Raw genomic sequence first — 445,963 nt, 5'->3', positions numbered from 1 at the left:
GCCCTCGGGAGGGACGGGAGGGAGCGCAAAGGAAGCCGATCGATCCGCCCCGGGAGCGAGATAGAGAGTCTGGCTCCTGCCGCCTGCGTCGCCGATGAGGAGGGAAGTGAAGGAACCGAACTCACCGGCAAGCTGAGTGGAAGAGGGAGGGGACGAGGGAGCAGAAGCGGAACCCGAATGGATAACAAGCTGGCCGTCCGAATTGACTTTGACCCAGTAGCCCTTGCCGGGTTGGAGTGTCGTGATCGAGCCGTAACTTCCACCGTACCCGAAGAAGGGCGTGATCACGATTCCCGGCGGAATCTGAACGACGCTGCTGACTGCAAACCCTCTCGAGAGAGCTCCGATGAGATTCCATCCCGTATGGACCTGTATCGTATCCGCCGCCAGAGAATCTCCCGCGTAGGGGGTAAGCTGCGCCCCGCTGAACTTCATCCAGAACCCCTCTCCCGGATTGAGCGAGTCCCGGACCACGTAGCTCGACGCATAGGCAAAAGCGGGGGTGGTCGCCGTCGGAAAGAGTATCGATTTTCTGTTGTTCAGCGGACGGAGACGCAGGGAGGAGAGGTTCCAACCGTCGGTCACGTCGGGAGTAAGGGTGATCGTAAACGAGCTCGTGCTCGAAGCGGCCGGGCTCCCCGAGCCGCTCTGGCTGATGCGCACGCGGGCGTGGGTTGTCGCGATCGAAGGGAGGGTCCATGCATACTGTCCCGATGCTCCCGGGACATTGTCCGCGACCAGGTACCACGTCCCTCCGTCGTCTGTCGAGTATTCGATTTTCAGGAGAGACACCAGTAGTTCAGACCACCGGATGAGCGCAGGCTGGCCTCCGAGCCACACCTCTCCCCCCACCGGAGCAGCAAGCGCGATCGACGCCACACGGGCGAGCTTGCGCTCGAACACGCCGTTGCCGAACGTCGCCGCCCGGAGCGCGGCGTTGGAGCGCGAAACGGTCATGTCGAGCACCATCGCAGGCATCATTCCGCTGCTGAAATCCTCCCAGAGCGTTCCCCCGTCGGAAGAATGGTAGACCCCGAGATCGGTGCCGACGTAAATATTTGATGGTTGCGCCGGATCGACGACGACGCTCTGGTGCGGGATGTCGGGGAGATTGGAGGTGATGTTCGTCCAGCTCTGTCCGACGTTCGTCGATCTGTAAAGATGCCCAGTTCCATAGCCGGAAAAGGTCATATAGACCGTTGAGCTGGTGTTGGGATCGAATTCAATGTCTGTCGGATAGCGGTTCGGAAGCGTCCCTGTCACGTTCGTCCACGATTGTCCCCCGTTGGTCGACGCGAACACCTGGAACGTCGGCGAGCCTGTCGCCGCCATGAGGGTGTCCGAGCTCGTGTAGGAGATACCGATGGATGCGACCCTTGTCCCGTTGAGATTCGCCCCTCCGTTCGGTGCGTACCACGAATCGCCTCCGTTGGTGGTTTTATAGACATTCTTATTTCCGGCATAGAGAACAGTTGCATCGGAAGGGGAAATCCCGAACGGAGCGATAAAGTTGGACACCGCGCCGCCGGTTGGCAGGCCGTTCGTGATCGGGTTGAACCCTCCGCCGTTGACCGACTTCTTCAGCGAGAGAAACACATACTCGTCATACAGAATGCCCGCGTTCGTCGGATCGATCGCACACCAGCCGCCGTCGCCTCCGTCCACTTTATTCCATGTCGTGCTCCCTTCGTACTTGACCACTCCGTTGTCCTGCAGTCCGCCGAGAGCCACCTGGGAATCCGCGACCGCGTTCGCAAATCCGTTATAGAACTGCGTGGTCACGTAACCGCCGTTGCATCCGAAAAAGGTGTCTCCTCCGTCGGTGGTTTTAAACACCCCGCCGTCGCAGCCGAAATAGATCGTGTCGGGATGAGAGGGGTCGAAAGTGATCGCATGGTGGTCGGCGTGAGCGTAGCTGGAAGGTCCTTCGGGGCCCCCGGGCGGCACAGGTCCGAACGCTCCCTGGAACCAATAGGACCCCTGGATGGGGGAATCGCCGCCGGTTGTCGACCGATAGATGTCGAGGCCCGAGGTAAACACCGTAAAGCGATCGGTCGGTTTTACGCCGACCGCGATGTCATACCACCCCTGCGCCGATGTAAAATTTGAATCCGATACCTGCGCCCAGAATCCGCCGTCATCGTCGGACCGGAAGAGTCCGAACGCCGCCCCGGTCGTCGCGTTTGCGACCGCGAGGTAGACGGTCGAAGGATGGCTGGTGCAGATCGAGATCGCCGCCCTTCCAAAATCGGTCCCCGGAAGACCGTTCGCAAGCGGAAACCATTCTCCTCCGGCATCGAGGGTCTGGTAGAGTCCTGCCAGGGCCGTCGAGTTGAGGTTGCCGTGTGTCGCGTAGACTATGGCTGTGTCGGAGGGATTGATCGCGATGTCCATCGCCATCAGCGTCGCGTCGGTGAGAGTCCAATTCGCGCCCGCATCCACGGATTTATAGACGCCCTCGCTCGTCGCCGCATAGAGGGTCTTCGAGTTGCGCGGGTTGATGGCGATCTTCTCGACCGCCGTGATCTGCGAGAAGGTCCACGTCAGCGAAGTCTGGGCCCAGCTCGCGCCTCCGTTCGTCGATTTGAGGATTCCCATTCCGTACGAAGAACGGGCACCCGGCGTCCCGACCACCGCGCCGCGGTAAGGGCCGATCTCCCCCGTTCCGATGTAGATGACATTTGTATTGCCGGGGTCGATGGCGATTGCGCTGACGGAGAGGGTCGGATAGCCGGTCGGGACATAACTCCATGCGGTTGCGCCTTCCCCGCCCGTCGTCGATTTCCAGAGCCCGCCGCTCGCGGAACCGGCCCAGACGACATTCGAATGGACGGGATCGACCGCGATCGAGAGCGTGCGGCCGCCGACGTTGTTGGGCCCGATCGAAACCCAGGGCGGGGTCGCCGTCCCGGAAAAGGGGCCTTTTGCCTCGCGCCGCATCTTTGTTTTCGCATAGGAGGCGGCCTTCTGGAAAGCCCCCTGCGGGATCAGATCGTAGGGAAACGCCCGCTGGTTGTACCACCATTCGAACATTTCGCGCGCATTATCTTCCCGTTCATCCGGAGTTTTATGCGAAGGAGCCGGGCGATGTGCGGTGGAGAGGAGAAACGTGAGGGAGAAGGCAAGCCCTGCCACGAACAGGGTCGCCAGCTTTTTTTTCATAAGAGATGGTGGACGAGAATTAACATGAGTCATACTAATATATCCCTTCAGTGGTCTAAAGTCAATGGATGATCATTGCAAAAGTGGGCGTTTTTTCCTACTATTGTGTCTGACAGCTGTGTTTTTCTCGATTGTACATAGTGCGGAGAGTAATCCTCTATCCGGTTCGGAGGAGGAGCTGGGGATTGAAGGTGCCATCCAGGAGCCTGCGAAAGTGATTCTTTACAATGACGAGGTTCACACCTTCGAAGAGGTGATCGGACAGATCATCAAGGCGACCGGATGCGACTTCCCCCGCGCTGAAGCCCTCACCTGGGAGGTCCACACACGAGGAAAGGCGATGGTCTACGTCGGCGAGATGAAGCGGTGTGTCGAAGTAAGCGGAATCCTCGAAGAAATTGAACTGATGACCCAGATCGAAGTATAGGGCGCGCCCCGGTAATACTATGATGACTGCCAACGAAATACGAAGTGGTTTTCTGAAGTTCTTTAAAGAGCGGGATCATGCGATCGTCCCAAGCTCACCCGTTATACCATACGAAGATCCGACGCTTTTGTTCACCAACGCCGGAATGAACCAATTTAAGGACGTTTTCCTCGGGACGGGGAGACGGGGCTACCGAAGGGCCGTAGATTCGCAAAAATGCATCCGGGTGAGCGGAAAGCACAACGATTTGGAGGAGGTCGGCCGGGACACCTACCACCACACCTTCTTCGAGATGCTCGGCAATTGGTCGTTCGGCGACTATTATAAGCGCGAAGCCATAGAGTGGGCCTGGGAGCTTCTGACCGCCGTGTGGGGGATTGAGAAAAAGCGCCTTTTTGCGACGGTCTATGAGACCGACCATGAGGCGGAAGAACTATGGAAAGGGGTCACCGATATCGATCCCTCGCACGTGCTCCGGTTCGGGAAGAAAGACAACTTCTGGGAGATGGGTGAGACCGGGCCCTGCGGGCCCTGCTCGGAGATCCACATCGACCTGACATCCGATTATTCCGGAGGACACCTCGTGAACGCGGGCGATCCCCGCGTGATGGAGATCTGGAACCTCGTCTTCATTCAGTACGACCGGGACGCACAAGGGACTCTCACTCCGCTCCCGGCGAAGCATGTCGACACGGGGATGGGATTCGAGCGCATCTGTGCCGTGCTACAGGGAAAGAAATCGAATTACGATACGGACGTCTTCATGCCGGTCATCTCGCGAATCGCCTCGATTACGGACAAGCGATATTCGGGATCACCGGATGATCCGCAATCGGAAGTCGACGTCGCCTTCCGCGTGATCGCGGATCACGTGCGCATGCTCTCGTTCGCGATCGCGGACGGTGGGATTCCATCGAACGAGGGGCGCGGGTATGTCATGCGCAGAATTCTCCGGCGCGCCGCCCGCTTCGGCAGGACCCTCGGGATGCACGAACCGTTCATCTACAAGGTGGTTGATGCTGTTGCGAGCTCGATGGGGGATCAGTATCCCGAGATCAGGGAGAAACAATCGCTGATCGAGCGGATGATCAAGGGGGAGGAAGAGAGCTTCAATACGACACTGGACCGCGGGCTGGAGATATTCGAGTCTGTGGTCGGGCGAGTCGGTCCTTCAAAGACATTTCCGGGAGATGAAGCATTCAAGTTGTACGACACCTTCGGGTTTCCGCCCGACCTCACCGGGCTGATTGCGCAGGAACGCGGCCTCACGGTTGATATGAGCCGATTTGCCGAACTCATGAATGCGCAAAAGAGCCAGTCCAAAGTTGTCGCAGGGACATCTGTTGCGGCGTCTGCGGGCGGCGGCAGCGCCGCGACCGCGTCTGTCATTCCGGGCAAGGGGGCGGCTTTGGAATTCACGAAAGACATGGATGCCAAAACCCTCCGGTTTGTGGGGTACGACACCCTGGAGGCCTCCGGCAGTGTCGTGAAATCCGATCGAAACGAACTTGTTGTTGACCCGACTCCGTTCTATGGCGAGTCCGGCGGACAGGTCGGAGACGAAGGAATGATCATCGTCGACGGCAGGAAGCTCGCCGTGATCGCCACCCTCAAGGCCAACGACGCGATGGTCCATGTGCTCGCGGAAGAGATGAAGCTGGCCAGGGGCACGCTCGTCGCGCTGAAGGTCGGTCCGGTCCGCCGCCGCAATGTAGAACGCAACCACACCGCCACACACCTTGTCCATGAGGCGCTCCGCAGGGTGCTCGGGACGCACGCGCACCAGCAGGGTTCGCTGGTGGCGCCGGATCACCTGCGTTTCGATTTTAATCATTTTGAGAGGATCACTCCCGATCAACTGAACGCGATCGAGGATATTGTCAACGAAAAGATCGCTCAATCGGTCAAAGTCGTCGCGCTGAATGACCCGAAGGAATGGCTCACCATCGAGGAGGCGAAGAGGCGGTATCCGAACGTCAAAATGTTTTTCGGCGAAAAATATGGAGACCGCGTGCGTGTCGTTGAGATCGACCCGGCATTCTCGGTCGAGCTCTGCGGCGGGACCCACGTCAAAAGCACGACCGACATCGGGCTGTTCAAGATCGTCGCCGAGTCGGGCATCGCGAGCGGCATCCGGCGGATCGAAGCTGTCACGGGGGAGGGGCTCGAGAAATACATTCAGGGCCGGATTGAGAAAGCCGGCGATCTTGATCACCAGATTGAACGGCTCCTGCGGGAGAAGGAGGATCTTGAGAGGCAGCTCCGCCAGCACACCGTGCACGAACCCTCGCCGGGGCCTTCGCCCGGAGCGATTTCTCTTCCGCCCGGCATGAATTCCCGGGACCGGCTCGCGGCGGTCGACCAGGCGGCCCGCGAGCGGCAGGACGCGCTCGAACAGCTCTCCAAATCGACCCACGACCTCCGGAAGGAGCTGAGCAAATACCGGGTGAAGGAGGCGACCTCGGGCCTCGAGGTGATTATTTCGCGGGGAGTGCCTGTGAACGGATTCAAAGTGGTCTCCGCCCGGATCGAAGCCGGAACTGCGGACGAACTGAAGAGCCTCGCAGATACTCTGAGAGAGAAACTCCCCTCCGGCGTGGGCGTGCTCGGCGCCGTCATCGACCAGAAGGTGGCGCTTGTCTGCGTCGTTACCGACGACCTGATCAAAGAGAAAAAACTTCAGGCGGGAAAAATCGTGGGGGAGCTCGCCAAACGGGTCGGGGGCGGCGGCGGCGGGAGACCCCACCTTGCGACCGCAGGGGGCAAGGACATTTCCAAACTCGACGAGACCCTGGAGCAGGTCTCCGGCATCATCCAGTCGATGCTTTCGGGGTAGTGCGACCGACCCTCCACACGTTCATTTGAGAGTGACCTGACGAATGCCGAAGAACTCCACCACCACCGAAGCCCGGAACCGTTACATCCGGCGGCAGCTCGAGGAGAGCGCCGAAACAAAACAGAACATGTTCGACGCCTGCGCGGCCGGGATCCGGGATGCGCTGAACGCGATCCTCCTTTCGTACAGGAAGGGGGGGAAGGTTCTCCTCTGCGGCAACGGGGGCAGCGCCGCCGATTCGCAGCACATTGCGACGGAGCTCGTCATCCGCATGAGCAAACCCGACAGGCCCGCCCTCGCGGCGATCGCCCTGACGACCGACAGTTCGATGCTCACCGCAGGCGGGAACGACCTCGGGTTTGAGAACATCTTCGCCCGGCAGGTGGAAGGGCTGGGGAAGAAGGGGGATGTGCTGATCGCGATCAGCACGAGCGGAGCGTCGGAGAACGTGAACCGCGCAATCGTCAACGCAACAAAGCAAGGCATGACCGTGATCGGGTTCCTCGGAAAAGGAGGGGGGAAAGCGAAAAAGCTGGTCGATATCCCCATCGTCATCCCTTCGGCCGATACGCAGCGCATCCAGGAGGGGCACATTACCGTCGCGCACATCCTCTGCGGACTCCTGGAACACGAGATGTTCGGATAACCGGCCGGCATGGGGCTCCCTCGCCGAAACGATGTTCTCATTCCGGCCCTCGGGGTGTTGTTCGACGCCGTGGCGGTCGAGTCCGCGTTTCTGATATCCTACTGGCTCCGCTTCGACACATCGCTGCTGAAACTTTTGACGGTCGGGGGGGAGAAGCCCCCGTTCGCGGCGTATCTCTACGGGTCGATCGCCGTCATCGCCGTCTGGCTGATCCTGTTTCAATCCCGCCGCATGTACGGAGCCCGGCGGAACGTTTCCCTGCCGGGTGAGTTCCTCGACGTGGTAAAGCTCGTCTCCATCGGAATGCTGATCGTGATGAGCGGAGCTTTTTTCTACCGGGAATTCTCCTACTCGCGCCTCGTCTTCGGCCTCCTCTGGATCACGTCGGTTGTTCTCATCTGCTCGGGAAGGGCGGTCCTCCATCTCATCGAAAAAAGTCTTTACCGGAGCGGCCGCGATCTCTGCAAGGCGGTCATCATCGGAAGCAGCGACGCGGCACAGAGGATTTTTGAGTCGCTCCATAACCATCCTCTTCTGGGATACCGGCTGGTGGGATGTTTCGCGCCCTCCGCACCGGCGGCCGGAACACCCCTCGCCTCCGTGGCGTATCTCGGCGCGTACAACGAAGTAGCCCCAAGGATTTCGGAAGAGAAGGTCGAGCTGGCCCTGATAGCCCTCCCGCAGGAAGACCACCTGGAACTGTTCCGTATGATGCAGGAATGCGAGGGGCTCAATGTCGAGTTCCTCCTCGTCCCGGACATCGTCGAATTGCTCGCCAGCCGGATGACGGTGAAGGAGATTGAGGGGATTCCCTTTATCAAGGTGAAGGGGATGCCGATGACGTCGTGGGGAAGGATCTCGAAACGCGCGTTCGACCTTGCCCTGACGATCCCCCTTCTGATTCTCTTTTCGCCGCTCTTCCTCCTCCTCGCTCTCTTCATCAGGCTGGATTCGAGGGGACCGGTGTTCTTCCGGCAGGAACGCGTGGGGCTCGACGGAAGGCCGTTCCGTATGCTGAAGTTCCGCTCGATGAATCAGATGGCTGAGTCGTCGACCGGCCCGGTCTGGGCGCGTGATGACGATCCCCGCAGGACCGCCGTGGGAAAATTTCTCCGCGCCTCGAGCCTGGACGAGTTGCCGCAGCTGTTCAACGTGCTGAGAGGGGAGATGAGCCTCGTCGGGCCCCGTCCGGAACGGCCCTTTTTTGTCGAGCAGTTTTCCAGGAAAGACGACCCCGGCAAGACGCCGATCCCGAAATACCTCGACCGGCACCGGATGAAGACAGGAATGACGGGGTGGGCGCAGATCAACGGCTTGCGGGGAAATACCTCGCTCGAAGAACGGGTCCGGTACGACATCTACTACATAGAGAACTGGTCGCTCGGTTTCGACCTCAAGATACTGTTCAGGACCATCGGCGCGCTCTTTTCATCGAATCACGCCGCCTGACGCCACCCCCCGCGCATGATCACGCTCTTCATTTTCTACCTCCACACGATTGCCGCGGTCACGTTCTATACGAAGCGCTGGCAGGAGGCGAACTGGAAGGAGGGGCTGCTGGCGGTCGGCTTTTTTGTCCTGATCTTCTCGGTGGGCTGGACGATGTCGACGTTTCTCGTCGGGCTGATCATTGCAGAAAAAGGATTCGGCCTTTGGCTGGACCGCGACACCCTCTCGCTGGCGCTCCTCACGGTGATGGAGTCGGCGTTCTATTATACCCAGTTGAAGAAAAAACGAAAGCGTCATCGCGCGGCGGAGCTCTCAGCCGCGCCCGTTACTCCCCGTGACGCCGGCTCCGATAGTCGACTTCCGCTCTGACGGCCTCGGTGTAGGGGCCGTCCCACCCCTTGAGAAAAATCCGACGGAGAAGTTTCGAGATTCTTCCGTTCTGCACGCTCACGCCCACGTTCCGGGTCGAGTAAAAATAACTCTTCTCCCAGTTTGCCGTTCCGATCCAGCAGCTCGCGCTGTCCACCACCAGGTACTTGAGATGCTCGACGCGGGCGAAGGAAACATACCCCTTCGACCAGTCGGGGATGACGCTGTATTTCACCTGGATGTTCGGGATCTGTGCGAGGCTCTTGAGGTAATCCTCCACCGGATGCTCCTTCGACCAGTCTGAGACGATCATCTTTACCTTGACTCCGCGCGCGGCGGCCCGGCGCAGGGCATTCTCGAGCACCGGATAGTAACTCTTGTCCCTCCCCACCGGCGAGTAGGTGAGGAACTGGCACATGACCCCGGAGGTCGCCCCGTCGATGAGACGCACGATCTGGGTTTCGTCCCAGAGGGCGGTGTCGGGGATCAGCCCCCTCGGACTGCACGTCGGAGAAAAAACGATGGTATCATTCCCCGGCTCGACAAGTTGAAACGGGGTGGAATAGTGCCCCGGAATCATCACGCGGGCGTCGATGATGACCTGCCGCTCCGCCGCCGTTTGAGCGCCCCTGCTCAGCTTTGAGAGGTCCCAATCAAGATTAAAAATATCTTCATAGACGCGGACCGCCTGCGGATGCCGCATGCGCACGCCCAGCTCGTGAATGTGCTTCAGCGCTCGCCAGTCGAAATTCTGGCTCCCGAAAAAAACCTCCGTGTTGTCGACGATGAAGTATTTGGCGTGCTGCACCCCGCCGGCGATCTGCCCGTAATCGATCACCCGCATCTCGATGTTCTTCTGTTTCCCGAACAGGTCTGCGCTTTCGGGATAGGTCTTATACATCCGCGAATCGACGAGGACCCGCACGGTTACTCCGCGTTCCGCCGCGCGGATGATCGCCCGGAGCACCTCATCGAGCGGTTCGCCGGCCTGGTTGGAAATGTAAAACTGCTCGATATCGAGCGATCTCGTCGCGCGGTTGATCATCTCCAGCCAGACTTCCCCGGTGTTCCGCACGTCGGGGTTGTCGAGAACGGTCTCAACGGGGATGCTCTCGACGATTTCGAAGTCGGGGTAACTCCCGCCCTGAGCCCGGGCCGATAACACGGCGCATGCCGCGACGGCAAGGATTGAGACGGCTCTCCTGATCATCCTCACGTTCCCCTCCATTCTGGCTTCCGCTTATCGACGAACGCTTTCATCCCTTCTTTCTGATCGTCTGATGCGAAGAGGAGGTAAAAATTCTTCCGCTCAAACTCCAGGCCCCCTTCGATGGTCGTGTCGAACGACTTGAGCACGGCCTCCTTCGCCAGCCGCACCGCGACGGGGGGTTTCGAGGCGATCTCCCGGGCGAGAGATTTCGCCTCCTCGAGATACGATTCGACGGGGACGACCTTGTTGACCAGGCCCATACGGACCGCTTCCCCGGCGCCGATCATCCTCCCGGTGAGGATCATTTCCATCGCCCTGGCTTTACCGACAGCGCGCGTGAGCCGCTGCGTTCCGCCCGCGCCGGGCATGACCCCGATGTTGATCTCGGGCTGGCCGAATTTCGCGCTTTCGGAGGCGATGATCATGTCGCAGCTCATTGAGAGTTCGCATCCTCCCCCCAGGGCAAATCCGCTCACGGCCGCAATGATCGGTTTCTTGATTTTGCGGATTCGATCCCAGCGGGCGAACTGATCGCGCAGGAGCATATCGACCGCGCCGGCGCCGGCCATTTCCTTGATGTCGGCGCCCGCCGCGAACGCTTTTTCATTTCCCGTGAGGATGATGACGTTGACGTCGGGGTCTCCGTCGAGTTGCTCAAGGGCCGCCACCAGTTCCTCCATCAATTTCATATTCAGTGCGTTCAGCACCTCGGGCCTGTTGAACTGTATGAGGGCGCATTGATTCTCCTTCGTGACAAGCAGCGTGGAATAGGTCATGGCTGGGGAGTAGGTAGTTGAGGATTCTGCTTACCTGATGAGTACCATTTTTTTCTGATCGATGAAGGGCTGTCCGGGCCGCGCCCCGGTACCCCTGGCGACAAGCCTGTACAGATAGATTCCGCTCGGGACCGATCCTGCGTGCCAATCAACCGAATGGACTCCGGCATTCCTCGGCCCGTTGACCAGCGTCGCGATTTCCCGTCCCACCGGATCATAGATTTTCAACGTTACGAAGGAAGCCCTTCCGAGAGAGAAGGAGAGTCTGGTTGCCGGATTGAACGGGTTGGGGAAGTTCTGGAGGAGGGCGAACCTGTCGGGCTTCCTGATTCCGTCGCGCACACTTTCGATGGAGTCTCTTACGACCGCCGATCCGCTGCCCATGAGGACCGGCGACGATTTGCCGCGGTTCTGCCACGATTGATGGAGCTTCCCGCCCCAGTTGTTCCAATCGTAGGCGTTGCCCGAATTTTCGTCCCGCAGGAAGTCGGCGTATTCCTTGCTCATCGTTTGATAATAGAGCGAAGCGCTCACCGTGGCGGCGGAGCCGGGGAGAACATAACGGACGCGGTCCCAGTACTGGCTGTCGGCGTAGGCCGCCCCGACCGGTTCCGCTCTTCGGAGCAGGAACCCCAGGTTGGTAAATCCTCTCGGCGGGATCCTGTTGTCGAAGAGGATCGTATCGTTCAGGAAGAAATGGAACGAGGGGCCCGCCTCGAGCCCCAGAGAGGATGCCGTAGAGGCCGTGAGGCCGTGGATCGCCTCGTAGATTTTGATTTGAGGATCATGTGCCAGGATCGCTGAATCGGGGTCATAGGAGCCCGACTCGAAGACGGTATCCCCCTGGGAATTCCGGGCGATGAGGTTGATCCACATCCTTCGCCCGTCGGGATAGCCGGTGGGCAGCTTGTGACCGCTGAGGTTCGTAATATTGACGAAGGCGATCGCGCTGTCGCCCGAATGGATCGCGCTGACATTCAATTCGGCGGCCCGCCGTAGCGTCGCCGCGGCCCGTTCAACTCCCTCGGAGAGCGCGGAGGTGTCGACCCCCGTGTAGAAATCCGGTATGATTTTTGGGGCGAATGTGTTGCCGCCGGTCAGGTCATGCTGTGCGATGTCCGTCCGGTACGGCACCGTCGGGTAGATACAGACATACCCGGAGGTGTCGGCCATATGGCACGACTGGCATGTCCCCGAGTCGCCCTGGGTTGCGTACCAGCTCATGAGCCACTCGCTGTACGTGCGCTCCAGGGGCCCGTACTCGTGAGGCGGCTGCGTCGCGCGATCCACCGCATACCTGGGATTGCTGACGTCATGGCAGACGCCGCAGAGCTCGCTCGATTTCTGGAACGCATCATACCGGGTCTGGTGGGGGGCCGCGACGCTGTCATACGGGCCCCTCTTGGGAATCGTCAGCTGTTGCACGGCATGCATGCCGTTGCCGTAACCCGGGACCGGCGTCGTGAAGGGGGAGACGGTGCTGTCGGGGTTGAGGGGGTCGACGGAACGGTGGCAGTAGTCGCACTGAACGCCGTCAAAATCCGTCCCGGAGAGGGCCTGCCCGGTGAAATCCTCGGAGTGCCCGGCGAGCCAGCCCATCGGTGAATGGCAGCGAATGCAGAATTCACCGTCACCCGTCCGGTACTTGTTTGTCGCGGCAAGAGCTGCGAAGAAAATGGGATCGCGGGCCGCTTGTGCCATCATGCTGCCGCTCCACTTCCGGTGGATCGTGATGGGACGGATGTCGGAGGTGGAATTATGGCACTGCGCGCAGGTGGAGGCCGAATTCGCCGAGTCGACCGTTCCGACCTGGGTTCCGGGGAGGGAGAGGAAGATCGACCGCGCGTGACGCACGCCGCCCGCACCGAGAAGTGCGAGCAGGAGGCAGAGGAATACAATCCGGCGGACAGGCCCCACGTTCACATGGCCTCCTCGTTACCTTCTACGATGTCCTGAGCCTTTTCTCCGGCGCAATTTCCGGTAGGCGACAGGACGTTTCTCGACGAATGCCCGGATACCCTCGCGGACTTCTTCCGAACCGGCATGAACCGTCAACCAATCCTTCAAATGGCCGATCGTCATGCTCCACGAGAAATCCCTCCAGAAATTGAGCTGTTGCTTCGCGTACCGGGTGCATTCGGGGAGCTTGTCGATGAGCGCCAGCGCCATTTCGTCGACTGCGGCGTCGAGGTCCTTTCTCGGGACGACGCGGTTCAGCAGCCCCCACTCGAGCGCTTTCTTCGCGGGGACCGGTTCGCAGAGCAGAATCATCTCGCGGGCCCGCCGTTCGCCGATGATAATCGGAAGCCATTGTGTGGCGCCGGCCGCCGGGACGCTCCCCCGGGCCACGCCGACATGGCGGATCGAGATATCCTCCGCCGCGATCGCGAGGTCGCACGAAATCTGGAGCTCGTTCCCGCCTCCGACCACCATTCCGTTGATCCGCGCGATTGTCGGTTTCCCGATCGTGCGAAGACGCTCGTAGGTTTCGATAAACACCCCCATCCACTTGTAGAAATCGGACGGCCGCCGCGTGAAATCACGATCCCACTCCTTGATGTCGGCCCCCGTGCAGAACGCCTTCGTCCCCGAACCGGTGACGATAACGACGGCAACCTGATCGTCCCAGCCCGCGTCCTCCAGCGCGGTCCCAAGCTCGATGAGCGTCTTGAGGTTCAGGGCGTTGTGGACTTCGGGCCGGTTGATCGTGATCGTGGCGCGCCCGCGCCGTTTTTCGTAGAGGATATTGCGGAAGCGGAAAGAGCGGGGGGGCTTGCCGGAATACACGCTCACTCCTGGATCTCCCCGAAAAAGACCGTGACGATCTTTGCGGCGAACGACATCAAATCCTTCGCCGCGGCCCGCCCTTCGGGGGAGGCGTTTGCGGAGTTCATCGCCTCCATGGAGTCGTAGTACATCTCCGCCATCAGAACATAGCTCGATTGGCCGATCGGCGTGCCGGTGATGTTCGTAATTTCCACCCGCCGGAGGCCGGGGGTTTTCCGGAGGAGAGGGAGATGGACGCGCTGATAGTGGTCGTCGAAGGCGGCCCTGTCGGGAGGCGGACCGTAGAGCGCGATAATTTTGACCATGGCGGCATGTCGAGGTTGCGGGAGGAAAGTTTTGCCTAATATACCGAGAGGTGCGCCGAGAGTCAAGCAGAACAAGTGCTTGCTGCCCGCTGAAGTGGATTTTGCCTCCGGGATTTGGTAACTTCTTTCCGCGATTTTCTTCTCATGACAAACCCCAAACCGCCCATCGATCGCCATGTTCCTCGTCTCCCCGGCTAGACGGCTCGAATATTTCGCGGCGGGGGTGATTTCACTTGCGGCTCTCGCCGTGTACATCCTCACGCTCTGCCCGACGACCGATTTCATCGACGCCGGCGAGCTGACGACCGTGGCAGCCACGCTGGGGATCGCCCATCCGACCGGATATCCGCTCTTCTCGATCGCAGGCTGGTTGTTCGCCCATCTTCCGCTCCCGTTCAGGACGGTCTACAGGCTCAACCTGATGGCCGCCTTCTTCTGCGCAGCCGGACTGTTCGTCTACTTCCGGTTCTTCGTGCACTTTCTCTCGACGATGTCGGTCAAAATCTCCCCTTCTCAGGCGGGGCGGGGGAGGGAGGGAGCTGTTCCGGACCGCGTCCGGGAAAAAGCCGGGCCCCGGACGATCCTTCAGGTCTACATCCCGGCCGCGGCGGGGACCCTCTGCCTCGGTTTCTCCGAAACATACTGGTCACAGGCCGTGGCCGTCGAAGTCTACTCGCTGCACCTGTTCCTGGTCGCGGCGGTACTGTATCTCTTCACGAAGGCGATCGCCTCTCAGGCTGAGTCGCCCGACGCGGGGCAGGGCCGCGCCGGGCCGCGCGGCATCTGGTATGCGTTCGCGTTCGTGCTCGGGCTCTCCTTCACGAACCACATGACGACGATTCTCCTCGCTCCGGGATTCCTCTACCTCTATTTTTCAACCTGCGGAGCAGGGCGCGGCTCCTGGAAGCGGCTGGCCTCTCTGGTCGTCCCCTTCCTGGCGGGGTTTTCCCTCTACCTCTATCTTCCGATCCGCGCCGCCCAGCATCCGCTGATGAACTGGGGGAATCCGGTCGATCTCGAGCGATTCCTGTGGCACTTCTCGGGGAAGCAGTACCGGGTGTGGATCTTTTCCTCCACCGAGACCGCGGGGCGCCAGTTCCGGTATTTCTTCGACAGCGTGCTGCCCGAGTTCGGTTACGCCCCCCTTGTTCTCGCGGCGGCGGGAGTCTCGGTTCTCTTTCTCCGGAAGAGGCGGGCGGCGATCTTCAGCGTTCTCCTCTTCCTCACCTGCGTCCTCTACTCGATCAATTATGATATCCACGACATCGACGCCTACTTTCTCCTCGCCTACATCACCATCGCCCTCTGGATCGTCCAGGGCGCGGCCTGGCTGATCGCGATGGCGGGGAGTCCGCAGCCGGCACGGTCGGTCGCCGCGCTCGTTCTTGCCGTCGCGCTCGTCCCCCTCTTCGTAAATTTCGGCAGGGTGAACGAGAGCAGCTCCTCTCTCGTGGAGAAGTATACGACCGACATGTTCAACTCGGTCGAGCCGGGCGGAATCATCATCACCTATGAGTGGGATTATTTTGTCTCGGCCGCGTATTACTTCCAGATCGTGGAGCAGGTCCGCCCCGACGTGGTTGTGGTCGACAAGGAACTCCTCCGGCGCAGCTGGTATTTCAAGCATCTGGAGCAAAGGTATCCCTGGCTGATCGAGCGGTCCCGCAAAGAACTCGACGCCTATCTCGCCGAGCTGAGGAAATTCGAGCACGATCTTCCCTACGACAACAGGACGATCGAGCGCAGGTATAACGACCTCATCCACAGTTTCATTCTCCACAACTACGGATCGCGGCCGGTCTACGCGACTTCTGAACTGGAGGCGCAATACACCTCCGGATACGCGCGGGTCCCGTCGGGCCTGGCGTTCCGCCTCTTTGCAGACACGCTCTACCACGCGATCACGTCTCCGCCCTACACGGTCCGGCCGCCGGAGCAACCGCGAAAGTACGAGGAGAATATCCTCTCCCTCTATGCAAGATCCTACCTGAACCGCGCCATCTACCAGAGCATCCACGGCGAGACTGCCGGGGCCCTCGCAAATGCGGATTCAGCCCTCCGGATCGAGCCGGGAATGACCGAGGCTCTCTCTTTGAAGGAAAAAATCGCAGGAATTGGCAAATTCTAAGGGTTTTCAAGGAGTTTTCCCTGACGTGGCACATTAATTGTTTGACATTTTGCCAATAATTGTTATATTACTGTGCTGAAATTGAAAAAATACCTCCCTTGCATCACACTACGACGCCCGGTATCTCGGACTCTTCGAGTTTGGTTGAAGGGGCGGGGAAGTATTTTTTTTTCGTTCTGGACCGGTGGTTCGGAACGCGCGGTGTGGTTCATGAGTCTGCGTTTCCGGGATCGCGGGTGCGGGTGGAATTGCCCGGCAAGCACCGCATCCTTGATGCTGGCGTAGCTCAGTTGGTAGAGCAGCTGACTTGTAATCAGCAGGTCGTTGGTTCAAATCCGACCGCCAGCTCAGCAGCGTTGGTCGGATTCGATGAGACGTGCGGCGATATGGACGGATGACGTCCGGGGTAAGGATGCCCAAAGGTTGCGGGCAGGTAGCGAAGTGGTCAAACGCAACAGACTGTAAATCTGTCGGCTTCGGCCTTCGGAGGTTCAAATCCTTCCCTGCCCACAAGAGATGGTAACGTGTCGTCCGGCGGGATCGATCGCGGGAGTAACTCAGTTGGTAGAGTCACAGCCTTCCAAGCTGTTGGTCGCGGGTTCGAGTCCCGTCTCCCGCTCTGTACGGTGATTCATCCCGGAGCCGGGGCCGGGTGGGACACCGGTACCATGAACAACGTCGGTACGCTTGCGTAGCTCAGTTGGTAGAGCACATCCTTGGTAAGGATGAGGTCATCGGTTCAATCCCGATCGCAAGCTCGCAGGCTCGCTGGCTCGCAGCCTCGGTAGAACGTCAACGCGTCGTAATAAGGAAACCCTTTCATGCGCGATATCATAACATTGGAATGCACGGACTGCAAGCGCCGCAATTACACCACCACGAAGAACAAGAAGAAGCAAAGCGGACGCGTGGAGTACAAGAAATACTGCCCCTGGTGCAATAAGCACACACAACACAAGGAAACCAAGTAAGGGTTCCTACGTCAGTAGCTCAATTGGCTAGAGCAGCGGTCTCCAAAACCGCAGGTTGGGGGTTCGATTCCCTCCTGACGTGCATGGTTTCAGACCGTCATTAAGAGAAGGATCGTTCATGAAGGAAAAAATCATTGCGTTCTTCACCGACGTCGCCAAGGAGATGAAGAAGGTAACCTGGCCCCGCCCGGAGGAACTGCGCGAGTCGACGATCATCGTGCTCGCCGTGTGCGGGGTGATCGCGGCGTTTGTCTTCGGCGTCGACTGGGTGGTGAGCAATGTGTTGAAGGTGATCTTGTAAGGATGATGGAGTGAGCGATCAAGTGCAGCAGAAGCGATGGTATGCGGTCAGGACCTATTCCGGGCATGAGAACAAGGTCAAGGCGCACCTCGAAAACGAAGTGAAGCTGGCGAATCTCGAGGAGAGGATTTCCTCGGTCCTCGTTCCGGCCGACAAGATTTTTGAAGTAAAGGACGGCAAGAAGAAAAGCAAGACGAAGACGTTCTTCCCGGGTTATATCCTGATCGAAGCGGTGCTGGACAAGGAGACGAAGTACCTGATCCTCAACACCCCGTCGATCATCAGCTTCGTCGGCCCCAGGAACGAGCCGACTCCCCTCCATGTGGAGGAAGTCCGGCGTCTTCTCGGCAGGATGGAGGAACGGAAGGATGTCGAGGTCGTGGAAGTGCCCTTCCATGTCGGAGAACCGGTGAAAGTGGTCGACGGCCCGTTCAATAATTTCACCGGGTATGTTCAGGATGTCAACGAAGAGAAAATGAAGTTGAAGGTCATGGTAAGCATCTTCGGGCGCAAGACGCCCGTCGAATTGGATTTCAACCAGGTGGAACTCGAAAGCTAACCACATTCCGGAACGGATGATCGATTCATGAAAAAGATAGTCGGGTTCATCAAGCTGCAGATTTCGGCAGGCCAGGCAAGTCCCGCCCCGCCGATCGGCCCCGCCCTCGGTCAGAAGGGCGTGAACATCATGGAGTTCTGCAAGCAGTTTAACGCGAAGACACAGGACAAACAGGGCCTCATCATACCGGTCGTGATCACGGTCTTCTCGGACAAATCGTTTACGTTCATTACGAAGACCCCTCCGGCCTCCGTGCTCCTCGCCAAGGCCGCAAAAGTGGAAAAGGGATCGGGAGAGCCGAACCGGAACAAGGTGGGGACGGTGACGAAGTCGCAGGTCCGCGAGATCGCCGAGATGAAAATGCCGGACCTGAACGCAAACGATCTTGAAGCCGCGATGAACATGATCGCGGGAACCGCCCGGAGCATGGGGATCACCGTCGAGGGATAAGCCGGTCTCCCGTTTCTCCCGGCCCTCGAATTACTTCGTAAGGATGAAGGCATGAAAAAGAGCAAGAGGTACCAGGCTGCGGCCAAGAAAGTGGATCAGAAGAAGATCTACACCGTTGCGGAAGCCGTGCAGCTCGTGAAGGAGATGGCGAGCGCGAAATTCAACGAGGCCGTCGATATCGCGGTCCGGCTCGGGGTCGACCCGAAAAAAGCGGACCAGGCGGTTCGCGGGACCGTCGCGCTTCCCCACGGAATCGGAAAGTCGGTTCGCGTTCTCGTTCTCGCCAAGCCCCCCAAAGACGAGGAAGCGCGCGAAGCCGGAGCCGACCATGTCGGCTTCCAGGATTACATCCAGAAGATCACCGCGGGCTGGGCGGATATCGATGTGATCATCGCAACGCCCGACACGATGGGGGAGGTCGGAAAGCTCGGAAAGGTGCTCGGGCCCCGGGGTCTCATGCCGAACCCCAAAAGCGGGACCGTCACGATGGATGTCGGGAAGGCCGTGAAAGAAGTGAAGGCCGGCAAGATCGAGTTCCGGGTCGACAAGGCGGGGATCCTCCATGCGACCGTGGGAAAGTCGGGCTTCGAACAGGAAAAACTCGTCGAGAACGTGCAGGCGTTCCTGAACACCGTCATCCGCATCAAACCGTCGAGCTCCAAGGGACAGTATGTGAAGAGCATCGCTCTTTCCAGCACCATGGGTCCGAGCGTCCGGATCGACAGGGCGGTCGTCGGGGCCCATTAAGAATTTGAAGTTTACGCACTCACTACCAGACAACCGTTTCCTGCTCCGCCCTGAAGGGCGGGGGCTTCTCAGGAGACACGCTTGAAGACCACGAGGAATTCATGAAACGTTCCGAAAAAGAGCAGATTATCTCCGCGATGAAGGAGCGGATCGTGAGGGCGAATAGTTTGTTCTTCGCAGACTTCACCGGCGTCACCGTCGAACAGGTCAACGAGTTGAGACGGGAGTTCCGGAAGTCGAATATCGACTATGAGGTCGTGAAGAACACGCTCGCACGCAAAGCGCTCGAGGGGGTCGGCGGCTACGACTCGGTCCTCGACAGGCTGGAGAGACCCACTGCCATCGCGTTCGCGTACGGCGACCCCGTCGCGCCCGCGAAGATCATCAAGAAGTTCACCGAGAAGCATTCGAAATTGACCGTCAAGGTCTGCGTCATCGAGAAGCAGGTGTTCGACGGCAAGGAACTGGACAAGCTTGCAAAGCTCCCCTCGCGGAACGAGTTGATCGCGGGCATCCTGGGGAGCATTCAGGCCCCGATGGCGGGACTCGCCGGCGCCGTTGGCGCGGTGGCGAGGGATCTTGTCTACCTCATCGATGCCATCGAAAAGAAAAAGGCAGCATAAGAATCCATTCACCATTTAATCGAACAAGGAGAAGCACCCATGTCAGGCATTCAGGAAATCGTTGAACGGATCGAAAAACTCACGCTCCTCGAAGCATCGGAGCTGAAAAAGGCGCTGGAAGAGAAGTTCGGCGTCACCGCGGCCGCACCCGTCATGATGGGCGGGGGCATGGCCGGCGGCGCCGCCGCCCCGGCCGCAGTCGAGGCGCAGACCGAGTTCACCGTCGTCCTCAAGGCGGCGGGAGCTCAGAAGATCAACGTCATCAAGGTCGTGCGGGCCGCGACGGGGCTCGGGCTGAAGGAAGCCAAGGATCTGGTCGACGGAGCGCCCAAGAACGTGAAGGAATCGATCTCGAAGGATGAGGCGGAGAAATTGAAGAAGGAGCTGGAAGAGGCGGGCGCGCAAGTCGAGCTGAAGTAGCCCCCCGGCCGGCGGCCCGAAGGCCGCCGTGCCAGTCCGTAGAACCATTTTTCACAACGAATTGTTCAAGGAGCGGTGAGTACATATTGTTGCCCGAACATAGCACCGATAATCAGTTTTAGGATTGGTTATCGGTGCCCTGTTTTCTCCCGCTTTCTCAACTCAACACCGTAAAAGGGTATGCCCGTGAAAACTCATTCCAATCACGTTGACGGCAGGATCACCTTCGCGAAGATTCCCGACATCGTCGGGTATCCGGATTTGCTCGATGTTCAGCTGGAGTCGTGGGACTATTTTCTCCAGGCAGGCGCTCCCCCGGACAAGCGGCACGACCGGGGACTGCAGCAGATCTTCAGGATGAACTTTCCCGTGACCGACGCCCGGGAAAATTATCTCCTGGAATTCGTCGAGTATTACGTCGAGAAGGCGAAATACTCCGTCATCGAATGCCAGGAGCGGGGCCTCACGTTCGCCGTCCCCCTGAAGGCGAAGCTGCGGCTCTCCACCAAGAGCGATGACGGAAAAAGCTACGTCGACACGATCGAACAGGAAGTGTACCTCGGGAACCTCCCCGTGATGACGCACCGCGGCACGTTCATCATCAACGGGGCCGAGCGCGTGGTGGTGAACCAGCTGCACCGCTCTCCCGGCGTCTTCTTCGACGAGTCCGTCCATCCGAACGGGCTTTCCATCTACTCCGCACGGATCATCCCCTTCCGGGGATCGTGGGTGGAATTCACGACCGACATCGCCAATGTGATGTACGTCTATATCGACCGGAAGAAGAAATTCCCGGTGACGACGCTCCTCCGCGCGCTGGGCTACTCCTCCGACGACGAGATCCTCCAGCTCTTCAACCTGGTTGAGGAGGTGGATCCCCACAAGGTCACCCTGAAAGAGTACATCGGCCGGATCGTCTGCAGCGACGTCGTGGACAAGAAAACCGGCGAGATCTTCATCAACAAAGACACGATGTTCACCGAGGAGCTGTTGAAGAAGGTCAAGAAATCGGACATCAAAAAAATCCGCTTCCTGAAGCAGGAGGGGGTGGGCGAGAGCTCCGTCATCGCCAACACCATCCTGAAGGACATCGCCCGTTCGAACGAGGAGGCCCTGAACGCGATCTACCAGCAGCTCCGGTCCGGCGAAGCGCCCGACCTCGACACGGCGAAGAATCTCCTGGAACGCCTCTTCTTCAACGCGAAGCGCTATGATCTCGGCGACGTGGGGCGCTACCGGATGAACGCCAAGCTCGGCCTGACCATCCCGGTGACGACCACGACCCTGACGAAGGAAGACATCATCGCGATCATCAACTACCTGATCGATCTCCAGCAGGGGAAGAAGACGGTCGACGACATCGATCACCTCGGGAACCGGCGCGTCCGGACCGTGGGCGAACAGATCGGCCAGCAGTTTAACATCGGACTCGCGCGCATGGCGCGGACCATCCGCGAGCGTCTCAGCCTCCGCGACCAGGAAAAAATCACCCCGCAGGATCTCGTCAACGCGCGGACGATCACGAGCGTGATCAACGCATTTTTCGGCACCAACCAGCTGTCGCAGTTCATGGACCAGACGAACCCCCTTGCGGAGATCACGCACAAGCGCAGGATGTCGGCTCTCGGACCCGGCGGTTTGACCAGGGAGCGGGCGGGTTTCGAGGTGAGAGACGTCCATTATACCCATTACGGCCGGCTCTGCCCCATCGAGACTCCCGAGGGACCGAACATCGGACTCATTTCGTCCCTCTGCGTTCATGCCCATGTCAATGAATTCGGGTTCATCGAGACTCCCTACCGGAAGGTGAAGAGCGGAAGGGTGAGCGACGAGATCGAATACATGACGGCGGAAATGGAGGACCGGTACACCATCGCCCAGGCGAACGCGGCGCTGGATGAGAAGGGAAAATTCGTGACCGAGCGCGTGAAGGCGCGGTTGCAGAGCGATTACCCGCTGGTGAAGCCGGAGGAGCTGCAGTACATGGATGTCGCTCCGAATCAGATCGCGAGCGCCGCTGCCGCGCTGATCCCGTTCCTCGAACACGACGACGCGAACCGCGCCCTCATGGGCTCGAACATGCAGCGCCAGGCGGTTCCGCTCCTCCGCCCCGAAGCTCCGACGGTGGGCACGGGACTGGAAGGGAAGATCGCCCGGGACGCCCGGACGATGATCGTCGCGGAGATGAACGGCGTGGTGGAGTATGTCGATTCGAATTCGATCGTGGTGAATTACGACATCGACGAGACGAACCCCGAAGCGCTCGTCAGTTTCGACGACAAGAAGAGGGTCGAGTATCACCTCATCAAGTTTTTCCGGACCAATCAGGACACCGCCATCAATCAGCGGGCGAACGTGAAACCCGGACAGTCCGTCCGGAAGGGGGACATCCTCGCGGACGGTTGTGCGACCGAGCACGGCGAGCTGGCCCTCGGGCGGAACGTCCTCGTGGCGTTCATGCCGTGGCTCGGCTATAATTTTGAGGACGCGATCGTCGTGAACGAGAAGGCGGTCTCCGAAGACACCTTCACCTCCCTGCATATCGAGGAGTTTGAGCTGCAGGTGCGCGATACGAAGCGCGGCGAAGAGGAGTTGACCCGCGAGATTCCCAACGTGAGCGAGGACGCGGTGAAGGACCTGGATGAAAACGGCGTCATCCGCGTCGGCGCGGAGGTCCTGGAAGGCGACATCCTCATCGGAAAGATCACCCCCAAGGGCGAGACGGAATCGACTCCGGAAGAAAAACTGTTGAAGGCGATCTTCGGCGAAAAAGCCGGCGACGTCAAGGACGCTTCGCTCAAGGCGCCCCCCGGAATGAAGGGGATCGTGATCGCGACCAAGCTCTTCAGCCGCAAGAAGAAGGACTCCGAGTCGAAGAAGGAAGACAAGCGCCTGGGCGAGCAACTCGACCGGGCCTACAAAAAGGCGATCAAAGGGAACGTCGAGAAGCTCGGACGGAAGCTGGGGTTGCTCCTGGCGGGCGAGAAGTCGGCCGGCATCCGGGATACCGGCGGCGAAATCGTCATCCGCGGCGGGACACAGCTCAAGGAGGAGACGTTCGTCAACCTCGAGGTGATCGAATCCCTCGACGCCTCCTCGGACTGGGTGGAGGACAAGAAGAAGAACGCGCTGGTCGCGAAGATTTATCAGAATTTCGTCCAGAAGCAAAAGGATGTCGAGGAGTACTACAAGCACGAGAAGACAAAAATCATGCTGGGCGACGAACTCCCCTCCGGAATCGTGCAGCTTGCAAAGGTGTATGTCGCCAAGAAGCGGAAACTCTCGGTGGGCGACAAGATGGCGGGCCGGCACGGCAACAAGGGAGTCGTCGCGAAGGTGGTGCCTCCCGAGGACATGCCGTTCATGGAAGACGGCACGCCGGTCGACATCGTCCTCAACCCGCTCGGCGTTCCCTCCCGGATGAACCTGGGCCAGCTCTTCGAGACGGCCCTGGGATGGGCCGGAAAGAAGCTCGGCCTGAAATACGCCTCCCCGATTTTTGACGGGGCGAGCTGGGAGGATGTCCAGGCGGAGCTTGCCAAGGCGAACCTCAACCCGAATTCCAAGGCGATCCTGTTCGACGGGCGGACGGGGGAGCAGTTCGACCAGGACGTGACCGTCGGCTTTATCTACATGATGAAGCTCTCGCACCTCGTCGACGACAAGATCCATGCGCGTTCCATCGGTCCCTACTCCCTCATCACGCAGCAGCCGCTCGGCGGAAAGGCCCAGTTCGGCGGCCAGAGGTTCGGAGAGATGGAGGTCTGGGCGCTTGAAGCGTACGGCGCGGCCAACATCCTCCAGGAAATCCTGACGGTCAAGAGCGACGACGTCTACGGGCGAGCCAAGCTGTACGAATGCATCGTCAAGGGAGACAATCTTCCGGAGCCGAACGTTCCGGAATCCTTCAACGTGCTGGTCCGCGAGTTGATGGGCCTTGGCCTGGATCTCAAAATAGAATAACGAACTCGGAGAGTCTGACAATGGCATTCACGCACGAAAATATCATCAAGAAGAATTTCTCGAAGATCACGATCACGCTCGCGTCGTCCGACCTGATCCTCTCGCGGTCCCACGGCGAGGTGACGAAGCCCGAGACGATCAACTACCGGTCGTTCCGGCCCGAGAAGGACGGATTGTTCTGCGAAAAGATTTTCGGCCCGGTTCGCGATTGGGAATGCCACTGCGGCAAATACAAACGCATCCGGTACAAGGGGATCATCTGCGACCGCTGCGGCGTGGAAGTGACCCAGAAGAGCGTCCGGCGGGAACGGATGGGGCATATTTCGCTCGCCGTGCCGATCGTCCATATCTGGTACTTCCGCTCGTCGCCCTCGAAGATCGGCAACATTCTGGGGCTGAGCGGCAAGGATCTCGAGCGGATCATCTACTACGAGTCCTATGTCGTCGTGCAGCCCGGGACCACCGGGCTCCATCAGATGGACCTCCTCTCCGAGGAACAATACTACGACGTGCTCGCCTCGCTGCCGGACAAGAATCAGGATCTCGAAGACACGGACGACAAGAAATTCATCGCGAAAATCGGCGGCGACGCGATCAAGGCGCTCCTGAAGCGGGTCGCCATCGAGGGGCTCGCGGCCGAGCTCCGGAGCGGTTCGAAGGATGAAACCGCGATTCAGAAGAAGCAGGAGCTGTTGAAACGGCTCCGCGTCGTCGAGGCGTTCCGGGAGCGGGAAAACGGCCCGGCCAACAAGCCCGAGTGGATGGTCCTGGACGTCATCCCGGTCATTCCTCCCGAACTCCGGCCGCTGGTGCCTCTCGAAGGGGGGCGGTTCGCGACGTCCGATTTGAACGACCTCTATCGCCGCGTCATCATCCGGAACAACCGCCTGAAGAGGCTCATCGAGATCAAGGCGCCGGAGGTGATCCTCCGCAACGAAAAGCGGATGCTGCAGGAGGCGGTCGATTCCCTCTTCGACAATTCGCGCCGGGTCAACGCGGTCCGGTCCGACAACAACCGCGCGCTCAAGTCGCTCTCCGATATGCTGAAAGGGAAGCAGGGGAGATTCCGCCAGAACCTGCTGGGGAAGCGCGTCGATTACTCCGGCCGTTCCGTGATCGTCGTGGGACCGGAGCTGAAACTGCATGAGTGCGGCCTTCCGAAAGACATGGCGGTCGAGCTGTTCAAACCGTTCATCATCCGGAAGCTGATCGAGCGCGGCCTTGTGAAGACCGTCAAGAGCGCCAAGAAGATGGTGGACAAGAAGGGCCAGGAGGTCTGGGAAATTCTCGAGAATATCATCGACGGGCATCCGGTCCTTCTGAATCGCGCCCCGACGCTTCACCGTCTCGGCATCCAGGCGTTCCAGCCGGTTCTCGTGGAGGGGAAAGCCATCCGGATTCACCCGATGGTCTGCACGGCGTTCAACGCCGACTTCGACGGCGATCAGATGGCCGTACACGTGCCGCTTTCGTTTGACGCCCAGCTCGAGGCGAGAATCCTGATGCTTTCAAGCCACAATATTCTCTCCCCGTCAAACGGCGCCCCGATCGTCCACCCGACCCAGGACCAGGTGCTGGGATGCTACTACCTCACGAAGTCCAAGGCCGGAGACCTCGGCGAAGGGAAGCTCTTCTCCTCGCCCCGCGAGGTGATCATCGCCCATAACCTCAACAGGCTGGGACTCCATGCCCGCATCAAGGTGCGGATAGACGGAAAGATGATCGAGACGACGACCGGCAGGGTGATTTTCAACCAGATCGTGCCCAAAGAGCTCGGGTTCATCAACGAGCTGCTCAACAAGAAGCGCCTGACGCAGATCGTGCAGACGGCGTTCCGCGGCTCGGGCAACCTCCGCACGGCGGAATTCCTGGATAATCTCAAGGACCTCGGGTTCGCCTACGCGACCAAGGGGGGATTGTCCGTGAGCGTCGGAGACGTGATCATACCGAAGGAAAAAGAGGAAGTCATCGGAAAATCGACGCGGGACGTCGAAAACGTGCAGAACCAGTACTATCGCGGGTTCATCACGAACGGCGAGAGGTACAATAAGGTCATCGATATCTGGACGCGAACGACGAACAGGGTGGCCGAGAGGCTCTTCGACGCCCTCCAGCACGCGCGCGACGGGTTCAACTCCCTCTATATGATGGTTGATTCAGGCGCGAGAGGCTCGAAGGAGCAGGTGCGCCAGCTCGCGGGAATGCGCGGACTGATGGCGAAGCCGCAGAAGAGCATGTCGGGAGCCACGGGGGAATTGATCGAAAACCCGATCATTGCCAACTTCCGCGAGGGGTTGTCGATCCTCGAGTACTTCATCTCGACCCACGGAGCGCGAAAGGGGCTCGCCGACACCGCGTTGAAGACGGCGGATGCCGGTTATCTCACCCGCCGGCTTGTCGACGTGGCGCAGGACGCGATCATCGCGGCGGAGGATTGCGGCACGATCCGCGGCGTCGTCACCGGACCGCTGAAGGAAGGCGAAGACGTGAAGGAGCCGCTCTCCGAGCGTATCCTCGGGCGCGTCGCCGTGCATGACGTGATCGACCCCCTGACCCGCAAGACGCTTGTGAAGGCCGGCGAGGAGATCGACGAGAAGAAGGCCGCTGCGATCGCGGACACGTCGATCGAGACGGTCGAAATCCGCTCCGTGCTTGCCTGCGAGGCGAAGCGGGGAGTCTGCGCGAAATGCTACGGGCGGAACCTCACCACTTCGAAGATCGTCGAGCCGGGCGAACCCGTGGGCATCATCGCCGCGCAGTCCATCGGCGAGCCGGGCACCCAGTTGACGCTCAGAACGTTCCACACCGGCGGCACCGCGAGCCTGATCGCGACACAGTCGCAGATCGTTTCGAAATTCGACGGAAGGGCCAAGTACGACGGCATCAAGTTCCTGAAGCAGGCGGACGCGGACGGGAGACTCATCGTGCTCGGCCGCAGCGGTGTGATCAACATCCTCGACACCGACAACCGCGTGCTCACCAAATACGACGTCCCCTACGGCGCGACCCTGCTCGTCACAGACGGGGCCCCCGTCAAACGGAGCGAGATCATCTACGAATGGGATCCGTATAATGCTGTCATCATTTCCGAGCATCGCGGCGTCGTCAAGTATCAGGACCTGAAGGAAAACATCACCTACCGCGAAGAACCGGACGAACAGACGGGACACATTCAGAAGGTCGTCATCGATTCGCGCGACCGGACGCTGAGCCCCACCATCAACGTCGCGAACGACAAGGGACAGAAAGTCGGAAGCTATATCATCCCGACCAGGGCCCACATGATCGTGAACGACGGCGAGGAGGTGCAGTCGGGGACGGTGCTCGTCAAGATTCCGCGCGACAGCGGAAAGACGCGCGACATCACCGGAGGCCTTCCCCGCGTGACGGAGTTGTTCGAGGCGAGAAGCCCCGCCGATCCCGCCATCGTCTCCGAAATCGACGGCGTTGTCAAGTTCGGCGCCCAGAAGAGGGGATCGCGCGAGATCAAGGTCATGAGCCACGACGGCCTGGACGAGCGCCATTATCTGATCCCCATGGGCAAACATATTCTCGCGCAGGAGAACGACGTCATCCGCGCCGGGGAGCGCCTCTCCGACGGGGCGATCGACCCGCACGACATCCTCCGGATCAAGGGTGTGGGGGCGGTCGAGGAGTACCTCGTCAACGAAATCCAGGAAGTCTACCGGATGCAGGGCGTGAAGATCAACGACAAGCACATCGAGGTGATCGTGCGCCAGATGATGCAGAAGGTCCGCGTCGTCGATCCGGGCGATACCCGGTTCCTCGAGGACGACCATGTCGACATCATCCCGGTGAACCTCGAGAACGAGAGCCTGAAGGATCAGGTGATCATCACCAAGAAGGGCGACGCGAAACTCAAGGAAGGCCAGTTGATCTCGAAGAAGAAAGTGCGCGAGGCGAACACCGACCTCCGGAAAAAGAGCAAGAAGATCGCGGAGTTCCGTGACGCGATGCCGGCCACCTCGGAGCCGATCCTGCTCGGGATCACGCAGGCGGCGCTCTCCACGGACAGCTTCATCTCCGCGGCGTCGTTCCAGGAAACAACGAAGGTGCTGACCGATGCCGCGATCGAGGGGAAGGTCGACCTGCTGCTCGGCCTCAAGGAAAATGTGATCATGGGCCACCTCATTCCCGCCGGCACCGGTCTGAAAAAATTCCGGAATGTGATCGTGCTGCCGAGAGAGGAAGCGCCCGCGCCGGAAGTGTCGCTGGTGCCCGAAGAAATGGTGCTCGAAAAGAAGAAAGTCCGGAAGAGGGAGAAGGCGGCGACCTGACCCCGGCGGGCCCGGCCGCGCCGCTCAAACCGCCCCAAACGGCGCCCCGGGGGCGTTCCCCGGGTTTCGGGCTTTGTTGATGAATCTAATTGACAATATCATGGAAATTGCGTATCTTTATAGGCTTTGACGAAATTCAGGAGATAATCATCTGCCCACGATAAATCAACTTGTCCGGTTAAGCCGGGAGCAAGTGACCTTTAAAAGCAAGGCGCCTGCGTTGCAGGGGTCCCCGCAAAAACGGGGAGTTTGCACGAGAGTCTACACGACCACGCCGAAAAAGCCGAATTCGGCCCTCCGGAAGGTGGCCCGTGTACGGCTTACGAACAGCCTGGAAGTGACCGCGTATATCCCCGGCGAGGGGCATAATTTGCAGGAGCACTCCATTGTCCTGATCCGCGGGGGCAGGGTGAAGGATCTTCCGGGCGTCCGCTACCATATCGTGCGGGGAACGCTCGACACGGCCGGAGTCACCGACCGCAAACAGGGGCGATCAAAGTACGGAGCCAAGAGGCCTAAGTAGAGAGTATGAGAAAGAAGACCGCAGCCAGAAGAATTACACCGCCGGACCCGAAATTCAACGACGTGTTGGTTTCCAAGTTTATCAACAGCGTCCTGAAGGAAGGGAAGAAACACCTCGCGCGCCGCATCGTCTACAATGCATTTACGATCGCCGAGCAGAGGGGAAAAGGCACAGGGCTCGAGATATTCAAGAAGGCCGTCAGCAACGTGAAGCCGGTCCTCGAAATCCGGGCGCGGAGAGTCGGAGGCGCGACCTACCAGATCCCGACCGAAGTGCGGCCGGACCGGAGTATCGCGCTGGCGATCCGCTGGTTGATCAACTACGCGGGCGAGAGGAAAGACAAATCGATGTCGTTGAAGCTCGCCGCCGAATTCCTCGCCGCGGCGAATAACGAAGGAAGCGCGGTAAAGAAAAAAGAAGACACCCATAAGATGGCAGAAGCCAACAAGGCGTTCGCGCACTTCAAGTGGTGAGCGGATCAGCCCCGCGGCCGACGATGAACCGAAGGTACACGATCAGTGAGAATTTGAAACTATGCCCAGAGTATATCCCTTAGAACGAACAAGAAATATCGGCATCATGGCCCACATCGATGCCGGTAAGACGACCACGACGGAACGCATCCTGTTCTATACCGGTGTCCTGCACCGGATGGGAGAGGTGCACGACGGCGCGGCGACGATGGACTGGATGGAGCAGGAGAAGGAGCGCGGGATCACGATCACGAGCGCGGCCACGACCTGCTTCTGGAACAACCACCGGATCAACATCATCGACACGCCCGGCCACGTCGATTTCACGGTTGAAGTCGAACGCTCGCTGAGGGTCCTCGACGGTGCGGTCGCGTTGTTCTGCGCGGTCGGCGGAGTGGAGCCCCAGTCGGAAACCGTGTGGCGCCAGGCGGACAAGTACGGCGTCCCCCGGCTCGCATTCGTCAACAAGATGGACCGCGTCGGCGCCGATTATTTCAACTGCATCTCGATGATGAAGACCCGGTTGGGCGCGAACGCAGTTCCGATCCAGATCCCCGTCGGCGAAGGGGATATTTTCACCGGAATCATCGATCTGATCACGATGAAGGCGCGGATCTTCCACGAGAGCACCGCCGGATCGACCTGGGACGACCTGGAAATCCCGCACGACCTTCAAAAGCTCGCGCAGGAATGCCGGACCAAGATGCTGGAAGCCGTTTCGGACGAAGACGACACGCTGCTCGAAAAATACCTGGAAGGGAAGGAAATTTCCCCCTCGGAGATCAGAGCCGTCCTCCGTCGCGCGTGCCTGAAAGTGAGCATCGTGCCGGTGCTCTGCGGTTCGTCCTTCAAGAACAAGGGCGTGCAGAGCCTCCTGGACGCCGTGGTCGATTTCCTCCCCTCCCCTCTCGATGTGGCGGGGGCCGAAATCATCGGCCACCATGCGAACATGAAGGACCACGTCAGCCGGAAAGTGAGCGACAAGGAGACGTTTACCGCGCTCGCGTTCAAGATCATGACCGATCCGTTTGTCGGAAAACTCACGTTCTTCCGCGTCTATTCCGGAAGCGTGGAAACCGGATCGTACGTGTACAACCCCGTCTCCGAGCGAAAAGAGCGGATCGGGCGGCTCCTCCGGATGCATGCGAACCACCGCGAGGATGTCGATGAAGCGTTCACCGGGGATATCGTCGCCGTTGTCGGCCTGAAGCACACCCGGACGGGTGATACGCTCTGTGACGAGAAGGATCCGATCATTCTTGAAAAGATGATCTTCCCCGATCCCGTCATCTCGGTCGCCATCGAGCCGAAGACGAAAGTCGACCAGGAGAAGATGGGGGAGGCTCTCTCGAAGCTCGCAGAGGAGGATCCGACGTTCAGGGTTTCCACAAACGAGGAAACAGGGCAGACGATCATCAGCGGCATGGGCGAGCTGCACCTGGAGATCATCATCGACCGCATGAAGCGGGAATTCAAGGTCGAGGCCAACGTCGGGAAACCCCAGGTCGCCTACAAGGAGACCATCAGGAAGAAAGTCGAGCAGGAAGGGAAGTTCGTCCGGCAGTCGGGCGGGCGCGGACAGTTCGGCCACGTCTGGATTACCGTCGAGCCGAACGAGAAGGGGAAGGGATACGAGTTCGAGAACGCGATTGTCGGAGGAACCGTCCCGAAGGAATACATCAATTCGGTCTCCGAGGGCATCGTGGAAGCGATGCGCAACGGCGTCCTTGCCGGCTACCCGGTCGAGGATGTGAAGGTCAGCCTGTTCGACGGCTCCTACCACGACGTCGACTCTTCGGAGATGGCGTTTAAGATCGCGGGCTCGATCGCATTCAAGGCGGCGGCGAAGAAGGCGAACCCGGCCCTGCTGGAACCGGTGATGGATGTCGAGGTCGTGACGCCGGAGGAATACATGGGAGACGTGATGGGCGATTTGAGCTCGAGGCGCGGAAAGATCGAAGGGTTGACCGCCCGGAAGGACGCCCAGGTCATCAAGTCGAAGGTTCCCCTGTCGGAAATGTTCGGTTACTCGACCCAGCTCCGGTCGATGACGCAGGGGAGAGCGATCTACACGATGCAATTCTCGCACTACGAGGAAGTTCCCCGGAATATTTCGGACCAGATCATCGAAAAAGTTAAAGGCAAGGAAGCAGTCCTCGCATAACACAGAGAATCGTTCAACAGCTCAGCACTAAAGGAGATCTCAAGCATGGCAAAGGAAAAATTCAACAGAGACAAACCGCACGTCAACGTCGGAACGATCGGTCATATCGATCACGGGAAAACAACCCTGACCGCGGCTATCACCATGTGCCTGAGCAAGAAGGGCCTGGCCTCGGTCCGGACGTTCGACAGCATCGATAACGCCCCCGAGGAGCGGGAGCGCGGCATCACGATCGCCGTCGCGCACGTCGAGTATTCCACCTCCAAGCGCCATTACGCTCACGTCGATTGCCCCGGCCATGCCGACTATATCAAAAACATGATCACCGGCGCGGCGCAGATGGACGGCGCCATCCTCGTCGTCGCGGCCAACGACGGCCCGATGCCGCAGACCCGCGAGCACATCCTTCTCGCGCGCCAGGTCGGCGTTCCCCGGATCGTCGTGTTCCTGAACAAGATCGACATGGTCGACGACCCCGAGTTGATCGAGCTGGTCGAAATGGAGTTGCGCGACCTGCTGAAAAAGTATGATTTCCCCGGCGACGAGATCCCCATCATCCGCGGGAGCGCGCTGAAGGCGATGGAACGCGCGCTGGCGGCCGACGCGAAACCGGATGACGCCGCATTCAAGCCCATCTTCGAGCTGATGGACGCCGTCGACAGCTACATCCCGCTTCCGAAGCGCGACATCGACAAGCCGTTCCTGATGCCGATTGAAGACGTGTTCTCGATCACGGGACGCGGCACCGTCGGAACCGGCCGCGTCGAACGCGGCAAGGCGAAGGTCGGCGATGAAGTCGAGGTCGTCGGTCTGGGCTCCCACAAGAAGACCGTCATCACCGGCGCGGAGATGTTCCGCAAGGAGCTCGACGAAGTCCAGGCGGGCGACAACGCCGGCCTGCTGCTCCGCGGCGTGGAAAAAGCGGAGCTCGAGCGCGGGATGGTCATTTCCAAGCCCGGTTCGATCACGCCGCATAAGAAATTCACGGCCCAGGTCTACGTGCTCAAGAAGGAGGAGGGCGGACGCCACACCCCCTTCTTCAGCGGATACCGTCCCCAGTTCTATTTCCGGACGACCGACGTGACGGGGGTTGCAACGCTTCCCTCCGGCACCGAAATGGTGATGCCGGGCGACAACGTCGATAACATGTCGGTCGAGCTGATTACGACGATCGCGATGGAAGACGGTTTGCGATTTGCCATACGCGAGGGCGGACACACCGTCGGAGCGGGCGTCGTCACAAAGATTCTCGAATAGCACTACAGGAAAACGCCCCACGTGGCCGGACAAAAAATACGCATCAAACTGAAATCGTACGATCACGCGTTGATCGACAAGTCGGCGGAGAAGATCATCAAGACGGTGAAATCGACCGGCGCGGTGGTCTCGGGACCGATCCCGCTGCCGACCAAGCGCACGCTCTATACCGTGCTGCGTTCGCCGAACGTCGACAAGAAATCGCGCGAGCAATTCGAAATGCGATCCCATAAGCGCCTCATTGACATCCTCAATTCGTCCAACAAGACAGTTGATTCGTTGATGAAGCTTGAGCTCCCCGCAGGCGTCGATGTGGAGATCAAAGTTTAACACAGACTCGGGTTTGTAGCTCCGACAGCGGGCCTCTCCCTTGTTTCCCGTGCGCCGGTCAAACGGGCCACGTTCATTGTTCAATATCCTCTTATGTCAGGAATTCTAGGTAAAAAAATCGGGATGACGAGTGTCTTCGACGAAACAGGCGAAGCCATTCCCTGTACGGTCATCGAAGCGGGGCCCTGTTTCGTGGCCCAGATCAAGACGAAGGAAGCCGACGGTTACGAAGCGGTCCAGCTCGGGTTTGGCGACGCCAAAGTCCGGCTCGTGAACAAGCCCGCCGCCGGACACTTCAAGAAGGCGGGCATCCCCGCGAAGCAGATGCTTCGCGAGTTCAAGGGCTTCGATACGGCCAGGTTCCCGCTCGGCGCGGAGATCAAGGTCGACGCGCTCTTCACCAAGGGCGAACTTGTTTCCGTCGCCGGGACGTCGAAGGGACGGGGTTTTCAGGGCGTCGTCAAACGCCATCATTTCGGCGGAGGGTTCCGGACGCACGGACAGAGCGACCGCGAACGCGCTCCCGGTTCGATCGGTTCAAGCTCGTACCCGTCGAGGGTGTTCAAGGGGATGCGCATGGCCGGCCGCATGGGCGGCGAGCGCGTGACCGTGAAGCATCTCCGGGTGGTTCAGGTGATCCCGGAATCGAATTTGCTGCTCATCCGGGGATCCATCCCGGGGCACATCAACAGTTACGTTGAGATTCTCAAAGAAGGATAGGACGTCTCCCGACAAGGCCATGGAACTGCACATCTATAAAAAGGACGGGACGGAAAGCGGCGAGCGCATCGAGCTTTCTCCCGCCGTCTTCGAAATCGAGCCGAACGATCATGCGATCTACCAGGCGGTGACGGTGCATCTCGCAAACCGGCGCCAGGGGACCGCAAAAACGAAAACCTACGGCGAGGTGAGCGGCAGCGGAAAGAAACTCTGGAAGCAGAAGCACACGGGCCGTGCGAGAATCGGCGCCGCCCGGTCGCCGCTGTGGAAGGGGGGCGGGACGATCTTCGGACCGATGCCCCGCGACTACTCCAATAAACTGCCGAAGCAGATCCGGCAGCTCGCGCGGAAATCCGCGCTGAGCTACAAGGCGAAAAGCGCGTCGATCAAAATCGTCGAAGATTTTTCGCTCGGGGAGATCAAGACGAAGAATCTTGCGGCCATCCTGAAGGCGCTGGAGCTCTCGGGCAGGAAGACGCTTCTGGTGGTGCCGCAGCGGGACGAAGCGATCTGGAAGTCCGGCCGCAACATGCCCCTGCTCCACGTCATCGAAGCGGCCAAGGCGTCCACCTACGAAATTCTCGACAATCAGATCCTGCTGATCCAAAAGAGCGCGGTCCAATTGTTGGAAAAAACGTTTCATGAAGGGCAATCATGATCGGCATCCTTTACCGTCCCATCGTGACGGAAAAAATGACAAACATGCAGGAAAAAGGGCTGTACGCGTTCGAGGTTGATCCGGCCGCGAACAAAATCGACATCGCCCGCGCCGTCGAAAAGAAGTTCGGCGTGAAGGTGACGAACGTGCGCACCATGAATTACAAGGGCAAGTCCAAGGCGCAAATGACCCGGAGGGGGTCCTTCCGCGGAAAGACGGCACATTTTAAGAAGGCGCTCGTCACCCTCAAAGAGGGCGACAAGATCAACCTGTTCGAGAACATTTAACACCCGGAGAGAGAAGAAAAGACACATGGGTATCCGAATCCTGAAGCCGAACACCCCGGGCACGCGATGGATGACAATTCCGACCTTCGAGGAGATCACGAAGTCGAAGCCCGAGAAGTCGCTCCTCGAACCGCTGAAGAGTTCCGGCGGCAGGAACACCAACGGCCATATCACGTCCCGGCACCGGGGCGGCGGGCACAAGCGTTTCTACCGGATCATCGATTTCAAACGGGACAAGAAGGGCGTGAACGCCAAGGTCGTCGCCATCGAATACGATCCCAACCGCTCCGCGAGGATCGCCCTGGTGATGTATACCGGCGGAGAGAGACGGTATATCCTCGCGCCCGACGGCCTGAAGGTGGGCGAGGTGATCGCCTCCGGGCCCGACGTGGACATCAAAGTGGGCAACTCGATGCCGCTCGCGAACATCCCGGTCGGCACCTTCATCCATAACGTCGAGCTGCGGCCCGGTAAGGGCGGGCAGATCGCCAGGAGCGCCGGCTGCTCGATCCACATGATGGCGAAAGAGGGAAAGTACGCGCAACTCCGGATGCCTTCGGGCGAGATCCGGAACGTCCCCCAGGAATGCTACGCGACGATCGGCGTCGTCGGCAACATCGACCACGAGAACATCAGCATCGGCAAAGCGGGCCGGTCGAGATGGCTCGGCATTCGCCCGCAGTCGAGGGGCGTGGTGCAGAACCCCGTCGATCACCCCCACGGCGGAGGCGAGGGGAAGTCGCCGCAGGGGAACCCCCACCCCGTATCGCCCTGGGGCTGGCACACGAAGGGGAAGAAGACCAGGCATCACAAGCTGCAATCGAACAAGTATATCGTTAAGCGCCGCAAATAATCGCAGGATCGGAATTACCGCATGACTCGATCGCTCAAAAAAGGACCGTACGTAGACCCGGGGCTTCTCGCCAAGATAGAGGCGATGGCGGCTTCCGGCCAGAAGAAGGTCATCAAGACCTGGTGCCGGTCCTCCACGATCACCCCCGATTTTGTCGGGCTCACGCTCGCGGTGCACAACGGAAACAAGTTTATTCCCGTCTATGTCCATGAGGGAATGGTGGGACACAAGCTCGGAGAATTCGCCCCGACCCGTATTTTCAGGGGGCATCCCGGTTTGAGGACTGAAACGACGACCACCACAGAGGGTTAACAAGATGCTCGAAGCACGCGCCATCAACCGGTATATCAACTCTTCCCCGCGGAAGATGCGTCTGGTGATCGATCTCATCCGCGGCCGCTCCGTTCCGGAAGCGCTGAGTATCCTTCACTTCACCGCGAAGTCCGCGGCGAAGGTCGCCGAGAAAGTCGTCCGGTCGGCGGTTTCCAATTTGCAGAATAAAGACGAGGCGGGCCGGGTCGATCCGGAATCTCTCTACATCAAGGAGGTCTTCGTCGACGGCGGCCCGGGCATGAAACGCATGCTGCCGGCGCCGATGGGCCGGGCCTACCGGATCGTCAAGCGGTCGAACCATCTCACGATTGTCGTCGCACAGAAGAAGATCAAGGCGAAGGCCGCTCATAAAACGCGGGCGAAGGAAGCTTCCCACAAGGAAGGCTCGCCCAAGGAAGTTTCGGCCAAATCAACATCACGCAAGCAGACTTCACCAACAGAAGAGAAAGAGTAGCGTCCACTTGGGCCAAAAAGTACATCCGGTCGGTTTTCGCCTCGGCATCCTGCGGTCGTGGGATTCAAACTGGTACGACGACAAGGATTTTGCCGGGAAACTTCAGGAAGACTCCAAAGTCCGGAGTTACGTCCACAATCGTCTGAAGAAGGCCGGAATATCGCGAATCCTGATCGACCGGACCCCCAAGAAGGCGGTGATCACGATCCATACCTCGCGCCCCGGCATCGTCATCGGCCGGAGCGGGAAAGAAATCACCCAACTGGAAGAGGAGTTGAAGCAGATCACCAATAAAGAGGTGAAGATTCTCATTCACGAGATCAAGAGACCGGAGCTGGACAGCTTCCTGCTGGCCGAGAATATCGCGGGTCAGCTCGAAGGAAGAATGTCGTTCCGGCGCGCGATGAAGATGGCGATCACCTCCGCGATGCGGATGGGCGCCGAAGGGGTTCGCGTGATGTGCGGCGGGCGGCTCGGCGGAGCGGAAATCGCCAGGTCGGAGCAATACAAAGAGGGCCGCATTCCCCTTCACACGCTTCGCGCCGATATCGACTATGCCCAGGCGACCGCCATGACGATCTATGGGACCATCGGCGTAAAAGTCTGGATCTGCCGCGGCGAAGTGCTCGACAGAGTGACCAAGTAACAAACGGAAGATTGTTGAGGAAAAATGTTACTCCCAAAAAGAGTTAAATACCGAAAGGCCCAGCGGGGCCGGATGCGCGGGAAAGCCACCCGCGGAGCGAGCGTCGCGTTCGGGGATTTCGGCCTGAAAGCGCTCGAGCCGGGATGGATTACGCAGAGGCAGATCGAGGCGGCGCGCGTGGCGCTGACCCGCCTGATGAAGCGCGAGGGAAAGGTCTGGATCAGGATCTTCCCGAGCAAGCCCGTGACAAAGAAGCCGGCCGAGACGCGTATGGGAAGCGGCAAGGGCGTGCCGGAATTCTGGGTGGCGGTGGTAAAGCCCGGCACGATCATGTTTGAACTGGGCGGGATCAAGAAAAACGTGGCTTCGGAAGCGATGGACCTGGCCTCCCACAAGCTTCCGATCAAGACGCGCATGGTCACACGTCCCTCGTACCAGGCCGGTTGACAAGCAGGAGGAATGAAACGTGAAGATATTTGAAGTTCGGGAACTGCCGGAGCTGGAACTGGCGAAACGGATGAAGGACGAGGAGGAGAATCTCGTTCACCTGAAGTTTCAGAAGGCGACCAGCCAGCTGGAGAATCCGATGCAAATCCGGAAATGCCGCCGCGACATCGCGAAGATGAAGACCGTTCTCCGGGAACGGCAGCTTCGCGCCGCTGCGGCCACAGTGAAGAATCCTCCCAAAGGGAACTGAACATGGAATCCGCAGGCGCCTCGATTGTACGGCCGACCCAGCGCAAAATGCGCATCGGGAAAGTCGTGAGCAACAAGATGCAGAAGAGCATTGTCGTCGCGATCGAGCGGCGCGTGCCCCACGGCCTCTATAAGAAGTACTTCAAACGGACTTCAAAGCTGATGGCGCACGACGAAAAACAGGAAGCGCGCATCGGCGATGTGGTCAAGATCATGGAAGTTCGCCCTCTGAGCAGCCGGAAGCGGTGGCGGCTCATCGAAATCGTGGAAAAAGCAAAATAAGCGCAGGGACTGCAAGCCGATGATCCAGGAAGAAACAAATCTCGTCGTGGCGGATAATTCAGGGGCCAAGAAGGTCCGTTGCATCCGGGTGCTCGGCGGGCACGACCGACGCTACGCCGGAGTGGGCGACCTGATCGTCGTCTCGGTGAAGAGCGCGATCCCCGGCGCCGCGATCAAGAAGGGCGAGATGTCCCGGGCGGTGATCGTGCGGACGAAGAAGGAGACCCGCCGCAAGGATGGTTCCTTCATCCGGTTCGACGAGAACGCCGCCGTGCTGCTGAACCCCCAGGGCGAACCCCGCGGGACGCGGATCTTCGGGCCGGTTGCCCGCGAATTGCGCGAAAAAAACTATATGAAAATCATCTCTCTTGCGCCGGAAGTCCTTTGAAAATCCACAAGAATGATACTGTGAAAGTCGTCGCGGGGAATTCCCGCGGAAAGACCGGAAAAGTGCTCAAAGTGTTCCGGGACAACGGAAGGGTGATCATCGAGGGCGTGAACATCATCCGCCGCCATTCGAGGCCCTCGCAGAAGAATCCGCAGGGCGGGATCGTCCAGAAAGAGGCCCCGATTAACGCACCGAACGTGATGGTGGTCTGCCCGAAGTGCAATACTCCTTCGAGGCTCGGACACAAACCCGTCACAGACGCAACGACCGGCAGAAAGCACATGATGCGCGTTTGCCGGAATTGCGAAGAGATGTTTTAGAAAAGAACTCGTATGGGAAAAGAACAAGCACCGAAGACACCGAAGACACCGAAGCCGGATAAAACTGAAAAGGGCGCCAAAAAGGCCCCCTCCGCGCAGCCTGCGGGAACGCAGGAGGCGGGAGTGGCGCCGCGCCTGCACGAGCTGTTTACCAAACAGCTGGTCCAGGATCTGGTGAAGCGCTTCAACTATTCGAACGTCATGCAGGTCCCCCGGCTCGAAAAAATCGCGATCAATGTCGGCGTCGGGCAGGCGACGCAGGATCCGAAGCTCCTGGACGTCGTCGTCAAGGACCTCGAGACGATCGTCGGCCAGAAGGTCGTGACCACGAAGGCGAAAAAGGCGGTTTCGAACTTCAAGCTGCGGGAAGGGCTCGCGATCGGCGCGAAGGTCACGCTGCGAAAGCACCGGATGTATGAATTCATGGACAGGTTCATCAGCGTCGCCGTGCCCCGGATCCGCGACTTCCGCGGGTTCTCCGATAAGTCCTTCGACGGGCGCGGGAACTATACCATCGGGGTGAAGGAGCATATCATCTTCCCCGAAATCGACGTCGATAAAGTGACGAAGGTCTTCGGAATGGACGTCTGCTTCGTGACGACCGCAAAGACGGACCAGGAAGCGTACGAACTTCTCAAGGGGTTCGGCATGCCGTTCGTACGGCGAGAGGAACCGGTCAAGGAAAAGACCGCTTCGGAACAACAGTAAGGAGAGACGACGTGGCACGTTTGGCGATGATGGAAAAGTCGAAGAAGACGCCCCGGTACCCGGTGCGAAAACACAACCGGTGCAACAACTGCGGCCGGCCGCGCGGCTTCCTCCGCAAATTCGGCATTTGCCGGATCTGCTTCAGGAAGATGGCCCTCGAGGGAAAAATTCCCGGCGTCGTAAAAGCGAGCTGGTAGGAGCAAAACAACCTTATGAACACTACAGACCCCATCGCAGATTATCTCACCCGGTTGCGGAACGCAATCCGGGCGCGCCACAAGCGCGTCGATATCCCCTCGTCATATTTGAAGCGGGAGATCACCAAGCTCCTGCTCGAGGAGCGGTTCATCGGAAGCTTTACGGAAATCCCCGACAACAAGCAGGGGACGCTGAGGATCGTGCTGCGCTCCTCCGACGGAGTCAACGCGATCACGGGACTCAAGCGGATCAGCAAGCCCGGCCTCCGGAAGTATGCCTCGGCCCGGGAACTGCCCCGCGTCCTGAACGGGCTTGGGATTGGGATCCTTTCGACGTCCAGGGGCGTGCTCACCGAAAAGAGCGCGGGCACGATGAACGTCGGCGGAGAAGTTCTCTGCCAGATCTGGTAACACCTCTTTTTTAGGAGAAGACAGTGTCGCGCATCGGAAGAAAACTGATACCCATCGCCAAGGGAGTGAAGGTGGAGCTCGCCGACGGACGGATTAAAGTCACCGGACCGAAGGGAGAGCTCTCCGCCGCGATTCCCAAAAGCATCGGGATCGACGTCAAGGAGAACGAAATCAGCGTGACGCGCTCGTCCGACGTCAAGGCGCAGGTGGCTCTCCACGGCACCTGGCGCGCGCTCATCAATAACATGGTGAAAGGCGTGTCCGAGGGCTTTGTGCGGAAGCTGGAGATCGTCGGAGTGGGGTACAAGGCGGAAGTGAAGGGAAAGAAAATTCAGTTCGCGCTCGGCTACTCGCACCCGATCCTCTTCGAGGCTCCCGCCGGCATCAAGATCGAAGTCCCGGTGCCCACAAACGTCACCATCTCAGGAATCGACAAACAACTGGTCGGCCAGGTTGCCGCTAAACTTCGCTCCTTCCGGCCCCCCGAGCCCTACAAGGGGAAAGGCGTGAAGTACGAAGGAGAATACATACGGCGCAAGGCAGGCAAGGCGGCGGCGACTGCAGGCGCGAAGGCAGGATAAGAGAGCATGATCAAAAAATCAAGAATTCTACGGCGGATGGAAATCAAGCGGCGCGTCCGCCTCAAGATCCAGGGGACCACGGAACGGCCGCGGCTGACGGTGTACCGGAGCCTGCATCATCTGTACGCCCAGCTCGTCGACGACTCGATCGGAAAGACGCTCGTCTCGACCTCGACCCTCTCGAAGGATCTCCGGGAAGAGCTGAAGGGCGTCAAGGCCAGGAAAGAGATCGCAAAGCGCGTGGGTATGAACGTGGGGAAGAAGGCAGTCGAGCAGAAGGTGAAGAGAGTCGTCTTCGACAGGAACGGCTACCTCTATCATGGAATCGTGAAGGCCCTGGCGGACGGTGCGCGCGAGGCGGGATTGGAATTCTGAGCCCCCGGGCCGGCTCGGGCGATCGATCGGACACTCGTTGCCGGGTCGTCTAATGGCAGGACAGCGGCCTTTGGAGCCGTCAGTGGAGGTTCGACTCCTCCCCCGGCAGCACGGACTCAACAGGACAACTACTTGGAGTACATGAACGTGGCGAGAATCAGAGCAGGCGAACTAGAGTTAAAAGACCGGTTGGTTCATATCAACCGGGTTGCGAAAGTCGTGAAGGGCGGCAGGCGCTTCAGCTTCAGCGCGATCGTCGTCGTCGGAGACGGGAACGGGCATGTCGGCATCGGGCTCGGCAAGGCGAACGAAGTCCAGGACGCGATCTCCAAGGGAATCGACGACGCGAAGAAGAATATCGTGACGGTGCCGGTGGTGAACGGAACGATCCCCCATGCCATCACCGCGAAGTTCGGAGCGTCGAAAGTTCTGCTGAAACCGGCTTCTCCCGGAACCGGCCTCATTGCCGGCGGCGGCGTGCGCGCGGTTCTCGAATCCGCCGGTATCAAGGATATTCTGACGAAATCGATCGGATCTTCCAACCCTCATAACGTGGTGAAGGCCACCCTCCAGGGACTCCTCTCGCTGATCGACGCGCGAACCATGGCGCAACGGCGCGGAATGTCTCTCGGGGAACTGTTCAGGACCCCGGCCAAAACCACCGAAGCCGTGAATTGATTATGACTCGAAAACTCAAAATTACACAGGTCGTCAGCCAGATCGATTGCCTCAAATCGCACAAACGCACGATCGAGGCTCTCGGATTGGGCAGGCCGAACTACTCCGTGATCAAGACCGATTCTCCCCAGATTCGCGGGATGATCAACAAGGTCAAGTATCTGGTCAAGGTCGAGGAGGTGGGCTAGAACGATGACCGACTCGATGCTGAGCAATCTCCATCCCGCCAAGGGCTCCCGGAAGCGCGTGAAGCGGATCGGGCGCGGCCAGGGATCCGGACACGGCGGGACCGCCACACGCGGCCACAAGGGCGAAGGCGCCCGCTCGGGCAGGCACGACCGCCCGTGGTTCGAGGGGGGACAAATGCCGCTCGTCCGGCGCGTCCCGAAATTCGGATTCACGAGCCCGTTCAAGGTGGAGTTTCAGACCGTGAACGTGGCGACCCTCGAGCGCCTCACCGCAGCCGGCAAGATCGCGGAAGGGAAAGTCGACCCCGCGATCCTGTACAAGCTCGGAGTTCTCTCGAAGAAGCACGTGCCGGTGAAGATCCTGGGCGACGGCGAATTGAAGTCGACCCTGGAGGTCTCCGCGCAGGCGTTCAGCAAGAGCGCGGTGCTGAAAATCGAGAGTGCCGGCGGCAAGGCGCTGACAGTCAAGCGGTCCGGAACTTAGTGCATGGCGAAGTTAAGCGAGAGCTTTCGGAACATCTTCAAGATTCAGGAACTACGCCAGCGAATCCTGTTTACAGCCGGGCTCCTGGTCGTCGTCCGGTTCGGGGCGCACGTGACGATTCCGGGCGTCGACGCGAAGGTCCTGTCGGAGGTCATGCGCAACCAGACCTCCAACACCCTGTTCGGCCTCTACGACCTCTTTGTCGGGGGAGCGTTCAGCAACGCGGCGATCTTCGCGCTGGGCATCATGCCCTACATCAGCGCGTCGATCATCATCCAGCTCCTCGGCGCCGTCATTCCGTACTTCCAGAAGCTCTCGAAGGAAGGCGAAGAGGGCCGCAAGAAGATCACCCAGCTGACCCGCTACGGGACGGTCTTCATCTCCCTGCTGCAGGCGTGGGGCGTCAGCGTCCAGATCGCGAGCATGTCCCCCGCGGGAACGCCGATCGTTCCGGCGGGAGTGCAGGGTTTCGGGTTCCATGTCTCGACGATGATCATCCTGACCGCGGGAACGGTGTTCATGATGTGGCTCGGAGAGCAGATCACCGAACGCGGAATCGGCAACGGCATCTCCCTCATCATCTTTATCGGGATTATCGCCCGGTTCCCGCACGCGATCCTGGACGAGTACCAGCTCGTGAGCCAGGGGGCGCGCGGCGCGATCATCGAATTGATCATCATCGGGCTGATGGTCTTCATCGTCGCGGGAATCGTGCTTGTCACCCAGGCGACGAGAAGGATTCCCGTGCAGTACGCGAAGCGGGTCGTCGGCCGCAAGATCTACGGCGGTGTGACGCAGTATATTCCGATGCGCGTCAACACCGCGGGCGTCATGCCGATTATATTCGCGCAGGCGATCATGTTCATACCGAACACGATCCTGACGTTCTTCCCCGATAGCGAGCTCCTGCAGGGGATGGCGGGATACCTGAACTACACGTCGGTCACGTACTCGGTCGCCTACGGCCTGATGATTATTTTCTTCACCTATTTTTATACGGCGGTCGCGTTCAATCCGAAGGATGTCGCCGAAACGATGCAGAAGCAGGGCGGGTTTATTCCCGGCATCCGTCCCGGGAAGAACACCTCCGATTTCATCGACAACATCCTGACGAAAATCACGCTTCCGGGGTCCATCTTTCTGGCGATCGTCGCGATCCTGCCGGCGTTCATGATCCGGATGGGAGTGACCGCGAACTTCGCGAGCTTCTTCGGCGGAACGAGTTTGCTGATTGTCGTCGGCGTCGGCCTGGATACCCTCCAGCAGATCGAATCCCATCTGCTCATGCGGCACTACGACGGATTCATGAAGAGCGGCAAGATCAAAGGCAGAAGGATGTAATGCCGGGCGCGGGCCGCGTTGCGTGGTAGGAGATCATTAGGAAGCATGGCGAAGGCAACGATCAAGTCGCCGCAGGAAATCGAACTGATGCGAGAGTGTTGTTGGATTGTGGCGGAAGTATTGCGGATTTTGAAAAAATTCATTCAACCGGGTATCACCACCAAAGAGCTCGACGCGATGGCCGAGGAGTACATACGATCCCAGAAGGGGGAGCCCGCGTTTAAGGGCTACGGAGCGGACCCGGAGAACCGGTTCCCGGCGAGCCTCTGCACCTCCATCGACGACGAGGTGGTGCACGGGATACCGGGTTCGAGAGCGTTGCGCGAGGGGGAAATCGTCTCGCTCGACGTCGGAGTCAAGAAGAATCAGTTTTTCGGCGACGGCGCATGGACCTTCGAGGTCGGGAAGATCTCGGAGGAGAAATCCCGCCTGCTGAAACGGGCGGAAGAGTCGCTCTACAAGGGGATCGCCCAGGCCAGGGCCGGAAACAGGGTCCACGACATTTCGGCGGCCGTCCAGAGCCACGTCGAAGGCGGCGGTTTTTCGGTCGTACGGGATCTGGTGGGCCACGGCGTGGGCCGCCATCTCCACGAGGATCCGGCGATTCCCAATTACGGCCAGGCCGGTACCGGTACCGTGCTTCAGCGGGGCATGACGCTTGCGATCGAGCCGATGGTCAATCTCGGGCGGTACCCGGTGCGCGTCGATCGCGACGGATGGACGATCCGCACGGCCGACGGCCAGCCCTCGGCCCATTTTGAGCATACGATCCTGGTGACCGACACCGAACCAGAAATTCTCACCGTCTAGTCCGGTTGATGGCGAAACAGGGTCCGATCACCATGGATGGAATCATTACCGAGACGCTTCCGAACGCGATGTTCCGGGTGCGGCTCGATAATGGACATGAGATTCTGGCGGTGATTTCCGGTAAAATGCGCATGCATTATATCAAAATTCTGGTGGGCGACAAGGTGACGGTTGAGATGTCACCGTATGACCTCAGCAAGGGCAGAATCACCTACCGGTACAAATAGAAGGGGTTGCGATGAAGGTACGATCATCGGTGAAGCGCTTATGTGAAAATTGCAAGATTATCCGACGCAAGGGCGTCGTGCGCGTGATCTGCAAGAACCCGAAGCACAAGCAACGTCAGGGATAATAACTCGAAAGGATTGTAAAGCGTGGCGCGTATAGCTGGAATCGACTTACCGAAGAACAAGCGTGCGGAGATCGGGCTGACCTATATTTTCGGCCTCGGCAGAACGAGCGCCCTGAAGATCCTTGAGCAGGCGGGAATCGAACCCGGGAAGCGCGTGGCCGAGTTGAACGACGAGGAAGTGGCCAGGATCCGCTCGATCATCACCTCCGACTACAAGGTGGAGGGAGCCCTGCGCAGCGAAGTCCAGATGAACATCAAGCGATTGATGGACATCAACTCCTACAGGGGATTACGCCACCGCAAGGGCCTGCCCGTCCGCGGCCAGCGAACCCGCACGAATGCCCGCTCCAGGAAGGGCAAGCGAAAGACAGTTGCAGGAAAGAAGAAGGTACTGGCCAAGAAGTAATCAACCAAGCGAGCAACCCAATGGCAAAACCAACAACGCCGTCCGGCCAGCAGTCCGGCGCGGCCAAGAAAAAAAAGAAGATCCAGGTCGACGTCACCGGCAAGGCGTACATCAAGGCGACGTTCAACAACGTGATGGTGACGATCACCGATGTCTACGGCAACGTCATCAGCTGGTCTTCCGCCGGCCGCAACGGCTTCAAAGGGTCACGGAAGAACACGCCGTTCGCCGCGCAGGTGACTGCGGAAGCCGCGGCCAAGGAAGCGTTCAGCCTCGGATTGCGCAAAGTCGACGTCTACGTCAAGGGGCCCGGGTCCGGGCGCGAGGCCGGAATCCGGTCCCTCCAGATGGTCGGGATCGAAGTTCTGAGCATCCGTGACATCACCCCGATACCGCATAACGGCTGCCGGCCGCCGAAGCGCCGCCGCGTCTAGCACCCCGGCGCACACACTGTTGCAGAAGCGCACCACTTCCTTCCGGGCGACCGGGAGGTTGTTCATCCAAGCAGAAGGAGATCATGGGCAGATATATCGAAGCAAGTTGCAGACTTTGTAGACGAGAGAGGCAGAAGCTATTTCTCAAGGGCACGAAGTGTTTCACGGAGAAGTGCCCCGTGGAGCGGCGCGCGTACCCCCCGGGCCAGCACGGCCAGAACCGGCGGCAGAAGATCTCCGAATACGGCGTCCAGCTCCGTGAAAAACAGAAGATCCGGCGGATGTACGGCCTGATGGAGGAGCAGTTCCGCAATTACTTCGAAAAGGCGCTCCGGAAAACGGGACGGACCGGCGAAACGCTCGTCAAGATGCTCGAGTGCCGCCTCGATAATGTCGTCTACCGGCTCGGGTTCGCCCCCTCGCGGAAAGCCGGGCGGCAGTTGATCGTCCACGGCCACCTGATGGTGAACAATAAGGTCGTGAACGTCCCCTCGTACCTGCTCCGGGCGGGCGATATCGTCCAGATCCGCGAGAAGAGCAAAAAGCTCGACGTCATCCATTCGTCGATGAAGCGGATGAAGGACAGCGCGATGCTTCCGTGGCTGAGTCTCGACAAAGCCGCAATGTCCGGCACCTTCCTGAGCATCCCGGAACGGGCGGACATCCCGCTGAACTTCAATGAACAGCTTATCGTCGAGCTCTATTCCAAGTAACGCGATCCGAATGAACGATAGTCGTGATTCGTATTCGATTGTTGATGAATTTGCAACTCGGGAGAAATTGATATGGTAGGAACAAATTTTCAGATGCCGGAGAAGGTTCAGCTCGACGAGACGTCGTACTCGAACACGTTCGGGCGGTTTGTCCTTCAGCCGCTCGAGAAGGGGTTCGGAGTGACGATCGGAAACGCCTTCCGCCGCGTCCTGCTTTCGTCCCTTCCCGGCACGGCGTTTACCGCCATCCGGATCGAGGGTGTGCTCCATGAATTTTCGAGCATCCCGGGGGCCGTCGAGGACGTCGCCGAGATTATTCTGAACCTCAAATCCGTGCGGATGAAGCTGCTCAACAAGAAGCTGGCAAAGGTCGTCGTGGATTTGAAGGGGGCGAAGGATGTGACCGCCGCCGACATCCAGAAGGCGAACCCGGAAATCGAAATCCTCAATCCGAACCAGCATATCGTCACCCTGAACGCGGGCGCCGCGTTCGAAATGGAGCTCCGCGTCGGCCGCGGCAAGGGCTACGTGCCGGCGGAGGAGAACAAGCTCCCCGATCAGACCACCGGCGTGATCACGATCGACTCGATCTTCACTCCGATCCGGAACGTGAAGTTTCACGTGGAGACGACCCGGGTGGGGCAGCAGACGGATTACGAAAAACTCGTTCTCGAAGTCGAGACGGACGGATCGATCGCACCCGACGATGCGCTTGCGCAGGGCGCGAACATCCTCAAAGACCACATCCAGCTCTTCCTCAGCTTCGACATCGAAACCGAGGCGGCTGAGGAGATGCTCGAGAAGGATTCCGAATTCGCAAGGATCCGGAAGATCCTTCAGATGAACGTCGATGAACTCGAACTCTCGGTCCGCTCCCACAACTGCCTCCGGGCCGCGAACATCAAGACGATCGCCGACCTTGTCAGGCGCGGCGAACCGGAGCTGCTGAAGTTCCGGAACTTCGGGCGCAAGTCCCTCGCGGAGCTCTCGGAGATCATCGAACAGTTCGGGCTCAGCTTCGGGATGGATGTCGAGAAGTACCTTCACGATGCCAACAACTAGGACGGCCGCACCATGCGACATCGAAAATCTGGAAGAAAACTAAAGCGGACCGCCAGCCACAGAAAGGCGACTCTGAACGCCCTCTGTACCGCGCTGTTCCGGCATAAGAAGATCCGCACAACGCTGGCCAAGGCGAAGGAAACGCGGATGGTCGCGGAGAAGCTCCTCACCCGGGCCAAGAATGCGGCGGCCGAAGGGAGCATCGCCAACAATGTCCACGCGCGCCGGCAGGTTGCCCGGTTCATCAAGGACCGTGAGGTGGTAAAGGAGTTGTTCGGCGAGATCGCCACGAAGATCGGGAACCGGCCGGGAGGATATACCCGTGTGGTGAAGCTGGGCCGGCGCTTCGGCGACGGCGGCGAGGTCGCGATCATCGAGCTCGTCGATTTCAATACCGGCGAGGCTCCCGCGAAGAAAGCCAAGGCCGCGAAGGAATCGAAGAAGGGCGCCCAGAAGGAAGCCAAAAAGGAGGCGGACAAGGAAGTGAAGAAGGAACGCAGGAAGGGGAAGACGGAAGAAGCGGCCGCGGAGAAGGAATCGAAACCGGCCTGATTTCCAGGTGTTCCAGGAGTGGCAGCGGCGAGGGTTCCGGATCATACGGAGCCCTCTTTCATTTCTATCCCCTCTCCCCAAATTGATTCTCCATCACGAAATCCGTATGTTAATCCAACCAGAATCCCGAAAAAAGGCGTAGATGACGTATCCGTTCGGTGAAATAGAGAGGAGGTGGCAGCAGAAATGGGAGGAAGAGCGCACGTTCGCCACTCCGGACGATTCTTCAAAACGGAAACTCTACATCCTCGACATGTTCCCCTATCCGTCGGGGGCCGGCCTCCACGTCGGCCATCCCGAAGGGTATACGGCCACGGATATCTATTGCCGCTACAAGCGAATGAAGGGGTTCAACGTGATGCATCCCATGGGCTGGGATGCGTTCGGCCTTCCGGCGGAGCGATATGCGATGCAGACGGGGATTCCTCCCGGCACCACCACCCAGCAGAATATCTCGACATTCAGGCGGCAGATCAAGATGCTGGGCCTCTCCTATGACTGGTCGAGGGAAATCAACACGACCGACCCCTCCTATTACAAATGGACCCAGTGGATCTTCCTCAAGCTCTTCAACGCGTGGTACGACCCGGAAACGGGCAGGGCACGGTCCATCGACGAACTCCCTCTCCCCCCCGGGTTATCCGAAACCGGGAGGTACGAATATATGGCCGCGAGGCGGCTTGCCTACCGGGCCGAACTCCCTGTAAACTGGTGTGAGGCGCTGGGGACCGTTCTCGCAAACGAGGAAGTCGCCGAATGGGTGGAGAAGGGCTATACGGTCGAGCGGCGGCTCATGCGTCAATGGGTGCTCCGGATAACCGCCTTCGCTGACCGCCTGGAGCATGACCTTGAGGGCCTGGATTGGCCCCCCGGGATTATCGAGATGCAGAGGAATTGGATCGGGAGGTCGGAAGGGGCGGAAATCGACTTTCCCGTCTGTAATTCAGAATTTTCACTCAGAGTCTATACGACTCGCGCCGACACGATATTCGGAGCATCCTACGTTGTGCTTGCCCCGGAGCACGAGTTGGTCGACCGGGTGACAACTCCGGAGCACCGGAGCATGGTTGACGAATATCGGGGGTCTACCCGGTTGAAAAGCGATCTCGAAAGGACGGCTACCGGAAAGGAAAAATCGGGTGTCTTCACGGGCGGATTTGCGCTCAATCCCGCGACAAACGCTCCGGTTCCGATCTGGATCGCCGATTATGTACTCCTGAGCTATGGAACGGGAGCGATCATGGCAGTTCCGGGGCACGATGATCGCGATTTTGAGTTCGCCGAAAAGTACAAGCTCCCGATCCTGAAAGTGGTGGAGGGGGGCGCTCCGACATCGGTCCCCTACTGCGGCGACGGCGTCGCCGTAAATTCCACAAGCGAACGGATCTCTCTGAACGGGCTGACGACGGCGGATGCGAAGAAGCGGATGCTCGCGTGGCTTGAGGCGGGGGGGTACGGGAGACGGGCCGTCAAGTACCGTCTCCGCGACTGGCTCTTCTCCCGGCAGCGCTACTGGGGTGAACCGTTCCCCCTGATTTACCTTGAGGACGGGACCGTCCGGGCTCTCCCGGAATCGTCCCTCCCGGTGGTCCTCCCGGAACTGGGCTCCTCCGTGAGCGTCAAGGACGGGAGGTCGCCCCTGGAGTCGATCGAATCGTGGGTGCGAACGACCGACCCGGCGACCGGAAAGCCCGCCCGGCGGGAGACGCACACCATGCCCCAATGGGCCGGCTCGTGCTGGTACTACCTGCGGTACCTCGATCCGCATAACGACAAGGAGTTCGTCTCACGCGAGAAGGAACGGTACTGGATGCCGGTCGACCTCTACGTCGGGGGCGCGGAACACGCGGTGCTTCACCTGCTGTATGCCCGGTTCTGGCACAAAGCGCTCCATGATCTCGGGTACCTGGCGACGAACGAGCCGTTCGCGAGGCTGATCAACCAGGGGACGATCCTGGGTGAGAACGGCGTCAAGATGTCCAAGTCGCTCAATAATGTCGTGAACCCGGACGAGGTGGTCGGGGAGTACGGAGCGGACTCCCTCCGCCTGTTCGAGATGTTCATGGGACCGCTTGTCGATTCGAAACCCTGGTCGACCCGGGGCGTCGAAGGGGTGCACCGTTTTCTGAACCGCGCCTACCGGATGATCCTTGATGAAGAGGGGAAGCTGCTTCCTTCCGTCCGGGATGCGGCCCCGAACCCCGCGCAGGAGAGGCTTCTTCACGAGACCGTCAAAAAGGTGACGGGGGATATCGAAGGGCTGAACTTCAACACGGCGATTTCCCAGATGATGATTTTTGTGAACGAGTTCCTGAACGCCGATCCGAAGCCCCGCGCGGCGATGGAGACCTTCGTTCTCCTCCTTTCCCCGTTCGCCCCGCATCTGGCGGAAGAACTCTGGAAGGAGCTCGGGCACGGGAACTCCCTGGCGTACGAGGCCTGGCCGTCGTTCGACGAATCGAAAATTGCGGTCGATTCGGTGGAAATCATCATCCAGATCAACGGAAAAGTCCGGTCGAAGTTCCGCGCACCGGTCGATTCCGGCGAGGAGGCTCTCAAGAAGCTGGTCCACGGAGACGCGAACGTTCAGCGGCACCTGCAAGGCCGGACAATCGTCAAAACGGTGATCGTAAAGAACAAGCTCGTCAGCCTGGTGACCGGATAGCGGCATGGAGAGGCTTTCGGTGGTCGTCATCACGTTCAACGAGGAAAAGAACATCGAACGGTGCCTCCGGAGCGTGCGATGGGCCGACGAGGTTCTGCTGGTCGATTCGTTCAGTTCTGACCGGACGGTGGAGCTGGCGAGGAAACATGCGGATACCGTCATTCAACATGAATTCGACGGCGACATCCCGCAGCGGGAGAGAGGGTTTGCCGCCGCCACCGGGTCGTGGTTTCTCTACGTCGATGCGGACGAAGAGGCGACCCCGGAACTCGAGGCGGAGATTCGCGCCGTTCTGGCTTCTCCCGATGCCGCGGCCGGCTATGAGATCCCGCGAAAGGTGTTCATTTTCGGCGCGCGGATTGCCCACGGAGGCTGGCAACCCGATTACGCGTTCCGCTTGTTCCGCCGCGGCCTGTACCGGGCGGAGGCAGCGGAAGTACACGGCGGTTTCACCGTGGACGGACCGCGGGGAAGGCTCTCCGGCTTCCTGAACCACTACACCTACGAAACGATCGGCCAGTATGTCGCCAAGATGAATGACTACACCTCCCTCCAGGTTTCGAACAAGCTGAAGGAGGGGACGCCCTCCCGCGTGGGCGCCGGCCGGTTGTTCCTGAGTCCCTGTTCGCACTTCCTGAGGAAATATTTCTCAAACGGAGGATATCGCGACGGCTTTTACGGTTTCCTCCTCGCGGTGCTGGGAGCGATCTACACGCTCGCGCTCTACGCGAAGTTGTGGGAGTATCAGGGGCGCGAACGGGAGGGAAAAGGTTTCTTACCCCCGATCACCAACGTCGAACTCCGGCGGCTCAAGCGCCCGTGAGACCGTCAGAACCGGGGACCCTCCCCTGAAAAACTCCCTCACCCTGGTGATCGCCGTCTACAACCAGACGCGGTACCTCGAATATATCTTCGCGGCGCTCCGCCGCCAGACGATGCGCGGGTTCGAAGTCCTCATCGCGGACGACGGCTCGGGACCGGAGATGGCCGAGCTTATCGAACGCACCCGTCCCGGCCTCCCGTTTCCGGTCCGGCACCTCTGGCAGGAAGACAAGGGATTTCGCAAGAATGTCATGCTCAACAAGGCGATCTCCGCGTCGGAGACCGGATACCTGGTCTTCATCGACGGCGATTGTGTTCCGCACCACCGGTTTCTTCAGGACCATCAGGAGAACAGGGTGCCACGGTCCGTCCTCTGCGGCCGGAGAGTGAATCTCAGCCGGCAGATCACCGACCGGTTGACGCCCGAAGACGCCGCGTCCGGCGCGATCGGGAAGATCTCCCCCCGACTTCTCCTCGACGGCCTGATGGCGCGCAGCAGCAACCTGGAGGACGGCCTCAGGATAGAGAACCCGGTTCTCCGCCGCCTTCTCCACCGGAACAAGGCGCGGATCCTGGGCTGCAATTTCTCCGTGGAACGGAGCCTCCTCGAACAGATCAACGGCTTCGACGAGTCGTACCGGGCGCCCGGCCTCGGCGAGGATACGGATGTCGCGTTTCGTCTCGAATTGCTCGGGACGAGGTTCGTGACGCTCCGCTACCTCGCGGTCCTCTACCACCTCTACCATCCGCCCACAAGCGTCGGCCCCGAAAACCTCCGTATCTACGAACAGGCGGTGAAGGAGAGGAACCCCGTCTGTGCGCACGGGCTCCGGCAGATCTTCCGGGTCCCGGTCCGGTGAGGAATTTCCGGACATACCTCCGCATCGTCCATTATGCGAGGCCGTACTGGAAGCACATCTCTCTCTCCATCTTCTGCACGGTTCTCTATTCGATCCTGAGCGGCGTTTCGATTTACCTTTTCATCCCGCTCCTCAATATCCTGTTCGGTTCGCCGGCGTCAGGCCAGGCGCCAACCCAGACGACCCCTGTCCCGTTCGGGCTTTCGGATCTGCTCGGGGGGATCAAGGAATCGTTTCTCCACTTCATGCTCGCCGGAACACAGATGGAAGCGCTCTTCCGGATCTGCGCGATCATCATCGTGGCATTTCTCCTCAAGAATTTCTTCGGCTACATGCAGTCGTATCTGATGAACTTCGCGGAAGAAGGGGTGATCAAGGACCTGAGGAACGCGCTCTACCGGCACCTGCACGACCTCCCGCTCGCGTACTTCACGAACGAGCGGACCGGGGAGTTGATCTCGCGCATGACAAACGACGTCTCCATCCTGAACGGGGGAATCAGCGCCCTCTTCGTCACGCTCATCCGGGAGCCGCTCCTGATCATCGTCTTTCTGGGGCTCGCGTTCGCGTTGAGCTGGAAGCTCACGCTCATTTCGCTCGTGGTCTTCCCCTTTTCGCTTTCTGTTATCAGCTGGATCGGCATCCGCCTGCACCGAGAACGCGGGGTTTCACAGGAGCGGTTGGCGGACATCTCGTCGGTCCTTCAGGAGACGATCTCGGGCGTGAAGGTGGTGAAGGCGTTCGCGATGGAGGATTTTGAGAACGCGAAATTCAACAGGTTCACGCAAAAGTATTTTGCCGCGCTCATCAAGATCACGCGGATCAGGGACCTCGCCTCGCCGATGACCGAAATCCTCAGCGTCGCGGCGGGGACGGTCATCATCTGGTACGGGGGAAGGCAGATCCTGATCGAGCACACGCTCGACGCCGGGGCATTCCTCAGCTTCCTCTTCATCATCTTTCAGGTCATGCCCCCGGTCAAGGAACTGACGAACGTCAACAACCGCATTCAGGAAGCCAGCGCGGCGGGCGAGCGGATCTTCGAGATCCTGGACCGCCGCCCTTCGATCGCCAACGCGCCTGATCCGGTGCGGCTGGAGAAATTCACGACGGGGATCGAATACAGGAACGTCTCCTTCTCCTACGACGGAGACGACCGGGTCCTGACGGGGATCAACCTCACGATCCGGAAAGGCGAAGTCGTCGCCATCGTCGGTCCGAGCGGCACCGGAAAAACCACGCTCGTCGATCTTCTGCCCCGGTTCTACGATCCCACCGCCGGGGGAATCGCGATCGACGGGATCGACCTGCGGAAGCTCGATTTGCGCTCTCTGCGCGAAAACATCGGGATCGTCACGCAGGAAACGGTCCTCTTCAACGACACCGTGCGGAATAACATCGCGTACGGGCTGGAGCAGTGCCCTCTGGAGGACGTCATCACGGCCGCGAAGACGTCGAACTCGCACGAGTTCATCATGGCCATGCCGCTCCAGTACGAAAGCGTGATCGGGGAGAGGGGGGTAAAGCTCTCCGGCGGCGAGCGCCAGCGCCTCTCGCTGGCCCGCGCCATTCTCAAGAATCCCCCCATCCTGATTCTCGACGAGGCGACATCGGCGCTCGACACCGAGTCCGAACAACTCGTCCAGGACGCGATCGACCGTCTGATGTCCGGCAGGACCTCCGTCGTCATCGCCCACCGCCTCTCGACGGTGCAGCATGCGGACCGGATCATCGTCCTCGACAGGGGCCGGGTGGTCGAAATGGGCAAGCACGGCGAGCTGGTCGCAAACCCGTCCGGGCTCTACAGAAAGCTGTACGACCTCCAGTTTCGCGCGTAATGCCGGATTCCCTTCCGACACCCCCCGGCAAAGCGAACATCCCCGAAGCCGCCCGCCGCGTTCTCTTCGGGCTGACGATTCTCGCCGTCACGTCGGTCTCCTTCTCGGTGTTTCTCTCTTCGGTGGCGATGGGCTCCGCCATTCTCATCTGGTTGTGGCTGCTCGTCACGGCGAAATGGGATGCGTTTCCCCGGACGGAACTCGACCTCCTGTTTCTCCTCTATCTTGCCGCCGAGCTCCTTGCCACCGCGTTCTCGGGGGATCCACTGGCTTCGTTCGTCAACACCAAGCGCTTTTTTCTCATCTCATTCGTCTACCTGATCCTGCTCGGCACGGCGGGCCGGCGGGGGCTCGCGATCGCGGTGGCCGTTCCGGTCTGCGCCGCGTCCCTCTTTTCGTTTGTCGAACTCCTCTCGCTCACCTCCGTCGGCGGACACTACGCCCGTCTTTCGCTCTTCCAGTACTTCCTCACGGAAGGGGGGATTAAGATGATCCTCCTGCTCGTCATCACTCCGTTTGTCATCCACCCGGCCACGCCCCGCCGGTGGAGGCTGGCGGCGATCATCGGCTCGGTCCCGCTGGCTGCCGGGCTTGTCCTCACGCAGAGCCGGAGCGCGTGGCTCGGGCTTGTCGCCGGCCTTCTGGCGATCGGAATCCTTCAGAATAAGAAGCTGATCCTTGTCCTGATTCTTCTCATCGCGCTTTTTCTCGTCGCGGCTCCGGCGGATTTCCAGGCGAGAGCCCGGAGCATTTTCGATCCGTCGATGTCTTCAAATCTCAGCCGGATCCATATGGTCACGACGGGTTGGAGGATGTTCCTGGACCGGCCCTTCTCCGGCACGGGGGACATCGATCTCAAGCGGCTGTACGTTACGTATACGAAGCCGATCGAAGAGGGGGAGGGGGGTCACCTCCACAACAACGCGATGATGCTCCTCGTGACGCTCGGGATCCCGGGGGCGCTGGCGACCCTCGCCCTCTTTACAAAAATTTTTCTCCTGGAGCTTCGCGCGGTCAGGGAAACGGGCAGAGACTGGCTGCTCGGGAGCCTCGCGGTCGGCTGCCTTGCGGCCTACATCGGTTTTCAGGTGAACGGCCTGTTCGAATGGAATTTCGGCGACCATGAGATCGCGGTGCTTCTCTGGTTCACCGTCGGAGTGGCGCTTCTCTGCAGGAAGATGGCGGAAGCCGGCGGAAACCCGCTGCTCCCCATGAAAGGAAACGCCCCGTGAGGCAGGGTACGTTTCCGCTCTCCGTCATCGTCATTGCGCGGAACGAAGAGAGGAACATCGCCGAGTGTCTCAAGAGTGTCGACTGGGCGGACGATCTCGTGGTCGTCGACGCCGAGAGTTCCGACCGGACCGCGGAGCTCGCGCGCCGGTTTACCGGGAAGGTGTTCGTCACACCCTGGAGAGGGTTCTCGGAGGCGAAAGAGCTCGCGCTCCGGCACGCGTCAAACGAGTGGGTTCTCTGGCTCGACGCGGATGAGCGGGTTCCGGCCGGACTTCAGGCCGAGATCAGGGAGTCGTTGAAAGACGGCGCACCGGCATTCGCCGGATTCACCGTCGCCCGGAGGGCCTACTTCCTCGGCAAGTGGATCCGGCATTGCGGATGGTATCCCGGATTGGTCCTGCGGCTCTTCCGGAAAGAGGCGGGCGCGTTCAGCCGGTCGCGGGTGCACGAGCGGCTGGAGCTCCGGGGGCCGGCCGGAAGGTTGAAGCACGACCTCCTCCATTTCACCGACGAGACGCTCTATCATTACTTCTCGAAATTCAATTCATACACGTCGCTTGCCGCGGCGGATGCGCACGAAGCCGGGAAGAGCTGCTCGGCGTACGACCTCCTGGTGAGGCCGCCCTACCTGTTTTTCAAGATGTACGTTCTCCGCCGGGGGTTCCTGGACGGGATGCACGGCCTGGTTCTCTCGCTCTGCTCCGCGTCGTATGTCTTCGTCAAGTACGCGAAGCTGAAAGAGCTCGCGGCGGGTTCCCCCGCAAGGGCGGGAAGCTCTCCGGAGAAGGCGGGCTGATGGCGGGCGGAAGCGGGCTCCTGTCACGGGGCCGGGACAGCGCCGCAGAGGCCGGCATGCGGGTGCTGGAGCGACTCTTCGGGCAGGAGGTTCTTCCGCCGGAGGCAGTCGATCGAAATTCGATCCGGTCGATCCTGGTCGTCCGGCAGCACGACCAGCTCGGTGACTTCCTCCTCTCCACCCCCGTGGTGCGGGCTCTCCGCGGGCATTTTCCTGCGGCCCGGATCGGGCTTCTGGTGCGCGGATACTTTCAGGGGATCGCGCGCCTCGTTCCCTCGGTCGACGAGGTCCTGGTCTACCGCGAGCGTATACCGGACTGGTCCTGGAAGAACGGCGGCTCGTTCCTTCGAGCGCTCCGCGGCCGGTGGGACCTCGCGGTCGTGCCGACGACCGTCAGCCATTCCCTGACCAGCGACTTCCTGGCCCACTATTCCGGCGCCAGGTATCTGCTCGGTTCGGAGGCGCGGGTGTTCCGGGGGGCAACGAGGAATTTTTTTTATAATCTGGTCGCGAGGGCCTGCGATGAAGGCCGCCACCAGACACAATGTAATCTCGACATCGTCCGGCACATCGGGGTCGATACCGCCGATCCGTCTCCGAGGCTCGTCATATCCGAATCAGAGCGACATGCCGCCCTCCGCGGCCTCGCGGAGCTGGGGTTCAGGAGCGGCCTCCCGGCGGTCGCGATGCATCTCGGCGCGGGGAAGAAGCCGAACCGCTGGCCGGTGGCTCATTTTGCCGAGCTGGCACGCAGAGTTTCGGGGCCCGGCGGCGCGCAGGTGATCCTCTTCTGGGGTCCGGGAGAAGAGGAATTGCGCAGCAGGTTCGCGGAGTCAGCCGGCGTTCAAACCATCGATGCGGGGCACCCGGAGCTGGCGAGGCTGGGCGCAATCTGTGCGGAGTGCACGGCCCTCGTCTGCAACGATACGGGGATCATGCACCTGGGAGCGGCGGCTGGCGCGCCCGTTGTCGCGATTTTCGGTCCGACCGACCCGGAGATATGGAAACCTCTCGGCGCCGGAGTCATCGCTCTTCGCGCCCTTTCGCATCGAACGGAGGATGTCCCCGTCGCCGGCGCCATGAGCGCGCTCCGCTCGCTGGTGGGTGACAGGATTCCGCTTCTGCCGTAGGGGGGAACTCCTTCGTTTTGTTTCGAAACTGTTTTTGGTTACCTTTCAACGAATTTCCCACGAATCGTACGACCAATGGCGAACGAAGAAAAAAACCGGCTTCTTCTTACGCAACTCATCCTGATGTTCGAGACTGCCGCGCTCCAGCACATGGGGAAATTGAAAAACCCCTTCAGCGACAAGATCGAGCGGGACCTCCCCCAGGCTCAAATTTCGATCGATATGCTGGAGATGCTCCATTCCAAGATGAAAGGGAATCTCATCCCCGAAGATGACAGGATGTTTTCAAACGTGTTGAGAGACCTCCGGCTGAACTACGTCGAGGAAGCCGGCAAAGCGCCGCCCGAAGCGGCCCGTCCCGCGGCGCCCCCGCCGGAACCGGAGAAACCCGCGGACGCGAAATGAAGTTCGGCATCGTCGGAAATACCAACAAGCCGGTCATTACCGAGGTCACCGCGACACTCGTGCGCCACCTCCGGCTCAAGGGCTTTCCCTTTGTCGTCCAACAGGAGCTCGCCGAGATGTACAACCGGCACGACGGCGCGGTTCCGCTCGCCGCGGCCCAGGTGGGCACCCGGGAGGAGATCCCCCTGCAATGCGACCTGATGATCGCGCTGGGGGGGGACGGAACCATGCTGACCGCCGCCCGCGTGGCGGGTCCGCGGGGAGTCCCGATTCTGGGGGTGAATCTCGGCAAGATGGGGTTTCTTGCGGAGCTTTCCGTCGAAGAAATGGCGGCCTCTCTCGAGGAGATCGCCGGCGGGGCCTATCTTCTCGAAGAGCGAACGGTGCTGCAAACCAGGAACTCGAAGGACGGAACCTGCAGCTCCTCCCTGAATGAGGTCGTTGTCGACCGCGGAATCTCCCCGCGGGTCATCCAGCTCGAAACGCATGTCGATGACCAGTACCTCGTGACGTACGCCGCGGACGGGATCATCGTGAGCACTCCGACGGGCTCGACCGGCTACTCTCTCGCCAGCGGCGGGCCGATCGTCGAACCGAGCAGCCGGGTCCTCATCGTGACGCCGGTTTCCCCCCACACCCTGACAGCCCGCGCCATCATCGTTCCGGATGGGAGCCTGATCAGGATTTCGGTGAAGTCGGCCTCGACGCCCGTGCACCTCACCGCGGACGGACAAACGGAGGGGTTTTATGATACTCCGGCGGTCTTCACGATCCAGCGGGCTCCTTACACCGTGAAACTCGTCAAGCGATTGAATCGAAGTTATTTCAACCTCCTTCGCGCGAAACTCTCCTGGGGGCGCGACCTGAGAATCGATCCGAAGGAGTAGCGCGACTGGCCAAGGCGATCCCCCTTTCGAAGTTCGTGTGCCAGTCGTGCGCCTACGAATCTCCCCGCTGGACCGGCAAGTGCCCGAACTGCGGCGCATGGAATTCCTTTCTGGAGGAGCTCGCAAAAAAGTCCTCTCCCGGAAGGAAGGCCGGGCGCTCCTCCGCCCGCGCGCTCCGGCTCGGGGAGGTGGAGCTCGTCGATGAGGAACGCATTGCCACACAAAGCCCGGAGGTCGACAGGGTCCTGGGAGGGGGGATCGTCGCTGGCTCCGTCATCCTGCTCGGAGGCGACCCGGGGATAGGAAAGTCCACGCTCATGATGCAACTTGCTTCCCGCATCCGGGGCCGCTGCGTCCTCTACATCTCCGGAGAAGAATCTGCGAAACAGATCAAGCTCCGCTCCCTGCGTTTGGGTACCGCCGAAAGCGAGTCGTTCCTGATTCTGACCGAGACCGACCTGAACGCCATCTCGGAACTCATCGACCGGAACCCGCCTGATGTGATCATTGTCGACTCCGTGCAGACGATGGTCCGGCCGGAGCTTGAGGCGACGGCCGGCAGCGTTTCCCAGGTCCGCGAGTCGACCGCGTTCTTCACCAGGATCGCGAAAGAGAAGACGATCCCCGTCTTTCTGATCGGCCATGTCACCAAGGACGGCGTGATCGCCGGCCCGAAGGTGATCGAGCATATGGTGGATGCGGTGCTTCAGTTCGAAGGAGATCAGCATCACGCCTACCGCATTCTCCGCGCGGTGAAGAACCGGTTCGGATCCACCGACGAAATCGGTGTGTTCGAAATGCGCGACACCGGACTCCGGGAAGTCGGCAACCCCTCGGAAGTCTTCCTCTCCCAGAGGTCGCTCGGATCATCCGGATCGATGGTCGCGGCGACCATCGAGGGGACACGGCCCATCCTTGTCGAAGTGCAGGCCCTCGTCACGACCTCGAGCCGTACCGTCCCCGAGCGCAACACCACCGGCGTCGATTACCGGAGGCTCGGGCTGCTCCTTGCGGTGCTTGAGAAGCGGCTCGGAATGACGCTCGGCAGGCAGGACGTGTTCGTGAACATCGCCGGGGGAATCCGGATCGACGAGCCCGCGGTGGACCTCAGTATCGCCCTTGCGATCGTAAGCAGCATGCGCGATCGCGCAATTGATGCGGGATCGGTCGCAATCGGAGAGATCGGTTTGAGCGGCGAGGTGAGGACGGTCGGCCAGATCGAGAAGCGGCTCCAGGAGGCGGCGAAGCTGGGCTTTCAGCGGGTTCTGATCCCCGCCCTCAGTCTCAAAGGCCTTCAACCCCCGAAGGGAATCGACGTCATCGGCATCGGGCGCATCGACGAGGCCGTCGGCATTCTCTTCACCTGACCGGCCCACCCGAAGGCGATCTTCCATGCATCCGATTCTTCTCGCCACGAAAAACCCCGGAAAAGTCAGGGAAATTACTTCCATCCTTTCCGGATTGCCGGTGAGGATCACGAGCCTGACCGAGCTTCCGGACTCGCCCGATGTCGTCGAGGACGGGGAGACGCTCGAAGCGAACGCTTTGAAAAAAGCCTCCGAAATTTATGCGAGGTTCCGACTGCCGACGATCGCAGATGATTCGGGGCTGGAGGTGTTCGCGCTGGGGATGAGACCGGGGGTTCTCTCGGCCCGGTATGCCGGGGAGCATGTGAGCTACGATGAGAACAACCTCAAGCTCCTCAGGGAGCTATCGAACGTTCCGCCGGGGGCCAGGAAGGCTCGCTTCCGGTGCGTCGCGGCCTTTGTCGCCGCGGGCGTTGTGAGAACGGCCGAGGGGATCTGCGCGGGATCGATACCGGAGAGGCCGGAGGGGGAGGGGGGGTTCGGATATGATCCGCTCTTTATCCCCGACGGCTATGACCGTACGTTCGCGCAGCTTTCGGCCGGCATCAAGAACCGGATTAGCCACCGGGCTATCGCGTTTCTGCAGATGAAAGAGATTTTGCGAGAATACGTAAATAATTTTCCATAATTCTGAGTTCGCAAGATTTTTGATGTTGTAAAAAATCTTGCTATTAAATTACGAGATGATTATCTTATTCGAGAATTATCACGATGTCGCTGACTGGATGGCTGAAGCGATCCGCACGAAGTAAACATCTGGCCCCCGCCTGGGAATTTCAGGTCCGTGGGATTATTTGGAGGTTGCTACCGTCGGGAAAAGGACAATTTGTCGGGGAAGAGCGGAATATCGGAGAGAAGCGAGTCTCGTTCTTCTGCATAGACGCGGAGAACGGAGCGCAACTCTGGAGAGATCTCCGTTTGGCGGAACCGTGGTGGATCGGTATTGAGGCACTCCACGACGACCTCGTCCTTCTCCACGAATACGCGATGCCCGATTTTCCCGATCACAAGAAGATCCATGCCCTTGATCTGTTCTCGGGAAAATTGCGTTGGTCCAACGAGGAGGTCACCTATCTCTTTTCGCAAGGAAACGGCATCTACGCCGCCAGGGATCAGAGCGACGGACGGACCTACCTGGAGCTCGATCCTATGACCGGCGGGGAAACGCGTGAGCTGGAGGGAGAGGCTCTGAACGCTCTCCGGAAGTCTGTCCGCTACGAGGAGAGGATCGATTTTCCCGTTCCGTTTGTGCATCCAGGCAGCGAAGGGGAGGACGTCGCCGGCACGATCGCAAAACTGGTCTCCGGCGCGGGGAGGGTACACTTCATCGAATATCTTCGCAAAAAAGATCTCCTCGGCGTCGCCTATTATGCCGCGACCGGAAACGATCCGGTCGAACCGCTCCTGGATCACCATTTTCTCATCGCGGAAGAAAAGAGCGGCCGGATTCTCTACCGCGACATCCTCAATTCGCGCGCCGCTGCCGCTGTGCCCGACGCATTCTTCGGGCTGGGCGACCGTTTTTATTCGATTTCGGAGAAAAGAATCCTGAGAGCGTTCGACGCGCAGACGGGATCGGGACCGCATGGCTAGGATCCGGGTCAAGCACGTCGATGCGTTCACCACCGTGGCCCATACCGGGAACCCTGCCGGCGTGGTGCTCGACGGCAAAGATTTGAGCGACCGCGACATGCAGGGAGTCGCGAGGGAAATGAATTTGTCGGAGACCGCATTCCTCCTCCCCTCCTCGAGCGCGGAGGCGGATGCCCGGATCAGGTGGTTCACCCCCACAACGGAAGTGCCCCTCTGCGGCCATGCGACCATCGCGGGGTTCCACGTTCTGGCGGAGGAGAACCGGATGAACATGACCAAGGAGGGAAAGTACCAGTTCCGGCTTGAGACAGGATCGGGAATTCTCCCGGTCGACGTGACCAAGAAAAACGGACTGATCTCAATCATGTTCGGCATGAAGATTCCCGCGCTCGAACGAGCGCTCCCCTACAAGATCGACCTCGTCCGCGTCCTGAACGTTTCCATGAGCGAATTCGACAACCAGCTTCAAATCGTCCGAAGCGACTATCTCCTCGTCCCGCTGAAACGTCTCCACACGCTGTTCTCCATCAAGCCGAATTTTCTGGCGATGGCGAACTTTCTGGATTCCCGGAACCTGCGGGGCCTCTGCGCGTTCACCACTGAGACAGTCGACAGGGAGTCCGTCGTCCATTCCCGCTTCTTCGCTCCGAATACCGGCATCAACGAAGATCCGGTGACCGGCTCGTCGCACGCTCCGCTTGCGGTGCATCTGTTCGAAAGCGGAGTCCTCGACCTCAAGAACGGCCGGTGCGTCTTCCAGGGGGAGCAAGGCGACGCCATCGGGAGGCGCGGGAGGGTGACCGTCGAGCTTGAGGTGGCCGACACCAGGCCGGTCTCCGTCAAGATAGGCGGGAACGCCGTGACGGTTCTCGAAGGCGACATGCTCCTGCACGACTGAACGAACGCCCCCGACTCCCGGCACACGCATGACGCTTCAGACCGGATTGTTCCTCGTTCTCCTTCTCGCTTCGATTTCCTTCTTCGTCCTGAACGCACGGCGGCTGATCCGCACCCTCGCGATCGGGAAGGCCGACAACCGGACGGACAGGCCGCTCGACCGCCTCAAGAATGTCCTGATCGTGGCGTTCGGGCAGTCGAAACTTCTGAGGGAACCCGTCGCCGGAGTGATGCATTTCTTCATTTTCTGGGGATTCGTGATCCTCCTTCTCGCGATTCTGGAGACCGTGGGGGAGGGCTTCTCGACCGGATTCACCTTCTCGTTTCTCGGCCCGCTCTATCCGCCGCTGGTATTCCTCCAGGAGCTCCTCGGGCTGCTCGTGGCCTGCTCCGTCCTCTTCGCGCTGTTCCGCCGCTATGTCCTCAAGCCGAAGCGGCTTGAGGCGGGGGGCCACGCGCGGCTGGATGCGACGGTCATTCTTCTCCTCATTCTCCTGATCATGTCGGCGATGTTCGGGCAGAACGCGGCGAATCTTGCGCCCGGCGGAGAGCCTGCGGCCGCGTCCCGCTTTGTCTCCCGGGCGGTCGCCGCGATCTGCTTCCCCGGCTGGCAGCCCGGTGAGGTCGCCGGGTGGTTCGCCTTCTTCTGGTGGGCCCATATCCTTCTGGTGCTCGGGTTTCTGAACTACCTTCCGTACTCCAAGCACCTTCATATCCTTTCGTCCATCCCGAACGTCTATCTCGCAAAACTCGGGGCGAGGGGGACCCTCAAACCCCTGAATCTCCAGGATGAGCAGGCCGTGAAGTTCGGAGTTTCGGATGTCGAGGACCTGACATGGAAACAGCTGCTGGACGGGTATACCTGCACGGAATGCGGCCGCTGCACCGCAGCCTGCCCGGCTGCGCTCACCGGGAAGCCCCTTTCTCCGAAAAAGATCATCGTCGACATACGGAGAAGGCTTGTGGAGAAGGCTTCAGCCGGCGCGGAAGCGAAGCCGGAAGAAGCCGGCAAGCCGCTTCTCGACGGTTACATATCCGAAGAGGAGCTCTGGGCGTGCACGACCTGCATGGCGTGCGTTCAGGAGTGCCCCGTACAGATCGAGCACGTTGACGCGATCGTGGACATGCGGAGGTACCTCGTCCTTTCCGAATCGAGATTTCCGAAGGAGTTGCAGGCGACGTTTCAGAACCTCGAGAGGAATTTCACCCCGTGGGGGTTCAGCCACTCCACGAGGGCCGATTGGGCGAGGGGCCTCGACATTCCCCTCGTTTCGGAATCACCCGAAGCGGAGATCCTCTTCTGGGTCGGATGCGCGGGGGCGTACGACGTCCGGTACAAGAATGTGTCGATGGCCTTCGCAAAACTGATGAAGATCGCCGGAGTCAAGTTTGCGATCCTGGGAGGCGAGGAAAAATGCAACGGGGATCCCGCCCGCAGATGCGGCAACGAGTACCTGGCGCAGATGCTCATGACCGAGAACGTTGCGACGCTGAACAAGCATGGGGTGAAAACCATCGTCACCACCTGCCCGCACTGTTTTAATATCTTCAGGAACGAATATCCCCAGTTCGGCGGAACGTACAGCGTCGTCCACCACACCGACTTCATTATCGGACTCATCGATTCGGGGCGCATCAAGCTCTCGAAGGAGAAAAAGGCCACGATCACCTACCACGATTCTTGTTACCTCGGTCGGTACAACCAGGTCTACGATCAGCCGCGGGACGCGCTGAAGGCGATACCGGGGATCCGGATCGAGGAGATGACCCGGTCGCGCGACCGGGGATTCTGCTGCGGCGCCGGGGGAGCCAGGATGTTCATGGAGGAATCGACGGGGAAGCGGGTGAACATCGAGCGGACGGAGGAAGCCCTTGCGTTGAAGCCCGACGTGATCGGGACCGCCTGCCCCTTCTGCATGACGATGATGACGGACGGCGTCAAGGCGAAGGAAGCCGCCGAGACGGTGCAGGTAAAGGATATCGCCGAACTGGTGCTGGAAGCCGCGGAGGGGTGACCCCCGGTTACCGGCCGATCGATTCGATGGGGTTCCTGCGGATGAGCATGAGGATCGCGGATTGCGGAACGATCAGGTACTTCTTTTCCTCGTACTCCATTTCGATCGCCTGCTCGCGCAGAAAGATCGCGTAGTCGCCTTCTTCCGCCTGGAGAGGAATATATTTCACCGGATCCCTCGGGGTCGGCGACCACGACTCCTGATCGATAAAGTTGGGGTTCGGCACCGGGTAGCCCGGACCCACCTTGATGATATAGCCGCTCTGCACCCGTTCCCGCTCCTTCACATTGGGGGGAAGATAGAGCCCGTGCTCGGTTCTGTCCCGGTCGCTGTCGGGGATGACCAGCACCTTGTCTCCCACCACGATCATCTCTTTTCTGCCTGAATGTTCCATAGCGCCTCTATTGGGAAAGGAATTTCTTCAATTCGTCGAAGGTGCCGAACGTCCTGGTGACGCACCCGAGGATCCAGCCCGGGATCTCCGGAAGCGGATACGAGGTGACGAGATAGATCGGCTTTCCGAAGAACCGCGCGATGGTCAGCTCCCCCTTGGTGCCGGCGCCTTTCGCCGCGCCTTCATCCCAGTAACAGATGACGTAATCGGACCGCTCGGCGATTTCACGGCAATCCTGTTCGACGAGCCGCCCTGCTATCTGCCGGTAGAGCGAAACGTCGTCGCGTTTCAGCGCGCGAAAATCGACACCCGGATGATGGGCGCTGAAAAAGCGGTCGCTCTCGACGTTCGGGTTGAAGACTTCGTGTTTCAGGCTCTGCTCGAGCCACTGTTGCAGGTCACGCCGCCAGTGGACCCCCTCGCCGGCCGCATATTCCATCCCTCCCGATAAGTAAGCCCGCATCCCGGTTATCCGAACCTGTGAATATCCATGAGAGGGAAGAAGAGGGTATACCCGGCCCAGAGAACGGCGCCCACGGAGAGCGGGATGGAAAGATTATCGTCGATGTCGACGGGAAGGGCCTCGACGATCGCCCCCGCAAGAGCGGCGGTCGCGCCGATCGCATACTCTCCGGCCCTATACTCGATCTTCGGAAGAATCGCGACCACCAGAAGGGCGCTTCCGAAGAAGGCGGCGCTTCCCTCCAGGCTCTTTCCGAAGAAGGGGTGCTTGCCGAAGCGCTTCCCGACCAGCGCGGCGGTGAGATCGGAGATGATGAGGATCATGAAGCTCGTGACGGCGATGATCTTCGGGAAGATCAACACGGCGAGGGTGGCAGCAATCAGGACGCAGGTCGCTCCGGTCAGCCGTTTCTTTTCGACGCTGGTCTCCCGCACCCGCAGAAGCCGTCCGAACGTCCTGAGAATCCAGGACTCCAGGGGCTCGTGGTAATAGCGCGCGACATCGACCGCCACGAACGCGACGGTCACGGGGACGAGCGCCGCCAGGGCCACGGAGCGGGGGAGGTAGAAATAAAGGACGGGAATCAGGATCGAACAGAAGTGGATCGATTTACGGATCAGCTCGATGCGATAGCTATCGACATCGGAGAGCTGGTCAGGGCTTCTGTAAATCTCCGATGTTGTCCGGTCGGGAGCGTTCGTCACTGGTGGCTTTCGGGCCTTGTTCTTGTCCGTTCGTGCGGCGATCGACCGGCGGCAGAGTCTCGCCCCGGATCACTTTGTCGATTTCGTCGCCGTCAAGGATTTCGCGTTCGAGAAGCGCAAGGGCGAGACGATGGAGGGCGTCGACATTCTCGCGAAGGATATTCTCCGCGCGGTCCATCCCGGCGGTGATGATCTTCTTCACCTCTTCGTCGATCGCGATGGCGGTGCTCTCGGAGTAATTCTTCGACCTCGTAATCTCCCTTCCCAGGAAAATCTCCTCTTCCTTCGCGCCGTAGGCGAGAGGGCCGAGCCGCTCGCTCATCCCCCACTCGCAGACCATCTTGTGGGCCAGATTTGTGGCCCGTTCGATGTCGTTTCCCGCGCCGGTCGTGAATTGGTCGAAGATGAGCTTTTCGGCCGCGCGGCCGCCGAGCGCGTACGAAATCATGGCTTCGAGGTATTGCTTGGAGTAGGTGTGTTTCTCGTCGATCGGCAAATAGGTCGTCACCCCCAGGGCGCGGCCGCGCGGGATGATCGTGACCTTGTGGACCGGGTCGGCCTCCGGGATCTTCCGCGCCACGAGAACGTGCCCGGATTCATGATAGGCGGTGATCTTTTTCTCCTGATCGGAGATGATGAGGCTCTTCCGCTCGATGCCCATCATGACCTTGTCTTTCGCCTCTTCGAAGTGCCGCATCGTGACGGCCTTCTGGTTCTGGCGGGCCGCGAGAAGGGCGGCCTCGTTCACGAGGTTCGCGAGATCGGCCCCGGCGAGTCCCGGTGTCCCCTTCGCCAGGACGTCGAGCTTCACGGTGTCGTCGAGGGGAATGTTGCGGGTGTGGACCTTCAGGATCCCCTCGCGCCCCCTCACATCGGGCCGGTCGACGACGACCTGCCGGTCAAACCGCCCCGGCCGCAGAAGCGCCGGATCGAGAACGTCGGGCCTGTTTGTGGCGGCGATGATGATGACCCCGCTGTTCTGTTCGAACCCGTCCATCTCCACAAGGAGCTGGTTGAGCGTCTGTTCCCGCTCGTCGTGCCCTCCGCCGAGCCCGGCTCCGCGATGGCGCCCGACGGCGTCGATTTCGTCTATGAAAATGATGGCGGGCGCGTTCTTCTTCCCCGTTTCGAACAGATCGCGCACGCGGCTGGCCCCGACCCCCACGAACATTTCAACGAATTCGGCGCCGGAGATGGAGAAGAAGGGCACACCCGCCTCGCCGGCCACCGCCCGCGCGAGGAGTGTCTTACCGGTTCCGGGAGGCCCGAGGAGCAGGACGCCCCGCGGAATTTTTCCCCCGAGCCGCTGGAACTTGGTCGGTTCCTTGAGGAACTCGATGATCTCCTGGAGCTCGACTTTCGCTTCGTCGGCGCCGGCGACATCCTGAAACGTCACTTTCGCCGCGCCCTCGTTGATGCTTTTCGCGCGGCTCTTCCCGAAGGAAAAGATCCCCTTGGTCCCCATTCCCTGCATCCGCCGCATGATGATCAGCCAGACGACGAACAGCAGGACCCACGGGAGGACGCTGAGGAGGGCGTTCATCCAGGTGTTGTCCTCCTTGGTGATCGTGAACCGGATTTCCTTGTCGTTCCAGTCCTTCACGACGCTCGCGTCGATGTAGGGGAGGGTGACCACGAATCGCTGGACGGGGAGGGTCCTGCCGGTGGAGGTCGCGACGTCCACCGATTTTTTCAGGATCCCGTGAAAATCGTAGTTGTTGAGATCCGATTTCTTGATCGTCGCGTTGTTGATCAACCCCTCCTTGAGGAGCGATTGGTACTGGGTATAGTCGAGTTCGTACTCCGTCCCCTCCTGGGAGCGGAAGAGGGTCATCACGATGAACACGCCGAGGATGATCGCGGACCAGCTCAAAACGACCTTGAGCACTTTTCCCCAGTTGAAGTCGTCGTCTCCGCGGAACTGGTTCTTCGAAGGGCGGTTTCTCCGCGGCCGGGGCAGCTTTCTTCGCAACTGCTTGTCGTTCATACGCTTGAGGTCTTGCGGATCGTTTTCCATGTCTAGATGTCTAACGTTTTTCTGCTTTGTTTAGTTAGTCGCTCAGGCGGTAAATTCCGCGCAGGTTCCGCACCTTCTGAGCGTAGTCGAGCCCGTACCCGATCACGAAGTAATTCGGGATGACGAAGCCGACATAGTTGATGGGGACGCGGATCTTTGCGGCGTCCTTTTTATAGAGCAGCGTCACCACCTTGAACGACCGGGGGTTATGCTGCGAAATCAGCCGGATCATGAAGTCCACCGATAACCCCGAATCCACGATGTCTTCCACGATAATGATGTCCCGTCCCTCGACCTGGCAATTCAGCTCCTTGAGAAGGGTGACGTTCCCGGAGCTGATCTTGGCGTCCCCGTAGCTGGAGAGCTTCATGAAATCGATCTCGCAATCGATATCCACGTGCCTGATGAGATCCGCCATGAACACGAACGCGCCGTTCAGGATCCCGATAAAGATGGGAACCCGCCCCTTGTAGTCCCTGCTCACCTTCCTGCCGAGCGCCTTCACGCGCGCCTGAATCTTCTTTTCCGTCAGATAAAGTACGAAGCGGTCGTCGTGTACCGTGATGTATTTACTCATTCATCCGGGCTGCTTCGGGGCGCATAGTCCAGCTTCATCACTCGTGTTGTGGTCGGTCTGATTTTATGCCTGTCGTCGAGCCGTTTCCCGCATACCCACACGATTTCGCCGTCCGAGACGAAAACGGGAATGGCCAGCTTTTCAAATAACGGTATTTTTTCGTCAATAAAAAAATCGCTCAGTTTCTTCTTTTCCCGCATCCCGAGGGGAACAAACCAGTCGCCTTCCTTCCAGCTTCGCAGGACGCATTCCTCGCCGAGCGTGTCCGCGTCGACGAATTCGGTGTTCGGGTCCGCCGACAGGTTGATCTCGCCGCCCAGCGCCGATCCGAACCCGAACCGGTCGAATTCATATCTCCTGTTCAGCTCGATCCGGTGCCGGTACGGAGCCAGCCGCTTCACGCGCGAAAAGACCAGCTGCCCGCGGTTCCGGTAAAAGACGGCGTCGCCGCCGATCGAGCAGGAACTTCCCGTTTCGCCCTCCGCCACGCGGAGCATGGTCTTCACCGTTCCGAAGTCGACTTCCCTCGACGTGAACCTCCGGCCAAAATGAAGCAGAAGGTGCTCGCGGAGAAACGCGGGCTGATCCAGAAGCGCCTTCAAATCGATCCGGATGGTCCGGGGAGTTTCGCGGACCAGCACCGACGGGAGGACGCCCTGTGTCACAGCTCCGAGGTATTCTTCAAGCTGATTGAACAGCTCGCCCGTCCGCCGGAGGGTTACGATCAGGTTCGGATTGACATTCCTCCGCACGAGGGGGATCACTTCATGCCGGAGAAAATTCCGTGTGTATTCGTTCCCGGCGTTCGTCGAATCGTCGCGGTACCGGACCTCGCGCTCGGACGCGTATTTCATGATCAGTTCTTTGGTGGCGAACAGGAGGGGGCGAACGACGCACTGGTCGTCCCGTTTGACCGGAATGCCCGAAAGCCCCCGGACGCCGGCACCCCTGAAGAGGTTAAAGAGGATCGTTTCCGCGTTATCGTCCGCCTGGTGAGCTGTCGCAACCCGCTGGAAGCCGAGGGAGGACCGGAGTTTCCTGAAGAATTCATAGCGCAACTCCCTGGCCGTCTCTTCGATCGATTGCCTGCGCGCATCGGCGATGTCGCGCGTATCGGCCCGTTCCACGTAGCATTCCAACCCCCGCGCGCCCGCCGCCGAGCGGACGAACGACTCATCCTGATCCGACTCTTCTCCGCGCAACCGGTGGTTGAAATGCGCGAGCGCCAGAGTCAGCTGATAATCGTCCTTGAGACGCTCGAACGCATCCAGGAGGACCATCGAATCCGACCCTCCGCTCACGGCCAGAATAATCTTCTCCCCGCGTTCGATCAGTCTGAAACGCTGGAGGAATTCCCGGAGCCTGCCGAGGAGAGATTCTGACGCGTTCATGCCTCATCTTCACCCGATAAAAAAAATTCCTTTCAGACACCCGCATCCGAAAGGGTTCGTGCGCCGTAGCGGAGGAGGGAGTCGAACCCCCGACACACGGATTATGATTCCGTTGCTCTAACCAACTGAGCTACTCCGCCGTAACTAACCGAAAATATACTACAAAAACGCAAGATATGCAAGGAGTTACGCCGCCCGGTAGTGACTCACTTTGTGTTTGTCATCCTGAGCGCAGCGAAGGATCTCCGTGCTCTATGGAGAGGAGATCCTTCGGTCGCTCCGCTCCCTCAGGATGACAAATGGCGGGAAAGTGAGGCACGACGTACAGTCCCGGACGAGTTGCGAATGGATACGATAATCCCTACTTTTCCAATCAAGCGTCGCGTCCCGGACGGCAACCGGGAAGAAAAAAATGGAGAATCTCACCACATCATACAGCATGCCGGCCCGCTTCGCAGGGGGTTCCGTCACGGCCTCGTGGGAGCCCGCGGGGGAGGGCTCCGGTGAATCCCGCGTCTCCCCCGTTTCCCCCGTTTCAATTGACGAGGCGTTCCGCTATTGTGCCAGGGTCGCAACGGCGCACTACGAAAACTTTCCCGTCGCATCGCTCTTTTTGCCTGCCGACAAGCGCCCCTACATTCAGGCCATTTATGCGTTCAGCCGCGTCGCGGATGACTTTGCCGACGAACAGGACCGTCTTCCCGCCGAGCGGCTCGCCAATCTCGACGATTGGGAGAGGATGCTCCGGGAGTGTTACCAGGGGAAGGCGGAGCACCCGGTGTTCATCGCACTCGGCGAGACCGTCAGGCAGAACCGGATCCCGATCGAACCCCTTCTGGACCTCCTTGCGGCATTCCGGCGGGACGTGACACAGTCGCGGTACGAGTCGTTCGATGACCTGCTCGGCTATTGCCGCTGCTCGGCGAACCCCGTCGGCAGGCTCGTGCTGATGATCTTCGGGCACAGGGAGGAGGCGCTCTTCGCTCTCTCGGACCGGATCTGCACCGCCCTGCAGCTTGCGAACTTCTGGCAGGATGTCTTCGTCGATGCCGCCAGGAACCGTTTGTACATTCCTCTCGAGGACATGCGCCGCTTCGGGTACGCCGAGGCGAGCTGGCTCGGCCGGGTGCCCGGGAAGGGCTACAAAGAGCTGATGAAGTTCGAGATCGAGCGGACGAAAGGGATGTTTTATGAAGGGGCGGAACTCCCCCGCCTGGTCGAGAAGGAACTCCAGGTCGAGCTGAAGATGGTCTGGCTCGGGGGGATGTCGATACTCCGCCTGCTCGAGAAGCGCGGCCTCGACACCGGCAGGAGGCCCTCGCTGGGAACGCTCCGGAAGATCATGATCCTGGTTCGCGCGCTTCTTGTCGACGACCTGAGCCGGTACGGCAGAAAGAAGAAACAGTGGGATCTGACCTAGCCTTCTTTCCGGGCGGAGCAGGGACCGTCCCGGGGAAATCGAGCTTCGACTACTCTCTCGCGTTTCTTCCGAGGGACAAGCGCGAGGCGTTGAAAACAGTCTATGCCTTTTGCCGGACGACCGACGATATCGTCGACGGCCCGGAGATCTCGGGAGTCAACGGGAAAATTGAACTTCTCCGGAAGTGGCGGGCGGAACTCGAGCACGCGTTCGAAGGCCGGTCGGAATATCCCGTCCTCAACCGCCTGAGCGCAATCGCCAGGCGCTTCAATATTCCCGTGATGCACTTCACCGAGCTGGTCCGGGGCGTGGAGATGGATCTGGTCAAGAACCGGTATGAAGATTTTGAAGAGTTGAAACAATACTGCATGCTTGTCGCCTCTTCGGTCGGGCTGATGACGCTCGAAATCTTCGGGCCGAGAAACCGGGGGACGCGGGAGTATGCGGTCAACCTGGGCATCGCTCTGCAGCTTACCAACATCCTCCGCGACGTCGCCATCGACGCCTCGTACGGCAGAATCTACCTTCCGCAGGAAGATCTCCGGCGGTTCGGCTACACGGAATCGGATCTCCTCGCGGGCAAGTACACGCCTCAGTTCCGCGAGTTGATGGAATTTGAGACCGGGCGCGCGGAGGAATACTACCGCCGGGCCAAGGATTCGCTGCCGAACGAGGACCGCCGCGCGATGTTCGCCCCGAAGATCATGGAACGGATCTACTTTCACACGCTCCTCCGCATCAAGGATGCCGGGTACAACGTGTTCGACCACCGCGTCCGGCTCCCTCGCTTCCTCCAGTTCCTGATCGCGGTGAAATACTGGGTGAAGCAGCGGCTCTTCGGCCGATGAGCCGCACCGCCCCACGCATCAAGGTACACAAGTCCCCTGGGTACTTCCACGCCGCCGCGCGTTGACGCTCTCATCATAGGGGGCGGATTGAGCGGGCTCGCCGCGGCTGTGCGCCTGGCCTCCCGGGGCGCCGAAATCGTCATGTGCGAACAGGCGCCGAGACTCGGCGGGAGATGCTACTCCTTTACCGACCCGGCCACGGGAGATGTCGTCGACAACGGCCAGCACATTCTCCTGGGCGCCTACCACAATCTCCTTGCCTATCTCGACACGATCGGCAGCAGGGAATTCCTCAAGGTCCGCTCCCTGACTCTTCCGCTGCACCATCCGCAGAAGGGCTTCGCATCGTTCGCCGTGCCCCCGGTCCCGCGGCCGTTTCACCTCCCCGCGGGCATGCTCAAATTCAAGTTGCTCACTCTTGCCGAGCGAAGGAGGCTTCTCAAGGTCGGTCTCGCCCTCAGCCGCCGGAACAAGAGCGCCGACGAGAAGCTCGCGGGGATCACGGTCGATCAATGGTTGACCGGTCTCGGACAATCGCGGCGCGCGATGGAGTGCCTCTGGAATCCGATTGCAATCGCTGTGATGAACGAATCGCCCGGGAAGGCATCCGCTCTCCTGTTCGCGAAGACGCTTCGTGCCGCGTTCCTCGGGAAGAAATCCGACTCTGCCATCCTTCTTCCCACCGTCGGCCAGACGGAGCTCTATGTCTCCGGGGCGCTCCGCTACCTCGCTGCGAGAAAGGCCAGGCTCCTCGTGAACACGGAGGTTGCGTCGCTGGAGATCCGGCATTCGGCGGTCTCAGGCGTCGTGCTGAAGGACGGCCGACGGCTGAACGCCGCTCATGTTATCGCCGCGGTCCCCTACCACTCGTTGAAACGATTGGTCCCTCCGGATCTTCAGGAGGAAAAACCGTTTGCGGGGTTGCACCATCTCAAAAGCTCGCCCATCGTCTCGCTCCATCTCTGGTTCGAAGAGGAGGTCATGAATGAAGAATTCGTGGGGTTGATCGGACGGAGGATTCAATGGGTGTTCAACCGGAGGAGGATCACGGGGGGCGGCGGGAAGAAATCGGGCTACCTCTCGGCCGTCATCAGCGCCGCCCACGAATACGCCCATCTCTCCCGTCAGGAGTTGCTTTCGATCGCACTCGAGGACCTCCGCGGAGTCTATCCGGCTCTGGGCAAACTCGTCTCATCGGTCGTCATCAAGGAAAAACGGGCCACTTTTTCTCCCACGTGCGAGGCCGAGCAATGGCGCCCCGGGGCGGTAACTCCCGTCTCCAATCTCTTCCTGGCGGGTGACTGGACCGACACGGGATTGCCGGCGACGATTGAAGGAGCGGTCCTGAGCGGAAACAGGGCTGCCGATCTGATCGGCTAGGACGTGCGGGGGCTACAACAGGACGGTGGCGAATAGTCTCGAGAGGAGCGGTTGGACGGGAATGAAGACCGCCAGCATTCCGAGCGCGACAAGCCATTTCCAGGGGACCGACCGCGATTCATGAATGACGGTGATGCTCATGAACAGGAGGAGCAGCGAAAAAAAACAGAGAATCACCAGTCCCGCGGTGGGATTGTGAAGGTGGAGGAGCGCCAGGAGCGAACCCTCCTCGGTTTCGGCGGGCGTGTTTCGTCTGAAGAAGAGTTGTGCGCAGAACAGGAGGGTCTGCGGGAGCCGCGCGGTCGCGTTGACGAACGCCATCGCCGAGAAAAAGAGGTTTTCCGGAACGCGCACGAACAGCGCAAAGGATCCCACGGCGAGAAGAAACGTTCCGAACGGTCCGGCGAGCTCCTCCAGCGGAGAATGTTGTGCCGGATTTCCGGCCTCCAGGCCCGCGTGCGTTTGCACGGGTGCGGCGGAGGCGAGCAGGCGTCGGGCGATCAGGTGGGAAGACTCGTGGACAAGAATCGAGAGAAGGATGGCAGCCAGAAATGCCGGAAGCCCCACGGCAAAGAGGCGCGCCGGCGGGAGCTTCGGTTCATCGCCGGGGCGGTGAACGCTTTTCCATTTTACCTGATCGTCCATGATAATTTTGGGTGCGAAAGGTACGTGTTTTTTCATTGAGTTTCAACTTCTGGGCGATGTCTCAATTTGGCCGAACGTCTCTCCACCTCGTCATGCTGACATGCTCCTGGTCAGCATCTTTCAACTCTTTTATAAAGATCCCGATCTAAAACATGTCGGGATGACGAGAGAAGGTGAAACTGCGGCACTACCAAGTTCTGCATTCGGGCGCGAGTTCCCGAATTCTTGTTTTTTCCTCGCTAAAGGGGTACCTTGTCACCAGATGATCGAGAGCATTCGAATATGAGCAACTCAAAGCCCGGCTTCTACGAAGAATTATCGTGGAGGGGTTTCATCCATACCTCGACGGAGGGGGCGGCAAAGGTCTTTTCGCCGGATGAAGTGACCGGATACATCGGTTTTGACCCGACCGCATCGAGCCTCCACGTCGGATCGCTTCTCCCGATCATGGGCCTCGTCCACCTGCAGCGGTTCGGGCATCATCCGATCGCGATCGCGGGGGGCGGGACGGGAATGATCGGCGATCCCAGCGGAAAAACACTCGAACGCAGGCTTCTTTCGGCGGACGACATCGGACTCAATCTCGAGGGAATCAAACGCCAGCTCTCCCAGTTTCTCGATTTCCGCGCGGCAAAGAACCCGGCCCGGATCGTGAACAACGCCGACTGGCTGGGTACGATTTCGATGCTGGAATTCCTTCGCGGGGTCGGCAAGTATTTCTCGGTGAACGAGATGCTCGCGAAAGACTCGGTGAAGTCGAGAATCGACCAGGAGCAGGGAATGTCCTTCACGGAGTTCAGCTACTCCCTTCTCCAATCCTACGATTACCTGCAGCTGTTCGACAGGTACGGATGCACCCTGCAAATGGGAGGGAGCGACCAGTGGGGGAATATCGTCTCGGGCGTCGCCCTCATCCGGCGCATGCGCTCCGCGGACGTGCACGGCATCGTCTTCCCGCTTCTGGCGACCTCGACCGGGGAGAAGTTCGGAAAATCCGAAAGCGGCACCGTCTGGCTCGATGCGGGGCGGACTTCGCCCTACAGATTCTACCAGTTCTGGTATAACACCGACGACCGCGATGTTCTCCGCTATCTCCGGCTCTTTACGCTCCTGCCGCGGGAGAAGATTGCGGAGCTCGAGTCGGAGCTGGAGGCCGCCCCCCAGAAGCGGTCCGCCCAGGCGGCGCTCGCCTCCGAAGTGACCCGGACTGTGCACGGGGAGTCGTCGTTGTCACAGGCCGTGCGCGCCTCCCGGATATTCTTCGGAGGTGAACTCTCGGGAGCGGGCGACGCGGAGCTGCTCGATATTTTCAGCGACGTTCCATCCGTTGAAATCGCAAGGGACCGCCTCGGAGGGTCCGGGATGCCGCTTCTCGAACTCCTCTCCGCCGCGGGCGTGGCGGGTTCGAAGGGAGAGGGCCGCCGGTCCATCCAGGGAGGGGGGATCTACCTCAATAATAAGCGCGTCTCCGACCCGGAGAAGGCGGTCACCCTGGAGGAGGCTGTCAGGGGAAAGTTCATCGTGCTGAGGAAAGGCGCGAGAAACTATTTCCTGGTGAAGGTGATCTGATGGGGGCGAAGTGACGGAGACCTTCTGAATGTCGCTCCTTGGCAGGTTCTTTGCGGCCGGACCCGCGAAACCCCGCCGCGACGGCAAGTCTCCGCTGACTCTGAAGGAACGGTTCAAAGCGTTCTCGAACCTGCCTCAACTCCTCCGGCTGATCTGGGGGACGAGCAAGCCCCTGACGGTCGCCGATTTCCTCTTGCGCGTCGTGAAGGCAGCCGCCCCGCTCGCCCTCCTCTACGTCGGCAAGCTCATCATCAACGAGATTGTGCGTCTCATCGGTTCGCCCGAACCCCGGGATTTCGCCCATCTCTGGTTCCTCGTGGCGGCCGAATTCGGGATCGCTGTCCTCTCGGACCTTCTCGGGCGGGGCATCGCGCTGATCGACAGCCTCCTCGGAGACCTCTTCACCAACCGGACCTCGCTCCGGATCATGGAGCATGCCGCCCGGCTCGATCTGTACCACTTCGAGGATTCCAATTTCTACGATAAGCTCGAGCGGGCCCGGCAGCAGACCACCGGCCGCACCACCCTGATGACGCAGATGTTCAGCCAGCTCCAGGATCTCATTACGATGGCGATCCTTGCCGCCGGGCTGATCGCGTTCAACCCCTGGCTGATCGTGTTGTTGTTCGTCGCGCTCGTCCCGGCCTTTCTCGGGGAGGCGCACTTCAACGCGAGGACCTATTCGTTCATGCGGAAGTGGACTCCCGAGCGCCGGGAGCTCGATGCATTGCGGTACGCGGGCGCGAGCGACGAAACCGCGAAAGAGGTGAAGATCTTCGACCTTTCGGAGTTTCTGACCGCCAGGTACCGGACGTTGTCGGATCGCTTTTTTGAAACCAACAAATCCCTCTCCGTGAAGCGGTCCGTCTGGGGGAGTTTTCTGGCGATCATCGGCGGGTCCGGATACTATGTCGCGTACGTCTTCATCATTCTTCGCACCGTCCGGGGGGAGGCCTCCCTCGGGGACCTGACCTTCCTGGCCGGATCGTTCAGGCAATTGCAGAATCTCCTCCAGACGATTCTGAGCCGGTTCTCCGGTATGGCCGACGGCGCGCTCTATCTGCGCGATCTCTTTGAGTTCTTCGATCTCGCACCGACCGTGCGCTCGCCGGAACATCCCCGGCCCTTCCCCCGGCCCGTCCAACAGGGGTTCACATTCGAGAATGTCGGCTTCATCTATCCGAATTCGACACGGTGGGCCAACAGGCACCTGTCGTTCACGCTCCGGGCGGGGGAAAAGCTCGCTCTCGTCGGGGAGAACGGCGCCGGAAAGACGACCCTCGTGAAGCTGCTCGCGCGCCTCTACGATCCGAGCGAAGGGAGGATCCTGCTGGACGGGTACGATCTCCGGGAATACGACCTGAACGACCTCCGCAGGGAGATCGGCGTGATCTTTCAGGATTTTGTGCAGTACCAGATGACGGCCGGAGAGAATATCGCCATCGGGAGAATCGAGGCGCGAAGCGACCTTCCCCGCATTCAGACGGCGGCCGAACGGAGCCTCGCAGACCTGGTGATCGACAAGCTTCCGGGCCGGTACGATCAGATTTTGGGCAAGCGGTTCGACACGGGGGTCGATCTCTCCGTGGGCGAGTGGCAGAAAATCGCGCTCGCACGGGCCTATATGCGCGACGCGCAGTTGCTGATTCTGGATGAGCCGACGGCCTCGCTTGACGCGCGGGCGGAACATGAAGTCTTCCAGCGTTTCGCCGACCTGACCCGGGGGAAGTCCGCAGTCCTGATCTCCCACCGGTTTTCGACCGTGCGGATGGCGGGCCGGATCATCGTCCTGGAAAACGGGGAAATCCTCGAGTCCGGCACGCATGAGGAGCTCCTCGACCGGAACGGCAAATATGCGGAGCTGTTCAACCTCCAGGCGATCGGGTACCGGTGACCTGATCGCAGAGCCGCGGAACGGGAGGAGCTTCCCGCGTGTTTAATCCGGCAGAAGGAAGGAACGCATCCATGAGATTCATGATTGTTTTTCTGGCGATGTTTGGCGTTCTTTGGGTTCCGGCGTGCGGATCCCGGGGCGCAGGCGGCGACGCCGCATCGCGGGGCCAGGAACGAGGCGACTCAACAGGACAGAAAGGGAGTTCGATGGGTTTTAAGGTGACGAAGACCGACTCGGAGTGGAGGAAACAGCTCACCCCCGAGGAATATGAAGTCACGCGGAACAAGGGGACGGAACGCGCGTTCTCGGGAAAGTACTGGGACAATCACGACACCGGGACATACTATTGCATCGATTGCGGCGAACTGCTCTTCAGTTCCGAAACGAAATTTGAATCCGGGACCGGCTGGCCGAGCTTCTGGGCTCCGCCCCAGGAGGCGAAGGTGCTGACCGAATCCGATACGACATTCGGAATGGTCCGGACCGAAGTCATGTGCGGCACGTGCGGGGCCCACCTCGGGCACGTCTTCGAGGACGGGCCGGCTCCCACGGGATTGCGCTACTGCATCAATTCCGTTGCGCTGAGATTCGTCAAGAAGAAGTAGCGGTCTTTGCCCCGAGCCTGCCGTAGTACAATAGCGTGAGATACTCGAAGGCAACGCTTCCGTTCCGTTCGTTCGCGCGGAAGATCCTGCCGAGAGATGCGAGCATCGGCTCGTAGGATGCATGGCCCGGTCCGGGCATGTAGGAGGAGGACAAGAGTCTGCTCTCCGCGCCGGCGAGATCGAAGAGCTGGCTCTGATGGAACGTGCCTGACCCGATCTCCTCCCCTCCGAAGAATTCCTTGAGAACCGGCCGGTCGATTTTCCGGTGGTCCACTTCCGCGTAGTCCGTGGCGTAGCGCTTCACCAGCTCCTCATACTCCCTCAGAAAGGGAGCCGGGCCGGTGAGCCGCTCATTCCAGAGTAAGACCACCCATCCGTCCGGTTTCAATATCCGCGAGAACTCCTCGCGGGCACGGTCCCGGTCGAACCAATGAAACGCCTGGCCGGCGGCCACAAAGTTGACGCTGCGAGCGGGGAGTGTGGTCGATTCCGCCCGCCCGTCGACGCTCCGGAAGAGGGGGTAGGCGTGCAGGAGGCGTTCCGCCGCCTCTCTCATCTCGCGGTTCGGCTCCACGCCGAAGACCCGGTTGCCGTTCTTGAGGAATTCCTCCGTCAGAATCCCCGTCCCCGAGCCTATGTCGGCGACGACGGATTCCTTCGTGAGGCCGCAGTGCTCTTCCAGGGTGCGGATAAATTCGGGAGGGTAATGGGGCCGTGACTTGACGTACTGCTCGACCCGGGAGGAGAATCGCTGAGCGGGGTCGATCAATCGAACCGGATCAACTCCGCCACGGCATCCGGGGGAGCTTGCCGAGGTATGCGGAGTACCTCCGCCGGTCAAATTCCCGTTCGTTCTTCAGCACGTCATAAATCTCCGCAGACAACGCGCAGCCGATGAGGCGCTTGGCCTCGGTTTGCGAGTGGCCTTCTTTGAGGAGACGGTCGAATGTCTTGCGGGTTTCGGGAGGAAGGTTGTCGCGCATCTGATTGTCGACGACCTCGAGAATATTCTCCAGGAGACGGCTTCCTTTGTATCGTGAGGACATGATGATCACCCATCTGAATTGGCAGCAGGTCTGAATTTACACCCCAGCCGTAGGCTCACGAGATGCGACGCATTTCAAAGTAGGCATTCCAGTCCAGAGTGTCAAGTCAACTAATCCCGCCGGTCCCGGCAGGCGGGATCCAAGACTACCCCCTTCCGGATCCGGACTTGCGTGCCATCACACGGAGTGGCCGTCGTGCGGCAATTTCCCCAATTTGAGCTCACGTTTTGGAGATAAAAGGCCAGTCTCGTTTCCTCCACGACCGGACGAGGAACAGAATGAACCCAAGCAGGACAAGGATCACGGCATACCGGATTTCTTTCTGGAAGTTTTTCCGCCCCACGAGGACGTAGAAGAATCCTGCGAACGCAACGAGAGCCGGAAGGGGATAGAGCCACATCCGGAACGGACGCATAAGACCGGGCCGGCGGACGCGGAGGATGATCACGCCCGCGATCTGTGAGAGGAACTGGATCAGGATCCGGATGACGACCAGCGCGGCGATGACGTCGGCAAGCCTGAGAAGGCAAAACAGGATTGCGACGCCCCCGAGCACGAGGAGGGAGACATCGGGGAAACGGTGGCGCGGATGAAGGTGGGAAAAAGACCGGAAAAAATCGCCTCCCACTGCGGCCGCATAGGGGACGCGCGAATAGCCGAGGAGAAGGGAGAAGACGGATGCGAAGGCCGTCCACATGATGAGCACGGTGGCGAGGATCCCCGCCCAGTCGCCATAGACTCTCTGCATGAAACTCGAGACGATGAACTTTCGCGCATCGGATGCCGCGCTCTCCTGGAGTTCCTGCCACGGGATGACCCCGAGGATGCTGACGTTCATGACGAGATAGATGATTCCCACCAGGAGAATCGAAATGAGGATCGCCCTCGGAATGTTTTTTCCGGGCTCCTTGATTTCGCCGCCGAGAAAACAGACGTTGTAGTAGCCCCAGTAATCGTACACCGCCACGAGCATTCCGCTCCCCAGGCCGGTGAAGAAATTTGAAGAGAGCGTGAATGCGCCGGGGGGAAAGCTGAAGGCGCGCTCCGGGTTGAAGTGCGTCACACCCGCCACGATCACCCAACCGATCGTGGCCATGACGCCCACCCAGAGGAATTTCGCGATCGCGCCGATCATGGTGATCCTCCGGTAGAGGAGGATCACGGCCACGGCGCAGCATCCCATTGCGACAAGAGTGCCCCGGGTGAAGAGCAGGCTCGCCTCAACGGGTCCGATCAGGGGCAGCATGAAGTGGAAATTTTGTTGCGCCACCGGAACTCCGAGGCCGGGCACGAGGTATTCCGAATACTGCGCCAGTCCGATGCATCCGGAGGCGATCGAAAGCGGGGCGCTGAAGGTCAACTGCCATATAAACAAAAACGCCATCAGTTTTCCCGCAGAATCCGGGTTATAGATTTCCTTGAGGTACCCGTAGGATCCCCCCGAGCCGGGCATCGCCGCGCCCAGCTCGGCCCAGACCAGCCCGTCGCAGATCACGAGGAGAGCTCCGCAGACCCATCCGAGCATCGCCTGAGGACCGCCCATCGCGGCGACGATGAGTGGAATGGTGATGAAGGGGCCGACGCCGATCATGTCGATCATGTTCAGCGCGGTCGCGCCGGAGAGCCCGATGCCGCGTATCAGATCCGGAGATGAGGGGTTCTTCTCCGGGGCGAGCGGGGAAGCCATTCAGTTTCTTGGCTGCGAAGCCAGGTTGAGGAAGAGACGTACCGCGCCTTCCTGCAGGATCCTGAGTTGCCTGTAGAGCGCCAGGGAGACGTAGGTGTAGGATCCGTGCCCATACCGGGCCCAGAGGAGGGAGGTCGGGGGCTGGTGCTGGTCCTGATCGCTCATGCCGAGGATCCGGTCGTACTTTGCCGAAGTCTGCTGCGTATCTGCCGCAGGGAGATAGATGCTCCTTTCCTGGACCCATCCGTCCCAGTCTCCGGGGCCGATGCGGTTCGGCCGGTTGAGAAGAGGATGGCCCGGAAAGAGGATCTGGACCGGAGCATCTTCTTCGGTGACCCGGTCGCCGGTCAACTGGATCGGATAGGGAGAAAAATGCTTTCCGTTCCAATCGCCTGTTTTGTGGTAGAGGCAGATGAGGTTACCTCCATTCCGGACATACTCAAGGAGGCGATCGTTATGGGATGCCGCATCGGGCCTGTACTCGTACGCCCTGAGGTCGAGCAGGATCGCCGAATATCGATCGAGGGCACCGCCTGCCAACTCCGACGAATCGATCAGCCGGTACGGAACTGAAAACGATCCCAGGGTTTCCTCGTCGGTGTTGTCGTAGGTATTCACCAGGCCGACAAACGTGCGGGGAGAGACCGTGGCGGAAACCGACCTCTTCGCAACTCTGAATTCGGAGGAAATCGAGTCAGCGTCTCTTACCGCGGTTGCGCGGAAGAGGAGAATGCTGTCGGCGCCCCCGGCATCACTATCAATTTCGAGATGGACCGTGTCCGGTGGCGCGGATGCGCGATACTCTTTGATCAAGACTCGCCTTCCGCCGTTGAACACGGAGAGCTTACATTGGAAAAACCGGGGATTCCTTCGATCGATGAAAGTGACGACGAATTTGCCCGGGCCCGTCCGGGGCACGTATTCCGGGGAAACTTTGATTGAAAATTGGGCGAGTTCACCCGTGGGCTTTGCGAGAGGATGCTGGAGCCTTGCCGCCGGTTCAATCCCCGAAAAGAGGTTCCGTGGATCGTAGGGGTATTCACGGTCGCTTCGAATGAGTACGAATCTGTGCCGGCTGAAGAAATCAGGGACCGAAGAGCGGGTCAGTTTGTCGAGCCCCTGCGAGCGATGCTGCTGGAGGGCGGAGAGGGAGAGCTCTCCGACGGAAGGGCCCTCCGGAGTTCGCGCCGAGACGTCGATTTCCACGACGCTCCCGGTTTTTGCCAGGCTGCTGTCCCTGTTCCGGAAGAAAACGTAGAGTTTCTTGACCTGCCAGACTCCGACGCTATCCGAGAGCTGCTCCGGATGGAAGGCGGGGTCGGCGGCTTTGGCAAACGCCTCGTAGGCCGAGATCCCCACCGCCTGGTGATTTCCATGCTGGCGGTTCGGTTCCGTCGTGATGGTATCATGGTGGGTGATGATGACATCCGGTTTTAGAGCCCGGATATAATACACGAGACGCGAGAGGACGCTGTCCCGGCCTCCCCATTTCGCAAACGTTTCTCTTGCGGTCTTGGAGAAGCCGAAGTCGGGGTACCCGAGAAAATAGGGTTCGGTTCCCAGGATCTTTGCGGCCTCGAGTGTTTCTTTCGTGCGGAGAACCCCCAGATCATCGTAGAGTTCTGATCCAATTTCGTTCTGACCCCCTTCACCCCGGGTGAAGAAGATGCTGTACGTCCTGATCCCTTTGATCCTGGAGTAGTAGGCGAGCGCGCCGCCATCCTCGTCATCCGGATGGGCCGAGAGGCACATCAGGACAAGTGTGGGAGACCCCGCGGGGCCCGGCGGCTCTGAAGGGACGCCCGGGGCGCCCGAGAACATTCCGCTCGGGAACAGAAGGAACGTGCCGAGAATGCAGATCATGGAAGGTAGCCGAAGCCGCGCCGTTGAAGTCATGTTCGATCGAAACCTGATTTGATGTCCCACCAAAGTAACCGGATTTGAATAAAAAGGCAATTCTCTCCCGGAGAAACCCCTCGTTCCCACGCTCTGCGTGGGAACGCATATCCGCGGCGCTCTGCGCCGCGAAATGGTTGCGGCGCGAAATGGTTGACTTTCGCCGTTCTCTTCCGTATACTTCAGTCATGAATTCAGGACGCCTCAGCTACCCCCGTTTTTATTATTGCCCCGCGGGCAAGACAGCAGAGGCGCATCCGCTTTAAACCAAGACCGTTAAGCGAGAAATGACGAAACCCTGCTGAGAAGACCGGCGGGGTTTTTTGTTTCACGCCGTCGTAAGCCGGCGGCCACGGCAGGCGCGACCTTCAGGTCGCGCGGAATTCGACAACATCAAAAAAAAACAGACGGAGCGAGCTCATGATCATCGTCATGAAATCAAAGGCGACCGATGCCGACGTGCGGCATGTGGTCGCACGGATCGAGGAACTCGGCCTGCAGGCCCACCTCTCGAAAGGTGTCGAGAGGACCATTATCGGGGTGATCGGGGACGAGCGTGTCATCAAGAAGGAACAATTCTCGCTCTTGCCCGAGGTCGAGAATGTCATCCCGATCCTCAAGCCGTACAAACTCGCAAGCAGGGATTTCAAGCAAACCGGAAGCGTGATCGAGGTGGCGGGGGTGAAGTTCGGGGGTAAACAGATCTCGGTGATCGCAGGGCCCTGCTCGGTGGAAAGCGAGGAGCAGCTCATGACGACGGCCCGGGCCGTGAAGGCGTCGGGCGCATCCCTCCTGAGAGGGGGCGCCTATAAGCCGCGGACAAGCCCGTACGCATTCCAGGGGCTCGGCGAAGACGGATTGAAGCTTCTGGCGAAAGCACGGGAGGAGACGGGGCTGGGCATCGTCACCGAGGTGATGGAATCGGCGGAGGCCGAGCTCGTCGCCGAGTATGCGGACATGCTTCAGGTGGGGGCGAGAAACATGCAAAATACGAAGCTCCTCAGAAAACTCTCCCAGCTCCGCAAGCCGGTCCTCCTGAAGAGGAATTTTGCGGCGACGTTGAACGAGTTCCTGATGAGCGCGGAATACCTCCTTGCGGGGGGCAACGACCAGGTGGTGCTGTGCGAGAGGGGGATCAGGACGTTTGTCGAGTACACGCGCAACACGCTCGACCTGAACGTCGTCCCGGCGGTGAAACTGCTTTCCCATCTTCCCATCCTCGTCGATCCGAGTCACGGAACCGGGCGGCAGGACCTGATTCTCCCGATGAGCCGGGCGGCCATCGCGGCGGGGGCCGACGGACTGATCATCGAAGTCCACCCCCGGCCCGAAGCGGCCTTCTCGGACGGGGATCAATCGCTCACGCCTCCCGCATTCGATCAGGTCATGAAAGAAGTCCGGTCGATCGCCCAGGCGATGGGGCGCGGCATGCCTTGATTTTCCGTCCTGATTTCGTTACGTTGGCTTTCAGACCATGCCCAGTCCCGCGGCCGTCAGGAAGCTGAAGGAAATTGTAGGTCCGGAGAATTTCCTCGATTCTCAGGAGTCGCTCATCGCCTATTCCTACGACGCGACGGCGATTGAACCCCAGCTTCCCGCCGCGATCGTCTCTCCCTCCAACGCTGAGCAGGTTTGCAGGATCATCCGCCTCGCGAACGAAGAGCGATTCCCGGTCGTACCGCGGGGATCGGGGACCGGCCTGAGCGGCGGCGCCCTTCCCGTCCCCGGCTCGATCGTGCTCCTCACCAACCACTGGAACCGTATTCTTGAAATTGACCGGGAGAACATGACCGTCACGGTTCAACCCGGAGTGATCACCGCCCACCTCCACCAGGCGGTCGAACGTTTGGGCTATCTCTATCCCCCCGACCCGGGAAGCTCCAGCATCTGCACGCTCGGCGGAAATGTCGCCGAGAACTCGGGAGGCCTTCGCGGCCTCAAGTACGGGGTGACGAAAAACTATGTGATGGGAATCGAAGCCGTGCTGCCGACGGGCGAAATCCTCAATACCGGCGGAAAATCGGTGAAGGACGTCGCTGGATACAATCTGAAAGATGTCTTCATCGGCTCCGAGGGGACGCTCGGGGTCTTCACGAAGCTTCTTCTGAAGATTATTCCCCAGCCTCAATCTCACCGGACGATGGTGGCGTTCTACTCGTCGATGGACGATGCGGCGCGGACCGTCTCGGCGATCATCGCGGAGAAGATCACCCCGGCAATGCTGGAATTTCTCGACCAGGTGACGATCCGATGCGTCGAGGAGTACACGCATCTGGGGCTGCCGGTCGACTCCGAGGCGATGCTTCTGATAGAGGTGGACGGCAGGCGGACTGTCGTCGAGGAGGATGCCGCCCTCATCAGCGAAATCTGCCGCAAGCACGGCGCGACCGCAATCAAGATTGCGAAGGACGACCCGGAATCGCTGCGCCTCAAGACCGCGCGCCGGGCGGCCTTCACTTCCCTGGCGCGCGTCAAACCGACGACGATCATGGAAGATGTCGCGGTTCCGAGGGCGGACCTGGCGCGACTGGTGGCCCGCATCAGCGAACTGGGCCGCAAGAACGGCGTGATGATCGGAAATTTCGGGCATGCGGGCGACGGAAACCTTCACCCGAATTATATGACCGACGAACGCGACCCCGAGCAGTTTCGCCGCGCGGAAAAAACGGTCTTCGAAGTCGAGGAAGCCGCGATCGAGCTCGGAGGGACCATCACCGGCGAGCACGGGGTGGGATTGTACAAGAAGCGCCTCCTCGAGAAGATGGTCGGATCCCCCTCCCTGAACATGATGCGGACCTTGAAGCAGATGATGGATCCCAACAACGTACTGAACCCTGGAAAAGTATTCGACCTCAAGCCGAAGTGTGAAGGAGCTCTCCCGCGGGATCGCGAACAGATCAAAAAATTTCAGGACGTCGCATGGATGTAGAGATCAGGGGCCTCCATCATCTTACGGCAATCTGTTCCGACGCCCAGCGCACTGTCGATTTCTATACGAAAGTTCTTGGCCTGAAGCTCGTGAAGAAAACGGTCAACTTTGACGATCCCGGCGCCTACCACCTCTACTTCGGCGATCCGCAGGGGAGTCCGGGCACGCTCGTTACTTTTTTCGAATGGGCGGGCATGCCGAAGGGACGCTGGGGGATCGGGACCACGCACCATCTCGCATTTATTGTGGAGTCGAAGGAAGCGCAGCTGCGCTGGAAACGGCGGCTGACGGACAGCGGGATCGGTGTGACGGGGCCGTACGACAGGACCTACTTCACCTCGATTTACTTCGAGGATCCCGACGGCCTCATCCTTGAGATCGCGACGAGAGGTCCGGGGTGGACCGCGGACGAGCCCGCCGACCGGCTGGGCTCGCGTCTCATCGAGCCCCCCGCGGAACTCACACGGGAGGGGAGAGACGAGGCCGCGATCGCGCGCCTCTCGTGGCCCGAACCGGCCGGGACGATCACCGCAGAAATGGGGCTCAGGGGCCTTCACCATATCACCGCGATCTCGTCCGATATCGAAAAGACGGAGAAGTTCTACACGCAGACTCTGGGGCTTCGCCTGGTCAAGCGGACGGTCAATTTCGACGATCCCTCCGCTCCCCATCTCTATTTCGCGGCAGGCGACGCCGGCCCCGGCACGATCGTCACCTATTTTGCCTATCCCGCCGGCAGGATGCGTCCGGGAACGATCGGAACCGGCCTCACGCATCATTTTGCATTTGCAGTGGAAAATGATGAGATTCAGCGTGAGTGGCGAATAAAGCTGCTCAAAGCGGGTGTTCCGGTCACGCAGGTGTTGGATCGAGTCTATTTCAAGTCTATCTACTTTGAAGACCCGGACGGACACATACTGGAAATCGCGACGTCGGGGCCCGGGTTTCTCGTCGACGAGGAGAGGAAGAACCTGGGCCGCGAGCTCAAGTTACCCCCCTGGCTTGAGGGGAGCCGGTCCCGGATCGAAGGAGCGCTCTCCCCGATACGGGAGTGAGGCCCGATGAATCCCGTTCACACATCCCTGATCCACAAGATTCTCGAGCCGCAGCGCAAGAGTAATTCGAAGTATCCGACCTTGATGCTCCTTCACGGCAGGGGGGCCAACGAAGACGACCTCCTGGGGCTTGCCGAGTACCTGGACGACCGGTTGCTGATCGTCAGCGCACGAGCGCCCTTTCCGTTCGCTCTCGGAGGCGGGTTCACCTGGTATGAGATCGAGGAGGTCGGAAAACCCGAGCCGAAAATGTTCGCAGAGAGCTACCGGAAGCTCTCCCAGTTTATCGACGACGTCGTCAAGGGGTATCCTGTCGATCCCTCGAAGCTCCTCCTCTGCGGATTCAGCATGGGATCGGTAATGTCGTATTCGATGGCGCTTACCAGGCCCCAGGCCGTCGCCGGAGTCGCGGCGAACAGCGGTTACATCGCTGAGGATTCCGGCCTGAATATCGAATGGACCGGCGTGAAGGGGAAGCCGTTCTTCATCTCGCACGGGATGTACGATCCGGTCATACCGGTCGCGTTCGCCCGGAGGGCGAAGGAACTTCTGGAACCCCGCGGGGCGGCGATCACCTACCGGGAGTACGACATGGGCCATCAGATCATCGAAGACAGCTTGAACGACATGATGCGGTGGCTGACCCAACAGATCTGAACCGGTCGCCGGCGGCGGCAGGACGTGCGCGTCCCTTCGCCCGGAACCGAGACTCTCTGCACGCGACCATGATGTTCCCTCTGACAGCAAACCGGCCGGACGATGATTCCTCTGCGCGATAGCGTTCCCTCGAACACGACGCCGTTCGTCAACTACCTCCTCATCGCGACAAATACCGTCGTATTTCTTTACGAGGCCTCGCTCGGCAGGCATCTCGACGCGTTCATCTTCCGCTACGGGTTGGTGCCGGCAGATCTCCTCGGCGCTCTTCACTCCGGTCACGTTCACGCGGCTCTCTTTCTCCCGATGTTCACCTCGATGTTTCTCCATGGCGGCTGGCTGCACCTCCTTGGAAACATGCTCTTCCTCTACATCTTCGGGGATAACGTCGAAGACAGGTTCGGCCACGGGGGATACCTGTTGTTCTACTTCGTCGCAGGGCTTGCGGCCGCGGCGACCCAGACGGTGTTCAGCCCGGGGTCCGGAGTCCCGATGGTCGGGGCGAGCGGCGCCATCGCGGGCGTGTTGGGGGCGTACGTCTTCATGTTCCCCGCCGCAAGAGTGACCACGCTCATCCCCATCTTTATTTTTTTCCAGATCGTGGAACTCCCGGCGTTCCTCTTCCTTGGCATCTGGTTTCTGCTGCAGGCGATCAGCGGCCTTCTCTCGCTCGGCATCGGCGCGGATGCCGGGGGAGTCGCCTGGTGGGCGCACATCGGCGGCTTCGCGGCGGGCGCGCTGCTGTTTCCGTTCCTCCGGAAACCGGGCTGGTCGTGAGCGGGAAAGAACATCGCCCGCTGGACGAGATCGTCCATAACTGCATCCACTGCGGCATGTGCCTCCCGGTCTGCCCGACTTATGCGCTGACGTTCCGGGAGGAGTCGTCTCCGAGGGGCCGGATCCGTCTCATCCGCTCGGTGCATGAAGAGAAACTGGCCCTGACGCCGGAATTCGTGCATGAAATGAATTTTTGCCTCGATTGCCAGGCGTGCGAGACCGCATGCCCTGCGGGCGTGGCGTACGGCTCTCTCGTGGAAGATGCCCGCCGTCTCATCCATGAGCGGAAAAAGGATCCCGCACGCCTTCGTCTCCTGAAATGGGTGCTGCTCAGGGTGATACTCGCTTCGGCGGGCCGGACAAAACTTGCGGCCCGTTTGCTCCGGCTCTACCGTAAGACCGGCCTCATGGGTTGGGTCCAGAAGTCGGGACTCCTCGGGCGATTTTCACCCCGCCTCGCCCGGACGCACGGCCTGCTGCCCCAGCTCCGGGAAGAGTTTTTCGACGAGAGCGTTCCGGAAACGTTACGGCCCGACGGACCGGTGCGCGGGCGGGTCGCGCTTTTGACGGGTTGCGTCATGAACATCCTCCATGCGCGGACGCACAGGGATACGGTCGAGGTCCTGCTCAGGAACGGGTTCGAGGTCCTCATTCCGCGGCCCCAGGAATGCTGCGGCTCTCTCCACGGACACAACGGCGACCTCCGGATGGCGCGCAGCCTCGCGCGGAGGAACGTCGATCTTTTCGGGTCGCTTGAGATCGATGCCCTGGTTGTCGACTCGGCGGGTTGCGGCGCGTTCATCAAGGAGTACGGCAGGGTGCTGGAGGGGGATCCTGACTATTCCGGGCGGGCGGCATCCCTGTCGGCCAGGACGAAGGACGTCACCGAGTTTTTGGTCGAGGCGGGTTTCGACAAACCCGCCTGGCCCGTTCGCAAGCGGGTGACCTATCATGAAGCGTGCCACCTTGTCCACACTCAGAAGATCTCGACCCAGCCGAGGTCCGTCATCCACTCCATACCCGGGATCGAATTTGTGGAACTGCCGGAAGCCACCTGGTGCTGCGGGAGCGCGGGGATCTATACGGTGACACAATTTGACGACTCGATGGCCCTCCTGGAACGGAAGATGAAGAATATCGCTTCGACCGGAGCCGAAATCGTTCTCACCGCGAATCCCGGGTGCCATCTTCAGCTCGAACTCGGGATCAGGAATTCCGGCCTTTCGATGGAGGTCATGCACCCGGTGAGCCTCCTCAGGCGTGCGTACGGATTGCCGGAACGGGAAAAAAACGCAGCGTGAAGACTGCGGCTACCGGGTCCGAGGGATCGGTAGGCGCGACCTTCAGGTCGCGTAGCGTGGGGACGAAGAAGTCGGCGGGTTCCGGGCCAGCGCGATTCTTGACACTGGTTTCGAATTGGACTATATTTGCCACAAATCAGCCCCCTCGTCTCTCGTTTGGTTTCAAGCACTTTCGGAAGGTCACCCATGCAAGCGCTTCTTCGCCTCACGTACCGGTGTTTGATCCTCGCGTCGATCCTGCCCCGGACTCTCGTCGGGCAGGATAACCTGCGGAACGAGCTCTTCGGCGAGGCGGACAGGGTCCTGGCACAGGCGAGGGCGAAGAATGCGCCTCTCTACGCCCCGGTGAGTTATCAAAAGGGGAGCCAGTACTATAAAGAGGGGGAAGACCTCTACCAGAAGGGCCGGGATCTCGAGCAGATCCGCGAAAAACTCAAGAATGCCGCGGCGTATTTCGCGAAGGCGCTCGACGAGAGCAAGACGGGTGAAGCGACATTCAGCGGAGTCCTGGCTGCGCGAAATGACGCCGACAGCGCGGGGGCCGGGAAGTCCGCTCCCGAACTCTGGCGCAGGGCGGAGGCGCAATTTAACAAGGCGGCTCGCGAGCTCGAAGACGGGGAGACGGAGGCCGCCACCCGGGGCGCGGCCGAGGCCCAGGCCGCCTACCGCGCAGCCGAGCTCGAGGCGGTCAAATCCAATTATCTCTCCCCCGCGCGGGTACTTCTCGCAAAGGACGACGAGGAAGGGGTGAGGGACGAGGCTCCAAAGACTCTCGCGAAGGCGCATGGCCTCGCCGTGCAGGTGGAGGCGTTGTTCAAGCAGAATCGCTACGATGCGGACGAGGCCAGGCAGCTTGCCCAGCAGGCAAGGTACGAGGCCGCCCACGCCGCCTACCTCTCCCGGACGATCAGAAGCATGAAGAAGGAGGAGAAGACGTTCGAGGACGCGTTGCTCGCGGCGGAGGATCAGTTTCAGCGGATCGCGGTGATCCTCGGAGTCCAGCCCCGCTTCGAGAACGGTCTCGAAGGCCCTGTTTCCGACGCGATCGCCGCTCTCAAAGAGCGCGACGCAAAGGCGTTGAAGGACGCGGAACAGCTCCGCCGGGCGGGAGAGACGATCGCGGAAAAGGATGTCGAAATCGAAAACCTGCGGAAGCAGGTCTCCTCGATGGAGGGGAGAGTCGGATCGCTCACCGAGTCGGAAAAGGACCTGCAGCGCACGCTCGGGATCAAGCATCAGGAGGAAGAAACGATCCGGCAGGTTTCCTCCATGTTTTCTCCCGAGGAAGGGAACGTCCTGCGCGACGGGGAGAATATCATCATCCGCTTGTACGGCCTGACATTCCCTGTCGGCAAGAATACGATTGAGCCGGAGTATTACAGCCTCCTCACCAAAGTTCAGGAAGCGATCAAGAAATTTCCAAAGTGCAAAATTACCATCGAAGGCCACACCGATTCCCAGGGGAGCGACGAACAGAACCAGGCCCTCTCCGAGAGCAGGGCCAAGGCGGTCGCGGAATACCTCATGGCGAACATGGGGGTGGAATTCGCCGTGGATCACCAGGGGTACGGCGAGAGCAGGCCCGTCGCCAGCAACGATTCGCCCGAGGGAAGGGCGAAGAACAGGCGTATCGACGTCGTCATCACACCGGAGGCGCCAGCGCCGGGCAAGTGAGCTTCCCGCCCGGGGGGGTACGCCCCTGTTCGGGGATTGTCAATCAAATTCAGGCAGAGTCAGGCACTTATCACCATTGAGGAGCCGCGCATGAACTCATCGATTCAACTTCCGCCCGGGCGTCCGGGTTTCAGCGACGACGGTTTCGACCGCCGTCGGTTCCTTTCGATGGTGGGAAAGGGATTCGGTCTGGCCACCCTGAGCACGCCATCGCTCGCCGGGCTGCTCGGCGACCTTCATGCGGCGGTGAAGCGCGTCGATACCCTCGCGCCGGAGCAGGCGGCCTCGGACGAGGATTTCTGGCTCGAGATCCAGCGGAGTTTTTCCGTGACGCGCGGCATCACAAACCTGAACAACGGCGGCGTTTCCCCCTCGCCGCGACTCGTCACCGACGCGCTGGTGCGGTACACCTGGGAACAGGAGGATGCGACCGCCTACACGATGTGGCAGATTCTGGAGCCTCAATCCGAGACGATCAGGACCGGCCTTGCGGAGATGTTCGGGTGCGACCGCGAAGAGATTGCGATCACCCGGAACGCCTCGGAGTCGCTCGAGATTCTTCTCTCCGGCATGAACCTCAAATCGGGCGATGAGATCCTGACGACCACGCAGGACTATCCGCGGATGCTCACCACCCTGCGCCAGCGGGAGGTGAGGGAGGGACTCGTGTTGAAACTGATCCAGGTCCCGATAGCACCGAAAAACCTCAACGCGATCGTCGATGCGTTCGAGAAGGGGGTGACGGGCAGGACCCGGCTGATCCTGATCTCCCATGTCATCAACATCACCGGCCAGATTACGCCGGTGAAGGCGGTCTGTGAGATGGCGCGTTCCAGGGGAATCGAGGTGATCGTGGATGGGGCCCACTCGTTCGGCCACTTCGCGTTCAAGCAGAAGGATTTGGGATGCGACTATTTCGGAACGAGCCTGCACAAATGGCTCTATGCGCCGAAGGGAACCGGCCTGCTCTACGTGAGGAAAGAGAAGATTGAGCAGATCTGGCCCCTGATGGCGGCAGACAAAAAGCAGTCGGCTGACATACGGAAGTACGAAGAGATCGGGACGCATTCCGCCGCGCCCAAACTCGCCATCGGCGAGGCTCTTCTGTTCAGCAACGGCATCGGCGCCAGGCGCAAGGAAGCCCGTCTCCGGTTCCTGTCGAGGTACTGGATGAACAAATTGAGCCATCTGCCGAATGTCCGCTTCCACACCTCGCTCGACGCCAACCAGTCGTGCGGCATCGCAAACGTTGAAATCGAGGGCATTGATCCGGCGGCGATCGGAGGATACCTGATGGACAAACACAAGATTTTCACCACGCCGATCCTGCATGACGAGTTCAAGGGGATCCGCATCACTCCAAACCTCTACACGACCCTGGGAGAACTCGACCGGTTTGTGGAGGTGATGGAGACGGTCGCAAAAACCGGGTTGCCGAAGGGATAATTATTGAGAAAATCGGTTGACTTTTACCGGAATTTGCGTTACTTAGACAAAGGGAGGAGGGGGCGCACCACACGACAACGGTCTTACTAGGGAGGTCCGGACGAATTGAATGTGACAGGGCCAGGTGTGACGTCGCCCAACGCGTTTATGAGGCCGACTCAGCGCGAAGGAGCCAGAGATGAATAAACTCATTGCTACCGTTTGTTGCCTGCTTCTCTATTCCTTGTTGCAAACTGAGGTTGGAGCATCCCCGCTCTTGTTCGCCGGGGGATCGCAGGCGGATGGAGGCTCGCCCGGGCGACTCTTCAGCGTTTCGCTCTTTACCGACACGATCAGCGGGACCGTGTTTAACGACATCGGCGGGAATGCGGCGAGGGATCTGTCGGACCCGGGCCTGCAAAACTGGCGCATCCGGTTGTTCGAGGCTTCGCTGGAAGTCGACAGCACGCTGACCGATGCCGGAGGCGGTTTCCGGTTCACAAATATCGCCCCGGGCAGCTACACCGTCTCCCAGGCAGTGCAGCCGGGATGGTCGCAGACGCTCCCGGTTTCGGGCGGGTCGTACGCGCTTACCCTTCTCGCCGGGCAGCATCTTGCCGGGAACGATTTCGGCGATTTTCAGAATGCGGCGATCAGCGGCTCCAAGGTTAATGACCTGAACGGCAACGGCGTCAGGGACCTGAGCGATCCCGGCCTCTCCGGCTGGCGAATCCATCTCTTCCGGAACAGCCTCCACGTCGACAGCACCCTCACTTCCGGAGGCGGAACGTATTCATTCACAAATCTCGGACCGGGCACCTACCAGGTGAGCGAGGGGGTTCAGGCCGGATGGACGCAGACGCTCCCGGCTTCACCCTCCTCATACACCGTGGTTCCCCAGAGCGGGCAGACAGTTACCGGGCGGGACTTCGGAAACTTCCAGCGCATCTCCATCAGCGGCAGCAAATTCGAGGACGTGAACGCCAACGGAGTCAAGGATGGGGGCGATCCCCTTCTTCCGGGCTGGCGCATCCAGCTTTACCTCGGGGCACTCCATGTCGACAGCACCCTGACCGACGGGAGCGGCAACTATGTCTTTAACGGCGTCGGGCCCGGGACATACACGCTCTCGGAGCAATCCCAGGCGGGCTGGACCCAGACGCTCCCCGCCTCCGGGGCTCCCTATCTCCTGGCGGCACAGAGCGGGCAAAACGCCACCGGAAAAAACTTCGGAAATTTCCATAACGGGACGATCAGCGGAATGAAATTCCGCGATCTCGACGCCGACGGTGTCAAAGACGGCGGAGAACCGGGGCTGTCGGGCTGGCGGATCCGCTTATTCCTCGGCGCTCTCCATGTCGATAGCACTCTTACCAATGTCAGCGGGAACTATACGTTCTCGAATGTCGGACCGGGAACGTATACGGTCTCGGAGCAACTTCAGACCGGATGGACGCAGACGATGCCGCCGACAGGCACCTATTCCGTAACGCTCCAGAGCGGGCAAAGCGTGACCGGGAGGGACTTCGGGAACGCCCGGAACATCTCGGTCCGGGGAATGGTATTCTACGACCGGAATGCGAACGGAAGCAAACAAGCGGGCGAAGGCGGATTGACCGGCTGGACCGTCAATGCCACCGCGGCGCTGCCCCAGAACAGCCGGACGACTGTGACGCAAGCCGGCGGGCTCTACGAAATATCGACGCTCCTGCCCGGCACCTACACGATCAGCATGGTCGTGAAGCCCAACTGGACCCAGTCGTACCCCCCCTCGTCGACCTATGTCCTGGTGGTTTCCACGGAGACCGACACTTCGGGCTTTGATTTTGGCGCCTCGACGGTCGGCGACTCTTCGAAATTCAGATCGTTCCCGCTCGAGAGTCTCTACGTCAAGAAGTCGGTTCCGCGGCGGAGAGTCGAATCGAGATGGTGCTTTGATTTTACGAACGGCGTTTCGCAGACTCCCGTGAACGGCCTGCATGTGGTCTTCAGCCGGACCGTCGACTCGATCACGAACCAGGGTCCGTTCCCCACCGCGACCCGGCTCGGTCCCAGGGAATTTGATTTCTCGGGCATCACAATTGCGCCGGCCCAGATGGTCGAACTGTGCGGCGACGGATCGAGGTACGGGATGGGTGTCAGGAGATGGTGGTGGTCGTTCAACGGCGCGCTGGTGGGGATCAAGCAGGGTTCGACGAGCCCCGCCTCGCAGCAATTCCTCCTCGCGATGCCCAACACGGCGAACGTGCGCGAAGAGTCCTTCCTCCAATTTTTCACTTCGGGAATGACGGTCGGCATCCCGCGGCCCGACGCCAGGAACCTGTACGGCTGGGTGGTGCTGCCGAGAAGCCTCTCGATGTACAACTCGTTGATCAGCCGCGGTGTCAAGCACGCCTCGCCGCCGGGCGGATTCGTCTCGTACCACGGGAGAAGCTTCCTCGGCAAGAAGACGACGCTGACGCCGGTCTATCACAACAACCTGTTGTTCGCGGACCTCGTCGCGTTGAAGCTCAATATCGCCTCGAGCCTGCTCGGTCATACGCCGCCGGGTTTTGGGGATCTGATTTACGAGGAGCCGAACAACCCGCTGAGCGGACTCACGCTGAACCAGATCACCGGGAGGGCGGATTCGAACCTGACCTTCTGGACCGGCGTGCCCCAGGGGGTGTACATCAATCTCGATACCGTCATCCGGAAGATCAATGCCGCCTTTAGCGCGCCGATGGACACGATATCGTTCCAGAGTTTCCTGCGACTCGACGGCGTCGCTTCGGTGAAGCAAATCCCGTTCCTCCGGCCGAGCCCGGAAACACCCCCCACAATCGTTGCGCCCAGGAGCGGCCTCACCGAGGAACCGCCCCCGGCGTACACGCTCCGCCAGAATTACCCGAATCCGTTCAATCCGACGACCACGATCGAGTTCGAGCTTGCGAGGCCGTCGATTGTGACGCTGAAAGTCTACAACCTCCTGGGTCAGGAGGTCGCGACGCTCCTCGACCGGGAGTACATGGAAGACGGCCCGGGCGGAGTCGACTTCGATGGGAGCGGTTTCGCTTCCGGGGTCTATTTCTACAGGCTTATCTCGGAGGGCTTGCCCGAAGAGGAGGGAGGAGTGAGTCCCGGCGTTTCCGTGATCGTGAAAAAGATGCTGTTGTTGAAATGAGGAACTTGATGCCAGCTCTCCGGAACGCCGTGCAGCATCGTGGGCACGGCGTTCTCTCTTTATAGGACTTCCGTGAAGGACGCTCCTCCCAATAACGCCCCCCGCCCCGAACCGAGAATCTTCGAGACGTTGAAGAAAGACCTCCGGCGCTGCGGACGATCTGTCGATCGCGATCCTGAAGCGTTTGTAACTCAGCCACCCCTTTCATAAATTCAGTTCATGAGAGGTGTGAATTGAAACCGTTCATCGGGATCGCCGCCGTCGCGGCGTTAGTCTTGACGATTGCGCTGCACGCGAGAGGACAGGAACAGGTCTACAAACCCGCCGACTCCGTCCTTGCGGGCCCTCTGATTTCGGCGCGGACCGGGATGGAAACCGCGTGGGACCTCCCGAAGAACCCGCTGATCGATGCGCTTCCCTCCGACACCGCTCACGCGGCCCGGATTGCCCGGGGGTACCGGATCTTCGTCAATACCCCGCGCGAAGCTCCCGGATTTACCCGGAATTCTCTCTCCTGCAACAATTGCCATCTGAACGCGGGGCAGAGGGAAAAAGCGATGCCGCTTGTCGGCGTCGCGGGAGTGTTCCCGGAGTATAGCAAACGGGCCGGCCGTCCGATTTCTCTGGAGGACCGGATCGTCGGTTGTTTCCTCCGGAGCGAGAATGCGACGGGAGCGCCGACGGCCGGCGGATCCAGGGCCGTCGAGGCGATCGTGCCCGTCGATGCGCCGGAGGTCGCAGCGCTCGCCTCCTATATCTCCTGGCTCTCCGCGGGATATGCCGCCGGGTCAAGATTAACATGGAGGGGGGAAAACACGATTCCGGCCGACAAACTGATTCCGCTCGAAAAGCTGAATCCGGGGCGGGGCAGGAAACTGTTCCGGGAGAAATGCACATCCTGCCACGGAGAGAACGGCCAGGGGGTGGAAATCGGCAACAAAAAAGCAGGCCCTTTGTGGGGGCCTGCTTCATGGAACGACGGGGCGGGCGCGGCGCGAATCTACACGCTCGCCGGAATGATCCTCTACATGATGCCCTACCTCGACCTCGGAAGTCTGACGCCCGAGGATGCCCAGCATATCTCGGCGTACATCAATTCCAAGCCCCGTCCGGTGTTTCCCTATAAAGACAGGGACTACGCGACCGAGCGCGTCCCCCCCGATGCAGTCTATTACAAGGGAAATGCGGTAACCCCGCCTCTACAAAAGAAGTAGGCCCGGGGGGACCGGGCCCACACTCTCACTTCCGAACGATTGTCAGCCCGCGAAGCAGTATGTGCATCCCGCTTCCTGTGTGCGGTTCACCGCAAAGACACCCGACGGGACTATCTGAATTCCCGGGAGCACCCCGGCGACCCACTCTTTCTTTACTTCGGCGGCATCCATGTTCATGGTTTTTGCGACACCCTTGCTGTAAAAGGTCAACGCCAGGTCGCAGGCTCCGATGAGAACGCCGCTCGCCTGGAGATCTTCGATCGTAATATTCGGCAAGGGCTGCTCGCTCTCCTTCATCTGGAAGAACGGATTTCGCACAGCCGCCGCCTTCGTCGCCGGGTCGGTCACTTTGAACAACTCGCCGAATTTGTACTTCGCCCAGAGATCGTGGCCCATGGCAGTGCCGATCGCCTCGTGCCGCAGGATGACGACCGACGTCACGTCGCCGTCCGCAACACCCTGCTGCTTGTTGGTCATCAGGAACACGCGCGCCCAGATGAACGGGAAGCCGTGATTCGCGTCCGGCGCGTCGAAGACCTGCTTGTGCTTTCCCTTGATCTTTCCGATCCATGCCTCGAACGACGCATCGCCCGTTCCGGCCTGCAGGAGCGACGGCGACATCAAACCGCGCGGTGCGGATTTCGCGAGTGATGCGAGTCCCAGAAGCGAGACTCCGCCTGCAGCGACTGTTCCCAGGAATCCGCGCCGCCGAGTCAGTCTTGTAAGGTTTTCCATTGAGCGACCCTCCTTATGATTTGAATGAACAGTGGATGTGATGGGACGAAATGATTGGAAATGTAATGAATGGAGACAATCTATGCAACAGGCGCGTGGGACGCAAGCGTTCCGGCGATTGCTTTTCCCTCCCGGAAACTCTATCTTGAAGTATGCATCCCGTCATCATCCTCCACCATCATGAAATTATCCTGAAGGGCGAGAATCGCAGGTATTTCGAGCGCCAGCTCATGAAAAATGTGCGAATCTCCCTCCGGGGTGTGGTGGCGCCCGGGGCGATTCGGGGAGGATATGGCAGGTCGATCATCGACCTCGCTCCCGGTTCGACTCCGGGGGAGGCCGAACAGCGCCTCACCGGAGTCTTCGGGCTCTCCAATATTTGCACCGGCCTGCGAATCGAGCAGGAGGCCGATTCCATCTGCAGGGCGGCCGGAGAGATCCTGGAGGGAAGGGAATTCAAGACCATCCGTGTCGAAACCCGCAGGGTGGACAAAAATTTCCCGGTTTCTTCGATGGCCCTCAACGCGCGCGTGGGAGAATACCTCTGCACGCGCTTTTCGGTCCGGGCGAACCTCTCCAGGCCGGATGAGACGATTTACATCGAACTCGTCGACGGAGCGGCGTACGTCTATCGCTCGAAATTGAAGGGCCCGGGGGGACTCCCCGTCGGCGTAAGCGGCCGGGTGGCCGCACTCCTCTCGGCCGGCTTCGATTCGCCCGTCGCCGCCTGGCAAATGATGAAGCGCGGCGCATCGGTGATCTTCGTCCACTTTCACAGCATGCCTTACACGAGCGTCCGGTCCGTCGAGCAGGTCCGCCAGATTGTGGCGGCGCTGACGCGCTACCAGTTTCAGTCGAAGCTCTTTCTCGTGCCGTTCGCCGAAAGCCAGAACGAAATCATCCTCCGGACGCCGCAACCGTTGCGGGTGATCCTCTACCGCAGGATGATGATCCGCATCGCCGAGGCGGTCGCCCGGCGCGAACGGGCCGAGGCGCTCGCGACCGGCGAGAGCATCGGGCAGGTGGCGTCGCAGACCCTCCGGAACATCCGTGTGATCAACGACGCGGCGTCGCTCCCGGTGTTGAGGCCGCTCTCGGGAAGCGACAAGGAGGATATCATGAGCCTCGCACGCACGATCGGCACGCACGATCTTTCGAAAGAACAGAACGACGACTGCTGCTCGTATCTTGCGCCCCGCAACCCGGCCACCTGGGCGGATCCTTCCGAAGTCAGGGAGGCCGAGACAACTCTCGACATTCCCGGATTGGTGGAGAAGGCGCTCGGCGCCACGACCTCGGAGCGCTTTTCATCTCCCGCGGCCGCGGACGATGAGGAAGTCGAACGTCACGCCGTGGAAGAGCCGGCGGGCGATCCAACAATAAACTGAAGAGGAAACCCCACAATGCCCGCCAGAATCATCGTCAAGAACAACGGGAGCCTCCGCATCGAGGGAGAGTTCGAGATCGTCGACCAGAGCGGCAACAAGTTCGATCTCGCGGGCCGCACGTCGGTCTCGCTCTGCCGGTGCGGCGAGAGCCAGAGAAAACCTTTTTGCGACAGCTCGCACAAAACCAACGGGTGGCACTGCGAGATCACCGCCTTTGCGCTCCCTCCGCCTGCGCCCCCGCCCGCTCAAAAGATTTGACGCGCGGGGTCGCCGCGGAGCACTTCTTCCGCTGCCCGGCTGATTTGGAAAAGAGAGCGTACTTTCGGAACTTACTCCTCTGAACAACTCTTGATGAAAGGATTTCGTATGCGTAGAGCCATGGCGGTCGCCCTTCTGCTGTTTCTCTTCCGGGCGCTCCCCGCCCTCGCTCAGTTTGAGGGAATCATCGATATGAAAATGACGCGGCATGTCGAGGGGGCCCCGCGCTCGGTGTCGTACTCCATGTCGGTGAAAGGTGAGATGCTGGCTGCGCAGGCGGGCGAAGGGGAAGGGAGTGAGGCGAAAGGAAAATTCATTTTTCGCGGCGACCGGAAGGTCATGTGGGTCGTCGATGATCAGGCCAAAACCTACCTCGAGATTTCCCTCACCGGCGACGCGGGCGGGAAGAAGAAGGGGGGATCCGGTCCCCGCCGGGGCGATTCGAACGTGAAGCTGCGCAAAGCCGGACGGACCGAATCGATCCTCGGCTATCCGTGCGAGGAGTGGGTGGCCGAAGACACCGGCACGGTAACGCACATCTGGGGAACGCCGAAGTTGGGGAACGTCTACGAGGGATTGATGAAATCGTTCGAGAAGATGAATCCCAGTCTCGCCGAGTCGCAGATGAGCGGATGGGAGGGAGAGCTTGCGAAGATGAAGGTGTTCCCCCTGAGGATTCTCTCAATGGACAGGGGGGAAAAGGGGGAAAGCGGCGATACGACCGAGAGCCAGGAAGTGACGAGGATCGATTCACGGCATCTGGAGGCGGCGCTGTTCGATCCGCCCCCGGGGTACAAGAAACAATCGCTCGACGTCGACATGGGGAAGATGATGGACCAGCTTCAGGAGCAAATGAAGTCGAGGCACGGCCGGGGAGGAGACAGTTCTCTGAACAGGGAGAATCTGGAAAAACTCATGAAGGAAATGCAGGAACAGGGCGGGAAGGAGGAGAAGGATCCCGCCGACAGCTCCAACGGTCATCAGTAACACATCCCTCCGGAACAACCAATACCAAAGGATCATAGAGATGGAGAAGAAGAACCGGCGCGAATTCCTCGCGGATCTCGGAATCACTCTCGGTGCGATTACGATCGGGAGGAACTTCGTAGAGGCGATGCCTCCCGGGGGGGGCGGAAAGCCGGGTTCCGCTTCCGCGCAGAAGGCGGCCGGCGTGAAACAGGAAATCGATTTTCGCTACGCCCCCGCGCGCTGGCAGTCGACGTATTGCTTTCCCGACGATCCCCATAAGAGCCTGGTCGGGAAGCACGGTGAATTGCTGATCGGCCATCCGGGGATCGGAGCCGACTTCAGCTACTTTCCCCATGTGGTGTCGGTCGGCCTTCAAGGCAGGCCTGCGGGGGAGTATGCCGGGCAAAAGCTGGAGGCGCCGGGAATTCCGATCGTTTCAACGAAGCTTTCCTGGACCGGCCTCAACGCATCGCTCACCTCGTTTGCGACGAACGAGCCCGGAGAGGGGCGGGTCGACAACCTTCTGGTCGAATTTCAACCTGACGGGAAGACAGATGCGGAATGCTCTCCCGAGATCGTCCTCACTTCCAAGAGCGCGTTCACGCCGGAGGTCGTCGACGACTCTTCCTCCCGCAGGCGCAGGCTCGGAGTCGTCCGGCTCGAGGGCTCGCAAGGGCCTTTTTTTGTCGTCGATTCGCCCGTCGAATCCGGATCGGGAGAAGGGGTCCACCGGTTCAAGCTCGAATCGCGGTCATTGAAGAGCGGCGAAAAAGCGGCGTTCTTCATCCGGTTCCCCCAGGAGGGCCAACCGCTCGACAAACTCACGAGGGGGTTCGGCCGGGTTGACGATCTGATCGCGGGCGCCCGGGCCTTCTGGCAGAAATGGAAACCGTTCGAGGGGAAGGTCGACTGGAAACTGACGGGCGGGTACCAGGACTTTCTTGTCGCTTCCGCCCGGAATATCGTGGAGGCGAAGGAACTCAAGAAGGGCAAGGAAGTTTTCCAGGTCGGACCGACGGTCTGTCGCGGATTGTGGGTCGTCGACGGCGCGTTCATGATCGAAGCCGCACGGTATCTCGGCAACGATAAGGAAGCACAGGAAGGCCTCGAGGCGATCTGGGACATACAGGATGCGAGCGGCGGGTTCACCGCCGGCGCGGGAGAGGCCCATTGGAAAGACACCGCCGTGGCGGTGTATGCCCTCGTCCGCCAGGCCGAATTGTCGCAGAACTGGGATTACTTTCACGCGACCTATCCGGACGCGCACAAGGCGATGATGTACCTGAGAGGTCTGGTGGCCAAGGCCGAAAAGGACGGCACGGCAAACGGGAAGTACGGGCTCCTGCCGAAAGGGTTTGGGGACAGCGGCATCGGAGGGATCCGGTCCGAATTCACAAACTCCATCTGGCTCTGGGTGGGGCTGAAGAAACTCGACGAAGCAGCCCAGCGGTTTTTCCTCCCCAAACGCCAGGAGATCCGTGAATTCCTGACCGCCATGACCCTTAGGATTCCGGCGGCGGCTCGTGAGGAGATGCGCCAGCATCCGAAGGGATTCTCCTACCTGCCGATGCTGATGAAAGATGACCCCCAGTGGTCCGATCCCGATGAACGGAAACAGCCGCGGCCTCAGGCGGCCCAGATTTATCTTTCCCAGGCGATCTATCCGGGACTCATCCTTCCTCCGGAAAATGCGATCGTCAAAGGCCACATCGAGCTCATGAAAGCGGTGACCGCCGAGGATATTCCAGCGGAGACAGGCTGGCTCGCGAACGAGAGTGTCTGGCCGTACAACGCCCCGATCGCCGCGCAGGTCTACCTCTGGGCGGGTCTCAGGGATCTTGCGAGAAAGACATTTATCGGATTTCTCAACCACGCATCGCCCCTCTACGCATGGCGCGAAGAACAATCCCTGAAGTCGGCCGGGACCGAACGGTACGTCGGTGACATGCCCCATAACTGGGCGAGCGCGGAGTGTATCCGGTATCTCCGGCATATGCTTGTTCTGGAAGACGGCGACAGCCTTCGGCTGTTTACCGGCCTCGGGGCGGCCGACTTTGCCTCGAAGGAACCGATCTCGCTGACCTACACTCCCACCCGGTTCGGTCGGGTGACGGTGAGGCATGAACCGATCGAGAACAAGCGCTGGCGAACCACGTTTAAACGCGAAGATTTCGATTCCAGGACCATGCCGCCGATGAGCGACGTGATCCTCCCGAGAAAACTTCCGCCGAATATCCAGTTCGACTCGGTGACGGGAACGCATGCCCTCAAGAACGGGCCCGAGGTGTTCATCAAAGGAGATGCGACGTCCTGGGAAGCGATCTGGATAGATTTCAGCAAGTGAACCCGGCGGGCTGCCCGCCGGAGAGGGGGGTGAGAATTACGCGGAGGTAAGGAGCGGAGTCCCTAGAACGTCAATCCGCTTTCGTTGTAGACGGCGACTCCATTATCCGTACCGATCCAGATGTTCTGATTGAAGTCGAAGGCGACTGCGTTCACCGTGTCGCTGGGGAGAGGGCTGTTCGCCGTGGTGAAGATCGTCCAGGTCGTGTCCGCCAGGCGCGCGGCTCCGGCGTCGGTTCCAAACCATCTGATATTCTGGTGGTTCGTCGTCACGGAATTCACGGGCCCGTGGCGCAACCGGACTCCCGCCGAATCGATCACTCTCCAGTCAGAGGTCTGCACATTGAAGCTTGCCGCGCCATTCTCGTTTCCGAACCAGACGGTATTCTGAAGGTCGAAGGCCATCGAATTGATCCTTGAATCGACGGGAAGCGAGTATTGTGTCCAGTTCAGTCCCGCAAGACCATACTCGACCGAGACCGCGCCGCCCGTTTGAGTTCCGAACCAGAGGGTGTTGTCGTCAAGCTTCGTCATGGACGACCAGACCTGGTTCGAGGGAATCTGCCCCGTGTTGTCATGCGTATAGAAATGCCATGTCCCGGTTTCATTCGCGGCGCCGACGAAACGGCTGATCCCGATCGCCGAAGTAAACCACACCTCTCCGTACGCGCTCTGGTTCGAAATGTCCGCGGTCCCGGAAAGGACCAGGTCGGACACAAGTCCGCCAAAGGTTGATTGCACGGTGTAGCGCGTCCAGACCGCGATGGTCGAAATCGGATTATAGCGTTGGACGCCGCCGCCGGTGAGACCGAACCACATACTCCGGTCCTTCGCCTGGACGATGCAAGTCACCCTGTGATTCGGCGGACCGCCATGGCCATCCGGAGAGGTCAATGAATCCCTGATCGTTGCCCAAGCTCCATTATCAAAGTACGAAGCGCCGTTATTTGTTGCGAACCAAACCCTCCGGGCATTGTCCATGAAAATCGCGTTCACGTGGTTGTCCGCCAGCGAGCTCGCGGACGCCTTGAACACCTGCCACGTCGCTTTCGGAAGAACCGGCGGCGGGTCGCTCGGACTCGTGCAGCCTCCGAAAACCCCCAACAAAGACACGGTTAGAGACAAAAGAGCTGCGCGAAGGATCACGGATCGATTGAGGGAAGGGTGAAGGGATGCGGGCTGAAGGATCTGACTGTCGCTCATGAACCTCTCAAAGTACAAAATATTCGCGAATAAACAAAACTTCTTGCTGTCCGGGACGAAGGTTTCCGCGAAGTCATTCGAGAAGATCGAGAGGGAGGGATCCGATCGGGAAGGAGATCGCACGCGCTGAGACCGGCCTGCCGGGGTTCTGCGACACGTCAAGCTTTAACACAGAAATGAGAGAAATAGTGCCCCAAACTTGACTGTCACACATATTTTTCCTATACTCCAAAAATACCCGGTTCACCCCGGCTCGTCATCCGCCCAATGTCGCATCATCCAGCTACCTCCATGAAACGTAAATACGTTCCATTTGTTTCATTCATTCTTTTTCCCGTTTCAATTCTGCTCTTGAGTGTGAGCTGTCAGTATGATTACAGTTCACCCCTTCCCGGCCTGGTCGACATTCGGCTCCACACGATTTCAGATTCGGGCCGAATCGCGTTCAGCGCTCTGAACAATTTCGTCCTCAAGATCACCCAGGTGACGGCGCTTCGCTCAGACCACACGCAGGCCCAGGTGTACGGGGATGTCCACGCGATCAAGAGCACGACAGGCATTTATAACACGCTCGATTTCCATGCCGAGGATTCTTCGCTCGTCGTCGGTCAGGCTGATATCCCCCCCGGCGATTACCTTGGCGTGTTGATGCTCATCCAGCCGGGTCCCAGCGTCATCCTGGACGGGTACCGGAACATTTCCGTCAGCACCCTGCCCGATTTTGACCCCACGCTTTCATTCATCAAGTCCTTCAAGATCAACGAGCAGAAAACGACCCGCATCGTCCTCACCATCAACCTGGACTCGTCTCTCGTCAAACGAGCCGACACGTTTCTGTTCAAGCCTTATTATTATATCTCATCGATCCACTACGAGTAAGACTCATGCATAATGCTACTGTCCGGTGGCTTGCCGCGGCGTCCGCCGCCCTGACCATCATTGTCGTCGGCTGGAGCTGCAAAGGGACCGATGTACCCCTCGGCAATGTCGCCCCGATCACGAGGCTTTCCAACGTGCCCCCCACCGACACGTTCATCGTCACCAAGAATCCCCTCCTGACGCTCAACTGGGTCGGTGACGACCCGGACGGGTTTGTGGTCGCGTTCAGGTACCGATGGACGTTTCGCCTCAACGCCCAGAGCCCCTTCGTCTACAAGCCCTACAGCACGGTGCTGAACATCATCGTCTCAAACTTCGCGCTGATGACCGACGCGGGCCCGAACAATGTCGCGAACGTGTATCATTATTTTTCGACGCTCCCTCCCGAAGGGTTAAACGGTGACAGCGCGAACGCCCTTGATTCGGGACGCGTGTTGAGCATCGCAGGTTCGCGCGTCTGGGCATCGAACCCGAAAGTGATCCGGTTTCCCGTCCATAGGAATCCCAACAGCGGGACCTTTATCTTCGATTCCCAGGATTCCCTGAATCCGCACACGTTTGAAGTCTCCGCGATCGATAACGAGGGGCTGGTCGGGGCCCCCGCGTCGGTGTCGTTCGGGACTCCGCGGGTGCCTCCCCCGCAGACCCAGATCACCGGTTCGCCCTCCGATACGGTATTGGTTCTGGATCAAATAACGGATACGTTCACAGGAGCGACATTCACATTCCAGGGATTCGATCCGAACAGCCGGACGATCGACTATTCCTGGGTGGTCGACAAGGACCAATGGCCTCAGGATAACATCCCCTGGTCTCCCTTCAGCTCGGCGACGACCGCCAGCGTCACGGCTTCGGATTTCCCGGACAAATATCAGACTTCGCATACGTTCTATGTGCGGGGACGGAACGAATTCGGGAGCATCGATACGCTCGGATACTACGTCCATACGACGTTTGACGGAAACAACAATCCGACGGGATTCGATACGATTTATTCGAGAGCCAAGTTTAACACCCTTTATCCGATTTTTCGCCGTCCCGGATACCAGCAGCGGATTCTGATCCTGAATGATTGCTACAAGTGGCCCGATCCCGGAACGGTGGCCCGGCCGACCGTCGCACAGGTCGATGCCTATTATTCGGCCATGTTCGATGCGCTCGGGAAGAGCGGCAAGTACGATATTTTCGACGTGATAGATGACTCCAGGGCGGGAATCCACATTTTCCCGGGCCGCGGACAACTGGGGCAGTACAGTTCCATCGTGTTTCTTCAGGATGTGCTCGACGACCTTCACACCGCGGGCCCCACTCACGGCATCGGCGGCAGCCGCGAGAAGATTCTGAGGGATTATTGTTATGTCGGGGGGAAGCTCATCATCACCGCGTGGGCGCTTCCCTTCGCGCTGAACGGGAGCCAGGATTTTGTGCAGAATATCGGTCATATGCAGGCCGGCCTGACCGATCTCACACGGGCAAATTTCATCGGGGCGCGCGGCGACAAAGGGTACCCCGATATCTCCGTCGACATCAGCAGGATCGACACCGCATCCTCGGGCCCGGGCTTGACCTTCCTCTGGGCGGGAAGACCCTACGGGTTTGGAGAGATCATCTATCGGTATGACGCGGCGAATAATTTCCTGCCCTATGAGGGAGCTTCGATCGGAGTGAGATACATCGGTATTACCTATAGCGTCGTGTATCTCGGATTTCCGCTCTATTACATGAATCCCGCGAGCGCCACCGAGACGATGAGAGCGGCGATGAACGACATCAGGGAGTTGAACCCGTGATCTCTTGGAAGGAGACTGGTTTATGACATCAAGGTTACACGTTGCGCGGCGGTCGTTCACGACCGCGTGTCTGGCTTTTCTTCTCGCCGCGATCGGGCAGGCCGGGAACACGGGAAAAATTGTGGGGACGGTCACCGATGCCCAGAGCGGTGAGCCGATCCCGTTTGTCAACATCCTGGTGGTGGGCACCCAGCGCGGCGCTTCGACGGACGACAAGGGAAAGTTTTCCATCATCGCGGTTCCGAGCGGCGCGGTGAGCATCAGGGCCAGCATTCTCGGCTACCAGACGGTGGTCATCAAGGACATCGAAATCGGGGCGGATGCGACCACGCCCGTGAATATCAAGATGACCTCGAGCGCCGTGGAAATCAACGAGCAGGTCATCACCGCCACGAAAATGGTCAACAACATGGTGACGACGGGGACCCCGACCGTCGACGCGAAGACGATTTCGGAAATTCCCAATGTCAAGACGGTGGAAGACGTCCTCCGGCTGCAGACCGGGGTCGTGAAGCAGGGAAACAACCTCTTCTTGCGGGGCGGACGCGCCAACGAAGTCCAGTACCTCGTGGACGGTATTCCGACGAACAGCATTCTCGGCAATTCCGGCTCTCTCACGACGGCGGGAACCAACGAAGAACTCCAGAAAGTGTATGCGGGCGTGCAATCCGGGACGATCGGCGGCGGCGCGACGGGTCTCGCGGTCTCGGCGAACGCCATCCAATCGGTCAGCGTCCAGACCAGCGGGTTCGATGCGGATTACGGAAACGCTCAATCCGGGGTGATCAACATCGTCACGAAATCCGGAGCCGACCATTATTCGGCCTCGGCGCAGTATCGCACGGACAGGATCGCGTCGACGAACCAGAATGAAAACTACAGCTCCTTTACGCTCGGCGGCCCCGACCCGCTCACGAAGTACCTCATGCCGAATCTGGGCTTTAAGATCCCGGGGGCGCTCACTTTCTTCATCAGCGCGGACGCCGACCGGAGCGACGGCCCCTATAACTACGTGCATAATGAGTTTTACCATCCGCTGGAGCGCCGGATCGAACTGAACGGTTTCCTGGGCGGCATTCTGAACGGGCTGGGTTACCGGTTCGCCGACGACCAGAGGAACGCCTTTACGTTCAACTCGAAGTTGCGCTACGACATGAGCGGCTCCGACCAGTTCTCCTACGGCTATCGCGCGAGCCTGGGCACGAACCACGACTACAATAATTTTTACAAGTACCGCGCCGACTCGTCCTTGCTCAGAGCCACGCTCGCCATTCAGCACGTGTTTGCCTGGACTCACTTCTTCACCACGAATTCGTTCGTACGGCTCTACCTCGGCAAGCTTGAGAGCCATGCGGGCAATGATGTCGCCGGCGTCAAGCCCTCGGATTATTCCTCGGCATACCAATCGCAGGATCCGAACCTCGACGGCTTCGCCGAGCTCGGGACCGACCAGACGTGGGTGAAGTCGCTCACGGACGTCTGGACGACCCGGATCGATTTCAACAGCCAGGTTCACCCGCTCCATCTCTTGAAGGCGGGGTTCGAGTTTAATTACGAAGAAATAAATTCGACCGAGATCCAGTATCCGACCGTCGCACACGTGGTGAACGGAGTGACGGTGAACCCCCCGGTGGACGATCCGAGATATGCCCACGGTGAATATCCGGGATATGGCCTTTACCGTTGGAATCTTAACAACTATCCGAATCGAGGGGGGTTGTACGTCCAGGACAACATCGAGTTTTCGGGCTTGAACCTTCACGTGGGAGCCCGGTACGATTACCTGGACATCGGGCGGCAGGTGTTCTATGACGAGTTCCGGAGGGATTGGGAGATCGCCTTGAACGGCGGTCTGAATTCCAACGATCCCGGGTATCTCCCCGCACAGTGGGTGAACGACGTCGGTTATGATTCCACCGTCAACTCCTCCGGTCAGACGGTGAAGGTCGCCAAGGGGCTGACGGACAGCAAACGGTTCCTCTACTATTTCACGCACGGTTACGTGAGTCCGCGCCTTTCGATCGGCTATCCCGTGACGGACCGGATCGTCTTCTATTTTAATTACGGACACTTCATCCAGTTTCCGGACAGGGAGAATTACTACCGCGATCCGACCATCCTGGGCGCCTCGGGGAATCTGATCGGGAATCCGAGCCTCAAACCCCAGCGTACGATCCAGTACGAGGCGGGATTCGAGGACCAGGTCTCGGAAGACATGGCCTTCACGCTCCACGCCTTCTACAAGGACATTTTCGACTATGCCGACAACTTCGCCCGGTCCGGCAATAACTTCCCCCGCAACTTCGATTATGCGAGCTCGCGCGGGTTCGAGGTTTCGGTCAACCAGGCCCTGGGGTCGAACTTTACGGCGAGCGTGACCTACTCGTACCAGCTCGCGAAGGGGCGTTCGTCGAACCCCCTGGCGAATATTTTCCAGCCCCAGTTCGAACTCCCCCGGGAAAGCCGGCTCGACTGGGATCAGAACCACACGGCGAACGTCTTCGCAACCTACAGGGTGAGTCCGAGGGAGCAGGGGAAATTTTTCGGCCTTCCGTTTGTCAATAACTACGGGATTTCACTCACGTGGAGCCTCGGAAGCGGATTCCCGTTCACCCCGTACCAGGGAAAGGTCACCGCACGAAACGTCTACCTTCTGAACAACGAGACGAAGCCGTACAGTTCGACGGTAAACCTCTCGATGTACAAGGGAATCCTGCTGACAGGCGGACTGAACCTCCTGGTGACGCTCGATGTCACGAACCTTTTCAACCGCAGGAACGTCAACTCGATTTACAACCAGACGGGGCAGCCTGCCCAGTTCGGAGACGCCGATGCCAGCACAGGGTTTATCCTTCCCTGGAGTCAGGCGGACAGCCGGCTTGATCCTGCCGCGTTCGGCGACCAGCGGCAGATCATCCTCGGCATGAAGATCAATTGGGACTAGGGCTTTGTCAATTTCAAAGGAAATCATGGGTATGAAACGGCGCCTCTTGTATCTGTTTCTTTTTCTCCTTCTCGCCGGTGCGGCAGTTCCGAAAGACAGGAAGGGCATCACCGGTATCAAGGGAACCCGCTCCATCGATGAGACGGAGGCGGGGGTCAGCTGGGCGAAACACGTGCTCCAGGGATTCAACATGCGTATCTGGCTCACGAACCAGATCGCGTTCGGGCTTGAGGCGTGGGACCCCGGAGTGTCGAACGCGTCGCAGGTTCCTCCCGGCGATTGCGGCGACGTCGGTATCGGGCTCGAGTATCCTGTGGGCGGTTGCGTCGAGCATATGTTCGGAGGCGGTCCGTGGATCGGGGGGTTGGTGGACGGCGTCCGGAGGGTGGATGAATCGTACAACGGCGACGACGCCCGGCACGAATTCATGCCGGAGCGGACGGACACCGCCCGCGACAGGATCTGGTACACCCATGCAGGCTCCGAGGATTTCTATTTTAAGAACAGGGATGTCAACGGATACAACGGATACTATTACAACCACGCCATCCAGGTAAACCGCCGGGGTTGCGACGACGACGGAGACGGCAAGGTCGACGAAGACGAGCTGGACGGCCAGGATAACGACGGCGACTGGAACCCTCTGACCGATGACCTCGGATCGGACGGCCTCCCCGACAGCCTGGAAGCCGGTTGCGACCAAAAGGTGTACGATCCCGTGACCAACCCGGATCCCGCGTATGACAATTACGACCCGTTCAGCGTCGACAAGTGTCACACGGACGCGAACGGCAATTATGTCCGGAAAAACAGCAAGGCCAGCTACACGCAGAACAACGGGATTCCCGATCACGGCGAACCGCACGTCGATGAGGATTACGCGGGGATCTCCGAGAGCGATTATTACGCCGGCGCGACCGACACATTCAAGACCGCCACCCAACCCGGCCACGTCCCGATGGGAATTAAGTGCTTCATGAAGTCGTACGCCTGGGCGGAGGATTTTGCGGACGGGGTTCTTCCGTTCGATTATCTGTTCGTCAACATCGGGCAGAAGACGATCAAGCAGGTCTATGTCGCGTTCTTCTGCGATATGGATGTCGGTCCGACCAATGTCAGCGGGTATTTCAGCCACGATTACGCGTGCTATATTCCCGATCTTCGGACCGCCTACATCCATAACGCGGTCGACAGAGGTTCGACTCCGATGGGCCTGACGGTGTTGCACACGCCGCGGCCTCTCGACTCTCTTCAATATATTTTTCAATGGCACGGATTTTCGGAACCGGGAACCCTCGATTCGACGATTTATTGCTGGATGAGCGGCCAGTGCTTCAACGATAAGATCAAGCCGTGCCAGTCGCCCTCGTCTCCCACCGACACGCGGTTCTTCTTCTCGTTCGGACCTTTCGACGAGATGAAACCGGGGGACACGCTCAAGATCTCCGTGGCGCTCGTGGGCGGTTACGGCGTGGAAGGCGGACCTCACAATCTCCGGGAAAATGCCGAGAACGCTCTCAAATTGTACAAGCGCGGCTATCTTCCCCCGTTGACGCTCCCTCAGCCGCCGTTGAAGGTGACCGAGGGATTCAAGAAAGTCAGAGTAGAGTGGGGAAGACACATCGATCCCACGCTGGATAATCCTCTCGACCTCTGGGACGACTCCAGCAAGATCGCTCAGTCGTATCCCGACACGAGTTTCCGCCGGCGCGACCCGCCCTGCCAGACGGTCGTGGGCACCTGCTCGAACGGCCACCGGTGCATCGACGGGTATCTGACCGGCGGGCGTATCTTCGAGGGCTACCGCCTCTATCGATCGGAGGATCCGAGCAATACCCCCGGGGACCAGAGCTGGACCCTCCTGAAGCAATATGACATCCCTGACGACAATTTCGAATATAACGTGGGCATCGACAGCGTCTTCATCGATTCAAATCTGACCCGGGGCAAGCGGTACTGGTATTCCGTGACCTCCTTCGGGATCCCCGATCTGACGATCATCGAAACGGTCGACAGCAGCGGGAATGTGCGGTTCGACTCGCTCTACGCCCAAAACACCGAGTCGGCAAAAATACGGAAGGCGAGGGTCGATCTCTCGTTCTCGGTGGCGGACACGCTGGGGAAGGTGCTGGTGGTGCCGAACCCCTACCGGGTCGATCAGGATTACACCTACGAGAACGGAGGGTGGGAGGGACGGTCGAGCAACTGGACTGAAAATAACCGCCTCGTGAAGTTTATCCATCTTCCGACAAAATGCACGATCCGGATCTTCACGCTCACAGGCGATCAGGTGGCTACGCTTGACCATAACGACGAGGTCCATGGCGAGCTTGAATGGGATCTCCTGAGCCAGAGCGGCAGGGCGATCGCCAGCGGCGTCTACATCTTTTCGGTTGAATCGGATCTGGGCAAGCAAATCGGCAAGTTCGTTCTGATACGCTGATCGGTGAAGGAGACCCTGAACATGAATCGGACCATGAATCGAATGAAACCGTTTTTTTCATCCTCGCTCCTCTTCCTGGCGCTGCTGGCCGTCTGTTCGACGGGCCGTGCGGGCGACAGATCGGGGACTGTGTCGGAGCTGTTTTTGAAAATCGGGACCAGCGCCCGCTCGATCAGCATGGGCGGAGCCCAGGTCGCAATCGCCGAGGGAGTCAGTTCCATGGCGTATAACCCCGCCGGAATCATGTCGGTCGCCAACTACGGATTCGGCGCGACGTACACGGCGTGGCTGGCGGATATGCAGCATTCGTACGCCGGTATTGTAAAGAATGTTCCGGGCCTCGGGGCGATCGGTGTGAGCGTCACGCTCCTGACGACGGACGATATTCCGGAAACGACCCCTTCGGCGCCCGAGGGGACCGGCAGCACATTCCGCGCGAGCGATTACGCGTTCAGCGTGGCATTCGCCCGGCAGGTGACCGAACAGTTCCGCGTCGGGATCAACGGCAAGATCATCCAGTCGTACCTGTTGAACAAGCAACTGGGAGCTTCTTCGTTCGCGTTCGACATCGGCACGCTGTACGACATACCGATTCTGCAAAGCCATATCGGGGTCTCGCTGACCAACATCGGAAAAGACGTCAAGTTCATCAACGAGACATATTCGCTCCCGACCGCTTTGCGCTTCGGCGTGCTGGTCGACGTGATGAAGAACGAGTCGAATTCTTTCGTGACCACGCTTCAGATCGCGCGCGTGAACGACGCCGACGAACAGTACAACTTCGGGACCGAATACGTGTTCGGCAACATGGTCGCCCTGCGGGGGGGATATAAATTCGCATACGATCAGGAGAACGTGACCGCCGGGTTCGGCGTACGCCTGAATTCGCTCGGCTTCAACAGCACGCTCGATTACGGGTTTAACAACTTCAAATATCTGCCCGGTACGCACTCGTTTACGTTTGAAATGCAGTTCTGATCTGTCTGACCGTCCCCTTTTAGGAATCCTCCGGAGAATGGAATGAAGTCGTTGTCTTCTGCCTCAATGATTGTTCTGCTTGCCTCGTTGTCCCTGGTGGCGGGCTGCACGCTCGAGACCCCCGCTACCGTCGATAAGAGGGTGCAGGGGGGCAAGGATCTCATCATCAACGAAGTGTTTACGATCTCGCCAGACAAGTACTACTCGTACTCCTGGATCGAGCTCTACAATCCCACGACCAAGAAGATCAAGTGGTTCGACGAGACGAAGCCGGCTGCGGGGTTCGCCGTGGGGTCGAGCGGGGCAATCATTCATACGAGCAATGACGGAGGGGCATGGAGCGACTCGCTGAGCGCCGCGCAAAACGGAAGCTTGAATGCGATCAGCATGTCGAACGCGGATACGGGATATGCCGTGGGGAACAATGGGAAAATCCTCAAGGTCACCAAGAACTCGGTCCAGGCCCTGATAAGCGGCACGCTGGCTAATCTGAACGGGATCTCGGCCGCCGCCGACCAGCAAAGCCGGACGGCCTATGCGGTGGGCGATAACGGCACGATTCTCCGGACCGTCAACAGAGGCGCGACCTGGCTTCCTCCGCTCGTCCCGCCCACGACGAACAACCTCCGGTCCGTTTTCTTCGTTTCATTCCAGAATATCTACGCCTGCGGGGATAACGGGACCATCATCAAGTCGACCAACGCCGGTACCGGGTGGTCTTCCAAGATCGTGCCGGAGCCCTACAGGCCGCTCAGTTTCTATTCGGTCAATTTTAACGCGGATACGGGGTGGGTCACGGGAGATGACGGCACGATCCTGGTCTCCACGAACGGCGGCGGCCAGTGGGTGCCGGAAACCTCGCACGTCCACGCGGCGCTGAGGGGCGGATTTTTCCCGCCCAGCCGCGACCCCTTCCGGCGCGCCACGGGGTGGGTTGTGGGAGACAGCGGTGTGATCCTGCGGACGAGCGACAACGGGGGGACATGGACCCGTGCGACCACAGGAACATCGGGACGATTGAATTCCGTCACGTTCGCGGACAGTCTCCGGGGATGGGCCTTCGGCGACGGCGGCCTCATCCTCTCCACGGCGAACGCCGGGCGAACCTGGCATCAGCAGCCGGGCCCGACGGGGGCCAACCTCCACGGGTCGGCCTTCATTCCTCTGATCGTCCGTGTGGTGAGCCAGTATCTTCTCGAGATGGTGGCGCAACGGAGGGCGTTCTTTTTCGACCCGGCGACGGGGACGATTAACTTCGATTATTTCACCAAGATCGACTCGGGAACGATGCTCTTCGATCCCCAAATCCTGGTCAATTTCGGCCTGTCGCCCCCTTCCGACATCAACCCCGGGGCATTCGCGGTGATTACCAGCGACAGCGACAAATTCAAGGACCACACGAATCTCGGCCCCGGCGACGGCACGGTCATCCCGAACAGTATCGGATACTACGCCGACCCGACTTCACCGTTCGGCGCGCGGCCGGTCCTCTGGACTCTCCTTCCTTCGGGAGAGATCCGCCTGGTCAAACGCTTCCTGACGCAGGTGATTGCGACGCAGCAGTTCCTCGGGCTCGATTCGGTGGTGATTGACGTCGTCCGGTACGGGAATTTCAGGCCGACCCCCGATCCCTGGCCGAACAACCAGCCGGCGGGGTTTATCCCCGAGTGGTATTCTCTCGCGAGGTTTAGCGACGATTATGGAGATATACCCTCCCGGGAAAATACGAACTATTCATTCTACATGGCGAAAGACCCGATTCCGCGCTGGTACAGCCAGTTGAGCCACACCTCGAAGTAGTACTCTCGGACGAGGCCGGTCCTTGCGGGCCGGCCCTCGCTCCTGTTGCCCCCGCCGATACCGGTTCTATCCAGGTTGCCCCCCCGCATGTTGAAGTGTCCCGGGACGCCGGTTTTTGTTGCGTCCGCCCGAAGGTACCTCCATGTACATTGCCTTTCCCGGCCGTACCAGCCGGTGGGAGGCAAAGGAAGCATTGCTAATGGCGGAGTCGTGGAGATGGGAAAAGGGGAGAGAGTGCCGGAGGAGGGACTCGAACCCTCATGGCCTTGCGACCATCGGTTTTTGAGACCGACTTGTCTACCAATTTCAACACTCCGGCGTGGGCGGGGGTGACGGCGCGGCAGCGATGCGGCGATGCGGCATCGCTCTGCAAATATACAAAAATGGCCGCAATTTAACCACCGCCACACGAGCCCTTGCATGTTTGTCGATTTTTTTAAACATTAAAGTTCGTTTGTAACAGGAGCGGCGAATACTTACGGGGATCGATGATCCAGTTAAGAGAGCTCACGAAAACATTTGGCGACGTGCATGCGGTCGACCACCTCTCGCTGCAGATCAAGAGCGGCGAGTTCTTCGGCTTCCTGGGCCCGAATGGGGCGGGAAAGACGACCACGATCAAGATGATGACGGGGCTCTTCGCGCCGAGCTCGGGGTCGATTTCGATCAACGGGTTCGACGTTCAACGCCACCCCGTCGAGGCAAAAATGGCGACGGGGTATGTTCCCGATCAGCCGTTCGTCTACGAAAAGCTCACCGGCCGGGAATTCCTTCACTTCAGCGCCGGGCTCTACAAAATGAACCACCGCCAATCGACGGAGGTCATCGGGGAGCTTGCCGACCTCTTTGAAATCGGCTCCTGGATCGACCGGCGGGCGGAGAACTACTCGCAGGGGATGCGGCAACGGCTCGTGATCGTCGCGGCGCTTCTGCACAGACCGAAAGTGCTCATTATCGACGAGCCGATGGTGGGGCTCGACCCGCGGAGCACGCTGACCGTCAAGCGGGTCCTCAAGCAACAGTCGGCGGAGGGTTCCGCCGTCTTCATGTCGACGCACAGTCTCCCCGTCGCGGAGGAGCTGTGCGACCGTGTCGGGATCATCAAGAACGGCCGGCTGGTGTTCGAGGATTCCGTCGAGCGCTTTCATCACTTCAAGCAAAAGTACGACGGACGATTCGAATCCGCGTTTCTCGAACTGACGAAATGAGGGCCGCGCACGGCCGCCGCCTGCCGCATGGTTGATATCCTCCACATCCTCCGGTTCAAGACGCGGAGTATCCTCATGCGCTCGACGGAACTGAACTCCGCAAACGTCGTCCGCACGGTCGGCACCCTCATCGTGTTCGGCGGGTTCGTCATCGGCGCCTACTATTCCTCCAGGATCGCCACCGATTACCTCCTCGATACGGCCCGGCTGGGGCTTTTTCTGCTTCACCGTTTCCTTTCGATGCTCCTCTTCGTCTTTTTCCTCTCCATCAACGTCGGGAATATCATCGTCTCCTACGCGACGTTTTACCGCTCCCCGGAGATGGAGTATTATCTGACCAAGCCGATCTCGCACACGAACCTGTTTCTCATCAAGTTCCTCGACAATTTCTTTTACAGCTCGACCGTCTTTTTCGTCCTGGCGCTTGCGGTCCTGCTCGGCTACGGTTCTCATTTTCAAATGGGATGGGTCTTTTACGTCAAGACGATGGTGTTCATGCTGCTCCCTTTCATGCTCCTCGCGGGCTGCAGCGCCGTGATGATGCTCATGCTCCTGATGCGGTTCGCCCGCGTGATCGGGGTCAGGAAAGTAATTGTGGTGCTGGTCGCGCTCTACCTCGGTTTGCTCTCCGGCTATTTCAGCATGACAAATCCCGTCAAGCTTCAGGCGGCCGTGATGGAACATTTTCCCCACGTCGACGAGTATTTCGGCTACCTCGACGCGCCGGCGGTAAAGTACCTCCCCAACCACTGGATAGCGGAATCGCTCTACTGGACAATGCGGGGGGACACCTCCTTCGCGCTCTCCTACACCACGATGCTCGTCTTCGCCACGATCGCCCTCTTCGGCCTCATGGTGTACACCGCGAGGCGGGTCTTCTACAGAAGCTGGCTGGCTTCGCTCGAGCTCCGGCCCGCGGGCGAGTCGCCGAAGATGCTCATGTCGATGTTCTCGCTGACCGGGCCGGGCAGGTTCGACCCCCAGTCGACCGTCCTGTTCCGGAAGGAGTTCTGGCAGTTTTTCCGGGAGCCGAGCCAGTGGATCCATCTCACGATCATCTCTGCGCTCGTGATGACGTTCATCGCGAGCATCGCGCAAATCAATCTCAGGCAGACGCTGCCGTTCCTGCAGACGATCTCCTATATGGTGGTGCTCGTCTTCAACCTCTTCCTTGTCTCCTCGATCGCCCTGCGGTTCGTCTATCCGAGCATGAGCACCGAGGGAATGAATTTCTGGAAGATACTCAGCGCCCCGGTGGCGCGGGAAAAGGTCTTCTGGCTCAAATTCACCCTCTACCTGATCCCGATCATTCTGATCAGCGAGGCGCTGGTCGTCTTCTCGCACCGGTCGCTCCTCGAGTTCCCGGTCCTGCTCCAGCTCAACCTGTGCATCATGCTCTTCGCCTCGGCGGCCCTGACCGCGCTGAACCTGGGGGCGGGAAGTTTCTTCTCGAATTACCGCGAGAAGAACCCGATCCGCGTCGCTTCCTCGCAGGCCGCGACCCTGACGTTCCTGATCTGCATCGTCTATCTCACCTTCGTGATCGCATCCGTGTTTGTTCCCTTCAATGATTACTTCGCCTTCAAGCTGCGGGGCGTCCCTTTCAATCCGGATACGATGTACCTCGCGACCCTCCTTGTTCTCGCCATTTCGGGCATGATGGCGGCGGCATCCCTGGCGGTGGGCCTGCGCGCCCTCGGGCGGGACTTTTGAGACCCACATGATCCGGATCGTGTCACACGTGCAGAGGCTTCTCCTTTCGGTGGTTTTCTTTTTTGCGGCCGCATTCTCCGTCGGGAATGCGCAGCAGGAGTTGACCTTCAATTCCGGCGCGGAAAAGTCGTTTCTCGACGCGACGCAGCTCTTCAAGAACGGCAAGTTCAGTGATGCCGCCTCCGGCTTCGACGAGTTGCGCCGCCTGAAACCGTGGCACCAGCGGACGACGGGCGCGTATGTGATGCTCGCAAAAGCATGGTTCGAACTCAAGAAGTATGAGGAGTCCGCTCTTCTGCTCCAGGAGTTTCTCGGCATGTTCCCGGCTTCGACGTATCGGGACGACGCCACGTATACGCTCGCGCTCGACCACCTGATGGCCGCGAAGTTCGACGTTGCCGCCGCCGAATTCCTTCAAGCCCTCGAGAGCGCCGGCGATCCGTCCCTGGCGAGGCGGGCGGAGACGCTGTTCGAGTACGTGGCCGAGGAGCGGTTGCCGCTCCCGTCGCTCGAGAGAATCCTCCAGTCGACGGCCGGCGAGCGTTCGAAAGAGCTCGTGCGGCTGAAACTCGCCGAACGGTATGCGGCGGGAGGCGACCCCGCGCGCGCGAAACAGATCGTGTACGGCCTTTTGGGAGGGGAGAAAGGGAATCCGTACCGGGAGCGCGCACGCCAGTTGCTCGACAGGCTCGAGCGGCAGGCGGGAGTGAAGATCGCCGTCGTCCTTCCCCTGATGCAGGAGCTGGGCGCGAACGCCGTCAAGAACCTTGCCGGAGAGCTCCTCGAAGGGATCTCGCTCGCGATCAGGGAACACTCGGCCCGTCCGGGCGCGGGGACCGCAGTCTCGATCGAGGTCAGGGATTCGAAGCGTGATTCGGCGGTCGCCCTCCGGGCGGTCCGCGAGGTCGCTTCCTCCCCCGACGTCATCGGAATCATCGGGCCCGTGTTCAGCAACGACGTCGCGGCGTGCGCCCCCGTCGCGCAGTCGGCCGGCATCCCCATGATCTCCCCGACCGCGACCGCCAACGGTCTCGCGTCGATGGGATCGCATCTCTTCCAGCTCCACCCGGACTGGTCGACAAGGGGAAAAGCGATGGCCCGGTATGCCGTGAGCTCCCTCGGCCTGACCTCGCTTGCCGTGCTCTCCTCGAACGATGCCCCCGAATCCCTGTCGGCGCGCAGTTTCGCCGAGGAGGCCCGGCGCCTGGGCGCCACCGTCGTCGCGGCCGAGACCTTTCCGCAGGGCGCGAGCGATCTCCGGGATCAATTCCTGCGCATCCGCAAAGCCGCCTCTCCGCTGGACCCGGAGTTTTCGTTTGCCGGAAAAACGAGGGCGGACGCGGCTCCGATTCTCGGCGCCGGCGCCGATACCGCGCTGGTCGATTCGCTCCTCGCGCGGCGGGAATCGATCGGGGTCACGAAGCTCTTCGGGCCCCGCGGACGGGTGGTGGCCGACTCGCTCCATCTCGCGCTCGTCGAAACAGACACTGTCTCGGGAAACACCGATATCCCCGTGACAGCCGTGCAGGGGATCTTCGTGGCGGTCGACAACGCCGAGGAGATCGGCATCATCGGGTCGCAACTCTCGTACTTCAATATCAAGGCCCAGATCCTCGGCAACGATGAATGGTACGATCCCGCCCAGCTCGACGTCCACCGGCAGTATGTCAACGGGGCCGTGTTCACATCGGACTTTTACGCGGACACCCGCGATTCCGGCTACTCCCGGTTCGACGGCGCGTTCTCTTCCGCTACCGGCCGCCATCCCACGAAGTACGCGCTCATCGGCTATGACGCGATGAGCATGCTCCTGGCGCGGATCGACGGGGGGGCGACGACCCGGGAAAAACTGACGGCCTCCCTCTCGGGTCTGGAGAGATTTCCCGGGGTCCATGCTACGGTGACATTCACGCACGGCCGGGTCAATTCCAATGTCCATATACTGCGGTACTCGAACGGCGAGGTAAAGCGGATCATCGAACTACCGGTCAATTAGCGCACATCGGGGGAGGCGGACATGTCAAATCAGAAAGTGGGGGAACCTCCGTTCGGCCATTCCAGGATCACGGATTGGCCGGTGGAAGAGCGGCCGCGCGAAAAGCTGATGCTGCACGGGGCGGGCTCTCTCTCCGACGCGGAGCTCCTGGCAATTCTTCTACAGACAGGGGTCGGGAAGGCGACCGCGGTCGACGTCGCCAAGAGCCTTCTCCGGGAATTCCGTTCCCTGGAGCGGATGACTTCGAGGTCCTTCCGCGACTTGCGCAGGTTGAAGGGGGTGGGGAACGCGAAATCGATCGCCCTCGTCGCGGCGTTCGAGCTCGGCAGGCGTGCCTCCTCCAGGAGAGACCCGCAGCGCGCCCCGATTTGCTCTCCCGAGGACGTCGTTCAGCACTATCAGCCGCTTCTTCGGGACCTCCAGCAGGAGGTGTTCAAGGTTTTGCTCCTCGACAGCGCAAATCACCTTCTCGCGGACGAAACGATCTCCGTGGGAATCCTCAACGGATCGCTGGTGCATCCCCGGGAGGTTTTCAGGCGGGCGATCCTGGAACCGGCGGCGAGCATCATCCTCCTGCACAATCACCCGAGCGGCAATCCCGAGCCGAGTTCCGAGGATATCCAGGTCACCAGGCAACTCTGCGAAGCCGGGAAGATTATGGGGATTCCGGTGCACGACCACATCATCCTCGCCCTCCATTCCTACTCGAGTTTTGCCGAGCGCGGACTGTTGTAGGTTCCCCCCGGAGAGGGGAAAACCGCTGAAATTTGACTTGACAAAATCGGTTTTATTTGCTATGTTCGTCAGTAACTATGGTTTGAATTGGATCTGTTCGCAAACAATTGAGGAGACCTTCCATGGTGAAGATTCTAAAACCTCTGCTCATTGCCGCCTTGTTCTGCGGGGGTTTAGCGCTTACGAGCTGTTCCAGTTCGCCCTCTGAGGAGGAGCTGAGGCAATTGAGCGAGTTGCAGAAGCAAGCCGAGCAGCTCCGGATTGCCGTGGACGCGAAGAAAGGTGAAATTGGAGACCTGCAGAAGAAAATTGCTGACAAGAACGCGGCCCTCCAGCAGTGTCAATCGGACCAAGAGGCCGTGAAGAAAGCGTTGGGTGGAAAATGAAGACGACCCTCCTGATGTATCTTCTCGTTTCGCTCTTCTTCCTGGTCGCCGCTTCCCCCGCCATCGGGCAGGAGCAGAAGATGACCAAGGACGAATGGCAATCTCAGATGAGTACCGCCACCCAGCGGATCACAGACCTGAAGGCCCAGAGCGCCGCGCTCGACAGCCAGAAAGCCCTTCTCCAGGCGCAGTCCGCAAAGCTTGACGCGGATGTGAAGGCGTGCGAAGATGCGCTCTACGCGATGCTCGGAGTGACAAGGGCCGACGTCGAAGCGTACGACAAGGAACTCTCCGACATGGAAAAGCGGGTCGGCGATCTCCAGCGCATGACCGATGCCGAACTTCTCGGCTACAAGGATGAGATCGGACGGATGAACGACCGGTTGAAGGAAATGGCCGCCAGCAAGATCGCCCTGATTCCCCGGTACGGGGAACGCGTCCACTCGCTCCAGGACAAGGTGACTGCGCTCATGCAGAGTTTGTCGAAGGAGAAAACGTATACCGTCGGCACGTGGGCCAGGGACCGGGATTGCCTCTGGAACATCGCACGGAAAAAAGATATCTACGACAACGCGTGGATGTGGCCCAAGATCTGGCAGGGCAACCGGGACATGATCAAGGATCCGGACATCATCAAGCCCCGGTGGGTTCTCAAGATTCCGGCCGGCAAGGAATTATCACGCGAGGAAAAATCGGCCGCGAGCCGCTACTATCGCAAGAAAGCTGCGGCACCGGCCTCGCAGTAACCGTTTGTCGCGAAGGAGACGCTCTTTGGGTCTACCCTGTTGGTAACACGCGGCACCACATATCAAGAAGCCCCACTCGCCCCGGTAAACCGGCGGATGAACGGGGCTTCTTGTGCTTATAAACGATTCCGGCATACCGGAGAGGAATCCGGCTTCATTGGCTGAACGGAAGATCAAGGCGCAGGGCGTCGACATGCTCAGGCTTCTCGGCCTGAACGACGCAAATCTACAGGTCGTCGAGGACCGCTTCGACGCGAGCATCACCGTCCGGGGCGATCAGATCACGTTCCGGGGGGAAGCCAAGGAGGTCGACCAGCTCGAGAAAATCTTCAAGGAACTGATCTACGTCCTGGGCAAGAGCGGCGCGATCACCACGAACGACGTCGAGACCATCATCGATCTTGTCGCGGTCAACGGCGATCCGGCTCTCCCGACAAACGTGACGAGCAGGATGGGGACCGATGAGCTCGAGGCCGTCGTCCTGTTTACGAGGAACGGGATCATCCGGGCAAAGACGCCCGGCCAGAAAGAGTACATCCACCAGATCAAGAAGAACGATATCGTCTTCGCGATCGGACCGGCCGGGACCGGAAAGACCTACCTGGCCGTCGCGATGGCGGTGGCCGGCCTCAGGAACCGTGAGGTGATGAAAATCATTCTCGCGCGTCCCGCCGTCGAAGCCGGTGAGAGCCTCGGATTTCTTCCCGGAGACCTCCGGGAGAAGGTCGATCCCTACCTGAGGCCCCTCTACGATGCGCTGGACGACATGATCCCCCCCGAGAAGCTCAAGACGTACATCGAACGGAGGGTGATCGAGGTGGTTCCGCTCGCGTATATGCGGGGCCGGACCCTGAACAACGCCTACGTCATCCTCGACGAGGCCCAAAACGCCTCGAGCATGCAGATGAAGATGTTTCTCACCCGGATCGGCCCGAACTCAAAAGCCATCATCAACGGCGACATCACGCAAATCGACCTGCCGTCGAAAACGGTTTCCGGACTCGTCCAGATTCAGGAAATTCTCCGCGAGATCGAGGGGGTGCAGTTCTGTTATTTCGACAGGAACGACGTCGTCCGGCACCGGCTCGTCAAGGATATCATCGACGCCTACGACACATTTCATGCCGGCGGGGGAATCGGGGTGGAGGAAGCGGAGCGGCCCGCCCGCAGGAAAAAATGACCTCCTCGCGTCAGACCTGTTTCGCTTCCCTCCACAACGCATCCATCTCCCCGAGGGTGGAGGAGTGCACGTCCTTTCCCGTTTCCTTCAATCGCCGTTCGATGTACTGAAAGCGCGCGATAAATTTCTCGATCGTCCCTCTGAGGGCAATCTCCGGGTTGACGTGAAGGAAGCGCGCATAATTGACGAGAGCGAAGAGGAGATCGCCGAACTCCATCTCCATACGCTCCCGGTTCGCTTCGCCTGATGTGTGCCCCGCTTCCGGCCCGGCCTGATCCCCGACTTCCCGGTGCAGTTCGCCCAGCTCCTCCTCGACTTTCTTCCAGACGTCTTCGCGCTTCTCCCAGTCGAAACCGGCCTTGGATGCCTTGTCCTGCAGCCGGTGCGCCCGCAGGAGCGCGGGCAACTCCTTCGGGACCCCGTCCATGAGGGAGGTCCTTCCTTCCTGCATCTTCAACTTCTCCCAATTCTGCTTGACTTCGTGCGCATTCCCCACTTTCACGTCTCCGAACACGTGCGGGTGCCGGAAGATCAGCTTCTCCGTGAGGCCCGTGATCACCTCTTCGAGCGTGAATTCGTGCCGCTCCTCCGCGATGTTCGAGTGGAAGAGGACATGGAGCAACAAATCGCCCAATTCCTTTCTCAGGTCGTCGTGGGCCCTGCCGTCGATTGCTTCGACGACCTCGTAGGCCTCCTCGATCAGGCTCATCCGGATCGACTCGTGCGTCTGCTCCCGGTCCCACGGGCATTCCGCGCGCAGCCGTTTTGTAATTTCGACAAGTTTGAGAAACGCATCATTCACCATCGGGGAGAACCTCTGAGTTGTGGTTTAAAAACGTAGATAAATCCGGAATCAGATGCAACGGCGCGTTATTTTGTCATCCTGAGCGAAGCGAAGGATCTCGCAGGTCGGAAAGACGAGATCCTTCGGTCGCTTTGCTCCCTCAGGATGACACATTGGGTACATGTGAGACACGAGCCCCCGGGCGCCTTCATTGGAAATCGTGCCGGAAATTTCTATATTCACCCGCACTTGAATGCCTCCATGCGATCACATCGGACAATCGGACCCGGATGAATCGGAAAACGGCGGGAGCGATCCTCGCCCTCTTCGCCACAGCCATGTTTCTCACCGTCATAAGCTCCACCAGGCATAAGGCGGACATGCTGCTGGTGAACGGGACCGTCCTCACGCTCGACGCGCAGAACACGGTCGCCGGGGCGGTCGCCATCCGGGGGAACAGGATCGCGGCCGTCGGGACGTCCGCCGACCTGCGGAGCCGGTTCGACTCCGACACGGTGATCGACCTGGAGGGAAAGACAGTCGTGCCGGGATTTATCGACGCGCACGCCCACATAAGCGGGCTGGGACAGCTGATGCAATCGGTGATCCTGGTCGGGACCTCATCGCCGGAGGAGATCGTGGGGCTTGTCCGGGCCCGGACGCGCGAGGTTGCCCCCGGTGCATGGATTCACGGGCGCGGATGGGATCAGAACCGGTGGGAGAACAAGGAGTTTCCCTCCGCATCGCAACTGGACGCCGTTTCCCCGGATCATCCTGTTGTTCTCATCCGGATTGACGGCCACGCAATCTGGGTGAACACCCGGGCGCTCGAGCTCGCGCAAGTCAGCCGGTCCACACAGGACCCCCCGGGGGGAAGGATTATCCGGACCCGTTCGGGCGAACCGACCGGAGTGTTCCTGGACGAGGCCCGCGCTCTCATCGAGAGGTTTGTCCCTTCCGAAACGCCGGAGGAGATCGAACGCGACATTCTCACCGCCGCGGCCGCCTGCGCGAAGAGCGGCCTCACCGAGGTCCACGATATGGGAATCGATTCTCTCCGGATCGGGATTTACCGGCGGCTTGCCGGGGAGAAGAGGCTCCCCGTCCGGATCTATGCCGCGATCAGCGCTCCCGGCCCCGCGTGGAATTTCTGGAAGGAACAAGGGCCCCTGATCGGGGCCGGCGGCGGGATGCTGACCATCCGGTCGATGAAATTGTATATGGACGGGGCGCTCGGCTCCCGCGGAGCGGCGCTGGTGGAACAGTATTCGGACGATCCGGGAAACAGGGGGCTGACGATGCTCGGCGCGGCGGAGCTTGAGTCCCTCGTCCGCGATGCGATCGCGCACGGATTTCAGCCCTGCGTCCATGCGATCGGGGACCGCGCCAATCATGCGGTGCTCGACGCGTATGAACACGTGCTGAACGCGCTCCCCGCCGGCGACTACCGGCCCCGCATCGAACATGCCCAGGTGATCCTCCCCGAAGATATTTCCCGTTTCAAGAGGCTCGGCGTTCTGCCGAGCATGCAGCCGATCCATGCCACGTCCGATATGTACTGGGCCGAGGCGAGGCTGGGCCCGTCCCGCATCCATGAAGCCTACGCATGGCGATCACTGCTCGAAACCGGTTCGATTATCCCCGGTGGATCCGATTTTCCCAACGACGGAATGGAACCGCTCTGGGGCTTCTATGCGGCGTTCACCAGGGCCGACCGGAGCGGCTACCCGCAGGATGGGTGGTATCGGGACCAGCGGATGACCCGGGAGGAGGCGATCAGGTGCTTTACCGCCTGGGGCGCCTACGCCGGATTTGAGGAGGGCGCCAAGGGCTCGATCGAGCCGGGTAAACTGGCGGACCTCACGCTCCTCTCAAGAAATATCATGCAGGTATCTCCCCCGGAGGTTCTCACAACGAACGTCGAGATGACAATCGTGGATGGGCGTGTTACGTACCGGAAGCCCGCCGGAGGAGGGGCTCCGTGACGCGGAGAGGCACAACAAGCCGGCCGCAATTTTCACCCTTTGAGAGGCCCTATGTTTAAACCGCGGCTTTTCACCCCCGGTCCGACTCCCGTTCCCGAGCGTGTGATGATGAGGATGGCGGAGCCCATCATCCATCACCGGAGCCCCGAGTTCGGTGAGATCTTCGCGAGGGTGAACGAAAATCTGAAGTATGTCTTCCAGACCTCGCAGCCGGTTCTGACGCTCGCCTGCTCGGGGACAGGGGGAATGGAAGCGACGTTTGTGGGCCTCTTCTCCGCCGGAGAGAAAATCATCTCCGTCAACGCGGGGAAATTCGGCGAGCGCTGGGTGGAGATGCCGAGGGCGTTCGGGTTGGAAGTCGTCGAGCTCAAACTCGAGTGGGGAGAGGCGCCCTCCCCGGACCAGGTTCTCCGCCTCCTCAAGGAGCATCCGGACGCGAAAGCGGTCTACCTGACACACAGCGAAACGTCCACCGGGACGGCAACCGACGTGCAGGCGATTTCCCGTGTTGCCCGGGAGAATTCCGGCGCGCTCGTTTGCGTCGACGGCATTACCGCCATCGGCGCGCACGAGTTCCGGTTCGACCGGTGGGGAATCGACGCGTGCGTCACGGGCTCGCAGAAAGGGTTGATGATACCGCCCGGACTCACGTTCGTCGCCCTGAGCGAGCGCGCGATCGCGGCGGCGAAGAGGTCGACCCTCCCGAAATTTTATCTGGACCTCCGCAAAGCCCTCGAGTCATACGCAAGCGACGATACTCCATGGACCCCGGCCGCCTCCCTGATCATCGGAGTCGACACCGCGCTCACGATGATCCGGGAAGAGGGAATTGAAGCGGTCTGGAGACGCCACAGACGCATGGCTCACGCCGCGAGGGCGGGCTTGCAGGCGCTCGGCATGAAGTTGTTCTCGCCCCACCCCTCGTTCGCGGTCACCGCCGTCTGGGTGCCGGAGGAGATCGGGTGGAAAGCGTTCAACAAGGCGTTGAAGTCGACATATGGCGTCACCGTCGCGGGAGGACAGGACCGGTACAGCGGCAAAATACTCCGGATCTCCCATCTCGGGTATTATGACGAGCTCGATATCGTTGCGGTCGTCGCCGCGGTGGAGCGCGCGCTCGGCGATTGCGGGTGGAAATTTGAGCCGGGATGCGGCGTCCAGGCCGTGCAGCGGTACTTTCAATCGAAGGAGTGAAGGGCCTCGACGTGACAATCCTGATCACAGACGATGTCGACCGGCAATGCGTCGACATACTCGAGGCGGAAGGATTTCGCGTTGAGTACCATCCGGCGCTCGGCCCCGCGGAGATCCTGAAAGCCGTGGAGCCGGTCGAAGGCCTGATCGTCAGGAGCCGGAGCCGGGTCACCTCTCACGTTCTCGAAGCGGGGAAGAAGCTCAAAGTCGTGGGCCGGGCGGGGGCGGGGGTCGACAATATCGACGTCGCCGCCGCGACCCGCCACGGGATCATCGTCATGAACACGCCGGGGGGTAACACGATTTCGACCGCGGAACATACCCTCTCGATGATGCTCGCCCTCGCCAGAAACATTCCTCAGGCGAACCAGAGCCTCCGGGAGGGAAAGTGGGAGAGAAGCGCCTTCGTGGGGACGGAACTCTACGGGAAGACTCTCGGCGTGATCGGACTCGGGAAAGTCGGATCGGAGGTTTCCCGGCGCGCCTCGGCGTTCGGTATGAAGATCGTGGCGTTCGATCCCGCCCAGTCGGAGGAGATGGCGGGGAAGGTGAACGCGCAGCTTGTCGGCCTCCCCGATCTCCTGCGCCAGTCTGATTTCATCACCCTTCACTCCCCGTTGATTCCTGAAACCAAGGGGTTGATCGGAAAAGAATCGCTCGCCCTCTGCAAACACGGAGTCAGAATCATCAATTGCGCCCGGGGAGGGATCGTCGACGAAGCCGCGCTTCTCGGGGCGCTGGAGAGCGGGGCGGTGGCGGGCGCGGCTCTCGATGTCTTCGAACAGGAGCCCCCTTCGAATACGCCGTTAATCCGGCATCCGAACGTCGTCGTCACCCCCCATCTCGCCGCCTCGACGGAGGAAGCCCAGGAAAAAGTGGCGATTCAGATCGCCCGGCAGGTGGCGGACTTTCTGAAGGGGCGCGGCGTGTCGGGATCGGTCAACGCCGACAGCATCTCCCTGGGTCTCAAGGATGAGCTTCGCCCCTTCCTTCTTCTGGGCGAAAAGCTTGGCCGGCTGGTGGCGCAGCTGAAGGATGGCAAGCTGAAATCGGTCACGGTTTCGGCGAGCGGCGAACCGCTCGGGGAGTTTCTTCCGGCGCTGGGCGCCGCGGTCCTGAAAGGAGCCTTCGAGGGAGTGCTGGATGAACCGGTCAACTATCTCAACGCGCCGGTGATCGCCCGCGAGAGGGGGATCGGTGTCCAGCTGGTCCGGGAGTCAGCCCTTCTCCGCTACGCGCAGGTTCTTTCGGTCCGGTATCAGACGGAAAAGGAATCCCGGCACTTTTCAGGCACCCTTTTCGGCGAAAAAGACCTGCGTATTGTCGGCATCGACGGCTTCCACTTCGAAATGAATCCGGACGGGCACCTGATCCTCTATTCTAATATAGACCGCCCGGGGATGCTCGCGGCAGTGAGTTCGCTTCTTGCGCGGGCGCATATCAATATCGCCGGACTCTCCCTCGGCCGATTTGAGTCCGGCAGCAGGGCCCTCACGGTGATCTCGATCGACACTCCGGCACCGGAGGCCGTCCTCAAAGAGATCGCGCTTCTCGACGGCGTCTCGGATGTCAAGATGATCACCCTTTAGCGCCGGGATGATGGCGTTCGGGAGGCGGCGAAAGTCCAGTCCAGGCAAGTATTTAGGGGGCCGGACCGGTGGAAGTCTCAAAATCGGGTAAAACTTGACAAGCATCTGTTGATTTGCTATATTCTCGCAACGATGGTTTTGAGGTATCACTGACGAGGGAAAGTGAGGCTCAGCTGAGACAAATTGTTACCACCCATCCTCCGAACTTCCGCCCCATCTTTTCTCATCGCGTGTTCTCCCGACGATCCTGCATCCGCCTTCGTGTACCCCGACGAGGAGGGGAAAGCTGTTGTTGCGCGCATGGTACCAGGCTCCACCCACGAGCGATCTGAGCATTAACACACCTGGAGGTTTAATTTATGACCACGAGAAGCATCTGTTTCCTTCTGATCATCGGCATACTCGCATTCGCTGTCTCGAGCTGTGTTGATACCCCCAGCAGCGGCCAGGCGACGCCGGACTATCATGCTCTCGCCCGGATCGTCGATGTGACCGCCGACCAGACGGGAGGGGCCGTTACGATAGACGGCAATCAGGTTGCCAATCTCTCGTTCGGCGCCAGCAGCGCCTATATCGACATTCTGGCGGGGGGCCGCGACCTGGGATTCGGATCGACGGTCCAACACGTGAATTTCCGTTCGAATAGTCAGAACACGGTGCTTCTCTACGCCTTGACGGGCTCCAACAAGTTCCTGGCCGTCGACGAAGGCTACAGTTTCACGAACAACGGCGGCGGCGACCCGGCTCTCACGCAGGTGAAGTTTGTGCATGTCGCCACCGGGTCCGCGCCCGCGATCTCTTTTTACGACAGTTCCGCGAGCGGAACTCCCCTCGCGGCCGATGTCGGGTATCCGACGTCCACCGGGTATGTCAACCTGACCGCCGGGTCGCATCAGGTCTATGCCGTGTCGAACGGCGGTTACACCGCCAATATCAGCGGAAGCCAGGTGACCCCGACACCCGTCACGACGAATACGACGGGGACCGCCTCCCTCGATCTGACTCCGGCAGACAGCGCTTTGTTCACGGTCACCGTGCACTCAGATTACCGTGACAGTCTCTATACAGCCGCGCATTTTCACGTCGGCCTCCCCGGGGTGAACGGCCCCGTCATCCAGCCGGTTGACATCACGGGACAGGTGATCACGTTCCCCGACGTGACGTTGAACGGATCGAACGAGAGTTCGCCGGATCCGTCGGTCACCTCCACGGCAGTCGGGACGTTCAGTTTCAGCCGGGACGGGTTGAGCTATTCGATCGTCCTCCATCCGAGCGGCCTGGATTCACCATTCGTTGCCGGACACTTCCACGAGGGTGCTGCCGGCGTCGCCGGCCCGGTGGTGCGGAACATTACGACGACTCCCGTGGGCGATACGACATTGACCGGGACCTGGACGAGCGATGAGGTAGGACAACCCCTGACTCCGGCGCTCATTTCCTCGCTCCTCGCCGGCAATATCTACGTGAATTTTCATTCCGCGGCCCACCCCGGCGGCGCAATCCGCGGGCAGCTCGTTCCGGATTCGGTCAGCACGAATGTCTTTACCGGCACATGGTACGGGCTCACCGACGCGATCAAGGATACGATCGTGGCGGATTACATCTATATTAATTTCCACACCTCCGCTTACCCGAGCAGCATCGTAAGAGGCCAGCTCGACGTGGATCCGGCCAGAGGTCAATATGGCGTCGCGTCGCTTCCGGCTTCCGATTATGCGGGCGCGCGTATGTATACGGTCGTGGCTTCGGGTTCGGGGAAATCCCTCAACCTGCTTCAATTGTCCGACCGGCAGGCCGGCGTCGCAAAGGTTGCAGCGGGAAAAGAGCCCGCGAAGTTGATCCAGAGTTCAATCGGAAAAAAATAAGTTCACAGAATTAGGGAAGAGAACCATGTTCCTCTCGCAGAAGATTGGAGGAGTTATGAAAGTCGCATTAGTGATCACCGCACTCCTGCTTGTTCCCGGACTCCTGTTCGGCGGAACGACGGGCAAGATCAGGGGAAAGGTTACGTTCAAGGATACGCACGAAGGGGCGGCCGGTGCGATCGTGGTGCTCGAGGGGACGCCGTACGGTGTCGCAGCGGATCCTGACGGAAGTTTCATAATCCTCAACATCCCCGCCGGGGTCTATACGGTGAAGGCGAGCCTCGTGGGGTATCATGCCCCATCGGTTACGAACGTCCGGGTGAACCCGGACCTGACGACCGAGCTGAATGTTGAGCTCGTTGCCCAGGACATCAACCTCCCGACGGTCGAGATCATGGCCCAGAGGCCGCTTGTCAACAAGTCGGCCACGAACGCCGTCCGGATTTTGAACGCGGACGACTTGAGCGCGATCCCGGTCCGCGGACTGACCGGTGTCTTCGCCCTGCAGCCGGGGGTTGTCCTGCAGGACAACAACATTTATATCCGGGGCGGCAGGGAAGACGAGGTCGGATACTACGTCGAGGGCGCCAGCGCCAGGAACGTCATGAACGGCAGGAACGCGGTGCTCCTCATCCCCGAGGCGGTCGAAGAAGTCCAGATCCAGGCGGGCGGGTACAACGCCGAATACGGCGGAGCGAATGCGGGAATCATCCGTCAGCAGCTCCGGTCGGGAACGGGGGGGATTAAGCTGAGCTACTCCGGTGAGACCGACCGGTTCGCGCAGGTCGGCTCCAAATCACTTGATTCCTATTCCTACGGATACTGGGACCACGTGCTTACTCTCAGCGGTCCGATTATCGGCGACAAACTGAAGATTTTCGCAGCCGGAGAGAATCAATTCCAGCGTGATCCGATCCCGACCTTCTGGACGGGGTTTGAATTCCCCAACGCCGATTTTCCGGCCGCACTTGTCGACGGTCCCGGCGGCGGGCGTCCCGGAGATACGCTCTATGCGGGATCAGGCGTCCCGGCATCGTCGATTAATTCACGATACGGGGCCATCAAGGTTCCCGAAGGCGTGATCCCCGGCCGGATGTCGAACCGGTGGAACCTGAACGGGACAATCAGCCTCGACCTCAGCCCCGTCACCGTACGATTCGGCTCGGCGATGTCGTGGCAGCAACGGAGGATCAACGACCTGCCGGTCCAGAACATCCTCGATCTTTCCCGTCTGCCGATGCGAGATAACAGCGATGACCTCTTCAACCTGAAGATCACACACCTGCTCGATCCGAAGACATTTTACGAGATTAACCTCAATTACTTCGACAGCCGGAACAGGCAGTACGATCCGAATCTCCAGGATAACATTCTTTCCTACGGCGACAGCATCGAGGCCGCGAAACTCGGCTACAATTTCTACAGCTATATGAACGGCGCGCTGGGCCTCTCCCCGACGGAGTTCCGGTTTTACGGTTTCCCGTACGCGCGGCCCGGCGAGTTGATCGTGGGCGGGTCTTCGATCTCCGGGTTGGGGGCTTCCACGAATTACATCAAGGGGAAGCAGACCTACATCGGCGGATCGGCGGATCTGACGACTCAATACGGGAAGCACGAGCTCAAGCTCGGATCGTCGTACCAGAGATATACGGTCCGGCTCTACTCGGTCGGCAGGCTGGAGAACGTGTTCCTCCAGATGATCTCCCAGCCCGACTCGGTACGCAACGCCGACTCGAGGACGCGACTGATGCAGTCCGCCGGTATTCCCGACAACGTCGGATATGACGTGTTCGGCAACGAAGTGAACGACGGGTTCGACGGGCCGAAACACCCCACGTTCTTCTCCGGATACCTCCAGGACAAGGTCGAGTTGAACGACCTGATCATCAATGCCGGCATCCGGTACGATTACTTCGACACGGACGACAGGGAGTTCATCGACGCGGAGAACCCTTCGTTCATCAACGGAAACATCTTCGCGCTGGATCCGACGACCGTCCGGAAGAAAGATCCCTTCCATGCGATCAGCCCGCGTCTCGGGTTATCGTTCCCCGTCACGGACCGGACGATCTTCCATATGCAGTTCGGCAAGTTCATCCAGGCGCCCCAGCTGAACAATATCTATATCGGGGGTCCGTTGCTCTCCCTCTATGTTTCGGGAAGAAACTTCATCCCCGCGCCGGTCGGACTCGGGCTCGATCCGGAGCGCACCACGCAGTACGAGATCGGGTTCACGGAGCAGATTACGAACTTTGCCGCGTTTGATCTGACCGGCTTCTATAAAGACATCAAGGGCCAGATCCAGGTGGGCCGTATCACGACAGAAAGCGGCGCTCTCGCGAAGTCGTACGATATTCTCCAGAACGGAGATTTTGCGACGACGAAGGGGTTGGAAGTCACGCTGACCCTGCGCCGGGTCGACCGGCTCCAGGCGCGCGTGAATTACACGCTCCAGGATGCCCAGGGCACGGGTTCGAACACGACGTCCGCGATCTCATCCGTCGAGAACGGGACGCTCCGGCCGACGATTATTTCCCCTCTGACCTTCAACCAGGCGCACCGCGGAAGCCTGAATCTCGATTATCACTTTGCTCCCAACGACGGGGGGCCGATCCTTGAACGTCTCGGGGCGAACATCCTCTTCTCGTTCAACAGCGGCCACAATTACACGAAGGTGACCGGCGGGCTGGGCCAGACCGGGCCGGAAGACGGCGGTATCCTGTATGACGGCGATCCGCGAAACCGGAGGCCGGTCGAGGCGATCAACGCGTCGACGACTCCCTGGAATTTCAGCCTGGATGCGCGTCTCGACAAGTCGTTCACGCTGTCGGGTTCGTTCGACCTGAACGTGTATCTCTACGTCCAGAACCTTCTCAACACGGAGAACGTCGTCAATGTGTACGGGCGGACGGGCAATGCCGATGACGACGGGTTCCTGACGAATCCCGCGCTGAGCTCCGAAGTGATCAGCGCTCCGGGCCGCGGGGCTGCCTATGTGCAGATGTACCGCGACGCGAACCTCGCCGACCGCCAGAACTACTGGAGGAATCAGGGCGGGGATCTCCTGGGTACGCCGCGGCAGATCCGGTTCGGTGTCCGGCTCGACTATTGATCACGCTTGAGGTGTCGGAATCTTGTCTATAAACCAGAGGTGAGACAACTATGAAAAAACTTCATCTGTTCCTCGGCGCGGCGCTCCTCCTTTCGGGCGGGCTCCATCAGGCGTATTCCGCGGAGGGGAAAAAATCCCTTCTGCGGACGGCGCAACAAATGACGGGAACGGGTCCCTTCTCGACGCTGATGAACATTAACAACCTCTCGATGTGGATCGAATACGACGGATCCTCGGCGAGAAATCCGAGCACAGGCAACTCGGGCGTGACGTTTCCGCGCGGAACGTCAACACCCATCTTTGCGGACGGCCTGATCTGGGGCGGCCAGGTTCACGACGGCGGCGCGCAACTGCTCCGTGTGAACGGACAGACGTACCAGCCCGGGACGGTCGGCGGAAAGATCATCTCCAAGGGGGTGGCCGAATCTGCGGGAGACCAGAGCGTGCGCATCTACCGTGTGCGGCGCGACTGGCAGACCGCAGACCTGAGGCAGGACGCGGCCGAGCTCTTCTCGAAGGGGCTCTCCGCCGTGTCGCAATCGGATATCGACCAGGTTCGCGAACAATACCGGAAAGACTGGGTCGAGTGGCCGGCGGATAAGGGAGCTCCCTATTATGACCGGGACGGCGTCCCGGGATACAACCCCGATCCGAACGCCACCGCCGGCCCGTCGACGGACGAGCCGGGGATCGCGGATGCGGACCAGGTGGTCTGGTTTGTGATGAACGACCTGAATGCGGCCCAGAGCCAGTCGTTCCTGGGCTCCGACCCGATAGGGCTGGAGGTCCAGTCGACCCTCTGGGGGTATGCAAGGACCGATCCTCTCGGTAATGTGATCTTCAAAAAATTCCGGTTCATTTACAAGGGCACCGCGAGCGGAGCGTCCGATTCCCGCATCGACAACATGTATATCGGTCAGTGGGCGGATCCCGACCTCGGCGATTATAGCGACGATTTCGAGGCGTGCGATACGACCCTGAGCCTCGGCTATGTCTATAATTCATCGGCGGTGGATGCGAGTTATAAGGTCTTCGGGGTTCCTCCACCGGCGGTCGGGTACGATTTCTTCGCAGGACCGAAGGTGGTGTCACCCGGTGACTCGGCGGTATTCGATCTGAAGAGGATATACGGGTATCGAAACCTCCCCATGACATCCTGGATTTATTTCGCGGCCGGCGGCACCTACTCCGATCCCCCGTTCAGTTACGTCGGCGCCGGTCAATGGTATAATTTGCTTCGCGGATTGACTCCGATCACCGGCGCGCCGTTCGTCTACCCGGGCGGAGCTGAAACAAAATTCTGGCTGAGCGGAAATCCCCAGGCCGGCACGGGGTACCTGGACGGAACGATCGACAACCCGGGCGACCGGCGCCAGATGCTGAGCACGGGACCGTTTACGATGGTGCTGGGCGACACGCAGGAAGTGGTTGTCGCACTGGTCGCGGGGCTCGGCGGGGATAATATCTCGAGCATCGGCGTGCTCAAGGCGAACGACAAGGCGGCGCAGAGCGCGTATGACAATCTGTTCAATCTCCCGAAACCGCCCCCTTCCCCGAAGCTCAGGATCGCGGCCCTGAATCAAAAGGTCGTGCTCGACTGGGGATGGGACTCGGCCGCGGTTGCGGCGACAGAGTCGTTCAACCGCCTCGGCGTGAGGTTTGAGGGATACAACGTCTATCAGCTACCCACCTCCTCGGCGGATTTTTCGAAGGCGGTGCGCCTGGCCACGTTTGACCTTCAGAACGGAATCAGAACGATCGTCGATACGGTCTTCGATATCGAGCTTGGGCTGAACGTTCAGGCGATCCGGCAGCGCGGCACCGACAACGGGATCGTCCGGTTCCTCGAACGGACCAGCGATACGTTGCGCGGTGGACTCCCCCTCGCGAACGGGCAGCGGTATTACTATGCCGTTACCGCGTACGGATATTCGGATACCTCGACCGCTCTTTCCCACGCCTCCGAGACGACGCTGCAGATCATCACGGTCATCCCGCAAACGACGAACCCGGGCGTGCGGATCGGAGCCGACTTCGGGGATGCTGTCACGGTCGTCCATGATTCCGGAAAGAGCGACGGAAAGGCCGTGATCACGGTGGTGAACCCGCCTGTCTTGACGGGAAAAACGTATCAGGTGCATTTCAAGAATGTTCAGACCGCGTTCGCCTACGGGCCCGATGCGACCGACACGCGCGACACGGTGGTCGTGCCGATCCTGCACTGGTACCTTATCTCCGGCAACGACACCCTCTATAATGGAGTCAACCAGGGGACGGCGGTCGTCATCGATCCGGGCGACGGAAATCTCGACCCTTCGCCTCCTCCGAAGTTTGGCGATGATTTCACCTATCCGACGGTTGACGGCTTCTATATCACCGTAAAAGGTCCGCCTCCGCTTCTCAATGCCGACCGGTCGGGACACACAGGGACGGAGTGGTGGACGGGGGGATTTGCCGCCGCGAGGTTTGTCGTCGGTGGTCCGGGCGCGGCCGTATTGAATTATATGGCTTCGACAGCCGCCGATATGTCGAATTATCTCGGCGCCGTGAGCACGACGCTCGATCCTTCCCAGTACGACGACATCGAGTTTCGCTTTGCGGACGGGGGCACGTTGACCCAAAATGCCTACCGGTACAGACGGAGCGGAACCTATAAGTACCAGGACTATGTCCCCGTGCCGTTCCAGGTCTGGGACGTTGCGGATCCCAATAATCCGCGCCAGTTGAATTGCGGGTGGAGGGACCAGAACGCCAACGGGGCATGGGATCCGAACGGCGGAGTCGAAGTCATCTTCGTCGCCAAATCGACGTACGACGGCGCTTCGCCCAGCACCTACGGTACCACGGTCGGCTCCGACGCCAATAATCTCGTCAATGCGGATGTCATGTTTGTCGCCGAGTGGATCAGCGACAACGGAGTGCAGTCCGACATCAAGACGAGCGTCATCCATGTGTCGCCGAATTATGTAAACTCCGCGAACGACGTCTTTACATTCAAGACTCCGGAGGGTGCGACGTTCAAAGGTGACGCGGTCGCCAAGAACGACGTCACGAAGATCAACGTCTTCCCGAACCCGTATTACGGGTTCAACCGCGCCGAGACGAGCAGGTTTGCACGGTTCGTCACGTTCGATCACCTGCCTCCGGGCGATTGGAGAATTCGAATCATCAGTCTCGCGGGCGTGCTGGTGAGGTATTTCGACCCCACTTCCACCGGCGAGAACTCCGTCGATCAATTCGCGACGTGGGATCTCAACAATCAAAACGGCCTGCCCGTGGCGAGCGGAATCTACATCGCATACATCGAACTGCCGAAACTCGGGGTGACGAAAACGTTGAAGCTCGTGATTATACAGGAACAGCAAGTCCTTGATTTTTATTGATATCGGACGGGTGTCATGATTGCACCAATGCGGATTGAAAGGAGATTATCATGAATAGCTCAACCGTGCAAAGAGCCCTCGGACTCTTCGTACTGATTCTTGTCGTCGCATCGCTCGGGTACGCAGGCGGAACGAACCGGGCCGGGACCAACGCCGCGCCGGAACTCCTGATTCCCGTGGGCGCCCGCGATATCGCGATGGGGGGCGCTTCAATCGCGACGACTTCCGGAATCGATGCGATTTATTGGAATCCGGCGGGCCTTGCCAGATCCACCTTCGGAACGACGGCGATGTTTTCGCATATGACCTACATTGCCGACATCCCGGTGAATTATGTCGCCCTCGGAGCATCCTTTGCGGGTTTCGGCACGCTGGGTTTCAGCCTGAAATCTCTCGGGATCGGAGACATCCCGGTGACGAACGAGGACTATCCGGACGGAACAGGCGAGATTATTTCACCGACCTATGTTACGATCGGGCTCACCTACTCCAGGCAGCTCGCCGACAACATCGGAATCGGCGTCACCGCCAACCTGATCAGTGAACGGATCGATCGCGTGAGCGCCTCCGGATTCGGTTTCAACGCCGGCGTGCAGTACTCCGGCCTGGGAAACATACCGGGCCTGAACATCGGGGTCGCGGTGAAAAACATCGGGCCGCAGATGAAGTTCGACGGGACGGCATTGGTTCTGCCCGGTGAGGTGGGCGACGGAAGACAGGGATTCTACAGCGTGAACGCGGGCTCGTTTGAACTCCCTTCGACGATCGAAATAGGCGCTTCCTATACGACACGGCTCTCCGAGGATAACGCGCTCACGTTTGTTTCGCTCTTCGAGAACAACAATTTTTCCGCCGATGAATACAAGGTCGGGGCGGAGTATGCGTTCCGCGACAATTTCTTCATCCGGGCCGGCTGGGACCTGGCGGGGGATCAGACCAATGAGAGCCTGACAGCTCTCTCCGGGGTGGATAAGGCGACCTATCTGTTTGGAGGGACCGCGGGCGCAGGCATCCATTCCCAGGTGGGTGATCTCGATCTCACGGTTGATTATGCGTACCGGGCCGTCAAGTTTCTAACCGGCAACCACGCTATCACGCTCAAGCTCGGATTTTAGCCGGTGTGGAAGCTCCGGTTCGGACGGCGCCGGAGGCTTGTTCAGAATGCCGCCGCATGTGTTGCCGGTGCGACACTTCTTGGCGCGGTCGCCGCGGGGGGTGACGGAGGGACGGGGGGTTCCGCAAGCGGGGACCTGTTCGAGCACGCCAGGGCGTGTTCTGTCGATCCTTCCGGCAACGTGTATGTGATAGACGGCGGCAACAGCAGGATCGTAAAGCTTTCGCCACAATGGGAGGTGCTTCAAACGGCCGGCGGGTACGGCTGGACCGATCAGGCGTTCGATCATCCCGCGGATGTGACTGCCCCCAATGGACTGGATGTCTACGTCGCCGACTACGGCAACCACCGAATCCAGCGGTTGGACCGGGATCTGAGCCTCCTCTCGTCGTTTTCAACGCGGGACGATGCGGACGCTTCGGTGCGGTTTGGCTACCCCCAGGGAGTGGCTCAATCACGATTCGGATCGATCTTCATCGCGGACGGCGAGAACCGGCGAATCCTGAAAGTCAATACGTCGGGCTCCGTCGAGCAGGAATTCGGGGATCTTGGCGCGGGGGAAGGGCGGCTCTCTTCCCCCTCGAGGATTCGGATCGGAGGAGACGACCGGGTCTTCGTTCTGGACAGCAACCGGATTGTCGTCTTCGATATCTTCGGCAATTTCATCGAGACTTTGGGAAAAGGGTACTTCAACCACCTCCGGAGCTTCACCGTCGAGGGGAAGATCCTTTTCGCCCTTGATAGTTGTACTCTGTACGCGTTGAACCGGGAGGGAGGGCGCGTTCGTCCGCCCGTACCGGTGGTGTTGTCGGCCGGCCCCGCCCTGTGCGAGGCCGTCGACATCGATGTGCAGGACGACCGGCTCTACCTTTTGACGGAGCATCGCGTTTCGGTCGAACGGATCGATGTTGACCGCCTCCGGCAGGAAGATGCGGACAAATAGTACGGTAGGCGCAGCGCCGTATGCGGCAAGTAAAGTCTGCGGGATGCAGGATCACACTAATCGATAGGAGGGTGTATGGCCGGAAAGAGTCTTAATAAAGTCACGCTCATCGGCAATCTGGGCAAGGATCCGGAGGTGAGTTACACGGCGTCCGGAGTGGCGGTGGCGAAATTCTCCGTGGCGACAAACGAGCGGTGGAAGGACGCCGAAGGCAATCCCCAGGAGAGGACCGAGTGGCACAACATCGTCGCATGGCGGAAGCTTGCCGAGATCTGCGGCCAGTATCTCAAGAAGGGAAGCAAGGTTTACCTCGAAGGGAAGCTCCAGACGCGATCGTGGGACGACAAGAATACAGGCGTCAAGCGCTACACGACGGAAATCATCGCAGACGATATGATCATGCTCGACGGCAGGCAGGCAGGGGGAACGACGGATGCTCAGCCCGCCCCGGAGGAACAGGGAGCGGCGGAAAAGGACGATCTCCCATTCTAGCGAAGCAGCTCCGACTCATCCATCACGGCTGACCCTCCCGGCCCGCTGAATCGCCATCGGATCCTGAATATGAAACTGCCCCTCTGTCGGGTCTCGCTCTGCTTTGTGCTCCTGGTCGCCGGTTCTGCCCCCTCCGCAACCCCCATTCCGGTTCGATCAAGGCATGCGATGGTTGTCACAGCGCACAGGCTGGCGTCCCAGGTGGGTGTCGACATCCTGCGGAGAGGGGGGAATGCGGTCGACGCAGCCGTCGCGGTCGGGTTGGCGCTCGCGGTCGTCTATCCGGAGGCGGGAAATATCGGCGGCGGCGGATTCATGCTCGTCCGCAAGCGGGACGGGTCCGCCGCAGTCATCGATTTTCGCGAGAAGGCTCCCCGAGCCTCGAGCGGCACGATGTATCTTGACAGCGCGGGAAACGTCACCGACAAAAGCTTCGACGGCGCGCTTGCTGCAGGGGTGCCTGGCAGCGTATCCGGACTCCTCGAAGCCTTGCGACTCTATGGCTCGATGAGCATTCGTGACCTAGCCCGGCCCGCCGTCGGCCTGGCGGAGAACGGATTTATTGTGGATCGGCATCTCGAAGCCTCCCTCGACAGCAGTTGGGGCAAATTATCAGAATTTCCGGCGGCGATGGCCCTGTTTTCGAGACATGGTGCTCCCCTTCGGGAAGGAGATACCCTGCGTCAGCCCGAGCTGGCCCGGACGCTCGGAAGGATTCAGCAATTCGGCGCCGACGGGTTTTATCGCGGCGAAACCGCGCGCCTGCTGGAAGAGGAGATGCGCCGGGGGGGAGGGATTGTCACCCGGCGGGACCTGGAAGAGTATCATCCTGTCCTCCGGACTCCCCTGAGGGGTTCGTACCGCGGGTACGAGATTCTCACGACCCCGCCCCCCTCCTCGGGAGGGTTGTGTCTCCTGGAGATGTTGAACATATCCGAAGGGTATGACCTTGGCTCGATGGGGTTTCATTCTTCGAACGCTGTACATTTCGTCGCAGAAGCGATGAAACGGGTGTATGCCGACCGGGCGGAGCTGATGGGCGATCCGGCTTTTGTCGAAATCCCGGGGGAAGTGCTTGCGTCAAAGAGCTATGCAAACGGGAGGCGGGCTGAGATCGATTCGCTCCGCGCCACAGAGAACATGCGCGTTCGATCCGGCATCGAGAATCCCCATGAAGGACGGCACACCACGCACTATTGCGTCGTGGACGAGCAAGGCACCATCGTTTCGACCACCACCACGCTGAACGACCTCTTCGGATGCAAGGTCGTTGTCGCCGGGGCGGGGTTCTTTCTCAACGACGAAATGGACGATTTCAGCGCCAAGCCCGGGGTGCCGAATGCGTACGGGCTTATCGGGGGAAGGGCGAATGAGATCGCTCCGTCCAAACGCCCCCTGAGCTCGATGGTTCCCACCATCCTGCTCAAGGACGGGAAACCCTGCCTGGTACTCGGAGCGAGGGGGGGATCAAAAATCATCACCGCGGTCGCGCAAGTCATCAGCAACATCGCCGACTTCGGAATGAATCTGGAAGAGGCCGTGGAGGCCCCCCGGTTTCACCACCAGTGGCGGCCGGACTCCCTGGTCTACGAGCGGTTTGCCCTGGCGCGGGATGTGGTGCAAAAGCTGGAGGAGAGGGGGTACCATCTGAGGGAAACAGATTCCCCCCTCGGTGAACTCGAAGCGCTCTGGCTGGATGCCGCCGGCGGGTGGATCTATGGGGTCCCGGATTCAAGGGAAGGCGGAGTTGCGCTCGGTTATTGAGGAAGTCGATTCGCACTTGACTTCTTATTCCGGGCGTCGTATATTGCCGTTGAATCAAGTTCTTTTCCATACTTCGTGCCGGTGAAGGGAATTCCGTGCCTCCCGGTCCGCGCTCAGCGTGGGACCATGGAGAATTCGGAAGCTGCCCCGCAACTGTAATCCCGATTCCGTCCGGTCATTCCGGCGGAATTGAGCTTCGGGCTCGTAAGTCACTGTTCGGTTCCGGTTCAGATCGGATCCGGATGGGAAGACCGCCCGGGGTCGGGAAAAGCCAGGAGACCGACCGGCATGATCACCCAGAATACCTTCGCGGGAAGGTGGGTTGGTGCAACGTTCTTGTACCCCAACACTTCTTTCCGCCGGTTGGGGTTTTTTTATATATGAACGTCTGCAGTAAAATCATCGGTCCGGGAATCCTCTGCATGCTGCTCATGTGCGGGGCGCCGGCCGGGGCCGAAGCGCGCGATGGGCAGGATACGGCCCGGACCTATCCGATGGCGGAAGTGGTGGTAACCGCGACGCGGAGCCCGCTCTCGAGCTCCCGCTCTCCCTCGAGGATCTCGCTCCTTTCGCGCGAATCGATAGAACAGGCGAACGGCACAAGCCTGGGGGCGCTGATCCGGAACACGCCCGGCGTCTTTCTCAGGGAATACGGCGTGGGAGGAGCTCTTCAAACCGCATCCTTCAGGGGAATGGCGGGTGAGCAGACGCTCGTCCTGATCGACGGCGTGCCGGTGAATAACCTCCAGCTCGGACTGGCCGACCTTCGTATGATTCCCACGGACGAGATCGAGCGCATCGAGCTCGCCCGCGGCGGGGGCTCCGCCCTTTACGGCGCGAATGCGTTGGGGGGCGTCATCAACATTCTCACCGACCGGTCGTTTCACGGTTCAAGCAGTTCACTCGAGGGTTCGGCGGGCTCATTCGGCACGAGCAGGTTCTCATTCCGCTCATCGATCTTACCCGGCGACGAGTGGAGCCTGACCGCCGGCGGGGCGACTGAAACGGGCTCGGGCAACTTCCCGTTTCTTCTCCGTCAGGGGCCGATCCAGAAAGAGGAGGTTCGGACCAATTCCGACCACCGCGGATACGATCTTTTCCTGAAATCCGATTGGTACCCGCATGCAGGCCCGCGGACGAAATTCCTCCTGAGCTACGCGTCTCTCGATCGCGGAACGCCCGGACCTTTTGTCCCCGCGGGATCGCAGGGGTCGGCGCGTCAGGCGGACGATCAATTGCAGGCGATCGGCTCCGTCTCCGCGGGCCTCGGCGACCGGATCCAGCTTCTGGTCTCGGGGGATTTCCAGAGCGCCTACGAACATTACGCGGAATTCCTCTCGCTCTTCCCCGCGGATAACTACTACCGGAATGTCAGCTACGGTCTTCGCCCGCAATTCCGGTACGAACTAAACCCCTCCGGCGCCCTTCTGCTCGAATTGGAACTGGGGCGCGCGGTCGCAGACGGGAATGCCCTCGCGGAGGAGAAGTCGCAGGCCCACTCGGCAATGTTGCTTTCCTCTGAATATCGCACCGATTCTGCCGGCCACGGTCCCGCACTTTCGGTGTTTCCCTCCCTCCGCTTTGACCATTCGTCCGGCGTCGAGGGCTCCTGGAGTCCGAGGCTCGGACTCAATGTGCGGACATCCGCTTCAAGCGGCGCGGGGGCGTCTCTGACACTCCACTCCACGGCCGGCCGGGATTTTCGGCCTCCGACCTTCAATGAGCTTTACTATGCCGGAGCGGGGGGGCGCGGAAACCCCGCGCTCCTGCCCGAACGTTCGCTCAGCTTCGACGCCGGGCTGACGCTCGATGCCCCGCTGGCGGGCGATCAGGAGCTTGACGCGACGTATTATTCGATCACCACCGAGAACCGCATTTTCTGGCTCCCCGCGGGGTCGCAATTCGTCTGGAGCCCCGTGAATATCGGCCGGACGCAATCGACCGGCTTTGAGTTCGACTACCGGTGGGTTCTTCCCGGCCGCTCGGTGGAGCTGACGGGAAATTATTCATGGCTGAACGCCCGGAAAAAATTCAGTTCGGGACCGGGCGATCCGACCTACGATAAACAGCTTATCTACGTCCCCCTCGAGACCGGCGGACTCGGAGCGCTGGTCAGGATTCCGGTCCGGGGTGCGGCGGTCAGGGGATTGACCCTGCGACTCGCGGGAGAATATGTCGGCGACCGGTACACGGTGGAAGATAATTCGATCGCTCTCCCGGGTTATTTCCTTCTCAGCGGGAATGCCGGCGTCGAGCTTGAGCTGCGCAGCGACCTGCTCCTCCGGGTGAAGTATGAACTGAATAATGCCGGCAACGTTTCGTACCAGGCGCTTCCGGCCTATCCGATGCCCTTGCGGAATCACAACATTTCCATTTCCCTCACAAGAACAGAATAAGGAACATGACCATGAAGAAAGCCCGTTGGCCGGCACTCATCGCACTGGCGCTGACATTCGCTTCCTGCCGGGAGGCGAGTACCGTGTCGGTAAACCCTCCCCCGGCATCGGCTGCAGGGGCGTATGTGGTGAATGAGGGGACTTTTACAGCAGGGGGGTCGTTGTCGTATTATGACGCCCAGCGCGATACGATGTTTAACGACGTGATCGCGTCTGATTGGATATTCCCGAACGATCTGAAAGTCGTCGCCGGCAAGGGGTATCTCGCCGTCAACGGGTCGGACCGGGTCGATGTGATCGACCTGGGCACGAATCACATCGGAAAGTCGATTCATACGCCGCAATTCAGCGGGCCGGGATACCTTGCCGGCGCTGGTTCGGAACTCGTGGTCGCGAATTATGACGGTACGCTCTCGCTGATCACGACCGCAGACGACTCCCTCAGGGGAACAAGCGGCCCCGTAGTCGCCTTTCCGGGAGGAATAGCGGTTCTCAACGGAAGGGCGTTCGTATCGGACTACGGAACATACGTCAACAACCAGTTCGTCCCGGGTCATGAGCTCAAGGTCGTGAACCCAGCGACCCTGCAGGTGACGGATTCGGTCAGATTGAGCGACGCTCCGGGATCGATGACAGTGCTGAACGGAAAATTATTCGTCGTCTGCGCCGGCACCCAGAGCGTTCAACCGCGCCTTTACCAGGTTGACCCGGTCACACATCTCGCCGAGGATTCCCTCCTGATCACCGGGGCGGTTTCGGATATTGCGACCGACGGGCATTCGCTCTTCGTCTTGGAGGCCAACGGAGTCGGGAAATTCGACGTACAACCGTTGCGCACGGTCGCAAGCCCGTTCATTACGCGCGCCGGCGGGATCTTTTATTACGCCCTCGCCGCCGACGCCGCAAGCGGAGATATCTACGTGACAAACGTGGTGAGCTCGGGAGGGTCGGGACGGCTGGAGATCTACACCTACCGGGGCCTCCTGAAGCGGACGCATCAGCAGGTGGGGATATTTCCGGGGGCGATGGCGTTCAAATGACCCGGATCAGGCTTGACTGGAACGGGGGAAATGTGTATAATCTGAGTGTCCGCCTGGCACTTCATTTGAGAAAACGTCTTTACCAAAACCTGTATGTACCCTTCACGGAAGGAGATGGTATGATTCGCCGCATTGTTGTAGTTTCGCTGATCCTGCTCGCAGCGCTTTCCCGGCTTGTTCCCCATATGCCGAACGTCTCTCCGATCACCGCGCTGGCGTTGTTCGGCGGTGTCTACCTCGACAAAAAGTACGCGTTTCTGATCCCGATCGGAGCCCTGCTGATCAGCGACTTCCTTCTCGGCTTCTACCCGGGAATCGAATGGGTCTACGGAAGCTTTCTCGCGACCGGCTTGATTGGATTGTGGTTAAGGGGCCATCGCGGCGCGCTCCAGACGGTGGGCGCAACGCTCGCCGGCTCCCTGCTCTTCTTTGTGGTGACGAACTTTGGCGTCTGGACCTTAATCCCCGGGATGTACCCGCATACCCTGGAGGGACTGGGGGCCTGTTACACGGCGGCAATTCCGTTCTTCCGGAACACGCTTATCGGCGACCTCGCGTATGTCGGCTCGATGTTCGGCCTCTTCGAGCTGGTGCGGAGGTACGTCCCGGCACTCGGCGGCACTCCGGACGCGAACAGGATCTGATCCGCGCGCCGGGCGATGAGAGCGAAACTCGTACTGGAAAACGGGATCCTCTTCGAGGGGGAGTCGTTCGGTTTCGAGGGTGAAGCCGGGGGTGAGATGGTATTTAACACGAGCCTGAGCGGCTACCAGGAGATTCTTACGGACCCCTCGTATTGCGGACAGATCGTTACGATGACCTCTCCGATGATCGGGAACTATGGGGTCAACACGGAGGACATGGAATCGGGAGCGCCGCAGGTACGCGGACTGGTGGTAAAAGAATACTCCGAGCATTTCAGCAACTATCGCGCCGCGGAGAGCCTCGCTTCCTGGCTTCGGAAGCACAGCGTGGTGGCCATCCAGGGGATCGATACCCGCATGCTGACCAGGATCATCCGGGAGGAGGGTGCGATGCGGGCAGTAATCTCGACGTCGGACTGCGATGCCCCGACTTTAATTGACCGGGCAAGATCCTTGCCCCCGATGAACGGATTGGATCTGGCGAGCAAGGTCTCGACGAAGAGCGTCTACCGGTGGGAGGAACCTCATCCGCCTTCGTTCCCGCTCCCGCCGGGTTTCGAATTCGAAGCCGGGGCCGGCCAGCAGTTTCATGTCGTGGTATACGATTACGGGGTCAAACGGAACATTCTCCGCCGTCTGGCAGTCTATGGCTCGAGGGTTACTGTCGTGCCTTCCCATTACTCCGCCGAAGAAGTCCTGGCGCTGAACCCCGACGGAGTCTTTCTCTCCAACGGACCGGGAGACCCGGCTGCGGTCGGGTATGCCGTGGAGAACCTGAAACGGCTCATCGAGAAAACGCCCATCTTCGGCATCTGCCTCGGCCACCAGCTCCTTGCGATCGCACTGGGGGGGAAGACGTTCAAGATGAAATTCGGCCACCGGGGGGCAAACCACCCCGTCAAGAACCTCCTGACGAACAAGATCGAGATTACATCGCAAAACCATGGCTTCGCGGTGGATCCGGGATCGCTCGATAAGACATCCGTCGAAATCACTCACACCAATCTGAACGACGGCACCAATGAGGGATTCCGTCACCGCAAACTCCCCATCTTTTCCGTTCAGTATCATCCAGAGGCCTCTCCGGGACCGCATGACAGCGATTATCTCTTCTACCGCTTCTTCGAAGCGATGAAGGAATCGTCGGGGGTGGCTGTCTAGGCCTGATTCCCCGCTTCATCCCTTTCAGGTTCGAAGACTTCGATTTGGTTTCCCTACCCTAAGAAAGAACCTCCCAATTTCCCTACCTGCTTGATCTCATTAAGTATCTGGGTGTAAGTTATTGAAGGAAAGGCACTTACACGGTTGATCTGGAGTTGAATAACAGGAGAGTTGCTACTGGAGAGGCGTGGTGGGCGAACTAGCGACTCGTTCCCCGGGAGAGAGACTTGGGCGGCATGCTGATTCCTGCCCTGGCAGCGGCCCGCTTGAAGATCTTCCCGGCATACGCCTGAGAGAGGTGGCTAGCCCCGTTGTGACCCTCAAAGAGCCATTTCGTCGGCTTGAATTCTTTGAAGTAGAACTGAAGTTCCTCCAGCGCCTGGTTCGGAAGGGGGGCAACGTGCTCCTGTTTTCCGTTCGTGCTCCGGATATGAATCAGGTGCCTGTTCGCATCGATGTCCCCCGGTTTCAGCGCCACTGCTTCTCCGAGACGGAGGCCCGCCGAGTAAATGAGCGTCAGGAGGGCCCGATGCTTTACATTTTCAATCGAGCTTATGAGCGCCATCAGGTCGCTTTTGTCCCGGAGCACGGAAGGTGTCCGGCCGGGCCTTGAATGCGGAATTACGGTAATGCGGAAGGGGATGCCATAGACCTCCGCATAGAGAAATCGGAGCGCGCCGAGGACCGTAGCCCCCTGGTCCGGCGTCAGGGGCTTGGACCGCTGGAGGTAAAGGAGGTAGCCGCGGATATCGGTCTCGGTCAGCTGCCGGGGGTGGCAGGGGTGAAAATAGGTGGCAAACGACTCCAGCACGTGAAGGTACGCGCTCACCTTGACGGAATCATATTTTTGCCGCCGAAGCTCCCGTTTGAGGAGAGCAGAAAATGGTTCGCTCATGGAAAAAGGGTTCGCTTCCGGTGTGCTACGGGGATCAACTCTGAGTTTTAACATACTAAAAAACAGGCGGCTTGTCAAGCATTTTCCGGAGATGGTAGCGTCTGAGGCTTGGCCCCTCCTCGATTCACGCGACCTAAAGGTCGCGCCTACCGATGCCTCGGGCTTGATTTATATTCAGAAATGCTTATCTTGGTGCATCATTACCCGTTCTTCATCCTTTCACGCATCGGCAGAGACCTTGGCCCGCGCCCTCCGGCAGCTCAAAATCAGGATCACGAGGGTGAACCCCGGTGAGAATGATATCCCTCTTCCGTCATATGCGACTCCAGGCTCATCGGGAATGGACATTCATGCCGGCATCTCCGGCCTTCTCTCTGTGAAGCCGGGGGAAGCAGCGCTCGTACCCACCGGATTCTCCATCGAAATTCCGCCGGGGTACGAAGCCCAGGTTCGCCCCCGGAGCGGACTGGCCGCAAAGCACGGGATCGGCATTCTCAATTCGCCGGGCACGATCGATTCGGATTACAGGGGAGAGGTGAAGGTCATCCTCAGCAATTTCGGAAAGCAGGAATTCCTCATCCACAGAGGCGACCGGATCGCCCAGCTCGTGATCATGCCGGTCATCCGGGCCTCGTGGGAGGAGGTTTCAAGCATCGACCGGACCCCGAGGGGCTCCGGCGGATTCGGGCATACGGGGAGGTAAGGCGCCGTGAGCGGGAAGACGGATGTCGCAGAGGCCGGGGGAGCGGTGAAATTACCGGAAGCTCTCCTTCTCATCACGGGAATTTCCCTGTTTCTGTTCCTCGCCTACAGCCTGCTCGCGATCTTGTCGCCCGTTGTTCTCCTTGCCTCGATCGCTTTCTTGCTCTTCCCTCTCCGTCGGATTCCGGTTGTCCGGAGAATCCTCTGGTTGTCGCTTCTGCTCTTCCTTCTCTGGCTCTTTGCCAACCTTCTCGGGACTCTTTCCCCCTTTATCATCGCCTTTCTTCTGGCCTACGTCTTTAACCCCCTGGTCACGTTCCTGGAGAAAAGGGGGATGCGGCGATGGATCACCTCGCTTCTGCTTATCGTCATCGTTCTCGGGTCGATGGCGGCGTTCTTCATCCTGGCGATCCCCGCGATTCTGAATCAATCCGGGAGCATCGTCGCCGAGGTGTCCATATTCATGCGGGGAATCCTGACGTTTCTGAACGACAACCAGGCGGCCGATTTCCTCGCCCGCCTCGGGCTGCCGGCCGAGCAGATCCAGAGCTACCTCTCGAAGGATGTTCCCTCCCACCTCGGGGAGCTGTTGAAGTCGGTGCTCGTTGCCGCCTTCGGATTTCTTTCCAACGCCTCGACGATGATCTCGCAGGTGTTCAATTTCGTCCTGGTCCCGTTCATTACCTTTTATCTTCTCAAGGATCTTCCCCTGATCTGGAAGAACTGCTCCTCGCTTATTCCGGAAGAATCTTCCGGGTGGATCCGGGAGTACATCGCCCGCGTGGACGACGTCCTCGGGTCCTATCTGAGGGGGACGCTCATCGTCGCCGCGATCCAGGGCGTGCTGACCACCGCCGGATTGCTCCTGCTGGGCATTCAATATGCGGTCGTCCTGGGAATGCTCACCGGAATCCTGAACCTGATTCCCTATGTCGGGTTTTACACCAGCCTTGTGTTCGCGATCATCGCGGCGTTTTTGACCGGCGAGCCGGTGGTCCTGAGGGTCTTGAGTGTCGTGCTTCTCTACGTCGCGGTGAATTTTATCGAGACGACGGTCTGGTCTCCGAAGATCGTGGGATCCAAAATCGGCCTTCACCCGGTCGTGATGATTCTCTCGTTCGTCGTCTTCGGATACTTCCTCGGGTTCGTCGGGCTGATCGTCGCCATCCCCGCCACCGCCTTGCTGGTTCTGTCGGTCCGGATGTGGAGAGAGAAGCATCCACAGGAACCAACCGCCCTCCCCGCCTGATGACCGGCGGGATTCTCTATCTTGTCGCGACTCCCATCGGAAACTACGATGATATCACGTTCCGCGCCCTGAATGTCCTCAAGGCCGCCGACGTGGTGGTGTACGAGGAGCGGAGGGAGGGCCAACGCCTCCTGTCCCACTACGGGATCCCCGAGAAACTCATCGAGAGCCTCAATGAGCATACGGAAGCCGCGGCGTCGTTTCACATCCTGGAGCATCTGAAGGCGGGGAAGTCCGTCGCGCTCATTTCGGATGCCGGGACGCCCGTCTTTTCCGATCCCGGCCAGCTCCTGGTGCGCAAGGCGATCGAGAACGGCATACGGATCGTGCCGATCCCGGGGGCATCATCCCTACTGCCGGCCCTCACGGTCTGCGGGTTTCCGATCGACCAGTTTCTCTTCTACGGGTTCCTCTCGGCGAAAAGCAACAGAAGAGTGTCGGAACTGCGCCAGTTGCAAGGCGAGCAGCGCACGATGGTCTTCATGGACACTCCTTACCGCCTCGTCCCCCTCCTCAAAGACCTCTCGGAAATGTTCGGCGCCGGGCGGCGGCTCTGCGTGGCGTTCAATCTGACAATGCCCGACGAAGAGGTCTTCCGGGGGAACGCGCTCGACCTCTACCGCCTCTTCGAGAAGAAAAAGATGAAGGGCGAGTTTGTGATCGTTGTGGAGGGGGCCGGCTCCAGGCGGAAATAGTTGCTTCTCCCCTCCATTTTCGGTATCTTTTCTGGAGCGGGACCGCGCAACCAACCAAAAGGAGCAGGATGGACGTCATTCGGCAGGAATTTCGGGTACCGGAAATCTACGGGGCGTTCTGGTTCAATTCCGATCCGATCCCTCTCGGCGCGCTCAGGGGCTTTGCAATTCTCGTCGATTTCTGGGACTATGCGTGCCAGAATTGCCTGCGATCCCTCCCCTATGTGCAGGAGTGGCACCGGCGTTACGCCGACAAGGGCCTTGTCGTCATCGGTGTCCACACCCCGCAGTTTCCGTTCGGAAACGACCCCCTCAACGTCCGCAGCGCGCTCGAGAAGCTGAACATCAGGCACCCTGTGGTCATGGATAACGATTTTCTCATCTGGAACGGGTTCCGGAACACCGTGTGGCCCACCCGCTACCTGGTCGACAGGAACGGTTTCATTCGCGTGGTGCAGGAAGGGGAAGGATCGTACGAGAATTTCGAGCACTCGATCCAATCCCTGATCACCGAGGCCGGATACCACGACGACCTACCGCTGGTGATGGAACCGATCCGGGAGAGCGACCGGGCAGGCACGGTCTGTTACCGGGCCACCCGCGAGGTGCTGACCGGCTGGCAACGGGGCACCATCGGCAACGTCGAGGGCTATGCACCGGAGTCGACGCTCCGCTATGAAGATCCCGGATACTATCTCGACGGCCGTCTCTATCTGCACGGCGCCTGGTTGAACGACCGGACATCGGTGAAGCTCGACGGGACGGACGGGGAAGAGGCGCACGTCGTCATCGTCTATCAGGCGAGAGAGGTCAACGCTGTCGTCAAGCCCGAGGGTGAAACGAATTTCCAGGTTTTCGTCAGGCAGGACGACGAGTATCTCGTTCCCTCCAACAGGGGATCCGACGTGAGGATCGACGAGGAGGGAAGAAGCTATATCCTCGTCGACCAGGCGAGGATGTATAATCTGGTCCGGAACGCGGAGTACGGCGGCCACAAGCTGAAACTGGTCACACGGTCGAACGGGTTTGCCCTCTATTCCGTTTCATTCGTTTCCTCTGCAGTCCAGGAGATGATTCCAAACAATTAAGCGACTATCGATTCGGCGTCTTGTACGGCGGTTCAATCCCCTCCATCCCAGGGTGGAAGCGGATGCAAACCGCCGTTTTGTTATTTGTCGAACGGCTGTATTCCATGCGTAGACCGGTGAACTGATGGCAGAATCATTCCTCGACATCGTGAAGGAGAAGGTCGTCGTTCTCGACGGGGCGATGGGGACATCCATCCAGGATCAGAATCTCAATCCCGAGGATTTCGGGGGGGAACGGTATCATGGATGCAACGAGAATCTCGTCGTCACGAAGCCGCCGGCGGTCGAAGCGGTCCATGCGGGGTTCCTCGAAGCAGGGTGCGACGTGATCGAAACGGATACCTTCGGCGGCCACCCGGTGGTGCTGGCCGAATACGAGCTTGCCGACCGGGCCTATATCCTGAATCTCGAAGCCGCCAAACTCGCGAAGAAGGTCGCGCGCGACTACTCCTCGGCGGGGAGGCCCCGATTTGTCGCGGGGTCGATGGGTCCGACCACGAAGCTGCCGTCCCTGGGCCACATCAGCTTCAAGGAGATGGAGAAGGGGTACTATACCCAGGCGAAGGGGCTGGTCGACGGAGGGGCCGACCTCCTGATCGTCGAAACATGCCAGGACCTGCTGCAGGCGAAGGCCGCGCTGGGAGGAATCTTTGGCTACTTCCAGGAACGGCGGTCGCGGATACCCGTGATCGCATCGGTCACGGTCGAGACGATGGGCACGATGCTCCTCGGGACCGAGATTGCGGCCGCCCTGATGGCGCTCGAACCCTTCGACGTCGATTTGATCGGGATGAATTGCGCCACCGGACCGAAGGAAATGTCCGAAAGCGTGCGCTACCTCTGCGAGAACAGCCCGAAGCCGGTGTTCGTCATGCCGAATGCGGGACTGCCTGAGAATGTCGGGGGCCTGGCCCACTATAAACTCACGCCGGAAGAATTTGTCCGCTACCTTTCACACTTCGTGACGGACCTGGGCGTCAGCGTCGTCGGCGGTTGTTGCGGGACGACCCCGGAACATCTGAGGCAGCTCGTCGCCTCCGTCGGTTCCCTCTCCCCGAAGAAACGCGACGCCAGATTTACGCCCGGCTGCTCGAGCCTCTACCAGACCGCGCCCCTGCATATCGATCCTCCCCCCGTCCTCATCGGCGAGCGGACGAACGCCAACGGCAGCAAACAGTTTCGCGAGCTCCTGGTCAAACAGGACCTGGAGGGGATGGTCGCGATGGGCAAGACTCAAACCAAAGAGGGAGCTCATATCCTCGACGTGTGCGTCGCCTACGTCGGGCGCGACGAGGCGTCCGACATGCGCGAATTGATCACCCGGTTCAACACGCAAATGACGGCGCCTCTCATGATCGACTCCACGGAGGCGCCGGTGATCGAAGAGGCGCTCCAGCGTATCGCCGGGAGAGCGATCGTAAACTCGGTCAATCTGGAAGACGGCGAGGAGCGGCTGGCGGCCGTCCTGCCGCTGTGCAGAAAATACGGGGCCGCGGTGGTGGCCCTGACGATCGACGAACAGGGAATGGCCAAGACCGTCTCCCGCAAACTCGAGATCGCGCGGCGCATCCATGACCGTGCGACCCGCGGGTACGGGATGAGGGATCAGGACCTTATTTTCGATGCTCTCACCTTCACGCTCGGGTCGGGAGACGAGGAATTCCGGAAGTCGGGGGTCGAGACGCTGGAGGCCGTCCGGGCGATCAAGAAGGAGTTCCCGCATGTCCATACGAGCCTCGGGTTGAGCAACGTGTCGTTCGGCCTCTCGCCCCATGCGAGGCATGTCCTCAACAGCGTATTTCTCCATTACGCAATCGAGTACGGGCTCGACATGGCGATCGTGCACGCTTCGAAAATCGTCCCGCTCTATACGATCTCCGAACAGGAGAGGGAATTCTGCCGGAGGCTGATTTTCGACGAACGCGCCGGGGGGAACGATCCCCTCAAAGATCTGCTCGCCTTTTACGCCGGCAGGAAAGGGGAAACCCGGAAGAAAGCCGAGAGGCCCCGGGCCGTCGAGGAGCGGTTGAAACAACGGATCATCGACGGGGATCTGGTGGGGTTGAACGACGATCTGGACGAAGCGCTCCGCACCCATCCCGCCCTCGAAATCATCAACACCATCCTCCTCGACGGCATGAAGGTCGTGGGGGACCTGTTCGGAAGCGGGCAGATGCAGCTTCCGTTCGTCCTCCAATCCGCGACCGCGATGAAGAGCGCGGTCGGATATCTTGAACAATTCATGGACAAGGCCGACTCGGTTTCGAAAGGGACGATGGTGATCGCCACCGTGAAGGGGGATGTCCACGACATCGGAAAGAACCTCGTCGATATCATCCTGACGAACAACGGGTACCGGGTCTTCAACCTCGGGATCCAATGTCCTCTCGAACGGATGCTCAGTGCGGCCGAGGAGCACAAGGCGGATGCGATCGGCATGTCGGGGCTCCTGGTCAAATCGACCCTCATCATGAAGCAGAATCTCGAGGTCATGCACGAACGCGGCCTGAGGGTTCCTGTCGTCCTGGGCGGGGCCGCCCTCACGAGACGCTACGTCGAACAGGATCTCCGGCAGGTGTATTCGGGTCCGGTCCTGTACGCGAACGACGCCTTCGATGGATTGCATTACATGGAGCGAATCGCATCGGGGGGCGATCCGGCAGCCGGAATGGCACGGTCTTCTCCCGCCCCGGCGGTCGAGCCGGCGAACGGCGAGGATCTTTCGGGCCTCGAAGCGAAGATCGCGCTCGCTTCCCCCGGGACGCACCTGGTCGAGCGGAGCGTCGCGCCGGCCGACATCCCGCGGGCGCCGTTCTGGGGATCGAAGGTCGTTGAGAAGATCGCCCTCAACGATCTGTTTCCCTATATCAACGAGACAGCGTTGATCCGAGGCCAGTGGCAGATCCGGAAGAAGAACACGACCGATGCCGAGTACCGGACCCTGCTCGAAGAAACGATCTATCCTGAGTTCGAGGCGCTGAAGCGGAAAGTCCGGGATGAGCGGCTCCTCGAGCCGAAAGTGGTCTACGGGTATTTCCCCTGCGCCTCGCAAGGCGACGACCTGATACTCTACCGGCCCGCGGGCCTGGACGATCCGGTCTCGCTCTGGTTGCCGGAGTCGGTTCCCCCGGCGGGCGCGCCGAGGACGCCGGACCTCGTCGAATGGATGCGATTCACATTCCCGCGTCAGAGCAAAGGCCGGTTTTTTTGCATTTCGGATTTCTTCGCTTCGGTCGATTCCGGAAAGACGGATGTGGCCGCATTTCACCTCGTGACGATGGGAGCCGTGGCGTCGGACCAGAGCCGCCGTCTCTTCGAGGAAGGGAAGTTCAAGGAATACCTTTATTTCCACGGGCTCGGCGTCGAGTCCGCCGAAGCGCTCGCGGAGTTATGGCACAAAGAGATACGGGCCGAACTCGGAATCGACGGGGCAGACAGTCCCGAGATTAGGAAGCTGTTCAGCCAGCACTACAGGGGCTCCCGCTACAGCTTCGGCTACCCGGCCTGCCCGAGCCTGGAGGATCAAACAAAACTCTTCGAACTCCTCCGTCCCGAACGGATCGGCGTGGAACTGACGGAGCAGTACCAGCTCGTCCCCGAGCAATCCACTTCCGCCCTGATCGTCCACCACCCCGAGGCGCGGTATTTTAATATCTGAGCGGTACTGACTGAGTTTCGCTGGCTATTCGGTACGCGACCTGAAGGTCGCGCCTACCGATGCCTCGGGTTTGGTAGGCGCAGGCTTCAGCCTGCGTTTGTTCGGTTCGGCTGTCGAAATTCACCCACCACCCAATCTGACCCGTCTCCGTTGGAAATCCACCGATTTTTTTCGTATACTCACGCATATGGACGATGGGCAATTTCTGCGCGGTGTCGAAGAATTTAACCGCGGATTCTTCTTCGAGTGCCATGATACGCTGGAAGATCTCTGGCACGAAACGCGGGGCCGTGACCGGCTCTTCCTGCAGGGACTGATACAGATCGCGGTCGGATTCCACCATTTTTTCAATCAGAACTTTAAGGGGGCAACGAGCCAGTTGACAAAGGGACTCGGGAAAATCGACGTCTATCGGCCCTCCCACCGCGGGATCGAGCTCGAGCAGTTTTCGCGGGAGGTCGTCCATTGGCTTGCGATGGCGGAGCGGGCGCTCGTGGGAGAGCAGCCCGAGGTCGATGAAGCGATGGCCCCGAAGCTGCAACGGGCTCGGCTGCACCACCTGGAGGAGAATTAACATGGCGACGATGATAACCGAGGAGTGCATTAATTGCGGGGCGTGCGAGCCCGAGTGTCCCAATGTGGCTATCTATGCCGGCGGCGTTCCCTGGGAGCTGAACGGCGAGAAGCATGAAGCCCTCTCAAACGATTTTTACTATATCGTTCCCGAGAAGTGCACCGAATGCGTCGGACACTTCGAACGCGAGCAGTGCGCGGCAGTCTGCCCCGTCGATTGCTGCGTCCCCGATCCGAACCGGGTGGAGACCGAAGAAGAATTACTGAACCGCGCGAAGGCGCTCCATCCCGGAAAGGAATTCCCGGAGTTGAGCCCCGCCACTTCTCACTTTCGCAACTAACGCGCGGACGGGCGGTGTCGCAGTCCTTTCCTTCCTCGCCATCCCGGCATGTCCTGGGCCGGGATCCGGATCGGGCCTCCCTCGGGAGGAACCCGGTCGGGAGAGTCCCGGCATGACGCGTCCATGACCCTCGCCGGTTATGAGGTGCATCCCATCGAAACCGGAAGGTTCCGCCTCGACGGAGGAGCGATGTTCGGAGTCGTCCCGAAAGCCCTCTGGTCCGGAACAAATCCGCCCGACGAGCGAAACCGGATCGAGCTTGCGGCGCGGGCTTTGCTGATCTCGGGCCGGGGAAGAACAATCCTGGTCGATAACGGCAACGGTTCGAAGTTCACGGAAAGGCAGACCGATATCTACCGGCTCGATACGAGCGGCACGGAGCTCACCCGCTCGCTCCGCGCTCACGGCCTCGACCCCTCCGATATCACGGACGTGATCCTGACGCACCTTCATTTCGATCACGCGGGGGGATCGACCCTTCGCGAGAATGGCGCTCTCAGGCCGGCCTTTCCGAAGGCGCGCTACTACGTCCAGAGGGCCCACTGGAACCATGCGCTGGCCCCCTCGGAAAAAGACCGGGGGAGCTTCATGCCGGACGATTTCATGCCGCTCAAGGATCACGGCGTGCTCGATTTCGTCGACGGGGAATGCGAACTCTTCCCCGGCATTTCGCTGGTGGTGATCAACGGCCATACCACCTCGCTCCAGTTGCCGTTCATTTCGGACGGGTCGGCGTCGTTGCTCTTTTGCTGTGACTTGTTCCCCACCACTTCCCATATTCCGCTCCCGTACATCATGGCCTACGATCTGAGGCCGCTCGTGACCCTCGAAGAAAAGAAGAAGATCCTCCCCCGCGCGTCGGAAGAGGGCTGGCTGCTGTTTTTTGAGCATGACCCCAGGGTGATCGCAGGTCGCGTCAAACGGACGGAAAAGGGTTTTCAGCTTGATTCGTCCGCAGGGTGGGAGTGATCGGGGAACCTTCCAATGTTGTATAAGGCGGGGAATCCCATGATGGAATTTGTGAAGATTGCCTCCCTTGCAGAGCTGAAGGGCGCCGGCGGAAAGATGGTGCATGTCCGGGGGCTTGACATCGCTATATTTCGCTGCGAGGGTGAAGTCATCGCCCTGAATAATGTCTGTTCACACCAGCATTTCTCCATGCTCCATAAAGGCCTGGTCGAGGATTGCACGGTGACCTGTCCTATGCATGGGTGGGTGTACGACCTCCGCACCGGAAAAGCGATGACAGGGGAGGGTCGGGTCGCCAGGTATGCCGTGCGTGAGGAAGGCGGGGACCTGCTGGTCGAACTACCGGCTGAATCCGCATGAAGGGACTGACCGCGGAGATTAAGGAGAGGGCACTGGAGCTCGGCTTTCACAAAATCGGCATCGCCAGAGCGGGACGGCTTGAGGAAGAATCGAGGGGGCTTGACGAGTGGCTCTCGCGGGGATACCAGGGAACCATGGCGTGGATGGCGGCCGCGAGGGAGAGGCGAACCGACCCGCGGGAGATTGTGCCCGGCGCGAGGTCGTTGATCTCCGTCGCCATAAATTACTTCAGCCCCGCCGAACACCCGGCTCAACCGTCGGCCGGCAAGGTCTCCCGCTACGCATGGGGCGACGACTATCACGCGCTTGTTGAATCCCGGCTGAACGGCCTTCTTGACTTCATCAAGAGCAGGAGGCCCGATGTGGCGGCGAGGGTCTATGTCGATACGGGGCCGGTGATGGAGAAGGCCTGGGCGCAGCGCGCCGGCGTCGGGTGGCTCGGAAAGCACACGAATATCATTACGGAAGATTACGGGTCATGGGTCTTCCTGGGCGAGATCATCCTCGACCTCGAGCTCGAGTACGATCTGCCGGCGGTCGACCGTTGCGGCAGCTGCACGCTCTGCATCGAGGCCTGCCCGACACAGGCGATCGTGGAGCCCTATGTGGTCGATTCAAATCTCTGCATTTCTTATCTTACGATCGAACACCGCGGCCCCATTCCCTCCGATCTCGGGAACAAATTTGAGGGTTGGATCTACGGCTGCGACATATGCCAGGATGTCTGTCCCTGGAATACGAAGTTTTCAAAGCCCGCCGGCCTGAAGGAGTTTTACCCGAGGGAGTCGAACCTCGCCCCGGATCTGAAGGAGATCTCAGCCCTCACACAGGAGGAATTCAGCGCCCGGTTCAGGAAAAGCCCCATGAAGAGGACGAAACGGGACGGGCTCGTCAGAAATGCGAGAATCGTGATGGAGGCTCTCGCCGGCGATGAACAGCACGACAGGACGGGCGATGGAAAATCATCATAAGCTTATTATCATCGGGTCAGGCCCGGCGGGCCTGACCGCAGCCCTTTACGCCGGGCGCGCAAATCTTAAACCGCTTGTGTTCGAGGGGATCCAGCCCGGGGGCCAGCTCACGATCACGACCGAGGTGGAGAACTATCCCGGCTTTCCCCAGGGAATACTCGGCCCCGAGCTGATGGAGCTTTTCCGCAAACAGGCGCAGCGGTTCGATGTCACGACCCTCTTTCAGGATGTGACGAAAGTGGATTTTTCGGGGAGACCGTTCCGGATCCATTGCAGCCAGAGGGAGTACACCGCGGACTCCGTGATCATAGCGACGGGGGCATCGGCAAAGTGGCTGGGCCTTCCGTCGGAAAAAGAATACATGGGCTATGGCGTCTCGGCGTGCGCCACCTGTGACGCCTTCTTTTTCCGCGGACTCGAGGTGGTGGTCGTCGGGGGGGGCGACACGGCGATGGAAGAGTCGAATTTTCTCACAAAATTCGCCTCGAAGGTGACGATCGTGCACCGGCGGGATACGCTGCGCGCCTCAAAGATCATGCAGGAGAGGGCACAGAGGAACCCGAAGATCTCTTTCCTCTGGAACGCCCAGATCGAGGAGGTGCTCGGCCGGCAGGAGGAAGGGCGAAAGAAGGTCACGGCGGTCAGAGTCCGAAATCTCAAGACGGGCGAGGTTTCCGACCTCCCGACACACGGCCTGTTCATGGGAATCGGCCACGTTCCGAATACGGAAATCTTCAAGGGTCAGCTCCCCATGACGCCGGGCGGATATCTCCTTGTCGAGAACGGTTCCACACAGACGAGCGTTCCGGGAGTCTTCGCTGCGGGAGATGTCGCAGACTCCAAATACCGCCAGGCGGTAACGGCGGCAGGGACAGGCTGCATGGCAGCCATGGATGCAGAAAAGTATCTGGAGAGCCTGCATCATCAGTAAGGGGGCATGCCCCGCCCTGTGTCCGGCTTGCTTGACAAATTGTCTCACCCCTGACGTTCCGCCCTCCTCCGGGCTGTCAAAATGTCCGCGCAAGGACTCCCTCCTCCCACCCTCCGTTTAAAATGCGCCCCTTCCCAAGGATTTTTCGGGGAATCCGTTGGCACAGTAGTTGAAACTCTTTTCTCTGAAATGAGATATGTACCAATAAATTCATTCGAAAGGAGATAACTACAATGACACTAATCAGATGGGCGCCCTTGAATCAAATTGCCCCCTGGCATCCCATGGATGACCTGGGACTCGAGTTCACGAACATGCAGCGCGAGATAGACCGGATATTCGATCGTGTCCGGACCGGAGCCAGCAGCGACGACCGGTCCTCATTCTGGATTCCCGCGGTGGATATTATCGAGCGGGAGAAAGATTACTTCGTGAAGGTGGAACTTCCCGGAGTGAGCAAGGACGACGTTAAGATCACGGCAAAAAACGACGTGCTTACGGTCAGGGGTGAGAAGAAAATGGAGCTTGAGAAGAAGGAGGATAACTTCCATCGCATCGAGCGTTCCTACGGGACGTTCCAGCGATCCTTTACGCTTCCTTCCTCAGTCATAAGCGACAAGATCGAAGCGTCCTACGATAACGGAATCCTCACGATCACGCTCCCGAAGATCGAGGAAACGAAGCCGAAGGAGATCGAGGTTAAGGTCAAGTAACGAACGGCCTTAGACCCCGAATGAGCCCGCTCTCAGGGCTTTTTCGATGACAGCTGTCAAGACGGATAACCTGCGCCCGGGCGAGCCCGGGAGGTTATCCGTTTTGCATTAATGGGGGGGTGTTGACTTTTATTCTCTGGTTTCGTATAATATGCTGAAAAATCAATGAGTTATGGTTGTTTTTTTGCATAATAACATGAGGGAATCGTCGGAGAGATGAAGAATTCGACGAAATGGTTTCTCGTGATCCTTGGCGGTCTCGTCGCGGTCGGAATGGGAATGACCCTCTTGTTCCTGCTTCTCCTCAAGATGGGGAGCTCTGAGACCGAGGAGATTCGTGGAAACGGCGAGAAGATTGCAATCGTTGAATTGCAAGGCGAGATATTCAGCTCCGAGGAACCGGTAAAGCTGTTCAAAAAGTACAGGGACGACAGTTCGATCAAGGCGATCCTGTTTCGCGTCGACTCACCGGGCGGCGGGGTCGTCGCAAGCCAGGAGATCTATGAGGAAGTAAGAAAAACGAGGGATCACGGCAAGCCGGTCGTGGTCTCGATGGGCGCCCTGGCCGCGAGCGGGGGCTACTATGTTTCCTGCGCGGCGAATAGAATCGTCGCGAACCCGGGAACCCTCACCGGGAGCATCGGAGTCATTTCCCAGTTCATGAGATTCGATCCGCTGTTGACCAAAATCGGCATCGAAGAGAACACGATCAAGAGCGGAAGATACAAGGATTCCGGAAGCCCGTTCCGAAAAATGACACGCGAGGATAAATCCTATTTTCAAGCCCTCATGAATGAGGTCCATCGACAGTTTATCGCGGTTGTCGAAGACGAGCGTGGTCTGGACCACGACTCCGTCGTCGGGTTTGCCGACGGGAGGGTTTTTACCGGCGAGGAGGCCGTTTCGATGGGACTGGTCGATACGCTCGGGACGTACGAGGACGCCATCGCGATCGCGGCGAAGCTCGCGGGAATACGGGGAGAACCGACGGTCGTCAAAGAACGGCGGCGGGGGTTATCCCTCTTCGAGCGCGTGTTCGGCGAAACAAAAATCCCGGACTTTCTCGGCCTGAAGGACGAGTTGCTCAACAAACCGATTTTGCAATACCGGATGTCGCACGGGTTCTAGCCACGCCCCCGCCACGACGGCGCGGGCAATGTCCAATTTCACAAAGGAGACTTGCTTTGACGAAAGCAGATATTGTCGATCATATCGCATCGGGGACCGGTCTGACGAAAGTCGAGACCGAGGCCGTGGTCGACGGGTTCATCCAGACCGTGATCGAGGCGCTGAAGGAAGGGAAAAACATCGAGATCCGCGGCTTCGGCAGCTTCAAGACGAAGAAACGCAAGGGACGCATGGCCCGCAATCCCCGGACCGGCGCCCAGGTTCAGGTTGACGAACACTTCGTCCCTTTTTTCAAGGTCTCGAAGGAGCTCAGGACATCCGTCAACGAAAACTTGAAGAAAATTCAACCCTCCCCGATGTGAGCCCGCGCCGGATAGCACAATGATTCCGAAGATCGTTTGCGGGAACTGCGGTAACGAAATCGCAGGCTCGGACAAGTATTGCGGCTCATGCGGGACCCCGGTTGAATCCGCGGGGTTGCCGCCCGCACCCCCCCGGGCCGGAGAGTCGATGCCCGGGAACGCCGCTCCCCTCAATTGTCCACTCTGCGGTCAGAAAAACGAAACGGAAGCCGCCTATTGCGAATCGTGCGGAGCCGCGCTCCGGCCGGGCGCAGCTCCCGGGCGGCATCGGTCCTCCGAGAAGGGCTCGCCGGCTTCCAGGCTCCCTCCGCTCAAGGCTCTTCAGAGCTGGAAGCTGACCCTCGGCCTGGCCATCGCGCTCATCGCCACTCTCGTGATTGTGAAGTCCTCCCGGAACAGTTCCAGCCTCTCCCAGGAAGGCGCCTCCCCGCATGCCTCGGCCGCCGCGCAGGAAATCCGGTCGCTCCAGCAGACAGTCGACGCGAATCCCGGCGACGCTGCATCGACTCTCCGGCTTGCGAACCTCTACCACGACGTCCGCCTCTTTCCGAAGGCGATTACCATGTACGAACGGTACCTCGAACTTGACCCTTCCAACCCGGATGCAAGAGTAGACCTCGGGACATCGTATTTTGAATTGTCGTTCGAGGATACGACACGGAAGAGCGAATACCTGGGCGCGGCCCGCGATGCCATGGAAAAGGCTCTCACGGTCGCGCCGCGGCACCAGATGGCGCTGTTTAACCTCGGCATCATCCGTTTCCACACAGGCGACTTTGAACAAGCCCTCGAGTCTTTCAGGAAATGCGTGGCGGTCGACTCGACATCGGACGTGGGCCGCAAGGCCAAACAATTCGTCACGCAACATTCTTCCATCGAATCATCATCATAGGAGCGACCAATGCCAAGCGGCAAAAAACGTTTGCGCCGGAAAATGGCGACCCACAAGCGAAAAAAGCGATTGCGTAAGATGCGTCACAAGAAGAAAAACCGATAGGTACAGAGCGCCGTTATCCTCCCGGCCGAGGCTCTCGCTCCGGCCGGGAGGGGCGGTCAAGCGTTGCGTCCGGTGTGCCCCCCGGCGCCCTCAGCGGGCGGGGGGGAGAGTCATTATTTCCAACCAACCTCGATTCTCTTTATGAACCGCAAGAATTTCCGTTCGATTTCCTCCCGGCGTTCCGGGCTCGCCCGGAGCGCGGGCGTCCCTCGCCTCCTGTTTTGCCTCGCGCTCCTCTTCCAGGCGTGCGTCCACACGCAGCCGAAGTCGCTCACCATTCTGCACACCAACGACATCCACGCGGCGTACCTCCCGCACGAGGCGTTCTGGATCCGGTCGGACGTCAAGCCGATGGTGGGGGGATTCTACGAGCTCTGGTGGACCGTCGACAGCATCCGGCGCGCGAAGGGACCCCTGCTTCTCCTCGACGGGGGCGACATCATGACCGGGACGCCCATTTCGGAGCTCGACTACAAAGGGGTGACCGGCGGCGCGCTGTTTGAAATGATGAACCTGACGGGATATGATGCGTGGACGATCGGCAACCATGACCTCGATATTTCGCAGGAGAACCTCCGGCAGCTGATCGGGATCCAGAAGTTCCCGACCGTCAGCGCCAACCTCACCGATACCCTGGGGGCGTTCCCGTTCGGAAACAAGGAGTATGTCATCGTGGAGAAGAGCGGCCTGCGGGTGGGGATTATCGGCCTGATGGCGCATGACCTTTTTCAACTGACGAACACCAACAACCTGAAGGGATTGAAGGTCCTTCCGCCCGCCGAGGTGACGCAGCGGATCATCGACAAGATCACCGGTCAAACCGACCTGATCGTGGCGCTCTCCCACGAAGGGGTCGACGAGGATTCGATCCTGGCGGTTTCGACGCACGGCCTCAATGTCATCATCGGGGGCCACAGCCATACCCGCTTGAAGACCCCCAAGCAAATCAACGGCGTCCTGATCTGCCAGACGGGTTCGAGCTGTGAGAATCTGGGCGAGCTCACCCTCACGGTCGAACACCACGCGGTGACTTCCTACGACGGGAAACTAATACCCCTCTGGGCGAGGCATCCGAAGGCGGAGAACGCAATGGCCTCGCTCATCGACGAATCCAAAACGAAGATCGACAAGGACTACGCCCAGCAGATCGGGACGCTCGCGACCGACTGGAAGAGAAGCGGGAGCAGCGAAAGCAATATCGGCGATTTCATCGCCGACGCGATGAAAGAATCGGCCGGGGCCCAGGTGGGGGTGACCAACAGCAGCGGGATCCGGAGCGATCTCCGGGCCGGCCCGATCACGAAGCTCGGCATCTTTGAAATCCTGCCGTTCCGCAACACCCTCTGCACCTTCAAGATCTCGGGGTCGGAACTGCGCGCGTTCGCTCAACGCTATCTCCAGTCGCTTGTCGACCTCAAGTCGGGTATTCAATTATCGGGCCTCGCCTGCTCCTGGAAAAGCGTCGACGGGAAACCGGTCATCCAGCAGCTGAAAATCGGCGGGGAGGAGGTCGCCGACGGAAAAGAATACCTCTGTGCGACGAGCGATTTTGTCATCAACCAGGCCGATAAGTATCTGGGCTTGACGCCGGCGAAAGTAACCTACCTCCAGCAGACCGTCTTCCAGGCGCTCGTGGCGAAAGTCGAAAAGGAGAAGGTCGTTAATTCCCAGGTCGAGAATCGTTTTTCAGAAACCCACTAACGGGAGGCGTGCCAATGAACCAACACCATCTTGATGTCATCATCCTCATCGGCAGGCCCGCCGCGGGAAAATCCGAAGTGATCGATTTTCTCAAGAAAACTGCGCTTCAGGAACGGCTCCGGCGTTTCCACGTCTCGGAGTTCGAGGAGTTCGACGACTTTGTCTACGTCTGGGAGACCTTCGAGGTCGACGACATTCTTGCGCGCCACTCAAAGCCGCGCCTCTGGACGGATGAGAACTATTGGTTTAAGGATGAGTTTATCTGGAACCTCTATATCGAACGGATCAACCTCGCCTACCGGAAGAAGCTCGCCGCGCACCCGGACTATCACGCCGGGTCCACCGCGATTATCGAGTTCGCGCGGGGGGGAGAAAAGGGCTTCGGCGAGGCCTTCTCATTTTTGCACGAGGAAATTCTCAAGCGGGCCGGCATCATCTATATCAACGTCGCGTACGAGGAATCGGTGAGAAAAAACCGGCGGCGCGCGCGCCCCGGAATGGAGGACTCCATCCTGTACCACTCTCTCCCCGACAACAAAATGGAATTCTATTACAAGTCGAACGATTGGGCTCAGCTGACGGCGCAGGACCCCGGGTTCATCACGATCAAGGGCTTTAAGGTGCCGTACGCAGTATTCGAAAATCAGCCCGAGAAAACTGATAATCCCGAAACGCTGGGACAGGAACTGGAGCGGGCGACATCCCGTCTCTGGAGTTTGAAAAGCTCGGGCGGATAGGCTCTCAACCTCGCCTCATTGTCATCCTGAGCGAAGCGAAGGATCTCCATCCTTTTCGAGGCAGAAAAGCCAGATCCTTCGGTCGCTCCGCGACCTCAGGATGACAAGCTCAGCCCAAACTCACTTGATTTTTTGGCATGCAATCGCTACTTTATTATCAAACCCACGAGTAGTGCAACAGACCAATCACGATGGTGGAGATTCCCATGGCTGAAGAGAAAAGCGGTCTTGCGAAAGGTCTCTTCATCGGCTTTATCGCCGGTGGAGTAGTCGGGGCGATCACTGCGCTGCTGTACGCACCCAAGAGTGGAAAGGAGCTCCGCTCCGATATCAAGCGAAAGGCAGGCGACCTCGCCGAGGACGCGTCGGAATACGTCAAGTCCGCCCGCGCGAAGACGATCGACGTGATCAACGAGGGAAAGCATCGGTCCGATCAGCTCGTTTCGGACGCGAAGGAGAAGGCCGAGCACATTCTCGGCAACGCCGAAAAGGTGCTTACCGGGATCCGCGAACGGGCGGGGGAGGAAACCGGGCGCGTGAAATCCGCGTTTCGCTCCGGAGTCGATGCGTACAAAAACGAGAAAGACCGGACGCGCGGCTCAGGCGCGTGACTGAACACCCACGGAGGAGTCGTCCATGGACTGGCAACTCATGCTTGTGCTCTTTGAGATCATCGCCCTCGCGGCGCTTTCGGTGCTCTGCGTCTACCTGATCACGGTCATCGTCAGGATCCGGAATATCCTGACGGTGGTGGAACAGGATGTCCGCGAACTCACCTCCAAGGCTCTTCCCGTGTTTGAAAATCTGGAGGTCATCACCGACAAGGTCAAGAACATCACGGAAAGCATCGATGAGCAGGTGGAGGTGGTCCGGCACTCGATCAATTCCATCAGGGAAGTGGCCGACAATGTCGTGGATTTCGAACGCCGGGTCCAGGAGCGGCTCGAAGAGCCCGTGCTGGAAACGATCGGCACCATCGCCGCGGTGTTCAAGGGTGTGCGGGCGTTCGTAACGCGCATGCGCGCATAACCCCCGGAGGGGGCTTCGGCCCGCGGGGCGGTGTCGTCCGATCGAAGCTCCAGGAGCGCCGGGGTTTCCTCTCCGCCCGGAGAAGGATCAACGCGCTTCGACACTGAACAACGCCCGGCGGCGATCATCCGTCCGCGCAATAACGATCAACCCGAGGAGAGTATCTTACGATGAAAGAATACCCCGTTGAATCGATCCGGAATCTGGCCCTCGTAGGCCACGGAGGGTCGGGCAAGACGACCTTTGCCGAGGCATGCCTGTTCTCCGCCGGCGCAACCACCCGTCTCGGCAGAGTCGAAGAGGGGAACACGGTCTCCGACTACCACGCGGACGAGGTGGAACGGCAGATATCCATCAACGCATCCCTCATGCATTGCGAGTGGAAGGGGGCCAAGCTGAACATCCTGGACACGCCAGGATACACCGATTTTACGGGCGAGGTGAAGTGCTGCCTCCGGGTCGCCGACACCGCCCTGGTCCTGCTCAAGGCCGTTGAGGGCGCGGAAGTGGGCACGGAAATCGTCTGGCAGCATACGAAGGAATTCAAGAACGCCGCGGTGTTCATCGTAAACAAACTCGATAACGAGAATGCCGATTATGAGAAGGTCGTCGGGGAGGCGACGAGCCGGTTTTCCCACGACGTCCTCCCGATCCAGTTTCCCGTCCACCAGGGGTTGCAATTTGAAGCGGTCATCGACGTGCTTCGCATGAAGATGCTGCAGTTCGGAAGGGACGGCAAGGGGAAATACACCGAGGCCGAAATCCCGGCCGAATACAAGTCGAAGGCCGAGGAGCGGCGGGAGCAGCTCATCGAGCAGGTTGCGGAAAGCGACGAAACCGTGCTCAACCTGTTCATTGAAAACGGAACTCTCTCGGACCCGCAGCTCAAGCAGGCGCTGAAAACCGGAATCGCCTCCCGGAAGATCTTTCCCCTCCTTTGCTCCGCGGCTTCGCACAACATGGGCGTCGCTTCGATCATGGATTTTGTGGTGGAGTATTGCCCGAACCCGGCCGAAATGGGCGCGGTGGAGGGAGTCGCGGCGGGATCCAACCACGACGGCGCCAAAGCCGTTGCTGTCGCCCCCAACCCGCACGGACAGGCGGCGATGTTCGTCTTCAAGACGGTGTCCGAGCCCCATGTGGGGGAACTCTCATTCTTCCGTGTCTACTCCGGAACCCTTTCTCCGGGAATGGACCTCGTGAACGAAACGAACAACAAGGTCGAGCGCCTTGCGCAATTGTTCGTCATGAACGGGAAGGAGAGGAAGGAGGCGGGCAAGATAGCGGCGGGAGACATCGGGACCGTCGTCAAGCTGAAGGACACGCACACCAACAACACGCTCACCGGGAAGTCGTTCCCCGTCATCCTGCCCCCGATCAAGTTCCCCGAACCGGTGATCAGCATGGCAATTCACGCGAAGTCGAAGGGGGATGAAGACAAGATCGCCACCGGCCTCCACTCGCTGCATGAAGAAGATCCGACGTTTGTGATAGCGGTCGATTCGGAGCTGCACCAGACGGTGATCAGCGGCCAGGGCGAGCTTCACCTCGGGGTGATCGTCCGCCGGCTGAAAGCAAAATACGGCGTCGAGGTCGATATGGTGGAACCCAAGATTCCCTACCGGGAGACCATCAAGGGGCGCGCGAACGAGGTCGAATACAAACACAAGAAACAGACTGGAGGCCGCGGCCAGTTCGGGCATGTCTGGATCAAAGTGGAGCCGTTGCCCCGCGGGAAGGGCTTTGAATTTGAGGACGCGGTCGTGGGCGGTGTCGTCCCCACCCGCTTCGTCCCCGCCGTGGAGAAGGGGATCATCGAAGCGCTGGTCAGCGGAGTGGTCGCGGGATACAAAGTCGTGGATGTGAAAGTCACGCTGTTCGACGGATCCTATCACGACGTCGACTCCGACGACCATTCGTTCAAAGTGGCGGGAAGGATGGCGTTCAAGAAGGGGTTCAAGGAGGCGAGGCCGATTCTCCTGGAGCCGATTTATGAAATTGAGGTGATTGTGCCCGACGAGTTCATGGGAGACGTCATGGGGGACATCTCCAGCCGGCGGGGTAAAATCCTCGGGATGGATTCGGACGGATCTCATCAAATCATCAGGGGGCTCGTTCCCCTGAAGGAGCTCTTCCGGTATTCCACCAATCTCCGATCGATGACGCAGGGGAGGGGTATCCACCGCCAGAAGTTCGATCACTATGAAGAGATGCCCAGGGAGATCGCTGAAAAGATCGTCATCGAGCACGCGAAGGTGAAGGTGGAGGAGGAGGCCTGAGCGGCCCTGCCGTCCGTCGATCATGCAACGGCTCTTCTCACCCTGGCGTTCCAAATATATCGAGAGCTTCTCGCAACCCGTGGAGGCCGGCGGGGAGTGTATTCTCTGCAAGGCACATCAGGATCAGAAGGACGACGACCATTCGATCGTCACCAGGGGGGATCACTGCTACGTCATCATGAATCTCTTCCCCTATAACAGCGGCCACGCTCTCGTCGTCCCCTACCGCCATATCGCCGAGCTCTCCGATCTGAACGCGGAGGAGTCGGCGGAGACCATGTCTCTCCTCAAGCGCATGACCGTCGCCCTCAAATCGGTATCCCGGCCGGACGGGTTCAACATCGGCTCGAATATCGGGCGGACTGCCGGCGCCGGAATCGACAAGCATATTCACTTCCACATCGTCCCGCGCTGGAACGGAGACACGAATTTCATGCCCGTTCTCGCCGATACGAAGATGATTTCAGAGGATATGAACGACACGCTTCTGAAACTCCGAAAGGCCCTCAGCCGATCGGCGTAACCGCGGTCACACCCCGTGATTCCCGCTTGAATTCATTAAACTTTTTGAATTTCACTTCATCTAACAGGTGAACGGGTCGTGATGGCTCCGAAAACCGACCTGGACCTTGTCGAATCGTTTCGAAACGGCGATATTTCAGGGTTCAACGAGCTGGTGGGGCGGTACCAGGAGAAAGTCTACTGGATTGCGCGGAGGGTGGTCGGGAGCCACGAGGACGCCGACGATGTCGTTCAGGATGTCTTCGTCCGGATGTTCAAGGCCCTGGGCGGGTTTCGAGGGGAATCCGGGTTTTATACCTGGCTCTACCGCATCACGATGAATGTTTCGTTGAACGCAGTCCGCTCAAGGCGGATCAAGGATTTTCTCCGGTACGACGAGACAACGGAAACCGGATCGGAGGAGGTGGAGCTCCCGGATGCAGCCGTCTTGCGCGATGAATACAGGACAATCCTGGAGCGGGCGATCCAGCGGCTGCCCGCAAAGCAGAAAATGGTCTTTATCATGCGCTACTATGATGAAATGCCGTACGAGGAGATTGCAAAGGTCTTGAGGAAGTCCGTGGGCGGGTTGAAGGCGAACTATTTTCACGCGCTGAAAAAGATACAGGAATATGTCAGGAAGGAGATGACTTCGTGAGGTGTCGCGAGATCCGGCATGACCTGCCCGGGTTTGTCCGGGGGGAATTGGATTCCGCCGGGGCGGCCAGAATCGCGGAACATCTGGCTGGCTGCCGTGCCTGCAGCGAGGAGGCGCGGGGGCTGGAGAACGTATTCGGGGTGATCGAGTCGAAGCCGTGGGCCCCTTCCCCGCATTACTGGTCCTCGATCCTGCCGCGCGTGCACGACCGGCTGGAGGAACAAACCCGGTTCCCTCAATGGACCACGAGATTCGCTCTGCCGCTCGCTGCAGCGCTCATCCTGGCAGTGGGATTTTTCAAGATCGCCCCGAGGCCCGGCGAGGAACTCCCCGAGAATTTTGCCGCCATCCTCAATCAACTCTCTTCGGACGAGTTGGAGGAGGTGGCCGATCAGCAGGCTGTTGCCGAAATGATCCACCCCGATCTTGCCGCCGTGGATCAGCAGGTCTCGGCGGACGAGGAAGTCGCAAGCGTGAAAGCCATCCTCCAGGAGGAAGGGAGCGGGACCGCGGATGTGGACGCAGGAGTCGCCACCGGGATGGACGATACGGGCGCGCGCGAAGCCGACTCGCCGGCTGCCGCCTCTCCGCAACCCGATTCACTCAATTAGAATTTACTATTCACAACCAGCACGAGGTATTCCATGATCTACCGAAGTATTCTGTTAGTGGCTGCATGCATGCTCATCGGTTCGGCCGCGGGCATCGCACAACGGCGCGGTATGCCGCCGGCACCCGGGATGCGCGACCAGGGACGGCTGGAGAAGTTCAAGACCATGAGGCTGATCGACATGCTCAAGCTGAGCGAGGAGGACGCGGTCCGCTTTTACGCGAAGAGCAGCGCCCATGAGGAGAAGGTGCGCGATCTCGTGAAGCTGCGCAACTCCCAGTTGGATGAGGTCGAGAAGATGTCCCGCGAGAAGAAGGAGGGCCGGGATTTCCAGGCGCCCACCGACAAGATTCTCGATACGGACCAGCAGATCTTCGCCGAGCGGGTCCGCTACCAGGCCGAGATGAGAAAATTTCTTACGCCCGAACAGTTCGGCAGATTTCTGGTGTACGAGAGAAACTTCGGCAGGCGGGTGAGAAGCGCCATGGAGGAGATGCACCGCGAGCGCGGCGGTGCAGACCGGGAGAGGGACGACGACGGGGAGAAAAACGAGGACTGAGGTTCCACCCTGATTGTGTTCGGGGGAGAAGCCCTTGCGGAGCGATCTGCAAGGGCTTTTTTTTGCACCTCACCCCAGGCCGGGTTCGGCTTCGGTAGGCGCGACCTTCAGGTCGCGTGCTGGTCCACGCAGCCTCAAGCCCGCGGCTGCCAGAGTTGTGGAACTGCGGAAACCGTCGTATATTTCAAGCATGCAAACGACTGTCCGGAGAGTCTATCTCGATCATACCGCCACCACTCCGCTCGATCCCGGAGTCTTCGAGGCAATGAAACCGTTTTTTAGCGGCCGTTTCGGAAACGCCTCGTCGATTCATCATTTCGGGAGGGAAGCGCGGGCGGCGCTCGACGAGAGCCGCGATACGCTCGCTCGCCTGATCGGGGCGCAATCGGGCGAGGTCTTCTTTGTCAGCGGCGGAACAGAGGCGAATAATTTCGCGCTCAAGGGCGCGGGCCGGGCCCTGATGGCACGGGGCAGGAACCACATCATCACGGACAAATCCGAGCATCATGCGGTCCTCGAGCCCTGCGCGGGGCTTGAACAGACCGGGTTCGAAGTGACCTATCTGGATGTCGATGGATCGGGCCGTGTAAAGCTGGAAGATCTCCGCGCTGCGATCCGGCCTCAAACGGGCCTTATCTCTGTGATGCACGCAAATAACGAGGTGGGCACAATCAATCCTGTTGCCGGCGTGGCCCGCATCGCGAAAGCTCAGGGCATTCTCGTTCATTCAGACGCCGTGCAAAGCTTCGGCAAGATACCGGTCAATGTCGACCTGCTCGGCGTCGATCTCCTTTCACTCTCGGCTCATAAGATCTACGGTCCCAAGGGAATCGGGGCCCTCTATGTCCGGAAGGGGATTGAAATCGAGCGTTATCTCCACGGGGGAGGTCAGGAACGGGGCAGGCGGGCGGGAACCGAAAATGTTCCTGGCGCGGTAGGTTTTGCGGAAGCCGCAGCCGCGATGCAGCGCCAAATGGAAGCCGAGCGGCAGCGGCTCGTCGAGTTGAAGGACCGGCTCCGCTCATCGCTCCGCGAGCGTCATCCGTGGCTCCTGTTCAACGGAGACCAGACACCCTCCGGAGCACTTTCTCACATACTCAGCGTTTCGTTCGACAGCGAAAGGATCCGGATCGACGGGGAAGCTCTCCTCTTCAATCTCGACCTTGCCGGAATCGCGGTCACAAGCGGCTCGGCATGCACTTCGGGGAGCATGGAACCCTCGCACGTCCTTCTCGCCATGGGGAGAGACCCGGCTACCGCAAAGGCCGCCATCCGCTTCTCGATGGGACGTTCGACGACAGAGGAGGATATCGACTACACGGCAGGAGTTCTGACCGATATCGTGGAGCGGATCGGGCAGAAAGTGTCATCCTGAGGGAGCGAAGCGGCCGGATGCTGTCATCCTGAGGGAGCAAAGCGACCGAAGGATCTCATCTTAGCGTATTTCGCTTCTTCCATTCCCTGATCGCCAGACCGTACCGCAGTCCCCGGTCGCTGGCGATAACTTCCTCGAACCGGAAGCGGATCATGAATTCAAGGAGTATGAGGGACCCGGCCACCAGTATGTCGGCCCGCCCCTGGGCAGCCTCGGTAAGGGCCTCGATTTCCGCAGACCTCATTTCAGAGAGCCTCCTGAACCATCTTTCAACGTGCTCCCGGGGTAACGTATAACCCCCCACGAGGTTCGCGTCAAACTCGGTTAATCCCTGGTCAAGGCATGCGAGCGTGGTGACGGTTCCGGCCACGCCGATAAGCGAATAGTCTCCGCCTGACAAATCTTGGATCGACTCCCATCCCTCCTGGACAATCCGGCGGGCCTTGGAGAGTTCCTCGCTCGTGGGAGGATTGTGGTTCAGGTACCGCTCTGTAAGTCTAACTGCCCCAAGCTGAAAGCTAAGATAACTTAAGGAATTTCCGATGGACGGAATCCGGTCTTTTACCGGATACGAGACCTCGGTGCTTCCTCCCCCGATGTCGATAACCGCAGCCGGCCGGGAGGTCGAATCGAAACCGCTCAAGGCCCCATCGTAGGCCAGCCGTGCCTCCTCCTCGCCGCTCAGAATTTCAACTTCCACCCCCGCCGTGCTCCGGAGGTAGGCGAGGAACTCATCGCGGTTTGCAGCATCCCGGAGCGCGCTTGTCGCGCAGGCGGTGATCAGGTCCGACTTGAACTGGATCGAGAGATTCTTGTATTCGTTCAGGACCCAGGCGATCCGGTCAAAGGCAGGAGGGCGGATCATCCGCATCTTGTCAACGTCGCGGCCGAGGCGGGGAAACCGGAGTTCGTTATGGACAGGCTGAATCGACCCGTTGGGGTCGATATCGGCGATGAGAAGGAGGACGGTATTCGTCCCGATATCGATCGCCGCTATTCTCATTCAGGCTTTTCCCGCTGCCAGCGCCGACCAACCGTGTTCGTTCAGCCCGCCGCGCTCCGGCATACTGAGCGCAGCGAGACTCTCACGGAGCGCGGGAAGGTCCGGTTCGAGGAACCCGGAAAGGATCACAATCCCATCGGGTTCCAGTAAATCGCGGAGCCGCTCGAGGGAGCCGGTAATCATCTTGAGCGTGAGATTCGCGAGAATACAATCAAAACGGCGCACCTGTGAATCCCCGGCGGAAAAATCCTCGATGGCAATCCGCACGATGCGGACTGCTTCCCCAACCCGGTTCGCCTTCACATTTTCGAGAGCATTCTCGATCGACCAGTCATCGATGTCGATGCCGACAGCCGATCCGGCTCCCAATTTGATGGCAGCGATGGCGAGCAGGCCGGTGCCGGTGCCCACATCGAGCACGCGGTCTCCCGGTTTCAGATATCGCTCAAGTAGTCCGAGGCAGAGCCGGGTCGTCTCGTGATGCCCGGTGCCGAACGACATTTTGGGATCGATCTCGATGATGATTTTTCCGGCCTGCTCAGGCATGGCGTGCCAGGAAGGAGTGATAACGATTCGGTTTCCGATCCCGACGGGAGTAATGCTCCTCTCCCAATTCAGATTCCAGTTTTCCTCGGCTATCTCCCGCACGTCGAACGCTTCGCCGGCATCCAGGGAGCGAAGAATGGCGGTGAGGCGATTCCGAAGGGCCTCGATTTGGGCGGGCGTCAGCGCCCCCTTATCGAGGTAGGCGAGGAGGGAAGGATCTGTTTCCTGAAACCCGGAACATCCGAGTTCGAGCAGAAAGGGGATGAGCAATTCCTGCATGGCATGAGCGGCGGGGATTGAGATTTCCAAGTATGTTCTGGTCACTTCGGGACTCTAACCCCCGGCGAGGCAGGTTCGTCTCAGGCGGGTTGGCGGTAGATCACGGAGAGGAGGACCTTTCCGACAGCCTCCAGACTTTCCTGACTGCATTTGTCCGGCGTATCTTCCGTCGTATGCCAGAACCGGTTTGTGGCGTCGGGATAGTTGAAATCGATCAGATCGATCGTCTTGATCCCGGCCTCGTTCAGTGGAAGATGGTCGTCAAGAACGGCTCGCTGCATTTCATCGGTAAACTGGTAGACTCCGAGGTCTTTCGCGGCGGACCAGACAAGGTCCACGATGTCGGGCGCGTACCGCACCGAGTAGGGCTCTCTCTGGAGCTCGAGCTCCTTGTCGCCCACCATATCAAGCAAGATGCCGAAGGAGGGGCGGATACCGGGCGGGAGGTTCTTCGCAAAATGCCGCGTACCCAGGAGATAGTTCTGCGTATCTCCTTCCTTCCCGTAATCTTCGCCGTCATCGAAGAGGATATCAACGCCGACCTGCGGAGGCTGTTCCTTCAGGTGGCGGGCAATCTCCATCAATACCGCGACTCCGCTCGCGGCGTCATTCGCGCCTAAAATGGGATTATTCTTCTTTGCCGGGTCCCGGTCCTGATCCGCCCGGGGCCGGGTGTCCCAATGGGCTAGCAGGAGGATACGGGTTGATGCCTTCAGGTTGAAGGAAGAGACGATGTTGGTGAAATGCAGGTCCGCTCCGTCGTACCCCTTCATGGTGAACGCCTGGAGAAGCACCCTGTCGGCATATTGCGCCATCTGATTTCTGAGGTACTCCAAGCAGGCCTGATGGCCCGCCGAGCCGGCGTTCCGCGGGCCGAAAGCGGTCTGCGCCAGGAGGTAGCCGAAGGCATTCTTGCCGTCAAACGAGGGAACCGCCTGCGTTGTCTTAACCGGTTTCACCGCCGGGTCTTCCTTCCTCGGCGATTCGCTCGAGCACTTGAAGAAAAAGAGGGCCAGAAGTAAAAAAAGGGGGGTCCGGAACATGTGTCGGGGGTGGCATCGCATTATTGATCCAATCTACCAAAAAAGGGTTTCATCTGCAACGATTGTAACCTTTTCAGGGAAACTACGTCTAACTTGTAGATCCCGTTTGTCCCGAACTTTATCGAGGAGGGTGCTGTGAGCAAATCGTTGTCGCTCGGTTCAAAAATCGCGGTGTTCCTGGCACTGGCATTAATTTTCGGGGCGACGATGGTGGCGCTTGCCCTCCGCGAACCTTCCCACCGGGAATCCGATTCCTACATTTCGGCGAATGAGAAGAGGGTCGACAAGACCTTCCAGGTCGGGTCGGGCGGCAAGCTCGTGATCAAGGCGGACGAAGGAAGTATCTCCGTGACCGGGACCCCGCGGAACGAAGTGACAGTCCACGTCCGCGCCCGCGGAGCGGAATCGCGGCTCAATAAGCTTGATATTTCGGTCGAACAATCCGGGAATGTCGTCAGGGCGATTTCAGAGTACAAGCGCAGGTTTATGAACTGGTTTGGAGACGACAACATCGAGGTCGAATTCGAAGTGGAAGTGCCCCAGAATTTCGATCTCCAACTGAACACAGCCGGAGGGGATATCACGATCCTGAATGTCAAAGGGACAATCGGAGGTGAGACCTCCGGGGGCGATCTGGATCTCTCGAACCTCGACGGCCTCGTCCGGCTCGGGACGTCCGGAGGAAACGTTGCCGTGAAGGATTCGAAAGGAGATTTCACCATCAGCACTTCGGGGGGAAACATGCGCGTGGAATCGATCGTCGGGGCGATGGATTTTGAGTCATCCGGCGGTAATATCGAAGTCCGGGACAGCGACGGAAAACTCCGCGCCTCTACCTCCGGGGGGGACGTGCACGCCGCGCTCAAGGACAATAAGGGGATCGATCTGGAGACCTCCGGCGGAAACCTGGTCGTCCAGTTGCCGAAGTCGATCTCAGCCGAAATCAGCGCGGAGACGACCGGCGGTGACGTGAATTGCGATTTTCAGTTTTCGGGCAAATTGAGGGAAGGGAGCCTCAGGGGCAAGATCAACGGAGGCGGCAATTTCATAAAACTTGAGACCTCGGGAGGGGATATCATCATTAATTCGGTCGGAGGGTAGACTCGCGTTTTGAAATAGGGGACTGGGGTGATAGGCACACTCCTCAGAAGAGCTCGTCCTGTGTGTGGGGCGGGCTTTTTTATTCTGCCCCTGCCCGCGACCCCGCCAGGAGTTCGACGATTTTGTCCTGGACTTCCCGCAGTATCGAGATCCGCCCGGGGAAATGATTGCAAAGAATGCTGAACGCCAGGAGCTTCCCGTCCGCCGACGTCACATACCCGGAGAGCGAGCTTGCTCCGGTGAGACTCCCCGTTTTTGCATGCACATTGCCCGATGCCGGTGTCCCTTTCATCCTGTTCTTGAGCGTCCCATCGACCCCTCCGACGGGCAGGCTTTCGTAGTATCGTTCGAAGCGGTCCCGGTCCTCGTAGACGCTTTTCAGGAGCTGGACGATTGCCGCGGGGGAGATCGCGTTGTACCACGAAACTCCGGATCCGTCGGCCAGAATCATCTTTGCGGTGTCAATCCCCATCGTCGCCAGAGCAGACTTCATGATGGAAAGACCGTGCGCGGACGACCCGGCCTCATGGCTCTCCTCGGCGGCCATCGTCTTGAGGAGGTTCTCCGCGCCAAGATTGTCGCTGAGCTTGTTGATCTGATGAAGGACGGAGTCGATCGGGTGGGAGAACTCGGCCAGTTGGACGCCTCCGGCGCCGATGTCGATCCGCACCGGTCCCCTGAGGCTCACCCCGTGTTCGGAGAGCTTTTCCCTGAACAATTCGAGAAAATGGAATTCAGGCTTCCAGACGCTGAGATCAAAATGCGCCTCCGCGGAATGGGGCTCGATCCTTCCCTCCACGAGGATCGTGTTATCTCCCCTTCGCCTCGTGACCTGAAGCGGAGGGATGAGCGTGTCGGGAGATGTGATGCTGGAATTCCTTACCCGGAGGGTCGCCGTCGGCGGTTCGAGTGTGAACCCGGCCGGTTCGCCGGATCGCCTCCCCGGTCGGACGAGAACCTCGATCGCGTTGGAATTGACCGTGAGAGGTGTGAAAAACGCTTCGTCCGCATCCGGTTCATCATCCCACATCCATCCCGCTCCCCAGGAGAGCGTGTCGAAGTACGAGACGTCGCCGACAAGGTTTCCGGTGATAGAGTCGATCCCGCATTCCCGGACAAGGCTTGCGAGCGAGTCGAGGTCTGAACTCCTCAGGAGCGGGTCGCCCGAGCCGCGGATGACGAGGTCTCCCGCGAGGATCCCGTTGTGGATGGGAGAAGGCGACAGCACCGATGTTCGAAATTTGTACCCCGGGCCGAGCAATCTGAGCGCAACGGCTGTCGTGAGGAGCTTCATATTCGAGGCCGGATGAAACAGGTTACCCGTGTTATGCCGGTAGAGGGTTTTTCCGTTCTCGAGGGAACGTATTTCGACCCCGATCAGACAGGGTGCTAGAAGGGTATCGCCCAGAAGAGCGTCAAGTTGGCTCTGGAGGGTACGCGCCGGAGGCAGCTTCACCGGGACCGGAGGCTCCTCCCGGGCCGGGGGAACAGAGGAGCAGGAAGAGAGGATCAGGCCGCTCAGCACCGCGGCGACAAGGTTTCTCAACGGCATTGGATTCGAATAATGGATAATATCCAACTTCGTGAACGAGGAGTATATTAGCGAATTAAAATCCAAAAGCAACTGAACGCGGGCTGAAGCCCGCGCCTACCGACCACGCGAGTGAACTGGTAGCCGAGTCGGTAGGCGCAACCTTCAGGTTGCGTGCCGCTCTGCGGCCGGACGCGCCGGTAGCCGCAACCTTCAGGTTGCGTAATGGTTTGACTAAGGTTCCAAAATTGGTTAGATTTGACGTACTGAATTTCAATTTTCCTCCAAAACACGCAGAATGCTGAAGTTAATCTCGAAAATATTTCCGAGCAAGTCTGAAAAAGACATCAGGCGGATCATTCCGATCGTGGAACAGATCAACGCCTCTTGCGCGGAGTTCGAACACCTCTCTGATGAAGAGCTCAAGGGAAAAACAGTTGAGTTCCGGCAGCGAATCAAGGATGCAATTCAGGAGGTCGAAGAGCAGATAACTGAGCTCCGCGAGCAGCTCAAGGACCCCGATAGCCTGTCCCTCGAGGAGCGGGAAGCGATCTATCTTGAGATTGAAGAGAAACAGAAGGAGATCGACGCCCGTACGAAAGAGGTTTTGGCGGAGACTCTCCCGGAGGCCTATGCAGTGGTGAAGGAGGCGTGCAGGAGGCTCGTCGGCACATCGTGGGACGTCACGGGCAGGAAGGTTGAATGGGACATGGTCCCGTTCGATGTGCAGTTGATCGGGGCCGTAGTCCTCCACGAGGGGAAAATCGCCGAAATGGCCACAGGAGAGGGAAAAACCCTTGTGGCGACGATGCCGCTCTACCTGAACGCGCTTCCCGGCCGCGGGGTTCACCTCGTCACGGTGAACGACTACCTTGCGCTTCGCGACAGCCAATGGATGGGCAGGGTCTTCGAGTTTCTGGGCCTGACTGTGGGCTGCATCCAGTCGCAGATGGATCCCCTCCAGCGGCGCAAGGAATATGCCGCCGACATTACCTATGGGACCAACAACGAGTTCGGATTCGATTACCTGAGAGATAACATGGTCATATCGCCCGACGAGCTGGTGCACCGGGGGTACCAGTATGCGATCGTCGACGAGGTCGATTCCGTGCTGATCGACGAGGCCAGAACTCCTTTGATCATCAGCGGCCCGGTGAAAACAGAAGATCACAAATTCGCGGAGATGAAGCCCCGGGTCGAGCGGCTGGTCAATGCCCAGCGCAATCTTGTCACCAAGATCGTTGCCGAAGCCGAGCAATTCCTTGCGCAGGGGAAGGAGGAAGAGGCCGGCGTCCAGCTTCTAAGGGCATTCCGCGGATTGCCGAAGCATAAGCGGCTGATGAAGCTCCTCGCGGAGCAGGGCAACAAGAAGCTGATGCAAAAAACTGAAATGGAGTATCTGCGCGATTCAGGAAGCCGCCTGCACGAAATCGACGACGAACTCTACTATGCGATCGACGAGAAAGATCATTCGATCAATCCGAGCGAGAAGGGTAGGGAATTGCTCGCCGGTGGATCGCAGGACAAGGACTTTTTCATCATCCCTGATGTCGGCTCGGAAGTCGCCCACATCGAGAACGACGCATCATTGACCCCCGAGCAGAAGCAGGTCAAGAAGGACGAATTGAATCTCCTCTATGCGGAGAGGAGCGACCGCATCCATACCGTGACACAGCTCCTGCGCGCGTACTCCCTCTATGAGCTGGACGACGAATATGTCGTTTCGGATGACGGTAAAGTCATGATCGTCGACGAATTCACCGGACGTCTGCTGCCGGGCCGGCGGTATTCCGACGGCCTCCACCAGGCGATCGAGGCGAAGGAGGGAGTGAAAGTCGAGCGGGACATGCAGACGCTCGCGACGATCACCCTGCAGAACTACTTCCGTTTGTACAAGAAGCTCGCGGGGATGACCGGAACCGCGGAGACGGAGGCAGCCGAGTTTTTCGAAATCTATAAACTCGACGTCGTGGTGGTTCCGACCAACCAGCCGATGATCAGGGAGGACATGGACGACGTCATTTACCGGACGAAGAGGGAGAAGTATAATTCACTCATTCAGGAAATCGAGGGGCTCCGGAAGGAGAATCGCCCGGTCCTGGTGGGTACGACTTCCGTCGAGGTTTCCGAGACCCTGAGCCGCATGCTCAAGCGGCAGGGGATTCCGCATAATGTCCTCAACGCCAAGCAGCACCAGCGGGAGGCGGAAATCGTGGCTCATGCCGGACTTCCCGGAGCGATCACGATCGCGACGAACATGGCGGGACGCGGCACCGACATCAAGCTCGGTCCCGGAGTCCCCGAGGCCGGCGGTCTCCACATCGTCGGGACGGAAAGGCACGAGGCCCGGCGCATCGACCGGCAGCTGCGCGGAAGAGCGGGCCGCCAGGGCGACCCCGGCTCGTCGAAATTTTACCTTTCCCTCGAAGACGATCTCATGCGTCTGTTCGGGAGCGACCGGATCGCGGGGATCATGGACCGGCTCGGATTGAAAGAGGGAGACGTGATCCAGCACCCGATGATCACGCGCTCGGTTCAGCGGGCCCAGAAAAAAGTGGAAGAAAATAATTTTGCGATTCGCAAGCGGCTGCTCGAGTACGACAACGTCATGAACCAGCAGCGGGAGGTCATCTACTCGCGGCGGAGGCATGCGCTCCTGGGGGAGAGGTTGCGCGAGGACATTTTCGAGATGCTGGATGATTTTGCCGAAAAGCTCGTCGAGAAGCATTACGAGCAGGGCGAAATAGAGCTCCTCCGGGAATCGCTGAGGACCAGCTTCCTCATCGATTTTCACATTCCTCCCGAACAATGGCAAAAGATCGGGAAGGACGGAGTGAAGGGGGAAGTCATCAAGGCGGCGAGGGAATTCTACAAGCGCAAGGAGGAACGGATTGGCGCGGAGAGCATGGCCCTGCTGGAAAAGATGGTCGCCTTGCAGGTCATCGACGAAAAGTGGAAGGATCACCTGCGCGAGATGGACGATCTGAAGGAAGGAATCCATCTGCGGGCGTATGGCCAGAAGGATCCGATTCTTGAATACAAGTCCGAGGCGTTCAACATGTTTGTCGAGTTGATCGACATGATCAACGTCGAGACCCTGAATCTCGTATTCAAACTCTTCCCGCAGACCGAGCAGCAGCTGCCCGTCCGCAGGCTTCCACAAATCGCGCCCCCCCGGAATGTCACCCTGACGCACGAATCTTCGACGGGGATGGGATTCGAGGCGAACCGCGCCCCTGTGACCGGCGGAGAGGCCGCCCAGCAACAGCAGCAACAGCGGGCGGCGCCTGCGGCCAAGCCCCAGCCGATTCATGTCGGCGAGAAGGTCGGAAGAAACGACCCGTGTCCCTGCGGGAGCGGCAAAAAGTACAAGCAGTGTCACGGGAAGTGACTGGCCGGCCCGCTCGCGACGCCGGGTGCGCTCCCGCCTAAGATGTTCCGAAGTAACAGGGACGATCCCGCGCTTCCGCCAACAGGCTCACCACCCGAAAGGAGAGAGTAATGTCCCGTACCGCAGGCCCCCGGTTCCTTCTGTTCGGATTTGCCGCCTCTTTTCTGCTGGGCGCGTTACTCCTCCCCGATACCCCGAATCCGATCACGGGTGAAATCGTCTCCTCGGCCGGTCAGCTTATCGGACTGAGCTTTGCGGACGCCAAACGTGATTCGATGCGCGACGGCCTGAAGGACCAACTCGAGAATTACAAAAACCTCCGGAAAGTCGCGCTCGCCAACAGTGTCCCCCCTGCAGTTCTCTTCAACCCCATTCCCGTCGGGATGAAGCTCGCGACCGTCCGCAAGCCCTTTGAGGCAACTCCCCCCGGGGTTGTCCCGATGCCCGCCCGGCTCGAGGACGCCGCATTCTATTCCGTGGGCCAGCTCGCTGAACTGATCAAGACCCGCAAGGTCACCTCGGAAGCGCTTACCCGGATGTATCTGGGCCGCCTGAAAAGGTACGGGCCGGTGCTCCGGTGTGTGGTGACGCTGACGGAAGACGAGGCTCTCGCGGATGCGAAGAAAGCCGATGAAGAGATCGCGGCAGGGCATTACCGGGGACCGCTTCACGGCATCCCCTTCGGTGCGAAAGATTTGCTGGCGGTCAGGGGGATCCGGACCACATGGGGTTCGGTGCCGTACAAGGATCAGGTGTTCGATGAAGACGCCACCGTCATCCGGCGCCTCAGGGAGGCGGGCGCAGTTCTTGTTGCCAAACTGAGCATGGGTGAGCTCGCCTGGGGCGATGTCTGGTTCGGCGGGACCACGAAGAATCCCTGGGATACCTCCCAGGGATCGAGCGGTTCCTCCGCAGGTTCGGCCTCGGCGACATCGGCAGGCCTGGTGGGGTTTTCGATCGGAACCGAAACCTGGGGGTCGATTGTCTCCCCCTCGACGCGCTGCGGAGTCACCGGACTGCGGCCGACGTACGGGCGAGTGAGCAGGACCGGCGCGATGGCCCTGAGCTGGTCGATGGACAAGATCGGACCAATCTGCAGGACTGTAGAGGATTGCGCGCTCGTTTTTAACGCCATCTACGGGCCCGACGACCGCGACCAGACGCTCTACGACGCGCCGTTTAACTACGGTCCGGGGATCGATCTCAGGAATCTTCGCGTCGGCTATTTGAAAAGCGACTTCGACAGCGTGAAGGAGAACAAGGCGAACAACGACTCGGCCCTTGCAATCATGGGGTCTCTGGGAGCCAAACTCATCCCGGTACGCCTGCCGGAGTACCCGGTGAACGATTGCTCCATCATCCTGAGTGCCGAGGCGGGAGCCGCCTTCGACGAGCTCACCCGGAGCGGGAAAGAGGATCTTCTGGTGCGGCAGATCAAAGACGCCTGGCCGAATGTCTTCCGGGCCTCCCGGTTCATACCCGCGGTGGAATATATCCAGGCGAACAGGGTCCGGTATCTGATCATACAGGAAATGGAAAAGATCATGGGCCAGGTCGATCTCTACGTGGCTCCTTCGTTCCAGGGAGACAACCTCCTGCTGACCAACCTTACCGGACACCCCTGTGTGGTGCTTCCGAACGGGTTCTCGGCCAAAGGGACTCCGACGAGCATCACGATCATCGGCAGGCTCTTTGACGAGGAAACGTTGCTCGCGTTTGCGAAACGATATCAGGACGCGACCGGTTATCACCTCAGACATCCGAAACTACCGGGTTGACCGGTCCGGTGCCTCTGCCAGGATCCGAGCAGGAAGCGCGCTCACCCGCCACGTTCCGCTGCGGCTACGTTGCCATCATCGGAAAGCCGAACGTGGGGAAATCGACGCTCATGAACGCCCTGATCGGTCAGAAGATTTCCATCGTGACCCCGAAGCCGCAGACCACCCGTCACAGAATTCTCGGAATACGAACGAGGGAGCTCGACCAGATCATCTTCCTCGACACGCCGGGATTGATGAAACCGGAGTATCCCCTCCATGACGCCATGATGGAGGCTGCCCGATCCGCCATCTCCGATGCGGACGTCGCTGTCCTGATGATCGATGCAATGTCGCCCGGAAGCGGGGAGGAGATAGACATGGAACCCGCCTATGCGCTCCTGCGGGGATGCCGCGCTCCGGTCTACCTGGTGATTAACAAGATGGACCTTGTGAAACCGGAACGAATCTTGCCGGTCATCGCATCGTACGCGGAGAAACAGATGTTCAAGGAGATTTATCCGGTGTCCGCCCTCAAACAGATCGGAACCGAAGACCTGTTGAACGGACTCTCGGCAGAGCTCCCTGTCCATCCTCCCTATTATCCGGCGGAGATCGTCAGCGAACACTCCGAGCGGTTTTTCGTGGCGGAACTGATCCGGGAAAAGATTTTCGAGAAGTTCCGGGACGAGATTCCCTATTCGACGGCGGTTCAGATCGCAGATTTCAAGGAGATCGAGGGAAGGAAGGACCTGATTCAGGCGGAGATCATCGTCGAGCGGGACTCGCAAAAAGGGATCATGATCGGGAAGGACGGAACCGCCCTCAAGGAAGTCGGGGAGCTTGCCCGGAAGGAGATCGAGGCGTTCCTCCAGCGTCCGGTCTATCTTGAGCTCTACGTCAAGGTGAAGGAACAGTGGAGGAAAAAGGACGAGTGGTTAAAAAGGTTCGGATACAGGTAGACCATGCCCGAGATCAAGCCGTTCCGAGCAATCATGTACAACCCTGCGCGCGTGGAGATCGGGGAGGTGGTCGCGCCGCCGTACGATGTCATTTCACCGGAGCAGCGGGAGGAGCTCTACAATCAGGGACCGTACAACATCGTTCGGCTGATCCTCGGGCGGGAAGAAAACCCGTATGCCTCGGCTGCCCGTTTGTTCGAAGAATGGACGAACGGAGGGATCCTCGATCGGGAAGCCGAACCGGCAATCTATCTCCTCTCGCAGCGCTTTTCAGGCCCGGATGGCCGCGAGGTCGACCGGCGGGGTTTCATCGCGGCCTGCCGCCTCGAGGAATTCGGCCGAGGTTCGATCTACCCGCATGAACTGACCCATCCGGGTCCGAAGGCCGACAGGCTCCGGTTGCTCGAAGCCACCAACGCGATGTTCAGCCAGATTTTTGCGCTCTATTCCGATCCGAAACACGCCCTGGACCGGCAGTTGGACGCTCAATCGGGCCGGACGCCCGATGTCGACGTGGAATTTGACGGCGTCCGCAATAGAGTCTGGCGGATCGGCGACCGCGCCACGGTTCTCGCTCTTGAGAGTTTTCTTAAAGGGCAGCGGGTGCTGATCGCCGACGGGCATCACCGGTACGAGACCGCGGTCGGGTATTCGAACGCGCGCCGGTTCAAAAATCCCCGCCATACGGGGACCGAACCGTACAATTTTGTTCCGATCTACTTCACGAACCTGAACGATCCGGGACTTGTGATCCTGCCCACGCACCGTGTGATTCATGGCCTGTCCGGGTTCCGCCGGGACCGGCTCCTCGGAGAGTTGAGGAATTCCTTTGAGGTGCGGGAGGAGGCGTCGGGAGAAAGCCTCCTCGCGTCATTGACGGAACGAGGCGAGGGTTCATTCGGTTTGATCCTCGGAGGGGATCCCGGGTATTTGCTTCTCTCTTACCGGAAGCGGGCTGTCCCGGGTATGGGAGAGATTCCGGGAATCCTGGCACGCCTCGATGTGACGGTTCTTCATACCGTTATCCTCAAAGGGCTCCTGAACCTCTCCGACGAAGATCAGGCGCGGAAACTTCATCTCGAATACGAACAGAGCGCCGAAAAGGCCGTCAAGACCGTGCGGGAGGGAAATGCGCAGGCCGCGTTCCTTCTGAACCCCGCTCGCGTGGAACTTGTGCGGGCGATTGCCGAGGGAGGCTATACGATGCCCCAGAAGTCGACCTACTTTTATCCAAAACTTCTCTCCGGCCTTGTCATCTACTCGTTCGACTGAAGTTGACCCCCGGATGGAAATTTCTTCCGCCGAATATCATCCAATAGCGAGGTCGCTCCCGTGAAAAGACTTACCCATGTTGGAATCGCCGTCAAGAGTCTCGAGAGCTCCGTCGATCTGTTTTCACGCTTGCTCCAGGTCGGGAAGGCGGGGGAAGAAGCCGTGGCATCCCAGAGGGTGAAGCTGGCATTTCTGCACGTGGGAGAAACCTCGATCGAGTTGACCGAAGCGACCGATCCGGAATCACCGATTGCGAAATTCATCGAGAAGCGCGGAGAAGGCGTTCATCACCTCTCATTTGAGGTCGACGATATCGTGGCGGAACTTGCGCGGTTGCGCAAAGAAGGGTTCGATCTCATCGACGAGAAGCCGCGAGCCGGCGCAGGGGGGCACCTTATCGCGTTCCTCCATCCGAAATCCACAAACGGGGTGCTCGTGGAGATTTGCCAGAGGAGGACCCCCGGGGATACCCCGAACACATGATCGAAGATCAGGAAGGTCAGGCACCAAAAGCCCCCATCTCAGCCGGGACTGAGCCGGCTCTCGCCGAAAAACTTCAAAATCTTCCCCAGAAGCCCGGAGTGTATCAGTTTAAGAGTTCCACAGGGGAGGTACTCTACGTGGGGAAGGCGGTCAACCTCCGGAACCGGGTGAGGCAGTATTTTCAGAAATCCCACGGCAGGGAACCCCGCCTCAGGGCGCTGGCGTCCCGGATCCGCGATGTCGAACTGATCGTCACGGATTCCGAGGTAGAAGCTCTCATCCTCGAGACCTCGATGATCCAGCAATTGAAACCCCGGTACAATATCGATCTGAAGGACGATAAGAGTTACCCCTACATCGTGGTGACGCATGAACCCTATCCCCGCGTCTTCGCCACGCGGCGGGTGATCCGGGACGGCTCAAAGTATTTCGGCCCCTACACGGATGTGAAGAACATGCACAGCTCTCTCAAGATGATCAGGGAGATCTACAAAGTCCGGAGCTGCAATTACTTCATCGATGAGGAATCGATTCTCAAGAAGAAAATCAAGATTTGCCTCGATTACCACATCAAGAAATGCGACGGGCCCTGCGAAGGCCTGGTGTCGCGAGAGAACTACAACGGAATGATCGGCGAGGTGATCCAAATCCTAAGGGGAAAGACCTCGACGCTGGTGAAATCGCTTGCGGATCAAATGGAACGCGCATCAGGTGAAATGCGATATGAAGAGGCAGCCGTGTTGCGGGACAAGATACGCCAGCTCACCGTCTACGACGAGCGGCAGAAGGTGGTCGATTCCGAGATGATCGACCGCGATCTCTTTGCCGCCGCCGCGGAGGGGAACGACGCGTGCGGGATCGTCTTCAGGGTCCGGGACGGCAAGATCATCGGGCGCCAGCACGCCTACATGAACGGTGTGGAGGGAAGCACGGAGGCAGAGATCATCGGGCAATTTCTTCAGCGGTACTACCTCCATGCGGAAGACATCCCTTCCGAGATATTTCTTCCGGTTGAACTGGAGGATTCCGCAGCTGTCGAGAGCTGGCTCGGGGGGCGTCGAAACGACAGGGTGCGGATCACCGTCCCCAAGATCGGCGACAAGGCGAAACTGATGGCGATGTGCAAGAGAAACGCCCAGTTCATGCTCGAGACGCTGCGACTGCAGAAAGACAAGCTGAAGGAGCAGGCTCCCCACCCCGTCAAGGCCCTCCAGAAGGATCTGGGCCTGGCGAACGCGCCGCGCAAGATCGAATGCTTCGACATTTCGAACACACAGGGATCCGACAGCGTGGCGTCTATGGTGGTCTTCCAGGACGGCAGGCCGAGAAAGTCCGAGTATCGCAAGTTCAAAGTCCGGTCGGTTGACGGACCCGACGATTTTGCGAGCATGCGCGAAGTGATCGAGCGGAGATACGCCCGGCTGCTTTCCGAGCAGGGGGAACTCCCCGACCTGATCATGGTGGATGGCGGAAAGGGGCAGCTGTCAAGCGCGGTCGAAGTCCTCGAGCGCCTCGGCGTTAAAACGACCCCCGTTATCGGCCTTGCAAAGAGGTTGGAGGAGGTGTTCGTGCCGGGATCCCCCGAACCCCAGTCGATCCCGAAAAGCTCATCGGGGCTCAAACTCCTCCAGCGCATCCGGAACGAGGCGCACCGATTCGCAATTACCTATCATCGCTCGCTCCGCGAAAAGCGGACGCTTCGGACCGAGCTCGACCTGATTGAGGGAATCGGGAAGAAGAGGGCGAAAGAATTACTTGAAGCGTTTGGTTCGGTTCAGGGGGTCAAGTTCGCGACCGAGGAGCAGTTAGCCGAAGTCGTTGGCGAAAAGGTTGGGTCGAAGATCAAGGAGTACTTTGCGGAGGATGAAGTCCTTCCGTCCTGACGGGAGCCTACAAAAGCAACGGGGTGAGCGGAGACTCACCCCGCGCCGTGCAAACGATGCAGCTTGCCCTCTTGTATTAGGGAACAGTCGTGGGGACCTGGTAGAACCGCAACTGGAGCAGCCTCAAACCGTTGTTCGTATAACCCCAGTAATAATCCTGCAAACTCGAATCGAAGAGGGGGATCCGGGTAAGCGTCCCGTTAATCAATGCGTAGATGTAGAGCAGCTCCTTGCTTACGTTCGTAAAGGAGCCCTTTCCCTTGTTTCGGACGAATACGGCGGTATCGGTCGAGCAATACGTCGTTCCCAGAGAATCCGTCCCGCAGGTGGTACTGAAGGCGCTTCCACCCGGCTTTCCGAGCGCTCTTGCGAACACCGAGTAGGTCGTTGTGCCGGTGTTACCCGAGTCCGGATTCGGCAACTGGAACGAAGCGGAACCGTCGGTTCCGTTGCGGTCAAGCACCTGGAAATCGCCGGGACTCAGCATGATCTTTGTGTTTCCGTCGAGCGCTACAAAGATGGTGTGGCCGTCGGAGTTGGTCATATCGGCCGTCTTTCCCTTCGGAACACCGATGATATTCAGGTTGTAATGCGCCCCGCTCGGTGCGCCATTTCCCGCTCCGGCAACGAGTCTCACGGGTTCGGACACGCTGGAGCTGGAGACCGGACCATCCTGGGTCTTCGAACAGCCTGAAAGAAGCCAGGCAATCGCCCCGAATACCAGCACCATAGCGATGATGACGCGGGGTTGTGTTTTGAGTTTGTTCACCATAGATCTCTCCTTTTGATGAATTGCGGATTGGATTTGCCGTAAAGCTGTGTATAAATTACCTAGTCCCTTTGTGCTGTTCCACATGTCAGTGATGCGCATCACTGACATGATACATCCTGCAATAAGATAGGTTCAGAATGAGGGTCAGACAATAAGGAATACACCTAGCGGGGGAGGATGAATACCCTATTTCATCCGAAATTATCACACGATTGTGAAAAATCTTCACACCGAATCGGATTTATCGCGAGCCTTTCCATGATTTCACACCGGCGGCAGTCAACAGTGGAATCCGTTCATGAAAAAATATTAATGTGCTGATCATTTCATCGTCCGACTGTCATACGTGCCTGCTCAGTTTCGTTGCCCCTCGTTTCGCGACCTGAGGGTTGCGGCCACCGATGCCTCGGGTTTGGTAGGCGCAGGCTTTAGCCTGCGTTAAACTCCACGCGACCTGAAGGTCGCGCCTACCGATGCCTTGGTCTTGTCCGCGGCTTCTGATGTTTCGGGTTCGGTAGCCGCAGGCTTTAGCCTGCGGTTTATCCGTTGGGCGGAGAAATCGGCAACCCCCCTCCGCCGCTTGATAAGCGACTCTAACTTCCGTATATTAAGGCCGCGATTCCCGTCTGAATCGAGTCTCAATTGATCATCAAGGGCGCTTAGCTCAGCTGGTTCAGAGCGTACGCCTCACACGCGTAAGGTCACTGGTTCGATCCCAGTAGCGCCCACAGTTCCACGGGGAGGCCCCGCCCACGACGTGGGGTTGAATTGTATCTGAAATAGAAAAGCGGTATATTTCACACGAAGTCGAGTCGAGCCGGTTCAACCCTTTAATCCCGATCCCGCGAGGTCGGAAAGGAGTTGCAGATGTATCGATCCAATGGATTCTATGAAAACCTCCACCCCATGCGGGTATGGAGGTTTTTTCGTTTGAGGCGGTTGTGCGGATAAAAACCCGGGTGATGGACGAATCTGCTTTCAAGCGCTCCCTCAACCGTCTGGCGCATGAAATTCTTGAGCGGAATAAGGGCGCGGAAACGATCGCGGTCGTCGGAATCCGGACCCGGGGCGAGTACCTTGCCCGCCGGCTGGTCGAAAAAATCCAGCGAATGGAACACCGGGAGCTGCAATTTGGCTTCCTGGACATCACCCTCTACCGCGACGACCTCCGGACGAGGCTGGAACAGCCTCTCCTGAAGGGCACCGTCGTCTCCTTCGACGTGACGGGGAAGAACATCATCCTTGTCGACGATGTGCTCTATACGGGGCGGACGGTTCGCGCCGCGCTTGATGAACTGGTCGATCTGGGAAGGCCCGCCACGATTCAGCTCGCCGTGATGGTCGACAGGGGGCATCGGGAGCTCCCGATCAAGGCGGATTACGTGGGGAAGAACATCCCCACCTCGACGGAGGAGGAGGTACGGGTCATGATGAAGGAGATCGACGGGGAGGACGGAGTAGTCGTCGTCGATCGCCAGCAAGGGAGGGCCTGATGGCGCTTGCCGCGCGTCATCTGCTCGGTTTGCAGGGGATGTCGAAAGGCGACATCGGACTCATTCTGGATACCGCATCCTCTTTCCGGGAAGTGCTCGAACGGCCGATTAAGAAAGTCCCCTCTCTCCAGGGGAGGACGATCGTCAATCTCTTTTTCGAGAATTCCACGCGGACGAGAATCTCGTTCGAGCTCGCCGAAAGGCGGCTCTCGGCCGATGTGGTGAATTTTTCAGCGGAGGGCAGCAGCGTCCGGAAAGGGGAGTCCCTCAAAGACACCGCGCGCAATATCGAGGTAATGAAGGTCGATATGGTCGTCATCCGGCATGGGTCCCCGGGAGCTGCCGATTTTTTGAGCAAGGTGGTCCGCGCAAACGTCGTCAACGCGGGGGACGGCGCCCACGAACACCCGACGCAGGGGCTTCTCGACATGTATACCGTTCGGGAGAAGCACGGGAGTCTGGAAGGGTTGCATGTGTGCGTGGTCGGGGATATCTCCCACAGCAGGGTCGCGCTTTCGAGCATATATGGTTTTCAGGCGATGGGGGCGCATGTGTCGGTATGCGGGCCGCGCACGCTGATTCCCAGGTCGGTTGAGTCGCTCGGAGTCCGTGTGTACCATCGGATCGACGACGCAATCCACGATGCCGACGTTCTCAACGTGCTGCGTCTCCAGCTGGAACGCCAGGAAGCGATTCTTCTCCCCAGCCTCCGCGAATATCATCAATACTTCGGAATCACGCGCAGGCGCCTGGAGAGCTCGGGTAGAAAGATATCGATACTCCATCCGGGCCCGATCAATCGGGATGTCGAGATCTCCGCCGACGTGGCCGACGGGGAGCATTCCCTGATACTCACACAGGTTCTGAACGGGGTGGCAATTCGGATGGCGGTGCTCTATCTTCTCGGCACGAGCCCATGACCGCAGCCGGCCGGAAGAAAGGGTCCGAATGAACTTACTACTCAAAAATGGCAGGCTCGTCGATCCGTTGACGGGGAGGGATGAGACCGTCGACCTTCTCATCCAGAAGGGACTTATCGAAAAAATCGGGGCTCGACTCAACGGCTCGAAGGGTGTCGAGGAAAGAAATCTGGGCGGAGCGCTGATCCTTCCCGGTTTCATCGACATGCATGTTCACCTCCGCGAACCCGGATACGAATACAAGGAAACAATCGAGTCAGGCACCCGTGCAGCCGCGGCGGGAGGCTTCACAGGCGTCTGCTGCATGCCGAATACGAACCCGGCAATTGACGACGCATCCGTGGTGCGCCTCATCAAAGAGCGCGCAGCCGGATCGAACGGTGGAATCGTCGATGTCCATCCGGTCGCCGCAGTGACCATCGGGCGGCAGGGAAAGCAACTCACCCCCATGATGGAGCTCGCGGAGTCGGGGGCGGTGGGGTTTTCAGACGACGGCGACCCGGTCCGGGACTCGGAAGTGATGCGTCGGGCCCTCGAGTATGCGGCGATGGCCGGGAAACCGGTGATCCAGCACGCGGAGGAATCGACGCTCACCAGGGGAGGAGCGATGAATGAAGGAGCCGTTTCAACGTCTCTCGGCATGCCGGCGATGCCCGCCGTCGCGGAAGATATCATGGTCTCCCGGGACCTCCAACTCCTCTCGTACACCGGGGGCCAGTACCACCTGGCGCACGTGAGCACCGGGGCTGCGGTGGCCAAAATCGCGGCTGGGAAGAAGAGGGGTCTCAGTGTGACGTGCGAGGTGTCGCCTCATCACTTCACGCTCACGGATGAGGTTGTCCGGTCATTCAGCACCAACACGAAAATGAACCCTCCCCTTCGGTCCCGCGAAGATGTGGAGTCGATGATTGAAGGGTTGCGCGACGGGACAATCGACGCGATTGCATCTGATCATGCGCCCCATTCCTACGACGACAAAGAAGTGGAGTTCCTTCAGGCGCCGTTCGGGATTGTCGGCCTTGAAACGGCTGTCGGGCTGGCGTTCACGATGCTTCTTGTACCGAAAATCCTGAATCTCGTCTCTCTGATCGAAAAATTTTCGACGAACCCTCGAAGGATTCTCCATCTCCCCGAGGTTCGGCTCGCCGAGGGTGAGGCGGCAAATCTGACGCTGATCGATCCCGAGGCCAGGTGGACCGTCTCCGTGCGGGAGTTTAAATCCAAATCGAAAAATTCGCCCTTCGACGGATGGAAGTTGCAGGGCAGGGCGATCGGCGTCATCAATAACGATCATGCGTTCTGGTTGGCACCATGATACCTGTTTGTCCTAAATATGAAACACATTATGCCGATTTCGAGCAAATTCTCACCCATACACGAGGCGTTTGTCTCTCAAATCGACCCGTTGAGAAGCGGCCGAATCCTCCATACCTGGCATGGTAATTGACTTAAGGGTAGGTGACAGCTGGAGCTTAGAAAAAAATGAATAAATACATAGTACCGGTTATCCTGGTGGTTCTGTTGTCGGTTTGGGGATGCCAGGCGGTGGTCGTCGTTCCGGATCTTACTCCTCCTTCGCGCCCCAGGGGATTATCCACCGAGACGGGAGACAGGCTCCTGGAAATATTTTGGCTCGCGAATCTCGAACCCGACCTGGCAGGTTATAAAGTCTACTCGAGTCTTGCCGTGAACGGCCCGTTTAACTACATCGGATCGACGCGCCAGCCCCACTTCATCGATTCCGGGATTCTGAACGGTGTGACGTACTTCTATGCGGTGAGCGCGTATGATCTCGACGGGAATGAAAGCTCCCTCAGCACAGATATCGCCTACGACACGCCACGCCCCGAGGGTTATAATGTGACGCTCGCAAATTACCGGACATCCCCCGCGTCGGCCGGCTACGAGTTCTCGAGTTACTCGATCGGTCCGTATGACGACCAGTATACGGATGTCTTTTTCGAGTATTACGACGTCAACCATACCTTTTATCTCGACGTGTGGGACGATACGGATATCAGGGATATGGGCTACACGGCGTCCCTCTACGATATCACCTACGCACCGACGGGCGGCTGGGCCACGACGAAGGATGCGGTGGTGATTCCGGGGCACACATACTGCATTCGTACCCGGGACAATCATTTCGCGAAGGTCCGCGTGACGGACGTCTCTTCGTCGGGAGTCAGGTTCGACTGGGCCTACCAGCTTCAGCAGGGAAACCCCCGCCTCAAACAGGCTGCGCCCAACCGGCCACCGCTCTCCGCGGGCCCCGGGCTCCTCAGTCGAAGGGGCGGATCGCAGTGAAGCCGGGTGCGCGGATGGTTTTGACTTTGAGGGACCGATGAACTATTTTTGTCCTGGTACCGAATGACATTGAGAATCTCAACGATCCTGATTCTTGCCATCCTTCCGGTGGCCGGGTCGTCATGCGCGTCGGCCCAGGAACTCTATGCCGTCCCTGAACGGGAACGGAAGAACCCTGTTGCCTCCTCGATATTCACCGACCTCCAGAGCGGAATTCTTGCCGGAGACGTTGCCGCCTTCTCGGATCGCCTCGCGAAACAGGTCTATCTCAACCTGTCCGACCGGGAGAGCGGTTTTTTCAGCCAGAATCAGGCCCTGTATATCCTGAAGGACTATTTCAAGACGCACCGGATCCTCAGCTTCAAATTCACCACGATCAGCCAGGTGGAGGGCACGCCGTTTGCCACGGGCGGCGGGACATATCTGCGGCGCGGGAACCCCGAGATTCTGCAGGTGTATGTCGCATTGAAAAAATCCGGAGACGGATGGGTCATCTCCCAATTCAGCGTGTTTTGATGTTGAATGCTGTTTGACAGGAAGCCGTTCATCGCACCATTCCGCGCTTCAACGCCCACGATTGTCGTTATCGTCCTTCTTGCGGCCGTCCTTTGCATCACGCTTGCGTACGACCGGTTTTACCCCGCATACCTGAGTAATAATTGGCAATCGATCTCCGGCGGCGAGCAGCAGAGCCTGACCGCCGAGGTCCAATCCCTCTTCAGGAAATACCAGCAGGAGTCTGCGGACGCCACGAGGCGCGTCGCCTCCCTGCCTGAAGTGCGCGCCCAGTTGTTGAAGCGGGACTCTCTTTCACAGGCGGCCCTCTTCGCGCTTTTGCTGGAGCCGTCCGGGCAAGACGTCTCGATTCAGATTTTCGATGGGGAGAAGCGGTTGCTGGCCTGGGCCGGACCCCGGGGGCTCGATCTCACCCCTGATCAAATTGCGGGGCGGGATTCCTCGTTTGTTCAGGATGGACCGCTCTACTCGTATCTGATCGTCTCGTTCCCTCTCGCCGGACGGAATTCGATCGATGGTTTTGTGATCGGCAAGCGCCTGATTGACGTGACGTATCCGATCAATAACAGGTTTATCAACAACGAAGCGTTCACCTCCACCTTTTCCTCCCGTTTTCAAATTGTTCCGAAATTCGATTTTTCCGGCTCCCCACAGAAGGCCGACAGCGGCTTGCTCGCAATCAGCCTCCAGGGCATTAGCGGATCGACGATAGGAGTGGCGTACCTTCCCAGGCCGGGGCTCGCTTCGAGGCTGGAAGAATCTCACGACCTGGCGCACCACATTCTCGAGCTTGAGCTTCTTGCGGCAGTGCTCCTCCTGGGCGGCGCCGTCTATCGATGGAGGGGGACTGGAGCGCGGGGAAGCCTCGTCGCGAAGCTTGCAATACCATGGATCGTGCGTTACGTCCTCATTTGGATCAATTTTCCATCCGGCTTGTTCAAGTGGAGCATCTTCGATCCGATCTATTTTGCATCGCCATTCGGAGGGGGCCTTGCCAAATCGATAGGCGACCTTTGCCTCACATCCGTCTGCCTTCTCTGGAGCGTCTATCTGTTCGATTCTTGGCTTGTACGGAGCCGCTCCCGCATGGAAAAGGCAACCAATCCGGCGAACCTGGGAATGCGACTCCTCCGCATCATCGCAGTGCCTCTTCTGGGTCTTGTCGTCTGTTTGTTCCTGAGAGGGTTCGCAGCCCTGGTCCAGAGCGCCATGTTCGATTCGAATCTTGAGTATAACGATCCGGCTTTCCTCCTCCCCTCGATTGAACTCTCCTGCATGCTGGTGGGGCTGCTGCTGGCGGGAGCAGCCTTCGTCCTCGCCGGAGCGGGCGTGATTTCTCTTTCAGCCCGTTTTGTGGAAGGATCGGCGGGGTGGCGGCGACCGAAGCTGGCAGGGTGGCTGGCGGCCGGCATAAGCCTCCTGACTGTGGGAGTACTCTTCGGCATGTATCTGCAAAACTCATTGATGGGCCAGTTTGAGAGAATGGTCTATCTTCTCGGCCTGACAGGGTTTGCGGTGCTGAGTTCACGGAGAGTTGATGGCAAAACGCTCACCCAGAATGTGCAGTTCCTGGCTTTGACGGCTGCCGCAGCGGGTCTGGTCTTGCTGCCACGCCTCGACCGTGGTGCGCACGAATTGGACAGAAACCACGTCGAGCTGCTTGCGAGCGAGATCTCCCGCCCTGTCGACAATTGGCTCACCCTTGTGGCGAATCAGGCGCTCGACGAACTTTCGGACCGGGAAGCCGCGGGAGTGCTTGCTTCCGCTGATTCGGACGACATCGAGAAACTCGGTTTCACCAAGTGGGCGAAGAGCATTCTGAGCAGGGAGGGGTACAACTGTACGGTCACCTACTTTGATCAAAAGGGTTCCGTTTTGAGCGAATTTCACATCGGTACGCCGCCGCATCCGATTCGTGCCCGGAGAGCGGGAGCGGCTTGGTCAGGCCGGTCGATCCATGTCGAAGAAAAGAGTGCGGACGGGGCCGTCGTGCGGTGGTATATGGCATTCACTCCCGTGAAGTCGGATAGCGGCGAGTTGCTCGGAGGGGTGAGGGTCGAACTTTCGGGCGCGAAGCAGGCGATTCTCCGGGGGGAGGCCCCGGAGTTTCTCCGGAGTCAATCGAGAACGAACCTCGAACGTCAGTTCCGCACTCTCGTCCTGTCCGAGTATATTCAGGGCAAGCTTGTATCAGCCTCCGGGGAGACGATCCCATTGGATCGCACTCTTCCGGAAGTTGTGCGGTCCGGCGGCTCGGAGGGGACAGGTATCTGGCTTGACGAGGAGATCGAAGGCACGAAGTACGAGACCTATTTCCTGCGCGAACAACAGGCCGGATCTGCCGATGCCTGGATCGCACTAAGCCTCGAGCGGCTCGGGCTTCGCTGGCACCTGTATAGTTTTCTCAGATATGTGTTGTTCGTCGGCCTCCTTGTCGCCGGCTCGCTCCTGCTGCTTTTGACCGCGCGGCTGGCGGCCGGATGGCGGTTTACCTTCACCTTCAGATCCAAACTGCTTGCGGCATTTGCGGTCGTCTCGCTGATTCCGGTCATCATTCTTGCGTATTACAATCGTGAGTACACATCGGAGCGGATGAGGGAAAACGCGATCAAATGGGTGAACAATCAAAGTTCCATCTTTCTGGCCGAGCTCCAGCGACAGCTCGGAATGAGCATCCCCGTCGTACTCTCACAGCTCACGGACGAGCGGTGTTCGGACATCGCCGGAGATCTGAATGCTGATTTTGTCGTCTATCGCGGGGCCGCTCTTCAGGCAAGCAGCAAGCCGGAGATGTTTGCCGCCGAACTTCTCGATCGGCATCTGAGCGCAAAGGCCTATTTGAACAGCGTCCTGAAAAAGAGAAGCTTCTACGCGGAGGACCAGATCATCGGAAAACTTCCCTACGTCGTCGGATACAGGCCTATTGTCGCCGAGAACGGTTCCATCATCGGAGTCGTCGCCGTCCCAACGCTCTACCGGCAGGCGGAGGTGAATGCCGAGCTCTCCAGGCGGGATGTCTATCTCTATGGGGCCTACGCCGTCGCGTTGGCCTTCGCGCTTGTGGCCGGTACCGCGTTCGCCGGCCAGATCTCCGCGCCGATCCGCCGGTTGAAGCGGGCGACGCAGCAGGTCGCCCGGGGGACCCTCGATGTGGATCTGGAAGGCGAGGGGCGGGATGAGATGGGAGATCTCGAACAGGCATTCGGCGAAATGGTGCGGGATCTCAAACTGGCGCAGGCACAGATGATCAAAGCGCAGCGCGAGCTTGCCTGGAGAGAGATGGCGAAGCAAATCGCCCATGAAATCAAGAACCCGCTAACGCCGATGAAGCTTTCCATCCAGCACCTCCGGCAGGCCTACAGGGACGGTGCGAAAGACTTTTCCAGGCTTCTGGAATCGATCTCCGACACGCTGCTGGTCCAGATCGAGACGTTGAGCAGGATCGCCACCGAATTTTCCACCTTTGCACGCATGCCGGAGCGAAAGCTCGAGGTTTGCGATATCCACGAAATCCTCGGCGAGGCCAGAGACCTCTACGAACAGGACGGAAAAATCAAGTTCGTCACGGACTTTGGGCCCGGCCATCCCAGGGTGAACGCCGACCGCGAAGAGTTGCGCCGTGTCTTCATCAACATTCTCCGGAATGCCGTTCAGGCGATGGAGCACGGCGGTACCGTCGCCATGAGCACGCGCCGGAGCGGAGAAAGCATTCTCATCCGCATCAAGGATGACGGACCGGGAATCCCGGCGGAGGTGCGCGCCCGGTTATTTGAGCCGAACTTCTCCACCAAGACCGACGGAATGGGTTTGGGATTGGCGATCGTCAAGAAAATCATCGATGACCTGGGTGGATCGATCACCCTGGAGAGTAGCGTGGGAAACGGAACCGCGGCGATCATCCTGCTGCCCCTGGTAGGAGGAACGGAGTCCGTGGAAACCGCTAATGACCGCCAACCCTGAAATGCAGAACTCTGACCGGTCCGGCCCCGGAATTCCCCCGAACCCGTCGAAGGGGGGGCCTCCCGGAGAGGTGGTCGTCCTTCGATCTCACCTGCTTTCCCGCTTTCCGCAACTGGTCTCCGGATTAGGCACACGCAAAGGGGGAGTGAGCCCCGAGCCGTTCGGCATGAATACAAGCTTCAAAGTTGGCGACGATCCGGCGTGCGTCCGGACCAACCGCGAGCGGTTCCTCGCGGCACTGGGGCTCGTCGAGGGCCAGTTGTCGGTTCCAGCGCAAATACATGGCGCCGTAGTGCGCCTCGTCTCGGAGCCCGGCCGTTATGAGGCATGTGACGGTCTTCTCACCCGGAACCCCGGGCTTTATCTCAGCGTTTCAATTGCTGATTGTCTTCCCATTTTTCTCTTCGATCCGGTGGCCGGGATTATGGGGCTTGTGCACGCAGGCTGGAAGGGGACGCGCCTGGGAATTTTATCCCATGCGTTGGAACTGCTTGCCCGGGAGTCGGCGAGGCCCGAGGACCTGGTCGCCTGGATCGGTCCCGGTGCAGGAGTTTGTTGCTACGAAGTAGGGGAGGAGGTCGCCGCGCAGTTCGACACGGCGCACGTCGAGCGGGTGCAAGGGAGATCGCCTCATCTTAACCTGAAGGAAGCCAACCGTTCTCAACTGTTGGCATGGGGAGCACGCGACGAGAACATCGAGGTATCCCCGTATTGCACGATCTGCAGTCCGGAACTCCTTCACTCATTCCGGAGAGATGGCAAACACTCCGGAAGGATGACCGGCGTGATCGGCATCCGATGACCGGAATCATTGTAATTGGACGGGGAAATCCCTACATTTTTTGTATGAATATGACGTTTTTTCGAGATAGGATACGATCATGTGCGGCATAGTCGGCTATATCGGACCGAAGAATTGTCTCCCGATTATTCTTGAGGGGCTCCAGAGGCTTGAGTACCGCGGTTACGACTCCGCCGGAGTCGCCCTCGTGAACGGCAAGGAACTGACCGTCTTCAAAAAAGCCGGAAAGGTCGCGGAGTTGGTGAATCTGATCGGCGGGAACGGCTACCGGTCGAATCTCGGTATCGGGCACACCCGCTGGGCGACGCATGGCGAGCCGACGGACGGGAACGCGCATCCCCATTGGGACTGCAAACGCGAAATCGCCATCATCCATAACGGCATTATCGAGAACTATCTCACGCTGAAGCGGAAACTCGAGGCGGACGGTCATGTTATCCGTACCGTGACGGATACCGAAGTCCTTGTTCACCTTATCGAGGAGATGTACAAGCACTCGAGCGATCTCTTTACGGCTGTGCGCAAGGCATTGCTCGAGGTGGAGGGGGCGTACGGAATCCTCGTCGTTTCGACGAAGGAACCCGACAAGATTATCGCCGCACGGAAGGGGAGCCCGCTCGTCATCGGAGTGGGTGAGGCCGAGAATCTCATCGCGTCGGACGCCGCCGCGCTGGTCGACCACACCCGCCAGGTCGTGTACCTTGAGGACGGGGAGGTCGCGTGCATTACGGCCGATTCTTTCTCCACGAAAACGATCCATGATGAGGAAATCATCAAGGAGGTGGAGGAAATCACGTTCGATCTCGAGCAGATCGAAAAGGGCGGTTTAGAGCATTTCATGCTCAAGGAGATCCACGAGCAGCCCGAATCGATCCACAACGCTCTTCGCGGCCGGCTTCTGGTCAACGAGGGAACCGCGAAGCTGGGAGGGCTGGAGCCTGTTCTCGAGAAGCTACTGAATGCGAGGAGGATCATTATCACGGCGTGCGGCACCTCGTGGCACGCGGCCCTGGCCGGAAAGTATATGCTCGAACAGCTCGCCCGGATTCCGGTGGAGGTGGACTACGCTTCCGAGTTCCGGTATCGAAATCCGATTGTCAGCCCTGATGACGTGATGTTCATGATCAGCCAGAGCGGTGAAACCGCAGATACCCTTGCAGCGTTGCGCGAGGGCCGGGCGAAGGGAGCCACCGTCCTCGGCATCGTCAATGTCGTCGGGAGCACTATCGCGCGGGAAACGGAGGCAGGAGTATACATTCACGCGGGGCCCGAGATCGGAGTGGCTTCCACGAAGGCGTTTACTTCGCAGATTGCCGTGCTCTCGCTCATCACACTGCTGCTGGCCCGTCACCGCGGCCTTTCGGCGGAACAGGGCCGCCTTCTCGCTACGGATCTGATGTCCATTCCCGCGAAAGTGTCGAAGGTCCTCGAAAACTCCGGGCACATTCGCTTGATCGCAGAAGAGTTCAAGAACGTGCGGAACTTCCTGTATCTGGGAAGAGGGAGTAATTTCCCCACGGCCCTGGAGGGGGCGCTCAAGCTGAAAGAGATCTCTTACATCCACGCCGAAGGTTATCCGGCCGCGGAAATGAAGCACGGGCCGATCGCTCTGATCGACAACGATATGCCCGTGGTGTTTATCGTGCCGAAGGATGCGATCTACGACAAGGTCGTGAGCAACATGCAGGAGGTTCGGGCGCGAAAGGGGCGTATTATCGCCATCGCCAATGAAGACGATACCGAGATCGACTCCCTTGCGGAGTACGTGATCCGTGTCCCCAGGACCTATAACTTCTTCGGGCCGATCGTGAACAGCATACCCCTCCAACTCCTTGCGTACTATATTGCACTCGCCCGGGGGACGGATGTGGATCAACCGCGCAACCTGGCCAAGAGCGTCACCGTCGAGTAGAGTTGTTTTTCAGGCCGAAAATTCCCATCTTGGGCGCATCCTAACCTGGTCTCTCATCACCGTTCAGAAGGAATAGCCGTGCCGCAAACCGCGCAGTTCAGCAAGCATCATTGGGCGCTCATCCTCGGCGCGTCGAGCGGATTTGGAGGCGCGGCTGCGTTAGAGCTGGCCCGGCGGGGCATGAACGTGTTCGGCGTTCACTTCGACAGGGCCTCGACGATGCCTAACGTGGAGCGGATCACCGGTGAGATACGCGCGGCCGGATCGAAAGCGGTCTTCTTCAATGTCAACGCTTCGAGCGCGGAGAAACGCGCGGAGACCATCGAGGCGATCCGGAAGGAATTCAGTTCGTCGCCGGAAGCCACCATACGCACGCTGGTTCATTCGCTGGCGTTCGGCACGCTGAGGCCCTACATCGCGAAAAAGGCCGACGACATCCTCTCGCAGGCCCAGATGGAAATGACGCTCGACGTCATGGCGAATTCGATCGTCTACTGGACGCAGGCCGTGTTCGTGAACGGATTTATGAAGTCAGGCGGCAGGGTCTTTGCCATGACGAGTTCCGGGGGGCACCACGTGCTCCCCAACTATGGGGCCGTTTCTGCCGCAAAGGCAGCCCTGGAATCGCATATCCGCCAGCTGGCGATGGAACTCGGCCCCCACGGGATCACGGCAAATTCCATACTGGCGGGAGTGACAGACACACCGGCGCTCCGAAAGATACCCGGAGCGGCGAGCATGCTGAAAATCGCCCGCGGGAAGAATCCGCAAATGCGGGTGACCACCCCCGAGGACGTCGCGCGAGCGATTGCGCTCCTTTCACTCGACGACGCGTCGTTTATATCGGGAAATGTCATCGGGGTGGATGGGGGAGAAGATATCGTAAGTTACGTCGGGCAAAAGAGCCCGACGGAGTTCGAGTAACCCCCTCGGGCCACCGGTAGCCGCAGCCTTCAGGCTTCGTTCCTTTGGTTCCCAATCTCTGCTTGAGATCGGAGACCGCGGGAGCGAGGCTCATGACCGACAAAAAGGGCGTAAAAGGGGGCGGGGAGGTTGATTTTTCGGCGCATCTTTCGTATATTTCGAGCCGTTAATCGTCTGTCTTCACCATGTTTCTTAATCCTCTTACTCACGGCGGCCTCGCAGCCGGGCGGCAAGAGCATATCCGGGAAGGAAAACCAATGGCACAGAAAGCAAAGAAGAAACCGGCGCCCGCAACGCGTCAAAGCGCATCGCGAACCGAGCCGAAACAGTTTTCAGTGGCGGACCTTGTACGAGAGCTCAACTCGTTCAACGTCGACAATTACTGGGACCTCGGCAGGTTCCTTGTCGAAAAGGTGATGCCGGTCGCCCGCAAGGCGGGGATGTTCGAGGATCATGTCCTGAAGATGGTGACATCGCACCCCGGGATCAAATTTCCCTATTCGATGCTGAAGCAGTGCCAGCAATACTACTCGTACTACCCCGACGTCAAGAAACGTCAACTGCCGGAGGTATTTTACTTCGATCTCGCGACAAAAGTCGACGAGACCCGGAAGCGGGACCAGTACGAGAAGATGGCTCTCGATTACCACTGGACAATCTCGGATCTTCGCAAGAAGATTCATGACGACGATGTCGCCAAGAGAATCGACGAGCGTACGAAATACGGGTTCGACCTGCGCGAGCGCAATGTCTGGACATTCGAGACGCCGGACCCCCGCTTCGGAAAGCCGAGCTTCAAGGGAAGACTGCCGGGCCACATTGTGGCGAACGCGCTCTACTACTACTCGAAGCCGGACGACTACATTATCGACCCGTTCGCAGGAAGCGGAACGCTGGGAGACATCATCGATGTGCTGCCGCATTTCAGCAACCGGAAATACAAGATGTACGATATCAATCCGATCGACGACCGCATTGCACGGAACAACATCCTCCTGACCGGGATTCCGGAGCAGTCCGGATCGGTTGATTACATCTTCCTTGATCCGCCGTCCGATTTCACACAGAAGGATTCGGCGACCGATTTCGAAGTGAGCATGGACGCCTCGAAAGCCGAATTCATCCTGAAATTCAAGGGTATCGTGCGGGAGTGCACCAGGATTCTCAAGTCGGGAGGAAAAGTATCGATCGTGGTCGAGCCGGCCTTCACCGTAACGGATTTCATCGACTTTCCGAACGAAATAACGGTTCTCTTCCGGGATGCGGGATTCAAGCCGACGGGAAAGGTCTATCTGCCGCGCCGGGTGGGGGAATCGATGGCCAAGTCGGCGCAGGGCCTCTCCGAAGTGAAGGGACTGCGCGTCCTCAGCTCAGATTGCCGCGAGCTTCTGACATTCCAGAAACCATAAGCCCGGTCTCAAATACCGGGGCTCTCATCGCGTAACAGACCAGCGTTGGACAGGTAGCTCAGTTGGTAGAGCAACGGCCTGAAAAGCCGTGTGTCGGCGGTTCAATTCCGCCCCTGTCCACTTTTCCTTTTGTAGCGGTTAGAGGAGGACTATTTAGGGTGGGGAATAATGTCGAGGAGATAATATGTCCCTCCCTCGATCGTGAAGTAGAATCTCCAATTGTCGTTAATCCGCGCCTGCCAGATATCTCTTGATTCGTCTTACTTCTTTGCTCTGAGCGAAGGGTGGCGCAGGCCACCTACCAACAGTGCCACCTTTCGATCGAAGGCCCGCTGAACTTTGAGCGGAGCCTCCTCATAGCTCTTCCGAAAGCGCTCAGTGTAGTAGAGATCCATCACCTCTTCTTGGATTTCTTACCCTTGCGGAGCGAGCGGACCATGTCCTTGGTAGAATGGAATGGACCATGGATCCGACCTCTCTTGATGTCTTCCAAACCCTCTTTGAGACGATCCTTGATTTGTTTGTCAACGAGGGTCTTTGGGGTCAAGACAACCTTTCCATCGTGGAGTTCGACCTCCAGGTAATCACCGGGCGTGAGTCCGATTTCATCATGAATCTTTTTTGGAATTACCACCTGTCGACTGGTACCGATTTTTACGGCGGGCATGCCATCCTCAGGTTATGATTGTATATTCATATTATCATATTCTACAAACTCAATATACACACTCAGAGGCAGCAAGTCAATTAGGTAGCTTCCAAGGACGGACAAATCACCGTCTGGCATCGTTCTCATTCACAGCGCTCCCCCGCCTGCCTGTTGCGTTTTTCCTTGGTGATTGCTACCTTCCCATCCGTACCTTGGGTGCTCCTATCCAAGAACACGTGATCCCTAAATCCAACAACCCATCATCTATGGAGGCATCCCCGTGAGACACGTCGTGATGTTGCTCAGTTTCGTTGTTCTTCTCTCTCCGAACCTGTTTTCCCAGACAAAAACGCCGAAAGTGGTCGGCGATTCCGCCAGTGTCAAAGAGGTGATGGAGAGGATCGCCACCTACCGCGTGGCACTGATACAAAAAGATGTGAAGAAACTGGATTCGATTTGGGGCGACGAATACCTGTTCACGAATGCGAGCGGAGTCCTCGTGACCAAGGCGGAGCGGATTGCGAATCTGAAATCGGGCGCGACGGCGCTGGATTCCATCGTCCCGAATGAAGACCAAGTTCACGTGCGGGTTTATGGAAATGTGGCGGTCGTCAAAAGTCATGTCTTTCTGAAGGGCCAATACAGCGGCCAGTCGACCGCCGACAATTTTCGGAGCATGCATGTGTGGGTGAAGCGCAAGGGAAGCTGGCAACTGGTTGCCAATCAATTGACGCGCGTCGCGAAGCCCTGATCGTTTTCCTGCACGTTCTTCCCAAAGACTTCACAGGCCTTCCTGATGTCTCCCAGTCGGAGGAGGTGACGGGGTCCTTCTAAAAGCGTTGAAAGATGCTGACCAAGAGCATGTCAGCATGACGAGATTAAGGAAGGAGGACCTAACTGAGTCGCTTGATGCCGGCGGGGAGTTTCTTATTTTGTCATCCTGAGCGAAGCGAAGGATCTCGCGGATCGGAAAGACGAGATCCTTCGGTCGCTACGCTCCCTCAGGATGACATGTTCGGTGAAATTGGGACTCTACCTGCCCACGAGCCGCGCCGCGTTGACAATCTCGTCATCATTCATTACCTTCCTCCTGCAGCAATATCCAATCCCGGGGGTTTTTAGCTCATCTAGGTTTCTTCTTACGACCAGTCGCGGATCCGCATTCAACTACCACGGGTTGAGGTGCGTGGATCCCTTGGCTCATCCTGGCTTCACTTGTCGCGGTGCTCAGACATTTCAATTGACACGTCAAACTCCGGCATGATTGGTCAGACAATATCCCACTATAAGATTCTTGAGAAACTCGGCGAAGGCGGCATGGGAGTGGTCTATAAAGCCGAGGATGTGAATCTACGCCGGACCGTGGTGCTCAAGTTTCTGACGCGGCACGCGAAGGACGACCCACGATCGACTCCCCGTTTCGCGCTCGAAGCGCGGGCGGCGGCCCGGATACAACATCCGAATGTCGCCGCTGTGTACGAATACGCCGAGGCTTCAGAACCCTCGGGGGAGGGGTCCCAATCGTTCATTGCGATGGAGTACGTCGAAGGTGAGACCCTGAAAGCCCGCATCGGCCGGGGACCTCTCCCCGTTGCCGAAGCCCTTCGCGTCTTTCAGCAGCTTCTGCATGGGCTTCAGGCAGCCCACGCCAAGGGAATCGTGCACCGAGACATCAAGCCGGCCAATGTAATTTTGATGCGGGACGGCACCGTAAAGATTCTGGACTTTGGCGTTTCGAAGTTGTCCGGCGAGCCCACAATTACGGCGACCAATGCCGTGGTCGGAAGCATCGCATACATGTCCCCCGAACAGCTATCGGGGGGGACAGTCGACCAGCGCTGCGACATCTGGGCTGCGGGCATTGTTCTCGGCGAAATGCTGGCCCAACAGCTTCCGTTCCCGGGAGACTATTCCGAGGCGATCATGTACAAGATTTTGCATGAGCCGCCCCTGGACCTCCGAACTGTGCGAGGCGATATTCCCGATCTGTGTCAAGCGGTGTATCTCCGGTGTCTCGAGAAAAACGCGGCGCAGCGTTTCCAGTCTGCCGATGAAGTGCTAAACGCGCTGGGTGCCACGTCGCCCGGTCCCTCCCGGAAAAGGGTAGCACTGACACAGAAGCGCCGGGTGCAGCTGGTACTTGCCATCCTTCTGGTCGCGGCTGGAGCGCTCTGGCGCTTCGTTCAAAACAATCCGGATGGTTCACACGGGCGCCCCGGCGCGCTCCGTGTCGGCATCGTACCTTACCGCAATCTGGCGGTGCCGAATGATCCGAATCAGTGGGCCTACGCTCTGCAAGGTCTTCTTGTGCAACGGCTGACGGGGACAGGCGGGCTCGGCATCATCGACCCGATGAGCTTGAACGGTCTCATTGAGAGCTCCTTCGGCGGATCGAATTCCCAACACACGACCGGGCAGTTGTTCGACGCGGCCCGGTCTGTCGGACTGAGCGATATCATCGATGGCACAATTTCTTTGGTGTCCGGATCAGGCGCAAAACCTTATGTTATCCACACCCAGGTCGTGGAAGCGAGCAGTCGCAGCGTGGTTTATTCGACCGATGCCGCCTTTTCCGGGGAGCCGGATATGGCAGCTGCGGCAGATTCCATCGCCTCCGGCATCCGGAGCTATTTTCAGGTTCACCAGCTTGAAGCGGGCCGGGAAACTGAACTCAACGTGTGGTATCAACATGGGGTTCGCAACGTCGAGGCCCTGAAGGCTTTTCTCCAGGCGAGCCGTTATATTTTCCGGATAGAACCGGGCGGCGAGCCCTATCTCAGACGGGCCATCGCCCTCGACTCGGAATTCGTGTCTCCCCGCATCTGGCTCGTCTCAACATTGGTGGGGCACAGGAAGGTTGATGAGGCGCGGCAGGAGATCGCTGTCCTGAAGAGACTCGAACCCTCCGCCAGCCCTTTCGACCAAGCGATGATCGGCTGGGCGGAGGCGTACGCGTCCGGCGACCTCGCGGGGCAGATACGGGCACTTCAGCACGCGCTGGAATTTTCCCCGGACAATAATATCCTGCTCTTCAATCTTGCCATCGATCATTACATCCTAAAAAATTATGATGCGGCAATCGCGGATCTGAAACCGGTGATGCAAATGCGTTGGCAGTATTCCGCCGCTTATTATCTTCTCGCCGGATGCTACGAAAGTCTCCACGACCTCAAGCGCGCAAGAGAGGTCCTCGAATCGTCCCTTTCCATTAAGCCGGTTTACAAGGGTAATTACGGTTTACTTGCCGCCGTTACAACGCGCCTGGGTGACACCGTTAACGCCTTGAAGTACGAAGTATCGTACCTTCAACGCTGCGCGGAACTGGGAGATTCTGCAGCGGAGGGGTTCGCCGGACTCGCAAAGATGTATGCCGACGACGAGCTCTTCGGGAAAGGGGAGGAGTTCTACCGTCAAGCGATCGCTCTGAAGTTGAATGATCCTTCATACCATCGTCACCTGGCCGATTGTCTCTCAAAATTGGGAAAAGTCGATTCAGCGAAGGACGAATACCGTGCTGCGCTTAAATTGAATCCCGGGCTTTCTGAGATCTACCCAATTCTGGGGAAGCTTTATGAGCAAAGTGGAGATACCCAAACAGCTTTGAAATTTTTTAAGCAATTTCGGGCAAAGGATTCTCTGAGTGATCAGGCAAAAAGATAGCAGAACGCATTTCACCAACTAATCAATATCCAAAATGTGACCAATAATATAAGGAGAAACGAAATGGCAGGTAAACCTGTTTCGGCAACCCTACAAGATGTGACGAACTTTTTTTATGGAACGGTCGATCAAAACGGAGTCCCCCTGACACAAGCCAAGTTGGATAAGCTGGGTGCCGCGCTCTATGATATGAACCAGGGCACGGGTCCGGTCGCCGCCATGAATAAAGTCCTTCTCCCCGACTGGATAATCGATAAATCCCAAGTAATAAATGAGATCGAAAAAATGTTCGACGTAGCTCCACCCAAAGGTTGGACAGGCAAAATCCAAGTACGAGAAACATTGGTCTATTTTACGGCAAAACTGGGTGATTACCACTCGAAGGGGGAGGTGACGTTGGACCAGAAACCTCCTGATCCGTGGGGGGGCCTTTGATATCCATTCTACCCATGAAAGAGATTTCAGGTATCCTCCGCCCCTTTACTCCAAAGCTCTCCGCAACCGAGCAAAGTGCGTTTGTCGAGTATTGGCAAGGATATCGCTCTCGGCGAAAGGCGGGAGATCCATCGCAACTCCCGCCCTTGGAGCTGCCCTACTGGATGCTCCTACCGGAGTGGCTATTGCGAAGAAGCAACGATAGAAAGGGAGCCGCACATCTCACCGAAATCATTGAAGCACAGTACCTGCTATTCGTTGCTTTCCGTCTCTACGATGATCTGCTGGACGAGCCGGAAAGGCATCCACGGATCCTGAGATCCGTTCCCGACGCGCTCTTCAAGGAGGCTGGGCGAAGATTTGAGCGATTGTTCCCCCGACCCTCGATATTCTGGAAAAGGTATCCCGGATTGATCGAGGGAACCAGGGATGCGATCGAGGAGGCGGATCTTCTTCAGCGTACGCCGGCTTCGAGGCCGGAACACCTGCTTGATGAGTATGCCCGTATCAATTCGGTGTTTCTTACCGGATCGTGGGCGGTCTGTGTTCTCACGGGGAAGTACTGCGAGTTTGAAGCCGTGGAATCGTTTGCAAATAAACTATCACGCGGAGCGCAAGTGCTCGACGACTTCTTCGACGTGGCAGAAGACCTGAAACGGGACCGCTACAACTACGTCATAAACGTGCTGATCCGGTCCTCAAACAGAATGTATCCAGAAACCCCGCGCAAGGAATCGCCGTTTCCCCCAAGACCATTGGAAAGTATTCTCCGGCTTGTCGAGAACTACTACCGGACGGCATATGAGCAACTCCGGAAACTCCAGATTCCCGAGTCATCCCGGTTCGCCCTGGAGTACGTCGCACGAATTGAATCGATACGAATTAACCTTTCTTCTCACCAACACGGAGTCGTAGGGGCATGAAATTGAAAACAATGATCGTTATGCTTACCCTTGTTGTCCCAATCGCCGCCAACGGCGGCGATGAAAAGGGGGCTGAGCAGCCCGCCGGGGGGAGAATTGTGGTGGGGTACTATTTCAATTCCGGGAACGGGTACGACGTTTCACGGATAAAATACGAGAACATCACGCATGTTTCTCATGCATTTGCGATCCCCAACCCCGATGGAACACTCAACATAGACGATATCCGTTCTGAAATAGATGGCTTCGCGCGCACAGTGCATCAGAACAACAGGAAGGCAGTGATCTCGGTTGGAGGTTGGGGCGGAAGTTCAAACTTTTCCGGAATCGCCTCCGATTCGAACAAACGGCGTGTCTTTGTCTCTGCGCTCAAGTCGTTTTGCGTCTCCAACAAGTACGACGGCGTCGACATCGATTGGGAGTATCCCACACTCGATGAGCGTCCGATCGTAACGAAGCTCATTCGAGAGATCAGCGGTGCCCTGAGATCGGGCAATACATATTATACACTCAGCATGGCGATTCCACCTTCAGTGGGTGAGAGGGGATATGCATTGGCCGAACTGGACCCCTATCTTGATTGGATCGGTGTCATGACGTATGACTATTCAACGTGTGTTTCATTGACGGCAGACGATAATGCGCCGCTTTCGATAGCTCAGAGCGACATCGAGCTCCTTCTTCGCACTGTTTCCCCCAAGAAACTCCTCTTTGGTTTCCCGTTTTATGGGAGGCAATATCACTGTCCATTAGGGGCCGGACTCGGGGCCCGCACCGATAGCTGTGTCGAGGTGACGTTTGCGACGCTTCCGGATTTTTCCCATGGCAGTTGGCAGAGAAGATGGGATACCACCAACAGTGTCCCCTATCTACTCAACCAATCGACCAGAAGGGTGATATCCTACGACGACCAAGAGTCGATCCGGCTAAAGTGCCAATGGCTGAAGGGAAAGAACCTCGGAGGGGCAATCATCTGGGCGCTCGGCCAGGATGGATCGGATTCAGTCGAGCCATTACTATCCATTATTGGCAAGGAATTGCTCGGGCCTTGATTCACGGCATCGCCCGGAAATGATTCACTTCGACCCTTCCTCCCAAAGGGGGGGAACCAACAACTGCCCGGCTTACTCTTCCTTTTCCTCTCCCACCATCACCCATGCGCCGTGGCGCGGAGCGGGAACGGGAGCATTGGCGCCCTTGATCGAGCGCCAGAGTATTTCATTCAATAACGCCTCGTTGATCTCGTCCGGCCTGGAGAAGTCCATCGCTTCGCTCTCCTTCGCGCCGTAGGCGGACGCGAGGTTTTGTTCCTTGAGGTCGATGGTTGCAGGGATGTAATGGTACTGTGCGAAATCGCCATCGGCAGTGAACGAGTTCACCATCGGCGTTGCCGCTGCGTCGTACTGCGTCATCGGCGGCAGGCCGAATATGCGCTCGATGGTGCCGACGAGGCCGCTCGTGGAGTACATCGTGTGATCGACATACCGGTGTTTCGTGTACGGACTGATAACGAAGGCGGTCGTGCGGTGCGCGTCCACGTGGTCTGAGCCGCTCTGCGCATCGTCTTCGACGATGAACACGGCGGATTCCTTCCAGTACTTGCTCTTCGAAAGCCTGTCGATAAATTTGCCCACCGCCAGATCGTTCTGTGCGGCGAACGAGCGCGGCGTTCCCTTGCCTTTTGCAGTGCCGTTCGTGTGGTCGTTGGGGAAATAAACAAGATTGAACTGCGGCAGCCCGCCGTCACGCTCGAAGGCGTCGAATTCCTTCTCCCATACCGCCTCGCGGTCAAGATCGGAGTAGTCCATGTCAAACCCGCGGTAGTCCGGGCAGACGTGGCCTTCAAGGCCGGCAGTCATGGCGGTGTTCGGGTCGCCAACCTTTTCCGGCACATTCACCGCCTCGCCATAATCGCGGTACGTGACATTGTGTGCCTTGCAGTTATCCCAGATGTACCCGCTCGATGGCGAGGAAATCCTGGCCCCCGGTCCGAAGTCAAAATCGCCGCCGCGATCGCCGTACATCGTAGGCCAGGTCTTTTCTACATAGTCTGTGGCGTATGCCGCCATCGACCAATTGTGGCCGTCGGCGCTGACCTCGGCATCGACGTAGAAGTTATCGAGCAGGACGAACTGGCGCGCGAGCGCGTGAAGATTGGGCGTCACCAGTTCGCCGAAGAACGTCAGGCTGGTATCGCCGTTGCCCTCCGGCATGTCGCCGAGTACCTGGTCGTAGGTGCGGTTTTCCTTTATGACATAGAAGACATGCTTGATCGGAGAAAGAAGTCTGGCGATCTCCTTTTGATTTGCAACGGTATCACGCCGGTACGGCGAGTTGGTATATACTTGCGCAGAGTACGCGCGGAGTTCTTCGGGTGGCGGCTTCTTCACGATCTCCAGCGTCCCTTTCATCAGCGAGCCGATGTACTGCACATGCGGGACCTTATGCCCCGGCATCGGACCATGAGGATTGGGAAACGACGAATTGCCCTTTGCGTTTGCAATAATAATATCGCCGTTCGCCTGGTTGACCCGAACGCATGAAGGGTACCATCCGGAAGGGATAAACCCAAGCGACCTGCTTCCGTCTTGTGATGACACATCCATCACCGCGATATAGTTATTATCCGCGTTTGCGATATAGAGCGTATTGCCGTCAGAAGTCAGAGCAACAGAGTTCGGCGTCGATCCCGGGAGCGCATCAGGAAAGAGCGATGAAACGATGGTCTCTGTGACTTTCATGGAACCAATATCGATAACCGAAACGGAGTTCTCGTTCGCATTAGCAACATAGAGCCGTTTGCCATCGGGAGACTCCGCCATGTCGTTGGGATGCGGACCGACGGCGATGGTGCCGAGCGTGGCATTCAACCCGCCATCGAGCACCAGCACCGATGAACTGCTCCAGAGCGAGAGGTATACCTGCGGATGCCTCTTTGAAACGAGACAGGTGTAGGGCATGCCGGGCAGCTTGACTTTCTTGCGGAGTCCTTTTGTTGCGAGATCGAAGCAATAGAACGTGCTGTCGTATTTTCCCGTGATGTAGAGAAGATGCGCGGTTTCATCGATATCGATGCCGCCCATCCAGATTCCCTCATCGGGCCACGGTTTGCCGACGACGATACTATCAGCCAGAACCGCCTTTCCCCGGTCGAAAGAATAGAGCAATATGCGGTTATCGTTACCTCCGGAGAGCGCGAAGTTCTTTCCGCTATTATAGAACTTAATGCCGAGCCATGATCTTCGAACAGGAATGGATTGCGTCGCCACGCCGGATTTCACATCGACGACGCATACCGTTTGATCGCCTTCCCCGTTGTTTGATACGATCGCATAATTGCCGTCCGGGTCGATATCGAAGTTCAGCGGCCCATCGCCCACTTCGATCTGTTTTCCCGCAGGGGTAATATACCACCCATTGGGTAAACGCATACGCCCTTCAGCAGTTTTACCCGGGAGAACGACATGCGCTCCCGAGCAGGACAATCCCAACGTGCCCAGGATATGTAGTGAAATAATTACAAGCTTGTAAAAATCAGGCTTCATTGCGGTCTTTCAATAATTCGAGGAGCTAACGGTGATATCCGAACGGCATTAACATTATCAACGAGATTGTTATCATTTAGTTACAAACCAGACCGATAAAAACAAATAGTCCCTCTTTGGAAGGCCGTGACCTTAGGGACATTCGGGCTTCGCGTCAAGGAGATAAGACAATTCCTCAAGATTGCGGCCACCAAGAAACAACTGCCGAGGGAGGGATAGCGGTTGTCTATGGGTCGCGGGGAGTCCATGAAAATGAATTAATCATACAATACAGCCTGAAATAGGCAATTCCGGTAGTCGTCCTTTTACCACCCCGAAACATCCTCCGAACGCTAAAGAATCAATAAATAACTTGACAAATCCGAGAAAATGTACTACCTTCTCGTTAATTGGTTTCAACAACCAACTAATGTTTTATACCTCCTCCGGTCTTTAAAGGCCATTATTTTCAGTTTCTTCCCGCCGCCCCGGACGGCAAGCATGAGAAAATTATCGTTCGATGAAATCGAATCGCAAACAAGCGCATGCCCAGGTCACGACCTTCAATTCGAAGGTTGTCAGAAATCTCAATCGTTCCGTGATACTTAACCTGATACGAGAGGCCGGGCCGATCTCGCGGGTCAGGATTGCGGAGCTCACCAATCTCAACAAGAGCACCGTCTCCAATATTGTCGCGGGCCTGCTTGAAGAACAACTCCTGCTCGAGGAGGTTGCGAAAGACGGGTCGGTCGGCCGGAACCCGATCAACTTGCATCTCAGGACGGGGAATCACATCTTCGGTGCGATCTATTTCGATTCGGTGACTACCAAAATCGCGATCGTCGACATCGACGGCACCATAAAACAAAGCGTCGACCTCGAAACAGAAACTGCATGGCCGGATCGGTTTGTCAAGCTGTGTCTCGAGCGGCTCGACGCGCTCAGAAAGCAGTTTCATTTTCCCGAGTTCACCGGGATCGGGGTCTCGGTGGCGGGGATTGTCGACTCCGCGCTTTCGAAAGTCGTCTTTGCGCCGAATCTGGGGTGGGATGATCTGGACCTGGCTCAGATCGTGCGTGATTGCTGTCCGGGAGTGGAGATCGTCGCCCTCGAGAACGACGCGAAGGCGTCGGCCGTGGCCGAGCTCTGGTTCGGCAAGCACAACCTGGATCTCTCGAGCTTCGTGTTTTTGCTTGTCGACCGCGGAATCGGTGCGGGGATCGTCGTCGACAAGAGAGTGCTGTACGGCGAATCGCACGCGGCCGGAGAGTTCGGCCACATGACGCTGATCGAAGACGGGGACCCCTGCTCCTGCGGGAACGCCGGATGCTGGGAAGTGTACGCTTCCGACCGGGCGACGGTTCAGCGATACATTACGGCGAAGAAGATCGACCCGGCGCGCACTCCCCGCGTCTCGATGGACGACATCATCGAGCAGTCGAGGGATCACGACGAGATCCCCAGGAAGGTTCTGGTGGAATCTGCCTACTATATCGGGCTGGGGGTCGCCAACATCATCAAATCGGTGGATCCGCAGGCGATCATCATCGGCGGAAAAATCACCCAGGCCTGGGATATCATGTATCCGGAGATCATGAAGACGCTGAACAAACGGGCCTTCTTCGGAAAGCAAGGGGAGACCAGGATACTCCCCGCTTCGTTGCCCACGCCTCCCCTCCTGGGTGCGGCAGCGTTATCGATAAGAAAATTTTTCACCGATTACAGGGTGACACTCTGATGAAATCGCCGAGCATGAGATCGATCGTTCTGTCCCTGGTGGCCCTCTGGCTAATTGCAGGTTCGGCTCAGGCCGGGCCCGCGGGCAAGATCGCCGGAAAAGTCGTGGATAACACGACGAATGAACCGCTTCCGGGCGTGAATGTATTCATCGAAGGAACGTCTCTTGGGGCTTCGACAGACGTGTACGGCAACTTCTCGATTTCCCTGGTCCCCGCGGGAACACACCGCGTCAAGGCCTCCTGCATCGGCTACAGGCCCGAACTGGACAGCACAGTTCAGGTGAGCGACGGTCAGACCACGTCGCTTACGTTCGGGCTGGAAGCCGTCGCGCTGGAGACCAAAGGTGTGGTCGTGACGGCACAGGCGGCCGGACAAGACCGGGCCATTAACCAGCAGCTTTCTGCGGCACAAATCACGAACGTCGTTTCGGCTGCCCGGATCCAGGAGCTGCCAGACGCGAATGCCGCCGAATCGGTCGGAAGGCTGCCGGGGGTTTCGCTCCTCAGAGTCGGCGGCGAGGGAACGCAGGTGGTGATCCGCGGGCTTGAACCGAAATACAATGCGATCACCGTCGACGGCGTCCGGATGGCAAGCTCCGCTTCAAATGACCGTAGCGCCGACCTCAGCATGATTTCGCCCTACTCGCTCGATAATATCGAGGTGATCAAGAGCAATACGCCCGATCTGGATCCCGATGTGCTGGGCGGGACGGTGAATTTCAAGATGCGGGTCGCCAGAGGGGAACGGCCGGGGCTCGGGTTCGGACTTCTGGCCCAGGGGGGATACACCGGATTATCGGATGCGTACAACAAGTACAATAACTACAAGTATGTGGGGAGCGTCGACGGCAGATTCTTTGACGGCCGGTTTGGCGTCTTCGCTCAGGGTGACGTCGAACGGAGGAATCTCTCTTCCAACGAATTCGGGGGCTCGTACGACAAATTGAACAATAATCAGGTCGATTACCTGGTCCTCAAGCTGAACCTCAACGACGTGCTCAGGGACCGGAGGCGGGCCAACGCCACGCTCGTGACGGACTACACGCTGCCGGAGGGGAAAATCATCTTCTCGAATTTCTTCAGTTCCGGGGTGACCGACGTCTACAACAGAGGGGAATCGTTCAGTCCCGGGCCGAACCTTCATAACTATTCTCTCGGGTATGCGAACGCCACCTTGAATAATATCACGAACGTGCTCAGCGTCGAACAGCAGCTGCCCCTCGTCCATGTGAACGCGCGATTCTCGCACAGCTATGCCGAAACGAAGGCCCCCGGGGATTGGACCGTCACGTTCCAGCACCTCGATCAAAATCTCGGCCAGTTTAATAATGCCGCGAACGTCGATCCGCGTTCGATCCCGCCGGCCGCGCGCAATGTCCCCGATTCCACCTATCTCAACGCTCTCGTAAACAATAACAGTTTCTCGAAGGAGCGCGCCTGGTCCGCATCGCTGGACCTCGATGTGCCGGTGAGCCTGATGGAATCGATCACGGGAGCGATAAAAGTCGGAGGGAAATACCGCCATCAGACACGCTCGTACGTTTACGATCAGACAGGCGGCCAGGGTTTGGGCCTCGTGAGCGCCCGGTTTGCCGATAGTTTGATCGCTTCGCATTTCGGGCTGGGAACGCAGTACGGAACGAGCATTCCGCTCACTCCGTTCATGGACCCGGACTTCAGCTACGGAACGTTTCTCAACGGCGACTACCCGATGGCGTTGCCGCTCAACTCCGGGATGATGGCGGACATGGTTGATTTCATGAAGAGCAACGCCGCGCTCTTTGCGCAGCGGGGCGATCTTGCCTATTTTCACGACGACTTCAACTCCACGACGAACAATTACAACGGGAGCGAGAATCAGGGGGCGTTCTACGGGATGGCGACTGCCAATCTCGGAGAGGTACTCACGATCATCGGTGGAGTCCGGTTTCAGGATTTCCGCACCACATACACGGCCTCACGCGGTTTGCAAAATACCTCATCGCTGCTCGGAGGGCCCTACTTTCATTATGACACAACGATCACGGTGGACCACTCGTACTGGCTGCCCGATGTGATCCTCCGATATAAGCCCCTGTCATGGTTCGACGTGCGACTCTCGTATGCGAACACGCTGGCGTATCCCGACTACCGGGCCATCATACCGAGGATCGATGTATCGACCGGCAACGCCATCGCGTGGAACAACACGCAGCTCAACCCGACGCGCTCCGCCAATTACGACGGGTACGTGTCTTTCTATGATAACGCGATCGGATTGTTTACCGTCGGCGGGTTCCTGAAAAGGATCGACGGTTTGATCTATCCAACGACGTTTAACGTGCAGGACTCCGCAGCCAGACCCTACTATCCGCCCGGGTTGTTGGGGAGCACGCCCCCGCGGGGTCAATATACGATCAGCACCTACATCAACAGCCCCGTGCGGATCGATAATTACGGCGTGGAACTTGATTGGCAGACGCATTTTTGGTACCTGCCCCACCCCCTGGACGGGTTGGTCCTGAACGTCAACTACACGCATGTCTTCTCGACTTCCGAATACCCGTACGTCATTTATATCAAGCCGACGCCCCGGTCGGTACCGGTGCCGGTGGATACATCCTACCATGCCCCGCTTCTCTATCAGCCGAACAAGATTCTCAACCTCTCGGTCGGGTACGATTATCTCGGCTTTTCGATTCGCGTATCGATGCTGTACCAGGCGGACATCTTCACGGGGATCCCTTCGGGTGTTTCGCCGGTTTGGCTGCAACTCTACACTTCCACCACGTCCAATACCCGGTGGGACGTCTCCGTCAAACAGGATCTTCCGGCGCCGCTGCGCGGCGTCCAGTTGTACGGCGACATTAATAATCTCAGCAAGGTCACAGATGTGAGCGTCATCCACGCCCTTACCGGAGTCCCGGCATCTCAACAGTTGTACGGGCTGGCGGGCGATGTGGGGGTGCGCTGGAGATTTTAATTCATACATTAATCAACTGAGTCCAAGATGAGTGAAATACCTATCAGGTCGACGCCTGGAACTCGAAAGGGAGGTGATACCGGAAGAGTGTAAGGACGACCGTATCCCATTGCGCAAGGCGCGCGATCCGTTTCAACACCAGGCACCAACAGTATGACGGGGATGCGGAATGAACCGAACGAGCAACAACCACCACGATCAATAATAGGAGGGAGAGTAGTCATGCGTTACTTCGTTATCATTATGCTCGCAGGCGCGATGATGGGATTCATCATGGCGCCCGGCCGGGTACTCGCCCAGGGCGATACCCTCGTCATTTATGCAAATAATGCGCTGACCCTTGACCAGGTCATCAACGGCGATACAGTCGCGGGAGGGGCGAAAATCCACCATGTGTACAAGCTCGTTTCCCTCGATACGACGTATATCTTCGACGGGACGGTCACCACGAACGAGAATATCACCGTGCTGGGAGTTCCGCACCCCTCGTCGGGAAAGCTTCCGTGCATCCAGCCGGACGTTCTGCTGGACAATTCGATACCGGGGCTCCTGTTCACCCTCGACGGGGCGAAAACGACCGGCGTCTTCAAGAACCTCTATCTGCTCGGGATCGCGATCAATAACAGCGTGAATTACGGCAGCGGCCAGGCGATACAACTGTCGGCTGACAGCATACGGCTCGAAGCGGACAACTGCGTCTTCGAACAATGGTCCCAATTCGCAATCGGATACGCCGGAAACTGGGACAAGTTCTTCATTACGAACTGCAAGTTCAGAAATATGACCACGCTGCCGAACCAGTGGTATGTCGGAGAGCTCCTCCGCAACGAGAATTATATCGGCGCGTTTAAGACCGACACCATCATGATCAAGTACAACACGATGTTGTGCGTCAGCGGGTACGCCACCGCCGCCACCGGTGGGTTCGTATCGTATTACGAATTTTCTCACAACAATGTCATCTACACATTCAAGAATCCCTTCTTCCTCGACAGAATGGTGAACGCCGTATTCAACAATAACATCTTTTATAACGTTTACGCGGGCGGACAAAACAAGACGGAGTATAACGGAGGGTGGGATTCGTTCACCGCAGGCACGGTTGCCTCGATCATCACGATGGGCCCGCTCGACTCGACGACGGCTGCGCTTCTCCTGGGGCATGCTTCGACCGGCGCGGGAGACCCCGCAGCTGAGCTGCTAAGGAAAATCGAGGTCAAGAACAATGTCTATTTCTGGTCCTCGGGTCTGACGAATTACTGGACGGCATGGAACGACACGGCACACGTTGATTCTATCTACACCCCCGAGTTCATGAACGCCCAATCGCTCAATATGTTCAACACTCCGGCGCAGTGGCCCCTTCTCGTCGCATCGGGTAATCAGAACGTCGATCCCGGATTCGGCGCATCGATTGACGGTGTTTTGAACTCATCAGGCGGGGCCAACGGTGTCGGTCTTTTGAGCTGGTTCGCCGCCGTTCGGACGGGGACAGGTACCACCGAGACCTACGGCTATAATTTCACGCAGGTGGGTACCGGCGCCTGGACGCCCCCATGGCCTCTTCCCGAATCCGCGGATATGCAGTATACCAGCGCCCCGGTCAAGAATAGCAGCACCGACGGCCGCCCTGAGGGCGATCCGTACTGGTGGACCGGAACGCCGACGGGTGTCAAGACGACGAACCCGGCGGCGACGCCCGCGAAATTTGAATTATGGGCGGCGTACCCGAATCCGTTCAACCCGAGCACGAACATCCGGTACACCCTGAACGCTTCGGGCGCGACCAGCCTGAAAGTATACAACGTGCTGGGCCAGCTCGTCAAGACGGTCGTCGACAACGTCAATCAGAACCCGGCGCGCTATAACGTCAATGTCGACATGTCCGGTCTCAACAGCGGCGTCTACGTGTATGTCCTCGAACAGGGGAACCGCCGGCTGTCGCAGAAAATGATGCTGTTGAAGTAGTGTCAGATCCCTTCAAAACGAATGTGGAGAATCCTGCGCAAGCAGGGTTCTCCGCATTTTTTTATCTCCGGGTACGGAGCGGGGGACGGTGACGCCGTGAAGAAATCCGACGGAACGTCCTCGGTCGAATCGCTCGAGCTGAAGCGAAGCGGACGGAAGTCCATCTATCCGCCGACCGAAAAAATCCGGGTCCTCGAGGTGGACAATTTTCCGCTCCTGGGGAAAATCACGGCGCTCCGGTTTATCGAATGGGTCCTGAAGAACCCCGGCGGGGTGATTTCCCTTCCGACGGGCAAGACGCCGGAATATTTCATCAAGTGGGTGACGCGGATCCTCGAACGCTGGGAGACGCCTGAAATCCGATCCCTCCTCGAGGAGTATGAAATCGACTCCTCGAAGCCGCCGGATATGAAAAGCCTGACCTTTGTGCAGGTCGACGAGTTTTATCCGATGGACGCGCGGCAGCACAACAGCTTTTATTATTATGTCAACGAGTTCTACATCAAGCAGTTCGGCCTCGTGAGGGAGAAGGCGTTGCTCATCAACGGCACATCGCTCGGCTTGCCCCGGGGGAGATCGATGCAGGAGCTCTTTCCGGAGAATGTCGTCGATCTTTCGCTCCGGGTCCGGCAAACAAGAACCGACCTTGAGCGGTTGCAGAAGAAAGTGATCAACCAGGTCGACGTCTTCTGCATGGAGTACGAGTCAAAAATCCGTTCCATGGGAGGAATCGGATTTTTTCTCGGCGGCATCGGCCCCGACGGGCACATCGCGTTTAACGTCCGGGGTTCGAGTTTCTATTCGGTCACGCGGCTGACGGGGACGAACTACGAGACACAGGCTGCGGCGGCGACAGATCTCGGGGGGATAGAGATTTCGAGGAGCCGCCTCGTCATCACGATCGGCCTCGAAACGATCACCTACAACCCCGCCGTGACGGCGATTATCATGGCGGCAGGCGATGCGAAGGCCTCCATCGTCCGGCAGGCGATCGAAGAGAAGAAAGACCCGCAGTATCCGGCCTCCGCGCTCCAGGGACTGGCAAACGGGAGATTCTACCTTACCAAGGGGGCGGCGAGCCTCCTGACCGAGCGGCAGTTTGAGGAGTTCTCCGGGCTCAGGGAGATGGGATTCGATCAGGCCGACGACATCGTGATCACACTCGCGCTCTCGCGGGAAAAGGCCCTTCACGAGCTGACAGCGGAAGATTTCAAGAGCGACCGGTTTGGCGCCGGGCTCCTGAAAAAAACGGGGAGGAATCACGGCGATCTGGCGGACTCCGCCCGGAAGCGGATCATCGAAAAACTCGAGAAGGGGCTTCATCAGGTCTCCCGGACGACGTACCTCCATACCGAGCCGCATCATGACGATATCATGCTCGGCTATCTCCCGTATCTCTATCATCTCGTGCGCGACCCCACCAACCAGCACTATTTTGCGAACCTCACGTCGGGCTTCACAGCCGTCTCCAATCAGTACCTCCTGAGCATCGTCCGAAAGCTGGAGCGTCATCTTGAGGGGGAGACGTTCCGGTCGCTTCTCGAAGCAGGCTATTTCGACCCGGAAGACTCCAGCAAGCGGATGGAGGATGTCTATCTCTTCCTCGACGGCACCGCGGCTCACGGTCAGGAACGAAAGGACGAGGCGGAAGCGCGCAGGCTGTTCCGGAACCTGATCGGGGTCTATGGCACGAAGGAGATGAAGATGCTCCAGCTCCGGGTGAAGGAAATCGACGAATACGTCCGAACACAGTATCCGGGAGCCAAGGACCCGCCCGACATCCAGACGCTGAAAGGGACGATCCGCGAGTGGGAAGTCGAACTCCTCTGGGCGCACTTCGGAATCGAGAACTCCGCCATCCACCCGCTGCGCCTCGGATTCTACCAGGGAGATATTTTCTCGGAAGAGCCGAAAGTAAACAGGGACGTTCCCCCGATCCTCGCCCTTTTGAAGAGCGTCAAGCCGGACGTGGTCTCCGTTGCCTTCGACCCGGAGGGGAGCGGGCCCGACACCCATTACAAGGCGCTCCAGGCTGTCGCCGAGGCCCTCCGGACGTACGAAAAAGAAAGCGGAAATTCCTCGATCCGCGTGCTCGGGTACAGGAATATCTGGTATCGCTTCCGGCCCGCAGAAGCCGATATTCTCGTCCCGGTTTCGCTGAACACACTCTCTCTCATGCATACATCCTTCATGAATTGTTTCGGCTCCCAGAGCTCGGCTTCGTTCCCGAGTTACGAGCACGACGGACCGTTCTCGGAGCTCGCGCAGAACATCCAGGTGGATCAATATGCGGCGGTGAAGACCTGCCTGGGCAAAGACTTCTTTCTGAAGCATTCCCATCCCCGGATGCGCGCGGCGCGCGGGCTCATTTTCATGAAGGAAATGGATCTCCCGTACTTTTACAATAGGGTTCGCGAGTTGCGGAAATCCACCGAAGCAAAGGAGTAACCCGCACTTTTCCAGCCTTACCCCTGTCTCCGTTCGTACGATCCCCTCGCAAAAACTTTCGGATTTCCCCGAATCACCGGCCGGATGAAAAATTTTTAATCCTTAAAAAGGATTAACTTGACTTCACCCCGTGTTTGTATTACTATCACGTTGTAGCGCTTCGTACTATCTAACGTATTCACTAACGCCAGAGGGAAACGAAAGTGAACTACCAGATAAGGAAGCCGGGTTCGGGAATAACTTCATTTCCACGGGCCGCCCACCGCAGACCACACAGGGAGGAGACGCGCAGACCCCCCACGAAGGCGAACGAGAGAGCACCACACCCCGATTTTCTTCACCAGATATTTGAACGGCAGGCGGACGCGCGGCCGGGAGCAGTCGCCGTGCTCGCCGACCTGGAGAAGACAACGTACTCGATGCTCGAGTTCAACGCCAATCGGCTTGCGCGTCACCTACGCTCGAGGGGAGTGAAGCGGGGATCACGAGTAGCGGTTCTGCTGCCCTGCTCGACCGACGCCTACGCGGCGATCCTGGCAATTCTGAAAGCGGGCGCCGCATACGTGCCTCTCGACGTCGAATACCCAAGGGACCGTATCTCATATATTCTGAACGAATCAGGCGCGGAAGTACTCCTGACCACGAGCGATCGCACAAGGCAGTTCAGCGGGTTTCGAGGCACCGTCATCCATCTCGATTCCGACCGTATTGAGATCGATGCCGAGAGCTCTCTCCGTCTGGCCCCGGCGGAAGTCGGTGCGAGTCCCCGCGACCTTTGTTACATCATGTATAAATCGGGATCAATGGGCCCTCCGAATGGAGTGATGGTCCAACACCGGCAGGCGTCGCATCTGGTGTACGCCGAAGGCGAAACCTTCCACTTCAGACCGGAAGACTGCGTCCACCAGGGCGCTTCCCTCTCTTTCGATAATTCGATCGAAGAGATGTGGCTTGCCTTCGAATCGGGGGCGCTGCTCATCTCCCCGAACTTGCAGGTGGCCCATACAGGACCCGATCTTTCGCGTTGAACAGCCCCGCCCGCATCCCTCGGGGACGGCTCGCCCATCCCGGTCATAACGGGGGGTGAACCGCCCCAGCGAGCGGGGGTTGTGTATATTCGCGGGGTGTGACAGGGCATGGAGCGCAGGGGGGCGTACAGAGAAGGAGTGAATGACATGCAATCGCTTGTTGAGAGTGTGGAGGTTCAAGTTCACGGCCCCTCGGACGATCCGATGAAGGGGAAGTGCGGCGCCCACGTCTGGCTTTGCGACCTCGATGACGCCCGCACCTATGAGGTGAGTGGCGCAACAGAATTGCTCCCTGAGGAGTATGCCCGCGCGCAACGGATCAGGAATCTGATAGAGCGCCGCCGGTTTATCGTGCGATCGATTTTCGTGAGGGATGTGCTCGGCAAACTCCTCGGTGTAGCGCCGGGATCTCTCGAATTCGCAACGGGGCCGAGGGGGAAACCCCGTTTGCTGCGCCCATACGGAGGAAGGAGTTGGCCGGCGTCCGGTTTCGGGTTTAACATTTCCCATTCCGAAAATGTGCTTGCCCTCGGGGTGGCGGCCGGTTGGCAGGTCGGTATTGACATCGAAGTTGTTCACCCCCTGCTTGATATGCTCACGATCGTGGACACCCAGTTTGGCCCGTTGGAGTTCGAACGCCTCGCCGCGCTTCCCGCCCCCGATCGCACACTCGAATTCTATCGGTTGTGGACGGAGAGAGAGGCGGCCGCAAAGCTGGAAGGGAACGGGATCGCGTTGGAGCCGCTCCGCGGGACGCCAGTTTATTCACACCGGACCATCCATCCGCTGACCTTGACGTTCGCGGGAAAAGAAGTTGTCGGGAATATGGCGCTCGGCCGGGAACCTCGTGCGGACAAGCGCCCGTTTCCGCTGTCTCGGGGGATATCCGCACGCCGACTGTTCCGCGCTCTTGTCGAATAAAGAGGAGACACCCGCGTCCCAATTGAACCCACCTTACCTGCGAACCGTCGGCAAGCGCGGCAGGATCACGATCTGGGTGGTCGACGGTGCGTATGTGCGGACTCATCTGGATAAAGAATTCACAAATTACGGCCAGCATTACGTCTTCGAGTGTATTCCCGAGGACGAATTCTGGCTCGACGATGAGGCGATGCACGATGAGCAATCCTTCTTTATCGACCACCTGCTGGTCGAGCATCACCTGATGGCCAAAGGGCTTCCGTACGATGCCGCGCTTACCGCGGCCGATCATACGGAGAGGGCGGAACGAAAACGGGCCGGCGATGTAAGGAAGGTTGCCGATCGAGGAAGCATCCCCGATCCGACGAAGGTGCATGTGAGGTTGTGGAAAGCGCTCGAATCGGGGGTATCCGTGTGGATCGTAGATGGAAGGCTGGTGCGGAGTGTCTTTGACGTCGATTTTACGGAAGGGGGGCACGATCATGTCTACGAGTTCGTGCCGGAGAATGAAGTCTGGATCGACAATGATTTGACGGAAGCCGAGCGTCCGTACGTGCTTCTTCACGAGTTATACGAACGGAACCTCATGGCAAAGGGATCCACCTACACAGACGCCCACGAGGAGGCAAGCAAGATCGAACACCATACCAGGCATCACCCCGAGGAACTCCACACCGCACTTTCCGACCAGGGGTGGGAGGCCGGCTAGCTCCCGCCTCCGTTGATATCTCCCTCAAATTTCGTACATTCACTTCACCAGACCGGGGTATCCCGCCTGCCGCGTCACACACTACCATGAGGCATCATGCTCCCTGAGATTTTGGCCAGAAACCTGCGCGTTGTCTTTGTCGGAACAATCATTTCGGAACTCTCGGATGAACTGGGTTTTTATCATCTCGGGGCAAACGACCGGTTTTGGGAGCTTTTGGAGTACGCGGGTTTCACTCCCTCGGCGGTCATACCCCCCTCCGAACGCAAAATCCTCCTGGACGTCAATCAGTCCGGTGCGCTCAATGAAATTTACAAGAAGTTCTTTTTCGAGAAAAAGGAATCAGCGCTGTTGAAACAAAGGGTCGGCTTAACCGTTCTTAACCGGAGACGGGTCGCCGGAAGGGAAGACGATCCGGGAGCGGAGCCCACAATCGACGATGTGAAGAAGTTCGTGCAGAAGATGGAAAAGTTCAAACCGATGATCATCGCCTTTGTCTCCAGGGAGGAAAGCTTCAGCCGGAGTTGGAATCCCCTCTATCCTTCGGCGAGCCGGCAGAAGGGGAAACAGGATTTCTCCATAGGCGCTTCCGAAATCTGGCTCCTGGGGAGCACCATCGCCCGCGGCAAGGAGAACGATGCCATGGAGCAGCTCTTTGACGACCTCGCCGACCGCCTGAAAGTACTGGAGAGTCAGATCACGCAGACCCCCGGCCCCTCCTGAACCACCTCCACCGATCCTGATCATGCCCGGGCATCCCTGGTTGCGCACCGTCGACCTCTGCCGGGCCTACAAACGCGGTCCTCAGGAGGTCCGGGCCCTCGACGGCGTTTCGCTTGACATCGGGCGCGGCGAATTCGTCGGCATCGTCGGATCTTCGGGTTCGGGCAAATCGACGCTTCTGAATCTCCTCGCGGGATTGGATACTCCCAGTTCGGGAACCGTTGAGTTCGAACGTTCCGCGCTTTCGAGTTTGTCGAGGAAACAGCTCTCTGCCTACCGCGCCTACAAAGTCGGCATGATCTTCCAGTCGTTCAATCTGATCAGCCACTATACCGCGCTACAGAATGTCGAAACGGGGCTCTTCTTCAATCAGACCCCACCTGCGGAACGCCGCAGGCTTGCGACGGAGGCCCTCGGACAACTCGGCCTGTCGGACCGGATCACCCACAGGCCTTCAGACCTCTCGGGCGGAGAACAGCAGCGTGTGGCGGTCGCCCGGGCGATCGTCAAGAAACCCGAGATCCTGCTTGCCGATGAGCCGACGGGCAACCTCGACCACGATAACGCCGGCCAGATCGCGCAACTTCTCTCCGAACTGAACGGGGCGGGACTGACCATCGTGATGGTCACGCACAATATCGAGATGGCGCAGCATAGTTCGCACCGCCTGATCCGCATGCAGTATGGAAAGATCGTATCGACCGAGGGGGGAAGGTTGGCGGGGAGGGAGACCGAGTGACCGCCCGCGACCTGCTTGCGATCTCGGCCGGAAACCTCTGGAGGATGAAATTACGAACCGGCCTGACAATCGCCGGGATCGTCATCGCCATCGCCGCATTCGTCTCGATGGTTTCGTTCGGAGCAGGCACCAAGGAGAATATCGACAGGCAGTTCAGAGAGCTCGGGCTTCTCACGACGATCCAGGTCTATCCCCAGCGGAGGCCGAACGAGCCTGAGGGCCTCAATGCGGCGTTGAACTCTGCCCGGCTCGACGCGGCGGCGACCGAACGGATCGGGAAGATCCCCGGAGTTCTTCTGGTCTATCCGTACGACCTCTTTTCGGTGAAGCTCCGGCTCGGGGATTCGCTCATCGATGCGCGCGCGCAAGCGCTCTCCCGGGCGGCGCTTCAGACGAAGCTCTTTTCGAGGCTGCGCGCGGGGAAAATCTTCGACGCCGACACCTCGCGGCAGGTGGTCCTCTCCGCGAACCTTCTCAAGCGATTGGGAACCACGTTCCCCGATTCGCTTGTCGGCCTGCACTGCATCGTCTCGGTGCAGGTCTCGACGATCGACAGCGCGTTCGGGCACGTCCTCGCCGACGGGGGTGTGACCGCGCTCGACAGGCTCCGGCGCATTCATGTTGATTCGCTCCTCTTCAACCTGGCCTACCGGAGCCGGGTGATTCGAGCCGAGGCAAACGAGGCGGTGCGTCGGTTCGTGGCTGGATTCCTAAACGCACGCCGGACTGTGAGCGATACGCTGACGGTTTCCGGGGTCATGGAAACGGAGCAGGTGGGGAGGGTCCGGATGGAGCCGGTGATCATCCCGTTCAGGACGGGGGAGCGATTTACGCGGAGCGGCATGAGCGGAAATCCGACCGACCTGTTCGCCGCAATGAGCTCCGGAAACCTCTTTTCCTCCGCGGATGACCCGTCGGGGAAGACTTTTTCCCAGCTCACGGTCAACTTCGATCCCCACGTCCTCTATACATCGGTGAAGGATTCGATCGAAGCGATGGGGTACAGGACCTTCAGCTTTGCCGAGGCGTTCGAGGAAATCCAGAAAACGTTTGTCTATTTCAATACGGCTCTGGGCCTGGTGGGGTTGCTCGCGCTCGTGACGGCGTCTCTCGGGATCGTCAACACGATGGTCATGTCGATCCTCGAGCGGAAACGGGAGATCGGGATCTTCAAGTCGCTCGGAGCCGATGACAGGGAGATCAGAGCGCTCTTCCTCGCGGAATCGGGGGCGATGGGATTCATCGGCTCCTCCATCGGCATCCTGTTCGGCTGGGTGATCACACGGATTGTCTCTGTCGTCGCCCATATCTATATGCGAAGGGAAGGCATTCCGGAGCTCGAGCTCTTCGCCCTGCCGCTCTGGTTGATCCTGATCGCCCTGGCGATCGGCATCGGCGTGGCCGTCGTGGCGGGCCTCTATCCCGCTTCCCGGGCCGCGAGGATAGATCCGGTGGAAGCGTTGAGGAACGATTAAGGATTAGCGCTTATGTGGTGTCGCAATTTCATTTTTTGCTCGTCATCCCGACATGTTTTAGGTCGGGATCTTTACAAGAGAGTTGAAAGATGCTGACCAGGAGCATGTCAGCATGACGAGGTGGAGAGACCTTCGGCCAAATTGAGACACCACCGGCGCTCGGGGGTCAATTGACATTTCGACTCAATTTCAGTAAACTACCTCGTTCCACTCCCGGTGTACTCAATATCCACTGCTCAGATGGAGGAATACCATATGCGTCGATTCGCACTTCAAGCGGCACTCTTTGCGTTTCTGGTCAGCCCCGCCCCCGCTCAGACTGCTGACGAAATCCTTGCCAAGTACCTCAAGACCGTCGGCGGCATGGAGAAGATTCAGGCGGTGAAAACGCTTCGCCGCACGGGAAAATTCACGGGCGGCGGCGGTTTCGAGGCGACGGTCGGGCAGGAGAACAAGCGCCCCAACCTCGTCCGGCGCGAGTTCTCGATCCAGGGCCTCACCGGGATCAACGCCTACAACGGCAAGTCAGGGTGGAAGATACAGCCCTGGGGCGGAAAGAAAGACCCCGAATCGCTCGGCGAGGAGGAGATGAAACAGATCCTCGAAGACGCCGATTTCGACGGTCCGATGATCGACTATCGTGCGAAGGGGAACAAGGTGGAATTTGTCGGCATGGAGCCCGTTGAGGGAACCGACGCACTCAAGCTGAAGGTGACGCTCGCGAACGGGGATATCCGGTACTACTACATGGACACCGACTATTATGTTCCGATCAAGATCGATATCAAACGGGTGGTGCGTGGCGCGGAACGCGAGTACGAGACGATTCTGGGCGACTATAAGGAGGTGGACGGCTGGTACCTCCCCTTCTCGGTTGAGACCGGCTCAAAGGGCGACCAGCAAAAGGGGAAAATAACGTACGAGAAGATTGAGGCGAACGTGCCCATCGACGAGAGCCGCTTCGAGAAACCGGTCGTTGCCGGCACCCCGGCGAGCGGCAAATAATGAATTTAATCATCGCACTCAAGGAATCAGCAGCTATGAAAATCAGATTGCTAGAAATGTCTCACGCAGTAGCCCTCGCACTGGTGTTCCTCATCGCCTTCTTGACGGGCGGGCACGCTCAAACTTCTCCAGTAAAGATCGATGCAGAAACAATCTCCGGACTCGGGGCGCGAAACATCGGCTCCGCCGCAATGAGCGGCAGAGTCGCCGCGATCGATGCGGTCCATGAAGGGCAACGCCTCACCGTCTATATCGGGGCCGCGAGCGGCGGCGTCTGGAAATCGGTGAACGGCGGAACCACCTACAAACCGGTGTTCGACAAACAGCCGGTACAATCGATCGGCGCCATCACGATCGACCCCAAAAATCCCAAGACTGTCTGGGTCGGTTCCGGGGAACCCTGGACACGCAACAGCGTTTCCATCGGCGATGGGATCTACAAATCGACCGACGCCGGTGAGAATTGGACGAACATGGGACTCAAAGAATCGGAGCGCATTTCGAGAATTCTTGTCGATTCGTCGAACACCTCAATCGTCTACGCCGCGGTGCCGGGCCGTCTCTGGAGCGACGGCGAGGAGAGGGGACTCTACAAGACCACCGACGGCGGAAAGAGCTGGTCGAACATCCTCAAAGGCGCGAATTCATCGACCGGTTGCTCCTCCATCTCGATGGCGCCGCAGCATCCGAAAACGATCTATGCGGGACTCTGGGATTTCAGGAGAAAGGGGTGGACGTTCCGCTCGGGTGGCGATAGCTCGGGAGTGCCGAGCGGGAGCGGGCTTTTCAAGACAACCGACGGCGGATCGAGCTGGACAGAGCTTACTCAAAAGAGCGCCGCGGGCCTTCCGGCGAAGCCCTGGGGGCGAGTCGCGGTGGCTGTGGCACCCTCCAAGCCGAATGTCGTCTATGCCTTCATCGAGGCCCAGCCGCCGAGCAACGGCCTCTATCGCTCGGACGACGGAGGAATGACCTGGCGGGCGCTTGACCGCAGCCAGGCCATGATCTGGCGCCCCTTTTACTTTGCCAATCTGATCGTCGACCCGAAAAATGAGGATAAGATATTCAAACCGGACGGCTCGCTGATCGTCAGCGCTGACGGGGGAAAGAGCTTCAGCAATATCTCCGGCGGGGCGCACGGGGACTTTCACGACATCTGGATCGATCCCGAGAACACCGACCATCTGATCGTCGGGGATGACGGCGGAGTCTGGTATTCCTACGACGGCGCGAACAACTGGTGGAAAGCCGCAAATCTTCCGATCTCACAATTCTATCACGTCAGTGTCGACATGGACCGGCCTTACCATGTGTACGGCGGGTTGCAGGATAACAGCTCCTGGGTGGGAGAGTCCCAGTATCCCGGCGGAATTACGAACGCCCAGTGGGAAAACATGTACGGCGGCGACGGCTTCTGGATGTTTGTTGATCCCTCCGACCCCGACTATCTGTACGCCGAGGCGCAGGGTGGTGAAATCGGCCGGGTGAACCGCAAGACGCATGAGATCCGCAACATCAAGCCGCTCCCCCATTACAAGGAAGGAAAGCTTCGCTTCAACTGGAACACGCCGATCCATGTGAGTCCGACCGAGAAAGGGACGATCTACATCGGGGCCCAATTCTTGTTCCGCTCGCGCGACCACGGGCAGACGTGGGACCGGATCTCGCCCGATCTGAGCACGAACGACCCCTCCAAACAGGAGCAGGAGAAGTCGGGCGGCGTGACGGTGGACAATTCCGCGGCGGAGATGCACACGACAATTTACGCCATCTGTGAATCGCCCAGGAATCCAAAGGTCGTCTGGGCAGGCACCGACGACGGAAATCTGCAGGTGACCCGGGACGGCGGAAAAAGCTGGAAGAACACGGTCCATAATATCACCGGCCTTCCCTCCAACGCGTGGGTCTCCTCGATCGATGCCGGCCATTTCGCGGAGGGGACAGCCTATGCCACGTTCGACCTCCACACATTCGGAGATATGCGGCCGTACGTCTACAGGACGACCGACTTCGGCGCGACCTGGTCTCCGGTGGTCGCGGAAGGGAGTGGCGTCCGCGGCTATGCGCACGTCGTCAAAGAAGACCTCGTCGATAAGGATCTCCTCTTTGTCGGCACCGAGTTCGGGTTGTGGGTTTCCCTCGACGGCGGCCGGCAGTGGGCGCAGTACAAAGGCGGCGACCTTCCGGATGTCGCAGTCCGCGATCTTGCGATCCATCCCCGGGATCACGATCTCGTCATAGCCACACACGGCCGCGGAATCTGGATCGTGGACGATATCACACCCCTCCGGTCCCTGACCCCGGAGAACCTTTCGAAGAATGTCATAATCATCAAGGCGAATCCCCCGGTGCAGAAGCTTTCAGCGTCCGGGGGGTGGGCCGACGGCGACGCCACCTACACGGGCCCGAACCCGCCCGGCGACGCGAGTATCACGTATTACCAGAAGAAGAGACACATTTTCGGCGACCTGAAGATCGACGTCCTGGACGGAAAGGGGAAGGTTGTCGGCACGATCCCCAGCAGCAAGCGGCGCGGCCTGAGCCGAGTCATGTGGTCGATGCGGATGAAGCCGCCGAGAGTTCCGGCGGCGGCGACCGCCGCATTCAGCGCGGGTTCCGGGCCGCGTGTCCTGCCGGGGACATACACGGTGAGGATGATCAAAGACAAAGATACCTATACCACGGCGCTGACCGTCCTGGCTGACCCGCGGTCGAAGCATACCCTGAAAGAGAGGACGGAGCAGTTTGACCTGTCGATGAAACTCTACAATCTTCTCGAAGAGATGGATCTCTCCGTCGTCCGGATGAATAAGCTCCGCCGGGATCTCGACGACCGGGCCTCGAAACTGGGGGCTGACGACGTATTGGCCCGGGCACTCCGCTCGGCGTCGGCGCAGACCGATACCTACAGAAAAAAAATTGTCGCGACGAAAGAAGGGGGAATGATCACCGGAGAAGAGCGGTTGCGAGAGTATCTGGCCGATCTGTACGGCAGTGTGGTTGACTATGAGGGACGCCCGTCGAAGACCCAGGTGGAGAGGACCGACGCGCTGGGCCGTGAGCTGGCGGATGTGACCCATGAGTTCGAAGGGTGGATGACAAAGGAGCTCGCGGACGAAAACCCCAAACTGACGGGGATGAAGCTCGACCCGATCACAGCCCTGACGCGCGAAGAATGGGAGAGGAACACCGCAAAGAGATAGGGAAGCCGGACCAGGCCCACACCGCTCCTGCCGTGGACCGCTACATCCTCTGGCGCCTCCCCGGAGAGCGCGGGCAGGAGAGATCCGCACCCGAAGCGCTCGTCATTTCAATGGGTGAACATGGCGCGATGGTGGTGACCCCGGCAACGCGGGAGGAGCTTCAGCCCGGGGTGATTTCGGCCGGGGGCCGGATCGACCCGGTACAACATAATCTCGCGGAAAAAGCCCGCGCGAGGGAGGAAGGCATGAAATGGGAGAGGAGATTGAGCAGGTCTCCGCTCGGGAAGACGCAGCAGGACTTCGTCGCGTACTACTCCGAAGTGGTTGCCCTTTTCACCGAATGGTGCGCGTCCCACGGAGAGACGCTTCCCTCCCCCTGAATAGTCCATGATCCACCGATCCGAATGAAACAGAAATCCAAACCCGAAAAGGACGTGCGGATCGCGTCGAAGATCCTCATCGTCGACGACGAGGACTCGTCGCGTGAGATGAGTTCCCGCGTCCTGAACAAGCTTGCGGTCCAGATTCAGGAAGCCGTTGACGGCGCCGCGGCCATCAACAGCCTCAACAAAACATCCTTCGATCTCGTGCTCCTCGACCTGGGGCTGCCGCGGGTCAGCGGCATGGAGGTGCTCGAGTACGTCACATCGCACGCCCGCCTGACCCCGGTGATCATCCTTACCGGTTCGAACGACGTGCGGAATGCCGTGGAGGCGATGAAGCGGGGAGCGTACGATTATCTGAAAAAACCGTTCAACAACGACGAATTGCTTGTCGTCGTCCGGCGCGCGCTGGAATTTCGCTCGTTGAAGGTCTCCGCCGACATCGCCGGGCGATCGGAGGGCTTTTCCAATGCCAGCGAACGAATGGCCGGGGTTTCGAGGGCATGGCTCGAAACGTTGGAGAAGGCCCGACGTTTCGCCGCCAGCGACTTTCTGATTTTTCTTTATGGCGAAACCGGTTCAGGGAAAGAGGTGCTGGCAAGATTCATTCACGAGAATAGCGCCCGCAGCGACAGGCCCTTTGTGGGAGTCGATTGCGGGATCATCCCCGAAAACCTGGTCGAATCGGAGTTGTTCGGGCATGTGAAGGGGGCATTCACTGGAGCAGACACTACGAAGGAGGGACTGGTTGAGCTCGCGCGGGGCGGGACGCTCTTCGTCGATGAGATCGGCCATATCGATCTCAAATTCCAGCAGAAACTATTGAAGTTTATCGAGACCAAGACCTTTCGCCGGGTGGGCGACACGGCGGAGAGGACGGCGGATGTCCGGATCGTCACGGCGACAAATAAGAATCTTCCGGACGAGGTGGAAGCCGGGAGTTTTCGCGCCGACCTCTGGTATCGGCTGAATGTCATGAAGCTTGACATCCCGCCGCTTCGCGACCGGCCGGGGGATGTCCGGGCGATCGCCCAGCTCTTCCTGCGGAAGCACTCGCAAAAATATCCCGGGAAATTCTTCGCCGTTGACGCGCTGCGGACCCTGGAATCGTATCCATGGCCCGGGAATATCAGGGAGTTGCAGTCGGCCGTTCAGCGGGGTGTGGTCGTCTCGAAAGCGGACAGGATCGAGGCGGAGGATCTCGGAATCGATCCCGCGCGGCCTCCCGGCCGCAGCGCACGGTCTTCATCGGGGGATTCTCTCCTTTCGATGAAAGAGGCCGAAAAGCTCCACCTCTCCAATGTCCTGAGGGCAACGGGCTGGAACATCACGAGAGCCGCAACCGTCCTGAAAATCGGGCGGACGACCCTCCACGCAAAGCTGAAAGAGTACGGTCTCAAGCCGCAAACGTAGGCGGTCGAATAGGAGGAAAGTGCCATGAAGCGTTCCCTCGCGTTTCTCCTTGCGTCTCTTTTCTGTATTACCACTCACCCGCTCATCAGCCGGCAGGCGGCAAAGACCAAACCCGCCTTCAGGAAATCGCTCTCCGGAGCCCCTTCCGCGACGCAGATGAACATCAAACACTTCTTCGCAAGTGAGGGAGATGCTGTTGATCAGGTGAAAGGCGGCATTGCGATACTTCCTCTTGGTAACGAGTGAACCTCAACAGCCGAGCCGAAAACCCGCAGCCTAAAGGCTGCGGCTACCGACTCTGCCGGAGGCATCGGTAGGCGCGACCTTCAGGTCGCGTAATAAGAAGCATACGAAACTCTGCGATTACCAGATTCTTGGATATTACAGCGGCAATTGCTACATTAAACCGCATTCGAAATTCTTATCCGTTTTACCCCACAATGTTCAGAAAATTAATATTCAGTCTTGCGTTTGCCGCACTGGCCGGTTCGACCGGGGCCGTGTACGGCCAGACGACGACGTTGAATCCAGACAGCGTCCTCCAGGTAATACTCGCCGGAATCGAGGGAACCCACCTTCCCCTGAAAGATGCGATCCGCCAGGGCCTCGCCAACGCGACATCGGTCCGGAGGGCAGAGGCCGCGTTTCAGGCCGCCCAGGGAACAGTCAGGAGGGAGAGCGGCGTATTCGATCCCGAACTGTTCCTCAACGTGTACTACGAGGACGACAATATTCCGACCTCCTCGTTCTTTGCCGGCGCCAATGTCTTGATGAACGAGCAAACAACCTCTCAGGGCGGGCTGAGGTGGACTCTCCCGATAGGCACGCGCCTTGAAGCATCGCTCAGCACCGTGCGGCTGAACACCAATTCGACATTTGCCTTCCTGAACCCGCAGTATACCGCGTTCGGGAGCATCAACCTCCGGCAACCCCTTCTGGGGGGATTCAGCGCTTCGGGCCGCAAACAGCTTTCGAAGGCGGAACAGGAGATGCAGGCGGCGCAGGGCCGGCGCGATCAGCAGGTGCTTGGATTGAGTTCCGACGTGGAGCGGATGTATTGGGATCTCTACGCGGCCGAGCGGGATTACGCAGTCCGCAAGCTCACCCGCGATCAGGGGGAGGTATTCTTGCAGGAAACGCAGCTCCGCGCGAAGGCGGGTCTCATCGGTCCAAACCAGGTGGCAAACGCCCGCACGTTCCTGGCGGAGCAGAAGATCCTGCTTCTCGACCAGGAGGAGCAGCTTGACCGGCTCTCCGACCAGCTTGCCTCAAAAATCGGAGCGAGGCCCGATGCGGGGACGCTACGCTTCGTCACCAGCGATGAACCGCCGGCTGATTTCCAGGTCGATTCCGTCGACGCACTGGTTGAGCGCGCCCGGCAGAATAACCTCGACCTGCAGGCGGCGAAGGCCGACGTTGAAGCGAATCGCTCTCTGGCGGACGCCGCCGGATGGGAATTCCTCCCGAAGGTTGATCTGGTCGGCTCGCTCGGGGGAAACGGGCTTGCCGGAACGGCCCAGGATGTCATATTTAACGGTGATACATTGCGCACGACTGTGGGAGGAGGATTCGGAGACGCGGTCAGTCAGGCCACCGGCCGTGATTTCAAAACGTGGAGCGTAGGCGTGGAAGTCAGGATCCCCATCGGGTTTCGAAGCGGGCTCGGTGAGAAGGACCGCCTCCAGGCGGAGGTGAGCGTCTCGGAGCAGCGGTACATTGAAGTCTCCCGGTCGCTTGAGGAGCAGGTGCGCATGAGCTACAGGGAGCTCATTCATGGAAAGGACCGCCTTTCGGCTGCGAAGGACGGTGTCGATGCCGCTGGGGAGCAGGCACGGATCGGCCTGATCGAATTCCGTAACGGGCGGTCGACAGCCTTCGAGCTGGTTCGTCTGGGCGCCGATTTCGCCGCGGCCCAGCAACGCTACTCTGCGGCTATGGTCCGGACCGCGAAGGCCGCCACGACTCTAAGGCAATTAACATCCGGATCGTACACGGGGACAACCACCAAGTGAACTTGTTATGAGAATCCATCAGATGAATAAGCCCAACCTAATGATTTATAAGCTATATATTCCCATTTGTTCAATCGCATTCTTGCTCCTGGTTTCCGGGTGCTCGAAGCAGGGCGGTGCCGGCGGAGGCTTCTCCATGCCGCCAATGCCGGTGGAGGTGTCTCCGGTGAATGTTCAGAAGGTTGAGGACCGCTTCGAAGCGGTCGGTACGATCGAGGCCAGCGAAGCAATCAGTGTCGTTTCCGAGATTGACGGGGCCGTGCTCAGTATCCCGTTTCATGAAGGCGAGGTCATCGCGAAGGGAGGCCTGATTGTCCGTCTGGATGATGCTCAACTTGCCGCGGAACTATCCCGCGCCGAAGCACTGCGATCGCAGGCCCAGGCGAGCTATGACCGTGTTAAGGCGGTGGTCGAACAAAAGGCGGGAGCACCCCAGGATTTGGACGATGCCGCGGCGAGCCTGAAAGTCGCCGAGGCCAATCTCTCTCTTGCCAGGGCCAGATTTGCGAAGACCAGGATCACTGCACCGTTCGACGGAATAATTGGAGCTCGCAAGGTGAGCGTAGGCACCTTCCTGAGGGCCGGTCAGACGATCACGGACCTGGCAAATATTGACCGGATCCGGATAAATTTTTCCTCTCCGGAACGGTTTGTTTCGACGCTAACCCGCGGGGCCGAAGTCACCGTTTCGACGATCGCTTTCGCCGGGTACGCCTTAAAGGGGAAGATCATTGTCGTCGAACCCGTCCTCGAGGCAGGCACTCGGAGCGCCCGGATTGTGGCCGAGGTCGCGAATCCCGGCAGAAAGTTCCGACCCGGCATGTCCGCCAACGTCTCTGTGGTCCTGAGCTCGCGGCCCGGCGCAGTGACGATACCGAGCGAAGCGGTCTTCGGGAGCGGGGATCAATCGTTCGTTTTTGTTGTTAAGTCCGATAGCAGTGTCGCCCGGGTCGCCCTCAAGCTCGGGACCCGTCTCACGAACGTGGTGGAGGTCCTCGACGGGCTCAAACCGGGGATGACTGTTGTCCGGGCGGGCCACCAGAAACTGTTCGAAGGGGCCAGGGTCATGCCCGTCAGCACCGCCGGTCCCGACACTTCCAAATCAAGTCCCGCAAAAAGCCAGGGATAGACTGTATGAAACTTAGCACGATGTCCATACAACGCCCGGTGTTCGCAACCGTCATGAGCGTGACGATCCTGCTCTTCGGCATCATCGGTTTTATCCGCCTGCCTGTCAGGGAATACCCCGACATCGATCCGCCTATTATCTCGGTTGTCACCCTTTACCGGGGAGCCAGCCCGAATGTCGTCGAGACACAAATTACGAACGTGCTGGAGGAACAGTTCGCGACGCTTGAAGGAGTGAAGACGCTGACATCCTCAAGCCGGGAGCAGGGTTCGGTTATCACAATTGAGTTTGAGCTGAACCGGAAGGTGGATGAAGCCGCGAATGATGTCCGCGACCGTGTTTCGCGCGTGCGTGGCAACCTTCCGCGTGAAATCGACGACCCGATTATTTCGAAGGTGGATGCCAACGCGCAAGCCATCGTCTGGCTGGCGCTCTTCAGTGACACCCATAACGGCCTGGAGTTGACCGACGTTGCGGACCGCGTTCTGAAGGAAAAAATCCAGCGGTTTGCGGGAGTCGGTTCGGTGATCATCGGGGGTGAACGGCGGTATGCAATGCGCGTTTGGCTGGATCCGTTGAGATTGGCGTCGCACGGCCTCACGACCCAGGATGTCGAAGCGGCGATCAGGGGAGAGAACGCGGAAATCCCCGGGGGAAGAGTGGAGGGGAATGAGCGGGAATTTGCAGTCCGCACCCGGGGAGAGCTTACCACACCCGAGGAATTCGGTGCGATCATCGTTTCGCAGAAGGCAAACGACCTGGTGCGGTTGCGCGATGTGGCTGAGGTGACGGTCGGCGCCGCCGACGAGCGAACCGTGGCCCGATACAACGGGAAATCGGCCGTCGGCCTCGGGATCGTCAAACAGTCGAAGGCGAGCACGGTGGATGTTGCGGCGACCGTGCGGGCATCCCTGCCCGAACTGGCAAAGCTCCTCCCGGATGGCATGCAACTCGACGTTGCCTACGACTCATCCACCTTCATCAATGAATCCATCGATGAAGTGCAACAGACACTCGGCATCGCCTTGTGTCTCGTGGTCCTTGTCGTGCTGACATTCCTGAAGAGTCTGAGGGCGACCACGATCCCGACGCTGGCAATTCCCATCTCCATCATCGGCGCCCTCGCTGTCGCATACTTCGCGGGGTTTACGATCAATATTCTGACCCTTCTGGCGCTGGTGCTCGCGATCGGGTTGGTGGTTGACGATGCGATCGTGGTACTCGAAAACATTTACCGCCATATGGAATTGGGGAAGAGCCGTATGCAGGCGGCGTTCGACGGCAGCAATGAGATCGGATTTGCCGTCGTGGCGACCACCATTTCGCTCGTTGCCGTCTTCGTGCCCCTCGCGTTTCTGACGGGTTCGGTCGGACGTCTCTTCAACGAGTTTGGCATTTCCCTTGCCGTGGCGGTGCTCATCTCCGGATTTGTCGCGTTGACCCTTACCCCGATGCTCAGCTCCAAACTCCTGAAACCTCTTCACGGCACGGGTACAGGATGGGCATCCCGTTCGTTCGACAGATTTTTTGAAGGGTTGAACCGGGTCTACGACCGTCTCTTGAGGGGGGCGATCCGGCATCCGGGCATGATGCTGGTTGTCGCCGCGGTTGCAGTCGTTGCGAGTTTATTCCTCTTCAGGATGCTCCCCAGCGAGCTGGTACCGACCGAGGACCGCGGAGCCGCGTTCGGAGTCGTTATCGCCCCGGAAGGAGCAACACTCGAATATACCGATCGTTACATGAAGGAAGTGGAGCGTCGCCTGCTCGCCGTTCCCGAGCATCGTGCGCTCTTCACTGCTATCGGGCTTGGATTTGGCGGGCCCGGTAACGTGACAAATGGATTTCTCTTCCTTCCCCTGAAACCCCGAAACGAACGGGGAAAATCCCAGCAGCAAATAGTCCAGGAGCTCTTTCCCGCACTCATCTCCATCCCCGGAGTCCTGGCGTTTGTCATAAACCCACCCAGCATCGCCGCTTCATTCAGTTCGACCCCGATAGAGTATGTGCTGCAGGCGGATAGTTATGACGAATTGAACAAGGCTGTCGGCGTGATGATGGGGGAAGCGTCAAAGCTCGGGTACCTGGTGAATGTGAACACTGATTTGCATCTCAACAAGCCCCAGTTGGATGTGAATATCGACCGCGAGCGCGCCTCCGGGCTTGGGGCATCCGTTGCGGATATAGGTTCCACCCTGGAGACTCTGCTGGGCGGACGCGTCGTCACGAATTTCAAGCGGGGGACCAAGCAATACGACGTGATACTTCAAATGAAGGCCTCCGCGCGATCCAGACCCGACGTCATAAACGATCTCTACATCCGCGGCGCGGGAGGGTTGGTGCAGCTCGCAAATGTCGTGAAGGTGGATGAAACCCTCGCACCGAAGGAATTAAACCACTACAACCGCATCAGATCTGCAACCATCACCGCGAGCCTGCTCCCGGGCAAAACCATCGGGGAGGGGCTCGACGACCTGGACCGGATCGCGCGCGAGAAACTCCCGGGCACGATTAAACGGGAATACTCGGGAGAGTCTCTGGAATTCAAGTCCTCCAGCTCCGGCCTGTACCTCATGTTCCTTCTCGCGGTGGTCTTCATTTATCTTGTCCTCTCCGCCCAGTTCGAGAGTTTTGTTCATCCCTTCACCATCCTCCTTTCCGTCCCGTTGGCGGTGTTCGGAGCGCTTCTGACTCTCTTTCTCTTCGGCCAGAGTTTGAATATCTATTCACAAATCGGCCTGATCATGCTGGTCGGATTGGTTACAAAGAACTCCATCCTGATTGTCGAGTTCTCGAATCAATTGCGCGCCGGGGGAAAATCAGCCGTTGACGCAGTGATTGAGGCTTCGACGATCCGTCTCAGGCCGATTCTGATGACCTCCTTTGCCACGATCTTCGGTGTGCTTCCGATCGCGATCGGCCTCGGCGCCGGTGCGGAGTCGCGCCGTCCGCTGGGCCTGGCCGTCGTCGGCGGGCTCTTCTTCTCGACCTTCCTGACGCTTGTCCTCGTGCCTGTCGTCTATACGCTCCTGGCAAAATTCGCCAAAGTTTCCAACGCAGAAGGAGCAGAAGACCAGGCGCCGGTCGAAGAACACGCGAAATCGCCGGAGCTCGTGTAGGCCCTTCGGGAGGATCGGCCCCGGATAAGGCGACAATTTGACTCTCCTCGAGGGAATGGGTACATTCCACCCATCAGCGTTCCCCCCGGCGACGTTCTTCCCATCGGCACGATAGAGTCCACGATCCGTCGGGTTGTGCATTTTAGGCATGGAGGATATGCCCCATGAAGTTCCCTGTGAATTCGCTTCATCATCTTCGCGAGAAAAAGTTCCTCTATCCCCTCATCGGCCTCCCGCTGTTCCTGATCATCGCGGCGGTCTTCTCTCCCAAATCAGCCGCCGTTGCCACCTCCGATGTGAAAACGGGGGAATTCCTCGTCTCGATCACGGTCAGCGGCGAAATCAAGGCGGCAAAATCCGTCACGCTCTCCAGTCCGGGCGTCTGGTACGGAAGCGACCTCCAGATCGTCTGGCTGATCCCGGAGGGGACGACCGTCAAGGAGGGGGACGTGATCGCGCGCCTTGACACCGCGAACGTCGTGAAATTCCTGAACGACCAGCAATCGCAGTTGAATATCAGCCTTTCCGACCTCGCGAAGTTCGAGGCGGATCACCGGGCCAACATGGACCAGCTCGGGGCGGAACAGAAGAACGCCGAGTTTCAGTTCGAACTTTCGAAGCTGAGCGTCGAGCGTGTCCGCTTCGAAGCCGAGGTGCAGCGTAAGGAAAAGGAGCTGCAACTCAAGCGGGACAGCATCGCGGTGGAGCAGGTGAAACTGAAACTCATGACGCAGACGGAAATCAACAAATCCGAGATCAACAAGGTGAACGTTCAGATTGCGAAGGCGCGCTCCGACGTCGAGAAGGCGAAGCACGATCTCCGGATGTTTACGCTCCGGGCCCCGATGCCGGGGCTCGTGGTCTACGAGATGAACTGGAGGACGAGCAAGAAGGTCGCGATCTCCGATCAGATCTGGCCGGGGATGTCCGTCATCAGCCTTCCGGACCTTTCGAAGATGCAGGTGACGGGGAATGTGAACGAGGTCGATGTCAGCAAGGTGAAGAAGGGACAGAAAGTCAACATCAAACTCGACGCGTTCCCCGACCGCTCCTTCCACGGGACCGTCGCCTCGGTGGGGACCATCGGGCAGCAGATCGACCGCTCGTCGAGTATCAAGACGTTCGAGGTGGTCGTGGACATCGGCGAGTCCGACCCGGTCCTTAAGCCGGGAATGACCACCAGCCTCGAGGTTGTCGTGGAGACAATCCCCCGGGCGGTGTACGTTCCTCTCGAATCGGTCTTCACCAAGAACGGGAAAACCGTCGTCTACCTGGGCGACCGCTCGAGTCCGAAGGAAGCGGAGGTGGAAACCGGGGTCAGGAACGGCAACTTCGTCACGATCCTGAAGGGCTTGAAAGGGGACGAAAAAGTCACGCTCCGCGACCCCACTCTCAAGGATGAGCCTGCGGGGAATGAAACGGCGGCCAAGGAGACCAAATTGTGAACTTCAGGGAGAGCGCCGAGGTCGGCCTCACCGGGCTCCTGACTCACAAGCTTCGCTCCCTCCTCACCGCACTCGGAATCATCTTCGGGGTGGCGGCGGTCATCGCAATGCTTTCGATCGGGGAGGGCGCCCGCCGCGAGGCGCTGGAGCAGATCCGCCTGATGGGTGTCAATAATGTCATCATCCGGGCGAAGGATCCGACGCAGCAAAGCTTCTCCAAGGCGAAGGCAAATTTCTCCCCCGGGCTTACGATGCTGGACGGAGAGGCGATCCGGGAGATCTGTCCGATGATCGAGTCCATCGTTCCGCAATGGGAGAAGACGGTGGCCGCCCAGTACCGGAGCGAACGGAAAGACATCAAGATCATCGCCACCACACCCGAATTCCTTCCCGTGTTCAATTATGCTCTCAACGAGGGGGTCTTCCTGGCCGGGTCGAATCTGGAGCGGCAGGACAATGTGTGTGTCATCGGGAACGGCGTCAAGGACAAGCTCTTCCATTTCGAAGATCCGCTCGGCAAACAGATCAAGCTCGACAACCAGTGGTTCCTCGTCGTCGGCGTCATGGAGAAACAGCTCAGCCAGACCAAAAAGATCGAGAACCTCCAGCTCCGGAACCTGAACATGGACGTCTACCTTCCTCTTACGACGGCGCAATATAAAATGGAGAGACTCAAGGGCTCGACCGGCGGCAGTGCCGTCTTTTTCGGAGGCGGGGCCCGGTTTACGAGCGGGAGCAGCACCCGCGTTCCGCGGCAGCAGCTCGACCAGCTGGTGGTGAAGGTCGCGGGTGAGCGAGCGCTCGACGAGGTGATTCCCGTGATCAACCATATCCTCGCGCGGCGGCACTACGGGATCGATGATTACGAGGTGATCGTCCCCGACGCCCTGGTCGACCAAAGCCAGAAAACCCAGCGGATCTTCAATGTGGTCATGGGAGCGATTGCGGGGATCTCGCTACTGGTGGGGGGGATCGGAATCATGAATATCATGCTCGCCTCCGTGCTCGAACGGACGCGGGAGATCGGGGTCCGGCGCGCGATGGGAGCGCGGAGGTCGGACGTACTCGCGCAGTTCCTCACCGAGGCGATCGTTCTCAGCGTCGCGGGCGGCCTCGCGGGAATCGTCGTCGGATACGCCCTCACGGAGATCATCACTCTCTATGCGGAGTGGCGCACGATCATTTCGCTGCCGGCCGTCGCCCTGGCCTTCATCGTGTCGGTGGGGGTGGGGATTGCGTTCGGATACTACCCGGCCCGGAAGGCGGCGTTCCAGAACCCGATTGAGTCGCTTCGTTACGAGTAACGGTACTGTTCCCGTCCCCGATCCACCCTCCGGAGGAATTTTCATGAAGTCTCTCTGTCTTCTACTGTTGGCCGCCTCGGCACTGGCGGCGACGGCGCGAGCCCAGGAACCGGCCGAGCTGACCCTCGAGGGCTGCATCGCTCTTGCGTTCCATCAAAGCTACGCGATGCAGAGCGCGACCCAGCGCTACGTCTCGGCGAAAAAGAGCTTCGAGGCGCAATCCCTGATCACCGGGACGACCGTCGACCTCAGCCTGCGGCTCCCCGATTACAACGAATCGCTGACAAACCAGTTCAACCCGCTTTCCCAGCGGTACGAGTTCTATCAGCTCCAAACGACCTACCTGAGGAGCGATCTCTCGGTCAACCAGCCGATCGTGCTGAGCGGGGGGACCCTCTCTCTCTCGGGGGATTTTTTCAAGCGGAACCAGATCACCGGGTCCGCGGGCACGTCCGACGAGCTGAAGGACTACTTTAGTAATTTCCAGGTTCAGCTCCAGCAGCCTCTCCTTTCCGCCAACACGCTGAGGATTGGCAGGGATCAGGCGCGGCTGCGCGAAAGCCAGTCCTCTTCAAGTTTCCGGAAGGACCAGCTCGACGTCGTGTTCAGTGTCACCGACGCATTCTATGCCGCGTACCGCTCTTCCCAGGAGGAGCAGATCTCGCAGGAGCAGGTCAAGCAGAATGAAGAGTCCTATGAAACCGCGAGGGGCAAGTATGCCGCCGGCCTGATCCCGGAGGTGGAATTCCTGCAGTCCGACGTCGACCTTGTCATGAGCAAGAACCAGCTGTTGAACAACCGCCGCGAAGCCTCGCGAGCGAAGAACGCGCTGAAACTTCTCCTCGGCCTTCGCCTCGAAAGCGCGATTACGTTGAAAGCCGACCTCCGCTTCACGCCCATCGCGGTCGACCAGGAAACGGCGATCCGCAAGGCGACCGAGAACCGGGCGGAGTTATTGAACGCCCTCACCTCGCGGGAAATCTCCCGTATGGAAGTCGACATCGCGTCGTCCCGCCGAAGAGTGCGCCTCGATCTGACCGCCAGTTACGGCCTGAACCGGAGCGACACGCAGCTCGAATCGGTCTTCCGGGACTACGGGAGAAACCGGAGCGTCGCGCTGCAGGTGTCGGTCCCGCTGTTCGACTGGGGACGCCATGCTCTCGAGGTCGAGGCGGCGGAAGCGGAGATGAAGAGCGCGGAATTGACCTACGCGAACACCGAACAGCAGATCAGGCAGGAAATTATCGATCTGTTGTCCCGGATATCGGTCGCAGAATCCCGCATCGAGGTGCTCGCGAAGAGCGTCGAGGTGGCCCAGAAGGGCTATGAGATCAGCCTCGAGCGGTTCCGCTCCGGAACCATCACGAGCAATGATATCGCCCAGGCGCAACAGCGATTGACCAACTCAAAGCTCAATAATCTGGTGGCTCTCATCGATTACCGGCTCGGGGTGGCGGACCTGACAAGGAAGACTCTCTGGGATTTCGAGGGAAACAGGCCTGTCGACCTCCCGGCCCCCCTGGAATAGCCGGGACCGGCTTGACTTTGTCCCGGATTTTTTACTATCTGGAACCGGGCGGTTCGGGGATTTCAGCGCGGGCCGCCGCCCCGCATCGGGCGGGACCATCAACTCAACGGAGAGGAGGAACTGTTCATGAACATTCTTATCATCGAAGACGATGCCGCGAGCCGCATGCTCCTGGAAAAGCTCTTGAATTCCATGGGGCACCAGGTCAAGTCCACCGGCGCCGTTCTTCCGGCCTTCGAGATGATCAGAAAGGGGGACCTCGATCTCATTCTGATGGATATCAGGCTGCCCGGGTTGAGCGGAATCTCGTTTACCCGCAAATTGAAGACCTACCCGGAATTTCGCGACATCCCGATCATCGCGATGACCGGATACACGAAGGATTCTCCCGAACACCACGCGATCAGGTCCGGATGCGACGCCTACCTCGAGAAACCGATCGATTCTCGATCCCTGGAGACCGCGATCGCGACTGTGATGTCCGATAGAAAAGCCGGGAAGAATGGAACGTCGCCTCCGGCAGACGGCTGACCTTCGCGCCCCACGATCGCCTGCGGGCCCTTGATTCGCTCTGGAACTTTTGAGGAGATCTCTTCTTTGACTCGTCGCACCCTTCGCCTACTGATTCTTACGGTCCTCCTGCTGGAACTCGCCTGCAATCTCGCGGGACAGGAGCGTGATTTATTCCGCGAATTCCACTGGAGGATGATCGGACCCTATCGCGGGGGCCGAACAGTCGGCGTCGCCGGCATTCCCGGCCAGCCGAACGTGTTCTATATCGGAGTCAACAACGGCGGTGTTTGGAGGACCGACGATTATGGCCAGACCTGGAGCCCGATCTTCGACGACCAACCCACCGGCTCTATCGGGGCGATTGCAATCGCCCCGTCGGATCCGTCGGTTCTCTATGTCGGAAGCGGCGAGGGGTTGCAGCGGCCTGACCTCTCGGTCGGGGACGGAATGTTCAAGAGCACCGACCGGGGCGCAAGCTGGAGGCATCTCGGGCTCGCCGATGCCCGGCAGATCGGTGACGTGATTGTGGATCCGCGCGATCCGAACCGGCTGTTTGTCGCCGTCCTCGGGCATCCGTACGGACCGAACGAGCAGCGGGGCGTCTTCCGGTCGACTGACGGCGGCGGGAAATGGGAAAAAATTCTTTACAAGGATGAGAACACGGGAGCGATCGCTCTCGCCTTCGATCCCGGGAATCCCGCGATCATCTACGCCGACCTCTGGTCGTCGAGGCTGGGCCCCTGGGAAAACGGAGGGTGGGAGGGGAAAACAAGCGGGCTGTACAAGTCGACCGATGGAGGCGCATCATGGAGGCCGCTTACCCAGGGGCTGCCCACCGCCGAACAGGGCCTGGGGCGGATCGGCTTCGCCATCGCACCGACCGATCCGTCGCGTCTCTACGCGATTGTCGAGTCGCCCTCCCGGGGCGGGGTCTACCGGTCCGGGGATGGCGGCGAGCACTGGATCAGGGTCAACAGTGAGGAACGAGTGTTCGGCCGGGGGAGCGATTTTGCGGAGGTGCAGGTCGATCCGCGGGACAAGGAGGTCATCTTCGTCGCGAACACCTCAGTCTATCGCTCCGTTGACGGAGGATCGACCTTTACCGCGATCAAGGGTTCTCCCGGAGGGGATGATTACCACACGATCTGGATCAACCCGCTGAATCCGGACATCATGCTTCTCGCGGCGGACCAGGGAGCAGTCGTCACGGTCAATGGTGGGAAAACGTGGAGCTCGTGGTACAACCAGCCGACCGCCCAGTTCTACCATGTCATCACCGATCATCAGTTCCCTTACTCCGTCTACGGAGGGCAGCAGGAGAGCGGCAGCGCCGGGGTCGCGAGCCGGGGAAACGACGGAAGGATCACGTTCCGCGACTGGCATCCCGTCGGCGCGGATGAGTGGGCCTATGTCGCTCCCGATCCCCTTCATCCGGACACCATCTACGGCGGGAAAGTCACCCGCTTCAGGAAATCGACGGGCCAGGTGCAGAACATCGCTCCCGAAGCGATCCGCTCGGGCAGGTACAGAACGCTGCGCACGGCGCCCCTCGTTTTTTCGCCGGCCGAACCGCACACACTCTATTTCGCCGCGAACGTCGTCTTCAAAACCACGACCGGCGGGGAGAGCTGGGATATCGTCAGCCCCGATCTTTCGAGGGAGCTTCCGGAAGTTCCGTCGAACATCGGGATCTTCCGGACTCCGGAAATGGCAACTCAACCCCGCCGCGGCACCATCTATGCGCTCTCGCCGTCGCCCCTGAAGGAAGGGACCCTCTGGGCAGGAACGGATGACGGCTATGTCCACCTGACCACCGACGGCGGTTCGTCCTGGAAGAACGTCACGCCTCCGGCGCTGACCCCGTGGAGCAAAGTCGCCGGTATCGAGGGGGGTCATTTCGATCCCGCGACCGCCTACATGGCGGTCAACCGGATCCGGCTCGACGACATGCGGCCGCACATCTACCGGACACACGACGGCGGAAAGTCGTGGAACGAAATTGTGAAGGGCCTCCCGGCCGACGGGCCTGTCAACGTGGTCCGTGAGGACCCCGTTCGGGCGGGACTGCTTGTCGCGGGGACGGAGCGGGCTGTCTATGTGTCGTTCGACGACGGCCTCAACTGGAGATCCCTCCGTCAAAATATGCCTGCCACCTCGATCCGGGATCTCGTTATTTACGATGACGACATCGTGGTGGGGACTCACGGGCGCTCCTTCTGGATCCTTGACAATATTACGCCGCTACGACAGCTTGACCGGAGCGGCCGTCCGGTGCATACTCAGTTGTTCGCGCCGGCGACCGCCTTCAGGGTGAGGTGGAACCTCAACACCGACACCCCGCTTCCTCCGGATGAACCCACGGGCGAAAATCCCCCGGACGGTGCGCTCGTCGACTATTTTCTTGAGCGTGACGCGGATAGCGTGAGGCTCGACATCGTCGATCAGGGGGGAAACCTGGTTCGGACCTTTTCAAGCACCGATCGTGCCGATTCCGTCAACGAACAGGACCTCCGGATCACCACCGACTGGCTCCTGCGTACGGCGATCCTTTCTTCCGGAGCGGGGATGCACCGATTCGTATGGGATCTGCGCTTCGCGCCTCCGCCAGGGTTCCGAAGGTGGTATCCGATCTCGGCGACGCCCCGTCACACCGCTCCGGAGCCCCACGGACCGTGGGTCCAGCCAGGCACCTATACGGTGAAGCTCCGCACGGGCGGGAAAACCTACACCCAACCGATCACGATCAAAATGGATCCCCGCGCCGGCACTCCGCCGGTGAAGCTCGAGGAACAATTCTCACTCTCGATGGAGTGCTACAGGGGCCTCGAGCGTGTCCACCACGCGGTCCAGCAGGTCCATCACCTCCGGGACGAGATACACACTCTCTCGGCCACGATCAATAACCCCGCATGGAACGACTCACTCGCTTCCCTCGAGAAGAAGCTTGGCAAACTCGAGGGCTCGGAAATCACCGACGGTGTGGATATCGTCTATTTCAGCGTGGGCGGGGTGAGGGCCGCGGACGAGACGTTCAGCGGTGTGAAGACAAAGCTTCTCTATCTCATGATGCTCCTTCAGGGAGCCGACGCGCCGGCGACAAGAACGCAGATCGCCGAAGTGGGGGACCAGAAGCAGGTGGTGGAGAGCCTCTTGCAACGGTGGGAGACGGTCAGGGAGGGGGACCTTCCCGTTCTGAACAATCATCTTGTCAAACTCGGGGTCGCTCCGTTGAAGGCGGAGTGACGCCCGCCCATTCAGCGTCTTCCATTCCGTTTGGAATTCCTCAATCTTTTGCCTACTTTCATCGTCCATGCATGAAGACGGCATCGAGATCGGGGCGGGATTCACAATGCAACTCGTTTTTTGAATGAACGGCAAACTGGTCCACCGCGGTATCGGTGCCCTTGTCTTCCTCATTTCGGCGGTTCAGTTTCTCTCCACCGTGCAGCCGTCGGTCTCATTCTGGGACCCCGGCGAAATCTCGGCCGCCGCGTACCTGCTGCTGGTCCCCCATCCCCCGGGCGGACCCCTCTTTTCGATCGTCGGGCGGGTACTCTTCCTGCTTCCGATCCCCGGGAACATCGGGCTTCGCATCAACCTTCTCTCCGTCTTCTCGAGCGCCTTTTCCGTCCTTCTCCTCTATCTCATTGCGGTAAAGCTCATCGAGGGGATGCGGAACCGTCCCGCCGGGCAGCCATGGGATCATGCCGGAACACGGATCTCCGCCGCGACGGGCGCGCTCGCCCTCTCGTTCTGCGATACCTTCTGGTTTAACGGCACGGAATCCAACTACTTCGCCGGTAGCACGCTGCTCTATTCGCTGATCGTCTGGTTGATGCTGACCTGGAACGAAAACGCCGAAAAGCCGCGAAGCACCCGCTACCTCGTGATGGCGGCCTTCCTCGTCGGCCTGTCGGCGGGGGTCCACCTGATGAGCGTCCTGGCGATCTCGGCGGTGGTCATGGTGGTCGTCCTGAGGCGTTCTGTGACCGACGACGACGCGTGCCGGAAGAGCGCGTACGTATTCTTGATTCACGTAGTCGTGATTCTGCTCGTGGCGGCCGGAATGTGGGCGAACCTCACCTCCGCCCAGGCTCCCACGCCCGACGAGTACCACCAGTATGATTCGAACTTCAAGCTGATCATGGCGGCGGTCAGCGCGCTGTTCGTCGCGCTCTTCTGGAAGCGCGTGTTCCACCGGAATTCGTTCTACCTCGCAGTCGCGGCCGGAGGCGTCGCCATGGGGATCGCCTATCCGGGCGTCGTGAAAGTTCTTCCGGCCCTCCTCCGGGAAATAGCCGGGAACGACAGCACGATCGGCGTCCTCGCGCTGGCGGCAATTCTCGCGGCTCTCGGCGCCCTCGCGTACTGGTTACAGAGGCAGCAGAAGGTGATGCTGCATACGGCGGTGCTCGGAATCATGGTCGCGATCATCGGCTTTACCACGTACACGCTCATCATCATCAGGGCCAATCAGGATCCGCCGATGAACGAGGACGACCCGAAGACATTCTCGGGACTCGTGACCTATCTGAACCGGGAGCAATACGGTGAATTTCCGATCTTCAAGAGGAGATGGTCGGGAGAGCCGCAGCATCAAACGACGTTCAGCAATTACTCCAGCGACCTGGATTTCTTCTGGCGATACCAGATCGATCACATGTTCAACCGCTACGTCTTCTGGAATTTTATCGGGAGGGAGTCGACCGTCCAGGATACGGGGGTGAACTGGGGCCAGCTCTTCGGGATTCCCTTCTTCGTCGCGCTCTTCGGGCTCTACTACCATTTCAAGAACGACTGGAAGATGGCCTCGGTGTTCCTGATGCTGTTTGTCCTGATGGGGTATCTCATCACGTTCTACCAGAACCAGCAGGAGTCCCAGCCGCGCGAGCGCGACTATTTTTATTCCGGGGCCTATTTTATCATGGCAGTCTGGATCGCCCTGGGGTTGCGGGGACTCCTCGACCTCGTGGCGGGGAGCCTCCGCCGCAGCACTCTGCTCAAACCCGCGTTCGCGGGGACGCTCCTCCTCGGAATCGTCATGATCCCCGGGAGAATGTTTCAGACGAACCACTTCACGCACGACCGGTCGGGGGACTGGATTCCGTGGGATACCGCCTACAATCTGCTCCAGAGCTGCCTGCCCGACGCGGTCCTCTTTACGAACGGCGATAACGACACGTTCCCGCTCTGGTACCTCCAGGACGTGGAGGGGGTCCGCCAGGACATCCGGGTCGTGAACCTGAGCCTCGTCAACACGAACTGGTACATCAAACAGCTGAAGCATCTCGAGCCCTTCGGCGCAAAGAAGGTGGCGATCGGCATGAGCGATGCCACGATCGACCGGCTTCAGCCGATCCAGTGGAAGCCGCGGGTGCTGACAATCCCGGTTCCGAAGCAAACGTTCCAGGAGTTCGGGGTGACCGACACCTCGCTCATCAACCGCGGTTCGATCTCGTTTACGATGCCGGCCACGCTCAATTTCGGCGATGTCCAGGCCATCCGGGTTCAGGATATCATGGTGAGGGAAATCATCGAGCAAAACGCGTGGAAGCGGCCCATCTCGTTCGCCATGACCTGTTCGGAGGATACGAAAATCGGAGCGGGGCAGTATATGCGGCTGGAGGGATTTGCGTATCGCTTGCTCCCCCAGAAGAGGAACCCCGACGCGAACGTGGAGTTTCTGAACGAGCCGGTGTTGAGGAAATGCCTATTCGACTCGTCCGCCGGGTACAGCACGACCTACAAACCCGGGTTCAGATTCCGCGGGCTCAACGACCCGACGGTGTTTAAGGACGACAACCAGGTCCATTACATCCAGAACTACCGGTATGTCTTCGCCAGGCTGGCGTCCTATTACATCACCGTGACGCATGAGAATGCGAAGGCGGTGGAGACCCTGGACCGGATGCAGCGGCTGATCCCTCCCGGCGTCATCGAGATGGACTTCCGCTTCCTCTACAGCATCGCAAACCTCTACTCGAGCGCCGGCGCCGACCAGCGATTCCGCGCACTCGCCGACACGATCGAGCAATTGGCCATGAATCAAACCAGGATCACCCCGATGGACTTCGAGGGGTTTTACTCCCCCTACAGGATTCTCCTCGATCTGTACGACAAGAAGGGGGAGTATCTCAAGGCCGCTGGGATTCTGGAGCGGGTCGACAGCCTCAGCCCCGGCAACGCCCAGATCCGGAAGGAGATCGAGCGCTACAAGGCACTCGCCGCGTCGCCGAAGACCGCAGATTCGGCAGCCCTGAGGAAATAGGCGGGGGAGGTCACTTTCCCTTCCGGATGTAAATGTCCCCGTTGAAGTTCTTGAACTGAATCTCGGACCCTCCGCCGTTGACCGCCCCGGTCATCATTTTCTCCAGAGTAACCCTGTACTTGCCGCGCCCCCCTCGTCCGTTGTCCTCCACTTTCGCCGGAGAGTTATCCATCCTGATGTCGAAATCGCTGTAGATTTCACCCTGGTCGGTTTTCATCCGCACCGTCGCCTTCAGGGAAGGGGGGAAGGTGACATCGATCGTTCCGTTCAGGGAGCTGAAGGACATTGATTTTTCCGGATTCACCGCCGCGAAGGAAACGGTGATATCTCCGTTGAGGGCGTCGAGGACGGCGGAGCCGCTCACATCGGTGACCGAGATCGACCCGTTCGTGTTGCTGATTTCCAAATCCCCCTTGACATGGGAGACATTGATATCGCCGTCATTGATCGAGCTCAGTTTCATCGAAGTATTCGCCGGCACCTGGATCGTCAGGTCGGTGGTCCGGCTTCCGCCCATCATGCCCATCCCGACCGTGACAACATTGTCGTCCTCTTCGACCGAGATGCCCGAGCTCGTGTTCGGGATCCGGTGGAGCCCCCGCACTTTTTCCCTCTTCTCGGAGTCGGATTGCTCATCATCCTCGTCGCGATTTTTTCCCTCGACGATGATTTCCTTTCCGGAGTACCCCGTGACCTTGATTCCGCCCGAAATGAGGCCCACTTTGAGAAACGCCGGCCGCGATGGATCGGACAGAGGGACTGAAAGGCGGTCCGCGGACTTTGTCTGGGCGACGAGCGCGGAATGCAAGAGAAACGCCGCGATGACGGCGATGGAACGGAGGGTGAAATGGTTCATAAGAAAGGCTCCTGGCTCTGTGTAATGTGGTCGGATCCGGATCTGCGATCCGAGTTGGGTTATTGATTCTTGACGATGTAGATATTCCCGTTGAGCGTGTCGAACGTCAGGTCGGGCCCGCCGCTCCCCACCCTGACTTTGAAGGAATCAGACGTGCGATACACCCGCTTTCGTTCGTGCTCCGGCCTGGCGGGGGGAGCCGGAGGGAGGCTTGCGACCTGAAAATCGGTGTAGACCTGTCCGTTGAATGTCTTCAGCCGGAGGTCCGCCGAGAGATCGTCCTGGAAACTGACGTCGACCTTGCCGTTGATGGTACGGAACGAGGAGGCAGCGGCCGGGTTCTTGGCGAAGCGGACCTCGATATTGCCGTTGACCGTCGAGATCGTTCCCGAGCCGTTGAGCCCCGACGCGACGATTCCCCCGTTGACATTCTCGATCCGGAACGACCCCTCGGCATTTTTGACGGAGATCTCGCCCCCGTTCACGGTCTTGAGAAAGAGATCGGTCCTGGCCGGAACGGCGATCTCGAAGTCGAACGTGGCGTCGTAACCGTAGTAGTCCCAGCCGTTTCCATGACCGCGGGAGGAGAGGGAGCCGTCCGCGCAACGCCACGGCGCATCGACATACAACATGATTCGGTCGGGTTCCGACGAGACGTCGAGCCGGATCTTCTCCTGCGCGACGGAGAGCCGCTCCTCTGATTCGGCGCGAAAGGTCTCACGAGCGACCAGCGTGGCTTCTGTCCCGTTCGTGCCGACGACATGGATGGAGCCGTTGATGTTGTCGACGACAAGGCGCCTCGCCGTGCCCGGTGGGGAGGAAAACGTAAGGGTCTTTCGGATTTCCTCCCTGTGGACTATATCTCCTGCCCGGGCGGAAGGCACGATCGCACACGAAATTGCCAGACTCCAGATGAAAACTCTTGCGTGGTTCATAGCTCAAGCCCTTGTAAGTTCCTGGATTCCCTGTTCGATTTTCTTCTTCACGGACGGATCGAGATTCGGGTCGCGGACCATCTGCTTGAATATGTCGATGGAGCCCTTCTCGTGAAACTGGATCATGAGGTCGACGATGGCCGCCTGCACGAGGGGAGAGGATTGCTTCGGAAGGGAGCGGATCAAGTCCTGCCTCAGCCCTGATTGGTTCGGGTTCCGGGAGAGCGCGTCGAGCGCGGCGAGACGGACGTTCATGTTGGGATCATATCGGAGTGTCTCGAGGAGCGCGGCTGTGATTTCCGCGTCGGGCTCCCCTGTGCGATAGCTCCAGCTCACTCCGCGGAGGCGCTCGCTGGCCGACTCCTGCTGCAGAAGCGAGAACGTGAGCAGCCTGCTGATCCCGCGGACTTCATTGTGCAACTGGGCGAGCTCCGTGTCCCCCGCGGGCTCCCCCTTCATCCGCGTGCCGATCAGGATTCCAACCGCGAGCCCGGCGAGGGCGAGAGCAAACTGGACTGCCGGCCGGCCCGGAAAGAGATTCTTGAGCCAGCTTCCCCTCGCACGGGAAGCCGGGGCGATTCTCCGGAAATCACTCCGCTCGTAACGATCCAGCATTTCATAGAAGCGGACCCGGACCGCCTCGTCCGGCTCCTCCTCCGGGAGGGAGCCGAGCGCGTCCCAGAGACCCTTCATCGAACGGAATTCCACCCGGCAGGGATCGCAGAGCTCGAGATGTGAGCGGATCTTCTGCATTTGTTGTTCCGCCAGGTCCCCGCTCAGGAAGGCGGCCAGATCGTCAATGACGTGATCGTTGATCATGGTTGTGGTTCTCCCGATAATTGTAAAAAGACTCTCCGAAGGTCCTGAACAGCCCGGTGAACCCGGACCTTCACCGCCTCAACCGAGCATCCGAGGAGTTCGGCGATCGCCGCATACTTCAGATTCTGGTACCTGCTCATCAGGATGATCTCCCTCTTCTCCTCCGGCAATTGTGCCAATGCCGCTTCGAGTATCGATACGTTCTGCCTGAACTCGGCCGAATCCCGCTGGGGCGGGTCATCGGGGCAGGAATGCACTTCTTCATCAAAGCTCGTCTCCTGGGCCCGCCGGCGCGCGGCGTCGATCCGCACGTTGCGGGCGATGTGATAGAGCCAGGTCCTGAATTGACCGTCGCCCCGGTAGGTATGCCGGTATTTGAGGATCCGGTAAAAAACCTCCTGAACCAGATCCTCGGCCAGCTCGCGGTCGCGCGTCAGGCGGACATAATGGTTATAGAGCATCACATGGTGTCGTTCAAAGAGCGGGGCGAGGTTTTGCAGCTCACCCTCGCGCACACTCTGCATCAACTGCGTATCCGTCGGTGAATTCACGCCTGCCTTACTGAGAGGATCCTTTAATGATACTAACCTGGTTTGGAAGGAAAGGTTACACGAAATATTGCAATTCGCCTAACGCGATCCAAATCAGCACCCGGCGGGGTGGCCTCCCAATTTGTCATCCTGAGCGAAGCGAAGGATCTCAAGACTAGTTAGACGGAGATCCTTCGCTCCACTTTGTGTCGCTCAGGATGACATTTCCTTTGAAAGTGAGCCACCAGCGCGAAAATTGATTAATACCACAGGATTTCATACCTTATGCCTGATTCTTTCCAAACGATACCGCCTACTGACCCGATAAGCCTTTGTCCACGACCGATCTTTACAACGCCGCCCCGCTCGTCTCAGTGTCATTCCTCGTTTTCCTGGTCATACTCCTCGAATCACTCGTGAAGCGGGCCGAGAACCTCAGTTACTGGGTAAGCGCGGCCGGACTCGCCGTCTGTGCGCTCGTTTCGATGTCGACGATCGGGAGCTCCGGAACCGCGTTCAACGGCATGCTGGTGGTGGGGGGGTACGCCGGTTTATTCGCTTCCCTCTTCATTCTCTCCGCGCTTGTCACAATTCTTCTCTCCCGGGAATACCTCAGGCGGCAGCATTCGCATGTCGGGGAATACTATCTTCTGGTGCTGTTCGCGACGCTCGGGATGATGTTCATGGCGGCCGCAGGCGACCTGATCATCATCTTTCTCGGGCTGGAGCTCATGTCGATCAGTCTCTATGTCCTGGCAGGATTTAACCGGAAGCGATTGATATCGAACGAGTCTTCCCTCAAGTACTTCCTGCTGGGTGCGTTCGCAACGGGCTTCCTGCTTTATGGGATCGCGTTTCTCTACGGAGCCGCCGGCACGACGAACATTCCCGGAATCGTCGGACAGTTCCCCGGGATTGCCGCTTCCGATTATTTCTGGGTGGGTCTCGGGCTGCTGATGGTCGGGTTGGCGTTTAAGGTGGGGGCGGTCCCGTTCCACATGTGGATTCCTGACGTCTACCAGGGGTCGCCGACGACGGTATCGGGTTTCATGTCTACCGGCGCAAAGGCGGCCGCATTCTCCGCGTTCGTCCTCGTCTTCGCGCATTCCGGGTTCGGCGCGTACCCGCGCCTCCGGATGGTCCTGGCGATTCTTTCCGCCGCCTCGATGGTTCTGGGAAACATCGTGGCGGTGGCGCAATCGAACATCAAGAGGATGCTCGCCTATTCGAGCATCGCTCACGCAGGCTACATGATCATCGGGCTGGCGGCATTCAACCAGCTCGGAAGGGATGGAATTCTCTATTATCTGACAGCCTATACGTTCATGAATCTCGGGGCGTTCGGGATCATTTCCGTCCTCGAAGTTGAGGAAGACCGGAACCTGTCGTTCGAGGATTACTCGGGACTGGCGGCGAAAAGGCCGTTTCTCGCAGCACTCATGTCGTTGTTCATGCTCTCGCTCGCCGGAATTCCCCCCCTCGCCGGTTTCTTCGGCAAATACTATCTCTTCGTGGCCGCGGTACAGGCCGATCTCACCTGGCTTGCGATCGTGGGCGTTCTGATGAGCGTCGTCTCGGCCTACTACTACCTGCGACTGATCATGGTGATGTATTTTCGCGCCGATACGGGCGCTGAACCGGTCATGCCTTCAGGGGTGTGCCTTGCCACGCTTGCCATCGCCGCGCTCCTGGTAATAGGTCTTGGGATCTACCCTTCCTCGGTACTGGCCGTCATCAGCAGCCTTCGCTGACCGGTGGAACCGCTCGTCACTGCACGCGAGATGCAAGAATTCGACCGGTCTGCAATCAAGCGGCTCGGGATACCGGGTGTCGTTCTGATGGAAAATGCCGGCTCAGGCGCGGTCGCGGTCATCGAAAAGCGCTTCGGACCTCTTGCGGGGCGCTCATTTACCGTCTTCTCGGGAAAAGGCAACAACGGGGGGGACGGTTTTGTCGTTTCCAGGCACCTCCTCAGTTGCGGGGCGAACGTGCTCGTCGCGCTCGTCGGCCGGAAAGCCGATCTGCGGCGCGATTCACGAACCAACTTCAACGCACTCCTCAAGCTCTCACGGGAACACCGGAGGGTGGCCCGGACCGGCGTGCTCCAGGTGAAAGAACTTCGATCAATTCGCGCCCTCAAGCTGCTCCCGAGGAGCGAGTTCGTAGTCGATGCGCTTTTCGGCACGGGGTTCTCCGGGAGTGTTCGCGGGTTTTCACGCAGAGTGATTGAATGGATCAATTCTTCCCGGGGAACGAACGTGAGCCTGGATCTACCCTCCGGCATCGATGCCGATAATGGAGAGATTGGGAATATCGCCGTCAAGGCTCAACTGACTGTTACAATGGGTTTGAAGAAGATCGGCTTACTGACAGGAGATGGAAGAAGTTATGCCGGATCTATTGAAGTCGCGAACATAGGCGTTCCGCCGGGCTGTCTGACCACTCCCGGTATTCGCACCTTTCTCCTGGGTCCCGAAGACGTGAGGCGAGCGTTGCCCGTACGCGCCTTCAACGCCCACAAACACAGTGTAGGGAAGGTCGTCGTTCTGGCGGGTTCCCGGGGCATGACAGGGGCTGCGGCCATGGCCTCCGCCTCTGCTCTCCGCTCGGGAGCAGGCGTGGTTGTTCTCGGCACACCGGCCTCTGTTTATCCGGTCCTCGCAAGGAAGCTCACGGAGGTGATGGTGGAACCGCTGCCGGAAACCTCCGAGGGATCGCTGAGCATGGCCGCCGGAAAGGCGATGCAGGAGCACCTCGATTGGGCCGACGTTCTGATCATCGGGCCCGGCCTCTCCCGAAACGAAGAGACGAGACGCCTCGTCAGAGAGATAATCGCCGGTTTCAGGAAACGTATCGTCGTCGACGCGGACGGCCTGAACGCCCTGGCGGGAAAGTTATCGGTCTTGAAGAGGGGGGGAAAGAGGGAGCTCATTCTCACTCCCCACACGGGCGAGCTCGCCCGGCTGACGGGACTCTCAGCCGTTGAGATCGAGCGGAACCGGGTGCAGGTTGCGCGGAAGGCGGCGAAGCGTTTCGGGGTCACGCTCGTCTTGAAGGGAGCGCCGACCGTGACAGTCTCCGGGAAGGGGGACCTTTTTGTGAACTCCACGGGCAACCCGGGGATGGCGACCGCAGGCTCGGGGGACGTCCTCTCCGGAATCATCGGCGCACTCTGGGCGCAGGGGCTGGGGAGCGCGGAGGCCGCCTACAGCGGCGTCTATCTGCACGGAAGGGCCGGCGATCTGGCCGGAGCCATGGTGGGAGAGAAGGGGCTCATGGCGATGGATATTTATGACAATCTCCCCCGCGCATTCCTCGGGATCGAGGGGAGATGAGTCCCCGGACCCGACATTTTCTCCGGTATCAGCTTCCCGCGATCGTTTGGGCGCTCGTCATTTTTGCCGCATCTTCGATACCTGCGTCCAAACTTCCCCGAATTGTCCTCAAGATAAGCGACAAAATCATCCATGCCTCGGTTTTTCTGGTGTTCGGACTCCTGGTCTACCGGGCGCTCGAGATACGGATCCAGAGGAGTTCATTCGACTGGCGGAGGGCTCTCCTCACCGTCTGCGCCGTGACTGCGTACGGGGTTCTCGATGAGCTCCATCAATCGTTCGTCCCGGGCCGCACGACCGATGTTTGGGACGCGACCGCCGATGCGACGGGAGGCTTGCTATCGGCGCTCATCCTCTACCTCGTCTACAGGCGAAGAAAGGTTGAGACGTCGCCCTAAGGTAGTGTCTTATTTTGTCATCCTGAGCACATTCGCTTCGCTCAGTGTAAACTCCGCGAAGGATCTCGAAGGTTGGAAAGACGAGATCCTTCGGTCCCTACGCTCCCTCAGGATGACATGTTTGGTGAAATTGAGATGCTACCCGCGATAATCCGGCGTTGCTTTTGGAACCGGAAATCTGTAACTTCTTACATAAATGGAATTTAGCGTCGAATGTCGGGATCACGGTGCCCGCGCGGGAACGATCACAACTGCCCACGGCAAGATCGAAACCCCCTGCTTCATGCCGGTGGGAACACAGGGAAGCGTCAAGTCGGTCTCTCCCCGCGAACTGGTTGAGCTCGGAGCTTCCACGATCCTCTGTAACACGTATCATCTCTATCTCAGGCCGGGCACGGAGGTGATCGATCTGTCGGGCGGGCTCCATCGGTTCATCGGCTGGGACCGTCCGATTCTCACCGACAGCGGCGGCTACCAGGTGTTCAGCCTTTCGGATTTGAGAAAGATCGGCGAGGAAGGGGTGCAATTCCGCTCGCAGGTGGACGGATCGGCGCATTCCTTCACCCCCGAGAGCGTCGTGGACATCCAGCGCCACCTCGGGACGGATTTGATGATGGTTCTGGACGAATGTACCCCGTTTCCCTGCCCGCCGGAATATGCGAAAAAGTCGAACGATCTCACCTTGCGGTGGGCGGCGAGGAGCCGTTCGCATTTTGAAAAGGCACCGTCAGTCCACGGGCATGAGCAGACTCTCTTTGCAATCGTTCAGGGAAGCGTCTACCCCGCGATCCGCGAGTATTCCGCCCGCGAGTTGGTCGGGATGGATTTCAAAGGATACGCGATCGGAGGCCTGGCGGTGGGCGAGCCGGCGGATGTGATGTACGAAATCGTTTCCTGTTGCACTCAGATATTGCCGGAGGAGAAGCCCCGGTATCTCATGGGGGTGGGAACTCCGGAGAACCTGCTCGAAGCGATCGAGCGGGGCGTCGACATGTTCGACTGCGTCCTTCCGACGCGCAACGGCCGGAACTCGATGCTCTTCACAGCGCACGGCGGGATGAATATCACGAACGCGCGGTACCGTCTCGACTGCGGGCCCGTCGATCCCGAATGCGGATGTTACACGTGCGGCCATTTCACGCGGGCGTACCTGCGCCATCTCTTCCAGGTGAAGGAGATTCTTGGACTGAGACTCGCGACGCTGCACAATCTCTTTTTCTACCAGTGGCTGATGCGCAACGCACGGTCGGCGATCCGGGAGGGTAAATTCGGATCGTGGAAACAGGAGCGGCTGGAGCTCCTGCGGCAGGAAGTGCCAATGTACTCATGAATACTCATCACTAACCGGAGGGTGGATTGAACGCGTCTCAAATATTCTTGATGGCTCCCCAGGGCGGCAGCGGCGGGGGAGGAATGTTCAGCACGGTCATCATGTTTTCGCTGATCATCCTGATTTTCTATTTTCTGATTCTCCGGCCGCAGCAGAAGCGGCAGAAGGAGCGGCAAAAACTGCTCGAGAGCGTGCAGAAAGGGGACAAGATCGTGACCGTCGGCGGAATGCATGGAACCGTGGTGGGCCTGGAAGAGAAAACGGTTCTCGTGCAGGTGGCGGAAAATGTGAAACTGAAATTCGAGCGGACCGCCGTGTCGAGCGTGACGCGGGCCTCCGATTCGACAGGGCAGGATATCGCAAAGCGCTAGCGAGGGAGAAGGGAAGAGGTTGATGGAAAAGACGAAAGGGTCGTTCAGCACGATTGACGACGCCGTCAGCGAGATCAAGGCGGGGAAGATCGTCATCGTCGTCGACGACGAGGACAGGGAGAACGAGGGCGATTTCGTCATCGCGGCGGAGCATTGCACCGCCGAGACGATCAATTTCATGGCCATGCACGGGCGGGGAATTATCTGCGCCGCCCTGACCCCCGAGCGGGCGAATGAGCTGAGGCTGGAGATGATGGTGGACAGCAACACCTCGCTCCACGAGACACCCTTCACCGTGTCTGTGGACTATATCCACGGCACCCGGACCGGGGTTTCCGCGTTTGACCGCGCGGCGACCGTCAGAGCACTGATCGACCCGAAGACCAAACCAAGCGACCTGGCAAGGCCCGGCCATATCTTTCCCCTTCGGGCTATGGACGGCGGCGTTTTGCGGCGCGCGGGGCACACGGAGGCGATCGTCGACCTCTGCCGCCTTGCGGGGCTGACACCTGCCGGAGTCCTGTGCGAAATCATGAACGAAGACGGGTCGATGGCGAGGGTGCCGCAGCTGCTCGAGGTCGTGCACCGGTTCGGCATGCGCCTGATCACGGTGAAGGATCTGATTCAATACCGCATGGAGCGCGAGAAGCTCGTCCACCGGGTCGTCAGCACGACGATGCCGACTCAGAACGGCACCTTTGAGATTCACCTCTACCGGAGCGAAACCGACAGCAAGGAGCACGTCGCGCTCGTCAAGGGATCCGTCACGGGGGATACTCCGGTGCTGGTGAGAGTCCACTCCGAATGCCTGACCGGCGACGTGTTCGGTTCATTACGGTGTGACTGCAACGAACAGCTGAATGCTGCGCTGAGATTGGTGGAGCAGGAGGGCCGCGGTGTCGTCCTGTATATGCGTCAGGAAGGGAGGGGAATCGGCCTGGCAAACAAGCTTAAGGCGTACCGGTTGCAGGATGGGGGGATGGATACTGTCGAAGCGAACGAAAAACTGGGCTTCCGCCCCGACCTGCGGGACTATGGGATAGGAGCACAAATCCTGCGTGACCTCGGGATAACGAAGATGAGGCTGATGACGAACAACCCGAAGAAGGTGGTCGGGTTGCACGGGTATGGGCTTGAAATCGTCGAACGTGTGCCCCTTGAAGCAGAAGTTCATGATTTGAATGAGAAGTACCTTAAAACGAAGAGGGATAAGCTTGGCCACCTCATACTGATCGACAGGAAAAGAAAATGAGAATTTCTCTTGCTTTTCTAAAATCAGAGTGGTAGATTGAAATAGTTAATGGCCTTCAGCCACCGTTCCGCTCTTCCCGGAATGATGGCTTTTCTTTTTATCACAGCCGAAGCGGCAATTTACTCCTTTAATGATGTAAGAGCATGGGAGATACGAACAAGAATAACGGGATCGTGTATCTCACACGGGAGCGATTGGTCGAATTGGAGCGAGAGTTGCACGAAATGAAGCTGCACGGAAGAGCCGAAATGGCGCGAAAAATCGCCGAGGCGCGTGCCCACGGCGACCTTTCCGAGAATGCGGAATATGACGCGGCCAAGGAGGAACAGCAGCATTTTGAATTGCGGGTCGCCAAGCTCGAGCACACTCTCTCCCGAGCGAGAATCATAGAAAGCAAAGAACTTCCTAACGATAAGGTCTATATACTGTCGAGAGTTAAGCTAAAGGACCTCAAGACAAATGAGATCGTCGATTATACCCTGGTCTCACCTGAGGAGGCTGATTTCGAGAAAGACAAGATCTCCGTTACTTCGCCGCTGGGGAGGGGCTTGATGGGCAAGACCGAGGGGGAAATCACAAAGATTCCCGTCCCCGCAGGAACCCTCGAATATGAGATCCTCGAGATCTCAAGATAGCGGGACCCCTTCTGAACTGCCCCATGCCCGATGGGGGATATGTTGATTTTCCCTGCTTTCCTGCTCCCTCCAGAATTAGAGAATTCGCGTCAGATCGGCATCTGACCGTTTGCACAGATTTAAAAATTTCAGTATATTGACCTGCTTTGTGCGCGGGAATAGCTCAGTTGGTAGAGCGTCACCTTGCCAAGGTGAATGTCGCGGGTCCGAATCCCGTTTCCCGCTCAAGCTTTTCCGGAAGAGGCATCCCTTCATCCCGCGGCATGGGAGAGGGGTAGTGACCTCGTCTTTGAGCTGCCCCGCCGCCCCCATCGCACCAGGTGGCGGGGCTTTGTTGTAGTTAGACCGGCGCCGTACCCAAGTGGTAAGGGAGAGGTCTGCAAAACCTTTATGCGGCGGTTCGAGTCCGCCCGGCGCCTCAGTTCGGTGCGAAGCCGGCAGTCCGCCTCTCCGCGTCTCCGGCAGTACGCCGGAATATTTGAGGCATCGGCCGGGAAGCTCCGCCCCCAGGGGCGGGGAAACTCTCGAGCAGTAGAAGCAGTGAGCCGGGGTGGCGAAACTGGTAGACGCACAGGACTTAAAATCCTGTTCTCCGCAAGGGGAGTACCGGTTCAATTCCGGTCCCCGGCACCCTCGGCTGACTTCAACGGGCTCTTAGCTCAGTTGGTTAGAGCGCTACCTTGACATGGTAGAGGTCACAGGTTCGACTCCTGTAGAGCCCACGGGATTGGAGCGTGAGAAGGGTTCAGGCGAAACGGCCCGACTCGGAGTTACGATACTCTGCGATGATCATGGAGAAAATCAAACTGACATTTCCCGATAAGAGCGTGCGGGAATTCGACCGGGGTGTCACGGGCCTGGAGATTGCGAAGGGAATCAGCAACTCCCTCGCCCGCGAGGCGCTTGCGATCGAGTTCAAGGGCGAGGTGCGGGATCTCTCGCGCAGGATTGAAGAGGACGGACCGATCAATATCCTGAAGTGGAAGGATGCCGGCGGAAAGTACGCCTTCTGGCACAGTTCGGCGCACGTGATGGCGGAATCGATCGAGTCTCTCTTCCCCGGCACAAAATTCGGAATCGGACCCCCCATCGACGAGGGGTTTTATTACGACATCGATATGGGGGATCATTCGCTCTCGCCGGAAGACCTCGAGAAGATCGAAAACCGGATGTACGAGTTCGCGAGCCGCGACGTTCCCTTCCAGCGTGAGGAAAAATCGTGGGAAGAGGCGGCGGAATATTTCAGGAAGAAGGGCGATCCGTATAAGCTTGAATTGCTCGAGGGCCTGAAGGGGGAGACGATCAGCTTTTACCGGCAGGGGAATTTTGTCGATCTCTGCTATGGGCCGCATATCCCGTCGACGGGCAGGATCAAGGCGATCAAGCTGTTGAACGTTGCCGGCGCCTACTGGCGGGGCGACGTCAAGCGGAAGATGCTGCAGCGGATCTACGGCGTGACATTTCCGAGCAAGCAGGAGCTCGACGCGCACCTCTTCCGGCTGGAGGAGGCCAGGCGGCGGGATCACCGCAAAGTCGGCAAGGAGCTCGACCTCTTCGTCTTCCACGATATCGCCCCGGGAGCCCCGTTCTGGCTGCCGAAGGGGATGATCGTGTTCCGCGAGCTCGAAGCATTCTTACGGTCGGAGCTCGACAAGCGCGGTTACCAGGAAATCAGCACGCCGATCATGGTCAAGAAGGACTTGTGGGAGCAATCGGGTCACTGGACCCACTACCGGGAAAACATGTTCACGCTCGAGAATGAAGAGACGACGTTCAGCCTCAAGCCGATGAACTGCCCGGAGAGCACTTACGTCTTCCGCCATAAGATCAGGAGCTACAAGGACCTGCCGCTGAGATTCTCCGAAATCGGACGCCTTCACCGGAACGAGTTGTCGGGCGCCCTGGGGGGGATGTTTCGCGTCCGGCAAATCACGATGGACGACGCGCATATCTACTGCCGGCCGGACCAGATCCTGCAGGAGATCGACGGATTGATCGACCTGGTGTCGCATTTTTATTCGGTGTTCGGCTTGAAGCCCTCCTACAACCTCTCCACCCGCCCCGACAACGCGATGGGGGACGAGACGTTGTGGAGCCAGGCGGAAGCGAGCCTGGAGCAAGCGCTCAAGAACAGGCAGATCGCATTCAACCTCAAGCCGAAGGACGGCGCTTTTTACGGGCCGAAAATCGACGTGCAGATTGAAGATGCGATCGGGCGTCAGTGGCAGGTCGCGACGATCCAGCTCGATTTCGTGATGCTCCCGGAGCGGTTCGCCCTCGAGTACGTGGCCGAAGACGGCTCGCGCCAGCGGCCGGTTGCGATCCACAGGGCGATATTCGGATCATTCGAGCGGTTCATCGGCATCATCACCGAACACTTTTTCGGGGCGTTTCCGGCGTGGCTGGCCCCGGTTCAGGCGGTCGTCCTGCCGATCACGGACGCGCAGCTTGACTATGCCTCGAAGGTTTGCGATCTTCTCAAGTCGGACGGCGTGCGCGCCGAGGTCGACACCCGGAACGAAAAAATCGGATTCAAAATTCGCGAGTGGGAATTGAAAAAAGCGCCGTACATGCTCGTCGTGGGGGAAAAAGAGAAAGCCTCGGGCGAGGTGGCGGTCCGGCAGCATACGAAAGGCAACGTGGGGAATGTCGCCGCGAGCGCATTCCTCGAAACGATCAGGCAGGAAATCCGCCAGAAGCTCATCACCTCATAGGAGAGACATCATCAAGGGATCAGACCGTATACGCGTGAACGATGAAATCCGGGTGCCCAAGGTCCGGATCATCGACGATGCAGGACAGCTTGGGATCATGACACCCGCCGAGGGTATCAAACTGGCCCAGCAGCGGGGGCTGGATCTCATCGAAATAGTCCCGAATGCGACGCCTCCCGTCTGCAAGATCATGGACTTCGGGAAGTTCAAGTACGAGCAGACGAAAAAGGACAAGATCCAGCGCAAGCACCAGCACGTCACACAGCTGAAAGAGCTGAGGTTTCATCCGAACACGGACGACCACGATTTTGAATTCAAGACCCGGCATGCGAAGCGGTTCCTTGCCGAAGGCCATAAGGTGAAGGCGACCGTCGTGTTCAAGGGACGGGAAATCACCTACAAAGAACACGGGGAGGACATCCTCCGGCGCCTGGCGGAACAATTGACCGACGTGGCGAAGGTGGATCAGACGGCGAAATTGGAGGGAAGAAGCATGGCGATGATTTTTGCTCCCGACCGGGGGCCGAAGAAGAAGGCTGAAGAGAAACCGAAAACAGAACCGAAATCATAACAGGAAGCGCATCATGCCGAAAATGAAGTCAAATTCAGGAGCGAAGAAACGATTCAAGCGGACCGCCTCCGGGAAGTTCAAGCGTCACAAGGCGTTCCGGAGCCACATGCTGTCCTCGAAATCGAGCAGGCGGAAACGCCACCTTCGCAAATCGACTCTCGTGTCGTTCACGGAGGACAAGAAAATCGATACGATGATCCAGTCGTAACGATCACTCTCCGGACCGTACCGGGTCCGGCGGGCATTCAAACAGCTATCAGACCAAGGAGAAGAAAGAGCCATGCCGCGTTCGCAGAATAAGGTAGCCTCGCATCGTCGCCGGAAGCGCTTGCTTGCAAGGGCGAAGGGATACTGGGGTGCAAGGAGCAAAGTTCTTACAGTCGCAAAGCATCACCTCGACAAAGCCGGCCAGCACGCCTATCGCGATCGGCGGTTAAAGAAGCGTGAATTCCGCACGCTCTGGATCGCACGGATCAACGCCGCGGCCCGCATCCATGGGACCACCTACTCGCGGCTGATTGCCGCGCTGGACAAGAAGGAAGTCCAGATCAACCGGAAAGTCCTTTCCGACCTCGCATCACGGAGTCCTGAAGCATTTGCCGAGATAGTGAAGTTCTCGGGCGCCTCGCGCTGATCGCGTTCCGATGCGCGGCAATTCCGATCGCTCCCCCGGTTCCCGGCGCGGAGTGACACAAGATGATTGCAGTCCCACGCCCTCCTAGAGTGCGTGGCGCATGGATCATCCGATACCACAAGACCTCAGGGAACAGATCGACCGGGTTCAACGGGACGCTCTCCTGGAAATCGGCTCTGCTGAGAACCTTCCTGCCCTGGAATCCCTCCGGATCAAGTACCTCTCCCGCAAGGGAATAGTCGCCCATCATTTCGAGTTGCTGGGGGGCGCCCCGCCCGAACTGCGGCCCGGACTGGGCAAGCGTCTGAACGAGATGCGGTCCTCCGTCCAGGCGGTCTTTCAGGAGAAAGAGCTCTCTCTCGGGGCCCACAAAGGACCGCCGCGGAAGGCGCCCGACCTCACCCTGCCCGGCCGCAAGCGCTGGATCGGCTCCACGCACCCCCTCTCCCAGACACTCGACGAGATCAAGAGAATTTTTTTCGGAATGGGCTTCGGGGTCGCAGTCGGGCCTGAGATCGAGGACGACTACCACAATTTTGAGGCATTAAACTTCCCGCCCGACCACCCCGCGCGCGACATGCAGGACACTTTTTTCATTTCGGGCAAGTACCTGATGCGCACGCACACCTCTCCCGCGCAGATCCGTGTGATGGAAAAACAGAAACCCCCGGTCCGGATCATCGTGCCTGGAAGGGTCTACCGGAACGAGGCGATAAGTTCCCGGAGTTACTGCCTCTTTCATCAGGTGGAGGGCCTCTACGTCGACCGGGGCGTCACATTCAGCGACCTGAAGGGAACCCTGGTTTCCTTTGCCCGGCAGTTTTACGGGAGCACGACCAGGTACCGGTTCAGGCCCAGCTATTTTCCCTTCACAGAGCCGAGCGCTGAAATGGACATCAGCTGCGTCCTTTGCGCCGGGAAAGGGTGCAAGGTCTGCAAGTTCACCGGCTGGCTTGAAATCCTCGGGTGCGGCATGGTAGACCCGAATGTCTACGGGTTTGTGGGGTACGATCCCGAGATCTACACCGGTTATGCGTTCGGGATCGGAGTCGACCGGATGACGATGCTCAGATACGGAATCGACGACATCAGGCTGCTGTTTGAAAATGACGTCCGATTCTTGAATCAATTTCGATAAACCCTTAAAGAATGAAGCTTTCTCTCAATTGGCTCAAGGAGTATGTAGGAATCAGCGCTCCGGTGAGCGAACTCGCCGAACGCCTGACCATGCTCGGACTTGAGGTTGAGGATGTCCACGACCTCGGCGAACGGTACAAGGGGTTCATCATCGGGGCAGTTCTTGACGTGAGAAAACACCCGGGCGCCGATAAACTCGTTCTCTGCAGGGTGAACACCGGGGCGGAGATTTTGGAGATCGTTTGCGGCGCCCCGAACGTCGGATCGGGACAACGCGTTGTGGTCGCCCTTCCGGGAGCAGTGGTTCCGCATGACCAGCATGATCCTCAAGGGAAGCCGTTCAAGGTCACCCGCGCTAAGATTCGGGGAGAGGTCTCCAACGGCATGATCTGCTCCGAGTACGAGCTCGATTTGGGCGGAGACCGGGACGGCATTCTGATTCTTGGGGACGGGGCGAAACCCGGGCAGGCGCTGGCCGATTACCTGGGCCTGGATGACATTGTGCTCGAAATCGGCGTCACCCCGAACAGACCCGATGCGTTGAGCCATATCGGGATCGCGCGTGAAATTGCGCTCCTCTATACGGGAAAACTCACAATTCCTTCCGCGAGAATCAAAGAAGCCAAGAAAAAGGCTTCGGGCGCCGCCCGGGTAAGGATAGAAGACCGGATCAACTGTCCGCGCTACACCGCCCGCGTCGTGGAAGGTGTGACAATCGCAGATTCCCCGGAATGGATCAAGAAGCGTTTGACAGCGGTTGGTATTCGACCTGTGAATAATGTGGTCGACATAACCAACTATGTTCTCATGGAGATCGGACAACCGCTTCATGCTTTCGATTATGATAAAATAGCGGGGAAGGAGATCATCGTCAGGCAGTCGGCGAAGGGGGAATCGTTCACCACTCTTGACGGCAAGGCACGGCTCCTTCAGGGGTCCGAACTGATGATATGTGATCGCAGCGGGGCGATCGCACTGGCCGGAGTCATGGGAGGAGCAAACAGTGAAATTTCCGCCTCCACCAGGAATGTCTTCATTGAAAGCGCCTATTTTAACCCCAGGAGCATCAGGAGAACATCGAAGGCGCTCGGCCTCAGCACCGACGCCTCGCAGCGGTTCGAGCGGGGGATGGATCCGAACGGTACGGTCTGGGCTGCCGATCGGGCCGCTTCATTGATTCAATCCGAGTGCGGAGGGGAGATACTCAAAGGGAGGATCGATGTTTACCCCCGAAAGGTAACGCCCCGAAGGATTCCCCTGAGGGTTGAGAAAGTGAATGACCTGCTTGGCATAACGCTAACAGCGAAAGAGATTTCTCAGCTTCTCAAGAGACTCTGGATCTTCCCGGCGCAGAAGAAAACCTCGAAGCTGGCGTCTGCGCAACTTACCTTTGAGGCTCCGACATGGAGGCCTGATCTCGAACGGGAAATCGATTTGATTGAAGAGGTCGCCCGGGTCTATGGCTACGATAGAATAGACGCGAAGTCCGGCGCGGAAGTGCGCTATGCGGAAACGACTCATTCAGATGATTTCGAGGGATACCTTCGCCAGTTGCTGTCCGGTTCCGGTTTCAACGAGATGGTCACAAATAGCATGCAGGAGAGATCGGTCGCAGGCCTGACCTCAGAACATGTTGTCGAGATCGCCAATCCGATCAGCAAGGATATGGCCGCCCTCAGGACCAGCCTGATACCGAGTCTCCTCAGCGTCGTTGGCAACAACATCTCCCACGGTTCGCGGGATATTCGTCTATTTGAGATTGGAAAGGCATATTTTAGGGAAGATACGCCGCCGAATCAGGGGAGCACACCCGAGTTCAGAGAAGAAACCCGGCTCGTACTGGGGCTATCGGGCTCGGCCCTTCCCAGGAGCTGGGATCGCAAGCCCCGCCAATTTGACATGAGCGACTTGAAGGGAGAGGTGGAGGCTTTATTCAACAAGATTTTTCTTGACAAATTTAAATTTATTCCTTATTCTACTACCAAAGCTTTAACTGAGGTAGGGCTAAGTATTGAAATCAATGGACGTGATGCCGGCATGATGGGCCGGATCCGTGCGGATGTCCTGAAGAAGTTTGAGGTTGAGCAAGACCTCTTCGTCGCCGAGTTATCCATTGATGCCCTGGAGAGCAGTCGCTCCGGGGTACGATCGTATCGACCGCTTCCGAGGTATCCTTCCGTCGTGCGTGATCTGGCTCTCACAGTCGACCAGGCCGTCGAGACGGGGAGAATCGAGGAAGAGATTAGATCTGCCGGGGGCCAGCTCCTCACAAAAGTCGAACTATTCGATATCTTTTCCGGCGAGCAAATCGAAGCGGGGAAAAAGAGTTGCGCTTTTGCTTTAGAGTTCATGTCTGAAGACCATACCCTGGTACAGGAAGAAGTAGATAAGATCATGGAGAAGATTATCCAGCGGGTGGCATCGCGCCTACAAGCAACTTTGAGATCCTAGGAGAATAACTGTGAATGAATCGCCCGCCGAAGTGGAGATGACCATGGTGAATGAAAACCGCCTGCTGGAAGGCGTCTTTAAAGTAGTTTGGGAGAAGACGCGGGCCACCGCGGAGCTGATCCGTCAGCTCCGGGAAGAGAAAAGGGGACTTCTGCAGCGTGTCGCGGAACTCGAGAGTGAAGCTGAGAAGCTCCTTGGGGCCGCAGTGAAGCAGGAACAGGAGCTGAAAAGGTTGAGGGCGGAGCACGCCGCGATGGTAAGCTCCGCGGACGGCAATGTTCTTTCGGCAGACGAGAAAGAGCGTTTAAAGGGGAAGATACGCGACCTCATCGCGAAAATTAATTCGTACCTGTAGTTTTTTGTAGATTGCAGATGTATTTTTTGGTATGTTTGACTGGGAATAGATCGGTTTACTATCTGACGAAAACAGGGCTCAAAACAACATGACAACGGACGGTAAGAGCATCAAGGTAAAAATCTTCGGTTCGGAGTACCCCCTGCGCGGAGAGAGCGAAGAAATGACGAAGAAAGTGGCGGGGTATGTGGATGAAATGATCAGCACCATTTACGAAAAGATCCCCGAACAACCGCCGTTGACCGTTGCTGTCCTATCTGCATTGAACATCACGGAAGACCTATTCAAAGAGAGAGAACGGAACAGGGAGCTTACGGATCTTGTTGAGCAAGAAGTAGAGAAGATCAGTGAGCACCTGGATCAATGCCTTAGGGCTCAAGCGTAGTAGACGTTCTTTTCCTGTTCTTTACATAAAAGATGGTGCGTTGATCAAACCGCACTGTCAGCCTAAGACCGGATTGAAATAATCCGGTTGGTGAGTCAAACATATTAAAGAATCTGACAAGTAACTTTAATAGGGAACTCGACTCATGGGCGTCTTATTACGGGCCTCGATCCCGCCCCGGTGAAAGCCGGGCGGGGTTCTGCTCCGGTTCCGCTCACCGCGGGCCGGGCGGACAGTGGAAGTAAGAAACGCTCAGGGGAGTACCCACCGTGTCTTGAAAGAGATTCTTCAATACACATTGACTTCCAGGCTGCGTGCGGTTTTTTTTATGCCCTTGATCGTGCGGAGTTGTGGGGATTCACCTTGGAGGGAGCATGACGTTTGAACTCATCATCATAATTCCGGCTCTCCTGGCCATCTCGGGGGGATTTTTCGCCCTGGGGTGGTATTACAACATCAGGAGCGGCAGGAACAAGGTCGAAAGCGCGCAGTCCCGCGCCGAAAAGATCATTTCCGAAGCGGAAAAAGACGCCGGCAATCTCAAGAAGGAGAAGCTTCTTGAGGTAAAGGACGAATGGTACAAGAAGAAACAACAGTTCGAACAGGAAGCGACCGCGAAGCGAAGCAAACATCAGGCCTTCGAGAAGCAGCTCGCCGACCGGGAGGAGAACCTTGAACGCAAGGTTGAAATGTTCAATAAGAAAGAAAAGGATATCGGCGCGCTTAAAGTGACGCTTGAAGAGCGTCTGAAGAGCATCGATGAAAAAAATGCCACGCTCGCCCGGGTCCTCGTCGAGGAAAACCAGAGGCTGGAGCGATCCTCCGGACTATCCCGCGAGGAGGCGAAGAGGATCCTGATCGAGAACCTTACGAACGAAACGAAGTCGGAAGCTTCCCAGATGCTGAAAGAAATTCGCGACACTGCCAGGGGCGAGGCGAAGAAGGAAGCTCAGAAAATCATCATCCAGGCGATCCAGCGTACCGCGGCCGATCATTGTGTCGAGACCACCGTCAGCGTGCTCCATATCCAGAGCGATGAGATGAAGGGCCGGATCATAGGGAAAGAGGGGAGGAACATCAAGGCGTTCGAGGCTGCCACCGGGGTCGATGTCATTGTGGACGATACGCCCGAGGCGGTGATCCTCTCCGGTTTCGACCCCCTTCGCCGAGAGGTGGCCCGCATCGCCCTCGAGCGGTTGATCGCCGACGGGCGGATCCATCCGGCAAGGATCGAGGAGGTGGTGGAAAAGGTGAGACAGGAGCTTGATGAGGAACTTCTCCATGTGGGGGAAAACGCCATCCTGGAGAGCGGGTTGCACGGAGGACATCAAGACTTGCTTCGGTTCATCGGTCGAATGAAATACCGTTCCAGTTACGGCCAAAACCTTCTCTCGCACAGTCTCGAGGTGGCCCACCTGACCGGGCTGATGGCGGCGGAATTCGGATTTGATGCGCACATCGCGAAACGCGCCGGCTTGCTCCATGATATCGGCAAAACCGTCGACCGGAATGTCGAGGGGCCCCACGCGCTTGTCGGGTATGACCTGGTCAAGAAATTCGGGGAGCATCCGATTGTCGTCAATGCAGTCGGATCGCATCACGAGGATATTCCCATGGAGCATCCGATAGCGGCCCTCGTGCAGGCCGCAGATGCCATCAGCGGGGCGAGACCGGGTGCGAGGCGGGAATCGGTCGAGGCGTACGCGAAACGGCTCGAACGCCTCGAAAGCATGGCAAAATCTTTTGACGGGGTCTCCAACACGTACGCGATTCAGGCGGGACGGGAAATCCGTGTCATTGTGGAGCATGAGAAAATCGACGACGCGAGGGCGGATCAGCTCGCCCACGACATCGCGAAGAAAATCCAGGCGGAAATGGGGTATCCCGGGCAGATTAAGATCACGGTGATTCGTGAAACCCGTGCAATCGCCTACGCCCGGTAGCCGCGACCTTCAGGTCGTGTGCAGTTTAACGCAGGCTAAAGCCTGCGCCTACCAAACCCAGGGAATCGGTAGGCGCGACCTTCAGGTCGCGTTCTCATGAGGATAAACCTGAAGCAGAGAGCCACACCACTCTCCATAGGGATTACAGGGGGAATCGGAAGCGGTAAGACGGCCGCCGCGAAGATCTTCGGCACGCTCGGCGCGAAAGTCCTTTTCGCGGACGAGATTGCCTCCCGGCTGATCGACGGAGAGCGTGAAACACGGAACCGGATCAAGCGGGCGCTCGGTCCGGGCGCGCTTCTGCCCGACGGATCGCTCGACAGAAAGGCGGTGGCAAAGCTGGTTTTCAACGACGACCGTTTGAAAGCCAGGCTCGACGAAATTGTCCACCCCGCCGTCCTGGCGGCAATCGGCGGCGAGATTACAAGGTTCAGGCGCTCCGGCAAGGAGCCGATGCTTATGGTCGAGGCGGCCATCCTCTACGAGGCCCACGCCGAGGATCTGTTCGATTACGTAATCGTCATCGATGCCCCCGAAAAAGACCGCATCGAGCGCGTCATGACAAGGGACCACTCGAGCCGCGCAGAGGTGCTCCAGCGTATGCGGGCGCAACTCCCCGCGGCGGCCAAGGTTGCGAGGGCGGATTTCGTCGTGCGGAACTCCGGGGATCTCCGAACCCTGGCTCAACATTGCAGGTTCGTCCACCGGATCCTCACCGGCCTCGCCTCATCGGGTCACCCGCCGTCCGCATAGCCCTCCTCCTTCATGAAAATCCAATCTGATGTCCTGATCATCGGGAGCGGGATCGCGGGCCTCTCGTTCGCCCTCAAGGCTGCGGCCCACGGTTCGGTTTCTCTTATCACGAAGAAGCAGAAGGCCGAATCCAACACGAACTATGCCCAGGGCGGCATCGCGGCCGTCGTCGCGCCGGACGATTCCTTCGATCTGCATATCCGGGATACGCTGGATGCGGGCGTCGGCCTCTGCCACCGCGATGCCGTCGAGCTGCTCGTGGAGGAAGGCCCGGAACGCCTCAGGGAGCTGATGCAGATGGGCGTCGATTTTACCAAGGACGAAGGAGGACTCGATCTCGGCCGCGAAGGGGGCCATTCGCGGAACCGTATCGCGCACGCGCACGACCGGAGCGGCTGGGAAATCGAACGCGCCCTCCTCCAGCAAATCAGTTCCCACCCCCGGATTTCCGTCTTCGAGAATCACCTCGCGATCGATCTGATCACGGAGCACAACCTCGGAGTTCCGATTTCGAGATCGACGCCGATTCATTGCTGGGGGGCGTATGCGCTCGACGTCAAGGACAATATCGTGAAGTCTTTTCTGGCGCCGCTCACGATTCTCTGCAGCGGCGGAGCGGGCCAGGCGTACCTCCACACGACAAATCCTCCCATCGCCACCGGGGACGGAATCGCCATGGCATACCGTGCCGGAGCGACGATCGCAAACATGGAGTTCATACAGTTCCACCCCACGACGCTCCATCATTCCGGCTCACCGGCGTTCCTGATCTCCGAGGCGATCCGGGGATTCGGGGCTGTTCTCCGGACCGCTTCCGGAGAAGAGTTCATGCAGCGCTACGATCAGAGAGGATCCCTGGCGCCCCGCGACATCGTCGCGAGGGCCATCGACACCGAACTGAAGCGGAGGGGAGACCCCTACGTGCTTCTCGACCTGCGCCATCTCGATCCGGCGCAGGTCCGTGAACGCTTTCCCAATATTTACGAGACCTGCCTCATGAAATACCGTCTCGATATCACGAGGGAACCGGTGCCGGTCGTCCCCGCGGCCCATTATTCGTGCGGCGGGGTCCTCACGGACCTGAACGGCCGGACATCGATCGGGCAATTGTACGCGTGCGGCGAAGTGGCGATGACGGGCGTCCACGGTGCAAACCGGCTTGCCAGCAATTCCCTGCTGGAGGCGGTTGTCTTCTCGCATCGGGCGTATCTCGACGCCCGGGAGCAGCTGAAAAAGCGAGCGTCCGGCCTTCCTTCCGTTCCGGACTGGGATGAGAGCGGGACCTTCGACGCGGAGGAATGGGTCCTGATCGAACACGACCGGACCGAGATTCAACAGATCATGTGGGATTACGTCGGGATTGTCCGCTCCGACCGCCGGCTCGAGCGCGCGCGAAGGCGCCTTCGGTTGATTACGGATGAAATCGAGGAGTTCTACAAGCGGACCAAGGTCGTGGAAGGGCTCATCGAACTGAGAAACCTCGCGACGGTCGCGACGCTCATCGTCCGGTGCGCGATCACCCGCAAGGAGAGCCGCGGACTCCACTTCACCACCGATTATCCCGGACGGGACGACGAGCACTGGTGCAGGGATACGCTTCTCTCGCTCTGGGACGAGCCCGAAACCTTGAGTCCCGGCTGATTTTTCCCTATATTCCTCCATGAACAAAGACCCCCGGGAACGCGGGCCGGCCCCCGCACCCGATAAGCCGCGCGATCACTGCGGCGTCTTCGGCGTGTACGGACATCCGCAGGCCGCCCTCCTCACCTACTACGGCCTCCTCGCCCTCCAGCATCGCGGACAGGAGGGATCGGGCATCGTCACCTCCACCTTCGACGAGAAGCAACGAAAGAAACGCTTCTGCGTCCACAAGGACTTTGGCCTGGTGAACGACGTCTTCCGCGACGGGGAGCTCCTGACGAACGTCCTCCGGGGCAGCGTGGCGATCGGGCATAACCGGTATTCCACGGCGGGCTCGGCGGACAACAAGTTGAATATCCAGCCGCTCATCGTCAATTACCGCGACGGCAACATCGCGGTCTCCCATAACGGCAACCTCACGAATTTCAACAAGATCCGGAGCGCCCTCCAGGACCAGGGGACGATTTTTCAGACCACGTCCGACACGGAGATCATCCTGCATCTGATCGCCCGGAGCCGGGAGACGGATCAAATCAAGCAGATTATCGACGCGTTGAACCAGGTCGAGGGGGCATACTCGCTCGTGATCCTCACCGACAACGCGCTGATCGCGGCGCGTGATCCTCACGGATGGCGGCCCCTTGCCGTCGGGAAACTGGATCAGGGGTATGTGATCGCCTCCGAAACGTGCGCGTTCGACACGATCAACGCGGAGTATATCGGGGAGGTCGAGCCCGGCGAGGTCGTGGTGATCGACGAGGAAGCGGTCCGGACGGGGCGCATTAAGTCGTTCCATCTCCGCAAGTCGAACACAAGGCCGCATTATTGCATCTTCGAATATATCTACTTCTCCCGGCCCGACAGCCGGGTATTCGGCGAGAGCGTCGACACCGTCCGCCGCCAGCTCGGCAAAGCCCTCGCGCAGGAGCACCCGGTTCGCGGCGACGGGCCGCAAGACAGGCTCGTGGTCATCAACGTGCCCGACTCGAGCAACACCGCGACGCTCGGCTACGTGAGCGAGAACAACAAGCTCGGAAATGAAAGCAAGTTTGAGATGGGCCTCATCCGGAGCCATTACGTCGGAAGGACCTTCATCCAGCCCGGACGCGACTCGCGTGAGACGAAGGTCCGCACGAAATTCAACACCGTGAAGAGCGTGCTGAAGGGAAAGAAAGTCGTCATTATCGACGACTCGATCGTGCGGGGCACGACCGCGAGGCAGCTTGTCAAGCTCGTACGGGGGGCGGGGGCGAAGGAGATCCATGTCCGCGTCACCGCGCCGCCGATCCGTTTCCCGTGCCATTATGGAATGGATTTCCCGAGCGAGGAGGAACTGATCGCAAACAGGTGCGGCGGCGACACCGGGCGGGTCGGGGAGGAGCTCGGAGTCGACACGCTGGGATACCTTTCGCTCGGAAAGCTCCTCGCCTCGGTCCCGCAGAACAGGGGCGCTTCGTACTGTACCGCCTGCTTCAGCGGGGAATATCCGACCCCCATCGACTCCGGGAGTTCCAAGGATGAGCACGAGACCTGATCGCGGATGCCGGATTCCATCTGGACTGTCTCCAACCTGCTGACGATCTTACGGGTCCTCCTCGTCATTCCCATCGCATACCTGCTTCTGCTCGGCGATCCCTTTTCGCGGATGCTCGCGGTCCTCTTGATCGCCGCCGCCACGGCGACCGATTTTCTCGACGGGCTGATCGCGCGGAAACTCCATCAGGTCACGGAGTTCGGGAAGATCCTCGACCCGGTCGCGGATAAGATTGCGGTGGGTGTAGTGGCCTGGATTCTGACCCAACAGGGGAAATTGCCGGTCTGGTTCCTGGTCACGGTCCTCCTGCGGGACGGCGCGATATTTTTCGCCGGGGTCTATCTCCGCCGCGCGCGGGGAATCGTCCTGCAGTCGAACCAGGCGGGCAAATGGGCGGTGACGGCGATCGCCGCATTGATCCTGTTGAGCGTCCTGGACCCGCCGGGGACGGAGTGGCTGCACCTTCTCCTCCTGACGGCAAGTACCGTGTTGCTGGCGATTTCATCCCTGCTTTACCTGAGGCGGTTTCTGGCGGTCCGCAGCGGGAGTGAAGCGGGCCTATCGTAATGGAGAGACTTGATGGGATTTCTTGACGCCTTCCGGCTCTCGCGGCTCAAGGAGGGGCTTGCGAAGACGCGCGAGAACCTGGCGGGAAAAATTCACAGAATCCTCGCGGGCAAGACGAAGATCGACGACGAGCTGATCGGCCGGCTCGAGGAGGCCCTCATCGGAGGAGATGTCGGGGTCGCGACGGCCACGAAGATCATCGATTCGCTCAAAGAAAAGGTCAGGAAGGAGCGCTTCGAGAGCCCGGCGGAACTTGATACCCTCCTGAGGGGCGAGGCGCGCCGGCTTCTTGCGGGGGCGCCCGGAGGGGAAACCGACCCGTTCGCCCTGCCTCTTGCGGGAGGTCCGCATGTGATCATGATCGTGGGGGTCAACGGTGTCGGGAAGACCACTACGATCGGGAAACTCGCCTACAACTACCGGAAGGCGGGGAGAACTGTGCTGATCGCGGCGGCGGACACCTTCCGGGCGGCCGCAAACGAACAGCTGGAGATCTGGGCGAAGCGGGCCGGAGTCGAGATCATTCAGCAAACCCACGGGGCGGATCCCGCGGCCGTTTCGTTCGACGCGCTGAAATCAGCCCAGGCCCGCGGGATCGACCTTCTGATCATCGATACCGCCGGCCGGCTTCACACGAAGCTCCACCTGATGGAAGAATTGAAGAAAATAAGGCACGTGCTCCAGAAACTCGTTCCGGATGCGCCGCACGAGGTCCTGCTCGTCCTTGACGCGTCCACGGGCCAGAACGCGATACAGCAGGCGAAGCATTTTACGGCGGCAGTCGGGGTAAGCGGCCTGATTGTGTCGAAGCTTGACGGCACCGCCAGGGGGGGTGTCGTCCTTGCGATTGCCGACGAGCTCGGCATTCCCGTCCGTTATATCGGCGTCGGCGAGCAGCTCGACGACCTGCAGCCGTTCGACCCGAACGCGTTCATCGACGCCCTCTTTGAGACCTCCCCTTGAAACTCTCCTATCGCCATATCAAGCTCCGCCTGGCGCATCCCTTCACGATCTCCCGGAGCTCCGATACCGTGAGGGACTCCGTCGTCGTCAGGCTCGAGCACGGCGGCATTTCCGGCACGGGGGAAGCGGCCCCTTCCCCGCGTTACGGCGAGTCGGCTTCCACCGTGGCTTCGTTCCTCAGGAAGCTCGATCTCGGGAAGTTCGAAGACCCTCTCCGTCTGGAGGAGATCCTCTCCCATGTGTCGGAGGCCGCGGAAGGGAATAGTTCCGCGAAAGCGGCCGTGGATATCGCGCTGCATGACTGGGCAGGCAAGAAGCTCGGACTTCCCCTCTGGAAGCTCTGGGGCCTGACGAAAGAGGAGACCCCCATGACTTCGTTCACGATCGGGATCGCTCCCGACCAGGAGCTCGAGCAAAAGGTGCTTGAAGCCGCGCCCTACCCGATGCTGAAAGTGAAAGTGGGCGCCGGGGGAGATAAGCATCTCGTTTCCTTCATACGCTCGATCACCGACAAGAGGATGAGCGTCGATGCGAACGAAGGATGGAGGTCGAAAGAGGAGGCGCGCGACCTGATTCTCTGGCTTGAAGAGAAGGGGGTTGAATTTGTCGAGCAGCCGCTCCCCGCGCGGGACCTCGACGGCACCGCCTGGCTGAGGGGACAAGTTCGTCTTCCCCTCTTCGCCGACGAGAATGCGGTTGCGCCGTCCGATCTTCCCCTGCTGCGGGGGATCTTCGACGGAATCAACATCAAGCTCATGAAATGCGGGGGTTTGCGGGAAGCCCTGAAGATGATCCACACTGCGAGGGCCATGGGGATGAAAATCCTGATTGGATGCATGATCGAGAGTTCGGTGGCGATTTCGGCCGCGGCGCATCTCTCTCCCCTCGCCGACTATGCCGACCTTGACGGAAACCTTCTGATCACCAACGATCCCTTCACGGGCGTCGGCGTCCGCCATGGGAAGTTACTCCTCAATGAACGCCCGGGGCTCGGCGTGCGGCGAAGAGCGGCGGGACGGGGATAGGGAGGGGGCAAACCATGGCGCAGACCATCAGAGTCCTCCCGGAGCATCTGGCGAACAAGATCGCCGCGGGGGAAGTGGTACAACGTCCCGCATCCGCGGTCAAGGAGCTCCTGGAGAACTCCATCGATGCGGGCGCCCGGTCAATCACGATCGTGATCGCGCACGGCGGCAAATCGATGATCCGGATCGTGGACGACGGGGGAGGGCTGGGCCCGGAAGACGCCAGGCTCGCGTTCGAACGGCATGCCACGAGCAAGATCTCCTCGTACGAAGATATCGAAAACATCAGGACGCTGGGCTTCCGGGGCGAAGCGCTCGCCTCGATCGCCGCGGTCGCGCAGGTGGAGATGCGAACCCGGAGGCCGGAGGACGAAGTCGGGACGAAGATTCGCATCGAGGGAGGTGTCATGGCCGAGCCTCTTCCCGAGGCCTCACCTCCCGGAACCTCCCTCACGGTCCGGAACCTGTTTTACAATACCCCCGCCAGGCGCAACTTCCTGAAAAACGACGCGGCCGAATACAAGCAGGTGTATGATGTGGTTCAGCGAATCGCATTGTCTCATCCCTCGATCGCCATCACGCTCATGAGCGGGGATGAGATGATCCTCGATCTTCCGGCCTCGACTCCCGCCGGGCGTGTCGAGTCCGTGTTCGGAGCGGCGGCGGCGAAGTCGATCATCCCGTTTGAGGAGAGATCCGAACCGCTGGGCATCAGGGGATTCCTCGGGAAACCCGGTTTCGCCCGGAAAACTCGCGCCGAACAGTATCTCTTCCTGAACCAACGGTTCATCCTCAACCGCTCTGTCAACCACGCGGTCTTCAAAGCCTACGAGCACCTCCTTGAGAAGGGTAGCTTTCCCTTCTTTCTCCTCTTTCTCTCGATCGACCCCCGCCGGGTCGATGTCAACGTCCATCCCTCAAAAATGGAAGTGAAGTTTGCCGATGAGAGTATGATCTACCGGATCGTTCACTCGGCTGTCCGGAAGGCGCTCTCGGCCAACGATCTCATCCCGACGGCGGAACTGAGGGAGGGGACGCCGGAGCGGGGCTCGGGGCTCGTCTTCAGGCAGGAAGGGGAGCATGCCGGCCTGCGGGTTGCCGACTGGAAGGAGCTCATCCGGACGCCGTCACCTCCCCGTGAAGGGCCTCAGGCGCCTGTCTCCCTCCCCGGGGGTGCCGGGAGCGAGGGGGAGGCCGTCCGTAGCGCCCCTTCTCCGACGGCGCCGATCTGGCAGGTGCATAATAAATACATCATGACGCCTGTCGAAAACGGAGTGCTCGTGATCGATCAGCATGCCGCCCACGAACGGGTTATCTATGAGCGAACGATCGAGCGCTTCAACGAATCGGTCCCGAATGCGCAGCAACTTCTCTTCCCGCACACCTTTGAGCTCACCCCCGGAGATGCCGCGCTCGTTCGGGAACTCTTGCCGCTCCTTGAACGGCTCGGGTTCAACCTGAAGATGTTCGGAAAAACGACCGCGGTCATCGACGGCGTCCCGGCCGATATCAGGCCGGGGAGTGAAAAAACGATCCTGCGGGAGATTGTCGATCTGTTCAAAGAGGATTCGCAGAACGTGGAGCTTGAACCCCGGGAGAAGCTCGCCAAGAGCTTCTCCTGCCGGGCGGCGGTGAAGTCGGGCGATCCGTTGAACGTCGCGGAGATGCATTCGCTTTTGGACCAGCTTTTTGTCACCAGGATTCCTTACTCCTGCCCGCACGGCCGCCCCGTCATGATCCGGCTCTCGTTGACCGAACTCGACCGGAAGTTCGGCAGGACATCCTGAAGGGAGGAGATACGGCGCTCATTTCAATACTGGTTCTCAGTCTCAACCTCTCATTCGCGACGTGGGCGATGGGGGGCGTGCCGGGGGGCGGAGGAGGCAGACCCGGCCTGAGGAATATCTCGCCGCGGGATACCATTCGCCCGTCCGGCGGCTCGACCGCCGGGCACACCCCGTTCCGCCAGCGGTTCACGGGATGGACGGCGTCAGGACGGGCCCCCGGCAACCTCCGGATCGAGCCCCCGAACCATTCCCGCGCCGCACGACCTGCAGCCTCAGCGGGGACGATAACGCGGGGATCGGCGGATAGCTCGGGCAACAGCTTCCGGGAAGAGTGGGTCAAGACTGTTTCTTCCGAAGGTGACGCGTCGAATGACGTCGCGAACTGCGTCGCGGTCGATCGTGAAGGAAACGTCTACGTGGCGGGCGTAAGCGATGTCACTTACAGCGGGGGGGACTTCCTGCTGATCAAATACACGCCGGACGGAGCGACCGTCTGGACCGCGCGATTTGAGAACTCGCCGAACTCCTACAACGAACCGACAGCGCTCGCCGTGGATTCCGCAGAAAACGTCTACGTCACCGGGTACGGGTCCGGTTCAGAGGACAATGCCGAATACATCACGGTCAAGTATGACAGAAACGGGCTGCGGCAGTGGGTCGCGACGCATGACGGTTCCCCCGACAGCACGGACGTGGCGACCTCGATCGCGCTCGATTCCCATGGAAACGTCTACGTGACCGGTTATGGCTACGGGGCCTCCACGGATCTGGACTATGTGACGGTCAAGTACAACAGCGCGGGCGCGGAGGAATGGGCTCTCCGCTATGACGGGACAGCTCACGGTATCGATATCGCAACCGGCGTCGCGGTCGATCCCGCCGGAAATGTCACCGTGACGGGTTTCAGCGCGGGAGCGGGCTCAGGCTTCGACTACGCCACGGTCGGCTACACCCCGGGTGGAGTGATACGCTGGGTGAACCGGTACAACTCGCCGTCGAACGGAGACGATTTCGCGATCGGGATGGTTGTGGACGACTCTGCCCGTGTGATCGTAACGGGGAGTTCCTCTGCCCCGGGCTCCGGTTATGACTATGTCACCCTCGTCTACACCTCTCCCGGCCAACCCCTCTGGAGCGCGAGGTACAACGGAGCGGCGAACGGAGACGATCTGGCTACCGGAGTGGGCTGCGACGCGTCCGGAAATGTTTACGTGACAGGCACCAGCATCGGGGCCGGAACGCTCCAGGATTTTGCGACGATCAAGTACAACCGCGGAGGGAGCCAGAAATGGGAGGCACGCTTCAACGACCGGGAAAACGGACCGGATATCGCGGCCGGGCTTGCGGTCGGGCGGAGCGGAAGAGTGTTCGTAACCGGCAATACCAGGTACGCTTCCGGATTGCACTCCGATTATTCGACCGCGATCTACGACTCGGCCGGCACGCTTATCACTTCATCCCTCTATAACGGCACGGGCAGCGGAGAGGATATCCCGGCGGCGATCGCGCTCGATTCCGACGACAACGCCTACGTCACGGGCGCGAGCAACGGAAATGCATCCGACTTTGCGACCATAAAGTACGTCTCGGGGAAGATCGAGGGATGGCCGGGGAGTTACTCGAGCGGTCTCGGAGGCGACAGGCCTGCGGCAATGAGCACCGACCGTTCCGGGAACGTCTATGTGACAGGCGCGAATTCGACCGATCTGAGGAGCGTCAAGTTCGATTCAACCGGGGTTCTGCAGTGGGTGGCCGTCTTCAGGGAGCTTCGCAATCCGGTCGCCGCCGGATTGGCGGTCGACAGGGACAGAAACGTCTACGTGACCGGGTATGGCGCCAATTCTTTTGGGGAACTCGATATTGTGACGATCGCCTACGACCCGGGCGGAACCCGGTTGTGGGCCGCAATCTACGCCGGCCCTTCGGCCACGGACGACCGGGCGGTGGCGATCGCACTGGACGATCAGCGCAACGTCTACGTGACGGGCTCGAGCCACAGTTCCGCCACGGGCGATGATTTCCTCACCATCAAGTTCGACTCACACGGAACGCTCCGCTGGGCGGCCGTGTATGACGGGCCCGCGCATACCACCGACGATCCGTCGGCGCTCGCGGTCGACAAGTCGGGAAACGTTTATGTGACCGGGTCAAGCGTCCGCTTCAACACTTCAAACGACTATGCGACGATCAAATATGATCCGTCAGGAGTCCGGCAATGGGTCGCCTACTACGACGGGCCGGGAGACGGTTCCGACTACGCGACCGCCCTCGCGCTCGGGGGAAGCGGCGCGGTCTATGTCACCGGCAGGAGCTACGGGAGGAACACTTCCACAGATTATGCCACGGTCAAATACAGTCCGCTCGGAATCCGGCAATGGGTTGCGCGCCTGAACGGGCCGGGCAACGGAGTGGATGCTGCGACCGCGATTGCCATCGATCCGGCGGAACATGTGATCGTGACCGGTTATTCCTACAACTCCGTGACGAGCTTCGATTATCTGACCGCCCGGTACGACTCCGGGGGCGCCTACCAGTGGAGCCGCACGTACATCGGGACCGGCGGGGGAATCGACCGGCCGGTGGGCCTGGTGCTTGACCGGACCGGAAATATCTTCGTCACCGGCACCAGCCTGGGCGCGGGCTCCGGCAACGACTTTGCCACGATCGAGTACGATGCCGCCGGATTCGAGCAAGTCCCGAAAATTTACAACGACCAGTCGAACTACGACGACGAAGCCGTGGCCATCGCCGTCGATTCCTCCGGGGGGATCTTCGTCGCAGGAGCCATTCCCGCCGATTCGGTGGACAGTTATTTCGTCATCAAGTATAATTCGAACGAAGCCCCCGAATGGCCGAAACGGTATGACGGCTCCGGGGTCAGTTTCGACGTGGTGGACGCCATGGTGCTCGATAACGCCGGGAATGTCTACATCACCGGAGGGAGCTTTAGCGCGGCCAGCTCGATGGATCTCATGACCGCAAAGTACGACCCGGCGGGTCTCCTGCTCTGGTCCGCCCGCTATGGGGGAATCGGCGAGTCGTACGAAGAGGGGCGGGGGATCGCCATCGACAGGGAAGGAAATGTCTGCGTGACGGGGCTGGGCTTCAACTTGCGGGGCCTCACCGACTATGTCACGGTGAAATATACTCCCGGGGGGGTCCAACAGTGGGCGGCCGTGTTTAACCGCCTCGGCAACGGCTATAATTTTCCGCGGGCGATCGCCGTCGATAACAACCTGGATATCTATGTCGCAGGGACCGCCTACAACGGGACCAATTTTGACATCACCGTCATTAAGTACGACGCTGCCGGCGTCGCCCAGTGGGCTCCCACCTATAACGTCAGCTACGACGGGGGGAGCGACGACGCGGCCGTGGCGATGGCGATCGACAAGAAGAACAACTACTATGTGACGGGATACAGCTATGGCAGCGCGTTAGATTACGTCACGATCAAGAACGGGGGGGCGTGGGTTGCGCGATACGACGGCCCCGCGGGAGGGGATGACCGGCGGGCCGGGATCGCAATCGACTCCGCAGGGAATGTCTACGTTACCGGATCGAGCCTTGATACCTCGTACGGATATAATGACATCGCGACCGTCGCCTATGCTCCTTCAGGAAAGCAAAAATGGGTCGTGAGGGACAGCACGGGATTCCGGAGCTCGGCCGAAGCAGCCGGAATCGCGGCGGACCGGTACGGGAACGTCTACGTGGCGGGCGACCGGTACGACTCGACCTATACGTTTTCCGATTTTCTGACAGTCAGGATCGATTCATCGGGGGGAGAACATTGGAAGGCGCTCTACGACGGCACCGGGCATGCCGACGACCTGGCATCGGTCCTTAAACTCGACAGGCAGGGGAATATCTATGTGGGAGGGGAGAGCATGGGCCCGGGCCGCACGTATGACTATGCGGTGGTGAAGTACAGGCCCGACGGGACGAGCGATTGGGACGCGAGGCACAAGGCGCTCGCTAATTCGACCGATGCAGTCCGCGCTCTGGGCCTCGACACGGCAGGAAACGTCTATGTGTCGGGAACAAGTTCGTCGTACCGCTGGCAGGTTGTCAACACGGTCAAATATTCACAGGGTGTTTCATCCGTGGATCCCCCTCACGCCGGCGCGCCCTCGGCGTTCAGGGTCGATCAGAATTATCCGAATCCCTTCAACCCCCGGACAACGATCCGGTACATCCTGTCGCACAGGGAGCACGTCCGGGTGACGGTTTATGACATGCTCGGTCGCGAGATTTCGACCATAGTTGACCGGATGGAGGATCCTGGAACACACGCGGTGCAATTCGACGCCGGAACTCTCTCCACCGGCGTGTACTTCTATCGCGTCTGGACCTCCGGAGGCGACGTCACCTCGATGAAGATGGTCGTGATCAGGTGATCTATCCGGCAATCCGCACATCCTCAAGTTGCAGATTCGATGAATTTTGCGTAACTTTGTGATGGCGTCTATGGCCTGCAGGAAGTTTCCACACCTCATCATCGTTCTCCTTCTGACGGCGAGCTATTGCGCGACGGTCCCGTTGCTCTCCGTCGTGCATACTCACCATGCTCTTAACGGTCCTCGAGCGGCAGCGTTCGCGCCGGAAGCAAAGGACAACGCCGGCAAGGAAAATCCCCTCTTCTGTGCGGTGTGCTTCCGCCTGAACTCGACGCAGACAGTCTCCGCCCATACCCCCGGTCTCCCCGCGGTTCACCCGGGGTATGAAATCTTCTCGGAACAGCCCGAAACCGCAATCTGTCCCTTTCTCGCCTTCACCTCTCAGGGTCGCGCTCCTCCTTTCCAGATTCTCTGAATTGGGTGCAACTTCCCAGGCCTGGGAAGTAACTAAGCTGTTCGCACAACAATCGGTGGGCGCATGGAGTGTGCGCTCACGAAGGAGGATTCATGAAGTTTACCCTTGTATTTCTATTCGTCCTGATTTGTCTGATCGTCCGGGTTGCCCCGGCGCAGGACGCCGATAAGCCTGCGGAGCAGCAGCTCACTGAGTTGCGGCGGGAAGTGGCCCAGCTTCGCCAGGACCTCGCCGGCCTGCAGGCGCGGCTTCCACAGGAAGATTCGACTCAAACGGGCGATCTCGATCAACTCGAAGAGCGTCTTGAGCGCCGGGCACAGGAGCTTGAGAACAAAATTGATGCAGTTTCACGGAGCATCGCGCCGATCGCATTCAATCCGAAAATGGTGACTGCGGTAAATCTCGCTGCCCGCTCCGATAACAAGGACGTCCTCGACCCCTCCCCGGAGCATAATGTGATCAGCAATCGTCCCTTCCTGAGGACCGTCGAGGTCGAATTGAGTTCCGCCGTTGACCCCTACGCGTCGGCATTCGCGGTCATTTCGCTGGAAAACGAGGCGGGCAAAGAATTCGGGATCGACGCAGAGGAGGCGTATGGACTTATTAAGCGGCTCCCGCTCATCGAGTCGGCCCCCCTGGGGTTGAAAATGAAGATTGGAAAATACCGCGCTTCCATGGGGGTGGACAACAGGATTCACATCCATGACCTCCCGTGGACCACGCGCCCCCTGATCGTTTCGCGCTACCTGGGCACCGAACATGGAGAGTTTTTCGAGTCCGGATTCAACCCCGTCGGCATGGATCTGGATTTTTACCTTCCAAACCCGTTTCCGGCAACCACGCTCGAAATGAACCTGGATGTCGTCCGCGCGGGCGATATCGCCCTGTCGTACGCGAACCTTCCGCAATCAACTCTGGTCCCGGGGGGCCTCAGGCAGCCGGCCTACATCGGCCATTTGAACCTTTCCAAGGATTGGGAAAACGTGCACTTGCTGACGCTTGGGGCGAGCGCATACGACGAGGAAGGCGATTATCCTGCGCGCGCTTACGGGGCCGACGTCACCTACAAGTGGGCGCCTTCGGAGGAACGCGAGTCACACTCGATCGTCGCAGGGGGCGAGGCGCTTGTCGTGGATCACTTCGATCCTCTGCTCCAACGGATCCATCCCTACGGGTGGTTCGGCTACCTTCAGTATCAGACTTCCTACTGGCTCTATCTGGGCGCACGATATGACTGGATCGAGGATCCGGCCGATGTGAGCACGGTGACAAGAAATATCGGGATTTACGCAAGCTACTACACGACTGAATTTCTGAGGTTCCGGCTGGGGTATGAGCACCGGTGGAGCGACGCCGCCGCCGATGATAACCTCAATACGCTTATCTTCGATCTTAACCTGGTCTTCGGATCTCATCCGACCGAGCCGTACTGGGTAAACCGATAGACGGCATCATGACACATTTTCAGAGGGATTAGAACATGAAGAATATTCGGATCATCATTGCTTTCGGACTCGCATTCCTGGCCGTTCTGCAGTCGCCGGGCCAGGATAAGAAACTGAAAGTCATTACGACACTCAATTACCTCAGGTACGTCGCCCAGCAAGTCGGCGGCGAGAAGGTCGAGGCCCTTGCTCTCGCGAACCCCAAGCAGGACCCCCACTACGTCACGCCGACCCCGCGGATGAACCAGGTCGCAAGCGACGCCGACCTCTTCATCGAGAATGGGCTCTCGCTCGATCTCTGGGCAAAAAATGTTGTCGACGCATCGGGAAATCCGGCGATTCAAACCGGTAGTCCGGGGCATTTGGTGGCCACCACCAACGTGCCTGTGAAGGAATTGCCGACGGAAGTATCCCGTTCGTGGGGAGACATCCACCCTCAGGGAAATCCGCACTGTTGGGTCGATCCCTTCAACGTGAGGATCATCGCCGAGAACATCGCCCTCCGCCTGAGCCAGTTGGATCCAAACAACGGGCCATATTATGAAAAGCGTCTTGAAGAGTATAAGAACAAACTCGACGCTGCGATGTTCGGGGATGAACTTCTGAAGGCCGTCGGTAAGTCCGGCGGGGATATCCTGACCCGCAAAGCGAAGAGCGGCGATCTGCAGGGCTGGCTCAAGTCGAGAAAACTTGATTCGAAGCTCGGGGGTTGGATGAAAAAGGCGCAGCCGCTGAAAGGGCTCAAACTGCTTTCGTATCATAAGACGTACATCTATTTTGCGGACCGCTTCGGGTTTCAGATTATGGGCGAGCTCGAAGAGAAACCCGGGATTCCGCCGCCCCCGCAGCACCGTGATGCCGTCGTCGAGCAGATCAAGCGCGACGGGATCAAGGTGATCCTGAACGACAACTTCTACTCGCGCGAGGCAGCCGACTACGTCGCGAGTAAGACCGGCGCGAAGGTACTCATCACGTACCTCGATGTCGGCGCGGTCGAATCTGTCGATACGTATGAGAAGCTGATCACGTATCTGATTGAAGAAATCGGACAAGCGGCAAGTTAACAAACGGGCAGAGCCAACGAATCTTATGGAACAACTTTTTTATCTCCCTCCCACGATGATCTGGCCTCTGGCGGCCTGTCTCGTTCTGACCGGCATCCACGTTTATCTTGGAGTCCACGTCATCGCGCGTAAAGTGATCTTTGTCGATCTCGCCCTTGCCCAGATTGCCGCTCTGGGGACGGTGATCGGGGTTCTCCTGGGGTATGAGGTCGGAAACGATGCGAACGCGCTTTACCTCTACTCACTTGCCTTTACAATATTCGGCGCGTTCATCTTCTCCATGACCCGCATGCGCGGGGAAAAGGTGCCCCATGAGGCGATTATCGGAATCGTCTATGCGGTGACGTTTGCGGCAACGATCCTTGTCCTTTCCAGGAGCGCCCTGGGCCCCCAGGAGCTCGATCACATCATCAAAGGCGAACTTCTCTGGGTCCAGTCGCATGTCGTCATCAAGACGGCCATCATTTATGCGATTGTAGGCATGTTTCACTTCATCTTCAGGAAGAAATTCATGGCGATATCGTTCAATGTCCAGGAGGCTGAAGCTTCGGGCATGAACGTGCGATTTTGGGATTTCCTCTTCTACATGTCGTTCGGATTTGTCATCACGAGCTCGGTTTCGATTGCGGGCGTGTTTCTGGTGTTCAGCTATCTGGTGATCCCCTCGGTCGGAGCAATGCTTCTCTCCGACAAGTTGAGCACGAGGCTCGCGACCGGGTGGGTGGCGGGATCGATTATCAGCTTCATCGGCGTCAAGATGTCATACAACACGGGTCTGCCGACCAGTCCCGTGATCGTGGTGGTGCTGGCAGCCGCCTTGATCGTCAGCGGGATCGTTCGATATATGCGCCATTCCGAACGAAAACTGATCGCCATCCGGAATCTCGCGGGGGCAGCCGCGATCGTTTTTCTCTTCGTGGCCGGGGTGCTCTTCTTCGGGAAACCCGAGGAGGATCCGCTCAAGCATACGATGCATATGCTGAAGAGTCCGCTCAGCACCGACCGACAGGCAGCGCTGGTAAACCTGGAATCCTCACAAGCCAGCAAGGACCAGTGGCTCGCCACCGTCGTCGGATTGCTGCACGATCAGGACGCGGAGGTGAGAAAAGGGGCGGCCGCCTTGCTCGCCCACACCCGGGAGAAAATGGCGCTGCCCGAAATACTCGACCTCCTGAGAGATCCTTCCGACGATGTGCGGACGTCCGCGATTGAAGCGGTACAAGCTCTCGGCGACAGCGCCTCGGCGGAAAAGCTGATCTCCAGGGGAAGAGAGGAACAGGACCCGGAGATGAAACTCAGACTCATGCGGACGGCCCTCGAACTGGGAAACCCGGATGCAATTCCCCAACTGGTGCGGATCATGAAGGAGGGGGGGCTGTTTGCCGACGATGCCTATGACGCCCTCCACGGGCACCTGCCGATCGTCTTCAGCCGCAACGAACCCGAAAAGGTCGGGCGCTGGTGGAGCGAGAACCGGACCAGGCTTAAGTGGAATGAGAAAACGAAAACATATTCCACCGGGGGACAATCGGGGTGATACGGATACGCCGTCACCCTCCGGGGTTATCCGGCCGCCTCACAGGTGATCCCGCAACTTGCTCCATCAAGAACCTCACGAACCCCCGGTTTTCGATACACAACCGGGGGTGTTCAGGCCCTTTCGCAGCATCTCCATTCGCATGCAGCCGCAGCTCTTTGTATTCCCGCTCCTGAGATTTCCCGCCTTTACGATCGTCGTGTTTCCGCAGGTGCATTGGCAGAGCCAATAAGTCGCCTGGCCCTTCCGTTCGACCTTTCGGATGGCCGCGAGACGACCGAATCTTCCACCCGCGAGGTCCACGCGCAAACGCGAGGCTCCGTTCAGTCCGTTATCCATGATCGATCCTTTCCCATGAATTTCGTTGACTTCTCAGTGTCGCAGACCGGTAACGCCTAGATATGCAGGGCGAGCTTGAAGACGACATTGCGCCGCTCCTCATAGCTCGCGCCGCTGAAGAATACCCCCTTGATCAGGTGGTCGTGATCGAGGATGTTGCCGAGATAGAGCGAGGGTTCAAGCGTCGTTCCGCCGCCAAGCTGAACCGTGTATCCCGCACTGAGATCGAAGATCCAGGAAGGCGCGGTATGGGTTGACGTGTTGAAATCGAACAGGCCGGTCTGGTAGGAGTCCCCGTTGGGGTTGCCGTTCGCCAGACCGGAGCCATAGATGCCGGTGAGATTGATGAAGTAACCTCTCGGTTGATAGTTGATCGACCCCACGATGGAAAGACGCTGGTCGTGATCGAGATCGGTGCCCGGCCCGGCGTCGTCGAAATCCAGGAATCCGCCTGAGATCGTGCCGATTCCGTAGGCGTGGATAACGGAGGTGTTCAGATACCCCGAGAAGGGAGTCGCCGGATCGGAATATGACAGCCCGAGCTCAACCCCGGTGGTTTTCACTTCGGCGATATTGACGGGAGTCTTAATCGCGCTCGAACCGATCGTCTGATCGTCGACGCCCGGGTTTGCATCCTTGTAGTACACGGCAAACTTGGTCCTCAGTCCGAAGCCGAGGCTGCGCGTGTAGACGCCCTCGTAAAAGTCGTCGCGCTCGGGCAACGTCGGCACCGCCGTGTTACTCACGTTGGCCGCAATGGTGCGAAGCCCTTCGATATTGTTCGGCATGAAAATCTTTCCGTAATAGAGGTACGCCGAATTCAGCTCATCGAAGAAGATATTGCAGCGAATGCGCGGGGCCCACTGGCTCTGAAGGGGGGCATCAGGCGCGATATGCTGGTCGTACCGCACACCAAGGTCAAACCTCACCCATTCGGCGGGATGAATCTGAGCCTGGGCGAAGGCCCCGAAATCCGAACCCTTAAAATCGGTGAGGATGGAAGGGCCCGCAGCCCCGGTGCTGTCCTGGGATGTGAAATTCTCCGATCCGCTTACGGTGTTGAAGTTGAGGCCGAGTGCGAACTGGAACTCGTGTTCCAGGCTGGCGTCGTATTTTACTCTCGTGCCGACTGAGGTAAATGACCGGTCTTCGGACAGCAGGTAATTGACCGGGTCACCCGCAAATTGGAAACCCGGCGGATCGTTCAATCCCGGCGAGTAAGTCAACCCGCCCTCGCGAGCGTATCCGCCGATGAACAAGTTGCTCTCCTTATTCTTCTCGGAGGAGAGAACATGATAATAGGACAACGTCTGGAAGGCGTTTTTGGTATTCTGAATGTCCTCAGCAATCCCCTCGGCGGAATCGTACGGCACCTGCGTGTTGGTCTTGCCATAATTCAGGTTGAGCGTGATATAATCGACGTCGCTCATTTCATAGTCAGCTTTGGCGTAGAGAAAATAATCCAATCCATGATCGTGGAAGAGTCTCGCCACCGGGGGATCGATCCGGCGGTCTGTCTCCTGACGCGAGCCCGAAAGGAAAAAACCGAACTTATCCACATGACTGCTCATGGAGAGGCCCTGGCCGTTGGAGTTCAAGGAGCGGAACGAGCCGACCCTGTCGCCCAGGCTGTCGCCGGCCCCGGGGACCAGATAGGTGCCTCCAAAAGTCGATGCGTCGAGATGAAACTGGCCCGTCGGAACCCGGTTTTGAACGTCTATGACCGCCGCAATTTGTCCCCCGTATTCAGCCGGGAATCCCCCGGTCATAAAGACCGCCCGGTCGATCACTTTGGGGTCCACGACCTCGTTCAAGCCTCCGAACACTCCGAGGGGGACCGGGACGCCGTCCACATAATAAACATACTCACCGTGCTGTCCGCGGATATGAACCTCTCCGGTCGGCGCCCGCGCCGCGCCCATAAGATTCTGTTGGACGAGGGCCGTCATGCGGGCGGTAGGGGGAGCATGAAAAGTCTCCGATTCGAATACCTGATCCCCGCTTTTGAGATCGAAAGAGGTGACTCCCACTTCATGTTCCCCGGAAACCACAACCTCGCTTTGGCTCCCGGCGTGCAGAAACACCGAATCGGATGCGCGCTGATCGTCAACGAACACCGAATCGAAAAAATCCTGGTAACCGACAAAATGCACCGAGAGCCTGTACGAGCCCCCCTCAATATCGATGAACTGCGCCATCCCGGAAGGATTGGTAACCTGGCTTCCGACGATCGCCTTATCGCGGCGCAGAATGACCCTCGCGAGCTCGATCGGCATCCTGGTCCCCGCATCCAGGACGTAGACCTTAAAGTGAATATCCCCCCCCGAAGCTCCTGTTACTCCGGCATTTCCGCCTCCGGCCATCGGTTGGGCCATGAGTGCGGCGTGAAAAAAAGTTACGAATGATAAGAAAAAATATAACCTTGCCGTCTGAAAATAATTCATCGTGGTGTCCCTCTCAAAAAGTCAGTGAAAGTGATTGACAGCCTTCGTTTCAACTATCCTGGCTCATAACAGCATATCGCCGCAAGACCGGTCAACGGATCGATCCCGCGACGTAGCTTGGCTCTGAGAGATTCCTCTCAGAGGTGAGACAGTGTCAGGATGGTATCAGGAAAACGAAGGAGGGGGACCGCGGGGCGACTCGGAATGGAGACAAACAGCGGAGGTGCAAACTTCCTGGGTGTGACCGACCAGGCCCGCGCGATACGTCGCGGGCACAAATGTGGGAGAAGAAACTCTCGCGGTGAAATTTGCGGCGCGATAACAGGCAAGGCAGAAATGGCCCGGGCCCCAGTCGCTCTGCAGACCTTTCGCGCCCGCGCCGTTGCTCGCCAGAGCCTGGACGGGGTTCGGCGTGCCGAATACGAAATCGGTATGCCCGAAGTCGGCAAAGAGGACTGTGAAGAGCTGGGCCGCAATGATAGCGACGGCCAGTATTTTTCCGGAAAGCTTCATCGATCGTGATAAGATAGGCAGATCGCCTGACTAATGCAAGCCGGTCACCCGGGAATGTATTGACTCTCAGAGCCCAAAGTCCTATATTCCGTTCGCAATGGGACTAAATGGCTCGACAACGATCATAACGGGAGGCACCGGGGCGCTCGGCCAGGTTGTCGCCCGGCGCTTCCTTGAACAAGGTTCCAATGTCGCCAGTTCCTACCTCGTCGAGGACGAACTGAAGCGGCTCTCAGAGGAGTTCAAACAAAAGGTGTTCATCGTCAGGGCCGACGTATCCAAGGACGAGGAAGTGACGGCGCTCTTTCAAAAGGTTATTGCCCGTTTCGGCCGCGTCGACATTCTCATCAATATCGTGGGAGGCTTTCTGCCGGGCCGCAATGTCAGGGAGTTGAAGACCAGCGATTGGGATCTGATGATGGGGATGAACCTCAAAACGGTGTTTCTCTGCACCCGTGAATTTCTTCAAAAACTGGGGGATGCGACATACGGACGTATTATCAGCATGGCTGCGATGGCCGCCTTGCGCCCCAGCGCAGGACGGGCGCCCTACGCGGTCTCAAAAGGGGGTGTCGTCACGCTGACGCAGACCCTCGCCGAGGAGTTGAAGGGGACCGGGATTACCGCAAATGCCATAGCCCCAAGCATCATCAAGACGCAAGCCAATTCCGAAAGCATGCCGGACGCCGATTCCTCCAGGTGGGTCACACCGGAAGAAATCGCCGAACTGATGCTGACGCTCTGCTCGGAGAGCGGGCGGTCTGTCAACGGCGCCTGCATTCCCGTCTTCGGAGGCGTCTGAGCGGATGGCTCTTCTCGAGAAGATTGCCGATGATATGAAGTCCGCGATGAAATCGCGGGATCAGCTGCGGCTTGAAACCCTGCGAATGATCAGGGCGGGCTTGCTCGAAAAGCAGGTTGAGAAGCGTCCCTCAGGCGGCATGACGGCGGAAGACGAAGTCGCGGTGCTGAATTCCGCCGCAAAGAAACGGAAGGAAGCGATGAGCGTGTACCGGGAGAAGGGGAGGGAGGATCTCGCATCCGTGGAGGAAAAGGAACTCGGCATCATACAGGAGTATCTCCCGAAGCAGCTTTCGGCGGGTGAGATCGAGGAGGTTGTCAAGAGGATAATAGGCGCATCGGGGGCATCGACCGCCGCAGATTTTGGCAAGGTGATGCCGCTGGTGATGAAAGAACTCAAGGGCAAGGCTGACGGGCGCTCGATCCAGGAGACCGTCAAGAGATTGCTCGGAAACTGAGGGACTGATGAACTTTACCGATATTCTGATCCTGCTGGGAATCGCGGTGTACATGGTTCTCGGCTTCCGCGACGGATTCCTGAAGAAAGTCTTCGCCATACTCGGATTGTGGGGCGGCCTCGTCATTGCCACCAAATACATGGCGCCGGTTGGCGATTTGTTCCTCGGCTGGTTCGGCTGGTCGGATGAAGTCTCTGTCGTCATTGCGTTCTGCTGCCTCTTCCTCGCGGTGACGGTTGTCGTAAATCTCTTCTACCGCTGGTTCGGCAAGAGCGACACCGAATCGTTGAAATTCACCTCAAGGATCGCGGGTGCGCTTCTCGGGGCCGGGCAGGGAGCCGTCGCGATCAGCCTGCTGCTCCTGATGTTCAACGTCTTCGATGTGCCATCCCCCGATTCTCAAAATGAATCCCTGCTCTACAAGGAGTGGATCGGGATCGCTCCCACCGTCTTCGACGCCACCACCACCTGGATTCCCGATTCCAAGGCCTTCTTCGACGAAGTCGAGGTAAAATTGCAAAAATTGAAGGGCGCTCACTGACGCTGCATGCGCGAGTTTCTACACTCCTTCTCCCGGCTGGAACTCGATAAGGTAAAGCAGCGAATTCAGAATTATACCCTCTCGCCTCTCGGGCGGGAGCACGTGGAGAACCTCGCCCCGTCCGCCGATCTCGAGGAGGTCCGGCACAGCCTCGCCGGCGTCTCCGAGATGAAGCGGTTGCTCGAGACGGACGATTACCCCCCGCTCGAGAACGTCTTCGATATCAGAACCAGCCTGAGCCGGGCGTCGATCGAAAATTACATCCTTTCGTCTGCGGAACTGCACCAGATCGCGCTGGTGCTATCCACCTCCGAAAAAATCCGGTCCTATTTCGCTCGAAGGCAACAGCTCTATCCTGTGATGTGGAGGATAGTTAATGCCATTCAGCCGGACAAAGTTCTCGGCTATAATATCGGCAAGGCGATTGACGACGAAGGGAATGTCAAGGATTCAGCCAGCAAGGTTCTCTCTTCGATCCGCGCACAGATCGTCGACAAGAAGCACAGCCTGAGGAGGAATCTCGAGTCGATTCTGAAATCGATCGCCGAGAAGGAGTGGGCCCAGGAGGAGATCATCACCACCCGGGAGGGACGAATGGTGATCCCGGTAAAGTCGGAGCATAGGAACCGCATCCCCGGGTTCATCCATAGTTCGTCTTCGAGCGGCGCGACGGTGTTCGTCGAGCCGACGGTGACGCTGGAGCTCAATAACGAGATCCGGACGCTGGAATTCGAAGAGCGAAGGGAAGTCGACAAGATCCTCAAGGAATTGACCGACCAGGTCAGGGCCTCCAGGGAGCTTCTCCGCCAGGACGCGCAGGGATTGGGCGAACTCGATTTTATCCATGCGAAAGCGAAGTATTCGATCGAAATACTCGGCGTGGAGCCGAGGATTTCTGCGGGGGGAGTCGTGAAGCTCATCGATGCCTACCATCCGGTCCTGTTGCAGAGGCATAAAAGAAGCGAGATCGTGCCGCTGACTCTCGAGTTCGGAGCTTCTGTCCGGACGATCATAATTACGGGCCCCAACTCCGGGGGGAAGACGGTCGCCCTGAAGACAATCGGTATTTTGAGCCTCCTTGCCCAGTCCGGCTGCCATGTCCCCGCATCAGGCGATACGGAGATGCGGCTCTTCGGTGAGGTGTTCGTCGAAATCGGCGACCAACAATCGATCGAGAACGATCTGAGCAGTTTTAGCTCCCACCTGTCAAGCCTGGGTGAAATCCTCAAACATGCGGATGACTCGACGCTCGTGCTGATCGACGAGATTTGCTCGAATACCGACCCGTCTGAGGGAGCATCACTAGCGGCGGCGATCATCGAGGAGTTGACCCGCCGTGGATGCCTCTCCGTCATCACGACGCATCACGGGAGTCTCAAGGCCTTCGCGGTTGAGAACAGCTTCATCGAAAACGGAGCGATGGAGTTTGATCAGGAGACCCTGCGCCCATCCTACCGGTTTCTCCCGGGAATTCCGGGTAGCAGCTACGCGATCGAAATGGCCAAGCGTATCGAGCTCCCGCTCCCGGTCATCGCCCGCTCGATGGAGCTCAAGGGAAACGAGGCGAATAAACTCGAACAACTTATTATGGAGCTTGAAACAACGGCCCAGGAACTAAAGCATAATCTGGATTCGGTCAGCCGGGAGAAACGTGAACTCGTGGAGATGAATGACTCGTACCGTTTGCGGACCAAGCGGCTCGAGAGTGAGATCAAGGCGATGAAAGCGATCGCACTGGAGGAAGCCACCCAAATCGTCGAAAAAGCGAGCTCGACGATAGAACGGGTTGTCCGCGACATCAGAGAACGTTCCGCGGAGAGTCCCGCGATCGCCTCGGCAAAAAAGGATGTCGGCGAGCTGAAGCGCGAGCTGAAGCAGCTCGAAAAAGAGCTCGAGATTGAGCCTGGTAACATTCTGGAATATAAGGTCGGGTCGCACGTTCGGCTCAAGGGGAGCGATACAGTGGGAGAGATCCTTTCCGCGCTCGACCGCGGCATGTATCTCGTGCTCGCCGGAGGACTCAAGATCAAAGTCCCCGGAGACGAGCTGAGGCCGGCTCCCCCGGCATCGGGGGCAGTCCGGCGAGTCCCGGGAGTCGAGCTGCAAATCGAAGCAAAGAATGAGATCGATCTCCGGGGCATGTACGGAGATGAAGCAATTTCAGCCGTCGAAAAGTTCATAAGCGACGCCCTTGTCACGGGGCTGCACAGGGTTGATATCATACACGGAAAAGGGACTGGAGCCCTCCGAAAACGAATCACCGCTTTTCTGAAATCCAATAGCGCGATAAAGTCGTTCAGGCTGGGGGAATGGAATGAAGGGGGCGCAGGCGTAACCGTGGTGGAGCTCAATTGAGATCGAAAAAGTTGCGAAAGATTCTTATTGCGAATAGGGGAGAAATTGCGATTCGCGTGATCCGCACTTGTAAGGAGCAGGGAATCAGAACGGTCGCTGTTTATTCGGAGATTGACGAAGGATCGCCCCATGTACGCCTCGCCGACGAAGCGATCCCGATCGGGCCCCCGCCCGCGGTGGAAAGCTACCTCAGCATCCCGAAGGTTCTCGCCGCGGCCCGGCAATCTCAGGCCGATGGTGTGCATCCGGGGTACGGCTTTCTTTCTGAAAACCCGGAGTTTGTAAAGGGAGTCCTCCGTCAGGGAATCATATTTATTGGGCCTTCCGCGCGGGCGATGCGGTTGCTGGGAGACAAGGTGGCGGCACGAAGCCTGGCCCGGTCTCTCGACATCCCGGTCGTCCCCGGATCCCGGGAGCCGCTCCGTACTCCCTCGGAGGCGGCCAGGCTGGCAAAGAAGGTCGGCTATCCCGTTCTGATCAAGGCGGCAGGAGGTGGGGGTGGCAAGGGGATGCGGATAGTCCGTTCGGAGCAGGAGCTCGGGGAAGCGATCAGAGCCGCCCGGAACGAAGCCCGAATCGCCTTCGGGGACGGAAGGCTCTTCCTGGAAAAGTATATACAGAAACCTCGCCACATCGAGGTCCAGGTGCTCGCGGATCACCACGGAAATGCCATCCATCTCGGTGAGCGGGAATGTTCGATCCAACGGAGGCACCAGAAAGTAATCGAAGAGTCGCCTTCAACCGCCGTGGATTCAAAGCTCAGGAACAGACTTACTGAAGCGGCACTCAAACTCATTTTGAAGGCCGGTTACACGAACGCGGGGACGGTCGAATTTATCGTGGACGCCAGGGGCGATTTTTATTTCCTGGAGGTGAACACCCGACTCCAGGTGGAACACCCCGTCACGGAGATGCGCACCGGGCAAGACATCGTCTGGGAGCAGATCAGGATCGCCTCCGGCTTCCCCCTCGAACTACGGCAAGAGAAGGTCGATTTCAGAGGCCATTCCATCGAGGCGCGTATCTACGCAGAGGATCCCGCAAACCAATTCTATCCGACAAGCGGGCGGATCGTTTCCCTGAAACCGGCCTCAGGATTTGGAATCAGGGATGAACGGGGAGTGGAGGAGGGGAGCTACGTGTCAACCTATTACGATCCGATGCTGTCGAAACTCATCTCCTGGGGAAGAACGAGGCAAGAGGCCATCAGACGTCTCGCCATGGCTCTCGAGGATTATCAGATCCATGGTGTTAAGACGAACATTCCATTGTGCTTATGGGTTCTTTACCATCCTCTTTTTCAGGCGGGCAGGTATGATACTCATTTCCTGGACGATCGATTCTCGCCCGCTGTCATGGAACCGCCCGAGAATTACCTGGTAGCCGCGGCCGTCAGTGCGGTTTTGATGGATCAACGCGTGTCAGGGAGCAGGTTGAATGGCGTGGCGCGAGATGCAAATGGAGAATGGCGGAAGCAATTGGCAGATTTCATGCGTTGATGGCCGGCCACCGTGTAAAATATGTCCTCGCCGTCAACGGTAAGCCGGTTCTTGTAGAAATCGATCCTCACGGGAGCCTCCTGCTGAACGGAAAAAAGGTGGATGCCGAATTGCTCAGTCAGGCCGGACCCACTGATCTTGTCAGGATGGGGAAGAAACGGCATCAAATCTACTTGAGGAAAGTTGAGGGACATACCTATGAGGTATGGATAAATCACTATGTGATTAGTGTAAATCTTTCGGATGAAAGGGATCAATTACTCGCCCGGTACCGGAAGGGAAAGTCGGCGGAAAAGTCTCTTCTGACAATTCGGGCGCCGATGCCGGGGATCGTCACGAAGCTCCACGCGGCGGCGGGGGAGATTGTGGAGTCCGGCGACGGGCTTGTCATATTGGAGGCAATGAAAATGGAGAATGAAATTCGCTCTCCCCACGCCGGGAGAGTGAAGTCTGTCATGGTAAAGGAGAAAACGACCGTGGAAAAAGATCAGCCCCTTCTTTCAATCGAGCCCGTCTGAATGGGGCCGGCCCGCCAGAAACCTGAGCCATCGGTCGATCTCAAACGGGCGCGCGAACTCGGCCTGGAAGAAAGAGAGTACGAGAAAATTCTTGAACTCCTCGGCCGAACCCCCACCTATACGGAGCTTGGGATCTACAGCGTCATGTGGAGCGAGCACTGTTCGTACAAACATTCGATTCTTGAATTGAAGAAGCTCCCCCGCACCGGCGCCCGGCTCCTCGTGGGAGGCGGGGAGGAAAATGCGGGGTTGGTGGACATCGGGGATGGCCTTGCGATCGCATTCAAGATCGAGAGCCACAATCACCCTTCGGCGGTAGAACCCTACCAGGGAGCAGCCACCGGTGTCGGCGGGATCATGAGAGACATCTTCACGATGGGGGCGAGACCCGTGGCGGCCCTGAACTCGCTCCGTTTTGGGGACCCCGGAAATCCGAGGACGCGCTACCTTGCGAGGGGGATCGTCCGCGGGATCGGCAATTATGGGAATAGCTTCGGCATTCCGACTGTCGCCGGCGACACCTATTTCGAGGAATGCTTCGGCGATAACCCGCTCGTGAATGCAATGGCGGTGGGGGTCGTGCGCCACCGTGATTTCGTCCGGGCCCGGGCGAGCGGCGCCGGGAACCTTGTGATGATCGTCGGGTCGTCGACCGGGAGGGACGGCATTCATGGAGCCACGTTCGCCTCCGAGGAGATCTCCGCCGCTTCCGAGGTCAAGCGGCCGTCGGTGCAGGTGGGAGACCCGTTCACAGAGAAACTCCTCCTTGAAGCGACACTAGAAGCAATTCAGGCGGGGTGCATTGTCGGGATACAGGATATGGGCGCCGCCGGAATTACCTGTTCAACATCGGAGATGAGCGCAAAGGGGGGAGTCGGCATGACGATCGACCTCGACAGCGTGCCGGTAAGAGAAGAGGGGATGAGCGCGTACGAGATCATGCTCTCCGAATCGCAGGAGCGGATGTTGATTGTGACGAAGCCCGGCGACGAGGAGCGTGCCAGGTCCATCTTCCGCAAGTGGGATCTGGAGTGCCGGGTGATCGGTCAGGTGACGGGTGAACCGCGACTCCGGATCAGCCACGGGGGGAAACTGGTTGCAGACGTGCCTCCGGTGAGTCTCGTTCTGGGCGGCGGTGCTCCCGTCTATGAGCCCGAGAGCAGGCAACCTGCCTACGTCGGCGAGTTGCGAAAAGTCGATCTTGCCGTACTTCCCGAACCCCGGGACTATAACCGGTCACTCCTGGAACTCCTCTCCAGCCCCAACATCGCCTCAAGACGCTGGATCTCGACACAGTACGACTCGATGGTCGGCAACGACACGATTGTGTCAGGCGGTGCAGATGCCGCGGTCGTCAGAATCGACGGAAGCCGCCGGGCGATCGCGCTCAAGACCGATTGCAATCCACGGTATGTCTTTCTTAATCCCTATGTAGGGGCACAAATCGCAGTAGCCGAATGTGCGAGAAACGTTGCCTGCGTGGGGGCGAGACCGATTGCAATAACAAATTGCTTGAACTTCGGTAATCCAAAAAAGCCGGAGATGTTCTGGCAATTCAAGGAAGCGGTCAGAGGGATCGGCGATGCTTGCACGGCGTTGGAGACTCCGGTGACCGGCGGGAACGTCAGCTTTTACAATGAGAGTCCCGATGGGCCGATCTATCCGAGTCCGGTCATCGGAATGCTGGGCCTCATCGAAGACGCCCGCCTGGTCGTCCGGGGCGGGTTTCAGCATCAGGGAGACCAGATACTACTTCTGGGGCATACCGTTGGCCATATCGGGGGGAGCGAATATCTTAAAGTAATCCACTCCCTCGTCGCCGGCGACGCCCCTCCCATCGATCTTGGGGAAGAAAAGAGGCTCGAGGAAGCTCTTCTCGCCCTCTGTCGCGCGGGACTCCTCCAATCGGCACACGACCTGAGCGAAGGCGGAATTGCGATCGCACTGGCGGAGTCGTGCCTGTTTGCGACGGATCCCGGGAGCATGCAGGGAGCACGGATCAACCTGGAGAGAGGGTCACGGGATGATTACACGCTCTTTGGAGAAGATCAATCAAGGGTTTTGATTTCGGTTGCACCCGCGGCGCTCGACGAGGTTCAATCCGTTCTCGCAAAATTCCGTGTGAAATCGACGCGTGTCGGATCAGTAGGCGGACCTGATCTGGTGATCAATGACCGGATCAGGGTGAGCGTTTCGGAGATGGGGGAGGTATATGAATCCGCACTCGAAAAACGGCTAGGGATTGAGGCCGGTGCGTAGCAATGGAATCGCCTTCTGATAACTTTACATAAGATATATTATAGGACAATCTGTTCCGGGCCCCGAAGGGGGGTTCGCTGGCGCAAATCTCACTCCAAGGGATCCGAATCCAACCCTGCCTTCTGATCTGCCTCCTTCATCTTCGCGTATAAAAGCAAAGAAGTCACGGCAAGCGCGAATACGACGATGACAAGGAGAATGATCCGCGTCCCCCAATCCGGTATGCCGGTTCCCGCCGCAACCTGCTGTGTCAGCGAATCTCTCATGTCAGATATGCGAGCGTGATTGTCAAAGACATATAGAGGATTGCGATGATGCCGATCGCCGGAAAAAGCTTGCCGCTCCGTTCCATCGCTGCCGCACGGTCCAGGAAAGGAACTGCGAAAAGGCCCAGCGCGACCAGGCCGACCCCGACGTTCACGATCATTTCGCTGTCGAATCCGAACAGGGTGCCCGGCATGAGTCGCAAAGTCTCAAAAAGGGTCAAAAAGTACCATTCGGGGTGAATGCCGGTCGGAGCAGATGAAAATGGATCCGCTTTGCCCCCAAGCTGGACAGGAAAGAGAAGCACGAGCGAAAAGAGGAAGATGGTTCCGAACGTCCACGTCAGGGCGTCCCTGTAGAGATAGTTCGCCAGGAAAGGGATCCCTCTTTTCTGGGGAACGATTCCGATCGGAGTGCTCGAACCCTGCAGTTGATTCAGAGTGACATGGAACCCGATAACCAGCAGGGATATCAGGGGTAAGATCACGACATGTAATGCGAATAATCGCTTCAGGCTTTCCTCTGCGATATACTCGCCCCCCCGAAGAAGAGTGACGATCGCCGGTCCGGCCAGGGGAATGGACCTCGGTATTTCCGTCCCGATCTGTGTCGCAAAATAGGCCGTCGTGTCCCACGGGAGCAAATACCCCGTAAACCCGAACCCCAGCACGAGGAACAACATCACGACGCCGCTTACCCACATCAGCTCCCTTGGTTTCCTGTAAGCCCTCATAAAGTAGGTGCTGAAGAGGTGGACGAAGACACATCCGATCATGAGGTTTGACGACCAGGAGTGAATGGATCGTATCAACCACCCTGAAGGGACTTGCGCGAGGATAAACCGAACGCTCTCATTTGCGGTTTGAGGGGTCGGGCTATAATAGATGAGGAGCAGGACGCCTGTAATGAGCTGTATGAGAAAGAAAAAGAGAGAAAGTCCGCCGAAGATATACCAGAAAGAGTGCCGGTGCCTCGGGACCTCCTTCTTCGAGAGGAAATCGATCAGGCCGCGAGCGCGGAGTCTCTCTTCCAGAAACAGGCCGAGGCTTCTCAGCATACCGGGGACCGGAGGAAGGTATTCGCGCCGGTGCAGCGAGTATTCACATTAAGCCTGGGAGACAAGGATGTTGTCATCTTTGAGTTCCACTCTGAACGGCTTAAGCGGTGTCGGGGCTGGTCCTGCGATGTTTTTTCCCGTCAGATCGAACTGGCTCCCGTGACAGTTGCACTTGAAGATCTTCTCATCCGGCTTGAACTCCACGATGCAGCCGAGATGCGTGCAGACCGCCGAGAACGCCTTGACCTGCTCCTGCTCGGTGCGGACGAGGATGATGGCTTTCTTGTTAAACCGGACGATCTTTGCGCTATTGAACGGAATATCTGTGAATTTTCCCGCATTGATGACTTCAACCACCTTGTCGAGAATATTGGGGGGTACCAGATATTTCACGACGGAGTAAAGCACCGGGAGGCAGGTGAGAAATAGCCAGCCGGCGAGCGCCTCCGTCACGAAATTCCTCCTTGAGAGCTTCTGTTCAGGTGCCATGTTTTCCCCGCCCGGCTGATGGTGAATACTCCAACTCCCCCTTGTAAACCATTGTGACAGGCCCCTCAAGCTCGACATCTTTAATCTCTTTTCCGGCGAGCTTGAAGTCTACGCGGAGAATCTCATCGCTCCACGTTTTCACTTTGACCGGGGGAGCGATCCCCTTGGTGAGCGCGGCGATGGCCGCACTCGCCACAGCCCCGGTGCCGCAGGCAAGGGTCTCCCCTTCCACGCCCCGCTCGTACGACCTCATGGCGATACCTCCACCGGGAATTAACTCGACGAAGTCGACATTCGTTCCACCCGGCTCAAATTCGCTATGATGGCGTATGGAGCGGCCAAGCCCGGTGATCCCCTCCGACCCGATCTTACTCCGGAGTTGATCCGGGAGCTCGGAAGTGAAAAGGACCGCGTGCGGAGCACCGGTGTCGATAAATTGAACTGAGATGAGACCCTCAGGTGTCTGTAGCGGTATCGTTCGGAACTTCACCGGATCCTTCATGCGGAGGGATATGCCCGACCCCGCGACCCGGGCAATGTAGAGGTCGCCAAGGGCCTCGAAACGGGTCTCCCGGCGCGCCCCGGTGGAAATATAATAATAGGCCGAGCACCGGCCTCCGTTTCCGCACATGCCTCCAAAACTCCCGTCGGCGTTATAGTATTCCATGGTAAAGTCCGCCCTGACGCTGGGAGCAAGGACGAGGAGACCATCTGCACCGATCCCGTACCGCCGGTCGCATAGATCGGGAGCAAGCCGGGCCCAGTCGGTGGCCGAGCGATTCTTCAGCTCGTCCACGAGCACGAAGTCATTCCCCGCGCCGGTCATTTTGACAAAAGAGATTTTTTGTCGCTCTTCGCCCATTGCCAACCAAAATCAGGTTTTTGGATGAAACATGCAAGCCGGATTTAATGCGACCGGTAAGGGTAAGCCGCGCGGGGAAAGTGGCCGCCCTTGCGGGCGGCCGGGAGTGGAGATGCGGGGAATCGAACCCCGGTCCGAAGAGAAAACCATCAAGACATCTACGTCCGTAGTCTGCTCTTGTGAGCTCTTCCGTGGTGACCGGAGCAAACGCGGTACACACGGCCTACCTCAGTACATTTTCGCCCTGTAGGCCCGAGGATACTCCAGAGCTAGCCCGGCTAAGTCGACACCCTGTTGCAGCCCGTCGGGCGGAGCTGCAGAGGATGGGTTGCTTTAATTAAGCAGCCAGTGCGTAGTTGTAGTCTGCACTTATTGGTTTTCCGCTTTTTTTGCGTGCAACGCGGAGAGCACGGGATGCAGTCCTGACCATTCTCGTCCCCGTCGAATCCATGTCATCCCCATGGTTAAATATACGACATCTTACCCTGTTAGGCAAATACCCTACAAACGGTGTGCCATTACGGGGATTGACGAAATCAGACCAGATCTCGCTGACAGCGCCGTGGTGCTGTCCCAGGTGTGCCACATGATCCCTGTTTTAGGTTTTCCGATCTGTCAGTCGTCCCGGGCTTAATTCAGGCCGCGATCACTTAACGCTTTCTTCTAACTCTTGTGTGGTTCTGCTCCTTGTAGGTCTCCGTTAAAGCCTTCTTGAGGAAGGAAAATGCCTCTTCAGGAGTGTCGGCGAATCGAAAGAGCTGCCTGTCTTTGTGGCTGATCGTGTTGTGTTTCTCGAGAGCGGCGAAATTCAACACTTCGTTCCAGTACTCCGGCCCATAGAGGATGACCGGCATCGGTTTCACGACTTTCTGGGTTTGGACGAGCGTCAGGACCTCGAAAAGCTCATCAAAAGTGCCGAACCCGCCCGGAAACATCACAAGGGCTTTCGCAAGGTACACAAACCAGAATTTCCTCATGAAGAAATAATGAAACTCGAAGCTAAGCTCCTTCGAGACATACCTGTTCGATTTCTGTTCGAATGGGAGCGTGATGTTCAGTCCGATCGACTTTCCACCCGCCAGGTAGGCCCCTTTATTTGCCGCCTCCATGATCCCCGGTCCGCCTCCGGAACAGATGACGAATTGTCTTTCCTGCCTGAGCGTCTCAGACCAGCGGGTGAGCATCGAAGTGAGCTGAACCGCATCCTCATAATACCTTGACATCTCAGCACTATGCAACGCCTTCTCAAGTTTTTCTTCCAGCCTTTTTCCCTTCAGCCCCTTTCTCGCGACTTCCGCCTGGACGAGACGGAGGTTCTTTTTCGCGACGGCCATCGAATGGATCCTGGCGGATCCGAACACAACGATCGTATTACGGATCCCCTGCCGGCGGAACCGGGTGGCCGGTTCAAGAAATTCCGAGAGGATACGGATCTCACGCGCTGCGGGGCTGTTCAGAAATTCTGCGTTCTTATAGGCTTTCATCGGGTCCTGTTCGACTGGTAAGGAATCAGGGAATTGAGCGGCCGCCGTCGACGACGAAGACCTGGCCTGTCATGTATGAGGCCTTACTTGCAAGAAAAATGACGAGGTCGGTCACGTCCGACGGTTTGCCATAACGTCTTAGGGGGATTGTCGAAACCGGGACATGTTCCTGGGAAGGATCCTCTTCCTCTCCCATCAGGATCGTCCCCGGAGCGATGGCGTTCACCTGGACGTTGGGAGCAAGGGTTCGCGCGAGGATTCGGGTAAGCATGATTACCCCCGCCTTCGAAACGCTATAGGGAAGATGCCTGGACCAGGCCTGAATTCCCCCCAGGGAAGCAATGTTGATGATCCTGCCTCCTTCGCGCTTGAGCATTTCAGGGGCAACCGCTTGAGAGCACAGGAATGTTCCCTTCAGGTTAACGTCGATCGTCGCATCCCATACCGCCTCGGTTGTCCGGCCCAGGGGACTCTCCAGAAAGAGCGCCGAATTATTCACGAGAAGATCCACTCTCCCGAAGATCTGGATCGTACGGCGGACCAGCCGGAGGACGTCCTTCTTTTTCGTAATATCTGCCCGGATCGCACGGGCTTCTCCCCCCTCCTTAAGCACTCTTGAGACAGTCTCAGATGCTCCCGAAGCCGAATCGTGGTAATTGACGATGACCCTGTACGAATTTCTCCCCAGGGCAAGAGCGATTTGGCGGCCCAGCCTCTTCCCCGCCCCGGTCACGATGGCTACCGGTTTCTCCGGATTCGAACTATTCCCGCGACTTCTCCTCTTCACAGACCGGGAAAGTCGAATGGAAGGTCGACAACGCTCAACGCAACTTCCCTCTCTGTACCGTTGGCCACGAACGTCACGGCGACAGGCTCCGGAAACAGCTTTAGATATCCGAGCGCAATCTGCTTCCCCGCTTTAAAGGAATGGGCATGACTTGTAGTCCATCCTGATTCAATTCCATCGACAAACAGGCGTCCCGGAGTCTCATTCTCATATCCCTCAGGAAAGATAAACCCTCTCAATCTACGTTGCAGTTTCTTGTACGTGTCTAGACGGGCAATCACTTCCTGCCCGATATAGCATCCTTTTGAGAAGCTCACGAACCGCACCAGGCCGGCCTCCAGCGGATTGACCCTCTCTTCGATTTCTCTTCCGGTTCTTGGGACTCCCAATTCCACCCTGAGAGGTTCCATCGCACCGGAAGCCGCTTCTCCCCCATTGAGCTCAAAAACGCCAATTTCTTTGAGGCGACCCCCCGCCTTCACGATTTCGTCCGGACTTCCGACGATATCATACGCTTCGATCGGCCATTCCGGGTTCCTGTAGAGAAATGCTCCGGCCGCTTCGCCCAATTCGAATATCGATTCTCCCGGCGAGGATAGGTCCTTGTGGCAGAGTTGTGAGGCGATAGAAGCGGCTTGTGGCCCGATAATGGAAATCCTTTGATAGCTTGAGGTTACATCGGTAACGGTGATGTCTTCCATGATGATGTATTTTTCCAGCCAGGACTTTACGGGTCCCTCATTCCCCTCACCCACGATCAGCAATACCCGGTCCCCCAGATTGAGAGCCAGGACAAGGTCGATCATTCTCCCCTTCTCCGAGGTGAGGATGGTCGGCCGGACGAGAGACTCCTTCAAGTTCTTTAGATCATTGGTTGACAACCTATTGAGAAGGTCTATCGATTCAGAACCCTCCAGGGTGAGAAAACCTGCCTTGTTCTCGAAAGAACCGGCGGAGGTCCGGAGCACGCTTTGCGCATGTTCGAGGGAGGATGCGGTCTGGAGGTTCATTCTGCAAACAATCTACAGAATAGGGGGCTGAAATTCAATCGCCCGTTTCTTTTGGATTCGAATTTCGGAGGTCCGCAAATCTTTTGAAGAGCTCCAGTTCCTCCTTGTTGAGCTTGGCGGGAACCCGGATGGTGACCCTTGCGAAAAGGTCTCCGAACTTGTTCTTTTCGCCGTAATGCGGCATGCCGAGGCCTTTGAGCCGAAGGGTCTTCCCGCTCGAAGTGCCCGCGGGGATATCGACTTTCACCGTCCCCTTGAATGTGTTCACTTCCGCCTTTCCGCCGAGGACGGCCACCGTGACGTCCACCGGGATGTCGCAATAAAGGTCGTCCCCTTTCCTCTCAAAATCGGGATGTTTTGAAACCCTTACGGTGAGATAGAAGTCGCCTCTGGGGCCGCCGTTTCTGCCCGGTCCCCCCTTCCCCGCGAGCCGGAGAACCTGCTGGTCCTTGATCCCGGGTCCGATCTTGATTCTCAACGTTTCTCCACCCATCTTGATCAGACGATCAGACCCATTGTACGCCTCAGGGAGGGGTATGGCCGTCTCTCCCGAGTAATCGTCGCCTTTTGCCGGTCCCGACCTTGTTCCTCCTCCCCCGGCAAACCGTTCCCCGAAGAGGATTTCAAAGAGATCGCGCGGATCCTGGTCGCCGAACGAGCCTCCAAAACTTTCTCCTCCCTGGCGCCGCCCTGCATCGTATTTTGACCAATCAAAACTTCCGTCTCCGGCCCCTCTCTCCTGGTACTGCTTCCACTCCGCCCCGAACTGGTCATACTTCTTTCGCTTCTCGGGGTTACTGAGGACCTCATTCGCTTCGTTGATTTCTTTGAACTTCTCCTCCGATGTCTTGTTCCCCGGGTTTTTGTCGGGATGAAACTTGCGCGCGAGGTGGCGGTAGGCCTTCTTGATCTCCTCGGTGGAGGCGGATCTCTCCACGCCGAGAATTTTGTAATAGTCCTTATACATCGATGTTTTTTATACGGGGGGTGGGGTACATGCGGGAGGGTTCCCGTCCCAGGAACGGAATGGTGCCGCGGGCGTGATCATGGGGTCCGGCCGGAGGATTTGGAAGTGCGCCCACCAGGACTCGAACCTGGAACCCGCTGATTAAGAGTCAGCTGCTCTACCAATTGAGCCATGAGCGCAGCGGAAAATGCCAACGGAAGCGGAGAGGTCCGCGCCCTACTTCTTCGGAGGTTGAGCGGCGGGTTGCTGGGTCGGCTGCTGCTTCGGGGCAGCCTGTTGTCCGGCAGATTGCTGCTGTCCCGCAGGCGGCTGTTGCCCGGCAGGCTGCTGCTGGGCCGGCGCGGCTCGCGGCGGGGTCGGCCGCGGAACGGATGTCGGGTTCATTCCGCGCTGGATGATGCTCTCGCGGCTATCCTTCGATCCCGGCAGGAAGAAAATATTGGTGACAAGGCAGAGGCCGATGAAGACGGAGGCCAGAATGGTCGTCGCCTGACTCAGGAAATCGGCGGTTCGCCGCACGCCGAACACGGTGCCCATGGAACCGCCCCCAAATGATCCGGCGAGTCCGCCCCCCTTGCTCGATTGCATCAGGATGACGATGATCAGGAGGATGCTGACAATCATTTCTATGGATACCATGAGACCGAACATGACCTGATTCCTTCAAAAGTAGTCATTATGATACAAAAAAAACGGCTCAATTACAAGTGAAACAGCTCCCCGGAGTCAGGATGCAGGATCTCGAACGACGCCACCTTCTTGTTCAGGTCGAATCCCTGGATGTCGTCCCCGTTGATATCGTAATTATTCTCAAACCCGAGCCAATTCCAGTCTTTCAGGATTCCGTGCTGCTCATCGGCAGGCAGATCATTGAAATCCGCAATCGTCGTTTGGTAGAACGGAAATCGATCGTACTTTGCCGCGTCGACGATTGCAAACACATGCCGGTTCCCGACCATCATCTCGTAGAGGGACCGTCGGGAGCTGTCCTGAAGAGGAAGGAGCACCCTCCCGTTCCTGAAGATGACCTTCTTCGGCTTGACGAACTCTCCCTCGTCCTGCAGGGTGATGGAGATCTCGCGGGCGATGCCGGAAGCTTTCAACAGGAACTCGCAGACAAGATAGGCGTTGAATTCATTGGCCGCGACGCGCGTGAATCCGCTCGCAAGGCAATGGTCGAAGTAACCCCCCTTTTTAGCGATGACCAGCCCTTCCATCTCGAGCTGCAGAATGATCTGGTTCTCGGAAGCGCCGGCCTGCCTGAGCTCCCTCTTGCGGCGGAGGATTCTCTGCCAGAGCTCCTCTTCGTTGTGGAAGCGGGCATCGATATTCGGAAAGACGGCGAACATCTTGAAGGCAAGCCGCCCGGCGGTCCAGATGAACTCGGAATTATACCAATGCTGGAGCCGAAGGATATCTTCCCACTCCGGTTCGGATACTCTGTTCTGCCCGTCGTCCGCCACCGTATAGTAGAGTTTGCGCGCCATCGCCTGTCAGAACCCGTGCTCGCGGAGCCGTTCTTCCGCGGGAAAACGCGTCCCGGAGTGCCGGCCGTTGAAGCCATCCGCCTCCGAGCCGTCCGGAGCTCCGCTTCCGGGGACGGACGGGCGCAGCATTCGTTCCACGTACTTCCCCACGAGATCGAACTCAAGGTTGACCTGATCGAAGAGCTTGTACTGCTGAAAGAGAGTATGCTCGAGGGTATGAGGAATAATGGATACCCCGACCCGCTCGCCTGCGAGCCTCGCGATCGTCAGACTCACGCCGTCGACGGCGATCGACCCCGTGGGTACGCAGTAGCGCCCGAATTCGGGCGGGACGCGCAGCGTGAAGAGCCGGCTGGTCTCGAGGATCTCAATGTCGATGATTTCGCCGACCGCGTCCACGTGCCCCGTCACCAGGTGCCCGTCGAGACGTCCGTCGATGCGCATCGGAAGCTCCAGATTCAGACGATCGCCGGCCGCACACAACCCGAGCGCCGTCTTCCTGAGCGTTTCCTCGACCGCTTCGAGCTCAAATGAGGAGCCCTCCCGCGCTACGACAGTCAGGCATGTACCGTTGACCGCGATGCTCCCTCCGACAGCGAGCTCTCGAGCGCTTCCGGGCGCCCGGACCCTCAGCCGGACGCCTGCACCGATCGGTGTTCGCGCCTCGACCGTTCCGAGTTCCTGAATGATCCCCGTGAACATAATAATAGATACGACTTCCGGCCGATTAATGCAAGTGTCCGGTGGCAGCTGAATCTCGACTGCCGAACCAAACAAACGCAGCCTAAAGGCTGCGGCTACCGAGCCTTTACCAAGTACCCCTGGAGGAGCGTATCCTCTCCCATCTGAATCAGGGAGACGGTTCGAATACGGGCGGGCCTCCGGCGGGATCGGGGAGCAAGCCCCCGGAAGGCGTCGAGCCCCGTCCCGAAAATGGACGGCGCGATGAACAACAGCAGCTTATCCGCCTTCGATTCAGACACGAACCCGCTGAAGAGGGACGCTCCCCCCTCCACAAGGAGGGAGGAAATCCCCTGCGATCCGAGAAGCCGGAGGACTCTTCCCAGCGGGACTCTTCCGTTGCGGCGGCCGGGGATTCCGATCACCCGCACGCCTTTTCGCCTGAAGAGATCCGCCTTGGAAGAATGCCTCACGAGCGAGTTCCGTTCCACCAGGAGAACGGCCATTCCGCCCCGGGCGTTACGGAAGACCGCCGCTTCCGGCTTGAGGCGAAATTTCCCGTCCAGGACAATCCGTATGGGATCCCTCCCCCTTCCATTCCGGACTGTCAGCCGGGGGTTATCGGCCAGTACGGTGCCTGCACCGACCATGACCGCGTCGTAGTGCGACCGGAGGGTATGCACGTAGCTCCTCGATCGCGGGCCGGTGATCCACCGCGGGGAGCCGTTCGGGCCGGTGATCTTGCCGTCGAGCGTCTGCGCCACCTTGAGCGTGACAAACGGCATCCGGGTCCTGATGTACTTGAAGAAAAATTCGTTGAGCCGGACAGACTCATCTTCCAGGAGACCGACGGTCACGCTCACCCCGGCCCGGCGGAGGCGGCGGATCCCTTCCCCGGAGACGAGGGGGTTCTGATCGATCGTCCCGATCACCACTCTCGCGACTTTCGAACGGATGATCAAGTCGGTGCACGGAGGCGTCTTTCCGTGGTGACTGCACGGCTCGAGGTTGACGTAGAGGGTGGCACCGCGTACAGAAGCGCCCGCGGAGCGGATGGCGTTCACCTCCGCGTGAGGCCCTCCGAACCGGCGATGATACCCCCTGCCGATCACGGTCCCCTTCTTCACGATGACGCAACCGACCATCGGGTTCGGGCTCACGCTGCCGGCGCCTCTCCGGGCGAGCGCGAGGCATTCGAGCATGTAGAATTCGTCCACGGCCTCGGGGTTCATTCGCCTCCTACGGGACACTCAGGGTGAGTTTCCCGCCGATCCGGGCGCGCAGGACCCGGGCGGCGCTTCCGTTCCGCACCGAGACCTCGAGGAGCCCCGTGCTGCCGATGATCGCGGCGGGCGTTCTCTCCGGGGCTTGCATATACGTGCGTACGAACCTCCGCACCATGCGGCGCCCCATCTTCAGTGCCAGAGATCGCGCAAGGGCAGGCTTCATCTGAAAATTCGTGACGATATTCCCGAAATGATCGATGTGAAGGATCGCGCCGTCATAATTCCGGCCCCGCCTCCTCACCGGCATGAGGAGCGGCTCTCCCCCTCCCGAGGGTGTGGTCCGGGGTCCCAGCCGGCCGGCCGGAACGCCGTTTGACAGGTGCGCGGCGACCGGGGCAAACTGGTCCCGTCCCTGGAATGTCGGGCTGATGTGCTTCAAAAAGTACCGGTTGTTCTCCACGCTCACGATCTTCGCATCGCGCGTCGATTCGAGCGCCATCTCGAGGAGACCGTTGTCGGGCGCGAGGAACCGGTAGCCGCCCGCTTCGAGGCAAAGGATCTTTCTTCGTGTCCCCACGCCGGGGTCGACGACAGCGACGAAGATAGTTCCCGGCGGAAAATACCTGTAACAACTCCAGAGGAGATATGCGGCCTGCCGGACATGCTGGGGGAGAACTTCGTGGGAGAGATCGACGACCCGTGTTGCGGGGGCGATGGTTCCAATCACGCCCTTCATCGAAGCGACGTACTGGTCGCTCAGCCCGAAATCAGTCAGGAGCGCGATGAGGGGCCGTCTATTCATTCCGTGGGATGCCGACCATCCGGGCGCGTCTACTTGAGGACGATCTCTTTGCCTTTCTGAGCGGATTGATAGATGGCCTCCACCACTTTCATCCGCTGGACCGCCTCCTCCCCGGTGGAGATCACCTGATGGAGCCCCCGCGCCGCGCCGACGAAGTGCTTCAGCTCGTTCTCATAACTTCGCTTGTACAAATTCGCCGGGGTCTCCAGCTTCGCGGGAGTGACGTTCACGAGGTTCCCGTGCAACTGTTTGTGGATGCGGAGAGGGTTGATTTTTGCGCTCCCGTCGGATCCGAAGAAATCACAGAAGAAATAATCTTCCGCCGCCTGGAACGACCAGCTCACCTCCAGCATGATCGAGGTTCCGTACTTCATCTCGAGGAAGACCACGCACGAATCCTCCACGCTCTTCGTCTTGTGCATGTACATTTTCGCGGTGACCCGCTCGACCGGCGGGAAGCCGAGCATCCAGAGGACCAGGTCGAGCATGACGATGCCCAGATCCAGGAAGACTCCCCCTCCCGACTTGTCTTTCTGTGTGATCCAGGGATTTCCGGTCGAGAGCTTGCGGAGCCATCCCGCCTTGGCGTAAAAGATCTTGCCCAGCTCGCCCTTCTCGACGAAGCTCTTGAGGATCATCGTATCGGGCCTGAACCGGTTGTTCATCCCGACCATCAGGCTCCGCTTGGAAAGTTTTGCGGCTTCCGCCATCTGGACGGCCTCGCTGTAGCGCCGGGCGATCGGCTTCTCGACGAACACATCCTTTCCGGCCTGCAGAGCTGCCAGCGTGATGGGGAGATGGGCGTCGGTGCTGGTGCAGACGTCGATCGCCGCGAGATCCTCCTTCTCGAGCATTTGCTGGTAATCGTTGTAGTGCCGCGTGTACCCGAAGCGCTCGGCAATCATCCGGGCTCGCGATTTGTCCCTGTCGCAGACCGCGACGATTTCAACGTCTTCGAACTTGGAGAGGATCGGGAGGTGGAAGACCTGCGAGACCCAGCCTAATCCGACGATGCCGACACGTAGTTTTTCCATAGGAACCTGGGAAGCCTGGGGTTCGTGCTTTTGTTATGCGATGGTTTGGGCTGTGGTCTTCGGCGAAGAGGTTCTGAAAAAATCCTTCACGACGCTTGCGATGCCGGGGGCGTCGAGTTTGAGCATGGCATGGAGTTCCGCCGGAGTCCCGTGCTCGATGAATTCCCCCGGCACGCCGTGGATCATCACGTGCAGATCCCGGTGGTTCCCCCCGGCGATCGTCTCGAGGACCGCGCTGCCGAATCCTCCCTGGACGACATGGTCTTCCACCGTCAGGACGTAGGTGAACCGCCGGCAGATGTCGGCCAGAAGCGACGCGTCGATCGGTTTCACGAAGCGCATGTTGACGACCTCGGCGCTGATCCCGTCGTTTGCCAGGAGCTCGGCGGCCTTGATTGAGGGGGCGACCATATTTCCGATCGCGAGAATCGCGACGTCGCGCCCCGGCCTGACGACCTCGCCTTTTCCTATTTCCATCCTGTCGAAACCCGGTTTGAGGGGGATTCCGGTGCCGTTCCCCCGGGGATAGCGGATCGCGATGGGCCCTCCCGTGTACTGGACCGCCGTGAAGAGCATGTCCCGAAGCTCGCTTTCGTCCTTTGGCGACATCACAACCATGTCCTGGACGCACCGAAGGTACGCCAGGTCGAGAAGCCCGTGGTGGGTCGGTCCGTCCGATCCGACGAGTCCGGCACGATCGAGGCAAAAAACGACATGCAGATGCTGGATGGCCACGTCGTGGACGATCTGGTCGTAGGCCCGCTGCAGGAAGGTCGAATAAATCGCGACGATCGGGACGAACCCCTGCGTGGCGAGTCCGGCGGAAAACGTGACCGCGTGCTGCTCCGCGATTCCCACGTCGAAGAAACGGTCGGGCTGGGATTTCTGAAGCTGATCGAGCCCGGTGCCGTCTGGCATCGCAGCCGTCACGCCGACGATCTTCGGGTGCTGTGCCGCGAGCTCAACGACGGCGGAGCCGAACACTTTCGTGTAGCTCGGGGCGGTCTCGGGTTTCTTCGGGGAGATTCCGGTGATCTTGTCGAACGGCGTGACTCCGTGAAGGGCCTGCACGTCGTTCTCCGCCGGTTTGTAGCCCTTCCCTTTTCGCGTGATCGCATGGAGGAGAATCGGGCCCGGGAGATCCTTCAGATCCTGAAGGATTTTTACGAGCTGGACGATGTTGTGACCGTTGACGGGACCGAAGTATCTGAACCCAAGGGCTTCAAACAACATTCCGGGTGTGATGACGACTTTGATCCCCTCCTCGACGCGCGAGGCGATTTTCCGGAGCCGGTCGCCGATCGTATCGAGTTTTCCCGTCAGGTCCCAGACATTTGCCTTGAACCGGTTGTAGGAAGGATTGGCGATCAGTTCCGTAAAGTAATTGGAGAGCGCCCAGACATTCGGGGCGATCGACATGTTATTATCGTTCAGGATCACGATCATGTTCCGTTTCTGCAGCCCGGCGTTGTTCATCGCCTCATACGCCATGCCTCCGGTCATCGCTCCGTCGCCGACGACGGCAACCACCCTGAATTTTTCCTTCGCCAGGTCCCGGGCGACGGCGATTCCAAGCGCGGCCGACATGGCAGTGCTTGCGTGGCCCGCGCCGAACGTGTCGTAGACACTCTCGGATCTCCTCAGAAAACCGCTGATTCCGTCGAGCTGCCTGATCGTATGGAAGGCTTTCCTGCGGCCGGTGAGGATCTTGTGCGGATACGCCTGGTGCCCCACGTCCCAGAGAAGTTTGTCGTCGGGCGTGTTGAAGACGTAATGAAGCGCGACCGCGAGCTCGACTGCGCCGAGGCCTGCTCCCAGGTGGCCGCCCAGCTTCGAAATCTCGTCCACAAGGAACTCTCTCAGCTCGGAGCACAGCGCCTTCAGCTCGACCACTGTAAGGGTTCTCAGGTCGGCCGGCGATTCGATGCGGGACAGGTACTTGTAGGCGGGTTCCGGCAAGGGGCTTATTCTTCCAGTTTCTGGTCTGTCAGTTTGAACGTTCCGTCGATTTCTTTACCCAACCTCTTGAGCTTCACTTCAACCTGCTGAAGCTGCTCGAGGCACTTCCTGGAGAGGTCCACCCCCTCCTCGTACATCTTCATGACATCCTCGAGGTTTACCGAGCCCTCCTCAAGTGTTTCAACGATTTGCTGAAGGCGTTTGAGGGAATGCTCAAACGAAGGGGTCTTGCTCAAGTCTGCCCCATGGAATGTTCCTGGACTACGGCCGGGACCCGGCCGTCGTGGAAGGATAGGTCGATGACATCCGATTTCTTCAACTTCCGCACGCTGCCGATAATCTCTCCTCCCCGCCGGACGATCGCGTATCCCCGCCGGAGAATCAGATCGGGGTTCACGGAGCTGATCCGCTTGTCGAAGGAAGACCACTGCTCCCGTGAGAGGGTCAACCGATTCGTCACGACTCTGCTCAGCGTGCGCCTCAATTCGTCCGTCTGCTGGGAATACTGGCGGAGAAGGTCGAGAGGCCTGTTGAATGCATAGCTCCGCAAGATGCCCGTGATTTTTTCTCGCTCCGATCCAACGCGGTCAATCGCGTTCTGATTGATAGTATAGCAATAATTGCGCACAATTTCAACCATTTCGGTCCTCGTGGGGACGACAAGTTCGGCTGCTGCGGAGGGTGTCGGCGCGCGAAGATCGGCGACAAAATCGGCGATGGAGAAGTCGATCTCGTGCCCTACGGCGCTGATAACCGGAATCCTGGAATGATAAATGGCGTCCGCCACCGCCTCTTCGTTGAAGGCCCAGAGATCCTCCAGAGAGCCCCCTCCCCTCCCGACAATCAGCACATCGGCCCCTCCCCACTCGTTGAACGCCCGTATCGCCCCGGCGATCTCACCCGCCGCACCCGCTCCCTGCACACTTACAGGGTACAGGATCAATTCTGCGGAAGGCCATCGCCTTGATATGATCTTGACGATATCCTTGACCGCCGCGCCTCCCGGAGAAGTGACGAGGCCGATCCGCGCGGGAAAGCGGGGAATCGGTTTCTTCCTCCCCGGCTCAAAATACCCTTTTGCAGAGAGTTTCTGCTTCAATCTCTCGAACGCCATCTGGAGCTCGCCGGTTCCGAGCGGGAGCAGCTCCGCCACGTCGAGCTGGTAGACTCCCCGCACCTCGTAGACGGTGATCCTTCCGCGCGCAACGATTTTCATGCCGTCCCCGGGTGTGAACCTCAGGCTGCCGGCGCGGCTCCTCCAGAGAACCGCCTGGATTTGGGCATGCTCATCCTTGATCGTGAAATAGAGATGCCCGGAGGAATGGTGCTTGTAGTTGGAGATCTCCCCTTCCACGGCTGCGACGGGAAACCCCTGTTCGAGCGTACTCTTGATCTGACGGGTGAGCTCGCTCACCGTCACGATTTTTCTCTCGGCTTTCATGCGCCGGGAATATATTCAAATACAAGCCATGAATCAACTGGGTGCATTTCATTTTGTCATCCTGAGCGAAGCGAAGGATCTCGTTGGTCCGACTGACGAGATCCTTCGGTCGCTGCGCTCCCTCAGGATGACATATGTGGTGAAAGTGATGCACCACGAGGCGGTTGCCTTTCTTTCACTCTTTCTCTATATTCACGAGACTTTTCAAACTGGAACCCGGAGCTGATTATGCAACTGGATCTTCTCGCGATCGGAGCGCATCCCGATGACATTGAACTTTGCTGCGGCGGCACGGTGGCAAAGATGGCCAAGGCGGGTTATAAGGTCGGGATCGTCGACTTGACCGAGGGGGAGCTGGGGACGCGCGGCACCAGGTCGATCAGAGCCCGGGAGGCCCGCGCGGCGGCGAAGATCCTCGGTTGCGTCAGGGAAAACCTGCGCCTCCCCGACGGCAATATTGAGCTCACCGATGCCAACAGGTTAAAGCTCATCGGGCTCTACCGGAAGTACAGGCCGTCCATTCTTCTGATCCCCCACTTTGCCGAGCGGCATCCGGATCACGTCCGGTCTCACCATCTCTGCCGCGAGGCCTGGTTTTACGCCGGACTGCGGAAGATCGAGACGAGGATGGATGGCGTGAAGCAGGAGGCCTGGCGCCCGAACAATTATTTTCAGTACATGCAGTGGCAGGAGTTCGAGCCCTCATTCGCAGTCGACATCTCGGAAGTCTACGGTCAGCGGCTAAGAGCGATTAAGGCGCACAAATCCCAGTTCCATGATCCAAAATCGAAAGACCCTCAGACGATCCTGAGCCAGAAGGGCTTCCTCGAGATGCTCGAAGCCAGGGCGACCTACTATGGCTATCGAATCGGGACGAAATACGCGGAACCGTTTTACTCCGTCGAACTGATCGGAGTGGGCGACCCGTTCGGATTGAAGATGTTTAAAGGATAGTGAAGCTCGCTCCCACGGTCTCCCTTAGGCTCGCTCCCACGGTCTCCGTGGGAGCGTATATTGGGACGCTCCGCGTCACCGGCCGCGGAGCGGCCGAAATAAGCGTTCCCACGCAGAGCGTGGGAACGAGAATCGAGAGGCGGTCCAGATCACATCCGGAAAGGCGCTATTGACAATCGGCCTAGAATACGCTACCTTCAATTGACGCTATTGTTGCAGAAATGGAATCATTACTGGAGTAACTGCGTTAGAGTATCAGTGATTAAAATTCCGACATACAGGTTTTGCTCGCTCGTTCTGGCGGTCGTATTCTGCCTGTTTAACGTCGGACTTCCCGTCGTCTTCGCCGCGTGCCCGATGATGGGGCGGCTCTCTGAAATCCCCTCGTGCTGCGCTCAAAACCATGGGGCTGGTTCGACGACCGGCGGCGCCGCCCTCTCGACCAACTGCTGCAAGACGGTCTTCGCCGGCGAGCGGAACCGCACGGAATTTCTCGGCGAACGGCATGTGGCGCATCAATATGCCGCGGTCGCGTCAACGGTTGCGTCCCTCTTCATCCCGGCTTCACGGCTCGATCTGAGCCCGCCGGTCAGGTCTCTTGATCCCTCTCCTCCCTCGGAAGATATTCCCATCTTCACCGCTTCACTCCTGATCTAAGTTCCTCGCCCTGCCGCGCGGCAGGCTGTTCTCGACCGGGCCTTTCGCTTGTGCGGAATCCCCGAGCTCTTGTCGCCCCGTCATGGTCGTTATCGGGGCGGGTTGAAGACCATTTAGCGAGGAACGATGATGCGATACGCGCTTATTTTCATGACCCTGCTGGCGCCCGCCGGGGCGTTCGGCCAGGTGGATTCCGTGGTACTCGGAGATTCGTCCGTCCTCAATCTCTCGTTTCTGGTCGCCGAGGCGATGCTCAGAAACCCGGAGATCCAGGAGGCCCTCTCTCAGTGGGATGCGACCGAAGCGAAGGTACCCCAGGCCGGCGCCCTCCCCGATCCCGAGCTGAAATTCATGCAGGAAGAAATGCCCGGGTTCGTCTTCAACGAGGCGATGTATTCCCATCTCGAGCTCATGCAGAAGGTCCCCTTTCCGTCCAAGCTCTCCGCCAGGAGCGAGATCGCCTCGAAACTCGCCGAACATGCGCATCACGACCATCTTGAAAAAGTCAATGAGATCATCGCGAGGCTGAAGAAGGCGTACGATGAGCTCTGGTTCGTTCAACAGAGCATGGTCCTTGACCGGGAGCGCGGGCGCCTGACCGGCCAGATGAAATCGATCGCCCAGGTGCGGTACGGGGTCGGCGAGGCCTCGCAACAGGACGTCCTGAAGGCGCAGGTCGAGCAGACCATGATTTCGAACGAACTGATCACATTGAGGCAACAGGAGTTGAGCGCCAAGTCGATGCTGATGTCGATCCTCGATCGGAGCGAGGGCGACACGCTGGGCTTTGCGGTCATCCCGGAGGAATTCACTTTCGATGCGAATCTCGATTCCCTGATCGCACTCGCCATGCAAACGAGGCCGATGATCCTTCACGAGTCGCTCAAGGTCGACGAGCAGAACGTTCGCCTCAGCCTCGCACGGAGGGAATACCTCCCCGACTTTACATTCGGGTTGGACCGCGTCACTTCCCCCTCCTCGGGATTCAGGGGGTGGAGCGTGAGCGCGGGGATCACGCTTCCCTTCGTGCCGTGGACCCTCTCCAGGGTGAGCGCCGGAGTCGACGAGGCGGCGGCGATGGTCGACGGGTCGAAGGCGTCGTATCATGCGGCCCGTCTCATGGTGATCAACAATATCAAGAATCTCTACTACAAGGCGGAGAGTTACAAACGGCAGCTCGACCTCTACCGGCAGGCGGTGCTGCCGCAGGCGAGGCAATCGCTCGACCTCGGCCTTTCGTCGTACCAGACGGGAAAAACCGACTTCCTGATGCTGATCGATCAGTACAGGAGCTACGCGCAGTACACAAAAGAATATTTCATGATTCGAATGAACTTTGAGCAGACCCTCGCCGACCTTGAATTCGAGGCCGGGTCGGAATCGCTCCCGGGTTCAAAATAAGGAGCTTGCGATATGCGAACAAAACTGAGTCTTGCCCTGATGATCCTGCTCCTGGCCGGTGCCGCCGGTTGGTTTCTCTACCCCAAAATCTTTCCCGCGAAGCAGGACCGCGTTCCGGCCTCTGAGAGCGACAGCACCGGGTTCTCCTCCACGCAGAAAATCCGCCGGGATGAATACTACTGTCCCATGCACCCGCAAGTCGTCCGCGACAAGCCGGGCGCATGCGATATCTGCGGCATGACGCTCGTGAAGAGGGTCGTGGAGAGCTCTACGGGGCGCGAAAGCGCCACGGGAGTCAATCGGGTCGTCGTTTCGCCCTCCCGGCAGGTCCTGGCGCAGGTCGCCACGACGGTCGCGCGCCGGAAGCCGGGCCTGAAAACAATCCGGGCGGTGGGACGGATCGAGTATGCGGAGACCGGGTTCAGGCAGATCAGCGCCCGATTTCCGGGCAGAGTGGAGAAACTCTATGTGAGCTTCATAGGCGGGCAAATCCGCAAGGGCGATCCCGTCGCGGAGATGTACAGCCCTGAGGCGATCTCCGCTCAACAGGAGTATCTTCTCGCCTCGGATTCCTACGTCGAGGTGAAGGACGCGCCGGAGATGATCTCCGGCGGCGCGAAATCTCTTGCCGATCAGTCCCGCGAGAAGCTTGTCCAGTGGGGCTTTACGGAAGCGCAGATCGCCCGGCTCGAGAGCACAAAGTCGGTTCAGAATGTCGTCACGATCTACTCCCCCATCGGCGGGACGGTCATTAAGAAAAATACCGATCCCCAGCACTATGCGGCGGCGGGAGAGGACCTTTTCGATGTGGCCGATCTCTCCAGGGTCTGGATGGAAGCCGATTTCTATGAAGTTGAAATGAAGTGGCTCAAAGTCGGACAGGCGGTGACGGCTGCGAGCGACGCGTTCCCGGGGAGGGGATTCTCGGGGAAGGTGAGTTTTATCAGTCCGGTGGTCGACCCGGCCACCCGGACCGTCGCGGTTCGCGTCGAACTCGCTAATCCGGGAGAGCTGCTCAAGCCCGGGATGTATCTGAATGCCCGGGCAACCGTGCCGCTCTCTCCAGCCCTCCTTGTCCCAGCGACCGCGGTTCTCTCGACAGGGAATCGCACCGTCGTATGGGTTCAAACGGCGCCTGACCTCTTCGAGGCAAGGGAGGTCCGCCGGGGAGAACGGGTTGGCGATGACGTCCAGATTCTGGAAGGTCTCGAAGAAGGAGACCGGGTTGTGATTTCCGGGGGGTATCTCCTCGATTCGGAAAGCCAGTTGCAGGAAGCGACGCCGGCTTCATGAAGGCCGATTCCCTGACACACAAGGAGAAGAAAAAGCGATGAGGTACCGGACATGGTAAAGGATCCCGTTTGCGGGATGAATGTGGACGAGACGAAGGCGAAATACTCCTCCGTTTCGCCCGGCAAAACAGACTACTTCTGCTCCGCCGGCTGCAAGTCGCGATTCGAGGCAGATCCTTCAAGGTTCACCCGATCAGGGGCAGAATCGCCTCATGCGGGCCACGGTTCGGGCGCCGCCGCGCTCGAAACGGGCGGGTCGGGGTTCTTCTGTCCGATGCATCCTCACGTCAGATCCGGCGGTCCGGGAACATGCCCGGAGTGCGGAATGCGGCTTGAACCGGCCGGCGGGCGCGGCGGAGATTCCCATGCCGTGCGCGACTTCAGGAAACGTTTCTTCTTCTCGACCGGCCTGACCATCCCGCTCCTGCTCCTCTCCCCCATGATCCAGGATTGGCTGGGGCTGGGAGAGATCCTGCGGTTCGGGGGCGACTCCTACGTCCTGTTCGCGCTTTCGACGATCGTTTTCTTTTATGGCGGCATGCCGTTTCTCCAGGGACTTTACTACGAAGTGAAGGGAAAAAGGCCCGGGATGATGGCGTTGATCGGCCTGGCAATCGGTGTGGCGTACTGCTATAGCTCGTTCGTCGTCTTCGGCTTACACGGCTCCCTCTTTTTCTGGGAGCTCGCAACCCTGATCGATCTCATGCTCCTTGGACACTGGATCGAGATGAGATCGGTCATGGGCGCCTCCGGCGCCCTGGAGGAGCTGGCGAAGCTGATCCCCGCCCTGGCGCACAAAATCCTGCCCGATCGTTCGATCGTCGATGTGCCGACGGGCGAACTCTCGGCCGGAGACCGGGTGCTGGTGAGGTCCGGCGAGAAGATTCCGGCCGACGGAAAAGTGCTCGAAGGGGAAACCCTGGTGAACGAATCCCTCCTCACCGGCGAGTCGGCGCCGGTTCTGAGGAGAGAGGGATCCGAGGTGATCGGAGGGTCGCTGACGGGGGAAGGCTCGATCTCCGTCACGATTACGAAAACGGGCGAGGATTCATTTATCTCGCAGGTGATGCGGCTCGTCGACAGCGCACAGCAGAGCAAGTCGCGCACGCAGGACCTTGCCGACCGGGCGGCGCTCTGGCTTACATTCATCGCCGTCGGATCGGGCGCCGCGACGATGGCGGCGTGGCTGGGGCTCGAGGGAAGCGACTTTGCGTTCGCGCTCGAGAGGACGGTGACGGTCATGGTCATCACCTGCCCCCACGCTCTCGGGCTTGCGATCCCGCTCGTGGTTGCGGTCTCGACCGCCCTCTCGGCACGCAGGGGGTTGCTCCTGCGGAACAGGACGGCGTTCGAGAAGGCGCGAAACATCCAGGCCGTCATCTTCGACAAAACCGGGACGTTGACGGCGGGATCGTTCGGGATCACCGATGTGGTGCTCATCGACCCGGGCGCCGTGAAACAGGACCTGCTCGACGCCGCCGCGGCGGTCGAGTCCCGGTCGGAACACCCCATAGCGCGGGCGATCGCCGCCTCGGGCGCCGCGCGCCTCACGTCGAGCGGTTTTCGATCGACACCGGGCGAGGGGGCCGAAGCCCTGGTGAACGGACGCAGGGTACAGGTGGTCAGTTCCGCCTTCGTCAGATCGCACCACCCTTCCTCCACCGACGGGCGCGCGGAGAAGTTTCAGGCGGAAGGGAAGACAGTGGTCTATGTGCTGATCGATGGGAAGCCTGCGGCCGCCATCGCCCTCGCGGATATGGTTCGTCCCGAGTCCCGGCAGGCTGTTGCCGCCCTTCGCGGGCTCGGGATCCGGTGCCTGATGCTCACCGGAGACAACAAGCTTGTCGCCGAGAGGGTGGCCCGGGAAGTCGGAATCGAAGAGTATTTTGCCGAAGTACCCCCCCAGCGGAAGGCCTCCATCGTGAAGGAAGTCCAATCCCGCGGGCTCGTGGTCGCGATGGTGGGCGACGGGGTCAACGACGCTCCCGCCCTTGCGCAGGCGGATGTCGGCATGGCGATCGGAGCCGGGACCGGCATCGCCATCGAAACGGCGGACATCGTCCTGGTGAAGAGCAATCCTCTCGATGTCGCCGTTGTGGTGGTGCTGGCCCGGGCGACCTACAGGAAGATGGTGCAAAACCTGATCTGGGCCACGGGATATAATGCGCTGGCCATACCGCTTGCCGCGGGAGTCCTCTCTTCGTACGGGATCCTGCTCAGTCCCGCCCTCGGGGCGGTCCTGATGTCGGTGAGCACAGTCGTCGTCGCGCTGAATGCGAAGACCCTGGGAAGAAACCTGCCTCCTGTTGCCGGAAACATCCCGCGCATGCCGGCTGCGGAAGGGTCGCATCAACACGCATCCATGGGGAAAGTGAGCTAACATGATCGAAAAAATCATCGATTGGTCGGCCCGCAACAAATTTGCAGTCATACTGTTCTACTGCATATTGATCGGGTGGGGCGTCTGGTCGGTCTACCATACTCCCGTCGATGCGATCCCCGATCTCTCCGATAACCAGGTGATCGTCTTCACGCAATGGATGGGCCGGTCGCCGAAGATCATCGAAGACCAGATCACCTACCCCCTGGTGAGCAACCTGCAGGGACTTCCGAGCGTGAAGGCCGTCAGGGCGCAATCGATGTTCGGGATGTCGTTCATCTATATCATCTTCGAGGACAACACCGACATCTACTGGGCCCGGAGCCGCGTGCTCGAAAAGCTCAGCTATGCCGCCTCCTCCCTTCCCGCCGGCGTGATCCCGACGCTGGGGCCGGACGGCACGGGCGTGGGGCACGTCTTATGGTACACGGTCGAGGGAAAAGAGTCCGATCTTGGCGAGCTCCGCGCAATCCAGGACTGGTATGTGCGCTATCAGTTGAATTCCGTCCCGGGAGTTGCGGAGATCGCAAGCGTGGGGGGATTTGTCAAGCAGTACCAGGTCGACCTCGATCCGAACAAGCTGGTGGCAGCCGACGTCGACGTGAAGATGGTCGTTGAGGCGATCACGAACTCCAACCGGGATGTCGGCGGAAAAATCATCGAATCGAACGAGAGCCAGATGTACGTCCGGGGTCTCGGGTACATCCGTTCGGTCAAGGAGATCGAAACGATCCCGGTGGGTACCGGCCCGGGGGGCGTGCCGGTGACGATCGGAAGCCTCGGGACGGTCCAGATGGGAAATGACCTTCGGCTCGGCCTCCTGGACAAAAACGGGGAGGGAGAGACCGTCGGGGGGATTGTCGTGATGCGCTACGGGGAGAACGCGAAGGACGTCATCGACCGCGTCAAAGTCAAGATCGCCGAGATTCAGAAAGGCCTCCCTTCCGGAGTCGAGATCAAGACCGCGTACGACCGGTCGGACCTCATCGACCAATCGATCGACACCCTCCGGCACGCGCTCGTCGAGGAAGCCCTGATCGTGAGCCTCATCGTCATGATTTTCATTTTTCACGTCCGGAGCGCGCTCAGGATCCTCATCGAAATGCCGGTGTCTGTCCTGATCGCCTTCATCCTCATGAAGCAGTTCGGGATCACCTCGAACATCATGAGCCTGGGCGGCCTGGCGATCGCTATCGGCGTGCTCGTCGATTCGTCGATCGTGCTTGTCGAAAACGCCTACCGGAATATCGCCCAGGCGCAGTCGCAGGGGGGCCCCGTGGACTACACCGAGGTCTCGATACGTTCGGCGCAGCAGGTCGGACGGGCCATCTTCTTTTCGCTCGCGATCATCGTCGTTTCTTTCCTGCCCGTTTTCATGCTGGAAGGACAGGAAGGGAAGCTCTTCCACCCCCTCGCGTGGACGAAGACCTTTGCCCTCGCCGCCTCGGCGATCATTTCGATCACGCTCGTTCCCATGCTGATGACGATGCTGATGCGGGGAAAATTCCGCCCCGAAGAACAGAACCCGGTCTCCCGGATCCTGATGCGCCTGTACGAACCGGTGCTCAGGAAGGCGCTCAAGTACCGGAAAACGACGCTCGCCGTCAACGCGATCGCGCTTCTGATCGCAATCCCGATGCTCCTGAGCATCGGCTCCGAGTTTATGCCCCCTCTCGACGAGGGAAGCCTCCTCTTCATGCCGGTCGCCCTCCCGAACGTTTCGATTACCGAAGCGAAACGGATCCTCCAGGTACAGGATAAGATCATCGCGGGCTTCCCCGAAGTGAAACAGGTCCTCGGCAAGGTGGGCCGCGCGGAGACCTCCACCGACCCCGCCCCGGTCAACATGATCGAGACGATCATCCTGCTCAAGCCGAGGGCCGAGTGGCGCAAAGGGTTGACCAAGAACGACATCATCGAGCAGCTCGACAGCCAGCTCCAGATTCCCGGCGTGCGGAACGGGTGGACACAACCGATCATCAACCGCATCAACATGCTCTCCACCGGTGTGAGGACCGATCTCGGCGTGAAAGTCTTCGGAGACAATCTCGACACGCTGGAGCGCCTGGCCATCGAGGCCGAGCGCGTCCTGAAGGAAGTGTCCGGAGCGGCGGATCTGTACGCCGAGCGTGTCACCGGGGGCGAGTTCCTCGATATCGACGTCAAACCCGGGGCAGTGGCGCGCTACGGCATCAACGCCGGCGCCGTTCTCGACTTCATCGAGGGCGCGATCGGCGGGGAGAATATCTCCACCACAGTGGAGGGAAGGCGCCGGTTCCCGATCCGGGTCCGCTTTGCGAAGGACTTTCGCGATAACCCGGACGCGCTGGGAAAATTGCTCGTGCCGGTCCCGCGGCCGGGGAGCGGGATGGCTGGAGCGTCTGCCGGCGAAAGCCTTCGAAAATACGCCTACGTTCCCCTCGCGCAGCTTGCCGACATCCGACAGATGCCGGGACCCCCGATGATCAACAGTGAAAACAGCCTGCTCCGGTCAATCGTTTATCTCAATGTCAGGGGAAGGGATATGGGAGGGTTCGTTTCCGACGCGAAAACCGCGCTCGAACAAAAGATGAAGCTCCCGCCTGGCTACTATCTCTCCTGGAGCGGACAGTATGAAAATCAAATCAGGGCGAAGAGACGCATAGAACTTGTGCTGCCCATCGTCTTTATCGTGATCTTTCTCATGCTTTACTTCACGTTCAGGTCGTTCCTGGAGGCCTCGATGGTCATGCTCTCGGTCCCCTTTGCGCTCATCGGAGGAGTCTATCTGATCTACTTTCTTGGATATAACCTGAGTGTGGCGGTCTGGATAGGATTCATCGCGCTCTATGGCGTGGCGGTGGAAACGGGGGTCGTGATGGTCATTTATCTCCACGAGGCGCTCGACCGGCGGTTGGCAACCGGCATGCTCCGGCATGAAGATATCATTCAGGCGACGGTTGACGGGGCCGTTCTGAGACTCCGGCCGAAGCTCATGACCGTCGCGACGAATATCCTGGGATTGATGCCGATCATGTGGAGCACCGGAGCCGGATCCGACGTGATGAAGCCGATTGCAGCCCCCATGGTTGGAGGAATCCTTACTTCGGCGATCCATGTTCTCCTTGTCACGCCGGTAATTTTTTCTCTCATGAAGGAAGCGGCTTTGAGGAGAGGAACGCTGAAGAGTTCCGCCATAGACCGCGTTAATGCCGCCGGATAACCGGTAGGCGCGGCCTTTAGGCCGCGTTGATGTCGTCAGCTAATCGGTAGGCGCGGCCTTTAGGCCGCGTTCATCAGCCAAATAGACGGTAGCCGCGGCCTTTAGGCCGCGGTCTTTAATCTTCCATAACAACAGGAGTTACCATGATGAGATACATCCCTTTTATCGCCGTTTTATTACTGATGGGAACCACCCCCCTCCCGCAGATTCAGAAATCTCCCTACGCCGGGCAGGAGATGAGGCCAATCAAATCTCTCTCCCAGGACGAAATTCAATCGTACGAGAATGGCGAGGGGATGGGTCTTGCCAAAGCGGCAGAGCTGAACAGGTACCCCGGGCCGAAACATGTACTTGATATGGCAGCGGAGTTGAATTTAAATCAGGAGCAGAAAGCGATGACACAGAAAGCATTTGAAGAGATGCACAAGAAGGCGGTTCGAGTAGGAAGAGAGCTCGTCGAAACCGAGCGCGAGCTGGACAAGGAATTTGCATCCGGGACCATCAATACAAACCGGCTCGACTCACTGACGGCCCATATCGGCGAACTCCAGGGGAGGCTTCGCGCGACTCACCTCAGGGCACATCTTGCGGAAAAAGAGATCCTCACCGCAGGGCAGGTCAATAAGTACATCGATCTCCGGGGTTATGGAACGCCGGAGCACCCCCACGAACACATGCATCATTGATCCCCCGAATGCCATCCTGAGGGAGCTTGGCGACCGGTTTCAGTCTGAGCGTAACGCTTGGAAGGAGCAGACGAATTCGATCTTCTTATTTCAGTCCGCGAGTAATTAATGAAGCTTTTTGATTTACGTCCCAGTCGACAGATGCGACATTTTTTACGAACGGTCTGCTCACAACTGCTTTTACAAGTTCAGAATGCATGAAGTCTTCCATTGCAGTCTTGTTTTCCCACAAATAGAAGCCGCCAAACGTATTCTTATCTATGTCTGCCAACCAAACCTTTGAGATAAGACCTTTCACATTTGCTAAAACGGGAGCGTCCGGTTCAACCATTTGTTTCAAATATTCCGCCTGGGTGATATCGCTTAATTGATAGGTGATCAGTTGTGCGCGCATAATCATATCATAATAGTGAATAATGCTGGAAAAGTAAGTTTTTCGGACAAAATAAGCAAACGCAGTGGCCGGATCATGACGGTGTTCGCGTGGCCCGACGAAGATCACAATGGCATGGCCCTCGAACAGAATCGATAGAATCAAAGGAAAGCGGGTAAACCGTGCCCTTCCGGCGGGTACCCCCTACCGGGGATCACACACAAAAAAAAATCCTTGCTTTTGTAACTAATTCCTGTAAATTCTTGTTATAGAACGTATCAGCATTCATCCATTAACCATTCACTACGTGTAAGGGTCTCAGCCATGAATTATCGCGTGATAGTCGGTTGTTGTGTGGCCGTTCTCCTCTCCCTCTCGCTTGCTTTCGGGCGCGGCGACGACGGTAAGAAGTGTCCGGCCGGTTCGACCGCATCGTGCTGCGCACACGGCACCAAGGCATCGTTATCTACCGCTTCAAAGAGCGATAAAGATGCTGTCATCGTCCCCGTGAGCGACAAGGGTGTCGCACAGGCTTCCGGGAAAGAATGCGCGATGAAGGGCGTGAAGGATGCCGCAAACTGCACCGCGGCCGAGAAGGCCAATTGCGATATGTCGAAGGCGAGCATGACGAAGGCCGGAACGAAGGCCGATTGCTGCGCGGGCAAGGCGAAGGGCGCGAAAGCGAGCAACTCCGTGAAGAAGACGGGCGCCAAGATCGTCGAAGCAAAGGGAACGAACTAAGCACGATCGAGATTCAGCGAAGCCGTCCCCGCTTTTCCGGGACGGCTTTTTTATTTCACCGATGAGGATTGAATGATCCCTCCCTCAGCTGCCGCCCCACACACCGCATGAGCGGCCTCCAATTCTGCCCGAATTGCGGTTCCAGGTTGAAGGACGCAGCTCAGTTTTGCTCCTCGTGCGGAAGGAAACTATCCCCCGGGGCCCCGTCCGCGGACGCGCCGGCGCCTGCCGGACAGCCTGCTCCCCCTCCCGCCAAAAAAGTAATGACCCGGAAGGCAAGGGTCCTTTACTCGGTGCTTGCCCTTCTCCTCTTTGCGTTCTTCCTGTTGACGTTCGCAAAGCACCTCCCCGGAGGTGAACATCCGGTGATTGCGGCGCAGCCCGAGGTGGAGATGGCCTCTGCAAAGCCGGACCAGGTGCTCAAGCCCGAGCCGATCACCCCCGAGATCGGAAACGGGAAGATCAGTTTTCCGGTTTCTCTTCTGCTCGAAAAAAGAATGGTCGGGTTCGAATACGAAGCGGCCGGGGTGACTCTCCCGCTGATCGCCTTCATCACGGGCGAAGGGAAAGTCGTTACCGCCGTCGCGATCTGCGAGCCGTGCAACTCTCACACCTTCCGTATCGAGGGGGATGAACTTGCCTGCGGGAACTGCGAAACCCGGTGGAAGCTGAATAACCTCGAAGGGATCCAGGGCTCATGCCAGAAATATCCGCCGGCGCCGGTCGCGAGCGCCATTGTCGGCAACCAGGTTCAGATCGAAGAGAAGTTGCTCAAAAACTGGAAACTGAGAATCTAACGAATCCGTTTAAAGAGGGATGACACCATGAAACACCACCTGCTATTCCTTGTCGCGCTCAGTCTTGTCTTCTCCGCGTGCCGTCCGAAACAGCCGCTGGAAACCGCCACGATCAAAGCAAATTCGATGGTGTGCGGGACTTGCGCAAAAACAATCGAGAAGGCGGTCTACGCCGTGGAGGGAGTGAAAGAAGTGAACGTGGACGTCAAGGAGAAGATGGTGGAGGTGAAATTCGTGGCTCTGCAGACGAATGTCCAAACGATCGAATCGGCGATCTCCGAAGCGGGGTACGACGCCAACGGCCGGAAAAGAAATCCGGACGCATACGAGAAACTGCCGGCATGCTGTAAAATCGACGGCTGACAGGTTCCAAGAAATAATTTGGGATGACGCCGCCCCACCCCGCGTCAGCTCTTCTCCCTTGCCTCCTCCACCCTTCTGATGATCGTGAGGACGAAGCCCACGATGAGAGTCACCGTCCCCATCCAGACCAGGTTGATGAACGGCTTTACGCTCGCCTCGATGATGAGTGTCTCGGCCTGATCCTTTTTCTTCGACGCCCCCCGGTCGTTCACCCCGATCTCCACGCTCGATTGCGACGGGTCCTCCCGGTTCGGTTGGAGCTTTACGATCGTGAACCCGACGGACGTTCCGGCCGGAGTGGCGGGGATGTAGGAAATCGAGCCCCCTGAATTCTTCATCAGCGGTTTGAGCGTCTCCGTCTTTTCCCCGCGCGTCACCTCGAGAATCACCCCGATCGTGAACTCCCCCCCGGTGACCATCTTTCCCTTCTCCATCGAGCTGAAGTCGAAATCGACGAACCTGACCTTCATTCCGGCCACGTCGCGGGCCTCTCCCTTTTTAAATAGAACGGTCTGCTCCTTCCCGCTTCCGCCCGCCTCGATGGAGAGCGGGGAAAGGTAGAGGTCGCGTGTGTACATGTTCAGGATATCGGGATTGCGCATCATGCTGTTGGTGAAGGAACTGTACCTGATCACGGGCGTCACGGTGTAGGTCTGGTCGCCCCGGTCCACCTGCACGGTGAATCCATAGCGTTCCGCATCCAGAGGGTGGTTTCCGAGGTACGTCAGCTTGTATCCACCCAGCACATCCACCGGTTTTCCCTGCTCGAGAGAGACCGTCTGTTTATCGTCGTACCTCGAGCTTGCCACAAATCCGAGGAAGAGCAGCGCCAGTCCGATGTGCGCGATCGCCCCGCCCGCATATTTCGGGTTTCCCCGGAAGATGCGGTAGCCGACAAACAGGTTCACGAAGAGGGCAAAGGCCGAGGCGAACGAGAAGAGAAGGAACGGCGGGTCGTGCATTCCCGCGAACCAGAGGACGATCCCGAAGACGACGGCGGAAAGGAGCGGATAGAGGAGGCCTGCGAGAAGCGTCTTGAGGCTGGAGTTCCTCCACCAGAGCAGCTGGCCGATCCCCGCCAGGAGCGCGACCACGATCCCGAGGGGAAGAATCGTCTTCACGTAGAACGACGTGTCCACGGCGGCCGGCCTCCCCTTGATAATCCCCGTGATGATCGGGGAAGATGTTCCGATCGTGATGAAGATGGCGGCGAAACAGATCGTGAACGCGCCGAGGTAGAGCGCGAACTCCCTGGAGAAGATGCTGTGCTCGACCGGCACCTTCGGCATCTCTTTCATGCGCCTCACGAGGAGCCCGAATCCGAAGATTCCGAAGAGGAAAATGACCCCCAGGAGCATCCAGTAGGCCCACATGCCGGCATCCACGAAGGAGTGAACCGAGGTTTCGCCCAGGACCCCGCTCCGGGTGAGAAATGTGCTGTAGAGAACCATGACGAAGCAGAGAATGGCGAGCGCAAAGTTGGTCCGTACGAATGTCCCGGAGCGCCTCTGGGCCATCATCGTGTGGATCGAAGCGATCGCAACGAGCCACGGAATGAGAGACGAGTTCTCGACAGGGTCCCAGCCCCAGTATCCCCCCCAGCCCAGGGTTTCGTACGCCCAATACCCGCCCAGGATGATTCCGGTTCCGAGAACCGCCGCGCCGAATACGATCCAGGGCTTCGCAATCCGGATCCAGGTCTGGTAGTCCCTCCGGAGGAGCCCGGCGACCGCGAATGTGAACGGGACCGCCATCGTCGAGAATCCGGTGAACAGAATCTGGGGATGGATCACCATCCAGTAGTTTTGGAGCAGCGGGTTCAACCCTCTCCCCTCCACCGGGAATTGCGCCCAGAGCCCCTTCGCCCTGTCGAGCCACACGAAATTGGCGGCGTCGGCGGGGACCGGTCCCGTATGAACCAGGTCCTTCGGAAAATTCTCCCAGATCATCGCGAACGGGTTCTTCACGATCAGCATGAGCAGGAGGAACGACACGATCATCGTCCACACGAACATCACCTCCGGCTCATAATTCTTCCGCGAGGTGTATTGCATGAGAATCACACCGATAATCGACACGTAAAGGGTCCAGAGAGAGAAACTCCCCTCCTGGCCCGCATAGAACGTCGAGATCAGGAGCGGGGTCGGAAGGTCGGTGGAGCTGTAGTTCCAGACATACGCGTATTGGAACTGGTGGGTAAGAATGAAATAGATGAGGAGCGCGCAGAAGCTCATGACGACAAGCACCGCCGCGTGATAGGCATAGCGCGCGACCTGGAGGGCGCGCTGGTCATGGCGCCGCATCGTGAGATAGTACGAAACGAGCGAAAGGAGCATCGAGAGGAAGGCGGCTTTGACCAGAAGGCTCCCGATCACGACCCGATTCCTTCGCCGAACAATCTCCCCGCAGCCAGGCCCGGCGTCACAGCGTCTTTTTCACGGTTGCCGCATCCCCCTCGTACTTCGACGGGCACTTGGTGAGGATGTCGCTCGCGTGAAAGACCCCTTCTTCGTACCGCCCTTTCACCACAATGGCGTTCGCAATCTCGAAGTTATTGGGCTTCGCGCCGTCATAGACGACCGGCATTTCCTTTCCCTGATCGTCCTTCATGGAGAAAAGGAACTTCCCGGTGGAGGCGTCGAAGGTCGATTCCTTTTCCTTCAGCCACTCCCCCTTTACCTGCACCTTCTTGTGGGAAGAGACAGCCGACTGGAAGTCGGTGTACTCCACGTTCGTCTCGACGAAGGAGATTGCCCCGAAGACGAGCGCCCCCACGATCACGATCGATCCGATCAAGATTTTTATTTTCATGCTCTAACCCCGCTTGTTGGTGCGCTGCTCAAGGGCCGACAGCTTCCTGTCCAGCCTGAGAAGATAGAGGAAAATGCCCAACCAGCAAATCAGGACGATGGTCAGGACGATGTACAACGAGTTCTGTTGCAGAAAATCGTACAATCAGGTACCCTCGCTTTCGGAAAGAGAGTCAAGCCGCGCCGCCCGCACCCGCATCCCCATCATCCAGAAAAACAGGACGGTAAACCCCGCCAGAGAACAGAGGAAGACCGCCAGCATCGAGGCGTTCATATGTATTTTTCCCTCGGCGTTCACGATCGGTTCGGGGTGCAGGCTGGCGACGATTCTCGGCATGATGAAAATAAAAAACGGGGCGACGGCGCCGGCGATAATCGCGTAGGCGGCCGAAAGGGTGGCCCGCTTCTCCTCGGCGTCGATCGCCGACCGGAGCGCAAAGTAGGCGCCGTAAATCAACAGGAGGACGAAGATCGAAGTCTCGCGCGGGTCCCAGTTCCAGAAAGAGCCCCAGTTGAACTTCGCCCAGAGCGAGCCCGTCACGGTGGCAAGAATGCAAAAAAGGAGCCCGAGGCCCGCGGAGGAGGCTGACTTCAAATCGTCGTCGGGGTTCCGGCGGACAAGGTATTTGATGCCGTAGAGGAGCGAGACCACGAATCCGATCACCGCCGTCCACGACATCGGCACGTGGAAGAAGAGAATTCTGGCCTTGTCTTCGAGCCCGGGAATAATGGGGAATTCGTACCACCGCTCCGGATGCGGAACGATCGGGAACGCGAGCGCGGTGACGATCACAGCGGTGAGCCAGACCCCGAGAAACAACTTTAAGAACATCGACCTCACAAGTTGGCCGTTAAAAGGATAACCATCATTCCGGTGGACGAAAGATACGCAAAATCCTTCTGGCAATCAATATTTCCGCTCTCATAGCACTGACTCATGTCCAACTCTATCCGTCATCCCCAAATCCTTCAGGTCATGGCAGGTCGTTTCCGTAGGGGCGACGCATGCGTCGCCCGGAATGATCGACGTACCCGAAAGGCCGGGCGGGGCATGCCCCGCCCCTACTCTTTCCAGACGACGTCGAAGAGCAGGTACGAGACGACAGAGATCACGACGAAGTAGGAGAGCAACACCTGGAGGTCTCCGAGCGCCTCGGAGAACGGAACGCCTTCAGCGGCCTTTTTCGTCGCATTGATCACGCTCAGAAGGAGCGGGAGAAGGATCGGAAACGAGAGGACCGGATAGAGCGTCCCCCTGGTGTTGGCCTTCGAGATGATTGCGGCGATGATGGTAGAGGCGCTTGCAAGGCCGAGGGTTCCAAGGGCAAATGAAGCGATAAAAATGGCGTAATTCTGGATCGCGAAGTTGGTGATCACCGCCAGATAGAGCAGGGCCGTGAGTGTATTGAGAACCGCGAGGAGCGCCAGATTGAAGAAAAACTTTCCGGCATAGACCGAGAGAGGCCGCGCCACAAGATGGAGCGTCATGACCGTGCCCCTTTCCTCCTCGGCAATGAAGGTCCGGGAGAGGCCGGACATCGCTGAGAAAAAAACGATGATCCAGAAGACCCCCGAGAGGATTTCGGGCGACGGGGTTTCATTCCCGATGGCAAAAAGGACGATCGCAATCGTGGTGATGACAAACATCAGCAATGCATTCAGCGCATACCTCGTCCTGATCTCCGACCGGAGATCTTTCGAGAAAATCGACGCCGCAGCGGAGAATTCCGAGGGATGGGTCATGCCGTCAGGGGAGAATCGGGCCGCAGGGTGTCCGGCCCCGGAGAATCCAGCCCCAACGAGTCCAGATTCAGAAGCCGGTCGCAATGCGGGAAATCTTCCGCGTTGTTGGTCGCCACGATCACGATCCCCCCTTTTTTCTGCTCTTCGATGATCCCGTAGACGATCTCGATCCCGGCGGAGTCGAGGTTTGAAGTCGGCTCATCCAGCAGGAGCACCGGCGGATCATGGAGGAGGGCAAACGCATATTTCACCCGCTGCTTCATCCCCGACGAGTAGGTCCTGAGCGGATCGTTCTTCCTCTCCCCCAGGCCGAAGCGTTCCAGAAGCTCCCCGTGCGGGCGGCCATTGCGGAGACCGCGGGCCTTCTGAAAAAAATCAAGGTTTTCGACGGCGCTGAACTCATCGTAGAGCTGAAGGTAAGGAGCAACGAAACCGATGTAACGGTATCGCCAGTCGGATGTTATCGCCTCCGAATCGAGGGAAAAATAAATACTCCCGCGTGTCGGCGCCAGGACTCCGGCGATGATTTTCAGGAGCGTCGATTTTCCGGAGCCGTTGCGGCCTGTGACAGCGAGGGAGTCCCGTTCTTCCATCTCAAACCCCACGCCGGAAAAGACTGTCCGGCGGTTGAACACGCGCTTGAGCCCCGAGACCTTTAGCCGGATATGCTCCATTCAGTTTCTGATGGCGGAAAATTTTCCGATAAATTCCTTGTCGTCGACGCTGATCACGAAGAAATAGACGCCGGTCGCGATCGCCTCCCCCGCATCGGTCCGTCCGTCCCAGGAGAGCGCCGGTTCCTGCGGCCTGAACGCCAATACGGGGAGTTCGCCTGAGAAGACCCTCCGCATGCCCGAGGAGAAGACCGACAACATCGCCCGGGTGGCTTGCGGCGGAGAGGGCAATCGAAACCAGAGGAGCCTCCCTTCCCTCGCCTGGTACGGGTTCGGGAAGACCATAATCTCGGCAATCACCGAGGGGGAGGTCTCCTGGGTGCTCCAAAATTCGGGATCGGGGACCGCGAGACTCGCGTAGAGCCCGTTATTCAGGAGTCTTGCACCCCCTGCGGCCGATGCGCTCAGCGTGTAGGTGAACGGGTAGGTCTGATCGAAGTACCCAAGAGCCACATTGACGTTCGAAACGATGACGAACATGGAATTCCGGCTTCCGCAGGTATCTCCCGGCGAAGCCAGGATGCAGATCCGGTGATAGGTCGAGCTGATCGCCTGTATGCTGTCGACGACAGAGGACTCCGGGGGCAGATAATCGTCGGTGGAGGAAATGCGCATTGCCGGATAGTTCCTCCCTTCCGAGTAATAGCGCGAGGTATCGGCGGCCGGCCCGGTGTTGAGATTCCAGTAGGCGTATTCGAGGGCGGCCGAACGGAGCGAAGCGCCGGACTCGGCGAGCGCGCGATCGAGCGATTCCAGAGTGCGATATTGTCTCATCCATTCCCATGTCCGCCGCATCGCGGCGCGGGAGAAGCGTTTCTCCAGGAATTTTCCCCACACAGCCCTGCTGTACTCGATCGACTGATCCGACTTCGTGAACCGGACGTCGGGCGTTGAAAACTGCGAGGTCTGGAACTGGTTGTTCGACAGATACTGGTAGTAATCGTTTACGCCCGTGTACACGACATCCTCCATCCAGGTGGAGGTGATCTCGTAAAAGTAGCGCTCCTGGTCGCCCCAAAACCCGTAGCCCCCGAGCTGGATGGCGTGATGAAACTCATGGGCAAGTGTCACTTCGAGTCCGGAGATTCCCCTGCTGAAATATTGGGGTTCCTGAAAATCGTTGTCAACTTCGATATGGGTGCCGAAGCGGGGCGGCGGCCCCGGAGAGATCGGTACCGGATCCGGGATCGTCTGTCCGTACAGCCCCGGAGAGAGGTTCAAAATCCAGACCGGGTAGGCGCTGTCGGCTCCCAACGGAGGAGCAGAGTATCCGAGGTTGTCGATCTCGAACGACCATACATGGTTCAGGATCCGTCCGACCGAATCGACGTAGGCTTCGGCCGTTCCCGGAAGGCGGTGGCCCCCCGCGTCGAGAAGAGCCGGGGCATCGGAGCCGGTCGTGTCATAGTAGATGTGCACCCGGCCGATCGTGCGGTCTGTCTGCGTCGAGGGGGCGGTCATCAACGCCCGGAGCGGCCCCTTCTCGTTCTCGGGAAGGCTGTTCCAGCTTTCGAGTATCTGAAAGGCAAGCGCGAGCCCGCACTTCCCCTTCCGCGGCGGGGCGGTTTCAGAGCGGTTCTCCGCCCTCGTCCCGCGCAACTGCCCGATCATCCCGCGGGGATCGCCCGTGTCCATCCCGGCGCGCCGTTCCCGGGCACCGGCAGGGCCGGCGGATCCGGGCCCGGCCGTTACGGCCATGAGAATCGCCATCGCGAAGATCCGGCTCTTCACCGTTCCTCCTCCAGGGAAAGAATCTTCATCACGCACGATTCGGAATCCAAAATAATAAGCTCCGGGGTCCCGTCCCGGTTGACGTCGCCGAGGGCGAATCCGGAGATCCCTCTTGTGCTGACGAGATGCGGACCGGGATCGAAAGTCCCGTCGCCAAGCCCCGGAAACACTTCGATCGACCGGTCGACCTCATTCTTCACGACGAGGTCCGGAATTCCGTCGCGGTTGAAATCGAGGACCTTGAGGTTCTCCCTCGAGGCCACGCGAACGGGCGTCTTAAGGAGATAGTAGGCGGCCGAGAATGTCGAGTCCCTTTGGCCGAGTGAAACCCCGAGGAGATTGTCGGGCTCCTGAAAATTGACGATCAGGTCGGTGCGGCCGTCCCTGTTGACGTCGGTGGCCCAGAGCAGAGCGCCGGCCTGCCGGACTTCTTGCATCGTCAGCGCCAGGCGGGGAGGGCGAAACGATTCTCCCGAATCTCCCTCGAGGAGGTAGAACAATTGTCTCTCGCCCCGTTCGCCATAGACGAGGGCGACGATGTCGGGCACGCCCTTCCGGATGCAATCGCACATCGCCGCGCCGGCGATGGAAGCGCCCAGGTGCGTGGGGATCGAGCGTTCGATGAATCGCGCAGGGCCGATTTGCTCATACTCGATGAATTCGCCCCCTCCCTGGATCCTCTCGTGTTCGAAGACCGTCAGATGGAGGAACCCGCTGCCGCCGTCGATCCGGCCGGAGAGTATGGTCTGCGCTCCCTGCGTGGGGAGGCTGACGGCCGTGCTGGAATAGCTCCGGGTGTTGAGCTCGATGATCGACGTCGTCGTCGTGTCCGAGCCTGCCCCGAGGAGGATCGCGATGCTGTCATTCTTGGGGCGATATTCGATCGAGCTGAGGCCGCGCGTCGTCCGGACCGGGATCTGACCCCCGAACCCGCCCCTGCCGTCATTCAAGAAAAGGGAGATATTCTGAGACCGGCTGTCGGCGACGGCGATATCTTCCCAGCCGTCATGGTTGATGTCCGCAGTCAGGACGCTCCCCGGATGAAGCCCCAGCGCGTACATGTTCTTCGGTACGCCGGAATCACCGCTCATCGCATTGCAGAACACCCTGATACGGGATGCCGCGGAATCGAGCACGACCGCATCCGTCAGAGCCGTGTGCCCGTGCCTCACGAATGAAAAATCGGTGGGGAACTCTCCCGCGGCATAGACGACCGAATCCGAAAGGCGTTCTCCGTTATTCAGATCGATCATCAGGCTCCGTTCGGCTGCGCTCAGCAACCCGATATCGTCTTTCCCGTCCCCGTTCACATCCGCGACGCCGAGCCTGACCGGGGGGCTATTGAGAGCCACGTTCTGAAACGGGTGGAACTCACCCAGCCCGTCGCCGAGAAAGAGCGCGCAACGCTCTTCCTCCGGGAAACAGACGACCAGGTCTCTGTTTCGATCCGAGTCGAGGCTCGCGGTGGAGAACAAACGGGGCTCGGTCGTGAACTGAAGGACGGAAGGGTCGCTGAAATGCATCGTTCCGAACCCTGTGAAAATCATCAGCTGGTTTGCAACCCAATCGGCCGCGATCATGTCGTTGAGACCGTCCTTGTTGATGTCTTCGATGGAAAGGGCCCCGATGGAGGATTCGGGCAGGAGGGTCACACCCGGCCGGAACGAGCCGTCCCCCCTCCCCCGCATGACAAGCATGCCGAGCTGCCTTTTGCCGAAGAGCACGAGGTCCTGCTTTCCGTCGTTGTCCACGTCGGCGAGAAGGACGTTACCGTAGAGCGTGGGGATCCCGGATCTCCACGCGAGGGTGGAGCGTTCACCCGGTTTGGAACAATAGACAAGAAGTTCGGGAGGATCATCCGTCACGAGCACGAGGTCTGCGAGCCGGTCCCGGTTGCAGCGACCGGAAGCGGCGGCAACGATCGGTTTTCCCACGGCGAGGGAACCCTGTTTCCAGCCGGCCCCTCCGGCCAGCTGATACTGGAAGGAGACCTGCCGCTCGCCGGGGATGGCGATGTCGGTCAAACCGTCTCCGTTATAATCGCCGGTGACGATGGCATGCGCGCCGGGCCCGGCGGGAAGATCGGCGACGGTTCCGAGAGTCGTGAGGTAGCGCTGTGCGACGGCAGCCGGGCACCAGCCGCAGCAGGCGAGAGCGAGAGAGACGAGGAAGCGCCGGGCGAGAGAACGCGGGAGAAAGGATCCTGTCGACATCCGTAAATCATGGAGGCTACCGATGGGAGGCACGCAGCCGCTTCAGCCGCTCGGTGCGGCGGACAAGAGCCTCCTCGTAACGCCGTTTTTCCGCTTCAGTTTCGGGAACCGCCGCAGGGATTGCGGTCGGTTGCCGGCGATCGTCGACCGCGACGAACGTGAGATACGCGGTATTTGCGGTTTTCCTCCTGCCCGTCAGCTGATTTTCGGCGGTGACCACGACTCCGACCTCCATGGAACTTGAAAACGCGCGATTGACGGAAGCCCGGAGCGTCACCACTTCGCCGAGCCTGATGGGCTGATGGAACGCAAGCTCGTCGACACCCGCGGTCACGCAAATGCGATTCGAGTGGCGTTGGGCGCAGATGGCTGCGGCGATGTCCATCCATTCCATCAATCTTCCCCCGAGGAGATTTCCGAGCTGATTCGTGTCGTTCGGCAGGACAAGCTGGGTCATTTCCACCTGCGAATCGCCGACGGAACGGCGCGCCGTCGCGCGCCGGCTTGTCGATTTGCGCGCTTTCATGCAGTGGGGGCGAGTTTCAACGCGTCTCCGGGAAATGTGGCCTCGGATTTGGTCTTGACATGGTCCCTGATCTCCCGCTGAAGACCCTCTGCCTCGCCTTTGTGCTCGCTGGAGGGATAGCGGGTGAGAAACTTTTCTATCTCAGGCATCGCCTCGTCATACTTGCGCCTCGAGATCAACGCCTTCACCTTCCCGAGGAGCGCAGGCTCGGCGTAGGGCGTGTCATGATACTTCTCGATGACATAGTCGAAGTAATTCGTCGCGGCCTTGTAATACCCCATCTTCATGTACAGGGTGGCGGACTCGAACAATTTCCTGGCGAGGCGGCCGTTCAGCTCCTTGATCTTTGTCTCGGCGTCCGGGACGAGCTCGTGTTTCGGGTTGTATTCGATGAAGGTCTGAAATTCGTCGATGGCGCGGTTCGTGTAGGTCTGGTCGAGCGGGGTCTTGGGCGAGAGAGAGTAGTAACAGAGCCCAACCTTGTACTGGGCCATCGGGACCAGGGGGCTCGCGGGCATGTTCCGCTTCAGCGCCTGGTACTCCTCGGCGGCGAGGAGGTATTCGTCCATCCTGAAATGAGATTCACCGAGCTGATACTGGGCGCTGTCGGCGACTTTGCTGCCGGGAAACTGCAGCCTGATGATTTCGAAATCGTTGATCGCCTCGAGGTAATCCCCGCGGTCGAATTTCATTCTTCCCTGCTGGAACCGCAGCTCCGCGGAAAGGTTTTGTTGGGGGGCGGAGGAGCTGCAACCGCAGAAGAGCGCTGCGATGAATCCCGGCAGGACGGCGCAACAGAGCCATCGACGTGTGAACGGCATCGTCATGAAAGTCCTAACTGCGCACGTGAAAGAAAAGGTAGATTGAGACACCCGTGGCTCCGATGATCACCACAGGCTCGAGGACCCTGTCGAGGAAGCTTTCCGAGGGAAGCTCCCCATGCGTGGTCTTCGCGGCGGCGAGCTCGAGGCCCTGGACCTCGTCGACCGCAACCGTGTCCGCGGATTGCGCCGAAGGCGAGCCCGTATAGACGAGTTCTCCGGTTTCCGGACGGAGGAGTTCGCACGTGACGGCGGCGGAGACCGTACGCCTGACTTTGCGGGTGCCGAGGAATCCGTCGTGATACATGTCCTCATACATCACGCGCAGCTCGGCCGAATGCACCAGAAGGGAAGGGCCCCCCTGCCGGACCGAGTCTCTCCGGAGAAAGACCGGATATCCCGACGAAGCAAGGCTCGCAGTCAGAGCGTTCTGCACGATCCAGCCGTCCTCCGCCGCACCCATCCGGAACAGGATCGTGTCGCCGGCATGCAGCCGGGAGTGACCGAGGAGCTCCTGTGTGATGCGTCCGAGGAGAGATTGCATGACTTCGAGATTCGATTTCGAATGCGGCGCCTCCCCCATCCCGGTTGCGCTTGCCGGCCGGACGGACGCGAGGGTCAGGCAGGCCGAAACCAGGAAGAGAAGCGCAAGGGACGAGCGTAGGGTCACCGGATTCCGGCGTTCATGCGTAGATGCCGCGGATTCTCAGGGTCTTGGCGACTTTGTCGATGGCGAGGATGTAGGCGCCGATTCTCAGCGTGACATTGTGCTGCGCCGCCGAATCGTACACCGCGTCGAACGATTGCCTCATCATCCGCTCCAGGCGCCGATTGACGCGGTCGAGCGTCCAGAAATAGCCGGCACGATCCTGGGCCCATTCGAAATAAGAGACGGTCACCCCTCCCGCATTGGCAAGGATGTCGGGAATCACCAGGATCCCTTTTTCCTGCAAGATCGGGTCGGCGCTTGCGTCGGTCGGGCCGTTGGCCCCTTCGGTGATAATCTTCGCCTGAATGCGTCCCGCGTTCGCGTCGGTGATTTGTTCCTCCTTGGCCGCGGGGATCAGAACGTCGCACGGGAGTTCGAGCAGCTCCTCCTGCGAGATGACGTCTCCCCCCTTGAACCCCTGAAGAAGCTTGTGAGTCCCCACCCAGGCGATGGCCTTCGCAATGTCGATCCCCTTCGGATTGTGCATCGCGGTGCTCACATCGGAGATTCCGACGATCTTGCACCCCTGCTCGGCGAGCAGAAGCGCCGTCACCGATCCGACATTCCCAAACCCCTGGACCGCCACCGTCGCCCCCCTCGGCTTGATCCCGAGTTTCTCCATCGCCTGGAGCGTGACGATCATACACCCTCTCCCCGTCGCTTCCCGCCTGCCGAGCGACCCGCCGAGAATCAGGGGCTTTCCGGTCACTACCGCGGTATCGGTTCTCCGCATGTGCATGCTGTACGTGTCCATGATCCAGGCCATGGTCTGCTCGTTGGTATTCATGTCGGGAGCAGGGATGTCGCGGTCGGCGCCGAAGATATCGAGAAGATTCGAGGTATAGCGGCGCGTAATTTTCTCGATCTCCACGGGGGTTAACCGGGTGACGTCGCATCGCACGGCGCCCTTGGCGCCGCCGAAAGGAATATTCAGGACCGCGCATTTCCAGGTCATCCACGCGGCGAGGGCCTTCACTTCGTCGAGCGTCACGTCCGGAGAATAGCGGATCCCCCCCTTGGAGGGGCCGAGGATGTCGTTGTGGATGACACGATACCCCTCGAAGATCTCGATCTTTCCGTCGTCCATCTGGATGGGGATCGAGATAATAACCTGTCTGACGGGAGTCTTGAGGTAGTTGTAAATCCCCGGTTCAAGTCCCAGAATCTCCGCCGCCCTGTCGAACCGGGCCATCATCGATTCGAGCGGGTTCGCCTTATCCGGAATGGGTGTCGGTTCGTGGTACGCAGCGGGCTTTTCCAGGACACGATCCAAGGAATCCTCCAATCAATTCGTGGGAGAAATATTGGCCTTTGAGCGACTTGGCGGTAAAATGTATCTAAAATCCTCATCATTATCAAGAACGGCGCCGACGAAGGCATATCCTACTAACGTCATGCTGACATGCTGTTGGTCAGCATCTTTCAAGGGGTTTAGAAAGATCCCGACCTAAAACATGTCGGGATGACGAGATAAGACGAATATGCGGAACGACTGCCCATCCAGACACCCGTCAAGTATCACCCGTTTGCAGTTTTTCAATCTCGAGCGTCAGGGCGTTCCAGGCATAGTACGCGTCATTAAGCTTGCCCTGGATGTCCTTGTATTCCTGCGAGATCCTTCGGGCTTCATTCCCGTTCTTGTAAAAGCCGGGTTCCGCCATCAGCGTTTCGATTTCCCGTTTGCGGGCCTCCATCGTCTCCATCTCCTTTTCGATCCTGCCGAGCTTCTCCTGCGAGGGCTTCAACTTCTTTGAAACCTCCCGGCGCTGCTGGGCCTCCAGGCGCTTCCGTTCCTTGCCCGAGGTCGACGGAAGCGGCGGCAAGGATCCCGGGGCGGTTCCCGGGCCCGATTCCGGCGTTGTCGCGGCCTTTCGCTCCGACTTCAGTTTATCAAGGTATTCTGACACGTTGCCCGGAAACGTCCTTGCGCCCCCCTGCCGGAGTTCGAGAACTTTATTGACGATCGGATCGAGAAATGCGCGATCGTGCGAGACGATGACAAACGTCCCCGTGAACTTCGCCAGGGCCTCCTGAAGCACGTTCTTGGAGCGCATGTCCAGGTGGTTCGTCGGCTCATCCATGATCAGGAAATTCGAGGGTTGGAGCAGCATCTTGGCAAGCGCGAGCCGGCTCTTCTCGCCCCCGGAGAGGACGGACACCTGTTTGAAGACGTCGTCGCCATGAAACAAAAACGAACCGAGAATAGCCCTCAGCTTTTTCCTGACCTCCCCGACCGCCGCGTCGTCCAGGATCTCGAGCGCCTCTTTCCCGGGATCGAGCTCCTCCGCCTGGTGCTGCGCGAAATAGGAAAGAATCACGTTGTACCCCATCGCGCGCTCACCCCCGTCGAGCGGTTCGACTCCAGCGAGGATGCGCACGAGTGTCGACTTGCCGGCGCCGTTCACTCCCACGACGGCGATCTTGTCGCCCCGCTCGATATCGTAGCTCAAGCCCTCGAAGACCCTTTTCTTGCCGTAACTCTTGGAGATGTTCTTCAATTCCATCACCGTCCTGCCGCTCGGCTGAGGAGTGGGAAAATCAAAATGAATCTCTTCTTCCTCGTCTTCGATCTCGATGAGGTCCATCTTTTCCATCTGCTTGATGCGGCTCTGGACCTGGCGCGCCTTGGTCGCTTTATAGCGGAAGCGGTCGATGAACTCGCGGGTCTGCTTCAGTTGTTGCTGCTGGTTCTTGAACGCGTTCGAGGCCAATTCCTTTCGGACCGCTTTTTCCTTGAGATAAAAGGAATAGTTTCCCGCATAGACTTCCATCCTCCCCATGCTCAGGGCGAGCGTTCCGGTCGTCAGGTTGTCGAGGAACCGCCGGTCGTGGGAGACGAGGACGACCGTCCCGTCGTAATTCGAAAGGTATTGCTCGAACCACTGGAGAGACTCGATGTCAAGATGGTTCGTCGGTTCGTCGAGCAGGAGCACCGAGGGTTCCTTCAGGAGAAGCTTGGCGAGCGCGATCCTCATCTGCCACCCGCCGCTGAACTCGCCTGTCTCCCGCTGGAAATCTTCCACCGAGAAGCCGAGGCCCATCAGCACGCGCTCGATCTTGGATTGCATCCTGTAGGCGTCGAGGTCCTCGAGCCGGTGGTGAAGCTCGCCGTAAACACCCAGCGTCTCAGCGTACTCTTCGCTCTCCGGAGGAAGGGAAACAAGGCGCTCCTGGGCCTCCTCGAGTTTCTGACGGACCTCCAGGACGTCCTCGAACGCCATCTCGACCTCCTTGTAGAGGGAGCTTCCCCGGGCGATGACTCCATCCTGCGGCAGGTATCCGACCGTGACATAGTGCGCCTTCCCGAGGACTCCCTCGTCCGGCGCGATGATTCCGGCGATGACTTTCAGAAGGGTTGATTTTCCCGCGCCGTTCGATCCCACCAGTCCGATCCGGTCGTGCGGGCCGAGCACGAGCGAGAGGTCGTCGAAGAGCGAGCGGCCTCCGTATTGCATCGAGATGTGATCGAGGGAAAGCAAGGATCAGTTACTCTTCCTCGCTCGCACGAAGCTTCTCCAGGACCGAAAAATCCTCCAGGGTGGTGGTGTCGCCGCTCACCGCGCCGCTGGTGGCGATCTCGCGCAACAATCTCCGCATGATTTTCCCACTGCGCGTTTTCGGAAGCGCGTCGCTGAACCGGATCTCATCGGGTTTCGCCATCGGGCCGATCTCCTTCGCGACGTGCAGCCGGAGTTCGTCCTTGAGCTCCGGGGAGGGGACGCGGCTTCCCTCGAGTGTCACGAACGCGCAGATGGCCGACCCCTTGATCTCGTCGGGTTTCCCCACGACCGCGGCTTCCGCGACGAACGGATGGCTCACGAGGGCGCTCTCGATCTCGGCGGTGCCGAGACGGTGCCCCGAGACGTTGATCACGTCGTCGACCCGCCCCATGATCCAGTAATACCCGTCCTCATCCCGGCGGGCCCCGTCGCCCGTGAAATAGACGCCCGGTATCTCGCTCCAGTACTGCGCCCGGTACCGGTCGGGGTCCCTGTAGATCGTGCGGAGCATCGAGGGCCAGGGTTTGGAGATGACGAGGTACCCCCCCTGATTCTTTCCCACGGGTTTCCCCTGCCTGTCCAGAATATCCGCGGCGATACCGGGGAACGGCATCGTGGCCGAGCCCGGTTTGGTCGGTGTGGCCCCGGGAAGCGGAGTGATCATGATCGCCCCGGTCTCCGTCTGCCACCAGGTGTCCACGATCGGACAGCGTCCCCCTCCGATGATCTTGTGGTACCACATCCAGGCCTCGGGGTTGATCGGCTCGCCGACCGTTCCGAGTAACCGGAGCGAAGTGAGGTCGTGCTTCATCGGCCATTGCTCCCCCCACCTGGTGAACGCGCGTATGGCGGTGGGGGCGGTATAAAAAATGTTGACGCGGTAGCGCTCGATGATCTTCCAGAAACGGTCGGGCTCGGGCCAGTTGGGAGCTCCCTCGTACATGAGAGTCGTCGCCCCGTTAGAGAGGGGCCCATAGACGACATAGGAGTGTCCGGTGACCCACCCGATATCGGCGGTGCACCAAAACGTATCCTCGTCCCTGAGGTCGAAGACCCATTTGCTCGTCAGATGGGCGCCGGTGAGATACCCGCCGGTGGTATGAACCACCCCCTTCGGCTTCCCTGTGGTTCCGCTTGTGTAGAGTATGAAGAGCGGATGCTCGGCGTCAAGCGCTTCCGCTTCGCACTCCCCCGGGACGGCCGCCATCATCTCTTCCCACCAGTAATCCCTCCCGGGTTCCATCGGAATATCCATGCCGACGCGTTTCAGGACGACCACCGCCTCGACCGTGGGGGTTCGGGGAAGCGCGTCATCGACGTTTTTTTTCAACGGTATCACTGTTCCCCGCCGGTACCCGGCGTCCGCGGTGATGATCAACTTGGCCTGCGCATCCTGAATCCGGTCGACGATCGCCTGCGAGCTGAACCCGCCGAAGATCACCGAGTGAGTCGCGCCGATCCGGGAGCAGGCCAGCATCGCGATCGCCAGCTCGGGGACCAGGGGCATGTAGATCGCGACCCGGTCTCCCTTCCGCGCCCCGAGTTTTTTCAGCACGTTCGCGAACCGGCACACCTCGCCGTGAAGCGCCTGATAGGTGAGGGTTCGGCTCTCCCCCGGCTCGCCCTCCCAGATAATGGCCGCCTTATTCTTTCTCCAGGTGTCCAGATGCCGGTCGAGGCAATTATACGACACGTTCAACTTTCCGCCGAGGAACCACTTCGCGAACGGATACTTCCACTGCAGAACGGTATGCCATTTCTTGAACCAGTGGAGCTCGTTGGCGGCCCTGGCCCAGAACTTTTCAGGGTCCTTCAATGACGACCGGTAGAGCTTCTTATACTCCGCCAGGGAGTGAAAATGGGCAAGTTTCGAGAAATTCTTTCCCGGCAGGAATGTGCGTTTTTCATGAAGGATTGTGGTAAGATGCGAGGCAACCACAGGGGGGGATGATTTCATCGGAACCAGGCGTTCGACTAATTGTGATTGGTAAACATGCAATAAATCGGTGAAAAAATCAAGAATCGCGGCCACGGATATCCCGGGCTTGGTAACAGCAGCCTTCAGGCTGCATCGATCATTCGGGGAGGGTAGCCGCAGCCTTTAGGCTGCGGTCTTTTTCCCGCCATGGCACAACTCCTCGAGGAAAAACCCGCAAGCTGAAGCTTGCGGCTACCTATACCCCGGTTCTCGTTCCGCCGCTCCGCGGCGGAATGCATATCGGGATGCCCCGGGCTTGGTAGGCGCAGGCTTTAGCCTGCGTTTGTTCGGTTTGGCGGCTGAAATTCATCCAGCACACTCAGGTGATCGATTGACACCTTGTCAGCAAGGTTCTGAAGAAGTGGCTCCCGTGACTGCCAACGAGTCGCATCATCGCCTCACATCGCAGGAGCACGACAGGCCCCGGTCTCGAATCCGGCCTCATTCAGGCCTTTTCACTCATGGCACGATGTTTGACCCATTTCCCTCCGGCGGTGAAGGATGGCCCGCCCATTTTTATTTGATCCGTACCCGAACGTGCGCGCCAGAACAACGGCGCGAAATACCCGAACCGAAATTCATGGAGGCATGAAAGGATATCACGATGGCAAGCCAAAAGAAACCGCTCGACCGTATAGTCCAGATTCCCGAAACCTACGTCGTTTTGCCCCTGCGCAACGCGGTCTTTTTCCCGCGCCAGGTGCTCCCCCTCTCAGTCGGCCGGGAAAGCAGCCTCCGTGTGCTCGAGGAGGCGCAGCGGGACAACCTTCCCATTCTTCTCCTGACCCAACGGGACGGGGCGGTGACGGCACCGGCAGCCGCCGATCTCCATACGCTCGGGACTCTGGGGAAAATCCTGAAAGTCTTTACGCTTCCCGACGGAACGAAGAGCATTCTCGTGCAGGGACTCGCCCGGGCGCGGGTCCTGTCGTTCCTCCAGGTCGAGCCGTATATCAAAGTCGTCGCTCACCAGATTGAGGATGAAGCGGCGGCGGGGATCGAGATCGAGGCGCTCGCATCGGCGATCAAGAGCGTGTTTCATAAGATCGTCGAGCTCTCGCCGGAACTGAACGAAGAACAACTCTCCGTCGTGCTCAATCTCGGCGAGCCCGGCGCCCTCGCCGATATTGCGATCTCCATGCTCAGCGGGGGGCTGGAGGAAAAACAGGCGATCCTCGAAACGCTCGGAGTAAAGGAGCGGTTGCAGCGCGCACACCGGTTCCTCATCACGACGCTTCAGGGGCTCGAACTCGGAAACAAGATTCAGTCCGATGTGCAGGAGGAAATCACCAAGACACAACGGGAGTTTTATCTCCGCGAGCAGCTGAAGGCGATCAACAAGGAGCTCGGCGACGATGCCGATTCTGCGGAAACGAAGGAATTGCGGCAGCGGGCGGCAGAGGCCAAACTGCCGGATGAGGTCCGGAAAACCGTTGAGAAGGAGCTTCAACGCCTTGCCCGGATGCACTCCTCGTCGGCGGAATCGACTGTCGCGCGAACGTACATCGAGTGGTTGCTCGACCTTCCCTGGCTCGTCTCCACACCGGACAATATCGACATTCCAAAGGCACGTCAGGTCCTGGAGTCCGACCATTATGGGCTCGAGAAGGTGAAGAACCGGATCCTCGAGTATCTTGCGGTCCGCAAGCTGAAGAACGACATGCGGGGGCCGATCCTCTGTTTCGTGGGGCCGCCGGGCGTGGGAAAGACGTCCCTCGGCAAATCGATCGCGAACGCGCTCGGAAGGAAATTCATACGGATCTCGCTCGGAGGAGTTCACGACGAGGCGGAGATCAGGGGCCACCGGCGGACCTATATCGGCGCCCTCCCGGGGAGAATCATCCAGGGCCTCAAGAAGGCGGGATCCAACAACCCGGTCTTCATGCTCGACGAGGTCGACAAGCTCGGGATGGATTTTCACGGAGATCCCTCATCGGCGCTCCTGGAGGTTCTCGATCCGGAACAGAATAATTCGTTCAACGACCATTACATCGACCAGCCGTTCGATCTCTCGCAGGTGCTCTTCATCGCAACCGCCAACATGCTCGATCCGATTCTCCCTCCCTTGCGGGACAGGATGGAAATCGTCGAGATCCCGAGCTACGTGGAAGAAGAGAAACTCCATATCGCCAAGAGATTCCTGATTCCCAAGCAGGTGAAGGAGCACGGGTTACAGGAGGAGAGCGTCCTCTTCGAGGATGACGCGATCAGGCAGATCATACACGGTTATACGCGCGAGGCGGGCGTAAGGTCGCTCGAACGACGGATCGCCGAAGTATCGCGCGGCGTCGCCCGGGGAGTCGCCGAGGGAAAGACGGGACAGCAGGTGGTTCGCCCCGGAGACCTCACCGGGTTCATGGGCAAACAGAGGTTCTACCCGGAGGTTGCCGAGAGGATCGACAGGCCCGGAATCGCCACCGGCCTCGCCTGGACTCCGGTCGGGGGAGACATCCTCTTCGTCGAAGCCACCAAAATGAAGGGTCGGGGAAACCTGGTGCTTACGGGGCAACTCGGTGACGTCATGAAAGAATCGGCGCTCGCCGCGCTCAGCTATATCGCGTCAAACGCGGGCAGCCTGAACGTCGAGGACCGGTTTCGACTGCAAAACGACATTCATATCCACGTCCCCGCCGGGGCGACGCCGAAAGACGGACCCTCCGCCGGCGTTACGATCTTTTCGGCGTTGGTATCGCTCCTGACGGGACGTCTGGTGCGGAAGGATCTTGCCATGACGGGAGAGATCACTCTTCGAGGGGCCGTACTCCCGGTAGGCGGGATACGGGAAAAGGTGCTCGCCGCCCATCGTGCGGGGATCAAGGTCATCATCCTGCCGGAACGCAATAAGAACGACATTGACGAGTTGCCCGCCGGCATTGCGGCAAGCCTCGAGTTTCATTTCGTGAAAGAAATGGCGGAGGTCCTGAGATGGGCCCTGACACCGCAGGTGGGGTTGACCAAAGCGGATGACGCGCGGGAAGTCGCCCGTGTCGTGGTGAATTGAGGCCCGTTTCCTCCTATCGGAGGAGTGAGCGCAATACGAATTGCAGGATTCCGTCGTTCCGGTAGTAATCGACCTCCATCGGGGTGTCGATCCGGCAGAGGGTCGTGAAGGAGTGCACCTTTCCCCCCTCTGCCGTGGCTGCGACGCGAAGCTTCTTGCCGGGATGGAGGTTCTGGTCTATCCCTTCGATATCGTAGCTCTCGAATCCGCTGAGCCCGAGCGAACGGGGGTTTTCTCCCTCTGCGAACTGCAGAGGTAGTATTCCCATTCCGATCAGGTTGCTCCGGTGGATCCGCTCAAAGCTTTCGGCGATGACCGCTCTTACGCCGAGCAGCCGCGGGCCCTTCGCCGCCCAGTCCCGGGACGAACCCGATCCGTACTCTTTTCCGGCGATGACGATCAGTGGAACTCCCTCTCCTTTGAACTTCTCCGAGGCCTCAAAAATCGAAACCGGTTCTTTCGACGAAGGGTGAAGTGTCCATCCCCCCTCGGTTCCCGGCGCCAGCAGGTTTCTCAACCGGATGTTCGCGAAGGTGCCGCGCATCATGACCTCATGGTTGCCCCTCCGCGAGCCGTAGGAGTTGAAGTCCTTCGCCTCGATTCCGCGGTCGATCAGGTAGGCTCCCGCGGGGCTCTTTGCGGGAATGTTCCCCGCGGGAGAAATGTGATCGGTCGTCACCGAATCGCCCACCATCACGAGCACCCGGGCGCCCCTGATATCGGCAAGGGGCTTTGGCGTGAGAGGCATCTCCTCGAAGAACGGGGCCGCTTTGATGTACGTCGACTGCGGGTCCCACGCGTACCGGTCGCCGGTCGGCACACTCAGCGCCTTCCACTGTTCGTCCCCCTGAAATACATCAGCATACTCCTTCCGGAACATGTCGGATCGCACCGATGAGAGGATTGTCTCCTCGATGTCCCGTGGAGACGGCCAGATTTCCCTGAGGTACACGGGCCGGCCCTCGCCGTCCGTCCCGAGGGGTTCGTTCTGAATGTCGATGTCCATCGTTCCCGCGATCGCGTACGCCACGACCAGAGGCGGCGATGCGAGATAATTCGCCCTTACCAGCGCGTTGATACGCCCCTCGAAATTCCGGTTTCCCGAAAGGACCGCGACGGCGACGAGGTCCTTTTCCTTCACCGCGGAGGCGACATGCTCGGGGAGAGGACCGCTGTTTCCGATGCACGTCGTGCACCCGTATCCGACCAGATAAAATCCGAGCGCCTCCAAGGGTTCCGAGAGCCCCGCGGCCTGAAGATAATCGGTCACGACTTTCGAGCCGGGAGCCAGGCTGGTTTTCACCCACGGTTTTGTACGAAGACCCCGCTTGACGGCGTTCCTTGCGAGCAAACCGGCGGCGATCATCACCGAAGGATTCGACGTATTCGTGCAGCTTGTGATGGCGGCAATGGTGACCGAACCGTGTCCGATCTGGTATTCCGTGCCGTCGTTCTGCACGGTCGCTTTCCCGAGGAGGTGGGAAAACGGAGCCGGAGCATGCGGAGCTCCCGTCTTTGCCACATCGTTGCTCCCCCCTTCCCCGAGCCAGCCTGCGACCTCGTCGCGATCCAGTTTCTTCCCCCTGCTCTCGAGCATATCGACGAGCGCTTTCCGGAACGAACCCTTTGCCTCGGAGAGAGCGACGCGGTCCTGCGGCCGCTTCGGCCCGGCCAGGCTCGGCTCGACGCTGGCGAGATCGAGCTCGATCGTGTCGGTGAAGGAGGGCTCGGGCGAGGCTTCCGAATGGAAGAGTCCCTGCTCGACGGAATAAGCCTTCACGAGAGCCACCTGCTCCTCGGACCGGCCGGTGAACCGGAGATAGTTCAAGGTCTCCTCGTCCACGGGAAAGAACCCCATCGTGGCGCCATATTCAGGCGACATGTTCGCGATCGTCGCGCGGTCGGCCACGGTGAGAGATCCCAGGCCCGAACCGAAAAACTCGACAAATTTTCCGACGACCCCCTTTTTCCGGAGCATCTGAGTCACCGTGAGAACAAGATCGGTCGCGGTCGCGCCGGTGCGCAGCGAGCCCGATAATCTGAAACCGACAACCTGCGGGATCAGCATCGAGATCGGCTGGCCGAGCATGGCCGCCTCCGCCTCGATCCCGCCGACCCCCCACCCCAGCACCCCGAGGCCGTTGATCATCGTCGTGTGCGAATCGGTGCCGACGAGGGTGTCGGGATACGCGATGGTGTCCCCCCCGGCCAGGCCGCTGAAGACCACCTGCGCAAGATATTCAAGGTTCACCTGGTGCACGATCCCGGTATCCGGGGGGACGACCCGGAAGTTGTTGAACGCCTGCTGAGACCATCGGAGAAACGCATAACGCTCCCTATTCCGCTCCAACTCCTTCTCCGAATTGAGCCGGAACGCGCCGGCACCACCGAACTGATCGACCTGGACCGAATGATCGATCACAAGGTCCACGGGCTGGAGAGGGTTGATCCTCCTGGGATCGCCCCCCATCCGGACTATCGCGTCGCGCATGATCGCCAGATCGACCGCGCAGGGGACGCCGGTAAAATCCTGAAGGAGCACCCTCGCCGGCATGAACGATATTTCCTTCACCGGTACTGCCTTCGGCACCCAATGAACGAGGGCGTCGATATCCGCCCGGCGGACCGCCTTTCCGTCTTCATGGCGGAGGAGGTTTTCAAGGAGGATCTTCAGACAGACAGGGAGTCGCGAGAGCTCTTCCGGCCCTCCGGCCTTCGCCAGAGACCAGATGGTGTAGGTCCCCCCTCCGACCGTTAACTGTTTTCTTGACTTAAAGCTATCAAGCTCTTTCATGCGCTGTTCTTTCTCATTCCCATTGAATCGTATAGTTCGGGAGTACGTCGATCGGCAGGTCCTTCACCAGGTCCAGGCTTGCCTGAAGCTGCGGGGTCATAAACGACCACTTGTCGAAGAACGCCTGCACCCGGGCGCCGTCCCCGTCTCCTTCTAATTTCAAAAGTTCGGCGGCGAGAGCCTTGACCCCGCCCCGGATCCGGCTAAATTCGACCGACCAGGTTTTCTTCGACTCGTTGTACGTGACCGCACCCTCCTTCATCAGGTAGTTCAGCTCGATCGCCGCCGCTTTGCCGTGGGCCTCGTTGAGTCCGAACCTGATCGAACGGAACATCGACCCGAGGTAGGAAACGAAGACCTCTCTCTCCCTCGACTTATCGACCACGCCTTTGTCCAGGAGGTAGGTGAGAGAATGCAAGCCGACGATGTCGGCCTTTTCTTCCTCAAGCGGGCTGAAACCGGGCCCGATCGCGGCGTTAAGCGCCATCCCCTTCTTCGGGCCCACCTTCACGGTCTTCGGGCCGATCGCATGACAGATTTCGTGCATCAGGACGTCCTGAAAGAATCCGTCCGCCGAGAGGTATTGTTGCTGCTCCGGATCGATCAGGCGCAGGCTCACCGGACGGATGATCGTGTTAAACCTCGCTTCGAACATATTCTTCCAGAATGTCTTCTTCGTCCCCTTTTTCGCCTGCACTTCGGGATCGTTCGGCAGGTTCGTGGCAACGGCCTGGTATCCGGTGATGGCTTCACCAGTCCGTATGATATCCCGGACAATCACGAACTTCGCGGTCAAACCCGCTACCTCCGATTTGTACTCGGACGGAACCGGCAGATTTTCCTCGAAGTCCTTCAGGTAACTGACGTACATGTCGAGTTTTCGGGACTCTTCCTGATCGATCACTTCGATACTCGCCTCATATTTAGCCTTGACTCCCTTTATACCGTCGGCGTACGTTTCAAAAGGTCCGAAGACGATGTCGAACTGACTTCCCTGCATGTCGATCCATGCGGCATCCGCATCGAAGTAGTTATCGGTGAGGAGGGCATCGGCTTTGAGGCGGAGGAACTTCGCAAAGGACTGGTTTTCGGCAAGATCAGCGCATTCGCGCAGGAGGGCTGCGATTGGGATCAGATGCTCCTTATACTCCTCGTGGTAAGGAACAGCCCGATACCCCCCTTTCCCGTCCTCTCTGATGACGGTGTAGGGTGACATGAATTCTTTTTTCTGGTCCTCTGTCAGATTCTTGAAACAGGCATCAAATTGCTGCTCGCTCATGCCTCGCGGATAGAGCTCATCTCCGGGGTAGTACGACTGATTGCCCGTGAACGGGGCATAGGAGTTCAGGAGCTCGAAGGGCCCTCCGTTCCGCTTCAGGAGCGTCAGGAGCGTTCCCTGCGACCCGCTCTCCTCGAGGCTATCCCGCAAACGCATCCCGTATTTTGAGGTTTGCAGCCAGTAGATCGTGTCGAGATGGCGGGCAGCCTCCACCAGTTTCTTCAGGATGGATTGATCGCGCGCGGAGAATTTCCTTGCGTCATACCGCATCTCATAGGGGGAGTACTGGGCAAGGTACTTCTCGAGCGTCCCGGGAGATTCCGCCCGGGCGGGCATCATGAGCGTCACCGCCGGCCCGGCCAGCAAAAAACAGATCAATAATCCTGCAAAGTTCATCGGTTTCCTTTTCTCGTTTAATGGAAGATACTAAAAATATCGAATTATTTCCGAATATTTGCTATATTGACCCCTGTGTCTCGACCGCACACCTTCACGTTTACCGATCCGGCCATACTCTGCCATAATCCGATTGAACCTGAGATGAAAACGATCTTGAAAATTCTCGCCTCTCTGGCGCTGCTCTCCTCACTCGCGCGCACCCAGGAAAACCCCGCCAGTCCCCCGGCCGTCGGAGACCCGGCGCCCGATTTCACTCTTCCCTACGCGACAAAAGATTCGGTGGCTCCGGAGGATTTGAAGCTCTCGAGCCTCTTCGGGAAGCGTATCATCATCCTCGCCTTTTATCCGGCCGATTGGAGCGGCGGCTGCACGAAGGAAATGTGCACGATGCGCGACAATTTTAACGCCCTCGCGAGCCTGAACGCCGAGATACTCCCGGTCAGCGGCGACTATGAATACTCCCATCACGAGTGGGCGAAGTTTCACACGCTCCCGTTTAAACTCGTCTCGGATCATTCCCACAGGATAGCGCGGATGTACGCCAGCTACAATGAAGAAACGGGATTCGACCGCAGAACCGTCTACGTGATCGACAAAGAGGGTAAGATCGCCTATATCGATCCCAAGTACAGCTCCCGCGACATGAGCTCTTTTGAGAAGCTCAAGGCCGCTCTCAAACAGATCAGGTGAGGCGGCGGACATGACCCGGAGCCTTCGTCTTCTCGCAACCCTCCTTGTGGCCGGATCTCTGTTCGCGCGCCAGCCGGATCCAAACCGCCGCGAAATCCACCTCTCGAATATCCGCCAGCTCACATTCGGCGGACAAAACGCCGAGGCCTATTTTTCGCCCGACGGCAGGAAACTCGTCTTCCAGTCCACCCGCGATTCGCTCAAGTGCGACCAGATCTTCATGATGAATACAGACGGCTCCGGAGTGAAGATGCTCTCCACCGGGAAAGGAAGAACGACCTGCTCGTACTTTCTGCCGGACGGGGCCCATGTGCTCTACGCCTCCACCCATCTCGCCGGCGACGAGTGTCCCCCGAAGCCCGATAGGAAGAAAGGCTATGTCTGGTCGCTCTATCCATCCTATGACATCTTCGTCGCAGACACGTCGGGCCGTATCGCCGGCCGCCTCACCTATGCTCCCGGTTACGACGCCGAAGCGGTCGTCTCACCCCGGGGGGACAAGATCGCGTTCACGTCGATCCGGAGCGGCGACCTGGATATCTATACGATGAACCTCGACGGCAGCGGCATCACTCAGCTCACGCACGAGCTCGGGTACGACGGAGGGCCCTTCTTCTCGCCGGACGGAAAGAAAATCGTCTACCGGGCGTACCATCCGAAGACACCGCAAGAGACCGCCGAATACAAGACGCTCCTGGCCGAGGAAAAAATCAAGCCGATCAGTCTCCAGATCTGGGTGATGGACGCGGACGGCTCCCGTAAGCGACAGCTTACCGAAAACACCGGGGCGAACTTCGCGCCCTTCATGCACCCGGACGGGAAGCGCGTCATCTTTTCGTCCAATATGGCAGATACCTCGAAAGTGCCCATGAACTTCGATCTTTATACGGTCGGAATTGACGGCACGGGGCTCGAGCGGATCACCTTCAGCGAATACTTCGACGGGTTCCCGATGTTCAGCCCCGACGGACGATCCCTTGTGTTTGCGTCAGGCCGCGGCGGCAAGGAGCCGTGGGAAATCAATATTTTTATAGCGGAGTGGAAATAATGAAACCGGGTTTTGCTGCATCGGGACGGATGGGCGCCTCGGTTCGCGCCGCCGTCTTCGCGCTCGCCCTGCTCCCGGGTGGAGAGTCGAAGGCCCCCCCGCGTGGTTCGTCCGAAATCACCGCACAGGAGCTCCGCGAGCATGTCCGCTATCTCTCCTCGGACGAATTGAAGGGAAGGAAGTCGGGGGAAGAGGGAAACCGGCTCGCCGCCTCCTACATCGCGGCCTGCTTCAAGGAGTATGGATTGCTTCCTCCCCCTCAGACCGGGACGAACGGCTCACCGTACCTGCAGGAGTTCTCGTTCATCATTTCGCGGAAGCCGGGCGGGAACAACGCACTTTCCTTCACCCGGGAGGGGACCCGGTCTGAGGCGAAAGCAGGAACCGAATTTCAGGCGCTTTCCTTCAGCGCCGACACCTCCGTCTCCGCCCCTCTGGCGTTCGCCGGGTATGGGATCTCTTCCCCGGAAATACTCCATTATGATGATTATAAGGGCCTCGACGTTCGCGGAAAATTCGTTGTGGTGATGCGGTATTCCCCGATGGGCCCGGGCGAAAACAAATTCACCAGCGCGATGGGCATCCTCGAAAAGACGATGACAGCCCGGGATAGCGGCGCCGCAGGCATCATTTTTCTCACCGCGCCTCCGGGATCGCGCGGGTCGGAATTGTCGACTCTGACCGGCCAGTACCCCTACCCGGCGGTTTCCATCCCCGTCCTGGCACTCGATTGGGGCCGGATGGAGTCGATACTATCGGCGGAAGGGAAAAGCCTGAAGGCGTTGCAGCAACGGATCGACTCCGCCGGTACTCCCGCTTCGTTTACGCTCAACGGCTCGACGGCGAGCGCCACCACAGAGATCGTGAAAGTGTCGGGCCGCAGCGCGAATATCGTCGGGTATCTCCCGGGCACGAGCTCCGCCCTCGCGAAGCAGGTGGTTGTCCTCGGGGCGCACATGGATCATCTCGGCATGGGGGGCGAGGGTTCAGGGTCGCTTAAACCCGACACCATCGCGATCCATCACGGGGCCGACGACAACGCCTCGGGAACGGCCGCGCTCCTGGAAGCGGCGCAGTACTTTGCCGCGCGCCGCCGGGAATTGAAGCGGACGGTCGTCTTTGCCGCCTTCTCGGGCGAGGAGCTCGGACTCCTCGGGTCGGCACAGTACGTGAAGGAGCCTTACTTCCCTCTCGACAGCACCGTGGCGATGCTCAACATGGACATGGTCGGACGCATGAAAGACAGCCTGCTCGTCGTGGAGGGAATGGGTACTTCGCCTGAATGGGAGCCGTTGGCCCGGAGGGAAAACCGCGATTCGCTCGTACTGAAATTGAAACCGGACGGCTTCGGCCCGAGCGACCACTCTTCGTTCTACGGCAAGAATATACCGGTCCTCTTTTTCTTCACGAACCTCCACTCCGACTACCACAGGCCTTCCGACACCTGGGACAAGATCAATTACGGGGGGGAACAAAAGGTGGTCGAGTATGTCGTGCGCATCGCCTCGTCGATCGTCAACGGCGATGCGAGGCCCGCGTTCACGAAGGCCGTCTCATCGAGCCAGATGGCCGGAGGAGACAGGCAGGGGGTGAGCGTCAGCCTCGGGGTGATCCCCGATTATGCGGAGGATGTCCACGGGTTGAAGATTACCGGAACGCGCGCGGGGAGTGCGGCCGAGAAGGCGGGCCTGAAGGGGGACGACATTATCATCCGGTTCGACACGAAGATCGTGGGGAACATCTACGATTTCATGCACCTGCTGGCGGACCATAAGCCGGGCGATGAGGTCGTCGTGGTGGTGAAGCGGGGGACGGAGGAACTTTCCCTCAAGGCGGTGCTCGAAGCGCGGAAATAATCCGCGCCGGAGCGGCGACAATCAGAGCATCTTCCGGGCGATCTCGCGGAGTTCTTCCTTGGTGAGGAATTGCTGCACGAGCGGAAAGAGGACGTAGTTTTCCTTGTGGATGTGGTTCACGAAGAGCTGGATGACCCGCTGTGAAACCCCGGAGAGAGCCTTGATCGCCGCGAAGCTGTCCCGGTGTTTCTCCACCCTCCCGGCCGCGAGCCGCAACTCGGTGAAGCCCCGGCGGAGGAGCTTGTGGTCGTTGCGCATGACGCGGGTCGGCCCCTCGACATATCGTTCGAGCACGGGGAAGAGAGCCGCCTCTTCCTTGTGGTTATGGACCGTCACTTCCTCGCGGATGAACCGGAGCGCTGCGTGAATCTGCCGGAACTGCTTTGCGGAATACCCGTCGTGTGAAATTGCCCGCACCGCCTTGCTCATGTGCTTCAGCTGCACGAGCGCATGGTTGTGCTCCTGCATGAGCTGGGCGATCGGGTCGGCCGGTTTTCGCAAGCGGGCGGGGGGCACGCGGGGCTACAGCGACTCGAGAAGCGTCGTATAGTTCATCTTGCCGTTGGTGAGCAGCGCCTCGAGGCGCTGGACCATTTCGCTCATCTGCTCGTCCTGATCTTCGAGCTGGTCGTACTCCTCCATACTGCCGAAGATGAATACTTCTGAAAAATGGTTCTTCTTGCCCTTGAGCTCGTACACGGCGTAATTCTTGCCGGCGGTACCGGCCAGGTAGGACTTCATCTCCCGGGAAAGAGCCAGATATTCCTCCCTCTTCTCAGGCTTTACTTCATACGAAATCGTAAACATCACTTTCCCCATTGCTTACCCTTCATTGTTAGTCCCGCAAATATACGAAAAGTTTTTCTAATATCCTGCTGCGCGGATCTCTTTTTCCGACATCCCGAAGTAATGGCCGATCTCGTGCAGGAGCACCTCATAGATTCTTTCCTCGATTTCCGCGTCGCTCTTGCTGCCCGCCTCGATGTTCCGCCTGTAGAGGGAGATCTTATCGGGCGGCACCGGGGTCATTCCGTACCAGGTTCCCCTCGCAGTCAACGGGATCCCCTGGTACAGCCCGAACAGATCGTGCTTCGACCGCAGCTTCAGCGACTTGACGAGATCCGCGGAGGGGTACTCTTCGATGAACACGCCGACGTTCTCGATCGCCTCCTTGAACCGGTCGGGCAACCGGTCGAAGACCCGCTCGACGGCCAGCTCGAATGCGTCCTGGTCCATCAGACGCGCGGAAGGGTGAACTGCATCAACCCCGCGACGGCGAGCGCCGCGAGGAGCAGGGCCGCGAGGACCGCCGCGCCCGATTTCATCCACCCGGCGCCGGCGAGGACGCGGACGCCCACCAGCAGGAGGATGATCGACCAGGCGGCAAACGCCCCGTCCAATGCGAGGAGCACGACATAGGAGAGCGGCCGGATCGAGTAGGGCGACGGAGTCCGAGCGAAGAAATAGGAACCGAACGAAAGCACTTCGATCGGGAGGAACAGGAGAGAAGTGAGTATCAGCGGGACCGACGCGTAGGCGACCACGGCGTACGCGTCCCGGAAGCGCACGCGGAGACGCAGCGCCCGGGAAGCGAGCACGATCGCCAGAGAGATGAACAGGACCGAGAGGATTCCGGCAGGCGCCGCCAGGGCCAGTCCGGCCGCAAGGATGTTGATGAGGTTTTGGGCGTACTCCCCCATCTTCGCGAGCCAGAAAAATCCGAAGACCAGCGCCACGCCGGCGACCGCCGAAAGCACCAGGATATAATTCTTGTGTCTCGCCAGGGCGATCGTCTTGAACCCTCTGGCGGGCCTCTCCAGGACCGACCAGGCGGAGGCAAAGAGATCGAGGTTTTCGATCCGCTGCTGGAGGAAGCTGCCGCAGCCGGCGCAGACGGTGGCGAGGTTGCTGTTCTGCGCGTGACAGACCGGGCAGGCGATCACGGGAGCCCGCTCAGTTGAGTTGCGCGAATCGCGCGGAAAAGTGGCGCAGCACCGGAGGCTCGGCGACGATCCGGTATCCCCGGAGCCGGTCTCTGTTCCGGAATACCTCGATCACCGATTCGATCACATAGTCGATATGGCTCTGCGTATAGACCCGCCGGGGAATCGCGAGCCTCACCAGCTCCATGGGGGGCGGGATAAACCTGCCGGTGGAGGGCTCCGTGCGGCCGAACATCACGCTCCCGATTTCCACCGAGCGGATCCCCGCCACGCGGTAAAGCTCGCAGACGATCGCCTGGCCCGGAAACTTCTCCGGGGGGACCCCCGGAAGGAAGCGCGCCGCATCCAGATAGATCGCATGCCCTCCCGGCGGCTGGATCATCGGCACGCCGGCCTCGAGGAGTTTCTCGCCGAGGTATTCGACGGACCTGATGCGGTAGGTAAGATATTGCTCGTCGAGCACCTCCTCCAACCCCTGTGCGATCGCCTCGAGGTCCCGCCCTGCAAGCCCGCCGTACGTGACGAAACCTTCGGTGAGGATGAGCAGGTTTCTCGCCCGGCCCGCAAGGGCGTCGTCGTTCATCGCCAGAAATCCCCCCGTGTTCACGAGCGCGTCCTTCTTCGCGCTCATCGTGCAGCCGTCCGCGTGGGAAAACATTTCCCGGGCGATCTCCCTGACCGGCCTGCTTCCGTACCCCTTCTCTCTTTTCTTGATGAAGTAGGCGTTTTCCGCGAACCGGCATGCGTCGAGAAAAAGAGGGATGCCGTGCTTCGCAGCCAGGGCTTTCGTCCGCCGGATATTTTCCATCGAAACGGGTTGGCCCCCGCCCGCGTTGTTGGTGACGGTCAACATGATCAGAGGAATATGATCCTGTCCCCGCTCTTCGATGAGGCGTGCGAGCCCGTCGAGGTCGATATTTCCCTTGAAGTCCGCAACGAGGGCCGGATCTCTCCCGGCGGGAGCAAGAAGGTCCACCGCCTCCGCGCCAGAGAATTCCACGTTCGCGCGGGTCGTGTCGAAATGGATGTTGTTCGGGATGATCTTGCCGGCTCCTCCGGCCAGGGTGAAGAGGATTTTTTCGGCGGCGCGCCCCTGGTGGGTCGGAATGATATGCTTGAATCCGGTCAGCTCCCGGGCGACCTTCTCGAACCGGAAAAAGCTCCGGGCGCCGGCGTACGATTCGTCCCCTTCCATCATCCCCGCCCATTGCTTCGCGCTCATGGCGGCCGTGCCGCTGTCGGTCAGCAGGTCGATCAGGACGTCTTCAGCCCGGATCAGAAACGGGTTGAAGCCCGCCACGCGGAGAATCTCCTCCCGCTGCCCGACGGTGGAAAACGCGATCGGTTCGACGACCTTGATCTTGAACGGCTCGATGATCGTCTTCATTCGCTCTCGTAGGAGACGATCGAGAAGACGTCGTATTCCTGCAGCTTCTTCCGCCCTCCCAGGAACGCAAGTTCGACCAGGAATGCCACACCGATGATACTGCCGCCGAGCCGCCGCACGAGAGAACAGGCCGCGGCGGCCGTCCCCCCCGTGGCAAGCAGATCATCGACGATAAGTATCTTCTCGCCCGCCGCGATCGAGTCTGCGTGGATCTCCAACGCGTCGGAGCCGTACTCGAGCTGGTAGACTTCCCGTATGCTCGCCGAAGGGAGTTTTCCCGGCTTCCGGACGGGAACGAAACCCGCTCCGAGCCGGGAGGCCAGAACGCTTCCGAAAATAAACCCGCGCGATTCGATGCCGGCGATTTTCGCGGCTCCGCTCGAGCGGTACCGCTCGAAGAGCGAGTCGTTCGCCTCGCGAAACGCCGCCGGGTCCTGAAGGAGAGTCGTGATGTCGCGGAAGACGATCCCCTTCTTGGGAAAATCGGGGACGTTCCTGATGGAAGCGCGGAGGCGCTCCGGGGTGTTCGTCACCATTGGGGGCGGTCTTTTTTTCTAAACGCGGCGATCCCTTTTCGGAAATCCTCGGTCTTGCGCGCGAGCGCGTTCAGGTTCGCCGCGTATTCCTCCGCCTGCTTCAGGCCCATCTCGTCATACCGGGAGAAGAGCTCCTTGGTCAGCATCTGGGAAGAGCCGCTCGTCGAATTGATGAGCTCCGAGGCAAATTCCATCACCCGGGCCGGCAGGGCGGCCCCCTCCACGACTTCGGTGACGAGGCCCCTGGCGCGCGCCTCTTCCGCGCCCAGGATCCCTCCCCGAAGGACCAATTCTCTTGCCGCTCCCTCCCCCATTCTCTTGACGAGGTAGAGAAGGATGACCGCGGGAAGAAATCCCATTCGCACCTCCGGCGCCCCGAGGACGGCCTGTTCCTTCGATGCGAAGACGAAATCGCAGGCGGCGGCGAGTCCGCATCCTCCTCCCATCGCGGGGCCGTTCACCATGGCGACAACAGGTTTCTTCAGCCCGTGCACAAGGTCGAGGAGTTTGGTGAGGCTTCGGGCATCCTCGAGATTTTCCGCCTGTCCCAGTGCGGAGATCGTCTGCAGGTATTCCAGATCCATTCCCGCGCAAAACGCCGGACCGTTGCCGGTGAGGACCACCATCCGAACCTGCGGGTTGCGGTTGGCGGCGCTGAAGGCGTCGGTGAGTTCCTTGATCATCGCGCCGTCGAGAGCGTTCCTCCGCTCCGGGCGGTTCATCGTAACAACGGTGAGGCGGTCCTGGGTGGTGCAGAGGATCGTGGAGTAATCCATGGGGCTCAAAGTAAGAAACTTCCCCCCAAATCTCAAGTTTCGCGACAAAAAGCCCCGTCCGGTCTGCCGGGCGGGGCTCGTCGATCGGTGCTCCGGACGATTCTCAAACGTCGTAGTAGAGGGAAAACTCATACGGGTGGGGCCGGAGTTGCATCGGCTTCACTTCCTTCTCCATCTTGAATTCAATCCACGACTCGATCAGGTCTTTGGTGAAGACATCCCCGCGCAGGAGGAAGTCATGGTCCCGCTCGAGATGCCCGAGTGCCTGCTCGAGAGAGCCCGGAGCCGTGGGAATCTTTTTCAGATCCGCCGAACCGAGATCGTAGATGTCGACGTCGAGCGGCTTGCCCGGATCGATTTTGCTTTTGATCCCGTCCAGGCCCGCCATCAACAGGGCGGCAAATCCGAGATAGGGATTGCAGGCGGGGTCGGGACACCGGAATTCGATCCTTTTCGCGGCCGGGTTCTTCGAATACATCGGGATCCGGACCGCGGCGCTTCTGTTTCGCTGCGAGTAGGCGAGGTTCACCGGCGCCTCAAACCCGGGTGTCATCCGCTTGTACGAATTGGTCGTCGGATTCGTAATGGCGCAGAGGGCGGGCGCGTGTTTCAGGATGCCCCCGATGAAATGAAGTGCGAGAGGGCTCAGGTTGGCGTACTTGTCGCCGTAAAAGAGCGGTTTACCCCCCTTCCACAAACTGAGGTGCACGTGCATTCCCGAACCGTTGTCGTTGAACAGGGGCTTCGGCATGAAGGTGACCGTTTTGCGGTTGCGCTTGGCGACATTTTTCACGACGTACTTGTATTTCAACAGGCTGTCCCCCATCCGGAGCAGCGTGTCCCGGCGCATGTCGATCTCGGCCTGCCCGGCGGTCGCCACCTCGTGATGGTGGACCTCCACCCGCACGCCGGTTTTTTCGAGCGTGAGCGCCATCTCCGACCGGATGTCCTGAAGGCTGTCGAGGGGCGCGGTGGGAAAATATCCCTCCTTGAACCGCGGCTTGTGCCCGAGATTCGGGACCGCCCCTCCGTCCTTCCCGCTGTTCCAAAAACCCTCTTCGGAATCGAGGTAATAAAATCCATACTGGTGCGACTGATCGAACCTGGCGCTGTCGAGTATGAAAAACTCCGCCTCGGGCCCCACGTAGCACGTGTCGGCGATCCCGGTGGACCGGAGGTACGCCTCGGCCTTCGCCGCGACATACCTGCTGTCGCGCGAATACCGCTTGAGCGTCATGGGGTCTTTCACATCGCAGATGATGTTCAGGGTCGGCACCGCGGTGAACGGATCGACGAAGATCGTGTCGGGATCCGGAATGAGCAGCATGTCGCTCTCGTGGATCGCCTGGAAGCCTCGGATGCTCGATCCGTCGAACCCGAGGCCTTCGGTGAAGGCGTCTTCGTCGAACTCGTTCCCCATCACCGTAAAGTGCTGCCACTGCCCCAGCATGTCGCAAAAGCGAAGGTCGATCACTTTGATGTCGCTGTCCTTGATTGTCCGGAAGACCTGTTCAATATTTTTGGACGGCTTCGTCGCGCGTACAGGCATTGACTCTCCCTTTCCCTGAGGTTGATTTATTTTGAATTGTGAATTTTAAGTCTGGTCTCTTCCTTGGAGGTCGAAAGGACGACGCTGCTCCGGGTCCCGAGCACTCCCTGCCACGATTGGATTTTTGCCAGCAGCTTCTCCAGGGCCGACGTGTTCGCAGTCCGGACCTTCAGGAGATGCGTCCCTTCCCCGGTGACGGCGTGACACTCGAGAATCCCTTCGGCGGCGTGCGCATGCTCGATGAACGATCCGTAGTGCTTGGAGGAATCGACGGAGACGAAGATAAAGGCGGTGATGTCGTACCCGGCGCGTTTCGGATCGAGAATGGCGCGGTACTCCGTGATGAGGCCCCCCTCCTCGAGTTTCTTGAGCCGGTCGCTCACGGAGGGGAGCGAGAGGCCCACCATTCCGGCGAGGTCGTTCCTTTTCGTCCTTCCGTTTTTTTGAAGGATATCCAGCAGGGCCGCGTCCACCTCGTCCAGGGCCGGGGTCGGTTCCTTACTTATCAAGGGAAAACTAAGAAAAAGTTGACGTTATTAAGGAAGTAAACTGTTTCTACCTGACAATATAAGGCACCGAACGCATATTGTCAAGAAAAATCGTACCGGGGGGCGTTACCGGAGGGCGGACGTGCGGAGGTTGCGGATCGCGCGGGGAATGTTGCGCTGGGAGAAGATGGAGTGTCCTGCCACGAGGGCTGCGGCGCCCGCCCGGACAAGTTCCGCGGCGTTGTGTTCGCCGATGCCGCCGTCGACCTCGAGGACCGTTTTCCGCTTTTTCTTCGCGATCATGCGCGCCACTTCCTGCACTTTCGCAAGAGAGGAGGGGATGAACTCCTGGCCGCCGAAGCCCGGATTGACCGTCATGACGAGCACGAGGTCCGTGAACGGGAGAATCTCTTCGAGCGCGGAGACCGGCGTGGCGGGATTCAGGGCGACGCCCGGTTTCATTCCGGCCTGCCTGATCCTCTCGACCACCCGGTGGAGGTGGACACACGCTTCCACATGCACGGTCAGCCTCGTGGAGCCGGCCTCGCGGAACTCCCCGATGTACCGGAGAGGATCCTCGATCATCAGGTGCGTGTCGAGAGGCAGCTTCGTGATCGATCGCACGGTCTTGACGATCATGGGGCCGAACGTGATATTCGGGACAAAATGACCGTCCATGATGTCGAGATGGATCCAGTCGGCTCCGCCCTGCTCTGCCAGACGGATCTGCCGCTTCAGGTCCCGGAAGTCGGCGGAGAGGATCGATGGCGCTATGGTGACCATGAGTCGGGGGGGCCGGTCAATATTCGATGATATCCTTGTTGCGCTCCCCGCCCTGGACCACGAACAGATCGACAGCCTGGCCGGATGAAACAAGCTCCCCCTTGAGGGGAAACTGCTCGACGACCGTGTTCGGCAAGAGCTCGGTCGACGGGATATAAGTGATATTTCCGAGTTTCAGGCCGCTTGCGGCGAGCAGCGCCTTCGCCTCCGTCAGCGACTTCCTGGTCACATCCGGCACGGTGATCTTCTGGAAGGTGTTCCCCTGGCTGACGACGATCGAAACGAATGCGTCGCGTTTCGCGGTCGCACCCGCTCCGGGGGCCTGCTCGATGACCGTATTCTGGGGAAACGAATCGGAGGGCCGGTATTCGACCGTGCCGAGCTTTAATCCCTGGCGTTCGAGCGCAAACTTGGCGTCCCGGAGAGTCCTCCCTTTGACGCTCGGAATTGCGACGAGCTGTTCCCCCCCGCTGATCGTCATGTAGACCCGCCTCCCCCGCTTGACCTTCTCGCCCGGGAAAGGGCTCTGGATGATGACGAGGCCCGCGGGATGATCCTTATCGAGCCGGACATCCCCTTTCCGCCCTTCAAGGCCGAGCGTAGCGAGGCTCTTGACGGCATCGTCGTAGGGAACGCCCAGAACGGATGGGACTTCGACGATACCCCCCTGATTGACATACCAGGGGAGGATAATGTCGTTGCAAACGAAGAAGAGGATTGAAAAGGCGAGGAGGAGGAGATAGATCCTCTTGGCCCGCCTCGATGTGAATGTCCCTTTCGTGGGCCGCTTCATTAAACCTGATTCTTGCCGTTCATGACGCGAAAATATAGGAAATAGCTTGCCCAACATCAACTGTTCCGCGTCTGCTCCCGTTCCCCCGCGGCGGCCGATCCTTCAAGTTGCGTCACTGGCAGCGGCGCCGGTAGCCGCAGCCTTCAGGCTGCGTTGAACAAACGCAAGCTAGAGCTTGCGGCTACCAATTCCCGGCCAGCATGAGTTCCCTGTCCCAACAAGTGGACAAGGTTCTTCCGTTCCGTGCCACGGCTGTCCCATCCGGGAGGGAACGCCAATTCCCGGTGCCCGATTTTTGCCAGCCCGGCGGGATACCGGTTCGAGTGGCATGCAACTTGCCCGATTTTCCGTGTGGAGGCTTGCAATCTGCCAAAAAAAGCGTTTAATTTAAGCATCGGCCCGCTGATGACTCCCGGTTCCTGGAATCCATATATCGTCCGGACACTCCTCTACTACGATATCTTTGAGCATCCGCTCACGGCCGACGAGTTATTTCACCTCCTTCCGCGGAATTCCATTACGAAACGCTCGTTTCTGGAGCTCCTCGGAACTCTCACGGGCTCGGGTTCGATCCACGGGGAACGAGGCTATTACAGCATTCCGCATGAGGGAGCCGATCTTGCCGGGCTCAGAATCAGGCGCGAGCGGCTCGCCCGCCGGAGATTCCCGATCGCAAGCCTCATGGCTCACGTCATCAAGCGATTCCCCTTCGTCCGCGGCATTTTCATTTCCGGAGACCTCTCCAAGGGGGTCGCGAATCCGAAGAGCGATATCGATTATGTGGTGGTGACCGTCCCGGGGCGGCTCTGGATTTGCAGGATGCTCCTCGTGGCGTTCAAAAAGGTTTTCCTGTTGAACAGCAAGAAGTATTTTTGCCTGAACTACTACCTCGATTCGGATCACCTCGTCCTGGACGACCGCAACTACTACACGGCGACGGAAATCGCGCACCTCAAGCCGCTCTTCAATTCCGCTCTCTACCTGAAGTACATGAACGCAAATTCCTGGATCAAGGGCTTCTTCCCCAATTACCGGATCTCCGCGCTCCGGTCCGCTCCCCCGAACAACCGGAGAAGCGTCCTCCAGTCTCTCCTCGAGCTGCCGTTCAAGGGGAAGTGGGCGGACCGGCTCGACGCCCGCCTGATGGAGTTCATGAAGCGCGTCTGGAGAAAGCGGTACCCCGGCGTGGATGAAGCCACGAGAGATCATGTGTTTCGGTGCAGCATCTCCGAATCCCGGGCCTACGTCGGAAATTTTTCCGGCAAAGTGCTCTCAATCTACCGGCGGAAGCTCGAGGCGTACTCACTCCCCGCGGAGCTCACGAAGGGAGAGTCTCCCGCGTAGGGGCGGCCATGTCGAACGTTCTCTTCACGCATTCATATTTCCTGTCGCTCGACCCGAAGGAGTTCGGGGCCATGATGCCCTACGCCCCTCTCGGCACACTCTATGCCGCCGCCGGCGCGCGCGCCGGGGGGCACAGGGTCGCGCTCTTTGACAGCATGCTCGCTTCGGGACCGGCAGAATTCGGCCTCCACCTGAGGCGGCACCGCCCGGATGTGGTGGTGATCTTCGACGACGACTTCAATTACCTGACGAAAATGTGCCTGACGAGGATGCGCGAGGCGGCATTCAGCCTCACCCGCCTCGCGAAGGCTCACGGCTCGACGGTCATTGTTCACGGATCTGACCCGGGCGATCATGCGGGAGAGTATCTCGAGCAGGGGGCCGATTACGTGATCGCCGGAGAGGGCGAGGCGACACTGTCGGAGCTTCTCGGCCATCTGGCCGGCGGCCGGAACGCCGAACCGGTCGACGGGCTGGTCTACGTCCGGGACGGCGCGATCGTAAGGAACCGCAAGCGGGAGCTCCTGCACGACCTGGATGCCCTACCCCTCCCGGCGAGGGACCTTCTCCACGTGGAACGGTACCGCGCGTTGTGGAAACGGCGGCACGGCTACTTCTCGATGAATATCGTGACCACGCGCGGGTGCCCGTTCCATTGCAACTGGTGCGCCAAACCGGTCTACGGGCAGACGTATCATTCACGCACACCGGGAAATGTGGCGGGAGAAATGGCGCTCCTCAAGAGCGAATTCCGGCCGGACCACCTCTGGTTTTGCGACGATATTTTCGGCCTCAAGCCGGGATGGATCGAGGAGTTCGCGGCCGAAGTCAATGAGGCGGACGCCGCGATCCCGTTCAAATGCCTTTCACGCTCCGACCTCCTCCTGAAGGAAGAGACGATTGTTCACCTGAAACGCGCGGGTTGCCAGACCGTCTGGATCGGGGCCGAATCCGGTTCCCAGAAAATCCTCGACGCGATGGAGAAAGGAACAAGCGTCGAACAGATTTATGAATCGACGCGCCGGCTCCGCGAGGCGGGGATCCGTGTCGGCCATTTTCTGCAGTACGGCTATCCCGGGGAGACCCGGTCCGACATCGAATCGACTCTCCGGATGGTCAAGGAATGCGCGCCGGATGAGATCGGAATCTCGGTTTCATACCCCCTTCCGGGCACGAAATTTTACGAACGCGTGAAATCGGGCCTCGGCGAGAAAAGGAACTGGATCGACAGCCGCGATCTCGACCCGATGGTCGGAACCACGGAGTACAGCCAGGAATTTTACCGCGCGCTCCATCGACTGACCCACAAGAAGTTCCGCCTCTGGCAGGGGATCGAACTTCTCAAACAATCGATCGCCAGGCCTTCACTCCCGGATCGGCGGACGATCCGGCGGCTGGCGTCATCCGCCTACCATGCGCTCACTCTCCCTGGATTGGAAGCCGAGCTCGAAGCGCTCTCGCGGCGCGGCGACACAAACCGGTAGCGCTCCCCGGAATGGATCTTCTTCTTACCCACGGCTATTTCCTCACGGAGGATGAAACCGAAAAGAGGATCCTGAAACCGTACCCTCCTCTCGGAATTCTCTACCTCTCCTCGTACCTGAAGGCCCGGGGCATCGGCGTCTCCGTGTTCGACACCACCTTCAAGTCGTTCCCCGGGTTCTCCGCCTACATCGCCGGAGAGCGTCCTCCGGTGGTCGGAATTTCCTCCAATCTTCTGACGAAGCTGAATGTCCTCAAACAGATTCGTTGTTGCAAGGAGGCCGGGTGCAGGGTGATCGTGGGGGGCCCGGACGTTCCGGAATATGCCGAACAGTATGTGGCCTCCGGCGCCGACGCGGCGGTGATCGGTGAGGGTGAAGAAACAACTTTTGAGCTTCTCGAAGCGCTCTCCAAAGGGGGGCCGACGGGCTCGATCCGCGGGATCGTCTTCCGGAGCGACGACGGGCAGATCGTGAGGACTCCCCCGCGTCCCCTGATACCCGACATTGATTCGATCCCGTTTCCCGACAGGGAGGCCATCGACATGGAAGAGTACATCGGGGTCTGGAAGCGCCGCCACGGCATGGGATCCGTCTCCCTGATCTGCGCGCGGGGCTGCCCTTACACGTGCACGTGGTGCAGCAGATCGGTCTACGGAGAGACGCACCGCCGGCGGAGTGTGGCGAACGTCGTCGGGGAAATAGAGTTGATCCGCGAGAGGTACAATCCCGACATGCTCTGGTTCGCCGACGACGTCTTCACGATGCATCATAAGTGGTTCCACCAGTTCCATGCGGAAATGAAGCGGCGAAACATACGGATCCCGTTCGAATGCATCTCACGCGCCGACCGCCTCTCGGAAGAGATCCTTCAGAAGATCGCCGAGCTCGGCTGCTTCCGGATCTGGTACGGGTCCGAGAGCGGATCGCAACGGATCCTCGATGCGATGGAACGGAGAGTGTCTGTCGGGGAGATCCGGACGATTACCAGACTCGCACGGAAGTTCGGCATCAAGGCCGGCTTGTTCGTCATGCTGGGCTATCCCGGCGAGGAGATCCGGGATATCGAGGCGACCGTGGAGCACCTCAAGGAGACCGATCCCGACACGTTCCTCACCACAGTCGCCTACCCGATCAAGGGGACAACGTTCTATCGCCAGGTCCGGGACCGTATTTCCGTCCCGCCCGACTGGTCTTCCGGCACCGACCGCCAGCTGAGGATCGCGGGGCGGTTCTCCGACCGGTTCTACTGGTTCGCAAACCGCTACCTCGTGAATGAGGTGGGTCAACACCGCATCCGGAATCATGGCGGGAAAAGCTTCGCCGCGCTCGCAACCTCGTTCGCGAAGGCCAAACTTGCCAGGGCAGGCATGGAACTGACGAAGGGATGGCGTTCATGACCGGCGCTCCCGCCGCACAGACGGCGGCTCTCTTCGACCGGGCCGCAGCAGGGTATGACGAAGAGTTCGAACAGCGGGGACTCACCGGGGACCTCCGGAAGGTGGTCCAGGCGACGCTTTTCGCTCACTTTCCGCCCGGAGCGCATGTGCTGGAGCTCAACTGCGGCACAGGGACCGATGCGATCGCCCTCGCAGAGCGGGGGGTGCGCGTGACCTGTCTCGACGCGTCGCCGGAGATGGTCGCCAGAGCCGCGGAAAAAGTCGGGCTCCGTTCTCTCGGTCATCTCATCACCACAAGGGTGCTGGATAATGAGCGGATCGATTCGCTCGGCTCAAGCGAGTTCGACGGCGCATTTTCGAATTTCGGAGGGTTGAACTGCTCCCCGCGGCCGGCGGAGGTTGCCGCGAAACTCGGCCGGGTCGTGAGGCCCGGTGCCGTCTTCGTTGCGTGCCTGTTGAACCGGACGTGCCTCTGGGAGACAGCGGCCTTTCTTGCGCGCGGAAAATTCGGAAAGGCGTTCAGGCGGCTGCGCTCCGGCGGGTCCGGGGCGACGGTCGGCGGCTCGCCGCTGCACGTCTGGTATCATTCACCCGGGGGGATGAAGGGAATCCTGAAGCCCTGGTTCGAAGTTATCGAATTATATGGACTCAGCATTCTCTCACCTCCACCGAATTCTTTGAACTTCATCTCCTCCCATCCGGAGTTGACAGGACGGCTCCTCCGGCTCGACCGGAAAATCCGGGGAACGGTTCCCTTCCGGTCTCTCGGAGACCATTTCGTCGCCGTGGCACGCCGGACTGCTCGCCCGGTACCAGAATGCCCGGTACCAGAATGAGAGCGTCATCCGTGCGCCTCTCGTTTACGCTCATCGCGTCGGCACTTCTGGGGTGCCTCCTCGCATGGTTCGGCCTCGTGCCTGCCATGACAACCATCGATACGGATTTCCCGAATTATTATACGTCGGCCCGCCTGGTGCTGGAAGGCCGGGACGTCTCCAGGATCTACGAGGCGGACTGGTTCCAGAGCCAGATTTACAGGGTAGGAATCGACCAACAGGGGATCTTTGCCCCCCTTCCGCCCGTCACCGCCCTCTTGATGACTCCGGTCGCGTTCCTTCCGCCGGTTCAGGCGCTCCGGGCGTGGACGGTCGTCAACCTCCTGCTCCTCGCCGCAAACGTGATCCTCCTCTCTCGGTGTTCCGGGCGCGCCTGGCCGTTCTCCCTTCTCCTCTTCCTGGCGAGCGGCATCGCTCTGATCAACGACTTCCGCTTTGGCCAGTGTTACCTTCTCGTGACGCTTCTGATCATGGCCGGCTACCTCGGCGAGCGGAGCTCGAAATCCGGGAGATCGGGGATGGCATTCGGAGCCGCCGCGGCCCTCAAGTATTTTCCGGTTGCGTTCATTCCTCTCCTTGCGGTCCGTCGAAGATGGTCGCTGATACTCTGGTTTGCCCTGACGGTCGCGGCGATCTATGCGGCGGCGGCCCTCCTCCTCGGGACCGGGGTCTACCGGCAGTTCCTGTCGCTGCTCCCCGCCCACCTCGAGGGTGAAATCCTCAACCCCTTCGGGGCGACGATGCAGTCCTGGAACAGCCTCCTGAGACGGCTGTTCGTTTCCGATCCGCTTCTTAACCCGAGCCCCGCGATTCAATGGGAAGCCGGTTACGTCATCATGAAGTATGCGATCTATCTGCTCGTCGCTGCGGCCACGATTACGGGCTACCGGAACGCGCAACAAGCGTTCGGTCCCGATGCACCCCCCATCCAGTTCGCCCTGGTGACGATCGCGGCGCTCCTTCTGCTCCCTGCCTCCGCGACATACCATTTCCTCCTCCTGGTCCTTCCGGTAGCCCTCCTCCTCGGGGGCGACCGGGCTCGCTGGCGGCCGGAACAGAAGATCCTCCTGGCATTGTTTATCCTCGTAAGCTGGATCCCGTACCGGCTCTTCCGGCCTTTCGACGGCCGGGGACTCCTGAGCATTCTCGCCTATCCCCGCCTGGCGCTGCTGCTTGCGATGTTTATCACGCTGAGAGTATTTCTCCGAAATTCGGCGAGACTCTTCAATCCCGAAACTGTGCGGGTCTGAACAAGGAAAAAGAAGATCATGTGGCTTTTCTTCCAAATATTCTTCACCACCGTTCTCCTGGGAATACAATTCTTTTTTTACAGGGAATTGCTCGGGGCCGGCGGGCGGAAGCCCCCCCGCCCGTGGGCCCGCCGGACTCTCCGGGCGCTGTTCGTTTTCTTTAACGCTCCCCTGGTGCTTCTCCTCTTCGGGTGGAGGGGGTTCAGCCATCTTCCCCCCGTGCTGGTGGTTTCGACCGTCTACCCCCTCTACCTCTGGCACAGTTCTTTTGTCTTCGTCTTCCTGGTCGTCCTTATGAAAGAAGCGGTACGCCTACCCGTGACGGCGGTGCGTTCGCTCTTCCGTAACGGGAACCGGGACTCAAGCGCCGGGAAGGCCCCCCCAGGGGCGCATCCGGAGGCGTTCGATCCCCGCCGGCGGATCTTCGTCGGCAAGAGTATGACGGTCCTCGCGGGAGCCGCGTTCACGGGATCGGCTCTCGGCGCGTTTCGAAAGGATAGCTTCGACGTCACCGCCGTGGAAGTCCCGGTCGCGAATCTCCCCGCCGAACTGCAGGGATTCACGATCGCGCTCGCGAGCGACATCCACTCGAGCGTGTTCATGACGCTCCCCACGATGAAGCGCTACGTCTCGGCGATCAACGCGATGGAGGCCGACTGTATCGCCGTGACGGGCGATTTTGTGAACAGCATGGTGGACGAAGTTTATCCCTTCGCGGAGGCGTTTTCGGGCCTCAGGGCTCCTCACGGCGTCTACGGCGTCCTCGGAAACCACGATTACTATACCCGCAACGTCGACGCGGTCGCCCGGGAGGTCGACGGCTGCGGGATCCGGCTCCTGATGAACGAAAGAGTCCTGATCCAAAAGGGGAAGGGAACGCTGTTCCTGCTCGGCGTCGACGATACCGGAAACCGCGAGCGGGCTGGACAGTGGTTCGACCGGGCGGGCGCCGGCGCCGGCGAAGGAATTCCGAAAATCCTGATGTGCCACCGCCCGTACCACTTCGAGCAGGCCGCCCGAAGGGGGATTGATTTGACGCTCTCGGGGCACACGCACGGCGGACAGGTGGTGCTGGCGCGGATCGGCACGGATGTGATCGCCCCGGCGCGGGTCGCGTCTCCCTATGTCGCCGGCCTCTACTCCATCGGGACCTCCAGGATGTATGTGTCGCGTGGAATCGGAACCGTGGGGATACCGGTGCGGATCAATTGTCCGCCGGAGATCACGAAGATCACGCTCGTGCGGAGCGTCCCCGATGGTCCCGGATAAGCGGAGGGGAACGCGTTGAACCTCAGGGCGTGGCTCGATACTCTCTCCTCCAGGTCCTTCTCGATCCCCGTCGTCATCCTCTACGTGACGGAAGGGTGCAACCTGCGCTGCTGCATGTGCTCGTACCGCCACCCTCAACCGGGCGAACTTTCGCTCCGGGAACTCGCTTCGCTGGCAGAGCAGCTGGCCGGTTATGGCCTGCGGCACATCGTCTATTCGGGCGGCGAGCCGCTTCTGCGCAGCGACTTTCCGGCCATCTGCGAACTCTTCGGCCGGCACGGGGTCAAACAATCGCTTCTGACCAACGGAGTCCTGCTCGAACAGCGTCTTCCCGAGATCGGCCGCCACTTCCGCGAGATCATCGTCTCGCTCGACGGACCCGATGCGGCCACGCACGACTCGATCCGCGGGGGGGTATCGTTTGAGAGGGCGGTCCGGGGAATAAAAGCAGCCCGGATCGCGGCGCCCGCCGGCCGATCGATCTCGCTCCGGACCGTTCTTCAAAAGAAGAATTACAGAATGATGAGCCGTATGGTGGACACGGCCCGGTCGCTGGGCGTGGGCCGGATCTCCTTTCTCGCCGCCGACCTCCTCTCCGGCGCATTCGGAAGGGATCAGCATGGGTCCGCCCCGGAGCCCGGCGGGTGGAAACAGGAGGTCATGCTGGATGCGTCAGAGCTTCAAGAGTTTCGGGAGATTGTAAGCGCTCTCGTCTCCTCCCGGCGCCGGGAATTTCAGGAACGGTTCATCTCCGAGCCGCCCGCAAAGCTCTTTCATATCGTGGAATACTTCGAGGCGGTCGCCGGGATCCGGCCGTTCCCCAGGAATCACTGCAACGCCCCGAACGTTTCGGCGGTCATCACCTCCACGGGCGAGGTCCGCCCCTGTTTTTTCCTTCCCGGGTACGCCAACGTGCGGGAGGAATCCGTGCGAACGCTGAGCAACGGCTCCGGCATCCGGGCCACGCGCAGGAATGTGAACGAGTATACGCTCGAGCGATGTGCGACCTGCGTCTGTACGCTGCATGTCGGGCACGCCGCTTCGCTTCTTGACAGATTCTGACCCCCCTTGCCGCGATGAATCCGATGAGTGGACCCGCCCTGAGGAAGATCGCCATCGCCATCCTGGTGCTGTCGGCGGGATTCTTTCTTGTACGGGTGATTCCCTACGCGAACCGGCCGACCGCCGGTTTCATGGCCGGTTACTTCGCGGCCAGGATGCTCCTGACACATCAGCCGATGAGCAAACTTTACGACGCGAATTTCTTTGAAGAGTTCAGCCGCGCCGGCTCGGGGCTCCCCCACGGCGAGATTTACACGGTCAACACGCCGGTCCTCCCCTTCCTTTTTCTGCCTCTCGCCCTTCTTCCGATGGATGAGGCGAAGCTCCTCTGGGAGGTCATCTCGCTCGTCTGCCTCCTCGCCGCCCTCGCGCTCCTCTACCGGCATCTCGGCCTGACGCCCCTCGAGCGGATTGTCATGAGCGCGCTTGCCTTCGCGTTCACCCCCGTCTATCTGAATTTTGTCTGGGGGCAGCTCTATGTGTTCCTTCTCCTCCTTCACGCGGGCCTCCTCTTCTTCTGGTCGCGGGGGCTGATCGTGGGCGCGTCCGCCTCGATCGCGCTCATGCTCGCACTGAAGGGGTATGGCGTTTTCTTCCTGCTCGTGGCGCTCCTCCGAAAGGAATGGCTCCTGCTCGGATGCACGATCGTCATCTTCATGCTCGTGGCCGGGCTTTCTTCGCTCGCGGTCGGTTATGACACGTGGATCGCCTACGCCTCCCAGGTCGGACACTTCCTCTCCGCGATCCCTGCCTCGGCGACCTACCAGCAGACGGTCGGGAGCTTTTTCAGCTGGTTCCTGGTGCGCGACGAGTGGCATTCTCATCCATGGCTCGAACTGCCGGGGCTGGTCCGTCCCCTCATGGCCTGTTTCCTTGCGGCCGGGATCCTGCTGCTCGTTCGGGCGGTGCGCGCCTGCGGCCGCGGGGGGCTCGATCTGCCGTTCGCAACCGGAATGATTCTCAGCGTAGTGACGGCGCCCCTCCTCTTCGACTATCACTACGTCCTGCTCCTCATCCCGCTCCTGATCTGCTACAAGAGCCTTTCCGGATCCTTGCAGGCGGGAGGCGTCGCGGCGTTCGGGGCCGCATTGTTGTTGCTTGTTCCCAAAATTCCGTATTATGATCCTATGTTCCAGAATAGCTGGCTCGGGATCGCCGGTTTTCCGAGGCTCTATGGGGCCCTCGTCCTCCTTTGGATCATGTTCCTGACCGGACGGCGAGACCCGGCGACGGCAGTGGAAGCTCCGCTTCGGATGGAGCCGGCGGCTTTATGATCGCCTTCGTCAACCCCCGGAGCGCCCGGTGGAATCACAGGCTCCCGCTCTCTCTCCTGGCCGTGGCGTCCGGCATCGAGGGGAGATACGAATGGCATTTCGTGGATGAGAACCTCGACGGCGAGGCGGGGAAACCCCTCCGCGAGCTCATCACCCGGCGGGGTGTGCGGCATGTGGCGCTGACGGTCATGCCGGGGCCCCAGCTTGTGAGGGCTGTGGCCATCTCAAAAGAACTGAAAGCGGCGTTCCCCTCCGTGACCGTCATCTGGGGGGGCACGTTCCCAACCATTCACACGGAGACCGTCCTCGCCGCGGGCTGCGTCGACTATGTCGTTGCCGGCCAGGGGGAATCGACTTTCCGGGAGCTGATCGACGCGCTTGAAAGCGGCTCCGGCCCTGGAGGAGTTCCGGGAGTCGCATTCCGCCGGAAGGGGAGCTTCGTCAAAAACCCGCCCCGTCCCTTCGCCCATCCCGACGACCTTCCTCCCCTTCCGTATGACCGCATCGACCTCCGGCGATATCTCGCCAGGACCTACCTGGGGCGGCGTACCATCGGATATCATTCAAGCTACGGGTGCCCTTTTACCTGCGGCTTCTGTGCGGTGGCGGCCATCTACGACGGCCGCTGGCTCGCCAAAGATCCCCACGCAGTGGCGAAGGATCTCTTCGAGCTCCAGGAGAAGTACCAGATCGACTCGGTGGAGTTTTTCGACGACAACTTTTTCGTATCGGAAGTCAGAACGCGCGAACTTGCCATGAATCTTCTCGGGCGCGGGATCAGCTGGTGGGGGGATGCCAGGATCGACACCCTGATGCATTTCTCCGATTCCACGCTTGCCCTGATGAGGGCGAGCGGCTGCAAGATGATCTTCATGGGGGCGGAAACCAGTTCGGAAGAGACACTCCGCCTGATGAACAAGGGGGGCACGCAAACGCCCGATCTGGTCCTCGAATTTGTAAAACGCATCAAGGATTTTGACATCATCCCGGAATTGTCGTTCGTCTTCGGGTCCCCCTCGGGCGACGTCGAAGCGGGAATCGATCGCGATATCCGCTACATCCGGAGGGTGAAAGAGATCAACCCCGGGGCCGAAATCATTTTCTACGTCTATGCGCCGGTCCTCCTCCCCGGGTCGAGGATGTACGAGGAGGCAAAAACCCACGGGTTTGAATACCCGAAGACGCTGGAGGAATGGGTGAGCCCGAAATGGCAACACCTTGATCTTCGCAAGGAATCGGCGACGCCCTGGCTCAGGGCGCACCATATCGTAAAAATCAGAAATTTCGAACGCGTGCTGAACGCATATTATCCGACAGTTTCGGACCTGAAACTGACCGCCGCGAGGAAGGCATTTCTTCGCGCGGTGAGCGGGTGGCGGTACAATCTGAAGTTTTACACCGCTCCTTATGAAGTCCGCTTCGTGTTGTCGAAACTGCTCAGGTACCGGCAGCCGGAGATCGAAGGAGCGGAACAGTATGGCCGCTAGGGGATTGTCGAGGCCGGTTGTGATCCTCTACAACCCGGTCGCTCCGTACTACACGATTCCGCTTCAGTACCTCGCACTGGCCTCGGTGATCGACCCGGCCCGCTACGAAGTTCGAATCATCGACGCTCGAATCGAAAAGAGCGGCTGGCACGCACACAAAAAAGTGCTCGACCTCCTCCCCCGCGCCGTCTGCGTCGGTGTCTCCGTCATCACCGGAACGCCGATCAAAGATGCCGTCGCCATCTCCGCCCTCGCCAAAAAATCGGCCCCCGGCGTTCCCGTCGTCTGGGGCGGGTGGCACCCGTCCATCTTTCCCGAACAGTGCCTCCGGGAGGGCGCTGCGGATTTCTGCGTCTCGGGCCAGGGGGAAGTCACCTTCGCCGAATTGCTCGATGCCCTCGACTCGGGAGGCGGCGTCGAAGGAATCGCCGGGCTCGCCTACTTGAGGAACGGGGAATTTGTCCGGAATCCGGAGAGGAAGTTCATCGACATCAACAACTTCCCTTCCTACGATTACGGCCTCGTCCCGATTGAAACCTACTTCCGCCTCAAAGGGAGACGGCAAATTGATTTTTACTCCTCCCAGGGATGCCCGTACCGGTGCGGATTTTGCGCCGATCCCTACGTGTACAGCCGGCGATGGTCGGGGTTGAAAACCCGGCGCATGATGAGCGACGTGTTCGAGGTCGTGCGGAAGTATCGGGTCGAGGACGTGCTTTTTCAGGATGAGAATTTTTTTGCGAACCGCAACCGGGTGCTCGAGTTCTGCAGGGGGATCAACGAGTCGGATTTCCGGTTCTCGTGGGCCGCAACCTCCCGCGCCGACCAGATCGCGCCGCTGGACGACGATCTCCTCCGCGAGGTCGCCCGGGCGAATCTCCGGAAGGTGATGATCGGCGCCGAGTCGGGCTCGCAGGAGATGCTCGATCTCATGAAAAAGGACACACTCGCGGAGGAGGCGGTCATTTCGGCCGAGAAGCTGGCCCGGCACGGCATCGGGGCCGCATTCGGGTTCATCGTCGGGTTTCCGGAAGAAGGGTTCGAGGACACGCTGAAGACCCTCGACATCATCAAGCAGATCAAGAGAATCGATCCGGGGATGGAGTTCAATATCTTCTTTTTCACGCCCTACCCCGGGACGGAGCTCTACGAGCAGATCGTGAGAAAGGGATACCGGCTCCCCGCATCGCTCGCGGAATGGAGCGACATCGACTTCATCCTCTACTCGGGCTACTGGGTCAGGGAGGACGAGCGGGAATATGTCAACCGGTTCAAGTTCTACGCGAAACTTGCGACGGAGAACAGGTCTGTCCGCCTCTGGACCAACCCGGTCCGATATGTGGCGGCCCAGCGCCTGAAGAAAGATTTCTACAAGCTCCCCGTCGAAAAGGAAATCATCAATTTCGTCCGATACAAGCTTCTCCACCGGGTCAACTGGTAGCGTGTCGATCCGGACCATCGCGAGGCGGGCTTGTTTTTCGGTCGCCTACCGCTTCTATGCCCGGCCCAGGCTCGGGAGGACCGACCGGGCGAGAGTCATGGGCTACACCCTCGACGTCCCTCCCGGGGTCTTCCATCCCGGCCTCTTTTTCAGCAGCAAGACGTTCGCGCACTACCTGCAGGAAGCGCCCCTGGAGGGGAAGGCGGTCCTCGATATGGGATGCGGCTCCGGAATTCTTTCCCTCGTCGCGGCCGGCCGGGGTGCATCGGTCACCTCCATCGACATCAACCCGGCGGCGGCCGAAGCCACCCGCGTGAACGCATCCCGCGCCCGGGTCCGGGTGCGGGCGCTCTGCGGCAATCTGTTCGAGCCGCTCGGGGCGGGCGAGCGCTTCGACACCATTCTCTTCAATCCCCCCTTCTATACCGGAAATCCGAAGGACATGGCCGCGATGGCATGGCATGGAGGCGCAGATTACGCGATCATCCGGGGTTTCTTTTCCCTCGCCGGCCGCTTCGTGCGCAAGGCGGGCTCCATCCTCTTGATCCTCTCCTCCGATATGGAGATTCCGAGGGTTTCCGGGATCGCGCGGGCCGCGGGGTTTTCGATGGAGTGCGTTCACACCAGGGCTCTCTTCTTTGAAGAATTGTCCGTCTACGAGGCGCGGCTCCTCCCTTGATTCTCACAGGGGCTTTTTCTATATTTCGCCAGATTCACATCACTTGAACCGCTAGTGAACTATCAGGCGCTTGCTAAAGCCGCAAAACAAGCCAAGAAACACTCCTACTCACCATATTCCAGGTTCCGCGTCGGGGCTGCCCTCCTGGCGAAGTCCGGGAAGGTTTATTCCGGCTGCAACATCGAATCGAGCTCCTTCAGCCTGACGATCTGCGCCGAGCGCACCGCCCTGTTTAAGGCGGTCTCGGAGTCGGAAAAGAGCTTTAGTGCCATGGCGATCGCGACCGACTCCGAGGAATTTGTCTCTCCGTGCGGAGCATGCCGGCAGGTGATCCATGACTTGGCCGGAAACATCGAGCTCATCCTTGTGAATTCAAAAGGAAAGACGAAAAGCTACAAGTCAGGCGCCCTGCTCCCGGTCCCGTTCAGGGATAAGCTTCTTCCAATTCAGCATGCAGATGGAACCAGTCACCCTTCATAACATGCCCTTCAACACCGGCTGGATAGAGGTCATCACCGGGTGCATGTTCAGCGGCAAGACCGAAGAGTTGATCCGGCGGCTCAGGCGGGCCCAGATTGCCAAGCAGCAGGTGGTGATCTTCAAGCCGAAGGTCGATAACAGGTACAGCACGACGCAGATCGTCTCGCACAGCGAGCAATTTCTGACTTCAAATGTCATTGATAACCCCCTTGAAATTTGTGACTTAGGCGGGAAGGCTCAAGTCATCGGGGTGGATGAAGCCCAGTTCTTCGAGCCGAGCCTGATTGAAGTTTGTGAAAGACTTGCGAACTCGGGGAAGCGGGTCATCATCGCGGGGCTCGACCAGGACTACCGGGGGAGGCCGTTCGGGCCTATGCCCGAGCTGCTCGCCCTGGGAGAGTATATAACGAAGACTCTTGCGATCTGCATGGTCTGCGGCAATCCCGCCGACAGAACTCAACGAATCACCCAGCAACAGGAGCTGGTGGTTGTGGGAGCACGCGATGTGTACGAAGCCCGTTGCCGCAAGTGTTTCGTGCCTCCTTCGGAATCGGAAAGGTGATAAAGAGGTAAATCCATGAAGATCGGAACATACGCAATACGGCGGCTCCGGACCTGTGCGATACTGCTGCTCTCGCTCCTCGGTCTGCTCGGAGGAGGGTGCGGGAAAAAGAACAACCAGGAACAATCTCCCCCCTCGCTGACCGTCGGCCTTGTCTTCGATGTGGGGGGCCGGGGAGACAAGTCGTTCAACGACGCGGCCTATAGGGGCCTCGAGAGGGCAAAGAAAGAGCTCGGGATCAACTTCGAGTACCTCGAGCCGGGGCCGGGAGCCGACCGGGAAGCCGCCCTCCGGCAGTTTGCGAGCCGCGCCGACATCGGGCTGATTTTCGGAATAGGGTTCATCTTCACGGACGATATCACGAACGTCGCGAAGGAGTTCCCGGGCAAGAACTTCGCGTGCGTCGATTACACCTATGACTCGTCCAAAGCCCTCCCTCCCAACCTCGTGGCGCTGGAATTCAAGGAAGAGGAGGGCTCGTTTCTGGTCGGAGCTCTCGCCGCCCTCATGACGAAGACCAATGTGATCGGTTTCGTGGGGGGCATGCAGTCGCCGCTCATCAAAAAGTTCGAAGTCGGGTACGTCGCCGGGGCGAAGTATGCGAATCCCGGATGCGACGTGCTCGTTTCCTACGCCGGGATCACCGGGGACGCGTTCAAGAATCCCGGAAAGGGAAAGGAGCTGGGGCTCGGACAATACGGCCGGGGAGCGGATATCATCTACCACGCCTCGGGGGTCACGGGACTGGGAGTCTTCGAGGCGGCGCGCGAAAAACACAAACTGGCGATCGGGGTCGATTCCGACCAGTATCTCGAAGCTCCGGGGTACATCCTGACGAGCATGATCAAGGTCGTCGACAACTCCGTGTTCGAAATCATCAAAGCTCAAAAGGAAGGCAAGTTTCCCGGCGGCCGCGCGGTGATGTTCGACATCCGTTCCAAGGGCGTCGATTACATCTACGACGAACACAACAAGGCCCTCATCCCCGACAACGTCCATTCAAAAGTCGAGGAGATTCGGAGCAAGATCATCTCCGGGGAAATCAAGGTTTCCTATCAATAATTCCTCCCGCCAGTAGCCGCCCGGCCTCCGTGTACCTCGCTGAACTGCAGGATATCACAAAAACGTTCGGCGCCGTCAAGGCCAACGACCGTGTCACCGTCCGGATTCGCAAAGGCGAGATCCATGCGCTCGTCGGCGAGAACGGGGCGGGCAAGTCCACTCTCATGAAGATCCTGTACGGCATGTACGCCCCCGATGCGGGCCGGATCTCGGTCGACGGCCGCGAGGTGCGCATGACCAGCCCCCGGAAAGCCATCTCCCTCGGAATCGGCATGCTTCACCAGCACTTCATGCTGATTCCCACCTTTACCGTCACGGAGAATATCATCCTCGGGACAGAGCCGGGCGGCCGCTTCGGCAGCCTCAACATGCGGGACGCCGAGCGGGAAATCGACCGGCTCTCGGAAACATACCGCCTTCAGGTCGATTCCCGGGCGAAGATCGACTCTCTCTCCGTCGGATTGCAGCAACGGGTTGAAATCCTCAAGATCCTCTACCGGAAGGCGGAACTGCTCATCCTCGACGAGCCGACGCCGGTCCTGACTCCGCAGGAGGTCGAGGAGTTCTTCGGTACTATCAGGCTGTTGAAGAGCCAGGGGAAGACGGTCATTCTGATCACGCATAAGCTGAGCGAAGTCATCTCGATCAGCGACAGGGTGACGGTCATGCGTCACGGTTCCGTGGCCGGCGAGGTGGAAACACGGTCGACGAACGTCCGCGAGCTCGCCCGGATGATGGTGGGCGACGAGGCCGGAGCGCCGGCCGAAAAAACCTCCTCCCGCACGCCCGATCCGCGCGTCATCATCCGGAACCTCAGCGCAATGAACGAACGGAATCTTCCCGTCGTGAGGGACGTCTCCCTTTCGATTGCGGGCGGCGAGATTCTCGGGATCGCCGCGGTCGAGGGGAACGGGCAATCGGACCTGGTCCACGTCCTTGCAGGGCTCCGGCCGGCATCCGCGGGATCCGTGGAGATCGGCGGAATACACCTGCTCCCGGGAAGCCGGGAAATCGCCGTCGCCCATATCCCGGAGGACCGGCTCAAGTTCGGTATCATTGTCGAATTCAGCATGGCAGAGAATCTCATCCTTGGCCGGCACCGCGAACGCCTCTTTTCGAGGCATTCCCTTCTCCGACAAAAAGCCATTGACGAATACTCGGAGTGGATCATCCGTGAGTATAACGTCAGGCCGCCGGACGCCCGGCTCCCTGCAGGCTCGCTCTCCGGAGGAAACCAGCAGAAGGTCGTCATCGGCAGGGAGCTCTCGAAGGGGACGGAATTCATCATCGCCTGCCAGCCGACCCGCGGACTGGACATCAGGGCGATCGACTTCGTTCACCGGGCCATGATACGGGAACGGAACCTGGGGAGGGCGATTCTTCTGGTATCGTCGGACCTGTCCGAACTCCTCTCGCTCTCAGACCGGATCGTCGTCATGTACGAGGGACGGATCACCGGGAGTTTTCGTTCCTCCGGCACATCGGAGCGGGAGCTCGGGCTCTACATGACGGGGTCCCAGAAACAGGAAGCGGCGGCGCTGAATTGAAGATCGTCACGCATATCGTGTCCCTTCTCGCCGGCCCTGCGATCGCTTCCGCGGCGTCGCTGCTTGTCGGGGCGGTGTTTATCGTCGGGCTCGGCAAGAACCCCCTCGATGTCTACGGCCTCTTCTTCTCGCAGACGTTCGGAAGCGCGTACGGCATCGGCCAGGTGCTCTTTAAGGCCACTCCGCTCATGTTCACCGGGCTCGCCGCGGCGATCAGCTTCCGCGCGGGACTGTTCAATATCGGCGCCGAGGGGCAGCTGACCGTCGGCGCGTTCGTCACCGCGCTGGTCGGATTTTCAGGCGAGGGGCTCCCCCCTCTCGTTCTCATTCCGGCAGCCCTTCTCGCGGGGATGGCGGGCGGCGCCCTCTGGGGATTCGTCCCGGGTCTTCTGAAGGCCCGGTTCGGCTCCCACGAGGTCATCAATACGATCATGATGAATTTCATCGCCTCGGCCCTTGTCAGCTACCTCGTTTCAAACGTGTTCTTTGTCCCGGCGAGCGTGCATACCCCCCGCATCGCGCAGGCGGCCGAAATACCACGCCTCGAAGCCGTGATGGATCAGTTACGGGGCGCTCCGGTGAATTTCAGCCTCCTTCTGGCAGTGCTCGCCTGCTTCGGAATCTATTTCCTCCTCTGGAGGACGCGGCCCGGGTATGAGCTCCGGGCCACCGGCCTCAACAGAAACGCCGCGCTCTACGGGGGGATTCGGGTTCGCGGCCAGATGATCATCGCCATGACCCTCTCCGGCGCTCTCGCGGGGCTGGTCGGAAGTAATTTTGTGCTCGGGTACAAGCACTACTTTGAGCTCGGTTTCTCCGAGGGGATCGGGTTCATCGGGATCGCGGTCGCCCTCCTTGCGAAAAACCATCCCGTCGGCATTATAGCGACCGCGCTCTTTTTTGGAGTCCTGGAATACGGAAGCCTCACCATCAATACCCTCGTCCCGAAGGAGCTCGCCAACATACTCCAGGCGATCATCATCCTCTTCGTGATCATCCTGACCCGGCTGGCCAACCGCTGGATGCTTCGCTTCCGGCAGCGGGCCGCAACCCTGGCCCCCGCATGATCGAGACGATCTTCAGCGTCGTGTTCCTCATCCAGGTCCTCAGGATCTCGATTCCGTATGCGCTCCCCGCGATCGGCGCCACCTTCAGCGAGCGCGGAGGAGTGGTGAACATCGCCCTGGAAGGGATCCTGTTGATAGCGGCCTTCGCTACCACCGTCGTCACGTACTATACGGGGAGCCCCCTGCTTGGAATCGCCGCCGGCACCGTTGCCGGAATAGCCACGGCCCTCCTCCATGGATTGATTTCCGTCACCTTCAAGGCGGATCAGATCGTCAGCGGGATCGCGATCAATCTCTTTGCGGTCGGCATTACAAAGTTCTCGTGCCAGCTGATCTTCAACAGCTCGAGCAATTCCGCGAGGATCGTGGGAATGGAACAGTGGGAGAGCCTGATGAGCGTCCCGTTTCTCCGCTCCCCGTTCATCCCCGTCACGGTCCTTCTTCTCGTCATCTCCAATCTGGTGCTTTTCCGGACGAAATTCGGGTTGCGGTTGAGGGCGGTCGGCGAACACCCCGAGGCCGCCGATACGCTCGGAGTGAGCGTCGGCAGCGTGCGGTATGCGGGGGTGCTGATCAGCGGCGGCTTCGCCGGACTCGCGGGGGCGTGGCTCGCAATCGACCAGCACAGTTTCACCGACGGGATGTCGGCAGGGCGGGGATTCATCGCCCTGGCCGCGATGATCATCGGAAAATGGAGCCCGACGGGCGCCGCGGGAGCCGCCCTCCTCTTCGGACTCGCCGAGACTCTCACCATACAGCTTCAGACCTCCTCGCGCTACCTGCAGCTCATCCAGATGATCCCCTACGTATTGACCATGATCGTCCTCGCCGGTTTCATCGGGCGATCCACTCCCCCCGCGGCGGACGGCGTGCCTTACGAAAAAGAGGCCTCGTGAGGAACGCCCGTGACTGAGAGGGGGAAAGAGTTGGCAATCCGGGTCGAGGAAGCCGCGGGGCATATCCGCTCGATCGTTTCCTACCGCCCGAAGATCGGGATCATACTCGGATCGGGGATGGGAGAGTTTGGCGCGACGCTCCGCTCCTCCACCGCGGTGCAGAACGATTCAATTCCTCATTACCCCCGCTCGACGGTCCAGGGGCACAACGGCGCGATCATCTGCGGTAAGCTCAACGGGGTCTCCCTCATGGTGTTCCAGGGGAGGGTGCATTTTTACGAATCCGGGGATCTCGAGTCGGTTCTCTTTCCGATCCGGGTCGCGCAGAAGCTCGGGATCAGGGTGCTTCTCATGACGAATGCCGCCGGCGGGGTCAACCGGAACTTCCAACCGGCGGACCTGATGCTGATCACCGACCAGATCAACCTTACATTCGAGAATCCGCTCCGGGCCGCGCCTCTCCCCGGCCGGGGGGCGAACCTGTACGACGGCGGTTTGCAGGGCATCATCGCCGGCGTGGGAAAGGAGCGGGGAATCGAGCTCAGGCAGGGTGTCTACTGCGGCATCAAGGGGCCGAGTTACGAGACCGCCGCGGAGGTGGAAATGATCCGGCGCGCCGGCGGAGACGCGATCGGGATGTCGACGGTCAATGAGGCATCCCTCGCCCACGCCCTGGGTATGCGGGTGGCCGGGATTTCCTGCATCACGAACCACGCCACCGGCATCGGGGAGGAGAAACTGACGCACGCGGAGGTGACGGAAGTCGCCGCGCGGGTGAAGAAGCCCCTGGAGTCGCTGTTGAACGGGTTCGTTGCCGCAGTTGGCAAGGCCGGGGTCTGACGCGGGGGTGGCGACCTTAAAAACAAACCCCAGCCTGATTCCGTCAGGCTGGGGTTTTTGATTTCCGGGGAGCCCGCAATCATGCGGGCGGCGGAGCGTTACTTCAGAAGGAGCATCTTCTTGACGCTCACGAACGTGCGGGCGGCGATCCCCTCCTCGGGATCCCCTATGCCGCTGGCGATAAGACGGTAGAAATAGACGCCCGACGGCATGTTCCTCGCATCGAAGGATACTTCCTGCTCTCCCTCGTCCATCGATTGGCGATCGAGCAGGGTCGCGACTTCCTGGCCCACGATATTGTAGACCTTCACGGTCACGATCGCTTCCTGTGCGAGCTCGAATTCGATGACCGTCGTGGGGTTGAACGGATTGGGGTAGTTCTGCCGCAGGGAGAAGACCGACGGGAGGTAATGCGCCGGGTTATGATGCGCCGGGCCCCTGGTTACAGGTTGCGCGTTCGGGCCTGCATGGAGGTACGGAACCTGGAAAATGGGTTTGACACCCGTGCAGATCACATTATCCCCGCTCCACGAAATCGTATCGAAAGGGCCCGAGAAGGCGGTGTCGAGATTCGTCAGGATCCGCAGGTAGACGTTCGAGTCGGTGACACCGAAGGGAGTCGCAGACCTGGCGAGGAAACTGTCGACGTGAATCGCGATCGTGCGGAGGTCCAACCCGTTGAAGGGCGTGACGTCGAGCAGATTGTTGTAAATCAGGTCTCCGAAGCCCGGAGGGAAGTCTCCCGAATCGCTCGCCGCAATGTTGAGCTTGAGCGCGAGTTGATCGGCGAAGAGGATGTTGCTGTGCTTGTCGGGCGGCAATCCCTTCTGGCGCTTCAAAATCGGTTTCCCGTTCTTGTCGAAATTATCGATGGTCCGGGGCGGAGCTGCGTGATAAATGTCGCCCCCCTTGTGCTCTTTCACAAGAGATTTCTGCACATCCTTGTATTTGGGGAGATAGACGGTGTGCGCACCGAGCGGATCGCCCGTGATTCCGACATTCAATTGAACCGATGTTTGCTTCACCCCGCCGTAAATATCCTCTCCGACGTTATTCAGGTTGGGCATGGGGAGGCGGAGAATGCTGAAATCGAACAGGCTGTCGGCCAGAGGGCCCTTCGTTTTCTTGGGGGAGGTCAACCACGTGAACTTTACCTTGAGGGGTTTCCCCTTCAGGCCGCGGCCTTCGGCGATGAACAACGTTCCGCCTCCGATGGGCGACACCGGCGTGTAGGTGACGCTCTTCACGCTATCCCATGTCAACACAGGGGGAGTATTTGCCGAGTCCTGGTGAAGGCTTCCGGTCGTGAACATTGAAAAGTCCAGCGTCAGAGCCGTCGAACTTCCCGGCGCGTTGAGATGGAACTTGAAATCGATTCCGTTCGGCTTGGGCTTCTCCGACTTTCGCTTATGCTTGGAGTCCCGGGCGTCCGCCCAATCGAGGTACGTTCCGGTCCGGTACTTTGTCGTATCTACCACAATGGAAGGTGATGCGACCGAACTTTTCTTCTCCGGACCGCGCGCGCTGAGAGCAAGCTGCAGAGAGGCGGTAAGGAGAATCAGCGCTAACGCTTGGCGGGTGAGGCGCTCAAGACTCATGGCGTGACTCCTTTCTGAAGGTGAGATGGGTGATGGCGAACTGAAATTGCAAGGCGAGGAGGAAGACGTTTCGGTGACATAGGTTTCCACCGACAGACATCCCGCGATCACGAATCGTCACGAATTCCCCCAGAAAATCATTGACAAGTTCTTAAGCGGTGTTACAGGTACCTGAAGCCCATTAACCTCCCGGAATAAACCTACCTAAAATAAATCCAATTGTCAATGAGATTACCAAAAATTAATGTGAGGCAAAAAGGCGGGATTCGAACGGGGAAAGCGTCTGGTACGGCCCCCCCTACTTCGATTTTGCGACCGTCCAGAGGTAATCCCGCAGGGCCTTGATCTGCTCCCGGGCGTCCCCGGCCAGAATTGTGGTGTCTGCGGCCTGCATATCGGGGAAAAAGTTCGGCATCCGGGTGTTTGGCTGGATGGAATCGGGGCGTGCGATCCAGTCAAGGATCCATTCCGGCTTGAGCCTTGTCTTGGCGAGCGCGAGGTTTGGCGCGAGGTCGGAGGGCGACTTCCCTTCGGGGATTTTCCCCGTGGTATGGCAACTGAGGCACTGGTAGTCCTCGAAGAGCTTCTTGCCGTTCACAAGGTATTTCGGCTCCAGCGGTATGTTTTGATATTCCCGCACCTCGAGCTCTTTCCTGTGCAGCGCAAGAAAATACCGCGTGATGGTGCCTATCTCGTCATCGGTGAGACTGAACGTCGGCATCCGGATCTTCAGCCACGGCCGGACGGGCGTCGGCCCGCTCAGGAATTCGTGGAGCCACGGCTCCTGGACCTTCGACCCTTCGGGGAGAAGGTAGGGGGGCGCAAAACCCTCGTCGTCGAGCGTTGCTCTGATCGCTCCTCCGACCTCCTCGATCTGGTGGCAGTTGATGCAGTTGTAGTACTGCGTCTGGCGGCGCCCGGCTTCGATGGCCTGCAGGTTCTTATCGAAGGGGCGCTGGAATGCCTCTTCCGGAACGTCCTTCGTCAATCCGCGCAGAAGCGTGCGGAGAACGATCTTCTCGCTGTCGGCAAACGCGAAGACCGGCATTTTGGAAACAATGCGTTCTGTCGCGTACATGCGGGAGTCGGTCAGCTTTCCGAAGATCCAGTCGTCCCAGGTGTGCGGAACTTTGGTGTCTCCGAAATCGATTTCATCCACCCGTTTCCGCCCGATGTTCGAGAGGGCCACGCTGACACGCCCTTCCTTTTCCATCCCCTTGATCGCATGGCAACCCGAGCAGCCGTACTCCCGGATCAGCTTGTCCCCGCGCTTGATCAGTTCGGGCGAATCGAGCGCGATCGCCTTGCGCTCGAATTGCCGGTCGTCTTTCAACGTCGAAAGATAGGCGACGATATCGCGCGCCTCCTGATCGGTCAGGCGAAGGTTCGGCATCCGGGTGGCGGGCCTGTACGCGCGCGGGTCTTTGATCCATTCAAAGATCCAATCCGGATCGAGCTTGCTCCCCGCCCGGCTCAGCTCCGGAGCCACGTCATAGGAGAATCCCCGGGCCTGGCGCATGCGCAGGTCGTCGGCGACGACGTGGCAGCCCTTGCATCCGACGGTTTCCACCAGTCCTTTCCCCCGCGAGGCGTCCCCCCCGGCGCTGATCCCCTTTCTCGGATGGAACGATCCGTCCGACCCGGTCTTCCAGAGGAATGCGGTGATCGCCGCCGCATCGTCGTCTGAAAACCTGAAGTTCGGCATCCGGGTGTGGGGATTATAATCCTTCGGATTGCGCACCCAGCGGAAAATCCAGTCGCTCTTGGCTTTGACATTCAGTTGGTTCAGTTCGGGTCCGATCTTCTGGAGATCGAGGAAGCCTTTGATTTCATGGCACCCGAAGCAACCCGATTCGGCGAGCATCTGCTTGGCCTTGTTCAACCGGTCGCCATACTTCACGTACGATTCGTCCGCGTGGCAGCTGTTGCACGAGGCGTAGACTTCCTTCCCCTTCAACAACGGCCATTCCCAGTACTTGTCGGCGTCGCCGTGCGCCGAACCCGCAGTGAGCGCGGCTCCCTGCCCGTGATGGCAGGAAGTGCATCCGGCAACCTCGGGATTGTGGATCTTCAATAACTCGGGGAGCGGATGCTTGGTGTACGGTTGCGGAGCGTCCCCCATGACTTCTTCCTTCCACCCCATGTGGCAGGTCTGGCACCGGTCGATGCGCGCCTTGGGGATTCCGAAGTTCGAACGGTCAAAACCATTCAGCATGACCTGCCGGATCAGGATGCTCGATCCCTTCGCCCGGTCTATCTTCGATTTGGCGAGGTCGATGGAAGTATAGAGCGTTTTGATCTTCGACTGGACGCCCTTGACGTCGTTCTTATAGCCGTTCACGATCCGCTGGAGGGAGTCATGCCGTGTGGTGAGCGCTTCCACCCGCGCGTTATAGGTCGCCATCAGGGCGGTGAGTTCCCGTACTTTGTCCCGGTACCCCTGGTCTTCCTGCCCCTCATGGATCGATTTTTTCCAAAAATAGTACGCCTCGTCCCCCCGGCTCTTCGCGAACGTGAAGTCCCGGTTGGCATCGAGGAGTTGCTCTTCAAGCCGGTTGATATCCGCCTGGAGGTTCTGGACCTCGGGGGAGCCGAGCTTCTTCTGGGCCTCCGACAGTTCGGAACTTGCCTGCACATACGACGCCGAATCGAATGCAGATTCCGCCTCTTTGAGCCGGTCCTGCCACCTCTGCTCGTCGAGCGTCAGATACTCCTCCTGTGTCACCTTCCAGGGGCGGCGCGTCGATACTTCGTCGAGGACCGACCACATCGTCCCGATGAAGAGCAGGGCAGAAAGGATAAAGTAGACCTGCGCGTAGTTGCGCGTCTCGATCGGAGTTTCCGCTCGCGCGGAAAAGTAGCTCAGCAATCCTTTCATGCGGCGGATCCGGCGGATGCGGTCAGATGTTGAACCAAGGGGTAACCAGGATGTATTTGATGTTAAACGCGATCCGGAGAATCATCTTGATCGGGAGGGCGGCCATCGTAAGGAACAGGAATGCCACGATATTGTAGCGCATGAATCCGAGCTTTTTCATCAGCTCCCCGTTCCGCTTCTTGAACCAGAAGATTCCGGCGAGCGAATAGTACCCGAGTATCAGGATCGCCCCGAACGCGATCGCGGCGGGGTTCAGGCTGTAATCGGCGTTCCGTGTGTGGATTCCGAAGACTTCGGAGAGATCGACATTGGTGAGAGCCACGACCCGGTGCGTGTCCCATTCCTGCCAGGGGAAAAAGAAATACCAGCCGGGGCCCCGCCAGAACGTGCCGAGCACGATCAGCGACACCCAGAGGATCAGGAACCCGACGCAAAACGTCAGGATGGAGAACTTCCTTTCCTTGTAGGTATAGTAGCCGTTTCCCTTCTCGTTCACGTCGATATAAGGGATCGCCATGAGGCCGACGATGATCAGGCTCGGCATCACCACTCCCGCGATCCAGGGGTCGAAGTAGACAAGCATTTCCTGCAGGCCCAGAAAATACCACGGCGCCTTCGAAGGGTTCGGCGTGAGCGTCGGATTGGCCGCTTCTTCGAGCGGAGCATCGATGAGGAAGGACCAGAACACGAGGATGACCATGATAAACAGCGCGGCGAGGAATTCCACACGGACGAGATTCGGCCAGACCTGGATCTTTTCGTTCAGGCGCGCCTCGTCGAGGAATCCCTGCCGGTCGTTTTTCAGGGCCTTCCGGAACGACCACCAGGTGTATCCGATGACCAGAAACAGCAGCCCGACGATCGGGATATTATCGGGCTTCCGGACGAGTTCCCAGACGTGGTTCATGCCGCTCCTCCGCCGGTCGGGGTTGTCATTCCTTCTCCTTGCCCGCGGGCCCCGAAATTCCCCCGTCCTTGCGGATCCTCCAGAAGTGGACCGCCATGAAGACAGAGGCGATCAACGGGAGGAAGATGCAGTGGCCCACGTAAAAGCGGAGCAAGGTCGGCGGGCCTACCTGCGTCCCGCCGAGGAGAACGAACCGGACATCATTATCGATCTTCATTCCCAGCTGCGGGCCGAAGGGCCCCTGGTGGCCGAGCAAGGGTGTGGCCCTGGCCATGTTCGTTCCGACCGTCACCGCCCAGATCGCGAGCTGGTCCCAGGGTAGAAGGTATCCGGTGAAACTGAGGAGGAGCGTCAGGACGAGCAGGAGAACTCCGACCACCCAGTTAAACTGCCGGGGAGGTTTGTAGGAGCCGGTGAGGAACACCCTGAACATGTGGAGCATGACCGTGATCACCATGGCGTGCGCGGCCCAGCGGTGCATGTTCCTGATCAGCGGGCCGAAGGCGACATCGTTCATCAGGTACTTCATATCCTCGTACGCATACTCCGCCGCCGGGCGGTAGTAGAACATCAGGATCACGCCGGTGATGGTGAGGACGATGAACAGGAGAAAGGTGATCCCCCCCATCCCCCATGTGAATCCGATATTGGTCGCATGCCGCGGGATTCTGACGGGATGAAGGTGGAGAAAGACATTGTCGACGATCTGGAGGGCGCGGTTCCGGTTGGTGTCCTGATAGTTGTGGCGGAAGATTGATTTCCAGACTTCCGTCTGCTGCAACTTTTCGCGTATTTTCAGCATGACCGTCCCATGGAAACCGTCATCAATCAGGTGTATTTCAGGAAGGCATCCGGCTTGACCCAATCGCCGTTTTCAAACAGAAACTTGATGTTCCGGTCGACCAGCATCTGCCCGTCGTCGGCGAGCACGATTTTCAGCCGTTCGAGGGGCCTGGGAGCAGGTCCCTCGAAGTTGATGCCGGTCCGGCGGAACCCGCTTCCGTGACACGGGCACTTGAACTTGTTCTCCGACTCGAGCCACCGCGGCGTGCAGCCGAGATGGGTGCAGATCGCGGAGAGGGCGTAAAATCCCTCGGACTCGCGGATGATCCAGACACGGTAATCATCCTTGTACTTCTCGCTCACTTCGCCCACGACGTAATCCTGCGGAAAACCGGCCTTGAAGGCGGAAGGTGGTTCGTACAGGATCCTGGGGAACATCATGCGGAGGGAGCCGATCGTGGAGGTGGCGAGAAAGACAAAAAAGGCGGCCCAGCCCGCGACAGAGAAAAAGTTGCGGCGGCTGATGCGCCAGATGCCGAGATCGATCTCCGGGGGTTTGTCCTGTTTCGGTTTCTTCACCGCCGCTGCCGGGGATGGCCGCGGGGCGGGGGTTGGCGCGCCGGAAGTGCCGGTTGAGCCCGCAGGGTTCTTGGGACTTATTTCTGAAGAAGGAACTTCGTTCCCGGCCTGAGGCCCGCTGGGAGTATCCATTACCCGATTGATGAGTGAGGGTAAAACCCGATTTCAACCGGGAAAAATATAGTGAAAAAAATACCTTTAGTCAAACAACGCGCAAATCCGGGCGTGCCTCACGTTCATCCTCTGTGTCATCCTGAGGGAGCGTAGCGACCGAAGGATCTCGTTTGTCCGACCATCGAGATCCTTCGCTTCGCTCAGGATGACAAATTGGGGCGTTACCTCAATTCTCTCCTGTTTGCTTCTCTCTCGGTGAAAGAGTATATTTCGCACAATTCTCCACCACCTTTCCCCCAGGCATGAGCGAATCACAGTGGATCGACTTTGGTGCTCTCCCCCATTCGGAGGGGGGCTTCTCTAAACTCTTCGGCGATTACGTTAACGAGTTCCCCAAGGTCCGGTCCTTCTTCGAAGCCGACTTTCACTTTATTCACAACTTTCCGAAGCACGCCGAACTTCTCGGGGGGCAGGCGAAACACCGGAGCGAGGTCGCGGATATTCTCCTCGATCAAAACCGGCAAATCGGTGCCAGCGAAAAAACCCTCGAAAACATAGGCCTCCTGAGGGATTCCAAAACATTTGCGATTGTCACGGGGCAACAGGTCGGCATCCTCGGAGGTCCCCTTTATACGGTCTACAAGACGATCACGGCCCTGCGGCTGGCGGAACAATTATCGGCAACGTTTTCCGATTATAAATTCGTCCCGGTCTTCTGGCTCGAGGGCGAGGACCATGATCTGGAAGAGGTCAATTCGGTATCGGTGTTGAACGGCGACCACTCACCGGTGGAGATCGATTACCCCGTCAAGGGAAAACCGGCGCAAAAGAACGCCGGGGCGGTCGGCGACATCGAATTCGACGGTTCGCTCGACCAATTCTTCGATCGACTCCAGAAGACCCTCCCGAACTCGGAATTCAAGGAACCCCTTTTTTCCATTCTGAAGCAGGCGTACGCGCCCGCCTCGACGTTCACCAGCGCGTTCGCACGGCTCATGAACGGGTTGTTCGAGGGTTCCGGCCTCGTGTTTATCTCCTCCAACGACCGCCGGCTGAAGCAGCTCCTGAAGCCCATTTTCCTGAAAGAGATCGAAGAGTATCCCAGAGTCTCGCAGCTGATCATCCAGAGAAGCGCGGAGCTGGAGGGGCGCTACCACGCCCAGATCAAGACAAAGGCGATGAACCTCTTCATGTTTTTCAAGGGGGGGAGGTATTTCATCGAGCCCCGCGAAAAAGAGTTCGGACTCCGGGGGATCCGGCAGTATTTTCAGCGGGATGAACTTCTGAACATCGTGAACCAGACACCCGAACTCCTCAGTCCCAATGTCGCGTTGCGCCCGATCTGTCAGGACACCCTCCTTCCCACCCTCGCCTACGTGGGGGGACCGGCAGAGATCGCCTATTTCGCGCAACTTAAAACCGTCTATGCGCATTTCGGCATGACCATGCCGATCATCTATCCGCGCGCGAGCGTCACGATTTACGAGCAAAAGTTCGAACGGATCCTGGAGAAGTACCAGCTGGAATTGCTTGAATTCTTCGGCGATTCGGAGCGCGTGACCAGGAAGGTCGTCGAACTGATCTCCGAGGTGAAAATTGAAGAGATGTTTGACGATGCCGTCAGGCGGTCGAACGAACTGATGGCGGAGATGAAGTACGGTTTGAACTATATCGATTCAACGCTCATGGGCCCCCTGGAAACGACCCGGTCGAAAACGGAGTCCCACCTCCTCCTTCTGAAGGAGAAGGTCGTGGAGGCGCAGGAACGCAAACACGAAATCGCCCTCCGGCAGGTGCGGAAAGTATCCCAGAGCATCACACCCAATGCGATGTTGCAGGAGCGCGTCCTGAACTTCACCTATTTCATGAACAAGTACGGCCCCGAGTTCATCAAGCGACTCACCTCTGATATCGAGATCGACCGCTTCAAGCACCAGGTCCTCAGCGTGTAGCCGCAGCCGGTAGCCGCAGCCTTTAGGCTGCGTCAAGGTTGCGCCCACCGATTCCCCGTTCAGAACACCGTCGCCACGCTCAACGTGAAGAACCATCCCTTCGGCTCTTTGAGACGATACGTCACATCGGCGCGGAAGAGATCGAGTATCCGGCTGATAGCCCCCGGCAGCGGCTTCCCTGTCGCGGCACCGGGAGGATCCTCCTGCTTCAGGGCTTGATCGCGGAGGGCTCCGGAACGGCCGCTGTTCGTCTCAGAAGCGAGACGCCATCCATCTCTGCAGGGATGGGGAATTGCATGATTTCGAGTATCGTGGGAGCGATATCGGCAAGCCTTCCCCCTTCCCGAAGTCCGCCGGGAACGGATCCCCCGATCAGGATCAACGGCACCCGGTTTGTGGTGTGTGCAGTGAAGGGATTTCCCTCCTGATCGGACATTTTGTCCGCGTTTCCATGGTCGGAGGTCACGATCGTGACATAATCGTTTAAGAGCGCGGCGGGGATCACTTTGCCGAGACAAGCGTCGACTACTTCGACCGCCTTGATCGTCGGCTCCATCTTCCCGGAATGCCCCACCATGTCGGTGTTGGCATAGTTCATGATGATGAACGGATAGCGTTCGCCGGCGATTGCCTCGACGGCTTTTTCGGTGATGCCGTACGCGCTCATCTCCGGCTTCTGGTCATACGTCGCCACGCCCCTGGCCGAAGGAATCATGATCCGGTCTTCGCCGGGAAAGGGGGTCTCACGGCCTCCGTTGAAGAAGAATGTGACGTGTGCGTATTTTTCCGTCTCGGCGAGGTGAAGCTGTTTCAATCCCGCCTCCGAGATAATCTCTCCGAGCGTATGGGTGAGGAAGGCGGGGGGAAAAGCGACAGGACATTTGAAATCGTCCTCATACTGCGTCATGGTAGCGAAGTAGAGGTCGAGCTTTTTGCGGGAAAACTTGTCGAATCCCTCTTCGATGAATGCCCTGGTAAGCTGGCGCGGGCGGTCGGTTCTGAAATTGAAGAAGATGGCGGAGTCACCGTCGCGGATCGGGCCCGCGGGGCTCCCCCCCTTTTCAAGAACGATCGGAAGGACGAATTCGTCGGCAAGACCCTGCCTGTATGACTCCCTTACCGCGGCCTCCGCATCCGGGGCGCGGCTGCCCAGCCCCTCCGTCATGGCCCGGTACGCTTTTTCCGTCCGGTCCCAGCGGTTATCCCGGTCCATCCCGTAATAGCGTCCCATGACGGTGGCGGTTTCACCGACTCCCAGCCCGGCCATCTTTTGCCGGAGCTCGGAGAGAAAGGCTGCTCCCGATTCGGGAGGGGTATCGCGGCCGTCCAGAATGGCGTGAACGAAGACCTGTTGGAGGCCCTGCCGGCGGGCGAGCTCGAGGAGGGCGTAGAGATGCGAGTTGTGGCTGTGGACGCCCCCGTCCGAAAGGAGGCCGATCAGGTGGAGCGCGGAGCCGCGGCGCTTCACATTCTCCATCGCGCCGAGAAAGGCCGGCTTCCCGAAGAAGTCGCCCATCCGGATCGAACGGTTAATCCGGGTGATCTCCTGATAGACGACCCGGCCCGCGCCGATATTCATGTGCCCTACCTCGGAGTTCCCCATCTGCCCCGCCGGGAGCCCCACGTCCTCGTTGGACGCGTTGATCGCAGTCCAGGGATAGCTCTTCAGGAGCGAATCGATGAACGGCTTCTTCGCCCGGGCGATCGCGTCAACCTCCGGATTCTCTCCGAGCCCGAACCCGTCGAGAATAATCAGCAGTACGTTGTGCGCCGGAGGCACATCAGCGCCGGTGATCCCGGTGGGGAGCGCCGCGGCGATCCCTTCCGCCGTCGCGCCGGTCACCACGCTCTCTCTTCCGTTCGGCGTCGCGCACCGCTTCCGCCTCGGCGTCATACCCCGGCATGAGCGCCTTCCGGCTGAGATTGTACCGGCCCTCCTCGTCCTTCTTGATCAGCATGACGTCCACCTCGTCCCCCTGGTTCAGAACGTCGGAGACCTTGTCGACCCGCTTCATGTCCATGTGGGAAATATGTACCAGCCCTTCCTTCCCCGGGAGGAACTCCACGAAGGCTCCGAAATCCATCAGGCGCGTCACCCTCCCGTGATAGGTCTTTCCGACCTCCGGGATCTCCGTGATCTTGTTGATGATGTCGAGGGCCTTCTTGCTCCCCTCCGCGGAGACCGACGCGATGACGATGGTTCCGTCGTCCTCGATGTTGATCTCTGCGCCGGTATCCTTCACGATCTGGCGGATCACTTTTCCGCCGGGACCGATGACGCTCCCGATCATGTCGACGGGTATCTTGATCGTGGTGAGCCGTGGCGCGTACTGGGAGAGGTCCGCGCGCGGTTCCGCGAGCGTCTGCGCCATGATTTCGAGAATATGGAGACGCCCCTCCCTCGCCTGGGCCAGGGCCTGTTGTATGATTTCGAACGAGATGCCCTGGATCTTGATGTCCATCTGGAACGCCGTGATCCCGTCGCGGGTCCCGGCCACCTTGAAGTCCATATCGCCCAGATGGTCCTCGTTGCCGAGAATGTCGCTCAGGATCGCGGTCCGGGGGCCTTCTTTGATCAGCCCCATGGCGATCCCCGCAACGGATTTCTTCAGGGGGACGCCGGCATCCAGAAGGGAGAGCGAACCGGCGCAGACGGTCGCCATCGAGGAAGACCCGTTCGATTCAAGGATGTCCGACACGATGCGGACCGTGTAGGGGAATTCATTTTCGGGAGGCAACATGTTCTTGATCGACCGCTCGGCCAGGTTCCCGTGCCCGATCTCGCGCCTGCCGGTAAACCCGATCCTTCCCACCTCGCCGACCGAGTAGGGAGGAAAATTGTAGTGGAGCATGAACCGTTTGGTCGTTTCCGGAAGGAGCCCGTCCAGGATTTGTTCGTCCGACTTGGTTCCGAGCGTGGTTGTGGCGAGGCTCTGCGTTTCACCGCGCGTGAAGAGCGCGGAGCCGTGAGTCCTGGGGAGAACGGAGACTTCGCCGGTGATCGGGCGGATATCCGTTACCCCCCTTCCGTCAAGCCTCTTTCCCGCGGAGAGGATCATATCGCGCATCTCCTCGTACTCGATATCGTGGAGGATATCCCCGATGAGGGATGCCTTGCTGTCCACGAAGGGGCCGGGGTTGCTCAGGAGAAGCTCCTTCTCCGGGTCGGTCAGCGTCAGGTTCATCGACGCAACGCTTTTCTTCAGTTGTTCGAGCGTCGAAAGGCGCATCTCCGCGTGGGCTTTGCTCCGCTCCTCCTTCATCAGGGGCTTTTGGCAGAGCTGTTTGATCCCATCGCGGGCAAGTTTCGCCACGCTCTCGTACAGTTCTTTCTTGAGAGGGTGCTGCACGACGTCCCGTTTCGGCTTCCCGACCTCCTGCCGGAGCGCGGTCTGAAGCTCGCAGATCTGCTGGATGTGCCCGTGGGCGAAACGCAACGCCTCGAGCATGTCGTGTTCCGAGATTTCCTTCGCTTCCCCTTCGACCATGACGATCGAGGTCTTGGTGCCGGCGACGATCACATCCAGGTCGCTGTTCACCAGCTGCGGGAAGGTCGGATTGATGACAAACGCTCCGTCGATCCTCCCGACCCGAACTTCGGCCACCGGGCCGTCGAACGGAATGTCCGAGATCATGAGCGCGGCCGACGCCCCGGCTGCCCCGAGTATGTCGGCGTCGTTCTCCAAGTCCGACGAGAGCACGGTGAGCATGATCTGCGTCTCGCACTTGAAGTCCTCGGGGAACATGGGGCGCAGGGGCCTGTCGATCAGCCTGGAGGAGAGGATTTCCTTTTCGGACGGACGGGCCTCCCGCTTGAAAAACCCTCCGGGGATCTTACCTGCCGCGGCGGTGCGTTCCCGGTATTCGACCTGCAGCGGGAAATAATCGAGCCCCGGCTTCGGTTCCTTGTTCGCGACGACCGTGGCGAGGACCATCGAATCGCCGTAGCGCACCATCACGGACCCGTCAGCCTGCTTGGCCAGCCTGCCCGTTTCGAGAGAGAGGGTTCGTCCCCCGATCTCAAGTTCCTTTTTCGTTACCATTGACTTACTTTCGTTGAGTTGAAACAAATTCTGCTTAGCGCAGAGGTGTTGTTACTTGCGCAGATCCAGCTCCTGGATGATCTTGCGGTATCGGTCCACGTTCTTGCGTTGGAGGTATTCGAGGAGCCTGCGGCGCTTGCCGACCATCTTCAAGAGCCCCATCCGGGAATGGTTGTCCTTGACATTCCGCCCGAAATGCCCCGAGAGATCGTTAATCCGGGTCGTCAGAAGCGCGACCTGCACCTCCGGCGAGCCGGAGTCGGTGGGCGACTTTCCGTATTTCCTGATGATTTCCTGCGATTGTTCTTTTGTTAACGGCATACGCTGTCTCCTTGATCAAGATGAGTGAAGTTGGTGCGCGGCGATCTGCTTCAGGCACGCATCCCGGTCCGCAGTCAGTTGCCGGACCAGCTCGTCGGCCGACGCAAATTTCTTTTCGCCCCGCAATCGATTCATAAAAAGTATGTTGAGTTTCCTGTCATAAAGGTCCCCGCTCCGCTCGAACAGGTGCACCTCGATCGTCCGCTTCCGGTCGGTCTGAAACGTCGGCCTGAAGCCGATGTTCGACATCCCGTACGCCTGCTCGCCGTCGAGATCGCCGGAGACGAAATAGACTCCGTTCGCCGGAATGAGCTTCTGCTCATTGTCGGGGCGGATGTTGGCGGTCGGAAACCCGATCGCCGCTCCGCGTCCGTCCCCTCGTACGACGGTCCCTGCGAGCGCGTAGGGCCTTCCCAGGCAGGCCGCGGCGCGTTCAACGTCCCCTTCGAGCAGAAGTTCGCGGATCCGGGAGCTGCTGACGATGCGCCCCTCGATCGACACGGGGTCCACCACCCGGACGCTGAAGCCGAATTCGGTCCCCATGTCGCGCAGTTCCCGCAGGCCCGCCTCGCGGTCTCTTCCGAACATGTGATCGTATCCGATCACGATCTCCCGCACCCCCAGCCCGTTGATCAGGTACCGGAGGCAGAACTCCCGGGACGACTGGCGCGAGAACTCATATGTGAACTCGAGCACAAGGCAGGCGTCGATACCGAGGCGCCCTATCTGATCCAGACGCTCCTCGAGAGTCGAGAGCTGGCCCGGATCCCCGCGCCCCACGACCGTCCTCGGATGCGGGTGAAAGGTGACGACGACGCTCCGCCCTCCGGATGCGGCCGCGCGCGCGGTCAACTCTCCCAGGATGGCGCGATGCCCCGCGTGAACCCCGTCGAACGTCCCGACCGTGACGACAGAATGTTTTACCGCCGGGAGTTCCCCGAGCGAGCGGGCGACGATCATCGTTTCAGGCCCTATTCCTCCGGCTCCTTGCGGATTTGCTTGATGAGAGTCTCGATCCGCTCGACGCGGTCGAGGGTCTCATCCACGAAAAATTGCACCGAGGGCGTGAACTTCAATCTCATGTGCGACCCGATGAACGAACGGATCTCGCTCTTATGGTCCTCAAGCATCTTCATGGTGCGGGCCTTCACCTCGGGACTGCCCATCACGCTGACATAGATCTTCGCGATCTTGAGGTCGGGGGTCATGTGCACCTCCGTCACGGTGAGGAACCCGTAGGACGGGTCGCGGTATTCCCGCGTAAAATACATCCCCACTTCTTCCTTGATCAGCGAGGCGACGCGTTCCGTCCGCAACGACATAAGCGCGGCCTAAGCGAGTTTTCTCAGGGTTTCGACGATCTTGTAGGCTTCGATGATGTCGCCGACCTTGATGTCGTTGAAGTTCTCCAGGCCGATTCCGCACTCGAATCCCGCCTCGACTTCCCGGACGTCGTCCTTGAAACGTCTCAGGGAGGCGATGGCCCCGTCGTAAACCACGATCCCGTCCCGGATCAAGCGTACTTTGTTTCCCCTGGTGATCTTCCCCTCCTGAACGTAGGATCCGCCGATCGCACCCAGCTTCGGGACCTTGAAGACCTCGCGAATTTCGATCGTGGCGGTGACTTCTTCGTTCTTGCTCGGGGCAAGGAGGCCTTCAAGCGCCTTCTTGACGTCTTCGATGGCGTCGTAAATAATATTATAGAGCCGGATATCGACGTTTTCCTGCTCCGCCAGCCGGCGGGCGTTCATATTGGGCCGGACGTGGAATCCGATGATGACGGCGCCCGATGCAGCCGCCAGAAGCACGTCGGATTCGGAAATCGTGCCGACCGCGTGATGGATCACGTTGACACGCACCTCTTCGTGGCTGATTTTCATGAGGGAGTCCGCGAGGGCGCCGACCGAGCCGTCCACGTCTCCCTTGACGATCATGTTCAACTCCTTGATCTGTCCGTCCTGGATCTTTTTCGAGATATCGTCGAGCGTCACGCTGCGGACGAGACGGAAGTCCTGCTCCCGCTTCAACGTCTGCCGGCGGGTGCTGATCTCGCGGGCCTCGCGCTCGCTTTCGACGGCCGCGAAACCATCCCCGGCCTGCGGAACCCCGTCGAACCCGAGAACCTGGACGGGCGTCGAGGGCTTGGCCGCCTCGATGCGCCTGCCGCGCTCGTCGCTCATCGCCCGGACTTTTCCGCTCTGGATTCCGGCGACGAACGAATCGCCGATCTTCAACATCCCTTTCTGCACGAGAACGGTCGTGACGATCCCCTTTCCCTTGTCGACTTGCGCCTCGATCACCACGCCCCTGGCGGCCGCCGAGGGATTGGCCTTCAGATCGAGCACATCCGCTTCGAGGAGGATCTTCTCCAGCAGCAGGTCCACATTCTTTCCGGTACGCGCCGAGAGGTCCACGCACTGGTATTTGCCCCCCCACTCCTCGACCAGCACGTTGTGCTCGGAGAGCTGCTGCCGGATCCGCTCCGGGTTGGCATCCGGCTTGTCGACCTTGTTCACCGCGATGATGATCGGGACGTTTGCCGCCTGGGCGTGACTGATCGCTTCGATCGTTTGCGGCATGACGTTGTCGTCGGCGGCCACGACAAGCACGACGATATCGGTCAACTGCGCGCCGCGCGCTCGCATCGCCGTGAAGGCCTCGTGACCGGGGGTATCGAGAAACGTGATGCTCTTTTTTCCGTCCACCTGCACCATATACGCGCCGATGTGCTGGGTGATCCCGCCTGCCTCGCCCGCGACGACGTTGCTGCGCCGGATGTAATCGAGCAGCGACGTCTTGCCGTGGTCGACGTGGCCCATGATGGTGACGACGGGGGGCCGGGTCTCGAGCTGGGATTCTTCGTCGGGGGTTTCGGGGACGATATCTTCGGTGATCTCCGAGAAGAACCGCACCTCGTACCCGAACTCGTCGGCCACGAGCGTGATCGTATCCTTGTCCAGGCGCTGGTTGATGGAGACCATGAGGCCGAGTGCGATGCACTTTTTGATGACGTCGGCCGCGTTCACCCCCATCAGGTTCGCGAGCTCATTGACGGAGACGAACTCCGTGACCCGGAGGATCGATTGCTCCTTCTGTTTTTCTTCGAGCCGTTGCTGTTCCTCCATCGCGCGCTTCTCCTTCCGCTTCCGCTTGAACGTGGCGCGCTGCACCACGACGCTCGCCTCGTCCATCTCGGCAAGCGTGCGCTTGATGGCCTCCTCGACCTCGACTTTATTGACCTCCTGGTACCGGAGCTTCTTTTTCTTCTTGGCCTTCCGGAGCAGCTCGTCGGTCTCTTCGGGAACGGGGGCGGGCGCGGCGACCCTGATCCGTTTCTTTTTCTTTTTCTTTTTCTTCTGCTCTTCCTCCGATGCGGCGGCGCGGCTGGCCTCGGTGGAGGCGGTCCCCTCGTGAATCGCGGTCGTGCGATTGACCTCGTCCAGATCGAGCATCCCCTTGATTTTGAGCCCCATCTTGGGCGTGCGGCGGGCGAGAATCTCCGATCCTTTTTTCTCCTTGACGGGGGGCTCTGCGGCGGGGGGGTGCGCGCCTGCGACGGGCTCCGCGACCGGCTCCTCCGCAAGAGGCGGCGCGGCGGTTTTCGCTTCCACCCCCGGTGCTTCGGCGGCGGCCTCGACGGGATGGGGGGTCTTTTCGACCGGCGCCGTCTTCACGGGCGGTTGGGCCTGTTCGGCTTCCTCGGCTTTTGCCTTCTTCGCGATCTTCGGCTTGGGGCTTTCCGCCTCCGGAGGCGCGGCTTTTGCCTCCGCCTTTTTCCGGGTTTCGCGGATCGTCTGGATCTTCCGCTGGTGCTTCTCCGCGACCTCGCGATCTTTCTTGAAATGGGACAGGATGTCGTGCATCATCGCGTCATCCACCGCCGTCATGTGGCTCTTGACGGTGTGTCCCTTCCGGGTGAGGTATTCGATCAACGTCTCGTGCGAGATGTTGATCTCTTTGGCGATTTGATAAATCTTCTTATGTGACTGTGTTTTTTCCACCATGCGCTGGTCTATGCGTCAGTCTCCTTGTCGTCGGTTTTTCCCCCGGGAGTCTCACCCGTGCCCGGTTCCTCCACGTTGGTCTCTTCCGCCCGGGGCTCACCGGGGACTTCCTCGTCTTCCTCGGCCTCGTCCGCCTCCTCCTCGGGGGCCTTGCTTCCGTTCTTGTTACCGGCCGCCCCGGCCGGCGGCGCAGGCAGCACAGCCGGCTGCCCGTCCTCCTCCTCCTCGATGTCCGCCTCCTCGAGCTCGCGCTGCATCATCGCCTTGATCGACTGAACCTTCTCCTCGGTCAGCCCTTCGATCTCCATCAGATCCCCCGCGCTGGCATCGATCACTTTCCGGGCGGTGTCGTACCCTTCGTCCACCAACCGTTCGTAGAGCGGTTCCCCAAGTTCTTCACGGAATTCGCCGAGGTCCATGTCATACTCTTCCTCGACACCCTCCTTCACAAGATTGATCTCAAATCCGGTCAGCTTCGACGCGAGCCGGACGTTCTGTCCGTTCCGCCCGATCGCGAGGGAAACCTGGTCCTTGTCGACAAGGACGGTCGCGGTCTTTGCGGCCTCATCGACCTCGACGTTCTTGAGCTTGGCCGGGGAGAGAGCGCGCTGGATGAAGACGGCGGGTTTGGAGGAGTAGTTGATGACGTCGATATTCTCGTTGTTCAGCTCGCGGACGATCGCGTGAATGCGGACGCCCTTCATTCCGACGCACGCGCCGACCGCGTCGATCCGGTCGTCGTGCGATTCCACCGCCACCTTCGAGCGTTCTCCCGCTTCGCGCGCGACCGCCTTGATTTCGATGATACCGTCATAGATTTCGGGGATCTCGATCTCAAACAGCTTCGCAAGGAATTTGGGGTCGGAGCGCGAGATGATGACGAGCGGGCTGGAGGCGTTTTTCCGGACCTCTTTCACGATCGCCCTCAGCGTCTCCCCCTTCCTGTACCGTTCCCGTGCGATCTGCTCGCTCTTGGGGAGAATGAGCTCGTTCCGGTTGTGAATAATCAGGATCTCCCCCTTGCGAATCTGGTAGATCTCTCCGACGATGATTTCCCCCACCGTCGTGCTGTATTCGTTGTAAATAATCTCCTTCTCGATCTCCTTGATCCGCTGGTTCAGGTTCTGCTTGGCGCTGATCACAAGCCTTCGGCCGAAGCTCTGGAGGTCGATGACCTCCACAAAATCGTCCCCGACGTTGAGCGGTTCGTCCGACTTTTTCCGGACGGTCTCGAGGTCGATTTGCGTGCTCGGGTCGGTGACCTGCTCCACGATCTGCTTCTCGAGATAGATCTCGATATCTCCCTTGTCCATGTTCACCACGACGTCGAAGCGGGCTTCCTGGCCGTATTTCTTCCGCACCATCATCGAAAAGACGTCTTCGATGATGCCTGCCAGCATATCCTTGTCCATCCGCTTTTCCCGGACCATCTGGGAAAACGATTCAACGATCTCTACATTCATTTCAACCCCATTTTGATAATCAGTGTGAACCTCATCGCGCCCTTACCAGGCGGAATCGACTCTGGCCTCGGCGATCTCGTCGAACCGGATCGTCCGCCGATCCTCCTCCGTGACCCCGAGAAGGATGGATTCCGCGGAGGCTTCGAGGAGCGTGCCCCGGAGCGTTTCCGCCGACGTACCTTTCCTCACTTTTACGCTCATGTTCCGGCCGACATGTTTCGGATATTGCCGGGGAAATTTCAGAGGACGCTCGATGCCGGGCGATGAGACGACGAGATCGTAACGCCCCTGAAACAGGTCGCTGGCGTCAAGAGCACGGGCAAGCTCCTTGCTGATCTTCTGGCAAAGTCCCGTGGTCACGCCTTCATCGGTATCGATGAAGACTTCAGCCAACGATCCGCCGCGCTCACCGCGAACCGAGACGTCGATCACGTACGCGTTCTGTCCCTCCACGAACGGGCGGACAAATTCTTCGAAACGGCCAGCGATCGACACGTCGCACTTCTCAAAATTCGAGGAAAAACCGGCATTCTGACCCCATCAACAAAAAAAGTCCCAGAGGCGGGACTTTCAAGCGAGGCGGAAAATAATATAACACTCCTCTCCTTCAATTGCAAGTCGCCGCTTCGGCCCTTAGGGGGACTGTGAGGGACCGGTAGCCGCAAGCTTTAGCTTGCGGGATTCAAAAAGCCCGCAGCCTAAAGGCTGCGGCTACCGACGTGGAAAGACCGGAGCACGATCCGACGATGCTCAGGTCAGGAGCGTCGGGCCCAGAATCGCCACATCGGCGCCTTCGAATTTCATCACCGCTTTCCGGAAACGGTCGCCGACCGTCATCGGCTCCGCTGTGCGGGGATGGAGCCAGACATGAATCGCTACATTTTCCGAGACGAGCCGGTTCGACGCGGAATCCTCGATGATCCCTTCAAATCCGAAGCTGGTGTTCCGGATGAAGGAGACCCTGGTCCGGACCGTGAGCAAGTCGTCAAACCGCGCCGAAGCCTTGTAATCGATCTCGTTCCGGACGAGCACTACCCTCGAATCCTGCCGGATGGAATTGAGGTCAAGCTCCATACCGATGTGTTTAAGGTATTCGACACGTCCGACCTCGAAGTACTGAAGATACACCGCGTTATGCACGATCCCCTGCCAATCCACTTCATAGTTCCTGACCCGGACTTGAGTGGCGTGTTTGAACTTCAGTCTATCGATCGGCATGGAGACCCCGGTCCTTTTATTGTTGAAAAAGAGATTGGATTATCCCTGCCGCCCGGCGTACCTCTTCCAGGGAGACGTCCAAATGGGTGACAGCCCTGACGGCGGTGGGCCCTTCGGAGGTCAGGAGCACTCCTTTTGCGGCCATCAAGCTTAACACTTCCGCCTGGGACTTTCCCGAAGCCCCCGTCTCCGCAATCACCATGTTCGTCTGGACCTCCTCCATATTCACACGGAAGGCCTTCAGCCCGCTCAGATGCTCCGCAAGGAGCTTCGCCTTGGCATGATCCTCTTTCAGCCTCTCGACGTTGTGGTCGAGGGCGTACGCCGCCGCGGCCGCAAGCACTCCCACCTGACGCATGCCTCCGCCGAAGATTTTCCGGTACTTTCTCGCCCGCTCGATGAAGGGGGCGTCGCCGATGACGATCGATCCGATCGGGGCGCCGAGCCCTTTCGAAAAGCAAACAGAGAGAGAATCGACGCATGCGGCATATTCTCCGGGGGCGGTGCCGGAAGCGACGCATGCGTTCCAGAGCCGGGCGCCGTCGAGGTGAAGCTTGATCTTCTCTTCCAGCGCGAATTCCCGGATTCTCCGGATCTCCGCGAGGGGGACGACCGACCCGGCTGACCGGCCGTGCGTGTTTTCCAGGCAGATCAGCGAGGTGTGGGGCATGTAGTAAGCCCGGGGACGCACGGCGCGCTGGAGTTGCTCTGTCGTGAAGACTCCGCGCCTCCCCTGGAGGGTGTTCAGCTGCACGCCGGAGAGGAGCGACGGCCCCGCGGTCTCGTAGATGAAGACGTGGGACTCCCGGTCGACGATGACTTCATCGCCGGGGTTCGTATGGGCCTTGATGCAGATCTCGTTCCCCATCGTCCCGGTCGGCACGAAGAGCGCAGCCTCCTTTCCAAAGAGCGAGGCAACCCGCTCCTGGAGGGCGTTCACGGTCGGGTCCTCGCCGAAGACATCGTCGCCAAGCTTTGCGTTCATCATCGCTTCCAGCATGGAAGCGGATGGCCGCGTGACGGTATCGCTTCTGAGATCGATTTGATTCATCCCTGTTTCCTCCGAAAAGCCGTGTAAAATCTTTCCCCGAATCCAGCCGCCAGATAAAACAGACTGAGGAAGAGGCACATCTGCCCGAACCAGTCTCCCATGCGTGAATACAAGGTGAGCGAGCGGCGGGAGGCGATATCCCCGGACAAGGTTCGCTTCGTAAACATCTCCGTGGGCTGATGCAGATGGCCGGCCGGGTCGATAAAACAGGAGACTCCCCCGTTGGCGCACTGAACGACCCACCGCCGGTTTTCGACAGCCCTCAGCACCGCGATTTGCGCATGCTGGTACGCCCCCGATGTGTTCCCCCACCAGCTGTCGTTGGTGATAACAGTCAGGAATTCCGCGCCGTTCCGCACAAAACTGGCCACGAAGCCGGGATAAATCGACTCATAGCAGATAAAATTTGAGAAGGAAATGGCACGGGCAGAATCACCCCTCCCCTTTGCTCCGCCCAGGCGGAAGAGAGTCTTTTCCTTCCCGATCCCCCACCCTCCGAGCCCGAAATTCCATTGCATGGCGTTCAGAAAACTGAGGGCCTCCGAAAAAGGAACCCGTTCCGCGAACGGAACGAGAAGCATCTTCGCGTACTTTTGGATCTCCTCATCCCCCGGCTTCAGAAGCATCGAGCTGTTATAATTGTCGTACCGGCGCCCGTCCACCGACGACTTGCTGCTTGCGGGGATCCGGCTTCCCTCCCCGTAGTAGGTGATATCGGGTATTCCCGCCAGGAGCGGTATCCCGAGACTGTCCACCTGGCGCCTGATCAGTTCCAGGTACCCGCGGTTGCGGGGGTCGAGCACATAGAACGGGACCGCGGTCTCCGGCCAGAGAATCAGCGCGGGCCTCTCCTTTCCCACCTCGTCCGTCAGCTCCCGTAACACCCCGAGCTGCTCTTCAGGGCGCTCCTGCCATTTCTCGAACGGGTCGATGTTCGGCTGCACGATTCCTATCCGGATCGGCTCGCCCGGGAACCCCTCGCCGGAGTTGAGTAAAACGGTCCCGTAGACGACGGGAAGAAGATAGACGAGAGCAAGAGCCGCGAGGAGAATCAGCGCCCGGGCCGACCTGAGCTTCAAGCGTCCCGACCGGAACCCCGAGAGGATCGAATAGACAATCACACTCAGCAGAACGAGCCAGAAAGAGATTCCGTAGACGCCGGTGAGGGAGGAAATTTGAATTGCCGGAAGGTTTTCCGTCTGCGTGTTCCCGAGCGTGAGCCAGGGGAATGAAATATCGGCAAGCGAATGAAGGTATTCGAACGCAACCCACAGGAACGGCATGAGCCAGAGGGAGAGTGCCGGCCCGAATCTCTTCCTGAGGAAGAGCAACGCCGCGACCGGGATGAAAAAGAAGAACGGATGGGCAAGGATCAGCGATCCCCCCGCTGCCATCAGGTAGGGATCCCGGGCGTGCGTGAATCCCCCCGTCCAGTAAAGGGTGATCAGATTGAAGACAAAAAAGGCGAGGTAACAACGCCGGAGCGCCTTCCCGTACTCCGCGACCTGTTCCAGGGAGAAAAACAACGGGACCAGCGCGACGGCCGCGAGCGCTCCCAGGTGAAGCGGCGGAAAAGAGACTCCCAGGAGGATCCCTGAGAGGAGCGCAAGAGTGAATTCGCGCCTGCCGGAACCCGGTTCATTACTCATGCGCGTCGCCGGCCGGGCCGGAGAGCGAAAGAGGAGGATACCGGCGTTCCAACGCCCGCCAGCAGTAGATGACGACAAGGGCGCAGGCGGAGCCGATAAGCCCGCCCCCCGCCACGTCCGAAGGATAATGCACTCCCACACTGACACGTGAAAACCCGATCACTACGGCGTACGAGTAAAAGGCCCACGACCACCTGCCATAAAAGTGGGAGAGATACGTAGCCGCCGCGAAGCTGTTCACGGCGTGGGACGAAGGAAAGGAAAAGCCGCTGCCGCAGGGAACAAGCTCGCGGATATCCTGAAGGATCTCCACTCCGTTTACGGTATGGCACGGCCGCGGCCGCTGAACGATATTTTTTATCACCGAGCTGCTGAGCTGGTCGCTCAGCGTGATCAGGGGGATGAGCAGGAGCGCAACGACCCTTCCCCTTTTCCCTCCCTTCCAGAACAGGAGGAGCCAGAGCAATGCGAACAGGGTAATCCCGTACCATTTCTGATTCAGATCGGTCAGGAACGGCATCGAGAGGTCGAAGACCGGATTTGCAATCGTTTGATTGCAAAAGGTGAAGAGCGCTTTGTCTATGGAGTAGAGAAAATCTACCAATGGGGGGAGGGTCAGGGGCCCGGAGCGGACTTTTTGTCAAGGATCGATGCCACCGCGTACGCCGCCGCGCCGTCGCCGGTCCCCATGAAGCCCAGCTCTTCGTTTGTCGTCGCCTTGACCGAAACCTGATCGATCTTCACCCCGAGTGCCTGCGAAACATTTTCCCTCATCCGTTTGATATAGGGGCTGATCTTGGGTTGCTGGAGTATGACGGTTGCGTCGATGTTGACGATCTCGTAGCTGTTCGATCGAATCAACTCAACGACGTGTTTGAGGAGGACAAGGCTCGAGACATCTTTGAAGCGCGGGTCTGTATCGGGAAAATGTTTGCCGATATCCCCCAGTGCGGCGGCGCCCAGGAGGGCGTCGGCGAAGGCGTGGCAGAGGACGTCCGCGTCGGAATGGCCGAGGAGTCCTTTGATAAACGGGATCTCGACGCCTCCCAGCACCAGCTTGCGGTTGACCACCATGCGGTGGATATCATACCCAAAACCAAAACGCATCAAGTCTGACTAAGAAATGGCCTGATTGAGCCTGTTATCGGATCTCAAATCTCCGGAATTGATGTTCTGGTTTTTTCCAGTCCACCTTCACATGTGTGACGTCAGCTGCGCGAGGTCCGACGGTCACCTCCTTGATGAGTTCCTCGATGAGCGACCGGTCGCCCTCCACCTCAATTTCCACTTCGCCGTTGAAGAGATTCCGGACATACCCCTCGAGGCCCGAGCGGAGGGCGCTGCGATGAACAAAAAATCGAAACCCCACGCCCTGCACCATTCCCTGGACGATGATATGGGCCCCGACGATCATGCTTTCCCGAACAGCATTGTGAACATACGAGGAAATCGGGTGAAAGTCAAACAACCTGGCGCGCACCCGCAACCGTTTTGTTCAACAGGGGAATCTCGTCGGAGAATTCCGAGAGAAGGAGGCCCGCGATGATCATCCCGCCCCCGAACAGGCCCGCGAGGCCGATGAGTTCCCCCCTGACCAGGTAGGCGAAGAACGCCGCGATCACCGGTTCCATGGCGAAAATGACCGCAGCGCGCGTGGGTGTTGTGTCCCCCTGGTAGCGGGTCTGCACCCACATCGCCAATACCGTTGCGAAGAGCGTGAGATAGAGAAGCGAAAGCACGTAGGCGCCTGTAAACACGACCCGGATCTCTTCGAACGGGAATGCGAACGCCAGCCCGGCCAGCCCGCAGAAGAGGAACTGGACGAAGGTCAACTGCACCTTGTCGGGTTCATCGGAGGCCACGTCGAGGTAGACGATATAGCATGCGAAAAAGAACGCGCAGGCAAGGGTCAGGGCGTCGCCGGCGGTAAATGCCGACCCCGAAGGCGACGTCAGCAGATAGAGTCCGAGGCCGGCGAAGATGACCCCGAAGATATTCCCGAGCTTCAGGGCCTTCCTTCCCGCCCTGGTGAAGCGTTGCACGATGAAATGGACGAGGGGGGTCAGGACGGTGAGCATCCCGGTGAAGAATGCGGATTTGGAAGCGGTCGTGTATTGTATTCCCACCGTCTGCGTCGCAAACCCGGCAAAGAGGAAGAAACCAAGAATGCTCCCCCGCCTGAGCGCACGGGCGGGAATCTTCAGGAGCCGCCGGGGAAAAATAAGAAAGAGGGTGACCGAGGCGAGGAGGAACCTGAGCGCGGTGTAGAAAAGCGGTGAGTTGGGTCCGACGATCGACTTGGTGACGACAAACGTGCTCCCCCAGATGAGCGTGACCGAGAGGAGCAGTAGCTCAGCGCGGCGTTGGGGCCCCAAGCGCCGTCACGCCTTCCCATACATCGCCTGTCTCGTAGTCGTGAAAAAGCCTGCCCCAGTGAGTGTTCTTCTTCCATTGCTCGAACGTTTTCCGGTCTTTGAGGGGCCAGCGGTAGTAATCGTGGTAGGCTTCCGATCCGAGGATGAAGACATTCACCAGCGGAGTGTGAAAAAAGAGCTTCTGAAATTTCGCGAGCGGGCCGAACCACATCAGATCGCCGATGCGGCTCGCTCCATTATCGCCCACCGAGAATCCCCACGATTCGTTTGAGATATCGGAGCCGGCGATCTCGATGTCCCTCACATCCCCCACCCCGAGGCCGTCCTGGTGGGCGAGATTGATGTACTCGATGCTCAGAGGGTCGAAGCCCATCATTTTCGCGGAGACGGCGTCGATCGCCACCTGGTCGGAGCTTGCCAGGATGTAATCCTTCACGACCGGATACATCGTCCGGGGCCCCGGGCCGTTCCCGGCCGTTGTGCCGTCCATCATCGCAAAGATTCCGGTGTGGAGTTCCTTCTGGATCGCGAGCAGGTCGACGAGCGTCTTGTGGATCCAGCTGTGCGTGTAATGCCGTTTCGTGTTCAGAAGCCCGCCGAAGGCGTTCTTCATCGCGCCGGTCGTGGTCGTGTAAATGTGGCACTTGACCGTGGGGAGGTGAACGATGTTCTTTCCCTGGAAATACTCGGGGATGGTGATCCCGTCGGGATAAATCTTGTCGAGGACATGCATCCTGGCTTTCGGAGTGTATTCGACCCACCGGATGTCGCTCTCCCTGAAATTATAGAGGACCGGGATGTCGTACCGGCGGAAGATGGGGACATAATTATTCAGATCCTCCCCCTTGAACGCATTGGTCACGACCGTCTTATTCTGCACGCAGACGAGGTCGCTGAAGCCCGAGTTTCTCAGGGAAAGGATGGTCCCCTCCATCTGCCAGGGCGTGGTATTGGCCGCGGGAAAGGGAAAATGCCAGGAAATATTGTCTTTGAGGATCGTCGGCACCCCGTGCGCCAGCGCCTTCCCGACGCCGGCGAGGTCCATCAGGCGCTGGATGTCCTCCAGAACGGTCTCCGGGCGCGTCTTAAGGACTGCGACTTTCGATTTCGGCAAGGGGTTATCTCCCGTAAATGATGATCGTAGCGGTGATAATCCACAACGTGATATTGATCAGAAGCGGCAAATCCGTCAAGGCGAGCTTGGTCGGGTTCCCACCCGCTTCTTTCTTATGAACAAGGTATAAATAGCGAAAAATTCCGTAAAGTACAAAAGGAACTGTATAGAAAATATGGTTGGTCCCGAATTTTCGCACGGTTTCGTCGGAAATCGTATAGAGCGCGTACGACATGACGGTCGACGCCGTCACGATCCCGATCATCTGGTCGAGGAAATAGGGGCTGTAATGGGCGAGCACGGAACGGTGTGTCTCCGCTTGCGACTCCAGAATCGTCAACTCGTGCCTTCTCTTGCTGAAGCCCAGGAAGAGAGAGAGGAGCATCGTGCAGATGATCAGCCACTCGGATGTAGGCACTCCGATCAGGACGGCCCCCGCGATCACCCGAAGGACAAACCCGGCCGAGATGGTCATCACATCAAGAATGACGATGTTCTTGAGCTTGACCGAGTATGCGGCATTGATGAGCAGGTAGAGCAGGAGAATAAGGGCGAACTGAGGTCGGAGGAGGTACGCTCCGGCGACCCCCGCGACCCCCAGGAAGAAGGACGCCCCGAGCGCCGGTCCCACCCCAAGCCTGCCCGACGGGAGAGGCCGCTGGGATTTTACCGGATGGAGCTTGTCGTTTTCGAGATCGCAGACATCGTTGAAGAGGTAGACCCCGCTGCTGGAGAGACAGAAGAGAAAGAACCCGGCGACGGTCGGAAGGAAGTCACGCAGGACAAACAGGTTGCCTGAAAAAATGAGAGCCGCAAAGAGAAAAAGATTCTTGATCCACTGCTGCGGCCTCATCGAGGCGATCATGTAGCGGATTTGCTTCTGCAATCGCTAAAATACCGCCGGTTCTTCGTAAACTCCGAACACTTCCGCAAGCGCGTTGCACATTTCGCCCAGCGTCACATACGCCCTCGTGCAGGCGATCAGGGGCGGGATCAGGTTCGATCCGTCCTCGGCCGCGCGGCGAAGCGCGTCGAGGGTCTCGAGCACGCTCTGGTCGCTGCGTCCGGCGCGCACCTCCGCAATCCGCTTGCGTTGCTTCACCTCCACTTCGGGAGAAATCAGGAGGAGCGGTATCTGGACCTGTTCGTTTTCCTGGACGTATTCGTTCACGCCCACGATGATCTTCTCCTTGCGGTCCAGCTCCTGCTGATACCGGTAGGCAGCCCCGGCGATCTCGCGCTGGAAAAACCCCTCTTCGATGCCCGCGATCACGCCGCCCAGCGAGTCGATTCGTTCGAAGTAGGCCTCCGCCCCTTTCTCCATTTTGTCGGTGAGCGCCTCCACGAAGTAGCTCCCTGCGAGCGGATCCGCCGTGTTTGCGACGCCGGTTTCGTATGCGATGATCTGCTGGGTGCGGAGGGCGATCGTCACGGCCTTTTCGGAGGGAAGCGCGAGCGTTTCATCCATCGAGTTGGTGTGGAGAGACTGGGTACCGCCAAGCACACCGGCGAGCGCCTGGAAGGCAGTGCGGACAATATTGTTTTCCGGCTGTTGGGCAGTGAGAGTACATCCCGCGGTCTGCGTGTGGAACCGGAGCATCCAGGATCGTGGGTTTTTCGCCCCGTATTTATGGCGCATGTGGCGGGCGTAAATTCTGCGCGCCGCCCTGTATTTTGCTATCTCCTCGAAGAAATCGAGGTGAGAGTTGAAAAAGAACGAGAGTCTCGGCGCGAAATCATCGACGTCGAGCCCCTTCGCGATGCAGGCTTCGACGTAGGCAAACCCGTCCGCGAGCGTAAACGCAAGTTCCTGGATCGCGGTCGACCCTGCTTCACGGATGTGGTACCCGCTGACCGAGATGGGGTTCCACTGCCGCATCTCCCGAGTACAGTATTCGATCATGTCCGTGATGATGCGCATCGAAGGACTCGGAGGATAAATCCACTCCTTTTGGGCGATGTATTCCTTCAAAATATCGGCCTGAATCGTCCCGCGCAGAAGAGACGGCGAGGCTCCCTGGTTCTCCGCGACCGCGACGTAAAACGCGAGCAGCATTGCGGCCGGGGCATTGATCGTCATGGAGGTGGAGACGTCCGACAGCCGTATTCCCTTGAACAGCGCCTCCATATCAGCCAGAGAACTGATCGAAACCCCGCATATTCCCACCTCTCCTTCCGAGAGGGGGTCATCAGCGTCGCGTCCCATCAGCGTCGGCAGATCGAAGGCGACGGAGAGGCCGGTCTGGCCATGTGCGAGGAGGTAGTGATAGCGTTCGTTCGTGTCCTCCGGCGTCCCGAACCCCGCGAACTGGCGCATCGTCCAGAGTTTTCCACGGTACATGTCGCGGTGAATGCCACGGGTATACGGGAATTCGCCGGGAAATCCGATGTCTGAAAGGTAGTTGATGTGCGCGATATCGTCGGGCGTATAAAGAAGCTCGATCGGCTCTCCCGAGACGGTAGTGAACTTCGTCGGCTGGGATTTATCGGTTTTCATGCCGGAAGATAGCAATTCCCCTCTACTTTTCAAAACCTTTACAATATTCTGTATATTGGCTCCGGCTATGAAAAGAGCGTACCATGGCAGGAAGAAGGAGCAACCGCCTCCAACCGGACGAAGCCGAAACTTCGCTTTGATCTCGGCGGTGATTCTCCTTGCCGCCTCCGCCTATTACTTTTTCCTCCGCAAGGGTCCCTCCGCTGTAACCGGGGACGCACCGGTCACTGCCCACGAACCGGGGGTGGTCAAGGCGGAGCCTCTCTGGATCCAGCGCGCTTACAAGGTCGACGCCCTCTTTCATGCCGTCTATACCCCGTGCTGGGAAGGCGCCTACGGGGCGATCGGCGACGCCTACCTCTTCGCAGCAACCAAAGACTCCACCCTCCTGAAGTTTCACGTCGCGGATCACGACCTGAGAAAGATGTGTGAAGGGACCTGGGTGGACGACCGGGCATGGGTGTGTCTCGCAGAGCTCATCTGGTGGAACTTCACCGGCCGTACAAACCGGGCCCTTGTCGAAGATGCGAGGAAGCGCTACACGGAGGCGCGCCGTGAGGGGCGGATGTCGAACCATGAGGGCTTCTGGAGCTGGTATAATTGGCCGCCGGAGGCTCGCGACCGGGGGCAGATCTTCACCAACAGCAACATGAATCAGATGGTCTCCGTCGCGTGCTGGTTGTACGAGGCGAGCGGGGAAAGGACCTTCCTCGAAGACGCCCTGCTCGTCTGGAACGGAGACGGGAATCTTCCGGGGATTGAGAAGGCCCTGTATAAGGGGGACGGGAGATGGGAAGGCAAGCCGGGCCTGGCGGCTTTCGGCAAGCAGCTCCCCTGGGAAGGGGCGGAATATTGCTCGATCGGGTCGTGCCTTTACAGGGAAACCAAGGATCCCAGGTACAAGAACATCGCGATCGCGACGGCGGAGTGGATCACCAATCCGGCGAACGGCTGGGTCGATCCGGAGAATTTCTTTCAGATCCGGATGGACGGGAACGGAGCGTTCGTGAATTATTTGCTTGACGCGTACGCCCTCGACACCGTTAAACTACAGGACATCCTGCACAAGGTGGGATTGATGCTCGAGCATGTCTGGACGAACCACAATGGTGCGGCACAGGTGGTGCTACACCGGACTCCGGACGACGGCATTCGGAACGGCTGGAATCCCTACGGAGGCGAAGACGGATACGGGGTGGACGAGGTGGGAACAGTCCATGCGCAGGGCGAAGCGGCGCGTGCGTTCGGAATCTTCGCGTATTACGTGAACCAGAAACATTGAGAGCCGTTGCCCCGGCGCTGCCGGTTCAGCTCATTTCAAGCATGCGGCGGATCGGCGCGTAGGCGCGCCTGATGAGGTCGTCACTGAGAACGATTTCCGGCGAGCGGTCCCTCATACAAAGGTAGAGCTTCTCCATCGTGTTGAGTTTCATGTAGGGGCAGAGGTTGCAGGCGCAACTCTCTTCGGGGGGAGCAGGGATGAAGATCTTATCGGGGCACGATTTTTCCATCTGGTGAATGATTCCTGCCTCGGTCGCGATGATGAACTCGCGGTCAGAGCTCTGCTGGACATACCGGAGCAATGCGCTTGTTGAGCCCACGAATTCCGCACGGTTGAGTATCGCCTCATCGCATTCGGGGTGCGCAATGAGCGTGGCGTTCGGATATTGCCTGTCGAGTTGCAGGAGTTTCCGCTCGCTGAAGGTTTCATGGACAATGCACGTCCCCTGCCAGATCACCATCTGTCTTCCTGTTTTCTTGACGAGGTACCTCCCCAGATTCCGGTCGGGCGCGAAGAGAATCGGCCGGTTCTCCGGAATCTGCCGGATGATCTTCTCCGCATTGCTCGAGGTGCAAATGATGTCGCTGAGGGCCTTGACCTCCGCGCTGCAATTGATATAGCTGATTGCAACATGGCCCGGGTGCCGCTCCCGGAATTCCTTGAACAAGGGGGCCGGGCACCCTTCTGCGAGAGAGCACCCCGCTTTCAGATCGGGCAGGAGCACCTGTTTGGAGGGGCTCAGGATTTTCGCCGTCTCAGCCATGAAATGAACCCCGGCAAAAACGATGGTCTCCGCATCCGTCGATGCCGCCCGGCGGGAGAGGTCAAGGCTGTCCCCTACAAAATCGGCCAGGTCCTGGATCTCGGAATCCTGGTAATAGTGCGCGAGGATCACTGCATGCAGGTCCTGCTTGAGCCGGAGGATCTCCTCCTCCAGATTTACAGGGAATCCTGCAGGAAGTTCGGCATTTTGAAGCAAATTCGCAGGGGCCGTATCGATCGTTTGATTCTCCATTCATTCTAACATACTGAAGATCGGAGAGAGAATCAAAGTCTTGTTGTCATCCTGAGCGTAGCGAAGGATCTCCGTACAATCGCAACCCGAACTGCGAGATCCTTCGGTCGCTCCGCTCCCTCAGGATGACAACGTAGGGGAGATCGGCTGGATTCGGAAGGGAGATTCAGGCCGGGGGTTTGCCGGACTCTTCGGAGGGGGGCTTGGGTGTGATGTCCTCAAAATCGGCATCCTGGACGTTGTCGAAGGGCGGGATAACGATGTTGTCCCGGCCGGTGGCTTCTTCGCCGGAGCCGGCATTCTGTTTCCAGTTCAAGAAGAGCCTCGCGATCTTCACGACCATGAAGAGCAGAATCAGCCAGACTGCAATTCGAAGCACTTTCAGGGCCCCCCTACCGTTTCAAGATGGCCGGATTGTAATATTCCACAGGCGCCTTATCGGGCCGGAAGATCTCGCGCATGAGGTCCTCCAGCTCGTGGTCGTTCCGGACGAAGTCGATCTGGGATGCGTTGATGATCAAAAGCGGCGCGGCTTTGTACCGGAAGAAAAAGTAGTTATACGCCTCGTTCAGCTCGCGGATATAGTCCTCCGACATATTTTTCTCGTAGGCCCTCCCCCTCAAACGGATGTTTGCCATCAACCGCTCCACGTTGCACTGGATATAGACCACCAGGTTCGGAACGGGGACCGTGTGTTCGATGGTTCCCATGACGGTCTCATAGAGCTTGAGTTCGTCGTCCTCCAGGTTCAGGTATGCAAAAATCTTGTCTTTCTCGAAGATATAATCGGTGATGAGAAACCGGTGGAACAGGTCGGCCTGTGCCAGTTGCTGCTGCTGTTTGTACCGGCTGAGGAGGAAGAAGAGCTGGGTCTGAAACGCGTAGCGCTCCTGGGCCTGGTAAAACTTCGGGAGGAACGGATTCTCTTCGAACTGCTCCAGGACAAGCCTGGCGGACAGGCGTTCCGAAAGAAGGTTTGCAAGGCTGGTCTTCCCCGCGCCGATCACGCCCTCTATGGCGATATGACGGATCTCCGTCTGCGCGATCAATTCTTCAAGGGAGGGTTTCACGGGGGAGTTCAGGAGCCGACGTGGATCGAATCGACGGCGAATTCGGTCCGCACCACCCGGCTGCGATCGCGGCACGTCCGGAGCAGCGCTGCGATTGTTTGATTGCGGGTGGGGTGCACGACGAACGGTGCAAGCTCCTTGAAGGGTTCCAGGACAAAACGCCGGTGTTCAAGCTGGGGATGCGGTACGGAGAGCTTTTCGTCCGAATACGAGATCCCGTCGTAGAGGAGAATATCGATGTCGATCTCCCGGTCCATCATGTGTGACCCGGGCCTTCGCCCCAACTTCCGCTCGATCGCCTTCAGCGGGGGGAACAGCTCCGGGGGCCGAAGGGCCGTCTCCACCTCGATCACCATGTTCAGGAACTGATGCTCCGAAACCATCCCGAGGGGCTCGGTTTCGTAGATGGAGGAGGACGCCTTGACGGGCGCCAGGTCGTTAATCTCCCGGATCGCCCGGTTTAAAAACCCGATCCTGTTTCCGAGATTCGACCCTAAACCAAGAAATACTCGATACATCTTTTATGACCGGGTTTCTGAAACTTCCACCTCGACATAGTCGACGACGCCTTTGACCGGCGGATGGGGTTTGCGGACTCTTACCTGCACGGAATCGACGGATTGAAACTCGCGCAGGATGCCCCCCGTGATGCTCTTCGCGAGCGATTCAAGGAGATAATATTTTTTGCGGGTCACCGTTTCCTGTATGAAGGTGTACACGGCTTCGTAATCGACCGTGCGCTTCAGGTTGTCCTGCTCCGCCGCCGAGGAGAGGTCGCTCCTCAGTTCAACGTCGACCTCGAACTTCCCTCCGAGATTCTGTTCGTCGCTCGCAACGCCGTGGTAGGCGTAGAACGAAGCGTTATGGATTCGGATGAAGTAGTTGGGATGCATACCGGCGCCGGAAAAACTGTGCAAATATATGGGTTTCCGGCCTGAGAGTCAAGACGCGAAACGAGTCTTGAGCAGTGTGTGTCACGTTTTTTCAATCTTCGCCCAGGTGTCGCGGAGCGTGACCGTGCGGTTAAACACCGGGCGGTCCTTGGTGGAATCATCATCGACGCAAAAATATCCAAGCCGTTCGAATTGAAACCGTTCACCGGCCGCCGCAGCCGCCAGGGCTCCCTCCAGCTTGCAACCCGCAAGCTCATCAAGCGACCGGGGGTTGAGACAAGCCTCCCAATCGTCGCCGCCGGCTTGCTCGACCTTCAGGAGGCGATCGTAGAGCCTCACCGTGGCATCGATCGCGTGCCGGGCGGAGACCCAGTGTATCGTCCCTTTCACCTTCCGCTGGCTGCTGGGAGAGCCGCTTTTCGTATCCGGATCGTACGTGCAGTGGAGCTCGGTCACCTCCCCCGTCGCATCGTCCTTCACGACCCCGACGCACCGGATGATGTAGGCATACCGCAGCCGGACCTCGGTCCCGGGCGCAAGACGAAAGTATTTCGGGGGCGGCGTTTCCCGGAAATCGTCCCGTTCGATGTAGAGAACCCTGGAGAACGGGACCTTCCTGACTCCCATGCCCGGATCCTCGGGGTTGTTCACCGCCTCGAGCTCCTCGACCTGCTCTTCCGGATAATTATCGATCACGACCTTGAGCGGGCGGAGGACTCCCAGGACCCGCCGGGCCCTTCTGTTCAAATCTTCGCGCAGGCAATCTTCGAGCGTCGAGACGTCGATCATCGTTTCCCGTTTGGAGACGCCGATCCGGTCGGCAAACTCGCGGATCGATTCCGGTGTGAACCCCCGCCTCCGAAGCCCGGCGATCGTCGGCATGCGAGGGTCGTCCCAACCGGTCACATGCCCCTTCTCGACAAGCTCCAGCAGCCTGCGCTTGCTCATGACGGTGTATGTCAGGTTGAGCCGGGCGAACTCGATCTGACGCGAGTGGAAGATTCCCAGCTCGTTCAGGAACCAATCGTAGAGCGGGCGGTGGTCCTCGAACTCGAGCGTGCAGATGGAGTGGGTAATTTGTTCGATCGAATCGGACTGCCCGTGCGCCCAGTCGTAGGTCGGATAGATGCACCAGGCATCTCCCGTCCGGTGATGCCTCGAACGCAGGATCCGGTACATCACGGGGTCGCGCATGTTGAGGTTTGGATGCGCCATGTCGATCCTTGCGCGGAGGGTGCGCGCTCCGTCCGGGAACTCGCCCTTTCGCATGCGCTGAAAGAGGTCCAGGTTCTCCTCGACACTCCGGTTCCGGTACGGGCTCTCCGTGCCGGCTTCCGTCAGCGTGCCGCGGTAACGCCGCAGCTCGTCCGCATTCAGGTCGCAGACGAACGCCTTTCCTTTCGAGATCAGGCGGAGAGCAAACTCATAAATCTGTTCAAAGTAATCCGAAGCATAGTACTCCCGTTCACCCCAGTCGAACCCGAGCCAGCGGACGTTTTCTTTGATTGAATCGACATACTCCACGTCTTCCTTCGCGGGATTGGTATCGTCGAAGCGGAGGTTGCAGAGCCCCCCGAACTGCCGCGCCAGCCCGAAGTTGATGCAAATCGACTTCGCGTGCCCGATATGAAGGTACCCGTTCGGCTCGGGAGGAAAGCGCATCTGGATCCTGCCGGCGAACTTACTCGTGCGGAGGTCATCCTCGATGATTTCCTGGATAAAGTTGTTCGATTTCTGGGTTTCAGCGGCGCCGGAAACTTGTTCTCCATTCATGGTGCGATTGTCCCGTTCGTGATCCGTTCTACCGCTCTCTTGATTCTGCCGATGCTCTCATCCTTTCCAAGGATGTCCACAATTTCAAACACACCCGGGCCCCCTCCCACCCCGGAGACGGCCAACCGGAGAGCATGGATGAGATCTCCATCGGGCACGTGACGAGAGGCCGCGACCTTGCGGAGCGCCGATTCAAATTCCGCGGCACCCGGATTGTCGAGGTGCGAAAACTCACCGGCAAGCGCTTCCAGGGCGGCCGGAGTTTCTCCCGTCCATCGTTTCTTCATGGCGGTCTCATCGTATGATTGCGGAGCACGGAAGAAATAGGGGCTCTTGTCGATGAAATCCCGGACAAAGATGATCCTCTCGCGCATCGCCCGGATGACGTTCAGAAGATATCCGTCTCCGAATTCCTTCTCCCACGGCCCCGACCGGGCGAGGAGATCCTTCAGCAACGCAAGAATATCCTGATCGCTCATCCGGCGCAAATGCTGGGCGTTGAGCCAGTCAAGCTTCTCGACGTTAAAGATGGCCCCCGATTTCCCGACCCGGTCGATGGAGAATTCCCTGACGAGGTCATCGAGAGAAAACAACTCCCGTTCGTCACCCGGATTCCACCCCAGGAGGGCGACAAAGTTCACGAGGGCCGCGGGCAGGTACCCCTTCTCGCGGTAATCCTCGACGGCAACGTCACCTTGCCGCTTGCTCAATTTGGATCTGTCCGCATTCAGAAGGAGCGGGAGGTGCGCAAATTCCGGTTTCTCCCATCCGAAAAACTGATAGAGGAGCACATGTTTCGGAGTGCTGGAGAGCCACTCCTCTCCCCTGATCACATGCGTGATCTGCATGAGATGATCGTCCACCACGTTGGCAAGGTGATAGGTCGGGTATCCGTCCGATTTCAGCAAAACCTGGTCGTCAACTTTCTCGCCGGCGAACTCCACTTCCCCCCGGATCATGTCATGAAAACTGATCGTCACACCATCCGGGACCCGCATCCGGATCACGAAGGGAAGGCCCTGAGCGATGTTCGATTGAATAACGGATTTGTCCAGAGAAAGGCAGCGCCGGTCATACTTTGGAGGCAACTTCAACCGATCCTGTTCCTTGCGCATTTCCTCCAGACGGTCATGGGTGCAGAAACACCGGTAGGCGTCGCCTTTGTTGAGCAGGCGGTTGACATGATCCCGGTACAGGTCAAGCCGTTCAGATTGAATATATGGTCCGAACGGACCCCCCTTCTCCGGGCCTTCGTCGTAGGCGAGACCTGTCCATGCGAGCGTTCGGATGAGACTTTCGACCGCCCCCTCCACGTAGCGCGCCCGGTCGGTGTCCTCGATCCGGAGAACGAAGACTCCCCCCTGCCTTCGCGCGAAGAGGAAATTATAGAGCGCCGTCCGGAGGCCGCCGACGTGGAGGAACCCGGTGGGGCTCGGCGCAAACCGAACACGGACGGGCCTGGCGCTATTCATTCATGCATTCAATCATTCAGGGCAATAAAAAATCCCCGGTATCGGGGATGCTATACCTTTCGTGGGAAGGAGTAGTGCGCGCTGATGAACTTCGAGCGGAGAGGGAGAGATTTGAACTCTCGGTACAGGTTTACCCCATACGACGGTTTAGCAAACCGTTGGTTTCAGCCACTCACCCACCTCTCCAGGTAGATTCCGGCGGAAAAACTGAACTTTCCGGACTCAATATAAGTGATTTTCAACAGAGCCGCAAGACGGAAGCCACGCGACCTGAAGGTCGCGCCTACCGACGATTCCAGATATTCGCGCGGCTACCGCCGCTCAAACTCAAGTACCGGCCGGTAGATGGAAACTTGTCCGGTCCAGTGGGGCCGTTTGTTCGGTGTCAGGGAGACGGCAAGCGAGTCGTATTGCCACTCGGCGAAGAGGGTGTCGAGGCCTTCGGGTGCGGGAACGTACCCGTACTTCCCGCGGACCTCTTTATCGAATGCGGAAAATTCCACGTCGAGCATTTCAAGATATTCGACGCGGATGGAGCGCAGCGAGTCGTGCCGAAATCTGCATAACAGCCGTTCCACTCCCCGGAATCCCCCCCGCCGCTCCTCCCGGCCCGGGATCCAGCTGCAGATCTCGGCCTCGGGCGAGTTTTTCACGCAGTGAGCATCGGGAAGCAGGAGGCGGATTTCTTGCGGAGTCTGGGAGAAACGGATACCGGAGACATTCACCGCGTCCGGGCTCAACGGGCGGTCGCCGGAGCCGCCGGAACCGTGACGTCCGCACCCGCAAACGATCAGGAGCGCGAACGGAATCCAGTGCCGCACCGCGGACAACAACCTACCGGCCCGCCTTTTGCCTCGCGTCCTTGAACTTCTGAAGTTGTTTCCAGTACTCGTCATTGGCGGGTTCCTTGGCCAGAAGCTCCGTCTCGATGGCGATGGCCTCATCGTAGTGTCCCAGGCGGTAATGGCATTCCGCCATGGTGGCAAGCATTTCCCTGCGGCCGGGCGCGAGCGTTGCCGCGCGCTTGGCCAGCTGGAGAGCGCACTCCTTGTCGATATCGTACGTCGAAAGATTCCAGGCCGCCCTGTTCAGGAGATCGGGGTCGTCGGGATGGGCCCGGAGCTGTCTGTTGTACTCCTCGGCCACGCGCAACATCTCCTCCCTGGCGGCCGAATAGTTCTTGTCCTTGTTGAATTGCTCGATGGCGCGCAACCGATCCTCGATGAGCACGGGGCCGGAGGGAAGCGAAGGCGGAGCGGTTGCGCTCCGCGAGTACATTCTCTCCAACTGCCCGATCGGAAGAGGGTCGTCGTCGACACGAAGGTCGATCATTCTGTCGGTCAGGCCGCGATAGCCGCCCCTGGTTCTTACCACAAGAAGCGCAGCAGAGCGGCTGCCTCCCGCCATTCCTCCCGCCGCCTCTCCGGCCTTCAGCGCCAGAATCATTCTTGCTGCAAGCTCTCCCGGCGCGGTTTCAAAGACCCTGGCCGCAGCCCTGAGAACACCTTCGCCGGTGAGGCCGTTTCCCAGAATAACATAGCCCCTTCCCGTCAGGCTTCCCGCATAGCCCCGGCAGCCGCTGCCGGTGAAAGCAAATGATCCGCCATGCGCGTCGACGATCGCGAGCTGTCGTACATCGGGTGTGCTGTCTTCCTGGATCAATCCCTCCACCGCCTGGCGCGCCCCGAGAGCGCGGGAGAGCATGCCAAGCGCCATGGTACCGAACTCCGGGTTCGCAACCGACTGCGTGACGATCGCGCCGACATTCGCGCGCGCGTACGGAGCAATTCCCCCCGCCCCGGTAAACGAAGATTCGAGCGCGATTCCGATGTCGCCGGTGGCCGAGTCCCAGGCGGCAATGGAACAGCCCTCAATGGGAGCGTCTCCCGGTCTTCCGGAGGAAGCGGGCTGGGCAAAGAGGCAACCGCAACAGAGAGTCAGGAGAAGTGCGATCCGGGTCCGGTTCATCGGTCTCCGCCGGCGATCAGTTGCAGGAAGTCTGGATGGAGAGCCTGAAGCGCCGGACAAGCTTGTTGCCGGTGTCGGCGATGTAGAGGGTGCAATCGTTCGAAAACGCGACCCCCATCGGAGAATTGAGTCCCGGGAATTGGCCCGACGAGGTCACAGTCTGCCCGAACGACTCGGCCCGGAATTGTCCCTTCTGGTTGAATTTCAGGACGCTGTCGAGCTTGGAATCGACGATGAAAATTTCCCGCCGTTTCTTGTCGTAAGCGACTGCGGACGCGTTCTGATACATGTAGGGACGGATGAAATCGGTCGAGCGTTGCGCTCCGTTGGCGGGGTCGTATCTCGGGAGCCAACCCTGGAAATCGATCGTGTTTGTAAACGTCATCCAGATGGCTCCGAAGACCACACCATCGGTGGATTGGGTGAGTATGAAGTCGCTCGACGCGGGGAACACCATGATGCCCGTGACATAACGGATATCGGTGATCGCCGTCCCGCCGGAAGGCCGGGTGACCAGATCTCCGAGCGGTGTGATGAGCGTGTCGCCGCGGTTAAAGCGGAGGATGCGCGTGTCGGGATCGACAAAACTCGTGTTGTCGGGTCCCGTCCGGGCGACCAGGTACGCATTTCCGGGGAGAATTCCGATTCCGGGATAGCGCCTGTGGGGCCGACCCGGTTCCTGAAGAACGACCCGGCGATGGGCGTTGGGGAGGTCATGATCCGCAAAATAGGAGGTGTCCCTCCTCACCCGGGTGATCGTCGTGTCCCCCAGCGGACCGATCACGGTGTCGATTCTTGAGATGTATGTCGTATCGAACCGGACGAGGAATATCCTGTAGATGGCTCCGATGGTATCGATTCCGTTGGGGGCGATGGTCTCTGCGCCGACATAGAGGTCCAGCTTTGAGTTCTGAACGAGCGATATCGGATGCATGATCGAATGATCCCGCTTCAGGACCGTGCCGCCTGCATCCAGCATCACTATTTCATTCTTGTCGTAGTCCGCGACATAGATGAGCTGGTCGTTCCCCACGATAATCGCACGGGGACTTTCGAACCCTCCCCAGGGAGGGTAGATTTCCACGTACGACGTATCGCCGACGGGTGTCGTCCTGTGCTGCTGCTTCGCCAGCTCGAGCAAAGGGCCGATCGAGAAACGTTGATCGCACCCCGACAAGAGCGCCAGGGCGAACGCGAGGCCGAACAAGAGATGGACGGTGACGGATTTCATGGCCTAGAAGGAAAAACCGACTGAGACACGGTGAACTCCTCCAAGAGTGTTATAGTTGGCAAACGCATAATCGACGTTGACCCGGTTTGCAGACACCATGGTTGCGATTCCCAGGCCGAACGTCACGTCGTTCGAGCTCGAATTGTCCCTGCCGAACAGGGGTTCGCCGATCGTGCGCTTCACGCCCGTCCGCAACCAGAGCCATTGTTCCCATTGGTACTCGATCCCTAGATGCACGTTTTCGGCATTGTCGTTCGGATGATTCAGCTCCAGGGACGTGGTGACGTGGGAGTTCTCCGTCTGGAGGGCCTCCATGGCAAACCCGATCTTGAACTGCGTCGGCGGAGAGAATGACTGGAACGAGCTGACCTTCTCCCCGCTGTACTCCGTCACCTCTCCGCTCGGCGCCACATCGGCGCCGAAATTCGAGACCACAACCGCAAACCGGGAGGAGCCGATGCCGGTCCAGTAGTAGGTGCCGAGATCTGCGACGATTCCCCGCATCTTCAGAATATCGAGCGTCTCCTGGACATACCGGACGGTGAGGCCGAAGCTGAACTGATCGGTCATCTTTTTTGCGTAGGTCAGGCCCAGGGCAACGTCGCCGTACGAAAAATAGTCGCCCGTTCCGAAGGGCTGGGTCTCCGTCGTGACCGGCATGTCCGCCGTGTGGAGCGATATGACCGAAAACCCGAGCGCGTCGCTTCCCGAAAGGTGGTACGCGCCGGCAAAAAACTCGTGCTTCAGGTCGACCACATACCACGTGTGCGCGGCGATCGCCTGGTTCCCCTCGAACTGTGTCAGCCCCGCGGGGTTCCAGTACATCGCCGAAGCGTCATTCGCAATCGCCACAAAAGTTTCCCCCAGGGCGGTGCCCCTCGCGCCAGCGCCGATCTTCAGGAACTGAAAGGCCGAGATGCCTGCCCGTTGTCCGCCGAGATTGGGAATCAGCTGGGCCCGCGTGAGCTCCTGTGCCGAGAGGACCAGGGCCGCGATGAAGAGCGTTCGAATGTAAGTTCTACCGTTCAAAATTCGTCTGTCGTTAGAATGAAAACGCAAGGCCAAGGCGGTACGTCCGAGGGTTCAGGTAACGCGCCGGATTGTACGGGAACGGAGAGACCGGAGGCGTCAGGTCGGGATAGAGGGGATCGTTGACCTGCGGCGACGGGTACTGGGTCGGGTCGCCGTACTCGTACGCCTTTCCCGTAACCGGATTGATGATTTCGGAATTTTTCCGGTCGAGCAGATTCTGGACCTCCAGCGAGAAGGTAAGTTTCCCCACTCCGATGTCGAAATACTTTTCGAGGTTGAAGTCGATGTAGAACCAGGGCGCCGCCACCTGCGCATACGGGTTCTTGTAATCGGGAATGTACTCGGGACGCCCCGTTGACGCATCGTACCCGAAGAGAATCTGGCGGGTGTAGCGCTTCCCCGATTCGTAGAAGAGGCGGACAAAGGCGTTATAATCATCGAGGAATCCCCTGCCGAATCCGAACAGGGGGGAGTTCTTCCGGGAGGTGAAGTTCAGGTTGACGCCGAACTGGAGCGGCCGGTCGAACACAGCCGGAACCTCCCTGATATTTTCTTCGAGTCCCTGCTGGAGGTTGAAGAGCGCATCGTCTGCCTGCGAGCTCTTTCCCGTCGCGATCGAATACGAACCGGACGCCGTGCCCCTGAACCAGCTTCCGATCCTGGTCTTGTACTCCACTTCCACGCCGCGGATGCGGCTGTAGTCCAGATTCACGTAGGTGGTATAGGATCCGCCCGAGAAGCGGGACGATTGCACCTGGACGGTCCGGGCCGTGATGTAATCGAAAATATCCTTGTAGTACGCCGTGACCGTCAGGACGTCGCTTCCGCTTAACTGGTTGCGCAATCCGAGCTCGTAGGAAACCGTCGTTTCCGGGTTCAGGTCGGGGTTCCCGATCGTTTGAAACGATGAGGTTGCGCTCGTCGCCGCGAGCTTGGCATACACGAATTGCGGCCGGGGAAGCTTTGAAAAGTGGCCGTACGAAAAGAAGAGAGTCTGGTTATCCGACACCGGGTGGGAAATTCCGAGGCGGGGACTCAGCCGGCCCTTCCAGCGGCGCCCGAAGAGGTCGAAGGTGTCGTCGAGATAGGCGGTCCGTATCGCGTCCGAGATATTCGTCTGGGACGACGGAAGCCCGACGGTTTCGTCCACAAATTTCCCCGGGAACCAGTAATCGAACCGGAGGCCGAAGTTAATGATCATCCCCTTCAGGGAGAGGTTGTCCTGCGCGTAGAAGGCGCCCAACGCGGGATTCACCGTATAAATATCGTTATTCAAGCCGAGCGGCTTGAACCAGGGGTCCACGATATCGACCATCTGGATATTCTGGAAGCGCAGCTCGGCGCCCCCTTTGAATTTGTGCTTCTCCGTAAAATTGTTGGTGAGATCCCCCTTCCACGTGTATTCGACGAGGGAATGGTCCCTCCAGCGTGCGGCGTTTCCGATATCGTAAAAGCCGTCGCCCGGGATCACGCCGATCGTATCCCGATTCTGATTGTAATACGCGATCGGGAGCGTCACGATGTCCTTCGGTTCGCGGTACTGGTCGAAGTAGAGGCCGTTGGCGTCCCCGCGCACGTGCGCACTGTAACGGCTGAAGCGCAGCTCATAGAATGTCTTGGGGCTCAACGTGTGCGTCAGGGTGAAGGAATGCTGTATATTCCGTTGCGTGAAGGTGTTGGCGCTGTCGAGGATATTCTGGAACTCATACTGATAGCCGGGCAGCGGCTCGATGTGCTCCAGGGTCGCCTGGAACGTCTTCGAATCCTGGTCGATCGAGATAGATGTCGAATAGCTGTAGGCGAGCTTCAACGTCGAAACGGGTTTCCACGTCATCTTTGCGAGCCACGACCAGTTGTTGCTCCCCCGCGGCATCAGGAACGTGTTGCCGGGAAAGAGGGACGACCGGAGCTGGTTCGGGACGGCCACACGGTAGCCCGTCGGCTTTCCGTTTTCCAGCGTTTGCGTCCAGCGCAGGTAGCCGTCGGTGAGATTCGTATAGAAATTCCCGAAGAAACTGACGCTCCCGGGCACCTTCACGCCGAGCGCCGGGAGGATGGTCGTCGTCAGGGGCTCCGGGCCGCTGAGGCTCAGCTCGTAAATGTCCGTGTTTGAGTTCGAAAGGGAATTCCGGTTAAACCCGAAATGATCGCGTTTGTACCCCAGGGACCCCGTGTAATTCTGCGTCCCCTCCTTGGTGGTGATGTTCACGATCCCGGATGTGGCCTGCCCGTACTCCGCGTTGTATCCCCCGGTGATCACTTCGACTTCCTGGATCGACCCGGGGCTGAGCTGCAATCCGAAACCGGTGCCGCCGAGGGGATCCTGGACGGAAACGCCGTCGAGCAGGTACGCGTTCTCATAAGTCCTCCCGCCGCGGATGTGAATCTCGTTGTCCGCCTGCACGACTCCGGCCTGCATCGAGACGATATCCTGGACGCTTTGCACCGCCGAGGCCTTGATATCCTCGCTCTTGATCGAGCGGGATGTCTGCGTTTCTTCGAGGTTGAAGAGCGGTTTCTCTCCGATAATGACAACCTCCTGCCCGATGCTGAGCACCGTTTCTTCCATCTTGATTTCGAGGTTGATCTTTCCGCCACCCTCGACCTTTACATCCGTATATTCCACCGTCTTATACCCGAGGAGTGAGGCGTCAACGGTGTAGGATCCGGGACCGATGTTCGCGATGGCGAATTTTCCCTCGAGGTCGCTCACCGCGCCGTAGTAGGTCCCTTTCACGGAGATGTTCACGCTCGCCAGGGCCTCTCCCCCCTTCTGGTCGACGACCCTGCCGGTGATTGAGCCCTTCGACGAACTCTGCCCCCGGGCGGTCCCCGCGGCGGAGAACAGGATCAACGCAAGCATCATCAGTTTCATCTCATTCTCCAAACTCGTCATGAAGAACGTGCTGCAAAAATGGAATGGCGGTGCTTGGGCCGACGTTCTGCGCATCCAGCAGGTGAAGAGGCAGGCCGAGAAAGACGAAACTACGCTTCCCGTCGATCCCGATTCCGTCGATAACGCCGACGTTCAGGACTCCGGCGGGTTGCGTGACCCAGTCCGGGTCCGTACCGCCGCTCTGCGTGTGGACGATATACCCCGCCGTCGCGACGCACCAGCCCCGGAGCCCGTCGCTGAAATAGACTCCCCTGAGGTGTTGACCCAGCGTCGTGCCCGGAGGCACCGGCGGTGATGTCCAGGACGCTCCTCCGTCCTGCGTGCGGAAAAACGCTCCCGCAGTGCCGCAGACCCATCCGTTGTTTTGATCGATGAAATAGACGGATGTCAACTCGGCGCCCGTCGGAGGACCCTGGGGGTTCCACGAATCGCCCGCGTCGGTGGAGACGATCACGGTCCCGTTCGAGCCGGCGGCAAGGACCGTGGAGGGAGAGCTGAACCGTACCGAATTCAAACGGGCGGGAGTCGCCGGCGGAATCACCCGCCAGGATGCCCCGCCGTTCGTGGTCTTGATGACGGTCCCGCTATCCCCCACCGCGATTCCCGTTTGCTGGTTCGCGAAGGAGACCGCATGCAGGATCTTGCCCGTATGGGAATTTGAGGAAAACCAGGAGTTGCCCCTGTCGGTCGTCCGGATCAGGAGACCGTTCGTCCCCACAACTACTCCGTTGTCGTTGCCTGTGAACCAAATCCCGAGAAGGTTTTCGAGCGTGACGACCGAGATATTCGACCAGGTCGATCCGCCGTCGTTTGTCCTGAGGATCGCACCCCCGTCGCCGGCCGCCCACCCGTTGTTCGCGTCGATGAATTGCAGGGCGTTCAGGTTATCGTTGACCCCGCCCGTCTGGCGTTTCCAGGTCGCACCCTGGTCCGACGTATGCAACAGCGTCCCCTCCGTCCCGCAAGCCCAGAGATCCCCGCCGCTCCCTGAAATCGAAAGCAGATCGCTCAGGGTCGAAGAGTATGCGTAGCGCAGCGGGACCCGGGAGTCGGCCTGAATATGATAGATATATTGCGCGTCGGCGCGCTTGTAAATCGGCCGCATGAACACCGAATGGTTGGCGTTGCTCGGGAGCCTGATGTTAAACTGGAGAGGGGGAAAGATGTCAGCCGGGTTTGAAGAATCGGGGAAAAGCATATATCCCCCGGGGATGCGCGTGTCGCCCAGCGCGGGAAGCAGGCGGGTCGTGTTCAGGTTCACCGAGCTGATGCTGTCGAGCGGCGAGAAATCGGTGATGGCCCCGCGCGGATCGCTCGCAGTCGCGAAGAGGGTGCTGAAGATGACCTTCCCCCTGTGCGAGGCGTCGCGCACATACTCGAACAACGGGTATTGCGCGACGGCGAGGCTCGGCACCGGGTCGGTGTACCAGAGCACCACGTCGAAGAGGTGGAGCGTGTTCAGGAACGCCGGGTCGACGAACGGGGGCACGAGCCGGCCCACGTGGGAGTCGGTCTTCTGCTGGGCTGTCAGCCCCGCGCCGATGTTCAGAACTTCGAAGTCAGGATACCCGACCTGGGGCAGGATCCTCCGGTAGAATGCCAGAGCCGAATCGCGGTCGGGAGAGATATAGTCGTCGACGATGAGCAACCTGCCGCGGGGGTTTTTGACAAACCAGTGGCGGGTTGAGTCGGAGGGCATCACGGCGTTGGGGCTCACATCGCCGGCGACGTCCCTGGCGCGGACGAAGAACTTATTCAGGGTGTCGAGCTTCAGGTGGCCGATCGTGCCGAGCAGCCTGCGCGTCGTTGCGAAGGTTCCGCCCCAGACGTCCGCGGTGACTTCCTGGACTCCCGAGAGCCCGTCGCTCCTGTCGCGCGGAACGACAAGCGAAACGAGCCTGACATTCCCGGGCACGGAAATCCAGCGCGAGGAGTCCGAGGGGTCGTTGAGCGCGAGCTCGTAATTGGCGATCGTCTGATCCCCGTCGGGGTCCGACCCTACCCAGGCGAACGACGCCGCGGTAAACGTCGTCTCCGGCTGCTGCATGACGGAGCCCGGGTCGTTGGGGTTTTGCGCGTATACGAGCGAGGGAGGCTGGTTGAGGACGGGAATCCCGATCCCCGCACGGCCCGGATCGACGGCGCCAATTAATGCAGGGAGCTCGACATCGCCGGCATCGAACCGTCCGTTGTCATTCCGGTCCCAGAACGGAGTCCCGCTGTACGACGCGGCCGGGGTGCCCGCGGGGACAAAGCGGATCGTGGCATTATTTGGAAGAGACTGCCCGAGCGTATTGTCGACCGCGCGGACGGCGATCTGAAATGTGTCCCTGCGGACGAGGAGGGGGAATGCGATGACGGAATCGTTGGCGTCCGTCCAGTGCCAGGCGATGGTGTCCCGAACGGACTGCGCGGCCGCGGGGAGCCTGCCCGATGCGAAGAGGAACCCCTTGACGATACCGTCCGGGTCGCTGCCCCACCACCTGATGTGCTGGCTGCTGTGGCCTTCCGCAATCGTGGAGTCCGGGAAGAGCCAGAGATACGTCTTGGGGGGCTTGTTCGGGATCGCCTGCGAAGGGGTCTCTTTCTCACATCCTGATACCAGAAGCAACGCGAGGACGATCAGCAGTAGCAACTTCTTCATCGGCAGGCGGTCACTTGACAACCATGAACTTTCCCCGCTTGACCTGCCCTGTCCCGTCGTCACGGACCGTGAACAGATAGAGGCCGGTGGCGACCGCCTGGTCGTACCTCGTGATGAGGTCCCAGGCATGCTCGCCGCCCGCGAACTGCGCCTGCGTCGTCGGGTCGCCAAATTGACTGAACCAGCCGATCTGGTCCCCGCTGTTCGTCGCGGCGTCGTGCTCGAGGACCGTCACGACATCTCCGGCGAGGGTGTACACGGTGATCTCGCAACGCGCCGGAAGATTATAGAAATAGATCTTGCGCTGCCGTTCCCGGCCTCCGTCCCAGTAGGCGTTGACGTAGTACGGATTCGGGTAGACCCCGATTTCGGCCCCGGCATCCGATGTGGGGAGGGTCCCCGGTATCACACGGTGGAGGATTCTTGCGCTCTCGAGGCTCGGAACGTTGTTCAGGGAATCTCCCTGGTCGAACGCGGACACGGCGTAAATGTATTGCCAGCCGTTCAGGTGTTCGACGTTCACGCCCTTGGGCGGGAAGCGGTACCAGTACCGTACCGTGTCTCCGGCGAATACCTTCGCGGTGTCGAGGAGGATTTTTCCGAACCCGGTGTTATATCCCACATGATCGTCGCTCCGGTCGAACTCGCCGACGAGCGCAAGATTGACCGTGAAGTCTTCGTGGTTCTGAAAATCGTCTCCGGTATTGGAGCGGTAGATCCGGTAGCCCTCGAAGTCCTTTCTGCCGAGGATCGGATCGACCGATTCTTCGGACGATGACTTGTCCCAGTAGACAATCACGCTCTCGTTGGTGACTTCCGTCCGGACTTTCGGACGGCGGGGCGGGGTCGGCAGAAGGTACCGGGTGATTTTCCCGTCCGGGAGATATTGCAAACCGAGGACAGAATCGCGGCCGGCGATGTCCTCGCCGGGGTCGAGGCTGTCGTTTCCGTTGATGTCTTCCCCCTGGTACGACTGTTGCGCCCACCCTGAGTTGGTGTAGAGGTTTTGCCGCTGCAGTCTCGTGTCCTGGCTCGCGGGATTTGTCCCGAACTTCTTTGCGCAGACCACCGCGAAGACGACTTCCACGGAATCCCCCGGGTTCAAACGCGAGAAGGGGCCGGTCGAAAGAAGGTACGTCACGTTCTTCGGGAGGATGCGAAGCGGGTCGATATGGTCCTGGGGCATCGTCTGCGTCATCCGGCTATACCTGCTCAGGTACCGGTCCGAATTGTAATCGTCGGTCGGAGAGAGATAGATATTATCCCCGCTGCTCAACCGGAATTGCCATGCGTTGTAGTACGTATGGGCGCGAAGGTTACCGATCGAATCGACATGCGAGGGAAACGGCGTCGTTCCCAGGAGCTTCACCCCCACGTAGCTGTCGGCCGGGGGGCCTCCCGGTGCGCCGTTGAAGTCGAACGAATACGCCATCCTCTGGACCGAATCATACCCCTGGCCGGTGACGTCGAAGTAGCCGACCGTCCTCGGTTGCACATAGTTTGTGTTGCGCACGACTGCGTTGTCCCAGAGGCCGACATAGACGGAATCGAGCGTATCAGCGCCGGCATTGTAGATCTGATACCGGAGGATGACGAAGAAATCGGCGAAGGGGAAATTCCACGAGTAGCTTTCCTGATGGACCCTCAGCCCGAGCGGATTGTGATTCAGAATCGAATCGCCGGTCGAGGGAGAGCGTGTAAACATGTCGGTATAGTCGCAGATGAAATCCTGGTGGCTGACCGCGAGGGGCGAGAACTGGGAAGTGGCCGGCCGATCGTCCGAGAGTGCGGAGAGCTCCATGATCGAATCCGAAATCTCCGGGTTGAATTCGTAGTCGCCGCCGCTCACCGATGAAGTCGACGCGCGGTCTGTGGAGCCAGTCGATACCAGAATCTGGCCGTTTCTCGGATTTCCCGGGTCAACCGTCCTGACCACTCCGCCCACCCACAGCCCCCCCTGGTAGATATGCTCGATGCGCGAACCGCGCGGATATTCGCACGACGGTTGTTTCGGCCAGAAGGCGTTGCGGGTCCCGATGGTGCCGAAGTTCGTCACCGTCATGCCGATGTTTCCGACACTCGTGTATTTCCGGTCGATGAGCTCCGTCGTCTTTTGAAAGCCGTCGGGCTCACCCGCGGCAACTGAGGACAACCAGAGAAGAATAAACGCAATGAGGGGACGAAGTAAAAGTCCGGGGGCTTTCAGATTCAAATTACATACCAGAGTAGAACGTATCGAGAAGAGAGCCGAAGATTGGCCAACAATATAGAACTAAGTTTCTTTAAAATCAAACGGCCTCAGGCATTCGTAGTGACTCAATTTCAACTGCCGAACCAAACGCAGCCTGAAGGCTGCGCCTACCAAGTCCGAGGCATCGGTAGGCGCGACCTTCAGGTCGCGTGAATCAAAGAGGGAACTGAACCTGGCCACCACCCGGGCGTTTCTTCGCGCGGCTCCCCAAGCGTGCTCAGTCCGGGCCTCGCCCGGGACGAACCGCTGTTCCCGCCTTCTATTAGAAACTTCTAATAATTAATTCCTTGACAGTTTCGGGTGGAATCAGTACAATTAACGGTACGTAAAATAGATCCATCTTTACACCTGCCGGTGTTCAGTCCCTATCAACACTGGCAGAATGTAATGCAAACGCTCAGGCAAGCCCCCGACCTGGGCGTTTTGCTTTTTTACTTTCACCTGATTTTAGTGTATATTTTCTCCGTCGTACCAATCCCGGAAAGGTGCAGGAGCGGTTTAACTGGCACGCCTGGAAAGCGTGTGTACCTGAAAGGGTACCGAGAGTTCGAATCTCTCCCTTTCCGCTCGTTATGAACGCCCCAGGCCCGGCGTGCGCGGCCCCACGAAGCGGCATCCCGCCCAGGCGGATCCGGTCTCAGGCTCGGCGCATTCCCATCCATGTTTGCTTGACAATTCTCTGGACGCTTGCTGTTTCCGGACAATCGGGGAAGGTCTTCGTCGTGACGTTGGACGGCGCGATCAACCCGGCCTCCGCCGATTATCTCCATGAGGAACTTCAGCGCGCATCCGGCGCCGGGGCCGAGTGCCTCGTCGTCCAGCTCAACACCCCCGGCGGACTCCTGGCGTCGACGCGGGAGATTGTCTCCGACTTCCTCACCTCCGCCGTTCCAGTGGTAGTCTATGTGTCGCCGCAGGGCTCGCAGGCGGCCTCGGCCGGCGTCTTCGTCACTCTCGCGGCCAATCTGGCGGTCATGGCCCCCGGCACGAACATCGGCGCCGCGCACCCGGTGTCGCTCGGAGAGCAGATGGATTCTGTGATGGCGTCGAAGGTGACGAACGATGCCGCGGCCTTCATCAGGTCGATCAGCGAGAAACGCCACCGGAACGTCCGGTGGGCGGAAGACGCGGTCCGGCACAGCCTCTCCATCACGGAAACGGAGGCCCTCCGGCAGGATGTCATCGACACGATCGCCTCTTCCACGCGGGAGCTCCTCGAAAGGATCGACGGGAGAACGGTTCAAACCGCGGCCGGGAGCCGTGTCCTCAGCACCCGGAATGCGGCGGTCGTCGTCGTCGAAAAGTCGTTTCAGCAACGGCTCCTCGGCATCCTGAGCGATCCGAATATCGCCTATTTATTCATGATGCTCGGATTCTACGGCCTCCTCTTCGAGCTCTACAATCCCGGGGCGATCCTCCCCGGAATCGTCGGATTCATTTCGCTCGTCCTCGCCTTCTACTCGCTCCACACGTTGCCGGTGAATTATGCGGGCCTCGCGCTCATCCTGTTTTCGATCGTGCTCTTCGTCATCGAACTCAAAGTGCCCAGCCACGGGCTCCTGACCGCCGGGGGGATCGCATCGCTCCTGCTCGGTTCCATCATGCTCTTTCGAAGCGGCTCACCCCTCGATGTCGTCTCCCTCTCCTGGCAGGTCATACTGGCGTCTGTCCTGGTCACCTCGGCCTTCTTTCTGTTTGCCATCGGGATGGGGATCAGGGCGCAACGGCGGAAACCCCAGACCGGGGCCCAGGGGATCGTCGGGGAGACCGGGGAAGCGTTGACGGAACTGAATCCGGACGGCCGGATCAAGGTGCACGGCGAGATCTGGAACGCGACAAGCCTCGACGGGACGATTCACAAAGGCACCGCCGTCATTGTCGCGGAGGTGGAAAACCTGCGATTAAAAATCCGTCAACGTGTTTAACGTTCAGACCCGGAGGGTTCCATGGAAATGATTCCGATCGGCTCGGTCATCCTCGTGATTTTTGCGGTCATCGTCCTCAGCAATTCGATTCGCGTCTTGCGGGAATACGAGCGGGGGGTCATCTTCCGCCTCGGAAGACTCATCGCCGCGAAGGGTCCCGGGGTGATCTTCCTCATCCCGATCGTCGACAGGATCGTCAAGGTGAGCCTCCGGACGGTGGTGCTCGACGTCCCCACGCAGGACGTCATCACGCGCGACAACGTCTCCATCAAAGTAAACGCCGTCATCTACTTCAGGGTCGTACACCCGGAAAAAGCGATCGTGGAGGTGGAAAACTTCCTCTTCGCGACCTCGCAACTCTCCCAGACCACCCTCAGGAGCGTGCTGGGGCAGTCGGAAATGGACGAGCTGCTCGCGCAACGCGACAAGATCAACGCCAAGCTCCAGCAGATCATCGATGAGCACGCGGAGCCCTGGGGAATCAAGGTCTCCAATGTCGAAGTAAAACAAATCGATCTCCCAATCGAGATGCAGCGAGCCATGGCGAAACAGGCGGAGGCCGAACGCGAGCGCCGCGCGAAGGTCGTGCACGCCGAGGGCGAGTTCCAGGCAAGCCAGAAGCTCCTGGAGGCTGCGAATATCATCTCGATGAACCCCGTCTCGCTCCAATTGCGGTTTCTGCAGACGCTGACGGAGGTCGCCGTCGACAAGAATTCAACCATCCTCTTCCCCGTTCCGATCGATATTCTTGAGCCGTTCCTCGAGCGCAGCCGCAAAAAGTAACGCGCCGCCGGCGTACGATCCGGTCCTGTTCGGCCAGAACTCCGAAGAGGGGATTCTGGCGATCCAGCATTCCGGCGAGGGCACGATGCGGGTCTACCAGCGCCGGGCGGGCGAAGTGGTCCGGAAGGAATTGGAATTCTATCCCTTTTTCTTCCTGACGGATTCCTCCCTTCTGGAGGGGTTCTCCCGCAAGCACTGGATCAAGCGGCTCGACGGCCACAACGACTACCAGCACATCTGCGCCTTCACCCGCTGGTCCGAAATGTGGGAGGCGGTCAACCATCTTATCATGCGTTCCAACCAGCGATCGGGCACCGCCATCGCATCGTACGCGGACCTCCCCTCCCTCCACCTCCGTCCGGACCCCGTGTCGCAATTCCTGATGCAATCGGGCATGACGCTTTTCAAAGGCATGGAATTCGACGAGCTCCACCGGTTGCAACTCGACATCGAAACGTATTCGAGCCGCGGCTCGCAATTCAGCAACCCTGCCCGCCTCGAAGACCGGATCATCCTGATCGCCCTTTCCGACAACCGGGGTTGGGAAACGGTGCTGGGCGGGAGGAACAAATCGGAGAAGGAACTCCTCAAAGAAATGATCGACCTGATTCGCAGGATGGACCCGGACGTGATCGAGGGGCACAATATCTACAACTTCGACCTGCACTACATCGTGGCGAGGTGCAAGCTCCACGGGATCGAGTGTGCGATCGGACGGGACGGCACGCCGGTCCGTTCGTACGATTCGCGCACCGCGTTCGCCGAGCGGGCGGTGGAGTACGTCTCCTGGGAGATCGCCGGGCGCCACATTATCGACACCTGGCTCCTCGTCCAGGCCTACGACGTTTCGAAACGAAATCTCGAGAGCTACGGGCTGAAATATGCGGCCCGGCATTTCGGCTTCGCGCGGGAAGGCCGCGTCCTGGTCGAGCCGGGCAGGATCTCATGGACCTGGGACCATGAACCCGAGACGCTCATGCGGTACGCCCTCGACGACGTCACCGAAACCCGTCTGCTTGCCGGGCTCCTTTCCCCGACCTATTTTTACCTGTCGAGCATGATCCCGTTCAATTACGGGACGGTCGCCCGGATCGGTTCTGCCGCCAAGATCGAGTCTCTTCTACTCAGGGAGTACGTTCGGCAAAAACACTCCGTGCCGAGGCCGGCTCCGGGAATCCAGACCGGCGGGGGCTACACGGACATATTCCATACGGGCATCCTGGGGCCGGTTGTCGATGCCGATATCGAGTCGCTCTACCCCTCCCTCATGCTTGCCGACGGGATCGGGCCCCGGTCGGAGCCCCTCGGCGTGTTCCACCGCCTCCTCGAGCGTCTCACGGAGATGAGGCTCAACACAAAGCGGAAAATGGAGGCCGCAGGGGAAACCGGGCTCAGGACGAAGCTCGACGCGATGCAATCCTCCTTCAAGATCCTCATTAACTCGTTCTACGGATACCTCGGATACACGCACGCGCTGTTCAGCGACCCCGACGCCGCGGATCGCGTCACGGAAAACGGCCAGCGCCTCCTGCGCCAGCTGATCGCCGCGATCTCGGAGCTCGGGGGAACGGTGATCATGGTCGACACGGACGGGATCTTCTTCGTCCCTCCTCCCGATGCGCGGGACGACGACGGTATCAAGCGGCTGATCGGCCACATCGCGCGGCCGCTGCCCAGGCGGATCCGGCTGGCGATCAACGGGAAGTACCCGCTGATCCTGAGCTACAAAAAGAAGAACTATGCGCTTCTCCGCCAGGACGGGGGGGTTCGGATCAAAGGGTCTTCGCTGAATTCGAGGAGCGCGGAGCGGTTCGGGCGGAGGTATCTCCGGGGATGCATCGAGTGCCTCCTCCGGCGGGACATCGACGGACTCCACCGGCTCTACGGAAAGTACCACGCCGAACTCACCGGCCATAAGATGAGGGTGGAGGATTTTTCGCGCTCGGAAGTGCTGAAGGAAAGCCTTGAAGAGTACACCGCGGCGGTTGCCGCCGGGAAGCGAAACCGGGCTGCGAGTTATGAAGTCGCCGCCCACTCCGGGCTCCGGTGGAAACGGGGGGATCAGGTCTCGTTCTATCTGACGGGTGAGGACCTCCGCGCGAAGGGGTTCGAGCACGCGAAGCTCGCCGAAGAATGGGATCCGAACTTCCCGGATGAAAACACCCGGTACTACGTGAGGCGCCTCGACGAGTTCTCGAAAAAATTCGACCTTTTCTTCAGTTCGACCGATTTCGGGAAGATCTTCTCGGTTGACGACCTGTTCCCCTTCTCGGCGGAGGGAATCGAGATACTCACGAAGCCTGTTCCGTCCGGAGAAAAGGATAAAGAAGCCGAGGAAACCGAAACACCCGCTTCCGGGCCCACCATTTGGCTCGACGAGAGCTGAGTCGCCGCCCCCCCCTAGGCGGGCCGGTGCGCCTTCATCCACTCCCTGACGTAGCCGATGATGTCGATCGTGGAGGCTCCCGGAGTGAAGAGTTCCCCCACCCCCATCCGCTTCAACTCCTTGATATCCTGGTCGGGGATGATTCCGCCCCCGAACAGGAGCACGTTCTCGAGTTGGTGCTGCTTCATCAACGCCAGAATCCTCGGGATGATCGTCATGTGCGCCCCGCTCAGAAGGCTCACTCCGATCGCATCGACATCCTCCTGCAGGGCCGCTTCGACCACCATCTCCGGGCTCTTCCGCAAGCCCGTGTAGATCACTTCCATTCCCGCGTCACGCAGCGCCGCCGCGATGACTTTTGCTCCCCTGTCATGGCCGTCGAGGCCGACCTTCGCGATCAAGATCCTGATTTTCTTTTCCATGAAGTCCCTAGAGGTTCCCGAGTTGTTTCTGAAAATCCCGCAAGGTGACGTAGAGCCGCGTCAGCGGAAGGCCCACAACGTTATAGAAACATCCTTCCACCCGTTCCACAAACACGGCTCCACGATCATCCTGAATGCCGTACGCTCCCGCCTTGTCCATCGGAGAACCGGCAGAGACGTACTCCCCGATTTCATCCGCAGAGAGCGTGCGGAACGTGACCCGGGTGAGCTCAACGCCGGCCGCGCGCTTGTTCGTCGGCCTGTCAAGAAGCGCGAATCCGGTAAGCACCTCATGCGTCTTCCCGCTGAGGAGCCGCAGCATCCGGGACGCATCTTCCGGACTCCCAGGCTTTCCAAGCACCGTGCCGTCGATGACCACGACAGTGTCCGCCCCGAGGATGATCGCGTCCGCGTAAGCGGGCGCGACCGCCGATGCCTTTTGTTCCGCAAGTGACGCGACGGCCGCCCGCGGGTCCGCGCCCGGAGGGAAGACCTCGTCGATTCCGCTCTCCCGCACTTCGAACTCCCATCCGATCTGCCGCAAGAGATGCTGCCGGCGGGGCGAGCGCGAAGCCAGAATCAGTTTCCGGTCAGGCCGCATGAGGAGGCCGGAGCTTCACAAAAACAAAAAAGAGCGACTCGGATAATTCGCTCTCGATCGAAACAATCACCGACATGTGGGAGGGTTCTTCAATAACGGAACATCGCCTTGATGCTTCCCCACGTCCTCCGGACACCGGAAACGGTGTGTGAAACGGGGAGGTCGATCGAATAGACCGGCGTCGCGCCGTTCGAGAAGTACACCTTCACCCGGTAATGGTAGATTGTCGCCGTTTTTCTGAAGACAGAGCGGTCGACATACTCGTAGAGTGAAGGGCCTTTCGGATCGAGGGAGGCGACGGTCGCATAGGCGTCGTCGTTGTCGGTCCGCCGCTCAATTTCAAACCGGGCTACGTTCGATTCATCTTCCGTCACCCAGCGGATCGTGATGTTGATGCCGTCGCTGCTTGCCTGGAGGGAGGTGGACTTGATGATTTCGGAGTGAGCAACACTCCAAAGGGTGAGGAGTAACGAGAATGCAGTTAAGATTGTTCTCATCGCGACACCGCTAAGATACGGTTCCAAACTGCAAAAGTCAAGCCCCGAACGTTAAAATCCGGGCCCATTCCGGGGTTGATTCTGGTGCGCGAGGCGAGACTTGAACTCGCATGCCCTTCCGGGCGCCACCCCCTCAAGATGGTGTGTCTGCCAGTTCCACCACTCGCGCAAGTGGTGGAATCTACGACAATTTCTGACGAAATTCAAGGGAAAGCTGCAACGATCGACGGGGCGGAAATAACAGGAGGAGAACAGCCTATGCTCTGTCCTCCTCCGCTTGTATCCTCCATCCACCCATCCACAAAACAGAAAGGAGGAATACGAACTCGCAATTGACGGGAATTGATGGCCAACCCCCCCTCATCCTGCACTCCGGGAGCGCGATCCACTCCCCTTCACCATCGCGCCCGGTACAATACAATAGGGTGAATATACGACTCTCCCCCTCTCTTTTATAGTTAAATTTCTCTAATGTTTGTTAGAAATGCACCGGGGGCCTTATCGGTGACCGCGCTCACGCGATTGCAGGCTCTGAGGGGGCGCCATGGCGGACCGGCGTGACGACGCACACCGCGCAAACGCCCCGGTTTCGTACATTCCATTCGGACGGGAGCCCGCCACAGTGGCGGCGGGCCGTGATTGTCCGTACATTGAACGGTCATCCATCAGGAGTGAGCCGGACGCGTGGAACGTAGAATGAATAGAATTTCAATATGAACGGCAGGCCCCAGCCTCCCGCACCCTCGAGCCCGCATGTCGTTGACATCCAGCGCAGGCGGAGGTCGGAAGCATTCAATCAGCGACTGCGGATCGCCGACAGGTTTATCCTCGACCGGCAGTTCGATAAGGCCTGGTTGGAGCTCGCAGAGGCGGCAAAGTTGGAGCCGAACCATCCGATGCTCGATACGTTCAAAGAGCGTCTCGAATGCTGCCAGAAAAAGGATTCTCCCGCCCCGGCGGATTCCACCAACGACGTGGCGGCGACCGACGCGACTCCGTCGCCGGTCCAACCTTCTCCCGAACCCGCATCCGCCCCTCTCCCCGCCGAGGCGATCGCCGCGATAGAACGGCGCGTGAAAGAGGAGGATGAATTCCTGGCCGAGCAGGAGCGGCGTTCATGGAAGGAACGGGAGCGCTTGCTCCAGGAGGAATGCGACCGTAAACTGGCGGAGGCGCGGGCGGCGGCAGAGTTCGCCCTCAGCCAGGAACAGGCGAAAATCACGGCGCTCGAAGCCGAACGGAAGAGGCTTCAGGAAGAATCAGAAAGCAGGATCCGCGAAGGAGAACAAAAGAGCGCAGAGCTGCGCGCACAACTCGATCTGGAGATCGGGCGTCTCAAGCAGGAGCTTCATGCGAACATGGAGCTTCTGGGCGCGAAGGTTCCCGAAGCGAAAGCAGAGTGTGTCTCCCTCTTCCGCCGAAGGATGGGAGAATTGTGCCCGGGCGGCGTGCCGTCGGCCGAGGACGAAAACACATTGGCGAAGTTGCAGGCGCTGCTTGAATTGTCCCGCGAAGAGCGCCTTGCCGCCGAATCCGATCTGCGGCTCAAGCTCTACGCGGAGCAGGTGGAGAAATCAACCCTTTCTGGTGAAATGAATCTTGCCGACACCGGCGCCCTCGAGCGGCTCAAGGAGCGGTTCAGGATTACACCCGAGGAATCGAAGCGGGTGGAGCCTTCGATTCTGTCGAGCCTGCAGCGCCATGTGACAAAGGGACGGATTCTCCTCGTCGATGACGACCCGACCATCCTGAGCTCCCTCGGAGGCATCCTGACTGCGCACGGCTTCCAGGTGATCCTCGCCCCCGACGTCGCGACCGCGATGGAGCGGGTGCAGTCGAGTCCGATCGACTTCATCCTGAGCGACATCACGTTTAAAGTGGGCGACCTCGACGGGTTCAAATTTTTCAAGTCCGTCATGGAACAGCCCCAATTGCGAAACACCCCGTTCGTGTTTATCAGCGGACTTCAGGACAACGTCATCATACAGTCCGGGCTGCAACTGGGCGCGGACGACTATCTGACGAAGCCCGTCGAGCCCGACCTCCTTATAGGCCTCATCGAAGGAAAGTTGAAGCGTTACCGGTCTTTCCAGACCGCGTAAGATCCCGCCCGACCCGATCTCGGAGTTGCGATTGCGGACAGTGACTGTCCGTTAACGGACACTCCACTCCCGCGTCACCCTATTTCCGCCCCTCGCCTGCGGCATTCACCGTGGCATGAAGATTGCAAGCATCATGCACATCAAACCATGAAGACCCTCCGATGATCCGTCACCAAACCGAGCCGATGGACAGGCCGCTGGACCCGGCGTTCGTACGACACCGCGCCAGGAAACGTATCACGCAGGCGGTGATCGCCCTTGCGGCTCTCACCGGAGCCTTTCTCCTCCTCTCCGCATGGATCACCCCGTCGATCCCGAGGAATGACCTGCGGACGGCTGTCGTGGACTCCGGCCTCGTGGAAGCATCCATCTCGGCAAGCGGGACGGTCGTCCCAAGGTTTGAGGAAGCGATTTCGAGCCCCGCGAACACACGCGTGCTTCAGGTCTTGAGGCGGCCCGGTGAGCACCTCGCGAAAGGCGATCAGTTCCTCCTTCTCGACATCAGCGAATCAAAACTTGCCCTCGACCGGGTCCGGAACGACCTCGCGTTGAACGCAAACCATGCCGCGCAATTGAAGCTCGACCAGCAACATGCCATGGCCGATCTGAAGAGCCAGCTCAGGATCAAGGACCTCCGGCTCACCTACCTGAAATCGAAGTCGGTCCAGGAGGAAAAGATGTACGCCATCGGCGCAAGCTCGAAGGACCAGCTCGAGCAATCAAAGCTCGAGGAGGAGATCGCCCGCACCGAACAGGCCGGTCTGGAGCAATCGATCAGGAACACCGACCAATCGCTCACCAACCAGTTGCAGGCAATTTCAACTGCAATCGCCACGCTGAAAAAAGAGGAGGCTGACATTCAGCGCCAGCTCGACATCCTCTCCTGCCGGGCTCCGAGGGACGGGGTCCTGACCATGGTCGCACAAGAGGTTGGATCGACCATCCGGAGCGGCGAAATTCTTGCGAGACTCTCGGACCTTAACGCCTACCGCGTGGACGCCGAAATTTCCGACATCCACGCCGGGACGCTTGCGAAGGGGCAGCGCGCACATGTCGCCTGGAATGGCGGGACATTGGAGGGTGAAGTATCGGACATCGATCCGACCATCGAGAACGGCACGATTCGGTTTTCAATCTCTCTGAACGAGAAATCGGACTCCCGCCTCCGCTCGAAGCTTCGCGTGGACGTCGCGGTGGTGACGGCCTATTCAGGGATCTCCCTCCGGCTGGCAAAAGGACCCTATCTGACGGGCCGGGGCCCTCAGGAAGTATTTGTGGTCCGCGGAGATCGCGCGATCCGGACCACGGCTACGATCGGCGTGGCGGGGTTCGATTACGTGCAGGTTCTCGGGGGATTGAGAAAAGGGGACGAAGTGGTCATCTCCGAAATGAAAGACTACATCACCGTAAAAGAAATCCGGCTCAAGTAGAAACCCGGGCAATTCATCATTCTTTGACTCAACAACCGAACGAAGGGAATCCGTATGCTGACGCTTCAACAGATCGAGAAAGTCTATCGCACCGAACGGGTAGAAACAGTGGCGTTGCACAACATCAACCTGGATATCGCCGAGGGCGAGTTCGTTTCGATCATGGGCCCGTCCGGGTCCGGTAAGAGTACGCTGCTGAATATCATGGGCCTGCTCGACGTCTCAACCGGCGGGCGGCTCATCCTGGGGGGCAAAGAGGTGACCTCCTTCGGCGACCGCGATCTCGCGCGACTCAGAAACTCCCAGTTCGGATTTGTTTTCCAGACGTTTCACCTGATTCATGACCTGAGCGTCGTCGATAATGTGGAAATTCCGCTCCTCTATCGCAGGCTTTCGGGCTCCGAGCGCCGCAAGCAGGCTCTTCAGGCGCTCGACCGGGTGGGGCTCACCTCCCGGGTCCATCATTTTCCCTCCCAGCTTTCCGGCGGGCAGCAGCAGCGCGTCGCCATCGCCCGCGCCATCGTCGGCAAACCGAGCGTCCTTCTGACGGACGAGCCGACCGGCAACCTCGACAGCCAGATGGGGGATGAAATCATGAACATCCTCCTCGACCTCAACAACCAGGAGAAGACCACGGTCGTCATGGTAACCCACGACCCAAGGATGGCGGAAAAAACGGAGCGAACCATCCGTCTCTTCGACGGCCGGCAGGTTAACTAAGCCGGCGCCCACGGACTCAATCCAAAGGAGAAGGCATGCTGAAAAACTATCTCAAGATCGCCATCAAAGTACTGCGGCGCCGCAAATTTTTCACCTTTATCAGCCTCTTCGCTATCAGCCTGACGCTCGTCGTGCTGATGGTGGCGACTGCGGTCCTCGACATCGCCTTTTCGCCGATGCCGCCGGAGGTGAAACAGGACCGGACGCTCCTCGTCGAGCGGGCGAAGATGTCGGGTTCGCAGGAGGTCCAAATCGGCAATCCCGGGTACAAACTGCTCGACAAGTATATGCGCACTTTGCCCGGGGTTGAACTGACTTCGATTGCATCGGAGCAGCGGATCGTTTCTTCGTACAAGGACGGATACGATCTCAAACCGTACCTCAAGCGGACGGACGGCGAATTCTGGAAGATTCTTGAATTCACGTTTCTCGAGGGGGCCCCCTACACGCCCGACGACGAGAAGAATGCCAACTTTGTCGCCGTCATCAACCAGGCGACGAAGGAAAAACTCTTCGGGAACGGGCCGGCGGTCGGAAAATTCCTCGAAGCAGACCGCCAGCGTTTCCGGGTGGTGGGAGTCGTCGCGAACGTCCCGATCTACCGGAAGGTCCCTTTTTCCGACATCTGGGTTCCCCTGAGCACGACCCCCGACCCGGAGTACAAGCAGCAGCTCCTGTTCGACTGCATCGGGCTCATCCTCGCTTTCGATGCGTCGGACTTCGCCCGGATCAAGGGCGAATTCACCTCCCGCATGAAGCAGGTGGAACTTCCATCGACGCGCTATGAAAAGATCGAATCCGAGCCCGGGACTGAGTTCGACGGAGCCGCACGGGAGATGTTTTCGAACAGCGGGGGGCACGAGCGCGCGATACTCACCGTGGCTCTCTTCCTCGCGGCGTTTCTCTTCATGCTTCTCCCCACCGTCAATCTGGTGAATATCAACATCAGCAGAATCATCGAGCGCGCATCGGAGATCGGGGTCCGCAAGTCCTTCGGCGCGTCCTCCGCAACTCTCGTGGGACAATTCCTCGTGGAGAATATCCTGCTCACGTTCATTGGCGGGGTCATCGGATTCATCCTTTCGATCGTCATCCTGTCGATGCTGGGCGATAGCGGGCTCTTCCAGTATTCGGATTTCCACCTCAACGTCAGGCTCTTCTTTTACGCGCTCGGAAGCATCCTTTGCTTCGGGGTCATCTCGGGAGTCTATCCCGCGTGGAAGATGGCCCGGATGCATCCCGTGAATGCCCTGAAAGGAGCAATGCGATGATACGCCACCTCTTAAAAATGGTCTGGAACAGAAAACGGGTGAACGGACTCCTGATGATCGAGATATTCGTCTCGTTCATCGTCCTCTTTGTCGTTCTCACGGGGGCCACCTACTACGTGACCAACTACCGCAAGCCGCTCGGATACGCGATCGACCGCGTCTGGACCGTCCAGGTGCATTCCCGGCTCCCGCGAAAGGGATTCAACGCGGTGCTCGGCGAGGGTCTCCGAAAGCTCCGGGTGGTGATGCGGGACCAGCCGGAAATCGAATCGGTCGGCTGGATGTCGGCCGCGCCCTACGCCAACTCCACCTCGATCCATTCGACCAAGTTTAACGGTGTGCCCGTTGAAGCCGAGGTCAACAACGCTTCCGATGCGATCCGGCAGGTCCTGGGTGTGCCGATGACCGCGGGCAGATGGTTTACCGAGGAAGACAACGCCTCGAACTTCGACCCCGTTGTCGTCAACGAGGAGCTTGCACATACGTTATACGGCGCGGAAAACCCCCTCGGCAAACAATCGCTCGATTCGAACTCCCGAATCGTCGGAGTGATGAAAGATTTCCGGAAGGACGGAGAGCTCTCCGGTACGGTGAACTATCAGATCTCCCGCTTCAGGCTGGAGGATACGACCGATCTCCGTTACGGCGGGTTCGTGATCAAACTCCGGGAAGGGACCACCGCCGCATTCCAGGGGCGCCTCATCAGCGTGCTGGAATCGGTTCAGAAGGGTTGGTCGTTCGACATCGAAACACTCTCGGCCGCCCGCGAATCGAATCTCAAGGTGCGCCTTGCCCCGCTGATTACAGGAGGAGTGATCGCAGTCTTCCTCCTCGCCATGGTCGCACTCGGGCTCGTCGGCGTGCTGTGGCAGAATGTCTCCCAGCGCACTAAAGAGATCGGACTCCGGCGCGCGCTCGGCGGCACCGCGAGCAACGTCTCCCGGCAGATCCACGGAGAGCAGGTGGTGATCACGACACTCGGCGTCGCCGCAGGAACGATCCTGATGATGCAGCTCCCGCTGCTGGATCTCATCGGGTTTATCACTCCCGGAGTGTACCTGACTTCCCTTGCGCTCTCGCTTGGGATCATGTACGGCACCACATACCTCTGCAGCCTCTTTCCGGGATGGCTCGCGATGGCGGTCCAGCCCGCCGACGCGCTCCATTACGAGTGACTTATTGCCTCACGTAAGTTTCTATTCGAAACCTGATTCGTTGACTCATGTAAGTTTCTATTCGAAATCTGTGTGTGAACAGGGTGAACGGTGGAGGCCGCGAATGTGAGTATTGCGATATTTTTCTTCTGAATCAAGGCTTGGTCTCCTCGATTTGTGGAGGTGTGGAGGGGACGGAACAGGTCTTGGATTTGCCTCTGAGCTTGGAATGTCTCCAGGGATGGTTTGGTTGTGCGTAGCCGCCTTTGTTAATCTGAGGTGGTGGTGGAGCTGGTCTGGCGAGCGCCGAATTGAACAATCGAGCCTGGAGGTGATTGAGCTCCCGCTTGAGCTGGACGAGGTCGAGTGAGCGATACTGGTCACGGAGAGCCTGCTTGATGTCATCAGAAATCGATGGATGTTCCAGGAGCCGGCGATACGGTGTTTGAGGAGCGTCGTACCGTCGGGTGACACGGCTGCCGGTGCGGACCTTCTCCTTGAGCTTCATGACGGGTTGGAAGAAGTTAATATACAGCCGTAGAAGGGCGTAGAGCCCTTGGAGGAGCTCGAGTTGCTCCTGTGTATCATAGCGGTAGTAGGCGACGGTCCTGCGGACGACAGAGTAGTTTTTTTGTTCGACGAAGCAGTTGTCGTTCTTACGGTACGCACGGGATCGAGTAAAGGTGATCCGCTCGTCAATGCAGTACCTGTAGAGCTGGTTGTTGATGAACTCACCGCCATTGTCGGAGTCGATCCCGAGCAAGGGAAAGGGGAGCTCGTTGCGGACGTCCTTGAGAGCGGTAAAAACATGGCATTGGGCCTTGTTTTTGACGACCCGTGGTTCAGTCCAGCCAGTGGCCACATCGGTGACGGTGAGGGTCTGAGCGAAGTCCCCGAAGGCTACGCCGCCGTCGTGCGCCACCAGGTCGACCTCGCAGAAGCCGGGCGTCTGTTCGTTCCAGTCGGCAAAGGTCCTGACGGCAATGTGGTGCTTCAGAAGCGTTCCGGGGCGGGTTGTGGAACGCCCCTTTAATGCAACTCGCGTCCTTGTCGCCGTAAGATGCCGATCGACTGTGGCAGGACTAACCCTGAGAAGGGCTTCACGCGTGGCTTGATCAGGTAGCTTGATCGATCCTCGCTGTTCCAACTCTGGAAGGGTCTCCCGGATAAAGGCAACCAGACGTTTGCCGCAGAGCCCGTCGGAGAGGGCCCAGAGGAACTTCAAGGCATCGAAGAACCCGGGCTGGTAATAAACCTGAGAGCGGTTCCTTCGCGCTCCCGGAGCCCGGGCGTGCCCCGGGATAAAGACGACTCGTTTGCCGCCGATGACCAGGATCCGCTCAGAGCCACAGTGGCGCAACGCATAGGCCGCATAGCAGCGAGTATACCCGGTGATCTCCACACAGCGGTCGAGGATACGGCCCCGTTCCTTCTTGGCCGCGTGCTGGAACTTAGGGGCCAGCTCCCGGATGATGGAATGCTTCTCACGCATAGTAAGTCCCATGGGATCGACCTCTCGGAATGGTTACCAAAAGGTCGAAAATCTCCACTGATTTTGGAATAGAAATATACGTGAGGCAACAACCCCATTTGGAATAGATCTTTAGTGAGTCAAATCG

At 59.2% G+C, this 445,963-nt stretch carries 379 protein-coding genes, 18 tRNA genes, 1 other RNA gene and 1 riboswitch; of the genes, 271 read left to right on the top strand and 127 right to left on the bottom strand.

The features are described 5' to 3' along the window. The coding region (locus VI215_08310; GenBank protein ID HEY6192308.1) for a hypothetical protein at positions 1-3,162 on the bottom strand (3,162 nt) is incomplete at its 3' end. Positions 3,163-3,376: 214 nt separating this feature from the next. Between VI215_08310 and VI215_08305 the strand changes: the two genes are divergently transcribed. The 5 genes from VI215_08305 to VI215_08285 are packed head-to-tail and all read left to right on the top strand — an operon-like array spanning position 3,377 to position 8,889. Beyond that, a complete protein-coding gene (locus tag VI215_08305; GenBank protein ID HEY6192307.1) occupies positions 3,377-3,589 on the top strand; it encodes an ATP-dependent Clp protease adaptor ClpS in 213 nt (70 codons plus the stop codon). 19 nt (positions 3,590-3,608) lie between these two features. After that, positions 3,609-6,425 carry an alanine--tRNA ligase gene (gene alaS / locus VI215_08300; protein HEY6192306.1) on the top strand — a complete coding sequence of 939 codons (2,817 nt, stop codon included), beginning with the start codon at positions 3,609-3,611 and terminating at the stop codon, positions 6,423-6,425. A gap of 43 nt (positions 6,426-6,468) precedes the next feature. Then, complete coding sequence (locus VI215_08295) at positions 6,469-7,071, top strand: SIS domain-containing protein (GenBank protein HEY6192305.1); 603 nt, start codon at positions 6,469-6,471, stop codon at positions 7,069-7,071. Between the two features lie 9 nt (positions 7,072-7,080). Next, positions 7,081-8,520: an undecaprenyl-phosphate glucose phosphotransferase gene (locus tag VI215_08290; protein HEY6192304.1), complete on the top strand. Its 1,440-nt coding sequence runs from the start codon at positions 7,081-7,083 to the stop codon at positions 8,518-8,520. Between the two features lie 15 nt (positions 8,521-8,535). Beyond that, positions 8,536-8,889, top strand: a complete 354-nt coding sequence (locus tag VI215_08285) for a hypothetical protein (GenBank protein HEY6192303.1) — start codon at positions 8,536-8,538, stop codon at positions 8,887-8,889. Here VI215_08285 and VI215_08280 read toward each other — a convergent pair. The 5 genes from VI215_08280 to VI215_08260 are packed head-to-tail and all read right to left on the bottom strand — an operon-like array spanning position 8,846 to position 13,967. Then, positions 8,846-10,117: a phospholipase D-like domain-containing protein gene (locus VI215_08280; GenBank protein ID HEY6192302.1), complete on the bottom strand. Its 1,272-nt coding sequence runs from the start codon at positions 10,115-10,117 to the stop codon at positions 8,846-8,848. The two genes, VI215_08285 and VI215_08280, sit on opposite strands and share 44 nt — an antisense overlap. Next, on the bottom strand, positions 10,102-10,875 hold the full coding sequence (locus tag VI215_08275) for an enoyl-CoA hydratase-related protein (protein ID HEY6192301.1): 774 nt from the start codon (positions 10,873-10,875) through the stop codon (positions 10,102-10,104). The genes VI215_08280 and VI215_08275 overlap by 16 nt, the downstream gene beginning before the upstream one ends. Positions 10,876-10,905: 30 nt before the next feature. After that, positions 10,906-12,792 carry a hypothetical protein gene (locus VI215_08270; protein ID HEY6192300.1) on the bottom strand — a complete coding sequence of 629 codons (1,887 nt, stop codon included), beginning with the start codon at positions 12,790-12,792 and terminating at the stop codon, positions 10,906-10,908. A gap of 18 nt (positions 12,793-12,810) precedes the next feature. Beyond that, positions 12,811-13,668: an enoyl-CoA hydratase/isomerase family protein gene (locus tag VI215_08265; GenBank protein HEY6192299.1), complete on the bottom strand. Its 858-nt coding sequence runs from the start codon at positions 13,666-13,668 to the stop codon at positions 12,811-12,813. Beyond that, positions 13,665-13,967, bottom strand: a complete 303-nt coding sequence (locus VI215_08260; GenBank protein HEY6192298.1) for an EthD family reductase — start codon at positions 13,965-13,967, stop codon at positions 13,665-13,667. The genes VI215_08265 and VI215_08260 overlap by 4 nt, the downstream gene beginning before the upstream one ends. Positions 13,968-14,142: 175 nt before the next feature. On the opposite strand from VI215_08260, the gene VI215_08255 reads away from it, so the two are divergent. The 64 genes from VI215_08255 (at position 14,143) to VI215_07940 (ending at position 64,611) form a co-directional block, all read left to right on the top strand. Beyond that, positions 14,143-16,095 carry a DUF2723 domain-containing protein gene (locus VI215_08255; protein ID HEY6192297.1) on the top strand — a complete coding sequence of 651 codons (1,953 nt, stop codon included), beginning with the start codon at positions 14,143-14,145 and terminating at the stop codon, positions 16,093-16,095. 275 nt (positions 16,096-16,370) lie between these two features. Further along, positions 16,371-16,443 (top strand) — tRNA-Thr (locus VI215_08250). Positions 16,444-16,522: 79 nt separating this feature from the next. Then, positions 16,523-16,605: transfer RNA gene (locus tag VI215_08245), tRNA-Tyr, on the top strand. Between the two features lie 36 nt (positions 16,606-16,641). Next, positions 16,642-16,714 (top strand) — tRNA-Gly (locus VI215_08240). A gap of 66 nt (positions 16,715-16,780) precedes the next feature. Further along, positions 16,781-16,853, top strand: a tRNA-Thr gene (locus tag VI215_08235). A 63-nt stretch (positions 16,854-16,916) separates the two neighbouring features. Then, on the top strand, positions 16,917-17,066 hold the full coding sequence (gene rpmG, locus VI215_08230; GenBank protein HEY6192296.1) for a 50S ribosomal protein L33: 150 nt from the start codon (positions 16,917-16,919) through the stop codon (positions 17,064-17,066). A gap of 8 nt (positions 17,067-17,074) precedes the next feature. Beyond that, positions 17,075-17,148, top strand: a tRNA-Trp gene (locus VI215_08225). A gap of 36 nt (positions 17,149-17,184) precedes the next feature. Continuing rightward, positions 17,185-17,367 carry a preprotein translocase subunit SecE gene (gene secE, locus VI215_08220; protein HEY6192295.1) on the top strand — a complete coding sequence of 61 codons (183 nt, stop codon included), beginning with the start codon at positions 17,185-17,187 and terminating at the stop codon, positions 17,365-17,367. A gap of 10 nt (positions 17,368-17,377) precedes the next feature. Continuing rightward, positions 17,378-17,926: a transcription termination/antitermination protein NusG gene (gene nusG, locus VI215_08215; GenBank protein ID HEY6192294.1), complete on the top strand. Its 549-nt coding sequence runs from the start codon at positions 17,378-17,380 to the stop codon at positions 17,924-17,926. A 27-nt stretch (positions 17,927-17,953) separates the two neighbouring features. Beyond that, positions 17,954-18,376, top strand: coding sequence for a 50S ribosomal protein L11 (gene rplK / locus VI215_08210; GenBank protein HEY6192293.1), 423 nt, complete (start codon positions 17,954-17,956; stop codon positions 18,374-18,376). A gap of 51 nt (positions 18,377-18,427) precedes the next feature. After that, on the top strand, positions 18,428-19,123 hold the full coding sequence (gene rplA, locus VI215_08205; protein ID HEY6192292.1) for a 50S ribosomal protein L1: 696 nt from the start codon (positions 18,428-18,430) through the stop codon (positions 19,121-19,123). Between the two features lie 101 nt (positions 19,124-19,224). Beyond that, entirely contained in the window at positions 19,225-19,746 is a 522-nt protein-coding gene (rplJ, locus tag VI215_08200) for a 50S ribosomal protein L10 (GenBank protein ID HEY6192291.1), read from the top strand. Positions 19,747-19,785: 39 nt separating this feature from the next. Further along, positions 19,786-20,166 (top strand): 50S ribosomal protein L7/L12, encoded by a 381-nt coding sequence (gene rplL, locus VI215_08195; protein HEY6192290.1) that lies wholly within the window; start codon positions 19,786-19,788, stop codon positions 20,164-20,166. A gap of 186 nt (positions 20,167-20,352) precedes the next feature. Continuing rightward, complete coding sequence (gene rpoB, locus VI215_08190) at positions 20,353-24,129, top strand: DNA-directed RNA polymerase subunit beta (GenBank protein HEY6192289.1); 3,777 nt, start codon at positions 20,353-20,355, stop codon at positions 24,127-24,129. A gap of 20 nt (positions 24,130-24,149) precedes the next feature. Then, on the top strand, positions 24,150-28,427 hold the full coding sequence (gene rpoC, locus VI215_08185; GenBank protein HEY6192288.1) for a DNA-directed RNA polymerase subunit beta': 4,278 nt from the start codon (positions 24,150-24,152) through the stop codon (positions 28,425-28,427). A gap of 151 nt (positions 28,428-28,578) precedes the next feature. Next, positions 28,579-28,950, top strand: coding sequence for a 30S ribosomal protein S12 (gene rpsL, locus VI215_08180; GenBank protein HEY6192287.1), 372 nt, complete (start codon positions 28,579-28,581; stop codon positions 28,948-28,950). Between the two features lie 5 nt (positions 28,951-28,955). Beyond that, the gene (gene rpsG, locus VI215_08175; GenBank protein HEY6192286.1) at positions 28,956-29,423 is read left to right on the top strand and encodes a 30S ribosomal protein S7; all 468 of its coding nucleotides are present in this window, start codon (positions 28,956-28,958) and stop codon (positions 29,421-29,423) included. 61 nt (positions 29,424-29,484) lie between these two features. Continuing rightward, positions 29,485-31,587: an elongation factor G gene (fusA, locus tag VI215_08170; GenBank protein HEY6192285.1), complete on the top strand. Its 2,103-nt coding sequence runs from the start codon at positions 29,485-29,487 to the stop codon at positions 31,585-31,587. Between the two features lie 45 nt (positions 31,588-31,632). Beyond that, positions 31,633-32,844 carry an elongation factor Tu gene (gene tuf / locus VI215_08165; GenBank protein ID HEY6192284.1) on the top strand — a complete coding sequence of 404 codons (1,212 nt, stop codon included), beginning with the start codon at positions 31,633-31,635 and terminating at the stop codon, positions 32,842-32,844. 21 nt (positions 32,845-32,865) lie between these two features. Continuing rightward, the gene (gene rpsJ, locus VI215_08160) at positions 32,866-33,174 is read left to right on the top strand and encodes a 30S ribosomal protein S10 (GenBank protein HEY6192283.1); all 309 of its coding nucleotides are present in this window, start codon (positions 32,866-32,868) and stop codon (positions 33,172-33,174) included. Between the two features lie 93 nt (positions 33,175-33,267). Continuing rightward, the gene (gene rplC / locus VI215_08155; GenBank protein HEY6192282.1) at positions 33,268-33,894 is read left to right on the top strand and encodes a 50S ribosomal protein L3; all 627 of its coding nucleotides are present in this window, start codon (positions 33,268-33,270) and stop codon (positions 33,892-33,894) included. A 19-nt stretch (positions 33,895-33,913) separates the two neighbouring features. Further along, positions 33,914-34,552, top strand: a complete 639-nt coding sequence (gene rplD, locus VI215_08150; GenBank protein HEY6192281.1) for a 50S ribosomal protein L4 — start codon at positions 33,914-33,916, stop codon at positions 34,550-34,552. Then, the gene (rplW, locus tag VI215_08145; GenBank protein ID HEY6192280.1) at positions 34,552-34,839 is read left to right on the top strand and encodes a 50S ribosomal protein L23; all 288 of its coding nucleotides are present in this window, start codon (positions 34,552-34,554) and stop codon (positions 34,837-34,839) included. Before rplD ends, rplW begins: the two co-directional genes overlap by 1 nt. Before the next feature lie 25 nt (positions 34,840-34,864). After that, the gene (rplB, locus tag VI215_08140; protein HEY6192279.1) at positions 34,865-35,692 is read left to right on the top strand and encodes a 50S ribosomal protein L2; all 828 of its coding nucleotides are present in this window, start codon (positions 34,865-34,867) and stop codon (positions 35,690-35,692) included. 21 nt (positions 35,693-35,713) lie between these two features. Further along, entirely contained in the window at positions 35,714-36,004 is a 291-nt protein-coding gene (gene rpsS / locus VI215_08135) for a 30S ribosomal protein S19 (GenBank protein ID HEY6192278.1), read from the top strand. 4 nt (positions 36,005-36,008) lie between these two features. Then, a complete protein-coding gene (rplV, locus tag VI215_08130; GenBank protein ID HEY6192277.1) occupies positions 36,009-36,479 on the top strand; it encodes a 50S ribosomal protein L22 in 471 nt (156 codons plus the stop codon). Between the two features lie 7 nt (positions 36,480-36,486). Then, on the top strand, positions 36,487-37,125 hold the full coding sequence (gene rpsC, locus VI215_08125) for a 30S ribosomal protein S3 (GenBank protein ID HEY6192276.1): 639 nt from the start codon (positions 36,487-36,489) through the stop codon (positions 37,123-37,125). Between the two features lie 24 nt (positions 37,126-37,149). After that, the gene (gene rplP, locus VI215_08120; GenBank protein ID HEY6192275.1) at positions 37,150-37,572 is read left to right on the top strand and encodes a 50S ribosomal protein L16; all 423 of its coding nucleotides are present in this window, start codon (positions 37,150-37,152) and stop codon (positions 37,570-37,572) included. Positions 37,573-37,591: 19 nt separating this feature from the next. Then, entirely contained in the window at positions 37,592-37,822 is a 231-nt protein-coding gene (gene rpmC / locus VI215_08115) for a 50S ribosomal protein L29 (protein HEY6192274.1), read from the top strand. Between the two features lie 2 nt (positions 37,823-37,824). After that, on the top strand, positions 37,825-38,103 hold the full coding sequence (gene rpsQ / locus VI215_08110; GenBank protein HEY6192273.1) for a 30S ribosomal protein S17: 279 nt from the start codon (positions 37,825-37,827) through the stop codon (positions 38,101-38,103). 19 nt (positions 38,104-38,122) lie between these two features. After that, on the top strand, positions 38,123-38,491 hold the full coding sequence (rplN, locus tag VI215_08105; GenBank protein ID HEY6192272.1) for a 50S ribosomal protein L14: 369 nt from the start codon (positions 38,123-38,125) through the stop codon (positions 38,489-38,491). Next, on the top strand, positions 38,488-38,811 hold the full coding sequence (gene rplX, locus VI215_08100; protein ID HEY6192271.1) for a 50S ribosomal protein L24: 324 nt from the start codon (positions 38,488-38,490) through the stop codon (positions 38,809-38,811). Before rplN ends, rplX begins: the two co-directional genes overlap by 4 nt. Before the next feature lie 12 nt (positions 38,812-38,823). Next, positions 38,824-39,519: a 50S ribosomal protein L5 gene (gene rplE / locus VI215_08095; GenBank protein HEY6192270.1), complete on the top strand. Its 696-nt coding sequence runs from the start codon at positions 38,824-38,826 to the stop codon at positions 39,517-39,519. Between the two features lie 11 nt (positions 39,520-39,530). Then, positions 39,531-39,716 (top strand): type Z 30S ribosomal protein S14, encoded by a 186-nt coding sequence (locus VI215_08090; GenBank protein HEY6192269.1) that lies wholly within the window; start codon positions 39,531-39,533, stop codon positions 39,714-39,716. A 15-nt stretch (positions 39,717-39,731) separates the two neighbouring features. Then, the gene (rpsH, locus tag VI215_08085) at positions 39,732-40,127 is read left to right on the top strand and encodes a 30S ribosomal protein S8 (protein ID HEY6192268.1); all 396 of its coding nucleotides are present in this window, start codon (positions 39,732-39,734) and stop codon (positions 40,125-40,127) included. A gap of 23 nt (positions 40,128-40,150) precedes the next feature. Then, positions 40,151-40,708, top strand: coding sequence for a 50S ribosomal protein L6 (rplF, locus tag VI215_08080; protein HEY6192267.1), 558 nt, complete (start codon positions 40,151-40,153; stop codon positions 40,706-40,708). 6 nt (positions 40,709-40,714) lie between these two features. Further along, positions 40,715-41,083 (top strand): 50S ribosomal protein L18, encoded by a 369-nt coding sequence (gene rplR / locus VI215_08075; protein HEY6192266.1) that lies wholly within the window; start codon positions 40,715-40,717, stop codon positions 41,081-41,083. A gap of 38 nt (positions 41,084-41,121) precedes the next feature. Beyond that, positions 41,122-41,192: transfer RNA gene (locus VI215_08070), tRNA-Gln, on the top strand. Between the two features lie 32 nt (positions 41,193-41,224). Then, positions 41,225-41,761 carry a 30S ribosomal protein S5 gene (gene rpsE, locus VI215_08065; GenBank protein ID HEY6192265.1) on the top strand — a complete coding sequence of 179 codons (537 nt, stop codon included), beginning with the start codon at positions 41,225-41,227 and terminating at the stop codon, positions 41,759-41,761. Between the two features lie 2 nt (positions 41,762-41,763). Then, positions 41,764-41,949 (top strand): 50S ribosomal protein L30, encoded by a 186-nt coding sequence (gene rpmD / locus VI215_08060; protein HEY6192264.1) that lies wholly within the window; start codon positions 41,764-41,766, stop codon positions 41,947-41,949. A gap of 4 nt (positions 41,950-41,953) precedes the next feature. Beyond that, a complete protein-coding gene (gene rplO, locus VI215_08055) occupies positions 41,954-42,433 on the top strand; it encodes a 50S ribosomal protein L15 (GenBank protein HEY6192263.1) in 480 nt (159 codons plus the stop codon). A gap of 3 nt (positions 42,434-42,436) precedes the next feature. Then, a complete protein-coding gene (gene secY, locus VI215_08050) occupies positions 42,437-43,774 on the top strand; it encodes a preprotein translocase subunit SecY (GenBank protein HEY6192262.1) in 1,338 nt (445 codons plus the stop codon). 45 nt (positions 43,775-43,819) lie between these two features. Beyond that, positions 43,820-44,584 (top strand): type I methionyl aminopeptidase, encoded by a 765-nt coding sequence (gene map, locus VI215_08045; GenBank protein ID HEY6192261.1) that lies wholly within the window; start codon positions 43,820-43,822, stop codon positions 44,582-44,584. Positions 44,585-44,592: 8 nt separating this feature from the next. Continuing rightward, a complete protein-coding gene (gene infA / locus VI215_08040; GenBank protein ID HEY6192260.1) occupies positions 44,593-44,811 on the top strand; it encodes a translation initiation factor IF-1 in 219 nt (72 codons plus the stop codon). A gap of 11 nt (positions 44,812-44,822) precedes the next feature. Beyond that, positions 44,823-44,936, top strand: a complete 114-nt coding sequence (gene rpmJ / locus VI215_08035; protein ID HEY6192259.1) for a 50S ribosomal protein L36 — start codon at positions 44,823-44,825, stop codon at positions 44,934-44,936. Positions 44,937-44,958: 22 nt separating this feature from the next. After that, positions 44,959-45,342, top strand: a complete 384-nt coding sequence (gene rpsM / locus VI215_08030) for a 30S ribosomal protein S13 (GenBank protein HEY6192258.1) — start codon at positions 44,959-44,961, stop codon at positions 45,340-45,342. Between the two features lie 20 nt (positions 45,343-45,362). Continuing rightward, positions 45,363-45,776: a 30S ribosomal protein S11 gene (gene rpsK / locus VI215_08025; protein ID HEY6192257.1), complete on the top strand. Its 414-nt coding sequence runs from the start codon at positions 45,363-45,365 to the stop codon at positions 45,774-45,776. Positions 45,777-45,859: 83 nt separating this feature from the next. Then, complete coding sequence (gene rpsD, locus VI215_08020) at positions 45,860-46,489, top strand: 30S ribosomal protein S4 (protein ID HEY6192256.1); 630 nt, start codon at positions 45,860-45,862, stop codon at positions 46,487-46,489. Positions 46,490-46,582: 93 nt separating this feature from the next. Beyond that, a complete protein-coding gene (locus VI215_08015) occupies positions 46,583-47,551 on the top strand; it encodes a DNA-directed RNA polymerase subunit alpha (GenBank protein HEY6192255.1) in 969 nt (322 codons plus the stop codon). A 12-nt stretch (positions 47,552-47,563) separates the two neighbouring features. After that, complete coding sequence (gene rplQ / locus VI215_08010; protein ID HEY6192254.1) at positions 47,564-48,103, top strand: 50S ribosomal protein L17; 540 nt, start codon at positions 47,564-47,566, stop codon at positions 48,101-48,103. A 142-nt stretch (positions 48,104-48,245) separates the two neighbouring features. Beyond that, a complete protein-coding gene (gene leuS / locus VI215_08005; GenBank protein ID HEY6192253.1) occupies positions 48,246-50,768 on the top strand; it encodes a leucine--tRNA ligase in 2,523 nt (840 codons plus the stop codon). A 4-nt stretch (positions 50,769-50,772) separates the two neighbouring features. Further along, entirely contained in the window at positions 50,773-51,591 is an 819-nt protein-coding gene (locus tag VI215_08000; GenBank protein ID HEY6192252.1) for a glycosyltransferase family 2 protein, read from the top strand. Positions 51,592-51,637: 46 nt separating this feature from the next. Continuing rightward, complete coding sequence (locus tag VI215_07995; protein HEY6192251.1) at positions 51,638-52,450, top strand: glycosyltransferase; 813 nt, start codon at positions 51,638-51,640, stop codon at positions 52,448-52,450. Then, positions 52,447-54,288 (top strand): ABC transporter ATP-binding protein, encoded by a 1,842-nt coding sequence (locus tag VI215_07990; GenBank protein HEY6192250.1) that lies wholly within the window; start codon positions 52,447-52,449, stop codon positions 54,286-54,288. Before VI215_07995 ends, VI215_07990 begins: the two co-directional genes overlap by 4 nt. Continuing rightward, entirely contained in the window at positions 54,288-55,520 is a 1,233-nt protein-coding gene (locus VI215_07985; protein ID HEY6192249.1) for an O-antigen ligase family protein, read from the top strand. Before VI215_07990 ends, VI215_07985 begins: the two co-directional genes overlap by 1 nt. Then, positions 55,517-56,317, top strand: a complete 801-nt coding sequence (locus VI215_07980) for a glycosyltransferase family 2 protein (protein ID HEY6192248.1) — start codon at positions 55,517-55,519, stop codon at positions 56,315-56,317. The genes VI215_07985 and VI215_07980 overlap by 4 nt, the downstream gene beginning before the upstream one ends. Beyond that, entirely contained in the window at positions 56,317-57,447 is a 1,131-nt protein-coding gene (locus VI215_07975; protein HEY6192247.1) for a glycosyltransferase family 9 protein, read from the top strand. The genes VI215_07980 and VI215_07975 overlap by 1 nt, the downstream gene beginning before the upstream one ends. A 75-nt stretch (positions 57,448-57,522) precedes the next feature. Beyond that, on the top strand, positions 57,523-57,852 hold the full coding sequence (locus tag VI215_07970) for a DUF1844 domain-containing protein (protein ID HEY6192246.1): 330 nt from the start codon (positions 57,523-57,525) through the stop codon (positions 57,850-57,852). Then, a complete protein-coding gene (locus VI215_07965; protein ID HEY6192245.1) occupies positions 57,849-58,739 on the top strand; it encodes an NAD(+)/NADH kinase in 891 nt (296 codons plus the stop codon). Before VI215_07970 ends, VI215_07965 begins: the two co-directional genes overlap by 4 nt. Positions 58,740-58,756: 17 nt before the next feature. Next, on the top strand, positions 58,757-60,106 hold the full coding sequence (gene radA / locus VI215_07960; protein HEY6192244.1) for a DNA repair protein RadA: 1,350 nt from the start codon (positions 58,757-58,759) through the stop codon (positions 60,104-60,106). A gap of 25 nt (positions 60,107-60,131) precedes the next feature. Then, entirely contained in the window at positions 60,132-60,734 is a 603-nt protein-coding gene (rdgB, locus tag VI215_07955; protein ID HEY6192243.1) for an RdgB/HAM1 family non-canonical purine NTP pyrophosphatase, read from the top strand. 83 nt (positions 60,735-60,817) lie between these two features. Continuing rightward, positions 60,818-61,699 carry a DUF4905 domain-containing protein gene (locus tag VI215_07950; GenBank protein ID HEY6192242.1) on the top strand — a complete coding sequence of 294 codons (882 nt, stop codon included), beginning with the start codon at positions 60,818-60,820 and terminating at the stop codon, positions 61,697-61,699. After that, positions 61,692-62,597 (top strand): PhzF family phenazine biosynthesis protein, encoded by a 906-nt coding sequence (locus VI215_07945; protein HEY6192241.1) that lies wholly within the window; start codon positions 61,692-61,694, stop codon positions 62,595-62,597. The genes VI215_07950 and VI215_07945 overlap by 8 nt, the downstream gene beginning before the upstream one ends. 28 nt (positions 62,598-62,625) lie before the next feature. Then, positions 62,626-64,611: a (Fe-S)-binding protein gene (locus VI215_07940; protein HEY6192240.1), complete on the top strand. Its 1,986-nt coding sequence runs from the start codon at positions 62,626-62,628 to the stop codon at positions 64,609-64,611. Positions 64,612-64,618: 7 nt separating this feature from the next. Here the strand turns inward: VI215_07940 and VI215_07935 are convergent, their stop codons facing one another. The 7 genes from VI215_07935 to VI215_07905 form a co-directional block, all read right to left on the bottom strand. Beyond that, positions 64,619-65,005, bottom strand: a complete 387-nt coding sequence (locus tag VI215_07935) for a co-chaperone GroES family protein (GenBank protein ID HEY6192239.1) — start codon at positions 65,003-65,005, stop codon at positions 64,619-64,621. A 7-nt stretch (positions 65,006-65,012) separates the two neighbouring features. Further along, positions 65,013-65,468, bottom strand: coding sequence for a hypothetical protein (locus tag VI215_07930; GenBank protein HEY6192238.1), 456 nt, complete (start codon positions 65,466-65,468; stop codon positions 65,013-65,015). 5 nt (positions 65,469-65,473) lie between these two features. Then, positions 65,474-66,172 carry an SEC59/DGK1/VTE5 family protein gene (locus VI215_07925; GenBank protein ID HEY6192237.1) on the bottom strand — a complete coding sequence of 233 codons (699 nt, stop codon included), beginning with the start codon at positions 66,170-66,172 and terminating at the stop codon, positions 65,474-65,476. Further along, positions 66,123-68,189, bottom strand: coding sequence for an ATP-dependent zinc metalloprotease FtsH (ftsH, locus tag VI215_07920; protein HEY6192236.1), 2,067 nt, complete (start codon positions 68,187-68,189; stop codon positions 66,123-66,125). Before ftsH ends, VI215_07925 begins: the two co-directional genes overlap by 50 nt. Positions 68,190-68,223: 34 nt before the next feature. Then, positions 68,224-68,766 (bottom strand): hypoxanthine phosphoribosyltransferase, encoded by a 543-nt coding sequence (hpt, locus tag VI215_07915; GenBank protein HEY6192235.1) that lies wholly within the window; start codon positions 68,764-68,766, stop codon positions 68,224-68,226. Continuing rightward, the gene (tilS, locus tag VI215_07910) at positions 68,763-70,157 is read right to left on the bottom strand and encodes a tRNA lysidine(34) synthetase TilS (protein ID HEY6192234.1); all 1,395 of its coding nucleotides are present in this window, start codon (positions 70,155-70,157) and stop codon (positions 68,763-68,765) included. The genes hpt and tilS overlap by 4 nt, the downstream gene beginning before the upstream one ends. Before the next feature lie 66 nt (positions 70,158-70,223). After that, a tRNA-Met gene (locus tag VI215_07905) sits at positions 70,224-70,297 on the bottom strand. Positions 70,298-70,569: 272 nt separating this feature from the next. Between VI215_07905 and hpnC the strand changes: the two genes are divergently transcribed. Genes hpnC through hpnE form a run of 3 tightly spaced genes read left to right on the top strand, consistent with a single transcriptional unit; the run spans position 70,570 to position 73,805 of the window. Further along, complete coding sequence (gene hpnC / locus VI215_07900; GenBank protein HEY6192233.1) at positions 70,570-71,577, top strand: squalene synthase HpnC; 1,008 nt, start codon at positions 70,570-70,572, stop codon at positions 71,575-71,577. Then, complete coding sequence (gene hpnD, locus VI215_07895; GenBank protein ID HEY6192232.1) at positions 71,562-72,425, top strand: presqualene diphosphate synthase HpnD; 864 nt, start codon at positions 71,562-71,564, stop codon at positions 72,423-72,425. The genes hpnC and hpnD overlap by 16 nt, the downstream gene beginning before the upstream one ends. A gap of 36 nt (positions 72,426-72,461) precedes the next feature. Continuing rightward, entirely contained in the window at positions 72,462-73,805 is a 1,344-nt protein-coding gene (gene hpnE, locus VI215_07890) for a hydroxysqualene dehydroxylase HpnE (protein HEY6192231.1), read from the top strand. 12 nt (positions 73,806-73,817) lie between these two features. Here hpnE and VI215_07885 read toward each other — a convergent pair whose 3' ends face one another. Then, positions 73,818-74,486: a hypothetical protein gene (locus tag VI215_07885; protein HEY6192230.1), complete on the bottom strand. Its 669-nt coding sequence runs from the start codon at positions 74,484-74,486 to the stop codon at positions 73,818-73,820. Between the two features lie 246 nt (positions 74,487-74,732). Between VI215_07885 and tyrS the strand changes: the two genes are divergently transcribed. The 3 genes from tyrS (at position 74,733) to msrB (ending at position 78,518) form a co-directional block, all read left to right on the top strand. Then, entirely contained in the window at positions 74,733-76,019 is a 1,287-nt protein-coding gene (tyrS, locus tag VI215_07880) for a tyrosine--tRNA ligase (GenBank protein ID HEY6192229.1), read from the top strand. 28 nt (positions 76,020-76,047) lie between these two features. Next, entirely contained in the window at positions 76,048-77,913 is a 1,866-nt protein-coding gene (locus VI215_07875; GenBank protein HEY6192228.1) for an ABC transporter ATP-binding protein, read from the top strand. A gap of 71 nt (positions 77,914-77,984) precedes the next feature. After that, on the top strand, positions 77,985-78,518 hold the full coding sequence (gene msrB / locus VI215_07870) for a peptide-methionine (R)-S-oxide reductase MsrB (GenBank protein HEY6192227.1): 534 nt from the start codon (positions 77,985-77,987) through the stop codon (positions 78,516-78,518). On the opposite strand, the gene VI215_07865 is transcribed toward msrB, so the two are convergent. The 4 genes from VI215_07865 to VI215_07850 all read right to left on the bottom strand — a co-directional run bounded on the left by VI215_07865 (position 78,505) and on the right by VI215_07850 (position 83,114). After that, positions 78,505-79,287 (bottom strand): class I SAM-dependent methyltransferase, encoded by a 783-nt coding sequence (locus VI215_07865; GenBank protein HEY6192226.1) that lies wholly within the window; start codon positions 79,285-79,287, stop codon positions 78,505-78,507. The genes msrB and VI215_07865 overlap by 14 nt on opposite strands. Before the next feature lie 10 nt (positions 79,288-79,297). Beyond that, positions 79,298-79,564, bottom strand: a complete 267-nt coding sequence (locus VI215_07860; protein ID HEY6192225.1) for a hypothetical protein — start codon at positions 79,562-79,564, stop codon at positions 79,298-79,300. 220 nt (positions 79,565-79,784) lie between these two features. After that, positions 79,785-81,251, bottom strand: a complete 1,467-nt coding sequence (locus tag VI215_07855; GenBank protein HEY6192224.1) for an APC family permease — start codon at positions 81,249-81,251, stop codon at positions 79,785-79,787. Further along, the gene (locus VI215_07850) at positions 81,252-83,114 is read right to left on the bottom strand and encodes a PIG-L family deacetylase (GenBank protein ID HEY6192223.1); all 1,863 of its coding nucleotides are present in this window, start codon (positions 83,112-83,114) and stop codon (positions 81,252-81,254) included. A gap of 453 nt (positions 83,115-83,567) precedes the next feature. Between VI215_07850 and aroF the strand changes: the two genes are divergently transcribed. From aroF to VI215_07800, 10 genes are all read left to right on the top strand, one after another. After that, positions 83,568-84,584: a 3-deoxy-7-phosphoheptulonate synthase gene (gene aroF, locus VI215_07845; GenBank protein HEY6192222.1), complete on the top strand. Its 1,017-nt coding sequence runs from the start codon at positions 83,568-83,570 to the stop codon at positions 84,582-84,584. A 37-nt stretch (positions 84,585-84,621) separates the two neighbouring features. After that, on the top strand, positions 84,622-86,076 hold the full coding sequence (locus tag VI215_07840; GenBank protein HEY6192221.1) for an FAD-linked oxidase C-terminal domain-containing protein: 1,455 nt from the start codon (positions 84,622-84,624) through the stop codon (positions 86,074-86,076). Next, positions 86,067-87,131, top strand: coding sequence for a VOC family protein (locus VI215_07835; GenBank protein ID HEY6192220.1), 1,065 nt, complete (start codon positions 86,067-86,069; stop codon positions 87,129-87,131). Before VI215_07840 ends, VI215_07835 begins: the two co-directional genes overlap by 10 nt. Positions 87,132-87,137: 6 nt before the next feature. Then, entirely contained in the window at positions 87,138-87,788 is a 651-nt protein-coding gene (locus tag VI215_07830; protein ID HEY6192219.1) for a phospholipase, read from the top strand. A gap of 102 nt (positions 87,789-87,890) precedes the next feature. Continuing rightward, a complete protein-coding gene (locus VI215_07825) occupies positions 87,891-88,565 on the top strand; it encodes a rhomboid family intramembrane serine protease (protein HEY6192218.1) in 675 nt (224 codons plus the stop codon). Then, positions 88,493-89,866 carry a (Fe-S)-binding protein gene (locus VI215_07820; protein HEY6192217.1) on the top strand — a complete coding sequence of 458 codons (1,374 nt, stop codon included), beginning with the start codon at positions 88,493-88,495 and terminating at the stop codon, positions 89,864-89,866. The genes VI215_07825 and VI215_07820 overlap by 73 nt, the downstream gene beginning before the upstream one ends. Positions 89,867-90,052: 186 nt before the next feature. After that, a complete protein-coding gene (locus VI215_07815; GenBank protein HEY6192216.1) occupies positions 90,053-91,540 on the top strand; it encodes an OmpA family protein in 1,488 nt (495 codons plus the stop codon). Positions 91,541-91,630: 90 nt separating this feature from the next. Then, positions 91,631-92,986 carry an aminotransferase class V-fold PLP-dependent enzyme gene (locus VI215_07810; protein ID HEY6192215.1) on the top strand — a complete coding sequence of 452 codons (1,356 nt, stop codon included), beginning with the start codon at positions 91,631-91,633 and terminating at the stop codon, positions 92,984-92,986. A 178-nt stretch (positions 92,987-93,164) separates the two neighbouring features. Beyond that, a complete protein-coding gene (locus VI215_07805; GenBank protein HEY6192214.1) occupies positions 93,165-96,128 on the top strand; it encodes an SdrD B-like domain-containing protein in 2,964 nt (987 codons plus the stop codon). Positions 96,129-96,361: 233 nt separating this feature from the next. Continuing rightward, positions 96,362-97,342 (top strand): c-type cytochrome, encoded by a 981-nt coding sequence (locus VI215_07800; GenBank protein ID HEY6192213.1) that lies wholly within the window; start codon positions 96,362-96,364, stop codon positions 97,340-97,342. Between the two features lie 42 nt (positions 97,343-97,384). On the opposite strand, the gene VI215_07795 is transcribed toward VI215_07800, so the two are convergent. Further along, the gene (locus tag VI215_07795; GenBank protein HEY6192212.1) at positions 97,385-98,077 is read right to left on the bottom strand and encodes a hypothetical protein; all 693 of its coding nucleotides are present in this window, start codon (positions 98,075-98,077) and stop codon (positions 97,385-97,387) included. Positions 98,078-98,229: 152 nt separating this feature from the next. Between VI215_07795 and thiI the strand changes: the two genes are divergently transcribed. The 4 genes from thiI to VI215_07775 all read left to right on the top strand — a co-directional run bounded on the left by thiI (position 98,230) and on the right by VI215_07775 (position 103,036). Beyond that, positions 98,230-99,465: a tRNA uracil 4-sulfurtransferase ThiI gene (gene thiI / locus VI215_07790; GenBank protein HEY6192211.1), complete on the top strand. Its 1,236-nt coding sequence runs from the start codon at positions 98,230-98,232 to the stop codon at positions 99,463-99,465. A 15-nt stretch (positions 99,466-99,480) separates the two neighbouring features. Next, positions 99,481-99,723 (top strand): CDGSH iron-sulfur domain-containing protein, encoded by a 243-nt coding sequence (locus VI215_07785; protein ID HEY6192210.1) that lies wholly within the window; start codon positions 99,481-99,483, stop codon positions 99,721-99,723. A 108-nt stretch (positions 99,724-99,831) separates the two neighbouring features. Further along, entirely contained in the window at positions 99,832-100,710 is an 879-nt protein-coding gene (locus VI215_07780; protein HEY6192209.1) for a DUF4412 domain-containing protein, read from the top strand. A 40-nt stretch (positions 100,711-100,750) separates the two neighbouring features. Then, positions 100,751-103,036, top strand: a complete 2,286-nt coding sequence (locus VI215_07775; protein HEY6192208.1) for a hypothetical protein — start codon at positions 100,751-100,753, stop codon at positions 103,034-103,036. 62 nt (positions 103,037-103,098) lie between these two features. On the opposite strand, the gene VI215_07770 is transcribed toward VI215_07775, so the two are convergent. Beyond that, positions 103,099-104,238 (bottom strand): two-component regulator propeller domain-containing protein, encoded by a 1,140-nt coding sequence (locus VI215_07770; GenBank protein HEY6192207.1) that lies wholly within the window; start codon positions 104,236-104,238, stop codon positions 103,099-103,101. 291 nt (positions 104,239-104,529) lie between these two features. Here VI215_07770 and VI215_07765 point away from each other — a divergent pair, with 291 nt between their 5' ends. Genes VI215_07765 through VI215_07740 form a run of 6 tightly spaced genes read left to right on the top strand, consistent with a single transcriptional unit; the run spans position 104,530 to position 115,072 of the window. Next, positions 104,530-105,117 (top strand): hypothetical protein, encoded by a 588-nt coding sequence (locus VI215_07765; GenBank protein HEY6192206.1) that lies wholly within the window; start codon positions 104,530-104,532, stop codon positions 105,115-105,117. Between the two features lie 5 nt (positions 105,118-105,122). Continuing rightward, positions 105,123-106,907 (top strand): hypothetical protein, encoded by a 1,785-nt coding sequence (locus tag VI215_07760; protein ID HEY6192205.1) that lies wholly within the window; start codon positions 105,123-105,125, stop codon positions 106,905-106,907. Between the two features lie 22 nt (positions 106,908-106,929). Next, positions 106,930-109,851 (top strand): TonB-dependent receptor, encoded by a 2,922-nt coding sequence (locus tag VI215_07755; GenBank protein ID HEY6192204.1) that lies wholly within the window; start codon positions 106,930-106,932, stop codon positions 109,849-109,851. Positions 109,852-109,882: 31 nt separating this feature from the next. Next, entirely contained in the window at positions 109,883-112,294 is a 2,412-nt protein-coding gene (locus VI215_07750) for a hypothetical protein (protein ID HEY6192203.1), read from the top strand. Between the two features lie 33 nt (positions 112,295-112,327). Continuing rightward, positions 112,328-113,272, top strand: coding sequence for a PorV/PorQ family protein (locus VI215_07745; protein HEY6192202.1), 945 nt, complete (start codon positions 112,328-112,330; stop codon positions 113,270-113,272). A 42-nt stretch (positions 113,273-113,314) separates the two neighbouring features. After that, entirely contained in the window at positions 113,315-115,072 is a 1,758-nt protein-coding gene (locus VI215_07740; GenBank protein HEY6192201.1) for a YCF48-related protein, read from the top strand. Between the two features lie 235 nt (positions 115,073-115,307). Here the strand turns inward: VI215_07740 and VI215_07735 are convergent. Continuing rightward, positions 115,308-115,391: transfer RNA gene (locus tag VI215_07735), tRNA-Leu, on the bottom strand. 169 nt (positions 115,392-115,560) lie between these two features. On the opposite strand from VI215_07735, the gene VI215_07730 reads away from it, so the two are divergent. The 7 genes from VI215_07730 to VI215_07700 all read left to right on the top strand — a co-directional run bounded on the left by VI215_07730 (position 115,561) and on the right by VI215_07700 (position 123,036). Next, on the top strand, positions 115,561-116,280 hold the full coding sequence (locus VI215_07730) for an ABC transporter ATP-binding protein (GenBank protein HEY6192200.1): 720 nt from the start codon (positions 115,561-115,563) through the stop codon (positions 116,278-116,280). Between the two features lie 75 nt (positions 116,281-116,355). After that, positions 116,356-117,993: a hypothetical protein gene (locus VI215_07725; GenBank protein ID HEY6192199.1), complete on the top strand. Its 1,638-nt coding sequence runs from the start codon at positions 116,356-116,358 to the stop codon at positions 117,991-117,993. Between the two features lie 7 nt (positions 117,994-118,000). Continuing rightward, a complete protein-coding gene (locus tag VI215_07720) occupies positions 118,001-119,989 on the top strand; it encodes an ABC transporter substrate-binding protein (GenBank protein ID HEY6192198.1) in 1,989 nt (662 codons plus the stop codon). A 21-nt stretch (positions 119,990-120,010) separates the two neighbouring features. Continuing rightward, the gene (radC, locus tag VI215_07715; protein HEY6192197.1) at positions 120,011-120,724 is read left to right on the top strand and encodes a DNA repair protein RadC; all 714 of its coding nucleotides are present in this window, start codon (positions 120,011-120,013) and stop codon (positions 120,722-120,724) included. A gap of 122 nt (positions 120,725-120,846) precedes the next feature. Next, entirely contained in the window at positions 120,847-121,110 is a 264-nt protein-coding gene (locus VI215_07710; protein ID HEY6192196.1) for a hypothetical protein, read from the top strand. Next, positions 121,107-121,856, top strand: a complete 750-nt coding sequence (locus VI215_07705) for a hypothetical protein (protein HEY6192195.1) — start codon at positions 121,107-121,109, stop codon at positions 121,854-121,856. The genes VI215_07710 and VI215_07705 overlap by 4 nt, the downstream gene beginning before the upstream one ends. 157 nt (positions 121,857-122,013) lie before the next feature. After that, the gene (locus VI215_07700) at positions 122,014-123,036 is read left to right on the top strand and encodes a PhoH family protein (GenBank protein HEY6192194.1); all 1,023 of its coding nucleotides are present in this window, start codon (positions 122,014-122,016) and stop codon (positions 123,034-123,036) included. A 10-nt stretch (positions 123,037-123,046) separates the two neighbouring features. Here VI215_07700 and mazG read toward each other — a convergent pair whose 3' ends face one another. Further along, complete coding sequence (mazG, locus tag VI215_07695; protein ID HEY6192193.1) at positions 123,047-123,841, bottom strand: nucleoside triphosphate pyrophosphohydrolase; 795 nt, start codon at positions 123,839-123,841, stop codon at positions 123,047-123,049. A gap of 269 nt (positions 123,842-124,110) precedes the next feature. Here mazG and VI215_07690 point away from each other — a divergent pair, with 269 nt between their 5' ends. From VI215_07690 to carA, 14 genes are all read left to right on the top strand, one after another. Further along, positions 124,111-125,805: an amidohydrolase gene (locus VI215_07690; protein HEY6192192.1), complete on the top strand. Its 1,695-nt coding sequence runs from the start codon at positions 124,111-124,113 to the stop codon at positions 125,803-125,805. 51 nt (positions 125,806-125,856) lie between these two features. Continuing rightward, positions 125,857-126,999, top strand: coding sequence for an alanine--glyoxylate aminotransferase family protein (locus VI215_07685; GenBank protein ID HEY6192191.1), 1,143 nt, complete (start codon positions 125,857-125,859; stop codon positions 126,997-126,999). A gap of 11 nt (positions 127,000-127,010) precedes the next feature. Then, positions 127,011-128,588 carry a phosphoglycerate dehydrogenase gene (gene serA / locus VI215_07680; protein ID HEY6192190.1) on the top strand — a complete coding sequence of 526 codons (1,578 nt, stop codon included), beginning with the start codon at positions 127,011-127,013 and terminating at the stop codon, positions 128,586-128,588. 359 nt (positions 128,589-128,947) lie between these two features. Next, entirely contained in the window at positions 128,948-130,453 is a 1,506-nt protein-coding gene (locus VI215_07675) for a CHRD domain-containing protein (GenBank protein ID HEY6192189.1), read from the top strand. 55 nt (positions 130,454-130,508) lie between these two features. Then, positions 130,509-133,565 (top strand): TonB-dependent receptor, encoded by a 3,057-nt coding sequence (locus VI215_07670; protein ID HEY6192188.1) that lies wholly within the window; start codon positions 130,509-130,511, stop codon positions 133,563-133,565. Positions 133,566-133,615: 50 nt separating this feature from the next. After that, positions 133,616-136,948 (top strand): hypothetical protein, encoded by a 3,333-nt coding sequence (locus VI215_07665; protein ID HEY6192187.1) that lies wholly within the window; start codon positions 133,616-133,618, stop codon positions 136,946-136,948. Positions 136,949-136,998: 50 nt separating this feature from the next. Continuing rightward, complete coding sequence (locus tag VI215_07660) at positions 136,999-138,063, top strand: PorV/PorQ family protein (protein HEY6192186.1); 1,065 nt, start codon at positions 136,999-137,001, stop codon at positions 138,061-138,063. Positions 138,064-138,066: 3 nt separating this feature from the next. Further along, on the top strand, positions 138,067-139,005 hold the full coding sequence (locus VI215_07655; GenBank protein HEY6192185.1) for an NHL repeat-containing protein: 939 nt from the start codon (positions 138,067-138,069) through the stop codon (positions 139,003-139,005). Positions 139,006-139,080: 75 nt separating this feature from the next. Continuing rightward, positions 139,081-139,497 (top strand): single-stranded DNA-binding protein, encoded by a 417-nt coding sequence (locus VI215_07650; protein HEY6192184.1) that lies wholly within the window; start codon positions 139,081-139,083, stop codon positions 139,495-139,497. A 69-nt stretch (positions 139,498-139,566) separates the two neighbouring features. After that, positions 139,567-141,261 carry a gamma-glutamyltransferase gene (ggt, locus tag VI215_07645; protein HEY6192183.1) on the top strand — a complete coding sequence of 565 codons (1,695 nt, stop codon included), beginning with the start codon at positions 139,567-139,569 and terminating at the stop codon, positions 141,259-141,261. A gap of 62 nt (positions 141,262-141,323) precedes the next feature. After that, positions 141,324-141,564: riboswitch (cobalamin riboswitch) on the top strand. A 77-nt stretch (positions 141,565-141,641) separates the two neighbouring features. Further along, positions 141,642-143,657, top strand: coding sequence for a TonB-dependent receptor (locus VI215_07640; protein ID HEY6192182.1), 2,016 nt, complete (start codon positions 141,642-141,644; stop codon positions 143,655-143,657). A gap of 11 nt (positions 143,658-143,668) precedes the next feature. Further along, positions 143,669-144,697, top strand: coding sequence for a hypothetical protein (locus tag VI215_07635; protein ID HEY6192181.1), 1,029 nt, complete (start codon positions 143,669-143,671; stop codon positions 144,695-144,697). A 119-nt stretch (positions 144,698-144,816) separates the two neighbouring features. Next, positions 144,817-145,341 carry a DUF6580 family putative transport protein gene (locus VI215_07630; protein ID HEY6192180.1) on the top strand — a complete coding sequence of 175 codons (525 nt, stop codon included), beginning with the start codon at positions 144,817-144,819 and terminating at the stop codon, positions 145,339-145,341. A gap of 15 nt (positions 145,342-145,356) precedes the next feature. Next, entirely contained in the window at positions 145,357-146,502 is a 1,146-nt protein-coding gene (gene carA, locus VI215_07625) for a glutamine-hydrolyzing carbamoyl-phosphate synthase small subunit (protein HEY6192179.1), read from the top strand. Between the two features lie 199 nt (positions 146,503-146,701). Here carA and VI215_07620 read toward each other — a convergent pair whose 3' ends face one another. Further along, positions 146,702-147,397, bottom strand: a complete 696-nt coding sequence (locus VI215_07620) for a tyrosine-type recombinase/integrase (GenBank protein HEY6192178.1) — start codon at positions 147,395-147,397, stop codon at positions 146,702-146,704. A gap of 238 nt (positions 147,398-147,635) precedes the next feature. Between VI215_07620 and dut the strand changes: the two genes are divergently transcribed. From dut to VI215_07495, 25 genes are all read left to right on the top strand, one after another. Further along, positions 147,636-148,100: a dUTP diphosphatase gene (dut, locus tag VI215_07615; GenBank protein HEY6192177.1), complete on the top strand. Its 465-nt coding sequence runs from the start codon at positions 147,636-147,638 to the stop codon at positions 148,098-148,100. Between the two features lie 6 nt (positions 148,101-148,106). Next, entirely contained in the window at positions 148,107-149,348 is a 1,242-nt protein-coding gene (locus VI215_07610) for an AI-2E family transporter (protein ID HEY6192176.1), read from the top strand. Further along, positions 149,348-150,043 carry a 16S rRNA (cytidine(1402)-2'-O)-methyltransferase gene (gene rsmI, locus VI215_07605; protein ID HEY6192175.1) on the top strand — a complete coding sequence of 232 codons (696 nt, stop codon included), beginning with the start codon at positions 149,348-149,350 and terminating at the stop codon, positions 150,041-150,043. The genes VI215_07610 and rsmI overlap by 1 nt, the downstream gene beginning before the upstream one ends. A gap of 68 nt (positions 150,044-150,111) precedes the next feature. Further along, positions 150,112-151,131, top strand: a complete 1,020-nt coding sequence (locus VI215_07600; protein HEY6192174.1) for a redoxin domain-containing protein — start codon at positions 150,112-150,114, stop codon at positions 151,129-151,131. Between the two features lie 124 nt (positions 151,132-151,255). Further along, complete coding sequence (metH, locus tag VI215_07595; GenBank protein ID HEY6192173.1) at positions 151,256-154,789, top strand: methionine synthase; 3,534 nt, start codon at positions 151,256-151,258, stop codon at positions 154,787-154,789. 187 nt (positions 154,790-154,976) lie between these two features. After that, a complete protein-coding gene (locus tag VI215_07590) occupies positions 154,977-155,363 on the top strand; it encodes a DUF309 domain-containing protein (GenBank protein ID HEY6192172.1) in 387 nt (128 codons plus the stop codon). A 1-nt stretch (position 155,364) separates the two neighbouring features. Then, positions 155,365-155,703, top strand: coding sequence for a YfhL family 4Fe-4S dicluster ferredoxin (locus VI215_07585; GenBank protein HEY6192171.1), 339 nt, complete (start codon positions 155,365-155,367; stop codon positions 155,701-155,703). Positions 155,704-155,826: 123 nt separating this feature from the next. Next, positions 155,827-156,672: an MBL fold metallo-hydrolase gene (locus VI215_07580; GenBank protein ID HEY6192170.1), complete on the top strand. Its 846-nt coding sequence runs from the start codon at positions 155,827-155,829 to the stop codon at positions 156,670-156,672. Between the two features lie 15 nt (positions 156,673-156,687). Continuing rightward, on the top strand, positions 156,688-157,032 hold the full coding sequence (locus VI215_07575; protein ID HEY6192169.1) for a Rieske 2Fe-2S domain-containing protein: 345 nt from the start codon (positions 156,688-156,690) through the stop codon (positions 157,030-157,032). Beyond that, the gene (gene queG / locus VI215_07570; GenBank protein ID HEY6192168.1) at positions 157,029-158,003 is read left to right on the top strand and encodes a tRNA epoxyqueuosine(34) reductase QueG; all 975 of its coding nucleotides are present in this window, start codon (positions 157,029-157,031) and stop codon (positions 158,001-158,003) included. Before VI215_07575 ends, queG begins: the two co-directional genes overlap by 4 nt. Beyond that, the gene (gene trxB / locus VI215_07565; GenBank protein ID HEY6192167.1) at positions 157,987-158,934 is read left to right on the top strand and encodes a thioredoxin-disulfide reductase; all 948 of its coding nucleotides are present in this window, start codon (positions 157,987-157,989) and stop codon (positions 158,932-158,934) included. The genes queG and trxB overlap by 17 nt, the downstream gene beginning before the upstream one ends. Before the next feature lie 233 nt (positions 158,935-159,167). Continuing rightward, a complete protein-coding gene (locus VI215_07560; GenBank protein HEY6192166.1) occupies positions 159,168-159,647 on the top strand; it encodes an Hsp20/alpha crystallin family protein in 480 nt (159 codons plus the stop codon). Between the two features lie 216 nt (positions 159,648-159,863). Further along, a complete protein-coding gene (gene sppA / locus VI215_07555; GenBank protein ID HEY6192165.1) occupies positions 159,864-160,775 on the top strand; it encodes a signal peptide peptidase SppA in 912 nt (303 codons plus the stop codon). Between the two features lie 56 nt (positions 160,776-160,831). After that, positions 160,832-161,137, top strand: coding sequence for an HU family DNA-binding protein (locus VI215_07550; protein ID HEY6192164.1), 306 nt, complete (start codon positions 160,832-160,834; stop codon positions 161,135-161,137). A gap of 19 nt (positions 161,138-161,156) precedes the next feature. Then, the gene (locus tag VI215_07545; protein HEY6192163.1) at positions 161,157-162,029 is read left to right on the top strand and encodes a tetratricopeptide repeat protein; all 873 of its coding nucleotides are present in this window, start codon (positions 161,157-161,159) and stop codon (positions 162,027-162,029) included. 246 nt (positions 162,030-162,275) lie between these two features. Further along, positions 162,276-163,835, top strand: a complete 1,560-nt coding sequence (locus VI215_07540) for a bifunctional UDP-sugar hydrolase/5'-nucleotidase (protein ID HEY6192162.1) — start codon at positions 162,276-162,278, stop codon at positions 163,833-163,835. A 14-nt stretch (positions 163,836-163,849) separates the two neighbouring features. Then, a complete protein-coding gene (locus VI215_07535; GenBank protein ID HEY6192161.1) occupies positions 163,850-164,572 on the top strand; it encodes a hypothetical protein in 723 nt (240 codons plus the stop codon). A gap of 206 nt (positions 164,573-164,778) precedes the next feature. Beyond that, positions 164,779-165,183, top strand: a complete 405-nt coding sequence (locus VI215_07530) for a YtxH domain-containing protein (GenBank protein ID HEY6192160.1) — start codon at positions 164,779-164,781, stop codon at positions 165,181-165,183. 25 nt (positions 165,184-165,208) lie between these two features. Next, the gene (locus VI215_07525) at positions 165,209-165,601 is read left to right on the top strand and encodes a DUF948 domain-containing protein (protein HEY6192159.1); all 393 of its coding nucleotides are present in this window, start codon (positions 165,209-165,211) and stop codon (positions 165,599-165,601) included. A gap of 170 nt (positions 165,602-165,771) precedes the next feature. After that, positions 165,772-167,880, top strand: coding sequence for an elongation factor G (gene fusA / locus VI215_07520; GenBank protein HEY6192158.1), 2,109 nt, complete (start codon positions 165,772-165,774; stop codon positions 167,878-167,880). Positions 167,881-167,902: 22 nt separating this feature from the next. Continuing rightward, positions 167,903-168,403, top strand: coding sequence for an HIT domain-containing protein (locus tag VI215_07515; GenBank protein ID HEY6192157.1), 501 nt, complete (start codon positions 167,903-167,905; stop codon positions 168,401-168,403). Positions 168,404-168,484: 81 nt separating this feature from the next. Beyond that, positions 168,485-169,039: a sigma-70 family RNA polymerase sigma factor gene (locus tag VI215_07510; GenBank protein ID HEY6192156.1), complete on the top strand. Its 555-nt coding sequence runs from the start codon at positions 168,485-168,487 to the stop codon at positions 169,037-169,039. Next, positions 169,036-169,650 (top strand): zf-HC2 domain-containing protein, encoded by a 615-nt coding sequence (locus tag VI215_07505; protein HEY6192155.1) that lies wholly within the window; start codon positions 169,036-169,038, stop codon positions 169,648-169,650. The genes VI215_07510 and VI215_07505 overlap by 4 nt, the downstream gene beginning before the upstream one ends. Before the next feature lie 33 nt (positions 169,651-169,683). Next, positions 169,684-170,208, top strand: coding sequence for a hypothetical protein (locus VI215_07500; GenBank protein HEY6192154.1), 525 nt, complete (start codon positions 169,684-169,686; stop codon positions 170,206-170,208). Between the two features lie 157 nt (positions 170,209-170,365). Beyond that, positions 170,366-171,583, top strand: coding sequence for a cysteine desulfurase family protein (locus VI215_07495; GenBank protein ID HEY6192153.1), 1,218 nt, complete (start codon positions 170,366-170,368; stop codon positions 171,581-171,583). 55 nt (positions 171,584-171,638) lie between these two features. Here VI215_07495 and VI215_07490 read toward each other — a convergent pair whose 3' ends face one another. From VI215_07490 to VI215_07480, 3 genes are read right to left on the bottom strand one after another with little or no spacing between them, the layout of a single operon-like run. Further along, entirely contained in the window at positions 171,639-172,586 is a 948-nt protein-coding gene (locus tag VI215_07490) for a Ppx/GppA phosphatase family protein (GenBank protein HEY6192152.1), read from the bottom strand. Further along, on the bottom strand, positions 172,587-173,441 hold the full coding sequence (gene prmA, locus VI215_07485; GenBank protein ID HEY6192151.1) for a 50S ribosomal protein L11 methyltransferase: 855 nt from the start codon (positions 173,439-173,441) through the stop codon (positions 172,587-172,589). A gap of 50 nt (positions 173,442-173,491) precedes the next feature. Next, positions 173,492-174,370 (bottom strand): M28 family peptidase, encoded by an 879-nt coding sequence (locus tag VI215_07480; protein ID HEY6192150.1) that lies wholly within the window; start codon positions 174,368-174,370, stop codon positions 173,492-173,494. A gap of 219 nt (positions 174,371-174,589) precedes the next feature. Between VI215_07480 and VI215_07475 the strand changes: the two genes are divergently transcribed. Then, positions 174,590-175,555 carry a DUF4097 family beta strand repeat-containing protein gene (locus VI215_07475; GenBank protein HEY6192149.1) on the top strand — a complete coding sequence of 322 codons (966 nt, stop codon included), beginning with the start codon at positions 174,590-174,592 and terminating at the stop codon, positions 175,553-175,555. 79 nt (positions 175,556-175,634) lie between these two features. On the opposite strand, the gene dacB is transcribed toward VI215_07475, so the two are convergent. Next, a complete protein-coding gene (gene dacB / locus VI215_07470; protein ID HEY6192148.1) occupies positions 175,635-177,107 on the bottom strand; it encodes a D-alanyl-D-alanine carboxypeptidase/D-alanyl-D-alanine-endopeptidase in 1,473 nt (490 codons plus the stop codon). Between the two features lie 277 nt (positions 177,108-177,384). Between dacB and secA the strand changes: the two genes are divergently transcribed. From secA to uvrC, 6 genes are all read left to right on the top strand, one after another. Beyond that, positions 177,385-180,477, top strand: a complete 3,093-nt coding sequence (gene secA / locus VI215_07465; protein ID HEY6192147.1) for a preprotein translocase subunit SecA — start codon at positions 177,385-177,387, stop codon at positions 180,475-180,477. 110 nt (positions 180,478-180,587) lie between these two features. Next, positions 180,588-182,255 (top strand): amidase, encoded by a 1,668-nt coding sequence (locus VI215_07460; GenBank protein ID HEY6192146.1) that lies wholly within the window; start codon positions 180,588-180,590, stop codon positions 182,253-182,255. An 8-nt stretch (positions 182,256-182,263) separates the two neighbouring features. Continuing rightward, positions 182,264-183,196, top strand: coding sequence for a GTPase Era (gene era / locus VI215_07455; GenBank protein HEY6192145.1), 933 nt, complete (start codon positions 182,264-182,266; stop codon positions 183,194-183,196). A 3-nt stretch (positions 183,197-183,199) separates the two neighbouring features. Beyond that, positions 183,200-184,468 (top strand): DUF1015 domain-containing protein, encoded by a 1,269-nt coding sequence (locus VI215_07450; GenBank protein HEY6192144.1) that lies wholly within the window; start codon positions 183,200-183,202, stop codon positions 184,466-184,468. 60 nt (positions 184,469-184,528) lie between these two features. Beyond that, a complete protein-coding gene (gene mce, locus VI215_07445; protein HEY6192143.1) occupies positions 184,529-184,951 on the top strand; it encodes a methylmalonyl-CoA epimerase in 423 nt (140 codons plus the stop codon). Then, positions 184,948-186,834 carry an excinuclease ABC subunit UvrC gene (gene uvrC / locus VI215_07440; GenBank protein HEY6192142.1) on the top strand — a complete coding sequence of 629 codons (1,887 nt, stop codon included), beginning with the start codon at positions 184,948-184,950 and terminating at the stop codon, positions 186,832-186,834. The genes mce and uvrC overlap by 4 nt, the downstream gene beginning before the upstream one ends. Before the next feature lie 76 nt (positions 186,835-186,910). On the opposite strand, the gene VI215_07435 is transcribed toward uvrC, so the two are convergent. Beyond that, a complete protein-coding gene (locus VI215_07435) occupies positions 186,911-187,606 on the bottom strand; it encodes a hypothetical protein (GenBank protein ID HEY6192141.1) in 696 nt (231 codons plus the stop codon). Positions 187,607-188,259: 653 nt separating this feature from the next. Here VI215_07435 and VI215_07430 point away from each other — a divergent pair. From VI215_07430 to VI215_07375, 12 genes are all read left to right on the top strand, one after another. Then, positions 188,260-188,334 (top strand) — tRNA-Val (locus tag VI215_07430). A gap of 186 nt (positions 188,335-188,520) precedes the next feature. Further along, a complete protein-coding gene (pyrR, locus tag VI215_07425) occupies positions 188,521-189,099 on the top strand; it encodes a bifunctional pyr operon transcriptional regulator/uracil phosphoribosyltransferase PyrR (GenBank protein HEY6192140.1) in 579 nt (192 codons plus the stop codon). Further along, positions 189,099-190,019: an aspartate carbamoyltransferase catalytic subunit gene (locus tag VI215_07420; protein HEY6192139.1), complete on the top strand. Its 921-nt coding sequence runs from the start codon at positions 189,099-189,101 to the stop codon at positions 190,017-190,019. Before pyrR ends, VI215_07420 begins: the two co-directional genes overlap by 1 nt. 28 nt (positions 190,020-190,047) lie before the next feature. Then, positions 190,048-191,334, top strand: coding sequence for a dihydroorotase (locus tag VI215_07415; GenBank protein ID HEY6192138.1), 1,287 nt, complete (start codon positions 190,048-190,050; stop codon positions 191,332-191,334). A gap of 167 nt (positions 191,335-191,501) precedes the next feature. After that, positions 191,502-192,326 carry a hypothetical protein gene (locus VI215_07410; protein ID HEY6192137.1) on the top strand — a complete coding sequence of 275 codons (825 nt, stop codon included), beginning with the start codon at positions 191,502-191,504 and terminating at the stop codon, positions 192,324-192,326. Between the two features lie 63 nt (positions 192,327-192,389). Then, the gene (locus VI215_07405; protein HEY6192136.1) at positions 192,390-192,842 is read left to right on the top strand and encodes a DUF4783 domain-containing protein; all 453 of its coding nucleotides are present in this window, start codon (positions 192,390-192,392) and stop codon (positions 192,840-192,842) included. 6 nt (positions 192,843-192,848) lie between these two features. Continuing rightward, a complete protein-coding gene (locus VI215_07400) occupies positions 192,849-196,802 on the top strand; it encodes an ATP-binding protein (GenBank protein ID HEY6192135.1) in 3,954 nt (1,317 codons plus the stop codon). After that, on the top strand, positions 196,786-197,604 hold the full coding sequence (pgeF, locus tag VI215_07395; GenBank protein ID HEY6192134.1) for a peptidoglycan editing factor PgeF: 819 nt from the start codon (positions 196,786-196,788) through the stop codon (positions 197,602-197,604). Before VI215_07400 ends, pgeF begins: the two co-directional genes overlap by 17 nt. 79 nt (positions 197,605-197,683) lie before the next feature. Then, positions 197,684-199,516 carry a glutamine--fructose-6-phosphate transaminase (isomerizing) gene (gene glmS, locus VI215_07390; protein HEY6192133.1) on the top strand — a complete coding sequence of 611 codons (1,833 nt, stop codon included), beginning with the start codon at positions 197,684-197,686 and terminating at the stop codon, positions 199,514-199,516. Positions 199,517-199,594: 78 nt separating this feature from the next. Then, a complete protein-coding gene (locus tag VI215_07385; GenBank protein ID HEY6192132.1) occupies positions 199,595-200,440 on the top strand; it encodes an SDR family oxidoreductase in 846 nt (281 codons plus the stop codon). A 257-nt stretch (positions 200,441-200,697) separates the two neighbouring features. Next, complete coding sequence (locus VI215_07380) at positions 200,698-201,849, top strand: hypothetical protein (GenBank protein ID HEY6192131.1); 1,152 nt, start codon at positions 200,698-200,700, stop codon at positions 201,847-201,849. 47 nt (positions 201,850-201,896) lie between these two features. Then, positions 201,897-201,969 (top strand) — tRNA-Phe (locus tag VI215_07375). Between the two features lie 274 nt (positions 201,970-202,243). Here the strand turns inward: VI215_07375 and VI215_07370 are convergent. Continuing rightward, on the bottom strand, positions 202,244-202,516 hold the full coding sequence (locus VI215_07370) for an AbrB/MazE/SpoVT family DNA-binding domain-containing protein (protein ID HEY6192130.1): 273 nt from the start codon (positions 202,514-202,516) through the stop codon (positions 202,244-202,246). Positions 202,517-202,778: 262 nt separating this feature from the next. On the opposite strand from VI215_07370, the gene VI215_07365 reads away from it, so the two are divergent. The 5 genes from VI215_07365 to VI215_07345 all read left to right on the top strand — a co-directional run bounded on the left by VI215_07365 (position 202,779) and on the right by VI215_07345 (position 208,568). Then, a complete protein-coding gene (locus VI215_07365; protein ID HEY6192129.1) occupies positions 202,779-203,249 on the top strand; it encodes a nuclear transport factor 2 family protein in 471 nt (156 codons plus the stop codon). Between the two features lie 509 nt (positions 203,250-203,758). After that, the gene (locus VI215_07360) at positions 203,759-206,158 is read left to right on the top strand and encodes a serine/threonine-protein kinase (protein HEY6192128.1); all 2,400 of its coding nucleotides are present in this window, start codon (positions 203,759-203,761) and stop codon (positions 206,156-206,158) included. 63 nt (positions 206,159-206,221) lie between these two features. Next, positions 206,222-206,593 carry a hypothetical protein gene (locus VI215_07355; protein HEY6192127.1) on the top strand — a complete coding sequence of 124 codons (372 nt, stop codon included), beginning with the start codon at positions 206,222-206,224 and terminating at the stop codon, positions 206,591-206,593. A 14-nt stretch (positions 206,594-206,607) separates the two neighbouring features. Then, a complete protein-coding gene (locus VI215_07350) occupies positions 206,608-207,516 on the top strand; it encodes a hypothetical protein (protein HEY6192126.1) in 909 nt (302 codons plus the stop codon). Further along, positions 207,513-208,568, top strand: coding sequence for a glycoside hydrolase family 18 protein (locus VI215_07345; protein ID HEY6192125.1), 1,056 nt, complete (start codon positions 207,513-207,515; stop codon positions 208,566-208,568). The genes VI215_07350 and VI215_07345 overlap by 4 nt, the downstream gene beginning before the upstream one ends. 72 nt (positions 208,569-208,640) lie before the next feature. On the opposite strand, the gene VI215_07340 is transcribed toward VI215_07345, so the two are convergent. Continuing rightward, on the bottom strand, positions 208,641-210,947 hold the full coding sequence (locus tag VI215_07340) for a bifunctional YncE family protein/alkaline phosphatase family protein (GenBank protein ID HEY6192124.1): 2,307 nt from the start codon (positions 210,945-210,947) through the stop codon (positions 208,641-208,643). A gap of 613 nt (positions 210,948-211,560) precedes the next feature. Here VI215_07340 and VI215_07335 point away from each other — a divergent pair. The 24 genes from VI215_07335 (at position 211,561) to VI215_07220 (ending at position 249,071) form a co-directional block, all read left to right on the top strand. Next, complete coding sequence (locus VI215_07335; GenBank protein ID HEY6192123.1) at positions 211,561-212,778, top strand: ROK family protein; 1,218 nt, start codon at positions 211,561-211,563, stop codon at positions 212,776-212,778. Positions 212,779-212,792: 14 nt separating this feature from the next. Next, on the top strand, positions 212,793-215,741 hold the full coding sequence (locus tag VI215_07330; protein ID HEY6192122.1) for a TonB-dependent receptor: 2,949 nt from the start codon (positions 212,793-212,795) through the stop codon (positions 215,739-215,741). Positions 215,742-215,963: 222 nt separating this feature from the next. Continuing rightward, a complete protein-coding gene (locus VI215_07325) occupies positions 215,964-217,709 on the top strand; it encodes a T9SS type A sorting domain-containing protein (protein ID HEY6192121.1) in 1,746 nt (581 codons plus the stop codon). Positions 217,710-217,730: 21 nt separating this feature from the next. Next, a complete protein-coding gene (locus VI215_07320; GenBank protein ID HEY6192120.1) occupies positions 217,731-220,157 on the top strand; it encodes a glucosamine-6-phosphate deaminase in 2,427 nt (808 codons plus the stop codon). 203 nt (positions 220,158-220,360) lie between these two features. Continuing rightward, complete coding sequence (locus VI215_07315; protein ID HEY6192119.1) at positions 220,361-221,185, top strand: AMP-binding protein; 825 nt, start codon at positions 220,361-220,363, stop codon at positions 221,183-221,185. Positions 221,186-221,332: 147 nt separating this feature from the next. Beyond that, positions 221,333-222,106, top strand: coding sequence for a 4'-phosphopantetheinyl transferase superfamily protein (locus tag VI215_07310; protein HEY6192118.1), 774 nt, complete (start codon positions 221,333-221,335; stop codon positions 222,104-222,106). A 22-nt stretch (positions 222,107-222,128) separates the two neighbouring features. Next, positions 222,129-222,815 carry a hypothetical protein gene (locus tag VI215_07305; GenBank protein ID HEY6192117.1) on the top strand — a complete coding sequence of 229 codons (687 nt, stop codon included), beginning with the start codon at positions 222,129-222,131 and terminating at the stop codon, positions 222,813-222,815. A 96-nt stretch (positions 222,816-222,911) separates the two neighbouring features. Continuing rightward, positions 222,912-223,538 carry a hypothetical protein gene (locus VI215_07300; protein HEY6192116.1) on the top strand — a complete coding sequence of 209 codons (627 nt, stop codon included), beginning with the start codon at positions 222,912-222,914 and terminating at the stop codon, positions 223,536-223,538. Positions 223,539-223,560: 22 nt separating this feature from the next. Beyond that, a complete protein-coding gene (locus VI215_07295; protein HEY6192115.1) occupies positions 223,561-224,277 on the top strand; it encodes an ABC transporter ATP-binding protein in 717 nt (238 codons plus the stop codon). Next, a complete protein-coding gene (locus VI215_07290) occupies positions 224,274-225,752 on the top strand; it encodes an FtsX-like permease family protein (GenBank protein HEY6192114.1) in 1,479 nt (492 codons plus the stop codon). The genes VI215_07295 and VI215_07290 overlap by 4 nt, the downstream gene beginning before the upstream one ends. Before the next feature lie 255 nt (positions 225,753-226,007). Beyond that, the gene (locus VI215_07285; protein HEY6192113.1) at positions 226,008-226,757 is read left to right on the top strand and encodes a hypothetical protein; all 750 of its coding nucleotides are present in this window, start codon (positions 226,008-226,010) and stop codon (positions 226,755-226,757) included. A gap of 56 nt (positions 226,758-226,813) precedes the next feature. After that, positions 226,814-229,960 carry a sialidase gene (locus VI215_07280; protein HEY6192112.1) on the top strand — a complete coding sequence of 1,049 codons (3,147 nt, stop codon included), beginning with the start codon at positions 226,814-226,816 and terminating at the stop codon, positions 229,958-229,960. Next, positions 229,933-230,340 (top strand): hypothetical protein, encoded by a 408-nt coding sequence (locus VI215_07275; protein ID HEY6192111.1) that lies wholly within the window; start codon positions 229,933-229,935, stop codon positions 230,338-230,340. Before VI215_07280 ends, VI215_07275 begins: the two co-directional genes overlap by 28 nt. Positions 230,341-230,364: 24 nt before the next feature. Next, positions 230,365-231,756, top strand: coding sequence for a sigma-54 dependent transcriptional regulator (locus VI215_07270; protein ID HEY6192110.1), 1,392 nt, complete (start codon positions 230,365-230,367; stop codon positions 231,754-231,756). A 24-nt stretch (positions 231,757-231,780) separates the two neighbouring features. After that, entirely contained in the window at positions 231,781-232,002 is a 222-nt protein-coding gene (locus VI215_07265; GenBank protein ID HEY6192109.1) for a hypothetical protein, read from the top strand. A 194-nt stretch (positions 232,003-232,196) separates the two neighbouring features. Then, positions 232,197-233,768: a TolC family protein gene (locus VI215_07260; protein HEY6192108.1), complete on the top strand. Its 1,572-nt coding sequence runs from the start codon at positions 232,197-232,199 to the stop codon at positions 233,766-233,768. Between the two features lie 136 nt (positions 233,769-233,904). Continuing rightward, positions 233,905-234,897, top strand: coding sequence for an efflux RND transporter periplasmic adaptor subunit (locus tag VI215_07255; protein HEY6192107.1), 993 nt, complete (start codon positions 233,905-233,907; stop codon positions 234,895-234,897). Between the two features lie 20 nt (positions 234,898-234,917). Next, positions 234,918-238,013: an efflux RND transporter permease subunit gene (locus tag VI215_07250; GenBank protein HEY6192106.1), complete on the top strand. Its 3,096-nt coding sequence runs from the start codon at positions 234,918-234,920 to the stop codon at positions 238,011-238,013. A gap of 164 nt (positions 238,014-238,177) precedes the next feature. Next, positions 238,178-239,458: an efflux RND transporter periplasmic adaptor subunit gene (locus tag VI215_07245; protein ID HEY6192105.1), complete on the top strand. Its 1,281-nt coding sequence runs from the start codon at positions 238,178-238,180 to the stop codon at positions 239,456-239,458. Beyond that, complete coding sequence (locus VI215_07240) at positions 239,455-240,762, top strand: ABC transporter permease (GenBank protein ID HEY6192104.1); 1,308 nt, start codon at positions 239,455-239,457, stop codon at positions 240,760-240,762. The genes VI215_07245 and VI215_07240 overlap by 4 nt, the downstream gene beginning before the upstream one ends. A 43-nt stretch (positions 240,763-240,805) precedes the next feature. After that, a complete protein-coding gene (locus VI215_07235; GenBank protein ID HEY6192103.1) occupies positions 240,806-242,290 on the top strand; it encodes a TolC family protein in 1,485 nt (494 codons plus the stop codon). Between the two features lie 126 nt (positions 242,291-242,416). Continuing rightward, positions 242,417-242,821, top strand: a complete 405-nt coding sequence (locus tag VI215_07230; GenBank protein HEY6192102.1) for a response regulator — start codon at positions 242,417-242,419, stop codon at positions 242,819-242,821. 66 nt (positions 242,822-242,887) lie between these two features. Beyond that, on the top strand, positions 242,888-246,046 hold the full coding sequence (locus tag VI215_07225; GenBank protein ID HEY6192101.1) for a glycoside hydrolase: 3,159 nt from the start codon (positions 242,888-242,890) through the stop codon (positions 246,044-246,046). 124 nt (positions 246,047-246,170) lie between these two features. Further along, positions 246,171-249,071 (top strand): DUF2723 domain-containing protein, encoded by a 2,901-nt coding sequence (locus tag VI215_07220; protein HEY6192100.1) that lies wholly within the window; start codon positions 246,171-246,173, stop codon positions 249,069-249,071. A 10-nt stretch (positions 249,072-249,081) separates the two neighbouring features. Here VI215_07220 and VI215_07215 read toward each other — a convergent pair whose 3' ends face one another. The 4 genes from VI215_07215 to VI215_07200 are packed head-to-tail and all read right to left on the bottom strand — an operon-like array spanning position 249,082 to position 252,232. Next, positions 249,082-249,927: a hypothetical protein gene (locus VI215_07215; GenBank protein HEY6192099.1), complete on the bottom strand. Its 846-nt coding sequence runs from the start codon at positions 249,925-249,927 to the stop codon at positions 249,082-249,084. A 59-nt stretch (positions 249,928-249,986) separates the two neighbouring features. Then, positions 249,987-250,862 (bottom strand): hypothetical protein, encoded by an 876-nt coding sequence (locus VI215_07210; protein ID HEY6192098.1) that lies wholly within the window; start codon positions 250,860-250,862, stop codon positions 249,987-249,989. A gap of 3 nt (positions 250,863-250,865) precedes the next feature. Further along, on the bottom strand, positions 250,866-251,681 hold the full coding sequence (locus VI215_07205) for a HEAT repeat domain-containing protein (GenBank protein ID HEY6192097.1): 816 nt from the start codon (positions 251,679-251,681) through the stop codon (positions 250,866-250,868). Further along, the gene (locus VI215_07200; GenBank protein HEY6192096.1) at positions 251,678-252,232 is read right to left on the bottom strand and encodes a sigma-70 family RNA polymerase sigma factor; all 555 of its coding nucleotides are present in this window, start codon (positions 252,230-252,232) and stop codon (positions 251,678-251,680) included. The genes VI215_07205 and VI215_07200 overlap by 4 nt, the downstream gene beginning before the upstream one ends. Before the next feature lie 311 nt (positions 252,233-252,543). Here VI215_07200 and VI215_07195 point away from each other — a divergent pair, with 311 nt between their 5' ends. From VI215_07195 to VI215_07040, 32 genes are all read left to right on the top strand, one after another. Beyond that, positions 252,544-253,962, top strand: coding sequence for an NADH-quinone oxidoreductase subunit N (locus VI215_07195; GenBank protein ID HEY6192095.1), 1,419 nt, complete (start codon positions 252,544-252,546; stop codon positions 253,960-253,962). 3 nt (positions 253,963-253,965) lie between these two features. After that, on the top strand, positions 253,966-255,546 hold the full coding sequence (locus tag VI215_07190; protein ID HEY6192094.1) for an NAD(P)H-hydrate dehydratase: 1,581 nt from the start codon (positions 253,966-253,968) through the stop codon (positions 255,544-255,546). Next, positions 255,543-255,944, top strand: a complete 402-nt coding sequence (locus VI215_07185; GenBank protein ID HEY6192093.1) for a VanZ family protein — start codon at positions 255,543-255,545, stop codon at positions 255,942-255,944. Before VI215_07190 ends, VI215_07185 begins: the two co-directional genes overlap by 4 nt. Before the next feature lie 196 nt (positions 255,945-256,140). Then, complete coding sequence (gene tgt / locus VI215_07180; GenBank protein ID HEY6192092.1) at positions 256,141-257,274, top strand: tRNA guanosine(34) transglycosylase Tgt; 1,134 nt, start codon at positions 256,141-256,143, stop codon at positions 257,272-257,274. A gap of 26 nt (positions 257,275-257,300) precedes the next feature. Continuing rightward, positions 257,301-257,645, top strand: coding sequence for a preprotein translocase subunit YajC (gene yajC, locus VI215_07175; GenBank protein HEY6192091.1), 345 nt, complete (start codon positions 257,301-257,303; stop codon positions 257,643-257,645). Positions 257,646-257,667: 22 nt separating this feature from the next. Further along, positions 257,668-258,897 (top strand): bifunctional 3,4-dihydroxy-2-butanone-4-phosphate synthase/GTP cyclohydrolase II, encoded by a 1,230-nt coding sequence (locus tag VI215_07170; protein ID HEY6192090.1) that lies wholly within the window; start codon positions 257,668-257,670, stop codon positions 258,895-258,897. 143 nt (positions 258,898-259,040) lie between these two features. After that, positions 259,041-259,532: a transcription elongation factor GreA gene (gene greA / locus VI215_07165; protein ID HEY6192089.1), complete on the top strand. Its 492-nt coding sequence runs from the start codon at positions 259,041-259,043 to the stop codon at positions 259,530-259,532. Positions 259,533-259,684: 152 nt separating this feature from the next. Beyond that, positions 259,685-259,757, top strand: a tRNA-Gly gene (locus VI215_07160). A gap of 122 nt (positions 259,758-259,879) precedes the next feature. Beyond that, positions 259,880-259,951: transfer RNA gene (locus VI215_07155), tRNA-Cys, on the top strand. 125 nt (positions 259,952-260,076) lie between these two features. Further along, positions 260,077-260,162: transfer RNA gene (locus VI215_07150), tRNA-Leu, on the top strand. 18 nt (positions 260,163-260,180) lie between these two features. Next, positions 260,181-260,254 (top strand) — tRNA-Val (locus tag VI215_07145). A 69-nt stretch (positions 260,255-260,323) separates the two neighbouring features. Continuing rightward, positions 260,324-262,246, top strand: coding sequence for a threonine--tRNA ligase (thrS, locus tag VI215_07140; protein ID HEY6192088.1), 1,923 nt, complete (start codon positions 260,324-260,326; stop codon positions 262,244-262,246). Positions 262,247-262,280: 34 nt separating this feature from the next. Further along, on the top strand, positions 262,281-262,817 hold the full coding sequence (gene infC / locus VI215_07135) for a translation initiation factor IF-3 (protein HEY6192087.1): 537 nt from the start codon (positions 262,281-262,283) through the stop codon (positions 262,815-262,817). A gap of 13 nt (positions 262,818-262,830) precedes the next feature. Continuing rightward, positions 262,831-263,025 carry a 50S ribosomal protein L35 gene (gene rpmI, locus VI215_07130; GenBank protein HEY6192086.1) on the top strand — a complete coding sequence of 65 codons (195 nt, stop codon included), beginning with the start codon at positions 262,831-262,833 and terminating at the stop codon, positions 263,023-263,025. A gap of 72 nt (positions 263,026-263,097) precedes the next feature. Next, a complete protein-coding gene (rplT, locus tag VI215_07125; GenBank protein HEY6192085.1) occupies positions 263,098-263,451 on the top strand; it encodes a 50S ribosomal protein L20 in 354 nt (117 codons plus the stop codon). Between the two features lie 100 nt (positions 263,452-263,551). Next, on the top strand, positions 263,552-264,589 hold the full coding sequence (gene pheS / locus VI215_07120) for a phenylalanine--tRNA ligase subunit alpha (protein ID HEY6192084.1): 1,038 nt from the start codon (positions 263,552-263,554) through the stop codon (positions 264,587-264,589). An 11-nt stretch (positions 264,590-264,600) separates the two neighbouring features. Then, the gene (gene pheT, locus VI215_07115; protein HEY6192083.1) at positions 264,601-267,039 is read left to right on the top strand and encodes a phenylalanine--tRNA ligase subunit beta; all 2,439 of its coding nucleotides are present in this window, start codon (positions 264,601-264,603) and stop codon (positions 267,037-267,039) included. A gap of 43 nt (positions 267,040-267,082) precedes the next feature. Next, positions 267,083-267,394, top strand: coding sequence for a hypothetical protein (locus tag VI215_07110; protein HEY6192082.1), 312 nt, complete (start codon positions 267,083-267,085; stop codon positions 267,392-267,394). Positions 267,395-267,482: 88 nt separating this feature from the next. Next, positions 267,483-267,779, top strand: a complete 297-nt coding sequence (locus VI215_07105) for a cell division protein ZapA (protein HEY6192081.1) — start codon at positions 267,483-267,485, stop codon at positions 267,777-267,779. Between the two features lie 374 nt (positions 267,780-268,153). Continuing rightward, complete coding sequence (gene rny, locus VI215_07100) at positions 268,154-269,722, top strand: ribonuclease Y (GenBank protein HEY6192080.1); 1,569 nt, start codon at positions 268,154-268,156, stop codon at positions 269,720-269,722. A gap of 96 nt (positions 269,723-269,818) precedes the next feature. Continuing rightward, on the top strand, positions 269,819-270,475 hold the full coding sequence (gene coaE, locus VI215_07095) for a dephospho-CoA kinase (GenBank protein HEY6192079.1): 657 nt from the start codon (positions 269,819-269,821) through the stop codon (positions 270,473-270,475). Between the two features lie 12 nt (positions 270,476-270,487). Next, entirely contained in the window at positions 270,488-272,116 is a 1,629-nt protein-coding gene (gene nadB, locus VI215_07090; protein HEY6192078.1) for an L-aspartate oxidase, read from the top strand. Positions 272,117-272,135: 19 nt separating this feature from the next. Next, positions 272,136-273,650, top strand: coding sequence for an amidophosphoribosyltransferase (purF, locus tag VI215_07085; protein HEY6192077.1), 1,515 nt, complete (start codon positions 272,136-272,138; stop codon positions 273,648-273,650). Positions 273,651-273,656: 6 nt separating this feature from the next. Then, a complete protein-coding gene (locus VI215_07080; GenBank protein ID HEY6192076.1) occupies positions 273,657-274,217 on the top strand; it encodes a CDP-alcohol phosphatidyltransferase family protein in 561 nt (186 codons plus the stop codon). A 12-nt stretch (positions 274,218-274,229) separates the two neighbouring features. After that, entirely contained in the window at positions 274,230-275,180 is a 951-nt protein-coding gene (gene ftsY, locus VI215_07075) for a signal recognition particle-docking protein FtsY (GenBank protein HEY6192075.1), read from the top strand. After that, positions 275,177-276,205, top strand: coding sequence for a dipeptide epimerase (locus VI215_07070; GenBank protein ID HEY6192074.1), 1,029 nt, complete (start codon positions 275,177-275,179; stop codon positions 276,203-276,205). Before ftsY ends, VI215_07070 begins: the two co-directional genes overlap by 4 nt. 14 nt (positions 276,206-276,219) lie before the next feature. Then, a complete protein-coding gene (mutL, locus tag VI215_07065; GenBank protein HEY6192073.1) occupies positions 276,220-277,992 on the top strand; it encodes a DNA mismatch repair endonuclease MutL in 1,773 nt (590 codons plus the stop codon). Positions 277,993-278,060: 68 nt separating this feature from the next. Then, a complete protein-coding gene (locus VI215_07060; GenBank protein ID HEY6192072.1) occupies positions 278,061-282,392 on the top strand; it encodes an SBBP repeat-containing protein in 4,332 nt (1,443 codons plus the stop codon). 70 nt (positions 282,393-282,462) lie between these two features. After that, positions 282,463-282,807 (top strand): hypothetical protein, encoded by a 345-nt coding sequence (locus tag VI215_07055; protein HEY6192071.1) that lies wholly within the window; start codon positions 282,463-282,465, stop codon positions 282,805-282,807. A gap of 92 nt (positions 282,808-282,899) precedes the next feature. Further along, entirely contained in the window at positions 282,900-284,252 is a 1,353-nt protein-coding gene (locus tag VI215_07050; protein HEY6192070.1) for a hypothetical protein, read from the top strand. Between the two features lie 35 nt (positions 284,253-284,287). Then, the gene (locus tag VI215_07045; protein ID HEY6192069.1) at positions 284,288-285,316 is read left to right on the top strand and encodes a metal ABC transporter substrate-binding protein; all 1,029 of its coding nucleotides are present in this window, start codon (positions 284,288-284,290) and stop codon (positions 285,314-285,316) included. Positions 285,317-285,341: 25 nt separating this feature from the next. Further along, positions 285,342-286,853, top strand: coding sequence for an iron chelate uptake ABC transporter family permease subunit (locus VI215_07040; protein HEY6192068.1), 1,512 nt, complete (start codon positions 285,342-285,344; stop codon positions 286,851-286,853). A 75-nt stretch (positions 286,854-286,928) separates the two neighbouring features. On the opposite strand, the gene VI215_07035 is transcribed toward VI215_07040, so the two are convergent. The 3 genes from VI215_07035 to VI215_07025 form a co-directional block, all read right to left on the bottom strand. Then, a complete protein-coding gene (locus VI215_07035) occupies positions 286,929-287,192 on the bottom strand; it encodes a hypothetical protein (GenBank protein ID HEY6192067.1) in 264 nt (87 codons plus the stop codon). A gap of 56 nt (positions 287,193-287,248) precedes the next feature. Next, positions 287,249-289,567 (bottom strand): TonB-dependent receptor, encoded by a 2,319-nt coding sequence (locus tag VI215_07030; protein ID HEY6192066.1) that lies wholly within the window; start codon positions 289,565-289,567, stop codon positions 287,249-287,251. Positions 289,568-289,801: 234 nt separating this feature from the next. Further along, on the bottom strand, positions 289,802-290,149 hold the full coding sequence (locus tag VI215_07025; protein HEY6192065.1) for a hypothetical protein: 348 nt from the start codon (positions 290,147-290,149) through the stop codon (positions 289,802-289,804). 97 nt (positions 290,150-290,246) lie between these two features. Here VI215_07025 and VI215_07020 point away from each other — a divergent pair, with 97 nt between their 5' ends. From VI215_07020 to purL, 7 genes are read left to right on the top strand one after another with little or no spacing between them, the layout of a single operon-like run. Continuing rightward, positions 290,247-290,951: an SDR family NAD(P)-dependent oxidoreductase gene (locus VI215_07020; protein HEY6192064.1), complete on the top strand. Its 705-nt coding sequence runs from the start codon at positions 290,247-290,249 to the stop codon at positions 290,949-290,951. 4 nt (positions 290,952-290,955) lie between these two features. Further along, positions 290,956-291,408 (top strand): GatB/YqeY domain-containing protein, encoded by a 453-nt coding sequence (locus VI215_07015; protein ID HEY6192063.1) that lies wholly within the window; start codon positions 290,956-290,958, stop codon positions 291,406-291,408. A 7-nt stretch (positions 291,409-291,415) separates the two neighbouring features. Then, complete coding sequence (locus VI215_07010) at positions 291,416-291,949, top strand: CvpA family protein (protein HEY6192062.1); 534 nt, start codon at positions 291,416-291,418, stop codon at positions 291,947-291,949. Between the two features lie 6 nt (positions 291,950-291,955). Further along, positions 291,956-294,304: an endonuclease MutS2 gene (locus VI215_07005; GenBank protein HEY6192061.1), complete on the top strand. Its 2,349-nt coding sequence runs from the start codon at positions 291,956-291,958 to the stop codon at positions 294,302-294,304. After that, positions 294,301-295,803 (top strand): acetyl-CoA carboxylase biotin carboxylase subunit, encoded by a 1,503-nt coding sequence (locus VI215_07000; GenBank protein ID HEY6192060.1) that lies wholly within the window; start codon positions 294,301-294,303, stop codon positions 295,801-295,803. Before VI215_07005 ends, VI215_07000 begins: the two co-directional genes overlap by 4 nt. Then, positions 295,770-296,321 (top strand): acetyl-CoA carboxylase biotin carboxyl carrier protein subunit, encoded by a 552-nt coding sequence (locus VI215_06995; GenBank protein HEY6192059.1) that lies wholly within the window; start codon positions 295,770-295,772, stop codon positions 296,319-296,321. The genes VI215_07000 and VI215_06995 overlap by 34 nt, the downstream gene beginning before the upstream one ends. Continuing rightward, complete coding sequence (gene purL / locus VI215_06990) at positions 296,322-298,580, top strand: phosphoribosylformylglycinamidine synthase subunit PurL (GenBank protein ID HEY6192058.1); 2,259 nt, start codon at positions 296,322-296,324, stop codon at positions 298,578-298,580. An 89-nt stretch (positions 298,581-298,669) separates the two neighbouring features. Here the strand turns inward: purL and VI215_06985 are convergent, their stop codons facing one another. The 19 genes from VI215_06985 to xseA form a co-directional block, all read right to left on the bottom strand. Then, a complete protein-coding gene (locus VI215_06985; GenBank protein HEY6192057.1) occupies positions 298,670-298,846 on the bottom strand; it encodes a hypothetical protein in 177 nt (58 codons plus the stop codon). Then, positions 298,843-299,901, bottom strand: a complete 1,059-nt coding sequence (locus VI215_06980) for a cytochrome bc complex cytochrome b subunit (protein HEY6192056.1) — start codon at positions 299,899-299,901, stop codon at positions 298,843-298,845. Before VI215_06980 ends, VI215_06985 begins: the two co-directional genes overlap by 4 nt. A gap of 48 nt (positions 299,902-299,949) precedes the next feature. Continuing rightward, the gene (locus tag VI215_06975; protein HEY6192055.1) at positions 299,950-300,390 is read right to left on the bottom strand and encodes a Rieske 2Fe-2S domain-containing protein; all 441 of its coding nucleotides are present in this window, start codon (positions 300,388-300,390) and stop codon (positions 299,950-299,952) included. Next, positions 300,380-301,252: a diaminopimelate epimerase gene (gene dapF / locus VI215_06970; GenBank protein ID HEY6192054.1), complete on the bottom strand. Its 873-nt coding sequence runs from the start codon at positions 301,250-301,252 to the stop codon at positions 300,380-300,382. Before dapF ends, VI215_06975 begins: the two co-directional genes overlap by 11 nt. A gap of 104 nt (positions 301,253-301,356) precedes the next feature. After that, positions 301,357-301,712: a transfer-messenger RNA gene (gene ssrA, locus VI215_06965) on the bottom strand. Between the two features lie 190 nt (positions 301,713-301,902). Then, positions 301,903-302,736 (bottom strand): LOG family protein, encoded by an 834-nt coding sequence (locus tag VI215_06960; GenBank protein ID HEY6192053.1) that lies wholly within the window; start codon positions 302,734-302,736, stop codon positions 301,903-301,905. Between the two features lie 25 nt (positions 302,737-302,761). Continuing rightward, positions 302,762-303,469, bottom strand: coding sequence for an SDR family oxidoreductase (locus VI215_06955; protein HEY6192052.1), 708 nt, complete (start codon positions 303,467-303,469; stop codon positions 302,762-302,764). 50 nt (positions 303,470-303,519) lie between these two features. Beyond that, entirely contained in the window at positions 303,520-304,533 is a 1,014-nt protein-coding gene (locus VI215_06950; protein ID HEY6192051.1) for a hypothetical protein, read from the bottom strand. Positions 304,534-304,567: 34 nt separating this feature from the next. Further along, positions 304,568-305,500, bottom strand: coding sequence for a J domain-containing protein (locus VI215_06945; protein HEY6192050.1), 933 nt, complete (start codon positions 305,498-305,500; stop codon positions 304,568-304,570). A gap of 106 nt (positions 305,501-305,606) precedes the next feature. After that, positions 305,607-305,679, bottom strand: a tRNA-Lys gene (locus VI215_06940). A gap of 37 nt (positions 305,680-305,716) precedes the next feature. Then, positions 305,717-306,151 (bottom strand): preprotein translocase subunit SecG, encoded by a 435-nt coding sequence (secG, locus tag VI215_06935; GenBank protein HEY6192049.1) that lies wholly within the window; start codon positions 306,149-306,151, stop codon positions 305,717-305,719. 50 nt (positions 306,152-306,201) lie between these two features. Continuing rightward, positions 306,202-306,987 (bottom strand): hypothetical protein, encoded by a 786-nt coding sequence (locus tag VI215_06930; protein HEY6192048.1) that lies wholly within the window; start codon positions 306,985-306,987, stop codon positions 306,202-306,204. 6 nt (positions 306,988-306,993) lie between these two features. After that, complete coding sequence (locus tag VI215_06925; protein ID HEY6192047.1) at positions 306,994-307,689, bottom strand: riboflavin synthase; 696 nt, start codon at positions 307,687-307,689, stop codon at positions 306,994-306,996. A gap of 95 nt (positions 307,690-307,784) precedes the next feature. Continuing rightward, the gene (gene ribD / locus VI215_06920) at positions 307,785-308,900 is read right to left on the bottom strand and encodes a bifunctional diaminohydroxyphosphoribosylaminopyrimidine deaminase/5-amino-6-(5-phosphoribosylamino)uracil reductase RibD (GenBank protein ID HEY6192046.1); all 1,116 of its coding nucleotides are present in this window, start codon (positions 308,898-308,900) and stop codon (positions 307,785-307,787) included. A gap of 7 nt (positions 308,901-308,907) precedes the next feature. Beyond that, positions 308,908-309,696 (bottom strand): SAM-dependent chlorinase/fluorinase, encoded by a 789-nt coding sequence (locus VI215_06915; protein HEY6192045.1) that lies wholly within the window; start codon positions 309,694-309,696, stop codon positions 308,908-308,910. Between the two features lie 29 nt (positions 309,697-309,725). After that, complete coding sequence (locus VI215_06910; protein HEY6192044.1) at positions 309,726-310,730, bottom strand: Gfo/Idh/MocA family oxidoreductase; 1,005 nt, start codon at positions 310,728-310,730, stop codon at positions 309,726-309,728. Between the two features lie 33 nt (positions 310,731-310,763). Further along, on the bottom strand, positions 310,764-312,689 hold the full coding sequence (gene dxs, locus VI215_06905; GenBank protein ID HEY6192043.1) for a 1-deoxy-D-xylulose-5-phosphate synthase: 1,926 nt from the start codon (positions 312,687-312,689) through the stop codon (positions 310,764-310,766). Between the two features lie 5 nt (positions 312,690-312,694). Further along, complete coding sequence (gene xseB, locus VI215_06900; protein HEY6192042.1) at positions 312,695-312,925, bottom strand: exodeoxyribonuclease VII small subunit; 231 nt, start codon at positions 312,923-312,925, stop codon at positions 312,695-312,697. Further along, positions 312,922-314,130, bottom strand: coding sequence for an exodeoxyribonuclease VII large subunit (gene xseA / locus VI215_06895; GenBank protein HEY6192041.1), 1,209 nt, complete (start codon positions 314,128-314,130; stop codon positions 312,922-312,924). Before xseA ends, xseB begins: the two co-directional genes overlap by 4 nt. 228 nt (positions 314,131-314,358) lie before the next feature. Between xseA and bshB1 the strand changes: the two genes are divergently transcribed. The 7 genes from bshB1 (at position 314,359) to VI215_06860 (ending at position 324,702) form a co-directional block, all read left to right on the top strand. Then, positions 314,359-315,084, top strand: coding sequence for a bacillithiol biosynthesis deacetylase BshB1 (gene bshB1, locus VI215_06890; GenBank protein HEY6192040.1), 726 nt, complete (start codon positions 314,359-314,361; stop codon positions 315,082-315,084). Between the two features lie 258 nt (positions 315,085-315,342). Continuing rightward, positions 315,343-315,741 carry a hypothetical protein gene (locus tag VI215_06885; GenBank protein HEY6192039.1) on the top strand — a complete coding sequence of 133 codons (399 nt, stop codon included), beginning with the start codon at positions 315,343-315,345 and terminating at the stop codon, positions 315,739-315,741. A 129-nt stretch (positions 315,742-315,870) separates the two neighbouring features. After that, positions 315,871-317,142: a TolC family protein gene (locus tag VI215_06880; GenBank protein ID HEY6192038.1), complete on the top strand. Its 1,272-nt coding sequence runs from the start codon at positions 315,871-315,873 to the stop codon at positions 317,140-317,142. 12 nt (positions 317,143-317,154) lie between these two features. Then, positions 317,155-318,435 carry an efflux RND transporter periplasmic adaptor subunit gene (locus VI215_06875; GenBank protein ID HEY6192037.1) on the top strand — a complete coding sequence of 427 codons (1,281 nt, stop codon included), beginning with the start codon at positions 317,155-317,157 and terminating at the stop codon, positions 318,433-318,435. A gap of 51 nt (positions 318,436-318,486) precedes the next feature. Next, entirely contained in the window at positions 318,487-320,814 is a 2,328-nt protein-coding gene (locus tag VI215_06870; protein ID HEY6192036.1) for a copper-translocating P-type ATPase, read from the top strand. Position 320,815: 1 nt separating this feature from the next. Then, positions 320,816-324,016 carry a CusA/CzcA family heavy metal efflux RND transporter gene (locus VI215_06865; GenBank protein ID HEY6192035.1) on the top strand — a complete coding sequence of 1,067 codons (3,201 nt, stop codon included), beginning with the start codon at positions 320,816-320,818 and terminating at the stop codon, positions 324,014-324,016. 143 nt (positions 324,017-324,159) lie between these two features. Next, entirely contained in the window at positions 324,160-324,702 is a 543-nt protein-coding gene (locus tag VI215_06860; GenBank protein ID HEY6192034.1) for a hypothetical protein, read from the top strand. Positions 324,703-324,787: 85 nt separating this feature from the next. Here VI215_06860 and VI215_06855 read toward each other — a convergent pair whose 3' ends face one another. Further along, complete coding sequence (locus VI215_06855; GenBank protein ID HEY6192033.1) at positions 324,788-325,096, bottom strand: YdhR family protein; 309 nt, start codon at positions 325,094-325,096, stop codon at positions 324,788-324,790. A gap of 303 nt (positions 325,097-325,399) precedes the next feature. On the opposite strand from VI215_06855, the gene VI215_06850 reads away from it, so the two are divergent. The 3 genes from VI215_06850 (at position 325,400) to VI215_06840 (ending at position 326,976) form a co-directional block, all read left to right on the top strand. Then, a complete protein-coding gene (locus tag VI215_06850; protein HEY6192032.1) occupies positions 325,400-325,816 on the top strand; it encodes a hypothetical protein in 417 nt (138 codons plus the stop codon). A 263-nt stretch (positions 325,817-326,079) separates the two neighbouring features. Further along, the gene (locus VI215_06845) at positions 326,080-326,613 is read left to right on the top strand and encodes a Fe-S-containing protein (protein ID HEY6192031.1); all 534 of its coding nucleotides are present in this window, start codon (positions 326,080-326,082) and stop codon (positions 326,611-326,613) included. Between the two features lie 27 nt (positions 326,614-326,640). Beyond that, entirely contained in the window at positions 326,641-326,976 is a 336-nt protein-coding gene (locus tag VI215_06840) for a heavy-metal-associated domain-containing protein (GenBank protein HEY6192030.1), read from the top strand. Positions 326,977-327,020: 44 nt separating this feature from the next. On the opposite strand, the gene ccsA (VI215_06835) is transcribed toward VI215_06840, so the two are convergent. The 14 genes from ccsA (VI215_06835) to acs all read right to left on the bottom strand — a co-directional run bounded on the left by ccsA (VI215_06835) (position 327,021) and on the right by acs (position 343,660). Further along, entirely contained in the window at positions 327,021-329,351 is a 2,331-nt protein-coding gene (gene ccsA, locus VI215_06835) for a cytochrome c biogenesis protein CcsA (protein HEY6192029.1), read from the bottom strand. Positions 329,352-329,397: 46 nt separating this feature from the next. Next, positions 329,398-329,787, bottom strand: a complete 390-nt coding sequence (locus VI215_06830) for a cytochrome c maturation protein CcmE (protein ID HEY6192028.1) — start codon at positions 329,785-329,787, stop codon at positions 329,398-329,400. A gap of 3 nt (positions 329,788-329,790) precedes the next feature. Beyond that, positions 329,791-329,931 carry a CcmD family protein gene (locus tag VI215_06825; protein ID HEY6192027.1) on the bottom strand — a complete coding sequence of 47 codons (141 nt, stop codon included), beginning with the start codon at positions 329,929-329,931 and terminating at the stop codon, positions 329,791-329,793. Continuing rightward, positions 329,932-330,618, bottom strand: a complete 687-nt coding sequence (gene ccsA, locus VI215_06820; GenBank protein ID HEY6192026.1) for a cytochrome c biogenesis protein CcsA — start codon at positions 330,616-330,618, stop codon at positions 329,932-329,934. Between the two features lie 230 nt (positions 330,619-330,848). Continuing rightward, positions 330,849-331,529 (bottom strand): heme exporter protein CcmB, encoded by a 681-nt coding sequence (locus VI215_06815; protein HEY6192025.1) that lies wholly within the window; start codon positions 331,527-331,529, stop codon positions 330,849-330,851. Next, positions 331,526-332,203, bottom strand: a complete 678-nt coding sequence (locus tag VI215_06810) for an ABC transporter ATP-binding protein (GenBank protein ID HEY6192024.1) — start codon at positions 332,201-332,203, stop codon at positions 331,526-331,528. Before VI215_06810 ends, VI215_06815 begins: the two co-directional genes overlap by 4 nt. Continuing rightward, positions 332,204-333,934 (bottom strand): MXAN_6640 family putative metalloprotease, encoded by a 1,731-nt coding sequence (locus tag VI215_06805; protein ID HEY6192023.1) that lies wholly within the window; start codon positions 333,932-333,934, stop codon positions 332,204-332,206. Then, positions 333,931-336,147: a VCBS repeat-containing protein gene (locus VI215_06800; GenBank protein HEY6192022.1), complete on the bottom strand. Its 2,217-nt coding sequence runs from the start codon at positions 336,145-336,147 to the stop codon at positions 333,931-333,933. Before VI215_06800 ends, VI215_06805 begins: the two co-directional genes overlap by 4 nt. Positions 336,148-336,163: 16 nt before the next feature. Then, positions 336,164-336,673 carry an acyl-CoA thioesterase gene (locus VI215_06795; GenBank protein HEY6192021.1) on the bottom strand — a complete coding sequence of 170 codons (510 nt, stop codon included), beginning with the start codon at positions 336,671-336,673 and terminating at the stop codon, positions 336,164-336,166. Next, on the bottom strand, positions 336,670-337,500 hold the full coding sequence (bamD, locus tag VI215_06790) for an outer membrane protein assembly factor BamD (GenBank protein ID HEY6192020.1): 831 nt from the start codon (positions 337,498-337,500) through the stop codon (positions 336,670-336,672). Before bamD ends, VI215_06795 begins: the two co-directional genes overlap by 4 nt. Before the next feature lie 7 nt (positions 337,501-337,507). Next, the gene (locus VI215_06785) at positions 337,508-338,164 is read right to left on the bottom strand and encodes a hypothetical protein (protein HEY6192019.1); all 657 of its coding nucleotides are present in this window, start codon (positions 338,162-338,164) and stop codon (positions 337,508-337,510) included. A 13-nt stretch (positions 338,165-338,177) separates the two neighbouring features. Continuing rightward, positions 338,178-339,398 carry a Glu/Leu/Phe/Val dehydrogenase gene (locus tag VI215_06780; GenBank protein HEY6192018.1) on the bottom strand — a complete coding sequence of 407 codons (1,221 nt, stop codon included), beginning with the start codon at positions 339,396-339,398 and terminating at the stop codon, positions 338,178-338,180. A gap of 316 nt (positions 339,399-339,714) precedes the next feature. Further along, complete coding sequence (locus VI215_06775) at positions 339,715-341,682, bottom strand: ABC-F family ATP-binding cassette domain-containing protein (protein HEY6192017.1); 1,968 nt, start codon at positions 341,680-341,682, stop codon at positions 339,715-339,717. Positions 341,683-341,689: 7 nt separating this feature from the next. Continuing rightward, complete coding sequence (gene acs / locus VI215_06770; GenBank protein HEY6192016.1) at positions 341,690-343,660, bottom strand: acetate--CoA ligase; 1,971 nt, start codon at positions 343,658-343,660, stop codon at positions 341,690-341,692. 625 nt (positions 343,661-344,285) lie between these two features. Here acs and lon point away from each other — a divergent pair. Beyond that, positions 344,286-346,682 (top strand): endopeptidase La, encoded by a 2,397-nt coding sequence (gene lon / locus VI215_06765; protein HEY6192015.1) that lies wholly within the window; start codon positions 344,286-344,288, stop codon positions 346,680-346,682. 13 nt (positions 346,683-346,695) lie between these two features. Here the strand turns inward: lon and acnA are convergent, their stop codons facing one another. Then, positions 346,696-349,476, bottom strand: a complete 2,781-nt coding sequence (acnA, locus tag VI215_06760; protein ID HEY6192014.1) for an aconitate hydratase AcnA — start codon at positions 349,474-349,476, stop codon at positions 346,696-346,698. Positions 349,477-349,489: 13 nt separating this feature from the next. Continuing rightward, the gene (locus VI215_06755) at positions 349,490-351,151 is read right to left on the bottom strand and encodes a hypothetical protein (GenBank protein ID HEY6192013.1); all 1,662 of its coding nucleotides are present in this window, start codon (positions 351,149-351,151) and stop codon (positions 349,490-349,492) included. 144 nt (positions 351,152-351,295) lie between these two features. Here VI215_06755 and VI215_06750 point away from each other — a divergent pair, with 144 nt between their 5' ends. From VI215_06750 to VI215_06740, 3 genes are read left to right on the top strand one after another with little or no spacing between them, the layout of a single operon-like run. Continuing rightward, positions 351,296-351,844: a peroxiredoxin gene (locus VI215_06750; protein ID HEY6192012.1), complete on the top strand. Its 549-nt coding sequence runs from the start codon at positions 351,296-351,298 to the stop codon at positions 351,842-351,844. Between the two features lie 10 nt (positions 351,845-351,854). Further along, positions 351,855-352,892 (top strand): hypothetical protein, encoded by a 1,038-nt coding sequence (locus VI215_06745; GenBank protein ID HEY6192011.1) that lies wholly within the window; start codon positions 351,855-351,857, stop codon positions 352,890-352,892. Beyond that, entirely contained in the window at positions 352,892-354,748 is a 1,857-nt protein-coding gene (locus VI215_06740; protein HEY6192010.1) for a M20/M25/M40 family metallo-hydrolase, read from the top strand. Before VI215_06745 ends, VI215_06740 begins: the two co-directional genes overlap by 1 nt. Positions 354,749-354,769: 21 nt before the next feature. Here VI215_06740 and VI215_06735 read toward each other — a convergent pair whose 3' ends face one another. The 11 genes from VI215_06735 to VI215_06685 form a co-directional block, all read right to left on the bottom strand. Next, positions 354,770-355,264 (bottom strand): hemerythrin domain-containing protein, encoded by a 495-nt coding sequence (locus tag VI215_06735; protein HEY6192009.1) that lies wholly within the window; start codon positions 355,262-355,264, stop codon positions 354,770-354,772. A 6-nt stretch (positions 355,265-355,270) separates the two neighbouring features. Continuing rightward, positions 355,271-355,567: a hypothetical protein gene (locus tag VI215_06730; GenBank protein ID HEY6192008.1), complete on the bottom strand. Its 297-nt coding sequence runs from the start codon at positions 355,565-355,567 to the stop codon at positions 355,271-355,273. Positions 355,568-355,612: 45 nt separating this feature from the next. Next, positions 355,613-355,984: a metallopeptidase family protein gene (locus tag VI215_06725; GenBank protein HEY6192007.1), complete on the bottom strand. Its 372-nt coding sequence runs from the start codon at positions 355,982-355,984 to the stop codon at positions 355,613-355,615. Then, a complete protein-coding gene (locus tag VI215_06720) occupies positions 355,984-356,691 on the bottom strand; it encodes a Yip1 family protein (GenBank protein ID HEY6192006.1) in 708 nt (235 codons plus the stop codon). The genes VI215_06725 and VI215_06720 overlap by 1 nt, the downstream gene beginning before the upstream one ends. Positions 356,692-356,701: 10 nt before the next feature. After that, on the bottom strand, positions 356,702-358,078 hold the full coding sequence (locus VI215_06715; protein ID HEY6192005.1) for a tryptophanase: 1,377 nt from the start codon (positions 358,076-358,078) through the stop codon (positions 356,702-356,704). Beyond that, complete coding sequence (locus VI215_06710; GenBank protein HEY6192004.1) at positions 358,075-358,614, bottom strand: adenine phosphoribosyltransferase; 540 nt, start codon at positions 358,612-358,614, stop codon at positions 358,075-358,077. The genes VI215_06715 and VI215_06710 overlap by 4 nt, the downstream gene beginning before the upstream one ends. Then, positions 358,608-359,390 (bottom strand): enoyl-CoA hydratase-related protein, encoded by a 783-nt coding sequence (locus VI215_06705; protein ID HEY6192003.1) that lies wholly within the window; start codon positions 359,388-359,390, stop codon positions 358,608-358,610. Before VI215_06705 ends, VI215_06710 begins: the two co-directional genes overlap by 7 nt. A gap of 103 nt (positions 359,391-359,493) precedes the next feature. Further along, positions 359,494-360,939: a type I glutamate--ammonia ligase gene (gene glnA / locus VI215_06700; protein ID HEY6192002.1), complete on the bottom strand. Its 1,446-nt coding sequence runs from the start codon at positions 360,937-360,939 to the stop codon at positions 359,494-359,496. 26 nt (positions 360,940-360,965) lie between these two features. After that, entirely contained in the window at positions 360,966-361,448 is a 483-nt protein-coding gene (locus tag VI215_06695; protein HEY6192001.1) for an Lrp/AsnC family transcriptional regulator, read from the bottom strand. Positions 361,449-361,553: 105 nt separating this feature from the next. Then, a complete protein-coding gene (gene rpe / locus VI215_06690) occupies positions 361,554-362,210 on the bottom strand; it encodes a ribulose-phosphate 3-epimerase (GenBank protein ID HEY6192000.1) in 657 nt (218 codons plus the stop codon). A gap of 16 nt (positions 362,211-362,226) precedes the next feature. After that, positions 362,227-363,003 (bottom strand): PASTA domain-containing protein, encoded by a 777-nt coding sequence (locus VI215_06685; GenBank protein HEY6191999.1) that lies wholly within the window; start codon positions 363,001-363,003, stop codon positions 362,227-362,229. A 405-nt stretch (positions 363,004-363,408) separates the two neighbouring features. Between VI215_06685 and VI215_06680 the strand changes: the two genes are divergently transcribed. Genes VI215_06680 through VI215_06595 form a run of 18 tightly spaced genes read left to right on the top strand, consistent with a single transcriptional unit; the run spans position 363,409 to position 382,980 of the window. Beyond that, the gene (locus VI215_06680) at positions 363,409-364,347 is read left to right on the top strand and encodes a hypothetical protein (protein ID HEY6191998.1); all 939 of its coding nucleotides are present in this window, start codon (positions 363,409-363,411) and stop codon (positions 364,345-364,347) included. 8 nt (positions 364,348-364,355) lie between these two features. After that, positions 364,356-365,831: a radical SAM protein gene (locus VI215_06675; protein ID HEY6191997.1), complete on the top strand. Its 1,476-nt coding sequence runs from the start codon at positions 364,356-364,358 to the stop codon at positions 365,829-365,831. Between the two features lie 11 nt (positions 365,832-365,842). After that, a complete protein-coding gene (locus VI215_06670) occupies positions 365,843-367,228 on the top strand; it encodes a radical SAM protein (GenBank protein ID HEY6191996.1) in 1,386 nt (461 codons plus the stop codon). Beyond that, positions 367,225-368,064: a class I SAM-dependent methyltransferase gene (locus VI215_06665; protein ID HEY6191995.1), complete on the top strand. Its 840-nt coding sequence runs from the start codon at positions 367,225-367,227 to the stop codon at positions 368,062-368,064. The genes VI215_06670 and VI215_06665 overlap by 4 nt, the downstream gene beginning before the upstream one ends. A gap of 11 nt (positions 368,065-368,075) precedes the next feature. Beyond that, complete coding sequence (locus VI215_06660; protein HEY6191994.1) at positions 368,076-369,314, top strand: glycosyltransferase family 87 protein; 1,239 nt, start codon at positions 368,076-368,078, stop codon at positions 369,312-369,314. An 18-nt stretch (positions 369,315-369,332) separates the two neighbouring features. Next, positions 369,333-370,583 (top strand): metallophosphoesterase, encoded by a 1,251-nt coding sequence (locus VI215_06655; GenBank protein ID HEY6191993.1) that lies wholly within the window; start codon positions 369,333-369,335, stop codon positions 370,581-370,583. A 15-nt stretch (positions 370,584-370,598) separates the two neighbouring features. Further along, positions 370,599-371,645: a radical SAM protein gene (locus VI215_06650; protein HEY6191992.1), complete on the top strand. Its 1,047-nt coding sequence runs from the start codon at positions 370,599-370,601 to the stop codon at positions 371,643-371,645. Between the two features lie 23 nt (positions 371,646-371,668). After that, complete coding sequence (locus tag VI215_06645; GenBank protein ID HEY6191991.1) at positions 371,669-372,919, top strand: glycosyltransferase family 87 protein; 1,251 nt, start codon at positions 371,669-371,671, stop codon at positions 372,917-372,919. Continuing rightward, entirely contained in the window at positions 372,916-374,406 is a 1,491-nt protein-coding gene (locus VI215_06640; GenBank protein HEY6191990.1) for a radical SAM protein, read from the top strand. Before VI215_06645 ends, VI215_06640 begins: the two co-directional genes overlap by 4 nt. Next, the gene (locus VI215_06635; GenBank protein HEY6191989.1) at positions 374,396-375,847 is read left to right on the top strand and encodes a radical SAM protein; all 1,452 of its coding nucleotides are present in this window, start codon (positions 374,396-374,398) and stop codon (positions 375,845-375,847) included. Before VI215_06640 ends, VI215_06635 begins: the two co-directional genes overlap by 11 nt. A 1-nt stretch (position 375,848) precedes the next feature. Further along, positions 375,849-376,526 carry a HemK2/MTQ2 family protein methyltransferase gene (locus VI215_06630; GenBank protein HEY6191988.1) on the top strand — a complete coding sequence of 226 codons (678 nt, stop codon included), beginning with the start codon at positions 375,849-375,851 and terminating at the stop codon, positions 376,524-376,526. Between the two features lie 54 nt (positions 376,527-376,580). Then, positions 376,581-377,006, top strand: a complete 426-nt coding sequence (cdd, locus tag VI215_06625) for a cytidine deaminase (GenBank protein ID HEY6191987.1) — start codon at positions 376,581-376,583, stop codon at positions 377,004-377,006. Next, entirely contained in the window at positions 376,984-377,568 is a 585-nt protein-coding gene (locus tag VI215_06620; protein HEY6191986.1) for a thymidine kinase, read from the top strand. Before cdd ends, VI215_06620 begins: the two co-directional genes overlap by 23 nt. A gap of 15 nt (positions 377,569-377,583) precedes the next feature. Beyond that, entirely contained in the window at positions 377,584-378,630 is a 1,047-nt protein-coding gene (locus VI215_06615) for a BMP family ABC transporter substrate-binding protein (protein HEY6191985.1), read from the top strand. A gap of 29 nt (positions 378,631-378,659) precedes the next feature. Then, on the top strand, positions 378,660-380,177 hold the full coding sequence (locus tag VI215_06610; protein HEY6191984.1) for an ABC transporter ATP-binding protein: 1,518 nt from the start codon (positions 378,660-378,662) through the stop codon (positions 380,175-380,177). Beyond that, positions 380,174-381,244 (top strand): ABC transporter permease, encoded by a 1,071-nt coding sequence (locus tag VI215_06605; protein HEY6191983.1) that lies wholly within the window; start codon positions 380,174-380,176, stop codon positions 381,242-381,244. Before VI215_06610 ends, VI215_06605 begins: the two co-directional genes overlap by 4 nt. After that, entirely contained in the window at positions 381,241-382,140 is a 900-nt protein-coding gene (locus VI215_06600) for an ABC transporter permease (protein ID HEY6191982.1), read from the top strand. Before VI215_06605 ends, VI215_06600 begins: the two co-directional genes overlap by 4 nt. A gap of 9 nt (positions 382,141-382,149) precedes the next feature. Then, positions 382,150-382,980 (top strand): purine-nucleoside phosphorylase, encoded by an 831-nt coding sequence (locus VI215_06595; protein ID HEY6191981.1) that lies wholly within the window; start codon positions 382,150-382,152, stop codon positions 382,978-382,980. 98 nt (positions 382,981-383,078) lie between these two features. On the opposite strand, the gene VI215_06590 is transcribed toward VI215_06595, so the two are convergent. The 5 genes from VI215_06590 to VI215_06570 all read right to left on the bottom strand — a co-directional run bounded on the left by VI215_06590 (position 383,079) and on the right by VI215_06570 (position 389,725). Beyond that, positions 383,079-384,578 (bottom strand): T9SS type A sorting domain-containing protein, encoded by a 1,500-nt coding sequence (locus tag VI215_06590; protein ID HEY6191980.1) that lies wholly within the window; start codon positions 384,576-384,578, stop codon positions 383,079-383,081. A 298-nt stretch (positions 384,579-384,876) separates the two neighbouring features. Continuing rightward, positions 384,877-387,456 carry a c-type cytochrome gene (locus VI215_06585; protein ID HEY6191979.1) on the bottom strand — a complete coding sequence of 860 codons (2,580 nt, stop codon included), beginning with the start codon at positions 387,454-387,456 and terminating at the stop codon, positions 384,877-384,879. 22 nt (positions 387,457-387,478) lie between these two features. Beyond that, complete coding sequence (locus VI215_06580) at positions 387,479-388,363, bottom strand: cytochrome C (protein ID HEY6191978.1); 885 nt, start codon at positions 388,361-388,363, stop codon at positions 387,479-387,481. Between the two features lie 25 nt (positions 388,364-388,388). After that, positions 388,389-389,165, bottom strand: a complete 777-nt coding sequence (locus VI215_06575; protein HEY6191977.1) for a cytochrome b N-terminal domain-containing protein — start codon at positions 389,163-389,165, stop codon at positions 388,389-388,391. A gap of 26 nt (positions 389,166-389,191) precedes the next feature. Beyond that, positions 389,192-389,725, bottom strand: a complete 534-nt coding sequence (locus VI215_06570) for a Rieske 2Fe-2S domain-containing protein (GenBank protein HEY6191976.1) — start codon at positions 389,723-389,725, stop codon at positions 389,192-389,194. A 416-nt stretch (positions 389,726-390,141) separates the two neighbouring features. On the opposite strand from VI215_06570, the gene bshC reads away from it, so the two are divergent. Continuing rightward, positions 390,142-391,791 carry a bacillithiol biosynthesis cysteine-adding enzyme BshC gene (bshC, locus tag VI215_06565; protein HEY6191975.1) on the top strand — a complete coding sequence of 550 codons (1,650 nt, stop codon included), beginning with the start codon at positions 390,142-390,144 and terminating at the stop codon, positions 391,789-391,791. 208 nt (positions 391,792-391,999) lie between these two features. Here bshC and gpmI read toward each other — a convergent pair whose 3' ends face one another. The 18 genes from gpmI to VI215_06475 all read right to left on the bottom strand — a co-directional run bounded on the left by gpmI (position 392,000) and on the right by VI215_06475 (position 411,526). Beyond that, positions 392,000-393,685 carry a 2,3-bisphosphoglycerate-independent phosphoglycerate mutase gene (gene gpmI, locus VI215_06560; protein HEY6191974.1) on the bottom strand — a complete coding sequence of 562 codons (1,686 nt, stop codon included), beginning with the start codon at positions 393,683-393,685 and terminating at the stop codon, positions 392,000-392,002. Continuing rightward, on the bottom strand, positions 393,573-395,834 hold the full coding sequence (locus tag VI215_06555; protein ID HEY6191973.1) for a polyribonucleotide nucleotidyltransferase: 2,262 nt from the start codon (positions 395,832-395,834) through the stop codon (positions 393,573-393,575). Before VI215_06555 ends, gpmI begins: the two co-directional genes overlap by 113 nt. A 51-nt stretch (positions 395,835-395,885) precedes the next feature. Next, positions 395,886-396,155 (bottom strand): 30S ribosomal protein S15, encoded by a 270-nt coding sequence (gene rpsO, locus VI215_06550; GenBank protein ID HEY6191972.1) that lies wholly within the window; start codon positions 396,153-396,155, stop codon positions 395,886-395,888. A gap of 15 nt (positions 396,156-396,170) precedes the next feature. Further along, positions 396,171-397,115 carry a bifunctional riboflavin kinase/FAD synthetase gene (locus VI215_06545; GenBank protein ID HEY6191971.1) on the bottom strand — a complete coding sequence of 315 codons (945 nt, stop codon included), beginning with the start codon at positions 397,113-397,115 and terminating at the stop codon, positions 396,171-396,173. Positions 397,116-397,126: 11 nt separating this feature from the next. Next, positions 397,127-397,477, bottom strand: a complete 351-nt coding sequence (gene rbfA, locus VI215_06540) for a 30S ribosome-binding factor RbfA (GenBank protein ID HEY6191970.1) — start codon at positions 397,475-397,477, stop codon at positions 397,127-397,129. A gap of 9 nt (positions 397,478-397,486) precedes the next feature. Beyond that, positions 397,487-400,159 (bottom strand): translation initiation factor IF-2, encoded by a 2,673-nt coding sequence (gene infB, locus VI215_06535; protein HEY6191969.1) that lies wholly within the window; start codon positions 400,157-400,159, stop codon positions 397,487-397,489. An 8-nt stretch (positions 400,160-400,167) separates the two neighbouring features. Continuing rightward, positions 400,168-401,622: a transcription termination factor NusA gene (gene nusA, locus VI215_06530; GenBank protein ID HEY6191968.1), complete on the bottom strand. Its 1,455-nt coding sequence runs from the start codon at positions 401,620-401,622 to the stop codon at positions 400,168-400,170. 42 nt (positions 401,623-401,664) lie between these two features. Beyond that, positions 401,665-402,117 (bottom strand): ribosome maturation factor RimP, encoded by a 453-nt coding sequence (locus VI215_06525; protein HEY6191967.1) that lies wholly within the window; start codon positions 402,115-402,117, stop codon positions 401,665-401,667. A 255-nt stretch (positions 402,118-402,372) separates the two neighbouring features. Then, positions 402,373-402,840: a thioesterase family protein gene (locus tag VI215_06520; GenBank protein ID HEY6191966.1), complete on the bottom strand. Its 468-nt coding sequence runs from the start codon at positions 402,838-402,840 to the stop codon at positions 402,373-402,375. A gap of 16 nt (positions 402,841-402,856) precedes the next feature. Continuing rightward, on the bottom strand, positions 402,857-403,891 hold the full coding sequence (gene ltaE, locus VI215_06515) for a low-specificity L-threonine aldolase (protein HEY6191965.1): 1,035 nt from the start codon (positions 403,889-403,891) through the stop codon (positions 402,857-402,859). Further along, a complete protein-coding gene (gene lnt / locus VI215_06510) occupies positions 403,888-405,540 on the bottom strand; it encodes an apolipoprotein N-acyltransferase (protein ID HEY6191964.1) in 1,653 nt (550 codons plus the stop codon). Before lnt ends, ltaE begins: the two co-directional genes overlap by 4 nt. Then, on the bottom strand, positions 405,533-406,144 hold the full coding sequence (locus tag VI215_06505) for a phosphatase PAP2 family protein (protein ID HEY6191963.1): 612 nt from the start codon (positions 406,142-406,144) through the stop codon (positions 405,533-405,535). The genes lnt and VI215_06505 overlap by 8 nt, the downstream gene beginning before the upstream one ends. Before the next feature lie 11 nt (positions 406,145-406,155). Continuing rightward, positions 406,156-406,647: a 2-C-methyl-D-erythritol 2,4-cyclodiphosphate synthase gene (gene ispF, locus VI215_06500; protein HEY6191962.1), complete on the bottom strand. Its 492-nt coding sequence runs from the start codon at positions 406,645-406,647 to the stop codon at positions 406,156-406,158. Between the two features lie 34 nt (positions 406,648-406,681). Continuing rightward, positions 406,682-406,954 carry an acylphosphatase gene (locus tag VI215_06495; protein ID HEY6191961.1) on the bottom strand — a complete coding sequence of 91 codons (273 nt, stop codon included), beginning with the start codon at positions 406,952-406,954 and terminating at the stop codon, positions 406,682-406,684. A 46-nt stretch (positions 406,955-407,000) separates the two neighbouring features. Next, positions 407,001-407,915 carry a DMT family transporter gene (locus VI215_06490; protein ID HEY6191960.1) on the bottom strand — a complete coding sequence of 305 codons (915 nt, stop codon included), beginning with the start codon at positions 407,913-407,915 and terminating at the stop codon, positions 407,001-407,003. Further along, positions 407,893-409,029, bottom strand: a complete 1,137-nt coding sequence (locus VI215_06485) for a DUF362 domain-containing protein (protein ID HEY6191959.1) — start codon at positions 409,027-409,029, stop codon at positions 407,893-407,895. Before VI215_06485 ends, VI215_06490 begins: the two co-directional genes overlap by 23 nt. Positions 409,030-409,033: 4 nt before the next feature. Beyond that, positions 409,034-409,894, bottom strand: coding sequence for a decaprenyl-phosphate phosphoribosyltransferase (locus VI215_06480; protein ID HEY6191958.1), 861 nt, complete (start codon positions 409,892-409,894; stop codon positions 409,034-409,036). Positions 409,895-409,918: 24 nt separating this feature from the next. Beyond that, the gene (locus tag VI215_06475; GenBank protein HEY6191957.1) at positions 409,919-411,526 is read right to left on the bottom strand and encodes a methylmalonyl-CoA mutase family protein; all 1,608 of its coding nucleotides are present in this window, start codon (positions 411,524-411,526) and stop codon (positions 409,919-409,921) included. A gap of 67 nt (positions 411,527-411,593) precedes the next feature. Between VI215_06475 and VI215_06470 the strand changes: the two genes are divergently transcribed. Beyond that, positions 411,594-412,808, top strand: a complete 1,215-nt coding sequence (locus VI215_06470) for a hypothetical protein (protein ID HEY6191956.1) — start codon at positions 411,594-411,596, stop codon at positions 412,806-412,808. A 25-nt stretch (positions 412,809-412,833) separates the two neighbouring features. On the opposite strand, the gene nadA is transcribed toward VI215_06470, so the two are convergent. The 15 genes from nadA to VI215_06395 form a co-directional block, all read right to left on the bottom strand. Next, on the bottom strand, positions 412,834-413,823 hold the full coding sequence (gene nadA, locus VI215_06465) for a quinolinate synthase NadA (GenBank protein ID HEY6191955.1): 990 nt from the start codon (positions 413,821-413,823) through the stop codon (positions 412,834-412,836). 166 nt (positions 413,824-413,989) lie between these two features. Beyond that, positions 413,990-414,202 carry a hypothetical protein gene (locus VI215_06460; GenBank protein ID HEY6191954.1) on the bottom strand — a complete coding sequence of 71 codons (213 nt, stop codon included), beginning with the start codon at positions 414,200-414,202 and terminating at the stop codon, positions 413,990-413,992. Positions 414,203-414,215: 13 nt separating this feature from the next. Continuing rightward, positions 414,216-414,893, bottom strand: coding sequence for a deoxynucleoside kinase (locus tag VI215_06455; GenBank protein ID HEY6191953.1), 678 nt, complete (start codon positions 414,891-414,893; stop codon positions 414,216-414,218). A gap of 8 nt (positions 414,894-414,901) precedes the next feature. Then, positions 414,902-415,411 (bottom strand): 2-amino-4-hydroxy-6-hydroxymethyldihydropteridine diphosphokinase, encoded by a 510-nt coding sequence (folK, locus tag VI215_06450; protein ID HEY6191952.1) that lies wholly within the window; start codon positions 415,409-415,411, stop codon positions 414,902-414,904. 3 nt (positions 415,412-415,414) lie between these two features. Next, on the bottom strand, positions 415,415-415,786 hold the full coding sequence (gene folB / locus VI215_06445) for a dihydroneopterin aldolase (protein HEY6191951.1): 372 nt from the start codon (positions 415,784-415,786) through the stop codon (positions 415,415-415,417). A gap of 81 nt (positions 415,787-415,867) precedes the next feature. Then, positions 415,868-417,559: a glutamine--tRNA ligase/YqeY domain fusion protein gene (locus VI215_06440; protein HEY6191950.1), complete on the bottom strand. Its 1,692-nt coding sequence runs from the start codon at positions 417,557-417,559 to the stop codon at positions 415,868-415,870. After that, positions 417,556-419,031 carry a glutamate--tRNA ligase gene (gene gltX, locus VI215_06435; protein ID HEY6191949.1) on the bottom strand — a complete coding sequence of 492 codons (1,476 nt, stop codon included), beginning with the start codon at positions 419,029-419,031 and terminating at the stop codon, positions 417,556-417,558. The genes VI215_06440 and gltX overlap by 4 nt, the downstream gene beginning before the upstream one ends. Before the next feature lie 96 nt (positions 419,032-419,127). After that, positions 419,128-419,217: transfer RNA gene (locus VI215_06430), tRNA-Ser, on the bottom strand. Positions 419,218-419,342: 125 nt separating this feature from the next. Continuing rightward, a complete protein-coding gene (locus tag VI215_06425; GenBank protein HEY6191948.1) occupies positions 419,343-419,852 on the bottom strand; it encodes a hypothetical protein in 510 nt (169 codons plus the stop codon). A gap of 13 nt (positions 419,853-419,865) precedes the next feature. Further along, the gene (locus tag VI215_06420; GenBank protein ID HEY6191947.1) at positions 419,866-420,999 is read right to left on the bottom strand and encodes a DUF1028 domain-containing protein; all 1,134 of its coding nucleotides are present in this window, start codon (positions 420,997-420,999) and stop codon (positions 419,866-419,868) included. 16 nt (positions 421,000-421,015) lie between these two features. After that, positions 421,016-422,230: a hypothetical protein gene (locus VI215_06415; GenBank protein HEY6191946.1), complete on the bottom strand. Its 1,215-nt coding sequence runs from the start codon at positions 422,228-422,230 to the stop codon at positions 421,016-421,018. Between the two features lie 3 nt (positions 422,231-422,233). Continuing rightward, a complete protein-coding gene (locus VI215_06410) occupies positions 422,234-423,259 on the bottom strand; it encodes a PorV/PorQ family protein (GenBank protein ID HEY6191945.1) in 1,026 nt (341 codons plus the stop codon). 13 nt (positions 423,260-423,272) lie between these two features. Further along, positions 423,273-426,137 carry a TonB-dependent receptor gene (locus VI215_06405; GenBank protein HEY6191944.1) on the bottom strand — a complete coding sequence of 955 codons (2,865 nt, stop codon included), beginning with the start codon at positions 426,135-426,137 and terminating at the stop codon, positions 423,273-423,275. A 1-nt stretch (position 426,138) separates the two neighbouring features. Beyond that, positions 426,139-428,802: a YCF48-related protein gene (locus VI215_06400; protein HEY6191943.1), complete on the bottom strand. Its 2,664-nt coding sequence runs from the start codon at positions 428,800-428,802 to the stop codon at positions 426,139-426,141. 10 nt (positions 428,803-428,812) lie between these two features. Further along, on the bottom strand, positions 428,813-431,014 hold the full coding sequence (locus VI215_06395; GenBank protein HEY6191942.1) for a hypothetical protein: 2,202 nt from the start codon (positions 431,012-431,014) through the stop codon (positions 428,813-428,815). A 518-nt stretch (positions 431,015-431,532) separates the two neighbouring features. Here VI215_06395 and VI215_06390 point away from each other — a divergent pair. From VI215_06390 to VI215_06375, 4 genes are all read left to right on the top strand, one after another. Next, positions 431,533-431,619 (top strand) — tRNA-Ser (locus VI215_06390). A gap of 102 nt (positions 431,620-431,721) precedes the next feature. Beyond that, positions 431,722-432,978, top strand: coding sequence for a nodulation protein NfeD (locus VI215_06385; protein HEY6191941.1), 1,257 nt, complete (start codon positions 431,722-431,724; stop codon positions 432,976-432,978). A 21-nt stretch (positions 432,979-432,999) separates the two neighbouring features. Beyond that, complete coding sequence (locus VI215_06380) at positions 433,000-433,761, top strand: slipin family protein (protein ID HEY6191940.1); 762 nt, start codon at positions 433,000-433,002, stop codon at positions 433,759-433,761. Further along, positions 433,727-436,147 carry a DNA polymerase domain-containing protein gene (locus VI215_06375; protein HEY6191939.1) on the top strand — a complete coding sequence of 807 codons (2,421 nt, stop codon included), beginning with the start codon at positions 433,727-433,729 and terminating at the stop codon, positions 436,145-436,147. The genes VI215_06380 and VI215_06375 overlap by 35 nt, the downstream gene beginning before the upstream one ends. Before the next feature lie 14 nt (positions 436,148-436,161). Here the strand turns inward: VI215_06375 and VI215_06370 are convergent, their stop codons facing one another. From VI215_06370 to VI215_06355, 4 genes are all read right to left on the bottom strand, one after another. Further along, complete coding sequence (locus VI215_06370) at positions 436,162-436,569, bottom strand: cobalamin B12-binding domain-containing protein (GenBank protein HEY6191938.1); 408 nt, start codon at positions 436,567-436,569, stop codon at positions 436,162-436,164. A gap of 7 nt (positions 436,570-436,576) precedes the next feature. Next, entirely contained in the window at positions 436,577-437,170 is a 594-nt protein-coding gene (locus tag VI215_06365) for a Maf family protein (protein ID HEY6191937.1), read from the bottom strand. Positions 437,171-437,259: 89 nt separating this feature from the next. Continuing rightward, positions 437,260-437,667 carry a hypothetical protein gene (locus VI215_06360; protein ID HEY6191936.1) on the bottom strand — a complete coding sequence of 136 codons (408 nt, stop codon included), beginning with the start codon at positions 437,665-437,667 and terminating at the stop codon, positions 437,260-437,262. Between the two features lie 82 nt (positions 437,668-437,749). After that, a tRNA-Leu gene (locus VI215_06355) sits at positions 437,750-437,836 on the bottom strand. A 544-nt stretch (positions 437,837-438,380) separates the two neighbouring features. On the opposite strand from VI215_06355, the gene VI215_06350 reads away from it, so the two are divergent. The 5 genes from VI215_06350 to VI215_06330 all read left to right on the top strand — a co-directional run bounded on the left by VI215_06350 (position 438,381) and on the right by VI215_06330 (position 444,365). Next, entirely contained in the window at positions 438,381-439,769 is a 1,389-nt protein-coding gene (locus VI215_06350) for a response regulator (protein HEY6191935.1), read from the top strand. Between the two features lie 161 nt (positions 439,770-439,930). Then, on the top strand, positions 439,931-441,199 hold the full coding sequence (locus VI215_06345; GenBank protein ID HEY6191934.1) for an HlyD family efflux transporter periplasmic adaptor subunit: 1,269 nt from the start codon (positions 439,931-439,933) through the stop codon (positions 441,197-441,199). Positions 441,200-441,253: 54 nt separating this feature from the next. Continuing rightward, the gene (locus VI215_06340) at positions 441,254-441,919 is read left to right on the top strand and encodes an ABC transporter ATP-binding protein (GenBank protein ID HEY6191933.1); all 666 of its coding nucleotides are present in this window, start codon (positions 441,254-441,256) and stop codon (positions 441,917-441,919) included. 35 nt (positions 441,920-441,954) lie between these two features. Further along, positions 441,955-443,190 carry an FtsX-like permease family protein gene (locus tag VI215_06335; protein ID HEY6191932.1) on the top strand — a complete coding sequence of 412 codons (1,236 nt, stop codon included), beginning with the start codon at positions 441,955-441,957 and terminating at the stop codon, positions 443,188-443,190. Beyond that, a complete protein-coding gene (locus VI215_06330; GenBank protein HEY6191931.1) occupies positions 443,187-444,365 on the top strand; it encodes an ABC transporter permease in 1,179 nt (392 codons plus the stop codon). Before VI215_06335 ends, VI215_06330 begins: the two co-directional genes overlap by 4 nt. 133 nt (positions 444,366-444,498) lie before the next feature. Here VI215_06330 and VI215_06325 read toward each other — a convergent pair whose 3' ends face one another. Further along, positions 444,499-445,848: a transposase family protein gene (locus VI215_06325; GenBank protein HEY6191930.1), complete on the bottom strand. Its 1,350-nt coding sequence runs from the start codon at positions 445,846-445,848 to the stop codon at positions 444,499-444,501. Between the last annotated feature and the right edge of the window lie 115 nt (positions 445,849-445,963).

Source organism: Bacteroidota bacterium (assembly GCA_036522515.1).
In the GTDB taxonomy this organism is placed as follows: domain Bacteria; phylum Bacteroidota; class Ignavibacteria; order UBA10030; family SZUA-254; genus VBOC01.
This window is presented reverse-complemented; position numbering and strand designations above follow the sequence as displayed.

Bases quoted from the DNA above. Each gene is read 5' to 3' on its own strand.
- alaS (HEY6192306.1), top strand. From the start codon at position 3,609: ATGATGACTGCCAACGAAATACGAAGTGGTTTTCTGAAGTTCTTTAAA.
- VI215_08295 (HEY6192305.1), top strand. From the start codon at position 6,469: ATGCCGAAGAACTCCACCACCACCGAAGCCCGGAACCGTTACATCCGG.
- VI215_08290 (HEY6192304.1), top strand. From the start codon at position 7,081: ATGGGGCTCCCTCGCCGAAACGATGTTCTCATTCCGGCCCTCGGGGTG.
- VI215_08285 (HEY6192303.1), top strand. From the start codon at position 8,536: ATGATCACGCTCTTCATTTTCTACCTCCACACGATTGCCGCGGTCACG.
- VI215_08280 (HEY6192302.1), bottom strand. From the start codon at position 10,117: ATGGAGGGGAACGTGAGGATGATCAGGAGAGCCGTCTCAATCCTTGCC.
- VI215_08275 (HEY6192301.1), bottom strand. From the start codon at position 10,875: ATGACCTATTCCACGCTGCTTGTCACGAAGGAGAATCAATGCGCCCTC.
- VI215_08260 (HEY6192298.1), bottom strand. From the start codon at position 13,967: ATGGTCAAAATTATCGCGCTCTACGGTCCGCCTCCCGACAGGGCCGCC.
- VI215_08255 (HEY6192297.1), top strand. From the start codon at position 14,143: ATGTTCCTCGTCTCCCCGGCTAGACGGCTCGAATATTTCGCGGCGGGG.
- rpmG (HEY6192296.1), top strand. From the start codon at position 16,917: ATGCGCGATATCATAACATTGGAATGCACGGACTGCAAGCGCCGCAAT.
- secE (HEY6192295.1), top strand. From the start codon at position 17,185: ATGAAGGAAAAAATCATTGCGTTCTTCACCGACGTCGCCAAGGAGATG.
- rplK (HEY6192293.1), top strand. From the start codon at position 17,954: ATGAAAAAGATAGTCGGGTTCATCAAGCTGCAGATTTCGGCAGGCCAG.
- rplA (HEY6192292.1), top strand. From the start codon at position 18,428: ATGAAAAAGAGCAAGAGGTACCAGGCTGCGGCCAAGAAAGTGGATCAG.
- rplJ (HEY6192291.1), top strand. From the start codon at position 19,225: ATGAAACGTTCCGAAAAAGAGCAGATTATCTCCGCGATGAAGGAGCGG.
- rplL (HEY6192290.1), top strand. From the start codon at position 19,786: ATGTCAGGCATTCAGGAAATCGTTGAACGGATCGAAAAACTCACGCTC.
- rpoC (HEY6192288.1), top strand. From the start codon at position 24,150: ATGGCATTCACGCACGAAAATATCATCAAGAAGAATTTCTCGAAGATC.
- rpsG (HEY6192286.1), top strand. From the start codon at position 28,956: ATGAGAAAGAAGACCGCAGCCAGAAGAATTACACCGCCGGACCCGAAA.
- fusA (HEY6192285.1), top strand. From the start codon at position 29,485: ATGCCCAGAGTATATCCCTTAGAACGAACAAGAAATATCGGCATCATG.
- tuf (HEY6192284.1), top strand. From the start codon at position 31,633: ATGGCAAAGGAAAAATTCAACAGAGACAAACCGCACGTCAACGTCGGA.
- rplC (HEY6192282.1), top strand. From the start codon at position 33,268: ATGTCAGGAATTCTAGGTAAAAAAATCGGGATGACGAGTGTCTTCGAC.
- rplD (HEY6192281.1), top strand. From the start codon at position 33,914: ATGGAACTGCACATCTATAAAAAGGACGGGACGGAAAGCGGCGAGCGC.
- rplB (HEY6192279.1), top strand. From the start codon at position 34,865: ATGGGTATCCGAATCCTGAAGCCGAACACCCCGGGCACGCGATGGATG.
- rpsS (HEY6192278.1), top strand. From the start codon at position 35,714: ATGACTCGATCGCTCAAAAAAGGACCGTACGTAGACCCGGGGCTTCTC.
- rplV (HEY6192277.1), top strand. From the start codon at position 36,009: ATGCTCGAAGCACGCGCCATCAACCGGTATATCAACTCTTCCCCGCGG.
- rplP (HEY6192275.1), top strand. From the start codon at position 37,150: ATGTTACTCCCAAAAAGAGTTAAATACCGAAAGGCCCAGCGGGGCCGG.
- rpsQ (HEY6192273.1), top strand. From the start codon at position 37,825: ATGGAATCCGCAGGCGCCTCGATTGTACGGCCGACCCAGCGCAAAATG.
- rplN (HEY6192272.1), top strand. From the start codon at position 38,123: ATGATCCAGGAAGAAACAAATCTCGTCGTGGCGGATAATTCAGGGGCC.
- rplE (HEY6192270.1), top strand. From the start codon at position 38,824: ATGGGAAAAGAACAAGCACCGAAGACACCGAAGACACCGAAGCCGGAT.
- rpsH (HEY6192268.1), top strand. From the start codon at position 39,732: ATGAACACTACAGACCCCATCGCAGATTATCTCACCCGGTTGCGGAAC.
- rplR (HEY6192266.1), top strand. From the start codon at position 40,715: ATGATCAAAAAATCAAGAATTCTACGGCGGATGGAAATCAAGCGGCGC.
- rpsE (HEY6192265.1), top strand. From the start codon at position 41,225: ATGAACGTGGCGAGAATCAGAGCAGGCGAACTAGAGTTAAAAGACCGG.
- rpmD (HEY6192264.1), top strand. From the start codon at position 41,764: ATGACTCGAAAACTCAAAATTACACAGGTCGTCAGCCAGATCGATTGC.
- rplO (HEY6192263.1), top strand. From the start codon at position 41,954: ATGACCGACTCGATGCTGAGCAATCTCCATCCCGCCAAGGGCTCCCGG.
- secY (HEY6192262.1), top strand. From the start codon at position 42,437: ATGGCGAAGTTAAGCGAGAGCTTTCGGAACATCTTCAAGATTCAGGAA.
- map (HEY6192261.1), top strand. From the start codon at position 43,820: ATGGCGAAGGCAACGATCAAGTCGCCGCAGGAAATCGAACTGATGCGA.
- infA (HEY6192260.1), top strand. From the start codon at position 44,593: ATGGCGAAACAGGGTCCGATCACCATGGATGGAATCATTACCGAGACG.
- rpmJ (HEY6192259.1), top strand. From the start codon at position 44,823: ATGAAGGTACGATCATCGGTGAAGCGCTTATGTGAAAATTGCAAGATT.
- rpsK (HEY6192257.1), top strand. From the start codon at position 45,363: ATGGCAAAACCAACAACGCCGTCCGGCCAGCAGTCCGGCGCGGCCAAG.
- rpsD (HEY6192256.1), top strand. From the start codon at position 45,860: ATGGGCAGATATATCGAAGCAAGTTGCAGACTTTGTAGACGAGAGAGG.
- VI215_08015 (HEY6192255.1), top strand. From the start codon at position 46,583: ATGCCGGAGAAGGTTCAGCTCGACGAGACGTCGTACTCGAACACGTTC.
- rplQ (HEY6192254.1), top strand. From the start codon at position 47,564: ATGCGACATCGAAAATCTGGAAGAAAACTAAAGCGGACCGCCAGCCAC.
- leuS (HEY6192253.1), top strand. From the start codon at position 48,246: ATGACGTATCCGTTCGGTGAAATAGAGAGGAGGTGGCAGCAGAAATGG.
- VI215_08000 (HEY6192252.1), top strand. From the start codon at position 50,773: ATGGAGAGGCTTTCGGTGGTCGTCATCACGTTCAACGAGGAAAAGAAC.
- VI215_07985 (HEY6192249.1), top strand. From the start codon at position 54,288: ATGCCGGATTCCCTTCCGACACCCCCCGGCAAAGCGAACATCCCCGAA.
- VI215_07975 (HEY6192247.1), top strand. From the start codon at position 56,317: ATGGCGGGCGGAAGCGGGCTCCTGTCACGGGGCCGGGACAGCGCCGCA.
- VI215_07970 (HEY6192246.1), top strand. From the start codon at position 57,523: ATGGCGAACGAAGAAAAAAACCGGCTTCTTCTTACGCAACTCATCCTG.
- VI215_07965 (HEY6192245.1), top strand. From the start codon at position 57,849: ATGAAGTTCGGCATCGTCGGAAATACCAACAAGCCGGTCATTACCGAG.
- rdgB (HEY6192243.1), top strand. From the start codon at position 60,132: ATGCATCCGATTCTTCTCGCCACGAAAAACCCCGGAAAAGTCAGGGAA.
- VI215_07950 (HEY6192242.1), top strand. From the start codon at position 60,818: ATGTCGCTGACTGGATGGCTGAAGCGATCCGCACGAAGTAAACATCTG.
- VI215_07945 (HEY6192241.1), top strand. From the start codon at position 61,692: ATGGCTAGGATCCGGGTCAAGCACGTCGATGCGTTCACCACCGTGGCC.
- VI215_07940 (HEY6192240.1), top strand. From the start codon at position 62,626: ATGACGCTTCAGACCGGATTGTTCCTCGTTCTCCTTCTCGCTTCGATT.
- VI215_07935 (HEY6192239.1), bottom strand. From the start codon at position 65,005: ATGGAACATTCAGGCAGAAAAGAGATGATCGTGGTGGGAGACAAGGTG.
- VI215_07930 (HEY6192238.1), bottom strand. From the start codon at position 65,468: ATGCGGGCTTACTTATCGGGAGGGATGGAATATGCGGCCGGCGAGGGG.
- ftsH (HEY6192236.1), bottom strand. From the start codon at position 68,189: ATGGAAAACGATCCGCAAGACCTCAAGCGTATGAACGACAAGCAGTTG.
- hpt (HEY6192235.1), bottom strand. From the start codon at position 68,766: ATGAGTAAATACATCACGGTACACGACGACCGCTTCGTACTTTATCTG.
- tilS (HEY6192234.1), bottom strand. From the start codon at position 70,157: ATGAACGCGTCAGAATCTCTCCTCGGCAGGCTCCGGGAATTCCTCCAG.
- hpnC (HEY6192233.1), top strand. From the start codon at position 70,570: ATGGAGAATCTCACCACATCATACAGCATGCCGGCCCGCTTCGCAGGG.
- VI215_07885 (HEY6192230.1), bottom strand. From the start codon at position 74,486: ATGAAAAAACACGTACCTTTCGCACCCAAAATTATCATGGACGATCAG.
- tyrS (HEY6192229.1), top strand. From the start codon at position 74,733: ATGAGCAACTCAAAGCCCGGCTTCTACGAAGAATTATCGTGGAGGGGT.
- VI215_07875 (HEY6192228.1), top strand. From the start codon at position 76,048: ATGTCGCTCCTTGGCAGGTTCTTTGCGGCCGGACCCGCGAAACCCCGC.
- msrB (HEY6192227.1), top strand. From the start codon at position 77,985: ATGAGATTCATGATTGTTTTTCTGGCGATGTTTGGCGTTCTTTGGGTT.
- VI215_07860 (HEY6192225.1), bottom strand. From the start codon at position 79,564: ATGTCCTCACGATACAAAGGAAGCCGTCTCCTGGAGAATATTCTCGAG.
- VI215_07855 (HEY6192224.1), bottom strand. From the start codon at position 81,251: ATGGCTTCCCCGCTCGCCCCGGAGAAGAACCCCTCATCTCCGGATCTG.
- VI215_07850 (HEY6192223.1), bottom strand. From the start codon at position 83,114: ATGATCTGCATTCTCGGCACGTTCCTTCTGTTCCCGAGCGGAATGTTC.
- aroF (HEY6192222.1), top strand. From the start codon at position 83,568: ATGATCATCGTCATGAAATCAAAGGCGACCGATGCCGACGTGCGGCAT.
- VI215_07840 (HEY6192221.1), top strand. From the start codon at position 84,622: ATGCCCAGTCCCGCGGCCGTCAGGAAGCTGAAGGAAATTGTAGGTCCG.
- VI215_07835 (HEY6192220.1), top strand. From the start codon at position 86,067: ATGGATGTAGAGATCAGGGGCCTCCATCATCTTACGGCAATCTGTTCC.
- VI215_07830 (HEY6192219.1), top strand. From the start codon at position 87,138: ATGAATCCCGTTCACACATCCCTGATCCACAAGATTCTCGAGCCGCAG.
- VI215_07825 (HEY6192218.1), top strand. From the start codon at position 87,891: ATGATTCCTCTGCGCGATAGCGTTCCCTCGAACACGACGCCGTTCGTC.
- VI215_07815 (HEY6192216.1), top strand. From the start codon at position 90,053: ATGCAAGCGCTTCTTCGCCTCACGTACCGGTGTTTGATCCTCGCGTCG.
- VI215_07810 (HEY6192215.1), top strand. From the start codon at position 91,631: ATGAACTCATCGATTCAACTTCCGCCCGGGCGTCCGGGTTTCAGCGAC.
- VI215_07805 (HEY6192214.1), top strand. From the start codon at position 93,165: ATGAATAAACTCATTGCTACCGTTTGTTGCCTGCTTCTCTATTCCTTG.
- VI215_07795 (HEY6192212.1), bottom strand. From the start codon at position 98,077: ATGGAAAACCTTACAAGACTGACTCGGCGGCGCGGATTCCTGGGAACA.
- thiI (HEY6192211.1), top strand. From the start codon at position 98,230: ATGCATCCCGTCATCATCCTCCACCATCATGAAATTATCCTGAAGGGC.
- VI215_07785 (HEY6192210.1), top strand. From the start codon at position 99,481: ATGCCCGCCAGAATCATCGTCAAGAACAACGGGAGCCTCCGCATCGAG.
- VI215_07780 (HEY6192209.1), top strand. From the start codon at position 99,832: ATGCGTAGAGCCATGGCGGTCGCCCTTCTGCTGTTTCTCTTCCGGGCG.
- VI215_07775 (HEY6192208.1), top strand. From the start codon at position 100,751: ATGGAGAAGAAGAACCGGCGCGAATTCCTCGCGGATCTCGGAATCACT.
- VI215_07770 (HEY6192207.1), bottom strand. From the start codon at position 104,238: ATGAGCGACAGTCAGATCCTTCAGCCCGCATCCCTTCACCCTTCCCTC.
- VI215_07765 (HEY6192206.1), top strand. From the start codon at position 104,530: ATGAAACGTAAATACGTTCCATTTGTTTCATTCATTCTTTTTCCCGTT.
- VI215_07760 (HEY6192205.1), top strand. From the start codon at position 105,123: ATGCATAATGCTACTGTCCGGTGGCTTGCCGCGGCGTCCGCCGCCCTG.
- VI215_07755 (HEY6192204.1), top strand. From the start codon at position 106,930: ATGACATCAAGGTTACACGTTGCGCGGCGGTCGTTCACGACCGCGTGT.
- VI215_07750 (HEY6192203.1), top strand. From the start codon at position 109,883: ATGAAACGGCGCCTCTTGTATCTGTTTCTTTTTCTCCTTCTCGCCGGT.
- VI215_07745 (HEY6192202.1), top strand. From the start codon at position 112,328: ATGAATCGAATGAAACCGTTTTTTTCATCCTCGCTCCTCTTCCTGGCG.
- VI215_07740 (HEY6192201.1), top strand. From the start codon at position 113,315: ATGAAGTCGTTGTCTTCTGCCTCAATGATTGTTCTGCTTGCCTCGTTG.
- VI215_07730 (HEY6192200.1), top strand. From the start codon at position 115,561: ATGATCCAGTTAAGAGAGCTCACGAAAACATTTGGCGACGTGCATGCG.
- VI215_07725 (HEY6192199.1), top strand. From the start codon at position 116,356: ATGCGCTCGACGGAACTGAACTCCGCAAACGTCGTCCGCACGGTCGGC.
- VI215_07720 (HEY6192198.1), top strand. From the start codon at position 118,001: ATGATCCGGATCGTGTCACACGTGCAGAGGCTTCTCCTTTCGGTGGTT.
- radC (HEY6192197.1), top strand. From the start codon at position 120,011: ATGTCAAATCAGAAAGTGGGGGAACCTCCGTTCGGCCATTCCAGGATC.
- VI215_07710 (HEY6192196.1), top strand. From the start codon at position 120,847: ATGGTGAAGATTCTAAAACCTCTGCTCATTGCCGCCTTGTTCTGCGGG.
- VI215_07705 (HEY6192195.1), top strand. From the start codon at position 121,107: ATGAAGACGACCCTCCTGATGTATCTTCTCGTTTCGCTCTTCTTCCTG.
- mazG (HEY6192193.1), bottom strand. From the start codon at position 123,841: ATGGTGAATGATGCGTTTCTCAAACTTGTCGAAATTACAAAACGGCTG.
- VI215_07690 (HEY6192192.1), top strand. From the start codon at position 124,111: ATGAATCGGAAAACGGCGGGAGCGATCCTCGCCCTCTTCGCCACAGCC.
- VI215_07685 (HEY6192191.1), top strand. From the start codon at position 125,857: ATGTTTAAACCGCGGCTTTTCACCCCCGGTCCGACTCCCGTTCCCGAG.
- VI215_07675 (HEY6192189.1), top strand. From the start codon at position 128,948: ATGACCACGAGAAGCATCTGTTTCCTTCTGATCATCGGCATACTCGCA.
- VI215_07670 (HEY6192188.1), top strand. From the start codon at position 130,509: ATGAAAGTCGCATTAGTGATCACCGCACTCCTGCTTGTTCCCGGACTC.
- VI215_07665 (HEY6192187.1), top strand. From the start codon at position 133,616: ATGAAAAAACTTCATCTGTTCCTCGGCGCGGCGCTCCTCCTTTCGGGC.
- VI215_07660 (HEY6192186.1), top strand. From the start codon at position 136,999: ATGAATAGCTCAACCGTGCAAAGAGCCCTCGGACTCTTCGTACTGATT.
- VI215_07650 (HEY6192184.1), top strand. From the start codon at position 139,081: ATGGCCGGAAAGAGTCTTAATAAAGTCACGCTCATCGGCAATCTGGGC.
- ggt (HEY6192183.1), top strand. From the start codon at position 139,567: ATGAAACTGCCCCTCTGTCGGGTCTCGCTCTGCTTTGTGCTCCTGGTC.
- VI215_07640 (HEY6192182.1), top strand. From the start codon at position 141,642: ATGAACGTCTGCAGTAAAATCATCGGTCCGGGAATCCTCTGCATGCTG.
- VI215_07635 (HEY6192181.1), top strand. From the start codon at position 143,669: ATGAAGAAAGCCCGTTGGCCGGCACTCATCGCACTGGCGCTGACATTC.
- VI215_07630 (HEY6192180.1), top strand. From the start codon at position 144,817: ATGATTCGCCGCATTGTTGTAGTTTCGCTGATCCTGCTCGCAGCGCTT.
- carA (HEY6192179.1), top strand. From the start codon at position 145,357: ATGAGAGCGAAACTCGTACTGGAAAACGGGATCCTCTTCGAGGGGGAG.
- VI215_07620 (HEY6192178.1), bottom strand. From the start codon at position 147,397: ATGAGCGAACCATTTTCTGCTCTCCTCAAACGGGAGCTTCGGCGGCAA.
- rsmI (HEY6192175.1), top strand. From the start codon at position 149,348: ATGACCGGCGGGATTCTCTATCTTGTCGCGACTCCCATCGGAAACTAC.
- VI215_07600 (HEY6192174.1), top strand. From the start codon at position 150,112: ATGGACGTCATTCGGCAGGAATTTCGGGTACCGGAAATCTACGGGGCG.
- metH (HEY6192173.1), top strand. From the start codon at position 151,256: ATGGCAGAATCATTCCTCGACATCGTGAAGGAGAAGGTCGTCGTTCTC.
- VI215_07590 (HEY6192172.1), top strand. From the start codon at position 154,977: ATGGACGATGGGCAATTTCTGCGCGGTGTCGAAGAATTTAACCGCGGA.
- VI215_07585 (HEY6192171.1), top strand. From the start codon at position 155,365: ATGGCGACGATGATAACCGAGGAGTGCATTAATTGCGGGGCGTGCGAG.
- VI215_07580 (HEY6192170.1), top strand. From the start codon at position 155,827: ATGACCCTCGCCGGTTATGAGGTGCATCCCATCGAAACCGGAAGGTTC.
- VI215_07575 (HEY6192169.1), top strand. From the start codon at position 156,688: ATGTTGTATAAGGCGGGGAATCCCATGATGGAATTTGTGAAGATTGCC.
- queG (HEY6192168.1), top strand. From the start codon at position 157,029: ATGAAGGGACTGACCGCGGAGATTAAGGAGAGGGCACTGGAGCTCGGC.
- trxB (HEY6192167.1), top strand. From the start codon at position 157,987: ATGGAAAATCATCATAAGCTTATTATCATCGGGTCAGGCCCGGCGGGC.
- VI215_07560 (HEY6192166.1), top strand. From the start codon at position 159,168: ATGACACTAATCAGATGGGCGCCCTTGAATCAAATTGCCCCCTGGCAT.
- sppA (HEY6192165.1), top strand. From the start codon at position 159,864: ATGAAGAATTCGACGAAATGGTTTCTCGTGATCCTTGGCGGTCTCGTC.
- VI215_07545 (HEY6192163.1), top strand. From the start codon at position 161,157: ATGATTCCGAAGATCGTTTGCGGGAACTGCGGTAACGAAATCGCAGGC.
- VI215_07540 (HEY6192162.1), top strand. From the start codon at position 162,276: ATGAACCGCAAGAATTTCCGTTCGATTTCCTCCCGGCGTTCCGGGCTC.
- VI215_07535 (HEY6192161.1), top strand. From the start codon at position 163,850: ATGAACCAACACCATCTTGATGTCATCATCCTCATCGGCAGGCCCGCC.
- VI215_07530 (HEY6192160.1), top strand. From the start codon at position 164,779: ATGGCTGAAGAGAAAAGCGGTCTTGCGAAAGGTCTCTTCATCGGCTTT.
- VI215_07525 (HEY6192159.1), top strand. From the start codon at position 165,209: ATGGACTGGCAACTCATGCTTGTGCTCTTTGAGATCATCGCCCTCGCG.
- fusA (HEY6192158.1), top strand. From the start codon at position 165,772: ATGAAAGAATACCCCGTTGAATCGATCCGGAATCTGGCCCTCGTAGGC.
- VI215_07515 (HEY6192157.1), top strand. From the start codon at position 167,903: ATGCAACGGCTCTTCTCACCCTGGCGTTCCAAATATATCGAGAGCTTC.
- VI215_07510 (HEY6192156.1), top strand. From the start codon at position 168,485: ATGGCTCCGAAAACCGACCTGGACCTTGTCGAATCGTTTCGAAACGGC.
- VI215_07500 (HEY6192154.1), top strand. From the start codon at position 169,684: ATGATCTACCGAAGTATTCTGTTAGTGGCTGCATGCATGCTCATCGGT.
- VI215_07490 (HEY6192152.1), bottom strand. From the start codon at position 172,586: ATGAGAATAGCGGCGATCGATATCGGGACGAATACCGTCCTCCTTCTC.
- dacB (HEY6192148.1), bottom strand. From the start codon at position 177,107: ATGCCGTTGAGAAACCTTGTCGCCGCGGTGCTGAGCGGCCTGATCCTC.
- secA (HEY6192147.1), top strand. From the start codon at position 177,385: ATGCTGAAGTTAATCTCGAAAATATTTCCGAGCAAGTCTGAAAAAGAC.
- VI215_07460 (HEY6192146.1), top strand. From the start codon at position 180,588: ATGTCCCGTACCGCAGGCCCCCGGTTCCTTCTGTTCGGATTTGCCGCC.
- VI215_07450 (HEY6192144.1), top strand. From the start codon at position 183,200: ATGCCCGAGATCAAGCCGTTCCGAGCAATCATGTACAACCCTGCGCGC.
- uvrC (HEY6192142.1), top strand. From the start codon at position 184,948: ATGATCGAAGATCAGGAAGGTCAGGCACCAAAAGCCCCCATCTCAGCC.
- VI215_07435 (HEY6192141.1), bottom strand. From the start codon at position 187,606: ATGGTGAACAAACTCAAAACACAACCCCGCGTCATCATCGCTATGGTG.
- pyrR (HEY6192140.1), top strand. From the start codon at position 188,521: ATGGAGGTTTTTTCGTTTGAGGCGGTTGTGCGGATAAAAACCCGGGTG.
- VI215_07420 (HEY6192139.1), top strand. From the start codon at position 189,099: ATGGCGCTTGCCGCGCGTCATCTGCTCGGTTTGCAGGGGATGTCGAAA.
- VI215_07415 (HEY6192138.1), top strand. From the start codon at position 190,048: ATGAACTTACTACTCAAAAATGGCAGGCTCGTCGATCCGTTGACGGGG.
- VI215_07410 (HEY6192137.1), top strand. From the start codon at position 191,502: ATGAATAAATACATAGTACCGGTTATCCTGGTGGTTCTGTTGTCGGTT.
- VI215_07405 (HEY6192136.1), top strand. From the start codon at position 192,390: ATGACATTGAGAATCTCAACGATCCTGATTCTTGCCATCCTTCCGGTG.
- VI215_07400 (HEY6192135.1), top strand. From the start codon at position 192,849: ATGCTGTTTGACAGGAAGCCGTTCATCGCACCATTCCGCGCTTCAACG.
- pgeF (HEY6192134.1), top strand. From the start codon at position 196,786: ATGACCGCCAACCCTGAAATGCAGAACTCTGACCGGTCCGGCCCCGGA.
- glmS (HEY6192133.1), top strand. From the start codon at position 197,684: ATGTGCGGCATAGTCGGCTATATCGGACCGAAGAATTGTCTCCCGATT.
- VI215_07380 (HEY6192131.1), top strand. From the start codon at position 200,698: ATGGCACAGAAAGCAAAGAAGAAACCGGCGCCCGCAACGCGTCAAAGC.
- VI215_07370 (HEY6192130.1), bottom strand. From the start codon at position 202,516: ATGCCCGCCGTAAAAATCGGTACCAGTCGACAGGTGGTAATTCCAAAA.
- VI215_07360 (HEY6192128.1), top strand. From the start codon at position 203,759: ATGATTGGTCAGACAATATCCCACTATAAGATTCTTGAGAAACTCGGC.
- VI215_07355 (HEY6192127.1), top strand. From the start codon at position 206,222: ATGGCAGGTAAACCTGTTTCGGCAACCCTACAAGATGTGACGAACTTT.
- VI215_07350 (HEY6192126.1), top strand. From the start codon at position 206,608: ATGAAAGAGATTTCAGGTATCCTCCGCCCCTTTACTCCAAAGCTCTCC.
- VI215_07345 (HEY6192125.1), top strand. From the start codon at position 207,513: ATGAAATTGAAAACAATGATCGTTATGCTTACCCTTGTTGTCCCAATC.
- VI215_07340 (HEY6192124.1), bottom strand. From the start codon at position 210,947: ATGCGTTTACCCAATGGGTGGTATATTACCCCTGCGGGAAAACAGATC.
- VI215_07335 (HEY6192123.1), top strand. From the start codon at position 211,561: ATGAAATCGAATCGCAAACAAGCGCATGCCCAGGTCACGACCTTCAAT.
- VI215_07330 (HEY6192122.1), top strand. From the start codon at position 212,793: ATGAGATCGATCGTTCTGTCCCTGGTGGCCCTCTGGCTAATTGCAGGT.
- VI215_07325 (HEY6192121.1), top strand. From the start codon at position 215,964: ATGCGTTACTTCGTTATCATTATGCTCGCAGGCGCGATGATGGGATTC.
- VI215_07320 (HEY6192120.1), top strand. From the start codon at position 217,731: ATGTGGAGAATCCTGCGCAAGCAGGGTTCTCCGCATTTTTTTATCTCC.
- VI215_07310 (HEY6192118.1), top strand. From the start codon at position 221,333: ATGCAATCGCTTGTTGAGAGTGTGGAGGTTCAAGTTCACGGCCCCTCG.
- VI215_07300 (HEY6192116.1), top strand. From the start codon at position 222,912: ATGCTCCCTGAGATTTTGGCCAGAAACCTGCGCGTTGTCTTTGTCGGA.
- VI215_07295 (HEY6192115.1), top strand. From the start codon at position 223,561: ATGCCCGGGCATCCCTGGTTGCGCACCGTCGACCTCTGCCGGGCCTAC.
- VI215_07285 (HEY6192113.1), top strand. From the start codon at position 226,008: ATGCGTCGATTCGCACTTCAAGCGGCACTCTTTGCGTTTCTGGTCAGC.
- VI215_07280 (HEY6192112.1), top strand. From the start codon at position 226,814: ATGTCTCACGCAGTAGCCCTCGCACTGGTGTTCCTCATCGCCTTCTTG.
- VI215_07275 (HEY6192111.1), top strand. From the start codon at position 229,933: ATGGGAGAGGAACACCGCAAAGAGATAGGGAAGCCGGACCAGGCCCAC.
- VI215_07270 (HEY6192110.1), top strand. From the start codon at position 230,365: ATGAAACAGAAATCCAAACCCGAAAAGGACGTGCGGATCGCGTCGAAG.
- VI215_07265 (HEY6192109.1), top strand. From the start codon at position 231,781: ATGAAGCGTTCCCTCGCGTTTCTCCTTGCGTCTCTTTTCTGTATTACC.
- VI215_07260 (HEY6192108.1), top strand. From the start codon at position 232,197: ATGTTCAGAAAATTAATATTCAGTCTTGCGTTTGCCGCACTGGCCGGT.
- VI215_07255 (HEY6192107.1), top strand. From the start codon at position 233,905: ATGCCGCCAATGCCGGTGGAGGTGTCTCCGGTGAATGTTCAGAAGGTT.
- VI215_07250 (HEY6192106.1), top strand. From the start codon at position 234,918: ATGTCCATACAACGCCCGGTGTTCGCAACCGTCATGAGCGTGACGATC.
- VI215_07245 (HEY6192105.1), top strand. From the start codon at position 238,178: ATGAAGTTCCCTGTGAATTCGCTTCATCATCTTCGCGAGAAAAAGTTC.
- VI215_07235 (HEY6192103.1), top strand. From the start codon at position 240,806: ATGAAGTCTCTCTGTCTTCTACTGTTGGCCGCCTCGGCACTGGCGGCG.
- VI215_07230 (HEY6192102.1), top strand. From the start codon at position 242,417: ATGAACATTCTTATCATCGAAGACGATGCCGCGAGCCGCATGCTCCTG.
- VI215_07220 (HEY6192100.1), top strand. From the start codon at position 246,171: ATGAACGGCAAACTGGTCCACCGCGGTATCGGTGCCCTTGTCTTCCTC.
- VI215_07215 (HEY6192099.1), bottom strand. From the start codon at position 249,927: ATGAACCATTTCACCCTCCGTTCCATCGCCGTCATCGCGGCGTTTCTC.
- VI215_07210 (HEY6192098.1), bottom strand. From the start codon at position 250,862: ATGAACCACGCAAGAGTTTTCATCTGGAGTCTGGCAATTTCGTGTGCG.
- VI215_07205 (HEY6192097.1), bottom strand. From the start codon at position 251,681: ATGATCAACGATCACGTCATTGACGATCTGGCCGCCTTCCTGAGCGGG.
- VI215_07185 (HEY6192093.1), top strand. From the start codon at position 255,543: ATGAGTCCCCGGACCCGACATTTTCTCCGGTATCAGCTTCCCGCGATC.
- tgt (HEY6192092.1), top strand. From the start codon at position 256,141: ATGGAATTTAGCGTCGAATGTCGGGATCACGGTGCCCGCGCGGGAACG.
- VI215_07170 (HEY6192090.1), top strand. From the start codon at position 257,668: ATGGAAAAGACGAAAGGGTCGTTCAGCACGATTGACGACGCCGTCAGC.
- greA (HEY6192089.1), top strand. From the start codon at position 259,041: ATGGGAGATACGAACAAGAATAACGGGATCGTGTATCTCACACGGGAG.
- thrS (HEY6192088.1), top strand. From the start codon at position 260,324: ATGGAGAAAATCAAACTGACATTTCCCGATAAGAGCGTGCGGGAATTC.
- rpmI (HEY6192086.1), top strand. From the start codon at position 262,831: ATGCCGAAAATGAAGTCAAATTCAGGAGCGAAGAAACGATTCAAGCGG.
- rplT (HEY6192085.1), top strand. From the start codon at position 263,098: ATGCCGCGTTCGCAGAATAAGGTAGCCTCGCATCGTCGCCGGAAGCGC.
- pheS (HEY6192084.1), top strand. From the start codon at position 263,552: ATGGATCATCCGATACCACAAGACCTCAGGGAACAGATCGACCGGGTT.
- pheT (HEY6192083.1), top strand. From the start codon at position 264,601: ATGAAGCTTTCTCTCAATTGGCTCAAGGAGTATGTAGGAATCAGCGCT.
- VI215_07110 (HEY6192082.1), top strand. From the start codon at position 267,083: ATGGTGAATGAAAACCGCCTGCTGGAAGGCGTCTTTAAAGTAGTTTGG.
- VI215_07105 (HEY6192081.1), top strand. From the start codon at position 267,483: ATGACAACGGACGGTAAGAGCATCAAGGTAAAAATCTTCGGTTCGGAG.
- rny (HEY6192080.1), top strand. From the start codon at position 268,154: ATGACGTTTGAACTCATCATCATAATTCCGGCTCTCCTGGCCATCTCG.
- coaE (HEY6192079.1), top strand. From the start codon at position 269,819: ATGAGGATAAACCTGAAGCAGAGAGCCACACCACTCTCCATAGGGATT.
- nadB (HEY6192078.1), top strand. From the start codon at position 270,488: ATGAAAATCCAATCTGATGTCCTGATCATCGGGAGCGGGATCGCGGGC.
- purF (HEY6192077.1), top strand. From the start codon at position 272,136: ATGAACAAAGACCCCCGGGAACGCGGGCCGGCCCCCGCACCCGATAAG.
- VI215_07080 (HEY6192076.1), top strand. From the start codon at position 273,657: ATGCCGGATTCCATCTGGACTGTCTCCAACCTGCTGACGATCTTACGG.
- ftsY (HEY6192075.1), top strand. From the start codon at position 274,230: ATGGGATTTCTTGACGCCTTCCGGCTCTCGCGGCTCAAGGAGGGGCTT.
- mutL (HEY6192073.1), top strand. From the start codon at position 276,220: ATGGCGCAGACCATCAGAGTCCTCCCGGAGCATCTGGCGAACAAGATC.
- VI215_07060 (HEY6192072.1), top strand. From the start codon at position 278,061: ATGGGGGGCGTGCCGGGGGGCGGAGGAGGCAGACCCGGCCTGAGGAAT.
- VI215_07055 (HEY6192071.1), top strand. From the start codon at position 282,463: ATGGCCTGCAGGAAGTTTCCACACCTCATCATCGTTCTCCTTCTGACG.
- VI215_07050 (HEY6192070.1), top strand. From the start codon at position 282,900: ATGAAGTTTACCCTTGTATTTCTATTCGTCCTGATTTGTCTGATCGTC.
- VI215_07045 (HEY6192069.1), top strand. From the start codon at position 284,288: ATGAAGAATATTCGGATCATCATTGCTTTCGGACTCGCATTCCTGGCC.
- VI215_07040 (HEY6192068.1), top strand. From the start codon at position 285,342: ATGGAACAACTTTTTTATCTCCCTCCCACGATGATCTGGCCTCTGGCG.
- VI215_07035 (HEY6192067.1), bottom strand. From the start codon at position 287,192: ATGGATAACGGACTGAACGGAGCCTCGCGTTTGCGCGTGGACCTCGCG.
- VI215_07030 (HEY6192066.1), bottom strand. From the start codon at position 289,567: ATGGCCCAACCGATGGCCGGAGGCGGAAATGCCGGAGTAACAGGAGCT.
- VI215_07025 (HEY6192065.1), bottom strand. From the start codon at position 290,149: ATGAAGCTTTCCGGAAAAATACTGGCCGTCGCTATCATTGCGGCCCAG.
- VI215_07020 (HEY6192064.1), top strand. From the start codon at position 290,247: ATGGGACTAAATGGCTCGACAACGATCATAACGGGAGGCACCGGGGCG.
- VI215_07015 (HEY6192063.1), top strand. From the start codon at position 290,956: ATGGCTCTTCTCGAGAAGATTGCCGATGATATGAAGTCCGCGATGAAA.
- VI215_07010 (HEY6192062.1), top strand. From the start codon at position 291,416: ATGAACTTTACCGATATTCTGATCCTGCTGGGAATCGCGGTGTACATG.
- VI215_07005 (HEY6192061.1), top strand. From the start codon at position 291,956: ATGCGCGAGTTTCTACACTCCTTCTCCCGGCTGGAACTCGATAAGGTA.
- VI215_06995 (HEY6192059.1), top strand. From the start codon at position 295,770: ATGGCGGAAGCAATTGGCAGATTTCATGCGTTGATGGCCGGCCACCGT.
- purL (HEY6192058.1), top strand. From the start codon at position 296,322: ATGGGGCCGGCCCGCCAGAAACCTGAGCCATCGGTCGATCTCAAACGG.
- VI215_06985 (HEY6192057.1), bottom strand. From the start codon at position 298,846: ATGAGAGATTCGCTGACACAGCAGGTTGCGGCGGGAACCGGCATACCG.
- VI215_06980 (HEY6192056.1), bottom strand. From the start codon at position 299,901: ATGCTGAGAAGCCTCGGCCTGTTTCTGGAAGAGAGACTCCGCGCTCGC.
- VI215_06975 (HEY6192055.1), bottom strand. From the start codon at position 300,390: ATGGCACCTGAACAGAAGCTCTCAAGGAGGAATTTCGTGACGGAGGCG.
- dapF (HEY6192054.1), bottom strand. From the start codon at position 301,252: ATGGGCGAAGAGCGACAAAAAATCTCTTTTGTCAAAATGACCGGCGCG.
- VI215_06960 (HEY6192053.1), bottom strand. From the start codon at position 302,736: ATGAAAGCCTATAAGAACGCAGAATTTCTGAACAGCCCCGCAGCGCGT.
- VI215_06950 (HEY6192051.1), bottom strand. From the start codon at position 304,533: ATGAACCTCCAGACCGCATCCTCCCTCGAACATGCGCAAAGCGTGCTC.
- VI215_06945 (HEY6192050.1), bottom strand. From the start codon at position 305,500: ATGTATAAGGACTATTACAAAATTCTCGGCGTGGAGAGATCCGCCTCC.
- secG (HEY6192049.1), bottom strand. From the start codon at position 306,151: ATGTTCGGTCTCATGGTATCCATAGAAATGATTGTCAGCATCCTCCTG.
- VI215_06930 (HEY6192048.1), bottom strand. From the start codon at position 306,987: ATGGCGCGCAAACTCTACTATACGGTGGCGGACGACGGGCAGAACAGA.
- VI215_06925 (HEY6192047.1), bottom strand. From the start codon at position 307,689: ATGTTCACGGGGATCATTCAGGAACTCGGAACGGTCGAGGCGCGAACA.
- ribD (HEY6192046.1), bottom strand. From the start codon at position 308,900: ATGAACCCCGAGGCCGTGGACGAATTCTACATGCTCGAATGCCTCGCG.
- VI215_06915 (HEY6192045.1), bottom strand. From the start codon at position 309,696: ATGAATAGACGGCCCCTCATCGCGCTCCTGACTGATTTCGGGCTGAGC.
- VI215_06910 (HEY6192044.1), bottom strand. From the start codon at position 310,730: ATGGAAAAACTACGTGTCGGCATCGTCGGATTAGGCTGGGTCTCGCAG.
- xseA (HEY6192041.1), bottom strand. From the start codon at position 314,130: ATGAAAGCCGAGAGAAAAATCGTGACGGTGAGCGAGCTCACCCGTCAG.
- bshB1 (HEY6192040.1), top strand. From the start codon at position 314,359: ATGCAACTGGATCTTCTCGCGATCGGAGCGCATCCCGATGACATTGAA.
- VI215_06880 (HEY6192038.1), top strand. From the start codon at position 315,871: ATGCGATACGCGCTTATTTTCATGACCCTGCTGGCGCCCGCCGGGGCG.
- VI215_06875 (HEY6192037.1), top strand. From the start codon at position 317,155: ATGCGAACAAAACTGAGTCTTGCCCTGATGATCCTGCTCCTGGCCGGT.
- VI215_06870 (HEY6192036.1), top strand. From the start codon at position 318,487: ATGGTAAAGGATCCCGTTTGCGGGATGAATGTGGACGAGACGAAGGCG.
- VI215_06865 (HEY6192035.1), top strand. From the start codon at position 320,816: ATGATCGAAAAAATCATCGATTGGTCGGCCCGCAACAAATTTGCAGTC.
- VI215_06860 (HEY6192034.1), top strand. From the start codon at position 324,160: ATGATGAGATACATCCCTTTTATCGCCGTTTTATTACTGATGGGAACC.
- VI215_06855 (HEY6192033.1), bottom strand. From the start codon at position 325,096: ATGCGCGCACAACTGATCACCTATCAATTAAGCGATATCACCCAGGCG.
- VI215_06850 (HEY6192032.1), top strand. From the start codon at position 325,400: ATGAATTATCGCGTGATAGTCGGTTGTTGTGTGGCCGTTCTCCTCTCC.
- VI215_06845 (HEY6192031.1), top strand. From the start codon at position 326,080: ATGACCCGGAAGGCAAGGGTCCTTTACTCGGTGCTTGCCCTTCTCCTC.
- VI215_06840 (HEY6192030.1), top strand. From the start codon at position 326,641: ATGAAACACCACCTGCTATTCCTTGTCGCGCTCAGTCTTGTCTTCTCC.
- VI215_06830 (HEY6192028.1), bottom strand. From the start codon at position 329,787: ATGAAAATAAAAATCTTGATCGGATCGATCGTGATCGTGGGGGCGCTC.
- ccsA (HEY6192026.1), bottom strand. From the start codon at position 330,618: ATGTTCTTAAAGTTGTTTCTCGGGGTCTGGCTCACCGCTGTGATCGTC.
- VI215_06815 (HEY6192025.1), bottom strand. From the start codon at position 331,529: ATGACCCATCCCTCGGAATTCTCCGCTGCGGCGTCGATTTTCTCGAAA.
- VI215_06810 (HEY6192024.1), bottom strand. From the start codon at position 332,203: ATGGAGCATATCCGGCTAAAGGTCTCGGGGCTCAAGCGCGTGTTCAAC.
- VI215_06800 (HEY6192022.1), bottom strand. From the start codon at position 336,147: ATGTCGACAGGATCCTTTCTCCCGCGTTCTCTCGCCCGGCGCTTCCTC.
- VI215_06795 (HEY6192021.1), bottom strand. From the start codon at position 336,673: ATGAAAGCGCGCAAATCGACAAGCCGGCGCGCGACGGCGCGCCGTTCC.
- bamD (HEY6192020.1), bottom strand. From the start codon at position 337,500: ATGACGATGCCGTTCACACGTCGATGGCTCTGTTGCGCCGTCCTGCCG.
- VI215_06780 (HEY6192018.1), bottom strand. From the start codon at position 339,398: ATGATGGCCCGGTTCGACAGGGCGGCGGAGATTCTGGGACTTGAACCG.
- acs (HEY6192016.1), bottom strand. From the start codon at position 343,660: ATGAAATCATCCCCCCCTGTGGTTGCCTCGCATCTTACCACAATCCTT.
- lon (HEY6192015.1), top strand. From the start codon at position 344,286: ATGGCAAGCCAAAAGAAACCGCTCGACCGTATAGTCCAGATTCCCGAA.
- acnA (HEY6192014.1), bottom strand. From the start codon at position 349,476: ATGAAAGAGCTTGATAGCTTTAAGTCAAGAAAACAGTTAACGGTCGGA.
- VI215_06755 (HEY6192013.1), bottom strand. From the start codon at position 351,151: ATGAACTTTGCAGGATTATTGATCTGTTTTTTGCTGGCCGGGCCGGCG.
- VI215_06750 (HEY6192012.1), top strand. From the start codon at position 351,296: ATGAAAACGATCTTGAAAATTCTCGCCTCTCTGGCGCTGCTCTCCTCA.
- VI215_06745 (HEY6192011.1), top strand. From the start codon at position 351,855: ATGACCCGGAGCCTTCGTCTTCTCGCAACCCTCCTTGTGGCCGGATCT.
- VI215_06740 (HEY6192010.1), top strand. From the start codon at position 352,892: ATGAAACCGGGTTTTGCTGCATCGGGACGGATGGGCGCCTCGGTTCGC.
- VI215_06730 (HEY6192008.1), bottom strand. From the start codon at position 355,567: ATGGGGAAAGTGATGTTTACGATTTCGTATGAAGTAAAGCCTGAGAAG.
- VI215_06725 (HEY6192007.1), bottom strand. From the start codon at position 355,984: ATGGACCAGGACGCATTCGAGCTGGCCGTCGAGCGGGTCTTCGACCGG.
- VI215_06715 (HEY6192005.1), bottom strand. From the start codon at position 358,078: ATGAAGACGATCATCGAGCCGTTCAAGATCAAGGTCGTCGAACCGATC.
- VI215_06710 (HEY6192004.1), bottom strand. From the start codon at position 358,614: ATGGTGACGAACACCCCGGAGCGCCTCCGCGCTTCCATCAGGAACGTC.
- VI215_06705 (HEY6192003.1), bottom strand. From the start codon at position 359,390: ATGGATTACTCCACGATCCTCTGCACCACCCAGGACCGCCTCACCGTT.
- glnA (HEY6192002.1), bottom strand. From the start codon at position 360,939: ATGCCTGTACGCGCGACGAAGCCGTCCAAAAATATTGAACAGGTCTTC.
- rpe (HEY6192000.1), bottom strand. From the start codon at position 362,210: ATGGTCACCATAGCGCCATCGATCCTCTCCGCCGACTTCCGGGACCTG.
- VI215_06685 (HEY6191999.1), bottom strand. From the start codon at position 363,003: ATGAAGCGGCCCACGAAAGGGACATTCACATCGAGGCGGGCCAAGAGG.
- VI215_06680 (HEY6191998.1), top strand. From the start codon at position 363,409: ATGACTCCCGGTTCCTGGAATCCATATATCGTCCGGACACTCCTCTAC.
- VI215_06675 (HEY6191997.1), top strand. From the start codon at position 364,356: ATGTCGAACGTTCTCTTCACGCATTCATATTTCCTGTCGCTCGACCCG.
- VI215_06670 (HEY6191996.1), top strand. From the start codon at position 365,843: ATGGATCTTCTTCTTACCCACGGCTATTTCCTCACGGAGGATGAAACC.
- VI215_06665 (HEY6191995.1), top strand. From the start codon at position 367,225: ATGACCGGCGCTCCCGCCGCACAGACGGCGGCTCTCTTCGACCGGGCC.
- VI215_06655 (HEY6191993.1), top strand. From the start codon at position 369,333: ATGTGGCTTTTCTTCCAAATATTCTTCACCACCGTTCTCCTGGGAATA.
- VI215_06645 (HEY6191991.1), top strand. From the start codon at position 371,669: ATGAGTGGACCCGCCCTGAGGAAGATCGCCATCGCCATCCTGGTGCTG.
- VI215_06640 (HEY6191990.1), top strand. From the start codon at position 372,916: ATGATCGCCTTCGTCAACCCCCGGAGCGCCCGGTGGAATCACAGGCTC.
- VI215_06635 (HEY6191989.1), top strand. From the start codon at position 374,396: ATGGCCGCTAGGGGATTGTCGAGGCCGGTTGTGATCCTCTACAACCCG.
- VI215_06620 (HEY6191986.1), top strand. From the start codon at position 376,984: ATGGAACCAGTCACCCTTCATAACATGCCCTTCAACACCGGCTGGATA.
- VI215_06615 (HEY6191985.1), top strand. From the start codon at position 377,584: ATGAAGATCGGAACATACGCAATACGGCGGCTCCGGACCTGTGCGATA.
- VI215_06600 (HEY6191982.1), top strand. From the start codon at position 381,241: ATGATCGAGACGATCTTCAGCGTCGTGTTCCTCATCCAGGTCCTCAGG.
- VI215_06590 (HEY6191980.1), bottom strand. From the start codon at position 384,578: ATGAGTCTTGAGCGCCTCACCCGCCAAGCGTTAGCGCTGATTCTCCTT.
- VI215_06585 (HEY6191979.1), bottom strand. From the start codon at position 387,456: ATGAAAGGATTGCTGAGCTACTTTTCCGCGCGAGCGGAAACTCCGATC.
- VI215_06580 (HEY6191978.1), bottom strand. From the start codon at position 388,363: ATGAACCACGTCTGGGAACTCGTCCGGAAGCCCGATAATATCCCGATC.
- VI215_06575 (HEY6191977.1), bottom strand. From the start codon at position 389,165: ATGCTGAAAATACGCGAAAAGTTGCAGCAGACGGAAGTCTGGAAATCA.
- bshC (HEY6191975.1), top strand. From the start codon at position 390,142: ATGAGCGAATCACAGTGGATCGACTTTGGTGCTCTCCCCCATTCGGAG.
- gpmI (HEY6191974.1), bottom strand. From the start codon at position 393,685: ATGACGCCGAGGCGGAAGCGGTGCGCGACGCCGAACGGAAGAGAGAGC.
- VI215_06555 (HEY6191973.1), bottom strand. From the start codon at position 395,834: ATGGTAACGAAAAAGGAACTTGAGATCGGGGGACGAACCCTCTCTCTC.
- rpsO (HEY6191972.1), bottom strand. From the start codon at position 396,155: ATGCCGTTAACAAAAGAACAATCGCAGGAAATCATCAGGAAATACGGA.
- VI215_06545 (HEY6191971.1), bottom strand. From the start codon at position 397,115: ATGATCGTCGCCCGCTCGCTCGGGGAACTCCCGGCGGTAAAACATTCT.
- rbfA (HEY6191970.1), bottom strand. From the start codon at position 397,477: ATGTCGTTGCGGACGGAACGCGTCGCCTCGCTGATCAAGGAAGAAGTG.
- infB (HEY6191969.1), bottom strand. From the start codon at position 400,159: ATGGTGGAAAAAACACAGTCACATAAGAAGATTTATCAAATCGCCAAA.
- nusA (HEY6191968.1), bottom strand. From the start codon at position 401,622: ATGAATGTAGAGATCGTTGAATCGTTTTCCCAGATGGTCCGGGAAAAG.
- VI215_06520 (HEY6191966.1), bottom strand. From the start codon at position 402,840: ATGCCGATCGATAGACTGAAGTTCAAACACGCCACTCAAGTCCGGGTC.
- ltaE (HEY6191965.1), bottom strand. From the start codon at position 403,891: ATGAATCAAATCGATCTCAGAAGCGATACCGTCACGCGGCCATCCGCT.
- lnt (HEY6191964.1), bottom strand. From the start codon at position 405,540: ATGAGTAATGAACCGGGTTCCGGCAGGCGCGAATTCACTCTTGCGCTC.
- ispF (HEY6191962.1), bottom strand. From the start codon at position 406,647: ATGCGTTTTGGTTTTGGGTATGATATCCACCGCATGGTGGTCAACCGC.
- VI215_06495 (HEY6191961.1), bottom strand. From the start codon at position 406,954: ATGATCGTCGGGGCCCATATCATCGTCCAGGGAATGGTGCAGGGCGTG.
- VI215_06480 (HEY6191958.1), bottom strand. From the start codon at position 409,894: ATGATCGCCTCGATGAGGCCGCAGCAGTGGATCAAGAATCTTTTTCTC.
- VI215_06475 (HEY6191957.1), bottom strand. From the start codon at position 411,526: ATGAAAACCGATAAATCCCAGCCGACGAAGTTCACTACCGTCTCGGGA.
- VI215_06470 (HEY6191956.1), top strand. From the start codon at position 411,594: ATGAAAAGAGCGTACCATGGCAGGAAGAAGGAGCAACCGCCTCCAACC.
- nadA (HEY6191955.1), bottom strand. From the start codon at position 413,823: ATGGAGAATCAAACGATCGATACGGCCCCTGCGAATTTGCTTCAAAAT.
- folK (HEY6191952.1), bottom strand. From the start codon at position 415,411: ATGTATCGAGTATTTCTTGGTTTAGGGTCGAATCTCGGAAACAGGATC.
- folB (HEY6191951.1), bottom strand. From the start codon at position 415,786: ATGCATCCCAACTACTTCATCCGAATCCATAACGCTTCGTTCTACGCC.
- VI215_06440 (HEY6191950.1), bottom strand. From the start codon at position 417,559: ATGAATGGAGAACAAGTTTCCGGCGCCGCTGAAACCCAGAAATCGAAC.
- gltX (HEY6191949.1), bottom strand. From the start codon at position 419,031: ATGAATAGCGCCAGGCCCGTCCGTGTTCGGTTTGCGCCGAGCCCCACC.
- VI215_06420 (HEY6191947.1), bottom strand. From the start codon at position 420,999: ATGAACCGGACCCGGATCGCACTTCTCCTGACTCTCTGTTGCGGTTGC.
- VI215_06415 (HEY6191946.1), bottom strand. From the start codon at position 422,230: ATGAAATCCGTCACCGTCCATCTCTTGTTCGGCCTCGCGTTCGCCCTG.
- VI215_06405 (HEY6191944.1), bottom strand. From the start codon at position 426,137: ATGAAACTGATGATGCTTGCGTTGATCCTGTTCTCCGCCGCGGGGACC.
- VI215_06400 (HEY6191943.1), bottom strand. From the start codon at position 428,802: ATGAAGAAGTTGCTACTGCTGATCGTCCTCGCGTTGCTTCTGGTATCA.
- VI215_06380 (HEY6191940.1), top strand. From the start codon at position 433,000: ATGGAAATGATTCCGATCGGCTCGGTCATCCTCGTGATTTTTGCGGTC.
- VI215_06370 (HEY6191938.1), bottom strand. From the start codon at position 436,569: ATGGAAAAGAAAATCAGGATCTTGATCGCGAAGGTCGGCCTCGACGGC.
- VI215_06365 (HEY6191937.1), bottom strand. From the start codon at position 437,170: ATGCGGCCTGACCGGAAACTGATTCTGGCTTCGCGCTCGCCCCGCCGG.
- VI215_06360 (HEY6191936.1), bottom strand. From the start codon at position 437,667: ATGAGAACAATCTTAACTGCATTCTCGTTACTCCTCACCCTTTGGAGT.
- VI215_06350 (HEY6191935.1), top strand. From the start codon at position 438,381: ATGAACGGCAGGCCCCAGCCTCCCGCACCCTCGAGCCCGCATGTCGTT.
- VI215_06345 (HEY6191934.1), top strand. From the start codon at position 439,931: ATGATCCGTCACCAAACCGAGCCGATGGACAGGCCGCTGGACCCGGCG.
- VI215_06340 (HEY6191933.1), top strand. From the start codon at position 441,254: ATGCTGACGCTTCAACAGATCGAGAAAGTCTATCGCACCGAACGGGTA.
- VI215_06335 (HEY6191932.1), top strand. From the start codon at position 441,955: ATGCTGAAAAACTATCTCAAGATCGCCATCAAAGTACTGCGGCGCCGC.
- VI215_06330 (HEY6191931.1), top strand. From the start codon at position 443,187: ATGATACGCCACCTCTTAAAAATGGTCTGGAACAGAAAACGGGTGAAC.
- VI215_06325 (HEY6191930.1), bottom strand. From the start codon at position 445,848: ATGGGACTTACTATGCGTGAGAAGCATTCCATCATCCGGGAGCTGGCC.